Origin of the sequence: Pedobacter heparinus DSM 2366, assembly GCF_000023825.1 — a bacterium.
Classification (GTDB): Bacteria; Bacteroidota; Bacteroidia; order Sphingobacteriales; family Sphingobacteriaceae; genus Pedobacter; species Pedobacter heparinus.
In genome coordinates, this window is sequence record NC_013061.1 from 2,422,206 (window position 1) to 2,883,578 (window position 461,373).

Genomic DNA, 461,373 nt, shown 5'->3' on the forward strand with positions numbered 1-461,373 from the left:
CATGGGCAGGGTAACCCGCATCCTTTACCAGCTTTTCTATAGATAGGGCGCATCCCGGTACATTTGAAGCGTGTTTCAGTACCCCGCAATTGCCCGCCATCAGGGCGGGGGCAAGAAACCTGAATACCTGCCAGTAAGGAAAATTCCAGGGCATTACGGCCAGCACTACACCCAGAGGCTGAAAGCTGACGTAGCTTTTTGAAGCCTCAGTCTCAATCCGCTGGTCCTGCAAAAAATCTGCCCCTTTTTCTGCGTAGTATTTACATACAGCGCCACATTTGTCTATCTCGGCCAGGCCATCGTTCAGGGGTTTGCCCATTTCCAAAGCCATGAGCCTTGCCAGCTCCGCTCTTTGTATGTGCAGCTGATCAGCGAGACCCCTTAGCAGGGCAGCCCTTTCTTTAATACTGCTTTTTCTCCATTCTGTCCAGGCTTTATGTCCCTGTTCAATCTTTTTAACAACTTGTGCTTTGGTGGTTTCAGGATAAGATTTAATTACCTTGCCATTTGTCGGGTCAATAGATTTTATGCTCATGCTTCATTTGTATTCCGGTATAAAACAACGTTCAGGCAATAAATTTGTTTAAAATTACTTTTCCAGCGTGGTTTTCATTTTGTCCAATCCACTCTGCAGATCTTTGCCAATCATCTCTTCCATCTTCATACAAAGCATCATTAAATTCATGGGCCAGGCCATTTTACCTGTAAAGCCCCATTTAACCTTTGTTTTATCAGCGCCAATGGCCTCTGTGGTCATATAAGCATCGTCTTCTGCATCAAAAGGTTCTTTAAAGCGCAATTTCATGTCTATCCTGTCGCCTTCAGTAATTTTGACGATTTCCTGTTCGCCCTTACCTACATTTTTGTTGGTGCTTTCCCATGAATATTTAAAGCCAACTGTGCCATCGGTGCCGCTGTAACTCTTTTTCATGGCCGGGTCCAGGTTGTTCCAAACGCTGTACTGGTCCTGATTTTTAATGTGTTTAATGAAGTCGAATACCTCTGGTTCCGGCCTGTTGATGGTTACTTCACGCTCCACCGCATAATCTTTTTTCACAAACAGCGCTACTACCAATGCCAGAATAACAATCCCGACAATAACAAATAATACTCTTTTTAAAATTTTCATTGTTTTACGGTTTTTTTGAATGGTTATTATTTATCTTAAGTTTTAATATGCTTATTGTTTATATAAAGATGATTAATTTTTAAATCAAATACCAGATACATTTTAACCCTGCCCGAATAATATGGCCGGAAAATTGTTTAATGGTTATTAATTTTAACCCAATCATTCATATCAATAATGAAAAAACTATTGTTTTATATTTTTCTGCTGGCCTTCTCCTTCCAGGTAAATGCCCAGGACACCACTTCAACAGCTATAGCCCCTGCGGATTATGCCAAACCTCAGGCTGTTCAGTTAAACAGATCGGCCGAAGCACTGGGCATATCACCCAAAGTAAGTGCAAAGGTAAAAGCCATGCCAAACCCACCGGTAAATATGGCCCTTTTTGCGGTCGACAGGCGTCAGGCAGGCGAACGGGCAAATTCCGATGTGATCATGGTCATTTCCATCGATCAGCAAAGCGGAAAAATAAAGATGTCTTCCATTATGAGGGATACTTATGTAAATATTGACGGGCATGGCATGGATAAGATCAATGCAGCTTATGCACTTGGAGGGCCTCAGCTTGCTATAAAAACCATCAATCAGAACTTTGACCTCGACATTAAGGATTACATCAATGTTGATTTTTACAGTGCTGCAAGAATAGTAGATGCCCTTGGAGGGGTAACGGTAAATGTAAAGCAGCCAGAGCTTTCGTATCTTAACAATTACCTGGATGAGCTGGCGATTTACGAGAAGATTCCGGCAGTGCATGTAAACAGTGCAGGCCTCCAGAAACTGACCGGCAGACAGGCTGTAGCGTATACCCGCATCAGAGGGGTAGGGAATGGCGATTATGAAAGGACCGAACGTCAGAGAAGTGTACTGGTTGCGCTTTTCAGCACACTTAAAAACTCCGGTTCGCAAATGCTGCCGGCCATCGCTTCACAGGTATTGCCCAACCTGGAAACCAGTATGGGACAGATGACCCTTTTCAGCTTTGCAGGTAGTGTGCTGAATTCTAAAAATAAAGTGATCGATCAGGCAAGGTTTCCACTGGATGGGCAAAGTGCGGGGAAAAGAATCAACAACATCTGGTACCTTACTGCCGATTTAAAAGCCACTACCACCTCCTTACATAATTTTATTTATAAAAGCATACAGCCTGCTGCAAAATAAGCCGTTATAAGAAAATCCGACAAAAAAAATACAATTCAGGCTATGGCTATTCAAATAGGAGCAATATATTTGTAGCCATAGCCAATATAATTTACAATTCGGTTGCTTATGTTTAAAAGAATAGCGGGCATATTTATTTTACTTTCCTTTTTACTGGTAAAAAGTACCCCGTTGTTTGCTGTGGAACAGCAGCTGAAAAATGTAGTTGTGGCAGGTGCTGCACAAAGTACTGAGGACAGTACACCGGATGCTGAAAAAGAAAGCAAGCAACTTGAAATTACGGATGAGGATTTTCCTGATCAGCCGGTATTGCTGCTGGCCGCTTTAACCCTTGCCAAAAGAACAGGGCACATCATTGTACCCGCGGTTACCGCACCTTATATTTCCTTACCCTATCCGCCTCCCAACAGCTGTTCTTAAAATCATGAACAGATTCCGGACTGTATATCTGAACTGATATTCCGGTCTATATTTAAATATTCACACAATAATTATTTTTATGAACTATCCTTTGTTTAAAGGTTCTGTAATGGGACTTTTATTGGGCATTGCTTCGTTAACAGCAAGTGCACAGAAAATTAATGAACAGGAACTGAAAGTTAATGTTGGTAAAATATCCAATTCTACACAACATTTAAAAAACCTGGAACCGGTTACCTTTCAATACGATGTAAACAAGTACAAACACCTGAAACTTCCGGCCGGAGAGCAGTACGGTTTTATGGCCAGCAATGTACAGCCCGAATTTCCGGCAATGGTTTACGAAGCGTCAAAGGTATATGAAGCCGGCAAAAACAACGCTAAAGTGGCCAGGTACAACGAGGTGCAGACAGAAAACCTGATTCCTGTACTGGTGGCCGCCATAAAAGAACAACAAGCCGAAATAGAGCTGTTGAAAAAAGAAGTACAGCTGCTCAAAGCAAAATCAAAGTAGCTTAAAAGAGAATACCCGTAGTTTTTTTAGTGTTTTGGTGAAAGCCGTCCGGAGGGACGGCTTTCTTTTTTAAGCCTTATACATTTTTGTGTAATATTCTGCCGCCATTCTGCCCGATTCAAAAGCAGGGACCACATCAGCTGCCGCCTTTTTTACCATGCCTAACCATTTGTTATGGTCGTTATAATAGGTTGGCAGTACAACCTGTTCCAGTGTATCCATCAGGCTGATGTTCTCCAGCCGGTCCTGATCCTGTTCCGGAGAATGATCCGGTGCGGGCTGGATCAGGAAACAGTTTTCTCTGTCCCGGGCAAATTCAGGTACCCAGCCATCGGGCAGGGAAAGGTTGATGCTGCCGTTCATTGCGGCAGTCATGCCACTGGTGCCGGAGGCTTCCCTGTACATCCTGGGGTTGTTTAACCAAACATCAGATCCCTTTTTAAGAAGGGCCGACAATTCCAGCTCATAGCCTGTAAGTACAGCACAGTTTTTTAAAGGCAATGCCCTCGAAATGATCTGGTTAAACAAGCCAATGGCACCAAAATCTTCAGGATAAGGTTTCCCGGCCCAGATCAGCTGTACCGGAAATGCGCCATTGCTCAGCAGGGTTAAAAAGCGGTTCCAGTCCTGCATCACCAGGTCGGCCCGCTTATAACCGGCAAAACGTCTGGCCCATACTATAGTGATCACCTCCGGATCAAACAGTTTGCCACACTGATCGGCCACTACTTTAAACAGATCGGCCTTCAGCTCTTTTTTTCGTTGAACAATACCATGATCATCATTACCGGCTATTGATTTTCCCATCAGCGGATCCTGCCAGTAGGTTAGGTTCTGGGCATTGGTGATGGAAGTGATTTCGCATATACCGGGGTTATGGCCCCACATATCCCTGGCCACCTTACCATGCAGTTCAGAAACACCATTGGCCTTTCTGGCAAATTTAAGCGCTGCAAGGGTATAGCTAAACTGGTCGCCATCCATCCCCAGCAGGTATTTCACCTCATGCTCCTGTAAATGGTAAAAGAAAGACATTTCCTTGAGCAAACTGTATCTATGTTCTTCATTTCCGGCCATTTCGGGGGTATGGGTAGTAAATACCACCCGTTTTTTTACTTCATCCAGGCTTTTATATTTAGCGTAGAGGTAAAAATTAAGTGATACGGAATGCCCTTCGTTCATGTGGTATACATCGGGTGTGATGTTTAAGATATCCAGTAACATGGCCCCGCCAATACCCAGAATGATAGACTGGGCAATTCTTGTGGTCTCATGCGGATCGTACAAACGATGGGTAATGGTACGCGACAGGTAGTCATTTTCAGGAACATCGGTACTGAGCAAAAAAAGTGGTGCTGTACCAAAGGTTTCCGGTTTTAGCAGATAGGCCCTTACATGCACAGGCGAATCGTGTACCGGAACGGTAAAAATTATGCCTGTATCCTGCAGATATGCATATTGCTTTTCGGTATAGGCAGGTTTCATGAGCTGGTCTTTGTCCCTGGTCTGGTCGTAATAACCATATTTCCATAAAATGCCAATACCTAGCAGGTTCTGTTTTAACTGATAAGCACTCCTTAAGTGCGAGCCGGCAAGAAAACCGAGCCCGCCACTGTAAATTTTTAGCGCCTGATCTACGGCAAATTCCATAGAAAAATAAGCAGCAGCAGTACTGTACTGCGCGTTGGGCTCAAAGCCGAAAATGTCTTTTTTAGATAGCATGGTCTTAAATTAGGAAATTTATACCAATAAAGAATTTACGATTCAATTATATGTTACTTGTGGGTAATGATTATGTTTAATTTTTAATTGCAAAAAAAGCCAATTGACCATAAAAGAAGAAGATATGAAGCCAACGATTACGATAGAATATTGTCCGAAATGCGGCTGGATGCTACGTGCCGCCTATATGGCCCAGGAACTGCTGACCACTTTTATAGATGACATCAATGGTGTACTGTTAAAACCTGCCGGGATTGCCGGCGTTTATACCATCAGTGTAAATGAGGACGTCTTGTACGATAGAAAGGAGCGGGGAGGCTTTCCTGAGATTAAGGAACTGAAACAATTGGTAAGGGACAAGGTGAATCCTGAAAAAAACTTAGGCCATTCTGATAAAAATGCTTGATTATTAGGTATATTGCATTGTTTATTCAGGCAATTTCCAAAGTTTAAATCAGCGATTTAATTATTGGTTAATTTTTAGGGCTCAGGTTAGGATATTGCTTATAATTGGTTAGGAACCTGTTTATTTATAACAGGGAATAAACAGGGATTTTATAGGGACTTAACAGGGAGATAACAGGGACAAATGCCTGTTTAATCCTTATGTAATTCCTATAATTTTATATTAATTAATATTTCACTGGTAAACCAGTTGTAACTTACTTAACTATTAGAACTATGGCAATTATTAAAAACGGCATTCTTGGTGGTTTTAGAGGCAAGGCCGGAACGGTAGTGGGCTACCACTTAAACGGACAGGACATTATGCGTGGCCTGGCAAATGAAAGAAGCAAACCATTTACAGAAAAAGAGCTGGCCAATCAGCAGGCCTTTGGAGATCTGCAGCTTTGGCTGAAACCTTTAACAGTGTTTCTGAGAGTTGGCTTTCAGGATTATGCCCCTACATTTCAGGGTTTTGTAGCTGCAAAATCCTATAATTCTAAAAATGCCCTGGTGAGGGATGATGCGGGTGCATATATTGATCCGGCACTGGCGCTGGTTAGTTTTGGCGATCAGGAACCGGCATTAACAGCATCTGCGGTTTCAGAAACTGAAAATTCAATTACTTTTAACTGGGAAGGTGGTAAATGTGAAAGTGACGACCGGGCGATGTTTCTGGTATATGATATAGCTGGTGGCAAGGCCGATTACGATACCGGGGCCGTGAAGCGGAGAATGAAGACCGGGATTTTTAAACTGAATGAGGATTTTTCGGGAAAGGCCGTTCACGTTTACCTTGCCTTTGTAGCTGAAGACAGAAAAAGGCGCAGTAACAGCCAGTATTTAGGCATTGTTAATGTGCTTTAACAGGTATTTACAAATAATCTAACTAGGAATCAGTGATATAAAAGATTTCTCGATATATAATTTGCACAATATGTACTGTAACCCTATATTTGCACCACTTTAAACGGAAACGCTTAGGGTAAAAGTTCAACAAAGAACGATGATTCCGTAGCTCAGCTGGTAGAGCATTACACTTTTAATGTAGTGGTCCTGGGTTCGAATCCCAGCGGGATCACAAGATTCAATATCAAAACTATACAAAACCCTGCAAATCAAATGATTGCAGGGTTTTTGTTTTTAGGGAAAAAACTAAAATATGCACCAATCCTCATGAATCCCTGCTCAGTTCCTGGTCACTCTGCGCTTTGCAAGGCATAGCGTGCAAGGCAAGCGATATGAGAATAAGGAGAAAAAGATGATTTTATGGCTTGTTTAAACCCAGCACATTTGCAATATAACCGCTTGCTTTTACTCCCTCATTTACAGAAATATTAGTGGAGGCAATATTGGCTTCTCCACTAACCGCACCGATATTTCCCCCGGCCGAAACGCCTGCAGAAATTCCCCAGTCTGTTACCTGCAACCCACCATTTGGCCCGGCACCAATGGTAATGTACTCCATCGCAGATGCGCCTGCTGAAACTGCTGTTATATTTTGATTGCCGATATGCGCTTCTACTCCTATGCCTGCGCCAATGGTTGCTTCTTTAAACGTACCGTTCTCATTAAAATTAAGGCTCAAGTCTCCCACAAAACCTTCGCCACCTGTTATGCTCATGGAGTTACAATTGAACCCGATCTTTGTAGGACCCAGCCCCAGCGTTCCTTTGAAGTTGGCACAATAATCTTCTTCCCATTGTTTTGGCTTGGATGGCATTTTATTCTCTTTCGATGACTGCGACGAATAAACGCAGGGCTCTATTTCAGCGTACATCGTCAGTATTTTCCTTATATCGGTAATATATTTTGCCTGCGCATCCAAAAACCAGCGGTTACTGCTGTCATTCTGTTGCACGGGTTTCCAGTTGGCATAATCCCTGAAACAATTGCGGCTTACCAATTCGCTTTTTTGTGCAAACTGGTTAGTAAGTTTAGCTACATCCGAAAGGTATTTTGCGCTTTCTTTGTTGTATTCTTCACAACGGGCTTTCTTCAGGCGCTCCATTTCTTCCTCTTCTTCTCCCTTGCCTTCACCGCCTTCTAATTTGCTTAGCTGTGCTGAATACTTTTTAGTGATGTCGCTTATCTTCTTATTATACGTTGCCGTTAATGCTTTTTTATCCTGCGTAAAAATTTGCTCCAGGTCGCTTTTCATTTTCGTGTACGCGATCATGCTTTGGTTTACAATATGGTCTGCCTTTGTTATCCGCATTGCCAATCCAGCGTTTCGATTAATAGTTGCAACCCACTGCTTCATATCCGGCTTGGGTAATTTATTATATGCTGCCATTATATTTTCTGCGGTTTGCGATAAGCTGCTTTTTTCTTTTTCCAAAAACTGATTGAACGATTTTGCTTTAGACAGATCTTCGTTCATGGCAGGAAATTCCAGGCGCTTCAACATAGGAAATTCATTGAAATTGGTATTGGTATAATCGCTTTGGCTTTGATGATTGCCTTCTGTTTTTTGCAGCAGGTCTGATGCTTCTTTATCGTATTGCCCTTTGAGCGATTGCTTCAAACAACCGATGGCTTTATCCGCTTCAGTTTTATTATTGGTTTGTGATGCTTTAGTTAAATGTACAAAGGCGGCTACTTTATTGGCGTTTGTATTCAGGCTGTCTTTGGCAATGCTTTTGTCGGAAAAGCTTAAAGCATTATTCATATCACCCAGGTTGTAAAATGCAGCAGCCATATTGGCCAGCACTTCCGGTGAACCATTTACTTTTGAATTGACATACTGCAAAACCGGAATGGCTTTTTCCGAATACCCGTAAGCATTAAGTAACGATGCCAAATTGTTGGCAGTATTCATATCGTTATAATCTGCCTGTAGTGTTTTGCAGAATAGGTACAAAGCCACCGTGGGCTTTCCTTGCAGCCATACGCCAATGGCTTCTGCGGCAATGGCTTTGGAAGTTATTGCTTTCTTTGTTTTCAGGTAAGAGTCGATCTTTTTTGTATTGTCTATATTTAATTTTGCCGCAACCTGGGTTTTTAAATCGTCAATAATTTTTTGAAATGCCGCATTGCCCATCGCTGTATTGGGCAGGGCATCTAACAATGCAGAACGGGCAGGTGCTTTAAAAGCTGGTAATGCAGCCACTGCTTTATTAGTCCCTTCCGCCTGGGCGGGAATGGGTGAAGCACTTTTAAACCCGGCAGGGTAATTTATTGCCGGCATTTTATCTATTTTTTCTAATGGCTTAAATGCGTAATCCGAAGTTTCAAATGTAGCCACATCGGGTATGGTAGTTTTCTTATCTTTTATCACTCCAGCAAATGTTGGCTCCTTTGGTATATTATTTTGAACAGCACTATTGCTTTTAATATAAATATTGCCTAGCAGCATATTTGGTTCGCTGCAATACCAGCCAATACGTTTATACAATTGGTCAGAGGGCCTGGCATTATCATTTCTGATTACTTCCTTGCCGTTTACCGAAATAGCAACCGAAGTACCATTTACCGCTACGCTTACATGTGCGATGTCTTTTTCTTTAAAAGCAGTAATCCTTACATCCTGGTTCATTTCCTTGTATTGGCCTTTCCTGAATTTGCATTCTGTTGTGGTTTCGCCGCTCATGGCGATGGCAAAGTCTGTTCCTTTATCCACCGCACTGTTCATGTTCATCGGCTGCGGATATTTTTCTTTGGGGTCATAGCCATCCAGCCGCACATAATGCATCACTCTTTTATTAGAGATGCCCGGCCCAAAATATACATCATAATTTACGGTATAGGTTGCCCTGAGTGGAATGGCGAGGTCAGGATAGAAAGTAAATTTTGCAGGGATACTTACCCATTTACCATTTTGCCCACTTACACTTGCCAGAGAAGCATTTGCAAAACCATATCCTGCTGTATGCCATGTTTTGGAAGATATTGCGCCGGTGGGATAGCCTTCAAAATCTTCATACAAGATGGTGTAGGGATCTTTGTTTTTTGCTGATGCAGTTGCAGAAACAGCAGTAGGTGCTAAAGCAATATTGCCCGTAGCTCTTACTGGAGTTTTTACAGGAGCATAAACCATAGTTTTTCTTGCACCAGGTTGCACCAGCCATTTGGCCACAAAATCAAAATTAAAATTATTCAATAAAGAATATACCATGTGCGATATACCTGTGCCAAACCTAGTATCGAATTTTGCAGGATTTCCTTGTAGTGTTACATTTGTTGGTGTCAGGTTAACATATAACCAAAGTGGATCATCTTTTTTTGACTGGTCAATGGTTTGCTGAGTGGTAGTAACAAGAATGTTGTACTCTGAAAATGTTTTACTGATGGGTTTCCCGTTGATGATCGCTTCGGGATTCAGCAGGTAATGGCCGTTACCATCGTTGATGGCATTGTTATAGTTATAATTTGCATTTAACTTGACCACTTCATTGTAATAAGGTGCCAGTCTTTCCAATGCTTTTTTTACTGGTTCTACCGAGTACAGATTTTTTTGAAGAATGGAAGGGTAGGCCGCTAACTGCTGTTGAATATAGGCCACTGCATCCCTTACCAGCACCGGCTTAAAAGGCCAATCACCATTTTTAGGAACCACAACACCGATCTTAAAAACCTGTTGGCCATTGTCATGATAATGATCCAGATAAGTACGATACTTATAGACATTAGGCTGGATCTTTTTATCTATTCCTTCTTTGGCTAATTGAGCTTCATCATCTCCACTCGTAAATTGCACCTGCTCTGCAAAAAAATACATACCGCCGGGAGTAAACCCCTTTATAGCTACACCAGGGAAATCATTAAACCCTGCCACCAATCTTTGGCCTTGTTCGCAACAACGCAGATCGATCTTTCCATGGGCAAACGTTGCTGCATAACCTAAAAAATTGACACCATAACTATGCAGGGGACCATTGCCATCTACATACCAACGTTCATCATTTTTTGCAATGGTACGCATCACCATCCCACGGGGCAGGTAAGATTGTTGTATCCAGTTGATCAGTATATCCGATGCCTGTTGCTGCCATGCAGAATATACAGCATCGCCATACTGGCTTTTAACAGGTTTATAAACGGCTTTTGCATTGATAGGATTGCTGATGTATTGCCAGCCAATTTCCGAATCCCTGCTCAGTTCCTGGTCACTCTGCGCTTTGCAAGGCACAAAATATAGCGTAAAGAAAAGGACGAAGATGGATTGTATTTTTCTCATTGTTAAAATCAAATCTTATGAAAATGAAGAACCGCTTCTATTTTGTTTTTATCATAGTTACAGTCATACAAACTCATATAACTTTCCCATGGCCTGTCACCGTATCTGCGGGAATAGAACCGTATAAAATATTTACTTTCACTTCCCGATGACGATTTCCTTACCAATACATTTTCAGTAAAGCTATACTCGCTTTGACTTTTAAATTGTTTGGTTTTTATCAGGTTATTATAATAATCATAACCTGAAGTAGTTGAAGATTGTATCGTAACATAAGATTTTCCGTCTGCTGTGTAGATGGTGGCTGAATTCAAACTATTACCATAGGTGCCGCTGCCTGATGCCCAGGTGCCTATCAGTTGTTGTTTATAATTTATACTTTTTTCGCCCAGTCCTTTTATTCTCAGGTTAAATAATAAAAAGTGTAAAGCCATTTCTACCTCACCACCTAAAATGTTATCCGTAGAATTAATAATGGCTACTTTATCGCCAGCTTGTACAAGCAATACAGTTGCTTTGATCACATCATACCCACCTCTTTTCTTTATGCTATTGGACATCATATAATAGTTCAATCCCTGGCAGGTCGTCCCTTTTTCGCACTCAGCTTCTGTAAATACTGTGATACCTGGAATCCGTGTTTCCCAGCCATCAAACACCTCGAAAAAAATATGCGACATATCATTTTCTAAATTACCCGATGATTTTATCATACTCATAAACTCAATAATTCTTTTTCCTGTAGTGGTGTTTTTCTCTAACATTAAACTATTTCCACCTGCATTTAAACTCCAGGTGGGCGGAACAGTAATGGAATACAGATTTTTATTTCCTGAACCGGTTGTAGCAGTTGTGGGAGAAACTGCGTTTGTGTTGTTGTTCTGTGCAGTTGCCGTTTCGTTCAGGTCGAGGCTTTTTATAAAATCCAGTATCTGGTTTTGATATTTATCGGTATTGGTCATGATTACCACGTTCGCCATTTTGCCGTTGCCTGTAGCGGTTATCAACGTTACTAATCCTTTATTGGCGCCATCGGTATAGCTGGCTTGTCCCGACAAAACGCTCCATCCTTTTTCAGTAGCAGGGTCTTGCAGGGTTGGTTCTCCAGAAACAGACACGGTACCTTTTACCAGTTTTTCCCAGCTGGTAGTAAAGTTTTCGTTTGCCGGTGCCTCCGTCGCTGCCGAACGTAAAATAATAGCAGCTGCATAACTTCCTTTACCATCGTTTTTGGTGGACAGTTGAATGCCATTTGCCATTTCTGTTTTATCCCAACCGTTGGGCATGGTATAGTTTAATACATCAAAAGTCTGCTTTTGGGCAAAACCAGTATAACTTAGCATCAATAGCAGATTAAACAGGAGAATGTTTTTTATAGGTTTCATCTTTAATGAAGTAAATAGTTATACCCGCTTTTATTATTTGAATTGTTGCCATCGGTAAAACCAGCTCCGGTTATTTGAATGTTGAACTTGTAAAGTACATTTTTGGGCAAGGTGGAAAAATTAGCGCCTCCAGCTACTCTCGCATCATAGAAAAGTTCTTTTACGTTCCCTGGCGTAAATGGGATTCCATCTGCGTTCACAGTATCCCCCCCAGTGGCCTGCCCGCAACACGCGGTTTCCAGAAAAGTACTAGGGTTATTATCTGTATCTTCAACTCTGCTTTGTAAGCTTAGTGAGGCCGTTGATGGAATAGCTGTTTCACCAATATTTTTTAAGGTGTAATAAATCCTAACGAATGATGCTGTATCCACCGGGCTCTTTTCTATTTTGGTAATGGTAACTTCTATATCTGCCGGAGCTGGTGGTGGCGGCGGAATGGTAAACGACGATTGTATCACATTATTTGTAAAATTCAATTCAGAAAACTGCTGCCCAACCCATGTTTCGGAAGTAGTGCCAACATTTGATTTCATTCCATTTACACAAAGTTCAAATGTGTATGCATTGCCCACCATGATACCATTAGTGCCAAATGTATTTCTGCTATTCATAGATTCTCCGGGATTTAGCAATTGATTTATTTCTGTTGTTAGGCTGGTAGAATTGCCACCTCCTGCGGGGGCACCATTTATGTAGCTTTGTACGGATAGTAAACCTTTTTTTACAGCGGCAGTGCCAACATTTTTTAAAGTATAATTTACGGCATAAGTATTACCTGTATTGGGAGAAAAGCTAATATTTGTAATAACCATGTCTGGAAGGGCCGTTGGTGTAGTGGTCGAATTCGTTGTTGTAGTGGGCTGATTTGGAGTTTGTGTTGTGGTTGATGGCGGTGTGTATAACATGCCTGTTGCCGTTTGCTGCGGTGGAACCATTGAAACATTTGTAGCTGGTGTAGTATTCGTTTGCTGCGTTGTCGGCACAACGATTTGTCCTTTAACCTTAGCGTTAATAACCGGTTTAACCAATTTACCTGAATCAATTTTTTTTACTTGTGCATTGCTGCTTATTGCACCTGCAATGAATAAGAATAAGATGAGTATTTTTTTCATGGATTTTAGATTTTATGATGTAAAATTAGATTGAACAACAAGACCGAACAATCATTAAAAAAGATGATTTTTATATTCGAATACTTAAAAAATCATTAAAAAAGAGGATGGGAAATATGATTTTACACTATTTAATTTGCAGGCAGGAAAATGTAAATTAGGGTATGAAGAAATTAGTGCTGGTATTTTTAATTGGTTTAATAGGTTTTGCCAATCGGGCACAAACGGTCATAAATAAAGACAGTTTGCTAAGATTATTGCCTAAAGCAAAAGAAGACTCTGCTAAAGTTTTATTGTATATAGAGGTAGGCAATGTCTATGAGCTAAACAATCCACAAATGGCTGCAAAATATTATCGTCTTGCCGGCCAATTGAGCAAAAAACTAAATTACAAAAGGGGTATTGTTAAATATATCTCCAACTATACTGCTTTATTGGATCAAAAAGCCCAGTTTGATAGTTCGTTACTATTAAATAAACAAGCCATTGAATTAGCAAAATCTTTAAATGATAAACTGGCATTGGCTAAATGCTACGCCAATACAGGAAACGTGTATCAATATTTAAATGATGGAGAAAATGCTTTGCAGTATTACGAAACTGCTAAAAAATATTTTGAAGAAATTGGAAACAAACAATTGGTAGCCCGTATTTGCGATGTTATGCAAAATTGCTATCGAAAATTGAACCAAATTGAAAAGGCATTGCAATTAGGAAGAGAAGCTGTAAGTATTTTACGAAAGGAAGATGATGCAATTGCTTTGGGTATGGCATTAACCAACCTGGGCAATAACTATGAAACAGTACAATCTGACAGTGCTTTTGCCTGTTATAACGAAGCCTTGACCATTTTTAAAAAACAAAATCATAGCCGGGGTGTAGAATCTAATCTTTTAAATATAGGCAATATTTATTTGCACCGCTACAATGCTGATGGTATGAAACCATATTATGAAAAAGGATTGGCATTAGCTCAACAACTTGAAGACCCAGAAGGTGAAACCATTGCCAATAGAGGAATGGCGCACTATTTTTTGTATAAAAAGAATTTTGGAGAAGCTATAAAATCAATCAACAAAGCATTATTCATTAGTGATAGCCTTGATTTGAAATACGAACACCAAAAAAATTTAAAATCACTTTCTGCAATATTGTACGCAACCAATGATATTATAGGTGCCGAAAAAGCATTAGATAGTGCGGGATTTATTGAAGATCAATTGAATGGCGATGAAGTAACCTTAAAGACTTTAGCAATTTCTAAAAAATTTGAAACAGAAAAAAAAGAAGCCCAAATAAAATTACAGGCAGCAGAAATTCGACAAAAAAGCATTCTTAATTATTTTTTAATAGCCGGAGCCGTCGCTTTTTTAGCAATTTCTTTACTCACCTATCGCAACTACAAGCACCGCCAAAAATTGCAACAGGCAAAGATTGATGAATTAGAAACCGAAAAACAATTGACTGCCACTGAAGCTGTATTGAAGGGCGAAGAACAGGAACGTACCCGGTTGGCCAAAGACCTGCATGATGGGCTTGGTGGGATGCTGAGCGGAATAAAATTTTCATTAGGTAGCATAAAGGAAAACCTAATCATGACCCCAGATAATGCGCATGCCTTTGAGCGTAGCATTGATATGCTGGATAGTTCCATTAAGGAAATGCGTAGGGTTGCGCACAACATGATGCCTGAAATACTGGTAAATTATGGACTGGACACTGCACTGAAGGAACTTTGCACAGAGATGGACAAAAGTGGTGTGCTGCATGTAAGTTACCAATCGGTCGGGATGCATCAAACAGAAATCCCACAAACAACCTCCGTTACCATTTATCGGATTATACAAGAACTATTGAACAATATCGTTAAACATGCCAATGCAAAAAATGTGTTGGTGCAACTCCATCAATCAGCACAGGAAAAATTATTAGCCGTTACCGTAGAAGATGATGGAAATGGATTTGATACCGAGCAGTTGAAACAACCTGCTGGAATGGGCTGGCATAATATTAAAAACCGCGTTGAGTTTTTAAAGGGTAAAATAGATCTGCAATCTGCTCCTGGTAAGGGAACTTCTATCATGATAGAGATTAATATATAAGTAATGAAAATAGGCATTTTTGTAGTAGATGATCATGCAGCAATAGCCGAAAAACTTTTCATCAGCATTCCAACGGTAAATACACACCGAAAAAGGGCTAGAACGCAGCGATGATACCAATCAAGTTATGTGGATTTTAAAAAAATAAGACGCTTAACCCGCATATTAACTACCTTTAAGTGCTAAAACAACCTATTTAAATGAAACTATCCGCTACAAAATTGCTTTTACTGCTCCTCATCTTCGTTACAACTGAAAATGCAGGATATGGTCAAACAAAAATACATGTATCCACAACCGCTACTACTCCAGTTTATCTGCTCAACAACCAAGCAAAAACAATTCCGCTCAAAGGGCTTGCTACCAAGAAGATAGCCAGCATCAACATGGGTTCTGCCTATGCGTTGGTTTTTGATAGTTTGCTGAGTAAATATGCTTCAATTAAAAGTTTTGAAAGTTCGTTATATAAAACGGATTCGCTACATCTGGATAATCTCATGGGCGATCACCTTAAATTTTATACTACGCTTATTATTCAGCTAACTGCGCAATCACTGAACGATCCTGAGGTTATTCAATTTATTACTGAAAATCAAAAAAGAAAAGAATTGATTATTGCAGGTTTTGGAGAACTTAGCTTGCTCAAAAAGCTTGACTTTTTTACTGGCCCGGTAATATGGAATACAGCCGTTAATGCTATAGGAACTGAACAATCGGCACAGTTGATCTTTGGTGGCATTGCAGCAAAAGGAACATTAAAACAAACGGTTAGTGCTAAATACAAAGTTGGTGCTGGCTATGCAACCGAAAAAACCCGTTTAAGATATTCAACTCCCGAAAGTGTTGGGATCAGGTCGGCAGATTTAGACAGTATTGATATGATTGCGGCAGAAGCAATTCGTGAAAAAGCTACCCCAAGTGCAGTGGTATTGGTGATAAAAGATGGGAATGTAATTTTTAATAAAGCTTATGGATCACATACCTACGATGGAACGACGCCAACTAAATTGACAGATATTTACGATCTGGCATCGGTTACAAAGGTTTCTGCAACAACCATGTCGGCTATGAAATTGTATGACCAGAAAAAGATTGCACTGGATAAAACGATAGGCGATTACATTCCGAATGCAAGGCAATCAAATAAGAGTGACATCAAAATCCGCGAGCTACTTACTCATCAATCGGGTGTTACGGCGGTTTCATTTTATCTCAACCTTAAACCCGAAGACCATAGTGCCGACTCTTCGAAAGCATATCCTGTTAAGGTTGCTGATGGCTATTACTTTAAACCCGGTTATTTTCAGGAGATGTTTTGGCCAGCTTTCCTTCGGGCGCCACTGAAGAACCGTGGTGAATACCTGTATACAGACATGAATATGTACGTGATGAAGGAAATTGTAGAGTGGCAGTCGGGCACACCGATAGACAACTATGTACAGAATCAGTTTTATAAGCCGCTTGGCATGTATACTGCAGGATTTTTACCAAGAAACCGTTTTGAAAAAGAACAGATCATACCTACAGAAGAGGAAGGTAATTTCCGCAAATCTTTACTGCATGGCTATGTACACGACCCTGGTGCATCACTAATGGGAGGTATTTCGGGTCATGCAGGGTTATTTGCCAGTGCCAATGATCTTGGGATCTTATACCAGATGATGCTTAACAAAGGTACTTATGGTGGCGAGCGGTACCTTAAATCAGAAACCGTATCGTTATTTACCTCTAAGCAATCGGCAACGAGTAGGAGAGCCTTAGGATTTGATATGTCTAACCCTGATACCACCAAGGCCTATCCTTCAAAGTTAACTACACCCGGAACATATGGTCATACAGGCTTTACGGGTATCTGCGTTTGGGTTGACCCTAAAAATAATTTGATTTATGTATTCCTCTCTAACCGTGTACATCCAAAAATAACAGAGAAGCTTTACCAGTTAAATATTAGAAGTAGGATACAGGATGTGATTTACAGGGCTTTGCCGAAGTAATACCACCACGCTTTATGTGTTTTTGGTGATAGAACGATTGCACCTGTATTTTGTCACTGTTGTTGAATGGATTAGTTTTTGGCTGGCGTAAACAGGGGAATTGTGAAATGGAAGGCTGAGCCTTTTCCTTGTTCACTTTCAACCCAAATCTTTCCGCCGTGGTCATTGATGATTTTTGAGGTGATGTACAGCCCCATCCCAAGTCCAGGGTGGCTGTCTGTGATTTCTTTGTTCCGGTAGAATTTCTCAAATATACGTTCCATATTCTCTGCGGACATGCCTATTCCCTTATCAATGACAGCAATTATGATCTGTTCTTGGGCAACAGTGCCTGTAATTTTGATGGCTGAGTTTGGTGCGGAATACTTGGATGCATTTCCGATCAGATTGGTGAGTACCTGCTCCATGCGCAGTTTGTCGAGATTGACTTCAGTTTCCTCACAATTGCTCCACTCCAGTTCATTTCCTGGATAAACATGTTTAAGTACAGATAGGACCTCACCTACAAATTGATTAATTTTAGTTGATTCAAAGTTGTATTGTAATTTGCCGTTCTCAACTTTGGAAACGTCCATGAGTTGATTGGCTAAATAGCTAAGTTTATTGGTTTGCCCGTTTAGCCTGTCTATGATTTCATTGGCTTTGTTGCTACATTCGGATCGCATCATTTTGAGCATTTGCGCATAGGCTTTGATGACGGTAATAGGGGTTTTGATTTCGTGACTGGCAATGGAGATGAATTCGTTTTTCTTTTCGTTAATTTCTCTTTCCCGTTTGATTTCTATTTCTTGTTCTCCGGTGATTTTATGGAGTACACTGTTTTTGTGTTTGATCTGTTCATAGGCATTGATGGGTTCTTCTTTTTCAAAAAATGCTTTGAGTAAATTGATTTTCAGTTGATCAAGTTTGAGGAATCGGGGAAGACCGATGCGCATGGTAATTAAATGATCTGTACCGGAGGTGCTCATTTCAAATTCTGGAACAAGTTTTTGTGCGTAGTAAAACCCTTCATCCGATTTGGTTAATCTGGCTTCGCTGCTAAAGATAATTTGGGCCATTAGGTTGAAGCGGGGGATGGTGCCGTCTATATAAATGTTCAACAAACCGTTGTTGGTATAATCTATGACAGTTCGGGCAACTTCTGATACGGCGGTCGCAAAAGTGGTCTGTGTGGCGATGGTAAGTCCGAGTTTTTCGGCGGCTTTCATGGATTTTTTATGAGCCAATACCAGGTCCATTTCGTTTTCAAGCGATATCGTTATAATCTCAGTCATCTCTTAGTTGATTTTAATAATAATGATAGACATGTCATCTGTTCTGCGTGCCTGGTCTTTATAAAGCGCTGCACAGAAAATTGCGGGGTCACATTTTTGGATCAGAGGATATTTATTCATTTCCCAGCGGGTTTTGATTCCGTCTGAACATAAGATCAACTGGTTATATTCTTCACTGCTATACTGCTGATCGTTCATGCTGGCGGGTATGTTGTGCCCGACTATTCCGTTATAGCTCATGTGATTTTTGCTGATACCTGGACCTAGCCACCTTGCGGCTATGTTTCCTATACCGGCAGAGGTCCAGCATTTTGTTTTAAAATCGTAGTTGACGACGTTTGCCACCATGCCTCGCGTTTTTTTTATGGAATTGTGGATGAATCTTAAGGTCTCCGTTGGGCTGCTGTCGGGGAATACCCGGAATGAGGCTGCTGCTTCGTTAATGGCTTTATTGGCTTCGGGCCCATGACCAAGTCCGTCGCATAGCATCAGTTTGATTCCGTCTTTGGTTACTTTATAGGCAATGCCGTCACCGCTGGTGGTTTCTCCTGGTTTTGAAAGGACAAGCGGGTGGATGGTCACTGGTTCCTTTTTTTGTGGTTTGCCTTTGACGTAGATTCGGCTGAGTATGATCGTTCCCCATCCCACCTGGGAATAGATGTCGAAAGTATCAGATAAACGTTTAATGCTACCCAAACCATGCCCCATGGTGTTACTTGTGGATACTCCGTCGACCAGCATTCTGGATGGATTGTGCATTCCGGGACCTGAATCTATACAGATGAGTTCAATATAGGGAGCGTCTCCGTTTTGAAATGTGCCAAACAGGATTTCCCCACTTTCTCCGTATTTGAATAGGTTGCTCGTCAGTTCTGCTACAATAATGTCCAGTTCAGAAATCCGTAGTTTAGTTAGGCCTGCAGTTTCAGCCAGGCGGTGTATGTCTTTTTTGAGTAGAGAAAAATAGCTCCTGTCGTTTGCCGGGAAGCTGGTGTGTGTTGCATCAACCATTGGCCCATTTTAAAATCATCACTGTCGTTCCTTCTCCAACTTTACTTTTTAAATCAAATTCATTGACGAGGCGTTTAGCGCCTGGGAGACCAAGTCCCAGGCTTCTTCCTGTTGAGTAACCGTCTTTCATGGCGAGCGAAAGATCCGGAATGCCGGGGCCTTTATCGGTGAATGTAAGTCTGACGCCGTTGTCTCTGCCTTTTGAAACAATTTCAATAAGGCAGAAGCCACCACCGCCATAACGCAACATGTTACGCAGAAGTTCGCTGGCAGCTGTAATCAATTTGGTTTGATTCACGAGTCCCATTTTGATCTTAATTGCTACTTCTTTTACGCGATTCCGCAATAACACCACATCCTGTTCTTTTACGACCTGGACGTTATCCTTACTCAGTGAGATAATCATCGTCCTCTTCTTCAGGTTCTTCTTCGGTGGTACCGATCATAGATTTAAGAAGATCCATGCCACGTTCCACATTCAATGCAGTGTGGACGCCTTTTAAGGGAAGTCCGAGTTCAATCAGTGTGATGGCCACAGCAGGTTGCATGCCGACCACTACGGTTTCAGCATCCATAATTTTTGACATACTTGCAATATTCCCGATGATGCGGCCCATGAAGGAGTCCACTATTGAAACAGCCGAAATATCAATTAAAACACCTCTTGCATTGGTTTTGCTAACCATTTGTACCAAATCTGCTTCCAGGTTCAGCGCGAGCCGGTCGTACAGGTCTACTTGTATAGTAACCAGCAAGAAGTTTCCCATCCTAAGAATAGGAATTTTATCCATGGCGATGTATTTTAGTTTTTAATAATTGTTGTTCTTTTAACCTCCAGTTTGAGCACTTTGAATGCATAAGCAAGGGCTGTTGCCAAACTTGCCTTGGTGATGATGTTGGATAGATCAATGCCAAGATGTACCACAGTTTGCGCGATTTCTGGTCGGATACCGCTAATGATGCATTCTGCGCCCATAAGTCTGGTTGCACTTACTGTTTTGATTAAATGTTGTGCAACTAACGAATCGACTGCAGGTACACCTGATATATCCAGGATGGCGATGCTTGAACCTGTTTCTACGATTTCCTGCAGGAGGTTCTCCATCACGATTTGTGTTCTGGAGCTGTCCAGCGTTCCGATGATGGGTAGGGCAAGTATGCCATCCCAAACGCGGATTACCGGTGTGGATATTTCAGCAATTTCATCTGTTTGTCTGAGGATTACTTCTTCACGGCCTTTAATGAATGTTTCAAATGTAATGATGCTGAGATTGTCCATCACACGGCTGATCTTGCCGGATTCTTCAAACAGTACTTTAGGATCTGAGATCTCATTTTGTAAGATAGACAAAAGTGCATCTTTCAGGGAGAAAACAAATCGGCCCGTTTCTCTTGGACTGAATCCCTGTCTTGCCCTGGTAATGGCAATTCCACCAAGTATTTCAATTACAGGATTCCAATTGTCGCCGTCCAGATCTTCCATATCACTAGAGGTCAGATTATTAACTAATGAGGAAATGAGTTCTTCAGATTGACTCCTTAGGTCTTCATTGCTGATCAGATCTTCACGAAGGCCTTCATCTGCGAGTTGGTTTTTCATCCAAAGTTCAAGGATGTTTTTTTTTTGTTTTTGTAGCAATTTGTGCAAGTTAAATGACATGTTGAATGACAGGTTAAGGTTTTAATCTAGACTCACCAGACGTGATAATTTATTAGACACGAAAGGTATGAATATGGTTTTGTAAAAGAAAATATTTGAAAAAATAAACAAACCTTTGTATTCTTTCCTTCAGATCCCGTTGCATTTAACGATTCCTTCAAAACTTTTAATCCCTGACAGTGTTCTATCTGAAAACAACAGCAGGTATGGAAGCAAAGCAAAATAAGGGATGATGTCGAAAAGATTTTGTTATCCATGGTGAATACACACGGGATATGATATTATTAGATTATACAGATTGGAGCTAATCATGGGAAAAGAGGTTTTTATTTTGGAAGACGATAAAGATATCGGCTTTATTTTAAATCATGTTTTATTTGAGCATGGGTATCAGGTAAGTGTTTATGAGAATTTATCGGATATCAGGCAGGGACTTGATGACCACTTGCCAGACTTACTGCTGATGGATGTACGGTTGCCTGACGGAAATGGTCTGGATCTTTGTGCTGAACTGAAATCTGCTGAAGGGGATAGCCTACCGATTTTGATGATGTCGGCAGATTTGGATGTGCACCTTAATAGTATCTGTGTAGCTGATGAGTTTATCGCTAAGCCTTTCGATCTGAATGTGATATTAGGTAAGATTGAATTTCACCTTCGTAAAGCAGGATAAATAGTATGCTTACTTTCTTCTTCCTTTGTCAAGGAAACTTTCAAGCATTGGAATTACAAAGCGTGCTTCTTTAGAATTGGACTTTAGTGTTGTTATTTCTTCAATATACTCACCATGTACGCCTGGGATTATAGCAAGTTCTGAGTTGGTAATCTGTCTGTGCATTTCGATAGCATGCTCGGGTTGTATAACATCTTGGTCTGCGATGATGATAAAGGTAGGAGCTTTGATTGATTTGACCTGTTCGTCGGGTATATCCCTAAAATTAACCATTCTTTTTGCATCCTTATCATGCATTACCTGTAGGCCAGCAGGATTTGGAGAAACTTGTAAGTAAGCTTCTTTTAACTCTGCAGGCATATTAGATAGCTTTGCCTGTTTCATGAAATCCCAAAATTGTGCAGGCATTCCACTACGTTTGCAAAGTGCAGAACCTAAAATTATTTTGCTAACGATTTGAGGGTAACGAATGGCAATTTGAACACAGGTTGTCCCGCCGTTACTAAAGCCGAAGAAATCAGCTCTGTCAATATTTAAGTGTTTCAAAAGTGTCGCTACATCATCTGCGTCCTGCTCAAAAGATGCGTCCACTGGCCTGTCACCAGTTCTTCCGTGCGCCTGTAACTCTACGGCTATTAGTTTTCTATGTTTTGCAAGCATTGGGATGACTCTTCCAAATGTTGATTGGATCGTAGAGCCACCACCGTGCAGCAAAACAAGTGGCTCACCTTGTCCATAAATTTCATAGTACATTTTAATTCCGTTGACTTCAGCATATCCCTTACTTTCTTTAGATTGTTTTACATTATTGCAGGATGATACTATCAGCAGTGCTACAACAGCATATACGATTGTCCTTTTCATCTTTATTGTTTTTTAGGTTAACAGGTCACATTTAATCAGGACACCAATTGTATCTGTGCTTAATGCAACCATATGATTGCAAATATATGTGCAACTATTTAATTGCGCAACTTATTTTAATATTTTTTATGATCACGTCTTGTCATTATTGAACAAAAAACCGGATGGAATTCACCAGACAAAAAAATAATCAGATAAATTTGCGTAGTTAAATAGCTACGTTTATATTTGTAGTCAAATAGCTACATAATGAATTTAAGACGAGATGTATTTCAAGCCATAGCAGACCCAACAAGGAGGGCCATATTGCTGCTGGTTGCTTCGCAATCGCTTACGGCTGGTGCAATAGCCGCAAATTTTAACACGGCAAGACCAACCGTTTCCAGGCACCTGCAAATACTTACTGAATGCGAATTGCTTGAACAGGAGCAAAGCGGCAGGGAAATTTACTATTACATTAATGCAAAAAAAATGAAAGAAGTATCTGACTTTATCGAGCCATTTCGACAGATGTGGGACGAACGGTTCAATAAACTGGAAGCTATCATGAAAAATTACCAACCAAAAAAATAGCGCTGTATGGAACAAAAAACTAAAGTTAATGCCGAAGCGGGCAAGCAGGAAATTGTGATTACAAGGGAATTTGATTTGCCATTGGAATTGCTTTTTAAAGCATATGTAGAGGCCGAAATTGTTGAGCAATGGATGGGCACAAAAGTATTGCTGCTTGAGAATAAAAAACATGGAAGTTATGGCTTTGAAACCAGGGACCCTAAGGGAAATGTGGTATTTAAAGCCAATGGGGTAATTCATGAATTTGTTCCCGAACAGAAAATCACCCGGACATTTGAAATGGAGCGTACAGCTTTTGATGTTCAGCTTGAATTTCTGGAATTTGAAGCACTGACTGAAGGCAGGAGTAAACTGAACATGCAGGTGATATACAGGTCGGTAGCACTTAGGGACCAGCAACTAAAATTGCCTTTTGCCATGGGTATCAATATGGCACATAACCGGTTACAGGAAGTCGTAAACAAATTAAAATAAAGGATCATGACAAAGCGGAATAAAATTATCTATTGGATTGCTACCAGCTGGCTTGCACTGGGCATGGTATCTACAGCAATTGTACAGCTGATGAAGACAAAAGAGGAGGTGGAAAGCTTTACCCGTTTGGGTTATCCGGCTTACCTGCTGACCGTGCTGGGAATATGGAAAATTTTGGGGGTTGTAGCTGTGCTTGTCCCAAAATTCCCTTTGGTAAAGGAATGGGCATATGCAGGCTTTTTCTTTGCCATGTCTGGTGCTGTAATTTCTCATCTGCTTGTTAAAGATGAGGCTAAAGAACTTTTCGGCCCCATGTTATTGCTGGTGCTGACTGTAGTGTCCTGGTATTTCAGGCCTGAGGATAGAAAAATATTTTCTTAATTTTAACAGATGAAAAACAATAAAAAAGAATTGTTGCCGCAACAGCGGGAAGAACTGCTCAAAACATTGAAAGCGCGTTTTGAAAAAAATATGAACCGTCATAAAGGTTTGGAATGGGCTAAAGTACAGGCTAAGCTGGAAGCCAGTACAGAAAAATTATGGTCGCTTGATGACATGGAAATAACCGGTGGTGAACCTGATGTAGTGGGTTATGATCAAAAAACGGACGAATATATTTTTTATGATTGTTCGGCAGAAAGCCCTAAAGGCCGCAGAAGCCTTTGTTACGACCAGCAGGCCTGGGCATCGAGGAAGGAGCATAAACCGGCAAATAGTGCGATGGATGTAGCGGCTGAAATGGGTATTGAGTTATTAACGGAAGAACAATACCGGGAGCTGCAGCAGTTTGGAAAGTTTGATACCAAGACCTCCAGCTGGATAACCACACCTGCAGCTATCAGAGCACTGGGCGGGGCTATTTTTGGCGATTATCGCTATGGTACTGTATTCATTTACCATAACGGTGCGGAATCATATTATGCAGCAAGGGGCTTCCGGGCTTCGCTAAGAGTTTGATTTTGCACAGAGTTAAAAAGAAGTCTGTGAATTATGTTTAAAGATTTTATCTTTACGGTCCACCTAACCAAAATACGGGCCAGATTATGATCGACCAGACCGAGAAGACCAGTTATACCATACCATTTGCAACTTTGACCACTCTTTTTTTCATGTGGGGATTTATTACCTGCATGAACGATGTGCTCATTCCTCACCTTAAGGAACTGTTCAGCCTTACTTACCTGCAATCCATGCTGGTACAGTTTTGCTTTTTCGGGGCTTACTTTATTGGTTCAGTCATTTATTTTGTGACTTCCTATCTGTGGGGCGATCCTATCAATAAGATAGGTTATAAAAACGGGATGTTGCTGGGGCTTCTTATTGCAGCCCTTGGTTGTTTTCTGTTTTATCCGGCAGCTGTTTTTTCTGCTTACGGACTTTTTTTAAGTGCATTGTTTATACTCGGATTGGGTTTTACTTTATTGCAGATTGCAGCAAATCCGTATGTTTCTTTATTGGGAAAACCGGAGGGCGCTTCCAGTCGTTTAAACCTTGCACAGGCTTTTAACTCGCTGGGCACTACCATTGCCCCTGTGATAGGCGGTTTCCTTATTTTTGAGTTTTTTGCGGAGGGCGGTAAGATTACAGCAAAGGCCACAGAAATGCCCTACATTATCTTTACGGCTGTATTTGTATTGATTGCTATATGTTTGTATCTCATTAAGCTCCCGGAATTTAAATCGGAAGAACATACCGAGAAGGGCCTGGGTGCCCTGCAGTTTCCACAACTGAAACTTGGTATTTTAGGCATATTCTTTTATGTCGGGGCCGAGGTATGTATCGGTAGCTTCATCATTAACTTTCTGGCACTTCCTGAAATTATGGGGATTTCTGAATCGGTGAGCAAAAACTACCTGGCCTTATACTGGGGCGGTTCAATGATTGGCCGTTTTCTGGGGGCCATATCCCTAAACCAGAACCTGTCGGGCATTAAGAAAGTTGGCTTTATGCTGGTTGCTGCGGCTGCGGTTTTTCTGCTCATTTCAAGTATAGTAGACCTTAATTTTGCTCAGATCTCAACCTTTTTGATTTTTATGGGCATTAACCTGCTTGGTTTCTTTATCGGCAAGGCAGCACCTGCCCGAACACTGTTGGTTTTTGCACTGATCAATGTGGTATTGGTGATACTTACCATCGTTAATGCGGGCTCTTTTGCGATGTGGACAATTATAAGCGTTGGTTTGTTCAACTCCATTATGTGGTCAAACATATTTACACTTTCTATACATGGATTGGGCAAATATACCAGTCAGGGTTCATCATTATTGGTAATGGCGATTCTTGGTGGGGCACTGCTTCCATTGGTACAGGGTGCATTTGCCGATAGCCTGGGCATTCATCATTCGTTCTTTGTACCTGCACTGGGCTATCTATACATCGCTTTTTTTGGATTTTACTGTTCCCGGAAACTGGGTAATGTTAAGGCTGAAATTATAGGCGGGGGGCATTAGATACAGGTATCCACCGGGATCTGGCTTTCGGTACCCTGCACTTTGTTTCGGTGCATATTGCCCCATTCTGACATGGCCTTTAGCATCTGCTTCATGGTTAAACCCAGTTCTGTCAATTCATATTCTACCCTTGGCGGGACAACCGGATGGACTATCCTTCGTACAACCTGTTCGCTTTCCAGTTCGCGCAGCTGCGCAACCAGCATCCGTTCAGAAATATTGGCAATGGATTTTTTTAAATCGCTGTAACGCATTTTTCCATACAACAGCCTGCACAAAATGGCCGGTTTCCATCTGCCACCTATTATAGACAAAGAATAGGCCATGCCACAACTGTCGTTGATCTGTTTTTCATTAAAAGCATTCGTAGAGTTGTCTTTTCTCATTTCTTACTGTTTTGTTAGTACCTAACAATTTTAGCTGTACTTACAAATATAGCATTGAGGCCTTACTTTTGAAGATAAATTATAAAAAAGATGATGATGAAACGTTTAGAAAACAAAATAGCCCTGGTAACCGGCGGCGGCAGGGGTATGGGAGCCAACATTACGAAAAGACTTGCGGCAGAGGGTGCTGCTGTGGTTTTGACCTATTCGAAATCGGCAGAACAATCGGAAAGGATTGCAGCCGAAATTAACCAGGCAGGAGGGCGGGCAATTGCCATCAAGGCAGATAGTGCCGATCCGGCGGAGCTGACCAATGCTGTTGATAAAACCATCTCGGCATTCGGGCACATTGACATTATTGTAAACAATGCCGGTATTTATGTAGGAAAAGCTTTTGAGGAACATACGATGGAAGATTATGAGCAGGTGATGGCAGTGAATGTACGTGCTGTATATGCATCTGCGCTGGCAGCTGTAAAACACATTCCTGATGGTGGCCGGATCATTACGATTGGGAGCAATATGGCCGACAATGCAACAGGTCCGCATGCTACCCTGTATGCAATGAGCAAATCGGCCCTTAGCGGCTTTACGAAGGGACTGGCGCGTGACCTTGGGCCAAGGGACATCACCGTAAACCTGGTTCAGCCTGGCCCCATTAATACCGATATGAACCCATCAGATACTGAACTGGCAGATTTTTTAAGAAGCCGGATGGCTTTGAAAGATTATGGAACAGGAGATGATGTGGCTGGACTGGTTGCTTTTCTGGCCAGTGATGAAGGGAAGTACATTACAGGCACAGCCCTTACCATTGATGGTGGCTTTAACGCATAATTGTTTGAAATTGCTACCTTTGGGCTTTTTAATTAAACCAACAAAATATTGGAAGAGCAGTTGCTGATAAGAAGCGAAAATAAATGTGAACTGTGCGGATCTGCCGGATCTTTAAAGTTGTTTGAAGTTTTACCACATGCCGGCCGGACGGAAGATAACTGTGTCATGATCTGTGATAAATGCCTGGCTCAGGTAGAGAAAACAGAAGAACCTGACCTGAAACACCTGAATTGTTTAAGGACCAGCATCTGGAGTGCAGTGCCGGGTGTACAGGTAATTACCTGGCGTTTGTTAAACCGTTTGAAAGATGAAAACTGGGCTGCAGACAGTCTGGATATGATGTACCTGGATGAGGATACGCTGGCCTGGGCACAGGCAGGCCTTGATGAAGAAAGCAATACTGCCAATGAGGTCCACAAGGATTGTAACGGGCAGTTGCTGGAAACCGGGAATTCGGTTGTTTTAACAAAGACACTGGATGTTAAAGGCTCTTCTTTAAGTGCAAAACTGGGCACTGTAGTGAAAAATATCAGGCTGGTTGAAAACAATACCGATCAGATTGAAGGTAAAATTGAGGGACAAACCATTGTTATCCTTACCAGGTATGTAAGGAAACAAAGTTAAAACAAAGATAAGATGAATAAAGCTGTTTTTTTGGATCGGGACGGTGTACTGAACCATGAGATATACGATTACATTACCCGGCAGGAGGATTTTAAGATCCTGGAGTACCAGATTGGCCCCTTAAAGAAACTTTATGATGAAGGTTACCTGCTGATCATCATTACCAATCAGGGTGGGATTGCGCAACAACGTTATACAGAAGAAACGCTGGCGGAAATGCACAGGTCTTTAAGTGCCAGATTTGAAGAACAGGGTGCATTGATTACGCATGCCTATTATTGTCCGCATCATCCAACAGTTTCGGAAGAATGCAATTGCCGGAAACCTAAATCGGGCATGCTGCTGGAAGCTATTGCTACCTATCATATAGACCCTTCCTTGTCGGTTATGATTGGGGATAAGCCCCGGGACGTGGAAGCGGCAAATGGGGCAGGGGTAAAAGGCATTTTGATAGCGCCCGATGAACAGATTGACTATGATCTGGTTAAACAGGTGCTGGCCGGAGAGGATTTTCAGGTTTCCAGTGCCGGTATGCAAAGGTTGTAACAAACAAAACCTTATAAATTAAAAAGCCCTGATGTGATTAAACATCAGGGCTTTTTAATGGGTTATGTGATTATTTTCCGGAAGCTTTGGCATGATCAGCCAAAAATGTAGCTAAGCCGCTATCGGTTAACGGATGTTTCAGTAAAGCAGTAATGGCTGCCAATGGCGCTGTAATTACATCGGCACCTAGTTTAGCACAGTTAACAATATGTAGAGGGCCACGGATAGAGGCTGCCAGTATTTCTGTGGCATAACCATAATTGTCAAATATCAACCTGATGTCTTCAATTAACTGCAGGCCATCGGTAGAGATATCATCTAAGCGGCCAAGGAAAGGAGAAACATAAGATGCTCCCGCTTTGGCGGCCAACAGGGCCTGGCCCGGAGAAAATATTAAGGTACAATTGGTTCTGATGCCTTTTGATGTTAAATATTTGATCGCTTTTACGCCATCTTTGATCATTGGCACTTTAACAACGATCTTTGGATCTAGTTTTGCCAAAGCTTCACCTTCTTTGATGATCTCTTCGTAGGTAGTCGAGATGACTTCAGCACTAACATTGTCGTCAACAATAGCGCATATCGCCTTATAATGAGCAATTACATTAGCATCACCTGTAATACCTTCTTTAGCCATAAGGCTGGGATTTGTGGTTACACCATCTAAAACCCCAAGGTCCTGTGCTTCCTTTATCTGGTCAAGGTTAGCGGTGTCAATAAAAAATTTCATATCTTTTAATTATCAAATTGGTTAATGAGTTAATTGTCTATTACCGGAAGGCAAAATTACGCAATTCCGTCGAGGTCTTTTATGAAATAATAGCTTATAATAGAATTAGTATAATTTTTACTTTATCAGAAGAAAAGAAAAAATGGGCAAGCAACTTTTATCGCATCGCTACAACCTTCTACCCTTGCTTCGTTCCCGCCCTGGGGGAGTTCAAAGGGAGCTGATCGTAAAAGACTTGCCCGGCGCAAATGTAGCAAAAGAGTTTAATCTACAAAAGGCAAAAAACATAATAATTTGTGTTTCGTAGGCTGTAATCAGATAATTGGTTGATGTTAAATAGATTGTGGATGCTAAAAAAAATAAAATTATTTATTATTTTTAGAAACACTATAAACAGGGGCAGTAAGGGTGGCAGGTAGTTTTGTAGGTTTTTGATGATTTTAGTCAGAAAACGAAAGAAAAAATATTGCGATCTGGCTGCGTAATGCCTGTTATGAAAAATTATTCTAAATAACACGATTGTAAATGTTGTAATTTCAATCGTTGTATTTTATGATAATGTTAATAAGAGGTTGTTATATTTACAATATGTTGTTTTTTTCCTAAAAAATATATCAATATTATAATTCATCAATTTTTATTCGTATCTTAGTGTCCGAAATACACTATACCAAACTATTATTTAAACGGGACTTATGGAACTAACACAAGATAACCAGGGGTTATACGACCAGCGTTTTGAACATGATGCATGCGGCATCGGATTTGTAGCTCATATAAAGGGCAGGAAGTCGCAGCAAATCATTTCTGACGCGATAACCATTCTTGAAAATCTTGATCACCGCGGGGCTGTCGGGGCCGAAATCAATACAGGCGATGGTGCCGGTATTATGATACAGATACCTCACGAATTCTTATATGATGAATGCCTTAAGATAGGCTTTAGCTTAAATGAATCGGGAGATTATGGTGTGGGGATGCTTTTTCTGCCAAAGGATGTAAAAGCGAGAGAAGAATGCAGAGAGATTATTTATCGCGCGGCTGAAAAGCTAAACCTGGAGGTTTTGGGCTTCAGAAAGGTACAGACCAATACAGAGGGTATTGGAAATATGGCCCTCTCTGTAGAACCTGAAATGGAACAGGTATTTATAGCGCGTCCTTATGCTATTAAAGCCGGGGCAGATTTTGAACGCAAACTATATGTGTTTAAAAACTACCTGTCTAAAACCATAAACAATACCGTAAAAGGTATTAACGGTGAGTTTTATATTGCCTCTTTCTCATCAAAAACTATAGTATATAAAGGTCAGCTTACTTCCTTACAGGTAAGGTCTTATTTTACAGAATTGAGCGATAAAAGGGTGGTGTCGGCATTTGGATTGGTGCATTCCCGTTTTGCAACCAATACTTTTCCTTCATGGAAACTGGCACAGCCTTTCAGGTATATCGCCCATAATGGTGAGATCAATACACTGCAGGGTAACCTGAACTGGTTCAGGGCAAGTGTTAAATCCTTCGCATCTTCGTATTTTACGCCTGAAGAATTAAATATGCTGCTTCCTGTAATTGATGAGACCAACTCTGATTCAGGATGTTTAGATAATGTTGTTGAACTGTTGCTGCATTCAGGTCGTTCATTGCCCCATGTTTTAATGATGCTGATCCCGGAAGCCTGGGATGGCAATGAGGATATGGACGAGTTGAAACAGGCTTTTTATAAGTTCCACGCTACCTTGATGGAGCCATGGGATGGCCCTGCGGCTGTTTCCTTTACAGATGGCAACCTGATTGGTGCTACACTGGACAGAAACGGTTTACGTCCGCAAAGATATGCCATTACAGAAGATGACCATGTGATCATGGCGTCTGAAGCCGGTGCTTTAGCATTGGATCAGAGCAAGATCATTGAAAAAGGCCGTTTAACACCTGGTAAAATGTTTGTGGTAGACATGGAGCAGGGGCGTATCATCAGCGATGATGAAATTAAACAACAGGTATGCGGAAGCAGGCCTTATGCCGACTGGATCAATAAATACCAGATCAGGCTGGAAGAATTGCCGGAACCAAGATTGGTGTTCAGCGGTTTATCCCAGGAATCTATTTTCAGGTACCAGCAGGTATTTGGTTACAGCAGGGAAGATGTAGACCTGATCCTTAAGCCTATGGCCAGAGATGGCAAAGAGCCCATCGGCTCAATGGGTACAGATATTCCTTTAGCTGTGCTATCTCAGAAGCCTCAGCACCTTTCTTCTTATTTTAAGCAATTGTTTGCCCAGGTAACCAACCCGCCTATTGACCCGATCAGGGAAAAAGTGGTGATGAGCCTGGCGGGTTTTATGGGTAACAATGGCAATTTACTGGAAGAAAATGCTATGCAATGTCATTGCGTAGGTATCAAACATCCGATATTGACCAACGTTGAACTGGAAAAATTAAGGAGTATTGATACCGGTGTGTTCCAGGCCAAAACCCTGCAAACTTATTTCAGGGCCGACGGACAGCCAGGTGCTTTGGCCAAAGGCCTTGACCGTTTGTGCCGTTATGCAGTAGATGCGGTAGACGATGGATTCCAGGTCATTATCCTTTCAGATCGTGCACTGGATTCGGAGCATGCTGCAATCCCTTCATTACTGGCTGTTTCGGCAGTTCACCATCACCTGATCCGTAAAGGGTACAGGGGTGCTGTAGGTATTGTTGTTGAGGCGGGTGATGTTTGGGAAGTTCACCATTTTGCTACCTTAATTGGTTTTGGTGCAACAGCGGTAAACCCTTACCTGGCACTGGAAACCATTGCAGGTTTTGAAACTGAGTTTGGTGCCAAAAAAGAAAAATTATTCCAGAATTATATCTACGCTGTAAATAACGGTTTGCTGAAGATCTTCTCTAAAATGGGAATTTCTACTTTACAATCGTATCATGGCGCTCAGATCTTCGAAATTCTGGGTATCAATAAAAACGTGGTAGACAATTACTTTACCGGTGCGGTTTCAAGAATTGGTGGATTGGGCTTAGATGAGATTGCCAGAGAGACTTTAATTAAACACAACAGGATCTTTAAACTGGCCAACCGCCCTGATCCGATATTGCCTACGGGCGGTAACTACAAATGGAAACGCAAGGGAGAGCAGCATTTGTTCAATCCGCAAACCATTCACCTGTTGCAAAATGCTACCCGTAAAAAAGACTATGGTGTTTACAAGCAATATTCAAAGCTGGTAAATGAACAAACCAACCAGGCTTTTACCATCAGGGGCTTATTTGAATTTAATTATAACCGTCCGGCTGTTCCATTGGAAGAAGTGGAACCGGTTGAAGGTATATTAAAACGTTTTGCTACAGGAGCTATGTCATTCGGCTCCATCTCTCACGAGGCACACTCTACACTGGCGATTGCCATGAACCGCATTGGCGGAAAAAGCAATACCGGTGAAGGTGGTGAAGACGAACTGAGGTACGAACTGTTGCCAAACGGTGATTCTATGCGTTCTGCCATTAAACAGATCGCTTCGGCACGTTTTGGGGTAACCAGTTATTACCTGAGCAATGCTGATGAGCTGCAGATTAAAATGGCACAGGGCGCGAAACCTGGGGAAGGTGGACAGCTGCCTGGCGAGAAGGTGGACGACTGGATCGGAAAGGTACGTCATGCCACACCTGGTGTAGGGTTGATTTCTCCGCCTCCACACCACGATATTTATTCTATTGAAGATCTGGCACAGCTGATCTTCGACCTTAAAAATGCCAACCGTGCGGCAAGGATCAACGTTAAGTTGGTTTCTAAAGCTGGTGTAGGCACAATTGCAGCCGGTGTGGCCAAAGCACATGCTGATGTGATCCTGGTATCGGGCTTTGACGGGGGGACAGGTGCTTCTCCTTTAACCTCCATACAGCATGCGGGCTTGCCATGGGAACTTGGTTTGGCGGAAGCACACCAGACGTTGGTGAAGAACCGTTTACGCAGCAGGGTAGTATTGCAAACAGACGGACAGCTGAAAACCGGAAGGGATATTGCAATTGCAACATTACTGGGTGCTGAAGAATGGGGGGTAGCTACTGCTGCGCTGGTAACCTCTGGCTGTATCATGATGCGCAAATGTCATTTAAACACCTGCCCGGTTGGTGTAGCTACACAGGATCCTAATTTAAGGAAATTATTTACCGGTGAGCCTGAACATGTGGTTAACCTGTTCTATTTCCTTGCTGAAGAATTAAGGGAAACAATGGCCGAACTTGGTTTCAGATCGGTACAGGAAATGGTTGGACAGGCGGATGCGTTAAGTGTGCGTGCTATAGAACAGGCCGACTGGAAACTGAAAGATCTTGACCTTTCTGCTATCTTATATAAAGCCCCGGATAATGGATTGAGCTTGTACCAGACTGAAGAGCAGGATCACGGACTGGCCGCAGTGCTGGACCATGAACTGATTAAGGCTGCACAGCCTGCATTGGCCAGTAAAGAACCGATATACAAAGAGTTTGAACTAAAAAATACAGACCGTGCAATTGGTACAATGCTTTCTAATGAAGTATCTAAAGTCTACAAAAGCCAGGGCTTACCTGCGGATACGATCAACTTTAAATTTAAAGGTTCGGCCGGACAAAGCTTTGGTGCTTTTGCAACCAAAGGTATTTCACTGCAGCTTGAAGGCGAGGCCAACGATTATGTAGGTAAAGGACTTTCAGGCGCCAGATTGGCAATCTATCCTTTCAGTAATATTAAATATGTACCTGAGCAAAACATCATTATAGGTAACGTAGCCTTGTATGGTGCAACTTCCGGTGAGTTGTTTGTACGTGGACAGGCAGGTGAGCGTTTTGCAGTAAGGAACTCTGGTGCTACTGCTGTGGTAGAAGGGCTGGGCGACCATGGTTGCGAGTACATGACCGGTGGTGAAGTACTGGTAATTGGTGGTACTGGAAGCAATTTTGCAGCCGGTATGAGTGGTGGTATTGCCTGGGTGTACGATGCCAAAGGTGATTTTGCCAGCAAATGCAATAAGGAAATGGTGGACCTTGACCCGCTGGATGAACAGGACGAACTGAGGATCAATGTATTGTTAAAAAGACATATTCAGTTGACCGACAGTAATGTAGCCAAGTTTATTTTGAACGACTGGACTACACAATCTGCACATTTCATTAAAGTATTCCCTAAAGAATACAAGGCAGTATTACAGAGCAGGGCTCAGAAAGTTAAAGTTTAAGCCCCTCACAGATCAACGAAAAAGAAACATGACCAGAATAAATAATTCAAAAACAGCTTAGACAATGGGAAAAGTAACTGGATTTTTAGAGTATGAAAGAACTGCTCCTGTAAAAGAAGATGCTAAAACTCGTTTAAAACATTACAATGAGTTTGTTGAAACTTTTGAAGCTGAGCAAATTAACAAACAGGCAGCAAGATGTATGGATTGCGGGGTGCCGTTTTGCCAGTCGGGCTGTCCGCTGGGTAACGTAATCCCTGAATTTAATGAGGCTGTATATAAAGGGGATTGGCAGCTGGCTACAACTATTTTGCTGAGCACCAATAACTTTCCTGAATTTACAGGTAGGATTTGTCCGGCGCCATGCGAATCGGCCTGTGTACTGGGGATCAATAAATCGCCTGTATCTATTGAAGAGATTGAAAAGCACATTATTGAAACGGCCTTTGCCAAAGGTTATATCAAAGCCGAACAGCCATTGATCCGTACGGGTAAAAAAGTTGCCGTTATTGGTTCAGGACCTGCTGGTCTGGCAGCTGCAGCGCAGCTGAACAAAGCCGGCCATGAGGTGGTGGTTTACGAGCGCGATGATACACCAGGTGGCTTATTAAACTACGGTATCCCTGATTTTAAACTGCAAAAAGATGTAGTAACCAGGCGCATTGCCTTAATGGAAAAAGAGGGCATTGTATTTAAATGTAATGCAAACGTAGGCGTAAATGTAGAGCTGAATACTTTATTAAGGGATTATCAGTCGATCATTCTTGCTGGTGGATCAACCATTCCACGTGATCTTCCTGCCAAAGGCAGGGAAGCCAAAGGGGTGCATTTTGCGATGGACTTTTTAAAACAGCAGAATAAACGTGTAAGGGGCTTTGCGGTGGATGGAGAAGATATTTTAGCAACCGGAAAAGACGTTATCGTGATTGGTGGTGGTGATACTGGATCTGATTGTATCGGTACCTCTAACCGTCAGGGTGCCAAATCGGTAACCCAGTTCGAGATCATGCCGATGCCTGCATCTGCACGTACGTCAAATATGCCATGGCCAACATATCCGATGCTGTTAAAAGTAACTACATCACATGAAGAAGGCTGCGAAAGGGGCTGGGGTGTAAATACCAAGGAGTTTATCAAAGATGAGCAAGGCAACCTTAAAGCCGTAAAAGTAGTAGATGTGGAGTGGGATATTGATGCTACAGGCCGCCCCTTGAATTTCAAGGAAAAACCTGGTACAGAGCGCGATCTGCCTTGTCAGCTGGTATTGCTGGCTATGGGTTTCCTGCATCCGCAGAAAGAAGGTTTAATTGAAAAATTAGGCGTGGAAACCGATAACAGGGGTAATGTTAAAGCAGAAGAAGGTAAATATCAGACCAATATTGCTAAAATATTTGCTGCCGGCGATATGCGCCGTGGACAATCACTGGTTGTTTGGGCCATTTCTGAGGGTAGGGAAGCTGCACGTAAAGTGGACCAGTACCTGATGGGGCATAGCAGTTTGCCGTCTAAAGACGGTATCCCGTATGCATAAATCATAAATATGATAAAAAACAAAGGCGCCGGTAAAACTACCGGCGCCTTTGTTTTTATACTAATATCTTTTTTACAACCTTAATTTTGCAAAGAAATCCCAGAGCACAATGCCTGCGGAGATGACAATATTAAAGGAATGTTTGGTGCCAAACTGTGGAATTTCGATACATTCGTCTATTTGTGCCATTACTTCATCGCTTACCCCATTTACTTCATTTCCAAAAATCAGGGCGTATTTTTTTGAATAGGTTGGTTTATAGGTGTTTAACATCGTGCTGCCAGCAGCCTGTTCGATGCCAATGATGTGGTAACCATCGGCCTTTAAAGAAGCAATGGCATCAACAGTAGTTTCAAAATGTGCCCAGGCTACAGATTGTGTGGCACCTAAAGCTGTTTTTTCTATTTCCCTGTGCGGTGGCCGGGCCGTAATGCCACAGAGATACAGTTTTTCTATGGCAAAGCCGTCTGCTGTCCTGAAAACCGATCCTATATTGTGCATGCTCCGCACATTGTCAAGTACCACTATAAGCGGTAATTTTTCCTGTTCTTTAAATTCTTCAATGCCAACCCGGTTCAGCTCATCTAATTTTAATTTTTGCATGGGGCAAAATTAAAATTAAATTGCGGAAGCACCATTGCCAATTTCACTGATATAGATGGCAGCAGGGTAACCAATACGTGCCACATAGAAATCGTTAAGCTTTTTAGCAAAATCTTCTTCCCTGCCTTTTTTTAATAAGGCGATGGCACAACCACCAAAACCTGCACCGGTCATCCGTGCTCCAATTACGTGTGCATAAGCTGAGCAGAATTCGACTACAGCATCCAGTTCTGCACCCGTTACTTCATACAGCTCTTTTAAGGATTGGTGAGAAGCATACATCAGGCGGCCAAATTCTGTCAGGTTGCCTTCATTTAAAGCTTTTGCAGCCAGATTAACCCTGTCGTTCTCTCTGATTACGTGTGTTGCCCTTTTTAGTACGGTAGGGTCGGTAATAAGGTGACTGTGCAAAGCAAATTTGTCGGCATTCAGCTCGCACAGGTTATGCAGGGTAATTTCCTGGTTCAATTGTTTTAAAGCGGTTTGACATTCGGCTACACGCTCATTGTATTTGGACTCTGCCAGTTTACGGGGTTTATTGGTATTGATAATAGCCAGTGAGTAATCGCCCAGGCTGCAATCAACGATCTTATATTTTAGTGTATCACAGTTTAATACTATGGCTTTATCGGTTTCACCAAAAGCAACAGCAAACTGGTCCATAATGCCACAGTTTACACCAATAAATTCATTCTCTACCTTTTGGGCAAGCAAGGGGATTTCAATTTTTTCGTAACCCAGGTTAAAATAATCATTTAAAGCATAAGCCATAGCCACTTCAATAGAGGCTGAGGAAGATAGGCCTGAGCCAATCGGGATATTCCCATGAAACAAGAGATCCAAACCTGTTGGGATCTGATGTTTTTTTAAGATTTCATGGAACACACCCAAAGGATAATTGTACCATTCGGGGCCTGTTTTGGTGTAAGAAGGCTGAAGATCAAATTCGCGTTCTTCTGGAAAGTTCAGGCTTTTAAATCTGATCACCTTATCGTTGTTGGGTGCTATGCTCAGCCAGGTTCCTAAAGTAACGGCACAGGGCATAACCAGGCCTCCGTTATAATCAATATGTTCTCCAATAAGGTTTACACGACCGGGGGTAAAGTAGTTTTGTTTTGGCTCATGTCCATATTTTTCCAGGAATTCACTGATCATTTCGGTTTTCATTGTTTGGTTTAATATTATATTTTAAATTAAGTTTCGGTTTTAAATAAAGTATTGATAGTATTGTTTTAAATAACAAACGCTCCTAAGATACAATTTATGAGCTCAAAATAGGTTTACACTCGTAAAAAAGTACATAAAAAAGCGGGGATAATCCATCTAAAAAGAAATAGAACGAATGAAAACAAAGCTGATCAAGACCGGTAAAATCATTGATGGAAAAGAAGTATTAGGTGTAGAACTGACCAACGCACAGGGTACCTATGTTAAAATATACAATTACGGGGCCATCATAAACAAATTTATTGTAAGCAATAAACTTGGTAAAAAACAGGATATCGTTTTGGGATTTGACGATATAGATCAGTACACAAGCGAAGATTATCTGAACAATTATCCCTACCTGGGAGCTGTGATCGGAAGGTATGCCAACCGGATTAAAAACGGGAGGTTTACAATAGATGGTGAAAGCTATCAGCTTTCGCAGGCTAAAGGTGGGGATTGCCTGCATGGGGGTGATAAAGGTTTTGACAGAAAGGTATGGGACGTATTGTCTACCATAGACCCAAGCGTTACCCTGCAATATGTGAGCGCCGCAGGCGAAGAAAATTTTCCGGGAAAGCTTACTGTTCAGCTTACTTTTAAATTAACGGATGAGGATGAGCTGATCCTGGATTTTAAAGCAACAACTGATGCAGCTACAGCCGTAAACCTTACGCACCACAGCTATTTTAACTTATCGCCCGACGGGGGCTCTGTAAAAGACCACCTGCACCGGATGCCTGCCAGTTATTATCTGGAACAGGATGATAATTATGTGGTTACTGGAAAACTGCTGCCTGTAGAAGGGACAATACATGATTTTTTAGGAGACAAAACTATCGGTCGCGACTGGGACCCAGAGGAAGGGTATGACCAGACGTATGTACTGGATAAGCAGGACGGCGAATTTACACTGGCTTCCGAAACTTCGGAAGAAAACAGCGGATTAAAACTTTCTGTTTATACTACAGAACCTGTGGCGCATTTTTACACAGCAAAATACCTGGATGTAAAGGCGGGTAAAGGAGGGAAGGACTATCATCCTTTCGAGGCTTTCTGTATAGAAACACAGCACCATCCCAATGCAATTAATATACCTGAATTTCCGGGTACTGTTTTAAGGCCCGGAGAAACTTATAAACAAACAACAATTTACAAAATAGAACACAGCTAATGAAGGTAGATATCTGGTCGGACGTAAGGTGTCCGTTTTGCTATATAGGCAAGAGAAAGTTTGAAATGGCATTGGCAAAGTTTGAACACAGGAATGAGGTAGTGGTAGAATGGCATAGTTTTGAACTTGATCCTAATGCAGAAACCCTACTGAACGTAGATGCATATGATTATCTTGCCGACCGTTATGACAGGAACCGGGAATGGGCGATAGAACGTCACAGGGCGCTGGAAGAATCGGCGGCTGAAGTTGGACTGACCTTCAATTTTGACAAGGCTGTTATGGCCAATTCTTTCGATGCGCACCGGTTAATCCAGATGGCTAAGGTCAATGACACGCCAGGTGATATAGAAGAATTGTTGTTTAAGGCACATTTTACCGATGGGAAGAACATTGCCGACCAGCAGGTATTGATAGGGATAGGCAAGGAAGGCGGACTGGATGGCCTGGCTGTAGAAATGATGCTGAAAAGCGATGATTTTACCGATGACGTAAGACATGATGAAAAGATAGCCCAGCAGATCCGTATTAAAGGGGTACCTTTTTTTGTGATTGACCAGAAATTATCTATATCTGGTGCCCAGGCCCCGGAGGTATTTCTGGATGTGATGACCAAGGTGAAAAATGGGGTGGAGGATTAAAAAAGATCGTCAGGAAATGTAATCACGGCATATAAACAATGGAAACATATACCAGCTATTCTGATCAGGAATTAATAAGCCTATTTATATCTGGCAGTGATGGCGCATTTAAAGAAATTTATCTGCGGTATGATAAGCTGCTTTATTTATATGCCTATCATAAACTGGGCAATAAAGAAGAAGCAAGGGATATGGTTCATGACGTGTTTGCCTGGATGCTCAATAACCGCGAAAAACTTGATTTAAAAACTACGCTTTCAGGTTATCTCTATAAATCAGTGTTAAACAAGATCTTTAATTTGTTTAAACACCGGCAGATCCTGAAGAAGTATGCGGATGCGGGAAATCATTATATAGATATAGAAAGTGCCGAAACAGATTTTCTGATCAGGGAAAAGGATGTTGCGGCTATGATTGAAAAGGAAATCCAGGCCATGCCGCCCAGAATGCGCGAGATTTATGAACTAAAAAGAAATAAACACCTTTCTGCAAAAGAAATTGCCCTGCAATTAGATATTGCAGAGTCTACCGTAACCACACAAATGAAAAGGGCCATGAAACATCTGAAATTAAAACTGGGCCTGTTGGTCTACCTGGTCTTTATCATCCACCCCTGAACTGTAAAATTATTTTTATCGCTTGTCCCCATTTTAACTTGCTGAGTTGCCTTTGCTTTATATACGGGTTTTCTTAAAAAAGCAATGGACAAAAAGGATATTAAAAATATACTTCATAAGGTGGATTCAGGTATAGCCTCGGCAGAAGAAGAGGATATAGCGAAGTATTGGCTCCACTATTTTCAAAAGGAGGATGTTCCAGCCCTTTCAGCAGCCGAACTTGATAAAGAAAGCATGGCGGTTTTTACCGCGCTTATGAAAAACCGTAGCACTAGACCGGCTGGTATAAGACGGTTCTGGTATCCGGCAGTTGCAGCAGCTGTATTTGTCATCATAGCTGCGTTCTGGTTTTATACCGACAGGCAGGCAGGTGCTGGTAAACCAGTTGCTTATGCAAACGATGTGGCACCAGGTAAAAAAACGGCCACTTTAACCCTGGCCAATGGCAAAAAGATCGTATTGTCTGACGCCCTTAACGGGGAAATTGCAAAACAGGCCGGTGTTTCTATTTTTAAGACACCAGACGGACAGGTTGTTTATAAGATTGACCCATCCCGACAGCCAGGGGTAGCAGCAGCCTATAATATGCTGAGTACTTCAAGATCTGAAACTTATCAGATCATCCTTCCTGATGGTTCTAAAGTCTGGCTAAATGCAGCTTCATCAATTAAATATCCCGCAACCTTTGCATCCTTCAAAAAACGTGCAGTTGAACTCAGTGGCGAAGCTTATTTCGAAATCGCAAAAGATGAAAAGCATCCTTTTGTGGTGAAAACAGATCAGCAGCAGGTTGAAGTACTGGGTACACATTTTAATGTCAATGCCTACAATGATGAGGGGGTTACAAAAACGGTTTTACTGGAAGGTGCTGTAAGGATAAATACCGGAAATGTAGCAGGTGGCGTTTTAAAACCCGGACAGCAGGGGGTATTGGCAGCTGGTAAGCTAAAAATAGAACCTGCGGATATAGAGACAGAACTGGCCTGGAAAAATGGTTTCTTCCGCTTTAATGATGAGCAACTGGAAAGTATCATGAAAAAAATATCAAGGTGGTATGACATCCAGGTAGTCTACGAAAATGAAGAACTGAAAAAAGAGCCGTTTGCAGGCGTAACCACACGTTTTGCAAATGTATCGGAACTGTTGAGGATGCTGGAGCTGACCGGTGAGGTCAAATTTAAAATTAATGGCAGGCAGATCAGGGTATTGAACGCAAAATAAATTAACCAATATAAACCAAAACAATCATGATTAAAAAAGAAGACTCTACTTAATCCGACCGGATAACGAGGTTTTACTACATAAAAAATCAGGAACACTCGCAATGCTCCTGATCAGATATCTGATAAAACCGAAATGCATTGCTGAAACAATTTTTATCAATTTAAACAGATACTCAAATGTATAAAAATTTTACGAAATTTTTTTGTACGCCTCAGGGCTACATCAGGAAATTCCTTCTGATTATGAAAATTACAACGATCTTAATGTTTGCTACATTAATGCAGGTAAGCGCAACCGGCCTGGCACAGCGCATTACCCTTAATCAGAAATTTACTACCTTAAAAAGGGTTTTTAATGAAATAAACAAGCAAACCGGTTATAACATATTATGGTCTGCAAAAAAAGTAAAGAATACACAGGTCGTAAATGTGAATTTTGAAAATATCTCTTTGCGGGAGGCGCTGAACAGATGTCTGGATGGTTTTCCCTTAACCTATACTATTGAAAACAATGTTATTGTAATCAGGGAGAAAGAAAAGACACTTGCCGATAAGATCGTTGATTATTTTAAGGTAATAGACCTGACCGGCAGGATTACTGATTTAAATGGGGCACCTTTGCCGGGCGCTTCTGTAATGGTTAAAGGCAGCACCCTCTCGGCAACGGCCGATGCAAATGGGGACTATCAGATCAGGGTGCCGGATAACGACGCCATACTGATTTTTAAGTATGTAGGCTTTTTAAGCCAGGAAGTTAAGGTAGATGGCAGGACAAAAATAAATGTTCAGTTAAAAGAGGACCAACAGCTGCTTACCGAAGTTGCGGTTGTGGGTTATGGTACGGTTAAAAAAGTGAACCTGACAGGCTCTTTATCTATTCTTGACATGTCTACCCGCGAAAACCGGCCACTTACCAATGCCAGTCAGGCATTGCAGGGTGTTTCAGGATTGTGGGTAAACCAGGCCGGGGGTAAACCTGGGCAGGATGGAGGAAGTATCCGTATCCGAGGGATCGGTTCAATCGGCTCGTCGGGTAAATCTGACCCGCTGGTGCTGGTAGACGGGATAGAATACAACATCAATGAGATTAACCCCGATTTCATTGAAACGATAACTGTTCTTAAAGATGCTTCGGCCGCAATATATGGGTCAAGGGCTGCAAACGGTGTAATTCTTGTGACCACTAAAACCGGTAAAAAAGGTAAAACAGAGATCAATTATAATTTCAGTTATGGCATACAGGAAGCTACGGCTTTGCCTGATGTATTGTGGGACCCTATTCAGTACATGGAACTGAAAAACCAGGCGCTCATCAATGAAGGCAAATCGGCTGCATCTGTAGATTATTCTGCAGCGCAGATTGCGGAATATAAAAACGGAATGGCCAGCAACCCTATTGCTTATCCTAACCTGAACTGGTTTGACCTGGTCTTGAAAAATGGCTATATCCAACAGCATAACTTAAGGTTCTCTGGTGGTAATGACAATGTATTGTACAATATTGGATTGGGATATATGGACCAGGACGGCATTTTAATTGATGCCAATCATGCAAACAGGTATACACTCAATGCAAATGTTTCGGCCAATGTGACACAGAAGTTAAGGATCGGGACAAATATAGTGGGCAATTACAGGACTTATACAGAGCCTGCTTTTGGAGGGACTTCCGGTACTGCAACCAGCTATTATTTTACCAGGTTAACGCGTGTGCTGCCCATTTTTACGCCTTATACTACCGACGGAAGATATGGTTCGGTAGTGTTCCCTACACCCGGAAGAAATACCATAGAAAATCCCTTGATGCTGCTTAAAGAAGGACGGAATGTACGTACACCCCAACGGGTACTGGCAAAAGTATTTGCCGATTATGAACTCCCTTTTAATCTGAAATACAGCATTAACTTTGGTGTCGACCGGCTTGATGGCTATGCCAGTGTGTTTACACCATACCTGGTATCTTATCATCCGATAACAGGAGCGCCCAATAATTACAATGTAAACCCCAGTTCTTATGAATACAATGAAAATGAAGTGAACACTTCCTTTTACCATACCCTGGACTGGAAAAAGGTGTTTGCAGAAAAACATGCCTTAAATGCGGTAATTGGAGGTAGCTTTAATAATTTTTACAGGAAATCGTTTTCCGGACAGATTGAGGGGTATTTCGATAATACCTTGACCGATCTTTCTGCCGGTTCTGTGAATCCGGCAACAAGCGGCACAAGGACAAAAGATGTACTTGCTTCTTACTTTGGCCGGTTAAATTATAGTTTTGCCGATAAATACCTGGTTGAAGCCGTAGTGCGCTATGACGGTTCTTCAAGATTTTCAGAAGGAAACAAATGGGGAGCATTCCCTTCTGTATCGGCCGCATGGAGAATTGACCAGGAACAGTTTTTTAAAAACATGCCATCCATTAACCAGTTGAAACTACGCGCTTCATGGGGGAAGCTGGGTAACCAGGCTGTAGAACTTTACAGCTATCTTAATTCGGTAAGACTGGGCGCTGATTATTCCTTTAATAATGTGATTAGTCCGGGTTCATCCGTAAATGCCTATAACGATCCGGCGATTTCCTGGGAAACCACTACGACAACTAACCTGGGTGTCGACCTTGAAGCCTGGAAAGGATTGCTGGGCATTACTTTTGATGTTTTTAAACGGAGAACCACGGGAATTCTGAGGCCTGTGAATATTCCTTATCAGGTAGGCGGATTAACCGGCCCGCAAAAAAATGTAGGTGTGGTAGACAATGCAGGCTTTGACCTTAACTTGTCGCACCGAAATACGATCAATGATTTTAGCTATTCCTTTACTGGTGGTGTAAGTTATGTGAAAAATAAGGTAGTCGACCTGAAAGGAGAAACCATCATCAGTGGCAGGAGGATCATAAAAGAAGGATACCCTATCGATTCCTATTACATTTATCAGGCAGATGGCATTTACCAGAACCAGCAGGAGGTAGACAATAGTCCTAAAGTGAGTACCGGGGTAAGACCAGGTTATCTGAAGTATAAGGATATCAATGGCGACAATAAGATTGATGGTAACGACCGTGTAATTACCGGCAGGTCGAACCCGCAGTTTACCTATAGTTTTAATTTAAACCTGGGTTATAAGAATTTTAGCCTGACTTCCTTTTTTCAGGGCATTCAGGGAATTGACCTGTATCCAACCGTTAACCTTGCACAACCTTTTAACAACGGCGCCGGAGTAACCAGGGAGTGGGCTACTGATGCGTGGACACCTGGCAACCCGGGTGCCAGACTACCCATCCTTACAACGGCTACCGGAGCGCCGGAAATGTATTCCACAGCAAATTCGTCCTCATTCTGGTTACAGGACGGTTCTTATCTGCGGCTTAAAAGTCTGCAGTTGAAATACGATTTTAAACAGAACTGGGTTTCTAAGCTCTCTTTGAACAAGGTTGCCTTATTTGTGAATGCCGAAAACCTCGTAACCTTTACCAGTTTTAAAGGGTTTGATCCGGAAAAAGATATCAAATCTGATAATTTTTATGAATATCCGACATTGAAAACCTTCAGTTTCGGTATAAATGCAACATTTTAATACAGCTATAAAGGGAGCCGGTAAAGCTCGGAACTATTAAAATTAAATTATACTCTGATGAAAAATATATCAATTTTATTTTTGTTAAGCCTATTGCTGGTATCCTGTTATAAAGATGCACTGGAAACACAGCCAAACGACAGGTATACAGAAGATACTTACTGGACTTCTGAAAAAACAGCTATGGCCGGTTTAACCGGATGTTACCAGGTACTGACCTCCAATTCATTATATGGATATGCCACTCCCTTATGGGAAGAAACGGCTACGCCCAATGCCTATAATTATGATAATTCTGCTGGTTTTGGCCTGATTGCCCTGGGTACACATACGGCTACCAATGCCGGGGCCGGAAATATTGTTTCTGGTGTAATCGAATTCAGATGGAAAGACTGCTACCGTGGGATTGGCAGGTGTAATACCCTTTTGGACCGGATCAATGCTGTACCCATGGCCGATGTTTTAAAAGACAGGATGAAAGCGGAAGCTAAGTTTTTAAGGGGACTGTATTATTCCATACTGGCCACTTATTATGGTGGTGTACCGCTTATTTTAACACCCCCGAATTTTGATCAGGACGCAAAATTACCACGAAATAGCCGGGCAGAAGTTGTTCAGCAGGTTGTAAAGGATATGGACGAAGCTGCAATGGTACTGCCACCCAAGTTTACAGGTAACGATATAGGCCGTGCAACAAGCGGTGCAGCTTTGGCCATTAAAGCAAGGATGTTACTATTTGAGGCCAGTCCGCTTAATAACCCTTCCGGCGATCTAACCAAATGGGTTGCCGCCGCCAATGCGGCAAAAGCCATAATAGACCTTCCGGGAACAGGTTATGGCTTGTTTCCAAATTACAGACAATTGTTTTTACCAGCCAATGAGAACAAACAGGAGACCGTTTTTGATGTACAGTACACAATTTCCACAACAGGTTTTGGTAATTCTTTCGACCTCATTAACCGGCTTTACAATACCAACGCACCCTTGCGAGACCTGATCAATGCTTATGACATGAAAGATGGGCTTCCACCAGCCCAATCGCCATTGTACGATGCTTTAAAGCCATATGATAATCGTGACCCGCGCATGTACCAAACCATAATTTATCCGGGAGATACCTATCTGGGGGCACCCGTTACTACCGCCACTTTTAAACAAACCGGATATGGGGTAAAAAAATATGGCATATATGATAAAGAAGCGGTTGCAGCTGCCGATCTGATCAACAGCGCCGGACGATCGCAGATCAATTATATGGTGGTACGTTATGCGGATGTACTGCTGATGTATGCCGAAGCACAAAATGAAGTACTCGGGGCTCCTGACGTTACTGTACGAAATGCTGTTGAACTTGTACGTCAGCGGGCAGGACTGGTGCCTTATCAGGTATCAGCTACGCTTACAAAACCACAGATGCGCGAGCTAATCAGGCATGAAAGGAGAATAGAATTTGCATGTGAAGGTTTTTATTATACAGATATCAGAAGATGGAAAACGGCTGAACAGGTGTTAACCGGCCCTATATTCAATTCGCAGAACCAGCAAATTGTTACCCGAAATTTTAACCCATTGAGAGATTACTGGTGGCCAATTGCGCAAACCCAGAGAGAGCTTAATCCAAACCTTGAACAGAATGATAATTATTAAAAAATAACTATTATATGATGAAAAAGATATTGATCCCGGTAATGCTGGGTATGGCTTTATTGCAGGGCTGCAAACAGGAAGAGGTGGCCAAAAACCAGAATAAAACAGCATTGGCAGGTAACAGTGAGTTGTCTGGTGCAATAATGGCAGAACCCAACCGCTACCTGTTACTCGCAGAACAATCCCAAAACCGGATTTCTGTAGTAAATGCTACTGACGGTACTTTTTTCTGGAACTGGAAAGCCGGTGTAAACAACAATGTAAGTGCGGCCCATGTAAGCTGGTTTACCAATCCAAGTGATGCAAAAAGAGTATACAATGGATTGTATATTCTGGCAACAGCTTCTGGTGGTGGGGTTGCATTGATCAGACAGAGTGATAAAAAAGCCGTATTTTATGCTAATCCGGGTGGAAATCCGCATTCTGCTGAATTACTACCTGACGGAAATATTGTAACAGCTTCAAGTACAGGGGGATATTTAATGATCCATAAAATGGATACCCTGCACCATCCTTCTACCGCATTTACAAGAAAAATAATCCAGGAAGATGCGCATAACGTGGTGTGGGACAAAACAAGGCAAAGACTGTGGTCGGCCAGTAAAAATAAACTCTATGCTTATTCCTACAATTTCAGCTGTACCAGCCCGAATTTAACGCTGGTTAAAACCATTACTTTACCGGCAGGCAATGCACACGATCTTTTTCCAGTTTACGGCCAGGATTCATTATGGATCAGTACCAGCAATAAGGTTTGGGTGGTTAATTTAAATACAGATGCAGTTACCGAAGTTAGCACACTGGCCAGGATCAAAAGTGTATCGTCGGGTGGGGCCGGTTATCCAACAGTGGTTTTACAGGGGCTGAACGCTACCGACTGGTGGAATACTAAGGTCATTAACATGGATACCGGTATTGCTGTTTTTGAAGGCACAGGATTGAAAATATATAAAGCCAGATGGAAGATTATGAATGCTTTTAGTTATCCTGCAAATGATGTTTTTCATTTCTGTAATTAGTGATGTTTTATGAGAAAGATCTTATTTGTTTTTATAGCGATCTCATTTCTTGCCATACAGTGTAAGAAGAAAGGTTACACGGCGGAGAATGGAGGCAAGCCTTCTCCGCCGGTCACTGTTCCGGGGGTCGACCCACCAGCATCAGTGGCAGATTGTAAAAAATGCATTATCCTCGCAGAACAGCTTCAGACAAGGGTTGCCATTGCAGATGTCGCTTCTAAAGCCATAATATGGGAATGGAGCCCCGGAATACCAGATATTAAAGCAGATGCTTTAAAGTGGTTTAGCAATATCAGCGATGCAAAGCTTGTTTACAATGGCAAATATATACTTGCAACAGCTTCCGGAGGGGGAGTGGCTCTGGTAAGAATTGCTGATAAAAAGACAGTTTTTTATGCCTTTGCAGGGGGAAATGTACATTCTGCAGAACTACTCCCGGATGGAAACATAGTAAGTGCTTCTAGTACAGGTAATTATTTAACCTTGTTTAAGGTAGATACGTTAAGTTTTCCGGACCATGTTTATGCCAAAACTATACCGATCGATTTTGGACATAATGTGGTGTGGGATCATAAAAACCAGGTGCTTTGGTCGGCCGCTATGAATCAGTTAAAGTCATTTAAGTATAATTTCAACTGTGATTTTCCAGATCTGGATCTGCTAGAATCCATCAGTATACCAGGTACCGAAGCCCACGATCTGTTTCCTGTACATGGTGAAAATGCTTTGTGGCTAACCAATACCACCAATGTTTATAAATTTGATGTTGGAACTAAAAAATTTACACAGGCAGAAGTGATACAGGCTGATATTAAGAGTGTTTCTTCCGGGCCTGAAGGTTATCCGATAATATTATTGAAACCCAAAGTATCCTGGTGGGCAGATGAAGTGATTGACGCAAAAGGCAACACTATATTTTTACAAAATGGCTTAAAAATTTATAAAGCGAGATGGTTGCTGCAAAATGTTTTCAGTTATCCTGTAAATGATGTAATTAAGCAATGCAAGTAGTTTGAAATATGAAGAAAACCCCTATAAAAAAAGAAAGAGGCGTTCTATACAGACACTCCTCTATTCTAACCAAATATCAGGCTATCTTTGGATAATGGTAGCTCTGATGCTTTGAAGGCGGTTTTTGACGTGATGACAATAGGATAGGGACAACCTAAGGGACAACATGAAACATTAAGTTTCATGAAATCCAAGAGATCAACAACAGCAACTAGCTATTTGCTAGCTAATCATCAAGGTGTCGAAATCTTCCTGTCCGTACCGGGAGTAACGGCTAAAGAACAAAGTACTTTCTTGAGTACAACAACAATGGGCGGAAGAAGTACTATGGCAATGGCAGTGTTAAACGTAATGCAATTGAGTTCTTTAACACATTGTCAGAGGGTGACAAGGATAGGAAGGCATACATTGAATCACAATTAGTGGAATTGTACAAGCAAGATATTGAGATTATCATCCACGAATTACATATTGTTCCTAAGTCAGATACGATTTCCATGAAGAACTATCCTCTGCTAAAATGGTGAGTACTGGTGGGTACGCATCTGAATACAGGTTCACTTACGAGTGTAAGTAACCGGTACAACAGAATATCACTATAGAGCTGCACAACGTGTGGCTCTTTTAATATATTTACCTTATATATTATGAAGGACACATTTAGATTTTACAAGACAGCAGACGGCAAATGGTACATTGATTTACCGGAATGGGGCGGTTCAATTGATGATCTACAGATGGTGGAGGGTGCTGATACGATGTTAGATCGTGTCAGTGGTTATACCAATGAATGTTACCTTGAAATGAGTGATGAACCGTTTGATGATGCTGACAGGATTAGACTTGTTGAAGATTTAACTAATTCCGTTGGTGGTGGCAATTATGTTATGGAAACCTATAAAGGTGAAGAGATTAATCATATGATGTGGTTATGCGAGGTGACAGGATATGTCTTTCATGGCTTACCCAGAGCAATATACGTTAATTATCCAGTCGAATTATGAAGATGGAAATAGAATACAAACGGTTACGATGGCTTATTCTGATTGTTGGGGTCTTAGCTCTTATAAGCTCTACTTCGTTTACATTAACTATGGCTGCATGGGGTATGGGTAATAAAACCTACATATATCTAGCATTGTATCCATTATTAATTGTAGCAGTGACGCTTGTAGCGTTTAATGTAAAGGCGGGCTACTTGACCATGTGCTTTATCGCCTGTTGCTACACCGTACTTTTATCAGGATCAGTTATAGAATATGTACTCTATAACAGGAAAAATCTTGTTCTTATACCAATTGTCGTACTTCCATTCCTATTGTATCTTATATTGGTTCCTTTGACAATTAAGATGCTGATGTGGAGATCAGCTAATCGTAAGCTAGTTTACAGGCTTTCCGTGACAATAGTTATGATGTTTACAGTTTATATCTGTTCAGGAATGATTTATAACAAAGCTGATTGTAATTTGTATGCGGATGCTACTATTAAATCAGACGGAACTATAAAAATTGTATGCAAACCTGGTTTTGGGGATGCTAGAGAGTTTTATATTACATCAAAGTCAAGGGAGTTGGTCAAGATGTTTAAGGATAAAGGGGAGCTTTATCAAGGTACATGGAATGCAGATGTACAAGGAGTGGGTACTGTAGTCATGGGTAAGCTCCAAACCTTTACAATAACCCACATCAATGAGATCGAATTAAAGTCTCCATTGGAATGGAATGCAGGTCAACTTATCGGTGATACAACTTTTATTTTACCATGAGCTGCACATTCCCAATCCATCCCCCTTCACAAAAGGGGTGGCGTAGGTCGTACCTATTGTTCTAATTCCTTACCTTGTACTGCATTATTAATAAGGTCATGGGAGAATCTATTCTTAATAACGAAAAAGTAACGGAACTATATTTATATATAGTTCAACACTCTGACACAGATACCGAGTACTGGTACGGTGGAATTAGTGATGTAAACTCAATCTTAGCCACCTTTGACAGGAACGATATTAAAGATTTGGTTAATACACTTATAGAGTGGAGACCAGAACTATTATCTAACCTTGCTTTTGCATTAACGGCAGATGATGATAGAGGATTACCGGCAGTAAGAAGCTACCTTTACGCGCATATATTTTTAATTTTAGATAATCCTGAATTATTGAATGTAATAGATGACTTTGATTATTTATTGAATAGCGATGACATGGTATCTCCTCTTGTCCCTGATATTAGACGTAAGCTAAATGAATATAACTTCCTTAATTACGATAGAGTTGCAATAGGCAATTGTCAGGTAGTTCTTAATAAGCTTAATTGTCACTAGTTCTTCATTCCTATCCTTAGCCTTCGCTCAAAGGGGCGGTTTAACTGAGGCAAATAGGCTATTACAACTAATCGCTATAATTAAAATACAAGACATATATGTACGCTTCACTTTCCAACACGAAGTATTCGTAATACACGCCTAGGTCATAACTGAATGATGTCGAATCTAATTCTGTTGCGCGAAAGCACGATTTGTAACCAGTAATCTCCTTTAATAGATTATGAAAGAAATTAACCTCTTTCTCAACTTTACTGGCTGAAACAAATTTAGTCTCGAAAAGCCAACCTGTCAGTGATTTTTTTAATTCTTCGTCTGAAATTGAATTGAGGTTAAACGATTGATCTCTCAGAACATCAAACTGCTCCTTTAGAGTTTCAATCATGTTTTTATTTCCTTTTTCAACCTGTACAATATCATAATCGTATGAAAGAGTCGAATCAGGCTGATTTAGCGATTCAAATGTGTGTAATATGCCCTTAATGAATGGAATGCCCAAGTTTTTATAATCTCCGTCATCAAGTGTACCACTGTACTTCATATTAATTAATTATTTGTAATGTTAATGATTAGGAGACGATTATGATAAACTCCCTAGTTTTCAAATTTACCTCATTTTGCTTACATAAACTACAAATTTAATAGCAGACGCATACAATGCCTCTCCCTCTTTTGCTGCTTAGAACAGGTTAAGGCATCGTATGGTCTTTGTTTTAGAAGGTAAAAATCCTGTAGTGCTACTTATAAATGCATCTGCGGACTATTCGTACTTAGGGAAGGTTTGTGCAAACATGAACGCTAGTCGTCGGAAATAGGTATTCGCTGCTACTAAGCTGGCCACAGAATGGTGCCAGATTCCCAACGCACACAGCTAGGTTTATTCAACCTGGCTTAGCCACTACACTGATCTGTCATCATTCTTGGCTTTCAGCAAGCGGCGCAGCTCATGAAATGCTACTCTGTCTTTAGTTAGACACTTCGTGACTAACAAAGCCACCGCATTTCTCAGTTCAGCTCACCTGCGGGTCGCTCAGGCTTCAGATTGTCACAATTGTTGAAGTGACAACGCTCTAGGCCAACAGATCAACAATTCCGCCAATCCTTGTGTTTTCATGCTGAAAACATATCAATGCATCGCTACTGCGTAGCTTTACTGCACTGACCTTCGTTTCATTCGCCGGTCGGTGAGCTTAGTAAATATTATTTATATTTAACACTTCATAGTCCTTAATATGGTTTATAACATTGCAGATATTTATAGGAAAGAGCACCCTACTGATCGGGTGCATGCGTTATATTTATATTTAGAAGCAAATCAAGATATTGATGAGGGAGACACATTGATTAATCTTCATGATCCGGAGATATGCTCATATCTTAAGAGCTTTTCACAATCCGAATGGGAGCTATTTGAACAACGAATGTCTAGTTGGAATGAAGCGGCATTATTTAATATTGCTGATGCCCTTCTATCTGCTACCAATGAACATATTAGCGTTAAATACTTATATGCTAAGATATTCCTGCAAACTGAAAACTTGGAGGGCTTGGAGTACCTAGTTCAGAACATACATCTTGTATCCTGCATACCCATTGGAGAATGTGGAATAGACTTTTATCAAGAGATCAAACAGAAGATAATTAAGTTATCAAAGCATTTCGGTTCTGATTATTCCTATTGGCTTCTGGTTCTTGATTTAAAGATTGAAAGTGAAATAGACCATTTCAATTCATTGAAAAGCTAATCGTTGCTTATTCAGTCTACTTATGTTACGTTTACAGTGAGAGCGTTAATTGGGTACGTGCCTTCTGGCATGTGCCCTTTCTTATTTTAGTGGGAGGTAGAGGTGCCATTGTTCCTGTTCGTTTAAAAGGTACAGCACTCAACTGGCAATGGTAACTATCTACCTTTTATAACATAAGAAGTGGACTGCTCCCTTAGCAATGGCATTATACCAATATCCGAAAAAGTGTAACGTCCTCTTAATAATAGATTATTGATACATTTGTGGATATCGTTTTAAGTATGACTACAGTTAGATTTAGAGATTGGACTTTGACAGTAGACCGTGAGACTACACATTTAACTTATGCTTCTGTCGTCAATGGTAGTGCGGAGGATTGCAAATGTGATGACTGTAAAAATTATGTTGTTAACCAGGCAACGGCGTTTCCTGATGAGATTATCTTACTGTTGCATCAGCTAGGGATAGACTATAGAAAGGAATGCGAGGTATGGCGAATGTCGAAGGATGAAAGTGGGAATCATCTTTACAATGGGATATTTCATTTTAAGGGAAGCTTTGAAGGCAAAGATTGCTTCGTGACGACTGATGGGAGTAATGGAACATTTTCTATGACGGATATAAACGAATCTTTCAGCATTGGTTTTAGAATAGCCAGTGAGCTCACTTACTTTAAAGATAAAGAGAATCTCGTTCAAATAGAGTTTGAAACAAGAATACCGTGGACGATTGATAAAAAGCTGGAGCCCGAGTGGTAGACTTTAAGCAGCAATATCCAAAATCTGTACTTACCCCTTAACAATGGTTTTTACCATAATAAATGGATATGGAAGATTGACAGCAAACTGCTATCTTGTGTGACTTAGACATTCATCACACAGCAATAATGAAAGCAACTATCATAAGTATCTTCTCTAGTAAAACAAAGTGGCTGCATTTAACAATCCTGATAATCTCTACGGCATTAGTTACAACTTTTCTTTATATGTTTCTGATTCCGTTTGTGTTTTGGAATATTTATGGTAGTGGTACTAGTGCAGATAGAATTGGAGAACTGCCAATCATGATCTTTGTAGGTGAATGGCTTGCGTTAATCATTGCATTATTGTTTCTTAGTTTTGGTTTCTACCGAAACAGGGCGAAACACAATCTACCCAATGGAAAATCATACTTACTTGCTTCCATATTGTTGGTGCTACTATATCTGTTAAGGGGTCCAATTCTAAACTTTATGTTTACGGTCTTCCAGTAGGCAGCAATATCCACAATCTGAACCTTCCCTATAAAAGAACAAATAGGTTAAAAACATGGATATAGAAGAATGAAAGCAATAAGCTATCTTTGATTGTGATAACTGAGAAAGCAATAGCAGTATATAAAAGATTTGATGGTGATATAGACAGTTGGGCTAGATACGGAACCTCTAAGGATAAGCTAGCCCTCACAGATCAAGAATGGTTTATTATTGATAGCCTCCTTCAAGATTTAAAATTGATCGAGAGTAATTTTGCTTCCGAGGACTATATCAATAAGATAGAAACTCAATTTAGCTTACATATTGAGGGCGAATCAGCTATCAGTTTACTGAAGTCACTAGTGTAATTATATTAATTACTCCACAAAGGTAAGCTTGTCCTAGCGACACGTACAAAGAAGTTCCGGCATAAACGCTCAGGTGGCCACGCGCAGTCCATTTATTCCGTATGCCATCTTTACTTAGTCGCTTGGAAAGCTTGGTTGGGTACCATAATTAATAAATAACTATATGGTACAAAACAAATTATCTAGAGTGGCAGAGATACAGGTTATCTACAAGCCGCATTACAACACACAGAACAGGCCGAAGATTACTAATGCAAGTCTTGCTTACAAGCTGTTCCTTGCGCAATGGTCAATGGACAAGATCGAGTACTTAGAAGAGTTTAAGATGATGCTATTAAGCAGAAGTAACAGGGTGTTGGGCATTGTTGACATTTCAACAGACGGAATAAGTAAAACAGTGGCAGACCCGAAAGTAATCTTTGGTATTGCTTTAAAAGCTGCTGCAAGTGGCATTATACTTTGTCACAATCACCCGAGTGGTGCATTGGAACCTGGAAGTGACAATATAAAGGTTGCAGAGAAGTTATGTTGGGGAGCGAAGATATTAGAGATTGAAATAGTTGACTATTTGATTATAAGCAAAAACAGCTTCTACAGCTATTCAGATGAAGGTTTGTTATGATAATGGCGGGGACAAATACAGGGACAAAATGGGGGATAAAACTCTCATTACAACGCTTAAATGCTATATTAGCACTAACAATTAAAAGACAAGCAATATAATTATTAACTCATGTTGTATCTTAGGTTTATATCCTAACTGATTGATTATTAGACTACAAAACCCCTATAAAAAAAGAAAGAGGCGTTCTATCCAGACACTCCTCTATTCTAACCAAATATAAACCTGTATGAACGGGTTTTCTCTTTAAGTTCTATCAGGCTTTAACCTTAGCCTGAATTGAAACTGTTGTTCATTTTTTATAAGACAAATATACATAGTTTTTATATATAGTGTATATAGTACACTATTGAATTTTAATTATTATGACTTTCAATCAATAATTGCCATGGTAAACCCTTTTTTTTGCGCATTTAAGCCGGTTTTTTAAGATTAAATAATTGTAAATTATTTTTAAATAACGTGAAAAATGAGAAATATCAAATCAAATACTCCATAAAAAACAAGAAATAAGTAAAAAAATGCGGCAGGACGGTTGGTCTGGTGTATCATATTGTGATATTAAAGAAAGACTATCCCTTAAAGCGATACACGTAAAAGTATCGTCTTAATGTAAAATAACCAATGTGTACAGCTTGTCCGATAGTTTTGCGCTAAATTTGAATTCTTAAAATCAGTAAAAAGTATGAAGCCTGCAGGCACCTATATTCAATTCTTAATTTGGTTTTGTATTACCGGATTTTTAACCCTAGGGGCTTATGGTCAGGCTACTGATAACAGCAATCCATCTCCTTTAAAATTTCCGACCCCGCAGGGCATTAACAACCAACTTTTTTATTTACAGCGTGATCCGAATACCAATACCATTATTTGTGAACTGAATATAGAAAGTGATGGCGATTTAAATAAGAAAGAACCTATAAAGGTTTACTGGATCCGCTATGGTGAAAAAGGGGAGAAGGAAGACCTGAGTTATATCCAAAGGAAATTTGCCTATGGTATCCAGACTAAGGACATTGGTAATGAGCAATATGAGCTGAAATTTGTATCCTATAAGAAGTTTCCGATGTACCTTATAAAATCAACCGAAGACAAAAAATATCATGTTTATGTAACGGTAAATAAAAAGAAAATACAGTTGGAACGTATTTTTCTTAGGATTGAGGGCGGATCGTTCTGGTTGCCTAATGTAAAGTATGTGGAGCTAAAAGGTATAAACACTGCTACCAAAACCCAAACAATTGAAAGAATAAAAGTTTAATTTTCTTTATCTTTAAGTAAATTAATACTTAAGGCTATGGAAAAAGAAGCAATGATATCACTTTTGGAAATTATTGACCAGCAAGTTAGTTCTTCTATACTGGGTGGCATGGAAGAAACTTACGAAGAACTGGAAAGACTGGGCTACATCAGGATCAACAGGAATAGTGTGCAGCATTCGGCCTCAATTACCCCCGAAGGCCTGGATTATTTAAACCAGCATTTAGAATAATTTACCAACAGACATCCAGATAATACGGATACTGGAGATGATTACAATGGTGGCAACGCCAATAAACATTTTTTTGATAGGAAGTTTTCCTACCAGATTGGCCGCTATTGGTGCAGCTACTACGCCACCTACAATTAAACCAACAATGGATTGCCAGTGACTAACGCCTAAAACGAAAAAGAAAGTAACGGCGCTGGCCATGGTTACAAAAAATTCGGTCAGACTTACGGAACCAATCACATATTTTGGGGTGCGTCCTTTTGAAATGAGGGTAGACGTAACCAATGGGCCCCATCCACCACCCCCAAAGGAATCTAAAAAACCCCCGGCACCTGCAAGCCAGCCTGCACGCTTAACTTTTTGAGGCTTGGTCTTGGCTTTAAAGGCATTGCTTAATATTCTGATTCCCAGCAGCAAGGTATAAATAGAAATTACCGGTCTGATCCATTGCGAAAAAGCTTCACCGGCATAACTCAGCAATAGTGCCCCCGCTATTGCGCCCAACACACCCGGAATTAATAGTGTCTTAAATAATTTCTTGTTTACATTGCCAAAACGGTAATGGCTGAAGCCAGATGCACCACTAGAAAACATTTCTGCAGTATGTATACTGCCCGATATTACGGCAGGGTTTAAGCCGCCTGATAACAACAGGGTGGTAGAAACAACGCCATAGCCCATGCCCAGTGCACCATCAACAAGTTGTGCAAAAAAACCTACTGCAAGCATCCAATAGAACTTTTCATCCAGTTGTCCGTATGCATTCTTACCAAAAGCAATAACAGATTCATAAGACAGGTAAGTATACAAGGCAAAACCAATAAACAAAACCGCCAGGATAAATAAGCATAGATAAGCGATCTGCCTCCATTTTTTCTCCTGGGATTTGGGTTGTACTGCTACTTTAATTTCGGTTTCCTGAATGCTCATATAATATCTATCGAATTAGTCGACAATATTAGTTCAACTTTTCCAATAATCAAAATTATTCTACTAAATTTATAGTATTAATTTTTAAATTGTTTATACGTAGCCCATACAATTTGCATAAGAAAGCGTGACCTGCAAACTGATGGTTAAAGCGCTAAAATTTTAGTCTTTTTTTGAAACCTGATGAACAGCAGGGCAGAGGCACTGAGGAGTCCGAAGGTTAGTCCGTACCAGATACCGTTAACGCCAAGCCCAAGTACAATTCCAAGTAAATATCCAAGGGGGATACCGATAACCCAATAAGCAATAAAAGTAATCAGCGTGGGAATGTTTACATCACCAATGCCTCTCAGTACACCAAGGCCAAGCACCTGGGTACCGTCAAACAATTGAAAAAATCCGGCAATGATCAGCAACTGCGCAGCAATTTTTATGACCGCCATATCTTCAGTATAGATGTATGGAAGAAAATTGCTGGCTGCAATAAACAGGATAGCAGTTATACTCATAAACAAAATTATAACATGATAGCTGGCAATGGCCGATTTTCTAAGATCGTCGAAATTTCGTTTACCAAAATTGTTACCCGTTTTAATTGTAGCCGCAGAAGCGATACCGCTGGCCATCATATAAGTTACAGCAGCAAGGTTTATCGCTACCTGATGTGCAGCCTGTTCTATTGCCCCGATTGTTCCAATCAGGATAGCTGCGCCACTAAATGCACTGATCTCAAAGGAATATTGTAAGGCCACAGGTGCACCAATTTTGACAATTTTTAAGCTCCTTACTTTATCTATAAAACTAAGCCTGAAACTCCTGGTATATAATTTAAAATGTTTGGACCTGAGTACATAGAACGACATCACAATGGCCATTAAAGTACGGTCAATTAAGGTGCTGAGCCCTACACCTTTAACACCCATAGCCTCAATACCGAACATACCCTTTACAAAAATTATCCCAAGTATAACATTGAGCAGGTTACCCCAGATAGAAACAAACATCGCCTGTTTGGTAAAGCCCAGCCCTTCAGCAAACTGTTTAAAGGTCTGAAAGATCATAAGGGGGATGATAGAAAAGCCCAGGTAACCCAGGTAAGGTTTGGCATAAGCTACTACTTCGGGCGACTGGCCAATGTGGTCTATCACTACTAAAGTGCCCAGGTGTACAAAAGCATAGAGCAGGATAGAGGTGAAAAAGTTGATGATCAGACTATTGGATAATAGTTTTCCACATTCGTCGTAATTTTTGCGGCCATTCTCCTGTGCAATTAAAGGTGTCAGTCCGTAAGAAATGCCCATGCCCAAAACCAGTATCAGCATGAACAGACTATTTACCAAAGATACTGCTGCAAGCTGAATGGTTCCGGCAAAATGTCCAACAATAACACTGTCTGCCAGATGCACCAGCGTATGTCCCAGCTGGGATACTACTATTGGCATTGCCAAACGTAAATTGTCGGAATAATAAGGTTTGTATTTTGTATAAAGGCTCGTCAACATTTTGGCAAAAATCGGCTTTTTCAGTCTCAAATCTATGACCGTTCCCGCAGTTTTTTTGACAAACCCACTTTAAAACGTTTAAAATAATATTGGGTAAGCTGAAATGAATTTAGGATGACATGAAGCGCCTAGTTTGTGGTAAAATATTCCTCCTTTTCTGAAGAATGAGGTGTAATCAGTCCACTTATGATCAGGTTAACCAAAATCTTTTGGGCCTGCCTGTAAGAACTGCGGGTAAGCTTACTGAATTCCTTCAGGGTAATCCTGCCTTTTTCGCCAAGGTGTTCAAATAGTTTTTTCTCCTGGTCTGTATAAGTGATCAGCTGTCCGTTTTTATCATTCCCTTTTTTAATGACATCAACAATGATTTTACTGGCCAGTAAACTTTTGTCTTTTACCCGGTAATAAACCCACCATTTTTTATTTTCATCCAGCGCATAATGCGGTTTTGTATCACTAGCAGGTATTTTTACCACCAGCACCAGTTTGTCCTCTACATAAACTTCTTCAAATTCAGGTTCTATCGCTGGTTTGCAGAACTGATGGGCAGATTTGGTGATCATATACCGTTCCTCATCTTCAGATTTTACGCCTTTGATGCTGCCATCATCTGCAACACCAATCAATAACTGTCCACCCTTGTTGTTTGCAAATGCAACCAGGCTTTTTGCAATCTTCTCATTGCTGGTGATCGTCTTTTTGAAATCCAGTGTAGTGCCTTCTCCTTGTAAAATAAGTTTCCTGATGTTCATTTTATGTGTTCCTTAAAGCGTCAATAAGCGATACGTGGTTTTTCTCCCTGATGCAGGTTTCTCACATACACCTCGTTCATCACTGTAGCACAAATCTCCCCATCTGCATTTGTAATTTCCATCGGATAAGCTTTTACAAACTTTCCGGTAGTGTTCAACGCTGTTATGGCCTCATTTAGCATGTCATCCGTAATATTTATGGTAAAATATAAACTGGCGCGCCCTGGCTTCAGGTATTGGATGCCGGCACTTTTAAGCCATACACGAACTTTAAAACCCGCTCTCTGTAACAACTGATCAAAAAGCAGCGCATAAAACGGATCTGTTGCCGCATAAATGGTCCCGCCAAAAATAGAGCCATTGTAATTTTTATTTAGCAAACTTTTTGCAATCTTAACATCTACCCCCCGGAATCCTTTATGAAATCTCCTGACCCAGATACGCTGAAACAATAAAGGGGGATACAAACACAAGGCCCATTTGAGGGTTTTTTCTGATACTACCATGATGCTTAAATATCAGAAAGTTTATTGAACAATAAAATTATATATATGATCATAAGGTAATTTTTTAGTAAATTAGGGTTATGTATATATACGATACCCTAACCGCTGCTGTTGCAGATCTTGAGCAACGCGGATACGAACATGATTTTAATTTATCGGCTGAATACATTGAATGTAAAGCAATCGATATCCGGCTGATGCCGGAGGAATTTGAAATTGATGAATTTTACCGTTTTGAAGGGATGACAGATCCTGACGACAGTTCGGTAATTTATGCGATATCCTCTCCTGTAGGTAATTTAAAAGGCGTAATTATAGATGCTTACGGTGCTTATGCTGAGAACATCTCTCCTGAACTGCTGGGGAAGTTAAAGATGCATCATTGATTTAGGCACTGGATCTGCACGGTAAATTGCAGCTCATTTTCAACTGTTTAAAACCTTTAAATGGTTTTACTTGTTAAAGAGTTGAATTTAAAATAGATATACCTATGAAAAAGCTAATTTTAAGTCTTGCAGTTGCCGCTACATTAAGTATAGCCGTTTCAGCATGCAATTCAACAAAGAATATGTCAGGTACTTCAGATAGTACAAAAGTAGACACCAGTATGTCTGTCCCAATGGATACGGCAAAGAAGGTAATGGATACCACTAAAAAAATGCCACCAGATACCACTAAAATGCCACCTCAATAATAGGTATCAAGGTTAAAATATCAGGTATAAGAGGTCGGTCTGAAAAGGCTGGCCTCTTTTTCATTAAAATATTTCTGATCATCAAATTTGTTTGTACTTTCATCCACCAAACAAATATGATATGATTGCCGAAGAGAAAAACAGGAATGTGTTTTTTTTGATCCTTGTAGCCTCACTGGGCTATTTTGTAGATATTTACGATCTGCTGCTGTTTTTAATAATTAAAAACAAAAGTCTGGCCGCACTGGGTGTCCCCGCCGATAAAATAACGGAAACCGGCTTAAGCCTGATGAACTGGCAAATGGCCGGACTACTTATTGGTGGTATATTCTGGGGTATTCTGGGCGATAAAAAAGGACGCCTGTCTGTACTTTTTGGTTCTATACTGATGTATTCGGCTGCCAATATCGCAAACGGTTTTGTAACCAGCATCCCCTTATATGCAGCACTAAGGTTCATTGCAGGGCTGGGTTTGGCTGGTGAACTTGGAGCTGGTATTACCCTGGTAAGTGAAAGCATGAGTAAAGAAAAGAGAGGTTATGGTACCATGCTGGTTGCCGGAATCGGCTTAAGCGGAGCCGTGGCCGCTTACCTGGTAGGAGACCATTTTGAATGGCGTACTGCCTTTTTTGTAGGCGGTGCACTGGGAATTGTGCTTTTGTTATTGCGTATTGGCGTTTTTGAATCCGGTATGTTCCAGACTATGGCCAGAAAAGAGGTGTCTAAAGGAAATTTTCTGATGCTTTTTTCCAGCAGGAAAAGGTTCTTTAGATATTTGAACTGCATATTAATAGCAATTCCACTCTGGTTTGTGGTAGGGATACTCATCGGTATTGCACCTGATTTTGGCAGGGCCTTACATGCAAAAGAGGTACTGGACAATGGCAAAGGGGTGATGTTTGCCTATATTGGCATCTCTTTAGGTGATTTTCTGACGGGTGCACTGAGCCAGGTTTTTAAAACAAGAAAGAAAATTGTCTTTGTTTTTTTAACACTTACTTTCCTCACCATACTTTTTTATTTGTTAAATACCGGCTGGACTGCAACCGGTTTTTATACTTTATGTGTGTTGTTCGGTATCTTTACGGGGTATTGGGTTGTTTTTGTAACCATTGCGGCAGAACAGTTTGGTACAAATTTGAGGGCAACTGTAACCACCAGTGTGCCGAATATGGTAAGAGGTTCTTTAATTCCCGTTACGCTGTTGTTCCAATGGCTACGCGGTAATACGGGCATTATCAATGCCGCCTTATATGTAGCTGTAATCACAGTAGGGCTTGCATATATTGCGCTTTATAACCTGGACGAAACCTATGGTCGTGACCTTAATTTTATTGAAGAATAGTGTCAAAACAATGTACTATCTGCAAATTTAACAAGGATGCCTTTTTATTAAGGTTAACTTTGAGCTTAGTTTTAAAAAATGGTGTTTAGAGATAAAGTAGTAGCGGCCTATCAAAAAATTCAGGATGAGATTTGCAGCAGTTTAGAACTGGCTGATGGAAAGGCAAAATTTGAACAGGAAATCTGGGAACGCGAAGGTGGGGGCGGTGGCAGGACCCGCATTATGCAGCATGGAAATGTAATAGAAAAAGGAGGCGTCAATTTTTCTGCTGTGCATGGAAAATTACCCGATGCTGTAAAAAAGGCTTTTAAAGTCGAAAATGATGATTTTTTCGCAACCGGTGTATCAATTGTAATGCACCCATCCAATCCTCATGTGCCCATTATTCACATGAACATCCGTTATTTTGAAATGGATGAACAGACGAGGTGGTTTGGTGGGGGGATAGACTTAACACCCCATTATCTCATTGATACCGATGTAAGGTTCTTTCACCATTTACTCAAGCAAACCTGCGATCTTTTCGACCCGGCATTTTATACTAAATTTAAGGAGAATGCAGACGATTATTTTTTCATTAAGCACCGGGAGGAAACCAGGGGGGTAGGCGGCATTTTTTACGACAGGCTAAAGCCTGAAAACACGGGCCTGACCTTCGATCAGCTGCTTGATTTTTCCATAGCTGTTGGCAATACCTTTATCCCCGCTTATACAGAATTGATAGAAAGGAACAGGGATAAAGAATTTACAGCCCAGCAACAGGAATGGCAATATTTGCGCAGAAGCAGATATGCAGAGTTCAACCTGGTTTATGATGCAGGAACCAAATTTGGCCTGGAGACCAACGGCCGCATCGAATCTATCCTAATGAGCCTGCCACCAATGGCCAAATGGACCTATAATTATCAGGCCCTTCCGGGAAGTCCCGAGGCTTATACGTTAAGTATGCTCAAAAAGGGAATAATATGGGCTTAAATGCCTGAAAAAAGCTAAAATTTATAGGTTAAAATTTTTCCACAATGCGCCTTTATGGCGCATTTTTTATTAGATTCGCAAGGTTATAAGAATACCACATTTAAAGCGTTCTTAAGGAACATTAATATTTATGGCAGAAGATTTAGAAAATCAGGAAAACGACAAAATAATCAGAATTGATATTGACGAACAGATGCGGTCAGCTTACATCGATTATTCGATGTCGGTTATCGTATCGAGGGCTTTACCCGATGTGCGGGATGGATTAAAACCAGTTCACCGTCGTGTATTGTACGGTATGCTCGATCTGGGATTAGCAAACAATAAACCCTATAAAAAATCTGCACGTATTGTTGGAGAGGTATTGGGTAAGTACCATCCACATGGTGATGCATCGGTATACAATACCATGGTAAGGATGGCCCAGGAATGGAGCCTGCGTTACCTGATGGTAGAAGGACAGGGTAACTACGGTTCTATCGATGGCGACTCTCCGGCCGCTATGCGTTATACAGAGGCCCGTTTCCAGAAAATTGCCGAAGATATGCTGGCAGATATCAACAAAGATACGGTTGATTTTCAGCTAAACTTTGACGATTCTCTGCAAGAACCAACCGTTCTTCCCTCAAAAGTACCCAACCTGCTGATCAATGGCTCATCAGGTATTGCGGTAGGTATGGCCACCAATATGCCCCCGCATAACATTACCGAGACCATCAATGCGACTATAGCTTATATCGATAACAATGAAATCACTATAGCAGAGCTGATGAAATTCATCAAAGCGCCTGATTTTCCTACAGGAGCTATTATTTACGGTTATACAGGTGTTCAGGAAGCATTTGAAACAGGTCGTGGTCGTATCGTAATGCGTGCTAAGGCCGAAATTGAAGCAGCAAAAGATCGTGAAGTTATTATTGTAACGGAGATACCTTACCAGGTAAACAAGGCCCAGATGATTGAGCGCACTGCAGAACTGGTTGGTGAGAAAAAACTGGAAGGCATTTCGAATATCAAAGATGAATCTAACAAAGATGGTATCCGTATCGTTTATGAGATCAAGCGAGATGCAAATGCCTCTATTGTTTTAAACAACCTGTTTAAGCAAACCGCTTTACAAACCTCATTCAGTGTAAATAACATTGCACTTGTGAAGGGAAGGCCACAATTGTTAAACCTGAGAGACCTGATCCATTATTTTGTGGAACACCGGCATGAGGTGGTGGTTCGCAGAACTAAGTTTGAACTGGCTGAAGCCAAAAAACGTGCACACATTTTAGAAGGTTTACTCATTGCATTAGATCATTTAGATGAAGTCATCAAATTGATCCGTAGCTCAGATACGCCCGAAGATGCGCGTACCGGGTTAATGGAGAAATTTGGCCTTTCCGATATTCAGGCAAGAGCTATCCTGGACATGACCCTGCGCAGGCTGACAGGTCTGGAACGTGATAAGATCAAAGACGAATACAATGAGTTGATGAAAACCATTGAATACTTACAGTCTATTTTAGATGATGAAAGTAAACGTATGCAGATCATCAAGGATGAGCTGACGGAGATGAAGGAGAAATACGGAGATGAGCGCAGAACGACCATTGTGCATTCAGCCGAAGATATGAGCATGGAAGATTTCATCGAAGATGAAGAAGTTGTGATCACTATCTCTCATGAAGGCTATATCAAACGTACCCCTGCTACAGAATACCGCACACAAGGCAGAGGCGGAAAAGGTTCAAAGGGTAGTGATTCCAGAAATGAAGACTTCATTGAACATTTATTGATCGCCTCTAACCATAATTATATGTTGTTCTTCACCGAAACGGGCCGCTGTTTCTGGTTAAGGGTATATGAAATTCCTGAAGGCACAAGGTTAAGCAAAGGAAGGGCGATCCAGAACATCATCAATATTCCTAAAGAAGAAAAAATCAAGGCCTTTATCAAGGTGAAAAACCTGAAGGACCAGGAATATCTGGAAAACAATTACATCATTATGTGTACCAAAAAGGGAACGATTAAGAAAACCTCATTGGAGGCTTATTCCAGACCAAGGGTAAATGGTATCAATGCCATTAACATCAATGAGGGTGACCAGTTGCTGGAAGCAAGTTTAACTACAGGCTCAAGTGAAATAGTGATGGCCTTACGTTCAGGAAGGGCAATTCGTTTCAATGAAGAGAAAGTGAGACCAATGGGCAGAACTGCTACGGGCGTAAGGGGCGTAACACTTGCTCATGAAAAAGATGAAGTGGTTGGCATGATTGCTGTGGATGATCCTGGAGCAACGATTCTGGTAGTTTCCGAAAAAGGCTATGGTAAACGTACAGATATAGAGGATTACCGTGTTACCAACCGGGGTGGTAAAGGTGTGAAAACCATTAATGTTACTGACAAAACAGGTAACCTGGTAGCTATAAAGAGTGTTACCGACGCAGATGACCTGATGATCATTAACAAATCCGGTATCGTAATCAGGATTGTGGTAAGTGAATTGAGGGTAATGGGCAGGGCAACACAGGGTGTTAGGCTGATTAACCTGAAAGGTAACGATGAAATTGCCTCAGTTGCCAGAATTGAACATGAAGACGAAGAAGTTGAGGAAGCAGAAAGCCATGTAGTAGTGGATGGTGAACCGGCAGGTGAGGTTGAAGAGGAAATAACAGAGGAGCCAACTGCTGAAGAAGAGAACGAAGAGGAGGGAGATGCTGATGAAGATGCCAGCGAAGAAGAAGATAATTAACCGGGCTTAAATGCTCTTAAATGCCGATAAATAATAATTGTTGAACAAATTATAGAAAAATGAAAAAGGTACTTTTAGGTATATTGTTTGTAGGTGTTACCTCATATGCAAACGCTCAGAAAAGTGAAATTAATGAGGCCAAGAAAGCATGGAATCTTTTGGCTGTAACCTCAGGGAAAACTCTGGCCGACCATTTAAAGGTATTGAATGGTGGATTAGCGCATACGGACAAAGCTATTGCCGATGAAAAATCTAAAAATTTACCAGATGCGTGGTCATATAGGGCCTTGTTTGCATCAAGGATTGCTTTAGTGGATTCAGTTGACCAGAACAATGCCAAAGCCAACCAGAAGATTGCTGAAGAAGCAATTGCCAAAGCAAAATCCTTAGATGAAAAAGGGACAGAAAAAGAGAACATTGAAACAGCAAGTGTAAACGTAGAGAATGCACTCAGGAACAGGGCAATTTATGCTTTTAACAAAAAGAATTTTGCCGGGGCCCTGGAAGCCTTTAATGAGATCACTGCTAAGAGTCCGAACGACACTACTATGTATGTAAATGCCGGTGTAACTGCAAAAGAACTGCAGAATTATCCCGAGGTAGTTAAGAATTTTAAAAAGGCAATAGACCTGAACTATAAAGATTCAAAAATATTGTACTCTGAAATTGTAAGCATCACCTTCGAAAAAATGAAGGACAGTGTTGCCGGACTAAACCTTTTAAAAGAGGCTTCTGCAAAATATCCTGACGATTCTTATTTTATTGGAATGGAGACAGATCTTTACATTAAAAAAGGTGACATTGCAAAATCTCAGGAAATGCTGCAAAAGCTGATTGCCAAAGATCCTAAAAATGCAATCTATCAATATTTAATGGGCGACACCTATTATAAACAGGCATTGGAGATCCAGACTAAAAGAAATGCTTTAGATGTTAAAAAAACTAAAGAATTTAATGAAATGGGTGCTAAGATGACCAAGCTGATCGATCAGTCGGTTCCTTATTATAAAGCCGCTTTAGAGTTAGATCCTAAAAATGTTAATGCATTGGAAAACCTGAAAATCATCTATCTTTTTAAAGATGATAAGGTAAACTATGAAGTAGTCAATAAAAAACTCGCCGAGTTAAAGAAATAATTCATCAGAATAAGGGATTAAAAAGAGGGGTAATTTTTATCCCTCTTTTTTTTTTATAAGTTTGTATCAAGAACACTTTTTGTATGAGTAAGATATCATTAGTTAGTAATATATTCCTGGTTTTATTAAGTTGCAACATTGCTTTCGCCCAAAAAAGTCAGCTTCAGATTGCACGCAACAGTGTAGGTAAACTGCAGGTAGCGATAAATGCCAAACAAGACGCCAAAAAACAACTGGCAATACTGGGAGAGGGGATTAAGGCAACAGATGCTGCTCAAAATGACAACAAAACAAAAAAATGGCCTGAAACCTGGGCAATTAAAGCTTATTTAAGTTCTTATATCTCTATCATAGATACAGATGAAGGCAATGCTGATAAATACTACAATTTTGCCGTACAGGCTATCGATTCGGCAAGAAAACTGGATAAATTCCAGGCAAATTATCGTTTAATTGACGCTGCAGCCTTTAATGTGAACATAAGGAAACAAAAAAAGGGAAATACAGCTTATGCAAATGGTGATTTTGCAGCTGCTTATGATTTACTTAAAGAAGTAAGTGATTTATTGCCCAAAGACACAACTCTGGCCATAAATACGGCTTTGTCTGCCCAAAATAATCAGTCTTACGATAAAGCACTGGTATATTTCAAAAGAGCGAAGGACAACGGGATTAAAAATCCGGTTGTCTTTCAAAACATGGCCAATATTTATACCTCTAAATTTGAACATGAACTCGCCATCCGTACATTGGAAGAAGGTATTAAAGTAAATCCTTATAATGTTTTTCTAACCAATGATTATATCAATTTATTGCTCGACAATGAAAAGTATACCGAAGCCATGCAGGTGATTGAGTCTACACTCAAAGTAGAGAACAATAATAAATTGTTGTATTTTCTGTATGGATATTTGCAACAGCATAAATCCAATAACAGCACTGCAGAGCTGGCTTATAATAAAGCCCTGGGATTAGATGAAAATTATTTTGATGCCTTATATCAGCTGGGTATTGTATATATCAACTCGGCAAATGAAGCACTCAGATCAGGAAAGTCAGAACGCAATCAGAAATTTATTTCTTATATCAACAGAGCTGAGATTGCACTGCTGCAGGCACACGAGATCAATCAGAATGATAAAGCGACCGTGCAGTTACTGATTGAGATCTATACCAGAAAAAATCGCCTCGATAAAGTTCAGGAACTAAAGGGAAAGCTGGAAGAGTTTTAATATTTTCTTCTAATCAGGGTAAAAATACATCCAATAGGGCACTATGCAATTTATTACTTAACATAATATTAATTATGTGACTAATATATTGTCCCATTACTGCTGTAATTTATATTTGTCATATAAATTAAATATATCCAAAAAATGTCGATCTTACTACTTTAAATGGTCAAATAATTGATGTATTTAATACATAAATTTGCAATATGTTTAATCGTCCCGTCAGAAGTATTCATGATTTTTTATTAAGTACTTATTTCGCTGATGGTCTTCGCATTACACTTGGCGTACTCTGTCCTTCATTGATATTTGCACAATTCGGTCTCCTCCAGTACGGCATGACAGTTTCACTGGGTGCATTATGCGCCAGTGTGGTAGATTCGCCGGGCCCAATTGTGCACCGCAGAAACGCAATGCTGATTACCACTGCGCTGATCACCTTGATCTTTATCGTTGTAGGTTTAACCAACAGTAATATATATTTCACCGCAATCCTCATTGTGCTGTTCAGTTTTGTCTTTTCGATGTTCTTTCTATATGGTCTCCGGGCCGCCTCAATTGGTACATCAGCCTTACTGATCATGGTTTTAAGTATAGACGATATCCGTCCATGGCAGGAAGTACTTTTTTCGTCGGGCCTTATTTTTCTGGGCAGTATCTGGTATACCGGACTGAGCTATTTTTTTTACAGGATACGCCCCTATCGGCTGGTTCAGCAAACATTGAGTGATTCCATCCATGAAGTCAGTCTTTTTTTAAGGGCAAAAGCCAGGTTTTATCACAAAAATATTGATTATGACGATAATTATGCCGAGCTCCTGCAGCTGCAGGTTCTTGTACATGAAAAACAGGATGCCGTTAGGGAAGTTTTGTTTAAAACCCGGGAAATTGTAAGGGATTCTACCCCTGAAGGCCGCTTTCTCCTATTGGTTTTTGTCGACATGGTCGACCTTTTTGAACAGGTAATGTCTACCTATTACAACTATAAACAATTGCATGAGCAATTCGATTCTTCCGGCATTTTAAGGCATTATGAAGCGGTGATCAAAAAAATAGCAGATGAACTGGATGATATTGCGTTCGCTTTAAAAACCGGGGGCACGCCCAGTCTGCCAACTTCGCTGATCAGGGACGTAGAAAGGTTAAAAAACCAGATTACCTGGCTCGAACGTAAAAATACAGATGGAAAATACAGTACACTGGGTATTATCGCCTTAAAAAACATAGAAGTTAACATAGAGAACATCCTGTCCCGTGTAAAGACCATCAATAGTTATTTCAATAAAAAAGAAAAGAAAAATCTCAAAGCCAGGGAAATAGAAATAGAGAAATTCGTGACCAGGCAAAGCATCGACCCAAAATTGTTATATGAAAATATAACATTCAACTCTTCTACATTCAGGCATTCCCTCCGTGTGGCCATTGTCATGCTTATCGGCTTCATTGTCGCCAAAACGCTGAACCTTTCCCATAGCTACTGGATCCTGCTTACCATCCTTGTCATCTCAAAACCTGGTTTTAGTTTAACCAAACAACGCAATTATGAACGGATCATCGGTACTGTGGTCGGCGCATTTATCGGAATGGGCATCCTTGTATATGTTCAGGATAAAAATACGCTGTTTGTTATCCTGCTCTTCTGCATGATTGGGGCCTATAGTTTCCAGCGTAAAAATTACGTGGTCAGCGTACTGTTCATGACTCCCTATATCCTGGTCCTGTTTGATTTCCTTGGCATGGGAAGTCTGTCCATTGCCAGAGAAAGAATCTATGATACCCTGATCGGTTCCGGTATTGCCTTGCTGGCCAGTTATTCATTGTTTCCCAACTGGGAACATGAAAAGCTTAAAGAAGCCATGCTGGATACACTGAAAGCAAACATAAAGTATTTTGAAGAAGTTGTACTGTTGTATATTGATGAAGTACATAACCTCACCAATTACAAAGTAGCCCGTAAAGAAGTGTATGTAGCAACGGCCAATCTGGCCTCGCTTTTTCAACGCATGTTTTCAGAGCCTAAAAGTAAACAGTTGATGATCAAAGAGCTGCACCAGTTTACTGCCTTAAACCATCTTTTCTCTTCCTACATTGCAACATTATCACTGTATAAAAAAGAACATGCTTTTATAGTCGCTAATTTTGACGACCTGAAACCTATAGTTCAAAATACCACATACCTTTTAAATCTGGCTACAGAAAATTTGTTGTCCAACAAGGAACAAACCAGTAATGTACCGCTCATCCGGACAAATATAAGTACCCTGAAACAAACCTCTCAGGATGAGGTTATTATTTCTGAACAGATAGACCTGATCCAAAAAGTAGCCTACGATATCTTTAAGCTATCCGAAAAAATTAAAATATAAACCCACCAGTATTTTAATCGTCAAAGGCCTACGCTCAACAATAAAAACAAATAGATGAAACTTTCGGCTATATTTTGCGTTATATCCCTAGTTAAAAAAACCAATAGAAATTATGGAAAAGTTATATACAGCCTCGGTTACGGCCAAAGGCGGCCGGAATGGTCATATTAAATCCAGCGACGGAACAATAGAATTTGATGTAAGAAAACCCAGAGAAATGGGTGGCCAGGGCGGCGCCACAAATCCTGAACAATTATTTGCAGCTGCCTGGGGGCCTTGCTATTTAGGTGCACTGGCAGCTGTGGCCGAGCATGATGGGATTGATGTGTCTGAAGCAACTGTTGAGGTTCATATATCCTTCAATCAGGATGGCAATTCCTTTGTATTGTCTGCCGATCTTGACGTTCATATTCCGGGTATTGCGCCCGATGAAGCACAAAAGCTGGCTGATAAGGCGCATCGGGTATGCCCTTATTCCAAAGCTACCAAAGGTAATATTGAAGCCCGTGTAACAGCTATTTAAATAGCTGTTACCACTTCATCTTTAAGTGTATTTGCAGGTCTGCCATTTTTAAATGCATCCCTTGTTTTTAATCCCAGCAGTTCAAACATAGCCATGTCATCAATAAAAGCCGGGTTCGGTGTGGTCAGTAATTTATCACCTGCAAAAATGGAGCTCGCACCCGCCATAAAGCAAAAAGCCTGTTCCAGTGTACTCATTTCATTTCTTCCTGCCGATAAACGGACAACTGAATTTGGCATTACAATCCTTGCCGTAGCAATCATTCTTACCATATCCCAGATTGGTACACGCGGCTGATCTGCCAAAGGCGTGCCTTTTACAGGTACCAAAGCATTCACAGGAACAGATTCCGGATGTACCTCCATATTGGCCAGGGTTTGTAACATCGCAACGCGATCTTCAGTAGTTTCCCCTAAACCGATAATGCCTCCGCTGCATACCGTTAATTTTGCTTTGCGTACATTCTTAATCGTATTTAAACGGTCGTTATAAGTACGTGTAGTAATGATACGCTTATAATCTTCCTCCGACGTGTCAATGTTGTGGTTGTAAGCATATAAACCTGCATCAGCAAGTCGCTGTGCCTGGTTTTCGGTAAGCATGCCCAAGGTACAGCAAACTTCCATATCCATTTCATTTACCGCTTTGACCATTTCAATGACCCTGTCAAAATCACGGTTATCACGTACTTCGCGCCAGGCTGCACCCATGCACAAACGTGATGCCCCTCCCTCCTTCGCTTTAACCGCTGCGCTTACCACCTGCCCCAGCTGCATTAAAGGTTGAACTTCCAGGTCTGTATGGTAACGTGCGGCTTGCGGACAATAAGAGCAGTCTTCCGCACAGCCACCGGTTTTTATAGAGATCAGAGAGCTTACCTGTACTTCATTATAGGCTGCATTTTCACGGTGTATGGTTGCAGCTTCATAAACTAAATCTAAAAACGGCTTATGGTAAATCGCTGATATTTCTTCTTTGGTCCAGTTGTGTTTAGTAGGTTGCATATAGTATATAATAGCTTTAGTTAAAGTAAAAGTTTACTTGCCAGTCCCAGCAAGAGCAAAAATCCGAAAACGTCTGTAAATGTTGTAATAATTATTGAAGATGCAATGGCCGGGTCTATGCCTACACGTTTTAATACCAGCGGAATTCCCGCTCCTGTAATCCCTGCAATCAGTAAATTGCCGGTCATGGCCAAAAAAATAACCAGGCCAAGCATTGGATTGGTATCAAAAAACAAAGCAAACATAAATACAATGATACCCGTGCAGGCCCCGTTGATCAATCCAACCGTAAGCTCTTTCAGCACCGTTCTGTAAGCCTGGTTATCGGTCAGGTCATACAAAGAGATCCTTCTTATCGTTACCGCAAGGGCTTGTGTAGCCGTATTTCCGCCCATACCGGCAATAATGGTCATGTAAGCAGGCAATACCGGTATCAGTTTTATAGTGGGTTCAAAGTGGCGGATAACAGCCGAAGCCAGAAAAGCAGTACCCAGGTTCAGGATCAGCCAGGGTAAGCGAGATTTAACCGCTTCAACCCAGTTACCGCTCAGTTCCTCATCTTCCGATACCCCGGATATTTTTAAAATGTCTTCCGTATTTTCATCCTCCAGTACGTCAATCACATCATCAAATGTAACGCGTCCCAAAAGTTTCATGTCCTTGTCCAGTACCGGAATACTGGTAATGTTATATTGGGAAATCAACCTGGCCACCTCTTCCTGGTCCGTATCCGGATATACCCAGGCCACTTCCGATTTTACCAGTTCGGTTATTTTTACATTTCCCTTGGCTTTAATGATGTCCTTTAAGGAAACGATGCCCTGAAAAACATTGTCGTCATTTACCACAAAAATGGTATAGAATTCTTCAATCTCCTCACTTTGCCTGATGATTTCCTCAATGGCGTCCTTCTTGGTCAGGTTCAGGTTAATACGGATAAATTCCGTATTCATCAAACCACCAGCTGTTTCTTCGTGGTAGCTCAGTAAATTCCTGATGTTCGAGGCATCATCCTCACTCAGGTCGGCCAGAATTTCTTTCTGCTCATGTTCTTCCAGCTGTGAAATGATGTCTGTCGCATCGTCATAATCCAGCTCTTCAACAATTTCGGTACGCTTATCGGGATGGAGCTGCAGCAGCAGTTCTTCAGGATGCGATTCTTCATGCATCTCCGAGATCACCTCCGAAGCTGTTTCTACATCCAGTAAATTGATGATCCTCTGCTTGTCCTCCTTGTTCAGATTTTCAAATAAGATCGCAATTTCAGAAGCATGATATTCCCCCAGAATAGCTTTCAGCTGTTCATCGTCACCATTTAAGGCTACCTTAATCTTAGATACATCTGTCTTGTCTAGATCAAAAGATTGCATGAGGACATAAAGGTAAGCATAATCAGTTCTATTTAAACCATCCTTTACGCCAGAAATATAGGATTTGTAACAAAGCAATGGCCCCCATTACAATCACGGTATATAAATAGCCATGTTCCTGGTACAGCTCAGGCATGTTCTGCGGCATTACTTTTCCGGTAACAGGATCCTGTATGGCAAAGTTCATCCCATATATGCCCGCAATAAAAGTTAAGGGGATAAATATGGATGAAATGATGGTCAGCACCTTCATGATCTCGTTCATCCTGTTGCTGATGATGGATAGATACATATCTATATTACTGGCCGAGATCTCTTTTAAAGATTCAACAATATCGATGATCTGTATACAATGGTCATAAGCATCCCTGATAAACATTTTGGTCTGATCGGTGATCAGCCTGCTGTCACTTCTCAGCATATCGTTCAGCTTGTCCCTTTCCGGCCATACCACCCGCCTTACATTGATCAGGTTGCGCTTAACCAGCTGGGTGTCAAACATAACTGTTTTGTCCGGTTTGTCAAAAAGCCGGTCTTCTATCAGGTCCAGCTCGTCCCCCCATGAGCCCAGAATCTCAAAATAGGTGTCAATAATAATGTCCATCAGGGCATACATCAGATAGCTGCTGCCCGCAATGCGGATATTGCCTTTTCCAGCGTTTAACCTTGTACGGATGGGTTCCAGACAATCTTCATAGCCTTCCTGGAAAGTAAAAAGGGCATTTTCCATTAAAATAAAAGAAACCTGTTCATTGTCCAGGTTCTTATTCTCATCAAAATGGAGCATCCTGCTTATGGCAAAATCGTACTTGCCATATTCTTCCAGCTTCGGGCGCTGATAAGTCCTGGTAATGTCTTCCAGCACAAGCTTGCTGATCCCGAAATCATTGTTCAAAGTATCAAACATCGCTGCCGAACCAAAGCCCTTAATTTCTATCCAGTAGTTGAATTCCTGGTTGGCCAGTATCCTCGACAGGTTTTCAATATTGTCCAGCTCTTTAACAGCATAATAATGGTCGTTATAACTGTGAAACCTGATCAGCGGCTGTAAAGCATGTTCATCTATATATACAACACCCGGACTGGAGCCAGCTACCGGTAAGGAATAGCGTTTGCGCTTGCGTTTATGTTTAGCTGGTTTACCCATAATCAGATCAGAGATAGTTTTTGGATTGCGGACCCTGGTTAAACAACAGATCAACGATACTTAAGTTTGGCTTAAAGCCTTGCCGGTCGTCAAAAACCTGGAAATATGGTTTAAAATCACCGGCAGCAACCTCCTGTTTAAAATGAAGCTTGGTCCTGTAATCCTGCACCACATCAGTTTCCTTATGGTACTCATTTGTAAAGGCATATGCAGGCGTTATTTTCAATTGTTTAAACAGCCAGTCCAGCAGCTGAAGGTTAAAATCAAACAGAAATCCGAACTTTTGCTGATAAAAAACCGCAAACTCATCTTCATAATATTCAAAATAGGCCGAATTCCTGTAGCAGCTTTCAAAGCTTTTCCAGTGTAAGCGCTGCCAGTTAAAATCATTACTGATTTTAACATCTTTCACTTTGGTATGTACCTTTGAACCTTTCACAACCGGGATAATCAGGTCCAGATTGCCATTTGGCGAATATATCCTTGCGCGGTTCCTGTACGTTTGTTTAGGGAAATGCTCTTCCCTTTCGATTGAAAAACAGTAATCAAACGCTTTTAAACCAGAGAAATAACCTACAGGCGGAAGATAAAAAAGCGGGAATATAGCTGAACTTTGCATCTGATATTTTATGTTTGCATTCTCAATTCGCCAAATTAATGATAAAAAAAAGCTTTTCTTATATAGGAATATTTTTTTTGAACTTTTTATCACTGCTGCCCCTCTCCCTCTTATATATTTTTGCGGACCTGGCTTATTATGTCGTATATTATATCATTCCTTACCGCAAAAATGTGGTGCGTGAAAACCTCCGTAATGCTTTTCCAGAAAAACCGGCAGCAGAACTGCTGGCCATAGAAAAGGAGTTTTACCGTCACCTGATGGAGCTTGTTGTAGAAGTGGTTAAAATGAGGTCTATTTCGAAGGCTGAAATTAAAAGACGGGTCAAGTTCAGCAACCTCGACCAGATCGGATCCGTTTTTCAATCCGGGCAAAGTGTGCTGGCCTGCACCGGCCATTATGGCAATTGGGAACTCGGAATGATGGCATTGGGTATCGCACTGCCGGGTTCCGGATACGTGATCTATAAACCGCTCAACAATAAAGTATACGACAAGTGGTTTTATAACATCCGTACCCGATTTGGCAATTCATTTGTGGTCATGCGGCAAACATTAAGGGCATTGGCCAGTACCAGGAATGAACAGACCATGTTCTGTTTTGCGGGCGACCAAACCCCTGTAAAAGACGAAGCACATTACTGGATCAACTTCCTGAACCAGCCGACAGCAGTTCTTTTGGGGATCGAAAAAATAGCCCTGCAAACCAACAGACCCATATTTTATTTTAAAACAAAGCGGATAAAAAGAGGATATTATGAGATCGATTGTGTCCCGCTTTGCCTCAATCCCCAGGCAACCAAAGGACATGAGCTTACCGATATGCAATTCAGCCTTTTAGAAAAGATCATTAAAGAAGAACCCGCCTACTGGCTTTGGAGCCACAGGCGATGGAAACATAAACCAGATAACGCAGGATAATGTCAGTACCAAGTGTAGCAGTAGTCATTTTAAACTGGAACGGAAAAGCCCTGCTTCAGCAGTTTTTACCAGGTATAGTTCAGTCGCAATACCCAAATCTTCAGTTAATCCTGGGCGATAATGCCTCTACCGATGGTTCCGTAGCCTTTGTAAAGGCCAGTTACCCTCAGGTAAAAGTAATCGTTAACGCCCATAATTATGGCTTTGCAGAAGGCTATGATAAACTGCTGGAACAGATTGAAGCAGATTATTATGTATTGCTCAATTCTGATGTAGAGGTACCTGCCAACTGGATCCAGCCTGTTATTGATGCTATGGAAGCCGACGCCGGCATTGCTGCTGCCCAGCCTAAAATCAAATGGCAAAAGGATAAAACACAATTTGAATATGCCGGCGCGGCTGGCGGCTACCTGGACCTGTATGGTTATCCTTTTTGCAGGGGGCGGTTATTTGATACGGTAGAAAGCGACACCGGCCAGTATAACAATCAGCAGGAGGTTTTCTGGGCCAGTGGTGCAGCCTTATTCATTAAAAGCAAATGCTGGACAGCAGCCGGAGGGTTTGATGCTGATTTTTTTGCACACATGGAAGAAATAGACCTTTGCTGGCGCTTAAAAAACCTGGGTTACAAAGTGATCTACTGCCCCGATGCCGAAGTTTATCACCTGGGCGGTGGTACCTTAAATTCAAATAGCCCTTATAAAACCTATCTGAACTTTAGAAATAACCTGGTTATCATGCAAAAAAACCTGCCCTTAAACGATGCATACTTCAGGATTTTCATCCGGATGTCTCTCGATTTTATAGCCTGGCTGCATTTTCTGCTGCAAGGCAAAACACAGTTTGCCTGGGCAATAAATAAAGCACATTACCATTTTCTGCTCAACCTCTCAAAAAATGGTGCCAAAAGGACAAACAGGCAAATCAGCTTTCAACAACATACCGGCCTATACCCCTATAGTATTATATGGGCTTATTTTATCAAAAAAATAAGGTTTTTTACGCAGTTGTAAACAACAATTTTAGGGTTTCAGCAGGCTTTCAATAGCCAGCCTGTAGCCGTCCATGCCAAAGCCTGTCAATACGCCCTTACAGTTTTTGCCGGTCAGCGATACATGCCTGAATTCTTCCCTGGCATAAATGTTAGAGATATGTACCTCTACCACAGGTGTTTTAATGGCTGCAATGGCATCAGCAATGGCAACAGAAGTATGGGTATAAGCACCCCCGTTAATCACAATACCATCATAGCTAAAACCCACCTCATGCAGTTTATTGATCAGTTCCCCCTCTACATTGCTCTGAAAATAGTCTATTTCAATAATGCTGTATATATTGCGCAGTTCAGCCAGGTATTCTTCAAAACCCTGGTTCCCATAAATACCAGGTTCCCTACGCCCTAAAAGGTTTAAGTTTGGGCCATTAATAATTTGTATCTTCATCATTTCAAACTTAGCCTTAAAAATTAAGAGTATAAAATTTATTTTGTGATCAGTAATCCCTATCTCAGTTCCTTTAAAAACTACCTTAAACTGGAGCGTTCGCTCTCCGGTAATTCTATTGAGGCCTATCTGGGCGACCTGAATAAACTGTCCCAGTATTTTGAATCTGTTGACCAAACACCTCAGGTAAAGGAGATTACTGGTGATGACCTGAAGCACTTTGTCAGTTGGATAAATGAGCTGGGTATGCTGCCCAGTACGCAGGCGCGTGTGGTGTCCGGCTTAAAAGCTTTCTTTAGTTTTTTAATGCTCGAAGAAATCATTACCACCGATCCTTCTGCCCTGCTCGAAAGCCCAAGGCAGGTCAAACACCTGCCTGATACACTGTCCATTCAGGAAATCAACGGAATGATCGGGGCTATCGATGCCTCAAAGCCAGAGGGCATGCGCAACAAGGCCATTTTAGAAACCCTGTACGGATGCGGATTAAGGGTTTCAGAGCTCAGCAACCTCAAAATCTCCGATGTATTTGAGGAAAATGAATTTATCCGCATCTTCGGAAAGGGAAATAAAGAGCGCCTGGTACCCATCGGTCAGACGGCCTTAAAATACATCAACATATACCTCAGGGAAAGCAGGGTGCATGTCCCCATTAAAAAAGGACATGAAGATTATATTTTCCTTAACCGTAGCGGAACCCGTTTGTCCCGCATCTCTGTTTTCAGTATCATTAAAGCCCTCGCCCTTAAATCAGGCATAAAAAAGAGCATCAGTCCCCATACCTTTCGCCACTCCTTTGCCACACATTTAATAGAAGGCGGGGCCGATTTAAGGGCTGTTCAGGAAATGCTTGGCCATTCCAGCATCACCACTACAGAAATCTATACCCATCTCGACAGGGATTATTTAAGGGGTATAATTACTGAATTTCATCCAAGAAGTTAAGGGCTATACCACCGCTGCCCGCCGGCACCTGATCATCCGGTCTTTTCCCTGCATGTCTTTTTTTAATATGATGTCTGTAAATGATTTAGCTTCCAATAGCTCAACTGTTTCCTTACCCAGATGTTCGTTTATTTCAAAAAATAAAAGGCCCCTGCCGCTCAGTGTTGTCCAGGCAAAATCTGCTATAGCCTCATAAAATACAAGTGGTGCTTCATTGGATACGAACAAAGCCAGGTGCGGTTCATGGTTCAGTACGTGGTCCTGCATCTGCTCCTTCTCCTTTAAGGTAATGTATGGCGGATTGCTGACCACCACATCAAACTTTTGTTTTGTCGTAAATTCACGGATATCGGCCTGTATGAATTTTATATCTACCTCATTTAAAAGAGCATTACTGCCTGCAATGTCAATTGCTGCTTCAGATACATCAAGGGCAGAAACTTCAGCTTCCGGAAAGTTCTTTTTTAAAGAAATGGCAATACAGCCACTCCCGGTCCCAATGTCTATCAGGCGTAAAGCAGCGCCCGTAACGGCCTCCAGTGCGGTACTTTCCAGCACCCATGCTACCAGTTCTTCTGTCTCCGGCCTGGGTATCAGTACCGATGGCCCCAGTTTAAAGGGAAGGCCATAAAAAACCGTTTCCCCCAGCACATATTGTAAAGGCTTGCCGCTTTGCAGCTCAGTCAGTATATTTTGCAGTATAAACAGTTCCTTACTGTCCAGTTCTTCTGTTTTTCTGAGTATATAATCGGTTCTTTTATATTGAAGTACATGCCCAATGGCCATTAAAAAAATAGCATCTGCCTCCTCTTCTCCGTAAGCCCCGCTTAAAGCGGCATTAAAATGTGCCGATAGGTCCTGTAATCTCATTGGGTAAAATTAGCGATAATTCCTAACCTGTAACCGTAATTTATTCTATTTTTGCCTTAATGACTAACGAATTATATATGCAGCGTTGCCTTGAGCTGGCCGCTATGGGGATGGGAAATGTAAGCCCTAACCCTATGGTAGGCTGCGTGATCGTAAGCGACGGAAAAATCATTGGAGAGGGTTACCATGCCCGCTTTGGCGAGGCACATGCCGAAGTCAATGCCATAAATTCAGTTGTACACAATTATGGAAATACGGCAGAAACCTTACTGGCAGCTGCTACAGCTTATGTTAGTCTGGAACCCTGCGCACATTTCGGTAAAACCCCACCCTGTGCCGATCTGCTCATCAAACACCGCATTAAAAAAGTAGTGATAGGCAATACCGATCCATTCGACGGGGTAAACGGCAAGGGCATCGAAAAGCTTAAAAATGCAGGTATTGAAGTCGTATCCGGTGTGCTTGAAGCCGAATGCAGCCAGCTTAACCGTCGTTTTTTTACCCGCATCGGGCAGCAGCACCCCTACATCATTTTAAAATGGGCAACATCCGCAAATGGTTATTTCGCACCTGAAAACACCACACAGCAATGGATCAGCGGGCCAGAAGCTAAAAAGCTGGTCCACAAATGGCGGACAGAGGAAGATGCTGTCCTGGTTGGACGGCTTACGGCCATGGCCGATAACCCAAGGCTGACCGTCCGCGAATGGTACGGCAGAAACCCGGTAAGAATAGTGGTCGACAGGCACCTGCAGGTTCCTTCAAGCCACCATATTTACAATAAAGAGGCAAAAACAATCATTTTCAATGAACAAAAAACTGATGTACAGGAAAACATCCATTTCATACAAATGGAAGATATGCAACATTACCTGCCGCAAAAAATAGCCTTTCAGCTGTACCTGATGGACATCGCCTCCGTAATTATAGAAGGTGGCGCCCAGGTACTCAACCAGTTTATCCAGGCCCGCTTATGGGATGAAGCAAGGGTCTTCAGGTCGGCAGTATCATGGCCGGCAGGTATCCCTTCCCCGGAATTAAATTTGCAGTCCTGTGCCATCACAGATCAGTTCCCCATCGGAAAAGATCAGTTAACGATCTATAAAAACAATCCTTCATGATATTCTTATTCTTCAGTATTTGCTGTAGCGTTACAGTCGCCGTCCTGCTCAAACTTGCCAGAAGGTACAAAATTAAAATTGTACAGGCCGTTACCTGGAATTACCTGTTTGCCATTGTGCTTAGTCTTATCTTTTACAAACCCAGCTTCAACGAGCTGATATCGGCGCCTATAAACTCGGTTTACATTGCCCTGGGTATTTTGCTGCCTGTCGTATTCTGGTTCCTGGCGGGCTCCATAAGGGGCATCGGAATCGTAAAGACCGACATTGCCCAGCGATTGTCCCTTTTCATTCCCATCCTGGCCTCCTATTTTATCTTTAAAGAGCAGTTCAATACCATGAAAATAGCGGGACTTGCGGTTGGTTTTGTGGCCATATTTTTTACACTCTATAAAAAAACTGCACAAAAGAACCAGGGTTTAAACTGGTTATATCCTATTCTGGTATTTCTGGGTTTTGGTGTGATCGATATCCTCTTTAAAAAGATCGCCCAAATCACGGTCATCCCTTACACCAGCTCCCTCATTGTCGTATTTATCCTGGCATTTATCCTGTCGCTGGCCTCCATCTTTTACCTTTCGGTGGTTAAAAAGCAAAAACTGGAATTCATTAACTTTGTATGTGGCTGTATCCTGGGCTTTTTCAATTTCTTTAATATCCTTTTTTACCTTAAGGCCCATCGGGCAATGGCCGATAACCCATCCATTGTGTTTGCCGCCATGAATATGGGGGTCATCATTGCAGGTAGTCTGGTGGGTATCTTTATTTTTAAAGAGAAACTGAATAAGCTGAATTACTGGGGACTGTTTCTGGCACTGATGGCCATTGTACTCATTACCAATCTGATCGGCAATGCCTGGCATGCCCTAATGCTGCTGGTCAAATAGCAGCCCATCTGTTCATTTATGTTATTTGACGATACCTATAAAACCATTGCAGCTCCTTCTGAAGGGGTGTTTCGCGACCGTGGCAGCAAATTTATCGGCTATGCCTGGCCCATCCGCTCAGAAGAGGAAATAAAGCCCCTGCTGGCCGGCCTGCGTGCCGAACATGCCAAAGCCAGACATTTCTGCTGGGCGCTGCGCTTAAGTCCGGATCGCAGCATATTTCGCATTCAGGACGATGGCGAACCTTCAGGCACGGCGGGCAGGGCCATCCTGAATACCCTGCTCTCTGCCGATATCACCAATGTGTTCATCGTGGTGGTCAGGTATTTTGGCGGTACCCTGCTCGGGGTACCCGGACTGATCAATGCCTATAAAACGGCCGCTCAGGAAGCCATACAGGCCGCAAACATTGTCGAGAAAACAGTAAATGACATTTACGAGGTCAGTTTCAGTTACCTGCAAATGAACGACATCATGAAACTGGTGAAAGAAGAAAAATTGAATGTCCTTTCCCAGAACTTCGACAATTCCTGCAGCATTCAGCTTGAAATCAGAAAGTCAGGCCTCAATGCCATACTTGCTAAGATAGAGCAGATTGAAGGCGTTAAAATAAAATACCTCTTTACTGCATAAGATTTTATAGCTTTATTCCATATGGCACAAGAAATATCAGCAGCAGATTTGATCATCAACCCCGATGGCAGCATTTATCACCTGAACCTCCTGCCCGGCGATATTGCGGAAACCATCATAACCGTGGGTGATCCCGACCGTGTATCAGAAATTTCCAGGTACTTTGACAGTATAGAACTCAAAAAAGGTAAACGGGAATTCATTACCCATACCGGTTATCTGGGCAAAAAACGCCTTACTGTAGTGTCTACCGGCATAGGGACAGATAACATCGACATCGTATTCAATGAGCTGGATGCCCTGGTGAACATTGATTTCCAGAGCCGGAAGGTTAAAGAAAAGCTGAGTTCACTCAAACTCATCCGCATCGGTACATCCGGGGCCATACAAGCCGATATCCCGATGGGTACCATACTGGCTTCATCCTTTGGTATCGGAATGGATGCCCTGATGAATTATTATATCCATGAGCTGTCAGGCGATGAGCACAGTCTGCTCGACGGTATAAAAACACATTTTTCCCATTACAAAGGCATCAACCCTTATATCACGGCAGCCGATAAGGAGCTGTTGAATACGATTGGCGGTCAGATGCAACAGGGAATAACCCTTACTGCCCCAGGCTTTTATGCCCCTCAGGGGCGACAGGTAAGGGCAAAAAATGCGGTTCCCGACCTCATCAGTCAACTCCAAAGCTTCCGGCATAACCAATACCGCATTACCAATCTTGAAATGGAGACCGCAGGTATCTATGCCCTGGCCAGGGTATTGGGACATAAAGCCCTGTCGGTAAATGCCATACTGGCCAGCAGGGTAAATTTTCAGTTTAGTCCAGATCCCCAAAAAGTGGTTAATAAAGCCATAAAAATGGTGCTCGACCAGCTTTAAGCCATTAAAAAATCCTTAAAGCACCAAACAAAACAGTCCCCTCAGCTGTTTTAATCTATATATAATACAAATTTTATGTTAGAAAAAGCAAAAGAGAGATTTACCCTATCCATCATAAATTCATTAACCAATTACGAAACCGGCGAACTCAATACCGGCAAAAGAATCATTGCCGCTGTAGCCGGCATATACATCCTGCAAAGAGGGATCAGAACGGTCCGCAAACACAGTCTACGTGGAATTGAAGAAATAACGCTCGGCAGCATCCTGCTTTACAGCGCCGCCAGTGGCCTCAACAAAAAGATCATTAAAAAACCTACAATACCTGCCGAAATGCGTAAAAACCAAATCCAGGGAAACGATCCACGCTCCGAGGTCCCTGCCTTCGTTTAACTGTCAATTCTATTTATACTAAGCCCCTCGCTTCCCATAAAATTCAGTGTCTTTAAGAGAACACAGGAAAATTTTGCCCTTCTTCAGGGCAAAGGTTTCCGGTTCGAAGGAAGATCACTTAATTTTGCCCGTCATGACAAACCTCAGCACTCCCCCATTCACAATATCGCTGTGCGTAATGCTATGTCCTTTAAGCAGTTTCCCGTTCAAATATACTTCCTTCACATACACATTCTTATCACTCTGGTTCTGCGTTTCCACCTTAAACGTTTTTCCGTTCTCCAAAGTAAGTACTGCCGATTTTATTGCCGGACTTCCCAATGAATAAACATCCGAACCTGGCGATACCGGGTAAAAGCCCAGGGCCGAGAACATATACCAGGCGCTCATCTGTCCGCAATCGTCGTTTCCACCCAATCCATCGGGTGTAGGTTTATACTGCATTTTCAAAATCATCCTTACCCTTTCCTGCGTTTTCCAGGGTTGTCCTACCCAGTTGTACAGGTATGCCACATGATGTGCCGGTTCATTGCCATGTACATAACCCCCAATAATGCCCTCACGGGTAATGTCCTCCGTTTCAGCAAAAAACTCGTCCGGCAGGTGCATCGTAAAGAGCGAATCCAGGCGTGAGGCTACCCGTTTTGCACCACCCATCAGCTCAATCATTGCTGCAGGGTCATGTGGTACAAAGAAGCTATAGTTCCAGGTATTGCCCTCAATAAAACCCTGATCGTGTGTACTCAGCGCATCAAAATCCTTTTTAAAAGAACCATCTGCCAACCTTGGGCGCATAAAACCGATCCGGGCGTCAAATACATTCTTCCAGTTGCCTGCCCTTTTCATAAAAGTAGCATAAACATCTTCCCTGCCAAGTTTTTTAGCCATCTGGGCGATACACCAATCGTCATAAGCGTATTCCAGGGTATTCGAAACCGAAGTCCGGTTATTTTCTGCGGGGATATAGCCCTTATCAATATAATCCCCGATACCTTCGTAATTGCGATGGTTTGCAGTAGTGATACAAGCCTCCAGGGCTTTGCCAGCGTCGCCGTTATAAACACCCTTAACCACTGCATCAGCAATAACCGACACGCTATGGTAGCCGCTCATGCACCAGTTGTCGTTGGCGTAGTGCGACCATATTGGCAGCATTTTTAAAGTACTCTGGTCGTAATGGGCCAGCATAGACTTTACAATATCATTGTTGCGCGATGGCTGCATGATGTTCAGAAAAGGATGCAGCGCCCTGTAAGTATCCCAAAGGGAAAAGGTCGTATAGTTTACAAACCCATCAGCCCGGTGCACATTCTGGTCCAGGCCCTTATATTCCCCGTTCACATCCGTATAATTGGTAGGATTGATGAAAGCATGGTACATGGCCGTATAAAAATTGACCTTATCATCCTCAGCCGCATCAAGGGCAATTTTGTTCAGTTCTTTGTTCCATTTATTCTGGGCCTGCTGCTTCAGCTTGTCAAAATCCCAACCCCGGGCTTCGGCCTTCATGTTTTCAAGTGCGTTAGCCTGACTCACCGGCGAAAGCGCAAACTTTACCTGCACCTGCTCCCCTTCAGCCGTCTCAAAATCAAAATACATCCTGATCCTTTTGCCTGCTATTTCAGGAAAATTCCTGGTCTGGTCAAATTTTCTCCAGAAACCCTTATACACCTGTGGCGCATCGAAATTCTTTTGTCCGTAGCCCTTAAAAGGCTTGGAAAACGACATGGCAAAATACACCGTACGCGTCCGTGCCCAGCCATTGGTTTGCCGGTACCCGGTAACCAGCGTATCATTTACCACTCTTACAAAAGTCCATACGTTTTTGTCGTCATAATTGTAAATGCCCGACATCAGGTCTAAAATTATATGCGAATCCGGCGTTCCGGCAGCAGATTTCGGGAAAGTATAGCGGTGCATCCCTACCCGTTCCGTAGCTGTCAGTTCAGCTAAAATTCCATGATCATCCAGTTTTACCCTGTAATAACCAGCTTCAGCACGCTCATTGGCATGCGAAAAAGCAGAGCGGAAACCACTGCCTGGCTGATCTGCAGTTCCAGGGTTCAGCTTCAGCCTGCCCTGTGTAGGCATGATCAGAAAATCACCCAAATCTGAATGTCCTGTTCCACTGAAATGCGTATGGCTAAAGCCTACTATCGTTTTATCCTCATATTTATAACCGGCACAATATTTATATACATCCCCATTGTACTTTCCATTCAGTTCATAAGAAAGTGTATCTGTATCCGGGCTCAATTGTACCGCCCCAAAAGGCACCGTTGCCCCCGGATACGTATGCCCCATTTTCTGTGTGCCGATAATCGGCTTCACATATTTAACCAGGTTTTGCTGGGCAAAACCCCTAACCGGTAAAAGCAAATCCAGCAGAAATAATATTCCCCCGGAAAACAACAATGAACGGCTCAATACAGCTTTCTTCATATCAAAATTATAGCTAAAAACAAAAAGCCTAATGTATAAAAATCTTTACTGTTTTCGCACACAATTGTAATTATGTTATAAAAATCGCTATAAAACCAGTCTCTGTTTCTCAGCCTATCCCCCTCGCTTTCCATAAAATTTGGTGTCTTTAAGAGAACATAGGAAAATTTTGCCCTTCTTCACGGCAAAGGTTTCCAGTTCGAAGATAGATCACCAAATATTAATTTGACAGCACCATTAGATTTTTCCCCATAAAATCCCTTATTTTTGCGCCTTACATTTAATTACCGGGCCTTGAACCCGGCCTATATTAAAAACAATGAGTAAAAAAGGCAGAATATTGGTAGCCATGAGTGGCGGGGTCGACAGTTCGGTAGCAGCAGTAATGCTCCATGAACAAGGTTATGAAGTCATTGGTTTAACCATGAAAACCTGGGATTATGCCACCTCAGGAAGCAGTAGCAAAGAAACCGGCTGCTGCAGTCTCGACAGCATCAACGATGCCCGTACCCTTGCGGTAAACTACGGCTTCCCCCATTATATATTAGACATCAGGGACGAGTTTGGCGATTTCGTGATCGATAACTTTGTAGACGAATACCTTGCCGGCCGTACCCCTAACCCATGTGTATTGTGTAATACCCATATCAAATGGGAAGCCCTGTTAAAACGTGCCAACAAGCTCGATTGCGAATTTATCGCGACCGGGCATTATGCCAATATCCGTCAGCAGGACAGCGGAAGGTATGTCATTTCCAAAGGAAAAGACGAAAATAAAGACCAGTCTTACGTACTCTGGGGTGTATCCCAGGAAAACCTGTCAAGAACCCAGTTCCCATTAGGTTCCTTTGCCAAATCAGAGATCAGACAAATGGCCCTGGATATGGGACAGGAAGAACTGGCTAAAAAAAGCGAAAGCTACGAGATCTGCTTTGTACCGGATAACGATTACCGGGCCTTTTTAAAACACAAAGTGGAAGACCTGGAGCAGCGCGTTGCCGGTGGTAATTTCATTACCAGCAACGGAATGGTGGTTGGTCAGCATAAAGGTTATCCTTTTTATACAATCGGACAAAGAAAAGGTCTTGGTATCGCCTTTGGCGAACCCATGTTTGTGACCCAGATCCTGCCCGAAAGCAATACTGTAGTATTGGGCAGGGCCGATGAACTGGAACGTAAAGAAGCCATGGTCAGGAACCTCAATCTGGTGAAATACGAAAGTATACATGAACCAATGGATAACGTGGTTACCAAAATCCGATATAAAGATGCAGGTATGCTGAGTACCATTGTACAGGAAAAAGACAAAATGCGTGTGGTCTTCGATCACAATGTATCGGCTATAGCACCCGGACAATCCGCAGTTTTCTATGAGGGGAACGACCTGTTAGGCGGCGGTTTCCTTTGCTAAGGATAATTAGCTATCTAATTCGTTTGAAATAATATAAGGTGAAGCGGTTTTAATCCGCTTGCCTTTATATCGTTCAAAATAATAATCTATTCTACCCAGATTGATACCCGCAAAGCCAACCTGGTTAATGGTAGTAATCCGACCGCTTAAGTTCTGTACATCTTCAGGCTGATCCATAAAAGTATGCGTATGCCCACCAATAATCAGATCTATGTTCTTATTGTTTTTTGCCAATACCTGATCCGATACTTTGTTAGCAGCATATTTATAACCCAAATGAGATAAGCATATTATCAAATCACATTTCAAATCTTGCTTTAGCAAATCAGCCATTTCATTGGCTTTTGCAATAGGATCAATAAAAACAGTATCACCGTAGTTTTTACCCTCAACCAAACCTTTCAGTTCAATACCAATTCCAAATACCCCAATCTTTAGTCCTTCTTTTTTAAAGAGCTTATAAGGTTGCGTACTACCCTTAAGCAGGGTATTGGAGAAATCGTAATTGCTACACAATATTGGAAAATTAGCATGGGGCAATTGCTTATGAAAGCCCGCCAGTCCGTTGTCAAAATCGTGGTTGCCCATTGTAGCAGCATCATAGCCCATGGCGGTCATCAGTTTCATTTCCAGTTCCCCGCCAAATTTGTTAAAATAAGGTGTGCCCTGAAAAATATCACCGGCATCCAGCAACAGCACATTTTTTTCCTTTGCCCTTATGCTACTGATCAGGCCAGCACGTCTTGCTGTGCCCCCTAAACCCTGGTTCCGCGAACCATCCATCGGAAAAGGCTCTATCCGGCTGTGTACATCGTTGGTATGTAAAATGCACAGCTTAACCAGGTCCCCTGCTGCAAAAGCATCATAGGCCTTAAAATTTAACGCAAAAGTGGTGGCAGCCACTCCAGCAGTCCTGATAAAATTCCTGCGGTTAATCTTTAGTAATTCTTCCATCCAGTTTCGCATTAATTGTTTTGCCTGCGGCACCTTGTTCCTTCACATAATTGATCAGGGCATCCCTCACCTTCAGCCCCAATACTTTTTTCTCCAGCGGGTTTTTAAATCCCAGGGCATTGTCGCCACCACCAGCAATGTAATCAGAGGTCAGCACCCGGTAAGTTTTTTCCGGATCAAAGGCTTTTCCCTGAATAAATACCTCTACAGGCTTTTTGTCTGCTATTTTCAGGCGTATACCTGCAACTGGCTGTCCGTTTGTAGCGGCAATAAAGTTGATCAGTTGCTGCACATCTGTACCTTTTAAAGTAAAGGCTACCAGTTCATTTTCAAAAGGCATCAGTTCAAACATATTTGATAACTTAATGGCACCTTTGGGTAAATCTACCCTTATACCCCCTTTTGTTGAAGGCATAGAAAAATCAATTGAGGGGTCATATTTTAAAGCCTGCTGCATCACTGCGTCCGAGAAAAAATTACCCAGTACCGTTTCCGGCTGGTCATTGTTTTTGGTCATGGCCATTTCCGAATAGCCCAGAACCTGGTTCATCTCATCATCCAGCTGCTGCTTATAGGGCTGGTAGGTTTTAATAACGCTACTATCGGGCAAAACGGCTTTGTCAATCGCATAATCAGCGCGGTTGGCCTTTACCAGTTTATAACCGGAAGAGCAGGAAGCCAGGCTTAAGCCCAGCAGTAAAACGAAATGAGCAGTGAAATGCCAGGTGTAATGTTTACAGGTTTTTGGTAATATTTTCATCCAGTGGTTTCACTTTAGAACGGAAACGGTGTACCAGCTGCCCCTTTTCATTGATCAGGAATTTTTCAAAGTTCCAGTTGATATCGCCTGTAAAATCAGGGTTTTCAGCTGTTGTAAGGTACTTAAACAAAGGTGTAATGTCATTTCCTTTTACACTGCTCTTTTCAGCCAGCAAAAAGTCGACATTGTACTTTCCGGTACAAAACTCCTTGATCTCGCTATTGGTAGCCAGTTCCTGTCCACCAAAATTGCCTGCCGGGAAACCGATCAGCACCACTTTGTTGCCGTATTGCTTGTGCAGCTTTTCCAGGTCCTCATATTGCGGGGTATACCCACATTTTGAAGCTGTGTTTACAATAAGGATCTTTTTACCCTTAAATTTCGAAAGTTTTACTTCCTTGCCATCAATGGTCTTAAAAGAAAAATCGTATACACTTTTGGCCGGAGGCGTAAAAAAGAGGTTCAGTATTATTAGTAATAAGTTCATAATTGTATATTTTAATTATATACGAAGATAAATAGAATTAAACTATAATTTTAATTTATCTACATCTCTCCATACTGAGGCCAGCTTACCATGAGGCACAATGACGCCCGGGCTGCGGATAAATTCACCAGGCGTAATTATGGCTCCGCATAAGCCGGCCGGGTTAAATTCTTTGTTGTTCTTAATCACGCTAATGTTGTCTTTTAAAGTGGAATATCCCAGTTTCATCCCCATCACACATAAGCAGCCATCAGGAACTTCGAAGGTAAAATTGTGCGCAGGTACCTGCGGCTGGTCTGTATTTACTTCCAGCACCTGAAAAACCCTCGACTTATGTACGCCCTGTTCCAGATTATAAAAGGCCAGGGCTACTGTAATTTCGCAGAAGTTGCAGGCTGCGGGGAATTTAAGTTGTTCATTGATTTCCATTGCCGGAAGGCTTAGGCTGAGCTGGTTGCCGGCTAAAGTAAGCTGCGGTTCTACCCAGAGGCTTTTGGCCAGGGGTGATTTGGCATTAAATTCAAAACCTGCAAGCCTCGAAAAACTGTCTTCATTAAAAGTATATTGTTTTGTAGCTTTGTTGTAACACTGTTCCAGTATTTCTCGGTTCTGTTTAGTGAGGCGGTTAACCATAGCACCGTCGTAAAAACCACCAAACAACAAAGACAGATCGGTCCGGATGGCCTTAGATAAGGTACTGGCTTTGGCAAATATGTTTGCTGTGGTTTTTGAAGCCTCGGTTTGCTTACCCGGGTGTGGCCCTTTTTGTACAATTGTGATCCCATTTCGGCCTTTTTTAAAGACCAGGTTGCCGATCAGGCCAATGATTTGTTTTCCATCAAATTTTCCCATTTCAGTTTTTTTAAGTTATAAATAAGTTCAGGAGTGCACATGCCTGGTTTTACATGCATTTGTGCTGCTCCTATTGTTAATTTACAGTTAACCCAGGCTAAGCCCACCTTTTTTCAGAAAAAACGTGGGCTCACTGTGGGCTGACTGTGGCCTCACTGTGGGTGCAGTACGAACGCATCTAAAGCGATATTGAAACGCAGACGAAACACACGCAAAGCTTTGGCTAAGCTTATTAACTTAAGATAAGAAATTTTGTTTGAATAAAAGAATATATTAATTAATAATCCTGTCCTATTGCTAATGTACACCGGCCGTGTAATTCTGCCAGGTAAATTGTTAGAAATGGCGGGCGAAATTGATTCGTCCTGAATTATTTTATCATAAATTTTAGCTTCGATTTTGATATTAGCGGTATTTATAGCTTTATTTGCAGAAAAACGGTCTGAATGGCGAAAAATTTATTAATAGTAGAGTCACCTGCAAAAGCAAAAACCATCGAAGGGTATTTAGGTAAGGATTTTTTAGTTAAATCGAGTTACGGGCACATCCGTGATTTGGTTAAAGGGGATATGGCGATTGATACTGCCAATAATTTTGCCCAGACCTATGAAGTGCCGTCCGATAAGAAGCAGGTGGTTGCAGAACTTAAGAAATTGGCCAAAGACGCAGAAATGGTATGGCTCGCATCCGATGAGGACCGCGAAGGAGAAGCCATATCCTGGCATTTGTATGAAACCCTGGGACTGAAGGAAAATAAGACCAAAAGGATTGTTTTTCATGAGATCACCAAGCCCGCCATATTAAAAGCAATAGAAACCCCGCGCAGCATAGATTACAACCTGGTTAATGCCCAGCAGGCTCGCAGGGTGCTGGACAGGCTGGTAGGTTTTGAACTTTCGCCGGTATTATGGAAAAAAATTAAGCCTTCTTTGTCGGCCGGGCGTGTACAGTCTGTCGCCGTTCGCCTCATTGTCGACAGGGAACGTGAAGTCAATAAATTCAATGCTGCTGCAGCATTTAAAATTACTGCCGAATTTGTTACCGGTAATGGAAAAGAGCTGGTTAAAGCAGAGCTGCCACAGCGTTTTGAAAAAGAAGCTGATGCAGAAAAGTTTTTGAACGATTGTGCAGGGGCCGGTTTTTCGGTCGACAGCCTGGAAACAAAGCCCGCCAAACGTAATCCTGCAGCGCCTTTCACCACCTCTACCCTACAGCAGGAAGCTTCGCGGAAGCTGGGCTATTCGGTAAGCAGGACGATGCAGATTGCTCAAAGGCTATACGAAAGTGGAAGAATAACCTATATGAGGACAGATTCGGTGAATTTGTCGGAAACCGCTTTACAGGCTGCGGCCAGCGAAATCAGGTCGGCCTGGGGCGATAAATACCATCAGCCAAGAACTTATAAAACAAAATCTGCTGGTGCACAGGAGGCACACGAGGCCATCCGCCCTACTTATTTCAACCAGCATACCGTGCCGGGCGACAGTTCGGAGCAACGCCTGTATGAGCTGATCTGGAAAAGAGCCATTGCCTCACAGATGAGTGAAGCGCTGTTTGAAAAAACTACCGCACAGATCGGTATCAGCACCCGTAAGGAACAGCTGATTGCAGAAGGTGAAGTGTTGAAATTTGATGGCTTTTTAAAAGTATACCTGGAATCTTCGGATGAAGAGGATGCGGAAGATTCGGAGGGCAACAATATGCTTCCAGCACTTTCAAGGGGACAGGCGCTGACTTTAAAAGTGATGAATGCAACGGAAAGGTTTTCGAGACCGCCGGCAAGATATACAGAGGCTTCATTGGTTAAGAAGCTGGAAGAGCTGGGTATAGGCAGGCCTTCTACTTATGCGCCAACCATCTCTACCATCCAGAACCGCGGATATGTGGTTAAGGAAGACCGTGATGGCCGCCAGCGTAGCTTTGCAGCCATAGAACTGAGCAATGGTTCGGTAACCAAAAAGACAAAAACAGAAATTACGGGTGCTGAAAAAGGCAAGCTCTTCCCTACGGACATTGGCGAGGTGGTGAACGATTTCCTTGTAGAACATTTTAAAGGTATTGTTGATTTTAACTTTACAGCGAATGTAGAGAAGGAGTTTGACGAGATTGCGCAGGGCCTGCAGGAATGGACAAAAATGCTCCACTCCTTTTATACGCCCTTTCACCTGGAAGTAGAAAATACGCTGGAAACGGCCGACAGGGCCAATGGAGAGCGCTTGCTGGGACTGGACCCGGCAACTGGTAAAAATGTTTACACCAAGGTTGGCCGCTTTGGCCCGCTGGTACAGATCGGTGAAAATGACGATGAAGAAAAACCACGTTATGCCAGTTTGTCCAAATCGCAATCGGTAGGTACAGTTACACTGGAAGAGGCTTTAGAGCAGTTTAAACTTCCTTTTTCTTTAGAAGATTATCAGGGTAAAGAAGTTTCTGTTGGAGTTGGCCGTTTTGGGCCTTATGTGAAATGGGGCGATGCCTTTATTTCTGTACCAAAGAACGAAGACCCATTGTCGATAGACCAGGCGCGTGCCATAGAGATCATTGGCGAGAAAATTACGGCCGATGCACCGGTGGCACATTACCAGGGCATGCCGGTTACCAAGGGTACAGGCAGGTTTGGGCCTTTTATCAAATGGAACGACCTGTTTATCAATGTGCCAAAGGCCTATAATTTCGACAGGCTTTCGCAGCAGGATATTGAGGAGCTGATCGGTAAAAAGATCGAAAAAGAGGCCAACAGGTTTATCCAGCAATGGCCTGCCGAAAAGATCGCGATCGAAAATGGCAGATGGGGACCCTTTATCCGTTTTGGCAAGGAAATGCTGAAATTGCGTAAAAACCCGGCCACGAATGATAAGTATACCCCTGAGGAACTGGCATCAATTGCTTTGGATGAAGTGAAGAAGCTGATTGTAGAGCAGGTGCCAAATGCATTTGAACCTAAAAAGAAAGCCGCTGCAAAAAAAACGGGAGCTGCGAAGAAAGCACCTGCAAAAAAGAAAGCAGTAGCAAAGAAGTAAGCCTGGGCACACAAGACGCATAACCTATGAAGAAAGATCTTCCTGAAAATATAGTTGAAGATGTGGCGATGGCCGTAGTGCTGATCGGTGAAACACCAGAAGTGAAAAACTGGACAGTATATATTGTAAACCTGAAGGATGTGGCACTGGATAATGTGCTGATCAGCTCTAAAGGTTATGGCGAAAAAGATGGTAAAATGGTAAAAACCTCCGTTTTGCGCCATTTTATTGGCGACCTGAAAGCCAAATCTTTTTCTGGCGTAGAAGCCATAGACCCTGAGGTTTTTGGCCTTACCAACGAATACTGGCTCAGCTATTACATAGATGGCGTGATTTACGATAAGAAATTCATCTTCCTTCCGGAAAGTATTGTAGATGAAAACCTGATCCACGTTCCCCTGGTCAACATGCCAGGTGTAATGATCAAATAAAGGTCTGTTGATAACAATTGTGCTTTAAAGCCAAACCTTTTTGTTATTTTTCCTACACATCTTATTGTTAAACATTCGTGCATGAAGAAGAATAAAAAATACTTCCTTATTGGCGCTGTTGCGCTTGTACTGCTTGGTATAGGTTCTGTTTTCTTTTTTAAAAAGGAAAGACCCAAAGATTATAACCAGCAATATTCCAAATACATAGAAGCCTATACTTCGGGTACAGTCTCTAAAAAGAGCTTCATCAGGGTACACCTGGCCAACCAGGTGAAAACCATGGCTGATATTGGTGTGGCAGATAGCCGGGAGCTGTTCAGCTTTTCTCCGGGCATTAAGGGTAAAACTTACTGGATTGATGCGCAGACCCTGGAATTCAGGCCTGAGGAGAGCCTTAAGCCGGGTGAAACTTATGAAGCTACCTTTAAACTGGAAAAGCTGATGGATACCGAAAAAGGCCTTGAAGAATTTGAATTTGATTTCAGGGTAATCAAGCCGGGCATGAACCTGGTACAGAACGGACTGGTGTCGCAGAACAATACTTCGCTGGACTACATGAAGCTGAGCGGTGAGATCAGTACTTCCGATCAGGAAGATACCAAGCTGATTGAAAAGGCTTTGTCGGTCGAATTTACACCATCACTTAAAGTAAAATGGCAGCATAACCCGGCAAAAAACACTTCCGTATTTACGGTAGACAGCATTAAAAAGACCGGTGCTGAAAATAAGCTGGTATTGAAATGGTCGGGCAGCCCTATTGGTGCCGAAAGCAAGGGGGAAGAAACGGTTTTAGTGCCTGCTAATGGAGTGTTTAAGGTATTGGACATCCGGGCGGTGCAGGACCTGGAAGACTTTGCACTGGTACAGTTTTCGGAGCCTGTAGGTGTGGGCCAGGACCTGAACGGACTGATCTCGCTGGCCGGACAGTCGGACCTCCGATTCACGATAGATGGCAGCCAGGTTAAGATCTATTCTCCTACTACGCTGGAGGGCAACTTTTCTGTTGCCGTTAATGAAGGTGTAGAGAACATCAACGGTAAAAAATTACAGGCCGGCAAAACAGCAAACATCGTATTTGAAAACAAGCTGCCTTCGGTAGTGATTGCGGGCAGTGGCACCATTATCCCGAATTCGGGAAAGCTGGTATTGCCTTTTGAAGCGGTAAACCTGAAAGCTGTGGATGTGACAGTGATCAAGATCTATGAGAACAATATCCCGCAGTTTTTTCAGACCAATAATTATAAAGATGGCGGCGAGCTGCGCCGTGTGGGTAAACCGGTGGTGCAGAAAACCATACGGCTGGATGAAGATAAAGCGCTTGACCTGCATAAAAAACATCGTTTTACCTTAGACCTGGATAAGGTCATCCGTACAGAACCAGGTGCCATGTACCGCATTACCATTGGTTTCAGGCAGGCCTACAATGTGTATAAATGTGCAGAGGCCGAAGCTGGGGCTGCTGATGGGGATTATGAGCGCTATGGCGAGAAAATTGATGAGGATGATGAGTTCTGGGAGCGCTATAACAGCTATTATCCGAACAATTACCGCTGGGAAGACCGCGATAACCCTTGCACCCCATCCTATTATACCAATGAACGCTGGGCAAGCCGGAATTTAATGGCCTCGAACATTGGCCTGATAGCGAAACGTGGAAATGACAACAGCATGCTGATCATAGCGACTGACCTGCTGACGGCCAAAACTTTGAGCGGGGTAACCCTGGAACTGCTGGATTACCAGCGCCAGCTGATCCACACCGTAAAAACGGATGGGGACGGTATGGCTTCGTTTGACCTGAAAAGAAAGCCCTTTTTACTGGTGGCCAAAAATGGTGATGAGCGGGGTTACCTGAAGCTGGATGATGGAAATTCGCTGCCACTGAGCAGGTTTGATGTAGGTGGTGATGTGGTGCAGAACGGTCTTAAAGGCTTTATTTATGGTGAACGCGGGGTTTGGCGTCCCGGAGATTCTGTATTCCTGTCCTTTGTACTGGAAGACAAGCTCAAAAAGCTGCCGGGTGGCTATCCGGTTACTTTTGAACTGTATAACCCTCAGGGACAGCTGATCAAAAGGATGATCAATGGCAAGCCTTTAAACGGGTTTTATGCATTCAGGACGGCTACAGAAAGCACGGCACCCACAGGAAACTGGCTGGCCAAAGTGAAGGCCGGTGGTGCGACCTTTTCTAAAACCATTAAGATTGAAACGGTAATGCCAAACCGTCTGAAGATCAGTTTCGACATTGGCAACCGTACCTATCTGGGTTCTGGCGGGCCTTCTACCGCTACCCTTTCGGCCAACTGGCTGTTTGGTGCGCCGGGCAAGCACCTGAAAGCCAAGGTGGATGTGAACCTGAATACCATGCAGACTACCTTTAAGGGCTTTGAAGCCTATACTTTTGACAACCCGACGGTTGTGTTCCAGTCGCAGGTCAAAACCATATTTGAAGGTACCTTAAGCGAAACCGGAACAGCTACGGTAAATACCAATTTAAACGAGAACAATACAGCTCCGGGTATGCTGAAGGCCAATTTTACCACCAAGGTATTTGAGGCAGGCGGTAATTTCAGTATCGACAATTTCAGCATCCCCTATCATGTATACAGCAATTATTATGGCATCAAAACGCCTGAGGGCGATAAAATGAGTGGCATGCTGCTGACCGGCCAGGATCATAAGATTGACATTGTGAATGTAGACCGGAACGGGAAACTGGTACAGGGCGGTAAAACGGTAGACGTAGAATTGTATAAAGTGCAATGGCGCTGGTGGTGGGAACAGGACAACGAGAACTCCTTCGCCAATTTTACCCAGAATTCTTATAACAAACTGGTCAAAAAGGAAAACATTACACTGCAGGACGGTAAAGGCAGCTGGAAAATCAGGATCGATGAACCGGAATGGGGCCGTTACCTGGTGCTGGTACGGGATGTAAATGGCGGACATGTTACAGGTAAATCGGTGTATATCGACTGGCCGGGCTGGGCCCAGCGCGAACAGGGCAACAACCCTACCGAGGCTTCCATGCTTTCTTTTACGGCCAATAAAACGAAGTTTAATGTAGGCGAAGAAGTGGTGCTGACCATCCCTTCGGGTGCCGGTGGCAGGGCCCTGATCTCGATAGAAAACGGTAGCAAGGTATTAAAGACTTTCTGGACGGATACCAAAGCCGGGCAAACGCAGTTTAAGTTTAAAGCCGAAAAGGAAATGGCACCTAATGTATTTGCCAATGTAACGCTGTTACAGCCGCATGCACAAACGGTAAACGATTTGCCGATCAGGATGTACGGGGCCATTCCCCTGCTGGTGGAAGACCCGCAGACCATACTGAAACCGGTAATCAGGATGGCCGATAAAATAAGACCCGAAACCGAAAGCAGCATTACAGTAAGCGAGCAGAATGGCAAGGCCATGACCTATACCATTGCCATTGTAGATGAAGGTTTGCTTGACCTGACCAGGTTTAAAACGCCGGATCCGCATGGCGTATTTTATGCCCGTGAAGGCCTGGGTGTAAAAACATGGGACCTGTTTGACTATGTTTTGGGTGCCTGGGGTGGCAATCTGGAACGCATCCTGAGTATTGGCGGGGATGGCAGCATCAATAAAAACCTGAACCCGGCCAAGGCCAACAGGTTTGTGCCGGTAGTAAAATACATGGGGCCTTTTGCTTTGGGCAAAGGCGCTTCGCAAACGCATAAATTTAAACTGCCACAATACATTGGCGCAGTAAGGGCCATGGTAGTTGCCGGCCAGGATGGTGCCTATGGCAAGGCCGAAAAAAGTGTGCAGGTGAAAAAGCCGCTCATGCTGCTGGCTACAGTACCAAGAGTGATAGGCCCTGGCGAAAGCTTTACGCTTCCGGCCACGGTATTTGCAACTGAAGCCAACCTTAAAAAGGTAACCCTGCAACTGCAGCCCCAGAATTTGCAGGTACAGGGGCTAAGGACCATAGAGATGAGCTTTAAGCAACCGGGCGAACAAATGGCCTATTTTGAGGTGAAGGCCCCGGAAATGACCGGCATCGCTAAAATACGGCTGGTAGCTCAGAGCGTTACGCCAAATGGTACAGAAAAAACCGCTTATGATGTAGAGCTGGATATCCGTAACCCTAACCCTTTTGTTACCAATGTGCTGTCGGCCGTAATAGAACCCGGCCGCAACTGGGGTACCCAATATGTACCTATAGGTATGGCAGGTACCAATTCGGGCAGTGTGGAAGTATCTTCCATCCCTCCCATCAATCTTAAAAAACGATTAAGCTATCTGATGCAATATCCGCATGGCTGTGTAGAGCAAACCACTTCCGGAGTATTTCCGCAGTTGTTTTTGAGTAAACTGAGCCCGTTAACGGAACAGCAGAAAGCCGGTACCGACAGGAACCTGAAGGCTGGTATTGCAAGGTTGCGCAGCTTTCAGACTACTGAAGGGGGACTGGGCTACTGGCCTGGTGCCAGCACTGCCGACGAATGGGGCAGCAATTATGCAGGGCATTTCCTGGTAGAAGCGCAAAATGCAGGTTATACCACACCTGTGGGGATGCTGGATGAGCTGTTGCGCTATTTGAAAACAAAGGCCGCCAACTGGTCGCCCAACAGTACCAATTTTTATGGAGGTGACCTTTCACAGTCCTATCGTTTATATGTACTGGCTTTGGCCAAAAGGCCGGATATGGCTGCCATGAACCGCTTAAGGGCCTTTCAATATTTGTCGGTAAGCGCCAAATGGCGTTTGGCAGCAGCTTATAAGCTTGCAGGTCAGTCGGATGCAGCAAATAACCTGATCAAAGGATTAGCGATAGAAGTTAAGCCTTACAACCAGCTTGGTGGTACCTACGGATCGGACATCAGGGATGAGGCCATGATCCTGGAGACCCTGACCTTACTGGGCCGCAAGGCTGAAGCAGGACGGCTGGTACAGTCGCTAGCCGTAAAAATGGGTAAAGACGACTGGTACAGCACGCAGACCACGGCATACAGTCTGCTGGCCATTGCTAAATTTTGCGGGGCAAATTCGGCAGCTAATAACCTGCAGTTCAGCTATACCATTGATGGTAAAAAGGGCAATGTAAATTCAAACCAGTTCCTGAACAGTACGGCGCTGAGTTTTAAAGGCGGCAATGGCGTAAGCATCAGCAATTCGGGCAGCAGGGTACTGTTTGTGCGCCTGGTACTGGAAGGACAGCCGGCAGCGGGGCAAAATGATTTTCTGCCCAACAATCCGGATATGCTGGACATGAGCGTGAGCTATAAGCTGTTAAATGGTAAAGCGCTGGACCCTTCCGTATTGAAACAGGGAACTGATTTTTATGCAGAAGTGGTGGTTAAGAACCCGGGTAAAATGGGTTATTACGAACAGATGGCACTGACACAGATCTTCCCTTCGGGCTGGGAGATCATCAATACCAGGGTTAACGACAACGAAAGTATCCTTGCAGCCTCTCCTTATACGTACAGGGACATCAGGGACGACCGGGTATTTACCTATTTTAACCTGAGGGAAAATGAGGCTGTAACCTATAAGGTGCTGTTAAATGCGTCTTATATAGGCCGCTATTATTTATCGGCCGTACAATGTGAGGCCATGTACAACAACAGCATCAGCGCAACTGAGGCAGGCAAATGGGTGCAGGTGATTAAATAAGGACTATAATCTTGGCCATACATTGATTAAGAGGTATTTGATAAAGCCAGCTGATAATTTTAAGAAGGTAACAATTTTTTCCATGACGATTGATTTATTAGAGATCAATTGTTGCGGGAAATTGTTACCTGTGTGTTTTGAAAAAATGGAATGTTATTAAAGGAACAAAAAACCATCCTTTTTACAGATGTATGCTGCCTGGCACTGCTGCTGGTATTTCTGTTGTCGCTGCCTTCAAAGCTGTTCCGGTCGCCCAGCTCCTATGTGCTGGAAGCTTCGAACGGGGAATTGCTGAGTGCAGCTATTGCCAGGGACGGACAATGGCGTTTTCCGGTAGCGGATAGTGTTCCGGAGAAGTTTGCACAATGTATTGTCGCTTTTGAGGACAAGCGTTTTTATCAGCATCCGGGGATCGATATTTTAGCGATGGGCAGGGCCATGCGCCAGAATTTTAAGGCCCGTACTGTGGTAAGTGGAGGCAGTACGCTGACTATGCAGGTGATCCGCCTGTCGCGGCGGGAAAGCCGTACCATAGGCCAGAAGCTGATTGAAATGGTGCTGGCCCTGAGACTGGAACTGGGACATTCTAAAAATGACATTTTAAAACTATATGCGGCCAATGCACCCTTTGGGAGCAATGTTGTAGGGCTGGAAGCGGCTTCATGGCGTTACTTTGGGCGTGGGCCGGAGGCTTTGTCATGGGGTGAAATGGCTACGCTGGCCGTATTGCCAAACAGCCCCGCGCTGGTCCATCCCGGTAAAAATTCGGCCAGGCTCATCAAAAAACGGAACGATCTGCTGGATAAGCTGGCTGTATTGGGGACCATAGACCAGGCTACGGCCAATTTATCCAAGCTGGAGCCTATTCCTGGTAAGCCACAGGCCCTGCCGCAATATGCCCCTCACCTGCTGAACCGCTTTAAAAGCGAGCAGGCATCCTTAAAAAATAAAGGAACAAGGATCAGCTCTACGCTGGATTACGATTTGCAGCTGAAGTTAAACGCCCTGCTTAAGCGCTACAACAACCGTTACCGGGCCAACGACATCAATAACATTGCTGCCCTGGTGCTGGATGTGAAAAAAGGTACCGTACTGAGTTATGTGGGGAATATCTATCAGCCTGAAAATAAGGAACTGGAAAGCCATGTGGACATGATCAGGGCGGCAAGGAGTCCGGGTAGCACCTTAAAACCCCTGCTGTATGCCAGTATGCTGAACGATGGGTTCATTTTACCGCGTACCCTGATACCGGATGTTCCCACCCAGATTGGGGGCTATTCGCCCCAGAATTACGATTTGGGTTATGACGGAGCTATTCCGGCCGACAGGGCCCTGAGCCGTTCCTTAAATATCCCTGCGGTGAAAATGCTGCAGACCTATAAATACCAGCGTTTTTACGATAAGCTGAAAAAACTGGGTTTCAGTACCTTGAACCGGCCGGCCGACCATTATGGCCTTTCGCTGATCCTGGGGGGCAGTGAGGTAACGATGTGGGACCTGGCCAGGACATATATGGGCATGGCCCGTACCTTAAATCATTTTAACGATTATAAAGGCCGGTATAACCCCCATGATTACGATGAACCGCTTTATATAAATGCCAGGCGGGATACGCGGTATGATGGTGATGAAACGCAGGTAAACTCGGTGTTCGACCATGGTTCGGTCTGGAATGCCTTTAATGCCATGGAAGAACTGATGCGCCCTGGTGAAGAAGGTTTGTGGGAACAGTTTTCGTCTTCGCAGCGGCTGGCCTGGAAAACCGGGACAAGTTTTGGTTTCAGGGATGCCTGGGCGGTTGGGCTAAACCCGGATTATGTGGTGTGTGTATGGGTGGGCAATGCCGATGGTGAAGGCCGCCCGGGCCTTACAGGGATTGATGCGGCAGCACCGGTACTGTTTGATATTTTTAAGCAGCTGCCGGCAGGAAAATGGTTCCGGACACCTAAAAACAAATTAAAAAAGATGCGTGTATGCCGGCAAAGCGGTTATAAGGCCGGCGAATATTGTGGGGATGTACTGGAAGAACTGGTTTCCCCGGCGGGAGAAAAAACAGTGCTTTGCCCCTACCATAAGCTGGTACACCTGGACAGGACAGGTACCTACAGGGTAACAGATGCCTGTGAAGCACCTGCTGAGATGCAACACAGGGCCTGGTTTATATTGCCACCGGCAATGGAATACTATTATAAGATCAAGAACAGCGATTATAAAGTGCTGCCCCCCTTTAAGCCGGGTTGCGGGGATGTGGGCAGCAATTATGTGATGGAGATGATCTATCCGAAGAACAATGCCAGCATTTATGTGCCACTGGAGCTGGATGGGAGCCGCGGTAAAGTGGTGCTGAATGCGACCCACCGGGATGCGGACATAAAGATTTACTGGCATATAGACGGAGCATATGTGGCCACTACAAAAAACTATCACCAGCTGGCGGTGAGTCCGGCGCCCGGAAAACATACCCTGACCCTGGTAGATGAAAACGGGGAAAGGCTGGTGCAGACTTTTACCATTCTGGATAAGGAGAAAAACTAAGCTTCCGGTATGGGCTGATTGTGCAGCAGTGTGCGTTCCACGGCACCCATGGTGATGAGGTACTGGGCAATCATATAGCTGGCCATGATCCATACTCCGGAATGGCTGATGGGGCTTACAAATTTGTTATACGCTAAAATACCATCAGAAAACACGAAAAACAGCGCGCCGAAAAGGATGAGCTTAAAGCTGCTGCTGTTTACCCGCTGGTTGCGGAAACAGGCCATCATCATCATCATGCTGATGACCAGGATATAGACCATGACCGGGAGTTTCATGATGCCGAGCTGCGGCCTGAGGTAAAAATAAAAGCTGATGGCCAGTATTGCGCAGCAAAAAATAGCTATCCTTGCCCCTTTTTTGTCCAGTTCGGGGGCAGATTTAAAATCGAGATAAAAAGCACGGATATAAAAGAGGTGACAGAGCAGAAATGCGGCCAGTCCCCATATAAAAAATTTTTCATTGCCTGCCGCATACATCAGCAATACATCGCCTGCCAGGGCAAAAACCAAGCCGGTAAATATCCGTTTGTGAAAGCGGCCCTTTAAGCGGGTGCTGACACTGAGCATGATGAGCAGGGAGATGACAATAAGGGGTTTGCTGAAAGCGGCAAGTGCAGTTGCGCTGTTCCATACTGACAGGAGCTGCAGGATAAAGACAACAACAAACAGGAGATGAAACCAGGGTTGTTTTTTTAGCATTGTGACCTCTTCTTTTGTGATTTTGGTCAAAGCTATAAAAACTATAACTAAAAACAGCAGTTACAACCAGGTTATAACTGCTGTTTGATATAGATGGATACTATAGAAATCTGTTGTTAAAAAGCTTAATAGCTTTTTTCTGTACGGTTGTTGCGTCTGAAGCCACCACCTGCAGCACCACCAGTATTTGGTTTTTCCTGTGCTTCAGCAACTTTGATGCGGTTACCGTTGTAATCGCCGCCGTTCATGCGTTTGATTGCTTCTTTTGCCTCTTCTTCAACAGGCATTTCCACAAAACCAAAACCACGACTTTGACCAGTCTCACGATCTTTGATTATCCTAAGTGATTTTACTTGACCGAAATCACCAAATACGGCTGTTAATTCATCTTCCCCTACTTCTAAAGGAAGGCCTGTAATAAATATCTTCATTAATGTTTAAAAATTTGTACAAAAATAAGCATTTTTTCGCTTAAAATTCAATGTAAGTGTCAGTTATAAGTATAATTGTTGCGGTATCAACAATTAATTACAGATTTTGTTTGGCTGGTTTGGTACTGGGATGAGAAATTATTTTAAGTAAATATCAGGGTGTTAAAAAAATGTGGCAGGCATTTTGGGTGTCATTGTGTAAAAGTTTGTATTTTTAGGCTATTAACACGAGGCAGATTTGAATTTAATTATAAGAAAATTGTAAATTTTATTTTAAAAAGTAATATATTGAAACTTGGTTGACTTCAAGTTTTGTTTTCTGTGTTTATGATCTTAGCTTTGGGAAGTTTTACAAATTGACAAAATTGTTAATTTAGTCAGATAAAAAATGATGGGGTATTTATTAAATACAGGACAGATAATTCCTCATGTTACATAACAAAACAATATCAACTAAAAAGTTCTGTGATCTAAACATACAAGTACCAGCATGCGCAAAAAATTATACGATAGGATAGCAGCTTTTAAAGACGCTAACGCAATTAAGGAAAAGGGTCTATATCCTTATTTCCGTGCAATAGAATCAGGCCAGGATACAGAAGTGGTGATAGATGGGAAGAAGGTGCTGATGTTTGGCTCTAATTCCTATCTCGGTTTAACTAATCACCCTAAGATTAAAGAAGCCTCTAAAGCTGCAATAGACAAGTATGGTACCGGATGTGCGGGTTCGAGGTTTTTAAACGGGACACTGGATATCCATATTGAACTGGAAAAAAGGCTTGCTGCTTATGTGGGCAAGGAAGCCGCTGTATTGTTCAGTACAGGTTTTCAGGTAAACCTGGGTGTGATCTCCTGTTTACTGGATAGAAATGATTACCTGATTTTGGATGAATATGACCATGCCTCGATCATTGACGGCAGTCGTTTATCCTTTTCGAGGTCTATCAAATATGCCCACAACGATATGGACGACCTGCGCAAGAAACTGAGCCGTTTACCTGAAGACGCAGCCAAGCTGATTGTTGCGGATGGTATTTTCAGCATGGAGGGCGACCTGGTAAACCTGCCGGAAATTGTAAAAATAGCCAATGAATATGGCGCCAATATTATGATGGATGATGCCCATAGCCTGGGTGTGATTGGCTTTAACGGTGCGGGTACGGCTTCACATTTTGGCTTAACGGATGAGGTTGACCTGATTATGGGTACTTTTAGCAAGTCACTGGCTTCGCTGGGTGGTTTTATTGCCGGTACAGAAGAAACCATAGAATTTGTAAAACACCGGGCACGCTCTTTAATGTTTAGTGCCAGTATGCCTCCGGGTGCTGTAGCCAGTGTAATTGCTGCTTTGGACATCATTGAATCGGAGCCGGAGCGTATAGACAAGCTTTGGGCAAATACCAATTATGCCAAAAAACTATTGGTTGAGGCAGGCTTTGACATTGGTCATACCGACAGCCCGATCATTCCGGTTTACATCAGGGACAATGACAAAACCTTTATGGTAACAAATATCCTGAGTAACAACGGGATTTTTGTAAACCCTGTGGTATCCCCTGCTGTCCCTTCCGATTCTTCGCTGATCAGGTTCTCGCTGATGGCTACACATACTTTTGAACAGATTGAAGAAGCCGTAGAAAAATTGTCGGCCGCTGCAAAAGAAGTGCAGGTAAAATCATTCCAGGAAACTATATAAAAATGACCAGAGGCTTAATTTACAGATTAAGCCTTTGTTTTTTATAAACATATCCCTCTAAACCAAATCTTAAACCAATGAAAGAAATTGTTGCCGTTAGCACCAAGAAACAGTTAGCAACATTTATAGATTTTCCACATGAGCTGTATAAAGCTGATCCGAACTATGTTCCGGAACTGTTTATTGCGCAGCGCGACCTTTTAACTACCCATCCTTTTCATAAACACTCTTCCTTGCAGTGTTTTTTGCTTTTTGATGGCGAAAAAGTGATCGGCAGGATTGCAGCCATCTTAAACAACAGCCACAATACCATGAACAATGCCAGTGACGGTTTTTTTGGTTTTTTTGATTGCATCAATGACCAGGAAGCGGCCGGTATGTTACTGGATACTGCAGCGAAATGGCTGAAGGATAAAGGGGTGAAAAATAAGATCATGGGCCCGGTTAACTTTTCTACCAATGAGTCCTGTGGTTTACTGATTGAAGGGTTTGACTCGCCACCCGTGGTGATGATGCCTTATAATGCCAGCTACTATCCCGACTTATTGGCGGGCTGGGGACTGAAAAAACAGGTTGACCTGATTGCATGGCGGTTTAACGGCGATAATTATGACGACCGCTCTGTAAAGCTGATAGACCGGCTTGAAGAACGTTTAAAGCGCAGTAACATTGTGATCCGTAAAATTAACCTGAAAAATTTTAAACAGGAAGCTGCTGCTTTGCGCGAGGTTTACAATAAGGCATGGGACAAGAACATGGGCTTTGTACCTTTAAATGACGAAGAGTTTGATTACCAGGCGAAAGACCTGAAGCTAGTGCTGGACCCTGATTTTTGCCTGGTGGCCGAGCAGGATGGCAAGCTGGTAGGTTTTGGTGCCGCTATTCCGGATATGAACCAGATCCAGATCAAAATTAAAAAAGGCAGGTTATTGCCTACCGGCATCTTTAAATTGCTTTTTGGCAAGAAAAAGGTGAAGGGCATCAGGATCTTGCTGCTGGGGGTAATTGATGGTTACCGTAAAATGGGCATTGAGGCCTGCATTTATGGCCGCATCATTAAGGCTTACCGTGCAAAAGGCATGGAATATGCCGAGGCTTCCTGGACCCTGGAGCATAACGACCTGGTGAACAATGCTATTATTGCCATTAAAGGCGACCCTTATAAGAAATACAGGATCTACGAAAGGGAGATATGAGTAAAAAAAAGGTATTGATTACCGGTGCGAGCGGATTTGTGGGTTATCATTTGATTAAAGAAGCTTTAAAAGCAGATCTTGAAGTTTATGCGGCTGTACGCAAAAGCAGTGATGTGGCACACCTGAAGGATTTTGACATCAGGTATACAGACCTGGATTATACAGATGTGGAGGCTTTGAAAGCAGAGCTGGAAGAAAAGCAATACCATTACATCATCCATGCGGCGGGTACCACCAAGGCCAAGACCAAAGCGGTATATGAGGAGATCAATGCAGGTTATACCAGGAACCTGGCCATTGCGGCAAGTACGGCCAATATCAGTTTAGAGAAATTTGTTTTTGTAAGCAGTTTGGCTGCACTGGGGCCGCTAAAAGAACTATCGGACGAAATCCAGGACGACAGTGCAGGACAGCCGGTAACCAATTATGGCGCCAGTAAGCTGCTGGCCGAACAGTACCTGGCAGGCTTTGATACCTTGCCTTTAGTGACCATCCGGCCTACAGCCGTTTACGGGCCCAGGGAAAAAGACCTGTTTATTTTGTTTGACAGTATCAATAAAGGGCTTGAGCCACATATTGGCCGTTTTGAGCAGCAGCTGAGTTTTGTGTATGTAAAAGACCTGGCCAGGGTGATTATAAAAGCCCTGCAGCTTCCTTTGGTCCGCAAAGCCTATAACATTTCTGATGGGGAGATTTATGACAGATACGCCCTGGCCAATTACACCAAAAAGGCCTTAAACAAAAAAACCTTTAAGTTCCATTTACCTGTACCCCTGGTAGCCTTTATGGCAGCTGTGATGGACCTTATTTATGCAGGCAGTAAAGATACACCCACTTTAAACAAAGAGAAGATGGCGGAACTGACCGCTGTTAACTGGGCCTGCAGCATAAAGAATGCCGAGGCCGACCTGGCTTATGTACCAGAGTTCAACCTGGAAAAAGGGATAATGCAGACCCTTAAATGGTATAAACTGAACAACTGGCTGTAAGGTGCCGGGTTAAGGTGCCGGGTTTTCCATTTGTTTGATGATCTTGTTTACCTCTGTTTCTGTAGCGCGCAGTTTGCCCTGGCAAAAGCCGATCAGGTCTGAGGCCCGTTTCACTTTTTCGGCCAGCACATCTACCGATACCGATTCTGTTTCTATTTCCAGTGCGATCTCTGTCAGCTCTTTATAAGCGCTTTCATAGGTTAAATTCGTCGTTTCCATCTATTGCTGATTTGGTAATTACTGTAGTTTTAATTTCTGTAGCCGCCAGGCGTACGGTAAGTTCGGTGCCTGCCTCAATATCTTCGGCATTGCCGGCGATTTTGCCCTTTACTTTAAGGATGGCAAAACCCTTGTTTAAGATGTTCTGGGGACTCATGAGTCGCACTACCGACTGAAAATGACCGATATACCCTCTTTTATTGGCAAAATACATCCGGTTGTAGGATTGCATATTGCCGATGAGGTTGCTGAGGTCTTTTTGCCGGTTGGAAAGGATGATCCTGGGGTTGCCAAGTACCATCCGCGAGAGGCTGATGATGTGGAGCTGCTGCTCATGCAGCAGGCCCCTGCTGGTACTGATGGTGGTTTGGTTGAGTTGTGCGAGCCGGTCCTTATGGTAATTGATGAGCTGATAGGTTTTAATGAGCATCATTTTTTGCATGCCCAGCAGGTTTTCTTCAAAGGCCCTGTTGTGTGCAATGATCAGTTCGGCTGCTTTTGTGGGCGTTTTTGTTGCCGTATGTGCCATTAAATCGGCAATGGTCTCATTTTTCTGGTGCCCGATACCTGTAATTACCGGTACAGGGAATTTGGCGATGGCCCGGCTGAGCTCGTAATTGTCGAAGATGAGAAAGTCGGTCTGTGCCCCTCCGCCCCTGATGATGACCAGGGTATCATAAGGTTTGCCCGACTGGAATACCTCTACAATTTTAGCCAGGAACTGTCTGGCATTGGCTTCGCCCTGCACCGGCGTAAAATAATCATCTATTATAAAACGGTAGCCAAAGGTATTGTTTTCCAGTGTATGTTTAAAATCCTGATAACCCGCAGAAGTGGCCGAAGAAATGACAGCTATGCGCTGGAGTACCCGGTTTAGGGCCAGGCTGCCATTGCGGGTGAAATACTGTTCACCTGCTTTTTGTATAAAATCCGGATTTTCCCGGAGCAGGCGGGCCAGGGTTTCTTTGCGCTGCTGTTCAAAAAGGCCCAGGGTAAAGCTGGTATCTATATCAAGCAGGTTTAACTGCAGGCCGAATGCCGGGTTGTACTGCACAGCTACCTGTACCAGCACATTGATGTCGTTCTGGAACTTTTGTCCGGTTGCCTGTTCAAAATTGGAAATGTTAACCGATGCATTTCCCCAGGCCCTGCCGGCTATTTTGCTGAGGATCTTTGCAGAACCTTTGTCTTTCTCTACCAGTTCAAAATAATGGTAATTGGTTTGGGATTTATAGGTATGGCTGCTTATATCGGCAATAACCCAGAAGGTACGGTTGCCGAATACCCCATCTATGGCCTGTCTGATCTGTGTGGCCAGTTCAGAGAGCCTGATGGCTGCAGGGTTAGATGGATACGAGTGAACTTCCATTGGCATCAACATTCAGTAGGTGTTTTGTACCACACTTCAGTGCAAAGTTATTCTTTTGATGGCCTACAGGGAAATCAAAACATACCGGATAATCATATTCTTTTATTTTTTCGCTGACGATCTCGTAGGCCGTTCTGCCAAATTCATCGCCCGGATCTTCAGGCTTAATTTTAAAGCCGCCTACAATAAGGCCCTTTAGCTTGTCGAGTTTGCCACTGCGTTTCAGGTTCCAGAACATCCGGTCTATGCTGTACAGGTACTCGCCTGTATCTTCTACAAAAAGTATTTTACCATCTGTGTTAATGTCGGAAGCACTGCCGGCAAGTGTTTCTATGATGCTGAGGTTGCCGCCGATGAGGCTGCCTTCTGCCCTGCCGTTCCTGTTGCCGCTAACCGGCGGGGCGGTATATTTTACATCCTGTCCGCTGAGTACCTGTCTGATCGAAAGAATGGTCTCAATTTGTACGGGCTCGGCCAGCGACCAGTCGGACGGAAAGCTGTTGCACATTTTTGAATGTATGGAAGCTATATTGAGCTTCCTGTTGAGGTGGCAATGGAACACGGTAATGTCGCTAAAACCGATGACCCATTTGGGCTGTTGCTTAAACCTGCTAAAGTTGATCCGGTCAATGATCCTCACTGCCCCATATCCGCCCCTGGCACACATAATGGCCTTTACATTAGGATCATCCAGCATTTGCTGTAAATCGGCCGTACGTTCGTCATCCGTTCCGCCGAGGCTGAAATCGCGTTTGCCTATGGTATTTCCGATCTGGACTTTAAAACCCCAGCTTTCCATCAGCTGTACGGCTGGCTGTACCTGTTCGGTGGTGATATAACCTGCCGGGGAAGTGATGCCAATGGTATCACCGGGCTGCAGATAAGGTGGTATTTTTATTTCTTTTGCCAGTTCAGCTGGCTTGGCCCATGCTTTAAAGGTGGTCATGGTTACGCCGGCTGTGGCCAGGAAAGAGAGGAAATGTTTACGGTTCATGTAAAAGCGGTTTGGACAGACAATTATAAGGCTTATTGGTGATAATTTTGGGAAATTTACTCAATCGTTTTCGTAATTTTTTTAGTGACAGGGCGAGATTTGTGACCTGATTGTATTTTAAGAAGGGTATATTTAGCTACGAACTTAGCCTTGTGCGGGTTATTTATTTGTGCTTTTGCTAACCAATTTTAACCAGATATAATGAAGAAGAACCTGATTGCTGTTTGTTGTTGTATACTTAGCGCACATTCGATTGCACAAACAAAAAAAGTGAACTTTATAGCTGATGCAGCACATCAAAAAGTGGATGTGTTGGTAGACGGCAAGCCTTTTACCAGTTTTTTATACCCGGATAACCTTGAAAAACCCATTCTTTATCCTTTAATTACAGCCAGCGGACTTACGGTAACGCGTGGTTTTCCTTTGGAAAAGCGTGGCAATGAACGTACTGACCACCCCCATCATGTAGGCTTGTGGCTGAACTACGAGAGTGTGAACGGCCTGGATTTCTGGAACAATTCCTATAACATCCCTGCAGACAAAAAATCGAAGTATGGCTGGATCAGAAATGTGAAGGTAGAAAAGCTGCAGGAAAATAAAAATAATGGATATTTAGTGTATTCGGCCAATTGGGAAAGACAGGATAAGCGGGTTTTGCTGAAAGAAGCCACTGTTTTTGAATTTAGCGGCACAGCCGGTACACGGACAATAGACCGGACCACTACCCTGACCGCCCAGCAGGATACTGTATATTTTAAAGACATTAAAGATGGCATGCTGGGTTTAAGGGTAACCAAGGAGCTGGAGCTGCCATCGGATAAAGAAGAGAGCTATACGGACAACAATGGGATTGTGACCAAAATATCGCCTGCCAAAAATGGGGCAAACGGTACTTACCTGACCAGTGAAGGGAAAAAAGGAAATGATGCCTGGGGAACAAGGGGTAAATGGTGTATGCTATATGGCCGGAAAGACGGTCAGCCGGTATCGATCACGATAATTGACCACCCTAAGAACCCGGGTTATCCTACCTACTGGCATGCCCGTGATTATGGCTTGTTTGCCGCCAATCCGCTTGGACAGGCTATTTTTAGCAATGGTAAGGAAAGTCTGAACCTGACTTTGAAACCGGGTGAATCGGTTACTTTCCGGTACCGGGTGCTGATTAGCTCTGGTCAGCAACAAACTGCGGCGGAACTGGACAAACAGGCGGTTGATTTCAGCAGTCAAAAGTCTTTTAAATATTAACAGCGTAAACAATTAACCAAGAACAATAAACATTAATGAAAACCTCACAATTATTAATTTTAACAGGTTTGCTGTTTGGCAGCACCGCAGGTACTTTACAGGCACAAGGCGGGAAATGGCAAAACCTTTTTAACGGCAAAGACCTGAAGGGCTGGAAACAGTTAAATGGAAAGGCAAAATACGAAGTTGTAAACGGGGAAATCGTAGGTACTACGGTACGCGATACGCCCAATTCTTTCCTGGCTACAGAGAAGAACTATGGTGATTTTATTTTTGAAGTAGAATTGCTGGTAGACAATTCCATGAACTCGGGCATACAGTTCAGGAGTGAAAGTAAGGCCGACTATAAAGAAGGCAGGGTGCATGGTTATCAGATGGAGGTAGATCCTTCTGACAGGGCCTACAGTGGCGGCATTTATGATGAGGCCCGTCGTGGCTGGCTGTATCCGATGGACATTAACCCTGCAGGTAAAACAGCTTTTAAAAAGGGGGAATGGAACAAATACCACATCGAATGCATTGGCAATTCGATCAGGACCTGGGTAAATGGTGTGCCTACGGCTAATGTAGTTGACGATATGACCTCCTCAGGTTTTATTGCCCTGCAGGTACATGCTATTGGTAAAAATGATGAGCCGGGTAAACAGATCAGGTGGAGGAACATCCGTATCCAGACAGAAAACCTGAAGCCTGCAAAAGCAGACCATATATTTGTGGTGAACATGATCCCCAATAACCTGTCGCCTGCCGAAAAAGTAAACGGATACAGCCTGTTATGGGATGGTAAGACCAGTAATGGCTGGAAAGGTGCCTATAAGCCTGGTTTTCCTGAAAAGGGATGGGAGATTAAAGATGGGGTGCTGAGTGTACTGAAGTCCAACGGTGCGGAATCGACCAATGGCGGTGACATTGTAACGGTTAAACAATACGGTGCTTTTGAAATGAAGTTTGATTTTAAACTTACTGAAGGTGCAAATAGCGGGGTTAAGTATTTTGTTACCCTTACTGAAGGCAATAAAGGTTCGGCGATTGGGCTGGAGTATCAGATACTGGATGATGAGAGACATCCGGATGCCAAACTGGGCAAAAACGGTAACCGTAAACTGGGTTCTTTGTATGACCTGATCACCAGCAAAAAAATACCCAATGCACAAAGGAAAATCGGCGAATGGAACAAAGGGGTAATTAAGGTATATCCCAACAATAAGGTTGAATATTATTTAAACGGATTTAAGATCCTTGAATATGTACGGGGATCGGCCGAGTTTGAGGCATTGGTTGCAGAAAGCAAATATAAGAACTGGAAAAATTTTGGTATGGCGCCTAAAGGCCATATCCTGCTCCAGGACCATGGCGACAGTGTATCCTTCAGAAGTATTAAATTAAAAGAACTATAAAATATTAGCGATCATGTTAGATTCAAGAAGAAAATTTATCAAACAATCTGCCATAGCCGCGGCAGGAACTTATTTGGGAACAATGGGTTTGAGCGCGAAGAGTTATGGAAATATTATTGGGGCCAACGACCGGGTAAGGGTTGGTGTGGTCGGTTTTTCTGACCGCTTTAAGAGTTCCCTCCTTCCCTCTTTTTTAAACCACAACAAAGAACTGAATTTTGACATTGTAGCGGTTTCTGACCTTTGGAATTACCGCAGGGGTTTGGGTGTAGAGCATTTGAAATCGAAATTTGGCCATGACATTACGGCCTGCCGCAACAATGATGAACTGTATGGTTTAAAGGATATTGATGCGGTGATTGTGAGTACTGCAGATTTTCAGCATGCTACCCACTGTGCCGAAGGCGTAAACAACAAATGTGATGTGTATTGCGAAAAGCCTTTTGCGGAGACGATGGAAGATGCACGTATGGCATTGAAGGCCGTTAAAGCTTCTAAACAGATTGTCCAGATTGGTTCTCAGCGGAGGAGCGGCAACAATTACAAGGCTGCCGAGCGCTTTATTAAGGATGGCAAGTTTGGCGACATTACCATGGTGGAGCTGAGCTGGAATGTGAACCAGCCGGGACGCTGGCGCAGACCAGAGCTTGTGGCCATGCTGAAACAGGAGGATACCGACTGGAAGCGCTTTTTGATTAACCGCCCTTTTGAAGAATGGGATCCGCGTAAGTATCTGGAGTATCGTCTTTTCTGGCCGTATTCTTCGGGTATGCCCGGACAGTGGATGTCGCACCAGATTGATACTGTGCATTGGTTTACCGACCTGAAGCACCCAAGAAGTGTGGTGGCCAACGGGGGTATTTACCAGTGGAAAGATGGCCGCAGGAACTGGGACACCACCACAGCTGTATTTGATTATGGTAAGCCGAATGATCCTAACAATGGTTTCCAGGTGATATTTACTTCAAGGATGCACAATGGTGATGAGAACCCGGCAGAGATCTATTACTCGAACGGCGGTGAACTGAACCTGAACACGAATATGGTTTCACCTAAAGGTGGTTTAACCGCAAAAGCTGCTGCAGCCATGAACATGAAGCCAAACCTGTTGCCTGAGTTGAAGCTGAGTGACATGACGGAGAAAGTTGCTGCATCGGCCGATACCGGTGGCGATAAGCTGACCTCTGCACATATGCGCAACTGGATGGAATGTGTGAGGAGCAGAAAGCAGACCAATGCGCCTGTTGAGGCTGGATATTATCATTCTATTGCGAACATTATGACGAATGCTGCAGTGAGGACGGGTAAGAAAGCAGTGTTTGATGAGAAAACGCAGGAAGTAATGGTAGATGGGAAGGTGTTTAAGTACTAATTTGAAATTTTTAATGACTCTTCATCAGCTGCATAATTGCGCTGAAGAAGCGCAAAGATGCCAGGCTGCTTCTGAGCATTAGAAAATTTCAGGTAGTGCTTAAACAAAAAGGAGTATATAAATAAAGCGGGCTGTTCATTTGAACAGCCCGCTTTATTTATATTGCTTATCTAATTTTAAAACCTTACCAGAAGGCAGAATAAAGTGCCACCAGCATGGCCACAATAATCAATGCCCCTACTGCAAATGAAGTGGAAACGCGAAACATTTTCGGATCTACTTCCAGTCCGTTAGGGATGATGCCGTTTCTGTTTTCATAGATACTGATGAAATACATACCGATTACACATACGGCAAATACGATCAGCATCCTGTCCATAAATGGCATTTCAAATACACCTGCAGAATTGGCTACTGCCCATCCGTATTCATGTAAGAAGGAAAGATCTACCCATCCCGGCAGGAACTTAAGGAGCACGGAAACAATAAAGCCGCCTACCGTGGCAAATAAGGCTGCGTTTGAAGTGGTCTTTTTCCAGAAAAAGCCCAGGATGAACATGGCAAAAATACCCGGAGACACAAAACCTGTGTATTCCTGAATGTACTGGAAGCCCTGTTTACCCTCGCCCATTAAGGCATCACCAACAATTAATGAAAGCACTACGGCCAGCAGCATGGATACGATTACCGTAATTTTCCCTACGTTGACCAATGTACCTTCCCCAGCATTGGTATTGAAGGCTTTTTTATAGATATCTAATGTAAATATAGTGGCAATGCTGTTGGCTTTTCCGGCAAGGGAAGCAACGATGGCAGCGGTTAAGGCGGCAAATGACAAACCTTTTAAACCGATGGGCAATAAGCCCAGTAAGGCCGGATACGCTTTGTTGGGATCCTGTACACCTGAAGAGGTAAGCAGATCGCTGCCGCTGATACCCGGGATTTTCTCTTTAATGATATAATATACCGCTATACCTGGGATAACAACAATAACCGGCATCAGCATTTTAAGGAAGGCGGCAAACAAAAGGCCTGATCTGGCAACGGGCAGGGATGCACCCAGTGCCCTTTGGGTAATGTACTGGTTACAGCCCCAATAGCTCAGGTTGGCAATCCACATACCACCAATCAATACGCTGAGTCCCGGAAGGTCCATATAATTGGGATCGTCCTTTTTAAAGATGAGGTGGAAATGCTCGGAGGCCCCATCGGTGAGGATGGCAAAGCCTTTTACGATACCCTGCTGACCTGAGATCAGGTTGAGGGCAATATAAGTGGCTACCAAACCGCCCAGTACCAGGAAGAATACCTGGATCACATCGGTATAGCCGATGACCTTCATCCCCCCCAGGGTAATGATGATGGCAAAAACTGCCAGGCCAAGGATACATGCCGTGATGTTTAACCCGGATATACCACTGATGGCCAGTGCACCGAGGTACAGGATAGACATCAGGTTAACCACTATATACAGCATGAGCCAGAATACAGCCATGATCATGGCTACTTTTTCGTTGTAACGCTGACTTAAAAACTGGGGCATGGTAAAGATCTTGTTCTTCAGGTAAACCGGCATAAAGAACACGGCCACAATGATCAATGTTGCTGCAGCCATCCATTCGTAGGCCGAAATGGCCAGTCCGAGTTTAAATCCGGAGCCACTCATCCCGATCATCTGTTCGGCAGAGATATTTGAGGCAATCAGCGAGGCGCCAATGGCCCACCAGGTGAGCGAACCCTCGGCAAGAAAATAATCTTTTGAATCGGCAGCAGCTGATTTCTTTTTATAATAGATCCAGAAACCGTAGCTGGATACTATTAAAAAATAAACTAGAAATACGATGTAATCGTATTTGTGGAGTGTGTTCATGGTCGTTTATATTGATTATATGGTTAAAATGTAAATATTTATTGGATTTTGGTTTTGCATAAGGAGATTAAGCCAATATGGTAAACAACAATGCCAAATTCTTTAATTATTTTAATGAATTGATATAAGCTGCAATTTTTAGCCCGTCTGCTTTGGAAACCTGGGGCATTGGCGGCATTTCTGTGGCATAGCCCGGCCAGTTCTCTGGCTTAGGGTTATGGATGAGCTGCAGGATCTTTTCATTGGAATAGTTTCGTTTTGCCACATCAGCAAAGGCTGGTCCGACCTGCTTTTTTACAGGGTTGTGGCAGGCCAGACAGGTATAGCTGGCGAGCAGGCCTTTTACCTCATTATAGGTAGGTGTCTTGGCACTGGCCACAGCTTTTGTTTCAACTGTTTTTTTGGCGGCTGTTTCGGGTTTTGCTTTGCTGTCTGCAGTTCCTTTTTTTGTCTTTGCAGCAGGTGCGACACTGGCTACAGGATCATTTGCCGAATTTTTGGTACTGAGCTCACTGATTGCCAGTTTTTCTCCGGAAGGAATGTTGTTTAAGGTATAGTATGCTACAGGATGCACCACAGAATAGAAGTTTTGCTTTTCGCGGATACCGTTTACATAAATGGTATGGATATAGTACTGGCGGAGGTTGTTGACCACAATCCGGGCCTTTAAACCGTCGGCCGAGACTTTAACGCCTTTTATTTTTAATGTTTCTTTATTTACAGGTGGTGAACCATATACCGGCTGGTATTTGTAGATAAAGCTTTCTACGTTGTATGAGGCAATGTCCTGTGCTGATTTCAGATCGACCGGGCTGGTGAACTCTATTTCAAAACCATCGGGCATGGCCCTTACGGCCTTCATTTCAAAAGGTATTTTGTTGTTGTATACCAGACGTTCGAGGCCTTCGTTGGCATCGCCAGCGGAGCCCCAGCCACGGTTGGTCTCGCCAACAAACAAAGAGCCATCCTGGTCCCAGGCCATTCTTAGCACACCGGAACGGAAGCCTGCCCTGAACAGAAATGCTGCTCCCTGCTCTTCTCCGTTAACTTTTTCCATAAAGACCCTTGAGATAATGCTCATGCCCTGGTCGCCAATTAACAATTGTCCTTCAAAGGGACCAAAATTTCCTTTAGGGATTTTTACCGGTTCGGATGTGGATATGCCCAGGATGCCGTAAGGCAACCATACTGCGGGTAAACGCAGATCAGGAAAAACTTTCTTCATGTCGAAGAGTGTTTTAAAGTTCTCGTTTACCCTGTTCTCAGGTTTAAGGTATTTACCATTGTCGTCTTTTATCCTTCTTTCATCCATTTTGGAGTAGAAAAATTCGGAAGAGAGCTTTAAAGGAGAATCGTTCCTTTTGGTCCAGATCAGACTGGCTGGATGGCCCATAAAATCTCCTTCATTTACTTTCCAGATACCACCGGAGCCTACCCAGTCGCCCTGGTTCTCTGTATAATACAATTGTCCGTCAATCACATTTAAGCCTGCCGGAGAACGCATACCTGCAGCCCAGGGCCTCATTTTCCCGTCTTCGGTGATGTTCATGGCCCATCCGCGCATGGGTACCCTGCTTTCTGCACGCCACCATTCCTGACTGCCAAAGGCAACATTGCCCGTAACGAAGAAAGAGCCATCGGGTGCTATTTTGGGGCCGAAGCTATATTCATGGTAGTGTCCGCTTAAGGGCCAGGCATAAATGGTTTCATATACATCGGCTTTGCCGTCCATATTTTTATCTATGAGTTTGGTCAGTTCTCCCCTTTGGGCTACATAAAAAGCCCCGTCTTTATAGGCAAGCCCGAGGATTTCATGCAAACCGGTTGCGAATTTGCGGAAATAAGGCTGGCTGCCGGTTGGGTTTTCTACTATGAATACATCGCCCCTGCGGGTGGATATGCCCAGGTCGCCATTGGGCAGGGTAACCAGTCCCCCTACTTCCAATATGGTACCTTCCGGTACCCTTACTTTCATTATTTTAAAAAAATCTTCTTCTTTTGGTGTTTCCTGGGCTCCTGCTGTTGTAAAACTGAAGCTCAAAGCCAGCATGGCCAGCATTTTATAAGTACGTTTCATAATTTGTTAAGCCGCATTAGAATGAGATGGAATATTTTAATTTGCTACCCAGTAAGATGATCATTTCTTTTTTGCCATCCGCATCCCTGATGATGGGTTTGGCCGTTGTTTCGTTAAGATCAAGGTAAAAAGACTGCCCGTCTACCAGATAAAGCCCATTTGAAAGTTCCTGGATATCGGCTGCACTGGCCAGTAAAACATAGAGGTTTGCTAATGGTTTATCTATGCTTAAGGTTCTGATGAGGCCCTGGCCATCCTGGCTTACTTTAATGGCATCTGTAACCTGTGCGCCGTAAATGTTGTATTTGAATTCGGGCCGGTCTTCCGCGTCCATCACATAACCTTTGGTACGGAAACCTGTTCCGGTACTGTCTGCCGGCCAGGTATCTTTCGTACTGTTCAGCTGAGCCACCGCAGGGATCAGCTTAGTGCTGAACAAGGTTACTGCGCCACGGGGCTTGGAGGTGCCGTTGCCCCTGCCATCCCACATTGGAGTGGCGTCTACAAAATTGCCACGCCAGCCGTATACCAGCAGGCCATTGTCGAGATCGTAACTGTAATGTACCTGTTTAGGGCTGCCAACAGATATGGCATGTACCACCCTGAGTCCGGGAAGGACATCTACAAAACTGCGGATCATGGTATTGACAGCTGCATCTATAAAGATGGGGTCGGGCGCGGGCTTACCTTTTTGAACGGCATTGGACTGATTGCCGGGCAGCTTTGATATTTTAATGTTCTTAAAAGCGACCGGACCATGATCACCCTGAAAACGAAGGGGGCCTGTTGCTTTTTCCTGCCCCATGGCACCTCTTGTAGGACCAAACAGTTCCACATTGTCCTGAATAAGCACTCCGTTTAAAGTGATACCGAGTATTCTGGCATTTGCTGTCTTTATACCCGATGGATTGAACTGAGCTGCCTGAAAGGCAATTTTAAGGTGCTGCCATAAGCCGGGGGCCCTGGCTACATTCTGACGGGGGGCATATCCCCCATAACCTTTCTGACCTTCAGGTTTGCTTTCATCCCAGCGTTCGTAAATGCCGCCATTATCGGCAGATGTTGGGTTGGTTACCGCCCAGGAATCCCTAAGCTGGATTTCGTAATTTCCCTGTAAATAGATGCCGGAGTTGGAACCCCTGGCCATGAGGTAATCCAGTTCCAGTACGATGTTGCCATGCTGGGCTTTGGTAAACAGATCAGCTCCCTGAGCTTTCTTTTCGGGGTTGTTGACGAGGATACCGGTTCCTGGTGTGATTTTTAAGGAATTGTCGGCCTTCAGGTTGGCTGTAACTTTACTGGCCGTTGTCCAGCTTTTGGCTGGGGCATTAAACGCAGACAGCTCATTGAGGCTGATTTCGGGCAGATCGGTGAGTTCCTGTCCGAAGGTTAAAGTGGTTCCAAACAGCCACAAAAATGCAGTTGTTCCAAACTTTAAAACGTTTAGGTTCATATTGGTGTGTATGGTTTATTAAATAAATGTAACAAAATCCTCTCTTGCGAGACAAATTTTTGAAAAATGATTTTGTTATACGTTTTTAGTTAAACCGAATAAAAGCTGGTTTAAAGTGTTTTTAAAGCTGTTTTTTGTGCTTTGAAATGTGGAAAATAATATTGTACTTTTTACACTAACTGCCATTTTTAGGAGAAATGTACTGCTTTGTCCGGTAAAAAAACTGAAGGTAAACCAGGGCAATCAGTGTAATGCCTGTACAGCAGTAAAAAGTTACAGGGATCATGCGGATATTGTCTATAAACAACCAGCCGGCAAGGAGTGCACCCAAACCAATACCAGCTTCGAGGGCAATGTACATGGTGGCCATGGCCTTACCCCTTTGTGTGGGTTCGCTCAGGTCTACCGTCCAGGCCGTTGCTGTTGGCGAGAGCATACCTGTAGCCACCCCATATAAAGCAGATGCCATCATCAGGGTAAAAGAAGAACTGGCTATGGCGATCAGCATCAGGGATACAGCCAGCAGGCCGAGGGATATTCTTAAAATGAGTGTACGGCCATACCTGTCGGATGCCTTACCGGCCACAAAGCGGATCAATAAAGAAGTGAGCGTAAAAACCATAAAGAACAGACCTTTGTTACTGGTGCCCAGGTGTGCACTCCAATCGGATATGACCGTGAGTATGGAGCCATAGCTGATGTAACTTAAAAAGATGATCACCACGGCCGGGATCACCCGCCATTCAATGATGTCTTTTTTATTGATCTTTAAATGTGCTGCGCGGAATTTTTGTTTGCCTGGCAGGGTTTCTTTCATGTTGGCCAGGATAACAATGGAAAGCAGGGCAAATAAAGAAGAACAGTAAAACAGCACATTGATGCTGTAATGATCGGTGATGGTACTGCCAATTGCGGGGCCAATGGCCAGGCCGGTGCTAAAACATACACCATGTACCCCCATCGCCTCGCCCCATTTTCCTGGAGGAACCAGATCGGCCACATAGGCGGCCGTAGCGGTAGGCTTAAAGCCTGTAGAGAAACCATGTATTAACCTGAGGAACAGAAATCCGGCAATGGTAGTGAGGAGCGGATAAAGAAAACCGCATAAAAAACAAACCAGTGAGCCCACTGCCATTACCGGTACACGGCCAATGGTATCCGTGAGTTTACCACTGAAAGGTCTGGATATTCCGGCAGTGAGTGTAAACAGTGCAATAATGAGCCCTTTATACGCTGCGCCCCCCATTGCGGTTAAATAAGCAGGAAGTTCGGGGATGAGCATATTAAAGCTGGCAGAAAAAAGGAAAGAGCTTAAACAAACGAGACCGAACTGAAGGGTATAAATTGAATGGGAAGATGGCTGCATGAAAGGGATAAATATCGGGCCAAAGATAAAGCTTTAATTTGTTACTTGTGGCTAAGTGATTATTGATATCTTAGTAGAGACCAATATATACGCAAACATCAATTGATGAAGACATTATTTACATTGACACTTTCAGGGATTACCTTCCTGCTGCTGTTCCTGTTTGGACCTGCTCCTACAGCTGAAAAACGTTTTGAACACCCCGGGATTGTACAGCATCCATTGAATATAGATACACCGGACCAGCGCAGATTTGTGAAGGTTGACCTGGTAAAAGGAAAGTTTACCGAGCCTACGGAAATGGCGGTACTGCCCAATCTGGATATCCTTGTAGCACAGCGCAGGGGCGAAATTATGCTTTATAAGCAGCAGAGCAGGACTTTAAAAGAAGTACTTAAGCTGGATGTTTACTTTAAAACCACGGTATCGAATGTAAATGCTGAAGAAGGTTTGCTGGGCATTGCCCCTGATCCGAACTTTGCCGCAAACCAGTACATATATGTTTTTTACAGTCCCTTTAAAACTTCAGTAAACCGTTTGTCGCGTTTTAAACTGGTTAACGACCGGATCAACCCGGCTTCAGAAAAGAAGGTCCTGGAGTTTTATTCGCAGAGAGAGATCTGCTGCCATACTGGTGGCTCTATTGCTTTTGGGCCGGATGGCCTGTTGTATGTATCTACAGGCGACAACTCCACTCCTTTCGATGTGCCTAAACAAACCTATGTAAATAAGGGCTATGCGCCTTTGGACAACCGTCCCGGATTACATCAATATGATGCGCGCAGATCGGCAGGGAATACCAATGACCTTAGGGGTAAAATATTGAGGATTAGGGTAAAAGCTGATGGTACTTATAGTATTCCTGATCGTAATCTGTTTCCAAAAAATGAACCTAAAACCAAGCCTGAGATTTATGTAATGGGTGACAGGAATCCTTACAGGATATCGGTAGACCAGAAAACAGGCTTTTTATACTGGGGCGAGGTTGGGCCGGATGCCTCTGCAGATAATGAACTGAGGGGCCCAAGGGGTTATGATGAAATTAACCAGGCCCGGAAGGCCGGGAATTTTGGCTGGCCTTTATTTATTGCGAACAATTATCCTTATAGGGCCTTTGATTATACGAATGGACAAAGCGGGGCGGCTTTTGATGCTTTGGCGCCGGTGAACAACTCGCCTAACAATACCGGTTTAACCCAACTGCCAAAAGCAGAACCAGCTTATATCTGGTATGCCTACGGGGCTTCATCCGAATTTCCACAGGTAGGCGCAGGTGGGCGGACAGCTATGGCGGGCCCGGTTTACCATACCAAGACCGGACTGAACCCTTATCCGGCTTATTACAATGGCAAGCTGATCATTTATGATTGGGTAAGGGGTTGGGTAAAAGCCGTAAGTATGTCGCCCGAAGGTGATTACCTGGGTATGGAACCTTTTCTGAGCAATATTTCCCTTTCTGCCCCTATTGACATGGAATTAGGCCCGGATGGTAAATTATATGTTCTGGAGTATGGTAAGGGCTGGTTTACCAAAAACCCGGATGCAGGTATTTCGAGGATTGATTACCTTAAGGGGAACCGTCCTCCGGTGATGGAAAAATTTGAAGTGCTGCAAACGAGCGGTTTGTTGCCTTATAAGCTGCTGGCGAGCGTAAAAGCCAACGATCCGGATGGCGATGCCCTTACTTATGTATGGAGCCTGGGCAAAGGGGTTAAAAAAACAACCAATAAGCCGGAGCTGGAATATACTTTTACAAAGGCCGGAGAATATCCGGTTAGTGTGAAGGTGGTTGATGCCTCAGGTGCTGTTGTTTCCAGTAATGTTGTCCCTGTTTTTGCCGGGAATGAACAACCAAAGATTGACATTCAGCTTTCCGGAAACAAAAGTTTTTATTTTCCCGGCATACCTGTTGACTATAAGGTATTGGTTTCGGATAAGGGGGCAGCAGTTCATAAAAACAGGGTATACATCTCCAGTACGTATACAGAAGGGCTGGACCTGGCCGGTGCCCAGCTTGGGCACCAGGAAGCCGCACAAACCCTGGTGGGTAAATCTTTAATGCTGAAAGCAGATTGCAGTACCTGCCATAAAATTGCGGCAACCTCCATAGGCCCTGCGTTTACCAGGGTCTCGGCTAAATACCAGCAGAACAATAAAGCGGTAACTTACCTTAGCGGTAAAGTGATGAAGGGAAGCAGTGGTGTATGGGGTGAAGTGCCTATGCCTGCACACGCTACCATGAAGGAAACAGAAGTAAGACAGATTGTAGAATGGATCATGTCGCTGGCCGCAAAAGCCAGTGGGGCCCCTTCCCTGCCTATGCAGGGTAAAATTATACCTCCGGCTACGGTAAATACCAATAAACCGGTGCTGAGCCTAAAGGCTACTTATGCAGATATGGGCATGGCCGGCGTAAGGTCGTTGAGCAGTACCAGTGTAGTTAACCTGCGCAGTAATGTCATTGATGTAAAGGATATTACTGATATTTCACAGTTTTCGCGCCGTGACATTTCTGGTGAGATAGAATTGCTTTTGCCAAAAAATACGGGCTGGATTAAGTTGAAACAAATTGATCTTAAGGGGATTACTTCTTTTTTACCACAGGTTAAAACCATGGCGCAGGAAGTAGATTATGAAGTAGAGATGAAACTGGATAACCAGAATGGGGTATCGGTAGGTAAGGGCCTGCTCTCTGGAAAAAATATTGCTGTTGATGCGGTTGCCGATGGAAAGTTGCATGATGTTTTTATCACTTTTAAAGGAACAACGAAGGATATAAAGGAGAGGCCGTTGCTGCAAGAGGTTGTTTTAAAAGGAAAAGGGTCGAAATAAGGGTCAAAATAAGCCATTCTGTTCAGCGTCTGGAACAAGTGGCGCTGAAGGGCGCCAATTATTCCTAGGTCGCTTCACAGAAGGCATATTTTGTTTCAAGCATGGCGGATAGGAATATCTCTATTATTTCTTAAGTGATACACTCGCTATTCAAACAAAATATGCCTTCTGTGAAGCGACCTAGGCGCTCTTTGCTCCCCTTCAGGAGCCTAAGAGATGCCAGACGCTGAACAGAATGGCTTATTTTGACCCTTATTTTGACTTCCCATTCAGATTGATCACCGCCCCCAATGTAAATATAGAATTACCAGCGTTCATGTACTTCCTGCTGTTGAGGCCAAAAGTACCGCTTGTGGTGTATTGTAACTGTACGATATCACTTAAGCGCATCCTGGTAAAAAAGATAGGTTCTATGAACGTATTGCTTTCCCTGGGCTGACCCATGGAGTTGCGCATAAATGTCTTCATGTCCAGGCTGCTGATTCGCAATGCGGTTCCATAATTAAGGGGGTAGTTCTTTCCAAAAAGACGCAGGTTGTTGTTCTTTTTGGAGCTGTAGTTGACCTGAAGAAAGGTCTTGTTATAAGTAACTTCTTCTATATCGGTATGGCTGAGTGCACCGTTATCATCAAAAGTTCTGAAGGTACGGTCTGTACGCCCGCCGCCGTAACCTACATATACTTCTATGATCCTGTTGTCATCCGGACCAAAAGTATCAAACCAGCCCCCTCCGATCTCTACCAGTTTGTGTCTGTAATCTTTACTTTCCCTTTCTCTATTCATATAAGAGCCGCTGAACAGTACACCGATATGATTTGATACTGCATACGCCCCATTGATGCTGGTGTTTAGTCGGGGTGATATATGTAAGCCGCCACTAAATTCACCTTTCTGACTAAGCATTGGTGTATTGGGCACATTGGGCATATACATGGAAGAACAGGAACTCATAAAGATTACAGCTATAAAAAGAGGCAGTCTGAAGTTTTTAATCATAAATGGAATACTTTGCTTACATTAACGTTTGTCGTCTGTTTTTGGTGCTGCAAGGTATTATTTTTTTATGGATCTGCTACCAGCTGTCGGTTCTGAACGGTGCAGCAGGTAAACCTTCTGCATTGTATAAATTACCCTCAGCTCTGTCTTTAAAAGCATATCTTACTGCTACGGGGCTTTTTACTTCATCACTTTGTACCACTACGGTTTTCCCGGAAATGGTTGCTGCGGCCGGATGAAATACTTGATCTGCACCTGCAATTTCAAAGGAAATGAGCGGCTTGTTATAGGCTGTAAGGCCAATAGGGATTTCGCTGAAACTTACAATGGCTTTATTGTCGCTGATCTTTAAAGATTGATATACCGGGCCTGAATACGCCACCCCTTTTTTTCCATAAGTTTTATTCAATGCCCAGTAAAGCAGTCGTTTGCTAATAATTGTTTTATCGGGCGGATGAATGGTGGTCTGGCTGCCTGCATCTACACTCACTGCCATTCCTGAATTGGGGATCAGCTGCATCGCTTTTGCCTGCTTTTCATAGATTACCGGCAGTTTATCCTTGCCATTCGGATAAGCGTTTGGCGCCAGTTGCACGTAATAAAATGAAAAATCGCCACATCCCCATATCGAACGCCACTCCTTTACCATGGCTTCCATTTTTTTGTCATAGGTATCGGGCGTAAACCAGTTGTTTTCACCCTGGTACCAAAGGGCACCTTTGATATTGAAGCCAACAATTGGATTGATCATGGCATTGAACAATACAAAAGGTTCATTCTTGATCATTTTAACTGTATCAGCCGGGATTTTAACATCTGTAAAACCGGCAAAGCTCTTTTTGTCCATCCAGGCTTCGATGATGGTACCCCCATAAGCAGACTGGATAATGCCTACCGGAACCTTTAACTTTTGCTGTAACATGCGTGCAAACTGGTAACCCACTGCGCTGAATTGTCCGGTGGTTTCGGAATTGCTGTGCTCCCATTTGGCATTTAACTCCGTTAGCGGGGTTCTGGACATATTTTTTTCAATTCTGAACAACCTTACTCCCGGTTCATCGGCATCACTTAACAATTCGTTAGAATTGGTGATGGGTTGATTGCCAAAGCCTTTTACAGGCATTTCCATATTGGATTGTCCCGAACAAAGCCATACTTCACCGATCAGGATATCATTCAGGACCAGTTTTTCTCCGTCATTAAATGTAATGGTATACGGGCCGCCTGCTTTTGGTGTTGGAACAGAAAGTTTCCAGGAACCATCTTTTGCGGTTGTGGCGAGGTATGCTTTCTGGTTCCATGAAGTGGTAATGGTGACCTTTGAGCCAGCTTTTGCCTTGCCCCAAAGTGCTACATTGCTTTGTTGCTGAAGTACCATTCCGCTGGATATGATGGCCGGCAGGGTAACTTTTGAAAAAGTGTTTAAAGAAAAAAGTAAAGCTGTACACAGTAACAGCAAAAATTTTGATGGTTTCATGTGTGTGATCAGGTTGTTATCTGGTTAAAATTTTAATGTTGTACAATATATGGAATTTGCCAAATATTACGGGTGCGTAAACAAATAATTAAATCCACTAACCGGAACGGGTCAGGAATTGCTGTTTTTGAGCTTTATTGCAAATAATAGCCAAGTGGCTAATAGCATAACGACAGCTGAGATCTGGTAAACAATGGAAAGGTCTACCTGGGCATCTTTTAATGCGCCGCCAGCGTAAACCATCAGTCCGCCTACAATTGTGCTTAAAAAGTTAAGAAAGCCATAGCCCGTTGCAATATACCGTCCATCGGCTATCTGCCGTAATATGGGCATCATATTGGCATCATTAAATCCCCTGGCCAGGCCGAAGATGAGCATGGCCAGGATTGCGATGCTAAAAATGCTGGTTGAGGCCATTAGAAATAAGAATGGTGCACCCAAGGTAAACCCAATAATGAGGATGTAGAGTCGGCCGCGGTTGTTTTTCCTTGTCCACCTGTCGGCCAGTATGCCCCCCACAATTACACCTATAAAAGAACCGATCTGGATATAACCCGTTGCAGAAATGCCGGCTTCGCCGAGGTTAAGGTTGAAATGATCTTTGAGAAAGGTTGGCAGCCAGCCGTAAACCAGCCAGTTTACGATACCAAGAACGGCAAAATAGATGAGGAGGATGAGGAAAGAGGCTTCGCTGAACAAGACTTTCAAGGCACCGGTAAGACTAATGCCAGTGGTTTGGGTACTTGTTTCTGCTGTTTCTGCTGTTTCTGCGGAAGCTTTCTGGTCTTTTAAAATGTATAAAAGTATCAAAGAATACACAATCCCTACTGCTCCAAAAATATGGAAGCCAGAACGCCAGCCCCATAGTTCTGCGATGTAACCGCCAAGACCGCCCAGGGCAAGGCCTGCATATAAGCCGCTCATGTGTAATCCGGTTGCCAGTGAACGTGTGCGACCTTTATGGTAATCAGTGATCAGGGCAAGGGCTGCCGGTATATAACAGGCTTCACTTACCCCCATTAAGAAACGGGCTGCCAGCATTTCATGAAATGAAGTGGCATAGCCTGTCCAGATGGTTACGGCCGACCAGACCATTACACTGAACACGATAACTTTTTTTCTGCTGTACCTGTCGGCGAAAAAACCCCCAAAAGGGCTCAGTATACCGTAAGACCAGAGGAATACCGATGTAAGTAAGCCAAATTGCGCATCAGATAAATTGAAATCGGCAACAATCGGATCGCGCATAGAAGTGATCAGGATGCGGTCGAGGTAATTTAAAAAGGCCACTATCCATAGCAGGGCGACAATGAGCCATGCGTAAAAGGAAACGGTTTGTCCGGAATTCTTCATGATCAGGTTTTATTTGGTTAGTGTTTAATGGTTTTATACATCAATACTTTAGGTGTACGTACTGCAGGTTTTACTTCACCTCCGGGAATGACCACATTTCCGTTCCAAATGGCTAAGGTAGTGGTTACCGGCGCTGGTGCCGGAATCTGATCTGCTACTGACCAGGTATTGGTAAGCGGACTATAGCTCAGCACCTGTTTTGAAAAGCCGGGGTGTTTTTCTCTTGGTAGAGCGACATCGGCGGCGGCCTTACCATCATCGCCACCAAATATGCGGAGGCTGTTTTCGGTGGCATAAGCCGTACCCGGGGCCGCAGTTACGGCCGAAGGAAGGTCGGCAATCTTTTTCCAGCCGGTTTTAGGGCTGTACTGATAAGCATCTTTAAGGTAATTTCTTACCCCGTGTACCAGTTCGGCACCGCTGAACAGGTAAAATTTACCGTCCAGGGCACCGGAAACTGCAAACATGCGGGCCGGGCCTGGCCAGGGTTCAAGTTTTTTCCATTCCATGTTTTTGGCGGAAAGATCCATTGCCCAGAAGTTATCTCCGGCATTTTGGGCATCGGGGCTTTCGATGCCGCCGGCGATGTAAATGGTATTGCCGAGGAGTACCCCCGAGGTATTGGCGATGGGTTTAGGCAATACGGGCAGGGTTGTTATGCTGAGTTTGCCCTTATTGAATTTTAACATGGATACGTCGGCATAATGACCTTTTTCATTACTACCGCCAATGATGATAAAGCTATCTTTCCAGGTGATGGAAAGGCCATAGCCCAATGAATGAGGTAGCTTTCCGACCAGTTTCCATTTGCCATCAGGTTTTTGAAGGGCAAATATATGATCGTGCCAGGCTTTTTTAGAGCCTGTCCATGGTGCACCACCATCGGGGAAGTTTGCACCACCAGCCACCAGTAACGTACCATTTGAAACCCCGGCAAAAGAGCCGGCAAAGCCAATGGGATCGGGAATGGGGGGAAGTTCAGACCAGCCGGAATCAGATTTGGCAGTTTGCGCTACACCCCTGCTTAGCATTGTAGACATCAGGATCAGCAATAGAAATAGATAGACCGGTTTATTCATGGCATTGCAGGGCCTCTTTTACCACTTTAAAAAAGCCGATACCTTCAAGTGCCGATCTGAAACTGTCAGCATCTTTATCTGACAGTGGTTCAAGGGGCAGGCGGCATTTACCTAAATCAAAGCCTTCCATTTTCATCAATGCCCGCTGTGCAGGGATTGGCGGGAATTTTACCAGTTCGCGTACCATGTTTACTGCATTCATATGGACTGCTGCGGCTTCTTCGTTCAGGCCATCTTCGTACATTTTCATTACTTTTATATACAGGGGTGCTGCAAAGGTATAGGTACTGCCTATGGCTCCTTTTGCACCAACAGCCAGTGCAGGGAGCAGCATTTCATCGTAGCCAAACAGGATATCGAATTTACCGTTCCTATAGTTCAGACAGGCCTGGTATTCATGTAAAGTTGAGGCTGTATATTTAATTCCTGCAAGGTTAGGGATTGCGTTTTCGGCCAGTTCAAGGAAAGAGATCATGTCCATACCCACTCCTGTAAGCGTAGGGATACTGTAATAATAAAAAGGTGTATTGGGTGCTGCAGACGCAATTTGGGCCATGCTGTTGACCAGGTTACTTACGGAAGTTGGCTTAAAATAGAAAGCCGCAACAGAAGAAATGGCATCGGCACCTATTTTTTCGGCATGGGCAGCCAATTTGCGACATTCGGCTATAGAGCTGTGACCTACATGTACCAGCACGAGGATACGCTTATTGGCGGCTTTAACATAAGCCTCGGCAATGGCCATCCGCTCTTCAATGGTGAGGTTGGGGCCTTCCCCATTGGTGCCGCATATAAATACGCCTGATAAGCCATCATTTATCATTTTGTCGACCAGGGAAGGTATAATGTCTAGATTTATAGTTCCATCTTCACGATAAGCAGCAAAAGTTGCTGCTATTAATCCTGTAATTTTATTCATATTATTTGTTTTTATGCTAGTAGCTGAGTTGTTAAAATGGGTTTAAAGTAGTTCGTCCAGTTTTATGGTCTGGAATACCATGTCGGCCTGACTGCCTTCATACAGAATTCCGATGGTATTGTTGTCGATACTGGTCAGGCAGGAGTATCCCCTGCTCTTTTCTTCATCCAGCAGGATCTTTTTATCTGAGGACCAGGTTTTGCCATCATCGTAACTTACTTTGATGGTCATATTTTTACGGGCTGTTTTAGCATCCGGATTAGAAAAGAGCAATACAGACCTTTTCTTTCCATTTTGTACAAAGTCGTGCCGGATGATACTGGCCATACAGGTTGGCTCTGGCAAGGCCTGATGTGATGTAGGGTGTAATGTCCAGTCCTGTCCCATATTATTGGTTATGGCAATGGCCCTTCCATTGGTACTGCTGGTATCTTTACTGTTGGCATTGGACCGCATGTTTAGCATCAATGTGCCATCTGTAAGTTCTACAACCATATTTTCTGTAGTGGACTCCTGGGTTGCTGCCCTGCTTGTTTTCCAGGTATGGCCACCATCGCTGCTGTAGGTGAGGTTAGAAAAAGCTTTACCGCTTGCATTTCTACCCTGGGTTGGAAATACGAGTGTCCCATTCTTCATGGTAATGCCCTGACCAGGTGCCGGTGCCCAAAGCCACCAGTCTTCCTGTTTACACATTTTTGTAAGATTGACCGGTTTACTCCAGGTTTTGCCATGATCGGTGCTTTTTACGATCAGGAACTGGGCGGTCTGTTTCGGCTCAAAACCAGGCTGTGAACCTTTGGTTTTCCACTGGTGGTTCCAGTCCTTACTCTGTTCGGTAAGTCCTTCCAGCCATTTTCCCTGTTCATTGATCACGCCATACATCCATAACCCTGCGATGAAAATATGGCCTGTTTTTTTATCGACCAGGATATTGGCATCTGATACCCCATTAAATTTTTCAGGGAGATTGCCCCAGGTACCCATATCCATTACAATTTGCATGGGCTGCCAGGTCTTACCTTTATCCAGACTGCGGGACAGGCCAATGTCGATATTGCCCTGTAAATCCCTTCCGCTATCGCGGCGTACATCATAAATGCCCAGTAAAGTACCGTCATTGGCCGTAGCAAGCCCGGGGATGCGGTAAGTATGTACCTGATCCTGATTGTGTTGTCGCAGTGCGATGCCCAGGCGGTTTGCATAATTGTCGGGTGTTATTTTTAAACTGTCCTTGTTGAGCCTGACAAGGGTGGCATTGATGTTTAAGAATGAGGCCGCATTTGCTGTGGCTTTTAAGCTGAGGGTTAACCAGAGGTAATTGATCCCTTTTTGTAAGGGCAGGTTACCAGTTAATGAAGTTTTTTCTTTTAGCGGAGCATTTGCTGCTGCAAAAAGCCTTAGCATTCCTGCCTTTTCAGCTTTAAAAAGCGCTGAGTCCGTTCCACTGGCCAGTAATTTGACATCCTGGATATCATTTAGACGGAGCGTTCCTTTTGTAAGGATATCAATTTGCTGCAATTCAGCTGCTTCGTTAAGTTCAATTTTAATGCGCAATACCGGATTGTTAGCTCTTCCCTTCAATACAGGGATCTTATATTTTTTTTGTGTGGCCTGACTGGCCTGCGCCACAGTGATTACCGGCAGCAAACAACATAAAATACTAATGTTTAAAATTCTCTTTATCGCTTTCATAAGATAAACATCAGTGCTTGAAATATCTGGTCATTGGGTAGTTTATAGTACTTATGTAGTACATATCAAAAGTGTTAAGTATTTTCGGCATATCCAAATAATTTATGATATAAAATATTCATTTCAATCTGTCGAAATGTGGTTTTAAGTGTGCTTCCATTCCTTTTTTAAAATCATCTTTAGATCCTGTTCTGAGCAATTCGATCAGGTCTTTGTGGGTAACCTTACCTCTTGTTGGTTTTTTTTCGAGGGTCAGCACATAATCAAAAATGGGCAGTAACATGATCTGAAACCGTTTGAGCGTAGCATTTCCCGACATTTCATAGAGCTTTCCATGAAAGGCAATTTCATTTTTAATGCGGAATGAGTTGTCGTGATTTACTTCCTTTTTGGCGATATTTTCAAGTTCATCAATGTCTTTATCTGTTTTTCTGATATAGAGCAGATCGGCCAGTCCCATTTCCAGTACCAGCCGGAGCTCAAAAATATCCTGGAGTGTTTCTTTATCGATAATGAGCGGGTCGAGTACACGTTCAAACGTGCCCAGGATATCTGGCCTGCTGAGTATCATTCCCCGCTTTTTCTTTGTTTCCACCATGCCCAGCATGCGTAACCGGCTCAAGGCTTCGCGCAGTACATTTCTGCTCACGTCCAGTGCTTCTGCCAGTTCCAGTTCTTTTGGGAGAGCATCACCCGGACGGAATGATTTCTTCTTCAAAAATTCCCTGAGCCTGACCTCTACCACATCTACAATCGTATTTGAAGCTATTGGTGCCAGGTCTTTACTTAAATCATTTGTCGCCATACTTATCAGATTGAACTGCTTTTATTTACAATATAAAGAATGTTTATGCTACTTCTTATAGATCACAATCCCTTCGGCGGGACTTTCTACCCCTCCTTCTCCGGCGATCACAATCCTGCCATCGTCCAATACGATGCCATCCATGTTTCCAATCGGGGCGTTGTAACCAAAATAAGCCTCTCTTGAGAAAAGCGGCCCTACTGTAGTATAAGCCTGCCCATTGCTGGTGCTTTTAAAAACAACAGGTGCCACGGCATAAGTAGGACTGTTTTTAACTTCTGTATCTGTTTCTCTGTTGATCGGGTTTACCAAAAGTATTTCTCCGTCTTTACCTTTCAGGATGATTCCTCCGAACAGATGTCCATAATCTCCTGTTTTTACATCAGCGGAAATATTGGCTGCTGCAGTCCAGTTGTCGCCACCATCACTGCTATAGGAAACCAGTTTGTTTTTAGGGCTGGTATTGGTATGTCCCGCTACCATCATTAACCTGCCATCCGACAATTCGACTACAGTGGCCTTCGTTAAACGGCTGCCACTGATTGCCTTGCCGAGACGCCAGGTAATCCCGCCGTCATCAGAAAGGGCCATTCTGACCACATTGGTACTGTAAGTAAGGGGCATAACCAGGCGTTTATTGTAGGTGGCAGATTTAAGTGCAATACCATGTACGGCACCACCCTGAATATATCCTGCTGCAGTATTTTTAAAAGCTGTGATTTCTACCGGTATTGTCCAGCTTAGGCCGTTATCATTCGATTCAATCTGGTAGATCCGCTGTGAGTTGACATCATAAGTGAAGGCATTGCTATTGGCCGCGAAAGCACCGCCTATGGTACTGTATTGTAAAATGATCTTGCCATTATCTGTTGTAACCACCTGTGGAAAGCAATATGTTAAATTGCTGCCATTACCTGCAAGTACAGTAAGCTGGTTGCTCCAGGTATTGCCCCCATCAGCAGATCTTTTCATGATGATATCGGTATTGCCTACCGGCATGGTATTTTGCGCTACCCTTTCTTTGGCGGATGTGGGTGTAGAGCGTCCTTCTGCAAAGAGCAGCAATTCTCCGTTAGGGGTTTTGGCCAGGGCGGGCGCCTGGATCTTGTTATAGCTTCCTTCGTATTCATGCATGGCATAATCAAGCGTATACATTTCGCGGCTTTCTATGTACATGTCGTGTACAGCAACAAAGTTGCGCCATGGGCGGATTTGCGGAGTATAAAAATAGGCCCGTTCGGCTGCCATTTTAAAGGTGAATACAAGCGTGCCATTTACCTTTACATAAAAAATCCCATTGGTGATGACCACTTCCATATTGGCAGGGACACCGGGTGTCATTACCTGGGTTACGGTTGGCCAGCCCAGGGCAGGGTTAACTGTTATTCCGTTTTTACCATAAAGGTCGAGGAAAAAGCCAGGTTCGCCGGTTGAGGTATTTCCATCAAGGCCAAAAGTAAAAGGACCACCTGTATCCCAGTTTTTTCCTAAAGACAAACCTGCAGCCGTACTGTTAAATGTGCCAAATGTAACTTTAGCGTACATATAGAAACTTTTTCCGGAGCCTACAGGAACAAAGTATTTGGAATATACCCAATTGAACTTATAGCTGTTGGGATCACCCGCAAAATGATCTGCATTGGACAAAGGATAAAAGCTAAAATGCGGAAGCATGTGTAACCCGTCGTTTTCCTTCACCCAGGAAAGGGTATCCCCTTTTGGGTAATAATCTGTATAGCCTTTAAACAGTACTTTTCCGTAATCGGGCACTCCATTTTTTACCAGCCATACCCCTGCCTGCTTGTTTACATCAAATGGAAAAGGAAGTGAATCGGGGTTAACGGTATTTGCTTCTTCATAAGGTCCGGGGAAATCAAAATGTTCTTCCTTGTAGCAGCTGGTGATCAGCAGACTACTGATGCATAGCACAAAGCAGAAATATGCTGTTGGTCTGTATATTTTCATGCGTATATATTTTAATATGATGTCCTTATTTAATTTGATCATTACTCCCATAACTTTGGATTGACAGGGATATACCAGTTTTTCTCATCCATCAGACGGGTCTTAATTGCGGCTTTGTCTTTTGCAGGGTATTTTGCGGTAACCGCATCGGCCAGCATGTTTTTGCCGTTGAGTTTTGACTGCAGCATTAAATCGTACCAGCGCCTTCCCTCAAAAGCGAACTCCCTTGCCCTTTCGTCAAAAATCAGTTTATCCATGACCACCTTGTCGGTATAATTAAATGTAGCCTTATCCAAAATGACCAGGCCCCTTGCCGTTCTTACCATATTGATAAAATTAAAGGCAGATGCGTAATTGTTTAGCATCAGATCTGCTGTAGCTTTGAGCAGCCAGGCATCCGCACTGCGCATAACTGACCAGCTGGCACTGCTCTGATAAGCGAGACGCATGGACAATACATTGTCGAGTCCGATGTATTTCCAGATTACCGTATCGCCATTAAGCACTTTAAAGCTGGCCTGGGCCCTGATGTCGGCATCGGTTAAAGAAACATCATCTTTAAACAGGCGGTTCATGAGGGCTGAAACCGGTTTCAGGTAATACTTTCCGCCATCCTTACGTACCGGGGAAGTAAACTCCTGCAGCCTATTGGTTTCAAAGCTATTGTCGTACTGATAGCCCAGTAAGAACATGGAGTGGCCAGTTGCATAGGCACTTGAAAACTGATTGAACCAGGTACCTGCTGTTCCCAGACTTTGGTTTGAATTTTTGATGGACAGATCGCAAAGAGAAGATGCGGTCTGGTATTCGCCCAGCCATAAGGCTATTTCAGCCGCCAGCGTAGCAGCCAAAGGTTGTGAGACCCTTCCATATCTTTCCTTGGCACTCAGGCTTTGCGCATTCCATTTGTAGTTTACGGGCAACATGCCTAATGCGGTAAGTACATCATTGTAAATCAGTTTCCATACTTCCTGCTGATCTTTAGGCATCCTGTAAATGGCGCTGATCTGTTCGGAAGTCAGGCTGAGCGTTGGCTTGGTTACAGTTTCCCCTTCTGTATTTACGTAGGTTATGGTTTCCGCGTAATCGGAAAGGATAATGGGAAATTTTTCATAAGTACGTACCAGCTCATAATAACAGATGGCACGCAGTAACAATGCTTCGCCATAAAATGCACCCGCATCCCGGGCATCAATTTTGGAATCCAGTTTCTGCACGTTATACACTTTTTCCATCTGACGGTTACAGCGTGCAATGGTGCGGTAGATGCCTGCATAATTGGTATAAGGATTATTTGAGGTAACATTATTTACCACAAACTCATTGATGTAAGGGTCAGGTTCGGGCTGACCGGTAGTAACCATGTCGGCCCTGGCATCACCCCACAGCAGGAATTTGTGCGTTTCCTGTGCCAGTGATTCATACATACCAATTGCAGCGGCATTTAAATCTTCCCTGTTCTTGTAAAAGTTTTCTTCTTTAATGGTGTCCGTTGGGGCTTCATTAAAAAAGTCTTTACAGGAAAGGATACACATGCCTAGTAGTAACATTACTGAAGTTGTGCTTATTGATTTTATTATTTTGATTGTCTTCATTTTCATATTGACTAAAATGATACTTTAAAACCCATAATGTATGTTCTGGGAAGCGGAGATGCCCCAAAATCAATTCCCCTTAACATGGGATCGGGTGTGCTGACTACTTCAGGATCAAATCCGCTGTACTTTGTAAAAGTGGCCAGGTTTTCGCCTGTGACGTATACATTGAGGGCACGGAAAAACCTCATTTTTGCCGGCAGCGGAATTTCATAGCTGACGGTAATATTTTTTAACCTAAGAAAAGTTCCTTTTTCCAGCCAAAGATCAGAGGGGGCGCCATTCATAGAAGGATCATCAAAGGCAGCGCGGCTTAGTCCGTTTCCGGGGTTTGAAGCCGACATCCAGCGGCCCTCTACATCGGGCGACTGGTTGGAATAATCTTTCATTACATGCATTTGCTGATTAAAACTATTGTAAATATCATTGCCAAGAGTATAAGTAAACAAGGCGTTGAAAGACAGTTTTTTATAGCTCAGGGCAGTACCGAAATTTCCGAAAGCCTTTGGAAGTGCAGACCCGATTACCTGACGGTCCTGTTCGTTGATCCTTGAATCTTTGTTGACATCATCAATGATGTAATCGCCAGCCTTAAAACTGGTACCATCGGCTTTTTGCAGGTTTACATCGGCTTGGTTAGCAAAAACACCCAGTACTTTATAGCCATAAAATGCACCCAGGGGCTCATTTACTTTGGCTACCGTATGGATACCACCTATGGATCTGATGATGCTTCCGTTATGGAGTGCCTTTACTTTGTTTTTTAAAGTAGAGATGTTGCCATATATTAACCATGAAAGCTCTTTTTTATCGATCAGTTTAGCATCCAAACTGATTTCGACCCCTTGTGAAGTCATTTTTCCGCTATTTTCAAATTGCTGGTCAAGGCCAAGTTCAATTGGTACAGCACGTCGGGTAATCAGGTCTGATGTGGCTTTATAATAGTATCCCGCATCTACAGTCAGCCTGTTTTTAAATAAGTTGAGTGTTAAACCTCCGTCATAAGTATCAGTGACCTCTGGTTTGACCGACTTATTGGCCACATTACCGAGATAAGTTCCGCCATAGCCAAAATAATTGGCCGCATAATAAAGATTGTACTGATAATAGCCACGCAAGTCGTTATTACCGCTTCTGCCCCAGCCCGCACGGAAGGCCAGTTGTGTATCATTTTTCCTTTCAAAAAGATCTGCCACTGCTTTTACACCTGGATAAATGCCCCACCTGCCCTTACTGCCGAAATTACTGGAACCTTCAATATTCAGGTTGGCGGCCAGGTTGATCCTGTTCAAGAAGTCAACATCGCCCCTCATGTACAGGCTAAGCAGCTTTGATCTATATTTTAAATTCGAAGAGGAATCTACAGTACCTTGTGCAAGTGTTTCATAGTCGTCAGAACCGGCATTGATTTTTCGGACAAATATAGATTTCTCTTCATAAGACTCTATAGATAAACCTGCTTTGGCCGAATAGCGGTTGTTGGCACCAAATTTTCCTGTTTTATCCAGCCAACTGCTCCATAGGAGCATAGATTCACTGGAGTTTCTTTTTAAGTTTTGCCTGATCCTGTTCAGGTCCTGGACAATACCCAGTTTTGGACGGTATTGTTTTTCTGTAAGGCTCATATAATTAAATACAAATGAAGAGTGCAGAAAAGTTTGTGGTGCCAACAGCCAATGGATGCTGATGCTGCCATCTACACGGTTGTCTTCGTTGCTGTTGTACATATTGTCTACCAGTGCCAGGGGATTGCTTTTCCCTAAAGTATCTGCGTCAGCAAGCTGTTTGGTAAGCTGGCCCGACGGGGAAAACAAGTAGGGACTTAAAAAGGGAGCTTTAGTGGCCGCAACAAATACGGGGTGGATGCTGTAATCTGCCCCCTGCTCTGCATAATTTGTGGCTGCGTGGGTATAAGCCAGGTTATTGGAGATCTCTATTTTAGGTGAAAGTTTATAATCGAGGTTAAAACGAAGGTTCACCTGGTTCTGGTCAGATCCTTTCAGGGTACCGTTCTTATCCGCATAGCCTACACTAAACATGTAATAGGCATCACCATCCCCACCTTTTAGTTTTAAGTGATAATCACTTAACATACCATTTTTAGCAATTAAACGCATCCAGTTGGTATTGCCATTATACATTGGATTGGCCGGGTCAAAAACAGGGTGCTGGTTTACTTCGGTAGCTGTGCTGCCATTTTCTAGAAAGTAATTGCGCAGGTAGTTTTTAAACTGGCCGGCACCCATACGGTTTACATTATAATTTGCTGTTAAAAGACCAAACTTAGCTGAAAAATCTATTTTTGTGCCACCCAATTCGCCCCGGTCTGTTTCTATATAGATGGCCCCGTTTGCGCCACGACCGCCGTTGGCGGATACATCTATGCCCTCTTTTGCCAGTTTTACACTTTTGATATCATTTGGATTTATGAAGCTGAAACGTGAAGGCTGGTAAACAGATAGAAATGAAGGTAATGCACGGGAGTACCTTACCGGGATCCCATCTACATATATATACGGTGAACTGTTGAGGTTGATGGAGCCCAATCCGCGGATCATCAGTTGCGAGGCGGCGCCAATGGTACCCGACTGGATAACCTGGATGCCTGGCTTGTCTGCCATCAGTTCAGTAAAAGTAAGGGCCCCGGCTTTGATGTTTACACTTTTCAGCAGAGAGTCGGACACTTTTTTATTTTCCTGCCCAAAGGTAGAGAGGCATGCTATGTTTAAGGCAAACAGTAAAACTTTTCTTATCATAATTTTTAATTCCTTTTTCATCTGCGTTGATTAGGGTACAGGGATCAGTTCAATGATGTCCATCAGCACATCGCAGCAATAGCTTCCGTTCTTTCCTGCCGCAAAAGCGGTGAGTGCAAAAGTTAATTTCACATCAGAACGGTTTTCGACATTAATTATCCCGCAGTTGTTATAGATGTAATAGTTGTATTCGGCCCAGGTGCCGTCGGTTTTAGACAGGTCGATATCATTTTTAACAATTACATCATTATAGATGGTGAGGAATTTACCACGTGTTCCGGCACGGTGTACCACGCGGATATTGTATTTTCCCACCGGAACGTCGGGAACGGTGAAATAAAAGTAATCGCCAACCTGTTGTGCATCGAATGCGACAATTTTCAATTCTTTGTTCTGGTGATAACTTTGTGTTCCGGTATTTAAAACGATCTGTGCCGGTGCCACTGTAAATACATTCTGTTCGCCATAAGGGCTGCCCGGCGGAAACAGGTTTAACCGTATGGTTGCAGGCAGCGCGGTTTCGATGGCTACTACATTGTCCATGGAATGGTATACCCCATTGGAACAGATGCGGTCTATACCGAACTCGATAGACTGGTCGAACTTATATTTCTCATTCATAAAATACTGGCCACGGGCGTTTACACTAAAACTGAGGGCTTCCTTTTTATATACAGGATAGATCCGCTGTTTGGTTAGCTGGTTGAGGAAGTAGCCCGAATCGGGGACAATATGATAAGCTGCCCATTGGGCCAGGTTACTGATGGAAGCTTTATTGAAATTGTTTTTTTGCAATACCTCGTCACGTTCAATAATCAGGGTGATGGTACTGTCTTTAAGGTATCTGGTTAGGCCAGTTTCTTCAAAAATGCCCAGCATAATATTATATTTTCCTGTTTTTTGAAGGGTAGTCAGTATACTTTCTACAGGTGGTGAGAGGACTTCATCAAGAATATTGACATAGCCATTGCTCATTTCGATATTAGACTCCTGGATGGTGGCAAAATTATTCAGTTTGATAGCGCTGTAAGAATCCCGGATATCCGCAATTAAAAACTTCTTGTTTAGTGCCGTTGGGGCCGATAGTGGTCCCTGCTCCAGGGCATTGGTATTTATTTTTTTGTCTAACAGGTGATAGCTGAAATAGTTCAACCAGAATTCCGGTGTTTTGTCCTTTATGGCACTTACCTTTTCTCCGTTTGAAGATAAGCGGGCAAATAAATTGGTGAAAGCTGCATTTGTTGGTGCGAATACGGTATATGCCCCGGCTGTTTTTAACAGATTCCGTTTTTTTACATAGTCTACCAGTTCGCGGTAAGTGCTCAGGTCGGGCCTGTTGTCTATATAATCAATGATCTGAAGTTCATCATTACTGTCATATCTGGCTCCCGAGAAATCTCTTTTACAACCCTGAAGTACAAATAGCAGCAAGGTTGCGGTAAGCAGGTAATTTAAATACTGTTTCATTTGCTTTGGTTTAATTTGGCCATTCATATTATTTGTTCCTGTAAAATTCTTTTTGTACCAGTAATGGGTTGTTTTCAACTTCTGTTCTGTAATAGGGCAAAAACCAGCTTTCCGGGTTCAGTAACCTGGCCCTTACTACCTGGTAAGCCAGTTTCATAGAATGGTTGTTTGCTGCTTTTTCCAGCAAAACATCAGCATATCCTGTTCTTCTGGCTACCCTTACAGCGGCAAACCATTCTTTCCCTTCAAACCCGAGCTCAAATTCCCTTTCCAGCAAAAGCCTGGTAAAAAATTCGGCCCCCTCACCGCCTTCACCAGGCGTAAGTTCCGGTATATCGCAATGCTTACGGATGATATTGATGTTCTTTTCGGCCTCGCCGTACTGGCCGAGCATGGCATAAGCTTCGGCCTTCATCAGCAGGATTTCGCGGTAGCGGTAAAAAATGTAATTGGAGGTACGGTCGTTTTGTCTCCTGTAAGCCACCTGGTAAGGTGCCTGCCCCAGAAATTTATATACCTCAGTTGCTGAGGCATAGCCATTTGCTGCGGATGTCATGCTAAAGGCACTATAGGGTTTTAACCGTATGGTATCAGAAGTGATATGTTCGGGTACTGTACTTGGATACAGAAATTCACCAGAATTTGCAGTGATGTTCTTTGAATTGGCCAGGTAGATCTCCTTGCCCTGATCATGAAAAGAGAACCAGTTGTACAATGGTGAGGATGGCCCCTGAAGGCCATACTGGAATTCGAAGATGGATTCAGTAGAATTGCCGGGATAAAAAATGGTATACCAGTCGAGCGGCCTTACCAAAGAATTTGCGTATGCTACATCAATGGTTTTGCACAGATCGATACAGGCTGCATATTGATTTCTCCAGAGTTTGACATCGGCCAGTATTGCCCTGATGGCATTTTTAGTGATCCTGCCATGGCGTTCCTTTGCATCGGTAAATGTTTCAGGCGCAATTTTCAGGGCATTGCCAAGGTCTTCCTCTATAAAATCAAGCACCTCGTTTTCAGATGAAGCGGCTGTATTGAAGGTTTGTGCATCTGATTCATAAGGTTCTTTGATCACAGGTACTTCTTTAAAAGTACGGACCAGGTAAAAGTAGAATAAACCACGAAGGGCATAAGCTTCGCCCATCATTTGTTGTAGCTCTTCTACTTTAAAAGTGGGGTCATTTTTAGGGCCTTCAGGGGCATTTTTGATAAAAGCATTGGTCCAGCCAATTGCTTTATATACAGAGGCCCATGAGGTAAGACTATTTGTGGTATAAATATCGTGCGAAAGGAATTGCGCATGGTTACTGGTAAATTCGGTACCTATTCCGGGCGCATATAGACTAGACCGGCTATCCCCCCATACCTGGAATGAACTTACACAGCTGTTCATGGCTGTATACAGCCCGATTAAAGAAGAATATACCTGGTCCCTGTTTTGCCAGAAATTATCTTTGATCAGGTTATCCGGTCTTTCCACATCTAAAAATTTAGTACAGCCAGTGCCCAGGAAGATCAGGAGCAGCAATCCGTATTTTATGTTATTTAATGCTTTCATTTCTTTGTTTCTAAATTAAAGTGAGACCCTTAGCCCGAGTGTATACTGCTTTGCAGGTGCAGTTGTATTGTTGTCTATTCCAAACATATTTACGCTGCCAGTAATAGGTACTTCCGGGTCGATACCCAAATACCTGGTCCAGGTATAAAGGTTATAGGCAGTTAAGAAGGCACTCATGCTTCTGATGCCTATTTTTAACCTGCCTACGGTTTTCTTATCAAAATCGTAGGAGAGCGATACGGTTTTCAAACGCAGATAGGAGGCATCTTCTACCCATCGTGTTGACGCTGCATAATTCCATTCTGCCAGTCTGTCTGCCCGCGGGATATTGCTGATATCGCCCTGTTTTCTCCATCGGTCGGTTACTGATTTTGCCTGGTTCTTCGAATCGGCCATTTTTTCTAAAGATTTTCTGGTCAGGTTGATCACATCGTTGCCATACTGATATTGGAAATTTACCTGTAAGGACCAGTTGGCCAGGTTAAAGGAATTGTTCCAGCCACCGTAAAACATCGGGTTTGCATCACCTATCTGTACCCTGTCGAGCTCATTGATGATCCCATCTCCGTTAATGTCGTCGTATTGCATTTCTCCCCCGCTAAACTGATGTCCGGTGTTCGATCCAAAGCGCATACGTTTAGGCGTCAGGCCATCTGCTTCGTAAATGATGGCCCCATCTTTATCCTTCAATATGGCATCCTGATCTGTTGGGTATACGCCCAAAGCCCGGTAACCATAAAACCCTCCGATCACATCACCTGCCTGAAGTTTGGAGGTGAAACCATCTTTGGTCTGGGTAAAGGCAGCAGCATCAAATTTTTCAGGCAGACTCAATAATTTATTCCGGTTTCTGGAGATATTGAAGAACGTTCTCCAGCGTAGTGATTTTTTGTCACCCTTTAAAATAAGTGCCGAAATGCCAAGCTCAAGCCCGCTGTTGCGTACAGAACCGAAATTGATATACTGACTGGCATAACCTAAAGTTGAGGAAAGTGTTTCCTGCAGCAATAAATTGGTGGTGGTACGGGTATAATAATCAATTTGTCCGGATACTGCATTGTCGAATAAGCTCCAGTCTACCCCAGTATTGTATTCAGTAGTGCTTTCCTGTTTAATGTTGTCGTACGCAAATTTTGAAGGGTAGGTATAGGTCTGGCCCAGGTAACCTGTACCGGTAGCATAGGCAACATCATATAAATTGAGCACATTTGGCAGGTTGCCTGTAATTCCAAAAGCAAAGCGCGGTTTGATATTTGTAATCCATTTTACATCAGAAAGAAATTTTTCTTTAGACATTTCCCAACCTGCGCCAATTGCGGGATAAACAGTATAAAGATTGTCTTTTCCATATCTGGAATCGCCTTCCATTTTTGCAGTGGCCGTTAAGAAATATCTGTCTTTAAATACATAATGTCCCTGCAGAAAGGTGCCTATGTTTCTCCGCTCACCAAATGCCCCACCTGCTGAGGCAACTACCGCAGATGCATCGGATGCCCTTAATTGCGGCGATGCGCCGTTGCTGTAGCTTACGGAAGTAGAGTTGTCCTTGTCCATGGTCAGGTTCAATACTCCTGTAACTGTAAGCCGGTGGTTCTTTTTACTAAAGGCCGACCAGGTCAGGCGGTTGCTGTTGTTGATCATCAGCTGATGACCTTCTGTTTGCATACCTGCATTGAAAAGTGCCTCTCCGGCAATGGCTGCAGTAGCATATCCCGGAAGGAAATATTCATCGGCAGACTCGCGGAAATCGACGCCGATCTGTGACCGGAACTCCAGGTTTTTAAGAATTTTATATTCTATTACCGTAGAGGCCATAAAGCGGTTCGACTTGGTCAGATAAGTTGAATAATCAATAATGGCCAGAGGATTATACCTTGAAGTGACCGAAACCGGGTCTGCGCGGTCTACAAAATAATCCAGTCCGTTCCTGGAATAGATTGGATAATAGGCACTGATCTCCCTGGCATAAGCCATGGGGGAAATCTCATCGGCTGTAAAATCTGTAAGTCCTTTTTCATTGATCGGATGCGTTTGCCCTCTTTTATCAGTTATGGAATTGATGAAGGACAGATCGGCCGAAATTTTTAACCTATCAGAAACCTTATAATTTAGGTTAAAGCGGTTGTTAAAACGGTCATATCCGGTACCTTTGGTAGTGCCATACTGGTTGGTATAACCCACTCCCCAGTAATAGGTAACCCGCTCTCCACCACCGCTTAAGGAAGTGTTGTATTGCTGGTAATAACCCTTACGGGTAATGGCAGCTATCCAGTCGGTATTGTTATTGTATTTCCAGGCATCAGCCCTGGTCAGGTCTCCACGCAGCTCTTTGAGGAAACTTCCATCATCTGTTCCGTTGCCATAACTTTCTATGGAGAAAATACGGTGTTCATCACCAGACATCATTGGAATTGTTCTGGGTACCTCTGTAAAGGTAAATTTAGAGGTAAAACTGAATTCGGGCTTGCCCTGTTTACCCCTTTTGGTTTTGATGACGATTACTCCGTTTGCACCCTTGGATCCGTAAAGTGCAGTAGCAGAAGCGTCCTTTAAAATATCAATAGATTCAATGTCGGACGGGTCTATGTCGCCTATGGGGCTAAACCCGAAGTCGGTTATACTCTGTACTTTATAGTCGTTGCCGATAACCTCAGTTCCATCCACTACCCAAAGCGGATCGTTTATGCCGGAGATACTGGAAATACCCCTGATCCTTATGGTAGCTGCGGCACCCGGATCGCCACTGGCGGCAACAACCTGCAGACCTGGCGCAGCACCTTGTATCAGCTGTTCTACAGATGTTACAGGAAGGTTTTTCAGATCTTCCAGGTTTACGGATGCGACGGCACTGCTGAGTTCTTTTTTATCGATAGAAAGAAAGCCCATATCGGCCTTAGGGTTCTTCTGTCCAACAATCTTTAGTTCATCCATGGTATTGTAGCCGTTGATCAGAACCACCTCAAAACTTTTTCGCGTACCGATCACAAATTCCTGTTTTTTATAGCCCACATAAGAGAAGATGATCTTTTCGGCATTGTCTGTCTTTTTTAACCGGAATTTACCATCGTTATCTGTCGTTATACCTGTTAATACCAGGTTATTGCGGTTAACAAGCATTACGGTTACCCCCGGAAAGGTTACATTTTTAGATTCATCGTAAACCACTCCGGTAATGATATCGGTTTGCGCGAAAGCATCGATATTTAAGTATAGTAAACCTATAAGAATGCAAATCTTTTGTAATATTCTATTCATTTTAAAATCGTTACCGCTTAAAAAACCTGATTAATTTTGTGTACAACCCCATTACAGCCCTGAAGATTGGCTGCAACCGGTTTTATAGATTTACCTGTACTGTTGGTTATGGAGAAACTTTCCCATTGACCGTTAACTGTCAAATAATTCCCCGCCTTATTGGGCATACTTCCCTGCGATACCCCATCACTGAATACATAGCGGTTGGGAATGATGTGCGCATTTACAAAATTTTTGAGTGCATCAACCGTCATGGTGTTGACCTGCAGGCCGGCAGCCTGTATGGCTGCGTTGGTTGGGGCCAGTACGGTATAACTAAAAAATCCGGTCAGGTTCAGCTCTGTGACCAGGCCTGATTTTGTGCAGGCTGTTGTAAATAAGGAGAGTTCAGGATCTTTCTGTACCAAAGCGTAAACCGTTCTGGTCAGGTCGGCCTTGTCCATTGGTGTCAGGAAACCATCAATTTCATAGATGGCACCATTGCCGCGTTCCCAGGTGGGATTAGATTTGATCAAAGAAACGGTATTGCCCGTATAATCTATAAATTTGCTGTTGTCGTATAATATGTATCCAAATTCTGTTGGGTAAAAGCGTTTTCTGAAACCACCGTCAGCCCTTACATCAATATTGAGTATGCCGGTGCGGCAGGCATTCTGCCTGATCAGCAGGGTTGCCGCATCCATATCTTCAGCCAGTGGAAAGCCCCATTTTTCATCCGGTTGCAACAATATGGTCCTGGATCCGTGTTGAAAATATAGTCCGTCCGTTAAGCCAGATTCCAGGTTGGTATGCTGGAACATCCAGTCCCACTGACCGTAAATTCTCTTTTTCATATATACCCCACCTTCAACACTATTGAGCTTAGGTGGTTCCAGCATTTTATTTACCTTATAAATGATGCTGTTACTGGATACGATGGAGCCGACAATTGTTGGTGCTATTTTTTGAATGATCTGCGGATAATTGTTTGTTCTCAGTTCAGGGTTATTTCTTATAATGTCACTTTTGAACCAGGTATCGGCCAGGATACTGCTCCTGAGCACTTCGGAAATGATGAGTTTTGGAACCGAGTCTATATTGTTGTAAAGGTCGGCCAGATAAGGCTTAAAATAATTCATTAAAGCTTCATTGGTAGGTACAAATACAGTAGTCAGCACATTTTCATCTGCAAGGTTCCTGCCTATAGAATAAGATTTGATCAGTGTGGTATCCACCCAGCCGAATTCATCTTTTTCACCCAGAGAATAGGTCACTGTAGTTTCAAGCCATTTATTGTACATAGATACCTCCGGATCGGCTGCTATTGCGGCATCCGTTCTGGGCATCACCTCCAAAGGCGATTGTAGCACGTGGATAACGCCATTGCTGGCATCAATATCAAATTTGGTATCGGAGATCTTTGCCGTGCCGATCATAAAACCACTACCCGCGATGTTGTACAGCGTTTTGTAATCGTCCTGCTGGGCGGTAAAAAAAGAAGGTGTGAAAATCCTGATTGATTTGGAAGGCAGTGCAGTTTCGCTTCGCGTTTTATAAAAGGTGGCCTTTGTGGGGTTTAATCCATTTATAGCGTCTTTATACCTTTTTTCAATGTCATATTTATAATACATTCCATTGATGAAATGGTTGTTTACATATTGACGGAGCGCCAGTACCGGGACATCGGCTATGGATGTAAATCCCTTAGATTTAAAGTACGCATTTACCTGTTCGTTTGTAGGTGCAAAACAGGTATAAATGGCTGCTTCCCCCAGGGTTTTTCTAAGGTCCAGCTTGTCTATGATCTTTACAAAATCAGTTAGGTCAGGATCTTCACTTAATACCTGGATAATGTTTTTGTCGATTCTTCTTTCGGGGTTATAATGCTCTTGGAACTCTTTAGAACAGGATAGTCCAAATACAGTTAATATGACATACAGCAGTATGAAATATTTTTTAGTTTGTTTCATTGCAGGCTCATTAATTTTGCTGATTGTTTTAATAATAAACGCTACCTGCAAGGGTAAAGCCCGTTCATAATTAAATCGAAAAGCATTGATTAAAAGGTTATACAGTTTATTTTGGTTTGGTTTGTAATGAACTACATTTATTAGTTGTTATGTAGAACATATTTACAATATCAAATATGAAATATTAAATCGGGTATTCCAAATAATTGAATTTATTTCTTAGATGTGCCGGTTAGCCAGTTTAAACTGAAACGTTTCAAAACCAGGCTGTAATTAAAATTTCTGCCGGGGTTTGAGTTGGTCTCGTATAAACAATATATGGTTCCGTCTGCTCCAACAGCTACATCAGAATAGCCTGAGGTTCCTGTATCGATTACTTTTTTAACCGGCCAGCTTTGCCCTTCATCATTGCTGATCCTGGCAGTGAGGTTTTTGCGCGGATATTTAGGAATGTCCCTGCTGTCGGGATTGATAAACAGCATTCCCCCTCCCAGCTTTTCCGGCAGGCGCGTAATGGTAGCCATGCATACAGGTTCAAACAATTCTTCGTCGAAAACAGGTTTGCTCCACCCGCTGATCCCGTCTTTACTATAGCTAAGGCCCCTGCGGTGCTTTTCTGTTACGTTTCTGATATTGACCATCACACGTCCATCTTTAAGTTGGATGGCCATAGTTTCGCTGGGGTTCTTAAAATCGGGATTGTTGTCTGCTATAATTGCTCCCCTTTTCCAGGTGTGGCCCAGGTCGTCACTATAAATGGTAGCAATACAAGATGGCGCGTGACTTCTTCTGGGCAGCATTTTAGCCGGATTACTTAACCATACAGGAACCAGCAAACGGCCATTTTTTAACTGGATACTATGTCCTGGTCCTGGTGCAAGTACTTTCCAGTCATACTCCGGTTTAAAAGCATCAAAGGCATAGGTAATGTCTGCAGCCTTGCTCCATGTTTTTCCGTCATCTTTTGAAAAGGTATAGTAGGCCCTCGCATAATCCCGCTGGTATAGCAAATGGATGGTTCCATCTTTATCTACTATTGGAGTGGCATTACTTGTAGGTTCTCCGGTTTTTTTTGCGGCAATAATGACATGGGGTTCCCAGGTTTTTCCACCATTTGTACTCCTGCGCATCAGCAGATCCATATCTGCCCAGTCGCTTGCTGTTCCTATCCTGCCTTCACAAAATGCCAGTAAAGTGCCTTTTTGGGTAATCACCAAAGCCGGTATCCGCATAGAAGTATAAGTTTTATCGGGTGTAAAAACCAAGGTACTGTCTAATCCTGACCTTGAAATGTTCTGTTTTGTTGTTTTGCATCCTGTTGTTATAAATGTCAAAAAAAAACAAATAGTGATGAAAAATAGAGCGGTTTCGAGTGCAAACAGTTTGTGGTGTGCTCTGGTAAAAATTAGCATGGGTTTGGTTTAAGTATTGAAAATTTTTAATTGAAAACTTCGGGCAGGATCTCTTTGCATTTTTTTCTGATAGCGGGCACATCTTCCTCCGGTATCCAGCGGTAAGGCCAGCGCAGCCGCGGACTTATAGGTGTCCAGCCGCCCACTGCTGCCATAAATTTATCTACCGCCTGGTTGGCATAACCCTGATCTGTAATGTAGGGGACTATACATTCGTTCATAAACCGTTGAATTCTGGTCTCGAGTTCAAATGCTGTTTTATCCCCAATGTGTATATCGTTATACCATTTTTGCGCAAAGGCGGGGTTTAAACAGGCTACATTGGAATAGGCTCCATGTGCGCCCCTTGAAATGCCTGTTGCCAAATGGTGTCCGGGAATAAAAACCGAAAATGGTACTGGTAGCTCTTGCATGTCCTGGTACCATTGCACATCACCTCCTGCAACTTTGCATCCTGCAAGGGGAACTCCTGCTTGCAGAATATCTAAAAAATCTGCAGGTGAAAGCTTCTTTTTTGCATGTGGGGGATTGTACAGGATTAAGCCTATTGGATCAGCTGCTTTGGCCATCACCTTCAGAAATACGATGATTTCTTCAATGGTAGGTACAAACCAGTCAGGCAGGATCACCTGGATGGCCGAGGGTTTCAATGATCTGGCACGCTGTACCCGTTGCAGGGATATTTCGGGGCTCATGTGGGAAGCCCCGATCTGGAAAGGCATACCTGCCGCATTGCACTTTTTTGCAAGGAGCGCATTGATCAGATCAAACTCCTCTTCAGTCTGGTTATAAAATTCACCGGCTGTTCCGTTGGAGTAAATACCATCTACCTTAAAAGCGATCAGCGTATCTATTTCTTCTTCCAGCTGGCTGTAATTGATGCTGTCATCAATATTAAGGGGCAATAATAATGTCGCCCAGTTGCCGTATATTTCTGTTGCCTTAAGTGGGGTCATTTTATTGAATGTAGCCTTCTGTTTGTTTGATGTTTGGGTTATTTGCGAATACTGTGGTATTTAATGGCCAGAACAGTGGTGTGGTTTTTCCAGCCAGATTGGGCACATAGGTATATACATTGATGGTACCGCCTTTATGGAACCGGACCAAATCATACCAGCGTTTATTTTCAAAAAACAGCTCCCTGCCGCGTTCATCAAGAATTTCCTTTTCTACATCAGTCTTCAAAACAGAAGCGGTATAGTCGCCAGTACCCGCCCTGAACCTTACCTTATTCAGGTATTCCAATGCTTTCGGAATATTGTTCAACGCTGCATAAGCTTCTGCTTTCATCAGAAAAATATCAGATAACCTGTAAATGATGATGTCATTATCTGAAACACGGCTGTCCGGATACACGTTACCAGGATATTTTGTGATCCAGGAGATCTTTGGTCCAGAGGCCTGAATTTCAGTGATCCAGGTATAAGGAATCCGTTTGTCGGCCACATTGGTAAATAAGGCCCTGGATTTGGGGCTGATCTGGTAAGCGCCTTGTCCGTTTACGGTAGTTTGTGCATAAGGTATCTGGCTTAGGTTTAATGCGCCCTGTACACCAGCTAAATAAGGCAATGCGTTAAGTCCGTAATTATTGGAAATCTCATCCCTCTGAAAATAAGCGGCCAGGGCCACTTCTGTGTTGCCTGCTGCTCTGATGCCAGTTACGTTTTTATAGTCCTGGTTCAGGATTAAACCGGAAGCTTCTACTTCAGTTATGGCTGCTATGGCACTGTTAAAATCCGGATCGGTACCACCCAGTACTTTTGCGCTCCAAAGATAGGCATCAGCTTTCAGGGCCATAGCCGATCCGTAAGCAAAGCGGTACTTTGATGGATAAACACCTTTAGAAAAACCTCCGATACTGGTAAAATTCTGGATGGCCAGGTCAAGGTCTGACTGGATCTGCTTCATTACATCGCTGGCTTTTGCCCTGGATAGCAAGGGGACATTTTCGTCTACTACCGCATCCAGCATAATGGGGGCATCGCCAATGATTCTGGTTAAATGGAAGTAGAAATAGGCCCGAAGGCAATAGGTTTCTGCCAGTATCCTTTTTTTAAGGTCAGGATTAGCTGCAAAAGGAAAGGCCTCAATTTTGGCCAGCAATAAATTGCAGTTTCCAATGGCCTTGTACCAGTTGTTGTAATTAATTGCCCCAGAGGTGGGTGTAATGATCTGTGTCCAGGCTACCCCGAACCTGGAATTTAAGGCGGCTACAAGCTCTTCACTCCTTTCTGTACCATATACAATATCGTTGGAAAATGTACGCATCGAGGTATATATACCGGTAACATAAGGCTCAAAATCGTTTTCATTTTTAAAGAAAACGGCATCAGTAATGCTGGATTGAGGGGTTACTTCCAGTATTTTTTTACAAGCCGGACTTAAAGCAGATAAAAAAATAGCTGATATGATGGTTATTGCTGTCTTTTTCATAATTGAAATTTGTTTAAAAACTGATTTGCAAGTTTGATCAGAACTTTAATGTGGCACCCAATAAAAATTGTCTTGGTCTTGGATACCCACCCGGATCAAAACCTGTATATACTTCAGGGTTTAAGCCTTCATAAGCGGTTAAATAACCCAAATTATATATCGTTGCAAAAATATTTAAGCCGGATGCGCGTATTTTATTGAGTATTTTTTTAGGGATATCATAAGCAATTGAAATTTCCCTGAAAGCGAGAAAGTCGCCCTTTGAAAACATGGCCGATACATCGGAATTGTAACCGTTGTTATTTCCAAGTGTTCCGTTGCGCAGATAATTGCGTTGTCCAAAATCGAAGTCTGCAAAAGAAAAACGTGCGTATTTTTTATCTGTGTCGCCCTGGTTCTGCCAGATATCGGGGCCGATTGCAATAGCAGGAGCTCCTTCATTAAAAGCCCTTCCCTGTCCCAGTGAGCGTGCCAGGGCACCATTACTGATCAGATGTCCCAATGCATAATCCATGGTAAACCTGAGGCTCAGGTTTTTGTACTTAAATGTATTTTGCATCCCACCCATTTTATTGGGGTTTCTGTAGCCCATAAATACCTGGTCTTTGGTGTCGATTACACCATCGCCGTTTACATCATCAAAAATGAAATCTCCACCACGTTTTCCTACAGCTATACCTTGCGGTGAAGCCAGGTTGTCTTTCACTTTGGCATTCCAGGCTGCAGCCTCAGCATCAGTGGCAAAAACCCCTGTTACCCGGTAAGCATAAATCGGAAAGGGTCTTTCCCCCTCTGCAAAACCACCCCTCTCTACCAATGCATTTGATGCCGGATCGAACACCAGGTCTCCTCCCTGTCTGTTCTTCAAACGGCCGTTTGCGGGTAGTTTGGTGATCAACTGCTGGTTGTAAGAAAAGGATAAATTGGTATTCCAGTTAAAATCCCTGGTTTTAACAATTGCAGCGCCCAGTTCTATCTCAACACCACGGTTCCGTAGTTCACCATTGTTAAATGTAATAGAGGCAAAAGGAGATTCAGAAGGTAATGGTTTAGAGTCTAGCCTGTCTTTGGTCAGTTTATTATAATAATCTACTGTCAGGTTAATGCGGCTGTTAAAGAAAGAAGCGTCAAAAGCCAGGTCTGTTGTTGCAGTGGATTCCCATTTCAGGTTGGGATTGGCCAGATTGGCTCTTAAGATACCAGAACCTAAGGCATAGCTTGATGTAGTATATCCGCCATAAGTATCCGTGATACTCAGGTCGCTAAGTCCTGCAGTACCCCAGCTGGCCCTTAGTTTTAAGGCATTTACTGCCTTTAAATTCCAGAACTCTTCTTTATGAATGTTCCATCCTACAGAAACAGAAGGAAAAAAGGCATATTTATTTTCCGGGGTGAAGTTAGAAAAACCATCATACCTTAAAGAGCCGGTCAGTAAATATTTAGCTTTATAATCGTAATTGAATTGTCCGAATGCACTGGCAGACCTTGTTTCGCCTATCGAAGTACCAAAATTGGTCACATTGGTAACTACTACGCCATTAACAATGGTTGTAGAGGGTTCGTCTATGGTATAGATATAATCATTGGAACCTCTTTGAGAACCAAGACTGGCAATATGATTGGTATTTCTGGTATAGTTAACACCTGCCAGCACCATAAAATTATGCGCATTTTGCAAACTGAAATCATACTGTAATACCTGATCGATCATCAGTTGTCTGGAGTTTCTTGTATAATCCGTTTTCTGACGTTGGGTAGCAGGCTGTATCTCATCGGCAGGAGTACCTTTTCTCATAAACAGTTCCTTGTAATCATCTATCAGATAAGAAAATGACGGTTTAAAATGCAACCCTTTTATAATGGTCAGGTCGCCCGCAACCCTCGATACCAGCCGTTCGGTTGAGGTTCGCGTATCGTCATATTTTAAAGTGTGAAAGCGGTTACGAACGGTATACAATTCACCGGGCATAGGGTTGCCGTCATCTTTAAAAGTACGGATCAATGGAGTTATCCTTACTGCCCTTACCAGATCATTCTGATAGGCATCAACATAATTGGGCATCACGTTCTGATAATTGAGCATCACATCCAGCCTGAAATTATCTGCTGCTTTAAAACCGAAATTTCCAAGGGCATCATAGCGTTTATATTTGGTGCCTACAAATACCCCTGCCTGATTGGTATAGCTCATCGATAAATTATAGTCAGATTTTTCACTCCCCCCACTAATACCCAGATTTTCATTGTTGCTCAAACCCGTATTCCATAGCATGTCCTGGTAGTTGTTATCGGCATACAATAACCTTGTACCCGGATTGATGGGATCGTCCATTACTTTCCAGCCTTTAGACAATAGGTTGTCTACATACGCCTGTCCTTCAACCGAGACAATGTTGTCATATAAGGCAGTCAGGTTGATGTTCTTTCCATACTGTCCTTTGGCGGTGTAAACCTTTGTTCCGGCCGAAAAACCACCATTGTTGAGCAGATTATTTTTGTCCAGTGCATCGGCTGTATTTTTGACCGTGGTACGTGCCAGCCGAAGGTATTCTTCTGCGTTCAGGTAGTCATAATCACGGGCCTGTGTTTCCCAGGTGGTACGGTGGTTAAGCGAAATGCTCATCTTACCATTGGCATTTCCACTTTTTGTTTTAATAACGATGACACCGTTTGCACCCCTGGCCCCATAAATAGCCGTAGATGCGGCATCTTTCATTACCTGCATGGATTCTATATTATCGGGGTTCACATCATTCATTGATCTGAATACCCCGTCTACTACTACTAACGGACTATTGGCGTCAGAAGCACCTGTAGAGCTGCCGTTATTGTTGCCCAGTCCGGATCCGTAAGCATTGGGCTTGGTACCGCCCCTGATGATGATGTTCGTAGCCCCAACACCCGGCTGCCCGGTGGTAACCGGTACTGAAACACCTGCAATTTTGCCCTGTAAAGCCTGGACAGGATTAGGGTTTGCCGTATTTTTAAGTTCATCCGGCGAGAGTTTGGAAATGGCTGCAGTGGTCTTGCTCCTCGACTGTTGTGTATAACCCACAATTAAAACCTCATCCATTGTACTCACATCCGGTTCCAGTACCACGTCAAGCCTGGCCTGGCCATTTACAGCTATTTCTTTTGTTCTGTGGCCGATATAAGAAAATATCAGTACGCCATCACCGGATGGCAGTTTGATGAAATATTTGCCGTTTACATCAGTAGAAGTACCCATGGTAGTTCCCTTCAGCTTTATACTCACACCCGGTAGTGTTTCTTTGTCCGTTCCGGAGCTTACCTTTCCCGAGATCAGCAGGCCAGCGTTTTGGCCTGTAACCTTTGTCGCAACAAAAAGACAGCACAGCATGGACAGAAAAATAAAGGTCTTTTTCTTCATAACAGGTTTAATTTTAATATTTGGTTTATGGTTATATTGCTGTAATATGTACAAACAGCTTATGGTTCTGTACTGCCGTTTAATATCCAGGCCAGATTGAACTTGTTGAATTCTATGGATTTATTACTTTCACTGTCACTTACATTCTCATTGTATTCAATTAAAGCACCCACGCAATAATCTGCGGTTTTTACCATGCTGGAATATCCACCATGTACCACCGTTGTAGTTTGGTAATTACAATTGGCGGCACTGTAAAGCGCCCTGCTCTTTGGCCAGGTAAGTCCGTCATCATAGCTGATCCTGGCTGTCATGTTGCAGCGTTGACCTGTACCATTGGGATTAAGAAATATGATTCTTCTATTCGGCAAATCGGTATTATAGCGTAAAACAGAACCTTCACACTTGGGGTCGGGCAAGGCTGCAACTGTTGTAAATGCCGGAAATCCAGCACCGATTGAGCCTACAGATTTTCTTCTTGTTTTGGACGCATTCCATTCTGTAGTACCCGGCCTGTCGTTGCGCATCAAAGTCCCGTCCATCAGTTCTACTATTGTACTTTCATCGGTGCCTCCGGGAATGAGCTGATATTGCCAGGTAGCACCATGGTTATCGCTGTAAATATTTCTGCCCAATGCCGGAACTACCAGCCGGCCCGGGGTATTGTAATTGGTTTGTATGCCAATACCAGGACCCACACAGTCCCATTTATAGCCGGGAGGTGTAAGTGTTGCTGTCCGGTCTACCGGTACAGACCAGGTAGCCCCATGATCGTCACTATATGAAGTATGTATCCTGCGGTCTCCCCAGGCCTGGAAATCCGACCATTGCATTTTATATTGGTCATTCCATTCCATAAACAACCATATACGGCCATTTGTACCCTGCCCCGCATCGTAAACAGCTGTAGGATTACCCCAGGTACCAGCCCCACTTCCCACAACTTCACCCAGTGCCGACCAGGTGCTGCCATTATTTGTAGACCTTTTAAAGACAATATTAATGTCACCGTAGTCGCTGGGGCTCCATCTTCTACCCTCTGCAAAGGCTACGAGCGTACCGTTATTGGTCTTGATAATAGATGGAATGCGGAAAGAATGGTAGATACTTTCATTGCCGCCGTTAAATAGTACTATGCTGGAATATACCGGGGCTGCCAGGGCGGCAACAGTTACCTGTTCTTCTTTTCTGATATTTTGATTTTCAAAAGAAGACAAGGCTTCCGGACTTTTAGCACAGCCCGTTATCATACATAAAATAAAACTCAGATAGCAAAGAATTGAAACCTTGTTTCTGCTAACACTTAATTTCTTGAAGTGATACATAGGATTATATTTGGTTACTAAATAGTAGTTATGTAGTACATATCAAATGTGGGAAGTATTTTCTATATATCCAAATATTTTTATCTTGTAAAAAACGTTTAAAAAAAGAAGGCAATAAAAAAGCCCGTAGCTAACAACTACAGGCTTTTTTTTAAAGCTATTAAATATTATAAATTTATTTCAGCCTGTCAAAGTGAGGTTTAAGATGTGCTTCCATTCCTTTTTTGAAATCATCTTTTGTTCCTGTTTTTAAAATCTGTACCAGGTCAAGATGGTTTACTTTTCCCATCGTAGGTTTCTTTTCAAGTGTAACTACATAATCAAAAATCGGAAGCAGCATGATCTGGAACCTTTTAAGCGTGTCATTGCCCGACATTTCATAAAGCTTTCCATGAAAAGCAATCTCATTCTTAATCCGGAAAGAATTATCATGGTTTACCTCTTTCTTTGCAATGCTTTCCAATTCTGCAATATCTTTATCTGTTTTTCTGATATAGATCAGATCTGCCAGCCCGATTTCCAAAACCAGTCTCAGTTCAAAAATATCCTGTAAGGTCTCTGTATCAATAATCAGCGGATCCAGTACACGTTCAAAGGTACCCAGTATATCTGGCCTTGCCAGTATCATCCCCCGCTTTTTCTTGGTCTCTATCATGCCCAGCATCCTCAACCTGCTCAATGCTTCACGAAGCACATTTCTGCTTACATCCAGGGCCTCAGCTAATTCCAGTTCTTTGGGCAAGGCATCACCAGGACGAAAAGATTTCTTTTTCAGGTATTCTCTTAGCCTGACCTCAACAATATCAGCCATCGTATTTGAGGTAATTGGAGCCAGGTCTTTACTTAAGTTATTTATTGCCATAGTTTAATTGTAATTCAAAAATGAGATATTTTTTGTTAACATGTACTACAATATTAAAAAAAACTAAAAACCCTTTGAGGATTGAAAGCCCCTAAGACTCACTGGTTTTAACTCAAAAACCGATAAATTCAAACAAATTACGCATTTGATCGTTGTTTTAAGTAATAATGATAACAAATAGTAAAACAATAATTGTATCCAATCGCTTACCGGTTAAAATTACAGAAGAAAACGGGGAATATATACTTAGCCCGAGTGAAGGCGGCCTGGCCACTGGTTTAGGTTCTGTGTATAAAAGAAATAACAACATCTGGATTGGCTGGCCGGGCATAGAAATCCCTGAGCACCGGCAGGCTGAAGTCACCGAGAAACTAGCCGGTTTAAATCTTATACCTGTTTTCTTAAGTAATGAAGAGATCAGTCTATATTACGAAGGCTTTTCAAATGAAGTACTCTGGCCGGTATTCCATTATCTGGTTACTTACGCAAATTTTGAACAGGCTTATTGGGATTCCTACAAAACTGTAAATGAGAAATTTAAGGCGGTTACTTTAAATCACCTTAACAGCGACGATATCATATGGATTCACGATTACCAGCTGCTCCTGCTGCCTTGTCTCATAAGGTCGGAGCAGCAGGAAGTTACCATAGGCTTTTTTCAGCACATTCCTTTTCCTTCGTTTGAAATTTTCCGGCTCATCCCCTGGAGGGAACAATTGATTGCGGGAATGCTGGGCGCTGATCTGCTGGGCTTTCATACTTTTGATGATGCCAGACACTTTTTAAGTGCGGCATCCAGACTTTCTTCCAGTAACCTGTCGGACAATATACTTATCTATAAGAACCGACAGGTAGTAGTAGAGGCTTTTCCAATGGGTATAGATGCAGAAAAATTTGATAAGCTGACCAGAACGGAAAAAGTAGCCCGGTATACCAGCTCATTTAAAGCCAGTCTGAAAAATGTAAAGACCATACTTACTATTGACAGACTGGATTACAGTAAGGGTATATTGCAACGTTTACAGGCTTTTGAACTGCTGTTACAACTACATCCTGAATATATCGGTAAACTTGCACTTTACATGATTGTTGTGCCTTCAAGGGATACAGTACCCAGGTATAAAGAATTAAAAGATCAGATAGATCAGCTTGTAGGAAATATAAATGCCCGTTTCCGGACCATCAACTGGGTACCCGTACATTATTTTTACAGGTCATTCTCTGTCGAATTTCTTTCGGCCATTTACAGTACGGCTGATATCTGCCTCGTAACACCCATGCGCGACGGGATGAACCTGGTTAGTAAAGAATATGTGGCTTCAAGAAGCAACGGGGATGGCGTACTGATATTAAGTGAAATGGCCGGTGCCTCAAAAGAACTAAATGAGGCCCTAATTGTAAACCCAAATGACATTGGCAACATTATGGAGGCTATTGTGCAGGCCATAAACATGTCGCCTGAAGAGCAGCATAAAAGAATAAAAAGTATGCGTGCCATTGTAAACAAGTTTAACATCCATCTTTGGGTCAAAAACTTTATGGATAAACTTAATGAAGTAAAATCGATGCAGGAATCTTTACATACCAAACATGCAGTAGCAGCAGTAAGGGCACAAATTGCGGCAGACTATAAAAAGGCAAAAGACCGGTATATTTTTCTGGATTATGATGGTACCCTGGTGGGTTTTAAAGGTGATATTGATCAGGCCTCACCTGATGAGGAATTGTATTCAATTTTAAACAAGCTGATCCTTGACCCTGCAAACCGCGTAATACTGATCAGTGGACGCCGTTATCAGACCTTACAGCAATGGTTCGGACATTTAAATCTGGATATGATTGCCGAACACGGCGCATGGCAGAAATACAGGGATGCAGAATGGAAGGCCCTGCCCCTGCTTACCGATAAATGGAAACAGGAGATCAGAACTGTACTGGATATCTATACCGACCGCACCCCTGGTTCTTTTATCGAAGAAAAAAGTTATTCGCTGGTTTGGCATTACCGTAAGGCCGAGGAAGGTTTGGGCGAATTAAGGGCCAATGAGATCATCAATCATTTGCGGATGGTTATTGCCGATAAAGGACTGCAGATGATGCCCGGAAACAAGGTTATAGAATTTAAAAATATTGAAGTAAACAAAGGTAAAGCAGCACAAAACTGGCTTTATGATAACGATCCCGATTTTATACTGGCACTTGGTGATGACCATACGGACGAAGATATCTTTAAAGCTTTAGCGCCCGAAGCATATACCATTAAAGTGGGCAGTAACATTTCAGCGGCCCGGTATTACCTCAAAGATTATAAAGAAGTAAGAGAACTGCTTAAAGACCTGTGTTAAAGAAACACAGGTCTGTCCAGTTTTATCGCAATCCTGTGCGCGGCATTCATCAGGCCAACATGACTGTAAGCCTGCGGAAAATTGCCCCACTGACTGCCGTCATTTTCATCAACATCCTCACTAAACAACAACAGGTGGTTGGCATATTTAATGATAGATTCAAACTCCTTGATGGCATCATCCAGGCGCCCAACACAGGCCAGGGCCTCCACATACCAGAACGCACAGATTAGAAAGGTGGTTTTAGGCCGGCCAAAATCATCCTTATGTAAATACCTGTAGAACAGTCCGTTTTCGGCCTTTAGTTCCTGCTCCAGGGCAATCAGATGATCTTTGGCTTTTTGTGATAAAGGATCTAAATAATTCATTAATATGAGTTGCAGGGTACTGGCATCCAGATACGGACTGCCTACAGCATGGTTGTAAACCTTACGTACCGGATCATAACAGTCCTCTATGTGCCTGGCGGCTTTATCAATTAATATCTGTGCACGTTCTTCATACAATTTATTCCCTATTGTTCTGGCCATTTTTAAGGCTGCATTGGCACCAGCCCATTGAAACAGATTGGTATAACAATGGGTATTGGCAATGTTTCTGAATTCCCATATCCCTGCATCTTTCTCATCAATTGTACGTTCTATCTTTTTCAGCAGATAATCCAGCCATTTTTCAGAATCCTTTCTTTCAGAATAAATAAAACGGTGATCTGTGTATAAAGGCAGCATAGAAACCAGAACCTGTCCATAAATATCATTTTGTATATGTTCATAAGCCTGGTTACCTACGCGGATTGGCTTGTTGCCCATATAGCCCTTCAGATGCCCCAGTTTTCGCTCGGTAAGTACCCTTTCTCCGGCAATGCCAAACAAAGGCTGGTATCGTTCATCATCCCTGAAAGAAATATCTGTAATGTAATTGAAATACCGCTCCATCTCTTCAAAGTGGCCAATGTGATTTAATGAAGTGATCACATAATAAGTGTCGCGCATCCAGCAATAGCGGTAGTCCCAGTTCCTGCCGCTCCCATCCGATTCCGGTAAGCTGGTTGTACTGGCTGCAATAATGGCCCCTGTATCCTCATACTGATGAATTTTTAAGGTCAAAGCTGAACGGATGACATACGACTGGTAAAAACCGGCAATCGTAGAATGTTTGATCCAGGTCCGCCAGTATTTAATGGTTTCCCTTAAAAAGCGCTCTGCAGTGCTGATAATGGGTGCATCCAGTTCATGCCCGTAAGTCAGTATCAGGTATTTGGGCTCATTCAAAGCAAAATATTTCTCATCTTCAATATAGCTTAATGAAATATTGGTGCTCAGTTGCATATCCTCATCATCCCCATTAAATTCAATGTGGTTGCTGCCCCTGCTGCCCTTTTGTTTTTTACGCCCATATTCATATACCGGCTTACATCTCACCCTTATCCTGGGATTACCTTCCAGGGGCTCTATTTTTCTGATCAGCATCAGGGGTTTATAATACCGTTCAAACTGATAAAAACGGGGGGCAAAGTCCATCACCCTGTATTTTCCTTCCGGATTGCTTATTTCGGTACAAATGACATTGGTATTTTCCAGATAATACTGCCGCGATATATACTCACCAGCTGGTAATACGGAAAATTCCCCGCCTTTTTCTTTATCCAGCAAGCCCCCAAATACAAAGCTGCTGTCAAACCTTGGCCAGCAAAGCCAGTCTACATTTGTATTTTTATTGATGTGGGCAAGATAAGCGCAATTTCCAATAATTCCCGTTTGGTAGGTGTGTCTCTCAGTCATACATTATAGCTATTGTTTCTTATATCAACAGCATTTATAATGATTTGTTGAGCAAAATGCAATTTTACCAGGCTGGGTAATTTATTTTGAAAATAAAATTATTTGATAAAACTGTTATACAAGCTGCTCACTGTTGCCCTTAATACATCGTTAAAACCCCTGGTATAGGTAGGATTACAGCCATTGGTGATCACCACAATTCCAAATTTTTCATCAGGCTGAAAAAACATAGCACTATACAGGCCATAAGCAGAACCTGTATGCCCCTTCATAACTTTGCCGGGTATCATATCTGCTGTAGTCAATATGGCCAAACCATAACCTTCCTCATCAGATACTTTGGTCTGCATAATTTTAGCACTCTTTTTTGAGATGATCCTGCCTCCTTTATATTTTCCAAGGTTCATGTGCATGGTCATGTATTTTGCCAGGTCCGTCGCCGAAATTTTCATTCCTCCTGTCGGAGAAAATATGGGGGTGCTGTACCCCATTATATAATTCCTGATGTCCTCACTCCTCGGGGCATAAGCCAAAGGTGCTGCATTGAATTTCCGGGCTGCAGCATCATATTCATACAAGGTGGCAAAACGGCTGGCATCCAGCGAGTCTACACAATACCCGCCATATAAACCCAGGCGGTCTAAAATATGGTGTTTCACATACTGATCGAAACGCTCACCAGAAAGTTTTTCTATTACAGCCCCAACCATGTTGTAGTTCAGGTTACAATATCTGTATCCTTTTCCGGGTTCATAGTTGTTATAACATTTTGCCCAGTTCACATTTTTTTCCGGGTTAATCGCATCCAGGTTAAAATAACCTTCGCTGTCGTTGATGCTCGAGGTATGGGACATGACCATTTTCAGGGTAATTACCGTATTCGGATATTTTGGGTTTCTGACTTTAAAACCAACAAGGTTACTAAAGTCATCATCTAATGATACCTTTCCGGCATCCACAAACTGTAGAATAGAAGTTGCAGAAAATGATTTTGAGATCGAAGCGATCCTAAAGATATCCCTGTTTTCAAGCAGTGTATTTTTCTCTATATCTTTTAGCCCAAAGGAGTTGCTGTATATCAGTTCCCCTTTTTTTACCACTGCTACAGAAAGTCCTACAACTTCCAGCTTTTTCATGATGCTTTTTAATTCAGCTTCTGCTTCAGCAGTTTTTACCTGGGCAAGGCCAGAAAAAGTAGTGCATATAGTCAGAACAACTATCAGGTAATATTTTAAAGAGGTTATTGTAGTCATGGCTTAATGGTGTTAAGCCATGAAGATACATATTTTGAACAAATGCTTATGCATACAAAAGCCCTATGCTTAACATAGGGCTTTTGTTGGGTTGTTGTATGCTGTGCCTGCCCTACGCGGATCACCCACTCACAGGACTTTTTTGTCAGGATGTCTTGCAACTATTACCTATAACAATTTAGCAAATATGTAGTTTGGATTTGTGATAATTTTATTAACAAATTAACAATTCGCTGTCTTTTTTATATATCTGTTTCATAATGAATAATTTAATAAAACAGGCCCTTCTATAAAATTTATCTGATATAAGTTATATTTGTAGCGAGGTAATCATTAAAACCTAATTATATGGCAACTTTAATCAGCTTAGTCACTTTATCGGCAATCATCATTGTAACCGCATTTTATCTTACATTCAGGAAAAAGAAAGAAACCAGCGGACATTAATACCCCCGCTGTTAACTACTTCGTTTGCCTTTCAACAGCATGTCTATGGCATGGGCAAGCGTACCTGCTTTAATCACCTCACCTGAATTCACAAAATAGATTTCATCTGCATTTTCTATAGTGTTTAAGCGGTGTGCAATGATCACCAGGGTGGTTTCTTTTGGTAGTTTCTTCAGAATATCACTTAGCAATTGCTCCGTAACCGTATCTATGTTTGCAGTGGCTTCATCAAGAATAAGTAATTCCGGGTTTCGCAATACTGCTCTCATAAAAGCAATCAGCTGTTTTTGGCCCAGACTAATGCTGTCAGAATTGGAAGCAATTTCTGTTTCCAGCCCTTTGTCAAATAAAGCAAGGATACCCTCCAGATGAGCTTCCTTGATCACCTGTTCAAGCTGCGCATTGCTATAATCCGCATAAGCTTTGTTGCTATATAAGATATTATCTTTTACCGTGCCCGTAAAAAGAAATGGTTCCTGTAAAATGAAGCCGATCTTATTGCTGCGTTCTGCGGCAGTATATGATCGGATGTCCTTTCCGTTTAACAGCACTGTCCCTTTAGTGGTATCGTATAAACGGGCCATCAATGACGCTGTAGTGGTTTTACCACCACCGGTTGGCCCGATAAAAGCATAGGTCTTACCTTTTTGAAGCTCGAAACTGATATTGTGCAGTATTTCCTGACTACCGGCATACGAAAAATGAACATTTCTGAAGCTCAACAGTGCATCTGAGGTTTTTTCAGTGCTGTCCGTAATTACCTGCAGGTCATTTTCAAGCGATAAGATCTGGGAAATCCTGTCCCAGGCCGCCAAAGCCACCTGGAAACTGCTCCATAATGCGGCCAGCTGACGTAGCGGGTTATAGAAATTAACGGCATAAGACAGATAGCTGATCAGCAGACCGATAGTAAATTCACCTATTGCAATCAGATGGATGCCATATATCAATACCACCAATTGCGCAAGGCTGGAAAACAACCCAAATACGGGTATAAAAATGGTATTTGCTATCCCCGCCCCAATGGCTGTCCTGTAATTTTGCTGATTGGTCTCATCAAAACGTTTTCTGAAGTAATCCCGGCGGTTAAATGCAATGATCACTTTAAAATTGTTTAAACTTTCCTGTATGCCTGCACTTAAATTACCTACACTTTTCAGGTTCAGCGCATTTTTACTTTTTACCCAGGCAGATACCAATGCGGTAAATAGCAATATAAACATAGCCGGTGTAAGTGTAGCCGCCCCCAGCTTAAAATTAATCAGCAACAAAAAAATGCCCGAGCCCAGCATGGTAAAGATGCTGCTCAGAAACTGCATCAGTGACTGGGAAAAGAACTGGTTAAGTTTATCTGTATCGTTATTCACCCTCGAGATCAGATCTCCTGCTTTATTCTGACTGAAGAAAGATACCGGTAACTCCTGTAGCTTACTGAAAATTGCATTTCTAAGCGCATAAAGCGTCCGCTGCCCCACTCCCCCCATCAATTTGGTTTGCAGATAGCCCGTTGCCAGGGTAACCAGGAACATAACAAACAGCAAACACGAGTACAGCAGCACCCCCTCATATTGTTTGGTACTGATATATGTATCTATGGTATGGCCAATAATCAGTGGAGACAACAACAACAGTGTCGAATTGATCACGATCGCTACAAAAGCAAACAAAAGATTGCGGCGCTCATCCGAAATCAGCTGTAACAACTTTTTGAGCACTGCAAATGTAGATTTCTTTTCTTCCTTACCGCTAATCTGGTTAAGATTGTAGTTCATAATTGCTGGTGCTTTGTTGTGAGTTATAAATCTGAACGTATTCGGGACTGCTTTTCATAAGTGTGGCATGGCTACCCTGAGCAATAATTTCACCCTGCATCAACAATATAACCTGATCATAATTTTCTACAGCTGCTATTTTTTGTGTAACTGAGAGTAAGGTCAATCCGGGATAATTGCGCTGCACATTTGCTAAAATACGCTGCTCTGTATGGGTATCTACCCTTGCTGTAAAATCGTCCAGCAGCAATACTTTGGGGTTTAAGGCAAGTGCCCTGGCCAGCATGATCCTTTGTTTCTGTCCACCTGAAAGGTTGCTGCCCCTTTCGGCTATTACTGTACTTAGTTTTTCCGGCAGGGCATCTATAAAATCCTTCAGTTCAGCAGTTTCTATAGCTTTTTCCAGCGCTGCGTCAGTAACCATATCGTTAAATGCAATGTTTTCACGAATGCTCATGTTAAAAATAATGCTGTCCTGAAAAACAAACCCGATCTGGTTGTGAAAAGATTCCCTTACATATTGGTCAACCGCATGGCCGTCAAATAAAATTTCACCACTATCCGGTTTAATCAGCCCTGTAAGCAAATAAAGTAATTGTGTTTTTCCGGCAGCGGTAGGTCCAATAATTGCAGTTTTTGATCCTGCCTGCAACTGAAAGGAAATGTCCTTCAATACAGGCTTTTGCCCGTAAAATACATGGATTCCCTTCATTTCCACATTACCCTTTAAAGTATTGGTAAGTTTACCGGTATCCGCTGTATTTGCCTGGTTCAGCACATGGGCAATGCGACCGTATGACGCAGTAGCCTGTGCAATTACATTACTCATAAAGCCAATTACAATAATCGGGAAAATAAGCAGGGCCAGATAACTGTTAAATGCAGCAAAATCGCCCAATGTCATGCTGTTGTTTATAACATAATGGCCACCCAATAACAAAATGGTTAATCCTGCTAAATTGGCAACAAATATGATCAGGGGTATCAAACCAGCAAAAAGGTTTAATATAGAAAGGCCCAAATCCCGGGCCCTGGTATTTGCAGATAGAAATTTAACATACTCCAGCTGCTGTGAGTTGATCACACGGATCAGGGCAGCCCCCAGTATACTTTCATTAATCACCTTATTCAGCCAGTCTATCACTTCCCTGCTCTGTTTAAAAAGTACACTTACTTTTTTGATGACAAGAAAAAAAGTGACCCCAATGATGGGTATGATAGCGATAATGGCCAGGGCAAGCTTCCAGTTAATGGTCAGCAATAAGATCGTTGCCCCTATTATGATAAAAATGGATGAAGTGATGGAAACAATGGCCTGTGATATAAACATTTTGATAGAATCCACATCAGCAGTTAGGTTGGTAAGCAGTTTTGAAGGATTGGCCTGTTCTATATAAATATTGCTTTGTCTGGAAATCTGATCGGCAAGCTTTGTCCGGAGGTCTCTGGCTACTTTTTCCGAAGCATAAGTTTGAATAATGCTCTGCAGGAAGGTAAAAAGAAAAACAAACAGGATCGCTACAGAAAATTTAATCAGAATGGAATTGAGATCAAAAGTTCCATTCGTATAAGCATCTATTCCATTGGCCACAATTTTAGGCAGCAAAAGATTTACCCCATTGCTCAGTAATGCAAAAAGAAGCAATAAAACGATCAGCCCTTTATAGGGTTTTAGCAAACTGAAAATACCTGGTTTTTTTTGTCCGCTAGGAGATTTTTTCATGACTGGTAAAGCTATCAATTAATTGCATCGATAACAATGCCTCATCGGCCGAACAGGGATTATCGGTTCTGCCCAGGAAGTATTTCACTACCTGTTCTATCATGGGTTGCTGTACATGGGCCAAAGGATCAAATATAAAATCCTCTTCCTCACCCTGTTTGCTTAAGGTTACCTTATGGCCAAACATCGGAAAACTTATTTTTCCTTTGCTGCCAATAATTTCGCATACATCCAGTTTTTCAGCGGCTGTGAAACACCATGTACCGTTAAACAATACCCCATTTTTAAACAGGATCTGTCCGCTAACAACATCGTCAGCAGCATATAAGCCGGCCTGGTTTAAAGAAATCCCTGAAGATTTCAATACTTCCCCAAAAAAATAAACCATCAGGTCCAGCTGGTGCGGGGCCAGGTCATGGAACAGGCCACCTCCCGAAACGGCAGGATCAAGCCGCCAGTTGGTAGCAGAACTTGCAATCAGGTCTGATTGATGCGGCTGGAACAACTGGAGCTGAACAATACTCACGTCGCCGATAACTTTTTCATCTATCAGCGATTTGATCTTTAAAAACATGGGTTGCTCGCGCCGGTAATGTGCTACGCTCAGTTTAACCTGATGCTGCTCGGCAGCAGCTTTCATTCTCAGTGCAGCTTCAGCATTCATGGTCATCGGCTTTTCTACATAAACCGGTTTTCCTGCTGCCAATGCCATTAAAGTATATTCTTCATGTTGCAAAGGGGGTGTAGCTATATAAACAGCATTTACTTCAGGATCGTTAATGAGTGCAGCTGCATCGTTGTACCACCTGGGCACTCCATGCCTTTTTGCATAATCCATGGCTTTTGTGCCGTCTCTGCGCATCACTGCTACCAGTGAGGAATGGAGCACCTTGTTAAATGCAGGCCCGCTTTTGACTTCAGTAACGTCACCACAGCCAATGATCCCCCATTTAATCTCGTCAGTTGCATTTATTCCCAACATATTCCATATTTTTTCTATGAAGTAGTTAGGCTTATCGTTCATTTGATCACTTAATGATATCTCCATTCCAACTACTGCTTTTCCAATTTAAAGGCGTACAACCGTCTATTTAAGACTTTGATAAACAATGTAATTTACGATCGTAAATGTCTCGAAATAAATTCTTATAAACAAAAAAGGAAAGAAAATTGTTAATTTATGTATCAGAAACTGATCGTAGTTTCATCATCTATAAAAAATGTTAAATCAACGTCTTATGAAAAAGTTATTTTTTACACTTATTCTTGGAGGTACTGTAGCATTTGGAGCAAATGCACAGATCCAAAAAGGAAATGTAATGATGGGGGCCAATCTCTCCAACATCAGTTTTGGTTTAGATAAACCGAATGCCTTCACCTTTAATGTTAGCCCTAAAGCTGCCTGGTTTGTGCAGGACGGACTTGCATTTGGTGGTGAGGTAAACCTCGGACTGGCCACACAAAAAGGATCGGGAACAGATTTTAGCTATGGAGTAAGTGCCCTGGGTAGATATTATGGTGAAACAGGTGCCAACGAATTGGTTAAAAGCTCAAGGTTTTTTGGCGAAGCTACTGTAGGGATACAAGGATATAATCCTTCCGGCGGTGGCAGTACTAATGGATTGGGCTTTAGTTTTGGCCCGGGTTTTACTTATTTTGTAACTCCTACTATCGGGTTGGAAGCTTTGCTCAAATACAATGGTGTTGTTGGTTTTGGTTCAAGTGTTTATGCCCATAACCTGGGTGTTGGTGTTGGTTTCCAGATTTATTTACCCGGAAAAAGCACTGCAAGAAAAGTGCAGCGTGACATGAACCAATAAACAGGTTTAGTGTAAAATAAAAAAACGGGGTCCGGTTGGTCCCCGTTTTTTTTTGGCATGTTATATCCCTTCTGAATTAGCGGCTATACGCAGCAAAGTGTAGAAGAAGTCTACAATTAAAAATCTATATAAAATTCATAATATGTTATTAATTAGATAGTTAAATGTTTTTTCTCATTTCTGGCATCATTATGAAACCTATACCAGATATAATTAACAAGAATTATTAATTGAAAAAATAAGTTATGAAAAAGATCATTTTATCAGCAGCCTTTTTAGCATTAGCAGGATTAACCACAGTAAAAGCAACTGAAGTAAAAAACAACGTACCGGTTGTGGCTTATCAGGACAGTACTACCAAAACCCCGGTTGAGCTGAAAGACCTTCCGGAAGCAGTTCAAAAAACACTGCAGTCAGAGCCGGTTAAAGCATGGACACCAACGGAAGCATTTTTAGTAACCAATGCCGATAAAACCTCATACTATCTGATCAACGTTAAAAAAGAAGCCGAAACCGGTTCTCTTAAAATAGATAAAGACGGTAAGGTTGTTCAATAACCTGAAGGATGTTAGATCCCTATGAATACAATCAGTACAAAAAGCCGGAGCAATCCGGCTTTTTGCATAAAAATTCATATTTATTTGCATTATTCAAATTAATACGTACATTTGTCCTGAGAGCGTTAATTTAACGGGGGTAAGTCTTAGGACCTATCCCCGTTTCTTTTTATCCCCCCTCTTCTCCCGAAGGCTTTTTCAACAGTTTGCCTGCTGGCTCCGGTTTTCCAAAATCCGGGTTGCCATCTTTGTCCCATTTAAACTTTTGCATCATGATATCACGTTCCCAGCCCGGCTTTGTGCTACGCTTGGTATGGTAAATCATCCACCATTCCTTCCCGTCTGGCGAAGTGGTAAAACTCGCATGCCCCGTGCCATGAACTGTCTGGGTACCCTGAAATACAGGACCGGATTTCAGCCAGTTGGCAGCATCCAGGAGTGATCTGGCCGGATCCTTTAAACGGAGCTGTCCAAGTCTGTATTCAGGTGTCCAGGATTCACGGGTAGAGTAAATGATAAAAACCTGTCCCTTATGCAGTAAAAACTCGGGGCCTTCGTTCAGGTTCAAAGGGCCTCCCTGTTCCCATGGCTGGTCGGGGCCCGATAGTTTAACCCGTTTTGAACTGATCGTCCAGGGATTGCTCATCTCTGCAATATAAAGCTGCTGCGATGTTTTATCTGTATCCATATTTTTTTCCCATCCTGACCATACTGCATAGAGTTTGCCCTTTATACTGGCTACATTTACATCAATTGCCCATATCGTACCACTCGGATCATTCTTATCTACACCTGTCTGTAATAATCCCCGGTCTATATATTGTCCCTGCGGATCATCAGAAACCGATTCCAGTACACCAGAGCGCTGATGGATATACGGCGCTCCCTTTTTTCTGCCCGCGGCATAATAAATATACCACCTGTTGTTCATGTGATGCAGTTCAGGAGCCCAGATCTGGGTCGAATTCCAGCCGGTATCCGGGGCTGTCCATACTGTTATTTTGCTGCCGGGCTCCGTAAGTTTCAGTGATCTGCAAACCGAAATCCCTTTACTGTCCACGTTCCCGTTGCTCAGGCAGGTATAATAATATTTTCCCGATTTAATTACCCAGGGATCTGCCCCCGCTGCTATCGGGTTTTTAAACATCCCTTTTAAGGTATCCGGTAATTCATTTTTACCCTCATCTGCAGCGGTATATCCGCTTAAGGTGGCCAGCATGCAGCAGGATGTAGCCATAAACAACCAGCTTCCTATTCTTCTTTTCATTATTTCTGTAGTTTTTTATAACGCAGTAAGGCCTCCGCATAATAATAATCTGCATAGGTAAGCGGCACATCCACTTCAGATTTCCCAGGCAGGTGACCTACACTTTTGGTTAGCAGAAAACCGCTGTTTTCTCCGTATAAAGACTGATAAGGAGGTTTTGACAGTGAACGGATCATGAGTTCAGCGGCCGAAACGTATTGATCAGCCAGTGCTTTATCAGTATAGCCGGCCAGTTCCAGCAAAGCCGATGCAATCAGCGAACCGGCAGAGGCATCTCTCGAAGCATCCGGAATATTCGGTGCATTGAAATCCCAGTATGGAATTTTATCTGCAGGCAGCTTAGGGTTGTCAAGTATAAAGCCAGCTATCTTTTTGGCCAGTTCCAGGTACCTGGTGTCTTTAGTTTCCCGGTACATCACTGTATAACCATATAGGCCCCAGCCCTGTCCCCTTGCCCAGGCAGAATCATCTGCATAGCCCTGCACCGTTTGTTTTTTACGTACGGCACCGGTATTGCTGTCGTATATCACCAGGTGATAGGAACTGAAGTCGGGCCTGAAATGATTTTTCATCGTAGTATTGGCATGCGTAACTGCTATGTCGTAAAAAGATTTGTCACCTGTTTCTTTAGCTGCCCAGAACAACAGTTCCAGGTTCATCATATTGTCAATGATCACCTTAAATTCGGATGGGTCTTTAGAGTTCCAGGAACGGATACAGCCCACTTTGGGGTTAAAACGACTGGCCAGGGAACGGGCACTGTTAATCAGGATCTGCTTATAGGCCGCTGATGGTTTCAAACGGTTGGCATTTCCAAAACTGCAGTACATCATAAAGCCCAGGTCATGCGTGCTTTTGTTAAACTGTTCTTTTTCCAAAAGCTTTAACCGGTTTAGCGCCTCGGTATACAGTACCGGGTCTTTGCCCAGTTCATACAGGTACAAGAGCGTACCCGGATAAAATCCGCTGCACCACCATTCAGAATTGCTGGTCACCAGTTTCCCGTTTTTATCCAGGCTACGTGGCAGTTTATCTGCAGGGATCTGCTTCATAAAGTATTTATACTGTTCTTCTGCAGCTTTAATGTCTTTATCAACAATTTGCGCAAGGTCATTGCTGTTTTGGTTCGCTTTACGGACACCACATCCCCCTATCGCAAAGGAAACTGTGGTCAGTACAAACAGGCTTTTTAAAATCAGGTTTCTTTTCATTGAAATTTTTATTTGTGTGTTTATTATTTACTAAAATACTACTCCCGGGCATGGTCTGTTGTTACATCCAGACCTTTCCAGATCTTTTTTGCCGTCCAGTCGGCATCAGGCCCTTTCCAGAAAGGGTCATCAGCCGGTAAGCCCAACATCAAAAAGGCTTGCGAGCATAAATATAAGCTTCCTGTCGAAATATATTCTTCACCAACGCCGGGCTGATATCCATATAGCCCTATACGTAGCCATCCGGCCTCGTCAAAGGTGCCTGGTGCTTCTACCTGCCTCCTGATCAGGGTATACAAGGCAGCTCTTACCTGCTGGGGCAACAGCTCTTTTGGCAGGTTTTTCCGCAATACGGCCTGTGCCAGGCTCTGGAAAGCACCAAACCTGTAGGCCAGGGAACGCCCGATGGGCGGATAAGTCCCTTCCGGAGAAATCAACCTTTCCTGCACTTCTGCGTAGCGGTTTGCCCTGTTGTTTACCAGGTCAAATGTTCTTTTATCTATACTTTTTCGCCCGGCCAAAACAGCGCATACATCAACCAGCATAGGCTGGATCACAAAGCTGTTGTAATAATCCCAATGGAAATTAGGCCCGTCACCATAAGCACCATCACCCTTATACCACAGCATATGCGATTTCAGTGCATAATCAATGCGCATCCTGTCACCCGAGTTGTCAAATTTTAACAAGGCTGCTTCAATTGTTGCACTAAACATTAGCCAGTTGCTGTAGGATGGGATAATGGCTCTAGACGATTTTAAGGCAGCAATTACATTGGCCCTGGTTTTTTCGTCCAGCGGTTCCCACAACTGCCCGGGTGCTCTCAGCAATGCCTGGGCAAAAAAAGCAGCATCAACCAGCGGCTGCCCGCCTTTATTGAAATTCATAAAATCCGGCCCTTCGGGATCTGTCGCATTGTGGATTCCTTTTCTGGCCAGTTCTATGTATTTTTTTCGCAGCAGGCCCTCTTCTGTTTTATCGGGTCCCAGTTCCAGCCAGGGGGCCATGCCCGCCAGTAAACGCCCAAAAGCCTCCAGGTAAGTATAATTTTTTCTGCCCTCTGTTTTTGCCTCAACAGGCATTAGCTCTTTTAATTTATTCTGGCTCAATACCTTCAATACCGGATCTGCAATTTTACTTAAGGTCTGTACCAGGTATTTTCTTTGTTGCTGCCCCGCGTCCGGAGCAGGTAGCCGGGCGGCAAAAGCATCGGGCTTTGCTACGCCCATCATCAGGAAAAGTGCTACGGTCAGGCTCCAATTTTTCTTCATCTGTGTATCTTTTAATTTTACCATCCCGGATTTTGGATCAGTGCGGGCATTTTCGAAATTTCTGTCTGGGGGATAGGCAATACATACATGGCAGGCCTGAAATTGTGCTTGCGTACAGGTGTAAGCGCATAGGTATAAGTACTGCCCGATTTGGTGATCTTTATGCCCTGGGTGGTCACATTATCAGTTTGCTCCGCAATCTTCCAGCGGCGCACATCCCAGAAACGGTGTTCTTCAAAAGCCAGCTCTACCCTTCTCTCATTCTGTATCACCGCGCGCATCTCTTCCTGGCTCATGTTCGCTTTTAAGCCGTACAAGCCATCAGTACCCGCTTTTATCCCTGCCCTGTCTCGGATCTCAATAAGTTTAGGATAAGCCTTACTCGTTTGCCCGCTTTCATTAATGGCCTCTGCATAATTCAGCAATATCTCTGCATAACGGATCATGGCATAGCCTCTCTGTGTAGTAGCTGTACCATTTGCGCTTACATTTTCATCACACATTTTACGGCAATAATATCCTGTGGATGAACCGGAATACGGCGTTTTGATAGAGATGCTGTCCATGGTACCGCCCGCACCTATAAAGGTATATACCGGGTCTTTCCGGTTGGTAGTCTTGTTAAACCAAAGGGCCCCATTGTAAATAACGGTATAACCCATGCGGGGATCACGGTTGCTGTATGGGTTTGCTGCATCATAACCCTGTGGGTTGGATGGCGATTTCAGGTCGGTCGCAATCGGTTTCCCATTGATCGTCCCAAAATCGTTCACCAGGTTCTGCGTAGGCGATGAATACCAGTTGCCACCTCTTGATGGTGGATTGTAGAAATTTTCAAGGTCTTTATTGTTCGGCTTTAGCTGGGCAAAGATGAACTCGGGATTGGGGGCACGTGTTAAAAATACCTTGCTGAAACCTAAACCTGGTGTACTGTTGTCTTTCATCAGCGCATATTGGTTCAGGTTGATCACATCTTCTGCAGCTTTTGCAGCATCTGCCCAGCGACTCAGGCTGGCCGCAGGATAACTTACCAGGGCTGCTTTTACCGGGTCTGAAGTGATGGCCCCACCATTAAAAAGCGGACTGGCGGCATATAACAGTATCCTCGATTTTAAGGACAATGCCGCACCTCGTGTTACCCTGCCATAATCCCTTTCCGGGTAATCATCAACCAGTGGCAAGGCAGCTGCAATCTGGTCTAGCTCCTTAATCAGGTAGTCTACCGATTCTGCGTAGGTATTTCTAGGTACATTTACTTCGTCGCTGGCTTCAAATACTTTATCACCTATAATGGGTATACCACCAAAAGTTTTCACCATCATAAAGTAATACCAGGCCCTTAAAAAGCGGGCTTCGGCCTTGGTCCTTGCCTTAAGGGCGGCCGATAAAGGTGATCCATCTGCTTTTTGCAGGTAAATGTTGGCCCGCCTGATGTTGGCATAACCGGTAGTCCATACATCTGCAAAAGGAACATTATTGGCATTAAAGGTGGCATAAACTACAACAATGGTTTTTTCTGTGCCACCAATATTGCGGTATTCCGCCTCATCGCAGGTCTGTTCCAGGTTTCCCTTGCTGTCCCAGCGGCTTTTGGAATAACTGGCATGGATATCTGAATAAATCCTTGCCAGAAAATCCATGGTACGCGCACTATCGGCAAATACACTTTCTTCTGTAAATGCCGAATCATCTTTGTTATCCAGAAAATCACCCGATTTTTTACAGGCCGATATGGCCAGAAGAAGGGTCAGTAAATAGCATATCTTTTTCATGATTCTGATTTTTTAATTTAAAAGGAGAGCATTAATCCAATATTGTATATTCTTTGCGGCGGATAAGGGTATTTGTCTCCACCGGAAGAGGCTTCGGGGTCTAGCTGGTAGCGTTTATCGATCTTCGACCAGGTGATCAGGTTGTAGCCATTGGTGTAGATCCTGGCCGACTGCATCCTTAACCTTTTGACCATACCCTGGGGCAAACTGTAACTGAGTTCTGCCGATCTTAACCTGAGGTAATCACCCGGTACCAGCCAGTAGGTAGAAGGATAATCGGTAGAGCTGTTCAGGCCGCCAATGATGGAGGACAACCTGGGGTAAGCTGCAGTTTCAGCAGTTTCCGGTGTCCACCTTTTCTCGTGCAAAGGCTGCAGGTTGGACTGGAAGGCATCAATGGCTGCTGCCGTTCCGCGGATGTTGAAGTTTGCTGCCCCCTGGAACAATACATTCAGGCTAAAAGCGCCGTAGTTCAGCCCCAGGCTCAGTCCGTAATTGGTATCGGGCAGGTTCGGGTAGCCCACATAGCTTTTGTCGTAGCTGTCTATCAGCCCGTCCCCGTTCAGGTCTTTATATTTCATGTCACCCGGTTTGGGTACAATGCCGTTTGGTGCGGGATTGGCCTGCACATCTGCAGCATCCCTGTAAAAGCCGTTAAAGGTGTATACAGCAATGGAACCGATGCTGTGGCCGGTCTGTCGCAGCCATGGAAAGGCCGGTTCGGCCTCATCCTGGTACAGGATCTTGTTTCTGGCCACCGAGATGTTACCCCTTATCGTATAGTTCAGCTTGTCATTGATCCTGTTGTTATGGGTCAGTTCCACTTCATAGCCCTTGTTGCTCACCTCTCCCACGTTCATTACCGGCAAAGCCTGCCCGAAAATGCTGGATACCCCGTTCCTTGGCGTTAAAATGTCGTAACGGTAATTGTCAAAATAATCGATGGTGGCCCCCAGCTTGCCACCCCACATCAGCAGGTCTATACCGATATTGGCCTTTCGCTCCTTTTCCCAGCTCACATCGGCATTGCCCAGGGTACCTTCCACAATACCACTGTAGGCATTGTGCGAATAGCCAAAAGAGGTGGTTCCGCCCCTGTCGTAACTCTGTTTGTACAGGTACTTGCCACCCGATACCACATCACTGCCCACCATGCCATAACTACCGCGCAGCTTCAGCAGCTGTACAGCTTTCAGTCCCTTCATAAAAGGTTCCGAGGCCACGTTCCATCCTGCTGATACGGCCGGGAACAGGCCATAGCGCTTGTTGCCCACAAACCGGTCGGTACCATTATAGGCCATGTTGAACTCCAAAAGGTACCTGCTTTTGTAATCATAGCCCAGCCTTGCGGTAAAGCCCCTGGAGTTGGAGGGCACATAATCGTACTGGGTATCGGTATTGGGTGCAATGTCTGTCATCTGGTTAAACAGGGCCAGTCCGTATAAATGGTGCTGGTCAAAGCTCCTGTCGTAGTTGAGCATCAGCTGCGTGTTGAGCCTTCTGAGCATATTGCCCGTCCCGTACTGCAGCCGGTACTTCTGTACGCGGAACACACTCTCGTCCCTTGGGGTATAACTGTCATCGGCCGGGTTGTAAATAAAGGAAGGGAACAGGTCACGGGTCAGGTTACGGGATGAGCTCTGGCTGCTGGCATAGGACAGGTTGGCCTTTACCGACAGTCCTTTGGTAAGCACATCCAGCTTTTGCACCGCATTGGCCACAAAGTTCAGGTTGTTCTCAAAGTTGCGCTGGTAGCCATCCAGGGAAAGCCTGCCCACCACATTGTTGATGCGGTCGCGCACCCTGTTGCTGAAGCCATAGCTGCCATCGGGGTTGTAGATGGGATATACATAGGGCGGCAGGAACTGGTAATTGCTGACCTCAAAGAACACATCGTTACGGCTGAAGGGCCCCGGTACATTGGGGGTATTGGTCCTGCCGATATTGCCCGAGAGGTCGAAGCGCAGGCTTAAGGTTTTGGTGAGGTTCACATCCAGGTTGCTCCTGAAGTTATAGCGTTTATAAGAATAATCATTGTTCACATCTGAGGCTTCGCCAAAGTTGCGCAGCATTCCGTTCTGCCATAAGCTGCCCAGGGAAACAAAGTATCTGGTGTTCTCGGTTCCCCCCGAAATGTCGAGATTGTTGCGCCACTGGGTGCTGAAATCCTTAAACAGGGTCTCATACCAGTTGATATCCGGATGTCCGTAAGGATCATCACCGAGGCGGAAATGCTCCAGGTCGGCAGCCGAGAACTCTGCTGCCAGGCCATCATTGGCCAGGGCCTCGTTCCTGAGCAGTGCAGTACGGTAGGAATTGAGGTATTCAGGCACTTTTGTGGGCTGCTGAAAACCGGTCTCGGTACGCAGGCTGATCTTAGCCGGCCCGGCCTGCCCCCTTCTGGTGGTGATCACCATTACCCCGTTAGCCCCTTTGATGCCGTAAACGGCGGTTGTAGAGGCATCCTTCAGGATAGAGATGCTTTCGATCTCGTTGGCATCTATCCTGGCCACCTGGTCGTAGGTAGATTCCACATCGTCCACAATGATCAGTGGCTGGTTGGCACCTGCCCCATTGGAAAAGGTGCTTACCCCCCTGATGTAAAAGGCAGCCCCATCACTGCCGGGGATGCCCGATCGCTGCTGGGAAAAGAAACCGGGCAGGCGGCCACTCAGGGTGTTCTGCAAACTGGCCGAAGGATTCTGTCTGAGTTCCGACCCTTTAACCGAGCTTACCGAGCCCGTAACGGTCAGCTTCTTTTGGGTGCCATAGCCCACTACTACCACTTCCGACAAGCCTTTGGCATCGGCAACAAGCGTTACCACCACGTTACTTTTGCCGTTCAGGTTCAGTTCCTGGGGTAAATAACCAACGGAACTGATCAGTAAGATGTTCCCCGAACCCTTTAAAGTAAGTCGGAACCTGCCGTTTCCATCTGTAGAAGTGCCGTTGGCGGCCACTCCTTTTTCTGTAATGGATGCCCCTGGCAAAGCACCTGTATTGTCTTTAACCAGGCCTTCAACGATCCTGTTCTGTGCATGTGCAAAGCAACAGCTCAATAGCAGCCAGCTAAAGCTTAACCAGTATATATATGTCTTCATTTAAAATCTTTTGTAATTGTCATTAAACAGCATCTCGCTAAACCTTACCAGCCTTCATTCTGCACCAGGTTTGTATTTTTAGTGGTTTCCCCATAAGGCAGTGGAATATGGTACATGCGTGGTGCAAATACTACTGTTGCGGCTTCAAAAGGCTCGTAGGTAACAGTGCTGCCGTTTAAGGTAGCTTTCATGCCATGGAGTTTCCCATTCAGTACCTGCTGTGCAATTTTCCAGCGGCGGATATCCCAGAAACGGTGTTCCTCAAATGCCAGTTCTACCCGGCGCTCATTCTGGATCAGGGCCCGCATTTCCGTTTGCGAAATACCAGCCTTAATGCCATACCGGTTTCCGGTTCCTGCTTTGATCTTAGCTCTTATCCTCAGCAGTTTGATCTGGTTAACGGCATCTTCGGTGCGGTTCAGCTCATTTAATGCTTCTGCATAGTTCAGCAAAACTTCCGCATACCTGAAAATGATGAAATTATGGTCCTGGTTGGTATAGGTGGTATTGGTGGCAAAATTGGCCATGAACTTGCGCATGTAATAACCTGTACGAGTCTGTTCGGAGCCCGGGGTATTGGGTTTGTCCAAACCACCTTCATAGCTCTGCACTTTCCGCTTCAGCCAGTCGCTCCCGTTAAAAAAGAAGGTCAGTGCAAAACGGGAATCCCTGGCCGCATAAGGGTTGGCCAGTAAATGTGAGTTTGGCACAGGCACACCCGAATCGTTGGTATAGGCATCGGCAAGTTCCTGCGTCGGACTGGTCAGCCCCTTGCTAACCGCCCCGGTTTCAATAAAACCTACCGGTGCATTGTTGCTTTCCACATCAAAGGTCTTCACCCGTTGTTTGGCCATGATCACTTCATTGTTTTTGCGTTTGATGAACACATCAATAAAATTGGCTTCCAGTGCATACTTGCCAATCAGCTCTTCAGCTGCATTCAGTGCATCCTGCCACCTGCTCTCTTTGTAATCCAGGTAACCGGTAAGCGCTTTTTTTGCCGGATCAGTTTCAAAACCTCCGCCGTTAAAAAGCGGACTGGCGGCATAAAGCAGCAGCCTGCTCTTCAGTGCCAGTGCACAACCCCTGGTCATTCTGCCCAGGTCTGTATCTACAACAGGTTCTATCTGCAGTTTGCCTTTAATGTCCTCACATTCAGAGACAATATAACTCACACATTCAGCAAAGGTATTGCGGCTCACATCAATCTTATCGTTCAGCCCAAAGATCTTATCTCCTATCAAAGGGATGCCGCCATAACGTTTCAGCATCTCGAAATAAAGCATCGCCCTGATAAACCTGGCTTCTGCACGCCAGTATTGTTTGCGTTGTGCATCAGCAGGTACAATGTCAATATTTTTAAGGAATATATTTACCCTCCGTATGCCGGCATAACAATCACCCCAGGCAGCATCCGGATTATTGGCCGGGGTTAAACGTCCGTTCACAAAATATTCAACTGTAGAGGCATTGCGTGTAGGCAAGGCATCATCTGTACCTGCATCCAGCAGGTTTCCGCCTACACGGTTAAAGCCATCTGGCAGATAGGAATAAATATTGTTCAAAAACAGGTCTGCATATACCGCATTTCTGTCGCCTTCATCAAATATATAATCGACAGTCAGCCTTTCCAGTGGTTCTGTCTCTACTTTTTTACAGCCATTGATGCTCATCAGCACCATAACCATTACAATTAAAACAAGTCTGTTTTTTTTCATGTCTGCTTATAGTTTAATTGAAATACCGCCATTAATTACACGCTGTATCGGATAGGAACCTGGTTTCACTTCCGGATCTACCCGGTCAAAATCAGCGATGGTAAACAGGTTAAGTGCATTGGCAAATACCCTGATGTTGTCCAGTTTAATCTTTCTGGAAATTCTCATTGGAAGCGTGTAGCCCAGTTCTACCGTTTTTAGGCGCAGGTAATCGCCTGAATGCATCCAGTAAGAGGAAGTCTTATGGTTGTTTACATTGCTACCTGCCGTTAAACGCGGATAGCTGGCGCTGCCTGCAGTTTGTGGTGTCCAGCGGTCCAGCTGGAAAGGATAAGCCTGTCCGAAACCATTGCTCTGAAATTCCCATTCACTATTGCCGGTAAGCAGCATATTCCTGTTTTCTACACCTTGCAGCAATGCACTAAAATCAAGGCCCTTCCAGTTGAAACCCAATGTAACACCATAAAAAAACAGTGGTTTGGTAGAACCTATAGGAGCCTCATCGTATTGGTCAATGATACCGTCATTGTTTAGGTCCTTGTATTTAATGTCACCCGGCTGTGGGGTATAGCCGGTTACCGCTACACTGCCGGCATCAACAGTCTGGTACAGGCCCTCGGCAATATATCCAAAAGGCTGTCCCACTGCCTGCCCGGTACGCTGCATCCAGCTGTACTGCTGAAATACCTCGTCGCTGTATATCACCCTGGACTTGACCAGACTCGCATTTCCTCCGATAAAATAGCTGAAATTACCGCTCTGTTGCTGCCATTTCAACTGAAAATCTGCTCCTGTATAACGGTTGATGCCGATGTTTTCGTCCGGATAATCGTTGCCCAGTACCGCACTGTTCCTGCCCCGCTGCATCAGCAGGTCATAATATTTGTTGTTGAAATACTGCACATCAAAAGCTAACCGCTGGTTTAGCACACTACCCTGCAAGCCTATGTTCAGCTTATCTGATTTTTCCCATCGGATGTCGGGATTGGCCAGTGTAGATTCTGTTACCCCATTTACCGTTGCAGGTGTAGCACCAAATACGTAACCCAATCCTGATGCGTCCGTATAATATTGGTTAAATACGTAATAACCGGCCTTGTCCCAGCCTGTTTTGCCGTAAGAAGCGCTAAGTTTCAGGTCTTTCAGCCAGGAATCTTTCATAAAATCTTCCTGGTAAATGTTCCAGGCCAAACCAAGGGCCGGGAACAGGCCAAGTGGTGTGCCTTTAGGATAACGGTTAGAACGGTTCATTCCGAATGCCAGTTCTGCAATGTATTTTTTATTGAAATCGTAGGTCAGCTTACCGGAAATCCCTGAATAGTTCAGGTCCAGGTCGCCATCTATCGAACGGGTATCACTATTGGCAGCCAGATAAACATCAATGCCATTTGCACCAAACCTGTTGCTGTACCCGGCAGAAAATTCTGCATATACCTGACGGTTGTTCTGCGAAACGGTACTGGCATTCGACTGGTCGCCGTTCACCCCAAAAACCCTGTAGCCGGTACCGGTATACTGGTAGGTGGCAAAGGTTTTATTGCGCATGGTACGCTGACTGGCAGAGGCAAAATAAGAAGCCATACCGCGTACCCATAGCCCTTTGGCCCAGGAATCCAGTTTACGGGTCAGCGAAACATCGGCAATCATGTCGCGGTTATAAGTGGCCTGATAACCTGCAGCCGTAGCCTGTCCGTATATATTATTGGTAAACTGCTGTACCCCACCCAAAGAACCGTCCGGATTAAATACCGGATAAGCATTATTGGGTGTATTGATCAGCGAACTGAAAATATTGGTTACTGTGCCACCCGGCTCCGTTCCGTTCATGATGCGCCCGAATAACCTTAAACCCAGTGTGGTCTGCCGATCCAGATCTACCTCTATATTGGAGCGGACAATATATCTGGTGATGCTCGAATTGGTACTGTATTTATTGGCATCGGATTCTTTGATCAGACCGCCCTGGTTAAAATTCTCGAGCGAGATGAAATAACGTGTGGCATCTCCGCCACCACTTACATTCAGGTTGTACCTGCTTATAGGGGCTGCCGGGCGCAATACCTGATCTTTCCAGTTTACATCCGGATGCCCCGTCGGGTCTGTCCCGTTCCGGTAAGCTTCCAGATCGGCATTGCTGTATTTTGCGGCCAGCCCATCATTCCTCAGCGCCTCATTGTACAGGTTTGCATAGTCATAAGCATTTAAAAAATCGGGCATTTTCAAGGCTTGCTGTACACCAGTCTGTGCCGTAAAGGCAATTTTACGTTTTCCGTTAAACCCCTTCCGGGTAGTGATCAGCAAAGCCCCATTCGATCCGCGTACACCCAGCATGGCCGTGGCCAGGGCATCTTTAAGTACGGTAACCGATTCAATTTCCTCCGGGTCCAGCAAGGTTACCGAGCGTGGTATCCCATCAATGATCATTAAAGGCGATTGTCCCCTTAACTGCAAAGCTGCACCATCAAATCCCGGTTCGCCCGAGCTTTGGTTGGTGTACAGGCCCGATAAACGGCCGGTTAATATGTTATATAAACTCCCTGTCGGGGATTTCAGCAGGTCTGCTGTGTAAATTGCATCACTGGACGCAATTTTAAGGGTATCGGAAACACTGCCTGATAAAAGCTGGGCAGGCTTTTTCCGCTTGAGCTTCAGGCTGTCCTGCCAGCTGGCTGATCCTGTTTTGAGCTGTGTCGCTGAAATCCGGAACTCATTCCTGATAACCGGACCGGCCGCTGGCGCTGACGCCATTGCCGATGAGCCGGAATACCATAAAATGGAAAAGTAAAATAGATATCTTCTCATTTGATTTAATTGGTTTTATGATTAGGTGTGCTTGTAATTATTTATTCATTTGTTGATTTTTTAATTTAAAAGGAGAGCATTAATCCAATATTGTATATTCTTTGCGGCGGATAAGGGTATTTGTCTCCACCGGAAGAGGCTTCAGGGTCTAGCTGATAGCGTTTGTCGATCTTCGACCAGGTGATCAGATTGTAGCCATTGGTATAGATCCTGGCCGACTGCATCCTGAGCCTTTTGACCATGCCCTGGGGCAAACTGTAACTGAGTTCGGCCGATCTTAACCTGAGGTAATCACCCGGTACCAGCCAGTAGGTAGAAGGATAATCGGTAGAGCTGTTCAGGCCGCCAATGATGGAGGACAACCTCGGGTAAGCTGCAGTTTCAGCAGTTTCCGGTGTCCACCTCTTTTCATGCAAAGGCTGCAGGTTGGACTGGAAGGCATCAATGGCTGCTGCCGTTCCGCGGATGTTGAAGTTTGCCGCTCCCTGGAACAATACATTCAGGCTGAAAGCCCCGTAATTCAGCCCCAGGCTCAGTCCGTAATTGGTATCGGGCAGGTTCGGATAGCCCACATAGCTTTTGTCGTAGCTGTCTATCAGCCCGTCCCCGTTCAGGTCTTTATATTTCATGTCGCCCGGTTTGGGTACAATGCCGTTTGGTGCGGGATTGGCCTGCACATCTGCAGCATCCCTGTAAAAACCGTTAAAGGTGTATACAGCAATGGAACCGATGCTGTGGCCGGTCTGTCGCAGCCATGGAAAGGCCGGTTCGGCCTCATCCTGGTACAGGATCTTGTTTCTGGCCACCGAGATGTTGCCCCTTATCGTATAGTTCAGCTTGTCATTGATCCTGTTGTTATGGGTCAGTTCCACTTCATAGCCCTTGTTGCTCACCTCTCCCACGTTCATTACCGGCAAAGCCTGCCCGAAAATGCTGGATACCCCGTTCCTTGGCGTTAAAATGTCGTAACGGTAATTGTCAAAATAATCGATGGTGGCCCCCAGCTTGCCACCCCACATCAGCAGGTCTATACCGATATTGGCCTTTCGCTCCTTTTCCCAGCTCACATCGGCATTGCCCAGGGTACCTTCCACAATACCACTGTAGGCATTGTGCGAATAGCCAAAAGAGGTGGTTCCGCCCCTGTCGTAACTCTGTTTGTACAGGTACTTGCCACCCGATACCACATCACTGCCCACCATGCCATAACTACCGCGCAGCTTCAGCAGCTGTACAGCTTTCAGTCCCTTCATAAAAGGTTCCGAGGCCACGTTCCATCCTGCTGATACGGCCGGGAACAGGCCATAGCGCTTGTTGCCCACAAACCGGTCGGTACCATTATAGGCCATGTTGAACTCCAAAAGGTACCTGCTTTTGTAATCATAGCCCAGCCTTGCGGTAAAGCCCCTGGAGTTGGAGGGCACATAATCGTACTGGGTATCGGTATTGGGTGCAATGTCTGTCATCTGGTTAAACAGGGCCAGTCCGTATAAATGGTGCTGATCAAAGCTCCTGTCGTAATTGAGCATCAGCTGCGTGTTGAGCCTTCTGAGCATATTGCCAGTCCCGTACTGCAGCCGGTACTTCTGTACGCGGAACACACTCTCGTCCCTTGGGGTATAACTGTCATCGGCCGGGTTGTAAATAAAGGAAGGGAACAGGTCACGGGTCAGGTTACGGGATGAGCTCTGGCTGCTGGCATAGGACAGGTTGGCCTTTACCGACAGTCCTTTGGTAAGCACATCCAGTTTTTGCACCGCATTGGCCACAAAGTTCAGGTTGTTCTCAAAGTTGCGCTGGTAGCCATCCAGGGAAAGCCTGCCCACCACATTGTTGATGCGGTCGCGCACCCTGTTGCTGAAGCCATAGCTGCCATCGGGGTTGTAGATGGGATATACATAGGGCGGCAGGAACTGGTAATTGCTGACCTCAAAGAACACATCGTTACGGCTGAAGGGCCCCGGTACATTGGGGGTATTGGTCCTGCCGATATTGCCCGAGAGGTCGAAGCGCAGGCTTAAGGTTTTGGTGAGGTTCACATCCAGGTTGCTCCTGAAGTTATAGCGTTTATAAGAATAATCATTGTTCACATCTGAGGCTTCGCCAAAGTTGCGCAGCATTCCGTTCTGCCATAAGCTGCCCAGGGAAACAAAGTATCTGGTGTTCTCGGTTCCCCCCGAAATGTCGAGATTGTTGCGCCACTGGGTGCTGAAATCCTTAAACAGGGTCTCATACCAGTTGATGTCCGGATGTCCGTAAGGATCATCACCGAGGCGGAAATGCTCCAGGTCGGCAGCCGAGAACTCTGCTGCCAGGCCATCATTGGCCAGGGCCTCGTTCCTGAGCAGTGCAGTACGGTAGGAATTGAGGTATTCAGGCACTTTTGTGGGCTGCTGAAAACCGGTCTCGGTACGCAGGCTGATCTTAGCCGGCCCGGCCTGTCCCCTTCTGGTGGTGATCACCATTACCCCGTTAGCCCCTTTGATGCCGTAAACGGCGGTTGTAGAGGCATCCTTCAGGATAGAGATGCTTTCGATCTCGTTGGCATCTATCCTGGCCACCTGGTCGTAGGTAGATTCCACATCGTCCACAATGATCAGTGGCTGGTTGGCACCTGCCCCATTGGAAAAGGTGCTTACCCCCCTGATGTAAAAGGCAGCCCCATCACTGCCGGGGATGCCCGATCGCTGCTGGGAAAAGAAACCGGGCAGGCGGCCGCTCAGGGTGTTCTGCAAACTGGCCGAAGGGTTTTGTCTGAGTTCCGACCCTTTAACCGAGCTTACCGAGCCCGTAACGGTCAGCTTCTTTTGGGTACCATAGCCCACTACTACCAGCTCTGCCAGCCCTTTGGTATCTTCCTGAAGGTCAACAATGGCATAGCCGCCCGAACTTACGGCGATTTCTTTCGACTGAAAACCCATATAACTGAACACCAGTATCCCTGTATCATCCGGAACCTCCAGCATGTAACGGCCATCAGCATCTGTAACAGTCCCCTTTTTTTCATCTTTTAAATAAACACTCACACCAGGTAAAGCTGCTTTTTGTTCGTCCCTTACCAGACCTTTTATAAGCTGCAACTGGTTTGCAGGAGCAGCAGGCTGCTGTCTCCATTTCACCACCACTGTATTGCGGTTGATCAGATAAGTAATGGGCTGTCCGGCAAAACACAGGTCGAGCACTGATTTTAACCCCGCATTCTTTACCACAATACTTACGGGATTGGCTTCCTTCAGCATTTGCGAATTGTAAATGAAATTATAGCCGCTTTGGCGTCGTATCTCTTTAAATACTTTTTCAAGGGGGACGTCTTTTTCCGACAGGGTTATTTTCTGCGCATCAACCGTATTCAGTAACGCAAATAGCGGGAATAGCAAAATAAGCACGAATTTCATCGACCTAAAAATTAAATGAATACAGGTATAATTAGTTTATATTGGTTGTTTCTATTCCTATGGCATTACGGTTACCGTTCTGCCATTTATACTGAAGTGAATGGTGCCCGTCAGTTCCAATGCTTTAAGTACCTCAGAAAGGTTGTCAGAACGGGAAGCCGTTCCGCCAAATTTGGTACCTTTAAGCTCGCCCTTATACACCACTTCTACATCATACCACCGTGATATTTTTCTCATGATGCTATGGATATCTTCATCTTCAAACATAAATATGTCGTTCTTCCAGGCTATGGCCTCTTCCAGGTTAGCCGCTGAAACAGCTATGCTACCCTTTTCAGGGTTCAGCAATGCCTGCTGCCCGGGTTTTAACAGCTGCTGTATATTGCCTTTGATAGCCGAAACACGCACGCTGCCTTCCAGCAGGGTTGTTCTGGTCATAACTTCCTCATCGTATGAACTGATGTTGAAATGGGTACCCAAAACCGCTACACTTTGCGCGGCAGTTTCCACTATAAAAGGAACCCGTTCTGCTATTGCTTTTCCATTCACTATGCTTAACCTGTTACTTTTTGCAACTTCAAAATAGGCCTCGCCCTTTAAGCGGACTACCCTTTTTTTAGTACCGAACACCGCCGGAAAACTTAAAGAAGATGCGGCGTTTAACCATACTTTTGTACCATCCGACAATATTACCTGATATTTTCCGCCACGCGGCATACTGATCGTATTGACCTGCTGATCTGAAACATCAGGCCCAGCAGCAGGTTCGTAAACCAGTTGCCCGCCATCGATGCGCAGATTTGCAGCACCCTGCTGCGCCAATATTCCATTCTTTTTACCTTCCAGCACAATTTCCGACCCATCAGCCAGTGTAAGTACAGCTTTATCTTTTCCAGGAGGAACGTCATTTTTAAAGAATTTGTTTACTGCTTGTCCGGCCAGCTGCACAGCTGCTTTGCGGGAATTTAAGCGGTAAAGGCCTACAGACAGCGCCAGCAGCAGCACTGCGGCGGCAGACCATCTTACTAAGGTATTTAAACGTAATACTTTGCGCGGCCTGATTTCCGGCTGTAGTCTGTTGAAGATCATTTGCCTGGTCTGCTCCTGATCGCCCATCTCTTTCGTATCCCAGGGCAGGTCAAGCAGCTCAAAACCATCCTGATAATTCATCAGTAAAGCCTCCTCTGCCTGGCTACAGGTGCCGGCAAGGTACTTTTCATACAGTTTCAGGTAATCTTCTTTGCTCATAATTTGGTTGCTCTAATTATATAGAGCCCGATTTTGAAAGCCACACACATAAAAGTTAAATCTTTTTTTTAATTTTTTCGGCTTTTGTAAATTAATGCCTTAACATTACAATTTGTAATGCAGTTGATGCTATTATTGTCTAATTTTATGGTAATATGACCGATCAGGAACTTTGGAAAGCAATCAGGGAAGATGACCCCAGGGCATTTGCTGTGCTTTTCGAGAAACATTGGTCTAAAATTTACACCACGGCATTCTCCATGCTGAAAGATGCTGAGGCCTGCTCTGGAATTGTACACGATATTTTCCTTAACCTCTGGATCAAAAGAGAACACCTGAATATAGCATCTTTTCCTGCTTACCTGAAAGCTGCTGCGCGCTACCATGTTTACAAATATATCAAAAGCTTAAAGGCCAGCCCTATCGATTATACCGACGAGCCCCTATCCCTGGAAAAGGCAGTCAGCCAGAATACCGGTGATGAGCGTATCAGGTATATGGAACTGGAAAATAAAGTGGAACTCTACTTAAAGGAATTGCCTAAGCGCTGCCAGGAGATCTTTATACTGAGCAGAAAAGAAAACCTGAGTAATGAGGAAATTGCCAAACGCCTGGGCATTTCAAAAAGAACAGTAGAAAATCAGCTCACCCATGCACTCCATCATTTACGGATCTCTATGAAAGACCTGATTGTGGTCCTTATCCTGCTGGAAATTATGGGCCGCTAGATACGATGGAGCTAACCGGTTTCAATTTACCGGCTTGTTGTATAAACCGGTATTACCTTTTTCCAGTAAAACCATCAATTGTTTAACCAGTTCCGGCTGCTGTGCTGCTATGTTCTTATTTTCATAAGGATCTGTCTGGTGATCGTATAATTCAATTGCAGGCATTGCGGCCCGGAAGTATTTTGTTAAACGGTAACGGTCTGTACGCAGACTGATCCCTTTCTTAAAATAACTGTAGGCTATACCGCCCGCTGAACTGGCAAGCGGATTTTTTAATGCAGGTACCAGACTTGTCCCGTCAATATGCGCTGGCTTCTTTATTCCGCAGAGTTCCATTAAAGTAGGATACACGTCTACAGCGCTCACCACATTATTGTTTATGGCCTGGGGCAAACCAGGTACCTTTATGATCAGGGGACTGTGCAAGGCCCATTCAGATAGCGTATGTTTACCCCAAACGCGGTCGTCGCCCAGGTGCCAGCCATGATCACCCCATAATACCACAATGGTATTTTTATCCTTTCCGCTTCGCTTCAGTTCATCCAGTATTTTACCTATCTGGGCATCTGAATAACTTACTGCAGCATAATAGGCATGACGAAGTTTACGGGCATAAGCATCAGATACAGGCTTGGCCAGTGAGGCTCTTTCTTCCCCCTTTTTATACCCGTTAAACTCCCCGCTTTCCTGCAAACTGACAGGATTAACATCTACTGGTATATCTGGTGATGGTGTTAAGCTGATGTCGGCCTCCTGATATAAATCCCAATACTTCTGCGGCGCAGTAAATGGTAGATGGGGCTTAAACAGACCTACACCCAAAAAAAAAGGTTTCTCTTTTGTACTCAGTTCTTTTAACTTGCTGACTGCCATTTCGGCTGTTAAGCCATCGGGGTAGTTGCTGTCACTTACAGGCGCATGTTCATAAGGTTTTACTTCGCCTTTTAATTCATTTCTGTTGTTGCCATCGGCATAGCCAAAAAAGGCATTCCACCCTGTTTTCCATTTACCTGCATTAAAAAGCATTTCATCCCAGCTTCTTTCCAGTTCCATTTGTGAACTTTTTGGTTCCAGGTATTTATATACATAACCATCGGGTGAGTGACTTATTTTACCTATCCCTACCGTATAATATCCTTGCTGTCTAAGTAACGCAATAAAAGATTCGGGTATATTCTGGCTTTTTGGTTTAAGTTCAAAAGCCTCATTGGAAAGATCATTTACTGAACGGGGCCTTAAACCTGTAAGTATACTGGCCCTTGAAGCCCCACAGGTAGGTACTGTTACAAATTGTTGCTTAAAAAGAACCGATTGTGCAGCCAAGGCATCTATATGGGGAGATTTTATAATGCGGTTACCATAACAGCCCAGATCGGGACGAAGGTCGTCAACAAAAATAAAAAGCACGTTATAAGGTTTTGCGGTAGGTGCCGGAACATATTTATGACTGCTAAATAAAATAAGGACAGAAAGGGTAAAAAATAATACTGTAGCTCTTTTCATGCTGGAAAATTTGGTTAGTGTTTGCTATATTAGAGTATTTTTTTAAGCAGTACACACATTTATTAAATATATTATTTTTTGTGCCAAACTTCCAAGCAACTGCTTATCTGGTAAGTTTATGTTTCTTTTGAATTAATAATCCGTTTTACCTGCCTTTGTTGTCAGTCCACAGTGAACCCACAGTCAGCCCACAGTGAGCCCACGTTTTTCCAGTAAAAACGTGGGCTTACCATAGGTTAACTGTAAATTAATACTGGCCACAGCTACGCTTCAAATAAAGAGGAGGCCAGACACGGTATAAATGGTGTGGCCTCCTTTAAAGGAAGGGATAAAATGTATGTCTGTATTATTTAGTAGGCCAGATTGGGTTTTGGATTATTTTAGGGTTTAAAACAATCTGGTCATAAGGTATGGGCTGTAGATACATATAATCTTCAAATACCCTTTTTAAATTGTTCTGAACAATAATTACACCAAAGGTATCATTTGTCAGGTAATGTTGCGTACCGTTCACTACAAAATAAACTACACCTTTTACCGGATTGGCCGGCGCTGTTTTTACAAAGGATACATCGTTTACCCCATCTTCATTTAAATCGTACAGGGTATTCAGCGCCGGAACATACAGACCATCATAAGGTTTTAGCAACAATGAGCCAAGCTTCCAGCGCATCAGGTCGTCATACCTGAAACCTTCCATCGAAAGCTCGATGCCACGTTCTCTGCGGATTTCCAACAGATTTGCATCTGATATGTTTGTAAAATAATTGGTTTTCAGGTAATTATCGGCCGTGGTCGGCATTGCAGTATTTGTAATTCCTGCCCTTTCCCTTAGTACTTTAATGGTTGAGTTCCAATCGGTAACCGTAAAAGTGCCCAGTTCTGCCTTTGCCTCAGCAAAATTCAGCAACACTTCCGCGTAGCGGATGATGGGTAGTGAATTGCTGTTCTCGGCCTTACCATCGGTAGTTTTAGCATCCAGGGTAAACTTATAGGGCATATAACCCGTATAGGTATAAGTGAAATCGGGTGGTGCAGCGGCCCCTTCCCTTTTGTAATCGCCCATTCTAATGGTTTGCTGCAACCTCAGGTCCCTGCCTTTTACCTCATTCCAGAATGGTATGGCATTGTAACCGGTCTGATCGGTAAAACGGCTGCCATCGGCCTTTAAAAAGGTATTGATAAAGGATTTTGTAAAGCTCAGTCTTCTGCCGTAAGTAGCACTTGTCCAGTACCAGTTGGCATCATTAAGTACCCTTAACGTCAAACTGTTTACTGCTGCCAGCATCACTTCATTCGTTTTAGGCAGTTCATTGATGAACAGGTTGCGGTAGCTCATGTTCAATGTAGCTTCCTTATTGATCTGATACTGGTTTCCCAGCATTACTTTTGAGGCTGCATCAGCACTCTGTTCCAGCCAGAAACTGGCATCTGTAAAGCTGTATTCTGTATGGTATTTGCGGAAAGTACCTTCGTAAAGGCATACCCTCGACTTAAAGGCCAGTGCAACCCATTTGTTGATTTGGGAAGATGAGGCATCTTTAGCAGCCCTGATATTGGCGGCAGCAAAATCCAGATCGGCCAGCACCTTTTTCATTACAAAATCCCTGGGATCTCTTGGTTTGTAAATGTCAGGATCTGATACGTCCATGGTTTTATCATACCAGGGCACATCGCCAAACTGTTTTACCTTATCAAAATAAAACCATGCCCTGAAAAACCGGGCCAGACCTTCGAAGTGGTTTTTGGCTTCATCGGGAATACTGGCCTGTCCGAAGTGTTCCAGGAAGTAATTGATGTTCCTTAATGAAGTAAAGGACCAGGTTGCTGCAGGTGCCTGAACGGCATTGTAACTACCGGCAATATAGGCCGGAACGGTAGAGCCGGCCAGAAAGTCGCTGGTGCCATCAGCCCTTACTATATCATTACCTGTAGGCAGGGCATTGTAAAATGAATTGGCGTATAACTGCAGGTCTTTTTCTGTTTTGAACGCATTTGCGGGGGCAAGCTTATCAGGCGGATAAAGTTCGAACGACTTTTTACAGCCTGCCAGCAGCACTATTGTGGCAATAAAAATAATTCTTTTCATGATCATTTTATGATTGGATAAATTGATTATCGTGTTTATATAATTCATGCGGCAGCCTATAAAGTGACATTAAGACCAATGGTATAGGTTTTTAGCATAGGGTAAGCCATTCCTTGTCCTGCATTTTTGTTCAGTTCAGGATCGGCTTGTTCTATGTTTTCGGGATCCATGTTTTTGGTATGTTTAAACATGGGCGACCAAACCCAGAGATTTTGTCCGGTTAAATAAACACGCAAGGCCGACAAATGTATTTTTTTGATCAGGCCGGAAGGGAGATTATAGCCTACAGACAGATTTTTAAGTCTGATATAAGCTGCATTTTGCAGGTACTGGGTTTGTGCGTAAGTGAGCTCTCCGCCCGCATTTAATGCCGTATAACCGCGTAACCTTGGGTAGTAGGCATTTGGGTTTTCCGGCGACCACATGTTTTCTACCACATCTTTTGGGTGCCAGCTATATGGCCTGTTGTATGGGCCCCAGAACAGGGAATTGTCGGCCGTAGGCATGTAATCGCGTTTTCCTACGCCCTGAAAAAATACACCGAAAGAGAAGTTGTTCCAGTCGAAATTTGCGTTGAAGCCATATTGATAACGGATACTGCTGTTGCCGATCACTTTCTGATCGCCAGGATCGCTTAATGTTTTTGTGCCCTGGTTGATGATGTTGTCTCCGTTCAGATCTTTGAACTTGATGTCGCCCGGCAATGGTTTATTCGCTGCCGAAACCTTAATTAAGCTTTGGTTGGCATGGGTGTTGATGTCGTTCTGATCTATAAAATAACCGTCATTTACAAAACCCCAGATCTCTCCTACTTTCATACCCGGGTAATAAGTGGTAATGAGGTTGAGCGGGTTGTTGAAACGGTCGATGGTCGACTGGCTGTCAGACAGGGTAAACCTGAAATCATAGCCAATTGGCTTGCTGGTATTGATTTTATCACGCCAGCCGATAGAGAGCTCCCATCCGGTGGTTTTTAAGTCGGCATAGTTCCCTTTGGGTACTGCTGCACCAAAAGTAGCGGGTAAAGGAAGGCCTACGGTAAACATATCTGTAGTTCTTCTGATGTACCAGTCGAAATTGGTGGTCAGCCTGTTCCTGAACAGGGAAATATCGGCACCTAAATTGGTGGTAGTGGCTTTTTCCCAGGTCAGGCCATCAGGTATTACATTGGGTAACTGGGTATAGTTTGGCCTGATGCCACCCAGTACCATTGGCGACCTGGTTACCCCCATAGTTTGAAGGAACTGGTAAGGATCTATATTTCCGTTACCCAGACTTCCGTAAGAGGCACGTAGCTTAAACTCATTGACCGTATTTTTGATAGATTTCCAGAAAGGCTCTTCAGAAACCCGCCATCCGCCAGAGAAAGAAGGAAAAAAGCCATATTGCTGGCCTTCAGGAAATTTGGATGAGCCGTCGTACCTGCCGTTCACTTCAAACAGATACTTGCCTGCGTAATTGTAGTTGACACGGAAGAAACCGCCCAGGGTGATCCATTTGTTGCCCCCGCCGGTAAGGATGAAGTTCTGCCCGTCTACAAGAGAGAAATCCGGAAATTCAGGATTAATGAGGTTGTCGCGTTCTACAAACTGGTCTTTTTGTGTAGACTGTTCGTAATTGTAACCCAGTAAAGCGGTAAAGTTATGTTTCCCAAAGCTGTTGCTGTATTCGCCATAAGTATTTAAAGCCAGGTAGGTAAAATCCTGGTCAAGGTTGTTCATTTTGTTGATACCACGCTCCAGAAACACATTTGGTGCCGTACTGTAAGGTACCGGGCTATAGATAAAACGCCTGTTGAAAGAAGTTTTATCGAAGGTAAAGTCGCCGTTGATCTTTAGTTTATTGTCGAGGAAATTAGTAAAGACGCGGGAGGTATTTCTGGTTTGTTTGTTGGCTTCGTTCATGAAGTTGTTACCGGAAATGAAGCTGCCGAATACGATAGAGGCATTATCGGTAAGTGTACCATCGGGGTTCCTTAACATGGCAACAGGAAAAGCTTCATCAGAGATGCGTCGCCAAACCGGTGTATTGCTGGCATGGTTCAGGATCGGGAAGAAATAATCGCGCTGGTTAAAAGTAATGTCATTTTCAATTTTCAGCCAGCTGGTAGCCTGAATACTTCCTTTTGCGCGCAGGTTATACTGGTTAAATTTATCGGGGTTGTAACGGAATATACCACCCTGGTTGTTGTACCTTCCGGAAATGTAGAAAGCTGTTTTATCGCTGCTGCCCGAAACACTGATTTGCTGCTCCATGGAGGGCGTATTGTCGGCATACAATTCTTTTAGCCAGTCGGTACTGCCATAATAAATGTATTTGCCGGTGGCGGGGTCAATTTCAGTTGAGGGCCCTATGCCTGCTTCATAGCGCTTTTTAAGTTCTTTAAGATATTCCTGTGACCATGGAAACACGCTGTTGGCCTTTTGCGGATCGGCACTATAATCGTTCCATGAACTGAAGGCATCGTTAAATACCTGTGCCCATGGGTAGCCCTCGGTAACCAGATCGGGCCTGATGGTCTGATAATTAAGAGAATAACCAGAAGTATAGTTAATGGTAGCCTTTTCTTTTGCAGGGGCTTTGGTGGTGATCAGTACTACACCAAAACTACCTCTGGCGCCATAAATGGCTGCTGATGCTGCATCTTTTAACACAGTAACACTCTCTATATCATTGGGGTTGACGAGGTCGGGATTGCCAGGGACACCATCTATCAATACCAGTGCGGAGCCACCGGCACCAATGGAAGTGGTACCACGAACGTTATAGGACGATGTCCGGGTAGGTTTTCCGTCGGTCATTCTGATGTTTAAATTTGGGATAACACCCTGTAAACCTTTAGTGGTACTGGTAAGGGGGCGGTTTTCGAAAACTTCTTTACCAACCTGATCAACTGCACCGGTAAGGTTTACTTTTTTCTGGGTGCCATAACCCACCACTACAACTTCAGAAAGTTCTTTCTGTTCTTCAAGCAGTTTAATGTTGATGGTGGTTTTGCCTGCTACCGGTATTTCCTGGGTTTTAAAACCAACATACGTAAATATCAGCGTTCCTTTATTGGGTACTTTGATCTGGTATATACCCTCTGCATTGGTGGTGGTTGCCGTATTGGTTTCCTTATGTTTGATGCCGATGCCCGGTAAGGGAATCCCTTTCAGGTCGACCACTTTTCCGGTTACTATTTTTAAAGTATCGGCAAGGATACGGCCAGCAGCCTGCCTTACCTGTATGACAATGGTTTTGTCTTTTATGGCGTAGGTTAAGTTTACGGGTGCCAGAATTTGTGAGAGGGCCTCATCAAGTGACATGTTTTTAACGCTTACGTTTATTTTGGCATCCTCGTTAAACTTTTCCGGAGGCCAAATGATATTCATGCCCGTCTGCTTCCTGATTTCCTTAAATACCTGGTTTAAAGAAGTCCCTTGCTTTGACAAGGTTATCCGCTGTGCATGTCCTATAGCACTAACATGCATAAAGCAAACGGTTATGATCAGAATGGTAAGCTTAGCTCGCATAATTATTCTTCTTTTACTGGCCTCACTGATCTGGCAAAAAGCCAGGCCCGAAAGCAAGGGTTGTCCCAAAGCATAGACTAGCTGCCTAAGGCGGGATAGGTTATAAAAAATCATATATTTGGTGTTGGTTTTTATTAAATAATTGTGTTTCTGCAATTTGTTGGGATAAGACCAAAATATCCGGGGGTGTTAGCCGCACTCCCGGTTTTTTGCTTATCCGGATGGTAAAAATTTACAACATGGCCGTAATCCTCCTTCCTTCTACTTTAAAGTGGACCAGACCGGTAAGTTCCAGAATGGCCAATACCTGGGCAGCATTTTCGAATCGGGAGACATTTCCACTGAAAACCTGATCTTTAACTGTCTTGTTCTGATAGGTAACCTCTACATCGTACCATCTTGAAACCTGCCGCATTATGGTTTCAAGGGTAGTTTTATCAAATGTGAAATAGCCGTTTTTCCATGCTATTGCGGCCTCAGTATCTACCTTGCTTATTTCAAACCTATTGGTATGGAAACTGGATTGCTGTCCGGGTTTAAGAAGGGCCTGGGTATGGTTAGACAGGTTTGATACTTTAACTGAGCCTTCAATCAGCGTAGTTTTGATATCCGGCTCATCTTCATAACCATTGATGTTGAAGTGTGTACCCAATACTTCCAGTACCTGGTTATTGCTGATTACTTTAAAAGGTGCGTTTTTGTTTTTGGTAACTTCAAAATATGCTTCGCCTTTAAGTTCGATCAGCCGCTCTGTTTTACTGAAGGAAATGGGGTATTTCAGTGAGGAATTTGCATTTAGCCAGACTCTGGTGCCATCGGAAAGAATGAGCTGATATTGTCCCCCACGTGGGGTTTCTATGGTATTGAAACTTAATTTTGATGTGGCAGCTTGCTGTTGAATGTGATATATCAGTTGACCGGATGCTGTTTTGGTGAGCTGAACACCAGCCTGTGTTGACACTTTTCCGTTAAGGACATCATCAAGTGGCACCCTGGTTCCGTTGGCCAGTGTAAGTATAGCTTTGTTGGTACCAGGTAACAGTTCATTTTTTGCATGGATCTGTTTATTTATTGTTTTATGCTGTGTATTTTGATACTGAGAATAGAAAAATATTCCGGCAAACAGCAGGAGGATTACTGATGCTGCAGCAGCTAATTTTTGATAAGGCCATTTAGATTTGACCTTTGGTTTTCTTTGCGTTTTATGCATCATAGAATTGTAGAGCTGCTCCCATTGTGCGTTGGTATGGTGTTGCTCGGGGCCGGTATGCTGCCACAGGAGTTTCAGTTCCCTTTGTAAAAAATCGTTATTGCTGTGATGATCTAAAAGTTGAAACAACTCGTCAAGTTCACCTGCTGTACAATTGTTGTGGATGTAACGGTCTAATAAAAAGGATATTCTTTCCTGCTTATTCATACATGGAGGTTATTTGGTTATGCTATGTACTGGTAAGACGAAAAAAAATGAAGAGCGGCCTAATGGCTGGGTATTATTTTTTTAAAAAAAATAATATGAGCAAAATGAGCTCAAAATTCGTGTTTAAGTGATGACGAATAAAATGGAGGGAATCGAGCATGTGGTTTTTTACAGTACTTTTTGAAAGTTGCAGGTGACTGGCGATCTGATCGTAGGTCATGTGCTGCTCGCGGCTAAGGCGGAATACAGATTTACGCTGTGGCGATAGCTGTGCTACCGCTTTATCGATGTTGGATTTTAATTCGTTTAGCAATAATTGATCGTCTGGCTGGTCGGCAGCTGGTGTATTGATCTGGTCCCAGAGCAATTCGACCAATACGCGGTCTTTTGCGGCCATGCGTAGAAAGTCGAGCGACTTATTTCTGGCGATGTGAAAAAGGAATGCCGGGAAGTTCCTTATTTCTGTCAGGACCTCTCCGCTTTCCCATATTTTCATAAATACATCCATTACAATTTCTTCTGCCGTTTCCCTTGATTTTGTGATCTTGAAAATATAGGCAAATAATTTATCACGGTGTTTCCTAAATAAGCATTTAAACGCTTCTTCATCACCCTTACTAATGGACAGTAACAGATCGTCATCAATTAATTTCATGGTTTAATTGATTATTTGGTTAGGTAGCCATAAATTTAGCATTTATCTTTCAAAGTGTTTAATTTATTCAAAAATAAACATTAAAAAATCTTATATTTTCTTTTAATATATTAAATAAGTATTAAATTTTCATTAACAAAAATTTAAAGAAGAGCCAGGGCGACCAGGGCGAAATTAACAGGGCTGAGCATATGCCGGGATATAAAATTAAATAGCAATAATGTTTTAATTTAAATTACTTTATTTGTATAATTTTACCATACAAAACAACTAACCGACTTAATGCAGTTTAAACAGTTTACCTGGCAGATAGCCTGGGATTATCAAGCGTTCCGAATAAAGTTTATTGTTGGGATGCTCATTCTTATTGCAATTCTAATTTTTATTCCTCATTTCTTTTTACGTATTGAGGCGCGTGAGGGAAATGTGTTGAATGACCTGGTACTGGCGAATTTACCGGCAATAGATGTTTCGGCATATATATTTATCATATTGTATGCCATGATTGGCTTGTTCCTTTACAGGATGTCTAAAAATACACTGATGTGCCTTACGGCCTTATGGGCATTTATATTTTTGTGTGCAGCGCGGATCATCACGATAACCCTGGTGCCGCTTAACCCGCCCGTTGGTATCATTAATCTGGCTGACCCTTGTTCTATTTTCTTTTACCGCTCCAACGTAATCACTAAAGACCTGTTTTTTTCGGGCCATACAGCTACCATGTTTCTGGGCGCATTGTGTCTGGAGAAAAGAAATGATAAGGTTATAGCTTTTATTGCTACAATTATAATTGCCGGACTGTTGCTGATCCAGCACGTTCATTATACCATTGACATTATGGCTGCTCCGATCTTTACCTGGTTGTGCTGGTATTTAGGAAAGTCAATGGCTAAGATCTAACTAATCTTGTAATCACGGAGGCTTTTAAGCTGATTATTTAGTACCTAAAGGGAGGATGAGCTCCCTTTAGAACTAAATATATACGAGAACGCACCAATCTTCTTATACAGCTTTAAAAAACCCTGATACAACTAGTGCACCAGGACTTTAATGTTCATCATAGATGGATGATTAACTAAAAGTATAAAAGAAAGAATTCACCTGCAATTATATTACACCAACCTTATGTTTACCGTGGTTAATTATGTATTTTACGTGGTGAATGAAAATGAATGGTTTGAAATATGTGAATCGGGATAAAAAAAAATTGCCACAATACCTCGTTTTTATGATGAATATCCATAAGTTTGATAGATGATGATGAGCGTAAATTAAAAAGGCATTTCCATGGACAGCAAACTAAATTGTGTTATTATTGATGATGAGAAACATGCTGTTGATCTGCTGGCGGATTATATTGAAGCAATGCCAAATCTGCAATTGTTAAAGTATTTTACTGATCCGCTTAAGGCATTGATGGAAATTACTTTGGAAGATAATATTGATGTTCTTTTTATGGATGTTGACATGCCGGGAATGACAGGACTGGATTTATCCCTGGCCATTAGGTATAAAACCAAATATCTTGTTTTTACTACTGCGCATTCCAAATATGCAATTGATGCTTTTGGTGTACAGGCAAATGAATATCTTTTAAAACCGATTTCTATGACCAAATTTGCATTGATGATCAATCGGTTGCTCAAGTCAGAAATTAATCTTAAAAGAGAAATGAAAGATGAGGATTTCTTTTTTATTAAAACGGATCAGGTTCAGAAATACGTAAGGGTTAATCTGAGAGACCTGGTTGCTATTGAAGGTTTAAACAATTATGTAAAGATCCATACCGTTAGCGGTATGCATATTGCTTATTTAACAATGAAGGAGCTGGAGACCAAATTAGAGGGTAACAGTTCGTTTATACGTGTTCAGCGGTCTTTCATTATCTCAATGGATTTCATTAATAAAGTTGAAGGTGCAAGTATTACACTGAACAATAAACTGGAGGTTCCACTTGGAACAACTTATAGGAAACAGTTTTTAACTTTTTTAGAAAGGAACACGCTGAGATCTAACCGGAATATATCAGATTAGGGACTGGTTGCCCAAATACTATGATATCTATACACGACTATATTACATAAAATGAAAGAGGCTTTTACAAGATGTTTTAATTTTTTATACAAGCACCGCATTCATTTTATTGCCTGGTTCTTCTTTATATTTTACGAAGTCATCATAAGTGGAATACTCAGGGGGTATTTTGCAACTGCTGGTAATTATGTTTTATTTTATGTACTTAATATCTGCCTTTTCTACTTTCATGCTTATGTGATTATGCCTGCGGCGAAATCGCATACCAAACATGGGATATGGTTATTACCCCTGCTAATTGTAATTGAGGTGGTCTTTTATGTGCCTTTTTCAATATTATTGGCGGGATTTTTAAATAAATATGCCGGACTAATGCTTGTAGCACCCGCAACACTGACTAAAACTGCAGTAGTCACTTCAGTTTGGAGAACCATTTATTTTATTCTTTTTTCTTCTGGTTACTATTATCTGGTCAATTATTTAAAAGAACGAAAAATTACACAGGAAGCTGAGAAAGAGAAATTAATTATGATCATTGAAAATCAGAACGTGCAGGCTGAACTGATCAAATCCCAGTATGCACGTTTAAAAGCACAGATCAATCCGCACTTTTTGTTCAATACCCTGAGCTTCATTTATGCAAGTGCACGTAAAAAGGCGCCGGAAGCTGCTGAAGCCATAATTACTTTAACGGATATGATGCGCTATTCTATCCAGGATGATGATGAAAAGATCTTTACGGATATTGCACTTGAAATTGAACAAATAGAAAACCTGATTAAACTTTATCAGATAAAATCGGAAACCAAACTGAATGTTATTTTAGAATATGATGCTGATTTGGCCAAAATTCAGATTATTCCTTTGGTACTGATTACACTTGTTGAAAATGTGTTTAAACATGGGGATCTTTTACAGGAAGCCCACCCGGCTTTAATTAGCATTAATCTTGCGCACAATATCCTGATTATTGAAACCAGAAATTTAATTAATTTAAATGGTTCTGTAATCAGTCATAACATCGGTTTGGATAATATCAAAAAAAGAATACAAATGGTTTATGGTGACAAGGCCTTTCTGCAGACGGATAGAGACAAAAGCAATTATTTCAATGTTTTACTGAGTATTGAATTGAATTAACAAGAAACATTAAAAAAGCCTTCATCTTATTGGTGAAGGCTTTTTTAATGTCTGGCTTAAGCGTATTGTTTATTTTCCCTTAAATGCGTTTAAGCCGCTTTGCAGGTAAGCTGCATATTCCTTTGCATCGAATATAGCTCCCTGGGGTTTTACCAGTGGGTTCAGGTCATGACCCGCCAGTACATATAAGGGTTGTGCATTGGAGCCGTATTTTGTAGCCTGGAAATCCAGGTTCCAATAACCCAGGTCATCCGTATTGCGTTTCAGCACACTGGAATAATGGACCTTGTCTTTCTCCATTTTGATGTTGCGGTCGTCGGCATACAGCTGGATCAGTACATATTCCTCTTTGATCAGTCTGCCCACCTCCTGGTCCACCCATACCAGGTCTTCCATTCTGCGGCAGTTTACACAGGTATGCCCTGTAAAATCAAGCAGTACAGGTTTGTTTACTTTTTTTGCATAGGCCAGTCCTTCTTCCAGTTCAAAGAAAGGATGGAAACCTACCGGGGCTTTTAAAGATCCGCTGTATTTGACATGGGCCGGAAAATCTGCAGCTACACTTCCTGAAGCTGAGGACTGGTTGCCGTTCAGGATAAAGTCCTGGGTATTCATTGGTGGGGCCAGTCCGCTCAGTACGCTTACCGGAGCGCCCCACAGCCCGGGCACCATGTACAGCGCAAAGGAAAAAGAAAGAATGGCCAGGAACAACCTGGGAACAGATACATAAGGTACCTCACTGTCGTGGGAGAACCTGATCTTCCCCAGTAAATAGATCCCCATCAGCACAAAGATCACGATCCACAGCACCAGGAAGATCTCCCGGTCAAACCATTCCCAGTGCCAGGCCAGGTCGGCCGATGACAAAAACTTTAAGGCCAGGGCCAGTTCCAGGAAACCCAGGCATACCTTTACGCTGTTCAGCCAGCCTCCGGATTTGGGCATACTGCTCAAAAAGCCGGGAAATATGGCCGATAAGGTAAAGGGAAGGGCCAGGGCCAGGGCAAAACCAAACATACCGACGGCCGGGCCCAGTAACTCTCCTTTGGAACTGGCATCTACCAGTAAGGTACCGATGATCGGACCGGTACAGGAGAAAGAGACCAGGGCCAGTGAAGCAGCCATAAAAAAGATGCCTGCCAGGCCTTTGCTGTTATCGGCCTTGTTGTCTATCTTATTGACGAAAGCACTGGGCAGGGTAATTTCGAAGGCCCCGAAAAAAGAGATGGCAAATACCACCAGCAAAATAAAGAACAGAAAGTTGAACAAACCGCTTGCACTCAATGCATTCAGGCCGGCCGATCCGAACAAAACAGTGATCAGCAGGCCAAAACCTACATAAATGACAATGATCGAAAGCCCATAGATCAGGGCCTGGCCAATGCCTTTGCCTTTACTGCCTGCCCTTTTGGTAAAATAACTGATGGTAAGGGGCACCATGGGAAAGATGCAGGGCATCAGAAAGGCCAGAAAACCACCTACCAGTCCGGCTATAAAGGTTCCCCAAAGGGTTTTGTCCGCTTCAGCTGCAGGGGCTTTATTGCCCGGTGCAGCCGCAATGCCGGCTGCGCCAGCTGCCGGCACAACTGCAGCTTTGGCTGCAACCGTATCAGCGGGGCTAACAGTATCAGGGGCAATTTCGGTAAACTCCAGACCGGAAAGGCTCGTATCGGCTTCCTGGGCATGGACTGTAGCAGCTGATGCAAAGAAGATTAAGCAGCCAATGACAAGCACTTTCGTGCTTGTCAAATAGTTTTTTAAGGTCATTACTGTTTTATTTTACAGGAATAGAGAAGTCAACGGTTTCTGGTGGCAGACATTGTGAATCATCGCATACCATATATTCAAGTGTTCCTTTCACAATTGCATTTGCACCGGTAAGTTTTACTTTTTGCTGGAAAATAACTGACTTTTCAAAATAACTTACATTCATGTCAAATGATTTCTCGAATTTAACAATTGCTTTTGGTTCAGTTGTTTTACCTACAGTTTTGTAAGCTTTTGATGGAGTGAATTTAAAACTTGTTTTTACAGGCCCGCCATCAGCCATATTTTGTGAATATAAATGCCATCCTTCGTCAATAGTGGCTTTAAGGTACAAAGTAGCTTCTGTTTTTGAGGTTTTCTTGGCGGCATAGCTCCACTTTACAGGTTTCAAAATCTGACTACTTACCGTAAGGCTAAATAGTAATCCAACAGTTAACAAGATTAGGTTTTTCATTATTTATCGTTTTTTTATGTGTTAGCAAATTTATGCATTTCCTCTAACATCACGGTTATTCAATAGTGTAAATTAAATGATACCCCTTATTTAACATTATAAATTGCTATATCCCACCCCCTAAAGACCGGTAAAGTTCTACAGTTGCGCTGAGCTGTGCTGTTTTAATGGCTGCAAGTTCGAGTTCGCTTTGCAGGGAATTACTTTGGGCCGTAATGACTTCAAGATAGGTGGCCATCCCACTTTTAAATAGCATGTTGGCATTTCTAACGGCTTGCTGTAAGGTATTTACCCTATTTCTGGAAATATCGTACTGCAATTTTAATTTTTCTATTTTCACAAGTTCATCAGAAACTTCAGTAACTGCATTAAGGACAGCCTGACGAAACTGAATTACGGTTTTTTCTCTGTCTATCTTAGCGATCTCATACTGTGTTTTCAATTGCCGTCTCTGTAATAGCGGTTGGGTAAGTCCGCCTGAAACCATGCCAAATAATGAAGCCGGAACATTAAACCAGTTACTGGCCTTGAATGAATTTACTCCTCCAGTTGCGGTAATGTTCAATGTTGGATACATACCTGCCTTTGCTACCCCTACTTTGGCATTGGCAATATCCAGAGACAGTTCTGCACTTTTAACATCCGGTCTTTTACTTACCATCGCAGAAGGATATCCGGCAGATGGCTTGTCGGGTATAAATGTTTTGTCCAGACTTGTTTTGCGATCAATTGCTCCGGGGATACGTCCAGTAAGCATGCTCAAGGCATTTTCCTGAATAGTTATGTCCTGTTGAAGCTTAGGGATCAGTTGTGCTGACACAAGTTGCTGTGCCTGCGCTTGCTGTATAGCAAGTGAACTAACCTGTCCGGCATCAAATTGCAACTTTACAATAGTTAATGTGCTATCACTTAAAGCAAGATTCTTCTTGGCAATGCCTATTTGTGCATCCATCATCAATAACCTGTAATATCCCTGAGCAATGCTGGCGATCAATTGGGTTTGTACGGTTTTTCTTGCTTCCTCGGTCTGAAGATAAGTAGCCAAAGCTCCTTGTTTCTGGCTTCTTATTTTTCCCCAGATATCAGCTTCCCATGTTAACCCCAGGCTGGCATTAAAATCCTCAATATGGCTTGTCTTTAAAAACTCACTGGTGCTCAGCCCATTAATACTATTGTTTGAAGGGTTATTTGAACTACCTGTGATCTGCAGGTTCAATTGAGGAAGATTGCCAAGTTTAGCCTGTTTAAGTAACTGGCTGGTTGATTCAATATTCTTTATCGCAATTTGCAGATCGTAATTTCTTATCAAAGCTGTATCAATAAGATTTCTCAGCTCCTTTTCAGGAAAAAAGTCGACGATAGCCTGATTACCTATGCTCAATGAATCTGTGCGCTCTGCATTTCTGAAATGCTCAGGAATGGCTGTTTTAGGAACTGGTATGTCTTTCGATACCTTACATCCCCCAAGTATACTTATAGTGATCAGGATCACTAATATTTTTATATATGCATTCATTTTATGTTTTTGTTATTTAGGCGATTAAGAATATATCATTTCTGAATCAACTTTTACAGCAGGATGTGTTTCATTTTCAGCAACAACAGGTTTTCCAGATACCTTTTCCTGCAGGTGCTGGAAAATCACAAATAATACGGGTATGATAAATAAGCCCAATATTACTCCGGACAGCATACCACCAGCCGCGCCAATACTGATGGAGTGATTACCCTGGGCAGAAGGACCGGTTGCGATACTCATCGGGAACAATCCGAAAACAAAGGCCAGTGAGGTCATGATGATCGGACGAATCCTTAATCTTGCTGCTTCAATAGCAGCGTCTACCAGACCCCGCCCTGCTTTACGCCGCTGTACAGCAAACTCAATGATCAGAATGGCATTTTTAGCGAGGAGTCCGATGAGCATGATCAATGCAACCTGGACATAGATGTTATTTTCTATACCTGTTAAGCCCAGGACTACAAATACACCAAAGATACCGGTTGGGATAGACAATATAACGGCTAAAGGCAAGAGATAACTTTCGTACTGTGCTGACAGTAAAAAGTATACAAAAACCAGACACAATATAAATATGACTGTCGATTGTCCACCCGACGAAATTTCCTCTCTGGTTTGTCCGGAGAATTCATAAGCAAAGCCTGATGGCAATTCTTCTTTGGCGGTTTCCTGAATAGCCCTGATGGCATCGCCAGAACTATAACCTGGTTTTGGGATGGCATTTACCTGGATGGAATTAAATAAATTGTAGCGTGATGCAGTTTCTGAACCAAATACCCTGGTTAATTTAACCAATGTATTGATTGGTACCATTTCGCCGGTTTTACTTTTTACGAAAACACGGTCAATAGATGCCGGGTCTGTCCTGTCGGCAATATCAGCCTGAACTACCACCCTGTAATACTTGCCAAAACGGTTAAAATCTGAAGCCTGGGCACTACCAAAATAAGCCTGCATGGTTTGCAGTACATCTTTCACATTTACACCAAGCTGATTGGCTTTATCGTCGTCAACTTCTAATTGTAACTGCGGATAATCTGCTTTAAAGGATGTGAATGCAAAGGCGATTTCTTTCTTGGCCATTAGTTTGCCGATAAAATTATTGGCTATGCCACTAAAATTATCCAGTTTACCCCCTGTTTTATCCTGCAGGACTAAATCCAAAGCTTCTACATTACTAAATCCAGGAACCGTAGGGAAACTAAAGACGAAGAAATTACCACCGGTTAAGGCGCCCAGTTTTCCTCTGATGACATTCTGGATGAGGTTAATGTCTTTAATTTCACCTCTTTCTTTATTTGGTTTCAACAAAACAAAAATTACAGCAGCAGAGGGACTATTTGAATTTGTTAACAAATTGAAACCGGAAATTGCTGTAACAAACCTTGAGGCAGGTAAAGCACTCAGCTCATCCTCTGCCTGTTTAAGCAATTTGGTTGTTCCGTTTAACGATGTTCCGGATGGTGTAGAAACGGCAATGGCTACAAACCCTTGATCTTCTGTTGGTATAAAACCAGATTTGGTATTCCGTACCAGAAATATGGTTGCCAGAACAATGATGAAAAGTCCACCCATACTGACCCATTTATGTTTAATCAGAAACTTTAAGCCGCCTACATACCTGTTGGTCATTGCATTAAAACTACTGTTAAAACCTATATAGAATTTTTGTATAAAAGTCTTTTTAACCTGGGTATGGCCTTCTGCAGTATGGTTACTTTTCAGAAATAAAGCAGCAAGCGCGGGACTTAAGGTTAGGGCATTTACTGCAGATATCACAATGGCAATAGACATAGTGAATGCAAACTGCCTGTAGAAAATACCTGTGGAGCCCGTCATAAAACCTACAGGTAAAAATACTGCGGCCATTACCAGCGTAATCGAGATCAGTGCACCCGTAATTTCACGCATGGCCTCTGTTGTGGCAGCCTTAGCACCAAGGCGTTTCTGTTCCATCTTTGCGTGAACCGCTTCTACCACCACAATGGCATCATCGACCACAATACCGATAGCCAATACCAGGGCGAACAACGTTAGTAAGTTGATGGAGAAACCAAATAGATTCATGAAGAAAAAAGTACCCAAAATAGATACAGGAACCGCGATTGCAGGAATTAATGTTGATCTGAAGTCCTGCAAGAAAATGAACACCACAATAAATACCAATATAAAAGCTTCTATTAAAGTATGTATTACCTGTTCAATGGATTCATCAAGCGCATTTTTTGTTTTATAAAAGCTATTGTAACTGATGCCGACAGGGAAATCCTTTGCCGCCTTTTCCATTACTTTATCTACGGCAATCTGGATTTCATTGGCATTTGAACCTGCTAACTGGATTATACCGATTACAATTCCATCTTTTCCATTTAAATGACTGTTACTGGTATAAGAATAAGCACCCAGTTCGACACGGGCAACATCTCTTAAATGTAAAACAGAACCATCTTCATTGGCACGAATTGCAATATTTTCGTATTCTTCGGGTTTGTTAAGCTTTCCTTTATATTTAATTACATATTCGAATACTTCGTTACTTCTTTCCCCTAATTTACCTGGTGCAGCCTCTATACTTTTATCCTGGATAGCGGCCATTACTTCATTAGGTGTAATTTTATAATTGGCCATTTGAGTTGGATTTAACCAAACCCTCATGGAATAATCCTTAACACCACCAAATATAGCGGCCGAACCTACACCGGGAATCCTCTTAATTTCAGGAATAATATTGATCTGTGCATAATTGGCTACAAAGGTCTGGTCATATTTTTTCGGATCTTCTGTGTAAACACCAATGGCATTAATGAAACTATTTTGTTGTTTGGTTGTGGTGATCCCCTGTTGTACAACTTCTGAAGGTAGCTGACTGGTAGCCTGTGCCACACGGTTCTGAACGTTTACAGCTGCCTGGTCGGGATCGGTACCTTGTTTAAAATAAACAGTGATGGCTAGTGTTCCGTCATTACTGGCAGTGGAGCTCATATAGCTCATGTTTTCTACTCCGTTGATGGATTCTTCCAGTGATGGCGCAACGGAACGCAACACGGTCTCTGCATTGGCCCCAGGATAAACGGCTGCAACCAGTACTGCCGGAGGAGCGATATCAGGGAATTGCTGTAAAGGCAATTTTGTTAAACCAAGTACTCCCAGAATTACCAATAAAATGGAGATCACTGTAGAGAGTACCGGTCTTTCTATAAATTTTTGGAACATGACTTTAATGTTAAAATTTGCTTGTTATTTTTTTGTTATAGCAACAACCTTATCTGTCGCTTTTTGTGGTGCAATTACAACTCCCTCCTGCAAACGGTCTAATCCACTCAAGACGATCTGGTCGCCGGCTTTTATTCCATCTTTAACCAGATAATTGTTTCCTGCTTTACCAATAATGGTTATGGCTTGTTTTTTTACCTTATTACTATCTGCAAGTGCAAATACAAATACTTTGTCCTGCACTTCAATTGTGGCCACCTGCGGTACAACTAACGCATTATTGTGTTGAAGGCTCAATCTTATTTTTCCGGTATTTCCAGATCTGAGCAGTCCATCCGGATTTGGAAATTTAGCCCGCACTGTAATGGCCCCTGTTGTTTTATCAAATTGTCCGTCGATCACATCAATTTTTCCTGATCTGGCATATTCAGTATTGTCGGCCAGAATTAACTTTACCGCAGGAAGCTGTTTGATTTTCTCATTCAAAGTCTGCCCCGGATACTGATCTTTGAAATTCACAAAATCTTTCTCCCCTAACGCGAAGTATACATGTACATCATGAACATCCGACAAATTTGTCAATGCTTCAGCGTCTGTTGCTGTGACTAAGCTTCCCTGTTTTTTAAGGAGACGGCCAATATATCCGCTCACCGGTGCTTTGATTAAAGTATATCCTAAGTTTATTGATGCTGTGGCCACATTAGCCTTCGCCTGCTCGATGTTTGCTTTAGCAACCTGTGCAGTGGCTTTGGCTGATTTTAGCTGAAACTCTGAGATTACCTTATTCTGAACTAAGGGTGTTAATCGCTCAACCTCGAGCTGGGCATTAATTAATGAAGCTTCTGCAGAATGTTGACTGGCAAGCGCATTATTTAAAGCAGCTCTGTAAGGCTGTTCATTGATTTTAAAAATTGGCTGACCTGAATTTACAAAAGCGCCTTCATCAATATATACTTTTTCAAGTGTACCACTAACCTGTGGCCTGATTTCGACATTGACTGTACCCTCTATGGATGCGGGATAATCCTGGAAAGTAGTTTCTGATCCTGTGGTAATACTTGCCACAGGTAAGGCTGGTGGAGCAGGTGCAGCGGCCTGAGGAGTTTTATCTGCACAGCCCATTAGAAATAGTGCTGCAAGTAATATAGTTGTCTTCATAACGTGTATAGATAATTTAACGGTGTTAAGTTGCGAGGGGTAAAAGAGGTTATTATTCATGATTATTTAGTTTATTTTTAACGTGTATAAGTTATTTAACGATGTTAAGTATTGGTGTCAAAAAAAGGCTTTTATAGTTAAAGCCTTTCATTTTTATTAATCGTTTATATATTTTATGATTCCTTTGAGTGCATCTCTTAAAATATGTTGGTTCATGGCTTCGTCTCTGCCTTTATTGACCATATTAATAGAAATTAATCCATGAACAATAGACCAGAAAGTATAATATTTTCTGCAGATTACGCTTTCATCAGGTTCTTCCGCCTTCATCAGGTCTTTAATGGTATCAAAGAACAGGTTATCTAAAAAGTCTATTTCCGGCATTGATTTCTTTTGTTCGCAACAGATCATATCTACCCCGTACATCAACTGATAAAATTCTTTATACTCAAAAGCAAAGTTCCAATATGCTATCCACATGGCTTCCAGTTGGCTGGCAGTTTCTGTGTGCTCGTTTTTAGCGGTTTTAATTTTTTCACCCAGCATGATATAGCCTTGTCGGGTTAACTCCAGCAGTATAGCATCTTTATTAAAAAAGTATTCATAAATAATCGGGGCAGTATATTCTATCTTATCTGCAATCTTTCTCATGCTTAAAGCCTGCCATCCCTCTTCTTTAACGATTTGTAAGGCTGCATCGAGAATATTTGCCCTCGTGTCTTCTTTAAGCCTTTGGATACGTTCTTTACTTCCCATTACATTTAGTTAAGATGTATAAATAATCTAACACCGTTAAGCAAATTTATAAACAGTTATTACAGTCTGTATCATTGCTTTGTCAAGTTATTTATACGGTTCATTTTAATATTAAATAACATTCATTTAATCAGCTTATTAAGATAGTTATTCTCAATTGATAAATCAAATTGGTTTTTTTGTGTTTGTTGGCATATCCTGAAAAAATAACCAAAATAAAATAAAGAAAATTAATCTTATCGCCTTAATAGTTGCAAATTAGCGTTTCTATTTAAAAGAGGAATGAGCATGAACAACAGCGTCACATTAAGAGATATTGCCAAAGCGCTTAATTTATCTATTTCTACAATTTCGAAGGCTTTAAATGATAGTCATGAAATCGGTGCAGAAACTAAGCAAAAGGTTTTAGACTATGCAAAGAAACACCATTACTCGCCCAATAGAATGGCAAAAGGGCTTAAAGAAGGTAAAAGCCGGTCTATAGGTGTTGTGGTCTGCTCTTTAGACAATAACGTTATTTCCCAAATGCTGGATGGGATCCATAAAGCTGCAACGGATAAAGCCTATCAGATCATTATTATGCAAAGTAAGGAATCTGAAAGACTGGAAAGTGCTTGTATAGAATTGCTATATGCGGGAGGTGTAGATGGAATCCTGATTTCTCCGGCATATGAAACTATAAACTTCAGTTACCTTATTGCCCTTCAGGAATCAGGTTTGCCCATCGTGTTATTTGACCGGCTGATTGATCAGGTCAATACCCATAAAGTTGGAGCAGATAACTTTAAAGGTGCTTATGATGCAACGATGCACCTGATCAACAACGGATACAAAAATATTGCTCATTTAAATACGAATACCATATTGAGTATAGCTACCGATCGTTTAAACGGATATAAACAGGCACTTGCAGATAGTGGTATTAAATACAGACCGGAATTATTGCGGTCATGTAATTATACAGATGCAAATAAGTTAAATGAAGATTTAGAGCAGGCTATTAAATATTACATGAGCCTGAAGGATAAACCTGACGCTATATTTACAGCTACGGACCAGATCAGTACCAGGTGTTTGGTCCTGCTCAATAAGCTGGGCTATAAAATTCCCGATGATGTTGCTTTAATTGGCTTTACCAATACTGAGCTTGCTGATGCGATGAACCCCGCTTTAAGTACAGTACATCAGCCAGCTTTCGAGATTGGCCAGCTTGCAGCTGAAAAATTACTGGCCCTGATTGAAAAGAAGGACCTGAATGAAGGCTATGAAACTGTTATGCTGCCAACACAGATCAAGGTGAGGGCATCATCTCAATCTAAAATCAGGTAAAAAGCAGAACCCCATACAATGGGGTTCTGCTGTAGCTTAATAATTACCAGTTATACCCAGCTCCAGTCCGCGCAACTCTGCCAATCCGCGCAAACGGCCAATTGCAGAATAGCCAGGATTGGTAACTTTGTTTAAGTCGTCCAGCATCTGATGTCCGTGATCCGGCCTGAAAGGCATTGGTGTAGCTCTTTTTGCATTTTCTGCAACAATTGCTTTCATAATTTCATACATATTCACATCACCACCCAAATGATCAGCTTCATAAAAATTACCCTCTTCATCTTTGGTAACATTGCGAAGGTGAAGAAAGTATACCCTTTCTTTTACGGCTTCAAAAATATCATTTAAATTATTGGACACACCAGCTCCCAGTGAACCTGTGCAATAGCAAATTCCATTAAATGGTTTATCTACGCTTCTAAGAATACTTACCAGGTCTTCTTTTGTACTGGCAATCCGGGGTAGACCAAGAATGGCATAAGGAGGATCATCAGGATGGATGGTCATATTTATACCGGTTTCCTCACATACATCTGCGATTCCATTTAGAAAATAAGCCAGATTTTTTTTCAGTCCTTCTCTGCCAATTGATTTATATTCTTCTATACTGGTACGTAAAGCTTCGAGTTCAATTTCTTTTTCATTAGGTATCCCCATTAATACGTTGATCTTGAGTTCATTCAGTTCGTCAGTATTCATGGTAGCAAAACGATCCTTTGCCCGGCTTCTTATATCCGCTGAATAATCGGCATCAGCACCTTCCCTTTTCAGGATAAAAAGATCAAAAACGGCCAGGTCAAGCCAGTTAAAGTATAAAGCCTTTGAACCGTCGGTCATGGTTAAATCCAGCTGTGTGCGTGTCCAGTCGAGCACAGGCATAAAGTTATAGCATACTGTTTTTATACCGCAAGCTGCTAGGTTTTTTAATGTTGTTTTATAATTTTCGATGTAGTGGTCTGCATTGCTCCTGCGCGTTTTAATTGCTTCATGGACTGGAACACTTTCTACAACTGCCCATTGCAGACCCGATGCTTCAATAATTGACTTTCTTTCCAGGATGTCTTCCAGCGGCCAGATTTCTCCATGAGGAACATGATGCAGGGCGGTAACAATTCCGGTTGCGCCTGCCTGTTTAACATCCTGTAAGCTTACCGGATCTGATGGCCCATACCAACGCCAGGTTTGTAATAATTTATGTTTTACTGTATTCATTTGTTTATATTATATCTTTAAATTATACCCCACTATAAGCATTAAAGCCACCATCTACCAGGATAGTTTCTCCGTTAACAAAGGCTGACGCATCGCTTAATAAATAGATCAATGTGCCATTTAATTCTTCAGGACTCCCCAAACGACCAAAAGGGGTATGATTTACGAAACGTTGCGCCCTATCTGTAAATGTGCCATCCGGATTGGTTAATAATGAGCGGTTCTGTTCTGTTAAGAACACCCCCGGTGCCAGTGCATTAACCCTTACTTTATCGCCATAACGCTGGGCAAGCTCTACCGCCATCCACTTTGTATATCCTTCTATTGCATTTTTTCCCATTGTATAACCCAAAACACGGGTTAAAGGGCGTTGTGCTGCCAGTGAAGAGATATTCACAATGGATCCTTTGCCTTTTTCTGCGATAACCCTTCCAAATACATGTGTAGGATAAACCGTTCCAAAAAGATTAAGTTCGACAGCTTTTTGAGTGTCGGCCACGTTTATATCAAATATATTCTGATCAGGAGAAATGGTAGCGCCAGGAATATTGCCCCCTGCAGCATTGACAAGTCCGTCAATGGTACCCCATGTATTCAGTATCTGATTTTTTGCCGCAACCAATGCCTCTTCATTTAGCACATCAGTGATTACCGCAATTGCCTCTCCCCCAGCTTCGGTAATGGCCTTTACGCGCGTATTGGCTTTATCTTCATTTCGCCCTAAAATGGCAACTTTTGCACCGGCAGCAGCAACAGCCAGCGCAAATGATTCTCCTAATACACCAGTTGCCCCGGTAATTACGATCACCTTGTTCTCTAATGAAAACAGATCTTTGCTCTTCATATTGTTTATTTAAAACGAGTTAATTAATTCTATCAATGTTAATGAAATTTAATCTCGGAAGGCAATAATAGAAACTAAATATTTACGAAATCGTTTGAAATTTATTAAATAAAATACTTTACTTCTATTTGATAGGGAGAACCTGTATTATTGCAATCTGAAATCATTAAATTTATGCTAAATCAAGAAAACATATTGGTATTCGGGGAATTATTGTTGCGGTTCAGTTCTTCCGAAGATCAATTTATTTCTAAGAACCACACTGTTTCTTTATTCCCCGGAGGATCTGAAGCGAATGTTTCCGCTTCATTGGGGCAATGGAATATTCCTTGTTCTTATGTGAGTTGTGTACCAGATAATGCACTTGCCAATAATGCTTTACAAACTTTGCAGGAATTGGGTGTTGATACGGGCAGAACTGTGCTGCAAGGCAGCAGACTAGGTTTGTATTTTCTACTTTCTGCGAATGGTTTAACCAATGGCGAGGTGGTATACGACAGAAAATATTCTTCATTCAGCAATCTGAAGCCCGGCACCATCGACTGGGATCAGGTTTTGGAAGGCCATACCTGGTTTCACTGGACGGCACTTACCCCTGCTTTAAATGAAAATATGGCTGCTGTTTGTGAAGAAGCGCTGAAAGTTGCAAGAAGAAAAGGATTAAAAATATCCGTAGATCTGAACTACAGGAGCAGGTTGTGGGATTACGGTAAGCAGCCTATTGAGGTAATGCCTGATCTGGTAAAATATTGTGATGTGATTATGGGAAATATATGGGCAGTAAATAAAATGCTTGGCATTCCTGTTGATGAGCACTTAAACCGTCAAACCCCTCCTGAAATATACAAAACACATGCAGATGTTTCTGCTGCCGCTGTATTTAGTAATTTCCCACAGTGCAGACATATTGCTTATACTTTCCGTTTTATGGATAACCCAAAGCACAATTTATTTTATGGTACTTATCATACACCCGATGGTAATTATATTTCTCCGGTACTGGAAACCAATGAGGTATTAGACCGGATTGGCAGTGGTGATGCTTTTATGGCAGGCTTAATTTATGGTTTATCAACCACTAATGATGGGCAGGAAATTATAAATAAAGCAACAGCATCCGGCTATAAGAAGCTTTTTGTAAAAGGGGATTTTGGTGATGGTGCTATTTAAATTGCAAATTGTAACGATAAAATAATCATATATACTGATGAACATTGAAAAAAATCCGTTAAAAGTTATACAGGACTATCCGGTTATCCCGGTTTATTATAACGAAAATGCACAAACCTGCATAGAAGTATTAAAAGCAAGTTATGCTGGTGGTGTGCGCGTGTTTGAATTTACAAACAGAGGGCAAAATGCGCTACAAAATTTTAAAGCTTTATTGGCATATAGAAATGAACATCTGTCAGATATGCAGCTTGGAATAGGAACTATAAAGACTGTAGCACAGGCCGAAGCTTATATAGAACTTGGCGCCGATTTTATTGTAAGTCCTATTGTACGTGCCGACCTTGCCAAAATAAGCGCTGCACACCATATATTGTGGATACCGGGTTGTATGACACCAACAGAGATTAATCTGGCTGAGGAACTTGGGGCGCCGCTTGTTAAGCTTTTTCCGGGAGATACTTTGGGTACTGGCTTTTTAAAAGCTATAAAACCACTTTTTCCTAATCTTAAATTTATGCCAACTGGTGGTGTTGATGTAACTAAAGAAAGCATAGACAGCTGGTTAAGCGCTGGCGTAACTGCTTTGGGATTTGGTTCTAAACTATTTCAACAACCGGAAAATGCAAATGACTATAACTGGCTAACAGAACGCTGTCAGTTGTTAATGAGTCTTGTTCATAAAAAATAAGAGTTAAAAAAGAACGCTCACCGGTTTAACTGATGAGCGTTCATTAAATCTTATTTTTATGTTAGTTAATGTTCTGGTCGCTTTAAAAGAAAAGCCAATCTTATTTTTTCTGGTCATCCCGATCGTAAAGGTCGATCAGTTTACTCTGTAACCTGATTACCGAATTTTCCAGCTGACTGATTTTTTCCTTTAACTGTGAGACTACTTGTTCCTGCTCGCTTACCCCTTCTTCTCCAATATCTAAAAACTCTCTAAGGGTTAAATTGTGAACTTCTGCTATCTGATTTATTCTGCTGAAGTTAGGGTCTGTAATTCCTGTTTCAAGCTTAGAATACGCCGGGATAGATATTTCCAACAGATCAGCCATTGCTTTTTGGTTAACTCCCTTTTTCTGGCGTAAGATTCTAAATTTTTCACCTAAAGTTTTCATAGTCTATAATCTATATCTTTGTGAAGTTTTTTGTATAATAAATTTAAGAATTATTTAATAAAATATTGTAATATTCTTATAATATTATGAAACAAATTATTCAAATCATTTATTGGTAATTAAAATATTATCTTTTGACCCAATAATTTCAGATTTTTAGAAAATATTGGGAGAGAGAAAAAAACTATTTTTTATTCTGTCTGAAGATAAATGCTGCCATCATCAATGCGACAGATAAGCCTGAGAGGCCAGGAAAAGAAATAAACAAAAACAATACTCCACAAACTACACCAATTGCAACAATAAAGAGAAAGCCCTGCAGGAAAGTATCCATCTTAAAGGCCGCTATGAATGCAAACAAAATAAAGGCTAATGCTAAAATATTTATAAACATATACAAAGATGCATATTCAATGTTAAGTTAATGTTAACAAGGGTGTATTTTGCAATAATGTGAACAAAAAAACATTGCTTATTTTATTCCTATATTTTCTATAATCCCCATTTTGACTACAAAAAGCACACAAACGTTTGTTTAATTTTAAATCATTGTACCAAAACAAAGAGAGAAGCCAGATTTTTATTGAATTGTTAAAGTTTATTCTAATATTTGAATATGATGACTGATAAACCAACAACTATTAAGGAAATAGCTAAAATGCTCAAGGTTTCGGTTTCTACAGTTTCAAGGGCATTAAATGATCATTCAAGTATAGGTTTAACTACAAAAATGAGGGTCAAAAAGCTTGCTGAAGAACTTAATTATGAGCCCAATCAGAAAGCAATACAATTTCTACATGGAAAGTCTTACGTAATTGGTGTGATTTTGCCGGAGTTATCTGAATCATTCTTTTCTGCGGCCATCAGTGGCATTGAAGATATTGCATACAAAAGAAATTATACGGTTTTACTGGCGCAGTCACATGATGATGCGGATCGGGAAAAACTACTTGTGGAAAAAATGAAAACCCAGAGAGTTGACGGTTTACTTGTTTCGGTATCCAAAACAACGAGCACTTATGAACATTTTGATAATTTTAAGAAGTTAAATATCCCTGTTGTTTTTTTTGATCGTGTCCCTCCTGTTAAAGATATACATTATGTGGCTTCTAATCTGGAGACCGGTACTTTTGAAGCAGTGAACTTTCTTTTAAAAAAAGGGCATCGTTCTATTGGAATGATCAATGGACCTCAGACACTTGTGGCAAGTCATGAAAGGAAAGAAGGTTACATAAGGGCAATGCTATCTAACCGTTTAAAATTTGATCCCTCTTTGATGATCAGTTGTGATCTGTCTGAAAAAGGAACTGTTGAGGTAATGGACAGGATGCTGAACCATAAGCGTAAACCCACTGCAATTGTTACTTTTAATGATTACGTTGCCCTGTTCGCTATGCGCTATGTTAAGTCTCTTAACCTTCAGCAAATTGATTTTGTGAGCTATGCAAATCTTCCGATCATTAACTATATGGATTATATACCTATTGCTTCTGTAGAACAGTTTCCTTATAAACAGGGTAAAAAGGCGGCAGATATATTAATTGATCTGATCAATAAACCAAAAAATGAATCGGCAACTGAACAGGCCTACTTCCATATAGTTGTTGAATCCGAATTGGTTTTAAGTAGTAAGCGGTAATTTTGCGCAAACGTTTGCACATCTTATTAGCAACATAAATAATTAAATTTGGGTCAATAATCAATATACTAAACCCATGTTCGAAAATATTCTAAGCCATTATGGCCTTGATTTGAATACGACAAATATTCAGCCATTTGGTGATGGTTTGATCAATCATACCTGGATGGTCGTTACAAATAACAAAAGGTACATTTTGCAAAAAGTAAATAGCGAGGTCTTCAAAAAGCCATCAGATATTGATGAGAATCTTTTACTATTAAAAAAATATTTGCATAAGACACATCCTGAATATTTATTTGTATCACCTTGCAGTACAAAAGATGGAGCTTCTTTGATTAGTAATGAAGCTGGCTATTTTAGGTTATTCCCTTTTATTGAGGGTTCTACTTCACTTAATACATTGAGCAGGAAGGATGAAGCCTTTCAGGCTGCTAAACAATTTGGGATGTTCTCAAAGCTACTGGCCAACTTTGATGCAAAACAACTCAATATTACCATTCCTAATTTTCATAACCTGATATTAAGGTACGATCAATTTACGGAAGCATGTAGACTGGCGCCTAACCCAGAAAGGCTACAGAAAGCAGCCGATGAGATACATTTTATCAATGCCAATGAGGAAATTGTGCATACCTACCGGAAGATTTTACAGAATAAAGCCATTCCTTTAAGAGTAATTCATCATGATACAAAAATTAGTAATGTATTGTTTGATGCACACAATAAAGGCATATGTGTAATTGACCTGGATACAGTTATGCCAGGTTATTTTATAAGTGATGTTGGAGATATGATGAGGACTTATCTGAGCGAAGCTGGTGAGGAAGAGACGGATTTCAGTAAAATAAGCATCAGGAAAGATTTCTTTAGCGCAATTTACGAGGGATATATGAGTGAAATGAAAGAAGTGCTGACTGATGAGGAGAAGGAATATTTTACCTATTCTGGAAAGTTTATTATTTATATGCAGGCCATTCGATTTTTGGCTGATTACTTACAAAATGATATTTATTATGGGGCAAAATATGAAGATCATAATTTCAACAGGGCAAAGAATCAGATTGTATTGTTAAAAGAATATATTAAAGTTGAAAAAGAACTGATCATTGATACGCTTAAGGTGGATTTTTAATTAAATTTGAGTGTAAATGTTTAATCATCAGGCATTATGTATAAATCTAAATTTAAGCTCGCTCTCCACTGGCTGCTGATTACTTTAGGATTCTACATATTTTGGGTTCTCAGTTACCTTATCTTAACTAAGTTTGCAACATCTGAAGTCAGCAGGTTCCATCACAGTAAGGAAAGTATATGGGACCAGTTGACAGCGGCCGATATTTTCTGGTATATCATGTTTGTTTTTGGAGTTGCATTGGTTACCTATGTAATCAAGCAATGCATAAAATATGCACCAAACAGAAGAATAGCGGCTCTGCTTTATGCATTACTTATTATAGTATCTGTAGGAATGTTAGTAGATAAGCTGATAGAAACAACTACATTTCTATATATTATTCCTCATTTTATTATAAATATTGTTTTTCTTTTTCCAATAGCATATGCCCTTTTTAAGGCTACTGGAAAAGTCGAAAACGATGTTTGATCAAATTAAAACAAATATTTTGTACTCAGGAAATTGGAACTATTGCTGTCTACAATTTCATTGATCAGGTGTTTGTTACTCTCATTTAATTTAGTAGCCACTAAAGAGCGGATAGAAAACGACCTTAAGGCATCAATTACAGATAAGGTTCCTTCTGCGCTATCTTTCCTGCCTGTAAACGGAAATACATCCGGTCCGCGTTGGCATTGGCAATTGATATTAACCCTGCTTACCTGATTAACCAGCGGATCAATAAGCGCAGCGATTTCTTCATCATCATTGCTAAAAATACTCACCTGTTGTCCATGTGTAGAATCAATAAGATATTGAATGGTTTCTTCCAGATCATCAAATGGTACAACTGGTATTACAGGTCCAAATTGCTCCTCTGTATACAACTTCATGTGCTTATTTACAGGATAAACAATTGCAGGATATACAAATGATTCACAGCTATCTCCCCCATTGTCGTTCACAATCTTAGCACCCTTAGCTACTGCATCAGCTATACAGTCTTTAAGGTAAGCCGGTTTTTGTGGCTCCGGTAAAGGAGTTAAAGAAACACCTGTTTCCCATGGCATACCAAATTTAAGTTCAGCGACTGCAGCGGAAAGCTCTTTCAGAAATACGTCGGCCAGGCTTCGGTGTATAAAAACGATCTTAAGGGCAGTACACCTTTGTCCGTTAAAAGACAATGACCCCAATACAGTTTCCTGTACTGCCAGGTTAATATCAGCTTTTGCGGTAATTATTGCGGCATTTTTGGCATCTAAACCAAGGATTGCCCTTAACCTGTTAACTTTAGGGTGTAACTTTTTAAGTTCATTGGCTACCTTGCTTGATCCAATTAATGTTAAAACATTAATCTGACCAGATTTCATGAGATCAGGAATAATTTTATTTCCCCGACCGTATATGGTGTTTACTACTCCTTTTGGAAAACAATCCCTAAATGCTTCCAACAGTGGGTAATGTAACAGCGTACCATGCTTAGGTGGTTTAAACAGCAAGGTATTTCCCATGATCAACGCAGGGATCAGTGTGGTAAAAGTTTCATTTAAGGGATAATTAAATGGCCCCATGCACAATACCACACCTAAGGGTGAACGTCTGATCTGTGCCACAATTCCCTGCTCTATGCTGAATTTAGAAGATTGTCTGTCTAAGTCTTTCAGCGCATCAATTGTAGCATAAATATACTCCACTGTACGGTCAAATTCTTTGACAGAATCGGCATATGATTTACCTATTTCCCACATTAACAATTTGACAACGATGGCCTTCTTTTCAATGATTTTATGCGTAAACTGTTCTACGCAATGGATCCTGTCTGCTACACTCATAGTTGGCCACTCTCCTCTTCCGTTGTTGTATGCGGCTACTGCAGCCTGAAGTGCTTCATCAGCCTCTTTTTCACTACATAAAGGATATGTTCCTATTAACTTTCTTTCCAGTCCCTTTTCTGTTCTAATACAAACAGGAGATAGAACTTCATGTACCTCACCATTCCAGGCGCGCATTTCACCATTAGTCAGGTATTCACGCTGGTGTATTTCTTCGGATAATTTAAACGCTTCAGGGATCTGATTTTCTGCTACGAAAATAGAATCGAGCTGATTTTTTGAAAACATTTAGATCGTATTAGATATTATTTAACAATTAGAGGTTGGTAATTGGTCTGTATTTAGGCACCAATGATTTCATGACTGTCCACCCAATTAAATAACAAACGGAGCATATAGAAAATACAATAAAATATCCTGCTTCCTCTCCCTTAAAACCCATGAATACCATTTGAGTCTGACCGGCATGATCGAACAATAAACCTGAGCCCTTGTTAATAAAAAAGGCACCTATACCACCGGCCATACCTCCTATACCTGTAACTGTTGCTATTGCTTTTTTAGGAAACATATCTCCTACAGTTGTGAAGATATTTGCAGACCATGCCTGGTGTGCTGCACCGGCAATACCGATAATAAGTACCGGTATCCAGTAAGTAATCTGCCCCAGGGGTTGTGCCAATAAAGCAAGCAGAGGGAAGAACGCAAAAATTAACATTGCTCTCATTCTGCCCTCGTAAGGGTTCATCCCCTTTTTTTCCACAAAATAAGTAGGCAACCACCCGCCGATGATAGAAAGCAATGTGATCATATAGAGTACAAAAAGTGGTAGTGCACTTTGTGTAGAATCCATTCCATATACTGAGCTCAGATAAGCTGGCGTCCAGAAAAGGAAAAACCACCATACCCCGTCGGTCATGAATTTACCAAAGGCGAATGCCCATGTTTGGTTATGTTTCAAACAATCAATAAAAGAAGCTTTGGTAGTTGTTTCTTCTACATAGTCGACCAGTTTCCTATCGGAGATCAAGTCTTGCTGTATATATTCCAGTTCAGCTGCATTCACTTTAGGGTGTAATTCAGGTTTATGATAGATAAATACCCAGAAACCCATCCATACAAAGCCTAGTGCTCCTATAATTATAAATGACATTTCCCAGCCCCATTTTGCGGCAATAAAAGGAATGGTAATTGGCGCAGCAAGCGCGCCCACTGTTGCACCTGCATTAAAAATACTGGTAGAAAATGCCCGGTCTTTTTTAGGGAAATATTCGGCTGTAGCTTTAATTGCTGCTGGAAAGTTACCAGCTTCACCAACAGCCAGGATAAAACGTGCAAAAATGAACAAAGTAACGCTTACCGTAATGATCATTGCTGTATTATCAACCAAGGCCAGTGATTGTTTTGCACCTTCAAAACCGACCATCCAGTTGCCGGTAATCATACCTGATGTAGCTATTCCACAAAATGCGTGTAAACAGGCACCAATAGACCATATTCCGATAGCCCATAGAAATCCTTTTTTGGTATCAAGCCAGTCTACAAAACGGCCGGCAAATAACATAGAAACTGCATAGAAAATAGAAAAAAGAGCTGTAATGTTACCATAATCATTGTTTGTCCAGTGAAATTCCGGAGCAATAAAATCTTTCCATGTTAAGGAAAGAACCTGCCGGTCCATATAATTAATTGTAGTAGCAAAAAATAACATGGCACAGATTGTCCATCTGTAATTCCCCCTTTTAGTCTCTTTCATTATATTTGGTTTTGTTTAATTTGTATGTGATTGAAATTTAAATTTTTGCTCGTTGTACTTTACAATGTTTTCAGGGCCTCAATATATGTAATTCCCGTTAATTACCCGTGTCAAAAATTCTTTACGTAACTTATTTCTATTAAAATCTACGCCATTACTTTTAATTGTTTTTACCTGTAACCTGAGCAATTCTACAGAATAATTATAAGTAAAAACAGTCTTCTTTGGAAAATATTTACGCAATCGTTATCGTGATTATGTGCTTTTGGATACTCTTTTGGCTATTTAATAAACATTATTAACATTTGCTTATATAAGTGGAACGATATAGACTTTATTTCATAAATTTATACATGCATTTAAAAGACACATTATTAAAATATGCTTTCCTGCTTGTTATTTATTGTGCAGGAGGGATTTCTCTAGGCTATGCCCAGGAAAAAACGGTTTTACTTGATTATTTCTTTAACCATGAAGTAAAAAAGGACAAATCGGGAAAAGAAGTAAGGTTCCATTATACCTGGGAGGATCAGACCCTGAACGGTTTTTCTATGCTAGGGGATCTGTTCATAAAGGAAGGATTAAAGATAAAAAGCCTGGATGCCGCCCCTACTGCATCTAATCTTAAAGGAAATGATATCTATATTATAGTCGATCCGGACAATCAAAAAGAAAGTCCCAATCCAAACCTTATTGGCCCCGGTCATATCAAGGCAATAACAGATTGGGTAAAGGCCGGTGGCGTGCTTGTAATCTTTGCCAACGATAGCGCAAATACCAATCTAATACAGTTAAATGACCTTTCTAAAAAGTTTGGAATAACTTTTACCAATCAAAGCAGGAATATGGTGAAAAATGGAAAACTTGAAATGGGCGAAGTAAATGTTCCAAATGACAATACGGTTTTTCCTTCTTCGAAGAAGTTTTATTTAAAGGAGATCTCTGTTCTTGGCGTTAGGCCACCTGCAAAAGCCTTAATTACGGAGCAAAATGATGTTATAATGGCAACCGCCAGATATGGAAAAGGAACAGTATTTGCCGTTGGAGATCCATGGTTATACAATGAATATGTAGATGGAACCAGGATCCCTGCAGAGTATGAAAATTATAAAGGCGCTGCTGAACTGGTAAAATGGCTGAAAAAGCAGATTCCTTAACAGCCATTTTATTATTTTTTTGCAGATAAATAAAATCCGCGACTATAACCGGATGGGTATTCATCGATATAAAGAATCTGCTCACCATCAATATATGGTGGGAAATCAGCAATTACATCGTAACCTTCAGCAAAATGGCTCAATAGTTTTTCCTGATTGAAAAACCAGGAAGGATAAGAGGCCGGATAAACTTCAGGAGGAACGATCTGTAAGGTCAGTCGGTCTTCTTTTTCCTCATGAAAAGCGGTTCTGTCAAAAAGAATAAAGTCAAAATGATATGCGGCAAGTTCTTTAAGAAAAATATGAGGTCTTTCAAGATACTGTACAGAGCTGGAAATCAATACAAAATCAATGTTTTTATCCTGGATACATTGCGCTATACTGTTATAGAATTTAAGTTGACCATCTTCAAAGTTAGCCTTACCGGATGCTACATAATGCTCTTGCTCAACTACATTCCAGGTTGAACATACGCCGGGATTCAAAAATTCTTTGATCTGGTAATAAGTACTGCCCAATGAACCTCCAAAATCAATCACATGAAGCGGAGCACCCTTTAAAGAAGCACTATGCTGTAAAAAAGTAAGAAGAGGAAATGGATACTCTTTTTTATCAAAAATTACAGAATCACGCTCGTAAACAGCTTCACCGGATTTTACTTTTAACAGCGCATTTTTGGTTCTTTCTAAAATAATCCCCGAATCGTACCCGTCTGCTTCTTTTAATACATCTGCCCAGGACAAATAATTACCAAACCAGCCATACTTAGGCTGGTTATCTGACTTAAATTTCCCGAAAATACCTTTGAACATATAAAATTGATTATCTATTTATGGTTCAAGACAAATACTTATTAAAAAAGTCCTATACCAGCCCTGGTATTTCTACCATTTCATCAACTTCTTTTTGATAGTCGACACCAGCCATATCGAAGCCGAATAAATTCAGGAAATCTTTTTTATAACCCGGCAGATCACCTATCAATGGCAGGGTTTCATCGGTTGCTTCTGCCCATAAGGTAAATACCTTATCCTGAACATCGCTACGCATTTCCCAATCATCTATTCTGATCCTACCCTGCTCATCAGTTTTGGGCTCATGTCCGGTATAGAGCCTTTCGGTAAATAGCCTTTCCATCTGTTCTATGCAGCCTTCATGAATGCCTTTTTCTTTCATTACTTTATAAAGAAGGGAGATATAAAGTGGAATTACAGGTATCGCAGAACTTGCCTGTGTAACCAAAGCCTTATTTACAGAGACAAAAGCCCTTCCGTCGATGTCTTTTAATTTATCGTTGATGGTAAACGCAGTCGCTTCCAGGTGATCTTTCGCACGGCCAATGGTACCTTTACGATATACCGCCTCAGTTACAGATGGACCAATATATGAATAGGCAACTGTTTTAGCTCCTGTTGCGAGCAAACCTCTGGATTTCAATGCATCCATCCACATTTCCCAGTCTTCACCACCCATTACGGCAATTGTATTTTCTATTTCTTCTTCATTAGCCGGAACAATGGAAATTTCAGAAACTACCCCCGTATGAAAATCTACAGTTTTATTGGTAAATATATCCTCACCAATCGGCTTTAGCACAGAACTATGTAACACGCCGGTTTTAGGGTGCATCCTTTTTGGAGAAGCAAGGCTATAAATAACCAGGTCTATTTGCCCTAAATCTTTTTCAATCAGATCCAGCGTTTTTTGTTTTACTTCATCAGAAAAAGCATCTCCGTTAATGCTTTTGGCATATAAACCTGCTTTTAGTGCCTGATTTTCAAAGGCGGCGCTGTTGTACCAGCCTGGTGACGCTGTTTTACCAGGGGCCGGCGGTTTTTCAAAAAAAACACCTACTGTAGCCGCGTCTGAACCAAATGCACTGGTGATCCGGGAAGCCAGTCCGAATCCTGTAGAAGCTCCTATGACCAATACTTTCTTAGGGCCATCAATTGGCCCTTTAGATTTTACATAATTAATTTGGTTGATTACATTTTGTTCACATCCTTTCGGGTGTGCTGTAAGGCATATAAACCCACGCATTCTAGGCTCAATAATCATAAAGCATTTTTATTTTGGTTAGTAATAATATAAGGAAGGATTAACATCATGGCAAAATAACCATTGTTTTTACATATTATCAAGAATTTCCCGATAAGTTTCCATCACACGACCAAAACAGATCTTCAACCATTCTGTATATTCTTCGGGATGGGCCTGCAGATCATTTAACAATACCTTCATTTCCAAATATTTATACGCTGCTACTTCAGCAGGATTGGGAACTGGTATACTGTCGCTTAGGCCAAAAAAAACATGATCATATTCATGTTCATAAATTTCATCTGATAAGGCCGCTTTATAGATAAAGTGAAAACCGTAAATAAGGTTACAATGCATCCCCATTTCTTCCTGCAGTCGCCTGTTGGCTGCATCAATAGTAGTTTCTCCATGTCGGGGGTGACTGCAACAGGTATTTGTCCATTTACCACCTGAATGGTATTTATCATTGGCCCGCTGTTGCAACAACAATTCTCCTTTGGTATTAAAAATAAAAACAGAAAAAGCACGATGCAGGCAGCCTTGCAGGTGTGCCTCCATTTTTTCCATCAATCCTATTTCGAGGTCATTTTCATTAACCAATATTACTTTTTCAGTCATTACAAGGTTCTATTTATATTAAAAGCTAGCGTACCAGTTTATTATATAATTTATGGAGTGTTTCGTGAGCATCAGCACTAAGACCCGCGTGGGCCCTGGAAGTTTGTAAAACTGTACTACGGGTTGCTGTCAACCAGCGGAACCTGGAAGCTATATCTAATTTACCAATGGTTCCAGCATCACTACCTCCCATACAAATGCGTTTAAATGCATTTAGGTTTTCTTCAAGTACGGAAACATCCAGATCTGTGCAAAAAATATTTAATTTTTTCAGGTTCAGCTCAAACATAACCTGTAAGAATTTTTGCTTTGGACAGTAGACCACGACGCCCACATTCATGAATTCTTCGCGTTCTACCCTTGGCACGACACGGATGACAGCATATTCAAATAAGTGTTTCTCTTGCATTTTGTGCCTCTTTAACAAAAATTTCTGAATTGGCCACTCTTGTTTCCAAAAAGTGGATATACGCTTGCCTGTGTTCAGTTAGCGTTTCAAAGGAATACTCCTCAACCAGCCATTCATCGGGGATCAGGTGTACAATATCAGCAATAAGGCCAGGTGTAAGCAACTGACGGAATTCCCTGTCAACGCTTTCCAGTTCTGTCGCCATTGGCAACATTACATGATCTTTTATCAATACAAATGGACGTAAGGCCTGTTCTTTCCAGTTTTGCCAGGAATGATGAAAATACAAGGATGCGCCATGATCTATTAACCAGAGTTCTTTATGCCAGATCAGCATATTGGTGTTTCTGGCTGTGCGGTCCATATTTGTAAGTAAACAATCCAGCCAAACAATTTGCGAAGCTGTTTTTGCATCAATTACAGTTACAAGCGGATCAAAAGTAATTGCACCAGAAAGATAATGTAAAGCCAGGTTAAGTCCTTCGCTTGCCCGCAACAGGTCTTGTATTTCTTCATCAGGTTCTATCCGTCCAAATGCTTCGTCTAACGAAGCAAATACAATTTCTGGAACCCGGAAACCCAATGCCCTGGCAATTTCACCACCAATAATTTCAGCAATCAGTGCTTTTACCCCTTGCCCCGCACCTTTAAATTTAAGTACATATAAAAAACCATCATCTGCTTCTGCAATTGCTGGCATAGACCCACCTTCCCTTAAAGGAGTTACATACCTGGTCACGTTAACACTGCGCAATGTTAGCTGGCTATCGCTCATATCTTTATTTAATATTGCTATTTAATGGCTAAAGATAACAATCTTTTTATTGAGCAACCGAATAGCTTAGTCGATATAGGAGACCGATATTTTTTTTGGAAGTGGTTCAGGATTACTTTTTTTACCGTTGTAATAATAAATGCCAGCGGCTTTAAAATATTCCAGGTGTGTATTTAACCTCAGCTGAAAATCATTAAAATTCTTTTTATTGTCTGTAGTCCAGGCAGCTTCTGCCAGCGCAGTTATCCTGGGAAACAATAAATAATCCAGACGCTGGCTACTGTTTACCGTCTCCGTCCACAAACAAGCCTGAATGCCCATAATATTTTTTTCATGATGAGCAGTTTCAGGAACCTGTTCATGAGAAAAGTAATATACTTTTTCAATCGGACTGTATTCGCCTGCTTTCCACCTTCTGCCGGAAACAGCTGTGCTGTCTTGCACAAAATCAAAATATAAAGGTATTCTTGGTGTCAATACAACCGAAAAGCCTTTATCCAGTGCGGTTTTTAGCACCTCAGGCTGATCATGCCTCCACCAAAAAACCAGGGTATTTTTTGGTGCCAGATTGGTTTCTGTTACCTCATCCCAGGCCAATACTTTATTGTTCAGTTTAGTCAGAGAATCAGCCATTCTTTTAATAAAGTAATGTTCAACCGCTTTGAGGTCTTTCAGGCCCATGGTTTTCATTAAATGTTGTACATCAGCATTGGTATTCCATTTTTTATTTCCAAAGGCAACTTCATCACCACCAATATGGATCATCTGCGATGGGAAAAGTACATCCGTTTCCTTTAAAATATTGGTCAGGTACTGATAAGTCCCTTCTTTACCAGGATTAAAAGTAAACTCGGGATATTTATCGGTTCCACCCCCACTGTATTCAGGATAAGCCATATTTGCAGCGGTTGCATGACCAGGCATATCTATTTCTGGGATAATCTGGATGTGTCTTTCCGCTGCATAAAGTACCAGCTCAGCGATGTCTTCCTGACTGTAGTATTTTGCCGGGGCATAAGGATTAAAATAGTTTCCTATGCCGCCTATTAAAGCTAATTTAGGATATTTTTTAATATCTAAACGCCAACCCGGCTGGTCTGTTAAATGCCAGTGAAAACGGTTCAGCTTATAAAAAGCCATCCAGTCTAACAACTGCTTAACTTTTTCTTTTCCGAAAAAGTACCTTGATTCATCGAGCATAAGCCCACGCCAGCCATATTTAGGTGCATCGGTTATTTTCCAGCATTCAATGGATTGTCCGGCCGACTGTCTGATCAATTGCAATAAAGTACTGATCCCATTAAACAGGCCATCAGTAGTTGAAGCGCTGATGCTGATATTTCGGGCATTCATTTCTAACTGGTATTCCTCTGCCTTAATCGTTTTTTTAGGACCAAGGTTTAATACTATAACAGATGAACGCTGTCCTTCTTCTATACTAAGGCTCAATCCCTTATACTTGAGCAATTCCTTTTGCAGGTAATGGGCCAGTGGTTCAAGTACCGATTGGTTAACCTGTATTGAGGTTTGATCTGTAAGCTGAAAACTTCCGGTAGTTTTGGTAAAACTGGCTGGTAAAGGTATAACCGGACACGATTGTTGGGCAGATGCACCCAGCCATGTATATAGAAATAAACACAATAATATTTTTTTCATATCAGTATTGATCTTATTTGATATTAAAACTTCCTGTTAATCTTATGTCTTCACTTGAGGCACCAATCATCACCTTAAAAGTTCCGGGTTCAATTACGTGCTGCATCTCGCGGTTCCATAATTTCAGATCATCAGGAAACAAAGTAAACTTAAGGGTTTTGGTCTCATTTGGTTTTAAGCTGATCCTTTCAAATCCTCTTAATATCTTTTCATAGGTGGTTACCGTACTCAATACATCCCTGATGTATAACTGCACTATTTCATCACCTTCAAGCTTTGCAGTATTGGTAATGTCTACACTGATACTGATGTTGCCGTCTTTTTCCTGTTCAATTGGACTGATCTTTAGATTGCTATAAGCAAACGTTGTATAACTTAGGCCAAAACCGAATGGATACAGTAAACCTTTAATTTTAGCCAGTTCACCCTCATCAGTTTGTGCATTAGGTTTAGAGGGAAAATTTAAAGGCAGCTGCCCTACAGATTTGGGAAAAGTAAGTGTTAACTTGCCCCCAGGGTTATAATCACCAAATAAAACATCAGCAACTGCAATTCCTCCTTTTACGCCAGGATATCCTGCATATACTATACCGTCGATATATTTATCTATCCAATTTATGCCCATAGGTTGTGTACCTATCATTACGGCAACAACCGGTTTTCCAGTTTTTTGAATGGCTTTGATGAGGTTTAACTGGAAACCAGGAAGTTCAAGTGTTGTGCGGCTTTTGTTTTCGCCTGCTGTTTTGGTATTGCCCCCTAAAACTACTATTGCTACGTCTGCTTTCATAGCTGTGTTAACAGCATCTTCAATCAGGGCTATAGCTGTTGCATCAGGATCTTCCGGAAAAATCTCGCTTTCCGGCCAGTTCTTGTCTACCAGCTCGCAGCCCTTGGCATACCATACCTTATCTGCTCCAATTTTATTACGGATACCTTCCAGTATGTTTGTACTTTTAGATTGAAGCGGGCCGTAATGCGTATGTGCGTAATCATTGTCGGCAGCATTTGGCCCTATTACAGCAATCTTTTTTAAGGATCTTGAAAGTGGCAGGATTTGATTATTGTTCTTTAACAGCACAATACTTTCTTTAGATGCCTGTAAGGCAACTGCCTGATGGGCGATACTGTTTACCAGTTTTTCTGATGCTGCTGCATCTTTTACGTAAGGCTGGTCAAACAGGCCTAGCTTAAACTTTACCCGCAAAACATCTTTAACCCTGCTGTTAATTGTTTCTATGGGGATGCGTCCCTCATTAACCAGTTGCCGCGCATAAATAATGATGCTATCTGGTGGCCGAAAGGTAGTTCGCACATTTAATCCAGCCATAAAAGCCTGAAAAACGGCTTCTTTTAAATTGGCTGCAACATGATGCTTATTGTATAAATATTCAAGTGCATCGCTGTCACTTACCACATATCCACCAAAACCAAAATCCTTTCTTAAGCGTTGTGTTAGCCAGTATTCACTTCCGGTAATGGGAATGCCATTGTAATCATTATAGGAACTCATCACCCCCATTATTCCGGCTTCCTGTATCACTTTTTTAAAAGGATAAAGCATGATGTCTTCTACTTCACGGGGTGAAACCTGAGGATCTGTTCTGGCAAGTCCCTCTCTTGCTCCTTTGTTGGCACTATATACTGCAAAATGCTTAGCTGTTGAGGCAATCTGGTTATTCTCCTGCATACCCAGGGTCATTTCTACACCTAGACGGGCCACCAGGTAAGGATCTTCACCATATACTTCTTCCAGTCTTCCCCATCTCTGGTCCCTTGCCACATCAAGTATGGGGGCATACACATTGGTATAACCCAATGCCCTTGCTTCCTGGCCGGTGATTCTACCCATTTTCCTGATCAGGTTCCTGTTCCAGGTCATACCCATGTTTAACTGGGTAGGGAAACCTGTGGCCTCGTAAGCTTCCACCCCTCTTATCCCCTCATTGGTAAAATCTACTGGTATTCCTAAACGGGTTTGCTCTATAAAAAAACGCTGCGTTTCATTCATAGCCCATACATGTTTTTTAATATCAGTTACCAGTTCTGAGGTACTGGTTACACCCCAGGTTAGAAAGCCGTTCAAATGTTCGTCAATATTTGCAATCCCATCTTTCCATATTGCCGTTTTCCATTCTTTTGTAGGTAAAGAGTCTTTCAATACACGTTTCCAGCCATATAGAGTGGCCATCTGACAGGTTTTCTCTTCCAGTGTCATTTGCGACAGCAGGTTGTCTATTCTTGCATTTAAAGGTTGGAGCGGATCTTCATAAATATCCTTTTTTCCATTTTTATTCAGATCGATCCAGCCTTTGCGATAAATTGGTGGATCGGCCTTAAAAGATGAGATGAGCGTTGTGAGGCTAACAACAACAATAAGTATGGGTAAGTTGCTGATTGAACGGTTCTGCATGCTAAAAAATTAATAAGGCTAAGATAGCGCTTTTCAGCGCTATCTATAGCTTCTAGGGGGTTATTGAGAGCACTATTTCTTTAACATCGCTGACTGATCCATATACACTGGTATTACTTACTACAAAGGTTACTTTATAAGTTCCCTCTTCTGTATAGCTGTAAGGATAGGTTAACAATTGAGTGGTCATGTTTTGGATGGGCACGCCTATATCTGTTCTAGCCCCTGCGGTTATGCGGTCCCTGAATTCATACATGCGCCCCGTCTCGCCAGAATAAAAAGTTATGTAGTTTGAATTTCCTGAAAATGTGAAATCAATTTGTTCGCCAACTTTAAAAGTTGTTTTACCCTGTGCAATGGCAACATTAAAATTGGGGGCAACTACCTCCTTTTTGTTGCATGCTGATAACAGCAGGAAAAGTACAGGCAATAATAGTATTCTTTTCATTTTTATTAATTTAATTGTCTGCTGCATATTAATATCCTTCATTTTGTACCATAGCTTTGTTTAACGACATTTCCAGAATTGGAATTGGGTACAACAAATGTGTTGCAGTAACCCTTTGTGCAGCATCCCTTGCATTTTTATAAATGGTAGTGGTCATGGCAGCATAAGTAGTAAACTCGGTAGCGGTGGCTTGCATGGTATTTACAAATATTCCCCACCTGATCAGATCAGACTTGCGTAAACCTTCAAAACACAGTTCACGTGCCCTTTCATCCTGTATCACTTTTAAAAATGCAGCTTTACTTAGTGAAATTGCCCCCGGATAATCGGCATTAGCCGGATTGGTTGCCCCTGCTAATAATTTGCCGTAACCACGTCTTCTTACTTCGTTAAGGGCATTAACCGCAGTGGCATTTGGCCCGTTATTTACTTCATTTTCTGCTTCGGCCAGCATCAGTAATACATCAGCATATCTGAGTATCTGGAAATTGGTTGACGTATAGTTTTTATTTTTAGGTGTTACCACTTCGTATTCACGGCGCCATTTAGCACAATTTCTTGCATAAATATTGGTAGCGGCAATATTCGCCTTTACACCGGATGCATTTAATGTATAGGTAGCTATTGCCCAATCTCTTCTAAGGTCACGTTTAGATGCATCAGTGGCATTATATTCATAAGACGTGTATAGCTTTCTGGTTGTGCTTACAAAGCCGTAAGCAAAACCAACTGTAGGGATCAAATCTGTAGATGCAGAGCATTTCACACCGTTCTCGTTGCCGATCCGTCCACCTTCTCTAAAAGCGTCACTATTTGATCCGTATAATTCAGCTTCAAAAATGCTTTCCTTTATATCGTACTGATCTTTACAAAGGTTTATAAAAACCTGGCTGTAATCTGGATTTAAAGCATGTTCTCCATATTCATTCACTTTTGCAGCCCATGTAGCAGCATCTTTAAATTTAGCAACGTCATTTAAGGGATAACCAGCCATGTTAAGGCACACTCTGGCCAAAATACCACGTACAGCGGATTTAGAGACCCTTCCTCCGAAACCGATATCAGAAATCTTTTTGACCAATCCTTCCGCTTCAACCATATCTTTTAGAATCTGATCATAAACCTCCTTAACAGAATTACGTGGAATATTAACATTGTTTATAGAGGTGGTTGGTGTCAGCTTTAAAGGTACACCACCCCAATTCTGTACCAGGATAAAATAATAAAAGGCCCGCAGAAAGAGAGTTTCACCTTTAACAACAGATTTTTTGCCCTCGTCCATATTTGCTTTATCCAGATTGGCCAGTAAAACGTTTGCCCGTTCTATGCCATCATACAGGTATCTCCATAGATCCCGTATCGTAGCATCATCGGCACCAAAATTATAATAGAAAGGTCCGGTTGGAAAGGAAGCATAAGAGAAGAATGACTCATCTGTACTGACTGCATGGCGAATGGGCAATTGTCCGCCAAATGTCTGCTCCCGGCTTAAAATATCATACACTCCGTTCAATGCAGTATTTACTTCTTTTTCATTATTAAAATAATTTTCGGGGGCAACAAATGATGAGGGTACTTTATCTAAAAATTTCTTGCAACCAGTTGTTGAGCATATAATTGCCAAAAAACTTAAAAGAATTATTTTTTTCATGTCCTATTTAGTTTAGGTAATTGTAATTGTATAATTAAAAGGATAAACCGGCGCCAAAAGTAATGGTACGCGCACGTGGATAGGCTGAATAATCAAATCCAGGCGTTAATGCGGTTCGTTTAACATTTACTTCAGGATCTGAACCAGAATAATTAGTCCAGGTAAATAGGTTTTGTGCAGACGCGTAAACCCTTAAGCCTTTTATTTTAACAGTGTTTATTAGGGTTTTAGGAAGAGTATAACCTAAGGATACCGTCTTTAGCCTTAAGAATGATCCATCTTCTACAATTCTGGTTGAGTAATTGTATCCATATTGTCCACCGGAACGGTGCATGGTGGTATTTGTATTTTCGGGTGTCCAGCGGTCCTGATAAGTTGCATATTGATTCAGGAAGGCTTTGTTTCCAGCTTCAAATATAAGTTTGTTGGCATTTACAATATCATTGCCATAAGACCACTGTAAAAATACACCGAGGTCAAAATTCTTGTATTTGAAATTATTGGACATACCACCCTGATGTATTGGATAAGCACGACCTATTACAGTCCGGTCAAAATCATTCACTACACCATCACCGTTAATATCCCTGTATTTGATATCTCCTGGCCTGATCGAGGTTCTGGCATTACCATTTGTAGCAATTTCAGGTTTCAAAAGATAGGTGGTTGGTGTTGGCTGAGTAAAATCATCAAGCTGATAAACACCATCCCAGATGTATCCGTAAATCTGCCCTATGGGTTGGCCAAGTTTCGCAATATATAGTGGAACAGCACTATAAAAACTATCCCAGCTAATGTTACTTGTCAAGCTTTCCTGGTTTTCAGTAAGTTCAATAATCTTGTTTCTGTTAAAGGCAATATTGAAGCTGGTGGTCCAGGAAAAATTTTTATTTTTAATATTGGTGGTATTAATTGAAAACTCGAAACCTTCATTTCTGGTGGCACCAATATTTTTAAATGCACTTACATACCCGCTTGTATAGGGCAATAAGGCATTTAACAGTAAATCTGTGGTGTTTTTACGATAGTATTCTGCAGTAAAACCTATTCTGTCTTTCAAGAACCCTACATCCAGCCCAATGTCTGTTTGTTTTGTACTTTCCCATTTTAAGTTCGGACTTCCCACATTTGTAATGTTTATGCCCTGGGCCAATCCGTTATTGAAAGAATAATAAGAATTAATCGGATAAGTCATTTGGGCAAAGCGGTCGCCATCTCCAACCCTGTTATTGCCTGTAATACCCCAGCTTAATCTCAATTTGGCATCTGAAAGAAAGGAAATATTTTTCATGAAGTCTTCATTGATCAATTTCCAGGCAATAGCTCCCGAAGGAAAATAACCCCATTGATTGCCCGGGCCAAACTTAGATGAACCGTCTGCACGCATCGAGGCAGTAAAGAGATACTTATTTTTATAACTGTAATTTACCCTTGCCAAACCAGAAACCAACGCCCATTCAGAGTTATAGGAAGTCACAGGTTGTGGAGTTCCCGAGGCCAGGCCACTTAAGCCAAGTGCTTCGTTAGGCAAGGCATTTGCAGACAGACCGTAGTATCCATATTTATTACCATTTAAGGTAAATCCACCAATTACATTGAGTTTATGGTTTTTGTCAAACTTCTTGTCGTAAGTTAAAATGTTCTCATTTGACCAGGTAGTGGTCTCAAAATTTGTGATGCTACCATTTGGTCCGTTCGTGAAAGGGTTTGAGGGACTTCCACTATAAGTATTTGAGTTGTTAAAAGACTCTGCACGTCTTTGTACCCTATTTATTCCACCGCTTATCCTCAGTTTAAGTCCGGGTATAAAAGTATACTCTGCATATCCGTTTCCTACAAAATTTCTTGCAAAAGTTTGTCTCAATTGATTTTCCGCAGTCATGATCGGGTTAAACCGATAATCTGTAGAAGTATTTACAAAATCATCCGAAGGTTCTTCTATTACATCTTCAGGCAATACACCAATAGGCGTTACAGGTCTGTATCCCCAAACACTATATAAAAAATTGTTCATTGAAGAATTGGCGGCAGTTGAAGTTGCCGAACCAAAAGTTTTAGAACTTGTATAAGTAAAGTCTGCCCCTACTTTAAATTTATTATTTACAGTCTGGTCCAGGGTCATCTTGGCTTGCTGGCGTCGGTAACCGGAATTTATAATTGTCCCATCCTGCATAAATATTTGTCCTGACAGGGAATAACGCGTTTTCTCTGTTCCGCCCGACATCGATAGAGAATGGCTCTGCATTGGCGCCGTTCTGAAAAGCTGACTTTGCCAGTCTATTCCCTTTACATTACGGTAATCTTCCAGTGTATATTTATACCCTATAGGTGGGTTTGTAGGGTTAACAGGATCTGCGATTGGTCCCAGATACGCATTTTTAAAATCAGTAGCCGTAATTTCACTCTGCAATTTTAAATATTCATAAGGGCTCATCAATGGTACTTCATAAATGTTATTCTGAATGCCATAAGAACCATTGTACTTAATAACAGGCAAACCCACTTTACCCCTTTTGGTTGTTATGATAATTACACCATTTGCTCCTCTTGCACCATAAATAGCACTTGCCGAAGCGTCCTTTAGTACATCAATGGATTCGATTTCTTCAGGGTTAATGGCATTGTTGTCAAAATTTTCGGTAGGAAAACCATCTATTACATATAAAGGCGAATTGTCCTGCGTCAAAGAATTTGCTCCCCTGATGATGATGTCGATACCAGATCCTGGCTGCCCTTCAGATGAGGTTACCTGTACACCTGCCACGCGACCAGCCAGCGCCTCATCAAAAGACCTTACTGGTGCCTGTTGAAAATCACTGATGTTAACCTGTCCAACAGAACCGGTTAGGTCACTTCTTTTGGCTGTACCGTAACCAATTACCACGACTTCATTTAATTTAGACTGATCTATATCCAGGCCGATGGTTAATTGTTTCTGGTTGTTAACAGCAACCTCTTTAGTCAGAAAGCCTATATAGGAGATCACAAGTATTGATTTTGAATCTATACCTTTTAGCTCAAACTCTCCGTTGCCATTAGCCGTTGTACCTTTTGTTTCACCTTTAACCCTTACATTGGCACCAGGCAAAGGTTTCCCATCACCGTCCAATACCTTTCCCCTGATGTCTATTGTTGCAACGTACTGGTTTATGGGTGTTTTGCTTGATTTAATCACAACAGTTTTATCCTTAATTGAATAAGATAGCTGTTGGTTTATAAATAGCTTTTCTAAAGCATCATCGATAGACACGTTCGAAAAGTTGACATTTACAGCTTTGGAATTTGCCAGATCCGTATCTTCGTAAAGAAAACTAAACCCACTTTGGGCCCTGATCTTTTTTAATACTTTTTCCAGTTGCGCATTCTTTTCAGAAAGCGTTATTTTCTGACCATAGGTTGCAGCACTTACCTGCAGTATTGCAATCGTCAGCATTGTTATTGTTAATCTCATAACCAGCAGGAATTTCGTTATATAGCAATGAGGTTTAAATAAAATCTTTGTAGAAATTTTATACATTTGATTTAGTTTTGGTTATTATAAATACTTGTTTTGCGACATTTTTTATACCACCTGAACATTTTGTCAGGAGTGTTGGTAGCACTCCTGATTTTATATACTGGTGTTCCTGATTGTGCGCTAAGGGGCTCGTTTGGATTTTTTCATTTCTGTTTTATTTTATATTTGGTTTATTCTTATTTACTCGTTTATATAGCGCGTTACTTTTATTTTACGTTCCTCAACACTGAACTTTACTTTATTGGTCATTTCCAGCATTTGTAAAACATCGGAAACATTTGAATATCTCGATACAGTACCCGTAAACCTCATTGAATTTACATTCCCTTCATATTCCACATCAACATTATACCACCTGGAAATTTTGCGCATAATTGCCGTAATGGGTTCACTCGAGAACATAAATTCGCCGTTTTTCCAGGCGATGGCCTGCTCTGTTTCCACTTCTTTTACCTGTATACCCGATGCGCTTAGAACAGATTCCTGCCCCGGTTTTAGTATCTTTTCAAATAATACCGAACTGACATGTACTGCTCCTTCTATCAATGTCGTTTTTACCACAGGTTCGTCACCATAGGCATTAATGTTGAAATGTGTACCCAGCACTTTTACATCCTGGTTTACACTATGCACAATAAATGGTTTGGCCTTATCCCTGTACACCTCAAAATAAGCTTCCCCCTTCAGTTCAACGGCCCTTTCTTTTAATGTAGCAAATGAAGTAGGATATTTTAGCGATGAAGCTGCATTTAGCCAGACTTTAGAACCATCGGGGAGTAATATCTGGTATTGCCCGCCTCTTGGGGTTTCAATGGTATTATAGACATTATTAGCTGCAGGGTCATTAACCGATGATAGTTTATAAACCAGCTGCCCGTTTGCAGCTTTGGTGATTTCTACGCCTGCCTCTTTAACTATTGTACCATTGTTCAGCTCGGTAAGCGCAATCCGTTTTCCATTGCCCAGCGTTAAGTATGCTACATTGCCACCTGGCGCAATACTTTTATTTGTGCTGCTCAGGCTTTCTTTTCTAGATGAATTTGAAAGGAAATAACTGGTAACGGCCGATAAAGTGACCAGTATTAACGATGCTGCAACATATTTATACCATGCAGCAAATCTTTTTGGTCTGTCCGAATTTATATCAGTGCCCATAGCCGCAATATCCCGGTCCATCTCTTCTTCCAGCAAAGCATCCATTTCATGGTTACTTATCATTCCAAATAAGGACTGCAATTCTTTTTCAGACGCTGCATTTTTTGCATAACGCTGAATCAATTTTCTTTTATGGCTTGAGTTTTTGTCTTGCATATCCTGAATCGGTTTTAGCCCTTTTACTGATATGACGATTAAGGCATACCCACAGGGTACCCCTCTCAATAAAATAAAATTCAGGTACGCATTAAAAACTTGATAATAAGATAAATAGAATGCTCATTGAAATCCCCAGTTCCGTTTCAGCAGCAGTACGTAAAACCTTCATCGACCTTACCATGTGTTTTTTTATGGCATGCCGGGATATGCCCAGAATTGCGGCCGCCTCATCATAGCTTTTATATTGTTGTCTACAGAGTTTAAAAACTTCCTGGGTTTGCGGGGGCAATCTCAATAAAGTGTTATCAATAAAATTGAGATATTCATTGTATTGCTGATTTTCCTCTGTGATATTGTTATCTAATGGATAAGCCTGAAGAATTAAATTCATGGCCGTTTGTTCAACTGCAGCCCGTTTTAAAAAATCGAGACACTGGCGTTTGGCAATTGTAAACGCATAGGCATTAAATGAGTTGATGGTGCTCAGTTCTTCTTTATTTTCCCAGATTTTTAGAAAAACATTCTGACAAATATCATCAGAGAGTTGGGAAGACTTTAAATATTTTTTAATAAAAAGATAAACACGCAAACGATAACGTTCATAAATAATTGTAAAAGCCTCTTCATTGCCAGAAGATACGAGTTGCAATAAGGAATGTTCAGCTGTGTATCTCATTTTAAAGCATTCGGAGCGGCTTTTATGGTAAAAAATTCACTTGCAAAATATTGATAATATTTTAAAAATCTTATATTGAACTTAAAATTCAATGTTAAATTTTATTTAATTATATTAATTTTTATTTAACCTAGCGTATTTATCCTTGTTTTATTATTTTAAATTCACCTATTCCTCTTTTGTTTGAGCGTATTACATACAAATTATTTTATAAATTGCTTTACAATTAATTATATTAGCTGCTTATACTTATCAACGCTTAAAATCTAAATGAAAACACTTCGTCTTATCTGCGCCTTCTTGCTTCCTTTTTTCCTTATTTCTGCCTGTAAAAAAATACCTGTAATTCCTGAAAATAAAACCAAAGCCCTTATGGGTAAACGATGGAAAATGACCGCATATACAGAAGATGGAGTAAATAAAATGACAGAAACCTATGATGCATGTGAACTGGATAATATTGAGATCTATGCTGCTGGCGGTAAATACATGATGGATGAGGGGGCAACGAAATGCGACGATAATGATGAGCAGATTCAGGAAGGTGGCAAATGGGAAATTAAAGGTGACAAACTCATCCTTTCTCATGAAGCTCTTGATATACAACTCCAATTTACTATACTGGAGCTGACTACCACAACTTTAAAGTTTTCATTAAGAAATCCGTTTGGTTCTGAACTTTATATCTACACCTATACTGCCCAGTAAAACAATAGTTACTTATTTATAGATTAATAGTTCTATAATGACTCTTTATAGATTAATTATTCTATAATTTGTTTTTATAGAGTAAAATATCTATATTTATAATATATTAAGATGAACTATGAATGCACAGGCAGTAATCACAGGAGATATTATCAACTTCACCCGGCTGAATGCGGCAAACAGGAAAAAATTGATTGAAGATACAGAGCTGCTGCTTAAAAGATGGATAAAAGAAAAGCAAAATGCAGAGATTTTTCGCGGCGATAGTTATCAGGTACTTTTTGATGATATTTTTGAAGCCCTCACAAAAAGCATACAACTGATATGCTGGTTTAAAAAGCATTCCGATGAAAAGAATAAAATATATTTAAGTACAAGAATTTCTATAGGTATTGGAGCAGTATCCTATCGAGGTAAAAATGTACTTAACTCGGATGGAGAAGCGTTTCATTTATCGGGCAGGAATTTTGATACCATGAAGGAAGGAGAATTTTTAACCATTCATACCAATAACGAGCGAAAGAATGCAGGAATTAAAATCATACTTAGCTTCATTAATAAATACATTGCCAACTGGACGATGGCACAGTCGGAAGTGATTTTTCTGCTTTTAGAAGGTAAAACCCAACAGGAAATAGCAGAATATCTATCCCTCTCTCAGCCTTCCGTTAACAGCAGGTTAAAATCTGCAGGTTGGAAAGAGTTTGAACCTACAATGAGATATATTGCAGAATTAGTAAAACAGGAATAATGGAATTAAATTTATTATTGAGACTCCTGGTAGCACATTTGCTTACAGATTTTATTTTTCAGCCAAAAAGCTGGGTAAAAGACCGTGAAGAAAAGCAAGGTAAATCCATTAAACTATATCTTCATGTACTTGTTACAACTGTATTTGCCTATATTTTTTCAGGTCAGTACAACAATTGGGTCATTCCTCTGGTCATATTTGTGAGCCACCTGATCATAGACTATATCAAATCCAAAGTAAATAAGGATAACTTTAATTATTTTATTGCAGATCAGCTGGCACACCTGCTGGTCATAGTGCTACTTTCTGTGTCTTTCAGCTGGAACTGTAAGGCTGTACTGTCTTTTGCAAATGATACCTTCGGAAATTATAAGTTCTGGATACTGGTGGCAGGTTACCTGTTTGTAAGCTGGCCACTTGGTATAATTATAGGAAAGGCCACGCAAAAGTGGCGCGATCAGATTACCAGGGAAAGCATCTTAAATTCGGCTCCCACATTGCCAGGGATTGATATTTCAGAGCCTGCAGAAAATCAATCTGAAGAGCAACCCCAGCCTCTAGCCGAAGTAATTAAAAGCGGTGAAGAGCAGGAACTTGGACTGGCCAGTGCCGGTAAATGGATCGGCATTTGTGAACGGGTCATGATCTTAACCTTTGTTTTGATGGGTCAGTACACCGCAATAGGATTTCTTATGACAGCAAAATCGATTTTACGGTTTAGCGAAAAGGAAGCCAATACACAATTAAAAACAGAATACGTATTGGTAGGAACCCTGGTCAGTTTTGCAACATCAGCTATGATTGGTGTACTGATGAACCTCACTTTAAAGTAAAATTCCGTTTAAACATAGGCGATAAAATCTCATAAACCGAAGAAGTCTATTTTCTGTAAATTTGACAGTACAAAACCAGCAATACAAAAAGACAAACAATGATATCATTAAAAGACTTTAAATCTACTTTCTTGTACGGACTGATTTTATCAATATTGATTTTTGTTTTGAAATGGCTGCAATGGAAATTTCTAATTGTTGACAATTCCATAGATATATACGTTGGATTGATAGCTGTTTTTTTTACTGCTCTAGGTATATGGGTAGCCACGCAAATCCTAAGACCCAAAATTAAGACCATCATTATTGAAAAGGAAGTGCCTGAGCAGTTTTCCTTAAATGAGAAAGAGTTAGAAAAGCTGAATTTAAACTCCAGAGAATATGAAATCCTACAGCTTTTAGCTAAAGGTCATAGCAATGCCGAAATTGCCGGGGACTTATTTATTTCTTTAAGTACAGTCAAAACTCATGTATCAAATCTTTTTGTGAAAATGAATGTAAAAAGTAGAATAAAAGCCCTGGAAAAAGCCAAAAGACTAAAAATCATCCGTTAAACGAATTCATAATTTAGCATAAAATGCAGTAAAAAATGCATTTTGGTACTAAAGTATGATGGTCGAATCAGTTGTGAGACTAGTTTTGTAGAACATTTAAAAACAGAACTCATGAAAAAAACTGTATGGATTTTTGGGTTGATTATCGGGGGCATCTTAGCTGCAAATATGGTAGCTATGGTACAAATGGTTTATAGCGGTAAATTTAAGGGAAATGATTTTGTTGGCTATGCAGCGCTTGTGGTTATTTTCTCGATAATTTTCTTTGGCATAAGAAACTACAAGAATAAGCAAAATGCCGGTTTGATATCATTTGGAAAAGCTTTTAAAATCGGGACTCTAATTGCATTTATTGGCTCCACTGTGTATGTAGTGGTCTGGCTATTTTATTACTACCTTTTTGTTCCTGACTTCATGGACGTGTATACATCTTGCGTGCTCAGAGAAAGCACTCCAGCTGATCTGCCAGCTAAGACACAACAAATGGCAGACTTTAAAGAAATGTATAAAAACCCTTTGTTTGTCGTTTTGATTACTTATTCAGAAGTATTTCCCATTGGATTAATCGTCGCCCTAATTAGTGGATTGATCTTAAAGAAGAAAGTAAAAACCATTAAGTAACTAATTAAAAACAGATTGACATGAAACAACAGGTAACCTCATTTTTGACTTTTCAGGAAAATAATGCCGAACAAGCCATGAACTTTTACATCAGTTTATTTGAGAACTCCGGCATTATCGAGGTTCAGCGTTACGGAAACGATGGTCCAGGAAAAGAGGGCACAATCATGAAGGCGATTTTTGAGCTAAACGGAAAGGAATTCATTTGCAGCGACAGCTTCATTAAGCATCATTGGAATTTCACACCGGCCATTTCAAATTGGGTGGAATGTCGAAATGAAACGGAATTGGTAGATCTTTTTTCAAAACTAGCTGAAAATGGAAAAGTAATGATGCCACTCGATGATTATGGCTTTAGTGAGAAGTTTGGGTGGATTGCCGATCAATTTGGTATATCCTGGCAGTTGAATTTATCATAAAGCAAAACTATTTGCCGATGCAGAAAATACATGTAATTAACTATCAATAAGTTACATATATAAATGAACAAGTGGGGAACAAGAGAAGGGTTGTGCCAATTATTTTTCACCACCCAATAGTTTATGAAGGTAATACAGCTACTGGCTTTCCTTTTAGCCGTTCATTGCAAAAAAGTCTGGAATATTCAATGCTAAGACACCGTATATGCCAATAAAGTGGGTGTCGGAGACAGATTTGTTGATGGGATACACTACAGTAAAGAAGTGAAGCAATAGCAAACGCTCTGCTCCTAATTCAAGGAGGAAACAATCATGCCTTCATTGAATGTCAATCTTTCACGGACACTTGAGCAGGCAGTAAATTATATGGTAGAAATTAAAAGCAATCTGGACAAAAAAAACAGCTTCACTTGTTTGCTAAAAAGAAGAACTTTTCAGTTCTTCTCTCAATTTGAAAAATATTTGTGCAGATCGCATGCTACTAACTTATTGCTAAAAGCGAAAATCAGCATTGCCAATATCTGCTTTGAATGTGGTTTCAAGAGCATTTCTTATTTCGACAGCAGGTTAAAGAATTTACCGTACAAACCCCGATCGACTCCAGAAAAGCATTTTGTCCCTACTGAAGAGTAAATGAACCAAATCCATCCAGTTAAGCAAATCGCCTTAGGGAACTAAAGTACCTGTAACTGTCATATTGGTTTTACCTAGCCAAATATCTGAGTTAAATATGTCTGGGGCGACAGCAGATGTGGATGCCGCTCCACCGTATTGGAAACTAAACTGAGTGCCACCGGTTGTAAGCGGAGCGTTTGCGCCGGTACCGTAATCGGTAGTGAATCCAAGAAAATAAGTATTCAAACTTGGGTGACCAATAAGTTCCACAATTGCGGATCCGTCATCAAAGTTCAAGCCGTCGGAGGAAAACCGGAATGTAGGCACACGCTTGCCTGCTGAATTTGCGGTATGTGAAATACGCATATACAGCCGACCACCTGGAACATCGACATACCCTGTTTTGTTTCCAAGTTGTGAAAATCCACTGCATAGTTGAGCTGTGCTCCAATCGAATGTGTGGGGTGTGGTAGATTTGATGCGGAAATAACCCTTTGGAACATTATTTAAATGTGAATAAACGTACATTACCCACGGCTTTGCCGCACCTGCTTCATACATCATTTCATGATGACCGAACTTCCGGGTGCTTCGCTCGGCAGCGGGTATATTCGTAATAACCCCCCGATTTACTCCTCCTGGAAGATACTTGGTCCAGCCACCCTCACCACTTGTACTGGTATAAAGCTGGATACGGTCAGCCCAAACCCCCGAGCCTGGAGATACTGTTGGAGAGCCATCTACATTCCGGCTTCCTGTAATTTCACACTGCGTAAATTGGTAATATACTCCACCAACTTTGATGACTTCAGGATCCATGTAATTACCAGCATCCCAAGCATTCGGATTACCGCCAGGAACATCTTCAGGCTGCCTCCACAAACCTCTGGGCAACTCGGTGCCTGAAGGATATAGCGGCGGCGATATCCAGGAAGACGAAGACTGCCAGTTGGCAATATTGGCTGATCCTGCGTAACTTACTTTCCTGGCCAGAGTATGATCGCCGTCAGACATAGCATCTTTGAAACGTCCACCATGAAAAAGTCGGATAGTTTGAGCCGCGACGTCCCTTACGAGATCGACTGAATAATCGTAGGCTGGTGAGGGCACAGAAGTAAAACCAGTAGTTGGCCTTGATATTGTCCCGATAGAAGAGTTGTTGCTAAAGGTGATGGTCAAGCCCTTGTAGGTCGTTACAAGTCCTCCTGAAAGAGCCGATAGCGTAGTGTTTTGAGCGGCGACGTCGTCAATAGCAGTGGCCGTAGTTTTGAGCGAAGCAATTTCATCTTCATTTTTACAAGCAGACAGCAATATCAAGAAAATTGCTATCGGAGTTAAGATCAAATAATTTGGTTTCATAATTTATATTTGGTTAGAAAAAATGAATGCCTCTTTTGAAGGATGAAGCCTTTCCTATATGGTGTTCATCAAGTACTTCTATTTCTTTAAACGCCATGCATGCCAACACGGCAGCACGTTCGGATAATTACTAAAGCTATAGTAATATCACAGTAAATTATAGCATTGTATGTGCAAGCCATGATACAATATTTACCCCTTATGAAGTCACTAGCAGGATTAGGTCGGAAAAAGCCGGACAAATTTCACAACAAGAAATTTCTGTACGACACACTCGCTATATTGAGGTAGTTAGCGGTAATTACAGCAACCGTCGCTTCCTGGCAATTCGCTCGAAGAAAGCGAAAGGTTATAACTTTTTGATTGCCAATAGATTTTATATAAATTATGAATAGAAATACTAATTTTTGAGGTAAATCGTGGTGCCAGTATTTACAGTCGTCTCTTTGTTAACTATCAACCCGGTAAGCAAATTGCGATAGCTATCATTTTTATTTTCTGGAGCATTTAATAATGCACCAACTGTAGTCGTACCTGCTTTTGGATTAGTTAATACCAGATCTGCTTTGAAGTTTTTCTGCTGCATGCTCAATTTCATGATTTCCGTACCTGCCAACAAAAAGGCACAAACACCGTATACTTCGGTATCTTCATAGCCTACACTCGCTGGGCTATCGCCAATTTTTTGAACAAAGCCTAATTTACCATCGGGATGCACACAGTCGGTCAATGCTTTCCAAGCTTTTAAAACGCCCGGCGCATAGGTTTGCGCATCGAGCAAACCGTTGTTAATTCCCCATGCCAAGGCGTAACAGTAAAACCCGGTGCCGCTGGTTTCTTTGACAGGGAAACTTGCAGGATCCAATAAACTTGCATGCCATGTACCGTCTGGCTGTTGCAGCGAGGCTACTTTCTTAGCCATCTCTTTAAACTGCTGGTTAAAACGTGGTCTGCTAGGATAATCTGCAGGCATGCTTTGCAGTACGCCTACCAAACCGCCCATTACCCATCCGTTTCCCCTCGACCAAAAAACCCTCCTACCATTTTTTTCTTTTTGCTTGAAATAGCGGCTATCACGATAGAACAAACTTTCTTCCTTGTCATATAGATAGTCTGAAGTTTTCCACCAAAGCTGAGTACATATATCCAGGTATTTAATCTCTTCAGTTGCTTTTGATAATGCAGCTAAGGCTGGTGGCGCCATAAACAGGGCATCACACCAACTCCATTCCCTTTTATCAACCCTGTTTTTGTTTTCCAAAGATTCGGTATGTGGCCTTGCAATTAAGGTATCACCCAGCAATTTGAAATCTGCAACCATCTTTGGATCCTTGTATAAGGCGTACATTCGGCTGTACATTAAGCCAACACAATAAAAATCTGCATGGTAGCGCATATCGGTATTATACAATTTCCAATCGAATTTTTTACCAACTTTTTCCTGCATAAAACCATAGTAAATGGGATCATTTGCCACTTCAGCGAATTTTAAGAGGCCTGCATACAAAGCTCCATTGGTCCAGTCCCTTTCCGGATGCCTCCATCCCTTCCTGCTGATACTGTTCAATTGCCAATCGGCTACTTTTTTCATAATGGTATAAACAGATTCAGGGCTTGGGCTTTCTTCAGAGAAATTAGCATGCCTAACCTTACATGCATTGAATATGATCATTATAGACATTAAAAAAGCTAGTCTTATCATTAGACCGTGAAGTAGGTTGTTACTTTTAAAATTGATTGTTGTCATTATCATTTATTTTTAAGGAGTAAAATAGGTAGCCAATTGTGCATTCGAAACGGTATCAAAGGCAATCGGAACCGATTGATGTTCCTAATAAGCCTGATTGGTTTTACTGAACATACCTTGCTTAATTATCCATTTGGTAAGGTATCCTTGTGCTGCATGTGACGCAACCCATTCTTCCCTTCCTCCAAAATTATCTTCTTTCAAAGTGATATAACTACGTCTGTCGGCCGATCTATTTTGCATATCCAACACAGCCTGCGCATGCAGAGTTTCCCAATAGTCACCTTTTTTGCTCACGCCCTTGTCCATTCTAAAGGCGCTCATCTGGCAATCCATCAGCGCAAAATTCATTCTTCTTCCTTTTCCCCAATCGGTATTTTGTGGATAGTAAATTACATCTGACCCAGGAACATACATCGTACCTCCGGGAGGCACTGAAGGCGGCGAGGGAAACTCAAGGTCGATCAAAGCTTTGTAAATAAGATCTGTATTGAAAAAAGCCGCTTCTGGAGTAGGTCGCTGTGCCAGTGTAAATGTTAAGGCATTATAGAAATTATGTGCTGTGCAGGCCATATAGTCGGGATGTACAAAGCCATGATTTGTAATGGTTCCATCATTATTGCAATTTGATCCCTTTAGTACTTCGCTTAGCTTTCTACCGTTTATTACCGTTGAGCTGCTTAAGTCGTCTGGCCTCGCATTAGCGGAAAGCATCAATTCAATATTTTTGTTCATCCAGAGCTTCCAGTTAGCGTGATGTGGCATCATAGCCATAGCAACGTGCAGAACCATGGCATTCCATGAGTTCTCTTCGGATTTACTATCACCTTTAAAATTTACCTTTCCTCCACTGCTCTTATAATAGGGAACATTATACTTATTAAAGCGGTCGGCCTCATACTCTACCATCCGCCGAACTAGCTCCTGATCTGCGGGAGGAAGTTCATCCCACATCAGCCAGCCGGCAAAGCCTCCGAAGCCTGCCCAAAGTGCACTTTGCCAGACATTTCCCCAACCGCCTGCCTGGTTTATTTTATGTCTGTATGCTACAGAGCCAATAAGTTTTAACGTTATTTTTTTAGCATCAGAAAGAGATACCCCGGTTTTAGATGGATCATACACACCTGTTTTGATCGATACTGCCAAAGCAAATGCCTCACTACCGGGTTCTCTGATACTCTTGATCTTTAAATAAGTGCTATCCTGTAAATTGTATTTGTTGATCTCGTTGTACCATGTGGACAAAGCAAATCGGTTACTATTCAAGAGTATTTCTCTTTGTTTAATAGAAAGAGGATCCGTTGGATTGCCTTTTCGGAATTTTTTCCAATTAATCGGCAACACGTAGTTCGAAGCAACATTATCTTTTAATGGTAATAGCTTTTTTGAGCATGCCGATGTATTAAGTAGTATAATGACGAGAACCAGCTTCAAATTTAGGGTATTATGGAACATTTAATTGTTTTTTTAGTTAGGCTGCGATTATTTTTCCAAAAATTATATCAGTTAAAGAGGTTGGGAAGGGTTCATTCTTATTTTGTTCAAAATTTAACAAAAGCTAATACACTTCTATTATCCGCTTCATTAATTAACATATCACGCAGATGCTATGGAGCTGTAACATCCACCAACTTAAATCCTGCACTACGGATCACCTGTTGAGTGGACGTTACCCAATTCACCAATACACCTACAGAAACCTGTCTGGTCGATGGTACTGTAAATGTAATTGCTGCCGAAGTTTTGCTAACAAAAGTCACAGATGCGAGGGCAGTGTTTATATTGGCAAGGTCGGGTAGTGTAGCACCATTTGCTGCAACTAAAAGCCGGGTTTCGGTTCCCGAATTGTTAAAGCCATTCGCAGTACCTTGCTGCCAACTGAATTCATAAGTTCCCGGAGGCAGAGTGAATGTTTGATATACTTTTCCATTTGCTATATTGGGATCAGCAGGAACCTTTTGCAAACCGAAGAAGCTTACTCCGTTAAAATTATCATACCCACCATAAATTTTAGTTGGAGCCCCTTGATTTTTAGCAGCTGCATTTACCGTCCAATCTTTTAGCGTTCCCCACCTCGTGCCATCATATAGATCGGGAGTAAAAGGCTGAGAAGCGTTTTTCAGATAAGCTGAAGTAACATCCTCGAAGACGACATTTTTTGTGACGTTAACTCCGGTAGAAAAATTATCGATAGCCAGTAGTTCAGGTAAATATTCCGTTGAATAGGTGAAGCCGGTGCGCGGCTTAAAATTAGGGATTAACGTTTGATTTTCATTTGGAGGTATCGTAATTGTGCGGGTAACATTAAACTTGTCGGTATAGGTTAGTTTGGTATACGCGAGCTGGGTCTCAGAAATCCAGTTGATGGTTGCGACATTATCGGTGATAAGCGCATCTTTAAACGTTCTATTTCTAATTGAGGCCTGATAGGTATCACCATAAACATTACCAGAACCGGTTACTTTCACCGATTTGTGACCTTTCGCGTCAAAAGTGTATAAATCGAAAGTATAAGCTCCTTCGGGCAAATTGTTTACCATGACTTCGACGGTGTTCATTCCCGGCGCTCGCTCAATGATCGTCTCCAAAGAATCAGCTCCATTGTTCCAGAAAATTTTGGCATTTTTAACCTTTGGATCTGTCCCAAGTGCCCAGGTTAACAAAATCCGCTTCCTACCTGGATGAATAACTAATGAATCAACCTTACTGACATAAATGGTTTCTCCGTCTTTAACGTATTCTTCATAAGTACTATCCATCTTGTCGCAAGCAAAAAAACTTACAAGAGTGAACACGAGCAATAAAAATTTATATATATGTTTCATATTATCTTAAACTAGAATAGATTATTGACCAAAAAAAGCTAATTCCGCTATGTGAATATAATTTACGGTTCCGAAATTCTTAGTTGTTTTCCAACGGATATATCTAAAAGCAGGAGTATTTGATGGAAAAGTTAAATCTAGGCCTGCAGCAGCCGTAGCTATATCAGCATTCGAACTTGTTCCTAGTGGCAAACCTGATGGTTTCTCAATTTTATACTCGGCAATCCTTGTCCAGTTTGCAAAATTATCGTCTAAAACATTACTTCCGTAGAGCTCAAATATTTCCGGATTTCCTGAATTGTACAAGTAAGTTTGATTTTCGCCGGCAGTTAGTCCGCGCATCCAGTACTTGAAACGGCTGAATTTCGATGCAACTCCAAAATCTAAAGTGAACGATACCGGAAAAACAGTTCCAACATTTGTATGAGCCATATTGGTAGAACTTTTATCAACAACCTTGTCAAACATTCTTTCCCAAACATATCCCATATAAAAATCTGCCGTTCTCCATTTATCACTGGCTAAAATTTTTACGATGGCGGGCGAAGCCAATTGCTTTTCAAAAATTGGAGTCAGCGTGGCTTTCAGCGTATCAGAATAATTACTGTACCTATCCCGTATAAATACACCGAATTCTGCGGGAGCCGATGCCTGCCCTCGGGCCGAATACTGGCCCGTCTTTTGGTCTGTATAAAATGTCTCAAGTGTTACCCAATCTCCAGTTGCATCCTTAACAATTACGTTGATTGCGATATTTGCCCCAAGCTCATTCAGGAATGAAACAGTAACTCCTCCAAAATCTGCTGTCATACTTAGCGATTCTCTGACAAGTTTTACGGGAGCGGTAAGCGGTGTAACCATGACTATTTCGGGTTCTGATTGAATTTCGGAACGACTAACGGCATAAAGTTTAACTTCATGAGGTTTTGTATCTCCAAAACCGACGATGATAAGACTATCGACATACACAGATGCCTTTACCTCCCGAACGTGACCTGGAGATGTTTCATATACCGCTTTAACATATAACAAATCGTCATCATCAGGAACGTTGTAGCTAAATTTTGCTCCTCCCGGACGAGCTTTCACCGTTACATTGCTCACCTTCTGAGGCATTGACCCCTTCTTAGACAAAGGTCCTAGGTCATCTTCTTTACATCCAGCAAATGCGAGTAAAATAAGCGCGATTGCAAAAAAATATTTGGTTATTTTCATTTTAGTTTGTTTTAATGGTTACCAACCTGGATTTTGAATCAGTTTTTTGTTGATGGTAAGCTCCAATTCGCTTATAGGAAAGAAATAGTCTCTCGATCTAAAAGTTTGTGAAAATAAAGTTAACACCCGATAATAGGTAACGGCTTCCGCCTGGGTGATGTCCCATCCCTGAATAGGGGCATTTAAAACCTGGGGGGCCTCTTTCCATCTCCTAAGATCCCAAAACCGATGTCCCTCAAATGCCATTTCAATTGCTCTTTCTCGGTGAATAATTGCTCTCATTCCAACTTTAGTTGTAAACTTAACTGGATTGTTGGAATATGTACTCCAGGATTCTACAACCCCTGGAAGACCCGCTCTTTTTCTGACTAGATCTATATAAGTCAATACATCTGGCGCGTCTGGTCCCACTGCTTCATTTAGTGCCTCGGCATATAATAAGTACAAGTCTGCGAGCCTTATCTGCGGCCATGGGTAGTCTACTACTTGATAGTTTGCGGTTGCAGAGTACACGCTATTAGGATTTACTAATTTTTGTGGCCAATAGCCAGTAGTAGAATACTTGCCAGCAGAATTTTTGCCGGCCGGCTGACCAAGTTTGGCTTGCACATACCAATTATTCACATCGGTAATAATTCCCTGTCCATACCAGATGCCGCCGTCAAAGCCTAAATCAGCATAAAACCTGGCTTCCCTGTCAAAATGTAGTCCAACAGTTTGGTATCCCTCCTTAATGTAAAACCGTTCAGCATTAACTGCATTTCTCAGATTAAAGCGGCCATTGTAATCGTAAGTTACATCTTCGGAAATGGGAACGCCATTCTTGGAGTAAAATAATTCGGCCATCTTCAAGGTCGGCGCAAGCTCGCCGGCCAAAGAAGATTGACCTGGAGCATTACCATCCAAACGTGGCTGGGAATAAATTTGCAAATCGGCAGTACGACTATTAGGATTTGCCCAGACTGTTTCGGAATTCCACTTAGAAGCAATTGCATTTCTGATGTTCATCTTCAAATTGGTCTCTGGAGAAACCAGTAACGCATTCGGATCATTATCTTTATAGTAATATAATTTATTGCCGTTGGTATGACATAAATCAATTGCTTTTTTACAAGCGTCGGCTGCTATTTTCCATTTTTGAGGATCGTAGGTTTGGTTGAAAAATGGTATTCCTTGAGCATTTTTAAAGTTTGAATATTCAATATTGCCATTAAAAAGAGGACTCGCAGCCATTACCAAAACTTTTGCTTTTACAGCAAGGTTGATTGCTTGGGTTATTCGTCCTAACTCGGTATTTTCTGCCTGAATTTTACTGGGCAGGAACTCTAAAGATTCATCTAATAACTGCACTATGTAAGCCACGCAGACATCTATTGGTTCTCTTGGAGGCGTCAGTTCGTCCAAGCTAGCATTTACAGGTATGTTTTCTCTTATAACAGGAATTGGCCCATACATTCTTAAAAGATAGAAATGATAGTAAGCTTTCAGAAATTTGGCTTCAGCTATCCATCTATCACGCTCATAGTTGTCAAGGCCCTCTACTTTGCCCACATTGTCTAGAAAGATGTTACAGGTTCTAATTCCTTCAAATAGAGGCTTAGCAGAATTTGTGCCCTCCCAATAGTTATTCTGAGGGCTGGAAACGCTTTGATTTCCTTTGGCAATAACTTGACCTGTGCCGTAGTGCCAAACTTCATCGGCCCCATACATTGCAGCATTGGTAGACCTGTTACCGTCTGTTGGGAGGTAGGAGTAGCAGGTGAATAAGTATTGTTCGGCTTTTGACCGCAGTGTAAATGAATTATCGATTGTCGCAATATTGTCTGGCACTACGTCCAAATATTTTTTGCAGGAACAATTGATCGAAACGAGTACCACAATTATCAAATTAATATTAAATTTTTTCATACTCTTTGCGCTTAAAATGAAACTTGTAAACCGAAATTATAAACTCGCTGTAAAGGATAGCCTAGGCCATCGCTGCCCATTTCTACGTCCCATGTCTTGAATTTGCTTAGGGCACCAAGGTTAGTTCCTTCGGCATAAAATCGAACGCTCTCCATCAATAATTTCTTCGTTAGCTTTTTGGGAAGCGTATATCCTAATAGAACTGATTTTACTCTTAAAAATGCGCCATTACGCATAAACCAAGTACTGGTTTGATTATTATTTTCAAGAACCTGAGTACTTAACCGCGGGTAAAGTGCATATATATCCCTATTCTCTTCAGACCAATGGCTGTCTGCATATACCTTTAACAATTGGTTTCTCGGCACACCGGTCACATTGCTTTCACCTGCGTAAAAATATGGGGCAAACGGCGACGTCGAGCCATTTGTATTCATCCAGAAAGACGATCTGGCTGAGCCCTGAAAGAAACAAGCCAGGTCAAAACTTTTAAAGGTTGAAGAGAATCCAAACCCATAGGTGATTTCCGGAACGGTTGGATAACCTATGGGCACTCGATCACGTGTGGTGACTTGTCCATCACCATTCACGTCTTTGTATTTAATGTCTCCCGCACTGTAAGTGCCAAAAGTCTGAATTGGAGAGTTAGCAACATCAGCCTCATCCACAAATAGTCGTTCGGCGATGTATCCCCACGTTTGTCTAATTGGATAACCTACCCTGGAAAGGTTTTTTTCGGCATAAATAGGTTCCTCATAGACTTCATATTTACTTGTGGCATAAGTAAAATTACCTAAAGCCTGTATAGAAAAGTTGGTTCCAAAAAACTGTGAGTAACTGCTGCTTATATCTATCCCACTGGCTGAAGCTGCACCCACGTTAGCTCTTACTGCCGCTGTTAAGCCTAAGGACTTAGGCAAAGAAGCACGGGTTTGCAAAATTCCAGTTCTTTGTTCGGTAAAATAATCAGCTTGTAGGTCGAACTTATTGAACAAGCCTAAATCGAGTCCAATATTTAATTTCTTAGACCGTTCGAACGTAATGTCTCTGTTCTCATAACGAGTTACGTTTACTCCAGTTCTCCCGTAGGAGTAGTCCGTTCCGAATGAGGTTGTAGGACCGTTATAGGATATATTGGACAAATAGAAAAAGCGGTCGTCTGAACTTCCTATATCTCCATTACCTACTAACCCGTACGTTCCTCTCAACTTCAGTTTTGACAGAACTTTTTTGACCGGCGCCATAAACTTTTCTTCTGAAACAGCCCAAGCTATACCCGCAGAAGGGAAAAACCCAAAACGTTGGGTTTCGTAAAAACGTTCCGACCCATTGTATCCAAAGTTAAATTCAGCAAAATAGCGGTTATTAAACGAATAAGTGGCCCGTCCTGCTAAGTCGGCTGACCTGCTCGGCAACGATTTTTGCAGCGTGTTCGCATTTGCTTCTATCGATCCCAGTACCTTAAAATTTAACAACGCACTCACGCTATGCTTTGCCTGAAAAATACGGTTATACGTCAATGCAGTCTGTAAAGTGGTATTAGACTTAACAACTTTTGTTCCTTCAGAATAGTCTAAAGTCTCTGTACCAGAGTTCGAATTAAGTTCTCGCAACACAAAAGAGTCGTCAAATTTATTATAAGCGCTAACGGAATAGAAAAATGGATTATATTCCCTTTTGACGTCAAACGATGCTTCCTTGTTCGTATTTCCAAGTGCATTTATTGATAATCCTTCGGTAATAAACGATAAATTCTGCGTGAGTTCGAATTGCGCAAGCATCAGCGATTTTGATTTATCTTTATACCCGCTTACCATGTCGGCATATGGATTGATGTAAAAATTGTCCCCATTTAAGCTATTTCCAAATAAGGTATGTTTTGTCGCTGAATTTGCTGCATCTGGAGTATATCTTGCCGGAAACAAGGTAGGAACGGTGCGCATCACCTTCCTGAACAGCGCAGCACCTTCATCAATGGGACCATTATAATCGTCGAATGTACCATACAACCTTACTCCCACCCTCGTAGACTTCGTTACATTTATGTTTACGTTTGACCGTAAACCGTAACTCTTCAACTTAATATTATTATTAAAATCGTTATTTCTATCTACTTTCAGCAGTCCGTTATCTTGATTAAATGTACCTGCCAGATAATATTGGGCTGCTTCACCTCCACCTGTTAAGTTTAAGTTCATCCGCTGATTGGATGTATAATCCTTGATTAGCTCTTCTCTCCAATTAACAGCAGGATAGACTTGGGGATTTTTGCCAGCGATAGTAGCATCAATCCGATTTTCGGTGTAAGGTAATTCACCTAGGGGTGTTCTGGTTAATACAGCTTCGTTATTCAATCTCATATAAGTTATCGGATCCGCCAATTCAACATTCCTAGTGTTTGAAGAGATAGGGTTTTCCAACCTAAAACTAAACTTAGGCTTTCCGGCTTTACCCTCTTTGGTGGAAACCAGAATTACACCATTGGCACCTTTCGCTCCATATAATGATGTAGCAGTGGCGTCTTTTAAAATTGAAAAACTTGCAATATCATCAGGTTGCAAACGTGCAAGCTCTGTTGTTGACAACTCTATATTATCTATCAGGATAAGCGGCTCTGCTTTGTATCCAAACGTGGTAACTCCGCGTATGAAAAACGACGCATTATCTGCACCCGGTTCACCGCTTCTTTGAAATGCAATTACGCCGCCAACCCGGCCAGCAAGCGCGGTAGTGAGATTACTGGATGATGTTTTTAAAATTTTTGGGTCCACCGTTGTAACAGCTCCGATTAAGTCTGTTTTCTTTTGCTTACCATAGGCGACAACTACAACCTCGCCTAGTGACTCACCGGAAGGTTTAAGTATTACATCAAGTTTCGTTCTTCCGTTCAGTGGTATTTCTCGTGGCTCAAAGCCAACCATCGAAAATATTAGGGTTACGTTTCCGTCGGGTACGTCCAAAATGTATTTACCGGTTTCGTTTGTGGTGGTGCCTAAGTTGGTACCTCTCACTTTAATACTCACACCAGGTAAAAAGCCAACAGAATCCCGAACAGTGCCCGTCACTTGTATTTTCAAGTTTTTTCCGTGACGCTCAAGATCGTTCAGAACTGAACTCGCTCTAGCTGCACCTAGCTTCCCTGCTGAACCGGCGTAAACTGCCGTGCTGTATACTAAAAACATTAATACACAATTGAAGCTAAACAGCTTAAAAAGTAACTTTCTTCTCATATATTATATTTGGTTTGTTGCTAAATTATTTCTTCACAATGCAGCACTTGTTTTTAAAAATTACATTTTGGTTTGGCTAAGACTTATTAGCCTCGGCAATTCGCCGAATAGTACTGAAATATTGTGCATTTGTTCAACGACTGAACGATTATTTCAGGAGTAGACACCATGTCTTGGATAAAGCTGTATTTATCAAAAGAATGATTGTTCCTAATCCGGATGCGATGTGGTGGCGATCACTTTTTAGTTTTGCACCAACATCCGGATATGCCCGCCGACTGGCTTTCAAATCTATTATTCATAATTTTATATTTGGTGGTTTAAATTTATCTGTTTAGCAATTACTAATATATGCCCCGTTTCTAGCTTATCAAAATACGCTATTTGCCGTTTTTAATACACTATTTACAAGTTCAAAGGATGATAAATAATACGTTTTCAGTAGATATGCAGACTAGGAGCAATTTCGATGTTACCTTGCAAATTTTAAAACTTGATTTCCCGCCATTAAAAAACCACCAGCTGCATACCAATTACTCATATTCGCGGTTGAAAGATAGGGTCTATCGCCGCCTGGTTGCACAAAGCCGAGCTTGCCGTCGGCTAAAACTACACTATTCAGCGCATTCCATGCTTTTAGTACCACTGGCAAGTATTCTTTGCGATCAAGCAGCTTATGATTTATCGCCCAGGCAATCCCATAACAAAAGAACGCTGTGCCACTGGTTTCTCCCATTGGATAAATCTCTGGGTCTAGCAGATCCGACTTCCAGAATCCATCGGGCTGCTGAAGAGATTTTAGTGAAGATGCTAGCTCAATAAGTAAATCTTCATACTTTTTCCGACCTGGATAGCGTGCCGGCATCGCTTCTAGTGTACGCGCAAGACCAGCAACCACCCACCCATTCCCACGACTCCAGAATACCGGTTTACCTGTTGATCCAACGATAGATTTAAATCTATTGTCACGATAAAATAGTTTATAGGTTTTGTTTTGTAGGTTGTCAGCAGCATCCCAATAGATTTCCGCCAAGTAATCGAGATACTTTTGATCTTTGCTAATGGCCGAATAGCGACTCCAGATGGGTGGTGCCATAAATAAAAGGTCACACCAAGAAAACTCTAAGCGTCCTGGCTTTGGCGACAGCATGATCGAGTCTAAAGTTCTTTTTGTGGCCGTCAATAGTTTCGGATCTCCAGTAAATTCATACATTTCAAGATAAGTTTGCAAAATCGCCTGATCGTCTGCATTCCTAAGTTTAGGTCCACGGTCATATCGATTGCTCTCGGCCATCAGTTTTACGGCCTCCATATACTTCTCATTTTTGGTAGCCCTGTAGGCGTCCATTACACCTGGATAAAAAGCACCAGCCTCCCAAGAGCGGCTACCAGTTGGTGGGTTGCCTGGCTTACTAGTTGACCAACTCTGGGCCACTTGCCAGTCAGCAACTTTGGTCATCTTGTCAATGATTCGTTTTTTAGTGAACTGCTGTGCATGTACTGCAACCGACCATGTGAAACTACTGACCAGTAGCATTCCAAATGTTTTAAAGTTAATCTTCATATCTGTTTGTTTTGTGCCTAATAGGCTCTATTCGTTGTCTTAAATTTTTTCTGGGCCATCAGCCATTTGGTGAGATAGGCTTGTGCCACATGAACCGCTACCCAAGCTTCTCTTCCCTTGTAGGTATCTTCTTTTGGTTCAATATAGGTCCGTTTGTCTTTACTCCGTTCCTGCATATCAAACACGCCTTGCGCATGGTATTTTTCCCAATATTCTCCATTGTAGGTTAGCCCTGTATCCAAGTTGAAGGCATTCATCTGACAGTCCATCAATGCAAAATGCATTTTGCGGTTTGTTCCCCAATCATTAACCTGTGGGTAATATATATCTTGCGAGTTAATCCTGTAAATACTCCCACCGGGCTTTTGGAAAGGTGGAGCTGCAAACTGATGTTCGACCATGGTTTTGTAGATTTGATCACAATTGAAAAGCGCCGCTTTAGGCGTTGGCTGTGATGCCAGGGCGAACATTAAAGCATTAAAAAACGAGTGAGCAGTGCAAGCCATGTAATCCGGGTGAATTCGACCGTGGTTGGTAACGGTCCCATCACTGTTATAATTTGATCCATTTAATAGATCATTTAACTTTTTGCCGTGAAAGATCTCCTCACTATTTGCATCCTGTGGGCGCGCGTTGGCAGATGCCAACAGTTCAATATTTTTATTCATCCAGAGACTAAAATTCGGATGTGTCGGCATCATTGCACATGCTACCTGAAGAATCATGGCATTCCAAGAGTTTTCTTCAGACTTACTATCATCTTTGGAGCCTAAAAGCTTTCCGTTTACGTCCCGCAAGTATGGAACTTTGTAGGTAATAAACCTGTTAGCCTCATACTCTACCATTTTGCTTAAGTAGGTCTGATTTTTAACAGAAAGGTCATCCCACATCATCCAGCCAGCGGCACCTGTATAGGCGGACCACAAGGCGCTTTGCCATTGGTCGCCCCAACCACCGGCCGAATTGGCCTTATGGCGAAAAGCTTGTGATGTGATCAATTTGACGGTAATCGCCACCGCTTTTTCTTTTTTAACCCCAGATTTCACCTCGTCGTAAACATTGGTTTTGAGCGCAACTGCCAATGCAAATGCCTCACTGCATCCCGCTCGGATATGGTGCTCACCATTACCGCCTAGATCAAGATACTCCGAGGTTTGGCTGGCATATTTAGTGCTATCAACATACCATGTTGTTAGTGCGTAAACATTAGTGTTGCGCAAAATATTTCGTTCCAGTAAAGACAGGTTATCTGCAGGATTATCTTTGTTAAATTTACTCCATCGTATGGGTTTTACCTGCGCGTTACAAATACTGGTAAAGAGTAACATGCAAAGAGCTAAGGTAACCTGTGTAGTTTGTTGGCGCATTAATGCAACTAAATTCATATTCATTACTTATTTATCCGTTTTTTGGTTTCATTGATTTTGCGGTTAAGATAGACCACATCATCATTATTTTTTGATAAATCTGTAGGCGAATCGGCCATTCGGTGCCGAATCTCCTTTGTCTAACCAGTTCATTACATTTTCTTGTGCTGGGCTATTGTCTGACCATTTGAAGTCGAGCGTAAATTGCTGCCCCTTAATGCCAAGCATTTTCTTCGGCACCAACAATTCCAGCTCATTACCTTCACTATTCATTTTTATGTTTCCTTGTAAAAACCACTTACTTCCGTCGAAAAGCTGAAGGTCGGTAGCCAACTTACTTGTTGGTTTCGCGTTTACTAAAAAATTAAAGCCATTCCAATGGGGGTTCTCATTACCTTCGATAGCAACAAACAATTGCATCCAGTTTTTGTCGGTCCAGCTCGTCAAAGCGTCCTTAGTTTTTACATAAAAATAAACGTTTTCAGAATCGCAGGTAATACGTGATTCAATGATGTCATTTCTACCAGTTACATTGGTATATTCTTTAATTCGACCCCATCCTGGATGCTTGCGGTGAAATGTATCTCCCCGATCGTCCCTGAACACTGTTTCCACATTTCTCCAGTCGGAAAAATTTCCGTCAACCTTAATCTTATCTGTTTTATGGTTGGAAGTAACCGGTCGGCTGCCTTTGAATTTTCGAATGTTGGCAACCATTTGGTAGTAATAATTATCGTTAAAAGCGCCCATTACAGGTTCTGCATCCCGGCTGTATTCGTCATTGTAAAGGTCAACAAAAAAATTCTCTCCTTTTTGTATCGGCTTACCCAAAAACTCTTCTGATGCTCCATTATTAAAGCGCATGGCGACCCATTCGTTCCATCCAGTGATGAAAACAAATTCTGGATCCACCTGTAGTGCACGTTTCCATTGCTCTTCAAAATACAAACCTCTTTCCGGATGCTTCTGCTCTGGCTCCTTCCCGTTATGGAAGCTCCTTCCAATATTAGTCGTTGGATGTTCTGCCACTGCTACACTAATCTGTTCCGGCTTGTCTTTACTTTCGTGCCAACCGTACGATTGTGGCGTATGGTCTAGCCAGGTCCATTTGTCCTTACCATCTTCAAACCAATCCTGGTCTTTACTCCATGCCCAGGATTGGCGTGAAGAGAAGAATGCACGCATTTCTGGGATTAGTGCTTCCGGTGGACAAAGCAACAAAGGCTTGCCTTTCCAGTAAAACCAAAAATCTTTGAAGAGTTCTTTTTTGTAAATTCGTTCATATAGATTGCTTACCGTGCGTTCAGGATTACTATTTACAATAAATGCAATTTTCGGGACAATTGATCCTTCGTCCTGCATTTTCCGGAAGGTTTCCACAATTTTAGTCACCTGTGGCAAATAAATAGCCGCGTTGGTTACATCGAGAATAAGCACGTCTACCCCAGCATCTGCAAGCATCTGGCCATGCTTTCGGATTACCCACTCGTCATCAGAAAGGTAATAACCAAAATAGGGTTCGCCCCAGTAATGAAAAGCACCAACAGGCCCGTATTTAGGATTTGAAGGGTTTCTAATCAGCATCTCGCTGATGTTATAAGGGCTTGCGGTATCGGAAAGTTCCTTTGCTCTAACACTTTGTATAGCGTTGCTGCCAATGTTCCTGTCATAACCATGCGCGCCGTGCCAAATGAAATAAAAAACCCCCACATACTTGTCTTTTTTTAGGCCGTTACTTTCAGGTATTATCTTCCTGCCAAGAGCGTCAGTAGCGACCCACGTATCGGCCTGAGCATAGACAATAAGCCCTTGTATACAGGCAAACAAGATCAGCGAAAGCGTTTTCATCAGCGAATTATTTTGACTTGTTTAGGTCCGGTGATTTCTGAATGAATTTTTCCATTGGCAAGTTTGGTATGCTTTACTTTTACCACACCGTAGGGTGTAGGAAAAGTGCCCTCTGCAAATTTAAGGTCTCCCAGATGGGGTGTTATTTTAATGATTTTACTGCCCGGAGCCATCACCTTTATACCTAAAACATGTTCCGTAAGCCACGAGGTGGGTCCAGAAGCCCATCCATGACAAAGGCTATGCCGGAAACCCACGTAACAGTAGGCGCCGTAATCGCCATGAATGTCTATTTTACCGGCAGGCACGGGTTCGTCAATACGGGAAGCATTGGGGAGCCAATCCATGTTAAAGTCCTCCCAGAATGTAGTAGCACCAAGGTCTAACATTGCGCCCCAATATTCCCGGATAACGTCTATAGCACCCTGATAGTCTCCTGCTTTTGCTTTTGTCTCCAGCATGTAATAACCATAAAATGTAGAGAAATTTTTGGCCCCGCCTACCGAGAGCACTTCTTTGTTTGCTTTTTCGGCTGTTGTGATGCCTGCAATAGCCATTAATGCGGCTGCTTGTTTTGAGTTATTTACATCAGGAATGTATTTCTTCATTCGTGTAACGGTAAGATTGCAGAGGGCCTCGGTTTCCTTATCTCCCACTAAGACGCTTATTTTAGCAGCTGTAGCGAGTGACCATACGGTCATTGCCTGTAGACCTGCATGTATGCCTTTGGGGTTTTCGCTAGAGGGCCAGTCAAGGAAGCGCGTACCGTCCATATGCTCTTTGTTGTCGTTCCCCACCCTAGCCACAATTTGTTTCACTAATCCATTCAGATATGTCTTCTGCTCTTTTAGATATGCCAAATTGCCATTTTTCATATACCAATCATAGTGGATGATGATCCACCACATGGAGTAGGTACTAATCCCATTCATCCATCCTGGTAAGGGCGTAGTGTCTCTTGATAAATCTAAACTTTTAGGCACCACTTCATTATAGCCAAAGACAGCACTTAAGGTAGATACTTCAGGATGTAAATCTCCAACCCAAACCAGTCGGTCTCTTTTTATGCCGTCCCATAGATACTCTTGCATATTCAAATGCACTGTGTATGCCCCTGTTTGCCATATTTTATTCAAACGTTCATCACTGCTTTTAAAAGAACCGAGATAAGGTATGTCTCTGAAGGTATAAATTGCGCGAATTTCTTTCAATTGCAGTTCCGCATGCTCATCTTCAAGATCGATGCGAACGAAGCGAAAACCGCTTTCCCCAAATTGAATCTTTCCTAGCCATGGCACAAGTGCCCTAAAGTCACGGATCGCATGATCGTTCGTAGCGCCTTTTTCGCCTATGCTTGACATTGCTTCACTGACAGATTCGCCATAGCGAATGTGGATATTGCGCGGTTTATTTCCACCGCCCCACATCCCTGTTACGATCTCTAAGCCACCATGTAGCTCTCTGCCGAAGTCAAGTAGTATACTCGCTTTTTCACCAGCCTTTTTGTTATTAAGAATAACGATATTCCTATTGGCGAGATCACCTTGGCCAATACCTGGCTTTAAGAGCTGTTCACTATTTCTAACATCACCGTTTTTCCACACAATTCTTACAGGTGTGATGTATTGACGGGTAAGAGGGCTTTTCTGCTGTGCATTTGCAAGCTGTACGGTTAGAAACAATACCAATAGACGGGGAATTAATTTATGGACAATCATTAAGTTTTAATATTTTATGGTTTTTACCACTACCTTGCCTGTTAAGCCTGAAGGCACGAGTTTACTATCTGGAGTGTAAGGATTATTATTGGTCCAGGTTTTACGTTTTGCTTCCGGTAACTTGCTGTCACCTACGAGGCGGTTAACCCAGTTGTTCACCACCGAAATATCTAATGTATTTACGCCGCTAATTATAGCGTCGGTAATGTCTACCCGCCATGGTGCGGTCCACATGCCGCCTACATCGGTGCCGTTTACCTTCACCTTGGCCATTACGCTAACTTCAGAAAAATACAGGTAAATTCTTTCTCCTTTAACTGGCTTTGTTGCCCTGAAGGAATTGCTGTAAACTGCCGTTCCTGCATAATACTTGATACTTTCCTCAGGTCTCTTGGTCCAGTCTATCAAGGTGTCAAACATTACCGGCTTTTCAGGGCCTCTCATCTGGGAATTAAAAGTAACCTTCCATGGACCGTTAATTTCTTCAATTGTTTTAGCTTCAGGAAAATTAATTGCGCGGATGGGACTGGCCACAAGTGGATTCCTGAATACGACGAATATGCTTTGGAGTGGCTCAAGTGTTAGCGGAATAGTAGTACTACTGCCATTTGCAGATAACTCAGAGAGCACGCGGGTTTTACCCGTAACAGGATCCCACAACTCGGGCTGCATGTCCACCGAGCGGAATGTTGGCGAAAATGTGATTTGCTTCTCACTTTGATTGCTGATAAAATATAGCTCTGCCTGTGGACCTGATCTGTGGATAAACAACACAGGATCTGTGGTATTGGTCTTAAAATCGGGAAGGATGTTTAATGCATTTAACGCAAGCTTCATATCCATGCCAGACATAATAGTTCCCTTCCCAAGTTTGCGGGTTTTAATAGTTGTGCCGTTCACATTTCCCCAAAGTTCGGTTACCATGCGCTTCACCTTGGCATCTGCCTCAGGAAAATTTGCAAGACTGGGCGACCGCTCCGGTGCTGGACCCAGGATGTTTGCTCCCTGTGCTACCAGCTCTTTTATTTTGGCCAGTAACTCCGGTCTCATTGTTTTGAGTTTGGGTAATACCAATAATTTATAGCTCATTCCATCTGGCAATACCATTCGGCCGTCTTTTACTTTCATTCTGGTCTGGATTACTTCGGCGTTGATGTAATCAAATGAGTAGCCTGCTGGAAGTGCTGGATCGGTAATACCAGTCATCTTTGGCGCGTCCTCGCCGATAAAATAAGCCACATCGGCAACATACTTGCCTTGCTGCAACATAAAGTTGGTTCTCTTGAGGTAGCCTGTAAACAAGTCTATATAACTGAACCAGGTATTGTGTCGATTAAATTCGTTTCCAAAATTGGCGTTGATACCTGGTACTTTATCTTCTGATGGCTGCTGGATGAAAAGATGCAGCAGGGTGTTATTAATTCCCTCTGTAAAGAAGCGATCCCCCCTCTGCTTCATGATATATGGATAGCGCTGGTAGGGCTTGTCGCCTGCAGTAAATGATTCTGCTGATACTTTCGTTTTACCATAGATGTGCGCGGCAGAGGAAGCTGCACGATTTTCTATATTACCCAACTCGCCCTCGCTCCAAAATTCACCACCTATTTCGTCCGACTGACCACCATACTGCAAAAACTCGCCAGGAAAACCCCAGTGGCCATAGTTTTCCAACCACGTTGTAAGGCCATGTTTATGGCTAATATCTCGTAATCCGCCTACATAATCATAAGCTACCCTATCGGCAATAAACCGTCGTAAATCCCACAAGAAACGGTCTGATTGGTTCTGGTCGCCCACTACCTCTCCTTGTATTACAGGTAAGTATGGAAGCGGATCGTAATGGAAACTGGCTTTAAATTTCTCAATCATATCGTCAGTCCAATTCTGTCCACCGGTTTCGTAACTATCTTGCACGACGACTTTCCAGGTCTTGCGGTCAGCCGCAGGAATCCTTCTAAGCAGCTCACCCATAAACGCATCGAAATGATTGGCTACATGTTCCTTGCTCATCTTATCTATCTCTAGGCCGGTGCCTTCAGGGGATGCTGGTCCATTCTTAACCCCCGTAGGCAGCATTCCGGTACGCATAATGGTCCAATTACCTGCGGGTAAATCCCATTTTAGCTGTCCTTCAGCGTTCATAAATGTCGTGATATCTATCACTGTTTTTGGGTCTATCACAAGGCTGAGATCATCTATTAATGGCTGATCTGGCCACTGGTATTCATTCCAGTACGGTAATGGACTTTGGAACATTTTAGCCAATGTTTTCTCAGTGTAGCTTTCTACTACAGGTGTTTGCGATAGGACTACCTCTGCAAGCCCGAAACCTCCTGACTTACCAAATACCAATCTGAAACTATGCCCAATTGTAGGCGGAATCGAAACAGCAACGGGACCATAAGGTTTAAATCCCACATGTAGATTGCTGTTCGTCCTATTTACGGAAAAAGTTTTAACGGATACATATTCCTTATTTTTCTTAACCTGCAACTCTACATTTACGTTTAGGCCTTTATGCGCTGGGTATACCACTAAACTCCTGGCCGTAAAACTTGAACTGGTTTCGAGATCAATCGTAATTGACTCAGTTGCAGGGATGTCTACCGTAGTGTTTTCTGAGCCATCAATAAGATTGTTGATGTTTTGAACTGAAATTGAACTGCTCAATTTGGGCTTGTGCACCGCAATCGAATTGCCATATGCTTTCGGTGTCTTATAAGCAATGACCCTTACATCCTGAAAATAGCCCTTTGGCTTTTCTAGTTGTACATTAAGCTGTTTAGGACCAACGAAGTTGGCCTTAGTAGACGCCAAGTAGCGCATGGCCTGCGCTGGTTTTACCCAGGGACCACCGGATTGACTCCAGCCCGGACTGTTAAAAACACCAATCTCAATATTGAGGTTTGTAGCTGTCTTTAGTGCCGTATGCATAATGTCCCACCACTCGGCTGAAAATAGCTTCACCTTACCGTAAGGTGTAGTCTCGTAACCAATATTACCTATAAATGCACGATTGATACCCGCCGATTTCATCGCGTAGAGGTCTTTTACAACCCCATCCTTCGAAATATTGTCGGACATCCAATACCAGTACACGCTGGTTTGGATGGTATCTGGAGTTACCTTAAAGGATTGTTCCAGATTTTTCTGTGCAATGCAGGGAAAGCATACGATAGTGCTTAATACTAAGACTATACCAGTGGTTTTTAGATTCATTAATTGCAGTACTATATGTTTTCGAATAATTTTTTCAATAGCTTGTTGCAAAGCTTTGGTATGCCTGGCTATCTCAGGTCTTCGCAGACGAATGGACTGGAAGACTGGGATAGGCTTAAGAACTTTATTAAAACAGCAAAGATTTTAAGGCAGCTAACTAACGTCCCTCATTAATCTCAAAAGCTTGTTTTAAAAAATCTTATACAGCTCTGAACCTGCCAGCAAAAACGCACCCACCGCATACACCTCGGTACTGTTTGCTGCAATGTTAGTAGGCGCGCCAGCAATTTGCTGCACACTTCCCAACATGCCATTCGGCTCAACCGAACTGGTTAAGGCTATCCAAGCTTTTTTAACTATAGGCAAATATTCAGTTTTGTTGAGCATGCCGTTATTTATTCCCCAGGCCATTACGTAACAATAAAAGCCCGTTCCACTGGTTTCTTTAGTTGGATAGCTGTCCGGATCTAACAAGGATGTCCTCCAGCTGCCATCAGCCTGTTGTATGGAGGCGATCTTTGTGGTCATTTCTTTGTAAAGACTTATAAATTTAGGCCTATCTGGATGTTTTTTTGGCAGGTTGTCTAGCATACGGACCAATCCGCCCAATACCCATCCATTGCCTCTGGACCAAAACACCTTTTTCCCATTTTTTTCAACTTTATTGATAAATCGACTGTCCCTCGAAAAGAGGTGTTCATTTTTGTCGTACAGGAATTCGGTGGTTTTCCACCATAATTTACATGCCTTATTGAGGTAGCTGGGATCTTTTGTAGCGGTCGACAGGTAGGCCAGTGAGGTTGGCGCCATAAAAAGCGCATCACACCAGGCCCATTCTCGAGACTTGATTCTAGGTGCCCATTCAAGTGATTCATAAGAAGGCGCAGCGACAATGCTATCCGCTAGTGCCCTGAATGGTTTAACCATTTTTTCATCCTTATAGTTTTGATAAAGCTGCACATACGTTTGGGCAATGCAGTAGTCATCGGCCATGAAACGGTCGGGGCCAGTATTCCAGTTCAATTCGTTGCCTATCTCGATCAGCATGTTAGAATAAGCTTGCTTTTTGCTGATCCGGCTAAGCGCGAAGAGCCCAGTATAGCCCGTGGCGTTAGTCCAATCGTATTTTTTAAATTTAAAGCCTTTGGTATTCCAGGTGTTCAGCTGCCAATCTGCCACGCGCTCCATTATTTTCAAGGTGGCTTTTTTATTGAATAAAGTGTCTTTTGAGATAGTTCGGCCAGTAACGTTTGGAGAGGCTGATAATGGAACGTTTGGCGTTGTGGTAAGGACAAGGGCAGCAAATAGCGCACAAAGGTTAAAATAGTTTAAAAGAATTCTCTTTTTCATCGCTCTGTATTGTAAAAATATGAATATGTGGTTCTATAGTAAGTCTTATCGGTTAGCCTGCATTTTGCTGTTGCATAATGCATTTGGTAGATAAATTCCACCTGCAAATCTGGCAACCCATTCTTCATGAACAGCATAGGTATCTTCAATTTTCGCTTCATACATGTGAACGTCTTCGTAGGCTTAATGATGCTCATTCCATCCTTATAAATATTCTTCATTATTTTTTGTTGACGGTAATTCCCGGCCAATCATCTGTACGGAAAGGCGATGCAGGCAAACCTGCATCATTGATCAAATTGCAAACGGGATTGTTTGCCCAGGCATAGCGAACTGCAACAGGATTTTTAACTTCTTTTGAAGAGACAATTACGCTATTCCCAATAATTTTGGCATCTGCCCAATAGAATTTTTTGTCGGCCCCAGCTATTGCGAAACCCATGGGCGCATTCCCATTACTTGTTTTTAAAGCTACACTAGATGGTTTGAAATTGACCGTTATGATGTTGCCGGCAACCTTATAAGATTTGTACATTGGGCCTTCAGCTACCACATCTTCCTTATAAACCTTTTTTAGGGCCACCAAGGCTAGGCGCTTGCCTACATCTTGTTTGTTTTTAGGATGAATATCTGCTGTTTCGCCAATGTCTATGGTCACTGCCATTCCTGTATTCTTTAAATTCAATGCCATCGCTTGCGCTTCTCTTAACTCTGCCCAGGCTGCATCCGCTGGCTGTGGATTAATGGCTTGAAAACTAGCGAGCTGTACAAAAAGGAATGGCAATTGAGGCCTATTGAATTTTGCCCTCCAATTGTTAATCATCAAAGGAAACAGTTCCCGATATTGATAGGCTCTCGAAGCATTACTTTCCCCTTGATACCAAATTACGCCTTTAATACCTACAGGCAAAAAGGGATTGATCATGCCATTAAACAATAAAGTAGGCTTATGGGGATTCGTTAATCTTGTTGTTTCGGGCATAGCCTGAAATTTTTTGACCGTATCAGCAAAGATATCTACTTTGCCAATGGCTTCAGCGCTCGTCCACGCTTCGACAAGCGTTCCTCCCCAAGTGGCATCAATTAGGCCAATGGCTATGTCTTTGTCTTGAATAAGTTTTCTGGCAAAAAAATAGGCCGTTGCAGAGAAGTTTGCTATGGTTGATGGAGAACACTCCTGCCAGCCTTTGGTATTGGATTTAAAATCTTTTTGAGGCTGACTACTGATTGCCTTTTTAACTTGTATAATCCTAATATTCGGATATTTGGCATTTGCAATTTCGTTTTCGTAATCTTTAATTTTACCCCATCCTGCTAAAGGCATTTCCATATTCGATTGTCCGGAGCATAACCAGACCTCTCCGATCATGACGTTCTTTAATTTAAGCAATTCGCCATCATTGAAAGTAATGTTATATGGTCCACCAGCAGCTGGAGTTTTGATCTTTATCCTCCAATTTCCATCGGCATCAATGTCAGTGGTATAGGTTTTATTGTTCCATGAGGGCGTAATCATGATTTTCTTACCACGCGCTGCCTTGCCCCAAAAAGTGGTTTCGTCTTTTTGTTGCAACACCATATTGTCGGTAATTACGTCTGGTAATACAATAAATGCGTGCGCATTAAGTGCACAGGAGAGCGTGATGAGCAGGAGGTACAATGATTTTAATTTGTTCATAATTAAAAATGATTTTATGGCGTCAGTGTTCCTGTTAGCTGCATTTGGGTTTTACCCATCCATATATCGGAATTCCAAATATCTGCATTGCCAGATCCAACTGCTGCCGAAGATACATACAACATGTTGTAATTATTAGCCGCGCCTTCTGGCGGTAGTTGTCCCGTTCCATCTACAGTAGAGAAGCCAAGAAAGTAGTTGTTTAATGTTGGATGACCAACCAGTTTTAATGTAGCTGAACCGAAGCCCCATATTAGCCCGTCGCTTGAGAACTGAAAGGACGGCACCAAATGGCCATTATCGCTCGCCATCGTGATGCGAAAGTATAGACGGGCAGTTCCACCACCGCTTTTTGGGACATCTGTATATCCTATCTGATTTCCTAACTGAGCCATTCCGGAGCAGGCTTCCCTCGTAGGCCAGTCAAAAGTCCCGGGATCAGCAGATCGTATGCGTACATGTCCTTGGTTAACTCCATTGTTTTGCCAGAATACATACATTACCCATGGTTTATCAGTTCCAGGTTCGTAGATCATTTCCTGATGAGTGAGTTTGATTTGGCGACGGGTAGCAGCTGGTAAATTATATACCACACCACGGTTTACGCCACCAGGGAAAACTTTCTGCCATTGGGAACCACCATTAACACTGGTATGTAGGCGAATCCTGTCTGCAGGGCTGGGACCTGCGACTTCTGTTGCAGGAAAATCTATATAGTCTCCAGGACGGATCTCTACCTGAGAAAATAAGTAGTAGAGGCCTCCCACACGGATACACTCAGGTTCCAAGAAATTGCCACTGTCCCAGATATGGGGATCATATCCCACATCTTCGGGCTGTCGCCAAAATGCCGAGGGATGAACCGTTGCTGTTGGATTCAAAGCCGGCTCAACATACGATGCTGTTGAATTCCAGTTGGCAAGGCTTCCGCCTCCGGTCTTGATCACTCTGCGTGAAAATATATTGTCGCCATCGGAGTATGCATCTAGATAACGTCCTCCATGATAGAGTCTGTACTGCGTAGTTGATTGATCTAACATCATAAATCCAGAATAATCATAGTAATTGGCAGCACCCCTGCCTGAGTTCACTGTGCCTACTGCATAGTTTTGATGAAAGGTAATAGTTATGCCTTTATAAACGGTAGACAAGACTGTAGCGGCAGTAGTAACATCGTCTACCTGTGCGCTGTTTTCTACGGGTTTACTGCCTTCAAGATCAGCTTTAGCATGATCTCCAGACAACTTGGCTTCTTTTGTACAACTGGAACTAGCCATCGATACCATAACGGCCAAAAGACACCAATGTAATGGATTAACTTCTCTAATTTTCATAATATATTTGGTTAGTGGAAAATTCTTTTGGATAGTCAAAAATTACCAATCCGAAAATACACTAGATAATCAAATGAAAAAAATACATGGTTTGCGTGAACTGATACTATATTTACGCTTTTAATAAAGAGGTAATTAGGCTTGTTAAGTTAAGCCAAAATTATTGTGCTGCTTCCACTGCTGTGTTTTCCTGTTCCGAGTAAGCAAAAGCTTTTCTGTACTCCAAGGGCGTTTGGCCCATAATTTCCTTAAACTGCCTGTTAAAATAGGAAATATTGTTAAATCCGCATTCGAAACAGATGTTGGCTATGCTTATATTCTCCTTAAAAAGTAAGCTGGTCGCATGCGATACCCGTACATAATTTACAAACTGCGAGAATGTTTTTTCCGTTCTCCGTTTGAAATATCTACAAAAGGCGGCCTCATTTAAGCAGGCTAGAGAAGCGGCTGTTTTACTATCTAGGTTATTTTTAAAATTTTCGACTACATAGTTTACCACTGATTCGAGTTTCCTTGAGTCATTGTAATTCAAAGATGGTTTTATGGTGGATGAATTGATGAAATAAAAGCTTTCTTTTTTCAGGTTTGACAAATTGTTTAACATGTTTAATAAGATCAAGAGGCTATCCATTCCCTTACTGCTAACCAATTTGTGAAAGGCAGACTTTACATTGTCCGGACTGTTTGAAATTTTAATTCCGTAAACCGATTTGTCCAGCATGTCCTTAATCTTAGTGAGTTCTCCTTTGCTGAAGAAATCCTTGCCCAAAAAATCCTCTTTAAAAAAAGCAACGATCGCGTGAGCAGTTTGGCCCGATCGGATGAATTCTTTGTCGTTATAAAAACAATGCGCAAAGCCAGATCCAAGCAGGTAAATTTCACCTTCATTAAAGTGAACAATGTTATTGGCAGAATAAAGCTTACCAAAGCTTTTAGCGATATAGATAAGTTCATAAGAGTCATGAAAATGAAAAGGAGACGTAAAGTGAGGTTGTAAATACTCCTTTATCGTGAAGCTCATGTCTATAAGCGAAGCTTGGTGCTGAAAGGTCATTTTCATATTCTCGTATTGTTAGCCATCGATATTTAGGCTTTTAATATAGTAAATATTGTATTAGAAATCGAAAACAACTTGTTTAAAACCTATAGAATAATGTCTGTTTTATAACCCTTCATCCCATAGAAAAGCACGTAAACATAACAAAGGATTGGTAGCGTAAATGAAAGCTGAAGATTATTACTGATATCCGCAAAATATCCCTGCAAGGGAGGTACAATTGCGCCACCTACGCAAGCCATAATTAGCAATGAAGCGCCCTGACTAGTATAACTACCCAATCCTTTAACAGCTAAGGCAAATATAGTAGGAAACATGATCGAATTAAAAAAACCAATCGCTATGATAGACCAAAGGGCAATTTGTCCATTTGTAAAAGCTACCATTAATAAAAGAAGAATTATTGCTGCTGCAAAATAACTTAAGGTTGTTTGAGATTTGAAATTAGCTAGGCGGAAAATAGCAGCATTAAAAAGAACAAGACAACACATGACCGCTGCAAGTTGAAAATTATATAAAGTATAGACGGTTATAAATACAGCAATACTAATTAAAAACATAAGGCCATATTTGTAGCTGTTACGTTCGAAATTGCCCAATGCAATGGCACCCAAAAAGCGGCCTATCATTGCGCCACCCCAGAAAAAGGCCAGGTAAGTTTTGGCCGTTTCTGCCTCAAAACCGCCAATTGCCGGTAATTTTAAAAAGCTCATAAAATTACTGCCTATCGTTACCTCCCCACCTACATAGGCAAAAATACAAATTACACCAAGTATGAGGTGACGATGTTTTAAAGAACCAGCATGGTTAATATGTACATGATCCTTAACAATACGAGGAAGCTTAGTTGTTTTGATCATAATTGCAATGAGGATCAGTGCAGCGGCTAAAGCAATATATGGAAGCTTCACAGAATCTGCGTTTGTACCTTCTATCGCTTCGGTAATAGTCCCAAAAATTAAATAACCACCAAGAATTGGTGCTATTGTTGTTCCTAAAGAGTTGAAAGCTTGTGTAAGATTTAAGCGTGCAGAAGCAGTTTCTGGCGATCCCAAAATGGTGACATAAGGATTGGAAGCAATTTGCAAAATGGCGGTTCCTGATGCTAAAACAAACAAGGCCCCTAAAAAAAAACCGTAGCTCTTATATGCTGCCGCAGGATAAAATAGTGAGGCACCTAAAGCACAAACAAAAAGTCCTGCAATAATCCCATTTTTGTAACCAATTTTCATGATCGGATCTTCTCGGGTAACCGAAAGTACAAAATAGGCCAGTGAGATGATAAAGTATGCTCCGAAAAACGAAGTTTGTACCAACATAGCCTGCCAGTGAAGCAGCGTAAAAACTGTCATCAGTTTAGGGATGAGCACATCATTCATGCTCACAATAAAACCCCAGATAAAGAACAGCGTGGTAAGAATAACTAAGGAGAAAGTATGATTCTTTGCCGAACTTTTGTTACGTTCCAACTGCGTTGTGGATGAAGTAAATGGTGCTGACATATTTTTGTTTTAAACTTGTGATTAAAAAGTGATGGTTAAACCTCCGTCTACCGTTAAAACAGAACCTGTTATGTAAGAAGCATCGGGCCCTGCAAGAAAATAGACTACTCCGGCAACTTCCTCAGGCTCACCCGCACGCTTTAAAGGCAAGTGATGAGAATCAATATAATTGTCTTTAAACCACTTAGTTTCCAATTCACTCTTTCCATCAGCTTTTACAGACATAGGTGTATTAATAAAGCCGGGAGCAATGGTATTGGCTAATATATTTCTAGAAGCTAATTCGAGGGAAAGGGATCTGGTAAATTGGGTAATTGCGGCCTTAGCCATGCCATAGGCAGAACTACCATGTTCTACCCGTTCATGATGGATAGAAGTAATGTGAATAATGCGGCCTCCATTTTTTATTAGTGAAACTAATGCTCTGCAACTTTTTACAGTACCATATAACATGGTCTGAATTGAATCGTCCCAGTTGTCAAACTCCGAAATAAGGGAATCACTGGCTGCAGAAATTCCCACACTGTTTATGAGCACGTCAAAATCTCCAAAAACTTCGGTCACAGTTTTACGAAGTTGCGCTATATGCTTCTCGTTTCTCACATCAACCTCACAAGCCATATGGCCTTGTCCTTCCAGCGCGTCAATTACACCGCGAGCTTTTTTAAGGTTAGATGATCCAATTATAACGGTCCATCCCTCTCTGGCAAACCTTTCTGCGGTAGCCTTTCCGATTCCGGAAGAACCGCCCAAAATAATTGCCTTTTTCATTATAGATGATTGATTTTCTCTTTTCATATAGAATTAATACGTTGCCCTACCCCCAGAGATATCAAACACAAAACCTGTAGTAAAACTTGCTTCTTCAGAAACTATCCACGTCGAAATGGAAGACACCTCCTCTACGGTACCGAGCCTGTTCATAGGGATTTTACTGATCATGTATGCCAGCTGTTCAGGCGATGTTTCGTTGTTCATTGCAGTGCCAATGACTGCTGGTGCTAGGCCATTGATTGTGATTTTGGTACCGGCATACTCTTTACCAATTCCTTTAACCAAACCGATTACCCCTGCCTTCATGGATGAATATCCCGCCATAAATGGGTTGCCTTCTTTGCCCGCAATTGATGCGATTAATAATATCCGCCCATAATCATTCTTCTCCATTACCTTAATCGCATATTTGACCATTAAAAAACTACCACGTAAGTTAATGGCATAAACTCTATCATAGGCATGCACAGGGTAATCCGTTATTTTAGTACTTGTAGGGCCTACAATACCGGCTGAATTAATCATTACGTCAATTTTACTATATAATTCTTCAACCTTTTCAAATGCAGCTTTCACCGCGTTTTCATCAGAAATATCTACGGCATAACTATCTGCCGTAAAATTCAGCGCTCTGAATTCGGCCACAACATCTTGCAATAAAGCTTTATTAATATCAAAAAGAATTACCGTGCCTCCTTCTGCTGCAATCCTGTGGGCAATACCCTTACCGATTCCAGCGGCTCCGCCAGATACAACGGCCACCTGGTTCTCAAACCTGTTATTCATCATTTTATATTTGGTAAATTAAATCTATTTGTTTAGCATTCCTAAAGTATGCTCAGTTTTCAGGTAATCAAAATACCCTATTTGCCGTTTTCAATACACTATTTACAAGTGCAAGGATTGTTACAACTAAATCAAGAATACATGGCTTTTCGCTATCAGGCTATCCAAACCGGATAAGTTTCCTATGTATATATAATTAATAGTTAAATTCAATAGCAGGTAAGCCTTTGAAAGAACTATTCCTGATTACAAAAATGGCCCCAGCCTCGGGTTGTTTTTTTAAATCAGATGTGCTGAGCCCGGTTCTTGCTGAAGTAACATATAAATCATTTAGATTTTTACCACCAAAGGTGCATGAAGTTACTCTGGCAACCGGCATAGGAATGCTCAACAATTTTTCACCATTTATAGGATCCCAACGTGTTATTTGCCATCCATCCCAATGCGCTACCCAAAGCATACCTTCATTGTCAATGGTCATTCCATCAGGGTATCCATCTTTTTCCGAAACTTTGATCACCACTTTCCTATTCGTTATAGTGCCTGTACTGCTATCATAATCATAAGAAACGATTTCGAAAGTAGGCGTATCAATGTAGTACAATGTCTTTTTATCACCGCTCCAAGCCAGACCGTTGGATATAGAAACCTCTGTGATTTTTTTATCTATCTTTAATTTTTCGTCCAGTGCATACACGCTGCCTTTTTTCTCCTCATCTGTAAGCGACATGGTTCCAACCCAAAACCTTCCTTCTGGGTCACATTTCCCCTCATTAAACCGATTAAAAGGTAAGTGAGTTTCCGGATTTGAAATGAATTTTATCTCAGCGGTTTTCCTGTCGATAAAACTTATTCCACTTCTTAGCGCCGCTATAAAATTTCCATCTTTACAAAGCGCCATTGATCCGGTCAATGGAGGTACAGCCAGTTTGACATGTGTGCTATCTACTGGGCTATATTGATGGATTTCTCCCCTAAGGATATCTATCCAACAAATTACTTGTTTCTTCACATCCCAAACAGGACATTCTCCCAGCTGGCACCTATGCTTTGAAACTATATCTATTTGAAAAGGTGGTCGCATATCACCTTAATGAGAATCCCTTAATATTGCACTGCCAGATTTACCCCGCAAAATATCCAGGTCTGCTCCTAAGTGTGCTTGCTGTACATGATCTACATATAAACGTACATATCCCCTGTCGGTATGCTCAATCGCAGTCGCTTTATTTTCTTTCCGCTGGTTTATTTCTTCCTCACTTAACTGCACATTTAAGCTCCTGTTTGCCACATCAAGTACAATGACATCGCCATTTTGAATGATCCCTAATGTACCTCCTGCAGCCGATTCTGGTGAGACATGGAGCACAACAGTACCAAAAGCTGTTCCGCTCATTCTCCCATCAGAAATACGTACCATATCCGTTACGCCTTCAGCCAGTAGCTTTTTAGGGATGCCCATATTTCCTACTTCTGGCATACCAGGATAGCCTTTTGGCCCTACATTTTTTAATACTAGAACACTGTCTTTGTCTACTTCCAAATCTGGGTCATCAATACGGGCCTTATAATCTTCAATATTTTCGAATACCACAGCCTTACCCACATGTTGCATCAAACTGGCACTTGCACAGGCAGGTTTCATCACAGCACCATCTTCACAAACATTACCTTTTAATACAATAACGCCCGAGATGGGATTAAACGGATCAGACAAGGTAGAGATCACCTCTCTGTTGTAGCAAACCCCTTTCGCTGCATTTTCTCCAATAGTTCGGCCGTTTACGGTTATACAATCTGTGTGAAGTTCCTTTCTTAATTCTTGTAATACCGCAGGCAATCCGCCTGCATAGTATAAGTCTTCCATAAAATAGCGTCCCGATGGTTGCAAATTAACCATCAAAGGAATTTTAGCAAGCAAATCAAAATCTTCCAAGCTAAGATCAACACCAATACGCCCGGCAATTGCCAGCAAATGAATTACAAAATTGGTAGATCCGCTTATAGCAGCATTAACCATAATTGCATTTTCAAATGCTTTTTTCGTTAGGATATTTGATAATTTCAAATCTTCCTTCACCATTTCAACGATTCTCATACCAGATAAATGCGCTAAAACTTTACGACGCGAATCGGCTGCAGGGATCGCTGCATTATGTGGTAAAGACAAACCCAAAGATTCTACCATGCAGGCCATTGTTGAGGCTGTGCCCATTACGGCGCAGCTTCCGTTGCTCCGGCACATGCCAGCTTCAGCCATTTCTAAGTCTTCCATGTTCATCGTTCCAGATCGGCTGGCCTCACTAAACCTCCAAACATCAGAGGTTCCAATATCAGCCCCTTTGTATTTCCCGGTAAGCATGGGGCCTCCCGAAACCACAATAGAAGGAAGATCTACACTGCAAGCGCCCATTACTAAGGAAGGAGTCGTTTTATCGCAACCACAAAGTAGTACCACACCATCTAAGGGATTGGCACGGATAGATTCCTCTACATCCATACTTGCCAAATTCCGGTATAACATGGCTGTAGGTTTCATCAATGTTTCGCCCAATGACAATACCGGAAACTCTACAGGGAAACCTCCTGCTTCGTAAATTCCATGTTTTACAGATGCTGCCAGTTCACGCAGATGTCCGTTACATGGTGTTAGTTCAGACCAAGTATTACAGATTCCAATGACAGGTTTACCTTCAAATTGATGTGCCGGTACACCCTGATTTTTCATCCATGCACGATAAATTAACCCGTCTTTGCCCTTACGGCCAAACCAGTCTCGACTTCTAAGTTTTAATTCTGTCATTATATTAAATTATAATAGCTTTGGATTCATTAATGCATCAACTCATAAAAATTTCAATTACAAATCCGGTCAAAAATCCGCTCAATGCAATAATTTTTTCCTTGGTCATACAAATGTGATGTTACATTGCTCACAAATGATTATAAATTTGACTTCAAAAGTCTCGTTGATTTTCAAATGTACAAGTGTCCCAAGTATATCAAAGACACAAATTTTGCTACTTCCTACACATTATTTACATGGGATTTTATGGCAATAGTAAACCGACTTTGTAATAAAGATGATAATTCTCTTTCGGATAATTACACTATCCGTTAGTGTACCTAACTGAACTTAAGGGTAAATAAGTGAAGTAATTTCCCCCTGTGATTTTGCACTTGTGAAAAATTCAAAAAAAGGGACAAAATCGGTCAAAAAGGGACGAAATACGATTCAACAAAAAATCGTTTAATAATTGATTATAAGCAGTTTAATATTGTTTTTATTTGTGGTGTTTTGTGGGTTTACTTGCCAATGCAGAACTTACTGAAGATATTTTCCAACAGGTCATCCGTAGATACAACTCCTGTAATGAGCCCTAGATAATGGAGCGCCTGTTTAATATCCATAGCCAAAAAATCAGATGTTACAGGGTTACGCAAACCTTCAGCTACATTATTTAAAGCAGCACGGGTCTTTTCCAAAGCCTCAACATGCCTGATATTGGTAACCATCGTATGGTTATCTGAAAGCTTATCTCCTACTGCAATTTCATACAACAATTGTTTAAAGTCTTCAATATTTTGATGCTCCTTAGCAGAAATAGAAATAAAGCTGATATCAGAAGGCAATTTCAGTTCCTTTAGTCGGTCGCTGTAAGAAAGATCCATTTTGTTTGCAACGGCAATAAACGCAATTCCGGGTTTATGTAAACTTAAAATATCATCCCTTACTTCTGTAGCAGAAATATTTACTACGTCAAACAAATAAACCAATACAGCCGACTGACTAATTTTTTGCATGGTTTTTTCTACTCCAATAACCTCAATCGCATCAGTTGCCTCACGGATACCTGCTGTATCTATCAGTCTGAAATTGATGCCATTAATGTTAAGCACCTCCTCTATCGTATCCCGTGTAGTACCGGCAATTTCACTTACAATAGCCCTGTCTTCATTTAACAGAGCATTTAATAATGTTGATTTACCTGCATTTGGACGGCCGGCAATCACTGTATTGATGCCCATTTTTATAACATTGCCCAGTTCAAAAGAGCGTATCAGCTTATTTAGTACCAGGGTTATTTTATTGATCAGTTCCTGTAGCTGCCCCCTGTTGGCAAACTCAACATCCTCTTCAGCAAAATCAAGCTCAAGTTCAATCATCGAAGCAAAATGGATCAGCTGTTCCCTCAGCACATTTAATTCTGTGCTAAAACCACCCCTTAACTGGTTCATAGCTACACTATGAGCAGCGGCTGAATCTGAAGATATCAGATCAGCAACAGCCTCTGCCTGAGAAAGATCAAGTCCTCCATTTAAAAAGGCCCTTAACGTAAATTCCCCTGGCTTAGCTGCTGAAGCCCCTTTTCTGATGAGCAAATTAATGATCTGCTGAATGATATAATTTGAACCATGACAGGAAATCTCTACTACATTTTCTTTAGTATAAGATTTAGGAGCCACAAACAAACTTACAAGCACCTCATCTATAACGATATCACCATCTTTAATTAAACCAAAATGTATTGTATGTGATGCCTGGGCAAGCAAGTTTTTGCCACTAAAAACCGAATTGGTAATGGCAATAGCATCTTTTCCCGAAAGGCGGATTACTCCTATAGCACCCAGTCCGGGTGGGGTAGACAAAGCAACTATAGTCTCATTTGTAATCATGGTCAATGTTCGTTAAGTTTGATTTCTGGCACAAAATTAGCCAAACATTCGGTACCTTTTACTGTTTACCACTTGAAAAACAAACAAATTACGAATGAAAGACATGCCGCTAACCGTCAGAAGATCTATTGAACTACTTGGAATTGCCCTTATTGGTGCCATTCTTGTCATTGGAAATGATATCATTATGCCAGTTATCATGGCTTTTTTTATCAGCATCGTGCTGCTTCCAATATTTCGCTTCTTAAAAAAACACAAGTTTCCAGAAATAGTCGCCATTATACTCCCTATCCTGCTGGTTGCAATTTTTGTAGGAGTAATTGTATGGTTCTTTTCCGCTCAGATTGGTGTTTTAGTTGCCGATTTCCCACAGATAAAAAATAATGTAAACTCACACTTAAAATCACTCAGCGAATGGTTTAGCACTATAAGCCATGTTTCAACAAGGGAACAGATGAAGTTCATTACTGAAAAAAGTGATGATTTATTAGGAATGGCTGGAAAAGCAGCAAGCGGGGCTGCTGTAACGCTAAGTTCCATTTTTGTATTTGTCGGACTACTTCCGATTTACATCTACCTGATGCTTTTTTATAAGGATATATTACTTCGCTTCATCTTCATGTGGTTTAAATCCGATCACCACCCAAAAGTAAAAGAAGCGATCTATGAGACTGAAGCCATCATCAAAAATTACCTGGTAGGATTATTGATCCAGGTGACCTACATGACCATCCTTCTGGGTGGAATCCTGTTGCTGGTAGGGATTAAACATGCCTTATTAATTGGTGTTATTTTCGCTATTTTAAACCTTATTCCATATGTGGGTGCATTAATTGGAAACATTATAGGTGTATTACTTACCCTCACCTCATCAACTGAACTATGGCCTGTAATTACCGTACTTGGCGTAATAGCCGTTGTTCAGTTTTTAGACAATAACATATTAATGCCCAGAATAGTTGGTTCCAAAGTAAAGATCAATGCCTTGTTTGCCATCCTGGGTGTAATTGTTGGTGGCAGTATCGCAGGTGTCTCCGGTATGTTTCTCTCCATGCCCATTATAGCCGTTTTAAAAGTGATTTTCGACCGGACCGAAACCTTTAAACAATGGGGGGTGCTATTTGGTGATGAAAGACCTTCAAAAAGCCCCATGACCTTTCCTGCTTTCCGGAAAAAGAAAATTATACCTGTTAAGGCAGGCGTAGAAAAAACAAAAGAGAAGGATTAACCCTTCTCTTTTGTTTTTAAACAGCATACTATACAAACAGGAGACTACATGCGTTCAGGAACTGTTATCCCTAAAATACGCATCCCGCGTTTCAAAACATCAGCCGTTACAAAACTTAAATTTAAACGATACAGTTTAACAGTTTCATTTTCTTCTTTAATAATAGGCGGTGTTTCGTGATAAAATTTGTTAAATAGTTTGGCCACTTCATATAAATAATTAGCCAAAGTAGCCGGGCTATAGGCTTTTGCAGCCGAAGCAATCTCGGCCGGATATTTTGCCAGCAACATGATCATTTCCAGTTCAGTTCCTGTAATGGAGGCATCAGAAACACCTTTTGCAGAAAAATCATAGTCTGCTTTACTAAGCAAAGATTTAATCCTGGCGTGTGTATATTGTATAAAAGGCCCAGTATTTCCCTGGAAGTCGATAGATTCCGAAGGATCGAACAACAGACGTTTTTTGGGCTCAACCTTTAACAGGAAATACTTGAGCGCCCCTAAGCCAATGTTGTAAAATAACTCTTTCTTTTCCTTTTCCTCAAAATCATTCACTTTACCCAGTATTTCAGTTTTTGCCCTCGCAGTCTCAATCATTTCAGCTACCAGATCGTCAGCGTCTACAACGGTCCCCTCTCTGGATTTCATCTTTCCGCTAGGTAAATCAACCATACCGTATGACAAGTGGTGTAGTCCCTTGGCCCAGCTCTTACCTAACTTTTCCAGAATCAAAAACAAAACCTTAAAATGATAGTCCTGCTCATTGCCAACTACATAAATAGATTCATCCATCTTAAAGTCATCATACTTCATCTGAGCAGTGCCTAAATCCTGGGTGATATATACCGAGGTACCATCAGCACGCAATACCAATTTCTGGTCCAGTCCATCTTCTGTAAGATCTATCCATACCGAACCATCTGGTTTTTTAAAGAAAATTCCTTTTTCCAGCCCCTCATCAACCGTATCCTTACCTAGTAAATAAGTATTGCTCTCGTAATAATATTTGTCAAAATCGACCCCCAGGTTTTTATAAGATACATCAAAGCCAGCATATACCCAGCCGTTCATTTTCTTCCACAGGTCGATTACTTCTGGTACACCAGCTTCCCAATCCAGAAGCATTTTCTGTGCTTCTTTAATCAAAGGAGCATTTTTCTTAGCTTCTTCTTCCGTTTGGCCTTCCAGTTTTAAAGTATCTATTTCCTTTTTATATTCCTTATCAAAAATCACATAATACTTACCTACCAGATGGTCTCCTTTAAGCAAAGCACTTTCAGGGGTCTCGCCATTACCCCATTTTTGCCAGGCCAGCATAGATTTGCAGATGTGAATTCCTCTGTCGTTCACCAAGTTTACCTTAATTACTTCATAGCCATCCGCTTTAAGTAGTTCAGCTACAGAATAACCCAATAAATTGTTCCTTACATGTCCCAGGTGTAAGGGTTTATTGGTATTGGGCGAAGAATATTCTACCATTACCTTTTTCCCATTAGGTTTAATGGCAGCAAAAGAAGGGTCTAATAAGGAGGTATTAAACAGGTTTAGCCAGTAAGCATCAGCAATGCTAAGATTTAAAAAGCCTTTGATCACATTAAACGTCCTGATTTCTGGAATATGCTGTACTAAATATTCACCCAGATCAGCAGCTGTTACCTCCGGTGATTTCTTGGAAAAGCGTACTATAGGAAATACTACGATGGTAATTTGTCCTTCAAATTCTGTCCTGGTATCCTGTAAACTTACCTGGTTTTCCGGTAAGTCCTGATGATATAGTTCTTTTACTGCCGCGATGGTTGAGGCAATGATATGTTGTTCGATGTTCATATACTAAATAATTCTCAAATCTACTATTCGTTTCTGAAAGCATTGGTAGCTTTAATTAAAATTTCAAAGGCATGCTCTGCCATTTGGTTCTCCCGGTCTAATGTTGGGTTTACTTCTACAATTTCAAAGCAGCAAACCTTTTGGTTAGTAATCAGGCGAGACATTAAATTACCCGCTTCCCTTTCCGTTAATCCCTGCGCAACCGGTGTTCCGGTTCCTCTTGAGGCCGTTGGGTCAAGTGAATCTACATCAAAAGAAACATAGATCAGGTCGCAATGGTCCAGGTACTTAAGCGTTTCTATTACCGTCCGTTCCACTCCTCTTTTCCGCAGTTCTGCAGTAGTAAATATTTTTACCTTGTTCTTTTTAAGCAATTGTTCTTCCGGGCGCTCCATCTCTCTTGCAGAGATCAATACCAGGTCGCGGTAACTGATTTTAGGCGCTATCTTACCCACATTTTTAAGCTGGTACCAGTAATTGATGGTTTCCTGGTCAAGCTTGTTCACTTTGGCATCTAAATTATCTTCATCGAGTGCCATAGCCAAAGGCATTCCATGCATATTTCCTGAAGGTGTAGTGTAAGGAGAATGTAAATCTGCATGCGCATCTATCCATACCACACCTAATTTTGCCTTCGGATGTACTGCTTTAATTCCGGCAATAGTACCGGCAGCTGTGCTGTGGTCGCCTGCCAGAACAATCGGAAATTCATCTTTATTTAAGGTAGCACTTACTTCATCACTCACCCGCTCTACCATCGTCAAAATACCCGAAATCCGTTTTGCAAATGGGCTGCCCGTACTTTCCAGCAATAAATGGTTTTCATTAGGGATTTCTACAGACTTATGTTTTTTAAAAAATCTGCTGCCAAAATCGAGTGCTGCAATCTTAATTGCATCCACTCCTAAACTGGCCCCGCGAGTGCCAGCACCAATCTCAGATTTTACTTCTATAATTTTTAAAGTCTTAGTCATAAAAAAAATACGGGTGTATTTTATAAAGTGTTTATCTTTGAGCCCAAAATTAAATATTTTAATTTGCCACACCTCATAAATAAATAATAGTTCAAAAATAAAAAAATGCAGAGTTACTCCGAATTTCTTGATCTAAGTGTTGGTTTTCCTCAGGAAGGTTACAGCGTAATAGACGACGAATTATATTTTCAAGACCTCAATCTGATGGAGATGATTGAAACCTATGGTACCCCATTGCGTTTCACTTACCTTCCCATGATCAGTAAGAAAATTCAGCAGGCCAAATTGTTGTTCCAAACGGCGATCATCAAAAACAACTACCGCGGCGATTATAAATACTGCTATTGTACTAAAAGTTCGCATTTCCGGCACATTGTAGAAGAAGCCCTTAAAAATGGTATCCACCTGGAAACCTCTTCTGCATTTGACATGCCCATGATTGAGGCCCTGGAGAAAAAAGGTGCGCTAACAAAGGACATTACCGTGATCTGCAATGGTTTTAAAACCTATCAGTACAAGCAGTACATTATTGATATGCTGCACGATGGCTATAAAAACATCATCCCTGTACTTGATAATAAAGAGGAATTCAACCTTTTTGATGATGAGGTAGAAATGGATACCCCTTGTAACCTGGGTATCCGTATTGCGGCAGAGGAACAGCCCGATTCTCAGTTCTATACCTCCCGTTTGGGCGTACGTATGGAAGATGTGATTGATTTTTATAATAACAAAATCTCTGCAAACCCTAATTTCAGGGTTAAACTGCTACATTTCTTTATCAACTCTGGTATTACCGATTCTCCGTATTACTGGAATGAACTGGAAAAATATGTTACCCTTTACTGTAAGTTCAAAAAGATTAATCCTGAACTGGATACTTTAGATATTGGTGGCGGTATGCCTTTTAAAGATTCTCTGGTATTTGATTTCGACTATGAATACATGGTAAATGAGATCGTAAAGCGGATTAAGGAAATCTGCGCGGAGCACGATGTGGTAGAACCCGATATCATTACTGAATTTGGAAAGTATACTGTTGCCGAGGCATCGGGTATTTTATATAAGGTGCTTGGCCGTAAACAGCAGAATGACAGGGAGAAATGGCTGATGCTGGACGGCTCGTTCATTACCAATTTACCTGATGTATGGGCATTGAACCAAAAATATATTTTGCTGCCCATCAACAACTGGGATGCAGAATACGAAAGGGTAAACCTTGGCGGTATTACCTGCGACGGACAGGATTATTACAACCAGGAAGCGCACATGAACAGTGTGTTTATGCCCAAAACCCGTAAAGTTCAATATTTAGGTTTTTTTAATACTGGGGCTTACCAGGAAGTATTGAGTGGCTATGGCGGTATACACCACTGCTTGCTGCCTAGTCCGAAACATGTCATCATCCGGCGCAATCGCGATGAGACGTTCAATTTTGAGGTATTTGGTGAAGAACAAAATAGCAAACAGGTATTAAAGATACTAGGTTATACCTAGTATTTAAATTGTTGTAACTGTAATTGCCCTGGAAATATGAAGATTTTTCAGGGCATTTTTTTTTCTGGATCCTTGATATGCTATTGTTTTGTACGTCTGCTATCCGTCTCTTGTACGTCTACTTACGTCAAAAGACAGATAACAGACATTTAAAAGTGGTTTTATAAAAGTATTAGATGATAGCACTTATACTGCTCTGATTTGGTTGTAATGTAAATTCAGATGTGTAATTTAGGAATCAGATGAACGATTTTGTTATTTTTGAGTATGTTCATAAGGAATTACTAGCTTTACCGTTATAGAATTTTGTACAAGACGATTAAAAGTTCATAGATGACAGACAAACCCTCTTTTTGGCAGCGAATAGGTATACAGGATTGGTTTCTGAGCAACAATACTACCAAACCGGTTGCCAAAGTACAAGCGCTTACCCCAGATACTGTTTACAAATATATCATCGATAAATTCAAAGCGTCCATAGCTGAACTCTCTTTTGCTGAGCGTATTGTTTTTTATCATGAATATATCATATGTCTAAATACAGATGATTACAGGGCCTTCATGGACAATAAAAATGGTTTATTAGGCCTGATAGCCCAGGAATCTGTAAAAATGTTTTATGAAATATTGAACGAATATGCTGCTGTAGGTAAAAGAGTTGAACCATCAAGCAACAAATGGGTTTTTCGCTTTGTTTCACATCCCGATTATAAACAGGGCGACAAGGGCTTTATTGGTAAACTTATGCCCGATGGCGGTCAGAAACAGGAAAATTTACGGGTTACCTTTATCCCCCGGCAAACTGGCCTGGCCCAGACATTTGACATCAGCAATGAAATTCTGAAAGATTTTATTTTTTACAGTGAAGGATATTACGAAATTCCCTATCTGGCCAATTTAAAGTTTGATACTAAATATGAAGCAACAGAAGGAAATACCATTTTAGCAAGATTTGAAACTACTCTTCCCGATAAGGCATATTCGGGACAAAAGCTAGAGTACCTGATGAAGTTTAATGAAATTACCGTGTCGGGTAATGAAGAGGCAAAGGACGATAAGGATATTTTTAAAATCCCATCAGAATGGGTAAATGCACCGCATTTAAAGATTCGATTCAGCAAAACAGAAGAAAAATTTTACCTGTCATCATTTGGGGAGAAAACTATACTGAATGAAAATCTGGTGGAGCGGAGCCGGCAGGATGATCCCCAGTGGACAGAACTGCCATTGAATTCGAGAATTATACTGAACGGAATAATTGGTGTTAATATATTTAAAGCCTGATTTTATGTCGCAAATCTGCTCTGTAGCGTTATTGCTATTGTGTGTGATCTTATTGATTACACATTTTATATCGATTAAAAACTCAACCGGCAATAATGGGTAGCAATTATTTTGGAATAACAGATACCGGGAAATTACGTAGCAACAATGAAGACACCTTTATTGCTGAAAAAATAACCGATACTGATTTTGTGATCGCCTGCGTAATTGATGGTGTTGGTGGCTATAAAGGTGGCGAAGTTGCAGCGGCCATTGCCAGAAAAGCCATATTAAAATTACTGGACAGCCCCGGAGGAGACCTTTCTCTTTTAATGCAGGCCACCATTGCTGAGGCAAATGACCAGATCATTGCAGCAAAACTGCAAAACAAAGAATACGAGGATATGGCCTGTGTACTTACCTTGGCTCTGGTAGATTTAAATAAGAACCAGCTTTATTACGCACATGTAGGCGACACCAGGTTATATCTTTTAAGAGACCACTCCTTAATTAAAATATCTAAAGACCAGTCCTTTGTTGGGTTCATGGAAGATTCTGGCCGCCTGACAGAGGAACAGGCCATGAGCCATCCTAAAAGAAATGAGATCAATAAGGCCCTGGGCTTTACCGGCAACATAGGTGTGCAGGAAGATTACATTGAGACAGGACACTCCCCCTTTTTGCCTGGCGATACGATCCTGCTATGCAGTGATGGTTTGTCGGACATGGTGAATAAGCAGGGTATCACCAATATCCTGGTTAAGGAAGGTACGCTGGAACAAAAAGGAAATGAACTCGTAAACACAGCAAACCTCAATGGTGGAAAAGATAACATTACAGTTGTTCTGGTAAAAAACAATAAGGAATCTTATGCCCACGAAGCCACCAGACCCATTACCCGGCTTAAGAAAAAGAAAAACCTGCATGCAGTGCAAGAAGCCACATTAGATAGGGTAGAAAATGAACAACATCTGGCCACCACAGATCAGCTCCCGGCAAAATTGAACCCAACTAAGAGAATGAATGTATGGCTAATGGTTTTTGGTTTAATTGTGTTGGTTGCAATAGCTTATTTTATTTTGAGAAAAAATACTGACAATACTGATCAGTTTATACCTGTTGATAATGCGCAACAGGTTGAGCAGACTGCTGAGTTTAAATTGCAGGATACTTTAAATAAGCTGAAGGGAAATATACTGATACTGAACGATTCTGTTTTTAAATCGCCAATAGTGATCTCTAAACCCATTTCCATTACCAGGGATAGTCTTTATTTAAAAGCAGAAGGCACTATTGTACTTAAAAGCGATAGTGGATACAATGGCCAGCCATTTTTTATTGCAGCAGCCAACAAAAGCACACTTCTTGAGAATTTTACGTTTGAAAATTTCAAAAACATTACTGCATTGCAGAAAAAAGGTGTACTGCTTAAAGATGTGAAGTTTATAAAAACAGATTCTTTAACCAACAGGTCAACCCCTTAATATGAGCATGCAAACAAAAACAAATCCTGGCAGAAAGGCTGAGCGTATTTTTTTACTGCTCGTTACACTGGTATTGGGTACTTTGTTTTTGACATTATTTTATACGCAACAGCACAGTTTTGCTGATGTACATAAGCGGCTTAGTGATGGGACCATGGTAAACCTGAACGATAAAGCACCAGGCGCAAAGATTAGAGCCCTGCTTATAAAAGGTTATTATTTTGAAGATAAAAAAGATATTAACCTGGTTGAAGATATTGTAAGCAAAAGCTTTTTACTGCATAAAGAACCGGTTGATAACATCGGAGAACTAAATAAACGCAAGTTTTTCGTTGCAGCAGATGAGGCTTTTAATAAAGGCGGTAAGAATTTTAAACAAAGGATTATTACTTCACGTTTATTGCTTGGCTTTACTGGTGCTGATTCTTTAGTTTACAAGCAGGAACAGCGAAAGCCTCAACAATTGCCTGCTCAAAAGGATTTTGGCAAAGGCAATTATGACATAAGTGGAAAAATTACAGATACAGCAGGTAAAGCAGTAGCCGGGGTATTGGTTAGGCTGCAAATGATTTTACCACAAGATACTGCTTATACAGAAGATGAGGTGGTCAATGATTTTATTGCTTATCTGCGGACAGATGCCAATGGAAATTATAGTTTTCTTCATCTCCCGGATCATAAAGCTTATGGGGTATTGCCTTTAAAACCAGGTTTCCAGTTTGGCCGCTCGCAAGGACTACAGGAGCTGGATAAATCGGCAAGTTTTAATTTCAGGCAATCGCCACACAGTATTAAACTGTTTTCTACGCGCGACTTTAAGATCCTTAAAAAAGAAAAATCGCTAATTGTACGTACCCCTGAAGTGTATAACCAATGGTATTGGATCATTGTGCTTAGTTTTTTTGCAGGATTTTTCCTGGTTCATTTTTTAATGAGCCTTAAATATCCGCAGGCAGATCAGCTGATATTGCCTATAGTTATGCTAATGACTGGTATCTCTTTTCTGACCTTACTGAGTTTACAGGATCCTTTGCGCGATAGGTTTTTGGCTAAAGACAGTCTTATTTTCTTTGGTATGGGTATTATAGGTATCTGTATCCTGCTTTCTTTAAAGCTGCGCAAATTCAATGTGGATTCGCGCTGGTACCGTATGTTTGTCGTAAACAATGCTTTTAGCAAGGCCAACGGCTGGCAATGGGCTTTTGTTGCTTTATGTCTGCTGGCCTTCACTATTGTATTTGGCACAGGGCCTGAAGGCAGTGGTGTAAAGGTAAACCTATTTGGGATACAGCCCAGCGAAATTGTAAAATATGCCATTGTTTTGTTTTTAGCAGGCTTTTTTGCCTCTAATGAACGGTTTATTACCGAATACAGTAGCTGGCACAAAAGATGGTTCTTCTTCTCTTTTGCGCTGGTGGCTATGGTAATGGCTATACTGATGTACCTTGTACTGGGCGACCTTGGCCCGGCAATGGTAGTATGCTTTACCTTTATCATCCTGTTCTCCTTTTCGCGGGGCGATTTTATGATGATGCTAACGGCTATAATCATTTACGTATTCAGCGCCTGGTTCCTGAACATCTGGATAGCGACACTGGTTACAGCTGTGCTGGTATCGGTAGTTATGGTGGTCAATAAAAAAACCAGTGAATCTGCTATAATGATCATCATGGTCATGGCGGCTTTCCTGCTGATCGATCAGGTGCCTTTCCTCGCCAAACTGATTCCAGGACCGGTAAACAGACTAACAGAACGTAAATCTATCTGGCAGGATCCCTGGAACAATGAGGTTTATGGTGGTGATCAGGTTGCCAATGGCATCTGGGCCATGGCCAGCGGTGGCATCAGCGGTCAGGGTGTTGGCCAAGGTTTTGCCAAAACCATTCCTGAAGCGCATACTGATATGATATTGCCAGCTATAGGCGAAGAATTTGGTTGGGCAGGTATTGTAGCCATTTTTGTATTGTTCCTGATCTTTTTACACCGCGCTATTATAATAGGCCGGCAAACGGGTATGCCTTTCCTGTTTTATATGTCGGCCGGTGTAGGAATAAGTCTTTTTATACAGTTTTTATTGATTGCTGGCGGCTCTACCGGAGCTTTACCTTTATCAGGTGTTGCTTTGCCTTTTGTAAGTTACGGCGGCTCCTCTCTGGTAGCAAATATGCTTGCAGCGGGCTTTTTGCTCTCCGTTTCAATGGTCAGGGGTTCGGATGTTCAAATGGCCTATATGACCAAACAGCAGGATAAAAACCTTGTTCCTGCCTTACTTGCTGCAAGTGTAGCCATATTATTGCTCACCATGACCGTATCCAACTATATTATCCACAATAAAAAATGGGTGGTGCAACCGGCGTTGGTGGCCGACCGTAGCGGTTCACGTATGTTCAGCTATAATCCAAGAATTCCTATTCTGATGAATAAACTTGCAGCAGGTGATTTATACGATAGAAACGGACGTATTCTGGCCACGAGCAAACCGGAAAACATTAGAAGACAACTGCTGTTGTTAAAAGAATCAGGTATCAGTTATAACCTTGATTCTGCTGAACATAAACGGGTAGACCGTTATTATCCTTTTGAAGCACAAATGTTTTTTTGGGTTGGCGACAACAATACCGGGATTTTTAATGGCAGCACCAATGGTTATTTTGCAGAATATGAGCATGCAGCAGAGTTAAGGGGCTTCCACACTCCTGTGCTGTCATTTAACACACATGCAAATAAATACCAGGAAAACAGGTTTCTGCCAAGAGGTGTTAAGGAAATGACAGTAAGTAAAAGAGATTATTCTGCTTTAGCACCACTTTTGCTCACAGGCATTAACAGTGCTGAAGTAGAAGAGTTTAAAAAGAGAAACAGAAACGTAAAATTAACCCTGGATGCATCTTTGCAGACAACCATCCAAAATACCATTGCACAAGATACTGCAGTTAACAACAGCCGTGTATCGGTAGTAATTATGGAGGATATTACCGGTGATGTATTGGCTTCTGCGGTGTATCCCCTTCCTCAGATTAATAACTGGGAACTGCTGAACATGTCGACCACGGAACAGAATAAACTGGCTGGCTGGTATACCACTGCCGACCTGGGTTTTACAACGGCTACCCCACCAGGGTCAACCGCTAAGGTGCTTACTGCTATGGCTGCATTTAACAAGTTAGGGCCAAATGCGGCCAAAAGGGTTTTTACAGTAACTGCAGCCGAGCGCATCCGTACCAAAGGCATTGAACCTGATGAAACCGGTAGAATTAACCTGGAACGGGCTTTGGTTAAATCGAATAACGTTTATTTTATTAAATTGGCCAATGAGGAACACCTGCAGAATGAAATGGCAGATCTGTATTTGAAGACCGGTATGTTTTTAAGAGGTGTTGGTGGTTATTATTATGGCAGGGATACCAGCAATATGAAACAGGAGGATAAATGGAGAGCATTATGGGAACGTACAGAATTTAATACCAAACCAAAATATGATCCTTCCAGAATCCGTCGTACACGGGCCAAAGGTATATCAGGAATGGCCTGGGGACAGGGAGAGTTAATTGCTACCCCTGCTGCAGTGGCACGCATGGTTGCTGGTGTGGCCAATAAAGGGCAGTTGGTTCCCAATCGTTACGTACTAAAAATCAGTGATTCAGCAACATCAGTTAAACCATTTATTCGCATTGCCGGCAACCCAGAATACGCAGATTCAATTAGCCGTTATATGCTAAAGCAGAGTGAAAATAAGACCTATACGCTGGGCTTAAAAGTAGCTGGAAAAACGGGAACTCCGGAAAGGATATGGAAAGATGAGAAGATAAACGATGGCTGGTATACTTTTTTTGTACCCAAAGCAAATGGGAAAGGTCATATTGTAGTCTGTATCAGAATAGAATCTACCCGTGGGTCAAGTAAAGCTGTGAAGCTTGCCGGACAGCATGTAGTGCCTGCACTGCTGAAACTGGGTTATGTCGGGAAAGAAAAAGAGAAAATAAAAAAATAACAGCTGTATGTTTAATTTATTTAACAAAAGTAATCAGGAACCACCGCAAGATGTTAAGGCTATCAGGGAAATACTGCTGACTGCTATAAAACGTGAGCTTCAAAAACTGGAGGGTGGTGAAGGGAAGCATATTAAAGGCCTGACCTTATTTATTGCCTGTAAGCCGGAGGAAAAACACCGGTATGAATCAGCTGTTTTTACAGAAGATGAAGATCGCTTTAGAAATGAGATCCAGCGGATAGCTGATGATTTTGCTATAGATTTTCCAGAAACCTGGAGTATGCAGATCACGTTTATAGAAGAGTTGCCTGCTGATACCATAAAACTGGCAAATCTAAGTGCGGCACTTCATATCAAAACCCCGGAACATCAGGTAACGCTCAGGTCACAAATTGCTTATATCCGTACTTTAAATGGAGAATCTGAAAAAAAGGAATATAAGATTACTGCAGATAGTGGCAAAATAAATATTGGAAGAGAACATAAGGTGCAGGTAAGTGATGGATTTTTCAGGATCAATCAGATTGCCTTTCCTGATGACAGTAAAAATGAGGCCAATAAATTTATCAGCAGGCAGCACGCCCATATTGTATGGGATGCTGATACAGCTTCGTTCCTGCTATTTGCTGATGAAGGTGGAATTCCTCCAAGAAACAAAGTAAAAATCAGATCTGTGGGTGAGCATAACCCCGTAAAATTAAATGTTACCGAACTTGGGCATGTGTTACAGGAGGGTGATCAGATCATATTGGGTGAACTTGCAGTCTTGGAATTTAGTTATCTTAACATAGATTATAATCAATAATAGCATAATGAGTAAAGTTTTTACAATAACAGAAGGATTAGAAAATCTTGGTGCCTTAAGCACGGGTGGACAGGGTTCTGTATATAAAGGCAAAAGGGTTGGAACAATCATCACGGCAGTGAAAATTATGCCCACCCCCATTCATACGGAAAGTGAAGATGACAAGAATTTCCTTAAGTTTAAAAATGAAGTAGAAAAACTGAAAAAGGTAAATGAAATACCCAACCCTAATGTAGTAAAAATACTGGGGTCGGGCCTTACTGAAAGTGGTTCTTTCCCTTTTATAGAAATGGAATACATTGAGGGGCCAGACCTGGAAAAGCTTTTAATGCCGCCTAATGCCCCTATATTTACTGTTGCCGAGGTCATTAAACTTGCAGAGCAATTGGCCAATGCCCTTGCCCACTGTCACCGTGTTGGCATTAAGCACGGCGATATTAAAAGCAATAATGTAAAATTTAATACAGATACGGGCAATTATGTCCTGCTTGATTTTGGTCTGGCCATTATGTCTGATGAGCAGCGCCGTACAAGCTTGCGCCATGCGGGCGCGGTTGAATTTATGGCACCAGAACAACACGATGGTGAAGTGTTTTTTCAGACAGATGTATATAGTTATGGCATTATACTATATGAGTTGCTTGCCGGAACAGTACCTTTTCCGCTGATCAATAAAAATGAAAGCTCGCGTAACCAGGTGATGCTGGCACATATTGAAATTCCGGTCCCAGATATTCTTGCACTGCGCAGAAATCATCTTCCTGAGAGCTGGGACATGGAAAAGAAGAAAAAAGAAATGTATGTTCCGCAATGGTTGCTGGAGGTCATCAAAAGATGTCTGGAAAAGAATCCCGAAAAACGGTACGCCAATGGCACTGCTTTACTGGATGTAATTATGCACCGTGGTGAAGAATTGGTAGAGGGTGTGGAAGTTATATCCAGTCAGCTTCCGGTAAAACAAAAGGAAGTTACGTTTGTAGAGGCTGTACCAGGTGAAGTGAGCCTGTCAAGGCCCGTATTTGCAATCATGATCTTATCCATGGTCATATTGGGGATGCTTTCGGTTTATGGTCTATTTCTTAAAGACAATAACAGCATTAAACAGGTGACAACAGATTCTTTAAGTAATGTTCCTGCAGACACCACTAGTGTTGAACCGGTGATCCGGCATGATACCGCCCAGGTTCATCCGGTAGTGATTGATACTGTAGCCCAGAAAGCTGAAATAGACAGTTTAAAAAAAGAATATGAAGCCCAGATGGCAGCTGCCGCCAAACGTGCACAGGCAGATGCCCAAGCCAAAGAAAATAAAGACCCTGTGATTGTAAGCAGCGGAAAAAAATACCAGTTGCCAAAAGGAACAGTATATTTTTATGAGGCAGCGAGTGGAGATTCGCCAAGAAATGGTGTATTGGGCCTATGGAACAATGCCAAATTTAATGTGATAGATGAGCAAAATGGTTTTATTTATGTTACCCATACCAATAAAGATGGTCAGATTACGAAGGGATGGTTGAATAAAAACGACCTTAAAGAACTGAAGGAATAATTAAAAAAATAAGGGCAGTCTTACGACGTGCCCTTATCACCTTAAACAAACTAACCAATTATGAAACCTTTATTTCTTTAGTAGCTGATGCAGAGTCATCTTTTTTACCTATAGTAATGTTTAAGATGCCATTTACATATTCAGCCGCAATTTTTTCACCATCTACACTTTCAGGCAGTACAAAGGATCTGGCGAAAGAGTAATAGTCAAATTCTTTTCTGGTGTAATCTTTTTTCTCTTCAGTTTCGGTTGTTTTTTTCTCGGCCCAAACCGAAAGGGTATCTTTTTTCAAGTTGATCTGAAAATCCTCTTTAGTGAGACCAGGTGCAGCCAATTCAATTTTATAATCGGTTTCTGATTCTAAGATATTTACACCAGGTACTTTATTTATAGTTAAGTTTTTATTTAACGCTTCACTAAACAATGAGTCGAAAACATTGTTAAAGTATGGTGCAGTGTTTCTGGTTCTGTTGTTAAATTTTACTAGTGTCATTGTTATTTTCTCCTATTTTAAGTTTTTTATTTTTTACTAATTTGTATACTAACCCTTTGTTCAACTCTTATACCAACCCTTTTTTTTATGATTTTTAAGACATTTTGGCGCAACAGAAGTAAAAAACAAGACAAAAAGACAGACATCATCAATACTTTAGACAGTTTTAAGTATAAAACTGTGATAGAGACCCGTTTTGCGGATTTTGATATGATGGGCCATGTAAACAATGCTGTGTATTTTACTTACATGGAAATTGCCCGGGCTAAATACTGGAACCATGCAATACAATGGGATTGGAAAAAAACTGGAGTGGTGATTGCCCAGGCCTCACTTGATTATATTTTACCCGTGTTTATGGATGACAAGATCAGTATGTATGTACGTACGTCCAGAATTGGAAAAAGCAGTTTCGACCTGGAATATTTACTGGTAAAACTGGTTCATGGTAAAGAAGAGGTTTGCAATAAAGGTAAAACAACCTGTGTGGCTTTTGACTATACCAGCAGAAGTTCCTTTCCTATTCCGCAGGATGAAAGAGACAGAATGATCTCTTTTGAGCAGTTAGAGGTATAATCCCTATTTATACAGGTGCTGTGTATTTCAGCTGCACAAAAGAATGCCCTATATCTCCGGGCATAGGCGGATGCAATTTTCGAATACCTACGGTTGCTGTTAAAATGAAAGGATAAACTGCAATGGTACGGTCTATAATGTTTCTGATCACTGTTTCAAGCATTTTCTGGGTTTGTTCCATTTGTTCCAGAATGATGTTGTTCAGGGTTTCATAGTTTACCGTGTGCTGCAAATTTTCAGTATCGCCATAAGGAACGAATTCGACCACAATATCTGTTAAAAAATAGATCCCTGTTAACTGTTCTTCGGGGTAGTAGCCATGAAAAGCAAAACATTTTACATCTTTTAAAGCAACTGTCTGAATGAAATTGGAATGGTCTGGCATTAGAAAAGATAATTTTTTGTTCGGTTTTAACCGGCCGTACCCTTAAATTATTACCTTTGGGTATACAGCCGATTGCTAATCCAAATATAGTGTAAACAATGAATAAATCAGCCAGGAAAGATCTTTACGAAGCACCAGATTATTACCTACTGGACGAATTATTATCTGAAGAGCATAAACTGATCCGTTCTGTTACCAGAGAATGGGTGAAAAAAGAAGTCAGTCCAATTATCGAGGATTATGCACAAAAGGCCGAATTTCCAAAACATCTTATAAAAGGGCTCGGTGAAATAGGTGCCTTCGGCCCTACCATTCCTGTTGAATATGGTGGCGCGGGGCTTGATTATACAGCCTATGGAATTTTAATGCAGGAAATTGAACGTGGTGATTCCGGAATCCGGTCTACAGCTTCTGTACAGGGATCCTTGGTAATGTACCCCATTTATACTTATGGAACGGAAGAACAGCGGAAAAAATATTTGCCTAAGCTGGCCACAGGTGAACTAATGGGCTGTTTTGGCTTAACAGAGCCAGATCACGGATCGAACCCAAGTGGTATGGTCAGCAATATTAAGGACAAAGGAGATCATTATTTGTTAAATGGCGCAAAAATGTGGATTTCTAATGCACCATTTGCGGATATAGCAGTAGTTTGGGCAAAGGACGAGTCGGGTAAAATTAGAGGGATGGTAGTAGAACGTGGAATGGAAGGTTTTACTACTCCTGAAACGCATAACAAATGGAGTTTAAGGGCTTCAGCTACCGGCGAACTGGTATTTGACAATGTGAAGGTTCCTAAAGCAAATATTTTTCCTGATGTTACAGGCCTGAAAGGTCCCTTGGGTTGTTTGAACCAGGCACGTTATGGAATAGCATGGGGAGCTTTGGGTGCGGCGATGGACTGTTATGATACGGCATTGCGCTATGCCAAACAACGTGAGCAATTTGGCAAACCCATAGGCGGCTTTCAGTTACAGCAAAAAAAACTGGCTGAAATGATTACAGAGATTACAAAAGCCCAGTTACTGGTATGGCGTTTAGGGGTTCTTAAGAGTGAGAACAGGGCAACACCGGAACAAATATCAATGGCAAAAAGAAATAGCGTAGAGGTTGCGCTGGATATAGCGAGAAATGCAAGACAAATGCTTGGTGGCATGGGCATAACCGGAGAATATGCTATTATGCGCCATATGATGAACCTTGAGTCTGTAGTTACCTACGAAGGTACACATGATATCCATCTGTTAATCACAGGCATGGATGTAACCGGGATTAATGCATTTAAATAATAACTAAATTATTGCCGCTCAACACTTATCTAATTATGCCAGCTCAAACGTTCTTAGCACTTACATTACAGGTGTTATTCAGAAAAATGCTTTTCACAGCAGTTCTTATATCAATTATAAGCGCTGCATACGGACAGGACAAGAATTTTTATATAAATAAAAAAGATCCGTCCTGGATTGTTAAACGAAACAACCAGGGCTTCAAACCGGCTGCAAAAGATATTTCTGATGGTTATTTTCTAGCTGTTTACGAAAACCAGAACCATGCTGAACTTCAGGAAGAATATGTGCATGTCATCAGGGAGATCGTTTCAGATGCCGGAGTACAGAATGGTTCTCAGATCTCTGTTACTTATGATCCTAGTTTTCAAAAACTGATTTTTCATAACATCACACTGTGGCGTGGCGATAAGTCTTCAGACCGTTTACAGGGTAATAAATTTAAGGTGCTGCAAAATGAAAAAGACCTTTCAAAATTTATTTACAGTGGAACCTATGATGCTTTTTTACTGCTGGATGATGTAAGAAAAGGGGATCGGATTGAATTTTCATATAGCATTAAAGGTACCAATCCGATATTTGGTGATAAGTTTGCTTCACTGTTCTATTTTGAAGGATCGAGCAGTATAGGGCACACCTATACCAATATTATCATCAATAAAAACAGATCCTTAAGCCTCAAAAACTTTAATTTCAACGATCAGCCGAGGATAACCGAACGTGATGGATTAAAAGTATATGAATGGGAGCATAAACTAACTAAAACACATCGCGTTACCGATTTTGAACCCAGTTGGTACAATCCTTTAAAAAGAACCCAGCTTACAGAATACAAAAGCTGGAATGAAGTGGTAAACTGGGGGCTTGCCGTAAACGATTATAAGGATATTGAAACTCCGTTGCTCAATAAAAAAGTTAAGGAACTGCATGAAAAAGCTGGCGGCAACCAGGTTAAGTACATCGAAAATGCAATCAGGTTTGTACAGGACGAGATCAGGTATATGGGAATTGAAATGGGGATATATTCACATCGGCCCAATTCTCCGGAAAAGGTACTTAAGCAACGTTATGGCGATTGTAAAGACAAATCCTTGTTGCTGGTATATTTGCTTAAAGCAAAAAATATTGCTGCCTATATGGCTTATGTAGACACCTACTCTACTATAAAAACTAAGGACTACCTGCCCAGTCCATTCGTATTTAATCACGTAGTAGCAGTTATTGAACATAACAACAATAAAACATGGGTTGATCCCACAATAGCCTACCAGAGAGGTACATTTGACAATTTTTATTTTCCCAATTACGGAGATGCACTGGTCATTAAAAAAGGGGTTAGCACATTGGAGCCAGTCATCAGCATCCCAACAGGCAAGCTGGTCTCTGAACTCCGGTTTGATGTTGCAGACACCATTCCCGACAGTAAATCTTTCCTCACTATTAAAAGTACTTATACCGATAATTATGCAGATAACATCCGCAGCGAAATTGCAGGCTCAGGCACTGATGGAATAGAAAAGACTTACCTGGAGTATTATGGTAAATATTACCCGGACATTGAACTAAAAGAGCCGATTAAGGTCACCGATAATGAAGAAAGCAATACACTGGAAGTTTTAGAGCATTATGAAATCAGCAACATTTGGGCAGAAGATAAAAAAACTGCAGAAAAGTATTTGTCCTTCTTTGGCGATTTGATCAGCTCAGAAATGAGGGACATTACTGCTAAAAACAGATTGGCTCCCCTATCGCTTAAAAATCCGGTTAATGTTGAACAGGTGATTACGGTAAATATGCCTTATCTGTTTAATTTTGGTACTGAATCTGTTAAGGTAGAGAATGATGATTATTATTTCGAACTGTACAGGTTTCAGCGGGGAAAAACCATTACATTTAACTACACTTTTCGCAACATGAGCGCCTTTATTGATGGTTCAAAAGTGAAGGATTATGTGAAGGATAAAGGGAAGATACAAGACTATTTAACTTACTATATCAATCGCGGGACGGCCGGAGAAAATACCATCAATCCCTATACGCTTTGGATGTTTATAGCGGCAATGGCTGCTACTGCTTTTTTCTGTTACCGTTTATACTTTAAAAGCGGAGATTTTGATCTTGAACGCCTGGAATATGCCCGGCCAATCGGTGGATGGCTTGTATTACTGGCCATCAGAATTGTATTACAACCCCTGGTGCTGATTAGCGATGCCATACGATCGGGTTTGTTTAGCATGAGTGGATGGGCCGGACTGGCCACGCTGAAGAGTCCGGGCCAATATATTATAAAACTGGTTTATTTAGTGGAAATAGCAGCATTTGCCTTGTTAATTGGTTTTGGTGTATTACTGATATTCCTGTTTTTTAAGAAAAGGGAAAGTTTCCCGGCGCTGTTCATCATTTTTTCGCTTTGCCTGATTGCTTTTCTGATTGGTGATAATGTTGCTGCTATCTATGTCCGTTCCTTAACCGGGCAGCCTTTGATCAATGTAATTGAAATCCCAACAACAGTGATATCTTTGCTTTACAGTGGCGCATGGCTCTGGTATGTTGCAAAATCGGAAAGGGTTAAAGAAACTTTCGTGTATACTTACCCGGCTGTTGAGTGGCAGGCCGCTCTGGCAAAACATTACGATAAAAAAATGGCTGTACAAAAGAAGGAAATTGATTACCCCGCGTCTGCAGAACTATTAGACAGCCCTGAAAATATTAAAAATTATGAAGACATTTAAAAAATATTATGACCTGCCCGCCTCTCCGGAAGAAGTTTACTGGGCTTTGACCAAGGCCCAAAGCATACAGTTATGGACGGGTGCCGAAGTTGAATTTAAGGAAGAAGCCGGTACCGAATTCTCATTTTGGGAGGGTGATATTGTAGGTAGGAACCTGGAATTTGATTATGGGAAAAAAATTGTACAGCAATGGTATTTTGGCGAGAATACTGAACCATCTATTGTTACGATTAAACTGCATGAGGACAAAAAGGGCACTTCCCTTGAATTTATACAGACGAATATTCCTGATGCAGATTATGATGATTTTACAGCTGGTATAACTGAATATTATCTGGGTGGTTTACTTGATTTTTTTGAAGAATAAATTAATATCCTAAATTGTATAAATACAATTTAGGAATATTGACCCTATGGATTATTTACTTAATTCGAATTATGCTTCTTCACTGTAAACAGACCTGATCTCATCTCTCAGGTTGTACTTTGATGCCATTACTTCTCCGTATGCTCCTGCACTTCTGATGGCATAAAGATCTCCCCTGAAACTTTCGGGCTGTTCTACTTCTTTACCAAAACAGTCTGTACTTTCACATATTGGTCCCACTATATCATATTTTAATGTTGTTTGATTCCCACGACTAAGGTTCTCGATTTTGTGGTAAGCTTGATATAAGGCTGGGCGCATCAACTCTGTCATACCTGCATCCAGCACTACAAAATTTTTCTTTTTACCATTTTTTATATATAAAACCCTGCTGATCAGTGAGGCACATTGCCCTACTAAAGCCCTGCCCAGCTCAAAATGAACTTCCTGGCCAGCCTTAACCTCAAGAAATTCTGAGAAGATCTTAAAATAAGCATCGAAATCAGGAATCTGCTGCTCCGGATTATGATAGTCAATACCTAAGCCCCCACCCACGTTTAATATTTTTACATTAAAACCGCGCTCTTCAAACCATATCGCAAATTCATTAACCCTTACGCATAAGTTTTTATATACATCAAGATTAGTAATCTGCGACCCGATGTGGAAATGTATGCCTAAGAACTCAAGGTGTTCAGATACCTTTAAGGTCTCTACACATTTCGGAAGATCCCAGGAATTTACACCAAACTTATTTTCGTCCAGACCAGTAGTAATGTTGTGATGGGTATGGGCATCAACATTCGGATTGATACGTATAGCAATTTTCGCTATTTTGCCTTTTTTGCCAGCCAGTTCATTGATCACTTCAAGTTCCTGAACAGATTCTACATTAAAACAAAATATATCCTGGTCCAATGCCAAATTAATTTCTTTATCAGATTTACCCACACCTGCAAAAACCACTTGTTTAGGATTAAAGCCTGTTTCAATAGCCCTGTTCACTTCCCCTCCACTCACGCAATCAGCACCAAAGCCAATTGCCTTTACTTTTTTCAGTACCGCTGGATTGAAGTTCGCTTTTAAGGCATAGTGCACATGAAAATTGTATAACTTAGCAGCATTTGCGCATGCATTTAACGTATTTTGCAACAGGTTAAGGTCGTAATAATAGAACGGTGTTTCTAAATTTGCGAAACGTGATATATCTTTATTAGAAAACATAATGTTTAAATTTCTTGTTATATTTTTTATTGTTGTACTGGGCCTGATTTATATTGGTAATTATATTGATCTCAAAAATCATAAAATCAATAAAAAAGAGTACAACAGAAGGATCAGGTTCTTCATTGTACTCATTTTTATTGCGATTGGTATCCTCGTCTGGATAAAAAGAAGATAATTTTAAACTTCTGTCTTATTCAAACAATCTGTTGTGCAAACTTTTTAAAGCTTCCGTTTTGTCTGCAGTACTGATTAGCAATGAAATGTTATAATTACTTCCACCATATGAGATCATCCTTAATGGAATATGCTTTATGGCATCCAGTACACGGGCTGCATAACCATGTTTTTCTGCACTAAAATCGCCAACCACACAAACAATAGATTGATCGCTGTCAATTTCTACTGTTCCAAAAGCATGCAGTTCTTCTACGATTTTTTCCAGGTTGTCTGTATAATCAACTGTTAATGAAACCGCTACTTCAGAAGTAGTGATCATGTCAATTGGTGTTTTGTACCTTTCAAAAATTTCAAATACCCGCCTTAAAAATCCATAGGCCAGGAGCATGCGGCTCGACTGTATCTTAATTGCTGTAATCCCGTCCTTTGCAGCAATGGATTTGATTTTTCCTTTCTCACTTTCGGTAGAAATCAATGTTCCCGCAGCTTTTGGTTCCATTGTATTTAACAGTCTTACCGGAATTTTATATTTCTGTGCAGGAAAAACAGATTGTGGATGCAGTATCTTTGCACCAAAATAGGCCAGTTCGGCAGCTTCATCGAAAGACAAGTGTGCTATAGGTTTAGTACCTTTTACAATCCTTGGATCATTATTGTGCATCCCATCAATGTCTGTCCAGATCTGTACCTCCTCAGCTTTAATTGCTGCACCAATTAGCGAAGCCGTATAATCGCTTCCACCGCGGCGCAGGTTATCAACTTCGCCAAAGCTGTTCCGGCAGATAAAACCTTGAGTAATGAAGAGCTTATTGCCGGTATGTTGTGCTAACAGGGGTTGCAATTGCTTAGTAGAAAAAGGGACATCAGGCTCGTTGTCCTCATCAATTTTCATAAAATCCAATGCGGGCAGCAATACAGAAGGTACGCCAATGGATTTTAAATAAATGTGATATAAGGTGGTCGACAACAGTTCACCCTGTGCAAGTACGACTTTCTCTTCAACAGTAGTAAAAATATCATTGGTCAGTGAACTTAAGAAGCTGAAATGATAATCTACTACTTCCTGTCCCTGTTCACGATATTCACCATCTGCTAAAAGTTCAATTACAAACTCATTATATTTTTGATGTAATGCGTTAATTAAGTTTAACGCCTCCTGTTTATCCTCCTTTAAAAGTTTGGCTGAAATTTCCACTAAACTATTGGTGGTACCAGACACAGCCGATAACACGACAATTTGTTCTTCTGCAGGATCAATGATATCCAGCAATTTTTTCATGCGCTCAGGGCTTCCTACAGAAGTGCCTCCAAACTTTAATACTTTCATAATTTGTTTTGTTGTTGTTAATTGTTGTGGTGCAATTACTGACAAAGTCAGATTGCCTCGTTTTGGGTTTATTTAATTTTTTAAGGTTAAAAAGCTATGTAAATAGCTATATTTATTTGCTCCAGGTATTTTATTTTAACCAAAATGGTTATATACTTGTAATCGGGCGTGAATTTAAATAAATCATGCCTAATAAAGGCAAAATAGACAAAATAAAATTTGGAAAATCAACAACTGTTATGGTTTTCAATACCTGGCAGTTCATAAGTTGATTTGTATAACGGATAACAATACAACCCCATAAGTAAATATGCAATTAGAACAAACTACCCAGGCAACCATAAAAGAATGGCTTAATGGCAATTACGATCAAAAAACTAAAGATGAAATACAAGGTCTTTTAGACCAGGAAGCTTATACTGAACTTACAGATTCATTTTACCGCAATCTTGAATTCGGTACTGGAGGATTAAGGGGGATTATGGGTGCTGGTTCTAACAGGATCAATAAATATACCATAGGGACTGCAACCCAGGGTCTGGCCAATTACCTGAATACAAAATATCCCGGAGAGAAAATTAAAGTGGCCATTGCACACGACAGCAGAAATAATTCTGACTATTTTGCAAAGATTACTGCAGATGTATTTTCGGCAAATGGCATACATGTTTACTTCTTTTCTGCTTTAAGGCCTACACCCGAATTGTCTTTTGCGATCAGACAGCTGGGATGTAAAAGTGGGGTAATGCTTACGGCCTCTCATAATCCTAAGGAATATAATGGTTATAAAGCCTATGGGGCCGACGGCGGACAATTTACCGCACCGGATGACAAAATGGTAATGGATGAAGTAGCAAAGATCAGCAGTATTGACGCTGTTAAATTTGAACGTGTAGACAGTAATATCGAATTGATCGGATTAGAGATAGATCAGCTGTATCTGGATAAGATAACTGCATTATCCGTTTCTCCGGAAGCAATATCACGCCAGAAAGATCTGAAAATAGTATATTCTCCTATTCATGGAACAGGGATTACCTTAGTTCCCAAAGCTTTGGAACAGTTTGGTTTTACGAATGTAACTATCGTGGAAGAACAAAGTAAACCAGACGGAAATTTTCCAACCGTAGTGTATCCTAATCCGGAAGAAAAAGAAGCTTTAAGCCTTGCTTTAAAAAAGGCTGCTGAAATTGATGCAGATCTTGTATTGGCTACTGATCCGGATGCCGATAGGGTTGGAATTGCCGTAAAGGATAATGACGGAGAATTTGTATTGTTGAATGGAAATCAAACCGGCAGCCTACTGATCAATTACCTTTTAACCGCCTGGCAGGAAAAAGGAAAACTAAGCGGTAATGAATACATTGTTAAAACTATTGTAACTACTAATTTAATAGAGGCTATTGCTAAAGCTAAAAATGTTACCTATTACAACACGCTGACTGGGTTTAAATGGATTGGACAGATCATGACCAATCTGGAAGGGAAACAAACTTTTATAGTTGGTGGCGAAGAGAGTTATGGTTATTTGATCGGCGATTTGGTAAGAGATAAAGATGCGGTTGTCTCCTGCGCATTTATAGCTGAAATGACTGCTTTTTATAAAGATAAAGGCAGCAGCCTGTATGACGCCTTATTAAATATGTATGTAACATATGGCTTATATAAGGAAGAATTGGTATCCATCACAAAAAAGGGCAAAACCGGGGCTGAAGACATTAAAGCCATGATGGAAAAATTCAGGAATAACCCTCCGGCTACACTTGGTGGGTCTAAAATAAAAACCTTAAAGGATTATGAACTCGGCGTAGAGACAGACCTGGAATCTGGAATAAGAACTGAGCTGGAATTACCTAAATCAGACGTACTCCAGTTCATTACCGAAGATGGCAGCATTGTTTCGGCAAGGCCTTCGGGAACCGAACCCAAGATCAAATTTTACTGCAGTGTAAATGCGCCACTGGCCAGTAAACAAGATTTTAAGGAAACAGAGGCCAGGCTTGGCCATAAGATTAAAGCAGTAATGATTGATTTAGAGGTTTAATAAACCTCTAAATCAATTTTCTTTAATCTCTTCAAAATATGTATTCGCAATTGTCGAAAAGGCTTCTAAATTTAGGGGCTTGTGTAAATAAGTAGCAATTTCTTCTACCCTGGCTGCATGAAGTTCATCATCGGGATTAAGAGATGTGGTAAGCATAACTACTACAATTCTAGCTTTATGTCTTTCATCCAGTTTTTTGTATTCGGCAATAAAATCCCAGCCATTCATGCCAGGCATGTTGATATCCAAAAAGATGATGCCTGCCTTAGGGCTGCTTTCCAAATCCTGGTACTTACCAGAGTAAGTTAAATAATCGAGCGCTTCTTTAGCAGATGTTATTTCTTTAACAGCCACATTGATCTTAGCATTCTCTACGATCCTGCGATGGATGAAATTTGTAGATATATCATCATCAATTAGCAGTACACATTCAAGGTCTTTATATTTTTTCATCAATATACAAGTTGTGCTTTCATTTATTAATTCATTTAATCTTTATTATACCCTGATAGAAAAACAAAAGGTGCTCCCCTCTCCTAAAACCGATTTAACCGAGATTTGACCTCCATGTAGTTCTACAATCTTTTTGCAATGTGAAAGTCCAATGCCATAACCCTCATAATCTGCTACATTGTGAAGGCGCTGAAACATTACAAATACTTTTTCCTTATACTTTTCTTCTATTCCTATCCCATTGTCCCTAAATTCAAAATGCCAGAACTTATCATGCCCAACAACAGCAATGTAAATTTCCGGATCAACATCTTGTTTTTTAAATTTTAAAGCATTACTCAACAGATTTTGAAAAAGCTGACGGAGTCCTGTTTCGTAACCATAAACAATTGGCAGATCCTGATAATAAATTTTTGCACCTGTAGCAAATATGCTGCTAAAAAGGTCGCTTTGTAATCCGTCCATTAAGGTATTACAATCTACCAATGTTTTACTCTGTTGTCCACCTAGTCTCGAATAATCCAGCAAGCCCTTGATCAGGTTCCGCATCCGCTCGGTAGACCTGTCTATAAACTGGAGATAAAGCTTTGCATTATCATCAAATACATCTTTATACTCGTCCTTAAATAACTCAACAAAATTTTTAACTGTTAAGAGCGGCTCCTGTAAATCATGGGAAGCGATATATACAAACTGTTCAAGCTCCTTATTCTTGATTTCAAGTTCACGGGCATATTCCTCTGTGGTTTTTTCCAGATGTCGCTTAGCCGACAGGTCCCTTACAAACAAAGAGTAACCAACTATAACATCATTGTCGTCCAATATGGTAGAAATGGTTACAAAGCCCCAGAAAAGCTCCTCTCCTTTTCTTACATGCCAGCCTTCATGCTGTGCCCTGCCTTTCAGTTTAGCTTCTTCAATAAGTAATTCCGGCAATTTGTTTCTACGACTTTCCTCACTATAGAACATACTGAAACTATGACCAATAACCTCAGCTGCATGATATCCTTTTATTCGCTCAGCTTCTTTATTCCAATTCCCTATACTCCCATACCTGTCCAAAAACAGAATCGCATAGTCATCTATTACCTCTAACATTCTAAGTAGGCTATCTGATCTCAAGTACTTGTATTTTATATTTGTGGTGGATCCAATACAAGTATTTTCAAAATTCAGGCCATTATGCAAAAGTCTGATTTAACAGCAACAACACGTTTTCATGTTGTAACATCAAATTTACCGGTGCTTTTTTTTCCCAATAAGGGGAATTAACCCACAGTATATTCAGCTGATAACAAGAAGATTACCGGATTTGTCCACTGCCCCTGATTACCCATTTTTCGGTAACGAGTTTTTCAAGCGCAAAAGGACCGCGTGCATGCAGTTTTTGAGTGGAAATCCCTATCTCCGCACCAAGTCCAAAAACCTGTCCGTCAGTAAATCTTGTCGAAGCATTAAGATAAACAGCTGCCGCATCAACTTCATTCAGGAACCTTTCCGCCTTGGAAAGATCTTCTGTTAAAATAGCCTCCGAATGTTTGGAAGAAAATTCAGCAATATGCTGCAAAGCTTCATCTGTACCTTCAACAACCTTTACAGAGCATTTAAAATCCAAAAATTCCCTGCCAAAATCTTCAGGAGCAGCCAGGTTTAATTTAGGGTAATTCAATTCCTTTAACACGGGAAAAGAATGCTCATCAGCAAAAATCTCTACATCATAGCTGGATAATAAAGGTGCAGCGAGTATTAAAAAATCCTTAGCCACCAGTTTGTCAACCACAATAGTATCCAATGCATTACATACAGAAGGTCTTGAAACTTTAGCATTAACAACTATGTCCGCTGCTTCTTTAAGTTTAGCCGTTTGCTCTACATAGGTATGGCAAACACCCGCACCGGTCTCTATAACCGGTACAAGCGAATTTTTACGGACATATTCAATCAGTTGATTTGAGCCACGCGGAATAATTACATCAATATATTTTTCGGCTTGAAGGATATCAAGAATGTATTTTCTATCAGCAGGTAATTGTTGCACAATATTTTTATCAAGCCCCTGCTCTTCCAAAATCTGCTGTATTAAAGAAACTATGATCAGATTGGTATGATAGGCATCCTGGCCACCACGCAATAAACAAACATTCCCTGATCTGATACATAAAGCTGCGACATCAACAGTAACATTGGGTCTTGATTCATAGATCACCCCAACGATTCCAATGGCTACTGTCTTTTTCTGAACATGCAGTCCATTGTCGAGTCTGCGCTCAGAAAGGATCTTATTGGTAGGATCTTCCAGGTTTGCCACATCTTTTAAACTACTGGCAAGCTCATCTATCCTGGTTTCATTCAACAACAAACGGTCCCTTTTGGGATCCGATACCGACATCTTTTCCAGATCTTTTAAATTCTCTGCTATAATCTGGGCCGAGTGTGCCAAAATAGATGCAGCAAAACTAGTCAGCAGGTCCTGCTTTCTTTGATCGCTTAAAGAAGCTATAGAAGCCTGAGCTTTTTTTGCATTGATTAATTGTTGTTGAATAGATTCCATTATTTCTTTTATAATATTACAATATCACTGGCATTTGCAATTTCCAGATTACGTTGTTTCGAATTTTCAATGAGGGTGTCGGACGAGGTTTTAGCACGTGCCACAGCAACTATATTCTGTTGAGCATCAGTGATTTCAAAAATCTCGCCATCACTGAATTTTTCAATAACGGATAACACCCCTACTGCAAGCAAACTTTTACGTTTCCTTATTGCTTCACAGGCACCATCATCAACCATTAATCTTCCGGTAACCAGGCTGCCACTGGCCAGCCATTTGTTTCTGGCCGATATGTTACCCTGTTTAGGGATACAAACTGTACCTGTTTTTTCCTGAACAGCATTGATGATCCCATCAGTTGTACGAACACCAAATATAACTACTTTGATTCCCATCACTGTTGCCAGATGGGCAAAGGTTAGTTTAGAGATCATCCCACCCAGACCAAGATCAGATTTATTCTTGTCAGCCAGCGAGAATATATCATTGTTAATGCTATTAATTTTATCAATTACCTTGCCTCCCCTATCCAGAACGCCAGGAACAGAGGTGCCAAGTAAAATTAAAGAAGCCCCAAAACCAACGCCAAGTAAAGTGGCCAGCTCATCATTATCTGAAAATTTCAATTCCAGGCTACTCACCACATCATTTTCATTGGCAATAGGAATTACGCCATTTTTCCATAATTCCTCATAAGTTTCTTTTAACTGTAAAAACTGTCTACGGTTAGAAAAATGCTGCCTTTCACATAAACTTTGTGCAATAGAGATATGATAAGGTAAAAAGTGTTTGGAGTAAGTGCTGAGTAATAAGGGGTTTCCAATAGAAGCAGCTGCTTTACGTTCTGCAATTTTACCCTTATAATCTTTAATATATTTTTTACCGGCAGCTACGGCCCCCGAAGAAACAAGTATCAACCGGTAATCTTTTGCAATCTCTGCAACTTGCCTGGTTACATCTGCAACTACCTGTTCATCAAGCTCTCCCTTTGCCGTGGTGATGGAGGCAGTACCTAATTTCAAAACGAGTATAGGCTTGTTCATTTGTGGTTCGGGTTATGAATTTGTTATGAAAACCCGAAAATAGGCAAAAATCCTCCTATCAATGAAATAATAGGAGGATAATTGATGGAATTTGTAGAAAATATGACTAAACTAAGCTTGCATCAAGTGTAATATCAACACTATAAGCTCTGCTTACCGGACAGGTAGCTTTTGCTCCTGCAGCAATTTCCTGAAACTGTGCATCACTTATTCCAGGGATACTGGCTTTCAATACCAGGTTTGAACTTGTAATTGTTCCGTTATCAAGGGTTACTGTACCTGTTGTTTCCAGTGATCCAGGGGTAAAACCAGCCTCAGTTAAATCAAGACTCAGCTTCATGGTAAAACATCCGGCATGTGCTGCTGCCATAAGTTCTTCAGGATTGGTACCAATGCCATCGGCAAACCTGCTGTTAAAAGAATACTGGGTTTGATCAAGTACTTTGCTTCCGGTAGTAAGGTGGCCTGAACCTTCTTTTATTGTGCCATTCCAAACGGCAGTTGCATTACGTTTCATATTGTTTTAATTATATTGATTAAGCAATTAACATGCTCAAATATACCTTTTACTTTGTTTGTTCCCTATTTCTGTTCAGTTTAATTTTAATTTTGCCGTTCTCTCCATCGGTAGCCAGCAAATGTAGAACGATCCCTTTCATACGTCTGGCTTTTTTCTCTTCTTTATCTGTAATATCTTCATCCTTTTTGGGGTTTCTTAGTGGTACATCTACCGCTATATTGGTACCATTGCCAAAGGAATATATACCGGCAACATCCATATTTAACAAGCTGGAATTAATCTGCATAGGATTAATGGTAATCTGTTGTCCGCGAATGTCAAATCTGCCATTCAGATTGGTGAACGTTATGTTATTAAGGTCCCTGAAAGGAAAAGCAAATTTGCCTACACTAATAACCGGATCAAAATTCAGCAGGGCACCTTTCTTTAAGTCGAAAATAACACTGCCACTCATAGAGTTGGCTACCAGTTTACCCTGGTCAGTAATACCACCCGAAATATTGGTCCTGGAGTTCAGAAAACCTCTTAAATTTTGGGATGTAAGGCTTTTTAATCCAAAATTATCAAAGGAATAGAAAAAATTTCTGATGTCTACATTGCTTAGTGTAGTATTTATTGTAAACCTGTTAATTGAGCCTTTCTGACTAATGTTTCCATTTAATTTAAGTAAGCCACCAGCGTGCCTTACACTTACATTTTTAATGGCAATGCCCAATTCAGAAAGCAGCAGATCTGCATTGGCATTGGTAGCTAAAAATTTATTGTAATATACCTTGTCAACGCTTACATTCATATTAACATTACTTTTCTCGAAAACCTCATTCAGGTCTTCCGAAAAAGTGCTCTTACCGGCGTTTCTTTTTTTTACTACGCGAGCAGGTTTTCTGCTGCCTAAAAAACCAATAAATTCACCCAAATGTATTTCAGGACTACGTACCTTCCAGTTCAAAAGTATCTTTTCCGGTGCGGTATAATACAGGTTCAAAAAGTTGCGGATGCTCCCATCCATAAAGACAATACTTTTTCCACTTTGCAGGCGGATATTTTTAATAAAAAGATCGTTGTTGGTGAAATTAAGCAGAATAGCTGTATTATTGAACCTGAGCTTTCTGGGTACATAACTTACATCGGCATTTTTAATATCAATTGATCCGGAAACCAATGGTTTAGTTAATTTGAAATTTACAATATCAGCGCTATAAGCCAGGTTAACATTCGCAGTCCCCTTGCCAAACTTTAAAGTTTCGTCTCCAACAACATTGTTTAGTTTTGAAATGTCAAATTGTGATTTAAAAATCCCGCTTGCAATGGGCTTATCCAGATTGACCACAAAAGCAGTGTCAATTGAAAATGGAATTTCTTTATAGTTTCCTTTAAAATTATACAGTTTGATGGCAGAATTTGCATCTGTAAAATCATTCCCTTTTACGTAATTATTAGTAAATACTCCATTAAAATTACACTTATCTACTACCCCTCCCGGTGTGGTCAGCACATTGTCCTTAACAATTGCCTCTACATAAATTAACGGATCGCCACCCGGGCCCATATTTCCTTTAAGCAAACATTTGGCATAAATGGGCCTGTCCAGGTTAAACATATTCAGTTTCGAGGTTATATTTGGTGCCAGCAAAGCTGATGCATTACGCCATAAGATAGCCGGTGCCTCAATGTTAATGGTAAACTCAGTATTCTCCTTTGAAGTATCAAATTTAGCACCAATAATAAAGGGGTCTGTGCCAATGTTTAGCTTATTGGGAGCAACGGTTACTATTCCACTATTATCATCATAATTAATCTTAAAAGGGCCTTCAAGCAACTTATCCTTTATAAAGCTACCGCGTCGTGTATTAAAGGCCAAACTTTTGGCCAGCAGTTTCAATTTAAGATCTGCTTCCCAGCCACCTAACAGTTTATAATCAACTTTTGCCTTAAGCTCATCAACCACAAACTGAAAAAGCTTGTGCCCTTTTTGATTGTTTACTACAAAATCTACATTGTTCAGGGTAATTTTTCTGATTTCCGCTGGCGAGGATCCTCTTTCATTAGTTTGTTTCTGTTGCTTATTCTTTTTAAATACGGCTGTATTGGTATAACCATTACTGTCTGTAAATAAATAAATTGTAGCATTGTTGATTCCTACTTTTTCTATATCAATGGCCCCTCTTAAAAGTCCCATTATATTTACTGCTATATCAAAATCCTTGGCTTCAAGTAAATTGTGCCGATGCAAATTCCACAGGCTGTCCCTCAAAACTACATTTCTCAAACTGAGTGAAACCCCCGGAAACCCTTTTAAGAAGGTAGGATCCATACTTTCAATGGTCATTTTTCCGTTCAGGTTTTTGTTAAGCCGCTCTGTAACGGTAATCAGCAGACTTTTTTTATTCGCATTTACATAAACAGCCAATGCCACATAGATAAGCAGGACTAATCCAATAATTGCAGCAAATACGATCAGTGTTATTTTAGACCAGCGGGGCATTTTCTTGTATTAAAAGGTTAGCTAAATAATAATTGCTTGCAATTTGAATCTTATAGTTTTGTTCAATTATTATACCAAATAATCTATACAAACTTATCAACCTCTTTAAATATACAAATAAATACAGCCGAAATAAAATAGGCAGCACCACAATGGTACTGCCTATTTTATAGCTTGGATCAGCTCGTTACAAGCCTAACGCATGACTGGTCTGTGTTCTGATATTTTCTGTTAACTGCGGATTACCGTTCAGTGCCTCTCCATAAGAAGGTATCATTTGTTTCAGCTTTTGCTGCCATTCCGGTGTATTGATTTGGTCGGTAAAACAACGTTCCATTAAGGTGATCATAATAGAAACAGCAGTAGAAGCACCTGGTGATGCGCCCAAAAGCGCTGCTATTGAGCCGTCAGCTGCAGTAACTACTTCCGTACCAAACTCCAGAATCCCTCCATGTTCTTCGTCCTTTTTAATCACCTGTACACGCTGACCGGCAGTTTCCAATTCCCAATCTTCCATTTTTGCAGTAGGTAAATATTCACGAAGGGCAAGCATCCTGTCTTCAGGAGATTGACGAACCTGGTCTATCAGGTATTTGGTAAGGGGCAAATTATCGAGACCGGCCGATATCATTGGCCGGATGTTATTGATTTTTATAGATAGCGGTAAATCTAGTAAAGAACCATGTTTTAGAAAGCGGGTTGAAAAACCAGCGTAAGGGCCAAACAATAAGGCTTTCTTACCATCAATCATCCTGGTATCCAAATGTGGTACAGACATTGGGGGTGCACCTACAGATGCTTTTCCATAAACCTTAGCATTGTGCTTTTCTATAATTTCAGGATTTATACATTTTAACCATTGTCCGCTTACCGGAAAACCACCAAATCCTTTTCCTTCAGGTATATCCGCTTTTTCGAGCAGTGGCAATGAGCCTCCACCGGCACCTATAAACACAAATTTGGCTTTAACCACTCTTTTTTGCCCGGTATTCTCATCCTTAACCTTTACTTCCCATAAACCATTCTTTTGCTTAAGTTTCTTTACATCATGGTGAAAATAAAGCTTTACATCGGGTTTGGTCTGCAATTTATTAAACATCATACGGGTTAAGGCGCCAAAATTTACATCGGTACCAATTTCCATCCTGGTAGCGGCAACCTTATCTGTTGGCTTACGGTCCTTCATCACTAAGGGCATCCAGTCAGCAAGCTGTGCAGCATCTTCCGAATAAACCATTCCTTTAAACAAATCACTTTCCTGTAATTTTGCATATCTTTTTTTCAGGAAATCCACATTTTCATCCCCCCAAACAAAGCTCATGTGCGGAATTGCCTTAATAAAGGTTTCGGGTGCATCAACCAGTTTACTTTTTACAAGAAAAGACCAAAACTGTTTCGATACTTCAAAAGACTCAGCAATTGAGATGGCTTTTTTAGTGTCAACAGAACCATCGGTTAATTGAGGCGTATAATTTAATTCACAAAAAGCAGAGTGGCCAGTTCCTGCATTGTTCCATGCATCAGAACTTTCAGCCGCTGCAACATCTAATCTTTCAAAAATATCGATGGTAATATCTGGCTGCAGTTCTTTGAGCAACATACCCAAAGTAGCACTCATAATACCTGCTCCAATTAATACAACATCAACATTTTTATCAGAATTACTGTTTTTTCGGGTCATTTATTTGAAATTTTCCGCAAAAGTACAACACAAAATTAAATTTTGCACGTAATCTCAAAATATAATCCATGTTTTTTATTGATATAATCGTTTCTTTTTGAAATAAGCAACTGATTAAATTGTTTTTATTACATAAAAATGATTTTTAATATGTTTTTTTGTTTTTCTTTAAATTTACTTAGCTTGTCATTACCTAACATTTCCTCAATTAATTGAAATTATGAAATTGATACTTTTCAGTCTTTTGTTTTTATACTTTAAGCCAATTGCTCCTGTTACAATTGAACAGGACAAAGAAAGGTGGAAACCATATTATACAGATGCAGCCCCTAATGCAATAGCGGATAGCTGGCTATTGCCGTTTGACGTAGCTAACCGTAAAGACATCAAGCAAATGAAGGTAATCAGTATTTTTGGAGACCATAGGGACAGTTATTTAAAAGGACATATTCATACAGCAATAGATATCAATCCTTCAAAACCAAAAAGTAAATATATCGGTGTATTTCCAATGGCCAAAGGAATTATATGTTCTGTGCATCTTGGTGAAAACCAGCGGACTGTAGTTGTTAAGCATAAATTAAGCAATGGACAAATCATATTTACTTCTTACAAACATTTAAAAGAGGTTTATGTACAAAACGGGCAACAGGTAGATCAGCTTACACAAATAGCGCGTTTATTTACACCTGCCGAATCGAAAAAATATGGTGGAGATTATCATCACCTGCACCTGGAAATCCGTAAAAGTTTTGACGATTACGGGTGTGCAAGCTGGCTTACAATGAATAAAATACAATTGAACCTCAGGTTCTATAATCCGCTGATGTTTATGAAAGAAAAACTGTAAGAATTCATTTTATTTTACTTACTGGTTTCATAATTATAAATGTACTCAGAAATGGAAGACAGTGTTTTTTTTGCCGCCTCTTCTTCCATTCCTCTAGACAGCAATACCAATACATATTCTCTGCCATCAGGAAGATATACAATACCCGAATCGTTTAGCACCTTCGTAATAGAGCCGGTTTTATTGGCTACCTTAACTTCTTTGGGTAACCTGGCCGGAATTATCCCTCTAAAAGTTTGTTGCATCAAAATATCAACCATAGCTTCACTGGCTTTTTTATTAACCATATCCCCCTTGGCAATCTTTTCAAACAATAACATCAGGTCGTAAGCAGTTACCGTGTTGTTCATTCCCTTTTCAAAGGCCTTCCCATCTTCCACGCCCCTTAGTACCTGTATATCATGAGCACCAATACTGCGCATGGTTTTATTTACATTTTTCGCACCTACTTTATCAATCAGGATATTGGTAGCCAGGTTACTGCTCCTGGTAATCATCAATAACAACAGATTTTCTATACTCATCTTTTTACCGATCTTATGATAAAGCTCCAGTTCGCTGTCATTTGCCGGGTCAAGCTTATACAAGCCTCCGCCTGCAATACTTTTGAACTGGTTGTAAACCACAACTGAATCACTTATAGCAAATTTGCCTTTAGCTGCCTGTTTAAACACCTCTGCCATCACCGGTGTCTTCATTGTACTGGCCGCATGAAAATTAGTTTTTGCATTCATCAAAAAAGTCTCACCGGTACCTAAATCCTTATACGCTACCGCAAAATCAGCATTTTTATACTTGTTTGTTTCGGCTTTAATACGTCTGCTCAGTTCTGTAGTGTCCATAATTGCTTTCTTATCAGGAGTCAATACAATATCTTCCAAATCGCTGTCGGCATTGGAAAAAGAACTGATAAACCTGGCCTCACGGATGCTAAGATCCGGATTTAATGAAAAGGAAAGAAAAGGGCCTTCACCCATATTTTTATTTTTATAATTCACCTTAAACATATCGCCATGGAAATGGCTAAGCTCTCCTTCGTACAATGGAGATTTAACAAATCGCATGCTCAATCCTTTTTCTCCCTTACTGATCACAATGCTTCCCATTAAACCATCTTTATACATACCTGCATATTTCTCCAGCGGCAAGCTAAGATGAAGATCTGCATTGGGCACGATCCTTTTCCTGCTTTGCTGCACTGAATCTCTTCTAACCAGAGATTTGTCCCATTCCTTTTTATAACCCGCAAGCCAGTCGAACCGTGCAGCTTTCATATTATAATCAAGAATATAATTGATAATGGCCATATACGCTCCTGTAGAAAGCTGATTGGTAAGTACCACTACACCCAGCCTAAGATCCGGAACCATCGCAATCTGCGATACAAAACCCGTTAATAAGCCACCATGTCCTATTACCTGGTATTGCCGGTAATCATAGGTACGGAAGCCCAATGCATAACCAGAAAAATGCCTTTGTGCGGGTTTAAGCCATTCCGGCTCCTGTCCTACCGGCATTGGCCGGATAATTTTCCAGAGTTCCTGCGTAGCGGCGGGTTTAAAAAGCAGGCCCTGGTCAGGTGTGCGACCAGAATCCAATTGCGTGATCAACCATTTAGACATATCTTTTGCAGAAGAAACCACGCCACCGGCAGGATTACTGGCATCACCTATATTCATATCAAAAAATGAATCCAGCATTTGTAATTTCCCATCTCTAACGGCATGTGCATAAGCTACATTCGTCTGGTTTTTCAAACTGGAATACTTGCTTACGCTTCTGTTCATTCCAACTTTATTGAATATCCTGTTTTTTACAAAATCTTCCCAGCTCATTCCTGTTTTAGCAGCTATTATTTCTCCGGCAGCCAGGTATAAAATGTTATCATAAGCATAAACCGTACGGAAATCGTATTTAAGTTTTACATCCTTTAGTTTTTCCAGCAGTTCCCGTCTGGTAAATGTAGAAGGTGGAAACAGCAATATATCATTTGCATATGCATTTAAGCCGCTGTGGTGTACAAACAGATCCCGTACGGTTAAATGTGTGCTTACATAATCGTCCGACATCCTGAACCATGGTAAATGTTCAATCACCTTATCTTCCCATTTTAGTTTTCCCTCTTCAACCAACATGGCTATAGCGGTTGCTGTAAAGGCTTTACTATTTGAAGCAATGCTGAATAAGGTATTTTCATCAACCGGGGCAGGATCACCCAGTTTTTTAATCCCATAGCCCTTAGCGAGTACAATTTTACCATCTTTTACAATACCCAACCCTATGCCGGGCACCTGAAAAGCCTGTAGTACTTTGGTTACATAATCGTCAAGATCGGGTGGTAAGGCCGGTTGTTGGGCAACAGCACAGGTCAAAATACCCAGATGAATTACGCACACGTATATACCAAATTTTAAAATTCTTAACATAAATCAGGTTGTAAATTTATTGCAGTTGAAAATAAATGCTAAACACCGGTTTTTGTTGCATTAAGCATACAAAAACCGGTGTTTAAACTCCCAATAGGAAAGCTATGGTTTGTCCCACCAAAGCGGCGTACTCAAAGGTACTTCTGCTGGTACATTAGAACCGTTCTTTGAGCGCTCTGAAGCAGGATATGCCACTCTTCTGATAAAAGTAGGTAAAACTGCTCCCAGTGGAAGCCTGAAATTCTTATACTGGTAATCAAACCTCCTCATGTCATTCCAGGATTCAGGACTTAAATAAGATGCAGCGTATTTCTCTTTGAAAATTAATGCTAATGTTAAGTTTGCTTCGCCTACACTAACAGTTGTACTGTTCACATAAGCCTCCCTGTCTGCCAGAAGCACCTGTAGTCTGTCCATATTGGAGCGGATACCGGCAAGGTAAGCCTGATAGGCTCTGGTTCTGCCGCTTGCCCCTAAGCGGAAAGCCGCTTCAGCTTCTATAAATTTAAGTTCCGCATAAGTGAAAATATACAACGGTGAAGTTCTGTTAGTCAGCGGGCTGCTCAAACTCACGTAATTTTCATTACGCAAGGTATTAGCTCCTGTATTTGGTCTGTTACCTTCACCATTACGCGTACCAATGTATATTCCATCTACAGTTTTATCTGTGATTTTTGCCAGACGAGGATCAAATAAACCGTAAGTTGTCCCGTTCATATGGTTAACAAAGTTCTCAGACAACCAGCCATCCAATAAATTACCCGCATTATTTATCGCTACCTGTGCCCATGGGTTAACTCCACTGAATACTGCCATAGACGCTTCCTTCGTAGCCGGAAGATAGGAATTGTCAACTGCCGTCAATACCGCTGCAGCATTATAAGTTGATTTTTTCGATATTTTGTTCAAAAATCTGGCTTGTATTCCGTAGGCAGTTCTTAACCAGTCTGCCCTTACACCCGCATGGATCAGATCTGAAGTAGCATCTAGTTTTATCGTAGCAGTAGTCAATTTCAGGTTGTTTATACTTTCATTGATCAGGTTAAGAGAGGTTTGGTACAAAGCTTCTTCCGAATCGTATTTAGGGGTAAGCGAACCGCTTGTAGCAAAAGCATCAGTATACGGAGCGCTGCCCCAGGTATCGGCAACCAGGCCCAGCGTGTAAGCCATCAGTAACTGCGCCACACCTAAGTGCTCTGTAGCACCGGCAGCCTGGGCCTTACCAATCATATCAGCCAGATCGGCCATCGCATAATAAGCATTGTTCCATTGTGTGGTATTATCTGTGATCTGATAGGTATCAGTTGCACCATTTGCTGAGGGGCTGGCCAGGTACTGCGCATAATAATTGTTAAAGCTGGCAAAGCGCTGTGTATTTAAAGCGGCCTTTTGCGTTGCTGTAGAAAGCATGGCATTGATCGGAGGGTTTTGCACCAGATTAGGGTTTTCGTTCTGATCAAAATACTTTTTACATCCTGTATTGATAGCTGCAATGCTCACAAGCAGGATAAAGATCGAAAATATATTATTTCTTTTCATAGTCGTTATACTTAAAAACCAACATTTAATGAGAACAGGAAGCTGCGCACCGCAGGATAAGTCATACCGGCAAAACCTTCGACATTTGATCCACTATTGGTGGTGGTACTTTCCGGATCAAAGCCATCATATCCAGTCCACAGAAATAAGTTGTTACCTGTAACCGATACATTTACATTTTTAACAAAGCTGTTCTTTATCCATGTTTTAGGAAGTGTATACGCCAATGACATAGAGCGCAGCCTTACCCATGAAGCATCTTCGATAAAGGTTTCAGAAACACCTCTATGTACATTTCTATAGTAACCATTTCCATAGTTAATGCCTGTAGCTGGATCAATTCCTTGACCAAGCCATACCTCTTTGGTATTTGGGGTACCATTGGCCAGCAAACCTTCAAAAAGCTTATGTTCAGTTCTGTTCTCTGTATACTTCGCTATTCCAAAAGCAGAAAAATAATTCCCAAGTTGATTATAGCGGTCTTGGCCTACCCTGGCATCAAACAACACATTTAAAGAAAGGTTTTTATAATGGAAAGTATTGTTCCAACCGCCTATCCAACGGGGCTGCACATTTCCCAGTTTTTTCTGGTCCGAGGAAACGCCAATGATGGGGAATCCATCTGCGCCAATTAACAACGGCCTGGAAGGATCACTGGCTTCAGATGATTTATCTAAACCTGCTGCAATTTCTTCCGGAGAGAAATAACGTTTATATTCGGTACCATATAAAGTTCCGTAAGCCTCACCAGGTATCAATTTCATCGTTACACGTGCGTTCAAGTAACCATGCTCATCAGCAGCAACAATCTCTTTAAGATCAGATCTTAAAGAAACTACTTTGTTACGGTTCGCCGAGAAATTCAACGTAGTTTCCCATGAAAAGTCAGTCGTTTTAACCGGAGTGCCGGAAACACTTACCTCTATACCTTTGTTACGCATACTTCCCGCATTAATGGCAGCAGTTGCATAACCAGTAGTTGTAGATACCGGCACACTGATAATCTGGTCTGTACTTAAAGAATGGTAATAATTTACGTCAAATCCAATTCTGTTACTGAAAAGCCGCATGCTCAAACCGCCTTCGTAAGTATCAGTAAACTCCGGTTTCAGCGTTGGATCACCGAGTTGTGCAGGTCTGGTAAACCCGGTATAGCCTGTAGGAAGGCCCGTATAATTGGCATATCCAAGGCTGGTTGCATATGGTGCGGCATCTTTACCAATTCTGGCATAAGAAAATTTAAATTTGGCGTTACTGATTGCCGCCGGAAGTTTGATATGGTCAGAAAAAATATAACTTAAACTAGCCGATGGATAAAAGAAAGTGTTATTTGGACTGGCCAGTGATGATGATTTGTCATTTCTGCCTGTTAAAGTTAAATACAAATAATCTTTATAATTTAACGATAGCTCACCAAATACACCCATTAACCGGTATTTTTCATCATAAGTACCGGCAGTCAGAACCTTTGCATTACTTAAGCTAAAGAAGTTATACACCGTTAGATCAGATCCCTCTATCGCGGTCCTGTAAATGTGCCTGTCATATAAGTCGTGGCCTAGTCGCAAAGTACCGGTTAAATCGCTGGATAATTTTCCCTCGGCGCTTGCAATAAAGGTACTGTTGATGCTGCGAAACTGATTGGTATAATTGCTGATTAGACCATAACCGGGAGCAGCGTCAGAACCATTGTCGTCAACCAGACGTTCACCAACTAAGCCCTGAAATCCTGGTGCGGTTGTTTTCCTGTTATCACGATAAGTATCAACCCCTGCACGATAACTTAAGTTCAGCCATTTTAAGGGCTGATATGATAAATTTGCGCTACCGATCAAGCGCAGTACATCATCACCAAAACGTTTACTTTCTGCAGCATACCTTGGATTGGTTGTCTCCCCATACGACCGCATCGTACCATTGTCTTCCAAATAATCATTCACATCATGACGCGGCGACCAGTAAACCAATTGCTCTACATATCTTCCTGCATTATATTTATTGCCACCTGTATTGCTTACAGCAATAGAAGCACCTGCACTAAGCTTTTCACTCGGCTTAAAAGTAGTATTCAAGCGCCCTTGCAGGGTTTTAAAATCTGTTGAAGGCAAAACCCCCTTTTGCTGGCTCTGAGAAAGAGAGGTTAAAAAAGTAATTTTTTCAGAACCACCAGAAATGCTTATCCCATTTCTGTACTGGCTACCGGTGGTAAAAGCATCTTTAAAATGGTTGTACAGCTTATCGGGATGTGTAGGATCAAGTTTCTTAGCTTCTTCCACAGTCGGCCCAAAAGAAGGCCAGAAATCATCCTTATTGTATACTCCTAAAAAGCCTTGGCTAAACTTGTCCTGTATCTCAGGCATGGTATTTACATTTTCAAATCCGTAAGTGCCCTGGTAGTCAATTTTAATTGTACCCGCTTTTCCGGATTTGGTAGTAATTACAACAACTCCATTCGCTCCCCTCAATCCGTATAATGCAGTTGCAGCACCGCCACGAAGGATGTTCATAGATTCAATATCATCGGGGTTCAGGTCCACCGCCCGGTTACTCGCACCATAGGCATCCCCCTGAGTTGACGTGCTGTTATCCATTAAAATACCATCAATTACAAATAAAGGCTGGTTATCTCTGGCCGGGTCAATTGAGTTTACCCCCCTTATCTGGATTCTGGAACCCTGACCTGGTGCACCGCCGGTACTACCGATTGTTACACCGGCAACTTTGCCTTGCAGCGCATTTACCACATTTGTTTGTTTATTTGCAGTCAGTTCCGATCCGCTTACCGATTGTGCAGTGTACCCCAGCGACCTCTGGTCACGTTTAATACCCAGCGCAGTAACCACTACTTCTGTCAGTTCTTTGCTATCCACGGCAAGTACAACATTAATAATAGACTGATTGCCAACGGGTATTTCTTTGGTAAGATATCCAACATAACTAACCACCAATATCTGGTTATTACCAGATACCTGGATTTTGAAATTTCCCAGTGCATTCGTTGTTGCGCCAGTTGAGGTTCCTTTAACTTTAATGCTTACTCCAGGTAAAGGGCTGCCGTCGTCAGAGGCGGTAACCCGTCCGCTTACATCTTTTGTTTGTGCCGTAACAGATGCGACCCATAAAAAAAGAAGTAATAAAATACTCAATGTAAACTTTCTTTTCATAATGATTTAGTTTAGTAGTTTATTGATCGTTTATATAAAAATCTTTGCTCGATTATTGGTTATTGAATCAAATGGGGTAAGAAGTTATTGTGGTCTCTGGTTCTTATTGTCGGGTTTAGCGTTAAAAAATAGCAGAACAAACCTGAGAGCTGCTTAATGCCGGTTTTTGCAGGTTTATATGCAGTTAATTCTCGAATACAATATAATTATATATTAAAAGATTTACCAATAAATAATAAAAAATTGTATTATTTTTTTTCTTCTGTAATTAATTTTAATAGATTGAACTGATTTTTGAAGAAAAAAACACGTTTTTAATGCATTTTTCACCCTTGTAAGTTAATTATGAAAAAATTATCTTTATTTACCTTGCTTTCCATAATAGGGCTTTGCAATGCCTGCCTCATTCACGCACAAACCCTTAGTCTTCGTGATGTAAAAAGCTATCCTTTTCCTACAAGTCTTACTGCTGCCGCCACTGGCAACAAAATAGCATGGGCATTTGACGAGCAAGGGAAACGAAATGTATATGTCGCAGAAGCACCCGATTTTAAAGCAAGAAAACTTACAGATTACAATGAAGATGATGGTCAGGAAATCAGTAGCCTCTCTATTTCTGCCGATGGAAACTGGGTTGTGTTTTTAAGGGGGGGCGATCATGGCTCCAACTGGAACGATGAGGCACCAGTAAATGTAAATGCCAGCCCCGAACCTCCAAAAGTACAGATACACGCACTGAGCTTTGATGGCAAACAACATATCGTAATCGGAGAAGGAGAAAACCCGATCCTATCACCTAAAAGCGACCAGGTGCTTTTTACCAGGAAAGGACAGGCATGGATAGCCAGCCTGGCTGCTGAGCCCTTAGCAAAACAACTGTTCCAGGCAAATGGCATTACAGGAGAAATGCAATGGTCACCAAAAGGCAATGCCATTGCATTTGTGTCCAACAGGAGCGACCACTCCTTTATCGGTATTTATACCGACAAGAACACGGCGATAAAATGGCTTTCTCCCTCCTTTAACCGCGACAGGTCGCCCCGATGGTCACCAGACGGAGACCAACTGGCATTTGTCCGTACACCAGGACGTGGCGGAGCAACAGATTCTATTTTAAGCAGAAAACATCAACCATGGGCCATCTGGAATACTGACCTGAAAACCATGGAAGCCAGACAGGTATGGAAAGCCCCACAGACCCTTGCAGGATCGCCGCCTACCACCCAGGGCGGGACCAATTTAAACTGGGGTACCGGCAACCGGATCCTGTTCGTCTCTGCCCAGGACGGCTGGTCTCATCTCTACAGTATTCCAGCCGCTGGCGGGCCCGCTTTATTACTTACCCCAGGGGAATTCATGGCCGAACATATCGTTTTGAGCCCAGATAAGAAATGGCTTTACTTTAGTGCCAATACGGGCAAAGATTCCAAAGATATAGACCGGCGTCATATCGCTCGTGTGCCTGTAAACAAAGCAGCAATGGAAGTGATAAGTGAAGGTACGAACCTGGAATGGACGCCTGCAATTACCGGAGACTCAAAATATATCACCTTCATTACCTCTATCGGGCAACAACCACCATTGCCGGCAGTTATTCAATTGGATAAATTAAAACAGTTCAATAAAGAAATTAAACTGATAGCTAAAGAAAATATACCCGCTAGCTTTCCAACATCACTATTGACCGCACCAAAACAAGTATTTTTTCATGCTCCGGATGGTTTGCTGATCCATGCGCAGCTCTTTGAAGGAAAAGGAAAAGCACAAAAAAAACCGGCCATCATTTACATCCACGGCGGACCTTCCAGGCAGATGTTACTGGGCTGGAACTATTCCGAGTACTATACCAATGCCTATGCCATGAACCAGTACCTGGCCAGTTTAGGCTTTACCGTACTTTCCGTGAATTACCGCATGGGTATCGGTTATGGATATGAATTCCAGAATGCCCCCAATTGTGGTACCAAAGGCGCCGCAGAATATCAGGACATTAAATCAGCAGGCCTCTGGCTCAGCAAGCAGCAAAACATTGATGCCAGCAGGATCGGAGTTTACGGTGGCTCCTATGGTGGCTATCTGACCAATATGGCGCTGGCTAAAGATTCAAAACTTTTTGCAGCCGGTGTAAGTATACACAGTATGGGCGATCTTACCCTCGACAATGACCGCCGCATGCCCGAACGTTTCGAAAAAGCACCAGATGCCGAACTGGCCTTAAAAACCATATGGGAATCATCCCCCGTTGCCCATATCGGCGGCTGGACATCTCCGGTGATGCTCATCCATGGCGATGACGACCGCAACGTGCATTTCAGCCAGAGTACCGACCTGAACAAAAGGCTTCTGGAAAAAGGCATTGAGGTCAGCTCGCTTGTTATTGTTGACGACACCCATCACTGGATGAAATATGAAAATGTAATGAAAGTTAACCAGGCAGTTGCCGATTTCTTTAGTAGAAAGCTAATGCCATGATTTGGTATATCCTCAGTAGTCAAAAACTTTAGTCAGTTAAAAGAATTCTTAAATTCCAAAGGTGATAAATTGGTTTTATTCTTAAATAGCTTGCTAAAACTTTGCGGGTGTTCAAAGCCCAGTTCATAAGCTATTTGTGATACTGAAAGATCGGTTGTCGAGAGTTTTGTCTTTGCTTTCTCTATCAGCTTTTCGTGGATATGCTGCTGGGTGTTCAACCCCGTAAGCGATTTGAGTAAGGAAGCCAGGTAACCTTTGGAAACATGCAGCCGGTCAGAAACGTATTGTACAGAAGGTAATCCTTTTGGCGCATCAACATCATTGAAATAGCTATCCAATACTGCTTCCATTTTTTCGAGTAGCTGATGACCTGATTTTTTTCGGGTGATAAATTGCCGCTGATAAAACCGTTCAGCATAATTGAGCAAAGTTTCAATCTGCGAAACAATAATATTATGACTGAACTTGTCAATATTGTTTCCGTATTCCTGTCTGATATTGGTAACGATGCCATTGAGAATCTCTTCTTCCTTATCTGACAGAAACAAAGCCTCGTGTACCGAATAATCAAAAAACTCGTATTGACTGATAATTTTTGCCAGGGGCGTATTCCATAAAAGGTCGGGATGTACTTTCAATATCCAGCCAGAGCGTTGCTCTTTTGAGTTTTGTCCGGGTTCTACAGTCAGCACCTGTCCGGGGGCCATAAAATACATCACACCTCCATCAAAGTCGTATTCTTGCTGTCCGTATCGCATTTTTCCCACCCCCCGTTTCAAAGAAATAGAATAGAAGTCAAACACAAAACTTTCCGTTTGTTCAGATACATGAGCAACCGAACCGTAATCAATCACACTAATCAGGGGATGCTCCGGTTGTGGAAGCCCTCTCAATTTATGAAACTCACTGATGGTCTTTATTCTTCTTGGCATGGTATTTACATTGATCAGATAAGTGTTATAAGGCTTGTCCGCCGGAAACTTCTATACGTTGACCATTGATCCAACCGGCCTCATCACTACACAAAAAGGCAACAACACCCCCAATATCATCCGGCACACCAACACGCCCCAAAGCTGTAAAACCGGCAATTTGCTCGTTTATATCTTTATTGTCCCGAACACGACCGCCGCCGAAATCAGTTTCAATAGCACCGGGAGCCAACACATTGACACGTATTTTCTTTGGTCCCAGTTCTTTAGCCAAATATCTTGTAAGCGTTTCCACTGCAGCTTTCAAAGAACCATACACAGAAGATCCCGGCATAGTAATTCGTGTAAGTCCGGAAGATATGTTTACAATTCCACCCCCCTCATTGATAAAAGGCAATATTTTCTGAATTAAAAAAAACACTCCTTTGTAATGGATATTAAAAATGGCATCCAATTGTTCTTCTGTAGTATCTGTTGCCGGGGCATACAAGGCTGTTCCTGCATTGTTGACCAAGAAGTCGAGGTTTGGATTTTCGTAAGTTTGATTCAGGTAAGCGGTCAACTCATTTATAAAACCGTCAAAAAGTCTTGTGTTGCTGGTATCCAGCTGAAAAGCTTTCGCTTTTTGTCCGGTTTTTTCAATGGCCGCTACCACTTCATCTGCAGCTTCCTTATTGCTGTTGTAGGTAATCATAACATCCAGTCCCTTTTTAGCAATAGCCAAAGCTATATTTCTTCCCAAACCACGGCTTCCACCAGTAACCAGGGCAATCTTGCTGCTTGTTTTCATTTGTTTAATTTTTTTATTAAAGTTCGACTTTTTTAATTGAAATAATTTTGTTCCATGTCTTCTAACAAGCCAATATGGGTTGGCTTCCAGCCCAATTGCCTCTGTGTTACAAGGTTTGTAGCCGGACTATCGAAACTGATAAAACCACTCATCCATTCAAAATGTTTGGTCAGATCATCTCCTGACAAGGAAACCAAAGGAAGTTTAAGTTTATGAGCAATTAGCTCGGCAATTGCTTTTACCGGAATACCATTATCGGCTACAGCATTATACAAGGCTCCCTTAGCAGCCCGTTCCAATGCCAAACGGAAAATTGTTGCGGCATCCATACGATGTACTGCCGGCCAATGATTGCTGCCATCTAAAGGATAAGCAGAGACACCATTTTTTTGAGCCTGCTGTATGATAAACGGAATGAAACCTTTATCATCAGCATCATGAACTGAAGGTGATAAACGTATCACTGAAGCATTCAGCCCTTTTTCTGCCAATGCCAAAGCGGTGATTTCTGAACTTCTCGGCGAGTTTCGTGCCTTATCATTTTCAGTAATAAAACCATTTGATTTAGGCAAGCCTAAAATGCCTGCGGTTATAATGATGGGCTTTTCAGTCCCGATTAATACATTACCCATCGCATTAATGGCCGCTTTATCTGTATCATTTGCTTTGGCATATTGATTGAAATCGTGGATAAAAGCAGTATGAATGATACCGTCTGCCTGCAAGGCTCCCTGTTGCAATACGTCCAGATCCTCCAGGCTGCCCATCAATACTTCGGCGCCAGTTTCATGAATAGATTTAGCTGATTTCTCCGAACGGGCAAGCCCTATTACCTGATGCCCTGAATGGATAAGTTCCTTTACTACCGCCGACCCTACAAAACCCGAAGCGCCTGTTACAAATACTTTCATAATTTAATCATTTTAATGATACAAAGATGTGAAGTATCTAAAAGGCAGATGTAGCCAAAACGAAGTTTGTTGTAGCCAAAAAGCATATATACCTGATTATTTTATGGAAGAAAATATAGGCCACATCCTCAGGACAAGAAAAATCATATTAAAAAACAAAAGAGCTAATCATAAAATTAGCTCTTTTTGGATTATTTCGTAGCGGACGTTGCCTTGTTCCTATAGAGATATAATATGGAATTCCATTTATATTAGTTATTTAGCAATATCATCATCCCTAAACGAGATTTTGCAAAAAACCTGTTTGTTCTCCCTTCTAAGTAACATTTGAAGTTTGTCCACGGTATCATGATCTTGATAAGCAAAATACATAATCTTCATTTGTTACCTAAAATAACATGTGCGGACATCCGTCCTTACACATGTTATCAATTAACTATTATTAACTACTACTTATTTAATCACGAGCTGTTATTGCTAATCCACTGTTTAGTTCTGTGGAATACCTGTGAGTTCAATAATATCGGAAGGCAATGGAATTGCATAAAACTTATCATTCGGTTCTAGAAAATAGCTGACGCCATTGATCAACCGCTCAAGCTTGATTCCCTCTCCCTCCTTATTATATCTCTTGAGATCCGCCCAACGCAAATTTCGCATCAGAAGCTCTTTCCTGCGCTCCGTACGGATTTTTTTAAGCGCATCAGGCTTATCATTAGCATTAATAGGGATATAGGAGACGGTATTTTTCCACCTTTTCTTGAGAAGTAAATTCAGATCAGCCATAGCCCCATCTAGATCTCCCGTCCATGCCCTACATTCTGCTCTATTGAGGTAAATCTCGTCGGTAGCTAATCCAGTAAACAAAAGCGAAGCACTAGAACTGTAACTCCCTTTAAATTGACGATATATTCCATTAACTCTAAAATAAGCAATCTTCCTCAGATCATTTGCTCCATATGAAGCATATAAAAGTGTATCAATTCGAGCTGTACTAGGCGCTTGTAACGAAAATCCATTACTCATTTCACTATAAAAAATAATTTCCTTATTAAACTTTCTAAAAGGAACGTTTAGACTCAATCCTAGGATGTCGGCATCGGCATTAAAGTCTATCAAGGCAGACTTAATCTTTAGGCACTTATCAGCATAGAAAAGTGCCTTTTCATAATCACGCATATATAGATAAATTCTAGATAGCTGTGCATATGCCGCGGACTTACTGGGACGGGTTAGCACCAGTGGTTCATCAGGCAGCAATTCTGAAGCCGCAACCGCATCACTTATAGCTTGCTGTAGACTTTCACTTACCGTAGCCCTTACCGAGGACACGTTAAAGTCTGAGCCTAGACGAAGAACAATTCCCAAATCAGTTTTTGAAGATGAAGGATCATATCCAAGTCCAAACTGAGTCGTTAGAAGGTAAAAATAATAACTTCTAAAAAAAAGTGCTGATCCTCTTACATTATCCCATTCTGTTGAGTTCTTTAACTCCCGAGGCACCTTATTTAACAATTCTAGACTTAGGTTTGCATTAAATACAGGTAGATAACCTGCAGACCAATCATTGGGAAAACGGTAATCAACCTTTTTCCAGACATAGACATCTCTAACCAACTGATTAAGCGAACCGATTTCAGGTATAAAAAAATCTCCTGCTGAGGTTTCGCCATACGCTGGAGTCCTTTGATTATTCATCTGACCGACATCGTCCAATATCCCTTGGATTTCGTTGAGCTTGCTGGGAACTAAAAGCTTGGAATCAGACTTTACTTCTAAGTATTTTTTGCATCCAGCAGATAAACCTATATAAACCACACAGGCCATCAAGGTTAAAATATTTTTGATTTTCATAATTTATATTTTTTGCAACCAGTTAAAAACTCCCCCTTATTCCTATAGTATATCCCTTAGTCTGGGGAATTTGATCCATGTAGTCAGGATCAAGTCCAAAATTGTTAGCTTTCCATAACAACCCAACATTAGCTGCATTAAAAAATAAATCTAATGTCCTGAACGGTATTCGCCATTTTTCCGCACTGATATGATAACCAATATTCACATAATCAATCCGGATATTGTCTGCAGGGATCACATTTACGCTGGCATTGGAATAAAAATTATCTCGCAAAGAATTCAAAGGGTATAAAAAAGAAGGAACAGTCGTGTTAGCCTCATCGCCAGGGCGCTGCCACCTCAAATAATAATCTGGATGTAACACTCCAGAACCGGTGATGTCCGAAGAACTGAACGAGCGCTTTTTAACAAAATATCCAAGTCTATAACTAATATTAAAAGCAAGCGTGAAATTGTGGTAGCTAAAGGAATTGATTAGCGACCCAAAACATGTAGGACTTGCAGGCCCTATATATTCTATATTTGCAGCACTTAGACGACCCTCGGCAGCAATTGCCGAATAATCTGTACTGAGATTGCCCTTAAGATAACCTCTAGGATTGCCTGCGCCATCAAGTCCGCCCCATTTATACCCCGAAATTGAATAAAGAGGAAGGCCAACTACTGGAGTAATAGTATTACCACCTCCTAACAACGCTGAAAGGCTATTATTCGTCGAATAGTATTTTACTGTCTTACTCTTGTTCATACTAAAATACAGATCGGTTGACCATTTAAAGCTACTACCCAAAATATTCCTGCTGTGTAGTTCAGCATCCACTCCCTTTCCTTCCATATCTGCGACATTTCTGGTCAATTCTGCAGAAGCTCCCCATGTTGTATAATCATATAGATAGGATCCATATAGATCCGAGCCATGTTTGCGGTATAGAGCGATACTTCCCATCAACCGATCATTTTTAAGGCTGAAATCCACCTTTAGATTTACCTGTGAAAGTTGTTCCCATCTTAAGTCTGGATTATTGATTCTCGAAATCCGCACAAAAGGAAGTGTTGATGCAGAATTTGAACCCATTGTTCCAGTGGCGTATGCTGTTTTGGAAAGATCAACATTCCCGCTTTTGCCATAGGTCAACGACAACCTTAATTGAGGAAGCCAGGTTATGTTGTAAAAAGACTCTTGAGATAAAGACCAGCCAAGACCGACTGACCAAAGGGGTTTCCATTTGTCGTTCGTATTTGCCCCGAAAACATTTGAGCCGTCCCTTCTTATACTACTAGAAATACGATACTTGCCGCGGTACGTATACGATCCATTGCCATAGAAGCTAATGAAGCGATTCTGTGTACTCGATAGACCAGAGCCTCCCGGTATAGCCAAAGCATTTCCTGTAATAAAATTTGGATAGCTACCTGCAAAATCCACCATTTGGTATACAAGCGGATCATTCAAATAACCATATAAAATATCTCCGCTACCAATTGACTGAGCTTCACGAACCTCCGCACCTGCAAGAAAACCGATCGAAGACACACCTATATTTTTATCAAGGTTTACCTGTAATCTAGCCGTAGAAGATGTGACCTCCTGGCGATCCGTCCTTAGGCTTCCACCTTTCGGAACAATATACTTCATCACACCTGTCGTTCTATTGAACTGGCTGAAAGAATTGACTAAGTTTCTGGATGCAAAACTCTCCCCGTCCGAGTTATTGAGTATAGATAAGTTTTGCTTCTGACGCTGATAACTGGCCTCTACATTTAGAAAGTCCAGCACTTTATAACGCATGCTAGCTGATCCAAGAATTTCCTGCCGGTCAAAAGATGTTATAGCATGTTTGTATTCTTCTGTCGGATAATAATTCCAGTCCTGTAGCTTTCCAGCTCCCGCGGTATCTGTATAAGCAGACCTAAATTCACGAGCCCATGAAAGCGGATTTCCAGCTGCATCTCTCAAGGGAGCATATCCTTGTCTTCCGGCAATCAGTAGTGAACCATAGGTTGGGCGACCCGAACTACCAGTTGCAAACGTCAAACTTATCGAGGTGGAGAAGGAAAGTCTAGGCGTAAGTAAAGTTTCTTGTGCATATCGCAAATTATACTTTTTTGATCCAGCATAACTCTCATCGTAGCCACGGTCGAAACCAGCGGTAACAGACTGAGTATTTTTTGACGTACCTAATCTAAGGTTCACCGCGTATTGTTGGGTAAGAGCATTAGTGTAAAACTCTTTTTGCCAATCCTGCTGTATATCTGTAGATCTGAGTACATCAAGTCCGGTCTCCAGTTGAGCAGCACTTATCTTCCCGTTCCGCTGAGCTAAAAACAACTCAACAGCAGGGGAAAGAGAAGCATATCCGTTAGATATCCTAGCGTCAAAATATCCCTTATCAAAAAGGAATCGTTCGACATCCAATACATCAGTAGTAGCCCCCTGCTTTAAACTTTTTAAATCAACCATACTTCGCACGGTGGCATTGGCAGAAAAAGATATGTTCAGCGACTGATTTAGCCGCGCTTTTTTTGAACTTAGTACAATAACACCGTTTCCAGCCCTAGCGCCCCAAATTGAAGTTGCTGAAGCATCTTTAAGAATCGATACACTTTCAATATCGAATGGATTGATATTGTTTATATCTCCTTCATAGATAAAACCATCTAAAACGATTAGCGGATCGAGCGGGCCGTTTATTGTTCCGAGCCCCCTGATTGAAATTCCTGTTTTGTTCTGCGGATTTGCATTAGATTTTCCTGTGTTCAGAAGAAGACCAGAACTTTGCCCCAGAAGCCTATCAAGTATGTTGGTCCCCGTTCTAGCATTGAGCATCCTAGAATCAATAACCGAAACTGTTCCATTAGTTTCATTAGGCTTTACTTTCTGGTATCCTGTACTAATCTCCACTTGATCCAGCTGCTTAACTTGTTGTATCATTCGTACAACAAGGGGCTCAGAAACATCACTTTCACTGCGTAGAATCCTGATTACTGGAAATAGGTCAGATCTCGAAAAACGTAAAGTGTCGGGGAATGCCCTAACTTCATATTTGAAATTACCGACAGAGTCGGTCCTCAATGCGCCAGAGTTCTTTGATCTGACATAAACCTGGTTGGCCTGTGCATCCGGCACAACCACTTTTCCAGGAAGTTGTATAGGAACCTTAAGTTTTTGTGCAAGTGTAGAAGAGCAACAAACAGTACTAAAAAACAAAATAAAAAATAACAGCACATTTAAGAATGATCTCCCATAGAAATCAAGAAATTCACTATAGTTTTTCATATTACCGTTCTTTAAGTTTTAAATTTAACTCAAGCCCAGCAAAAAAACGCTCAAAGTTTGCCTCAGTGAAATGTGTACCATCAGTAATGGCTTTAACCCTCCTATCAGCCCCAATCCAAACATAGTGTGGAAAGCTCATGTGCGGAAAGAGAATTGGGGTAAATCCCTTATCCCAAATTATTGGAATTGTAAATATTTCTCCATCCTGCTCATGCTGCTGCACAAAAGCAGTTGTATTTTCAAGCGTATCAACCATAGAGTCATCGACAAGCAAGATTTGCAGATATTTGCTATATTTTTTTTGCAGTTCATCCATTTTGGGAAAACTGCTGATACAACTCCCGCACCAGGTTCCCCAGAAATCAAGGATCACAGCCTTCCCTTTAAAAGAAGAAAGCGAAAGCGGTTTTTTCTCCCCATTGAGTACATGCAAAAAGGTCAGGTCGGGAACTTTCTCGCCGATCAATATCGGAACATTACCATAGTTTGGAGAGGTTGCCTCGAACTCTTTTTGCCCAAAGCACTTAAATATAAAGCACCCCAGAAATATTATTATTATTAATTTTTTCATCGTTAATTGGTTAAAAAGTTTCCACAAAACATGGCATACCCTTTAGACATAAAACCTATTCATTTAATTTGGAGGATGCAGCCAAGAAGGAGTACTACATATTACTTATAGGGTATATATATAGTAAACCTACCTTCCTTATCGGTCTTGACTTTGATGTTATTTCGATTTAAACTAACTATAACATCCTCCAACGGCAGATCTGTTTCTGCATCAAGCACAATCCCAGTAATGATGTACCTTCGATTCAAAGGATCATCAATGGTTTTGTAGTTGAATTTTTGTTCTTTTGGCTGGCTGTTTTCCCTTAGCTTATCAATCAAGATAGTATTACCAATCACACTAAAATTAATCTTCAATTGAGCGCTAATACCTTTGAGGATCGAATCAAGCGTTTGCTCATGCGCAACCAATATCAATCTTTCATCTAGTGGCATATTAGCGCTGTTGTACGCAAAATCTACTTTAGCTAACCTGCTTAATACTTTTAAAGTAGCCCTAAAGCTCATTTTTTTAGCAGGTATTGTTAATTTCTGGCTTAAATCAACCTGTCCATATGCGTTGCCCAGTGTTGATAGCAATAGGGTAAATAGCATTAAAGTTACCTTAAGCTTCCATTTCATGGCACGACTTGGATATGAAAATAGTTTCAAAATTTGTCATATATTTGATCGTTGTGAATACAATGGATAACCTAATCGGCCTTAAGAACTAATCTGGTTATTCTATCCAAAGGCCTCGCCTATGGATAAAATTGAGCTGGATATAGGTGAGAACTATATTCAGCTCTTCTTTTTATATAGGTGGTCTTTTTTTGTTCATTGGTTTAGTTTTTAGTTGATATTTTTAATTATTTTCATCAGGGCAGCCGGTTCCGTAAAAGATAATTTTACCACCTTCTTTTTTATATCCGGCATTAGCAAGGGCTGCCAAGATCTTAAGGATTTCGTCAGGATGTTCCTGATTAAATACCATAGTGACCCTACAATTAGCGATTGCAGAATTTTCCAGCACAACTTCCAGTCCGTATTTCCTTGTAAACTCCTGGACAACCTCATCGAACCGTGTATCATCGAAGGACAGTCGGCCATTCTTCCATTTAGTCGCATTTTCTGCACTTGGAATGCGCTGTAAATCAAATCCAGCAGTTTTAGCATTGAAAACGACCCGTTCATCTGGCACAAGGTTTACATTGCGCCCAGTTGCAGTCTCCACCACATTTACCTTTCCGCTGATTACTGTAACCTGAATTCTTTCGTCTCCTTTATAAGCTTTGATATTAAAACTGGTACCCAACACCGTTGTACGTAAATTTCCTGAATGTACTATAAAGGGTTTTTTGATATCTCTTGCGACTTCGAACATCGCCTCTCCTTCCAAAAACACCTCTCTAGTTCTCCCTTTGAACTGTTTTGGGTAACTCAATTTACTCCCTGCGTTTAAGGTGATTTTACTCCCATCGGCAAGGATAACCGAGATTACTTTGCTATTAGGCACTTCAGTATGCGCCAGTTGTCCTTTAATGGGCAAAATTTGACTGAAATTTAAAATTCCAAAGGTGATTATTAGAACTGCCGCAGCGATGGTACTCAACCATTTCCAATTGGATAAATCTATTTTTGCAATTTTTGGAAGTTTTTGGTCACGGTTTTTAATCCCTCTTATTTCCTTATCAGTTTCATGAATAATACGATCTACTTTCATCTGTATAAGCTGGTCTGTTATTTCATTGGACAGAAGCTCTTTACTCACCAAATCCTTCAATCCCTCATTAATATCATGCACATTGAAATGATCCAGCAAAACTTGAAGCTCTATCGCATTGCATTTTCCTTCCAAAAATTTTTGGAACAATAATGTTGGCTTTTCTTTTTGATCTTCCATTTCACAAAATTATAGGGTTTACCTAATGGCAATTATCTACTTATACGCACTAGAAAAAAAAAGTATCTATACCAAAAGCATTTTTGTTGAAATAAATTAAATAAGGGATCACTTTAACAGGTGACGTGGCGTAGAATTGACGAAGTGCTAGATAAAGTGAACAGAAAACTGCTTCTGTACTGTATTAATTAGTGCTAGCTAGTAATGCAGATAAGATAATTACAAATTGAATATCTATCCGACTTTGCAGCTCCGCTTTAATGACCTTATTGGCCTGATGAACATGCTTATTAATAGTTGAAGGACTAATACCTAAAAGAATGCTGATTTCCTTGTAGCTTTTTTCTTCTAGTTTAAACATTGTAAAAACTTTTTGCTGCTGCGGTGGAAGCTGGGCGATGAGCTCATGTACAAGTGAAATATTATCTTTACTTGCTAGATTTTCCTCAATATGGCTATAGAAATCCTCATTTTCCAAAAGCATCTGCAACTGCATCTTTTTATCTCTTGCCGCTTTCCTGTAAAAATCAAAGACGATGTTTTGCGCAATTTTAAAGAGATATGCTTGAAAGGATTTATCAGGATCTATGCTTTTTCTTAGGGTCCAAATTTTTATAAACAGATCCTGCAGCGCATCCTGAGCAAGTTCTTCAGATCGAAGTAATTTGAGAAAGTTCACAGCTAGGCGTTGCTTATATCGCTTATAAATCTCCTCAAAAGCGGCCACCTCTCCTTTTTTTAATGCTAAAAGAAGTTCCTGCTCATCCAAAGAAGTTTTATTTGCCATACAAGTAAAAAGTGGAGAAAGTTAATTAAATATTCGGCAACTAAAAAATCAATTAGAAGGCGCAAAAAAAGGGAAAGAAGATGATTTACAACCTCTTTCCCTTATCGTAGCCCGCAGGGGAATCGAACCCCTATTTCCAGAATGAAAATCTGGCGTCCTAACCGGTAGACGAGCGGGCCATTATTACGGCTTTTTTGCGCTGCAAAGGTAATATTCTACTTTAATCGTCCAAACTTTTTTTGAAAGTTTTTAATCAAAACCTAGCCTCTCTTTCCGATCATTCTGATCCTGTTGCATTTACGCTAAAACAAACATTAGTTCATTTTTAATTTCTTCTCAATGTCATTTACATAAGCCCTGAATTTCTTATCCGTCTGTATCAGGTCTTCTACAGTTTGGCAGGCATAAATCACTGTAGAGTGGTCTCGCCCTCCAAAAAATGCACCAATGGTTTTTAAAGAGCTTTTGGTCATGCCTTTGGCCAGGTACATCGAAATCTGGCGGGCCTGCACTACCTCACGTTTACGGGTTGGCGCTTTAAGCAAATGAACCGGAACTTCAAAATAGTCACAAACCAGTTTCTGTATGTAATCAATGGAAACCTCTTTAGTCGTATTTTTAATGAAATTTTTGAGCATAGATTTAGCCAGTTGCAAATCTATTTCCTTCCTGTTCATGGTCGATTGTGCCAGTAAAGAAACCATTGCCCCTTCCAGTTCCCGAACATTATTATCAATATTATGTGCTACGTACTCTACCACTTCATCAGGTAAATCTATGCCATCAGCATACATTTTTTTTCTTAAGATAGCAATTCTTGTTTCCAGTTCAGGTACCTGCAAATCTGCAGAAAGCCCCCATTTAAAACGGCTCAACAACCTTTCTTCCAATCCAGACAAATCTTTAGGCGCCTTATCAGAAGTAATGATGATCTGCTTGCCCGACTGATGCAAATGGTTAAAAATATGGAAAAAGATATCCTGTGTTTTTTCTTTGCCTGCAAAGTTATGTACATCGTCCATGATGATCACATCCATAGCCTGGTAAAAGTTCACAAAATCATTAATGGTGTTGTTCTTTAACGATTCAACAAATTGCTGGCAAAACTTCTCACATGACACATAGATCACCAGTTTATCCGGCAGGTTTCTCCTGATCTCGTTACCGATGGCCTGTGCCAGGTGGGTTTTTCCTAAACCTGAAGAACCATAAATCATCAGGGGATTGAATGAGGTAGCACCAGGCTTAGCTGCTACAGCATGTCCGGCCGATCTTGCCAAACGATTACAGTCGCCCTCAACATAAGCTTCAAATGTATAACCAGGGTTCAATTGTGGATCTACGTTCATTTTCTTCAGCCCTGGAATCACAAACGGATTTTTGATGTCCCTGTTGATGTTTACCGGAACTGGCATAGACTGTTTCTTGTTGCCTGCACCATTTCCGTTAGATGGCATATTAGTCGTATACGGCAAAGCTCCGTTACTCGATTTGTCTACCACTATATTGTATTCCAGCCTGCCTTCATCACCCAGCTGCTGCTTTACTGTTTTACGCAACAGACCAACATAATGTTCTTCCAGCCATTCGTAGAAAAATAAGCTGGGTACCTGCACAGTTAAAACCTTATCTTCCAGCTTAAGGGCAGATATCGGTTCGAACCAGGTTTTGAAGCTCTGGGCCGGGATATTATCCTTTATAATCTGGAGACAGTTATTCCATACTTGTGTACAAGTGATTTGCATATTTTTCTTTAATATTTTATGGTTTTGTTAATAATAAAACAACAGGTAAACCTTGTTGTTCGGGGATGCGAAGATGGTAAAATTTACCAACATTCGGAGGGAAAATCTGACCTTTTTTATAACTCCTTAAGCAGCAAAAGAATAGAATTCTTGTTTATCCCAACTCCTGTGGATAACTCTTTTTGTGTCTAAAAGCTTTTACCATTTCATCAAGTCCATCACCCTCAAAAATTCGGTCTGTACCGAAGCTTTCAGCTGCACTTGTTTACCGGTAACCGGGTGCAAAAACGTCAATTCCGATGCGTGGAGCAACATTGTAGTCATGTCCCAGGTCTCTTTAAAAAATTTATTCTGCTTGTTACAGCCATGTTTACGGTCCCCTATTATCGGATAGAATATATGTGCAAAGTGCTTGCGCAGCTGGTGCATACGTCCTGTTGTTGGACTGGCCTCAACCAGTGAATACCTGGAAGTAGGATGCTTTCCAAAAGCAATATCCAGCTCTGCACGCTTTAAAGTAACAAAAGCAGTAAATGCCTCCTGTATCGTCCCGTTCTCTTTGGCAAGCGGATAATCGATAGCCATCTGATCGGGTGCATAACCACGCAGTACAGCCAGGTATTTTTTTTGTACTTCCCCATTCATAAATTTCTGCTGCATTGCGGTTTCCACATCCTTCTCAAAAGCGAAAAGCAATAATCCCCCGGTTTTCCTGTCCAGTCGGTGTACTGGGCTAACATGCCTGTTTACCTGGTCTCTGAGCAACTGTAATGCAAACTCTTTCGCATCATTGGCTATCGATGACCGGTGTACCAGTAATCCATGTGGTTTATTGATGGCAATTAAATGGTCGTCCTGATATACAATTTCAAGCATTTACTTTTTTACACAAAGGTAAGGCTTTTCTCTATTATGCCCTACCCATTCTAATGCCCTCTTACAGGGTAGCATATAAAGATATAGTAATAACAATATTAAAACATAATGAATACAGAATTAAAATACCTTTAAGTTACCTTTCACTTACCCTTGAGATACCGTTGGAATACCATATATGGTATTCCAACGGTATCTCAAGGGTATTTTAATAGTATTACAATTATGTATTCATATTATAATTATTTAATTGTCACTATGTCGTCATATAAAACCCTTTAGTAAGGCTTCTCTTGATTTAATGCTATCTTTATAATCGCCTGTTATTGAAGGTGATTATAATCTAACCAAATATTAGCGATGGCTATTGCAGAAAACGGCCCTGGTGGTAACCACAAGGGCAAATTAGGGAATGTGGTGTATTACATGCTGAATGGCAAAAATGTATCGCGTTTAATTGGTAAAACCACCAAACCTCCTACTTTATTACAACTCGAATCCAGGCTGGCAACCAAAATGTGCAGCGCAGTGCTCAGCCGTTTGAAGGGCTTCATCAATACGGGCTTTAGCGTAGCTGCCATTAAAACTAAGGACAATGCTTTTAATGAAGCCACCAAAGCCAACAAAAAGAACATCATCAAAGGAATATATCCCGATCTGGAAATTGCTTACGACCGGCTCCAGGTGAGCACAGGCCCTTTAATGCCTGCACAAAACTGGCTGGTAACGCCAACCGAAATTGGCTTGCAGTACAGCTGGGATACCGACCCGGAAATGCCCTGGCCGGAAGCTACCGACCAGGTGATGATGCTGGCCTATTTCCCTACAGAGGAAAAGGTATACTTTAACCTTTTTGGCAACAGCAGGTTATCGGGCAGTGATGTGCTGGAAATTCCGCCTAGTATGCAGGGTAAATACATGGAAACCTATATCTCTTTTATTGCTGCCAACAGGAAACAGCTGGCTGACAGTACTTATACCGGGTATTTTAACCCCGAAACAGCTGAAACCTTAAATTCATAAGCATGGGTATACAAAGATCGGGGATCCTTGGTCCCTTCCGCAATAAAGTAGGGCCGGCAGTTGGCCGCCACCATATGGGCCAGGATCTGCTGCTCCCTCTTCCGCATACGAGCAATAAGCCGCCTACGCCGGCGCAAACGGAGGCGCGCCTTAAGTTTGGCCTGCTAAATAGCTTTTTAAAAAGAATTAAGCTGTTGGTAAATGTAGGTTTTAAGGCTTATGTAAAGCACAACAGCCCGGTAAATGAAGCTTATTCTTACAATGCCGACCGGGCTTTTGTTAAAGATGGCGACAGTTTTTTGATCAACTATCCAAAAATGGTGTACAGCAGGGGGCATGTGGTTGGCCCTGAAGGGGCGCAGGTAAGCTCAGCGGATGGAAAGATCACTTTTAGCTGGCAGGCCCAGAAGCAGTCGGCCTATTGCCAGTATACCGATCTGGGCAGTTTTCTGGTGTATCATCCTGTGAAGGACATGGCGGTTATTTTACAGGGTAAAGTGAACCGGTATGCTCAAAGTTTTGTAATCCAATTGCCTGTAGATTTTCCGGGTGACAAGGTGCATTGCTACATGAGCTTTGCTTCGGCCAATGGAAAATTGCAGGGGGATAGCTTGTATGTTGGGGAACTGGTGGTGGTAGCTTAATTGTTAAAATTATTTAGCAATCCAGGCTTCAGGATTCAGTTTGGTCTGCCCCCTCATGATCTCAAAATGCAAAACAGGGCCATCTTCTTTTGAAGCAACCACACCTAACGTTTGTTTGGTTTCAACCTTATTGCCTTTGGCTACACTAACCGTTTTTAAATTCTGATAAATGGTAAAATAATCCCCGTGCCTTAATGCTACGATATAGGTGCCATATAATTCCCGTACAAATAAAACTTCCCCTTCAAATACGGCTTTCACTGCAGCTCCCTGTTCTGTTAAAATATTGATGCCATCATTGGTATAGTTGGCCTGCCCTTCTGTGTGGTTACCAAACCGCTCTACAATAGAATACTGTCCAACAGGCCATGGCAACCGGCCCCTGTTATTTTCAAAACCAGCAGATAGTTTTGCCGATTCAGGTGAAGCCGTTAAATAACTACTGTTCGTTTTTTCTTTTGCTACAGGCACAGGCCGGCCTTCTGCTATAGCCTTTTGAGCGGCAAGCCGTTCTTCTTCTTCAGCTTTTTTTCGGGCCAGTTCAATTTCACGCTGTATGGCCGATCTGATGGCCCGGTCAATTTCAGCCTGTTTACGCTTACGCGCTGCAATGTCCTGTCTGAATTGTTTTTCCTGACGGCTGATCTGGTTCAGCATCTGGGCCTGTTCTGTTTTATTTTTGCCCAGTTTTACTTTCTCCTGCTGCTGTTCTGTCAATAAATTGCTTTTCTCTTTCAGGTTTTTATCCAATACCACAATTTTGTATTCTATCTTTTTCTGGGTACCCTGTATATAATCAGCTTGTTTTTTACGGTATTGCCCAAATTGCTGGAAATATTTAATTCTTTTATAGGCCTGGTTAAAATTATCGGATGCAAAAATAAACATCATCTTTTCATAAGCATTCCTGTTGCGCTGGGCAAACCGTACCATTCCTGCATATTCGTTCTTCAGCTGGCCAAGCTGACTTTTTAAAGAATGAACTTCGTTCGTATTTTCATGGATCTGGTTATCCAGGTTTTTAACTTCAGAATTAATGATCGAAATTTTATTCTGCATCAGCCTGATCTTCGAGTTAATAGCCCTGATCTGGCCCATGGTAAGCCTTTTAGTGCTCGAAGTTTCATTAAGGTTCCTTTGCAACAAATCGATTTCCCGTTGTATGGCTTCTTTATTTCTTCTAAGCTCTGCACTGGTTTGTGCTAATGCAACAGTAGTAACACAAATAAAAAGGAATAGTAAAAATAATCTCTGTAGTAGCTTCATCGTATAACCAAAAATAGCAGATTAAACCTATCCAAACAAGTCGCTGCTCAAATATCTGTCACCACGGTCACAAGCAATAAATACAATCATGCCCGATTTCAGTTCATTTGCCAAGTTCAATGAACAGGCCAGTGCTCCTCCGCTGCTCATTCCGGCAAAAATCCCTTCAACTCTGGCCAGTTCACGTGCCTTCTCTGTAGCTTCCTGCTGTGAAACATCCATTATGCGGTCTACCCTGCTTGCATCAAATATTTTTGGCAGATAAGCAGCCGGCCAGCGCCTGATGCCCGGTATAGAAGATTCTTCAGTTGGCTGACAACCAATAATCTGTATATTGGGATTCTGTTCCTTTAAAAACATAGAATTGCCCATAATACTGCCGGTAGTACCCATAGAACTTACAAAGTGGGTAATCTGCTGATTGGTATCGCGCCAGATTTCCGGTCCGGTAGTTTTATAATGGGCCAGATAATTATCGGGATTGGCAAACTGGTCCAGTAAAAAGTAGCCGTTCTTATCGCGCTGTTCTTCCGCATAGTCGCGGCATACCTCTATAGATTCTAATAAAGTTACTTTAGCCCCAAAAGCTTCCATAGTCAATGTCCGTTCACGGGTAGAGCTTGCCGGCATAACCAGCTCAATCTCCAGGTCATAAATACTGGCAATCATGGCCAGTGCTATACCTGTATTCCCACTTGTTGCTTCAATTAACTTTGTTCCTTTTTTAATTTCGCCACGTTCCATTGCACTGCGGATCATGTTTAATGCGGCCCTGTCTTTTACACTTCCACCCGGATTATTTCCTTCAAGCTTTGCAAATATCCTTACATCAGGGTTTGGATTCAATTTACTGATCTCTACAAGGGGTGTATTCCCCACAAATTCTACAATATTTCCCATGTTTATTTTGGATCTTTTGTTTCTATAACTTTTACTGACGATTGGTGGTATACCGTTGACCTTGGTGGAACACTTTTGGTAAGCCATACATTTCCCCCAATTATGGAATGGGCACCAATATGAGTTTCACCTCCTAGTATTGTTGCACCCGAATAAATGATTACATGGTCGTCTATAGTTGGATGGCGCTTGATATCTCTCATGTATTTTTCTACACTTAAAGCGCCTAATGTTACCCCCTGGTATAATTTAACATGATTTCCAATTACAGTTGTTTCGCCTATAACCAAACCTGTACCATGATCTATATACAGATATTCACCTATTACAGCACCGGGATGAATGTCTATGCCTGTCAAAGAGTGCGCATACTCAGTCATGATCCTTGGAATCAATGGAACGTCAGCTTTTAACAATGCATGCGCAATACGGTATAAGGCTATAGCCAGAAATCCAGGATAACTTCTGATCACTTCAAATTCACTTTTAGCAGCAGGATCTCCGTTTAACATAGCTGTTATGTCAGTATTCATTTTCCTGTAAAGCTCCGGAAGTTCATTAAAGAAATTGGCCACAATCAGTTCATTGTTACAATGTTCGCATGCTTTGGTTGAATTTAGTATGGTAATCAACTCCTTTTCCTGTCTTAAAAACATCCGTTTAATTTCGTTTACCGAATAATCTGGTGTGGTTAAACGTTCAGGATACAATAAGTTCATCAGGTTAATGAGCCATTCTGCAATCTCCTGATTTGAAGGTACGGGCTCAATGCTGTTTTGTTTATTAAAAATATGAAGATAAAATTCCTCGTTCATTTTAGTTGCGATTAAAAGCTCAGTTAGATACTACAAAGAAATGAAATTAATTACTATTTAACGAGCAGGTATTTCTTCCAGTACTTTCAAAAGATAGTTCCAGAACTTGTTCACCGAAGAAATCTGAACGCGTTCGTCTGGCGAATGTGCGCCATGGATATTGGGACCAAAAGAAATCATGTCCATTTCTGATAAATGGGCGCCTAAAATACCACATTCCAAACCGGCATGACAGGCATTTACATTGGGTTCAGTCTTAAAATTAACCTTATACAAACTCCGCATCAGCGACAGTATTTCTGAAGCAGCATTGGGCTTCCACCCAGGATAATCGCCACTGCTGTTAACTTTACAACCCATATTCTCAAAAGCTGCCCCCACTGCAATAGCAACATCTTCCTTTGTGCTTTCTACACTGCTCCGCTGTAACGATAAGGTAATAAATTCCCCGTCTTTAATGATCACTTTTGCCAGATTTGATGACGCTTCAACAAGTCCCGGAATTTCAGGGCTCATCCTGAACACGCCATTTGGCACTGCATATAGTGTATTGATGATCTCCATGTATTCTTCCTTTTCCAAAACCTCTGCAGGCAGTACTGTTTCTTCTGCAGTAATTTTCATAAAAGGTTCTATTGCATGGTATTCGGCTTTAATGACCTCCGTAAAATCTGCTATAAAGGAAAGAAATGCCTTTTTCTGATTTCCCGAAACTGCAACTACCGCAACAGACTCACGTGGGATCGCATTTCTCAGGCTTCCACCTTCAACGCTGGCCAGCTGCAGGTCTAAAACTTTATTTCCATTATATAGCAGACGGTTCATCAGCTTATTGGCATTGGCACGTCCCTTATGAATGTCCATTCCGGAATGCCCGCCAATCAGGCCTTTAATTGATATCTGGAACGCAGTGCTGTTTTTGGCAACAGGATGGGTATGATAATGATATGTAGTTGTTGTATCTATGCCGCCAGCACAACCAATGGTTAATTCTGTGTCTTCTTCAGTATCGAGGTTTAACAATATTTTTCCAGATAAATTAGACGGGTCAAGTTCCTTTGCACCGGTCATACCTGTTTCTTCATCTATGGTAAACAAGGCTTCAATGGTAGGGTGCACCAGGTCGGAAGCCGCCAGTATAGCCATAATTGTAGCTACACCAATTCCATTATCAGCCCCAAGGGTGGTGCCTCTGGCTTTTACCCAATCTCCATCAACATACATCTTAATGCCTTCCCTATCGAAATCAAAATCTGTATCGCTATTTTTTTGATGGACCATATCCAGGTGCGACTGCAGGATGACAGTTTGTTTATCCTTCATGCCCTCAGTTGCCGGCTTTTTGATCACAACATTTCCAACATGGTCTTTAATGGTTTCCAGTCCGAGCTGTTTGCCAAAAGCAAGCATAAATTTTATCACCTGGGTTTCTTTTTTTGAAGCACGGGGTATGGCATTTAAAGCAACAAAATTGTTCCATAGTGCCTTTGGTTCTAAATTTTCAACTTTCATTACTCATTTACTATTTGTAACAAAGCTAGAAAGTTAAATCAATTTAAGTTTTAATCCTTCCCAATTCTTCTTAGCTCATCGAAGGAAATGATATTCCCTTGATTTTTCTAAACAATTCAACTGCATAAATGTCTGTCATTCCAGATACAAAATCCAGTATGCTCTGTATTTTTGAATAAGTGTCCGTTTTTTCGGTTAAAAATTGTCTCGGAATTAATGCTACAAGTTTTTTGTGATATTTGGATTCATCCTGCAGGTAAGCCGGAATAAACTCTTCCAGCAAACCACCCATAACCTGATAGCCCGCTACCTCAATTTGTACTACAGATGAATAATTGTAAATCTTTTTAACAGAAATATTTTCGATTTCTTTCATCACCGATAAAAATGGTTCTTCAATAGCGTCCATCAAACTTTGGTTAAAGTTACCTTCCAGGATGCGCTGCTGTTCTTTAAAAAACACTGCCGAACACAGACCGATCAGGGTACTGATAGACTTGGCCCGCATTAAAGTGATTTTTGCATCATCATCATCTATTTCAGCAAGGCGCCCCTCCATCCTTTCATCCCTGCAAAGTGGCAGCAACAAGGCCTCTACTTCTTTATAGGAAAGGATTTTGAGCCGATGTGCGTCTTCCAGGTCAATGATATTATAACAGATGTCATCCGCTGCCTCTACCAGGTATACCAGCGGATGTCTTTTATAGACCAAAGGAGATTCCTGCGCTTTGATGAGGCCCATTTCCAGGGCAATTTTCTCAAAGCCGCTTTCTTCAGACTGGAAAAAGCCATATTTTTTGGTATAGATGTTTTTTTTATTGTGCCCCGCCAATGAGGCACAGGGATATTTTGCTATGGCGGCCAGGGTAGCATAAGTAAGTGCAAAGCCCCCGGTACCCTTACCGGTAAACGGGTGGGTTAAAATACGCAAAGCATTGGCATTTCCTTCAAAATGGATCAGATCTTCCCATTGTGCTGCTGTAACCTGCGACTGATAAATCTGTCCTGCTCCACTGGTAAAATAACTTGAAATTGCCGCTTCTCCCGAGTGGCCAAAAGCAGGATTGCCAAGGTCGTGGGCCAGGCAGGCAGAAGCAATGATGTTTCCTATTTCGCAGAGTAGCGGACAGGAATCGTCTATTCCAGGATCCAGATCCTTTATCTTATTGTAAAATATTGTACCCATCGACCTGCCAACACTGGCTACTTCCAGGCTGTGGGTTAATCTGTTGTGCACAAATACACTGCCTGGTAAAGGAAATACCTGGGTTTTATTCTGCAACCTCCTGAACGGAGAAGAAAAGATGATCCTGTCGTAATCGCGCTGGAATTCAGACCTGGATTCCTTTTGGTTACCCATAAATCTATCTTCATTTCCCCAGCGTTTAGCCGATAATAATTTTTCCCAAACCATAAATACTTCCTTAATTCCAATTGAATTTATTGTATAAAACAGCTGCGAATGTAAGTATTTATCGTTAAACGGAGATTGTTCGAAGATTTAACCTACCTTACAAGCTTAGCCCATTGGCTGGCTAAAAACAGGTTAAAAATTAATCAGCCCGTAATGTGCGCAGGGAAAAGGCAGCTCCCGTACCCAGCAAAGCACCGGCGGCCACATCTGTAGGATAATGAACGCCTAAATATAAACGGGAATAACCAACGGAACCAGCCCATAGATAAGAAGGAACAATCACATACCATTTAGGGTAAGCCTGAGAAAGTGCTGTGGCGGTAGTGAATGCAGTTGAAGTATGACCAGATGGAAATGAGTAATGAGAGGGCTGGTAAACAGCTTTAATCTTAACATTGGCTAAAAATGGTCTTGGACGCTTTACTATTTTCTTGACCAGCATAGTAACCAGCACATTTACGGCCGAACTGCTTGCTACGTATAATGCATTTTGCCGCATTCTTTTATCGTCCGCTATGATGCCACCTGCAAGTAAGCCAACCGGAACGCCAACATTTACCCAATCGTTATGGTTTGATAAAAACAGAAAGAAGTCTGTCTTTTCGGGCGTCCTGTTATTCGATAAATTAATCAGGATCTGGTCGTCAAGCTGTTGCAGCTTGTGCTGGGCTTTTAACTGCAGCGGCCATATTACTGCCATAGCAAATTGCAGTATAACCAAATAAAAATAACAATGCCCTTTCATAAAGTCAAAAAATTAGCTGGCTATTGTTTGGCATCATTTACTTCCAGCCAATGTCCGTCGGGATCTTTAAAATAAATTTGTTTTACACCATCTACCCTATTTGTAATGGTACCAGCTTTCCCGGCCCAGTTTTCAAATGGTATATTTTTAGCGGTAAGATGTGATGTAAAAGCATCAACAGAGGCTACACTAAAGCACAGGTGGTCATTTTTCTCATGTTCTACATAACTTTTCGCACCCTGAATCAGATGTAAATGTCCTGCAGCTCCCAATGTAAACCAGGTATGCTTGCCGTCCTTAAAAGGTTCGGGGATCTGTTCAAGATGGAAAACACTTTGATAAAAATCAGTAGCTTTCTGCAAATCTGCCACATAAACGGCAATGTGATTTAACACCGCTATCTGCTGTTTCTTTTCTGTTTGTGCCATGGTTTGTTGAAATGATGTAAGTAGCGTTAACAACGATAAAATTGAAAATATCTTCATGGAACTAATTTACCAGAAAAAATAATATTCCTTATGATTAATCTTTAAACACCTGGGCAAGCAGCTCATAAGAACGTAATCTGGCGCTATGCTCAAAAATATGAGACGTAGCCATAATCTCATTAACGCCCGTCTGGTCCAAAAACTGTTGCAAATCCTGCTTAACCGTCTCCTTACTCCCTACAAAGGTACAGGCCAGCATCTGGTTTGCCTGTTCTTCCTCGTATACATCCCATACATCGTCCATATTATCTACAGGGGGCTGGAGCAATCTTCTTTTGCCGGTAACTATACCCATAAACAATTGATAAAGAGAAGTAACAAGCCTGTTAGCTTCAGCATCGCTATCTGCTGCAACTACATTTACACAGGCCAGTACGTAGGGTTCTTTAAGCTGTGCTGATGGCTTAAAATTTTGTCTGTATATATTAATTGCAGTTATAAACTGGGCTGGAGCAAAATGGCTGGCAAATGCATAAGGCAATCCCAGGGCAGCGGCCAGATGTGCACTATCGGTACTGGATCCCAATATCCAGATAGGAATATCAAGTCCTTCACCCGGAATGGCCCTTACGCTATTTTTATTATTTTCGGCCGAAAAATAGGCTTGTAATTTCAACACATCCTGCGGAAAACTGTTCGCAGCATTAAAACGCTCACCTCTTATAGCCATCGCAGTGAGCTGATCCGTTCCGGGGGCACGGCCCAGGCCTAAATCAATTCTGCCCGGAAATAAAGATTCCAGGGTCCCAAACTGCTCCGCAATAACCAAAGGAGAATGATTTGGTAACATAATGCCACCAGAGCCTACCCTTATTGTACTGGTTCCGGCTGCAATATGCCCGATAACCACTGAAGTAGCCGAACTTGCAACACTGATCATGTTGTGGTGTTCGGCAAGCCAGTAACGGTTGTAACCCCACGCTTCAACGTGCCGCGCAAGGTCAAGGCTATTTTTAAATGTGTCGGCAGGTGTTTTACCTTCTACAACAGTCGCAAGATCGAGTACAGAAAAAGGGATGGTATTGAGTAGTTTCTTCATAAGATTGATCAAAAAAACAAAACTACAGTCTGCAATGCTTAAATTCCACAGCGGTTCAGTGATATGACTTTAAATCTACATGCTTATGAAATTCACATTACGCAAGAAATAATTTACAGCACTATTTTACAGAAAAACACTAAATTGACCATAAATTGCCAATTGATGGAACAGAGTGATGTAAGAATATCCCGCAAAAAGCCTATTTTCCCGGTATCGCCCGCTTTACAAAAATACCTTAAAACCTATCAGCGGGAATCGAAACTTCCAATTACTTATAACGATCTGTTGATGTTTACTGAGTCTTATCCTATCATGGACAAGTACGGCAAAGATTCACTGTGGGAAGGCCCGATTTATGCCGCCGATAAGATCGAAGAACTCCATAATGGCTTAAAAATCATTTATGCCAACTTAAAGGCCTCTGGTAACCTGCGCATTGTACAACATAAATATATAGACAAAATTGAATATTGTACCTTCGGAAATACGCATCCTTTCAGAATAAGGATTGTAAATAGGTTAAATGACGTTTACGATTACTTCTATATCAAAAAAGCCGATGCCTCAAGAATTTATGGCCTGGAGATGGAAGAGATTTTATCTCCGAATCAGGTCAATTACCTGGTAGACAGAGAAACACTGGTTGAAGAGCACATTGCCGGAATTCCAGGTGATGTTTTTGCTAAAAATTATTTACATAACCCAGAATACAACCCAACCCGGATAGCTAAAGAATTTGTCAAATTTAACGAGCGCTGCCTGGTCATGCTGCTTGGCGACATGAGGGCTTATAATTTTGTGATGCAGATTACACCCGATTTTGATGATATCCAGTTCAGGATCAGGGCTATCGATTTTGATCAGCAATTTTATGAGGGAAATATAAAAGTATACCTTCCGCAGTTTTTTAAGGAAAACTTTCCTTACGTAAAAATGGGGATGGAACAATTAACCGATAAAACTTACCTTCAATATCAGCAGGAAGAAAAATCATCCATATTACACCGGGTGCGAAGTGAACGTCACCGCTTAACAGATTTGCGCGATGTTTCGAATACAGAAATCCTCACCACTGCAGAAAATATAGAAATGTTAAAATCAGGAATAGCTGAATATTTTTCAGACCGGCAATATCTTGAATGTAAAACCATGACAGATATCATTGAGCTGAACATAAAAAACATCATCAGACAGGTCAAATTATAATTATTCCTGCTAAATCATTGATGCAGATAAGCCCATAAAAAAGCGGAGACAGGTCTGAATAGACTTTGCCCCCGCAAATTAACGCTCTCGCTGTAAAATTAAAAAAAAATACTGATAATCAAAGATTTCTCATAGCAATACTTTTTAACAGTGTATCATAACAGAATATATTCTGCTAAAAAATAAAATTACCTGATCTTTATATCATTTTTTTTATGTGCATATATCAAAAAAAATAGAAACCTATGTATAATTTTTACCACAATATCCTTACTTTGCACTAAAAAAAAGTTATGTCTTTAAAAGCAACTGTTGATAAAATTTTAAAAGAAAAGAACAGATCACTAAGCTGGCTTGCGCATGGCATTGGTAAAACATTTGATGGTTTGAGACTGGGACTAATCAATGAATCCATAAAATATAAGGACATTATCATGATGGCAAATTTGTTAGAGGTCTCTCCCGCTTTCTTCTTTCACACCGATGCCGGCAATGAACATCTGGTAGCAGAACCCAAACCGGAGTATGGAGATTTGAAAGCAAACCTGAAAACATGTAAAGATCTGATCACCACATTAAAAGACCAGGTGAAAGATAAAGAAAGAATCATCAGTATGCTTGAGGAAGGTAGATAATCATTTAGTCATATTTGCGTAATACCTTAAATATGAGTACTTTTAGAAAATACATTTAGATACATTTGTGAGCTTTTTGTATAATTGAACTAAAAAAAAGAAATAATTCAATTGAATTAACAGCTGAAAACAACAGCATAACTATGAAGAGAAGGATTTTACGAGGAAAGGGATTGGTTATTATATTGTTTGCACTTGCCCTGATGAGTTGGAAACCTGAGGACGAAGTTGCTTCGCCAGGTATAAACGAGCTGTATGACACAGCCGGGCTTGCAGAAAGCGGACTTTCCCTTTCTGTATTTGAAAAAGCAGTTACAGGGTTCTACAATTTAAAAAACACCGGCAGATTATCTGCAACAAAATCAATTTTAAGTATTGCTGATTTTGACCTGAACAGCACAAAGAAGCGTTTATGGATCATAGATCTGGAGAAAAAAGAACTGATTCTAAATACATGGGTAGCCCATGGAGAACGTAGCGGCACAGACAAAGCCCTCTACTTTTCAAATAACAATGAGTCTCTGAAAAGCAGCATAGGTTTTTTCATTACAGGAGAAAGTTATTATGGAAAACACGGGCTTTCCCTAAAACTGGATGGCGTGGATCAGGGGTTTAATACAAATGCCCGTAAAAGAGCCATTGTTGTTCATGGAGCAGATTATGTAAGCCAGGAAACCATCAATGCTTTAGGAAGGCTGGGGCGCAGTCAGGGATGCCCTGCAGTACCACAAGAACTCTCGGCCACTATTGTTCATGCAATTGAAGACAAAACTGTTCTGTTCATTCACACAAGTGATCAAAACTATACATCAATATATCTGGATGAAGATCCAGGTACAGTACTGGCCAGTAAATAAACTTTATTTTTCAACCCTGATCACACTGGTTTTGGCCCCTAGCCCCCCCTTCATATCAGCCCCTTCCATGATCAGCGAATAACTGCCAGGGTTATCGGCAGTGTAAAATGTTACTGTTGCCGTTCCATTTTTATCCGTTACAATATATGGCTCCCAATAAATGGTTGAACGAATATCTGTCATATCAACAAGTCCAGCAGTTTTGTATTTAGGCATATAGAATTTTTTTGGAAGTGAAAAAGCCATTGGCTTGTATAAATAAGTGCCTGTGCTTTTCTTTAAAAACGGCCCCGCCCCCCCGCGCGTGGTTACTTCAATAAAGGCATGCTCAAATGGATTGGCCATGGGGTTATCAATGAACCTGCTGCTATAGCGCGTCTGGTATTTGCCGCTCATCATAACCTCTATCCCTTTAATTTCTTCGGCATCGTAATAATCAAAATATTGCTTAAAATATTCATAGGGATCAATACCTTCCGGTTTGGCAAAGTCTACATCCACACCATCTATAATAAGATGGGCCAGCATGCCTTTAATGACATAAAAACGCATCCCTGTTTTATTGGTTCTGTTGCCAAATCCAACTACTCTTTTTTCCAGTAAATCTCCCAGTGTCATTTTGCCTGATTTTTCCAGCTCCTGCTGACTGACGATCACATCAGCCCCGCCTGGCCCGTTCAGATTTTTAGAATCTTTAATTGTTTTTTTTGCAGTGATGGCTACCTCTTTCAATATATTCCGGCCGGTAATCCGATCTACTTCTTTATTTAACAGGAATTGCTTTTTTACGGCCAAAAACCTTCCGGTATCCATATTTACATACCAGGGTATCATCCGCTGGCCAATACTGCTAAAAACAGGAGGTATAAATTCCTCTACCTCTATTCCAACATTAAAACTTTTGCCTCTTTTGTTTCTGGCCTGAATAAAAAATACCGCGGTATCAGAAGGAAAAATACCCTTGAATCTGAAAAGCCCCGATTCATTGGTTACAGTATCCATCACTAACATTGGTCTTTTTGAGAAGAGATTAATGCCCGAATTGGCTACCGGTTTGTTAAATAGATTTGTCACCTTACCTTTTATTTCAAATTCTGGTTCAGCAGCATAAACATAAGTCTTTACCGGATCAAACATTTCATTCCAGCTATAGCCAACCCAGCCTTGTGTCAACAGTAGCAGATCCAGATCCTGCCACTTTTTAAGATCTGCAGCAGCATGTAAATAATATCCCGGATCTTCTACAAGCCCCTTCAAATCAGCAGTCAGCAACATCCTGGTAACGATAGAACCCCTTGCAATACTATCAGTTTTAACCTGGTTATCATCAGTAACTGTCATAGAAAAATTTCCCTGAACAGGCATTCCATTGGCATCTGTTACCTTGACGCGTATGGAAACACTATCTCTTTGCTTATAAAATGATTTATCTGGGCTCAACTCAATTTTCAGCGCATCAGTATGATCAATATACATTACCCGCTCGTTAAGCACCTTTTTATCGGTTCCAGCCAATGTTATACGTACTATCCCGGTTGGAAATGCCTTTTTACTAATCCTTATCCGGGAGCCGTTCTTATTTAAATTGATCAGGGCGGCAAAACATACCGTTCCCCTCGCCTGGCCAATTAAGATATAGCTGTTCCCGGCCAAGGCTATATCAGGTGTAGCATTAATCAGCACTTCACAGGAATCCCGCTCCAATCTATTGTTAATACTTAAAATTGTACCACTGGCTTTTACTGCAGGTAATGGATAAGATCTTGATGTTCCCTCTATTTTTGCGGTATATTGCTCGCCTGCCAGGGCACTCAGATAAAATACCCCCATGCCTTTATGTGCAGCATTAAAAGCAGCTACTTCCAATCCATGGCTATCGTAAACCTTACCCGATACATTCACTCCTAAACCATCCTCATTTATAGCCTTAAAAGCTACACGTGAAGCTAAATCAGCTATCAGGTCGCCACCCTCAGGCATAAACTGCAGGTCGATATGTTCTGGCCGGTTAATGGTAACAGGTATAATGAACTGATTATTTTCTCCGTTTTTACTTAGGTCCTGAACACGTAAGGACATCCCTTTTGCATTTAATTTTCCCGGTATATCAAGGTTTACTTTCAGCATCCCGTCAATATCCGTTTGCATTTTTGCTTTGGCCCGTGATCTTTTTCCATCAGTTGCCATAATCTGGACATCTTTTAATGCTACACGCACATTATCCAGTCTGCTAAACTTTAAATCAAGTACTTCATTGTCTTTACCTGCAACTTTATTTAGCTGGGCATTATAGTTTACCAGCCATTCTGTACCGGCGCTACTGCCAATATAAAATTGCTGCTTAAAAATATAATCTTCGCCAAAATTGCGCATCCAATTGGTATATGCTCTAATTACATAATTTCCCTGGGGGAGCTCTTCGGGATCAAGTGCTATCTGGCCAAATGAAATTCCAGCAAATACGGGCAGCATTATCCGTTTCATCAGCCTGTTGCTGTCGTTAGCAATTTCAACATACATCAGCCCACTTTTAGGAGCTGCGTAATAGGTATCATCAAATAAATATACTTTAAACCATAATGTATCTCCGGAAGCATATGCCGATTTATCTGTCTGCAGATATAGTTTTTCAACTGAGCGCCTTTCATTGAATTTTTGAATAGTAGAGATTACACTCTTGATACCGGGTTTCGACGAGACCTGGGCTAAGACACTCCACGTAAGAAATAAAAAAAATACATTAATTATTAAATACTTCATAAACGTCTTTAAGCTTATGTACTATTCGATAAAACTGTTAAGAAGTTGAACCATTAACCTGGTTCAACTTCCTTACTTAGATATAAGCTGGTATTTTTTTCAAATTTGAATACCTGCTTTTGGTTCATTCTCAGTATGATAATGGCATAAAATTCGGCACTTTCTTCAATTTCGAGTACTTTTCCAAGATTTATGATTTTATCACCTTGTTCAAGATCTGAAATTGACTTTATTTCTATCGGTTCGGTATGGGATTTTAAATTTGACATTGAGATCGCTATTAAAATATAGTTGTGGATATAAAAATACACTTCAAAGATATCAAAAATCCTATAAGGATAGCTAATTATTATCAAATCCCCTGACGATCAGTTTGTACAGCCATACAATAATTAACCATATTTTCAGTTATAGTATATAATGCAATACTTCAGTTAAAATATCATTTTATATTACTTAAAAGTATTTTTTAAACAAATAATTAATATCTTTATATATTAATTAACAGAAAAAATACACTAAAACGTTATATTTTTACATCAATTGATGATATATCAATTGTAAAAATCAAATATATTTGCCTATTAAGATGCCAGATATAAATTATTCGGAGCAAATGCCTCAACTACAAAAAAATAACGCTCAAAAAGAAAAAGGCAGTCACCAAATCAGCCGTTATTCTTTATCGGGGCAATTACTGGAAACCTACGCCAATGCAAAAGTTGCAGCAGCAGCAATGGGTACACACCAGGTATTTCTTTCCAGTGCAGCCAGAAAAAGCAGCAAACTGTTAACAGCCTGTGGCTATTTATGGAGACGGGGAAATGCGCCCGAAATAGATATGAAATCCCTTTTACAGGAAAGATGGTACCGTTCCTCTCCCCTTGCTAAAAACCAGCAGACAGTTGGACAGTATGATTTACAGGGTAACCTGATCCGTACCTTTGCCAATACCATAGAAGCTGCAAAAGCTGTAGGTGTTCATAAAAATGGCATCCGTGACGTAATTAAAGGCCGCGGACTAACCTATGGAGGCTTTATATGGAGTAATACACTTAAAAAGAAAGTACCCGTAGATCCAAAAATCACATCCAGAAGAGAGCGGGTTTCACAATACGATCTGGATGGCAGATGGCTGGGCTCTCACAAAAATTGCTATACAGCATCCAAAGCCACAAATATAGACAATGCACAGATTCACAATGTATTGAATAATCTTTACCTCACAGCAGGAGGCTTTTTATGGCGTAAGGGCGAACAGCTTCGGATAAACATCAATGAACTCCGTAAAGACCCACATTATCCAGGTTCCTTACTGGAAGAACACATGAAGAAAAAAAGAAAAAACAAACAGTAAATACCCCACATCAGACAGTGGTTTTCGTTCATTCAGGCAAGACATCTATCACCAGATTAAAAATGAACAAAATAAATAAGAAGCAGTATAGCAGCATATTTATATCGGCACAATTACCTTAAAATGCAAACATTTACTGATTTTGAGCAGGTCAAGGTCAGGTCTGTTCCTGTAATGACAATTACAATTGACTGCTAATGTTATGGTTATAAGTTATAAATTATATACTTTTGAAAATGAAACTGAAAAAATGATTTAAATTATTCATATTAAAACAGGAACATTTTGAAATTATACGCTCATCAATTAGTTGCAGAGGCACTCAGCCTATTACATGACAACAATACAGATTGCTTTCCTGTATATGATCAGGAAGTACCCATAGGTAAAATTACCTATGCTGAACTGATGTTCTTTGTTGGCCATCATGAGATCAAACTTCAATTTGATCTAAGAACTACTTTGTCTGCTATCAAAGGGATGCAAATAGCGCAACATCAAATGGCACAAAAAAAAGCCAGAATCTCGAAATGGGTTGCCAGGCTAGGCACAGCTGTAGTTTTGATGTTTGTACTGTTTGGTTTTACCTGGTTGTTTTCTGACCCGGTTGATTTCAGGTCTGGCAACCATAATGATAAATCGGGTACGGATGCTAAAAACATTATCTTAGCTTTATCAAACGGCATGCATCTGCCGCTTGATCCCTATAAAGAAGGAATTGTTGTTGATCACTCAAAGTTGAGCTATAATGACGGGACTGTTGTTTTCTCGCGCAATGACAACAGAACTACTAACCTGAGTATCAGCACTGCCAGAAAAGGCATTTACCAGATAACTCTTCCCGACGGAACCCGGGTTTGGCTCAATGCTTCCAGCAAACTTAGCTTTCCTTCAACTTTTACCGGAAGTGCCAAACGCATTGTCCGTTTAAGTGGTGAAGCATATTTTGAAGTTGCAAAGGTTTGGACAAAACCAAATCACAGAATACCATTCATTGTGTTAAGTGATAATCAGGAAATAGAGGTTCTGGGCACGCATTTTAATGTACGTGCTTATCCAAAAACAAGTATAAAAACAACTTTGGTGGAAGGCACTGTCCGCATTACACCTTTAACTGATAACCAGCCAGTTAGTGCCGATCCTGCTATGACAGACCCCATGATGGCATCTGTTAACAACCAGTCCAAAAGATTGCTGCAGTCCCAGGCAGTGGTCCTGAAACCTGACCAGCAAGCCACTTTAACGGCTCAGCAATTAACTGTCAGCGCTATTGATGCAGAAGGTACCATTGCCTGGACAAAAAAGGATTTTACTTTCAGAAATATGCCATTGGAAGCCATTATGAATGTAGTTGCCAGTTGGTATGATGTAGACATCATCTATCAGCAAAAACCCAACATTGTGCTTTTGGGTGGTTCACTACAACGTTCTGATCAATTGGATGAGCTGCTTGCTGCACTTACATTGGCTTCAAATATGCACTTTAAGGTACATGGCAGACAGGTTACAGTAATAAAACAATAAGCCCTTAGTCTAAATCGACCTGCTATAATGTCTATTTCACAACCTGAATTTCAAATTTACAGGTATTACCTTTACATAAAAAAAGGAGAAATTTATTATGGCAGATATATTGCACAGAATCGGAATTAAATCGTCGTCAATAGACGAAGTTTACCAGGCATTAACCACCCGGAAAGGTCTTGCCGGCTGGTGGACAAACAATACACACGGAGAAGGGAACCAAACAGGTAACGTAATTGAATTCCGCTTTGGAGCAGGAGGTTTCGATATAAAAGTTATCGGTCTTACCCCATCAACTAACGTATTGTGGGAAGTAGTAGAAGGGCCTGAAGAATGGATAGGTACCACGATCAGCTGGGACCTTAAGCAGGATGGCGATTATATTATCCTACTTTTCAAACACATCGGATGGAAAGAACCCGTAGAGTTTATGCATCACTGCAGCACTAAATGGGCTATCTTTCTAATGAGCCTGAAATCGCTTATTGAAACGGGAAAAGGAACCCCTGATCCTAATGATGTCAAAATAGACAACTGGAACTAAAAGCAGAACGGAGATTTTATTTTACCCTGATAAATGAGTTTTGAGCATCTCCCACCCATTTATACTTATAGATGGTGCTTTCCTGCATTCCGTCTTTGTACTTTTTATTGTGTGAAACATAAAACAGTCCATCACCTATAGGGCACAAGCCGGTAGCACCCCACTTAAAATGCCAGCCTCTGATACCAGTATTTTCATCTTTCGGCCCTGCCTGAAGTAAAGAAAGGGTTTTGACTTTGATATGCTGACCACCTGATGAAATCTGCGCTTTAACAGGCATTTTGTGTGCATCAATCACAAACAGATCGTAATTAGGAAACTGGGCTTTAGTGCCACGGTATACCGCAGCAAAAAAGTTTCCTGTAAAAGTATCGTAAGCTAAATTTTGAATGCCGTAATTGGTGCTACCGGTTTTTATAAAGTATTTTTCCGAAGGCCTTGCCGGTCCGGAATGATGCAATTTGTCCTGTAATAATGGCTGCGCTAATTTATTCCAGTTGGCAATATCATACTTTAATAAAACCTGATGATCATTATCATCTCTGTCAGTATCACCATAAACACCGTAAGCAACATATAAATATTTTTTATCAGAGTTGGGGCTGCCTATGGCCGGTGCAAAAGCAACACCATCAATTCCCGAACAAGCGAACCGATGTGGCTTTGTACCATTGCCGGTCTTTACTTCAGCTTCATAATCCTTTACCGCCTCCTTTATATAAATGGTACGCAGCAAATCTTCTTTTTCTGCATCCATATTGGGACGTACAATACGGGAACCATCAAATATGGCAATGTAAAAACCATTTTCATTGTTGTTTTGTACCCCTAATGATTTTCTGATTCCTTTACCAATTGCATCATTTTTATATTCCAGCGAACCATATATCTTCCCGTCTTCAGTATTAAAATCCAAATCACCAAGATGTCCTACAAAACCAGTTACACTTCCTATCAATTTACCTGAAAGATCCATCTTAATCAACCGGTCTGTAAAAGAAAAATAAATACATCTATTCGCCTGATCTAAAGCAACACCCTGGACATGTAATTTACCCTGTTTTCCAGAGTAAACCGAATCTGGCAGACTTTCCAGCATATTTACATTTTGAGATTGGACACTCAGCGTTAGTAATATAAAAAAGACAGGCAGTAAAAATATTTTTTTTATCTTCATGTAATTAAAATTTAAGCATTGAGGTTTCAGTTTTACAGGAAGTAAATGTAATAATATTTGGTAAACCGACCACCTATTTACTTTAATTATTAATCAATATATTTCATTTTGTTACAAAAAGAACTAAAATCCTTTCTTTTTCTTATTTTATAAGACGCATCTAAATTTAACACTGTATAAACCCGTACTTAAACATGTTAGAAAACTTTCCTTTTTATCTGAGTTTAGTTGTTGCCATTGTATTGCTGATTATGCTGGCAAACAAAATTAAAGTTGCGTATCCGGTACTCCTTGTAATAGCAGGGCTACTCATTAGCTTTATTCCTGAAGTACCTAAAATGCACATAGACCCGGAGCTTATTTTCTTTATCTTCTTGCCCCCTTTGTTATATGAAGCATCCTGGGCGGTATCCTGGAAAGAATTATGGCGCTGGCGTCGCATCATTACCAGTTTTGCCTTTGTAGTTGTGTTTCTTACTGCCATGTCAGTAGCGTTTGTTGCCAATCATTTTATTCCTGGCTTTTCATTGGTACTGGGCTTTTTATTGGGCGGTATCGTTTCGCCACCCGATGCGGTAAGTGCCGGTGCCATATTAAAGTTTGTAAAAGTCCCCAAAAGAATGTCATCTATATTAGAAGGTGAAAGTTTACTGAATGATGCCTCCTCACTTATTATTTTCCGTTTCGCATTGATAGCAGTGGCAACTGGTCAGTTTATCTGGTATGAAGCAGCCCTAAACTTTACCTGGATGCTGATTGGCGGGATTGGCATTGGTTTAATAATTGGTTTGGTTTTCATGAAAGTTCATAAATATTTGCCGACAGATGCCAATATGGATATTGTATTAACTATTGTAACTCCCTATATTATGTATCTTGCTGCCGAGGAAATACACAGTTCGGGTGTACTTGCCGTGGTAAGTGGCGGATTATTCTTATCGAACAAGAGGCATCATTTTCTGAGCAGCACCTCAAGATTGCGTGGTGTAAATGTCTGGGAAAGCCTTTGTTTTGTATTGAATGGACTGGTGTTTATGCTTATCGGCTTAGACCTGCCCGAAATTACGGCAGGACTGGAAGGTGTAAGCATTTCATCGGCCATTGGTTACGGGGTGCTGATTACAGTTGTACTGATTATAGGGAGAATATTGTCTGCTTATGGAGCGGTAATCGTTACCCTTATTGCACGTAACTTTATTACTGTTGCCGACACCAGAAGCCCAGGCTTTAAAGTTCCTTTTGTACTTGGCTGGACTGGTATGCGCGGTGTGGTATCCCTAGCGGCTGCATTATCTATTCCGGTGCAGCTGTCAGATGGCACTGCCTTTCCTCAAAGGAACCTTATCCTTTTTATAACATTTGTTGTGATACTTCTGACCTTATTGATTCAAGGCTTAACGTTACCCTATCTGATCAGAAAGATACAAATTCCCGATCCTGACAGGAGCATATCTGAAGAGGAAGCGCACTATGCCATCAGAAAGCAACTGGCCGAACATGCCCTATCACATTTAAAAAACAACTATAGTGAACAATTAAGTCGTCAGCCCGTATTGCAGCAACTGGCCCTTAAATGGGAAAACAATAAAACGATAACGGATAATGATCTGATGGCGGAAGAGTGTAAACAGATTTATCTTGACATTCTGGCCCAACAAAGGCAATGGCTGATTCAGAAAAATAAGGATGAAAAGACATTGGACGAAGAAATTATCCGTAAGCATTTGAAATATCTGGATATGGAAGAGGAAAAACTAAATACATTCTAGCTTGATGCTATAAAGTGCTAATGCTATCCAGGCTCTTGATAAAATCGATTATTTCGGTTTTCTCTTCTTCGTTCAGGTGCAGCGGTGTCTCATCCAGTGTCTGGTTGGCAATTTCAATGCCCGCACCCCTACCACCACCCTTATCATAAAAATCGATCACTTCTTCAAGTGTCCGAAATACACCATTGTGCATATATGGTGCAGTACGGGTGGTATTGCGAACCGTGGTAATTTTAAAGGCATGGCGATTAAAATCTCCGGATTGAATGCGGTAGAGGCCCAAATCCGGATCGATATATTTACGATCTATTTTTTGGGGCACCCCAATCACTTCCGCTTCCATTTGCATATAACGTGGTGGCAGCGTACCGTTAAACAGCGGCAGAAAATGGCAGGTTCCACAGCGGGCTTTGCCCATAAACAGGTTAAAACCAGCCAACGCTGTCTCTTTCATGGCACGCTCATCGCCCTGCATATAAGCGTCAAAACGACTGTTCAGTGCAGTCAGGCTACGCACGTATCCCGCCAGGGCATTCATTACCTCAAAGGTATCAATCGCCATACGCCCCTGTCGGGGATAAGCACTACTGAACAGCTTTCGGTAGTTCGTATCGGCCCAGAGCTTACCAATTGCTACCTGCATGTCACCATGCATTTCGTCTGGGTTATTTAACACATCCCTGGCCTGGTCTTCCAGCGAAGGAACCCGCAGGTCATAAAATTGTGCAGGTTGTAAAGCCGCATTGATCAGTGTCGGGGTATTGCGCATAATCATCCTTTTGCCGGTAATATCAAGGTTTTTGATCAGGCCATCCGTAAAATCAAGGTTAGGCTGATGGCAGGAAGCACAGCTGCGCTTGCCACTGCCAGAAAGTACCGGATCGAAGAATAGCTTTTTGCCTAAAACAGTCTTTTCTGCGGTAACAGAATCCCCCGGTTCGGCAGTATAAGCATTACGGTTAAAGGCATCTGCTTCAAATAGTGTTGCGGCATCCTGATTAAGCAAGCGGTTGTAGCGAACATCCGGCAATTTTAATTGATCCTTTAATAACTTGAGCGACCTGGTGAGCGGGTTGGCGTAACGGATGATAAAGGCGGCTCGATCAAAGCGGTCAAATGTTTCGGGATGCTGAAGATAACCGATAGCCGGATCAAATTCAGGCACAGCCTTATAGTGAGCAATAACACCCTTCAGACTTTGCAGTGCTGCCGCCGATTCGGCAAAACACCTTTTGGATAGCGGGTCATCAAAGTCATTAAGTCCAAGTATCTCTATTCGAAAAACCTCCTGCTTTACCGCATCATGGATCTGCCAGTCCTGCAGGTCTGCTCTCCTAAAAAACTCACGGAACTCCGTTGCATTGATTGCCAAACGCCCCAGTAAGCCACTAAATTCTTGTTGTTTATCAGATACAAATCCCGGAAAAAGATACTGTTCAATAAGTTGTAATCCATCGGGCTGTATTACCAGTCCATTCAGTTCGGTTTCTGGTACCGGCGGGCCGTTCACTTGCCGGGCCGTTAGCGGATCAAAGTATTCCGTGGCCCATTCTAGCTGTTTATAGGCAAGCCTTACCTCGCGGAAACGCTGCTGTAACAATTGGCTTTGTGCAACATCCATTTTTACTGACCGCAACAAGTTGACAGCAAGCAATAAACTGTCTGCCTGACGAATTAATTGTTGTTTAACCTGTACTGCTGGCCCGTCCGGTTGCCGAAGGGATAGTAGCGTTACAACTACAGTTGCTGAAAAACCAAGGATAACAATTTTAGAAATTGAACGCATGGCTCAACGGATCTGCATTTTTATCACGTTCATTCAGTGGTTTCAGTCCCCACCTTTTTTCAATAAAAGCCAGAATACTTACAGTTTCATAAACCGTATGGTCCACATAACCCTTTTTTGCAAAAGGCGATAAGATCAGGGCGGGTATGCGTGTACCAGGTCCCCATTTGTCGATTAGCGGTGGAGCAACATGATCCCAAAAACCACCGTTCTCGTCATAAGTCAGAATAACTACCGCATCCTTACCGTTAGGGCCGTTCAGTACCGCATTAATCAGTTCTACAGCATGGCTTTCCCCGCCCGTTACAGTAGATTCGCCCGGATGCTCGTTTTCCAGGCCAATAGGCTTAACGAAGGAAACCGCCGGCAAAGTACCTTTTTTGGCGGCTTCTAAAAACTCAGTCTCATCCTTCAGGTGTTTCTTTCTACCCACCGTCCCTTCAGCATAACGTGTAAAATAAGCAAAGGGCTGATGATGATATGTAAAAGAAGGAGCAGGTTTTCCTGCCATAATATTGTTCCAGCCACCTGAGTACCAGGCCCAGGAAATACCCTTGTCTGATAACCGGTCACCTATATTGGGTCCGGTCTGTGCAGGTACCAGAAAAGCCGGGTTTCCGTTTTTCGGATATAGATTAATCGAATTGACCGTGTTCACCGCATAACCATCAGGCGTTACTGTACCATCTTTAATCAGTTTACCCTCTGCATCTACCTGTGCTACAATACTGGCAGGCGCATTAGGAAATGTAGGTGATGCAGCAGCAACCAGCCACTGATGATTTAGAAAAGATCCTCCAAAAACACTATGGAAGAAATGATCGCAAACTGTATATTTTCTGGCAAGATCGTACAATGGTAAATCCCTGGTACGATAATACCCCATAGCAAAACCTTTGGTAAAGTTATAAAGTGCATACTTATTCATTTTGCCGCCATTAATCTGTAATTGCTCCTGATAAAAACGATGTGTCACATCGGGAGTAACCTGGTCAGCAGCCACATATTGGTCAATATTGAAATAGGTATTGGGCAGGTTCGTCGGAAAAGCACTACTGCGCGGGATCGGTGGCAAGGTATGATAAGGTTGCCCTTCAGCATTAAGCTGTGTAATATTTTCTTGACTGGCCTGTTCCAGACCTTCTGCACCGGGAAACTGTCCATACAAGTTATCAAAGCTGTGGTTCTCCATATAGATCACCACAACATGCTGCACTTTATTTAATTGCGCAAATGCCGGCGCAGCAGTCATACCCAAAGCGGCTAATAAAATGTATGTTCTTTTTAGAGCTATTCTCATAAACTATATACTTTCATACTCAAACATACTAATATTTTACAAAAACTGTTATCCTGTTCACCACATCGCAACTGGCCCTTATCTGTTAAGGACAAGTATTACCGGCCACAAAGCCTTCTCAATGTAATACCGTAGTAGAAATTAAAGTATGGACCTGGTTAACAATAGCAGCAGCATTGATACCGGCCAGTTCCAGCAGCTCCTCCATTTTCCCCGACGCTGAAATTTCATTCACCGCCAGTTTTTTCACCTGGATGGGTTTGCCGGTCATTGCCAGCGCAGCAGTTGCAAAGTCCCCCATACCACCATGGACAAAATGGTCCTCAACAGTAATTAAAATTGCATTTTTGGTCTCACGGACACATTTAATCAAAGTATCCTGATCAATAGGATTAATGCAATAGCAATCCAGTACCCGCACAAGAATTCCTTCTTCCTTTAACTGATCTGCGGCTTTAAGCGCTTCAAAAACAGTAATACCGGTAGCGGCAATAGTAAGCTGATCATCTTCAGAATGCCTTAACAGTTTTGATCCGCCAATTTTAAAGGTTTCAGCATTATCATACAATACCGGCGTTTTGGAACGCAGTGTCCGCATGTAAAAAAAACCTGTATGACCGGTCATCTGGACAGTCAATTTTACTGTCGAAACTGCATCTGCCGGTTGAAAAATAACCGTGTCGGGTAAAGCTCCAAATAAAGCTATATCCTCAAGTGCCATTTGCGAAGGGCCATCCGCACCAATAGACACCCCCACATGAGAACCTACAAATTTTATATTGGCCTCCGATACCCTGGCCATGCGAATCTGGTCAGCAGCCCTGGTCAAAAAGGCACCGAAAGTAGCCACAACGGGTATTTTGCCAAGCCGAGACAAGCCTGCTGCAACCGAAACCATGTTTTGCTCGGCTATGAAGCATTCTACAAAACGTTCTGGAAAAGCCCGTAAAAAATCTTCAGAAAAGGTAGAATTTTTTACATCTGCATCCAGAACATAAATGTCTTTATTCTGGTGTCCCGATTCGGTTATCGCCTCACCAAAAACTTCTCTTGTAGCATATTCATTCCCTTTTTCAAAGGAAAGTCCGTGTTTCGGAGCTACTACTTCCTGTTTTGGTAAGCTTATTGAATCCGGATGCCTCAAATCTAGTTTTAGCTGATCATCTGGTTCACCCAGTTCCTTCAAGGCGCTTTGCAGTTCTTCCTCCGTCAGTGCTTTCCCATGCCATCCTTCTTTATCTTCCAGAAAAGAAACACCTTTCCCTTTTATGGTATGGGCAACAATCGCCAGGGGCTTACCACCCTGATGGTAAAATGCTTGTTCAAAGGCAATTTGGACTTCTTTAAGGTCATGCCCATTGATCACCATCGTTTCAAAACCAAATGCCCGAAAACGCTGCTCATATTTATCAGTGTCCCATCCAAACATGGTCTCCCCACTCTGCGCCAATCTATTGATATCAGCAATAGCAACAAGGTTATCCAGCTGGTGATAAGCAGCAAAGTTAGCAGCCTCCCAAACCTGTCCTTCTGCCAGTTCACCATCTCCTAAAAGGACATAATTCTTGCAGGGAAGCGATTCCCTTTTAGCCAGCAGAGCAAGTCCTGCAGCAACGGAAAGCCCCTGACCTAACGATCCGGTAGCAGCTTCAGCATAAACGAACTTTGGTGTAGGATGCCCTTCAAAGCGGCTATTAAACTTCCTCAGTGTAAGCAGTTCTTCCAAGGGGTACGCACCTGCCATCCCAAATAGGGTATATAGCAATGGTGCGGCATGCCCCTTAGAGAATACCAACCGGTCATTATACAAATTAAGGGGGTTGTTGAGGTCGTATCTGAAATACCGGTCAAAAAGTACCGCCATCATGTCAGCGGCAGACAAACAGGATGTGGGATGTCCCGATCCGGCTGCTGTGGTAGATTTCAAGCACCATTTACGGATAAGATTGGCTTTCTTTTGCAAATTTTCATAATTCTCCATCATACATTACTTTAAATTTTACAGAAATGTTTCTAATTTCTGCTTTCATTTTTTTAACATGTTAATTCAGGAGCTTAACCAGATAGGTTAGAAACAATCCGGATACAGAATGGTTCAAGAAAATTAAATTTATCCGGCGCTTACAATTCTCACTTAAAACATCGCAATTTTGTGAAAACCTGAACTAATCAACCTTATCCGAAAATATACGGGTAAACTGAAAAAAAAGTATACAAATAATAGTTCCGATTGTGTATGCTACAATATCGCTCCAAAGAAACCCGCGTCCAAGTATTAATGCGCCTAAAGTAGTATTTCTAATATCATTTATCCATACTGCATTATAAAGCTGGCTTAATTCAATAAGAAAACATATTAATAAACTAATCAACGCAATAATCCAGAAATTCACTCTGATGAAGAGCAATTTCACGCAGAGGAACATCATTGCGGCATACAATACATCCCCAATAATCAACGGTATAAATGATGCTTTCCTGGAAAGGATTCCCAATACAATTACAAAAACGATTAACAATACATACCTAAACCTTAATCTGATATTTCTGTTTAGTGATGTCATAACTCAATACGTATTTATTCGTTTATTTATTTAAGTAAACTTATAAAAATCAGCCTCATGAACCTAATGTTTCTAAACTCAAGAAAATTCTTTCTAACTTGAGGCTCTTATGGATGTAAAGAAACATTCATCATTATAGCCTGGATAAGTAGGGAAAAACTGTATAATGGAGCCGCTGCAGGGAGGCTAAAATGTCGCAAACAGACCTACAAAAGTCGCTTTATCCCCCCTATATAATCACTTTTTACCATGATATTTGTTATGGTTATATAAATACATAATACTATGGCAAAAAATAAATTATTACGAATGGATAATATCGGGATCGTAGTAGAATCTCTTGATGACGCGATCTCCTTTTTCACAGAAATAGGCCTGAAGCTCGAAGGACGGGCCACGATTGAAGGTGAATGGGCTGGTCGCGTTACTGGATTAGGTAATCAGCACGTCGAAGTTGCGATGATGGTTACTCCCGACGGCCACAGTCGGCTTGAGCTTTCACGGTTTCTAAGCCCCCCTACTATCGAAGATCACAGGGCAGCACCGGTAAATGCCCTCGGTTATCTACGCGCAATGTTCACTATCGAGGATATTGACGAGCTGGTATCCAGGCTCCTCAAGCATGGTGCCCAGCTCGTTGGCGAAGTAGTTCAGTACGAAAACTCGTATCGGCTATGCTACATTCGGGCAAAGGATGGTCTGCTAATCGGTTTGGCAGAAGAGCTCGGTAAAAAATAAATATTGAATAAACCACACAATGACAGGGTTGACTTTCAGTCAACCCTGTCATTGTTATTTTATATATTTTCCGGATTATAAGTACCGTGATCACGGTCACTTTTATAATTCATAGCATCATCTTCAGGTCCGTTTTCCTGCTCGCCAACCTGATCTTCAAGCTTATCCCCCTTTTTTGTCTCCGCGTCTTCGCGCATCTCCGAAATACTTTTAGTTGCATCTATATTATGCTCACGTTTATCATCCCTTGTTTTTAAAGGCGGAGTGTTTTCATTGTTTTGCTGAGTTTCCATGGTGATATCATTAGTTCATAGATAAAACAACATTAAAATCATAAGGTTTGCTTTTTTGTTCAGCAGATAACCAAAAAAATAAGTCGATGTGAGATAAGATAATATCCTCAGTATACAAATTGATAGGAATACTAATTAGGCTTTTCAGATATTGATAGCGCTATTGTATCGTTTCATTGTAAAACTTCAGCCTTTTCATAGAAGCAAGTTACTAATTTCAGAAAATCCAAACCTTTTTTTATCAGGTATGTTAAAATGTTCAAAAGAAGTTATGGAAACCCATTCTTATTGGCTCTTTATTCTCTCAATCGTGGTCGCCTGCATCAGCTGGACAGTCACTAAAGAAGAAATATTTAAAGAACCCCGTGAATATTGCGTCGCAAAATCAAAATCATGCAATACCCTGTGGAAGAGAAAATTCTTTTACGTATTCACTTGTGAATACTGCTTCAGTCATTACGTGACGCTATTGCTGCTCATTATAACTGATTATAAGCTACTTTACCAAAACTGGATTGGCTATATCATTGCAGGCTTTACCATAGTATGGATAGCAAATGTATACATGAGCTTATACAATATCATCCGCGTAGATTTAAAAAAGGTAAAAATCATAGCCGAAGAAGAAGCTGAAAACCTTAAAATGAAAAAAGATAAGTTTTACTAAAAGCCATTCTTTATCAAAAAATCATATACACACTGATCATACTCACCGCAACTTCAGGATGCGCTCAAATAACACCAGCTACTTAGAGGAATTGTCTAAGATATAGTTCAGTTCAGTTACACCGCATGTAAATTGCTTGGTAGTCAGCAATTTTAATTTGATTTTGTCTTTGATTTCCGCAAACAATGGAATGCCTTGTCCAAGAATAACTGGATTAACGAATAGCCAGTAGCCATCGATTAAGTTTAGCCGAATAAGTGAATGCGTTGCCCCGGGGCTACCAAAAAGCAAAATGTCTTCACCCTCTCTTTGTTTTATTTCATTTATTTTGTCAGAGATGTTACCGGTTATAATTTCTACGTTCTTTAAACCGGTACCTTTCATTGTTGTTGATAAAACAACTTTGTGTACTTTTTTATACCACTTTGAATGCTCAATGTCGTGTTTGCTCGCCGTAGGGCTATCTGCTGCAGTAGGCCAGTAATTTTCCATCATCTGATAGGTTACCTTTCCGTATAATGCGGTATCTCCCTCACTTATCCGTTTGCCAACATGATCAAAAATTTCTTCATCAACTGTAATCCAGTCCATTTCTCCGTTTGGTCCTGCCACAAAGCCGTCAAGCGATATGTGCATAAATGAAATTATCTTTTTCATGATTCTGTTTTTTGGTGAATAGTTATTTTAAGATAGTTTTCGAGTCTGTTTAAAGTCTGTTTGCCTCCTTCTATAGCATTTACCTTTCTGTTTAACTCATCAATAATTGCTTTTGATTTAAATACCGACTTCATGGTCAATAAGGTTTTTCCTTCAACTTCTTCAAACGAAACTGAAACCATAAAGTTATAATCTTCGCTTTTTTCACCAGAATGTTTATAGGACAGTAAGTAAGGCTTATTTACTTCTACATATTCTATTTTATTATCCCAATCCCTTCCCATGCCGTGCATAATAAAATCCCAGATCTGGCCTGGTTCTACCGTCATTGATCTGGTAGTTAGCGAAAAACCGTTTGGCCCCCACCATTCCCTGATATGTGCAGGGTTAGTCCATACTTCCCATACTAAATCTCTTGGTGCATCCAGGATTCTTGTATGTATCAGAACATTATCTTCTTGTTTGAATGTATTGTACTTTTCCATCTTTCTGTTTCTATTTTTTTTGAATTTTTGCCAGATAGCTTTCCAATGAATCAAATTGATTGTCCCAATATTTCCGGTACTGGTCTACCCAATCTGTCACTTCCTTTAGTTTTTCTAGTTTTGCCTCACAATATCGTTCCCTACCTTGTTGCCTGATGGTAATGAGACCACAATCGTTTAGAAGTTGTACATGCAATGAAACTGCTTGCCTCGTTATGGCAAACTCCTTGGCAATAGCATTCACATTGAGTGATTTCTGCGCAAGCATGCCTATAATTTGTCTTCGGGTTGGATCTGCTATTGCCTGAAAGATATCTCTTGTATGTGTCATAATGCGCAAGTATTACCTTGCAAATATATACGCAAGGTTTTACTTGCGCAAATAATATTGAATATTTTTTTTGCTTAGCAGCAATATCTGTATTTCCACATCCTGCCACTACTCAGTTCCATTGCAATTAAAGCACCCAGCGGGCTTACTATAAAGGAAATACGAACATAATAGCCTAATGAACCAATATTTGTCCTTTTACTACAACTTCAAAATCTTCAGACATTCCGGCATTATAAACCCGAAAACAAATCTCCCAGGGATCTCTCACCAGATTCATAATGTAAGCCCTGAACAGTTTTTCAAACCGCTCAAAATCAATTCCTGCCTTACAAACCACCACTGGGTATCACCCTGGGCAATCGTTTCCTGTACATAAGTTTCCCAATGCATTTTAAGCTCCATTGGCAAACGGTTAAAGTGCTGCCGGTCAATCAAAACACCAATACCTTCAATAAGTTCCTGAGGAATCCGTGCTTTCCCTTTCACATACCACAAGCCTTCTAGTTTTTCCATACTGCAAATCAGTTCACCGGCATAAACAATGCGCCATGGTTCAGCAGCACGAAACTGCACTACCTGGTAAACCAGGCCATCCACCCCATCCGGAAAATAATCCAGCTCAATCATCTGTCCTCCTTTTTAAACAAGCTTCTCATGGTATAAAACCTTAGTTACTATAAACTTAAGTCAATTAAAAACAAAAATACTAATATTTTTAGTTTTGTTATCTTAAAATTATTTTTTTGCTAAAAAAAAGTAACGATATCCAGAATTTAATACGATAGTGAAATAATTTCAAGGCTATCAATCGATTCCTGATTCCGGAAAAAACGTATTTTAGTCAAATGGATATGGTGCAAAAAACTATTCTCATTAATGTTCCTGTCTCGGCAGTCTGGGATACATTAACCCTAAGCCCCTTTGTTCAACAATGGACTTACGATACACCCATTCAAATAAAAACAGATTGGAAAGTCGGCAGTACAATCGTCACCAGCGGAGATCTCCATGGAATTCCATTCCGGAATTCAGGTATCATCCTGGCCTTCGATCCTAATGTTAAGTTCAGCTATACTTTTCTAAGTTCACTGTCCAACTTAGCCGATACCGATGAAAATCATTGTCTCCTGGAATTTGACCTTTCATATGAAAACAAACAGACCAGACTTGATCTTTTCATCAGCAATTTCCCCGACGATGTGATCCGCAAGCACCTGGAACTGTACTGGGGTCCAACCCTTGAACTCATCAAAGAACAAACTGAAAGCCGTCATAGGCAAACCTAAACATACTGCGATTTAAATTCTACCTCATTTTGACTGCCATCAGAATATAATTATATTTACCAGCCCAGGAATTCTGTTATGAGCATCGAAGAAATTACGGCATACATCTCATCCAGTTTTGAAGACGTGAATGTTACTGAAGCAAACAATGATTTATTCTTTTTCTACAGAGAAGAGAAAATGATGCCATTCGCAACCATAGTTACAAGCGATAACGATTTTGACAATGCATCGCAGTTAAACAGGAAAGGTTTCTTCCGACTTAACATCGGTATTGACAAAACTAACTTTATAACCGAATTCAATGATATTGAGTTAAAGAAGGGTATTGGCGCTTACTTGAATTCCGGCTTAGATTTTTCGGTGGAGAATGTACTTATGCCACATCCAGTTTACTGTGCGATGTACTGGGTATGCATCGTTAATCCACACAAGGAAAATATGCTGAAACTAAAGCCACATCTGGATGTAGCTTATAGTATCGCTGTTAAAAGGCAAAATAAAGCCTAGATCTTTAAATTATTACGCAGCAAATAGATTTAATTCTAAGCTTTATTCTTAGGAACTTTAGCCCCCGCTTTTCTTGCCTCCGAAAGACCAATTGCAATGGCTTGCTTTTTAGAAGTCACCTTCTTTCCACTTCCTGACTTCAGTTTACCTTCTTTCATTTCATGCATCGTTTTTTCTACCTTCTCAGATGCTTTTTCTGAATACTTTGCCATAATATTAAAATTTATGTTTTCAATTTAATCTCTATCTTTCATTCGTTTACGCTGACGCTCTTCTGCTTGCTTTACTTCATCTTTTTCTGACAATGGTTCATCAGTTTGAAGCTTTTTTTTAGGCAGGTTTAAACTACCCGCTTTGGCCAGTGGCTTATCCATTTCATGACCTTTTTTTTCTTGCTCTTTCATAATAACTTTCATTAAGATATATTAAGCCATCATTTCCAATGATATCCATAATACTTATATTTATATTTAGTATCTAGTATTTAAAAACAAGGTTAATCACAAATTGATTCGATTTTTTAATAAAATATTTCTAGCCAGCTAAAATCATGAGCTTAATGTTTAATCAACCCGCAAACAATATCGCTTCAGCAAATGTTTTAACACCATGGCGACAACAAAAGAACTTATTGAACAGATCAACCTCTTGTTTACTGAAAACAGAATGGAGGCATTTATGGATTACCTGGCCGACGATGTAGTTTGGGACATGTATAGTTCTACATCAGGCCATACTACTTTTAATGGAATAGCAGAAATCAATCAGATGGATGGAAGTGACATGCCGCAACACACAGATTTCAGGTTTTCAACCATTGTGATTGAAGGGGATATGGCCTCCGTACAGGGATCAAGTAAAAGTAAAAAAGTAGACGGCACGGAATATGAAAGCAATTTCTGCGATGTTTATCACTTCAAAAATGATAAGATTATAAAAATGAGCTCTTATATAATCGATAATAAATAAGCTAAAAAAATGGGTTAGGCAAACTACTAATGCTCATCCAAATCAAGATAAAGAAGTTTAACTTCTAATATTAATTAATCAATTTCAAAGTTTTAAGATCATATATCAATAGCTGATTTTTGTCGGTCTTATCGTATTTTCCGTTATTATTGGAATCATAATGACCAGTAATCACGATTCTTCCAGTTTGCTTGTTTACAATCCATGTGCTTACAAAGAATCGATCTTCCATACAAATAGCACAAAGATACGCTTCTGTCGAATGCAGATTCCACTTCTTTAATACCCATTTCATCTTTGTAAAAAGAGGAACACGGATAGAAAATGCAACTGATCCATACATCTTTGATATAGAAAATACGACAGATGTAATACATTTATTTAATATATTCAGGCTCACTAACTCCTAAATCAATTAATGCTCTTGATAATATTTTTGGTTCCTCCTATGAAAAGACAACTATTATAAAACTTATGATCGAGAACAAAAATCAAAACAAGAACAACTATATTGCTAAATTCTTGTTTACTGGAAAATTCAAACTTTTGCTTCTAGGATTGGTAATTCTGCAAATTACCTGTAAACCAAACATACAACCTTCGAAACTTATCCTCAAAAGAGATGAGAAAACTTCAATGTATGCGTACTTTGATCAGAATGGAAATAAAATTTTGGGCGACTATTATGCAGCTTATACGGATACAATAACAGACTTTGGGATTGTAGCAGATTCTGGCTTTGTTTTAATTGATCGGAATGGAAAGCATATTTATAACATACTGCCATTTGATAACGGGCCTGATTATACGAGTGAAGGATTATACAGAATAACGAAAAATGGCAAAATCGGATATGTTGATTCACTTACTTCAAAAATTGTAATTACACCCCAGTTTGATTGTGCATTGCCTTTTGAAAACGGTAAAGCCAAAGTAAGCTTTAAATGTAAAACTGTATCGGCTTCTCCTGATGATGAACATCCCACTTGGGAAAGTGAAGAATGGTTTTACATTAATAAAGATGGGAAAATTCTGCAATAAACGCCCCCCACATGCAACAAAAAATGAATATACAACCACTCAGTACACTTGAAAAGAAAAAGTTGAAAAGCCTGTTGATACAGCGCTTGGTATTCCTTTTTATATTTATTTTGCCATTATTATACGCCTATGTGATCTTTATTAAAAATGTAATTGGCGACTTGGCGATTAATCATATTAACGGATTGACCTGGTTTGGGATTTTCCTGATAGTAGTATTTACCATCTTGCTCATTGGGCTGGTTATACCTTTTTATATACGCACTTTCAAACACTGTCTTCAATCTTCTAAAAGGGTGGTCGATACCGTTATACTGGGAGTAACCGTAGAAAATTCAATAAGTGGTATTTTACCACCTCGCTATATTATAAAAACGGAATATAAGGAACTGGATAGCTGGGCAGCTGTAATATTGAACCTCGGCCTTAGTCTGCAACAGTTAAGACCTGGTATGGAGGTACGTATCCATTATACGGTTAATCGCAGCCATGATATATTGTTTATTGAAAGGCGTTAGCAGATAGACCACATCCTCTCTGTTTACCTTCATGGTTATCTGCTACTTAAAATTCCTTCCCTTATAGAAAACATCGGTTTGCGCTTCGGTTGCAGTGACGGTTAAATTGCCCAGTAACTTGTTAAAATTGAAGCAGCGTTTGAGTACCACATGAATAACCTCACCCTCTTTTTGAAGCTGGCCTTCCACCATAATCAGTTTAGACTGCAATATCTCTTTCCGGTAATGATCAAAAAGCTTTTGAAATACAACCAGGTTTACCGTTCCGCTCTCATCTTCTATAGTGATAAAACAAATACCGCTTGCGGTGCCCGGTCTTTGCCGAACCAGGATCAATCCAGCTACTTTTACAAAGTCACCATCCTTAGCTTCGGTAATTTCCTGGGCAGATAATACCCGCAATAGCTTCAGCTTTTCCCTTACAAAACTAACTGGATGTGCTTTAAGGGACAAGGAAGTCGCTGCGTAATCCTGCACAACATGTTCGCCGGCAGTCATAAACGGAAGGGCTACCTGCGTTTCGGTAACACTTTCAGAGGGCTGCCCCTCAAATAAGGCCACCGGCCTGTCACCCAAGGCAGACACTTCCCACAAGGCCTGCCTGCGGTCAAGACCTATCGAGCGGAAGGCATCCGCATCAGCCAGCTTTTCCAGGGCAGCCTGCGGTACACCTGCATCGCGCAGTGCATTGACCGAGAAATACCCCCCCGATCTTCCGGCAATCAATGCCTGTAAATCCTCTTCCCTTAATCCAGAAACCTGCCGGAACCCCAAACGCACAACCCAGTATTTACCTGCTTTTTCTTCCAGTAAATTATCCCAGCCAGAAAGATTAATATCTACAGGTTTTACCTCAACTCCATGCTTTTGTGCATCAATAACGAGCTGTGCAGGCTGGTAAAACCCCATTGGCAAACTATTCAGCAGTGCCGTTGCAAATACATCAGGATAATAACATTTGAGCCAGGAAGAAACATAGACCAGCAAGGCGAAAGAAGCAGCATGGCTTTCAGGGAAACCATAGCCCTCAAACCCTTGCAACTGCTTAAAAATCCGCCTCGAAAATCCCTCTTCGTAGCCTCTGGCTACCATACCGTCTACCAGTTTTTTTTCATACAGATGCAATTTGCCGTTTGCTTTAAAGCTAGCCATGCTCCGGCGCAGCTCATCTGCTTCTGCCGGAGTAAAGCCCCCGGCCATGATGGCAATCTCCATCGCCTGCTCCTGAAACAAAGGCACACCGAGTGTCCTGTCCAATATTTCTTCCAATTCCTTTGATGGATATTCCACCGGCTCCTCGCCGTTGCGACGGCGCAGGTAAGGATGAACCATATCACCCTGTATGGGCCCTGGCCTGACAATGGCAACCTCGATAACCAGATCATAAAAACATTTGGGTTTCAGGCGCGGCAGCATGGACATTTGTGCCCTGCTTTCGATCTGGAAAACACCGATGGTATCTGCATGGCTGATCATTTCATAAACGGCGGGGTCATCCTGTGGCACATTGGCTAAAGTCAGGTCAAGCCCATAATGCGCCTTAACCAGATCAAACGCTTTACGGATGCAGGTCAGCATACCCAATGCCAGTACATCCACTTTCAAAAAACCGAGCGCATCTATATCATCCTTGTTCCATTCAATGCATGTACGGTCCTCCATACGGGCATTCATCACCGGGCAAAGGTCCGACAGTTTACCCTGCGTAATTACAAAGCCGCCGGTATGCTGTCCAAGCTGGCGTGGAAAACCTATCATTTGACAGGTTAATTCAAGGGTTTTACGTAAATGCCGGTCTGAGGGATCAAAACCCTGTTCTATGAGCTGCTGATCATCCAGTACTTCTGTATGACGCCAGACGGAAGCCGACAAACGGTTTACCATATCTACGGATAGGCCCATTGCTTTTGCCACGTCCCTGACAGCACCTTTGAAATGCAGCTGGGTTACAGTGGCAACAATGGCAGCACGCTCACGGCCATATTTCTGATAAATATATTGTATCACTTCTTCACGGCGCTCATGCTCAAAGTCAACGTCAATATCAGGCGGTTCGTCCCTGGCTTCCGACATAAAACGCGCAAACAGCAGCCTGAATTTAGAAGGATCGACCGAGGTGATACCCAGGCAATAGCACACTACCGAATTGGCCGCCGAGCCTCGTCCCTGGCACAGGATGCGCTGGCTTCGGGCGAAACGCACAAAGTCATGAACGGTCAGAAAATAAGCCGCAAGGTTGCGCTTCTCCATAAAGGCCAGTTCTGCCTTAATCGTAGCTTCAACTTTTTCAGGAATTGCATGGTTAAATTTTTCATTTGCCCCCTGCCAGGCTAAAAAAGTCAGTTCTTCCATTTGGGTGCGGCCATCACTGGTAATTTCTTCGGGATACACATATTTCAGGCTATCAAGGGAAAACTGGCAGGCTTCGGCAATTTCCTGTGTGCGTGTGATGGCATCTGGATACTGCCTGAACAAACGCTGCATTTCCTCCATTGGTTTCAGGTACCGCTCTGCATGCTGATGCAGCAAAAAACCTGCATGCTGAATAGTGCATTTTTCACGGACACAGGTTAATATGTCCTGTAATTCCCGTCGCTTAGGTTCATGATAATGCACATCATTGGTGGCCACCATCGGCATATCCAGCAGCTTAGCCAACTGCGACAGCCGGTAAAGCTGTTTCATATCATCGCCATTATACAAACGCATCGCGCCGAGATAAACATCCGATCCCAAAGCCTCACGGTATTCAGCCAATGCTTTTTTGAAACTCTCCTCAAAGTCAAACCTGGTATTTAGTGAAGCTGGTGGAACTACGATAAATTTTATGCCTTTGGCATGTTCATACACATCTTTTTTATATAAATGGCAAGATCCTTTTTCAGCCCTCAGGTTACCTGTTGTAAGCAAACCAGATAAACGGCTGTAAGCATCTCTGTCTGTCGGATAAGCCAGCAAACTTGGCCCATCAATCAGGTCAAATCGGCAAGCAGGAATAATGGACATTCCGATCTTTTTAGCAGCAACATGGGCACGCACAATACCTGCCAGTGTATTCCTGTCTGTTATGGCTATTTTAGAATAGCCATAAGCCGCCGCCTGTTCCACCATTTCATCAGGATGGGAAGCGCCCCGCAGGAAGCTAAAATTGCTGGTAACTTGTAATTCAGTATAACCCATTATTTATGCTCTTATGCGAAAAATCCATGTATAAACCATTGATGGGACTTATCATCAGAATAATGCCCCGACCGGAACAACCAATAGCGTTTGCCAGCTGCATCTTCTACACTATAATAATCGCGGTGCTCACCATTTTCCAGCCACCACTCCCGTTCAATACGTTCGGGACCATCTGCTTTTCTGATCTGATGTACCTTGCTTTTATAAATAAAAAGCATAGGCGGACTATCAGGAATCAACGCTGTTACTTCAATCCGTTCCGGCTTGTCCAATAACCATATGGGCCGTGGCTTATCGCTCTTCCAGCTCATTTGAGGTTTTTCCTGGAGTGTGCCGACAGCTTTAACAGAACGTTCCGGCCAGTAGTGCGCTACCGGCAGGTAACGGTGGATTGCATTTGCACCCACCTTGCCCGCCAAGCGGTCGATCAGTTCTGTTACTGCCCTGGCTTCAAGGCCCAGACTTCCTGCCCATAATCCTTCCTGAACGAGTGGTACATCTTCTGTTTTGGACGCTTCCATTACAAATAACTCGATACCCAAAGCCGGTGTAATGGTAGCAATCTTTAGTTCAAAAAGCTTGAACAAATGCGAAATATGATAAGTAGCACTGCTGGTGCCAATGCTGACCTGTTCCAGTTCGCCATCTATACGATAACATTTTAAAATGGCAGTCCGTAAGCCTTTGCCGTCTTGTTTCAGGCGCAGACAAAGCATTTCCAATAATTGTTTGATTGCGATCTCTATCCCGATAGCTGTTCTGATCGGCTCCAGGCAGGGCAAGCGTTCGCTATAGGCCTCGATTGGTTGCAAGGGCTGCAACAATTCCTGCTCATTACCCAGTGCCTGGTCAAGTCGTAATAGCAGCTGTTGGCCGAAACGCCGACGTAGAGCGGAGCGCTGCATATGGATAAAACTGCGGATATTCCTGAGCCCTAGTTTTTGCAGCCGTTCTGTAATCCTATTGTCTAATCGTAGCGCCTCGGGCGGTAATGAAAGTAAAGCCTCAGCCTGCTCGCCGGGCTCAATGATCGGTTTTACCTTTCCGAAGCGGGCAATTGCCCAGGCTGTGCCAACAGTATCGGCCATAGCGCCACGCACATCAAAGCCTTTGCTTCTCAAACGGGTAACCACTTCTTTTAAATAACTTCTTTCATCACCCCACAAATGGGTACAACCGGAAATATCCAGTATCAAGCCATCAGGTAAATCGACCGTTACAAAAGGTGTATAACGAATGCACCATTCGCCCAGCAAGCTCAGCAGTTTCAGGTCTTTACCAGGAATATCATCCACTACCTGCAAAGATGGAACAATAGCTTTGGCATCCGCTGCCACCATCCCAACATTTATTCCCTGTAATTCCGCTTCAATGGTAGTGGCGGTAATCACCATACGGCCATGATCTGGTGTAGCAAAAACAAAAGGCACACCCTTTAGCTCCGGCTTGCGGAGGGCAAGCCAGTCCGTCAGTAAGTGACGAAACCATAAGGTTACAAATCGTTTTTGCATGATTATCCTGCTTGTAATGTTTGAAGCTCCATTTCCTTTGCTGATGCAGGTTCACTGAGCTGTATAAAGTGACCTTCGGCCCATTCCATTTGCCAGCTACCGGGATTGCCGTTGCGGACTTTCAGAAGTTCAACATTCCAGCGGGGAAAACCTACACCAGGCATTTCACTTTCCTCACTTGGCAAGGAGGTAATCTGCCACCGTACGGTACATGCCGTTGTACTTAGTTTTCTGGCATCGGTTCGCAAAATAAACCCGGTTACCCTGCTGCTTTCGACAGCCAGTTGCAGTCGCCGGGATTGCGCAAAGCTGATCTCCCGCACTTCTCCGACAACAGCAGCCAGTCCCTCACATTTCAGCGCTTCTTCCATTGCCCAAAGAACATCCCTTTCCCTTTGCAGGTCCACAAAAACTACCCGGTCTGGTTCAATGCCGAACGCCTTCAGTGCAGGCGGAAATAGCTTCCTTGAAGTGCCAATCCATACGCCGATACCCTCATGCTGCATCAGCCTGCCCAGCAAAGCCGCCATAAAACCGCTGCAGGCCGCAGCTTGTTCTGTTTCGGCACCCAAAAACTCGTGCACCACACCGATAGGAAAAATTCCATTTGGAAAAGTAGCTTCTAATAGCCCAAGCCCCATAACAGAAACAGCTGCAGCAGTCGGGGGCTTAAAACCTTCCAACTGCAAAATATCCTTTCGGAGCTGATTGATAATATCGATGTTGCTTTCGGGCATCACTTCTGATTTGGAACCGTAAAGTTATGCTAAAAATATTAGTATTTTATAAAAATAATTACAAATACTTCAATATTATTGACTGTATAACACTACCAAGCTTTCCCATTCCTCTTCAAGTGAAATTTTCGGTCTATGCTTTCATTCCCTCTTATAAATTACAGCAGATCTTATGCTTTTGGTCAGGTCCGTAACTGCAGGAAATATTTTTGTCATGAGCTAAGCATATAATGCAGATTGGGACTAAATATATTTACAATATAGCAATAAACTCCTGACGCACAAATTACTGCTGCTTACGGCTATCCTCGATGCCACTGTATTGTTTTCTGTGTCCCCAAACCAGTTAATCTGAAACATAATTCCACCTGGTTTGTTCTTTAATCAGATAATAGGTATTCACTAAAACTTATAATTATGGCAAACCAACAGGATAAGCTGAAAAAAGATGAAGCGCCAAAAAAAAATGTTTATAAAGAAACGAAGGAGCCCATCAATGAAAAGAAACCAGATAGTGGAGAAACCTCTTCGGTCGCTGATCTGGGAAGAACAGATCTGATCTCAAGACCGGAAAGAAAGCATAAACCACTGGGGTCAAGTCATGAACCGGGAACAACACCGGGCAGCGACATATAGAAATAAGGTGCTGATGTCTGATCAGCACCCTATTTTTTAACATTTTAAAATCATACTTATGAAAAATCATGGAACACCCAAACCCGGCTCTAAGCAATATGATGTTGAAAAAACAGAAAATCTGACCAAACCTAAATACCATAGCAGCACCGATCGCCGAAGTAGCCAGGAATTGCCAGCAACGGAAAACCTGAATGATCAGCCCGAAAACAATTCTGACGAAAAAATAAAGGACACAGATGTCCCAAAAACCAATTTAGGTAATAAACGCGATGGTGATGAAAAAAAAATGTAAATTTCCTCCTGAACTATAGCATGCCTGTCATACTCCCCAGGCAGTTACAATGAGCTTCCTTTCACCTCCATGATCACGATGTTCACAAAGATAAATCCCCTGCCACATGCCCAAGGCCAATTTTCCATTACGGATGGGCATAGTTACTGAACTACCCAGTATAGAAGATTTTATATGTGCGGGCATATCATCTACACCCTCATAATCATGCTTGTAATCAGGATCGTTTTCCTGAACTGCTTTATTAAAAAAGGTTTCAAAATCCCCGCGCACTGTTGGATCCGCATTTTCATTAATGGTAAGTGACGCGGAAGTATGCTGAATAAAAACCTGACAGATTCCGGTTCTCAATGATTTAATTTCTGGAAATTCCATCAGTATCTCATCAGTAATCAGATGAAATCCTCTTTTTCTTGCACGTAATGTTAACGTTGTCTGATAAATATCCATTTAAATAATCCCGCTTTATTGAACTTAACCAAAAAGAGGATGACCATTTTTGATACATCCTCTTTTTTAAAAAATTTCTAAACACCATAAGTAGTGGAAGACGTTTCTCCTCCGCGCCCCGTCCAGTTGGTATGAAAGAACTGACCACGTGGTCCATCTAAACGTTCATAGGTATGTGCGCCAAAATAATCCCGCTGTGCCTGTAAAAGGTTTGCCGGTAAACGTGCACTTCTGTAACCGTCAAAATAGTTGATCCCCGCGCTGATACAAGGCACCGGAATTCCATTAAGGACAGCAGCAGCCACTACCCTTCTCCATCCGGCCTGGGCCTGAAGGATTTTGTCTTTGAAGAAATCATCAAGGATCAGGTTTTGCAAAGCAGGGTTTTTATCAAAAGCTTCTTTTATTTTGCCTAAGAAAGAAGACCTGATGATACATCCTTCACGCCACATCAGGGCGATACTGCCATAATCCAATTGCCAGCCGTACTCTAGTGCAGCAGCCTGGATCATTTGATAACCTTGTGCATAAGAGATCACTTTAGCAGCATACAACGCGTCACGCAGGTCATTGATAAACGCAGCCTTATCGCCTTCAAATGTAGGTGTAGGGCCGGTTAATACCTTAGAAGCCGCTACACGTTCATCCTTTAAGGCAGACAAACATCTTGAAAATACAGACTCCGCAATTAAGGTAAGGGGAACACCCAGTTCAAGCGCTACAGTACCTGTCCATTTACCGGTACCTTTTTGTCCGGCAGTATCCAGGATCTTATCCACTAAAGGCGCTCCGTCTTCATCTTTAAAGGCCAGGATATCACTCGTTATCTCAATCAGATAACTGTTCAGTTCACCTTTATTCCATTCCGCAAATACCTTCTGCATATCGTCGGCCGACATACCCAGCATATCTTTCATCACCTGATAGGTTTCATTGATCAGTTGCATATCGCCATACTCTATACCATTGTGAACCATTTTCACAAAATGACCTGATCCCCCATCTCCGATCCACTCACAGCATGGCGAACCGTCTTCTACCTTTGCTGCTATAGCTTGAAAGATCGGTTTTACAGATTCCCATGCAGCCTTGCTGCCGCCCGGCATAATAGAGGGGCCCAATAAAGCGCCTTCTTCTCCTCCGGAAACACCAGTACCTATATACAACAATCCTTTACTTTCTACATATTTAACACGTCTTTCCGTATCAGGAAAATGAGAGTTGCCGCCATCTATAATGATATCACCAGGTTCCAGTAATGGAATAAGTGTTTCAATAAAATCATCAACAGGACGTCCGGCTTTCACCATCAGCATCACCTTACGCGGACGCTTTAATGAACCAATAAACTCTTCTATAGACATCGCTCCAAAAATATTTTTTCCCTTGGCGCGTCCATTCACAAACTTTTCTACCTTATCAACACTACGGTTATAGGCTGTAACACTAAAGCCTTTACTCTCCATATTCAGAATGAGGTTTTCACCCATTACCGCAATACCTATAACGCCTATGTCAGAAATCGCTTCCATAAATTTTATTCAATTTTTAATTAATTTATATTTATTTACAATAATAGGCTTCCAAATTAAAATAACCAACTTATTCTGGCTCATTATGGGGTATAATCTCTTCAGTATTTTCTTATATTCGCGTTTAATTTTTTATAATGAGAACCAGAACAATCGTATTTCTAGCTTTATTGCTGCCAGCTGCTTATTCTTGTAAGACTAAAAAAATCCTGGCCAAATCACCCGAAACTGCCGAAACCAAAAGTACCGATAACGAAATATTTAACATCCAGAGAGAGCTGCCTGGCGATCAGGTAGAACGTACAGCCGCAGGGATCAGATTTACATTCAGTTCGGAAATATTGTTCCCTACCAATTCTTCTTACCTAAATGAAAAATCAAAAAGCAGGATTGATGATGTGGCAAAAGTGATCAGAAATAAATATGCCGATAGAAAAGTATTGGTTGAAGGCCACTCCGATAAGACCGGAACCCCGGAATACAATTTGTGGTTATCAGAAAAAAGAGCTGCCTCTGTAAAAACTTATCTGGTAAGTTTAGGAATTCCTGAAGCAAACATTAAAACTTCAGGATTGGGAGATACTCGCCCTGTTGCCGACAATAAAACCAAAGAAGGCAGATTGATCAACCGGCGTGTTGAAGTAACGGTATTGAAAGCTGATTAATGCTAAGACAATTCTCTAAATATAACAATTGGGCCAATTCGCTTTTGTTAACTGCCTTAAAAGAAAACGAAAGCGCAGTCCCCGGGTCCTGCATCAGGCTATTTAGCCACATTGCAAATGCGCAAACGATATGGGTCGCCAGGATCAATGGATTTGAACCTGCCGTGACCGTATGGCAGGTACATGATCTTAAAACCTGCGCCCTGTTACTTGAAAAAAGTGCAGATGCACTGGCTCAAATAGCCTATCCCGATATACCAGACTCCAGAATCATAACATACAAAACTTTTACAGGTGACAGTTATGAAACCGCTGTTGCCGATATCTTGTTGCACGTTTGCAATCATGGCACTTATCACCGTGCCCAGATCGCAAAAGATATGAAGCTAAATAATCTAGAACCTGTTAATACAGATTATATCCAGTTTGTACGCTTGCACTAATATTTAAAGTGCTTAGTTTTTATACACGATCACAGGCTTGCCATTTACGCAGTCTGTTCTGTCGAATTTCAATTTGCTCCGAAGGATACCACCAGTACCTTGTGCTTCAAAGATCCTGTATTTCAATTTATTATAAAGGGAAACTTTTTTCTTTAATACCGAGTAGTCCTTTGAGTGTAGATAAAGGATAAAATCCAGCTCCATTACCTCATCTTTAACTATGGGTGTAGGCCACCATTCTGCTCCACCGGTACAGGTTTGGGCATTTACCATCGTCATGATTTCTTCATAGCTCTTTGCTGCAAGGGGGATGGCTTCTTCAATATTGATGTTATTTGATGTGATGAGCTGAACTTTACCATCTTTGCATTCGGTTCGGATAGGTTGTTCGGCCATCCAGATGGATTCAAAACAAGGTTCCACAATATAACCAGCACGATATAAAGATTTATTATAAGCACTCAATAGATCAAGATACGCTGTTTTTAGCTTTTCAAATTGTGCCAGCTTTGAGGCAACTACCAGATAGTACGTTACGGAACAGTCCGTTGAAATATCTTTAATCTGCACATGCTCAAGCTCACTGCAGGGAATATTGGCCGTAAGGTTTACCAGCTCGTTCTTTTTAGCCGACAACAGCTCTTCCCAGTCGGTAGGGCTACGTTCCTTCTTTTTACAGCCATTCATTAAAAATGCTACAGCCAGTAGAATGGTAAAGACTTTAATGGTTAGGTTCGGATATTTCTTCATGCAGGTAAATAGTTTATGGTTTATATAGCATAAACGTAATCAGGTAAACAAACGCTACAGGAGCTGATAAAAAGAAAAAGGCCATTTTTCATAACGAAAAACGGCCTGTGTTTTTGAAAAGAATGAGATAAGGTTTATCTCAAAAAACGGTAGGTTCCTTCAGTTCCTTCAAAATAAAGGGCTCCATCATCACCTTTGGCAGAAAGCGCAGGATAAAGTATTTTTCCGTCTTTCAGCACCTGCCAGGTACCGGGTAAAAGATCGGTCATCACAAATTTGAATGTTCCTTTACCAACAACGGAAAAGCCAAAGGGACGATCAACAGTTTCTGAAGTTTTGCTAAAAGTAACTATCCTGTCAGCAAGCTGCACACCAACAACCTTGTCACCGTCAATACGCTTCACCTCGTGTAATTTTTGCTGTGTATTGTCGGCAATCTGTATCACATTCAGGTAGTAATCTTCGGCTGCTGCCTTTTTTGGAGTGATTTCCACACGCCATTCTCCACGTTCCAATGCTTCATCCGTGCCCGGTTTAGGATCATTGGTATAATTGGTACCAAACACCCAGAAGTCTTTGCCCTTGCCGCCAATGGAGGTAATGTTTGAATTGGCCGCATCCGGCAGCAAAGCCGTATTCACCAACATCCCACTATCACCGTTTTTTGTACGTTTTATGGTAATCTGATTCCCCTTTATTTCAGGCTGCTCAATACTGTGCAACAACCAGAACTTCTTAAAATCAGGATTGGAAGCAACTACCTTGTCAAAAACGATCATCGCTGCCGGAACTTTGGCATCCTTAAGGTTCAGGAATAGAAATGAACGTTTTACTTCCTTCACTTTTGCCGAATAAGCTGCTGTAATGTCTCCTTTCAGATAAGTATAATCAGGGGTTTGGTTATCCGGACCAAAGCCCTGGGCAAGAATTTTGCCGGTCCTGAAATCGCCTGCCAGCATTTCTTTAAGGTCGCGGGGTGCAATCCAACCTTTTCCGGGCAGCCGCTGACCACCATCGTTGGCAGCAAAATCGGTATGGTCACTTCCACCATATCCCGACGAACTGAAAGTTTCTTTAGGATCGTAAATCAGCAAGCTATTGTGTGCAATAGTCCGCTTAAAAAAGTTCTTGTTGTGCGGACTGTTATAACCTCCTGAAGAACCAGTATACGAGCCTGCATCTATGGCCAGCGGGCCTTTGTAATAGATCTGGAAGGCTCCTGCATCCTGATGCTGATGGTTAAGAAAGGAATATTCGTTGACTTTCATCTCTGCAATCACACTTTCCGGACCCCATCCGGTACGGGCAATCATCCATCCAAAAGGCGATCCTGAGTACCTGGAAAGTGGCAAATCATCAGGCTTACGACTTCCCAACTGGGTATCGCGCCATAAAAATTCGAACAATTTGCAATGTGGCTCAACATTGGGATCTTTCAGGAATTCGTAATTAAGGTATTCATCTTTATAATAGCTACCTGCAAGCAATGCAGGCATCGTATAATATTTTGGTTTTTTCCTGGAATAATCTACATCTCCACCTGCTAAAATCTGTCCATCGGGGCGGCGTTTATAGATCGCGTCATAAAGGATAAACTGCTGCCCTGGATTAAACACATTACCAGCGCCCATCCGGTCTAATATCCAGAGGGCAAAAAGGTCGTTGGTAAATCTTACGTTCAGGTATGACATACCCTGATGGTAGTTATGCGAGGGATAAAACCAGTTGCGGGCAACCAGGTGTTCTTTGAAAAAACGACCCGCAGCCAGGTTATACATCTCAGGGAATTCATCGTAAATGGCAATCCCTACAGAAAGCAGGTCCCGCATGATCATCCATTCGGAAGCATGCCCAACAATAGACTTGTCTTTTACCGGAGGATAACCACATTCGAGCATTTTGGCCAGCCTCACAAATGCCTTCACAAAACGTGTTTTCTCTTCTGGTTTCAGCTGATCGTAGCACCAGTCATACACAATGGCCCCTGTAACCATAAACAGGCCTATCCCTCTCGAAATATCACCTGCTGGTTTAAAAGTTGCAGTTTCAAGGGTATCAATAATTGAAGTGATGGCTTCCCGTCCTACCTTTGGATCCTTGGTCATCAGATAGTTCAGGGCCATTAGTTCAACCCTTACAGTAAGCCCTTTCTGGTTAAAATAAAAACGAAAGTCTTTAACTTCAGGAATATCAGCTGGCTTCCAGTCTTCCTGCATCTTGATCATATCGGCCCAAACTTTTTTCAGTTTAGGGTCGTTCATCCTGTTTTTCAGGTCAGGAACTTGCTGCTCACGTAGATACAAACGCGGGTGGGTCTTAGGGGGTATGGGCATAGATACGCCATCCACGTCTTTCCAAACCACATCGGCCTTGGTTTGGGAATAGCCCTTTGTTGTAAAAACCATAAGTTCAACTACAACAAAAATCACATACAGGTATAATTGTCTTTTCATAATTTGGGTTTAATTGTCCAGGTCATCCGGTTTATCCGACCTTGGTCATCTCAAGTTACAAACATTCTAACCTACTGATAAGTGCTATGGCCAATTTTCAACATAATTGAAATGAATTTATTGATTTTTAAAACTACCAGCTTCAAAGCTGCTCTCTTCTTTCAAAAATTGTATACCTGATTGTACCCTGGTATTTATCTTGTGGAAAAGTATGGAACTTTAAATGATTACCCTGCATACTGAAACCCGGATCGTCCTGTAGCTGCAGCCATTTGCCATCTGCAGCCACAACCTTGTAATAACGCGTTCCGCCACCGGGAAGGTCTAATCTGACAAAATCTACTTTAGGAGCATCTCTGTCCAGCTGCAACCGCCATTTTCCATTGCTGCTGTCAAAAGCCTCAACCAGGCCTGACTGTGCTTTGCCCGAATCGTATTGCCAGCCTCCCGTAGAGCGTACGCTTACGCCACGATCATTCAGCCTCACCCTGTCAGTCCGGGTCTTGCCATCCAGCTGATAACGCACTATGACCTCCGCTCCTTCCATGTATACCTTATCTATCCAGGGTTCTTTAGAAAAGGGCTCATGAACTGTGATAAAAGAGGATTTACCACCACTGTGCCGCTGCATAATGCTGCTGCGCATATAATTGTCGAGTTTATTGTCGTCTTCAGCTGCTGGACGAATAGCTGCTGAACGCAGTTTGAAAACCTGTACATTTTGGGGCGATAGGCTATGGATACGCAAGCCAGAATGATCGTAACGCCAGGTAGCTGTCCACCTTCCATTCGCTTTGCCTGATTGTATGTCACGCAGGTGGGCATACGGATGGTAGCGCCTGCCGGAGAGGTCTGCATCTTCCTGCGCCTCTGGCATCTGTTTGCCACCCCATTCCGGAACCAGCGTGCTTAAAGGACTGCCCAGGGGGATACTGGTTTCCAGCTTACCCTCCTGTTCGGCCATGCCATGCAAAAACCAATCGTGCGTTCCGCCACCTTCTACATCAAAACGGTCCAGTACATAGTCCTTACCCGGAGCTACATGCACCATAACCAAGCGCCGGCGATAGGTCTTTGCAACTTTGTAAGCTGGTGAGGCATCCACATCAATTACTTGTACACGTGCATCGGTATCATCATAATACTTGAGCCTGCCCGTCGCCGGATGTTCTGATGTGCCCACATCCTGTCCCCGCTGGTCAATTACCACTGTATTGTGCGAGGCAGTCTGAATGCTCCAGCCACGATATTTTGTATGGGTATACCCAATATCCGACAGGAGTTCTTCACCAAGTGCATATAGGATAATACCGCCATTGTCGTAATGCGAATGACCGTAGTTACCACTCCAGTTCACATTGAGCAATACCTGATTTTGCCCCTCGCCGGTACCCAGTGCAGCATTGCCCAATGCAGACCACAGGTGTGAAACCGTTTTATCTGTGCCTTTGCCTTTTACTTTTTCATAAGGCCAGGTGTCATTGATGGGTATCTTGCGCCCATTTGGCAAAATGGCATCGCGACTAACACCATAGGCTTTTTGGTAAAACGGCATAGCTGCAGGATCCAGGCCCGCCGTTTTGATGACATTATTTAAACTGTTAATGGTTTGGTCATGGTACGAAACTGTACCCTCTTTCCACCACCCATCGGCAAAGAAACCAACTTTTATAAATTCCTGAAAACGTTTGAGCCCATCGGCCACCATTTTCGGATCATTGATGATCTTGCCCAGTCTGATCATGTTTTCATACATACCTGGCGACATGTTGCTGTAGGCTTCAGGATTGGCCGCAACATGCGCATAGCCCAATACCAAAAGATCTTTTACTATTTTTCTGTCGGTCTCAGGGCCAATGGTCTTATCCATGCGACTCCAGTCGTATGTGCTTTGCAATTGCTGGTACACTTCAGCCATTTTAATCGGGATAGATGAATAACCCCACCAACTCCATTTCGCTCCCCGATAAGGCTGCATACCTTCATAAGGCCACTTTTGGTTGGCCGCAAAGAAACTGACCGGACGGTTGGGGTAGTCGAAACGTACTGCATAGTCTGGAAAAACCTGGGCAAAGCGGCCCAATATGGCAGCCGCCCGGTCGGCATAGGCCGGATCCCTGGTCAGCGTCCACAATTCGGCCAACTGAGCAGCCAGCTGCTGTATCCACTCCCAACGCTCATACCAGGCGTGTGCTTCATAATAGTACGCCTTACCCTTTTCATTTTCGTAGTACCGGTAAACCTGCTTCCCGCCACCTGGTGTGGTAATCACGTTCTCTTTGTTATCTGGAAACTGTGCATTGGGAAAAGTCATCTGGCAAAAACGGCATTTTACCCGATCGCCCATTCCATAAGTCCATTTCAATACGCCCATGTCCTGGGCACCCCCCTTACAGTTTGGACAGCCCACAAAGTTAAGGCCCGAGTAGCTGGGAACCAGGGCTGCGATTGCTTCTGGTGACAGTTTAACAAATGGCTCCACTGCCTTTTTAAGGGCAGCGATATGTGCATTGTCTGGTACAGATTGTCTGGCAGATGCAGTTCCAACAGCGAACAGAGCAATGAAAGCCAGCCCTAAGGATATTTTAAAAGGATTCATTCAGGTTATTTTGAAGATCCAATATACTAAACTACTCCCTTCCTTCCTACTCCATAAACCGTTTTATTTACCTTTCGTTAACCTACCCGAACAAAAACCCTCAGATAAAAACCATAGGTTTTTATCTGATTATTTCAACCGCAATAAAACGCCTTTTCTTTTAACAATGTGCTTATAATCCCATTGTATTTCCCTTGATTTTTCAAGCCAGCGTTTCAGGTCTCCGGTATTAATTTCTTCGGCAGCAGTATAGGTCACCGATGCATCTTTAAATTTTCCAGTGTTTATTTTAAGTTGTTCTTCAGCAAAATCAGCCCCGCTCCAGAACATCAACCTGATGCCGGCTTTAAGTTTGCTATAGCCAACAATGGGATTTCCATTTATAAACCAAACCGGATGTGCATGCCAGATCTTACTTTCAGCTTCGCCCAGGTTATGGCCAATTTCGGTTGCCAGTCTGTTGCAGATTTCTTTATATGCGCCAGGCTGGGCATCATTATAGGTTTGTATCTCTGTATTCATAAGTTCCTGCAATTGTATTCTTTCATCAGGCCATTACAGACACCATCTGTAATGTATGTTGTCCTAATTTTTTATTACCTGTAATTTCCACTTGTGGTAATATTTGTTCAGGTGCCAAACTTTTGGAAAAGAGTTTCCAGGCAGTATCAGGATCAATCTTAACTGTGGCATCTGCCTTCAGGTCGTTTTTCTTATTCAAAGTCCACTTGTTTTCATCTTTAACAATATTCCATTGTCCACCAATTTCACTGGTTATAATTAATGAAACAACAGTTCCGGTTTCTGCAGCTATATTTTTAAAAGTATACGGAAGCGCATACATAAAAACATCAAGAAAAGGATAATACAACTCCCTGGTCATAATACCTGGTTTGCCAACTGCATCCCTGATTTGCTGTTGATGCAAAAATTTCTCCGTGTATTCCCTGGCAATATTGAACCAATTGGCTGAAGTTTGTTGTCCTGCCCAGGAAACGGCAAATACCGCATTTTCAAATGGATCAAGCGAATTAAGGTGTGCCGAAAATTGTGGTCCGGTGATTTCCAAAAGGAATGTCAAAACATCAGGACTAAGTCTTTTGGTAGCATTTGTCCAGGTCATATTCAAATTATTAAGAAAGGATACCAGCTCCTGATAAGAACTTATGTTTTCAGCTTTCTCACCAATATAGCCATCTCTTGAGATAGATAATGTCCTTAAATTCGTATCCAGAAGATGGGAAGCAACATCTTTAACATTCCAAAGTCTGGCTACCGTTTGGGCATTCCATTCTTCATCAGTTAAAGATTTTAAAAGTTCTATGAGCTTTTTGTTTAGCAAAGGGAACAAATGCAAAGTTTCAACTCCTACTTTTTTATCCATATAAAGTTATCATTTAAGAAGCCTCTTATGGCTTCCTCTTAAAAACCATAAGCTACTTCACTGCGCCAAAAGCTGCGAAATTCGAATTCTTATGCAATATCTCCGTAGTTCTAAAACCCACTTTAGTCAGCAATGCCAGCTGAAAATTTAAAGACCGGGGCGTATCCTCATAGGCAATATAATCAAATACGTTTTGCGCATACTCCGGTCCTCCCAAACTTTCGAGATAGGCCCGGTACTTATCTTCAAAAAGCCGGTTGATCAGGCTTGAATTATGGGTAATCAGATCAGAAATCCATAAACTGCCACCTGGTTTTAGGGCTTTATAAATTTTAGTAAAAACAAGTTCCCAGTCGGCATCATCACGCAGGTGATGAAAAGTAGCCGCGGCCAGTACGATATCAAAATGATTTTCTGGTAAATCTAAATTACGCATATCATTATGCAGGATGGTAATTTCACCACTGGTTTGAGCAGCCACACGTGCTCTTGCCCGCTCCAGCATCGGTAAACTCAGGTCATTTAAGGTACAATTCAGGTTGGGGATCTTACCAAGCATATTCAAAGTGTAATTACCTGCCCCACAACCAATATCGAGTAATTCCTTTGCCTTCGGATTAATGTATTGGGCTGCTGCTGTACACAGTTCCATTGTGATCGGAGCATCTATAGTAGATTGCTGTCCGGTTTCCAGATTTGAAAAACGTTCCACATCTTTATCAAATCTCGCTTTGATCTCTTCGTTTGTTGCCTTTTGGGAATAATCTGTATTCATCTCTTTCTTTTTTTTCAAAAACCTTTGTATTTACGATAATTAAAACCTCATCACATCAGTATCAGGAGGCGTATGGCCAAGCAGCCTGCCCATCGTCATTATTTGCCCCTTATGATGAAATTCATGGGTCAATACATGCGTAAAAATACTGTACGCATCCGTTTCAATGTATTGATCTGCCCATTTGTATCCCTTAACGGCTCGCATCGTATCTGTTGCAAAACCTGTAATAAACTGCTCCATGATCAGGTCGACATCTTTAAAAATTGTCCTCAGTTGCGCTACCATTGTAAACTCGCTTTCTGTATAATAAGGTCTTTGCATCGCCAAAGCAAAATTACCCACCCATGCAATATAGGTATTGGCCACATGTACCATCATAAAAGCAATACTTTTACCATTAAAGGTATCAACTCCTTTCAAGAGGTCATCCTGTACTTGTAACTCCAGGTACCGCAATACCACCGCCCTGCTTTCCTTTACAAGTTGATATTGAAATTTAAGTAAGTTGTTCATAAATACGCTAAATATAACCATTAAATACTAAAAAATATGCTCCGGAAATAGGGAGACAATAATAATTAAACCCATTACTTATCTGAAAATGTGTTAACTTCGGCTATTTTCAACGATAAATTATACCATGATTTTATGATCTCAGTAGCCGCAGCAATAATTTTCAGGGAAAATAAGGTGCTCATCGCAAGACGGGCGGCCCATAAACACCTTGCGGGCTACTGGGAATTTCCAGGCGGAAAAATAGAACCCCGTGAGGAGCCTGAAGCATGCCTTGTAAGGGAACTTGCCGAGGAATTAATGATCATTATTCAGGTAAAACATCACATAATGGATCATATCCATAATTATGGCAATTTTACGATAACTTTAAAGGCTTACTCCTGCACTTTTGTAAGTGGAGAAATCATCTTAACGGATCATGATGAAGTATTATGGGTAAATGTGGATGATCTCCCTTCTTATCACCTCGCACCTGCCGATGTTCCCATAGCAAATAGGCTGATGCAAAAATAGGATTGTCTTACTTTTCCTTCGTCATCACAAATGTCGCCCCACCTTGTCTGAATGTCATTTGATTGTTCGCCACATCAAAAGTTAAGTTGATTCCTGCCGATTCAAAAGTAAAAACATCCGGTTTGGCCGCAACAAGGGGGAAAGCAGATTGCCCCGTGGCTTGTGCATACAAAACTGCATCCTTGCTGGTAATTGTTATTTTAAGTGGCATTTTATCACTTGCGTAGGTACCCAGATATTTATTCAGGTCTTCGTTTTTAAGCTTCAGATTGCTGAAAGTAGGAATAACATAAGGCTTGTTAAACAAAATGCTAAGCACTCCGATAGCCACATCATTCAATGAAGTGTTAACACCATTAGCCGTAATGGCTATTGCCATCTTATTTTCAGGAAAGTAGGCTGCCTGCGACTGAAAACCATCTATTCCGCCAGTATGTCCATAACTGCTGTGTTCACCAAATGACATCTTGAACATTGCCATTCCATAGCCATTTGTTATTTTTTCCATCTGCAAAAGACTGGCTTCGCTGATCAGTTTTCCGGTAAACAATGCATTAAAAAACTGTACCAGGTCCCCCGGGTTCGCTACCATTGCACCGGCAGCACCGGGTATACTCATATCGGTTTCTTGTTCGGCCACCCAGCCCTCTTTCCATTTGTAAGATCTGGCCTCATTATTTGCCGGATTGATCGGACCGCCATAATAGGTGTTTTTTAACCCTATTTTATCAATGATACGTGATTTTACAGATGCAGCGTAGCTTTTCTTATCCAGTTTTTCTATAATAAACCCTAACAGGATGAAATTGGTGTTGCTATACTCGTTTTTTGCACCCGGCTCAAAAACCGGGGCATGCTGAAACCTTGCCAGTAAGTCGGCCTGGCTTAATTTTGCTCCAAGAATACTTGCATAACCGGGATCACTTGTAAGGTTAAACAATCCGCTACTGTGATTCAGCAGATGTGCCATTGTTATTTTATCGGCATTCGGCAAAGCAGGAAAAAAGGTTGCCAGAGTAGTGGTAAGACTAAGTTTACCCTCCTGTATCAATTGAAAAATAACCGTTCCGGTAAATACTTTTGTAATGGAACCTATCCGGTATTTGGTTTCCGGTGTAGCGGGTATTTTTGTATCTGCAATAGCATAGCCTACGGCCTTGCTGTAAACCATTTTCCCATTTTGCATTACAGCAATGCTCATCATGGCTTTATCCTTTGCACCAACGGTTTCGATCAGGCTATCGAGTTTTAATTTGTTAAAGGTAGCAGGGCTCTGTGCAGATGCTGCAGAAGCTACCGTGAAAATCAATAAGAAAAAACTGGTGATTTTAAGCATGACTGGTGTTTTTTAGCTATTAGAGTATGCGGCTTTGTCTATGTTACATAAAAATAACCATCAATTCATTTTTATAGGGATGTTATAAGCTACCCTTACAGGTTTTCCACTTTGTATCCCGGGCTCCCATTTTTCCATCCCCTCAATAACCCGGATGGCTTCAGCATCCAGTAAGGGGTGTACCGACTCTTTAACATATACTTCTGATACACTGCCGTCTTTTTCAATAAGAAAGCTGACCTTAATGGTCCCTTTGGGCCTTAACTTCAACATGCTTTTGGGGTACACAAAATTGGCCCCAATGTATTTATACAATTTATTGATCCCTCCCGGATATACAGGCTGTTTTTCTAAAGAAACGAACTCAGTGGCCCCGTTTGGTGGTGGAACTGCTCTGTAGTCTTTTTTAAACCTAAGCTTTCCCAGTACATATACCGCTTCTTTTTCTTTCTTTCCTTGCTCATCGTACCAGATGAACTCCCCGTCCTTTACTTCTGGTGAAAGTGAGGTATAAGCACCAGTCATCTGGATTTTCCCGGATTTAAAGTAGTCGGTAACCTCATACCTTTTGCCTTCTTCTATTGTTTTGGTAATGCGGAAATAAGAACCCAATGCCTTTGTAGAAGGCTCCCAGTCTTTATCATAATAAGTGGTATCCGTTTTTTGGGCGTAGGTTACAATGCCCGAAAGCAACAGGCAAAGTACAAAAATAGTGGTACGTAAAATCATGCCCTGAAGATAAGAGTTATTTTAAAAGCAGACAATTATATAATATTTCTACGGGGTGCAATGCTCTTTTTCCGGTACCATCCTTAATCTGGTGCCTGCAGCTGGTTCCGGTTGCCGCTATGATCACCTGATCTGTCTGTTTTCTGATTTCCGGAAAAAGTACCAGCTCAGCAATCTGCATCGACAGGCTGTAATGCTCTTTTTCGTACCCAAAAGAACCCGCCATCCCGCAACAGCCTGAAGGAATGGTTTCCACTTTATAGTTCACCGGAAAGGAAAGGACCTGTTCGGTAGCGCTTAAGGCATTAAAAGCTTTTTGCTGGCAATGCCCGTGCAGTACAACCGTTCTGGCTTCAGTACTAAAATCAGACTGTTTAATATTTCCCCTTTGTATTTCTCTGGCCAAAAATTCATCAATAAGTAAAACGTTGGCAGCCAGTTTCCTTGCTACGTCCAGCTGATCGTCATTTACCAGATCGGGATATTCGTCCCTGAAAGTCAGGATTGCCGAAGGTTCAATACCTATTAAGGGCGATGCCTCATTGATCAATGGGTCCAGGCACCAGACATTGTGCTGGGCAATTTTCCTGGCCCTCCGCAACAGACCTTTTGAAATAGAAGCCCTGCCACTTTCCAGGTGCTTCGGCAGGATTACCTCATAACCAAGGGCTTCCAGCAGCAGGATGGCCTTTATGCCAATCTCCGTATCCTGGTAATTGGTAAATTCATCACAAAAAAAGTAAACCTTTTTTGTACTTTGCAGAACTTCCCCTTTCCAGGTGTCGCGCTGATGTTTCAGGAACCAGCTTCTCAAAGTGGTATGCTGAATTTCAGGCATACTCCTGCCGGCAGCAAAACCGGATATTTTTTTTACAGCATGGCTAACACCTCTTCCTGTCATCATCCAGTTGTACAGCCGGGGCGCCATTGCACCCAGCGCCGCAATTCTGCTAAAGTTGGCTATCAGCCTCGACCTGAACGGAATACCGTTGGCATCCTGGTAATGCTGTAAAAACTCAGCTTTTAATTTTGCCATATCCACATTGGAAGGACACTCCGATTTACACCCCTTACAGCTCAGGCATAAGTCCAGTATTTCCTTAATTTCCCGGTGATCAAATTTATTGACCTGCTCAGAATGCGTTAAAAAATTTCTCAATATATTTGCCCGGGCCCGGGTGGTATCCTTTTCGTCATGCGTAGCCATATAAGAAGGACACATGGTACCCCCTGCCAGATGGGATTTGCGGCAATCTCCTGAACCATTACACTGTTCAATATGCTGCAACATATTCTGTCCTTCATAACGGAACACAGTTTTAAAATCAAATCCTTTTTGTCCGGCAGTGTACCTCAGCATGGTATCCATAGGCGGACTGTCTATGATCTTACCGGGGTTAAAAATATTCCGGGGGTCCCAGGTCGATTTTATTGCTTTCAGCAAGGCATAATTCTTTTCGCCAACCATTTGCGCAATAAATTCTCCCCTTAACCGCCCATCCCCATGTTCACCGCTTAACGAACCTTTATATTTTTTGACCAGCAGGGCTATTTCTTCGGCTATTAACCGGAACATTCGGGTTCCCTGTTCTGTTTTTAAGTTCAGAATAGGCCTTAAATGCAGCTCCCCGGAACCGGCATGGGCGTAATGGACAGCATACAAACCATGTTTGCTTAAAATAGCATTAAAATCCCGGATATAGGCCGGTAAATCCTGTACCGCAACTGCGGTATCTTCAATTACAGGAACAGCCTTTTCATCGCCGGGCAAATTACCCAATAAGCCCAATCCTGCTTTTCTTAACGACCATACTTTCTTAATGTCCTGACCGAACAACAAAGGAAAATAATAGCCCAGTCCCAGGTTACGCAGTTCCGCTTCAACCCTGGCCGCTACCTCCATCACTTCAGCCCTGCTAGCTCTGGCATATTCAATAACCAGCAGGGCTGCCGGCTCCCCCTGCACAAAAAAGCTGTTCGCACGCTGCTCCATATTATCCCTGGTACATTCCAAGATATAATGGTCAATCAGCTCAACCGCATTTGGCTGGTATTTTAAGGCAACCAGATTGGCTTGCAGGGCAGCTTCCAGTGTATTAAAATGGACACAGAGTAAACCTGAATGTGCCGGAGGCAGGGGTTCCAGGTTCAGCTTCACCTCCGTAATGAAAGCCAGTGTACCTTCTGATCCTGCTATTAGTTTGCAAAAGTTAAAATCCTCAGCTCCCGCAGTAAAAGGTGCCGTGTCAAGCAAAATATCTATTGCATATCCGGTATTTCGCCGTTCTATGTCACTGCGCGGAAATTCTTTTCTGATTTCCTGCTGGTTTTCATAATTCCCCAACTGGCTTCTGATAGAACGGTATAACCTGGCCTCAAGACTTGTCCCTTCGCATTTCGCAATAAACTCCTCAAAATTCAGCGCCTTAAATGTCACCTCAGAGGCATCACTTAACAAAGCTTTAATTTCAAGGGTATGCTCTCTTGTACTTTTGTATAGGATAGAATTTGAACCACAGGAATTATTGCCCACCATACCTCCTATCATGGCACGGTTGGCTGTTGAAGTTTCAGGGCCAAAAAACAAACCATAGTTCCGAAGGTATTTGTTCAGCTCATCGCGCACTACGCCCGGTTGCACCTTAACCCAGCGCTCAGTGGTATTGAGTGCTATAAACTGGTTAAAATATTTAGATACATCCACCACTATGCCACTCCCTACTACCTGTCCGGCCAATGAGGTCCCTGCCGTACGTGGGATCAGTGATGTCCCTTCTTCACCTGCAAATTCAATCAGCAGCTTCAGATCAGCTACTGAACGGGGAACCGCAACAGCAAGGGGCATTTCAGAATAGGCCGATGCGTCTGTAGCATACAACAACCTGGTGGTGTCATCCGTATACAATTCACCTTGCAGCGAACCCGCCAGTGCCTTAAGCTTCTCTTCCATCCCTTAATTTCAAGACAAGTTAAGCATAACTTACAAATCAAACTTTATGCCCTGGGCCAATGGCAGTGTATTGGAATAATTGATGGTGTTCGTTTGCCGCCGCATATACCCTTTCCAGGCGTCAGATCCGCTTTCCCTGCCACCACCGGTCTCCTTCTCGCCACCAAAGGCGCCGCCTATTTCAGCCCCGGAGGTACCAATATTTACATTTGCAATACCGCAGTCAGAGCCTGCGGCAGATAAAAACTGTTCTGCTTCACGCAGGTTCAAAGTCATAATTGCAGATGAAAGGCCCTGGGGTACATCATTCTGCATGGCTATGGCTTCCGCTATGTCTTTGTATTTCATCACATACAGAACAGGTGCAAAGGTCTCTTCCTGTACAATTGCATAGTGGTTTTTAACCTCGGCAATACAAGGTTTAACATAACAGCCCGATTCAAAACCCGGTCCATTAACCACTCCGCCTTCAACTAAAAACCTGCCCCCCTGTTGTTTCACCTGCTCAATCGCATTCAGGTAATCTTCCACAGCCCCCTGGTCTATCAGCGGGCCCATATGGTTATTTTCATCCAAAGGATCACCAATTTTGATCTGCCCGTAAGCTTTGGCCAGTTTAGCCGTAAAATCATCATAAACGCTTTCGTGGATGATCAGCCTGCGGGTAGAGGTACAACGTTGCCCGGCAGTCCCAACCGCACCAAATACAGCTCCGATGACCGACATTTCTAAATCTGCACTTGCAGAAATAACAATAGCATTGTTTCCGCCCAGCTCCAGTATGCTCCGGCCAAACCTGCCGGCCACCGTAGCTGAAACCACTTTTCCAACTCTGGTAGAACCGGTGAAAGAGATCAATGGAATACGCTTGTCCTCATTGATCAATGTACCACAGGCATTACCCGTAACCAAATTGCTTATTCCTTCAGGTAAATCATTTGCCTTTAACACTTTAGCAACAATATGCTGACAGGCTATGGCGCAGAGCGGTGTTTTTGAAGAAGGTTTCCAGACACATACATTGCCACATACCCAGGCCAGCGCAGTGTTCCAGGCCCAAACCGCCACAGGAAAATTAAAGGCCGAAATAATGCCGACTACCCCCAGTGGATGCCATTGCTCATACATACGGTGACCGGGCCTCTCTGAATGCATCGTTAAGCCATAAAGCTGCCTCGATAATCCTACAGCAAAATCGCAGATGTCGATCATCTCCTGCACCTCGCCCATGCCTTCCTGTAAACTCTTTCCCATCTCAAAGGATACCAATGCCCCCAGGGCATCCTTATGTTCACGCAGGGCATCTCCAAACTGACGTACCATTTCACCACGCTTAGGCGCGGGTACCTTTCTCCAATGCAAAAAGGCCTGGCTTGCCTGTTCCATTACTTTTTCATAGCCCGCCGCATCTGTGCTTTGCAAGCTGGCAATTACCTGTCCGTTTACCGGAGAGCTGGAACTGATAACAGCCCCTTTGGATGCCAGCCATTTACTACCTGTTGAAGTCCCTGAATTGTCTGGTTCAATCCCCAGTTTGTTTAATATTTCGTTGATGTTCATTGCTTTATAAATTGATTAATCCTTTGCAGGTTTAATATACGTACTTTCAAATATTTTATCAGCATTATTGGTCTCAAAACCTTCACGCCGGTGTTCCCTTTTTATTTCAGTTAAAGGTAGCTCCCTGAATTCCGGTAAAACCAAACGCTCCGAAAATTCTACATAGCTGCCTGCAATCGGCATACGCTCGCCTTCCGCAAATACAGCCTCCTGCATTTCGGCCATAGTACTGCTCTGCCGCAATAAACCGTCTGCACTCACTTTGATCTTACCACCTGAACTGTTCAGCTTTAAGCCAAGCGATTCCACAAACCGGTTAAAATCTTCCAGCTTATTGTAGCCAGGCTTCAGGTCCTGCACACTGATGGTATAATGGTTCAGGTAGTATCGGTTGTAAATTACCCAGGCGGCATACTCACTTTCTTCCAGTAAGCGCTGGTAATCTGCCAGATCAGGCAGTTGCCATAAAGGCTGATGAAAAAATGTACCGATCTCAGCTCCATTGTCAAGGTCAAGTGCATCCACAGGGTCTTTATGGATACTGGAAGTGTACTTGTATATAAGTTGCTGCGCCAGTTCCGACAGCTCTTTAACGATCAGCTCACTCATAAATATCCTGGGATATTCAGGAGCAGGTGGTGCATACCAATAGGCATTCAGTTTTTTACCCTCAAAATAATAGTATTCCATTTTTTTATACCCCTGGTGCAAAAAGATCTTTTCGAAAGAAGCAATGCCCAGATGTGGTACCCCTAAAGTACGGAAAGCAATGTGGTCATTCACAATTTCTTCCTGTGCTTTTATCACACCGGCCTCAATGAGCGAACCAGTAATCTTTTTAACCGCTGGTACAGCCTTCCGGTACCGGTCAAAAAGTACATTCAGAAAAATATCAAGGGTCTTTTCCTTATCGAAATTCATATGTTATGATTTAAATAAGCTACCGGTTCTGGTGTCCAGTAACGATTCAAGTGAAATCTCTTCCTGTTTAATAAATCCTTTGGCCGGAATCGAACCATTGGCTACCATTTCTATTACTGCAACCAGACTTGCAGCGGTAGTCCAGGAAATTGCCCTCCAGCGCTGCCCCGCAATTACAATCGGCGCACAGGCTTTGTAAAACTCATTTCTTTTCATCTGCCCATCTTTCCAGCCTTCTGCAACTGCATAAATCAACACTACATCTTCTTCTACTTCGGGCTTGGCATTTTTTAAGAGCTCTTCCAGCTGTTGCTTATCATTTTTCAGGTGCAGTTCATGGATCAAAAAATTCATCAGGTCGCAATGCCCCGGATAACGGATCGTTTTGTAATCCAGCTTATCCACTCTGCCTTCATAGGTCTCACACATCGTGCCCAAGCCACCTGAAGTATAAAAAGCCTCATAGGCCGCCCCCTCAATGTTAATCGCTTCTTTACCCTGTAAAGAAATTACGCGTTTCCGCTCAGCATTGTGTATAGCTTCTGCATCGTTAATGTACTCATTTACCACACCGGCGGCCGACCAGGTAAAGGAATAGGCCATTTGTCCATTGGGGTATTTTGGCAAAGCACCCACACGCATTTCTATAGAACGGATCTTTTCAAAGTCCTTACTCAGATGTGCACCTATAACACCAATAATTCCCGGGGCCAGGCCACATTGGGGCGCCATCACCGCAGTTGCATCCTTACTCAGCTCCCTGATGTAAGCGGTAGTTTCTACATCCTCCGTCAAATCAAAATAATGGCTACCTGTCTGTTGCGCTATCAGTGCAATGGTTTTATTCAAAAAATAGGGCAGTGCCGATACTACTGCATCATGGTCCGCAATCAGCTTGCGCATCAGTTCCGCATCTGTCACATCACCGGTAATTACTTTAAAGGGCAGCGTATATGGATAATGGGGCTGTTGCTTATCCATGCCGGTTACCTCAAATTGCTCACTCAGCAATACGCCTACCAGTGTCCCAACTTTACCAAGTCCCAGTGTAAGTACTTTTTTTATCATATATTTTATTTCAGCTTAATGGTTCCCCAACAAATATCCATAACTTAGTCATAAGTATTGATTAATGTTAATTATATAATGATCAGTTTCGCTAATCAAATAGAACTCAGACATCTTGTGTATTTCAAAATGCTTGCCGAGGAGTTGCATTACCGTAAAGCTGCCGAAAAGCTGTTTATTTCCCAGTCTGCCTTAAGCCAGCAGATCAAACAACTGGAACAGCTGATCCAGATCTCCCTTTTTGACAGGTCCAATAAAAAAGTAGCCTTAAGTGAATCCGGAAAATCCTTATATAAGGATGCAGTCCAGGTGCTGAACAAGGTAGAATCTGCCCTTACCAATTTAGAGCTGATTAAAATAGGCAATACCGGACAGCTCAGAATTGGTTTCGTAGCCTCAGCAATGCAATCTGTTTTACCCGGATTGTTAAAAAATTTTCATAAAGAGTGTCCAAACATTAAATTTCAGCTCGATGAACTAAACAACAGGGAACAGTTAATGGCCTTAAAAAACGAAGAACTTGATCTGGGTTTCATGCGCTCCAACCATGTTGATGCGGGATATGACATCAGGAGTGTGTATAAAGAAACCTTTTCCCTGGTGCTGCCCCAAAATCACCCCATCAATGCAGAAACTTTTATAAATATAGGGCAGTTCAGAGAAGAACCTTTTATCCTGTTCCCAAATGACCAGAGTCAGTTATATTATCAGCAAATCATTAACCTGTGTGCTGATCAGGGCTTTGCACCTAAAATTGCCCACCGGTCCATCCATGCCCCAACTATTTTTAAATTGGTAGAATATGGAATGGGGGTCTCCGTTATCCCTACCTCTTTGGCGCATACTGAAAACAAGGAGATCAAATTCATCGAACTGAAAAAAATAACACAAAGAACTGAACTATACGCTGTATGGAAAAAGAAAAGCCAAAATCCGGCATTGCCGCACCTTTTAGAAATGCTTATAAATTTTACCGTATAACAGGATTTACCCAGCTGTGTTTAAGCCTCTTTTTTGTTCTGCTGGCCGGTTGTAACAGCAATGATGAGACAAGGGAAAGTCAGGTTAAAACGGCATACCGGGCCATAAACAAAGATGATACAGCTTCGCTTAGAATAAAACTAACTGATAAGGAGTTTTATGGCAGGTTTGAAATCAATTATCATGGCGCTTACAAAGATTCCGGTGAAGTGACCGGAATAGTAAAAGGTGATACCCTAAAAGGAACTTACCGCTTTCAGCGTTATGGGATCGAAACCTGGCACAGGATTCCCATAGCGCTGTTAAAAAAGGACAATAAGCTCATTATGGGTACAGGTTCCATGGAAATTTATATGAACATGACCTATTTCAAAAAGAACATCCCGATTGAGTACCAGAATCCAAAATTTGTATTCGAAAAGGTCCCTTAACTGCCTAAAAAATAAAGATCGTCCCCTGCCTGCAATTGATCTGGATATTTGTCGTTATTTTTGAGGAATTTACAGAAACCTTTGGAACACTGATCGCATGCCAGATAGCAATATATCTTTTAAAAACAAATGGATCCCCATACTTGCCCTGCTCGTTGGTATGCCCTGGGGTTACGCACAGGCGCAAACCATTGATTCATTAAGGACTGACCCTATAAAAAGGGACAGCAGCTATACCCAATACGATATTGGTGATCTTTTTAACAGTATTTTTCATCCTAAGCGGAAAAGTACTAACCCGGCAAAAAAATCAGCTGTAACCATCATTCCTAATTTTGCATATAACCCAAGTATAGGGGCACAGATCGGCATAAAGGCAGTTGCGGGTAAAATATTGGGAAAAGACCCGCATACACTCATGTCCATTGCCGCAACTTCAGCATCTATAACCACTAAAGGCATCATTTACTTTTACCTTAACCACAATGTATATACACCTGGTAATAAATGGAACCTCCAGGGAAGCCTGGTTGCCGCAAAAACCGTATTGCCAGATTTTGGATTGGGCATAGGTAAAGCTGCCACAGGTAGCGAAGCCGACATGATCCTCAGTAATCCCGGCCGAAAACCCTATGTACTTCACGCAGAATATTACAATTTCAGGGAAAAGATATACAAGCAGGTGCAGCCAAACTTATTTCTGGGTGCCGGGGTATCCTTCGAGATCAGAAGGAAAATTGAAGATCGCGCAAATACCAGCAATGCACTTACGCCATATAACATCTATAGCGACAAATACGGCTTTAACCGTGACCATTATCAATCTAATGGCTTATTGTTTAACCTGCAGTATACTACGCGCGACAACCAGAACCGTGCTTATAAAGGCATTTATGTTGATGCCGGCATCCGCCTTAACCAAACCTGGATGGGCAGTTCTAAAAGTGCTATGCAGATTACCACCGATTTCAGAAAATACTGGAGTCTCTCCAGCAGCAATCCTGAACATGTTATCGCCTTTTGGAACTGGGGCTCCTACCTGATCAATGGGGCCCTTCCCTATCTGGAACTGCCAGGTACCGGAAGGGATACCTACTTCCGCAGTGGAAGGGGCTATACAGTTACCTATTTTAAAGGCCCGCAATATTTTTATTCAGAGCTGGAATACCGTTTTCCGATCACAAGGAATAAATTTATAAGTGGTGTTGCTTTTGGCAATATACAAACGGCCAATGACGACCTCGGTACAGCACTGTTTCAGGAATGGCAGCCAGGTGGCGGTGCAGGCTTACGTGTATTGTTTAACAAAGCCACACGAACTAACCTCTGCCTGGATTATGCCTTTGGAAAATATGGTTCAAAGGGGTTCTTCCTGGGCCTCACTGAAGCCTTTTAACTGGTCCTGAAATAGATAAGTCAATTAATTCATTTGAGGCAGGGGAAGCAGATATTCATCCTGCTTACGCTTATAAAGCCTGTTAAAAGCAACCATAAATGATTTATAATCCTGCTGGGAAATGGCAAGCGAGGTCTGGTAAAGGTTAACAGGATGCAGGCTTTCATCTACAGATTCAAAAACCAGCTTCATTGCTTTATTGCCTGTCTGAAAATTTTCATGAAAGGGAAACACCTTTAGCGATTTCGTAATGTTCAGGGTTTTTGCAGGCATTTTAATCGGGCCATAGCGTTGCTGGTAACTTAAAGAATGTTTTTTTAGAACCACAGTTTCTGAACCATACAGGTTCCATAAAGAATACCGGAACAGCAATACCTCCATCACGGTAATAAATAAGGTGATTACCCCTATATTACCTATAAAAAATAATATAATGATCCCAATGAGCAGCACATTTAAGGTATAAAGAAAGATTTTTCCGCCTAAAGACGAACGCACAACCAGGGTAGCGGTTATCGAACTTCCATCTTCATCAACTTTAAAATTACTCGCTTTCATATCTTCAAATTATGCATCAAAACTATTAAATCTTATTCATTTGCCCAACCGGCCCTTTCCCCTCTCCAGTCCTGCTATTGCTTTGGCTTAAATACTTTGGTCAGTTCCTGGGCCGCCTCAAGGTGTTTTCTCAACACAGGCAATTGTTTTAAGGCAAACGCTCTTATGGCCGGGTCTTTAGACTTACCGGCGGCAGTATAAAGCGCTATCATGTTCTGATTGCTTTCGATCATCTGTTCAACAAATTCCAGATCGGTTCTGCTGGAAACATTAAGGGATTTTAATGTAACCAGGGCCATGTTTTTGCTCCCTGAAAGCTTTTTTAAATCATGTTGAATCTCTGCATGGTCAGTCAAAACCATAGCAGCATAATCCTTAATCCGGGTATTTGCAGTTGTTCTTACAGCGTTTTCACTCCGCTTAACTTCAATTTGCTGATCGGTTAACATCTTATTGACAAGTTCTTCATCACTCATAGCCGCTAACTTCTGCTGATTCACCCTCACCATCGCATTGGCTTTTGCAATTGCATTATTGGCAATACTGGTCGCATTTTCTTCTGAACCTGCACCATTTGACTGACCGATTCCGGGTGTAAGGCCGTCTCCACTTGCATTGATTACCCCCCTGCTCGGGTTTTTAATCCCCGGGGTTACACCTGTTATTTTTCTTCGCTTTTTACCCTCCTCAGCAGATGAACTCCTGGAAGATGAACAGGAATAAACTAAACAGGCCAATATCAGAAGAATTGCAAATATTCGGAGACTTTTCATGCGTGCAGGATTTAGCGGTAATACTTGTTAAAACTACAAAAACCTCGCAATAATGTTTGCTTTCCCTGCTTAAAATTACAGCTGCATTGCAGTACGCATGTCCTTTTTAAACTTTTTTAGGAGGAAGTTCAAATGCAACAGCCTCATGCTCAAAATGTCCGTTATGGGAACCATCACAAAAAGGTTTGTTTTTTGACAGCCCGCAACGGCAAATGGACAATACTGTTCTCCCCTGTAAGCCATAAGCATTGCCATTTCTGTCAACAATTTCAAAATCACCTTCTATTTTCACTGATCCGTTATTGTTAATTGTAAGTTTCGTTTTCGACATTAGATTGTTGTTCTTATTTCGGCCAAAACTAAAACAATGCCGGCAGAGTTCTGAATATCATTTTAGTTTAGAAACGTTATAACTAAAAGTCTCCGGAAGGTGTTATGATCCCGTCAATACTTTTATGGAGCGGGGCGTTCACATAAACAGGAAAATCTGCTGTCAGCACCTTCAAGCGCTTCAGGTTAGCATCTGCTTCAGTGGTTAAACTGAGTTTTTTTAAATTATAATTGTATGCTTCCGCAAAAAAGACAAGGCAAAGCCGGTTGTAAAGGTCAAGTTTCCGGTCTGCTATCAATGTCTCAATCGTTCTGTAAACTGCCGCTTTTGAGTCCAGTTCTGCCATTGCCCGTCCTGTACGGTTAAGTTCACCATAATAATGGTTAACCGCAAAATGATCGGCACGCAGCAAAATTCCCGGAACCAGGTACCTGAAATCAACGCCCAGCGCTTCCAGTTCTTTACCATAAGTTTTTCTTCCGGGTTGTGCATAACTCGCATCTATCATCCGCTCAAAGTTGTCATTGAGAATATCGAGATGCGATCTTAGAAAAATCTCCATACAACAGGTCTCCCCTGCCAGTCTTGCTATATTTGTAGCATGTATTATCGGACCGTTGTCCATGCTGCAAGATCCCATCACCCTCCTTCTGCGTTTAAGCTCCAAGGCCTTTTCCTTAGATAGATATAGCTCAACATGATTTTCAAACTGATCCATTTCAAAACCCCAGGGTCCTTCTTTTAATATGACTTCAGTGGTCTTTGTCAGAAATTCTTCCAAATCTCTTTTCTGTGCAATACTTCGCTCTTTTTCTTTTACCGGATAGATTCCATCTGCTTTTGCTTTACGGATCAGTGTATCTATCCTGGATGGCTTTAAATTGTAAAACCTTGCCCGGGTAATCTTATCACTTTTGTAGATATAAGTATTGGTGTCAATCATGTAATCTGTATATTCAATGGCTAACCTCGCTTTCTCGGGCAATTCAAACCTTTTAAATTCTTCCCTGATCAACAATGCAAGAAGTACATCTGCTTCTGGCCTTGGGCCTTTATAATAGTCGACAACCCATTTACCACTAAGATCCTGATCATAATCTGTTGCATTAGGGCTTAAAATTTCTGTATGGCCATCATCAGCAATTCTTATTGTTTGAAATACAACCTTTTTCGTACCTTCCTCCCGCCGGCCCTTAATAAAAAATACATCTGGCGTAACTTTCAGATCCGGATATAGCCTTTTAAGCTCCGGCAATGAACTGTTTTTAGCAATCAGTTCATTTACCTTAGCCGCATTTACGCCTTCTATTTTTACATAAACGGCATTACCCTGAGGCCTGGCCCTATACAGTCCGCCACGTTTCTCAGGATTAAATTTTTTATTCTTCAGGCCAATCTCTTTTTTAAGTTTCAGCATAATTTCTTCGGGATAGAGTGTATGCTGTAGAGGATTGGTTTGTCCACATGCTCCAAAGAACAACAGGGACAGGATGAGGCTAAGGTAAATTTTCATGGTTTTGGTTTTAATCCATAACATGATGCATTTACTTTTCAGTTTCCACAAAAGAAAATATACATTCAGCAAAACGCCAAAAAAACTATACTGGCTTTGGTAAACTCAGGGCCTCAACCAGGCCATAACTATCTTCCTGTAGCCGGTAACGAACAATCTGCCCATCAGCAACTGTAAAATGTGCAGAAAACATGGAGGCATAAACTTCCCCGGTCCTTAACATTACAGAACTGAACGAGCCTGTAACCACAGCAAAATCTCCTTCAGCCAGAATATGGTCAATATCCGCACTCACCGGCTCAATGTTTTCCCACAGCAATACAAAAAAATCACGTATTTCTTTACGGTTACTTCTCTTCCCCAGCCATGGGGCCAGTTCCTGATTACCTGGTACATCCCAGTCTGGCTCTGTTGAAAAAAGAAGTAACAATTTTTCGAGTTCACGATTGGCCAAAGCCTCATAAAACTGACGGACAATGCTTTTTGTTTGGGTAGTTAAGAATGCTGACATGACATTTATTTTATTTCATAACAAAGAAAACCACCGGTACTGACAACCCTATGGCAGTCTGTTTTTTATTTTATTACAATCAAATGTTACAGAATAGCCAAGCCTGGAATCCTGATAACCTAACTTTGTGCTTTAGAAATTATATCCGATTAAATTGAGCAGTACAAAAGTTTTAACACAACAACACCAGGGCATAGCAACCCTGCTTGCATTTGCCCTGTTACCACTATCCGGCTTTGCAACTGATATCTATATCCCTTCTTTACCCACAATGGCCTCCACATTACAGGTAAGCAGTCTGCAGGTCCAGCTTACGCTAAGTCTTTTTCTCATCAGCTATGGCATCTCCCAGCTATTTATCGGCAGTGTGCTCGACAGCTTTGGCCGGTACCGTTTAAGCCTCATCTGCCTGCTCATCTTCGCCGCGGCCAGCATCGTCATTGCCAATACGCATAACATCTACCTCATTTATCTGATGCGCATCATACATGGTTTTACGGTAGGAACCATTATTGTAGCGAAAAGGGCATATTTTGTCGACTTGTTTACCGGCGATCAGCTGAAACACTATTTAAGTCTCTTTTCCATTATCTGGTCTACAGGTCCCATTGTCGCCCCGTTTATAGGCGGCTACCTGCAAACCGCTTTTGGCTGGGAATCCAATTTTTACTTCCTGGCTTTACTGGCCATTGTGCTGGCCGTTCTGGAGTATATTTACAGCGGCGAAACGCTGAGCCATTTTTCGGCTTTTTCCTTAAAAAAGATTACCGGCATCTATATCACCATGATCAAAACCGCAAGCTTTAGCCTGGGCATCGTGATGCTGGGCCTTGCTTATACCATGGTGATGATCTACAACATGACAGGCCCCTTTATCGTAGAACACCACTTACATTTTACACCTGTTGTTGCGGGTTACAGCTCACTCATCCTGGGCTTTGCCTGGATGGTAGGCGGATTCATAGGTAAGGCAACCATTAACAGGCCCTTCTTCAAAAAGATGGCCACCAACCTGATATTTCAGGTGATATTTGTATCAACCATGCTGCTCAGCATACAGTTCATTTCCAGTCTGTATACCTTAATCCTGTTCGCATTCCTCATCCATGTAACCGCCGGTTACATCTTTAACAATTATTTCACTTTCTGCCTCGGGTTGTTCCCTAAAAACGCTGGAATTGCCAGTGGTTTAACCGGTGGCATCACTTATGTAATTGTATCTTTTTTAAGCTATAGCATCATTGCCATTTTACCGGCAAAAGACGAGCATCACCTCGGAGCCAGTTACCTGGTACTGACCATACTCTCTGCCCTGGTCATGTTTACCATTTACAGTAGGCATAAAAAAGCCGGTACTCAGGTAACAGAATGATTGGTTAACACACCTTAACCACATCCATGTTTAATAACTGGCCCAGCTTTTCAATTTTTGAGCTGATGTGTCCTAAACCAATTGCACAGTGATGTGCAGGGCCGTAACTGTTCCAGCTGTTTACAAAATTTCTGGCACCAACAGGGAATTTATACCTGCTGTTGGTATTGCCAATCTGCAATATCGGACCCGGTACTGCTTCAGCCTCGGCTACCAGCAGCATCAGGCTGCCCCCTTTCTGTTCTACTACTGACAATAAAGTTACAGGCCCGTTTTTTACCGACATCTCCACAGATACCCCCTTGCCAACTTTGCCATGGTATACACCTAAAGGACGAACTTTTGTTTTACCTTCTGCAATGGCAATATGTCCGGGTCCATCATGTCCCATCAGCACTACGTCGTCGTTAAAGTCCATTGCATAGTATTCTGTAAATGAGCCTCCCGCACCAAAACAATCCATAATTTTCATGGCCTGCGCATTTTTTATTTCATATTCGCCTGCCACAGGAATTCCCCGCGCAGTCAAAAGTGAATTGCCCAGAATGATTGAACTGATGGCTTCTTCATTCTCAATATTCCCCGTGCCTTTATAATAATAAGCCATCGAACCCAGCTGATGTTTGTCCGCCAATCTATCCAGGGCCACCGAGGTAACCGCCGCTTTTTCCAGTTCTTCTTTAGCGCAATCCTTTTGCACGTCAAAGGTTTCGTAAAACAACTGCAGCCTTTCGTTCATTTCCGCTGGCGTTACGGCTTTCCGCAAACTGGCCAGTTCCTCTACTTCAAGCAATTCTATATGGCCCCCAAAATGTGCATACTGCTGGGTCAGGTCAGAATAAATGTCCAGCATACCACTATAATAATGCCCCATACAGCCCATCCGGTTATAAAACATCATGTTGGCCACCTTTGCCGCTTCTACCCATTCTGTAATCTCGTTCCAGCATTCCGGATCGTGCTGCAGCATCCCGGTAATCTGATGAAATTTTATGCCTGTACGGTTAAATACATTGGCAATTTCAGGAACCGGACAGGCAGAGCAGTAAGACAGCCATTCACCCGTCATCTTGGTCCTGTCTGTCATGGCATTAAAGGCGGTATAATCTATAGCGGCTTCCGGACTCAGGTTAAGTATAATAACGGGTACCTTGGCGCGCTGAACCACCGGTAATACCGTCGACGATAAGGCATAAGTGGTCACATGTAAAAAGATCACATCTACATCTTCTGTTTTAAACAACCTGCCGGCAGCAAAAGCCTTATCGGGGCTGTCTACCAAACCTGCATTTAAAACGGCAGGATGGATAGCCCCGAGTTTCTGCTCAACTATAGCCAGATAGCCTTCCAGCCGTTTTTTTAAGCCTTCAAACTGTGGCCAGTAAGTGTCTAATCCAATACCAAACAAACCTATTTTTAGTGTCGATTTTGAATTGTTCGGTAAAAATGATTGCTTTGCTGAAACGGATGCGATAGGGTCAGTCATAAGATTTATATTTAGGTTAAGCAAAAATTGGCGTTTCACTTTGTTTAATCAATGTACGATCTGATAATCCGCATATACTTATTGAGATGAGCAATTATTTTAAATACCTTCCTGTAAGTGATCACGATATCAACTGGGGCCTGCATGTCTTAAATGCAGGGTATAACCGGATCAGCAAGGCGGCAAATTATCCCCCTGCCGGTCATCCTTCCGGTCATTATTTTAACTGGGATAAGGGACGGATACTGGATGAATATCAGCTGATATACATTTCAAAAGGTACAGGTATTTTCGAATCTGCACATTGCAAACAGCTGCACATCAATGAAGGTGCTGTCATCCTGCTCTTCCCTGGCGAATGGCACCGCTTTAAACCAGATCCGGAAACAGGATGGGATGAATACTGGGTAGGTTTTAAAGGGGATATCATTAGCAATATTGCTAAAAAAAACTTTATTTCTCCCCATCTGCCCCTGCTGCAGGTGGGTCTCAGCGATCAGCTGATCGACCTTTTTTCGGCCATCCTGGAAAAAACCAAAACAGAACAACCAGGTTACCAGCCACTCATATCAGGAATGATCCTGCACCTCCTGGGTGAAGTGTATGCCAAAACCAAATTGCAGGCGCTGGAAAAGGAAGACATATCAGAAATCCTGATCAATAAGGCCAGGATCCTGCTACGGGAATCTGTCCATACAAATATCGCCATAGAAAAGCTCGCCGAAGAACTGCATGTGAGCTATTCCTGGTTTCGTAAGGCCTTCAAAACCTTTACCGGAATTGCACCACACCAGTATTTATTACAGTTAAAAATAGAAAAGGCCAAAACCCTCCTTTCAGACAGTACAAAACCCATCAAGGAAATTGCCTTTGAACTGGGCTTTGAATCCTCATTTTACTTTTCCAGGATCTTTAAAAACAAAACCAGTTATGCACCGGATACTTACCGAAAGCTGGTCCGGAAACTTTAAACAAGCGTTTTATACTGCATGTGCAGATAATTGCCACCCATAAATTCCTTTTCATTTACAGTTTGAAAGCCAAGGCTTGCGTACAACTTTTCAGCTTTAGGGTTTTCTTTGCTCACCAGTAAACCCACAAGGGGCTTATTTATTGAAAGGGCATGTGCTATTAAAGCCCTGATCAACTCTTTACCAATCCCTTTCCCCTGTTTTCCCGGGGCCACACTTACACAATCAATATAATATTCCCCCGCCTGCGTTTCATGTTCAATATGCTCCCTAAAACCATATTTATGGCTGATGTAAGCTAAAAAAGGAGCGCGAAGCAATTCCAGATCGGCGCCATCATAAGCACTGATTATTCCGGAAACCCCTGCTCCGTCTTCATACACCAATGTATTTTCGTAACTGTACTGATTGGCTGGCAGTGCAGCAAACCTTTCAAATAAAGGAACTGCTTCCTCAGGATCTTTACCGGCAACAAATTTTGCGGCCAGACTGTCCATGGCTAAGATAATTAGGCTGGCTATTGCAGCTGCATCATCAGGTTTTGCTTGTCTTATCATAAAACCGCTATTTGTCCTTTCCTTTTTTACGTACAAAATTAAAATAAACCGATAAAATTGCAGCAATAGCAAAGCCTATTGAAGTCGCTGCATCAATAAAATCTGCTGAAATATCCTGACCGCTTAACTTGTCAGCATAATATTTAATAAATGAATTCGGCAAATTGTTTTCACCTAAATGCGTTTTAACCTGCCATTGCCAGTCAGTAACAGGACAATAGCCCAGCCCATACCATATGCCCAGCACCAGCCAGGATCCTGCAGTAAGCAGCACCAGCACAAAATGCATTTTCCTGGTCGGAGGCCATATCCAGCCCAACAGGTTAAATCCTATAATCACCAAATGGAAAATGGTAAAAAGAAAATCATATAACTGGTACATCGGTTAAAGATAATCCGAAAATCATTCCCTCAAAATATTATCTTTATCCTTATGAAGAAATTTCTGCCTGTCGCCCTGCTTTTCAGCTTTTCCAGTATAATGGCCCAGCAACGCCTGCTGGTTGACACCCATAACGATGTTTTCTCTTTTCAGCTGGTCACAAAAGCAGATCTGGGCAAACTGCAGCCTGTCGGAAATTTCGACCTCATAAGGGCAGCAAAAGGCGGATTAAATGCCCAGGTATTTTCCATCTGGTGTGGTGAAGACTATGGCAAAGGAAAGGGTTTTGCACATGCAAACAGGGAAATCGATTCACTTTATGCCTTAATTGCCCGTTATCCGGATAAGATGGCACTGGTAAAAAGCCCGCAAGAATTGAAAAAAGTGCATCAGCAAGGGCGATTTGCGGCAATGATTGGTGTTGAAGGCGGACACATGATCGAAGACAGGATGGATTATCTGGACAGCCTGATCAAAAGGGGGCTGGTCTATTTAACACTCACCTGGAACAACAGCACCTCCTGGGCCAGCTCGGCCAGAGATGAAACTACAGGAAAAGGTATGCGGCAGGCGGGTTTAAATGAGCTGGGTAAACAGATCGTAAAAACGCTGAACAAGAATGGCGTGCTGGTAGATGTTTCACACGCAGGTGAAAAAACATTTTATGATGTGCTGGCTACCAGCACCAAACCCGTTATTGCTTCGCACAGCAATGCGTATGCATTGACACCCCACCGGCGTAACCTCAAAGATGAACAGTTAAAGGCACTGGCAAAAAACGGCGGGGTGGTATTTGTTAACTTCTATAGTGGTTTCCTTGATAGCAGTTATGACCATCGTGTGCAGGATTTTCTTCAGCTGCATGAAAAAGAGCTGGATTCCCTGAACAACATTTACACAAAGGATTTTGCGCCAACCATGTTAAACGTAATGTATAAAAAAGAAGCTGATCAGATCCGTCCGCCATTAAGCGCACTGGTCAAACACATCGATTATATGGTAAAACTAATTGGTGTCGACCATGTTGGTATCGGCTCAGATTTCGATGGCTCTGAATCATTTCCGGCAGGAATGGATTCTGTTGCCGATTATCCAAAACTGGAAACCGCGCTTAAAAACATAGGTTACAAAAAGGAATGGATAGATAAGATCTTCGGAGGGAACTTTGTCAGGGTCTGGGAAGCCAGTAAAAAATAATATTTTTCACTGGCCGGCATCCAGGTAAAGGTCATTACAGTTAATTTGCGTCGTAAATGGTTACCTTCTCAAAAAGCACCCGGAACTGGTCTAAGAATGCTTTATGGATTTCATGTACCTGGTAAACATCATGCGCAGCCAGGTCTTCAAAAAACAGGATCAGCGAAAATGTATAACTGGTATCTACAACAGCACGTTCAATTGGTGCAGGTGTCCCAATGTGGAAGGTTTTAACAACTTCGATATTTTCCAGTGATTCCAGGCCTTTGCGGAAAGCATTTTTTTGATCTTCTGTGGTGTCGGCCTTTAGCCAGAACAAAACGTGATGAGCTATCATTTTTCTTATTTTTGGCGAATATAGGAAATCCACAGCAATTCAATAAAATACCCGCTTAGATTAGGAACAATATTTGTAAAAGATTTTATAACTTATTCAGAGCTAAAAACACAACATATAGTGGCCAACAAAAACCTATACCTGCTAATTGTTACCAGCCTGCTCAGCCTATCGGGATGTAGCCTGTTAAAAAGAGAACGGGTGACCAGGCACAATGGCATTGCACGATCCGACTTTGATCTGCCTGTATTTGCTTATCCGGCGGCCGACAGCAATAAAACCGGAACTTTAATTGTTATGTTATCCGGAGATGGCGGCTGGCTCGATTTCGAAGATAGCCTCTCCGTTCAATTTTCCAAGGCAGGCTTTAATACTGTAGGATTCAACTGCCGCGATTATTTCTGGGAAAGAAAAACACCCCGGCAAACCGCTGAGGACCTATCCATGCTCCTTCATGTCTACATACAACAATATAATTCCACAAAAATTGTACTTTGTGGTTATTCATTCGGTGCAGATGTAGTCCCTTTCATATACAACCGGCTTCGCCCGCACCTTAAATCCAGAATAACGGCACTGGGCATGTTGTCGCCCTTTGCAACCACAGATTTTAAGGTCCATACCTCCGATCTGCTCAATATTGCCAAAGACAATAGAAAATATAAAGTAAAAGCTGAAATAGACCGCATCAGAATTCCTGTTTTTTGTTTTTATGGAAAAGATGAAGAACCAAAAGCACAGGAAAACATCCTGAAACCCGGTTTTTACCTTAAACTGCTGGCGGGCGACCATCGCTATGAAGAATCGACATACCAGGAGATCGTAAACACCCTCACCAATACAATAAATCAAAAATGAAATTCAAAATCCTGCTCTTTTTATTGATATTGACTTACCAGGACTATACGCAAGCCCAAACTGCTTATCCTACACACCCGCTGTTTAAAAGTTCCCATAAACCGCTTGTCCTGTTCTTAACAGGTGATGGTGGATGGAATACATTTTCTATGCAGGTAGCCGATGAACTGGGTAAAAACGGATATCCTGTAATCTCCCTCGATACCCGGAAATATTTCTGGGAACAAAAAACCCCGGCCGGCTTTGCGGCCGACGTCAATACAATTGTCAGCAAATACCTTAACCAATGGAATAAGGACGAGTTCTGTGTGGTAGGCTATTCTTTTGGTGCAGAGGTTGGCGCCTTTTTACCCACACACCTGCCCGCTGCAACACTCGAAAAATTTAAATCCCTTGTCCTGCTTTCCCCAGGCTATTCCAACAGCTTTGAAGTCCGCTTCATCAATATGATCGCCACTAAAAACACCAATAAGGACAAATATAAGGTATACCCCGAACTGCTGAAATCTAAAATCCCGGTATGGTGCATCTTTGGGGAGGAAGAAAAGACCGACATCAGCCAGGAATTAAAAGAGACAAACAAAATCCGGAAAATCACGATCCCCGGTTCGCATCATTACAATGACGATGTACAGCTTGTGGTAAGCGGGGCAATAAAAGGACTGGTCAATTAACTGCCTTCAGAAACACGTCTCAGGGCCGATGGCACCTGCAACAAATGGTAATTATGACTGTAAATCAAATATTTCTTTTCCCAGTTGGGATAAAACTTCTCCTTGTATTTTCTTAAACCCTTAAACTGCCCGAATACTTTAAAATTCTCGTAGGCATACTTAATTGTTTTCTGGGTAATGTTTACCTCTTCCATTCCCGATAAAGGTGCCAGTCCCATATTGACACTGGTATAACCCTGCTCTTTTAAATAAATAAAAGTTTTGGCCAGCAGCATATCCAGCACGCCGTTGGGTGCATCGCTGACCTTCCTGATCAGATCGTAGGTAGCCTCACCCGGCGCATAATCCGGTACCAGGTTCAAAAATGCATAAACCTTCTCTTCTTCATCCTCTACGGTAATGATCGTCTGCGTTTTTAAAATACTGGTATCAAAAACACCCTGGGTAAAAGCAACTTCCTTTTGGTGCAGCTCCGCCAGCCAGTTGTCCGATACCTTTTCAAGCTTTTGCAACAGGCCCTCCTTAATCGGTTCCTGGTAAACTTTTAAACAATAGCCTTCGGCAGTAAGCCTGCTGATGGCACTCCTGGTGGTTTTCATCTTGCCACCATCAAGTGTAAAACCAGTCAAGTCCAGAACAGCTTCTTCTCCTATAGGGATAAATTTATATCCTGCAGCAGTATACAGCTGTAAAGATTTTTCAGGCACGCGGTAATAGGCACTTATAAAACCATTCTGGGCACAGAAATCTTCAAACAGCCCGATCATTTCCTGTTGCGCCGTCTCAGTACCTGCAACGGGATCTTCCAGCACAATGGCAAAATGCCGTGTCACCTTAAAGCTGATAAAAGCCGTTTTGTCGGGCTTAAAGAATAAAAATTTATCGGGGTATACTTTAAAATAATCCAGTGCAGAAGAACCGTATTGCTGCAGCAACTGCCTCGCCAGGTCAAAATCCTGCTCAGAATTATAGGGCTTGGAAAAATAAGGCCTCAGTAAACTGAAAACTACAAAAAGGATCACTGCAGCCCCCGAGATATAGATGGAATCCTGAAAGCGCTCACCAAACCTGGTCAAAGGTGTCATTCCATGATAATCGATCAGAAAAAACAACTTTAAAACTGCTTTCAGCGCCTGCATAAAATGAAAGTCAATCCCAAAATGTCTTTTGTCTATGAAATAAAAGCCCAGTACCCCATAAGCAAGCAGGGCAAGTACTGCGTACAGCAACACCAGGTAATTGATGGAAACCAGTTTGGCATTGGGCTTAAGCTTATAGGAGCTTCTGGTATACCATAAAGCCGAAGCAGCAATAAAGGCCAGTAAGGCTTCCTCGTAATCCGCTGCCTTAAACAGGTGCCCGATAACTGAAAAAACAGTCAGAAACAAAGCCGTATACCAGGCTCGTCTGGAACCCTGTAACAAAAATATGCTGATGATAACCAGTATCAAGCCAAAAACCAGCACCAGTGAATTACTGGTAATGATCAGATCTTCTGGCAGCAGGTCTTTTACCATCCTTAAACGGGTAGGTATAGCTGGTGTAATTGCCGAAATGATGTTTACAATGCCCAGCACCAGGATAATGCATGCCGGTAGTATCCGCAGGATGAGGTTATCCTTTTTGGTGATAAAACTTATAATGCCCGCCAGCAGCGGAATCCAGAATTCAAAAAACCTGAACAGCAGGGTAATGGTTGCAGCAGCAAGCACCGGAAAGCCAAACTGCTGTAAAACAAAGGTCAGCGACAATTCTATTGCTCCCAGTCCCCTTAAAAAAGGCGATGCGATCAGCAGGATTACCATCACGATATAACCTATAATGGCTGCCGGCCAGCTGGCATCAAAGCCAAGGGCCAGCATAGAAATGTACAGGTGTACAATACCAATCACCTCTATGCCAACAGAGATCAGTAAAGTTATCCAGAATTGTTTTCTGTTGATCTTTTCATTGATCATGTCATCCAGAACGGTAGACAGCGAGGGCCGCATCCTGGAAAGCCAGCGATAGGCACGGCCTTTTACAGAAATAGAATAAACAAGTAAAATAAAACCTGCCGTAAGCAACAACAGAAAAACAAAGCCCAGCAATTCGGCATTCCCTAACCTGGTAAACAACAGGGCGATGGCCAAAACCGGGACCGCTACTATAACTACCGAAAGGATACTGCAAAAACCAAATAAAGTAGAGGCCAGATGAATCTGTGATTTGCCTACCCCCTTCTCCTCTATCTCTTTCGTAAAAAACACCAGTGATGAAAAACCACCCGCCGGTAAAAAAACACTCACCAGGTTTCTTTTAAGAAACAATTTAATGGCCAGCGCCAGCGAAATCGATTTGTTTAAAGCTTTAAAACTGTACACATACATCAGTCCCTGAGCAAGGATATAAACTACAGTCAGCACCAATCCCAAAACAATGTAGACAGGTTGGCTGCGTTCCAGCTCCGCCTTGATCTTTACCACCTCAATGTGTTCCTGCCGGATAAAAAAGATCGCCATAGCAATCATAAAAATTGCCAGAAACAACTGCCAAAAAAACTTGTTGTAAACCAATCTCGAGAGGTATAACCTGGCTTTGTTCATATTGCAATTCTAAAAAAAGATTATGAATAGCATGTCTTTTTTTTAGCTTTTTATTTTGCCTGCTTTAAAGCTTCAATACTAAAACGGTTAAAAGCCAAAATAGTTTTAATTAACCACAGCCCGGCCCTCCAGCCAGGCCTTAAAACTACTTACCCTTTCCCTGCTGATGATCGCTTCCATATCGGTGGCCGGAAACAACTGTATCACAAACCTGCTGTTGTAATAAGTGGTGATCTTTCTTATGGCATCTATATGAACAATAAGCTTTCGGTTAATCCTGAAAAACAACCGCTGGTCTAGCAGCTTCTCCATCTGTTCCAGCGAATAATCCAAAGGTATCTCCTGCCCAGTCATGTTTATTGCCCGGGTAAGGCCATCCAAAAAATATATATAGGCAATATCCCTTGCTTTCACATATACCAGCTGGTTGTTTATCTTGCCAATAAACCGGGTGTGTTCTCTTTTAAAGAACTCCTCGGCAATCTGTGAAATGTTCAGGGCCGGATTCGCCGGTACCTTAAAATACTCATATTTTTCAATGGCCCGCTGTAAATCCTTTACATCAATCGGCTTCATTAAATAATCTACGCTGTAAACTTTAAAAGCCTGCAGGGCAAAACTATCATAAGCAGTGGTAAAAATAATCGGGGTATGGATCTCCTTTTGCTTAAACAGTTCAAAACAGTTTCCGTCTGAAAGCTGGATATCCATAAAAATCAGTTCAGCAAGGTCTTCATGCACATTAAGCCATTTTAATCCTTCTTCTACCGACTCAATAACCGCCAGCACTTCAACAGTTTCAAGGCATTTTTGCAGCAGCTGGATCAGCCTTTCTGCATTGTGTTTTTCATCCTCAAATATGATGATCTTCATAATTATTAATTATAGGGACTTTTACAATAAATTCATCTTCGGTTTCGGTAATTTCTATCCTTTTATCACTCGTCAGTTCATACCTTTTGCTGATGTTGTCCAGCCCAACACCTATCGAATGCTGAAGCCCTGTACGCTTTCTCAGGTCGTTCGAAACAATTAATGAATCTCCAACATCTTTTATATTGATATGCAAGGGGTCATTTGCCGAAAAACGGTTATGCTTTACCGCATTCTCCACCAGCATCTGCAGCGTAGCCGGTGGCACCATGCCCCTGTTCCTCACCTCCTCGTCTATGTCAATATTAAAAACAATGCTGCTCTGGTGCCTTATCCTGATCAGAAAGGAATAGGATGCTAAAAACTCAAGCTCCGTACGGATAGATACCAGGTTCTCAAATTTTTTGTCCAGAATGTACCTGTAGCTCTTCGCCAGTTGTGTAATGTATTCGGCCGACAGGTCGGCACTCTTATACACCAGGTTGGTCAGTACACTTAAGGAATTAAAAAAGAAATGTGGATCAATCTGGCTCTTCAGCACATCATACTTCGCCTGTATGTTCTCCCGCATCAGCCGCTCCGCATTCAGCTGGCTTTCTTTCCAGTTTTTGTAATAGAAAACGATGCCGCTATAAGCCAGGATCAGCAGGTAAAACATAAATGAACCAAAATAAAGGTCATAGCTCAAACTCGAAAAACTATTCCAGGCCTCGTATTTATGGTAAAGAAAAATATCAAATACCGAATAACAAAAGCCAAACAAAAAGCTGGATAACAAACCATAAACGATAAGGCTAAAACACAAAAACAGTAGCTTATAGGAAAGGTTATGGTTAAAAACATGTTGTTCCACATACTTAGAGACCCTCACTGCCCCTTCCCATGCCACCAGGCCCACCAGCACAAACATTAAACTGAAAGCCTGTGCCCTGAAAAGAAATGGGTTAAAATTTTTAGGAAACGTAAGGTCAAAAGATTTAAAGATGATACTGAATATAAACAGGACAACCGCCCTGATCCCATATTTAAATATTTTACTTTGAAAAACCGCTTCCACTTGCGTTGCATTCATTTTTAATAACATTATGATAAGCGAACCAATTAGCATCCCACAAAATCTAACAATAATTATTGTCCCTGAACCAGTTCAGCGCATTGCCTATCGCCTTTTCTATAGGTGTATAGCGCAGTCCCAGTTCCCGTTCAGACTTTTTGCCGGAATAGTAATTGTACAGGCAAAGCATATAGGCCGATGAATAATTCAGTTTAACTGATGTCTTGCTCAATACACCAAGCAATGTACCCATTATTCCCGTCATTTTTAAAACAAAGCCGGGAATGCAGATTAAGGTGGGCTGCTGACCAGAAACTTTGTTCAGCAATTTAAAAAATGTCCTGTAGCTTAAATTTTCGCCTGCCAGCAAATAACAATCGCCATTTTTCCCCAGCTTAAGCGCATTTACAATACCCGTGCAAACGTCATTGATGTGCACAAAATTCTTTCCGCCCGGCGGATAAAAAACAAAACGCTTGTTCATACCGTGCAGGATGAGTTGTCCCGAACTTGGTTTTGCATCGCATTGTCCGATCATAAAGGTGGGATTCAGAATTACAGCTGGCAAAGCTTTGCCCGCAACCTGTTCCAGAACATACTGCTGCGCAATGTATTTGCTGCTGATATAACCCGAGCTCAAATGCGAGAGCCGGAAAGAACTCAGCTCATTTGCAGGCCTGTCTTTATCGCCATGGCCAATGGTATTGGCTGTGCTGATGTAGATCAGCTTTTTGACCCTGTACTCTAAACAGGCATTTACCACATGAACAGTCCCCTTTACATTCACCTGTTCATAAGTTTTAAAATTTACCCCCCATTGCGCGGTTACCGAGGCAGTATGGACCACATAGTCGCATCCCTTAACTGCATGAAAAACCTCATCTTCATTACTGATATCTCCGTAATATACCTCACAGGGAATATCTGCCACAATGGCCATATCGGCCGAGGGCCGCATCATCAGTTTCACTTCGTAGCCCTGCCGGAACAGCTCCCTTGCCGCATTAGAACCCAAAAACCCATTCCCCCCGGTAATCAGTACCTTATTTGTCCTTTGTAAACTCATTTAATGGCCATCTCCTTTTTAACTGCTTTAGATACAATTTTCAGCTTGGTCTCTACGGGTAGCAAACCCATAATGCGGTGGTTGATCCTGTTCCAGAAACCAGGGATAATAAGGGCCTTGCCCACCAGGGTTTTCTTCAGTGCTATTTCCGCAATCGCTGAGGTGCTGAGCAGGCCCATCCGGCCTTTTATTCCCTGTTCCATGATCCTCGCTGATACGCCCGAATTGGTCATGATGGGTCCAGGATAAACCACACTTACAGATACACAGGTATCACTCAACTCCTCCCTTAAGCCCAGCGCAAAAGATGAGATAAAAGCCTTCGATGCCGGATATACCGTTTTATAAGCTATCGGGGTAAATGCAGCCATGCTCGAAATGTTCATGATATAGCCCCTGTCCTGTTTCAGCAAGCCGGGCAAAAGGATTTGCGTAATCAGCACCATACTCCTGATGTTGACCTGTAAAATCCTGTCAATGGCTGTAAGCGGGCTTTCAGTAATGGCAACGGTTCCACCAATCCCCGCATTGTTGATCAGAAAATTGATCTCAAAGTTTTCAGCAATATAATTCAGCTTTTCAACCAGCAAAATGCTGTCGGTCATGTCAAACTCAAATACTTCGATCTTAATCCCAAACTCCAGCATCAGGTTTTCGGCCAGTGATACTGTATTGCTGGCCGGAAGCGCAATCATAATGATGTTCATGCCCAGCCCGGCGCACTGTATAGAGAATTCCCTGCCCAGCCCGGCACTCGCGCCTGTAATCAATGTATACCTGCTCATCTCAGTGGTCTGCTTTCTTCAAAATAAACACTCAGATATTGTTGTACCTTCTTTAAGGAATCGCGGTCAGCACCCACCTTAAAATCTGAATCCTTATAGCTAAAATTTGCTATAAAATGCCTGATGTTCAAACATACAAATCGTTTTCCTATATAATGATGGATGCCTGTTACATCCGCCTTATCTATTCCCGAAAGGGTTTTTCTGCACAGGTATTCCAGCAATTGTATATTGATATCGTCCAGCTCATCCAGTACCGCATACTCGGCAAGCGACCTCATCAGGCTGTTGATCATCAGCAGTTCCATCCAGCTGCAGCCAAAACCGTAATGTGTACAGGCTTTACGCTGTACCACATACTGCTCTACCAGTTCCTTACCCAGATAGGCCTGTTCTATTTTTTCCAGAAAATCAACCAGCAGGTTTGAAGCATCTGTAGCTTGCAGCTCATAATCAACTACCACACTGATAATTTTTCTCACTGTGCCATGCAATGCGATAAGATCAGACAGCTCACCAGAGAGCCTGATCCCTGATCCGTTTTCAAAAAGACAACTCTTTAACATAATGTGCTTATTTGTACCCTGCAAAACTGTACATATATTTACCGGGGAAAAACAAATAAAAGACGAGCCGTCAATATTTCAGCCTGAGTTGTAAAAAAAGAGTACTCAAAAGAAATTGGCCTTAAAAGAGAAACGGGAATAAAGTCGGAGAGACTATTCCCGTTTATAAGGTCGATCCACCACAGATCAACCTAAACCAAACTAAACCGATACGATAAGAACAAATAACATGCCAAAAAAACAAAACCCCAAAATTCCCCTGTTTTCATCTTCAGCCTGACATACAGATGTCAGATAACTGATCATAAAACCATAATTTTGTCTACAATTGTTAACGCTGCTACAATTCTCCTATGAAAACAATAAAAATTCCTCCATTGCCCGCTGTACTCCTGGCCATCATCAGTGTACAGGGTGGTGCGGCAATCGCCAAAGGCTTATTCCCACTGCTTGGCGCTGCGGGCACTGCTTCTGTAAGGATAGGGTTCTCGGCCATCATCCTGCTTGCAGTCTACCGGCCAAATTTAAAACAGCTTAGCCTGCAACAATGGAAAACAGTGAGCGCTTATGGCCTTTCACTGGGTGCTATGAACCTTATTTTTTACCTCGCCATAAAAAGGATCCCGCTGGGTCTGGGTGTAACGCTCGAATTTATCGGACCTTTGCTCCTGGCTGTACTAGGCTCCAAGCGGGCAATTGATTTTCTATGGGTGCTCCTTGCAGCCATCGGTATTGCCTGTATTGCACCATGGAACGAAAAAGGTGCCGACCTGCTGGGCATGTTCCTGGCCCTGCTGGCCGGTGCGTTCTGGGCAGGCTATATTGTACTGGGCGGCCGCATCTCCAAACTGATGGACGGCGGCCAGGCTGTAGCCATTGGTATGGTCTTCGCCTCAGTTGTTGTATTGCCTTTTGGTATTGCCGGTGGTATATTGAACCACTTTAGTCCAACTATGCTGTTCTCGGGCATTGCGCTTGCACTGCTCTCAAGCGCCATCCCTTTTACCTTAGAGATCAACGCCCTACGAAAAATACCTGCCCGTACTTTCAGTATTTTAATGAGCCTGGAACCTGCTGTAGCAGCAATATGCGGACTCCTCTTCCTGAATGAAATACTTTCTTTTCATGAATGGCTGGCCGTGGCCCTGGTGATCATCGCCAGCGCCGGGGCTACCCTTACAAAAGGAAAGCGGAACCTTTAAATCATAAAGGTCCCGCTTTCCATGTGTGCTGATCTATTTTATTTCAGCAGCTTGTCAATAGCCTGATAAGTCATAGGATGATAATTTCCTCTGGCAATTTTATAAATCTCTTTAGCAGTTTTTGTGCCCTCAGGAGTTTTCAACAACGCTTTATAAAGTGGAATGATGTGCCACATCCGTCCGTTTTCTATTAAGTACGACCTGATCCGCTGATCGGCTGCAGTATAATGGTGACGAATGGCCAAAGTATACCAGCCCAGTTGTACATCCGTATTGTTGGAAGCCGTAAAATGAAACTCTTTATCCAGTTCCGACATTTCCGTAGCGGTCAAATCTGCGGGAAGCTGACTGATAAAATAACGTTTCTCATTGCTCGACACAATTTCCTTACGCAAACCGGTCAGCTGTCCGGTTTTTCGCCATCTGCCCAGTAAACCATCAATTACCTTAAATCTTTCTGAGCCAACCGCAACAATATTAGCAGGAATTCCAGGACCATACACCCAGGCTTTAACATTGATCTTCTGCTCCAATTCCCCGTCGCCCTTAATCAAGTTCTTATTCAAATAGTCTAAAAACTGCTCGGTAGTCAGCGATTGAAAGGCATGGGCATCAAAATAACTCCTTAAAAAAGCATCAAATTTTTCCCGGCCCACAGCGGCCTCAATGCCCCGTAAAAAGAAATACCCTTTTTCATAAGCAATGTCATTGGTGCCCTCATCCGGGTTCCGGCCGCTATAATCTGTTTTTAAATGGGTGTCCTTACTGCCTGCCCCCATATCCGAAATCGCATCATCTAAAGCATGTCTGGCAAAAACGGCCTGCATGTCCGCTTCATGCTTACCATACAGTTCTTCATCAATCCTGCGCTCAAAATAATTGGTAAAGCCTTCATTTAACCAGAAATCATTCCAGGTTGCATTGGTAACCAGGTTTCCACTCCAGCTATGTGCAAGCTCATGACAGATGATACTCACCAGTGAGCGGTCGCCGGCAATAATAGTTGGTGTAATAAAAGTCAGGTTCGGATTCTCCATTCCCCCAAAAGGGAAACTGGGTGGCAGCACCAGCAAATCATATCTTCCCCATCGGTACGGACCGTATAATTTTTCTGCAGCCGTAACCATTTTACCCATATCAGCAAATTCCCAAACGGCTTTCTGTAAAACTGAAGGCTCAGCATACACACCCGTACGGGAATCTACAGCTTTAAAAGTAATGTCACCCACCGCCAATGCCAGCAAATAAGATGGAATAGCATGCACCTGTTTAAAATGGTACACACCACTGTCGTTTTTTACGGTAGGGTTTTCAGCACTCATCAATGCCAAAAGTTCTTTTGGCACCCTAACCCTTGCATTATAGGTAAAACGGATACCGGGACTGTCCTGACAAGGAATCCAGCTGCGTGCAGCAATGCTTTCCGACTGGGTAAATAAATAGGGATGCTTTTTACCTGCAGTTTGCCGGGGTGTTAACCATTGCAGGGCACTTGCCTGCTTATCCGTAGTATAGTAAATATTCACTTGCCTGGTATCAGCTGAAATGGCCACTTTCAGTGCCTTGCCTATAAACTCCTTCTCTTGTCCGAAACTAAAAGTAGTGCTGCTTTCATCAGCACCCAGGCTAACCTTTTCAATATTGAGTTTACTGTCGTCAAAAACAAGCTCAGTCGCCCCCGCACTGTTATCAATTGTCCAGCTGGCCTTTCCTTTAATTTGCTGCTGCTCAAAATCAACCGCTATATCCAGGTCAAGGTGCTTCACAAAAGCAGCCGCGGCATTGGCATAAGAATGCGGGTCAGCTCCCCCTTCTGATAAAGCTGTTTTATGGTTTTCAGGCTGACAGGCAAGTATCATCAGAACAGGGATAGCTAAAATAAACCACTTCATATTTTATTTTAAAGCACTGGTATTCAGGTTTTTCATAAAACCTTCCAGCTCTTCTAAAGTATAGCCTTCGCCATCAAGGCTGATAGAATACCTGTCTTTATACAAATATTTAATTGACGAACGTACCGATTGGTCTGTCTTTGTGTCCTCGGTCACCGAACGGATCCCGTTCACTTCTTTGGTCTTGGTTTTTGTACCATTGGATTCGGATTCAGTATCCATACTCAAAGTCATAGCCATCAAAGAAACAAGCGCACTTCCGGTTTCACCTGCACCGTCCATCACCCCAACTTTTATATATTTGGTATCGTCACCGTAAGTTGCATCTATTGAACTCAGCCCGGTAGTGCCCAGGGCCCCTGCACTAAAGCTTTTTCTTTTTAAACCACCCAGTGTTTCAGGAACAACCGCTTTTAACTCATCGTTGGTCAAAGGGGTCATTTTCTTTAAAGCATTGCTCTGCTCTTCCATCTTTTCTGCAGCGCCCGACATCTTTTTCAGGTTACTCACGCCTTCCACCGCACTTCCAATACCTGTGCTTTTTTCTTCTTTGTTTGAATTACCGCAGGACACCATAAAAAATGCCATACCTGCTATCAGTGTTTTTCTAAGCATAGATTTATATTTTATTTGATATCGAAAGTAACAATTTCTTTTTTAATTGCACAGCATTATAAAAGGTCGTTGGCCAGATTGGCCAGCTCACTCCGCTCCCCCTTGTCCAGCGTAATGTGGGCATACAACGGATGGTCTTTTGCATGTTCAATCAGGTAAGACAAACCATTGCTCTCCGCATCCAGGTAAGGGGTATCTATCTGGTAAATGTCTCCGGTAAAAATGATCTTTGTATCCTCTCCTGCCCTGGATATGATGGTCTTAATCTCGTGGGGCGTTAAGTTCTGCGCTTCATCCACTATAAAAAAGATCTTGCTCAGGGTCCTTCCCCTGATATAGGCCAGCGGGGTGATCACAATCTTTTCGGTACTCACAAATTCATCAATCCTGGCCTGCATTTTAGGATCATCGTTAAACTGCTCTTTTATGAACCTCAGGTTGTCCCATATCGGGGCCATATAAGGGTCAATTTTTGATTTTACATCACCGGGTAAAAAACCGATATCTTTATTGCTCAGGGCAACAATAGGCCGGGTTACATAGATCTGCCGGTAGTCTTTACGTTGCTCCAGTGCGCCTGCAATGGCCAGCAGGGTTTTTCCCGTGCCCGCCTTTCCCTGTATGGTAACCAGTTTAATATCCGGGTTTAGCAATGCATTTATGGCAAAGGACTGCTCATCGTTGCGTGGGGAAATGTTAAATATAGTACGCGGGGCGACAGGGAAAAGACGTCCCAGAGCCGCATTGTACCAGCTGGCTGTTGTTTTTCGCTTCCCTTTTAAAATACAGAAATGATTGGCTTCCCTGTCCTGCATGTCCAGGCCCCCTGCATCCACACTTTCTCCGGCTTTCAACAGCTTAAACAATTCATCCGGAACATTCGTCAGCACTGCTTTTCCGGTGTACAGTTCATCTACATTTTTAATTTTACCGGTTTCGTAATCCTCCGCGTAGAGTTCCAGGGATTTAGCCTTTAAACGCAGGCATATGTCTTTAGACACCAGTACCACCTTCTTTTCAGGAAATTCCTGCTTCAGTCCCAATGCCGCATTCAGTATCCGGTGGTCAAATTTTCCCTTCCCAAAAACAGCTTCTGCATCAATTTGCCCGGGTACATTATCCATTACCACTTTAAACCGGCCATGTTTACTTCCATTTAAAGGGATCCACTGGTTCATGATCCGCTCGCCCGAAGCATGGTCCATCAGCCTGATGAAACTCCTGGCTTCCGCATTGCGGGTTTCATTGCCGTTTTTCATGTTGTCCAGTTCTTCCAGTACCTGTATCGGAATGGCCACATCATGCTCCTTGAAATTGTTAAAAGCATTGTGATCGTAGAGGATCACCGAGGTATCTAAAACGAAGATCTTTTTTTCTGTACTCATGATGTATAAAAATAAAGAAAAGATTTGTATCCCGGGGGCTAAAAACAATTAAAGCACCCCTACAGGTGCCTTAACATTGTTATTAATTGGGGGGAATTAACGCTAATGTAAACACATACATTATCATAATGAAATAATTTTTTATCATTATCTGTAACATAATTAAAACACTACATTAATTTAACCCTCAGAAAGGTTTCCAATATCGGGAAATGAAAATAACAGTAATGGGAACAGAAAAACGCATAAAAAGAAAACGGAGCCCTTCTTCTTTCGATTCTGGTTCTCCGTTTTCACCTTTCCTATGGCCGTGGCCACAAAAAAAGCATCAATTCGTCTTTTACTTAACAATACGTAATGTTCTTCAGTCCTTGCGAACTTTGAAATCCGTTATCCTTACTCCGGTCTGTCATTCCCTTAGAAATGCGCAGTGGTGTAGTGTCTGTCCTGGTGTCAGTGCTATTCATTCGCCTCTCGGCTCCTGATGTGTAGGTCTGCTTCGCTGTCTCCTTTGAATTCGATCCTTACTGATCCTTCGAAAATCCCAGAAACTTTTGCCCGGAGGCTCCTGATTCTTTTTGGAATGTTTCTCAGACTGTCAAAGTACTCCGTTATTGATACATCTAATGTACGGCGAATAATTACTTTAAGCAAATATATTTAAGTATATTTATTAACAAGTTTTTAACAGCTTTTCAACAGGTTATTCACAATCAGGCTATTTACCTTCAAGCTCGGCTATGGTAAAAGCTTTTTCCCTATCCTTATACTGTTTTCTTACTTTGGCTACTTCATCAATGGATACCTTTCCTGCATTATTTTCCCATGAACCACGGATAAAACTCAATACCTGCGCCACATCGTTGTCAGATATTTCATCGCTATGTGCAATCCCTGGCATATCGGCCGAAATCTCGGGCGCTTCATATACATAGCCGTTGATCTTAACCGGTCCGGTTAAACCATATAAAACAATAGAAATGAGTTTCTCTTTGTTTCCGGTAACCCATTCCGACTTATTTAACGGAGGGGCCAGCGACTTGATCCCATTGCCGTCCGGTGCATGACAGGTCTGACAGCTGGAAGCAAACAAAGCTGCCCCTTTAGGGAAATCCCTGATCAATAAAGAAGGGTCCCTGTTCTTCTGCGAATTGTTGACACCCGTAATCACTTTTTTCAACTGCTTGTTAATGGCCAGGTTGGCATCGGGTACCAGCCCTGCAATCTCTCCGGCAAACTGCTCCTCTCTATAGCTCAGGTTACTGATCACCGCAGCAGAAACGTAAGGGTTATCGGGATATTTCTTCACCAGCGCCAGCAACAGTGCATCTGCTGCAGGGGCATCATAAGGCCGGATGTAACTGGCTGCAAAACCCAGGTAAGGTGCGGCCATCTGATCATCAGCAGCAACCATCTTCAGCAGTTCATCTCTGAAATAGCGGTAGGAACTGCCATTGATTACAGCAGGCAGAACGCTTAAAGCCTGCATTTTTACCGGCCATTGCGGCGACCTCAATAACTCCAGCACTTCATTCGTCTGCAAGGCCGACAAACCTTCCAGTACCCACATCGCATGGATGAGCTGCAAGGGCCGATCCTTATGACCAAGCGCAGCTCTTAAATAAGGAATAGCCGATCTGTATCTGCCGTCAATCAGGATCTGCTGCGCCATGTCCCGCACCAGTCCGTTTTGATGCCCCAGCATCGCAACCAGTGCCCCGGGCTCCTCAGTAAACTTTACAGCAGCTGTTTTACTGTTTTTAGGAACTATTTTATAGATCCTGCCACATCCAAGGGGTTGCGCCAGCTTCCTTTCTTCTATAATGTTTCTTAAATAAGGTGTTACATAGGTTTTATGCTGTATAATCCCCCTGTACATGTCAACCACATATAAGGCCCCATCCAGTCCGTTGTATAAACTTACAGGTCTGAAACGTTCGTCTATACTCGCCAGAAATTCTTTGCCCTGATAGGCCTGTGTTCCGCTCACCACAAAACCCTTCTCAGTCAGCACGTTCCGCTTAATTAAATTGGCCGATGGTTCTGCCACAAAGGCATTAAAATCGTAGGCATCACCAAACAGGTGCCCACGGTAAATAAGCGGTCCGCAGGCCGCCGTAAAATTCCTTAAACGCAGACTGTCATCGAGCGTTCCGGGCATATATCCCCTGTTTACACCTGGCGTAGGCCTTGCCGGATAAACCCGGTTGTCCCGTACCGTTCTTTCCGAATAGCCCTCCACACCATGCTGGTCGGGGTTCCTGGCACCATAACCCGGGCTAAAATAATCACTCATCAGGTTGGTAGAATTGTCGTTGTAATAGAGCCGGCCATAGTTATCCTGACTGATCCCCCATTGTCCCCTGAAATGGGTTTCTTCTGTCACCCAGCGATCTCCATATTTGCGGTAGCGTTTGGTCGACTTGGCATTATAGATCCAGTTGTCCATCGCCCTCAGCAAGCCATTGGGCTGGTGTTCTACGTTCCCCTCCGCTGCATATTTATCATCAACCAGTATCCGCTTTCCGGGTTGATCATTTTTAATTTCATAGTACCAGAGGTTCGGCGATTCTGCCACCAGTATGCCCCCATCAATCAAACAGATGGCCCTTGGCAATACCAGCGAATCTAAAAAAACCTTCCGCTCATCTGCCACACCATCGCCATTCTTGTCCTCAAGGATCACGATCTTACCATTTGGCCTGTCCTCCCCTTTGCCATATACATCTGGCATATAGCCTACCATTTCTACTACCCAGATCCGGCCCCTGGCATCAAAGCTAAGGGCCACAGGTGCAGTAACCAGCGGCTCGGCAGCCACCAGCTTCACTTCAAAACCATTTTCCAGCTTCATCAGCTTAATGGCCGCATCGGCCGGTATCACCGGCGATCCGGTGGTATCGGGCATCAGGCCGGGCCTGGCTGTTCCAGTCGTTTTTTTATAACTCTGGCATTGGTACAACGTAAAAACAAAGAGTGCTAAAAGGGTATAAATATATAATTTCATAAAGGTTTACAATTCCTCGTTCTCAATAGCAGTTATTTTGGCCAGTCTTTTTATATGGCGCTCCTCATGGGTAAAACTTGCCTTTAAAAAAGCAAAGCTGATGTCCTTTGCCAGCTCTATCCCGATCACCCGTTCGCCCATACACAGGATATTGACATCATCGTGTTCTACCGACTGGTGTGCAGAATACGTATCATGGCATACACCGGCCCTTATCCCTTTAAACTTATTGGCCGCAATACTCACCCCTACCGCACTTCCGCAAACCAGGATGCCCCTTTCCCCTTTTTTTTCAAGAATGGCCCTGGCTACAGCTGCCGCATGGTCCGGATAATCCGTAGCAGCCGATGTATATGTCCCCAGATCCAGCACCTCATACCCTGCGGCTGTTAAAGTAGTCAGCAGTATATTTTTATAGGTAAAACCTGCATGATCTGAACCTATTATTATCTTCATGATGATTTATGTTTATTAAAGTGCCAATTTAGCCAATTTTATCTATTTTTACTGTAGCGTTTGTATGACACTCTGCGTTTTAACAACAATATTTCACAAATCTTAAAATATGATAATGAACCTTTTTACTAAACCGCTTTCCTTAAAATTTGCAAAACTTACTGCATTTTCGATTGCAGCCGCCAGCACCCTATTGTTAAATTCCTGCTCAAAAGATCCTGACCCGGTACAGGACGTTTCGTTTTTAGCCATTACCAATGCCTCGCCTACCCTGGCCTCTTATAATGTATATATTGGCGCTAACCAGGCCAACCGGAGTGGGGCCCTCGGCTTTGGCAGCAATGTTGCCTATGCGCAGTGCGCTGTTGGCAGCAACAGCGTTAAGTTTACCACTACCAGCAATACGGAAAGTGTCATCACCAAAGCTGTAAATGTAGAAGCAAATACGGCAAACTCCCTTTTCCTGATCGGTAAAGCCGGTCAGCTGGACTACCTGGTGCTCAAAGACCAGCTGGGCAGTGTCAGCTCCGACAAAACCTTTATCCGCTTCATCAACCTTTCGCCCGATGCCCCGGCATTGGACCTGGCTGTTAAAGATGGCAATACGCTTATTGCCGATAAAGCATATAAAGCCAGCAGCAGCTTTACAGAGTTCGAAGCAAAAACATACGTTTTAGTGGTTAAGGATAAAGCAACAGGAACAACACTAAAACGCGAACTGGCCAGTACCGAATTTAAGGCCGGCAGGTCTTATACCATTATTGCTGCTGGTTTAGTTGCCCCTGCCAATACGGAACAGGCCTTTACCACACAGATCATCACCAATCAGTAATCATAAGATCTCCACTATAAAAAAGGGCGCATATACATCATGTATAGCGCCCTTTCGGTTTAAATTGTGTGTGTGTGTGTGGTGGTTAGTGTCTTCCCCTGCCATGCCCTTTGTCATTTCCACGATCATGACCCCGGTCATTTCCTCTGTCATTGTCCCGGCCGCCCCAGTTGCCATGCCCACGGTCCCTGTCATAACCTCTGTCTCTATCTCTATCATAACCTCTATCATAACCTCTGTCACGCTCTCTGGAGTAGAATTTCTTTGCCTGTCCCGGAGGCATACCATGCGGATGGCCTTTTACGACATAATATCTTGAATCGTTGCTGTACCTGATGACCGGCTGGCTCCTTACATTCCTGTATCTCGAATAATATACCCTGTCATGGTCAAAGTTCCGGTAAGAATTTACCACTACCTTATAACCGTTATAAAGGTCGTAACTCCTGTACCTCGAAGGCAATGAAGCCGAAAACCTCCACCTGTTGCCCTCCATATAAATGAACTGGCGTTTTGGTACATGATAATAACACTCTACATCCGGCAGGTAATAATAATCCACATAATCATAGCCTACTGGTCCCCATAAAGGTTGTGAGCCAATATTTACATTGATACTTAACTGTGCCTTTGCCTGGTAGGGCATCCATCCCATTATTCCAAACATTCCTAATAATACTAACCTTTTCATAAACCAAATATTTAAAGTTCCATTTGTGTGTTGTTGAATCAAATCTCTATACTGAACATGAAATCAACATGAAATTTCAGAATTATTATTTTTTTTATTTTTCATCTTAATTTCATGTTCGGTCTGCATCTTCGTACCATTAATTATCTGGGCGCGGATAATTATAACACACACAATGTTTAAGTTGAGAAATGTTAGTTTGCCTCTGCAGAGAGGCAAACTTTCTATATATTTACAGGATGAGTACAGCTATTTTCTTCCGTATATGCCTTACAGCCATGGTCATCTCCTGGCTTCCCCTCGCCTCTTCAGCCAGCAATACGCGCCATACGTCTTATAAAACAAGCTGGCAGGACAAAAAAGATAAAAGGCAGGAACGCGGTAAAGAAAATAAGAAACCAGAGGTGAAAGAAGTTCCGCAATCCAGGAAACAGGAAAAGCCGGAAGAAGTAAAACCAGATAAAAAAGAAAAGCCGAAAGATAAAAGAGGAAATAACTAAGCCCATATTATGAAGGTCCTGATTGTAGAAGATGAAAAAACACTGGCTTATGAAATGGAAGACTTTTTGAAAAAGGCCTTTTATATCTGCGATCTGGCACATAACATCAGCGATGGGCTCGAAAAAATCAGTGCCAACAGCTACGACTTTATTTTACTCGACCTCGGACTGCCAGATGGGGATGGGCTAACCCTGCTCCCAAAAGCAAAAAAACACAATCCTGATGCAGCTTATATCATTTTAACGGCCCGGGGAAACCTGGAAGACAGGATTGCAGGGCTCGATCTGGGGGCCGACGATTACCTGCCCAAACCTTTCTCCCTGCTCGAACTGCAATCCAGGATGCAGGCCATTGCCCGCCGTAAATTCAATCTTAAAGAAGAGTTATTGCCCCTGGGCGATTTTAAGCTCGACCTGCAAAAAAGGCTCATCTTTTTTAACGGACAGCAAATCGAGCTTTCCAGAAAGGAATTTGATATCCTCAGCTACCTTTTCCTGCACAGCAACCGCGTGCTTACCCGCATGCAGCTGAGTGAACACATCTGGGGTACCTTTGCTGATGACGATTACGATTCCAATTATATAGATGCGCACATCAAGAACATCAGAAAAAAGCTGAATGCCTGGGCAGCTACAAATTTCCTGGAAACAGTACGTGGTGTAGGTTACAGAATAAAGAAATAATTGAAACTATCTGCCAAATTAATCCTGTTCATTACCAGCTCAAAGCTAGCTGTAGTGCTGCTGTTTGTCATTTCCCTCCCTTTCCTCGTTAACGGCATCGTATCCGAATACATCAGTTATTCTTTGCGCCTGCAGCAGGATAAAGTCATCCGTATCATCCATAAAAACGGCATCAACTATTACCTGCAGGGCGACAATAACTATGGCAGCTATACCATGCTCAAAGAAGAATACATCGCCCTCGAGCCTTCAACAGCAAATACCCGTATCGATACCATAAAAACGGCCAAACGTCTGGTAGAAAGGGATACGCTCAATTACAGGATCCTGATGCATACCTTTAATTATGAAGGAAAAAATTACCTGCTCGAAATCGGAAAAACGACTTCCAGCATCAACCAGTACAACAAGCCCCTGCAAAGACTGGCCCTGTATGTACTCATGGGCCTCATCGCCCTGAGCCTGCTGTTCGACCTGCTTTTTACCCGTGCACTCATCAGGCCACTCGGAAAAATCATCAAATCAAAGCTCATCGACAGGAAATTTCCTTTCAAAAACCATCCTGCACCCATACGCACCTCTACGTACGATTTTAAATACCTCGATGAATCCCTGATCCTGCTCATGGAACAGATCAATGAAGCTTTCGAGAAAGAACGGGAATTTACCGCCAATGCCTCCCATGAGCTCATGACCCCCATCAGCATCCTGCAAAATAAAATGGAAAACCTGATTGGTGATGAACAGCTGAACGAGGAAGCAGTCGTAAAAATTGCCGATATGATGAAAACGCTCGACCGGTTAAAAAAGATCTCCAGGTCGCTCCTCCTCATCTCCAGGATCGAAAACGAACAGTTCGCCAAATCCGATAGCCTAAAGCCTGCAGCACTGATCAGAGAAGTACTCGATGAGATCAGCCACCGTCTGGAAGAGAAAAACCTGGATATTTCTGTTCAGCTTAACGACCAGGTCCTGTTAAAGGGTGTCAACCACGATCTTCTCTTCCAGTTGTTCTATAACCTCATCAACAATGCCATCAAGTACAACGTACCTGCCGGCAACATCACCATCACAGACCAGGAAATCAGCCAGAACAGCTATTTAATTACCATACAGGATACTGGAATTGGTATTGCCGCCGAAGAACTGCCCTTTATTTTCGACCGTTTCCGAAAAGCAAACCTGAAAGAAAACGTAGGTTATGGCCTCGGACTTTCCATCGTAAAAAGCATCGCTGCTTATCACAACATAACTATCAAAGTAAGTTCAACCTTGCAAAAGGGCAGCACGTTTAAGCTGTACTTCAAATTAAAATAACCAGATTTTTGAATTTAAATGACCATAATTTTCAAATAGAATCAGATATTAGCTTTCACATTTAAACTTAGCTATGAAAAAACTATTTCTTGCCTTATTGTTAAGCGTACTTTCCACAATTACTTTTGCGCAAAACCCTATTGTGGGTACCGATATGCCCAAAGCAGTTTTTTACAAAGCGGATGGCAAAACATTCAATACAGACCAGATTACAAAAGGCAGCAAATCCCTGCTGATGCTGTTCGATGCCACCTGCGAACATTGCCAGAAAGTAGTATCCAACATTTCAAAAAGAAGCACAGAACTTAAAAATGTTAACCTCTACCTCATTTCGCAGGATGAATACCGCTCCATCAATTATTTCATGGACAATTTTGGCAAACCTTTAAAAACAATGAAAAATGTAAGTGTATTGCAGGATAAAGACCACGTTTTCATCCCACTGTTCCACCCCAAACAGTACCCAGCCCTTTACCTTTATGGAAAAGATAAAAAGCTGGAATTTTATTCAAGTGATGAAAGGGATGTACCCAGGTTCTTCAGCCGGATCAAATAAAAATCAATAGCTGATCTTAAAGGAACGTCTGGCCAGCAGCTTCCAGGCTTCCCCTTGTTTCTCCCAAACCAGTACCACGCCAAGGTTAACTTTTGCAGGAATACCGCCATCGTTGGTATTGCCCCTCAGCAGGTGGCGTACGATAGCTGTATTTCCGGCAACGGTAATGGATTGTTCCGACAGCTCTATGGTCTTAAAATCAGATTTTTTGGTAGAAAGCGCAGTTACAAAAGCAGCTTTATCTTCAATATGTCCGTTAGAATGTCCATAGGTCAGGTTATCGGTAACCAGACTTTCCAGATCGGCCTTATTTCCGCTGATCATCGCTACGCGTAGTTTTTCAGTTAATTCTGCAATTTTAGTTTCGTCCTTTGATTGTGCCGAAGCAAGTAAACTCATAATGGTAAATGTGATTAAAATGATGGTCTGTTTCATATATCATATAGCTATGTTCAACAGATAAATATATGGATAATTAAGGTTTATAAACCAGGCCCATGTTATAAAACATAAATGCCCACCTGTCGGCCATTTCCTCAATCGCCTTGTCGGTAGGCTTTCCTGCACCATGTCCGGCATTGGTCTGTATGCTGATCAGCACCGGGGCATCACCACCCTGGTCTTTTTGCAGGGTGGCCGCAAACTTAAAGGAATGCGCCGGTACTACCCTGTCGTCATGGTCTGCCGTAGTAACCAGCGTAGCCGGATATTTTACACCAGGTTTTAACGCATGTACGGGCGAATACTGATGTAAATAGCTGAACATTTCTTTAGAATCTGCCGAAGTTCCGTAATCAAAGCTCCAGCCGGCACCCGCCGTAAACTTATGGTAGCGCAGCATATCCATTACCCCCACTGCCGGAAAAGCCACTTTAAAAAGGTCCGGGCGCTGTGCCATAGTAGCACCCACCAGCAGGCCGCCGTTAGACCCGCCCATGCTGGCCAGATAAGCTGCTGAAGTATATTTATGCCCAATCAGGTATTCGGCAGCCGCAATAAAATCATCAAATACATTTTGTTTCTGCAATTTGGTACCTGCCAGGTGCCATTTTTCGCCATATTCGCCACCGCCCCTTAAATTGGCTACGGCATATATCCCGCCCTGGTCCAGTAAAATGATGTTCGAGGTACTGAAAAATGGGGTTAAACTGATGTTAAACCCTCCGTAGCCATACAATACCGTAGGGTTTTTACCATTCAAAACCAGCCCTTTTTTATAGGTAATGATCATCGGCACCTTAGTGCCGTCTTTTGAAGTATAGAATACCTGTCTGGATTCGTAGTTTTCAGGATTAAAATCCACACCTGATTTTTTATAAAGTTCCGACTTGCCGGTCGACACCGTATATTTAAAGATCGTAGCCGGATATACATAAGAGGTAAAGGTATAATAAAGTGCCGGTTCTTCTTTTTTACCAGAAAAACCACTGGCAGAACCAATACCCGGCAACTCAATCCGGTGTTCCAGCTTCCCGTCCATATTGTACTGCAAAACCAGTGATACAGCGTCTTTGATGTAATTGGCAAAGAGCTTGCCGCCACCGGCAGATGGCCGCAATACGTTTTCGGTCTCCTTAATCAGTTCCTTCCAGTTCTCTGGCTTTGGGTTGGCCGCGTCTACAGTAACAATGCGGCCATTGGCTGCATTTAATTTGGTAAAAATATACAGTTTACTGCCTACATTATCGATGATGTTGTGGTCTTTGTCAAAATTATCCACCACGTTTACAATAGGCGCATCAGGAATGCTTAGGTCCTGAATGTACAGTTCATTGCCCGAAGTAGAGTTGGCGGCCGAGATCACCAGGTACCGTTCATCCTCTGTTAAACCGGCACCAACATACCGCCTTGGTGTTTTGCTGCCACCAAAGATCAGCTTATCTGCCGTTTGGGGCGTGCCCAGCTGATGGTAATACAGTTTATGCTGGTCGGTCATCCCCGAAAGCTGACTGCCATCCTTTGGTTTATCATAACTGCTGTAATAAAAGCCTTCATTCCCTTTCCAGGCTATTTCGGAAAACTTGACGTCAATCAAAGTATCCCCTACAACCGTTTTATCGGCCGCCTTCAACACCACCACCTTACGCCAGTCAGATCCGCCTTCCGACAGCTGGTAGGCCAGCATACTGCCATCTTTGGAAAAATTAATATCCGCCATTGAAGTCGTTGCATCTTTAGAAAAAATGTTCGGGTCCAGAAAAACCTCTGGCTCCCCATCCCCTTTCTGCCTGTACAGTACACTTTGGTTCTGCAGGCCTGTATTTTTATAAAAATAAGTATAGGCCCCTTCTTTAAAAGGCTGCGAATACTTTTCATAGTTCATCAGTTTGGTTAAACGGGTTTTGATCTGGTTGCGGTAAGAAATCTGGTCAATAAATTTACGGGTAACTGCATTCTGGGCATCTACCCATTGTTTGGTCTCTGCCGAGCGGTCATCTTCCAGCCACCTGTAAGGATCGGCTACTTCAGTACCAAAATAATTGTCTTTTATAGTTGTTTCTTTTGTCTCAGGATAAGTCATTCTGGTTTTTTGTGTAGTCTTGTTAAATTGAGCTTGCGTAACCAATGGCGATAAAAGGGCTAGCATAAGCAGGCTGTTTTTTATAATTTTTTTCATGGTGTCGCATTAAATCATTAGATAGGAATCGAAAGCAGCGGGATATGCAGCCCGGATGCCATCACCCTTGTTTTGCTTTTGTGTACCATAGAAGCCCAGAAACCATATTTTTTAGGTACCATAATCAGCATATCGGCACCAAATATCTCTATTTCTTTTTCAATTTCTTCTATTACCGCATTCGATTTCACATTTTTATAGTAATAGGCAATCCCTTCCAGCCCGTCATCTATGGCATTGGTGGCCAGTAAAGCGGGGCCTTCATTCCGCAGTTCTTCCAGGGTTTTATCTACATTAAAAACCTCTACTTCAGCAGCTAAGCTCAAAGCCAGTTCTTTGACATGTCCCAATACCCTTTCAGACACCCCATTCAGTACATCGCAGGCAAAAAGCACTTTTTTTGTCCCTTCAAATTTAGCACCAAGGGGCACAGCCAATACCGGAAACTTTAATTTCTTGATTGCCGAAGTAGTGGTATTTCCCCAAAGGTCCTGTTCAAGGGTCTTGGCCGTCATGCCCAACACCACCAGGCTGGCCTCGTATTTAACCAGCAGCTGCTTCAGTTCATCTTCTACAAAAGAAAATGCAGTTTCATGCCCTACTTCTATGTCATAATCCAATGAAAGTGTCAGGGCGCGTTCTATCAGTCTGATCTCGTTATCTGTCAGCAATCTCTGGATACTGGAAGCCGGTAAAAGGGTATTTGCCGCATGTATCGGGATCACGAAAGAATTAAAAAGGATCAGTCTTGCATTGCTGTGTCTGGCTATCGCCGCTGCATATTCTACAGCATTTTCTGCCACTTCCGAGAAATCTGTCGCTACAATTATGGTCATTCGTACAAAATTTTATGCTTGTAAAGCTATATCTGGGCCAGAATGGCCTTGTAGGCACCATCCCAAAGTGCTATGCGTTTTTCAAGTGCCGCTATACTGGCCTGTTCCGCATCCTGCCAAAGGGCCACATCATCAGCACAAAGCTCGGCAGTCATGGCCAGGGCCAGGTAACTGTGGTGGTCGCCATCCACTTCTATATGCCTGTCCAGGTAATATTTAAATAAAGACAGTTGTTCAGGAAATTTTTTATTCAGGTCGTTTACCATGGTCAGGAACATATTCGGGATCAGGTCTTCCCTTCCAAAAGTAAAGGTACTGGTCTGTAAATGGGCCGCATTGCTGTGGATGATCTTAAAAGTAAAATCAACAAACTCACGCGCAGGTTCCGGTGTTCCGGCAGCCTGATAAGCATTGGGCAGGTCTCCTGTTTTTTGAAGTGCATGGATAAATGTGTCAATGCCGCTGGTATCTGCACCGCATTGTGCCATGGCATCCAGGTACATTTCAAAATGACTTTTGCGCTGGCCTGTACTGTCCACATCCGATTCTTCCCCCGCCACAATCTCGTTGATCAGGTAGCGGGTATTTGCCGAACCTACCGGAAACCAGGGCACACTGGTACAGGTCAGGTTAATCTGCAAAGCTTTTAAAAGCGACATAAAGTCCCATACCGCGTATACGTGATATTCCATAAAGATCCTCAGGTCTTCCAGGCTGTTGATCACACTGTAAACCTTATGGTTTATAATCTGCTGTCTAAGGGGTTCGATGCGCTCCTGTATGCTTTTTAATGCTGCACTCATCTTGCTGTCGTATTAATTTGGCACAAATGTAACCATACAGCATTATAATAGTTTAAGATTTTTGTCACATCTGAAACCAGCCGGTTTAAACGGCCAAAGCCATTCTTTTATTTCGGGCAATCAGCATCCAGGCAAATACGGCCCCGGTTAAGGCCATTAAGGTACCCACCCATACCGGAGAAGTATAATCATAGCCAGCTGCCAGGGGCAAACCACCTAAAAAGGCACCCAAAGCGTTGCCTATATTAAAACTGGCCTGGCTAACAGATGCAGCAAGCATCTCCGAGCCTTTGGCCGTTTTGATCATCAGCATCTGGATCGGTGCCGCCAGGGCAAAAGCCACCGCACCGGTAATGAAGGTCATGACCAGCGAAAGTACCTGATTGGTAGAAATATAATGTACAATAAATAAGGTAACCGCCATGGCAATCAGCAAAGAAACAGAAGCTTTTGCCGGCGAAAACCTGTCGGCCAGCTTGCCCCCTATAAAGTTACCAACCAGCATACCCAGGCCGGCCAGTACCAGGATGTAAGTAATCGAATCGGCAGAAAAACCCGAAACATCGGTTAAAAGCGGGGCAATATAGCTGTACCAGGAAAACAGTCCTCCTGTACCTATGGCAATCATCAGGATAATGAGCCATGCTTCGGGCAGCTTAAAGAAACCCAGTTCTTTTTTCAGATCCCTGTCCTTGGTAGCAGGCAGTGCCGGCATCCATAATTTCAGACTCAAAAGGGTAATTAAGCCTACAACAACAATGATCACGAAAGTATAGCGCCAGGAATAATTGTGACCAATAAAAGTACCCAGCGGCACACCGATCACATTGGCAATGGTTAAACCGGCAAACATCAGCGATACGGCCGAAGCTTCTTTTCCTTTATCTGCAATGCGGCTGGCCACTACCGACCCTACTCCAAAAAAGGCACCATGCGGCAAACCCGCAAGTAAGCGGGCAATAAACATGGTGGTATAATCAGGAGAAAAAGCCGACAAAGCGTTAAAGGCCACAAACATCATCATCAGGGCCATCAATATCTTTTTTGGGGGATAGCTTCCTGCAATGGCCACCAGTAAAGGTGCACCGATAACCACACCCAGGGCATAAGCAGAAATGAGGTGCCCCGCCTGAGGGATGGTAATGGAGAGGTCTTTTGCAATATCGGGCAACAGGCCCATCATCACAAACTCTGTGATGCCAATCCCCAGTCCGCCAAGGGTTAAAGTGAGTAAGCTTTTCTTCATTTCTGTATCGTAGTTAGTGTAACAAATACACGATACAAAAGTAACCAATAAAGCCGGCCCTTTTCGTCTTTAAAAGGTAATTTTTATCCGCTGATATTTATTTTATACCTGTCCTATATAAGTGCTTTTGGAAGTTTCCGAGCGGTCGGGAGATACAAATGAAATGTAAACCTCTGCTGGTTCTTCTATTAAATTTCCAGGCAGTAACATCAGTTCTTTTCCCTCCATTCGCTTCGCCACATATAACATGCTGATCGCCGCTTTTGACTCCGGAAAATAAGCCATCAGCAGGGCCTGATCAGATCCGTTCCCCCAGGAAAATCCATCCGTATCCCAGGTAAACGCTATTCCGGCAGCTATCCTGCTGGCCTCCGGATTTTCTGCAGGCAATAGTTCTCCTTCACTCAGTATTACATTTGGACAATCGATCTCTATGTCCGGATAATAACCTTTAAGTACATCTTTTTTATTATAAGCAATGGCCAGGTTGTAATAATTTTTAGTGCTGCCCTTTGCCGCTGAACTAAACCCAGCTTTTAAATAGCCTTTCATCGTATGAAAAAAATTGTTGAGTACTTTCATACGCAATTCATTATCGAGTTGTTTTTCACTGGAACGTGTTCTTTTATGTCTCACCATCCTGGTCACGTTCTGTCCGTTCAGCACATAACTGGTGATATTGCCGGTAGTACCGGTTAGCGGCCCGTAAAGGCCATTTAATAATTTACCCATAATCAGTTTTTTAGCAATTTTTGTTAGTTAAGTAAAGATAATCAATGCTTTACACATCATCACTATCTGCAGATCATTATTTTAAAACATTTTTTAAACATTTTTAGATCATTTTTAAATCTTAGTTAGGTCAAATCGACCTAGCAAGGACCTAGTAACGTCCTATTAAGGTCCTAGTAATGTTCTAAAAATATATAGAGCAGGAAAAACACTTTCTTCTTCTTTTAAAGCACTAATAAAAAGAAAATTAAAACAAAGTCCCCCTTATAACCGTTTATACTCTGATAATCAATTACAGGAGTGCATTATGAATTATAAGAAACTAATAACAGACCGCTTTTCAGGCATACCGCACAGACCGACAGATACTACAGGAGCAGTGATCGCTTTGCTGACGGGACTGGCAGTTGGGGCGGTGCTGGGTGTATTGTTTGCACCGGAGAGTGGAAAAAAGACCAGGGAAAGAATTTCCGACAAGGCTTTGGATTTAACAGATAACCTTAAAGATGGTTATCAATCGGTAAAAGACAGGATATCGGCCGGTAAAGATGATATTGTAGGTTTAAAAGACCGGGTTGTAGACAATGTAAAAAACAAGGCAAACGCCGTTTCGCAGGAATTTAAAGAGTTCAAAGATGCGGAAACAGAAAAAGTAAAATCAGGTGTAAAACAGGCAGCTGATAATGCCAATGATACCATTCAGGACATTTAGTAGCCTATAAACCGTATAAGTACAAATGGAACAGCCGGCTTTTTCCGGTTCAGCGAAGGCTTTCAGCTCAATGGCTTAACGCTTTGATCTGAAAGCCTTTGGTGTTTAAAAAATAGCTGTGTAATGGGGATCAGCAATATCCCGCACAGGGCAAAAATGACAAAAGACACCCTTAAATTGAAGGCATGGGCCAGATAGCCAATTAAAGGCGGGCCAAGCAACATCCCCGTAATGGAATAGGTGGCAATGATGGATATGGCCATACCTGCCGAATATTTTTTTGAAGCACCGGCCAGGGCGTAAGACATCGGGATTACAGCCGCGGTACCAAAACCTACCAGCGAAAAGCCGACCATAGCCGTCCAGAAATACGGAAAAATAATGGCCAGACAAATGCCCGAAACAATACAGCTTGCGCTCATGATATAGGTTTTTGGCATGCCAAAGCGTGCCACAATGAAATCGGATAAAAATCTGGAAGTGGCCATAAAGGTCATGAAGATCAGGTAACCATAGGTAAAGATCTCTACTTTTATAATTTCCTGGAAATAGATACCGCTCCAGTCGAACATCCCCCCTTCACAGATGGCACAAAGGAAAACCACCAGGCCCAGGTAAAAAATATAGGGATCTGGCTTGCTCAAAATGAGCTTGTTACCGGTTTCGGAGCGGTCTCCCTTCAGCAAATACTGGTAAGCATATAGGCTAAGCGACAGCATCACAATGGCTACAGCCGTAAAATGAATCTGGATGGGTACATTGAAACTGAGCAAAAGTGTAGACAGCAGGATTCCTGCTATGCCACCCATGCTCCAGTAACCATGAAAAGAACCCATGATCTTTTTATCGAAACGCTTTTGCAGGGTTAAGGCCTGGGTGTTTACAGAAATATTAAAGATACGGGTGGTAAAGGCAAATACCACTACGGCCAAAACCAGGCTTAAGGTATTGTGTGCAAAACCAATAAGCGTAAGCGCCAGCATGTTGAGTCCGTAGCCCAGCGTTAAAGGTCCGCGGCTGTTGTATTTGGACACCAGCCAGCCCGAAATGGGCAGGCCCAGCAGGGAACCTATGGGCAGGGCCAGCAATATACTGCCCAGCTCGGCCTCATTGAAACCAAAAGTAGTTTTAATGGTCGGGATCCGCGAAGCCCAGGTAGAAAAACTTAAGCCCGACATAAAGAAAAACAGACTTAAAAAGAAACGATGTTTTGTGTTAGAGATCATTGCATAGGTTTGCGCTGCAAATTTAGCAATTCCTTTGGTTGTTATGACCCGCTTTTATTAAAATAGTGTAAGAATTGCACTTTGCAAATAAATATAAAATTGGCATTGATTTGCGTTTTATAAAAAATAAACTAGCTTTACAAAAAACTTTAGGGGTGCCTTGCGCTGAGATATACCCTTTGAACCTGATGCAGTTAGTACTGCCGAAGGGAAAAGTAAGAGCAACCCTCTTGTTGTTCTTTTTCCATTCCTGTAATGGGCTATTCCTGGAGTTTTTAATTGAACAAAAAATTAAAAACTTATGGAGATCTCTGTAAATCAACAACATTATCAGCTGAAAGAACCTTGTTCTGTTGAACAAATGCTAAGCCTTGTCAACGCACCGGCCAAAGGTATTGCTGTAGCGGTTAACCATACCATTATCGCAAAATCTGACTGGCCCGTCCATGTATTGCGGCAGGGCGACCAGGTGATGCTCATCAAAGCCACCCAGGGGGGCTGAACTCTTTTAACAAACCCATTTATCCCATTCCAGCAGCTGAAATTTTGAAACATCGGTTTCATCATCCTAAAAACGAATAACAATGAAAGTAGAAAAAACACCTGGCGAACAGGTAATCAGTCGCACTCCTTTTCCGGCATCCCGTAAGGTATACGTGAAAGGCCAGCTGCATGACATTGAAGTGGCCATGCGCGAGATTACTTTGAGCGACACCAAAATCCACAATGGTTTTGGCTTAACCGAGCCCAACCCGGCAGTTACAGTTTATGATACGAGCGGGCCTTATACCGATCCTGATGCCCATATTGATGTAAAAAAAGGCCTGCCCCGATTAAGGGAAAAATGGATTACCGGCAGAAAAGATGTGGTGCAGCTGCCGGAGATCAGTTCTGATTACGGACAGGAGCGCCTGGCCGACAATAAACTGGATGTTTTGCGGTTTTCGCACCTGAACAAGCCCTATAAAGCAGTAAAAGGCGCCAATGTATCGCAAATGCATTATGCCAAAAAAGGTATCATTACCGCCGAAATGGAATACATTGCCATCCGCGAGAACCAGCGCATAGACTTGCTGAACGAACAGCTGGGTGTGCAGTTTGAAGTGATGGGCCATCAGCATAAAGGTCATAGTTTTGGCGCCAATACGCCTAAGGGCTATATTACACCCGAATTTGTGCGTGCAGAAGTGGCTGCAGGCCGGGCGGTCATTCCCTGTAACATCAACCACCCCGAGCTGGAGCCGATGATCATTGGCCGCAATTTCCTGGTGAAGATCAATGCCAATATCGGCAACTCAGCCGTTACATCCTCAATTGAGGAAGAAGTGGAAAAAGCCGTGTGGGCCTGCAGGTGGGGTGCCGATACGATTATGGACCTTTCGACGGGTAAAAACATCCATGAAACCCGGGAATGGATCATCCGCAACTCCCCTGTTCCGATTGGTACGGTGCCGATTTACCAGGCCCTGGAAAAGGTGAACGGTAAGGCTGAAGATTTAACCTGGGAGCTGTTCAGGGATACCCTGATTGAGCAAGCCGAACAGGGGGTAGATTATTTTACCATCCATGCGGGTGTGCTGTTGCGGTATGTGCCTTTAACGGCCAAAAGGATAACGGGTATTGTTTCCCGTGGCGGTTCCATTATGGCCAAATGGTGCCTGGCGCATCATAAAGAGAATTTCCTGTATACCCATTTTGAAGAAATCTGTGAGATCATGAAGGCTTATGATGTGGCTTTCTCGCTGGGCGATGGCTTAAGGCCGGGCTGTATTGCCGATGCCAATGATGCCGCCCAGTTTGGCGAGCTGGAAACTTTGGGCGAGCTGACTAAAATTGCCTGGAAACATGATGTGCAGACCATTATTGAGGGGCCGGGCCATGTGCCCATGCACCTGATCAAGGAAAATATGGAGAAACAGCTGGAACACTGCTCGGAAGCACCCTTTTACACCCTGGGGCCGCTGACTACCGATATTGCGCCTGGATATGACCACATCACTTCGGCCATTGGTGCCGCCATGATCGGTTGGTTTGGTACAGCAATGCTCTGTTATGTAACACCTAAGGAGCATTTGGGCCTGCCCAATAAAAAGGATGTAAAAGATGGTGTGATTACCTATAAGATTGCGGCCCATGCTGCCGATCTGGCCAAAGGGCATCCCGGGGCGCAGTACCGCGACAATGCCCTGAGCAAAGCGCGCTTTGAATTCAGGTGGGATGACCAGTTTAACCTGTCGCTCGACCCGGATACGGCCAGGGAGTTCCATGATGAAACACTACCTGCAGATGGGGCCAAGATCGCCCATTTCTGTTCGATGTGCGGACCCAATTTCTGCTCGATGAAAATTACGCAGGATGTGCGGAAGTACGCATCGGAACAGGGTGTGGATGAGCAGGAAGCTTTGGAAAAAGGTATGGCAGCTAAATCTAAAGAGTTTACTGAGAAAGGAAGTGAAATCTATCTGTAAATGAAAATGTTATAATTAATATTATGGAAGTCATTGTCATTTCAGACCCGCTTTATTTTAAAGCTGAGGCCCGGCTGATCAACCAGCTTTTTGAAGCGGGGATGCCCATTTTTCATTTGAGAAAGGTGGGCAGGAACAGGGCCGATTATGCGGCGCTGCTTGGGGGCATAGACGAGGATTACCACGACCGGCTTGCCCTGCACCAGTTCCATGAACTGCAGGCAGATTTCCCATTGGTTAAGCGGCTGCATTACCCGGAGCAACTGAGAAAGGAGCTGGATGCTAAAGGCCTGCCTTCTCCCTCCGGAAATGATGTTTTGAGTACTTCCATCCATCATCCCGATGCATTGCTGGAGCTTACCCGATTTGAGTATACCTTTTACGGACCGGTGTTTAACAGTTTGTCCAAACCCGGATATACCGGAATAGCAGAGGCGGATGCCGGTTTTACCTTGCCGGTTAAGCGTACCGGCCCAAAAATCATCGCCCTTGGCGGTATAGATGCCGGAAAAGTAAATGCGGTAAGGGCCATGGGATTTGATGGACTGGCCCTGCTTGGAGCGGTATGGATGGATAAAGAACAGGCTTTAAACAGGTTTAAACTGATCAAAGATAAATGCGATAGCGATGATTGAAGAACTGGAACAACATGGGATACCTGGGCAGGGCAGCAAGCTACGCCCCTATGCAATGAGCATAGCAGGTTTTGACCCCAGTGCGGGGGCAGGACTTTTAGCCGATGTGAAGTGTTTTGAGCAGCACCGGGTATATGGTTTTGGGGTGTGTACGGCTTTAACGGTGCAGACAGATACGCATTTTCTGAAAAACCAGTGGCTGGATGCAGAACAGATCATTGAGCAAATGATGGTACTGCTGCTGAAATTTGAAGTGAAGGCCTGTAAGATCGGCCTGATCAAGAACAGCAGGATCTTACTGGAAGTGGTTAGCCATTTAAGGCAGCATGCCCCCGAGATTAAGATTGTACTGGATCCGGTGTTAAAGGCAAGTGCGGGTTATGCCTTTCATGACTGGGAAAATGGTTTGAAGAAGCTGGAGCCGGTACTGAGGCAAATTGACCTGATTACACCCAATTACCCGGAAATGCTGAGCCTGGGCGGAAAATCAGGGGCCGGACAGTTAACAGCCATTGCACAGCACTGGGCAGCCTATTGCCCTGTATTGCTTAAAGGGGGACACCTGGAAAAAAACAAGGGTACAGATTATTTATTTGAAGGTAGTCAACATTTTGAATTGAAGACAGATATATTATCAAATTTTCAGAAACACGGGTCTGGCTGCGTCTTATCGGCCGCCATTACTGCCCGGCTGGCCAAAGGTGATCACCTGCTGCAGGCCTGCATTTCGGCAAAAAAATATACAGCACATTTTTTAAACAGTAACAACAGCCTGTTAGGCTATCATTATGAGGATTGACCAATTGCATTATATTTCTCAGGCAAGCCGGGAGGGGCACCTGGAAGCCATTGAGCGGGTTTTACTGGCCGGCGGAAAGTGGATACAGTTAAGGGTAAAAAATGAGCCGGAAGCAGTGGTACTGTCACTGGCCATAGCTGCCGCCGCCTTATGCAAAAAGCATGCGGCCAGGCTGATCGTAAACGATTACCCCGAAATTGCCTTAAAGGCAGGTGCAGATGGTGTGCACCTGGGCCTGGACGATATGCCTGTTGCAGCAGCAAGGGCTATACTTGGCCCCGACCTGATCATTGGCGGCACGGCCAATACTTTTGGACAGCTGCAGCAAAGGGTAGCTGAGGGGGCAGATTATATCGGTTTAGGCCCCTACCGCTTTACTACCACCAAACAGAACCTGAGTCCGGTTATTGGCCTGCAGGGCTATGTAAAACTGATGGAGCAGGCGAAAGCAGCCGGGATAGGTACCCCTGTTATTGCCATAGGAGGCATTACAGCGGACGATATCCCTTTACTGATGCAGGCAGGCCTGTATGGGGTAGCTGTTTCGGGAGCATTGAGCCATCCGCAGGATACTTCTGTTGTATTGAACCACATCAACCATTTATTATGTTAAAAATAGCAGATAAAATATTTAGCTCCCGGCTCTTTACCGGCACGGGAAAGTTCAGTTCGGCTCTAGAAATGGAAGCAGCTTTGCTGGCTTCGGGCTCTGAGCTGGTTACGGTAGCCCTGAAAAGGGTTGACCTGAATGCAGGTGATGATGACATCCTGAAGCACCTGAAACATGCGCACATCAACCTGCTGCCCAATACCTCTGGGGTAAGAAATGCCAAAGAAGCAGTTTTTGCAGCACAAATGGCCAGGGAAGCCCTGGAAACCAACTGGGTAAAACTGGAGATCCACCCGGACCCCAAATACCTGATGCCCGACCCTATCGAGACTTTAAAAGCCACAGAAGAACTGGCTAAACTGGGCTTTATTGTTTTGCCTTATGTGCATGCCGACCCGGTATTGTGCAAGCGGCTGGAGGATGCAGGAACTTCGGCAGTTATGCCCCTTGGATCGCCCATAGGCAGTAATAAAGGTTTAAAAACGATAGATTTTCTGGAGATCATCATTGCCCAGAGCAAGGTGCCGGTTATTGTGGACGCAGGAATAGGCGCCCCATCTGATGCGGCAAAAGCGATGGAAATTGGTGCCGATGCGGTACTGGTAAATACGGCAATTGCTGTTGCAGGAAATCCGGGACTGATGGCCGGGGCCTTTAAAATGGCTGTAATGGCAGGCCGGATGGCCTTTGAAGCCAGGCTGGGCAAGGTATCGGCGGGTATGCAGGCCCTTGGCAGCAGTCCGCTTACCTCTTTTCTCGACTAATTTAAAGACCAATAACATGGGTAGTTTCAATGATATTTTTAAAGCCTGCAGCTGGGAAGAAACCAGTAACAGCATTTACGCAAAGACCAGTGCGGATGTGGAACGGGCCCTGGCTTGGGGTACAGCTAAAAGAACGCTGGAAGATTTTAAAGCACTGCTCTCTCCTGCTGCTGCACCTTACCTGGAACAGATGGCCGAAATAAGCCGGCAGCTTACCTTAAAACGCTTTGGGCGGGTGCTGCAAATGTATGTGCCCCTGTACCTTTCCAATGAATGCAACAACATCTGCACGTATTGCGGCTTTAGCTACGACAATAAAGTGAGGCGCAAGACCCTCTCTCCTATAGAGATCATGCAGGAAGTGGCGGCTATTAAAGAAATGGGTTTCGATCATGTATTGCTGGTTACGGGCGAGGCCAGCCAGTCGGTACATACCGCTTATTTTAAACAGGTGCTGGAACTGATCCGTCCGCATTTTGCGCAGATCTCTATGGAAGTTCAGCCTTTAGACCTGGCCGATTACGAAGAGCTACGACCCTATGGTTTAAATACCGTGCTGGTATATCAGGAAACCTATCACCAGGAAGATTATAAAAAGCATCACCCCAGGGGTAAGAAATCCAATTTCCTGTACCGGCTGGAAACGCCCGACCGGCTGGGCCAGGCAGGCATACATAAAATAGGCCTGGGGGTGTTGATTGGCCTGGAGGACTGGCGTACGGATTCATTTTTTACGGCTTTGCACCTGGATTACCTGGAAAAAACCTACTGGCAAAGCAAATACAGCATTTCATTTCCGAGGTTGCGGCCTTTTAGCGGGGGGCTGGAGCCTAAGGTGGCGATGAGCGACAGGGAGCTGGTGCAGCTGATCTGCGCTTACCGCTTGTTTAATGAGGAGGTTGAGCTGTCCATCTCGACCAGGGAATCGCAGGTATTCAGGGACAATATCATTAAGCTGGGCATTACTGCCATGAGTGCAGGTTCTAAGACCAATCCCGGTGGCTATGTGGTAGAACCGGCCTCGCTGGAGCAGTTTGAGATATCGGACGAGCGCAGTGCAAAAGAAATTGCGGCCATGCTTGCACAGCAGGGCTATGAAGCCGTTTGGAAAGATTGGGACAACAGTTTGGTTTAAGGAAATGGAAAATCAGAAACGTTACGACAGGCAGGTCATCCTTCCGGAAATTGGCCTGGATGGGCAGCAAAAACTTAAAAATGCGAGGGTGCTTGTTATTGGGGCGGGTGGCCTGGGCTGTCCCCTGCTCCTGTACCTTGCCGCTGCAGGTATAGGCCATATGGGCATAGCCGACCATGATGTGGTGGACGAGAGCAACCTGCAGCGGCAGATTTTATACCAGATGGCGGATATAGGAGGCTTAAAAGCCGAAATTGCGGTAAACAAGCTTGGCTTGCTGAACCCGGATGTGGATTTCAGGGCTTATCCCTTTAAACTGGGTATGGAAAATGCGGCTGAACTGATTGCTGTCTACGACCTGATCATCGATGGTTCTGACAATTTCCCTACCCGCTACCTGGTAAATGATACCTGTGTGGCCTTAAATAAAACACTGGTATTTGGTTCTATATTTCGATTTGAAGGGCAGGTAACGGTATTTAATCATAAAGGGGGACCAGATTACCGTTCCCTTTACCCCGAGCCACCGGCAGCAACTGAAATGCCCAATTGTGCTGAAGCCGGGGTAATTGGTACGTTGCCCGGAATTACAGGCACCTTAATGGCCAATGAGGCCATCAAGATCATTTGTGGCTTTGGTGAGGTATTGTCGGGGAAACTGCTGCTGTTTAATGCACTGAACAATGAAATGCAGGTATTTGGCTTTGGCAGTCACAATGTGCAAAACCGGCGCGCTGTAGGGCAGAAAGGAAAGATGGATGTACCGGCCCTGCCCGGACCACATGAAATCAGCCCCGGTCAGCTCGCAGAATGGAAAAATGAAAACATAGCGTATCAGCTGATAGACGTAAGGGAAGCTTATGAATACGAAGAATACCATATTGGTGGCATCAATATCCCCCTTTATGAATTAAGCCAGCACATCCCCGCCCTGCTTCAGTATGAAAAGATCGTTTTTTGCTGTGCTTCAGGAACAAGGAGCAAAATTGCACTAAACCTGATGAAGAATAATCATAAAGCTGAGTGCTATACTTTAATCGTTTCTGCAAATCAGCAAACATAATGTTACCTTTGCAGTATGATAGCAATAGGACAATACAACGATCTGAGAATTATAAAAAAAACAGAAGAAGGTCTGATTTTAACTGAAGGGGAAAAAGAGGTATTACTGCCTTATGTTGATGTACCTAAAGCGGCTGAAATTGGCGATAACCTGAATGTTTTTGTGTTTATGCAAAAAGATGGCAGGTTGCAGGCTACCACAAAAAGACCTTTGGCCTGCGTAGGTGATTTTGCTTATCTGACTGTTGTTGATGAAACTGAAGATGGCGGTGCTTTTATGGATATCGGTTTGGGTAAGGATATTTATGTACCTAAACGCGAACAAAAACGCCCGATGTTTAAAGGTGACAAGCATGTGGTATATGTTTTTCTGGATGAGAGCAACGACCGTATGCTGGCCTCGTCCAAGCTGCTGAACTTTGTGGAAGAAGAAGATATAGACCTTGAAGAAGGTGATGAAGTGAGTTTACTGATTGTTGACCGCTCGGATATGGGTTATAATGCAATTGTTGACAACAAATACATTGGCCTCTTGTATACCAATGAGTTATTTGATGAACTGAACCCAGGGGAAACCAGGAAGGGCTGGATCAAAAAGATCCGTGTAGAAGGTAAGATCGACCTGAGCTTACAGCCTATGGGCTATGGGCATATCCTGGAAACCAAGGATGTATTGCTGGAAGAGCTGAAAGACAGTGGCGGTGTAATTGCTTTGGGCGATAAAAGTTCACCTGAAGACATTTACCAGCGTTTTAAGATCAGCAAAAGTGCTTTTAAGAAAGCAATTGGTGGTTTGTATAAAGAAAGGCTGATCACGATCTCTGATCATGAGATCAGAGTTAATGTTGATCATGAAGCTGAATAATAGCAGGATTGGAGTAGCATGAAGATTAGTTTAACAGAAAAATAAACCATGCTATTCATTGTCTGGCATCTGCTCCCCGGCTTTTTAACAAAGCCGGGAAACAGCGCCTAGGCCAATTCATAGCAGGTATATTTTTCTGTTTTAGCATGATGCATAACCTGGGTGTCTCTCCTAAGCATCATGCTATGAAAGTAAAAATACTTGCTTTTTTACTTTCTTAAATATTCCCTTTCTTCAATTCTTTAACCGCATAATCGGATGCACGCGCAGTTAATGCCATAAAGGTTAAAGATGGGTTCTGACAGGCAATAGATGGCATACAGGAACCATCAGTAACGAATACATTGCTGACTTCATGCATTTGGTTCCATTTGTTGAGCACCGATGTTTTCGGGTCATTCCCCATTCTGGCGGTTCCCATTTCATGGATGGCCATACCCGGATAACAACCATTGTCATAGGTTTTGATGTTTTTCATGCCTGCTGCTTCCAGCATTTCGGCGGCATCGTTCATCATATCGATACGCATCTTTTTCTCGTTCTCCTTGTACTCACAATCAATAGCCAGTACCGGCTGTCCCCATTTGTCTTTTTTGGTTTTATCGATGTAAACCCGGTTTTCATAGTAAGGCAACATTTCTCCAAAGCCGCCCAGGCCCATAGTCCAGGCCCCTGGTTTGTTCATTTTATCTTTAAAATCAGCACCTATGGCCAGTTCCGCCACATCACTTTGCCAGTTTTTCCGGCTGGCACCACCCTGGTAGCCAAAGCCACGTAAATAATCACGTTTATCGCTGCCGACATTGCGGTACCGGGGCACATAAATCCCGTTTGCACGGCGACCGAAGGTATATTTATCTTCAAAACCAAGCGCTTCAGCCGATGCACCGCAACGGAAATGGTGGTCCATCAGGTTATGGCCCAGTTGTCCGCTTCCATTGCCCAGACCGTTAGGGTGTGCTTCGGAAGTAGAGTTCAAAAGGATAAATGTGGAACCTAAGGTAGAACCATTTACAAAAACAATTTTTGCATAGAATTCCATTGTTTTCTGCGTTTCCGCATCTATCACCATTACACCTTTGGCCTTTTTGGTGTTTTTATCGTAAATGATATGGTTAACGATGGAATAAGGCCTTAGGGTGAGCCTGCCTGTAGCCTGGGCTGCCGGTAAGGTAGAAGATTGTGTACTGAAATAAGCACCAAAAGGACAGCCACGACTGCAGAGGTTACGGTACTGGCAATTGCCACGCCCTTTATGCGGAACAGTTAAATTTGCTACACGGCCAATGGTCATGATCCGTGTTCTTTTGTAATGCTCTTCAATGCGTTTTTTAACAGATTTCTCTACACAGTTCAGGTCCATAGGTGGCAGGAACTGTCCGTCGGGTAATAATGGCCAGTTTTCGGCCTGACCGCTGATACCGGCAAAACGTTCGGCATAATCGTACCATGGGGCAATATCTTTATAGCGGATGGGCCAGTCGTTTCCATGCCCATCCCTGGCATTGTCCTCAAAATTATGGTCGCTGAACCGGTAGCTCTGACGGCCCCACATTAAGGATTTGCCACCCACATGGAACCCGCGGTACCAGTCGAAACGCTTGTCTTCAGTATAAGGGCATTCCAGGTCGTTTACCCACCATTTTTCATTTGCTTCCTGATAAGGATAGTCCCTTTTCTGAACAGGGTGAGTTCTTTTTTGCTCTTCGGTGAGTTTGCCTGCATGCTGGAACTCCCATGGGTTTTTCATGGCAGAATCATAGTCCTTCACATGCTCTATGTTCATTCCCCGTTCCAGCATCAGCACCCTGAGGCCTTTTTCTGTAAGTTCTTTTGCAGCCCAGCCGCCACTGATCCCCGATCCTATGACGATAGCATCGTATGTATTTTCTTTCTTTAAATCTGTATTGATGTTCATGATGTGTAATTCCTTATTTTAAAACATTAGGTGGCCCATGACTTTTGTCCGGGTTTCAGTGTAGTGGCACCATCGTAACGACCCGGGATGGCGATGTATTCACGCGCCTGGGTACAACCGATCTCTGAGGCATAATATCCCAGAATGGTCAGGTCCCTTACAATGACAAAAAAATAAGGCACATTTTTTTTGGCTGCTCTATCAGCCTTTTGCTGTGTAATGGTATCAGTACGGAGCTTAGCTACCAGCTCCTCACGTTCTTTTACGCCTAGCAATAAGAAACTTTTGTTAAAATCTTTCATGGACCGGGCTTCCAGATCCTTTAAGCCTTCTGCAAAGGCTTCCTGCATTTTGGCAGGATAACAATCTTTGATCATCATAGGGATGAAACTGCCCAGGCCTGCAGCCTTGGCACCAGGTGCATCTTTGGTTGATGGAATGATGATGTCTGCAAGTTCGGCCAGGATTTTCTCCTGGTCGGCGGAGAAGGAGACGGTATTTTTCTCATTTTCCGGAAGGGTAAAGCTTTCAAATAAAACACCGAAGGTAGTGGCCGAAATTGCAGTTCCTAGCCAGATAGCGGTGTTTTTAAGCGCTTCTCGTCTATTCATGGTTGTTTAAGGTGGTTATTGTGTGTGGTTTAAATGCGTTTAAAAATAAGGTAGTCAAAATAGAACTTATTTGCAGGATTTCAAAAGAGATATTGTAATTTTTACAATATCTCTTTTCCGTATATTTACAGGGTTATTTTATTCATAAATTACGGTATCCGATATGAAGCATATACAGTTAAGGTGGGCAGACCTGGACCCCAATTTTCACCTGAGGCATAGCAGTTATTACGATCTGGCAGCGCAGGAAAGGATAGATATACTGGATGCCTATGGCATTACCCTCCAATTGATGAAAACGGAGAACGTGGGGCCGGTATTGTTTAAAGAACAATGTGAGTTCAGAAGGGAGATCCACCTGGGTACAAAGATCCATATTGTAACCAGTTTACTGAAAATGAAAAGGGATGGTTCAAGATGGATCATTCAGCATGAGTTTCTTTCAGAAGAAGGTAAATTGCATGCACTGATCCAGGTGGAGGGCAGCTGGATGGACACTGTTAAAAGGAAACTGGCCAGGCCGGTGCCTGTCGCAATATTTGAGGGGCTGGAAAAATTCCCCAAAACACCGGATTTTGAATACCTGTAAGGGGCATCAGAAGTTAAAACCTACCGACAGGTAGAGCATACTGGCTTCTTTGGAAAGCCCGACAGTGCCCTGCAAGAGGATCACTTCGCCCGGCATTACATACAGGCCAGCACCATAGCCCTGATGCCAGCGGTTAGAATGTTCCCCTTTTTCCCATACCCTGCCCACATCGGTAAAACCGACCATACCTACGGTACCCGGAACCAGGTAAGAAGTAAAATTGAAGAGCTTAAGCCTCAGGTCCAGATTGTTGTAAAACATGGAATTACCTGTAAAACGTTTGCTGTTGAAGCCCCTCAGGCTGTTTACCCCACCCAGCTGCATGCGCTGAAAAAAGGTTGGGCTGCCTATGGTTGTGCCCCCGCCGATCCTGTTGGCAATAACCAGTCCGGATTTGCCCGGGTTAAGGTAAAAACGGAACTCAGCGGTAACAGCCCCATAACTGCCGCTCCCTTCATCCAGCCGGTGCTGCGCAAGAAAACTGGTTTTCCAGAAAATCCCCTTTTTGGGCACCGAAATGTTGTCGCGGCTGTCGTACACCAGTCCCCCTGAAAAACCACCATATAATTTATTGGCAAATACTTCCGCTTCGGGATTGGCTATATTAAAATCGTTAAAAAACCTTTCCTCATTATCGGCAGCACTACTCATGTAATAGGAAAACAATACCCCCACATCGGCCCTCAGGTGTTTGCCCAATTGCCTGCCCAGCTTCAGATCGGCATTGAGGTAATTGTACCTGTTGCGGTAATAGGAAATCCCGTCTTCACGGTCGGGCCCGCCATTATCGGTATCAAAATCATGGTCTATGTTCTCTGTATTGTTGCCCAGTCCGAAAAAGTTGCTCAGGTTATTGGGTCCAAGCAGGTTGGCATGTACCGTAAGGTCGTTGTTGCCTATGGCCTTTTTAAAATCTGAGACATAATCGAGTATAAAAGAGCGCCGGCCACTGTTATAGTTCACCCAGAATTCGTGTTTACGGGCATAGGGTTCCTTTCTGAAACCTTGCTTTTCGATCACATAGCCCAGCGCGACCTGTATGCCCTGGTCGATGTTGTATCCACCGTTAAAAAGCACCCCGGTACGGTCGTACAAGAAGCTGTTCTTGTCAAAACGGTTTACCAGCGTGTCATTTGCCAACCTGAATTTAGCCAGTGACCTTGCAGGAAAATGATTGGCTGTATCTGGCTGATCGTAGATAAAGGGCTTATTTTTCACATCTGCAGCTACCTGATAGGAATTGCCGGCTGGCCCGCCTACCAGGCGGACACGGATGCGGGAACTGCCTGCACCTTCTACGACAAAAGTATCTTCACCGCCGATACCAAAAAGCCTGACTTCTTTGGTGATGTGCTGATCAAAAATCCTTTTGTATACCAGACGGCCTTTTTTTCCTTCTTTATTGATGTTGTTGATGCTCAGCTCTACATCTCCGTTGTCCAGGTTTTTAACTTTAATGATCTCCTTTTTTTCAGAGGCGGGTACATCTACATGGATAGACAGGAAGCGGTAATAATGCTGGGTAAGCGAATCCAGTTTATCCCTTCGGGAAATAAAATGGCGCATCAGTTCGGCACCGTTCAGTTTAAAAATGGTATCGGGCATTTGTTTAAAGGCTTCCAGCACCACTTCATTGCTCAGCTTCTGCTGCACGTAGGCTGCTTCTTTTTTCCAGTCCTGCGCCGTAAGTTCGTTTAAAAAATAGCGGTCAAAATACCGTTCATTAAAGCTCCAGTGGTCTACATCCCTGATGTTATCGCTGTAAGGCTGCAAATGGGTCTTGAGCCACTGATGGGTAAGCACCCAGGGAAATACCCCGGTAGTTTTATAAAAGACCTTGTCTCTGTCGCGGGGCACAGGGATATAGGTTGTTTCCCCTTTATCTTTGTCCTTTTCTGCCAGCCAGCGCCAGTTGTCTTCATGCCTGTCCCAGTCGCCCAGCAAAAAATCGAGCATCCTTGCCCTTAACGTAAGCTGTTGTTCGGCCCGGGTATCATTGTTCTGCTGGATCTTGCGCTGAACTTTTTCGGTATTGTCTGTTTCCTTTTCAAAAGGACTTCTTTCTTCTATTAAATAAACGGCATTGGCGAAACGCTCCCGGTATTCGCCCAGGCCGGGATCATCACCTACATATACGATTTCCGGTTTAGAATGTGGGATGCCAAGTGCAGAGGCCAGTGTGGGCACCACCAGTGCAGCAAAAGGGTGATTGGTAGAGACCTGGTCCTGGGCAATGTCTTTGGCGATGGTGGCACGAAGGTTCTCGGCCATGCCCTGCTCAGGATATTTCTGAACGGTACGCAGGGCCCATTCCTTACCAGTGGGGTCGACAAGCCTTAAAGAGCGGGTCTGCATTCCCCCGCCAAGCTTTACAATTTTGAGCCCCCCTTTTTCTTTCTGCAGGTCGATGATCCTCAATTTTACAGGTGTAGCCCAGATCTTACGATAGCTTTCGCCCAGCCAGAACCGGTGAAAGGTACTGACACTATTGTACTCGGGTGCAACGGCAACGGTGATGGAGTCTTTTGCTGGCAGTTGCTGTGCTTTTGCAACAGAATATGCAGCAGTTAAAACCGGACCAGACAACAATACTGCAAACAGACTCTTTTTAAAATGCATGTTAATTTAGCTATTAATATTTCACCCCTATCCTGAGGGCTTTTAATCCTTCCACCCCTTGTAATTCTTCCAGTTCAAGGTGTTCCAGATCATCGTTCAGCATACGTTTGGCCTGTAATTTTTTAATGTAACCGATGTATTCTTTGGCTTCGGCACCGTTAAAATATACAATGGCTATTTTTCCGGGCTGGGTAAGCCTTTCTGAAGTACCTTTGATCAGGGCCTTATCAATGCGCTTTTTTACCATCTGGTAGCGGATATTGTAGCTACCCTCTACATCGAAACGCTGCTCATCTATCCGGAAACTGATATCGATCAGCTTTTCGTAGACAAAGATCAGCTGTGTGGTTTCCAGCGGGGTAGAAAAGTAAGGGCCCAGGTTGTTGGTTGTACGGGCAATTTCGGCCAGCACACGCAGTTGCCGCAGCCTGAAATCATGTAAAATACCCTGTGGGAAACTGAGGCCTGGTGCGATAGACTGCCCCAGGTAAAGATCGAACTCTACCCCATCCGTACGGAATTTCTCGAAATAACAGGGATATATGCTCTGCAGTTCGGCATTAAACTCGTCCAGGTGCCGGGTTACCGCCACATTGATCATTTGCATGCTCTTTTCATAGCGTTCCCTGTTCTCAAAGATCTTACCTTTATCGCCCGTAAGTGTAAAATAGCTGTTCACCACATCTTCCACTTCAGGATAAGTTTCCTTTAAATGTTGTAAAGCATTAGGGATCTGGCGTTGCAGATAGTCTTCCGTTTTAAATATTTCGCGGTCAGACAGTTCATCAAGGTGCTTGTAGCTCCATACTGAAGCCCCTTTAGGGATTTCGTTTTCGGTACAGGCACTTGCTTTTTCCCTGATGGCGCTGAGTGTGCTCTCAAGGATCTCGAAATGTGCATAGAGGTCCCTGCGGATGGCCGCATTACGCTGTATACTGGAATTCCTGATGTCTATAGCCGCATAAAAAGGATATACATTTTTAAAAAAGACCGGTTCGATGGGGAAATTCCGGTCCCTTGCGCCCGACTGGATGTAGTTATAGGCTGCTTCGTGGAAACGCCACTGTACAGAAGGCTGCAAGGCTGTAAACTTATCCATGATCACATCCTGTAAGTCGTTGTTGAAGTCGACAATCACCCCCTGGAACAATTGCGCCAGCAAGGGAAAGGAACCTTCAATTTTACTGAGTGTATGGCCGTTGAACAGACTGGGGTCTTTAGTGTAAAGTTCCAGACAGCCCACCAGCTTGGCATTATAATACAGCGGGAACAGGGCATAAGATTTAATCCCCACTGTTCCCAGGAGCTTTAACATGGGATAACTCAGGTATTCCTCCTCCGTTATTTCCGGAAAGATCAGCGTTCGGGGCTGACTGATGTAGTCGTCGATCAGCTGGTTGTATTCACTATCGCCCTGCCCTTGTTCCCTGGCCAGCTGCATCAGTATGCTGTTGAAGCCTGAAAGCTCATTGATCTGCAGCTTATTGTTCAGTTTGATGTAAGGGATCATGCCAAAATCAACCTGATCGGTACCTACCAGGGTTTTTAAGGCTGTTGCAATTTCCCTGGTGTGCAGGCCCTGCTGGGATTCATTGTGCTGGATGACCAGGTTCTTCACCGTTTCGAGTGCATACTCTCCGGTTACGTCTGTTAAGGTAACAATGGAGATGCCCTCGATGGTAAACAATTCCGGCGGGATCAGCCTGGTCAGGATTTTTAAGGTATTCCTTTCATCCTTTATATCGTCTTTAACGTCCTTTAAATTGTATTCAGGTAGTTTGGTTTTGGTTTTAACATCCAAAAAACGGGTATCAACATTTAAACGGTAATACCTGAGCAAATGGGTTTCCGGATCGATAACAGAATGAATGGTGAACTGGTTGCCTGTTAATGAAAAATTATAAAAGCGCTCCATGATGATATTATAAAACGCAGAAAGCAGGTTTTTCTCCATTTCCTTCTTAGAAGGAAGCTTAAGATCGGCTTTGAGGTTACAGTTCCCTTCATCCATAAAAACACTGTAAAAGGCATTTGTACCATAATGAAAGCGGGGCGAAATGGGGGTTCCCAGCGCCCAGTACTGTTCTTTTTCGTCTGTTATAATTGGGGATAAAGCGGTATAGATGAGTTCAAAAAGTTCGGAATAGCGCTGTGCATTTTCGGCAGGTATAGGATCTTTAAGTTCAGGATAAGCATTAAACTGCCCGAGTATGTATTTGTAGAAGTTTACTTTTACAGTTTTTTCTTCTTCCGCCCTTTTTTCAACATATTCAATAAAGGGGCGTAAAGAGAGCTTAATATCCGCACCAACAATATGTTGTCCCGATTCACTGATGCTCTTGTTCAGATCTAGCGTTATTGCTTGCATTTATATGTTTTGTTTAGCGCAGCCAGGCGGCCGTGCCCCAAATTTACTACCTGTATCCAGATAATCTGTAAAACAAAGGTAATTATTTCTTCACAGTCGGTAAATACCTGAATTTTATAATGTTGCCATCGTTAAGTTCATCTCCTTCATTAGATATGTAAAGGTTCAGGTCCTTATCAAAGGCAATGCCTTCGGGCTGGTTAAAAATAGAGGAATTTAAGCGGTGTGCGGCTGTAATTTTCCAGTTTGAATCAGCTACCAGGAGCAGTTTATTGACCGAGGACAGGATAAACCATTCTTTTGTTGCAGGATTTCTGGTTAGTGCAGAAGGACGTAAACTTGCTTTTAGCTTATTATCCAGCGCTTTGATGTGGTTAAGGTTGATCTTAAAAGGTACCGGTCCGGTTAAACTATCGGCCTCCTTTTTATAATCGAATACATAGCCGCTAAGCGCGTTGGTCTTTTTGTCTACCGGGCAGTTTTTACACAAAATATAGATTTTATTGCTTTCCGGATCAGCATAGAGGCTTTCATATTCAGCTTTTGGCACCAGATGCTTTCTTTCTTTTACCTGGTCGGATTCCTCTTTTACCGTTTCTGAAAAAGGAAAGGAATACAGGGAACCGTTGCTTTTGAGTACAAATACCATTTCCTGAAAAATGGCCAGGTCTTCATAATCGCCCTTAGGCCCAAACTTCATATTCTGTTGCTTTTTCACATCCCATTTTTGTCTGAACAACTTACCATCCTCATCCTGGATGCTGTAAACGGTATCGCTGTTGCCATTGTGAAAGGCGATGCCGGAAATTTCGAGCAGACTGGAGGGCATGTTAAATTTATCGGGTTTGCTGAAATCGTAGCCTTTGGGGCTGCTGTACTTGTTGGCCGGGTTTTTACATGCACAAGCCCCAAAAATGGAGAGCAGAAGGGTAACATATAAAAAGTTCCTGTAAATATTTTTCATAAGTGGGTTGGGTTAGTCTTATTCGATTGTAAAAATAAATAAACTGACTCCTGAACATTATCATTTAGCTGTAAGTTAATGATTTTGACCAGTGTTTGTTTCAGCCCGGGCTGGTAAACGGGAAAACAAACCTCTATCCTGCTGTAAATATTCCTGTTCATCCAGTCGGCCGAGCCCATGTAGACCTCCTGGTTGCCATTGTTTTCGAACAGAAAGATGCGGCCATGCTCCAGGTAGCGGTCTACAATCCGCGTTACGCTGATGTTATCACTCAGGCCCGCTATACCCGGGATGAGGCAGCAGATACCTCTTACGATCAATTTTACAGGTACACCGGCCGCTGAAGCCTCATATAATTTTGTGATCAGCGTACGCTCTTCCAGGTTGTTTAATTTTATGATGATGCCCGACTTCAGGCCATTTTTAGCATTCAGGATCTCCCTTTCGATCAGGTCCAGAAACCTTTGCTGTAGGTTAAACTGGGCCACCAGCAGGTGTTCAAAACTGATCATATCCTCTGGAGAGGGGGCTTTTTTACTTTTGCTTAAAAAGCCGAAAAGGGCTTCCAGTTCTTTCAGCATAGGCTGATGCGCGGTAAGCAGGATCTGGTCCGTATAAAACCTGGCGGTATTTTCATTCAGGTTTCCGGTAGCTAAAAGGCCCAGGTATTGTGTTTCTGCTGTAACCTGCCTTTTTACAAGGGCTACCTTAGCATGTACCTTAAGGTCTATACTGCTGTAAATGATTTTAACCCCTGCGGCTTTCATCTGTTTGGCCCATTTGATGTTATTTGCTTCATCAAACCGGGCCTTCAGTTCAACCAGGGCCACTACTTTTTTCCCGTTCCGGGCAGCGGTCATCAGGGCACTTACAATTCTGGAATTGCTGGCCACGCGGTAAAGGGTGGTATAAATTTCTTTGGTATAAATATCGTTTGCGGCCTCATTAAAAAAGCGGAGTACGGGGTCGTAGCTTTGGTAAGGAACATTGATCAGGATGTCTTTTTTTAAGATGAGGTTGAAAAGGGTCTCATTTTCGGCCAGTATAAGGGAATCTGAAGCGGGCCATTTGGGATAGCTGAACTCCGCTCCCATAAGGGGAAAACTGCTGAGGTCTTTCAGGTTATGGTAAGTTCCGCCTTCTACCACTTCGGCCTTATGCAGTTTTAGGGCATAAATGACCCTGTACAGGTTTCGGAGCGGAATTCCCGGTTCACATAAAAAACGGGTGGCAAAGCCAAAATCGCGGGTTTCCAGCTGACGTTCCAGGGCTTCAGTAAGGTCTTCCTTATTTCCGCTCTCAATTTTCAGTTCCGCGTCGCGGGTGATCTTCAGGTTAAAAACACCTTTAATCACATCATCCGGAAACAGATAGGCAATATTGTGTTTAAGGATATCCTCCAGAAAAACAATGTACCTGGCTTCAGCTGTTTTAATGGCATATAAGCGGGGCAGTGTTTCTGAGGGGATGCTGATCAGTTCCAGGCGTTCTTTGCCAGTTTTGTCTTCCAGAACAACCAGCTGGTAGAGTTTATTGTTCTCTGCAAAAAAATCTGTAAGGTCGTTATCAATACAAACAGGGTAAATATATGCCAGTACTTCCGTAAAAAAGACATGGGCAACTTTGGCCGAGATGCTTTCGGGGATGGGCTGGTTGTAAATCCAGTAAATGCTGTTTCTTTCCAGTTCGGGAAGGATCTGCTCCCTGATGATGGCCCCAAACTGCTGTTGCTGTTCATTGATCTCGGCTTTGGCCAATGTAAAATGATCTGTTTCACCGGCTATTGATCCATGTTCACTTAAGGCCATTAAAACAGGGATCCTTACCCTGTAAAACTCATCCAGGTTGGAAGAATAAATAGAAAGGAATTTAATACGTTCCAGTAAGGGCACACTGGCTTTTGCAGCCTCCATCAGCACCCGTCTGTTAAAGCTGAGCCAGCTCAGATCCCGGTTATAAAAAACGGCCTTTTCCATCAGGTAATTACATAGTTACCCAGCCAGAAGCCACAATAAATGCCAGTACAGCGGCTACAATACCAAACATGAAAACACTATAGGCAATTCTTAGCAAGCGGTATTTACGCCCCAATACTACGCCCTGTGCATATACATCCTTGATTAAACTGCCATAAAGAAAATCGCGGTCTTCCATCATTTTAAGCATCCCTTCCTGATAATCGGGCAGGCTCATGCGGTAGAAATTACCAAAGAAAAGCAGGTTTACCCTTTTCTCCCTGATGTCCTCAGGTGTAAATATCCCTTCCGGAATAGATGGCCTGGTAGCCAGGATGGAGAACACCATGGTAACCACGCATACGATAAGCAGCAGCAGTGTAGGAATAATGAGGTGTGGATTGTCTTCCAGTTTGCGCAGCAACAGGCTGAGGATGACAGAAAGAATAATGGAATTGGTCGAGATCATGATGTGCGCCTTGTTGTCGGCCATATCACTTAAACGCTGGTGATTGGTGGAGGAGATCCTGAACATGGTTTCGACACCCCGCTCCGGCCTGTCGCTCTTTTTCTTTTTTTCTTTTTTTACAATTGCTGTAGTTTCCAATGGGGCTGGATGAGTGAGCTTATGTTCCATTTCGGCAAGGTTTTGTGCTTTTTTGGCGTCGAGCAGCTGACGGCAAAAATCTGTATGGTAATGATGTGCTTTGAACAGGGCTATGGTTTTAACCCTCCACTCCGTTTTATCAATTTCTTTATTGCAAAATGCACTGGCTTCCCTGCGCATCAGCTTATTCCGTTCTTTAAAGCTGTCGCTGCCCAGATGAAAGAGGTCGGCATCACAAACGATCTGTTGCAGCAGTCCGACCGGATTTTGGGGCATCCTTGTGGCCAGGATACAGCCGCTGACCTGAGCAATGATCTCAGGATTTACCCCTTTACCGGTTAAAAATTCGGCTGCCATGATTTCTCCGCGGGCCTCATGCTGACGGCAATCGAACAAATAGCCCAGATCGTGAAACCAGCTGGCGGCCGTTACTATAAAGAAATCCTGATCTGACAACTGGTAATGGCTGGCAATTTTAACCGTATTTTCTACTACCTGCTCGGTATGGTGCAGGTTATGATAAATAAAACGCGCATCATTGTGCGCATGGAACAGGCTTGCAACATGGGTACGAAGCTGATCTAATATTTCCCGGTACTGCATCTCTTTTATGTTTTTATCAGAACCTGAACCAGGCATTGAAAGCCGGCATCGGTTCATGCTATAAATATGCGGGTTTTAATTGGTCATCCAAAATAATCAAACAGAATGCTCATTATGATTTATATCACATCAGTTCCTGACCAGGATCATATTCTGTACCACCCTGCAAACCGAACTTTGGACAATATTGATATGGATCATGTTTGAACAGAAGACCATTGCCACCGATACCCAATGCTACCACTGCGGTGAAGATTTACCTTCGAACCCTTATACACTTGATGACAGAAACTTTTGCTGTGTGGGCTGCAAGGGTGTATACCAGCTCCTGTCGGCCCATAACCTGTGCAATTATTATGCCTATAACGATGTACCGGGCCAAACGCAAAAGGTACAGACCGGTCATTTTGAATATCTGGACGAGCCGGGGATTGTGGCTGACCTGATTGATTATACAGATGAAAAAATTACAGTGATCACGCTATATGTTCCTGCGGTACATTGCAGTTCCTGTATCTGGTTACTGGAAAACCTGCACAGGATAAACCCGGCAATTGTACAGTCGAGAATCGACTTTCTGAAAAAACAGGTGGCAGTAACCTTCAAAAATCAGGAAACCACATTGAGGGCCCTGGTTGAAACCCTTGCTGCCATTGGCTATGAGCCGCTGATCAGTTTACAGGATGTGGTAAAAAAGCAGCAGACTGATTTTTCGGAAAGAAAGCTGTTGGGCAAAATTGCCCTTGCAGGTTTTTGTTTCGGCAATGTAATGCTGCTCAGTTTTCCGGAGTATTTTGGACTGTCTGATCTGGAGCAGCAGTTTAAGTCTTTTTTTGGCTGGCTAAACCTGGTCTTTGCCCTGCCAGTAGTATTTTACTGTGGCAGAGATTATTTCAGTTCAGCATATTATAACCTTAAAAACGGGGTTTTGAATCTGGATTTTCCCCTTGCCCTGGGCATTGCTGTCATGTTCATCCGCTCTGCGGCGGAGATCATAAACCGTACAGGCGCAGGATTTGTGGATACTTTATGCGGACTGGTGTTCTTTCTCCTGATTGGAAAATGGATGCAACAGCGCACTTACCATCACCTTTCTTTTGAACGTGACTACCGCTCCTACTTTCCGGTTGCCGTAACCCTGATCACAGCGGGAAAAGAAAAACCTATACCCCTGAATGAGCTGGCCCCGGGCCACAGGATCCTGATCAGGAGCAACGAAATTATCCCGGCAGATGCCATTTTATTGAAGGGTGCGGCCGAGATCGACTTCAGTTTTGTTACCGGAGAGTCTGCACCCGTAAAAAAAGTTTATGGAGAAATATTCTATGCAGGTGGCCGGCAGCTATCGGGTGCCATAGAACTTGAAGTGGTTAAACCCGTTTCGCAGAGCTACCTGACCCGGCTTTGGAACAATACTGCTTTTTATACCCCAAAAGACCCTATTAAAACTTTTAGCCAGACGGCCAGCAAGTATTTCAGCCTGGTATTGTTGCTGATCGCTTTCAGTTCGGCAGCCTTCTGGGGGCTTGCGGGCGATACCAGCCGAGCGGTGGCTTCATTTACAGCAGTACTGATCATTGCCTGTCCCTGTGCACTGGCACTGAGCTCGCCCTTTACCCTTGCAGCCGTATTGAGCATATTTGACAAAAACAGGTTTTACCTGAAAAGTACCGCTGTGGTGGAAGAGCTGGCACGTATAGACACTTTTGTATTTGACAAGACAGGCACCATTACCAATCCGGCAGCCTCGGGATTTAGTTTTCATGGCCGCATTACGGATGAACAGAAACAGTTGCTGAACGACCTGGCCAGCAATTCGGGCCATCCCCTGAGTCGCGAGCTGGTAAAAGTACTGCATAAACACAAAGTTTACGCTGTAGATGACTATGTAGAAAAAATTGGAAGAGGGATTAGCGGACGGATCAATGGACATGAAGTGAAATTGGGAAGTTCCGCTTTTATTGGTTTGCCGCTGATCGACTCTCCGATGCGCAGCAATATACACCTGATGATTGATGCCGAATACCTGGGCTATGTTGTTTTTGAACAGCAATGGCGTGCAGGGTTCAAAGACCTGACTTTTAAGCTTGGAAAATATGCCGACCTGCATCTGTTGTCGGGCGACCAGGACCATGACAAACAGACGCTTATCCCCTTTTTCCCGAATGCAAGTCAGCTGCAGTTCAGACAAAGTCCGCAAAACAAGCTGGATTACATTACAAAGCTCCAAAACCAGGACAAAAAGGTGTTGATGCTGGGAGATGGTTTAAACGATGCCGGCGCATTGAGACAAAGCAATGTGGGTGTGGCAGTTACCGACAACATCAATAATTTCTCCCCGGATTGTGATGCTATACTTGACGGTGCTGCCTTCCACAAGCTTCCTCAGTTTATGAAGCAGGCTAAAGATGCGGTAAAAATTATCCACATCAGCTTTGGGATCTCCCTGGTATACAATATAGTGGGCCTGTACTTTGCGGTGCAGGGACTGCTCTCGCCGCTTTTTGCAGCCATATTGATGCCCATAAGTACCGTAACCATTATTTTATTCACCAGTATAGCGGCAAGGCTGTACGCCCGTAAAAACAAATTGTTATGAACATGATCTACTTTCTGATTGGCTGCAGCATTTTACTGGCACTTGTATTTCTGGCAGCTTTTTTTTGGGCCAGCAAGACCGGGCAGCATGACGACACCTATACACCTGGTGTGCGCATCCTTTTTGATGACGAACCGGTAGAGATCAAAAAAGCGGAAAAACCTGATGAAGATCACTTTTAAGCTGAACAGTTATCATTCCATACCCCCGGGATGCCCGGTAATTTTACATCCATAAACATTCATTATTTTAACATGACTGAAAAATTTTACTACGACAACAAGATCGTCAGAAACTTTGCCATCGCCACCATAGCATGGGGCATTATCGGCATGACGGTAGGATTGCTCATTGCCATGCAGTTGTTTAAGCCTGCGTTAAATATGGGATCACAGTACACTACGTTTGGGCGTATCCGTCCGCTGCACACCAACGCGGTCATTTTCGCCTTTGTAGGAAATGCCATATTTATGGGCGTTTATTATTC

At 42.2% G+C, this 461,373-nt stretch carries 373 protein-coding genes, 2 tRNA genes, 1 other RNA gene and 1 riboswitch (2 of these 377 running past the window's edge); of the genes, 147 read left to right on the plus strand and 229 right to left on the minus strand.

The genetic code is table 11. The features are described 5' to 3' along the window. On the minus strand, window positions 1–535 hold the 5' end (the start) of the coding sequence (locus tag PHEP_RS10420) for an NAD-dependent succinate-semialdehyde dehydrogenase (protein WP_015807918.1). Its footprint begins 839 nt before the window's first position; the window shows 535 of its 1,374 coding nt (coding positions 1–535); its start codon is at window positions 533–535; its stop codon lies beyond the left edge, outside the window. Between the two features lie 54 nt (window positions 536–589). Continuing rightward, entirely contained in the window at window positions 590–1,129 is a 540-nt protein-coding gene (locus tag PHEP_RS10425) for an SRPBCC family protein (RefSeq protein ID WP_015807919.1), read from the minus strand. Between the two features lie 177 nt (window positions 1,130–1,306). Between PHEP_RS10425 and PHEP_RS10430 the strand changes: the two genes are divergently transcribed. The 3 genes from PHEP_RS10430 to PHEP_RS10440 all read left to right on the plus strand — a co-directional run bounded on the left by PHEP_RS10430 (window position 1,307) and on the right by PHEP_RS10440 (window position 3,224). Continuing rightward, complete coding sequence (locus tag PHEP_RS10430; RefSeq protein WP_015807920.1) at window positions 1,307–2,290, plus strand: LCP family protein; 984 nt, start codon at window positions 1,307–1,309, stop codon at window positions 2,288–2,290. A gap of 108 nt (window positions 2,291–2,398) precedes the next feature. Then, window positions 2,399–2,710, plus strand: a complete 312-nt coding sequence (locus PHEP_RS10435) for a hypothetical protein (RefSeq protein WP_015807921.1) — start codon at window positions 2,399–2,401, stop codon at window positions 2,708–2,710. A 79-nt stretch (window positions 2,711–2,789) separates the two neighbouring features. Further along, window positions 2,790–3,224 carry a tail fiber domain-containing protein gene (locus PHEP_RS10440; RefSeq protein WP_015807922.1) on the plus strand — a complete coding sequence of 145 codons (435 nt, stop codon included), beginning with the start codon at window positions 2,790–2,792 and terminating at the stop codon, window positions 3,222–3,224. Window positions 3,225–3,293: 69 nt separating this feature from the next. Here PHEP_RS10440 and glgP read toward each other — a convergent pair whose 3' ends face one another. Further along, a complete protein-coding gene (glgP, locus tag PHEP_RS10445) occupies window positions 3,294–4,946 on the minus strand; it encodes an alpha-glucan family phosphorylase (RefSeq protein ID WP_015807923.1) in 1,653 nt (550 codons plus the stop codon). A 124-nt stretch (window positions 4,947–5,070) separates the two neighbouring features. Between glgP and PHEP_RS10450 the strand changes: the two genes are divergently transcribed. From PHEP_RS10450 to PHEP_RS10460, 3 genes are all read left to right on the plus strand, one after another. After that, window positions 5,071–5,352 (plus strand): Rdx family protein, encoded by a 282-nt coding sequence (locus PHEP_RS10450; protein ID WP_036674468.1) that lies wholly within the window; start codon window positions 5,071–5,073, stop codon window positions 5,350–5,352. A gap of 275 nt (window positions 5,353–5,627) precedes the next feature. After that, window positions 5,628–6,257, plus strand: a complete 630-nt coding sequence (locus PHEP_RS10455; RefSeq protein WP_015807925.1) for a DUF6266 family protein — start codon at window positions 5,628–5,630, stop codon at window positions 6,255–6,257. A 141-nt stretch (window positions 6,258–6,398) separates the two neighbouring features. Continuing rightward, window positions 6,399–6,471: transfer RNA gene (locus PHEP_RS10460), tRNA-Lys, on the plus strand. Between the two features lie 186 nt (window positions 6,472–6,657). Here PHEP_RS10460 and PHEP_RS10465 read toward each other — a convergent pair. Genes PHEP_RS10465 through PHEP_RS10475 form a run of 3 tightly spaced genes read right to left on the minus strand, consistent with a single transcriptional unit; the run spans window position 6,658 to window position 13,066 of the window. Continuing rightward, window positions 6,658–10,569, minus strand: coding sequence for a tetratricopeptide repeat protein (locus PHEP_RS10465; RefSeq protein ID WP_015807926.1), 3,912 nt, complete (start codon window positions 10,567–10,569; stop codon window positions 6,658–6,660). Window positions 10,570–10,577: 8 nt separating this feature from the next. Continuing rightward, the gene (locus PHEP_RS10470; protein WP_015807927.1) at window positions 10,578–11,954 is read right to left on the minus strand and encodes a hypothetical protein; all 1,377 of its coding nucleotides are present in this window, start codon (window positions 11,952–11,954) and stop codon (window positions 10,578–10,580) included. Between the two features lie 2 nt (window positions 11,955–11,956). Further along, a complete protein-coding gene (locus tag PHEP_RS10475; protein ID WP_015807928.1) occupies window positions 11,957–13,066 on the minus strand; it encodes a hypothetical protein in 1,110 nt (369 codons plus the stop codon). A 164-nt stretch (window positions 13,067–13,230) separates the two neighbouring features. Between PHEP_RS10475 and PHEP_RS10480 the strand changes: the two genes are divergently transcribed. Both PHEP_RS10480 and PHEP_RS10485 read left to right on the plus strand, forming a co-directional pair. After that, window positions 13,231–15,168: a tetratricopeptide repeat-containing sensor histidine kinase gene (locus PHEP_RS10480; protein WP_015807929.1), complete on the plus strand. Its 1,938-nt coding sequence runs from the start codon at window positions 13,231–13,233 to the stop codon at window positions 15,166–15,168. 200 nt (window positions 15,169–15,368) lie between these two features. Then, entirely contained in the window at window positions 15,369–17,162 is a 1,794-nt protein-coding gene (locus tag PHEP_RS10485; protein ID WP_015807930.1) for a serine hydrolase domain-containing protein, read from the plus strand. Between the two features lie 71 nt (window positions 17,163–17,233). Here the strand turns inward: PHEP_RS10485 and PHEP_RS10490 are convergent, their stop codons facing one another. The 5 genes from PHEP_RS10490 to PHEP_RS10510 are packed head-to-tail and all read right to left on the minus strand — an operon-like array spanning window position 17,234 to window position 21,107. Next, window positions 17,234–18,436 carry a sensor histidine kinase gene (locus PHEP_RS10490; protein WP_015807931.1) on the minus strand — a complete coding sequence of 401 codons (1,203 nt, stop codon included), beginning with the start codon at window positions 18,434–18,436 and terminating at the stop codon, window positions 17,234–17,236. Between the two features lie 3 nt (window positions 18,437–18,439). Beyond that, window positions 18,440–19,447 carry an ATP-binding protein gene (locus tag PHEP_RS10495; RefSeq protein WP_015807932.1) on the minus strand — a complete coding sequence of 336 codons (1,008 nt, stop codon included), beginning with the start codon at window positions 19,445–19,447 and terminating at the stop codon, window positions 18,440–18,442. After that, window positions 19,440–19,853, minus strand: a complete 414-nt coding sequence (locus PHEP_RS10500; RefSeq protein ID WP_015807933.1) for an anti-sigma regulatory factor — start codon at window positions 19,851–19,853, stop codon at window positions 19,440–19,442. The genes PHEP_RS10495 and PHEP_RS10500 overlap by 8 nt, the downstream gene beginning before the upstream one ends. Beyond that, complete coding sequence (locus PHEP_RS10505; protein WP_238326465.1) at window positions 19,834–20,214, minus strand: STAS domain-containing protein; 381 nt, start codon at window positions 20,212–20,214, stop codon at window positions 19,834–19,836. The genes PHEP_RS10500 and PHEP_RS10505 overlap by 20 nt, the downstream gene beginning before the upstream one ends. Window positions 20,215–20,249: 35 nt before the next feature. Continuing rightward, complete coding sequence (locus tag PHEP_RS10510; RefSeq protein WP_015807935.1) at window positions 20,250–21,107, minus strand: STAS domain-containing protein; 858 nt, start codon at window positions 21,105–21,107, stop codon at window positions 20,250–20,252. A 310-nt stretch (window positions 21,108–21,417) separates the two neighbouring features. Here PHEP_RS10510 and PHEP_RS10515 point away from each other — a divergent pair, with 310 nt between their 5' ends. Next, window positions 21,418–21,780 carry a response regulator gene (locus PHEP_RS10515; protein ID WP_015807936.1) on the plus strand — a complete coding sequence of 121 codons (363 nt, stop codon included), beginning with the start codon at window positions 21,418–21,420 and terminating at the stop codon, window positions 21,778–21,780. A gap of 9 nt (window positions 21,781–21,789) precedes the next feature. On the opposite strand, the gene PHEP_RS10520 is transcribed toward PHEP_RS10515, so the two are convergent. After that, window positions 21,790–22,644, minus strand: coding sequence for an alpha/beta fold hydrolase (locus tag PHEP_RS10520; protein WP_015807937.1), 855 nt, complete (start codon window positions 22,642–22,644; stop codon window positions 21,790–21,792). Window positions 22,645–22,893: 249 nt separating this feature from the next. On the opposite strand from PHEP_RS10520, the gene PHEP_RS10525 reads away from it, so the two are divergent. The 5 genes from PHEP_RS10525 to PHEP_RS10545 all read left to right on the plus strand — a co-directional run bounded on the left by PHEP_RS10525 (window position 22,894) and on the right by PHEP_RS10545 (window position 26,141). After that, a complete protein-coding gene (locus tag PHEP_RS10525) occupies window positions 22,894–23,217 on the plus strand; it encodes an ArsR/SmtB family transcription factor (protein ID WP_015807938.1) in 324 nt (107 codons plus the stop codon). Window positions 23,218–23,223: 6 nt separating this feature from the next. Beyond that, window positions 23,224–23,691, plus strand: coding sequence for an SRPBCC family protein (locus PHEP_RS10530; protein ID WP_015807939.1), 468 nt, complete (start codon window positions 23,224–23,226; stop codon window positions 23,689–23,691). Window positions 23,692–23,697: 6 nt separating this feature from the next. Then, window positions 23,698–24,072, plus strand: a complete 375-nt coding sequence (locus PHEP_RS10535) for a DoxX family protein (RefSeq protein WP_015807940.1) — start codon at window positions 23,698–23,700, stop codon at window positions 24,070–24,072. A 9-nt stretch (window positions 24,073–24,081) separates the two neighbouring features. Further along, entirely contained in the window at window positions 24,082–24,648 is a 567-nt protein-coding gene (locus PHEP_RS10540) for a DUF4256 domain-containing protein (protein WP_015807941.1), read from the plus strand. A gap of 86 nt (window positions 24,649–24,734) precedes the next feature. Beyond that, window positions 24,735–26,141: a sugar MFS transporter gene (locus tag PHEP_RS10545; RefSeq protein WP_015807942.1), complete on the plus strand. Its 1,407-nt coding sequence runs from the start codon at window positions 24,735–24,737 to the stop codon at window positions 26,139–26,141. Here the strand turns inward: PHEP_RS10545 and PHEP_RS10550 are convergent. Next, entirely contained in the window at window positions 26,138–26,527 is a 390-nt protein-coding gene (locus PHEP_RS10550) for a winged helix-turn-helix transcriptional regulator (RefSeq protein WP_015807943.1), read from the minus strand. The genes PHEP_RS10545 and PHEP_RS10550 overlap by 4 nt on opposite strands. A 90-nt stretch (window positions 26,528–26,617) precedes the next feature. Between PHEP_RS10550 and PHEP_RS10555 the strand changes: the two genes are divergently transcribed. Genes PHEP_RS10555 through PHEP_RS10565 form a run of 3 tightly spaced genes read left to right on the plus strand, consistent with a single transcriptional unit; the run spans window position 26,618 to window position 28,534 of the window. Then, window positions 26,618–27,364 carry an SDR family NAD(P)-dependent oxidoreductase gene (locus tag PHEP_RS10555; RefSeq protein ID WP_015807944.1) on the plus strand — a complete coding sequence of 249 codons (747 nt, stop codon included), beginning with the start codon at window positions 26,618–26,620 and terminating at the stop codon, window positions 27,362–27,364. Window positions 27,365–27,412: 48 nt separating this feature from the next. After that, on the plus strand, window positions 27,413–27,988 hold the full coding sequence (locus tag PHEP_RS10560; RefSeq protein ID WP_015807945.1) for a PhnA domain-containing protein: 576 nt from the start codon (window positions 27,413–27,415) through the stop codon (window positions 27,986–27,988). A gap of 12 nt (window positions 27,989–28,000) precedes the next feature. Then, window positions 28,001–28,534, plus strand: coding sequence for a D-glycero-alpha-D-manno-heptose-1,7-bisphosphate 7-phosphatase (locus PHEP_RS10565; RefSeq protein WP_015807946.1), 534 nt, complete (start codon window positions 28,001–28,003; stop codon window positions 28,532–28,534). A gap of 70 nt (window positions 28,535–28,604) precedes the next feature. On the opposite strand, the gene fsa is transcribed toward PHEP_RS10565, so the two are convergent. Together fsa and ffs are read right to left on the minus strand one after the other, a co-directional pair. Beyond that, window positions 28,605–29,264, minus strand: a complete 660-nt coding sequence (gene fsa, locus PHEP_RS10570) for a fructose-6-phosphate aldolase (RefSeq protein WP_015807947.1) — start codon at window positions 29,262–29,264, stop codon at window positions 28,605–28,607. A gap of 141 nt (window positions 29,265–29,405) precedes the next feature. Continuing rightward, window positions 29,406–29,505, minus strand: an RNA gene (gene ffs, locus PHEP_RS21915) — signal recognition particle sRNA small type. Window positions 29,506–29,959: 454 nt separating this feature from the next. Between ffs and gltB the strand changes: the two genes are divergently transcribed. Then, the gene (gene gltB, locus PHEP_RS10575; RefSeq protein WP_015807948.1) at window positions 29,960–34,468 is read left to right on the plus strand and encodes a glutamate synthase large subunit; all 4,509 of its coding nucleotides are present in this window, start codon (window positions 29,960–29,962) and stop codon (window positions 34,466–34,468) included. Window positions 34,469–34,532: 64 nt separating this feature from the next. Next, window positions 34,533–35,999 carry a glutamate synthase subunit beta gene (locus tag PHEP_RS10580; protein ID WP_015807949.1) on the plus strand — a complete coding sequence of 489 codons (1,467 nt, stop codon included), beginning with the start codon at window positions 34,533–34,535 and terminating at the stop codon, window positions 35,997–35,999. 72 nt (window positions 36,000–36,071) lie between these two features. Here PHEP_RS10580 and PHEP_RS10585 read toward each other — a convergent pair whose 3' ends face one another. After that, on the minus strand, window positions 36,072–36,602 hold the full coding sequence (locus tag PHEP_RS10585) for an RNA methyltransferase (RefSeq protein ID WP_015807950.1): 531 nt from the start codon (window positions 36,600–36,602) through the stop codon (window positions 36,072–36,074). Between the two features lie 15 nt (window positions 36,603–36,617). Continuing rightward, a complete protein-coding gene (locus tag PHEP_RS10590; RefSeq protein WP_015807951.1) occupies window positions 36,618–37,769 on the minus strand; it encodes a galactokinase in 1,152 nt (383 codons plus the stop codon). 175 nt (window positions 37,770–37,944) lie between these two features. Between PHEP_RS10590 and PHEP_RS10595 the strand changes: the two genes are divergently transcribed. From PHEP_RS10595 to PHEP_RS10645, 11 genes are all read left to right on the plus strand, one after another. Continuing rightward, a complete protein-coding gene (locus tag PHEP_RS10595; RefSeq protein ID WP_015807952.1) occupies window positions 37,945–38,982 on the plus strand; it encodes an aldose epimerase family protein in 1,038 nt (345 codons plus the stop codon). Beyond that, on the plus strand, window positions 38,982–39,623 hold the full coding sequence (locus PHEP_RS10600; protein ID WP_015807953.1) for a DsbA family oxidoreductase: 642 nt from the start codon (window positions 38,982–38,984) through the stop codon (window positions 39,621–39,623). The genes PHEP_RS10595 and PHEP_RS10600 overlap by 1 nt, the downstream gene beginning before the upstream one ends. Window positions 39,624–39,661: 38 nt before the next feature. Next, complete coding sequence (locus tag PHEP_RS10605; protein WP_015807954.1) at window positions 39,662–40,240, plus strand: RNA polymerase sigma factor; 579 nt, start codon at window positions 39,662–39,664, stop codon at window positions 40,238–40,240. An 84-nt stretch (window positions 40,241–40,324) separates the two neighbouring features. Further along, the gene (locus PHEP_RS10610) at window positions 40,325–41,461 is read left to right on the plus strand and encodes a FecR family protein (protein WP_015807955.1); all 1,137 of its coding nucleotides are present in this window, start codon (window positions 40,325–40,327) and stop codon (window positions 41,459–41,461) included. Between the two features lie 266 nt (window positions 41,462–41,727). Then, a complete protein-coding gene (locus tag PHEP_RS10615) occupies window positions 41,728–45,036 on the plus strand; it encodes a TonB-dependent receptor (RefSeq protein ID WP_162141649.1) in 3,309 nt (1,102 codons plus the stop codon). 57 nt (window positions 45,037–45,093) lie between these two features. Further along, window positions 45,094–46,683 (plus strand): RagB/SusD family nutrient uptake outer membrane protein, encoded by a 1,590-nt coding sequence (locus PHEP_RS10620; RefSeq protein ID WP_015807957.1) that lies wholly within the window; start codon window positions 45,094–45,096, stop codon window positions 46,681–46,683. Between the two features lie 14 nt (window positions 46,684–46,697). Next, the gene (locus PHEP_RS10625) at window positions 46,698–47,702 is read left to right on the plus strand and encodes a DUF6528 family protein (protein ID WP_015807958.1); all 1,005 of its coding nucleotides are present in this window, start codon (window positions 46,698–46,700) and stop codon (window positions 47,700–47,702) included. Window positions 47,703–47,711: 9 nt separating this feature from the next. Then, window positions 47,712–48,713, plus strand: coding sequence for a DUF6528 family protein (locus PHEP_RS10630; RefSeq protein ID WP_015807959.1), 1,002 nt, complete (start codon window positions 47,712–47,714; stop codon window positions 48,711–48,713). A 647-nt stretch (window positions 48,714–49,360) separates the two neighbouring features. Then, window positions 49,361–49,717, plus strand: coding sequence for a DUF6717 family protein (locus tag PHEP_RS10635; protein WP_015807960.1), 357 nt, complete (start codon window positions 49,361–49,363; stop codon window positions 49,715–49,717). Continuing rightward, window positions 49,714–50,481 carry a hypothetical protein gene (locus tag PHEP_RS10640; protein ID WP_015807961.1) on the plus strand — a complete coding sequence of 256 codons (768 nt, stop codon included), beginning with the start codon at window positions 49,714–49,716 and terminating at the stop codon, window positions 50,479–50,481. The genes PHEP_RS10635 and PHEP_RS10640 overlap by 4 nt, the downstream gene beginning before the upstream one ends. Window positions 50,482–50,579: 98 nt before the next feature. Beyond that, window positions 50,580–51,038 carry a hypothetical protein gene (locus PHEP_RS10645; RefSeq protein WP_015807962.1) on the plus strand — a complete coding sequence of 153 codons (459 nt, stop codon included), beginning with the start codon at window positions 50,580–50,582 and terminating at the stop codon, window positions 51,036–51,038. Between the two features lie 67 nt (window positions 51,039–51,105). Here PHEP_RS10645 and PHEP_RS10650 read toward each other — a convergent pair whose 3' ends face one another. After that, on the minus strand, window positions 51,106–51,579 hold the full coding sequence (locus PHEP_RS10650) for a hypothetical protein (RefSeq protein ID WP_015807963.1): 474 nt from the start codon (window positions 51,577–51,579) through the stop codon (window positions 51,106–51,108). A 691-nt stretch (window positions 51,580–52,270) separates the two neighbouring features. Between PHEP_RS10650 and PHEP_RS10655 the strand changes: the two genes are divergently transcribed. The 5 genes from PHEP_RS10655 to PHEP_RS10685 all read left to right on the plus strand — a co-directional run bounded on the left by PHEP_RS10655 (window position 52,271) and on the right by PHEP_RS10685 (window position 56,499). Beyond that, window positions 52,271–52,783 (plus strand): hypothetical protein, encoded by a 513-nt coding sequence (locus PHEP_RS10655; RefSeq protein WP_015807964.1) that lies wholly within the window; start codon window positions 52,271–52,273, stop codon window positions 52,781–52,783. Between the two features lie 281 nt (window positions 52,784–53,064). Further along, window positions 53,065–53,541, plus strand: a complete 477-nt coding sequence (locus PHEP_RS10660) for a hypothetical protein (RefSeq protein ID WP_015807965.1) — start codon at window positions 53,065–53,067, stop codon at window positions 53,539–53,541. A 1,007-nt stretch (window positions 53,542–54,548) separates the two neighbouring features. Then, window positions 54,549–55,007, plus strand: coding sequence for a JAB domain-containing protein (locus tag PHEP_RS10675; RefSeq protein WP_015807968.1), 459 nt, complete (start codon window positions 54,549–54,551; stop codon window positions 55,005–55,007). 685 nt (window positions 55,008–55,692) lie between these two features. Next, the gene (locus PHEP_RS10680; protein ID WP_015807970.1) at window positions 55,693–56,268 is read left to right on the plus strand and encodes a DUF4833 domain-containing protein; all 576 of its coding nucleotides are present in this window, start codon (window positions 55,693–55,695) and stop codon (window positions 56,266–56,268) included. A 36-nt stretch (window positions 56,269–56,304) separates the two neighbouring features. Further along, window positions 56,305–56,499, plus strand: coding sequence for a hypothetical protein (locus PHEP_RS10685; protein WP_015807971.1), 195 nt, complete (start codon window positions 56,305–56,307; stop codon window positions 56,497–56,499). Here PHEP_RS10685 and PHEP_RS10690 read toward each other — a convergent pair. The 4 genes from PHEP_RS10690 to PHEP_RS10705 form a co-directional block, all read right to left on the minus strand. Next, window positions 56,491–57,429, minus strand: a complete 939-nt coding sequence (locus PHEP_RS10690) for a sulfite exporter TauE/SafE family protein (RefSeq protein WP_015807972.1) — start codon at window positions 57,427–57,429, stop codon at window positions 56,491–56,493. The genes PHEP_RS10685 and PHEP_RS10690 overlap by 9 nt on opposite strands. Before the next feature lie 146 nt (window positions 57,430–57,575). After that, a complete protein-coding gene (locus PHEP_RS10695; RefSeq protein ID WP_015807973.1) occupies window positions 57,576–58,931 on the minus strand; it encodes an MATE family efflux transporter in 1,356 nt (451 codons plus the stop codon). Between the two features lie 128 nt (window positions 58,932–59,059). Further along, window positions 59,060–59,683, minus strand: coding sequence for an AlbA family DNA-binding domain-containing protein (locus tag PHEP_RS10700; protein WP_015807974.1), 624 nt, complete (start codon window positions 59,681–59,683; stop codon window positions 59,060–59,062). A gap of 20 nt (window positions 59,684–59,703) precedes the next feature. Next, window positions 59,704–60,189, minus strand: coding sequence for a DUF4442 domain-containing protein (locus PHEP_RS10705; protein ID WP_015807975.1), 486 nt, complete (start codon window positions 60,187–60,189; stop codon window positions 59,704–59,706). 80 nt (window positions 60,190–60,269) lie between these two features. On the opposite strand from PHEP_RS10705, the gene PHEP_RS10710 reads away from it, so the two are divergent. The 9 genes from PHEP_RS10710 to PHEP_RS10750 all read left to right on the plus strand — a co-directional run bounded on the left by PHEP_RS10710 (window position 60,270) and on the right by PHEP_RS10750 (window position 71,200). Further along, window positions 60,270–60,575, plus strand: coding sequence for a hypothetical protein (locus PHEP_RS10710; protein ID WP_015807976.1), 306 nt, complete (start codon window positions 60,270–60,272; stop codon window positions 60,573–60,575). Window positions 60,576–60,679: 104 nt separating this feature from the next. Further along, window positions 60,680–60,883 (plus strand): hypothetical protein, encoded by a 204-nt coding sequence (locus PHEP_RS10715; protein ID WP_015807977.1) that lies wholly within the window; start codon window positions 60,680–60,682, stop codon window positions 60,881–60,883. 121 nt (window positions 60,884–61,004) lie between these two features. After that, window positions 61,005–62,228, plus strand: a complete 1,224-nt coding sequence (locus PHEP_RS10720) for an MFS transporter (protein WP_015807978.1) — start codon at window positions 61,005–61,007, stop codon at window positions 62,226–62,228. Window positions 62,229–62,306: 78 nt separating this feature from the next. Continuing rightward, window positions 62,307–63,203 (plus strand): oxygen-dependent coproporphyrinogen oxidase, encoded by an 897-nt coding sequence (hemF, locus tag PHEP_RS10725; RefSeq protein WP_015807979.1) that lies wholly within the window; start codon window positions 62,307–62,309, stop codon window positions 63,201–63,203. Window positions 63,204–63,333: 130 nt separating this feature from the next. Continuing rightward, the gene (gyrA, locus tag PHEP_RS10730) at window positions 63,334–65,943 is read left to right on the plus strand and encodes a DNA gyrase subunit A (protein WP_015807980.1); all 2,610 of its coding nucleotides are present in this window, start codon (window positions 63,334–63,336) and stop codon (window positions 65,941–65,943) included. Between the two features lie 59 nt (window positions 65,944–66,002). Continuing rightward, complete coding sequence (locus PHEP_RS10735; RefSeq protein WP_015807981.1) at window positions 66,003–67,079, plus strand: tetratricopeptide repeat protein; 1,077 nt, start codon at window positions 66,003–66,005, stop codon at window positions 67,077–67,079. An 83-nt stretch (window positions 67,080–67,162) separates the two neighbouring features. Then, on the plus strand, window positions 67,163–68,311 hold the full coding sequence (locus PHEP_RS10740; RefSeq protein WP_015807982.1) for a tetratricopeptide repeat protein: 1,149 nt from the start codon (window positions 67,163–67,165) through the stop codon (window positions 68,309–68,311). Window positions 68,312–68,517: 206 nt separating this feature from the next. Next, window positions 68,518–70,677, plus strand: a complete 2,160-nt coding sequence (locus PHEP_RS10745) for an FUSC family protein (protein ID WP_015807983.1) — start codon at window positions 68,518–68,520, stop codon at window positions 70,675–70,677. Between the two features lie 112 nt (window positions 70,678–70,789). Further along, complete coding sequence (locus PHEP_RS10750; protein WP_015807984.1) at window positions 70,790–71,200, plus strand: organic hydroperoxide resistance protein; 411 nt, start codon at window positions 70,790–70,792, stop codon at window positions 71,198–71,200. Here the strand turns inward: PHEP_RS10750 and bioB are convergent. The 4 genes from bioB to PHEP_RS10770 are packed head-to-tail and all read right to left on the minus strand — an operon-like array spanning window position 71,197 to window position 75,340. Then, on the minus strand, window positions 71,197–72,204 hold the full coding sequence (gene bioB / locus PHEP_RS10755) for a biotin synthase BioB (protein ID WP_015807985.1): 1,008 nt from the start codon (window positions 72,202–72,204) through the stop codon (window positions 71,197–71,199). The two genes, PHEP_RS10750 and bioB, sit on opposite strands and share 4 nt — an antisense overlap. 20 nt (window positions 72,205–72,224) lie before the next feature. Next, window positions 72,225–73,574, minus strand: a complete 1,350-nt coding sequence (mgtE, locus tag PHEP_RS10760; RefSeq protein WP_015807986.1) for a magnesium transporter — start codon at window positions 73,572–73,574, stop codon at window positions 72,225–72,227. Between the two features lie 28 nt (window positions 73,575–73,602). Beyond that, a complete protein-coding gene (gene corA, locus PHEP_RS10765; protein WP_015807987.1) occupies window positions 73,603–74,721 on the minus strand; it encodes a magnesium/cobalt transporter CorA in 1,119 nt (372 codons plus the stop codon). Between the two features lie 7 nt (window positions 74,722–74,728). Beyond that, window positions 74,729–75,340, minus strand: coding sequence for a WbqC family protein (locus PHEP_RS10770; RefSeq protein ID WP_015807988.1), 612 nt, complete (start codon window positions 75,338–75,340; stop codon window positions 74,729–74,731). Between the two features lie 77 nt (window positions 75,341–75,417). Here PHEP_RS10770 and PHEP_RS10775 point away from each other — a divergent pair, with 77 nt between their 5' ends. Beyond that, window positions 75,418–76,260: a lysophospholipid acyltransferase family protein gene (locus PHEP_RS10775; protein WP_238326467.1), complete on the plus strand. Its 843-nt coding sequence runs from the start codon at window positions 75,418–75,420 to the stop codon at window positions 76,258–76,260. Next, complete coding sequence (locus PHEP_RS10780; protein ID WP_015807990.1) at window positions 76,260–77,273, plus strand: glycosyltransferase family 2 protein; 1,014 nt, start codon at window positions 76,260–76,262, stop codon at window positions 77,271–77,273. Before PHEP_RS10775 ends, PHEP_RS10780 begins: the two co-directional genes overlap by 1 nt. A 9-nt stretch (window positions 77,274–77,282) precedes the next feature. Here PHEP_RS10780 and aroQ read toward each other — a convergent pair whose 3' ends face one another. Continuing rightward, entirely contained in the window at window positions 77,283–77,702 is a 420-nt protein-coding gene (gene aroQ / locus PHEP_RS10785; RefSeq protein ID WP_202901263.1) for a type II 3-dehydroquinate dehydratase, read from the minus strand. 45 nt (window positions 77,703–77,747) lie between these two features. Here aroQ and xerD point away from each other — a divergent pair, with 45 nt between their 5' ends. After that, window positions 77,748–78,647 (plus strand): site-specific tyrosine recombinase XerD, encoded by a 900-nt coding sequence (gene xerD, locus PHEP_RS10790; protein ID WP_015807992.1) that lies wholly within the window; start codon window positions 77,748–77,750, stop codon window positions 78,645–78,647. Window positions 78,648–78,650: 3 nt separating this feature from the next. Here xerD and prmC read toward each other — a convergent pair whose 3' ends face one another. Then, the gene (gene prmC, locus PHEP_RS10795) at window positions 78,651–79,517 is read right to left on the minus strand and encodes a peptide chain release factor N(5)-glutamine methyltransferase (protein WP_015807993.1); all 867 of its coding nucleotides are present in this window, start codon (window positions 79,515–79,517) and stop codon (window positions 78,651–78,653) included. Between the two features lie 59 nt (window positions 79,518–79,576). Here prmC and ribD point away from each other — a divergent pair, with 59 nt between their 5' ends. The 5 genes from ribD to PHEP_RS10820 all read left to right on the plus strand — a co-directional run bounded on the left by ribD (window position 79,577) and on the right by PHEP_RS10820 (window position 83,439). Beyond that, entirely contained in the window at window positions 79,577–80,638 is a 1,062-nt protein-coding gene (gene ribD / locus PHEP_RS10800; protein ID WP_015807994.1) for a bifunctional diaminohydroxyphosphoribosylaminopyrimidine deaminase/5-amino-6-(5-phosphoribosylamino)uracil reductase RibD, read from the plus strand. Then, window positions 80,635–81,525, plus strand: coding sequence for an EamA family transporter (locus PHEP_RS10805; protein ID WP_015807995.1), 891 nt, complete (start codon window positions 80,635–80,637; stop codon window positions 81,523–81,525). The genes ribD and PHEP_RS10805 overlap by 4 nt, the downstream gene beginning before the upstream one ends. Window positions 81,526–81,543: 18 nt before the next feature. Next, window positions 81,544–82,158 (plus strand): IMPACT family protein, encoded by a 615-nt coding sequence (locus PHEP_RS10810; RefSeq protein ID WP_015807996.1) that lies wholly within the window; start codon window positions 81,544–81,546, stop codon window positions 82,156–82,158. Window positions 82,159–82,179: 21 nt separating this feature from the next. After that, complete coding sequence (locus PHEP_RS10815) at window positions 82,180–83,046, plus strand: nucleoside phosphorylase (protein ID WP_015807997.1); 867 nt, start codon at window positions 82,180–82,182, stop codon at window positions 83,044–83,046. Between the two features lie 75 nt (window positions 83,047–83,121). Then, entirely contained in the window at window positions 83,122–83,439 is a 318-nt protein-coding gene (locus PHEP_RS10820; protein ID WP_015807998.1) for a hypothetical protein, read from the plus strand. Between the two features lie 114 nt (window positions 83,440–83,553). Here the strand turns inward: PHEP_RS10820 and PHEP_RS10825 are convergent, their stop codons facing one another. Next, a complete protein-coding gene (locus PHEP_RS10825) occupies window positions 83,554–85,881 on the minus strand; it encodes a GH92 family glycosyl hydrolase (protein WP_015807999.1) in 2,328 nt (775 codons plus the stop codon). A gap of 319 nt (window positions 85,882–86,200) precedes the next feature. Between PHEP_RS10825 and mnmA the strand changes: the two genes are divergently transcribed. Then, window positions 86,201–87,292, plus strand: coding sequence for a tRNA 2-thiouridine(34) synthase MnmA (mnmA, locus tag PHEP_RS10830; protein WP_015808001.1), 1,092 nt, complete (start codon window positions 86,201–86,203; stop codon window positions 87,290–87,292). A gap of 6 nt (window positions 87,293–87,298) precedes the next feature. Here the strand turns inward: mnmA and PHEP_RS10835 are convergent, their stop codons facing one another. The 4 genes from PHEP_RS10835 to PHEP_RS10850 are packed head-to-tail and all read right to left on the minus strand — an operon-like array spanning window position 87,299 to window position 90,345. Next, window positions 87,299–88,246, minus strand: coding sequence for a bifunctional metallophosphatase/5'-nucleotidase (locus PHEP_RS10835; RefSeq protein ID WP_015808002.1), 948 nt, complete (start codon window positions 88,244–88,246; stop codon window positions 87,299–87,301). Next, window positions 88,224–89,006, minus strand: coding sequence for a 5'-nucleotidase C-terminal domain-containing protein (locus tag PHEP_RS10840; RefSeq protein WP_015808003.1), 783 nt, complete (start codon window positions 89,004–89,006; stop codon window positions 88,224–88,226). The genes PHEP_RS10835 and PHEP_RS10840 overlap by 23 nt, the downstream gene beginning before the upstream one ends. After that, complete coding sequence (locus tag PHEP_RS10845; RefSeq protein WP_015808004.1) at window positions 88,981–89,493, minus strand: glutathione peroxidase; 513 nt, start codon at window positions 89,491–89,493, stop codon at window positions 88,981–88,983. Before PHEP_RS10845 ends, PHEP_RS10840 begins: the two co-directional genes overlap by 26 nt. 42 nt (window positions 89,494–89,535) lie before the next feature. Further along, window positions 89,536–90,345 (minus strand): hypothetical protein, encoded by an 810-nt coding sequence (locus PHEP_RS10850; RefSeq protein WP_015808005.1) that lies wholly within the window; start codon window positions 90,343–90,345, stop codon window positions 89,536–89,538. A gap of 446 nt (window positions 90,346–90,791) precedes the next feature. On the opposite strand from PHEP_RS10850, the gene topA reads away from it, so the two are divergent. The 4 genes from topA to pbpC all read left to right on the plus strand — a co-directional run bounded on the left by topA (window position 90,792) and on the right by pbpC (window position 101,977). Continuing rightward, window positions 90,792–93,365 (plus strand): type I DNA topoisomerase, encoded by a 2,574-nt coding sequence (topA, locus tag PHEP_RS10855; protein ID WP_015808006.1) that lies wholly within the window; start codon window positions 90,792–90,794, stop codon window positions 93,363–93,365. 26 nt (window positions 93,366–93,391) lie between these two features. After that, window positions 93,392–93,796 (plus strand): hypothetical protein, encoded by a 405-nt coding sequence (locus tag PHEP_RS10860; RefSeq protein WP_015808007.1) that lies wholly within the window; start codon window positions 93,392–93,394, stop codon window positions 93,794–93,796. An 81-nt stretch (window positions 93,797–93,877) separates the two neighbouring features. Continuing rightward, window positions 93,878–99,442 carry an alpha-2-macroglobulin family protein gene (locus PHEP_RS10865; RefSeq protein WP_015808008.1) on the plus strand — a complete coding sequence of 1,855 codons (5,565 nt, stop codon included), beginning with the start codon at window positions 93,878–93,880 and terminating at the stop codon, window positions 99,440–99,442. Between the two features lie 150 nt (window positions 99,443–99,592). Then, the gene (pbpC, locus tag PHEP_RS10870) at window positions 99,593–101,977 is read left to right on the plus strand and encodes a penicillin-binding protein 1C (protein WP_015808009.1); all 2,385 of its coding nucleotides are present in this window, start codon (window positions 99,593–99,595) and stop codon (window positions 101,975–101,977) included. Here the strand turns inward: pbpC and PHEP_RS10875 are convergent. Continuing rightward, a complete protein-coding gene (locus tag PHEP_RS10875) occupies window positions 101,974–102,678 on the minus strand; it encodes a lysoplasmalogenase (RefSeq protein WP_015808010.1) in 705 nt (234 codons plus the stop codon). The two genes, pbpC and PHEP_RS10875, sit on opposite strands and share 4 nt — an antisense overlap. Before the next feature lie 125 nt (window positions 102,679–102,803). Further along, window positions 102,804–103,109: an RNA recognition motif domain-containing protein gene (locus PHEP_RS10880; protein ID WP_015808011.1), complete on the minus strand. Its 306-nt coding sequence runs from the start codon at window positions 103,107–103,109 to the stop codon at window positions 102,804–102,806. Between the two features lie 490 nt (window positions 103,110–103,599). On the opposite strand from PHEP_RS10880, the gene spt reads away from it, so the two are divergent. The 3 genes from spt (at window position 103,600) to PHEP_RS10895 (ending at window position 106,990) form a co-directional block, all read left to right on the plus strand. Further along, on the plus strand, window positions 103,600–104,805 hold the full coding sequence (gene spt, locus PHEP_RS10885) for a serine palmitoyltransferase (protein WP_015808012.1): 1,206 nt from the start codon (window positions 103,600–103,602) through the stop codon (window positions 104,803–104,805). 77 nt (window positions 104,806–104,882) lie between these two features. Next, the gene (locus tag PHEP_RS10890) at window positions 104,883–106,001 is read left to right on the plus strand and encodes a hypothetical protein (RefSeq protein ID WP_015808013.1); all 1,119 of its coding nucleotides are present in this window, start codon (window positions 104,883–104,885) and stop codon (window positions 105,999–106,001) included. Further along, window positions 105,998–106,990 carry an NAD-dependent epimerase/dehydratase family protein gene (locus tag PHEP_RS10895; protein ID WP_015808014.1) on the plus strand — a complete coding sequence of 331 codons (993 nt, stop codon included), beginning with the start codon at window positions 105,998–106,000 and terminating at the stop codon, window positions 106,988–106,990. Before PHEP_RS10890 ends, PHEP_RS10895 begins: the two co-directional genes overlap by 4 nt. A 9-nt stretch (window positions 106,991–106,999) precedes the next feature. On the opposite strand, the gene xseB is transcribed toward PHEP_RS10895, so the two are convergent. From xseB to PHEP_RS10910, 3 genes are read right to left on the minus strand one after another with little or no spacing between them, the layout of a single operon-like run. Further along, window positions 107,000–107,209 (minus strand): exodeoxyribonuclease VII small subunit, encoded by a 210-nt coding sequence (xseB, locus tag PHEP_RS10900; RefSeq protein WP_015808015.1) that lies wholly within the window; start codon window positions 107,207–107,209, stop codon window positions 107,000–107,002. After that, the gene (gene xseA / locus PHEP_RS10905; protein WP_244862651.1) at window positions 107,184–108,584 is read right to left on the minus strand and encodes an exodeoxyribonuclease VII large subunit; all 1,401 of its coding nucleotides are present in this window, start codon (window positions 108,582–108,584) and stop codon (window positions 107,184–107,186) included. Before xseA ends, xseB begins: the two co-directional genes overlap by 26 nt. Then, window positions 108,553–109,572, minus strand: coding sequence for a S66 peptidase family protein (locus tag PHEP_RS10910; protein ID WP_015808017.1), 1,020 nt, complete (start codon window positions 109,570–109,572; stop codon window positions 108,553–108,555). The genes xseA and PHEP_RS10910 overlap by 32 nt, the downstream gene beginning before the upstream one ends. A 201-nt stretch (window positions 109,573–109,773) precedes the next feature. Between PHEP_RS10910 and PHEP_RS10915 the strand changes: the two genes are divergently transcribed. From PHEP_RS10915 to PHEP_RS10925, 3 genes are read left to right on the plus strand one after another with little or no spacing between them, the layout of a single operon-like run. Then, entirely contained in the window at window positions 109,774–110,820 is a 1,047-nt protein-coding gene (locus tag PHEP_RS10915) for a DUF6807 domain-containing protein (protein ID WP_015808018.1), read from the plus strand. A gap of 35 nt (window positions 110,821–110,855) precedes the next feature. Beyond that, window positions 110,856–112,217: a 3-keto-disaccharide hydrolase gene (locus PHEP_RS10920; RefSeq protein ID WP_015808019.1), complete on the plus strand. Its 1,362-nt coding sequence runs from the start codon at window positions 110,856–110,858 to the stop codon at window positions 112,215–112,217. 13 nt (window positions 112,218–112,230) lie between these two features. Next, window positions 112,231–113,589, plus strand: a complete 1,359-nt coding sequence (locus PHEP_RS10925) for a Gfo/Idh/MocA family protein (RefSeq protein WP_015808020.1) — start codon at window positions 112,231–112,233, stop codon at window positions 113,587–113,589. Between the two features lie 184 nt (window positions 113,590–113,773). Here PHEP_RS10925 and PHEP_RS10930 read toward each other — a convergent pair whose 3' ends face one another. The 4 genes from PHEP_RS10930 to PHEP_RS10945 form a co-directional block, all read right to left on the minus strand. Continuing rightward, window positions 113,774–115,459, minus strand: a complete 1,686-nt coding sequence (locus PHEP_RS10930; protein ID WP_015808021.1) for a sodium/sugar symporter — start codon at window positions 115,457–115,459, stop codon at window positions 113,774–113,776. Between the two features lie 106 nt (window positions 115,460–115,565). After that, complete coding sequence (locus PHEP_RS10935; RefSeq protein ID WP_015808022.1) at window positions 115,566–117,536, minus strand: membrane protein; 1,971 nt, start codon at window positions 117,534–117,536, stop codon at window positions 115,566–115,568. Between the two features lie 16 nt (window positions 117,537–117,552). Continuing rightward, complete coding sequence (locus PHEP_RS10940) at window positions 117,553–118,989, minus strand: 3-keto-disaccharide hydrolase (RefSeq protein WP_015808023.1); 1,437 nt, start codon at window positions 118,987–118,989, stop codon at window positions 117,553–117,555. A gap of 175 nt (window positions 118,990–119,164) precedes the next feature. Beyond that, window positions 119,165–120,355, minus strand: a complete 1,191-nt coding sequence (locus tag PHEP_RS10945) for an MFS transporter (RefSeq protein ID WP_015808024.1) — start codon at window positions 120,353–120,355, stop codon at window positions 119,165–119,167. Between the two features lie 105 nt (window positions 120,356–120,460). Here PHEP_RS10945 and PHEP_RS10950 point away from each other — a divergent pair, with 105 nt between their 5' ends. Beyond that, window positions 120,461–123,187, plus strand: coding sequence for a PQQ-dependent sugar dehydrogenase (locus tag PHEP_RS10950; protein WP_015808025.1), 2,727 nt, complete (start codon window positions 120,461–120,463; stop codon window positions 123,185–123,187). A 252-nt stretch (window positions 123,188–123,439) separates the two neighbouring features. On the opposite strand, the gene PHEP_RS10955 is transcribed toward PHEP_RS10950, so the two are convergent. The 20 genes from PHEP_RS10955 to PHEP_RS11050 form a co-directional block, all read right to left on the minus strand. Beyond that, complete coding sequence (locus tag PHEP_RS10955) at window positions 123,440–124,183, minus strand: hypothetical protein (RefSeq protein WP_015808026.1); 744 nt, start codon at window positions 124,181–124,183, stop codon at window positions 123,440–123,442. 76 nt (window positions 124,184–124,259) lie between these two features. Continuing rightward, entirely contained in the window at window positions 124,260–125,660 is a 1,401-nt protein-coding gene (locus PHEP_RS10960) for a sialate O-acetylesterase (protein WP_015808027.1), read from the minus strand. A gap of 111 nt (window positions 125,661–125,771) precedes the next feature. Continuing rightward, window positions 125,772–127,013: an MFS transporter gene (locus tag PHEP_RS10965; protein WP_015808028.1), complete on the minus strand. Its 1,242-nt coding sequence runs from the start codon at window positions 127,011–127,013 to the stop codon at window positions 125,772–125,774. 17 nt (window positions 127,014–127,030) lie between these two features. Next, window positions 127,031–128,092: a Kelch repeat-containing protein gene (locus tag PHEP_RS10970; RefSeq protein ID WP_015808029.1), complete on the minus strand. Its 1,062-nt coding sequence runs from the start codon at window positions 128,090–128,092 to the stop codon at window positions 127,031–127,033. Further along, window positions 128,085–129,011 (minus strand): dihydrodipicolinate synthase family protein, encoded by a 927-nt coding sequence (locus PHEP_RS10975; RefSeq protein ID WP_015808030.1) that lies wholly within the window; start codon window positions 129,009–129,011, stop codon window positions 128,085–128,087. Before PHEP_RS10975 ends, PHEP_RS10970 begins: the two co-directional genes overlap by 8 nt. Before the next feature lie 42 nt (window positions 129,012–129,053). Further along, complete coding sequence (locus tag PHEP_RS10980; protein WP_015808031.1) at window positions 129,054–130,703, minus strand: sialidase family protein; 1,650 nt, start codon at window positions 130,701–130,703, stop codon at window positions 129,054–129,056. A gap of 118 nt (window positions 130,704–130,821) precedes the next feature. Continuing rightward, window positions 130,822–131,508: a FadR/GntR family transcriptional regulator gene (locus PHEP_RS10985; protein ID WP_015808032.1), complete on the minus strand. Its 687-nt coding sequence runs from the start codon at window positions 131,506–131,508 to the stop codon at window positions 130,822–130,824. A 48-nt stretch (window positions 131,509–131,556) separates the two neighbouring features. Continuing rightward, window positions 131,557–133,473: a sialidase family protein gene (locus PHEP_RS10990; RefSeq protein WP_162141650.1), complete on the minus strand. Its 1,917-nt coding sequence runs from the start codon at window positions 133,471–133,473 to the stop codon at window positions 131,557–131,559. A 41-nt stretch (window positions 133,474–133,514) separates the two neighbouring features. After that, window positions 133,515–135,023, minus strand: a complete 1,509-nt coding sequence (locus tag PHEP_RS10995) for a RagB/SusD family nutrient uptake outer membrane protein (RefSeq protein ID WP_202901241.1) — start codon at window positions 135,021–135,023, stop codon at window positions 133,515–133,517. Between the two features lie 56 nt (window positions 135,024–135,079). After that, on the minus strand, window positions 135,080–137,824 hold the full coding sequence (locus PHEP_RS11000; protein WP_187290738.1) for a SusC/RagA family TonB-linked outer membrane protein: 2,745 nt from the start codon (window positions 137,822–137,824) through the stop codon (window positions 135,080–135,082). Between the two features lie 30 nt (window positions 137,825–137,854). Further along, window positions 137,855–139,291 carry a fasciclin domain-containing protein gene (locus PHEP_RS11005; protein WP_202901242.1) on the minus strand — a complete coding sequence of 479 codons (1,437 nt, stop codon included), beginning with the start codon at window positions 139,289–139,291 and terminating at the stop codon, window positions 137,855–137,857. Window positions 139,292–139,319: 28 nt separating this feature from the next. Next, complete coding sequence (locus PHEP_RS11010; protein ID WP_015808037.1) at window positions 139,320–140,852, minus strand: RagB/SusD family nutrient uptake outer membrane protein; 1,533 nt, start codon at window positions 140,850–140,852, stop codon at window positions 139,320–139,322. Between the two features lie 15 nt (window positions 140,853–140,867). After that, window positions 140,868–144,107: a SusC/RagA family TonB-linked outer membrane protein gene (locus tag PHEP_RS11015; RefSeq protein WP_015808038.1), complete on the minus strand. Its 3,240-nt coding sequence runs from the start codon at window positions 144,105–144,107 to the stop codon at window positions 140,868–140,870. Between the two features lie 17 nt (window positions 144,108–144,124). Then, the gene (locus tag PHEP_RS11020) at window positions 144,125–146,056 is read right to left on the minus strand and encodes a fasciclin domain-containing protein (RefSeq protein ID WP_015808039.1); all 1,932 of its coding nucleotides are present in this window, start codon (window positions 146,054–146,056) and stop codon (window positions 144,125–144,127) included. A 212-nt stretch (window positions 146,057–146,268) separates the two neighbouring features. Then, window positions 146,269–147,390 (minus strand): sialidase family protein, encoded by a 1,122-nt coding sequence (locus PHEP_RS11025; protein ID WP_238326468.1) that lies wholly within the window; start codon window positions 147,388–147,390, stop codon window positions 146,269–146,271. Window positions 147,391–147,494: 104 nt separating this feature from the next. Further along, window positions 147,495–148,424 (minus strand): dihydrodipicolinate synthase family protein, encoded by a 930-nt coding sequence (locus PHEP_RS11030; protein WP_015808041.1) that lies wholly within the window; start codon window positions 148,422–148,424, stop codon window positions 147,495–147,497. A gap of 1 nt (window position 148,425) precedes the next feature. Beyond that, the gene (locus PHEP_RS11035) at window positions 148,426–149,901 is read right to left on the minus strand and encodes a RagB/SusD family nutrient uptake outer membrane protein (protein ID WP_015808042.1); all 1,476 of its coding nucleotides are present in this window, start codon (window positions 149,899–149,901) and stop codon (window positions 148,426–148,428) included. A 37-nt stretch (window positions 149,902–149,938) separates the two neighbouring features. Next, window positions 149,939–153,292 (minus strand): SusC/RagA family TonB-linked outer membrane protein, encoded by a 3,354-nt coding sequence (locus tag PHEP_RS11040; protein WP_015808043.1) that lies wholly within the window; start codon window positions 153,290–153,292, stop codon window positions 149,939–149,941. A 59-nt stretch (window positions 153,293–153,351) separates the two neighbouring features. Next, window positions 153,352–154,542, minus strand: a complete 1,191-nt coding sequence (locus PHEP_RS11045) for a sialidase family protein (RefSeq protein ID WP_143715729.1) — start codon at window positions 154,540–154,542, stop codon at window positions 153,352–153,354. 250 nt (window positions 154,543–154,792) lie between these two features. Next, a complete protein-coding gene (locus tag PHEP_RS11050; RefSeq protein ID WP_015808045.1) occupies window positions 154,793–155,479 on the minus strand; it encodes a FadR/GntR family transcriptional regulator in 687 nt (228 codons plus the stop codon). Between the two features lie 167 nt (window positions 155,480–155,646). On the opposite strand from PHEP_RS11050, the gene PHEP_RS11055 reads away from it, so the two are divergent. After that, window positions 155,647–157,824: a bifunctional alpha,alpha-trehalose-phosphate synthase (UDP-forming)/trehalose-phosphatase gene (locus tag PHEP_RS11055; protein ID WP_015808046.1), complete on the plus strand. Its 2,178-nt coding sequence runs from the start codon at window positions 155,647–155,649 to the stop codon at window positions 157,822–157,824. Here the strand turns inward: PHEP_RS11055 and PHEP_RS11060 are convergent. The 5 genes from PHEP_RS11060 to PHEP_RS11080 all read right to left on the minus strand — a co-directional run bounded on the left by PHEP_RS11060 (window position 157,821) and on the right by PHEP_RS11080 (window position 165,848). Continuing rightward, window positions 157,821–159,605 (minus strand): glycoside hydrolase family 15 protein, encoded by a 1,785-nt coding sequence (locus PHEP_RS11060; protein WP_015808047.1) that lies wholly within the window; start codon window positions 159,603–159,605, stop codon window positions 157,821–157,823. The two genes, PHEP_RS11055 and PHEP_RS11060, sit on opposite strands and share 4 nt — an antisense overlap. Before the next feature lie 98 nt (window positions 159,606–159,703). Then, window positions 159,704–160,858 (minus strand): serine hydrolase domain-containing protein, encoded by a 1,155-nt coding sequence (locus PHEP_RS11065; RefSeq protein ID WP_015808048.1) that lies wholly within the window; start codon window positions 160,856–160,858, stop codon window positions 159,704–159,706. A gap of 458 nt (window positions 160,859–161,316) precedes the next feature. Further along, complete coding sequence (locus PHEP_RS11070; protein ID WP_015808049.1) at window positions 161,317–163,077, minus strand: ABC transporter ATP-binding protein; 1,761 nt, start codon at window positions 163,075–163,077, stop codon at window positions 161,317–161,319. Then, complete coding sequence (locus PHEP_RS11075) at window positions 163,061–164,800, minus strand: ABC transporter ATP-binding protein (protein WP_015808050.1); 1,740 nt, start codon at window positions 164,798–164,800, stop codon at window positions 163,061–163,063. Before PHEP_RS11075 ends, PHEP_RS11070 begins: the two co-directional genes overlap by 17 nt. Further along, the gene (locus PHEP_RS11080) at window positions 164,784–165,848 is read right to left on the minus strand and encodes a Gfo/Idh/MocA family protein (protein WP_015808051.1); all 1,065 of its coding nucleotides are present in this window, start codon (window positions 165,846–165,848) and stop codon (window positions 164,784–164,786) included. The genes PHEP_RS11075 and PHEP_RS11080 overlap by 17 nt, the downstream gene beginning before the upstream one ends. 190 nt (window positions 165,849–166,038) lie before the next feature. Here PHEP_RS11080 and PHEP_RS11085 point away from each other — a divergent pair, with 190 nt between their 5' ends. Both PHEP_RS11085 and PHEP_RS11090 read left to right on the plus strand, forming a co-directional pair. After that, window positions 166,039–166,620, plus strand: coding sequence for a porin family protein (locus PHEP_RS11085; protein ID WP_036674026.1), 582 nt, complete (start codon window positions 166,039–166,041; stop codon window positions 166,618–166,620). A 245-nt stretch (window positions 166,621–166,865) separates the two neighbouring features. Continuing rightward, complete coding sequence (locus PHEP_RS11090; RefSeq protein ID WP_015808053.1) at window positions 166,866–167,177, plus strand: hypothetical protein; 312 nt, start codon at window positions 166,866–166,868, stop codon at window positions 167,175–167,177. A gap of 169 nt (window positions 167,178–167,346) precedes the next feature. Here PHEP_RS11090 and PHEP_RS11095 read toward each other — a convergent pair whose 3' ends face one another. The 9 genes from PHEP_RS11095 to PHEP_RS11135 all read right to left on the minus strand — a co-directional run bounded on the left by PHEP_RS11095 (window position 167,347) and on the right by PHEP_RS11135 (window position 184,962). After that, on the minus strand, window positions 167,347–168,444 hold the full coding sequence (locus PHEP_RS11095) for a glycoside hydrolase family 43 protein (protein ID WP_036674028.1): 1,098 nt from the start codon (window positions 168,442–168,444) through the stop codon (window positions 167,347–167,349). Further along, window positions 168,444–169,655, minus strand: coding sequence for a glycoside hydrolase family 88 protein (locus PHEP_RS11100; protein ID WP_015808055.1), 1,212 nt, complete (start codon window positions 169,653–169,655; stop codon window positions 168,444–168,446). The genes PHEP_RS11095 and PHEP_RS11100 overlap by 1 nt, the downstream gene beginning before the upstream one ends. A 38-nt stretch (window positions 169,656–169,693) precedes the next feature. Continuing rightward, window positions 169,694–170,926 (minus strand): DUF2264 domain-containing protein, encoded by a 1,233-nt coding sequence (locus PHEP_RS11105; RefSeq protein ID WP_036674490.1) that lies wholly within the window; start codon window positions 170,924–170,926, stop codon window positions 169,694–169,696. 17 nt (window positions 170,927–170,943) lie between these two features. Beyond that, complete coding sequence (locus PHEP_RS11110) at window positions 170,944–172,698, minus strand: RagB/SusD family nutrient uptake outer membrane protein (RefSeq protein ID WP_015808057.1); 1,755 nt, start codon at window positions 172,696–172,698, stop codon at window positions 170,944–170,946. A gap of 17 nt (window positions 172,699–172,715) precedes the next feature. Beyond that, window positions 172,716–175,799 carry a SusC/RagA family TonB-linked outer membrane protein gene (locus PHEP_RS11115; protein ID WP_015808058.1) on the minus strand — a complete coding sequence of 1,028 codons (3,084 nt, stop codon included), beginning with the start codon at window positions 175,797–175,799 and terminating at the stop codon, window positions 172,716–172,718. 44 nt (window positions 175,800–175,843) lie between these two features. Beyond that, on the minus strand, window positions 175,844–177,517 hold the full coding sequence (locus tag PHEP_RS11120; RefSeq protein ID WP_015808059.1) for a RagB/SusD family nutrient uptake outer membrane protein: 1,674 nt from the start codon (window positions 177,515–177,517) through the stop codon (window positions 175,844–175,846). Between the two features lie 6 nt (window positions 177,518–177,523). Continuing rightward, window positions 177,524–180,319 carry a SusC/RagA family TonB-linked outer membrane protein gene (locus PHEP_RS11125; protein WP_081436846.1) on the minus strand — a complete coding sequence of 932 codons (2,796 nt, stop codon included), beginning with the start codon at window positions 180,317–180,319 and terminating at the stop codon, window positions 177,524–177,526. A gap of 65 nt (window positions 180,320–180,384) precedes the next feature. Further along, a complete protein-coding gene (locus tag PHEP_RS11130) occupies window positions 180,385–183,714 on the minus strand; it encodes a TonB-dependent receptor (protein WP_015808061.1) in 3,330 nt (1,109 codons plus the stop codon). A gap of 57 nt (window positions 183,715–183,771) precedes the next feature. Next, window positions 183,772–184,962: a FecR family protein gene (locus PHEP_RS11135; RefSeq protein ID WP_015808062.1), complete on the minus strand. Its 1,191-nt coding sequence runs from the start codon at window positions 184,960–184,962 to the stop codon at window positions 183,772–183,774. A 155-nt stretch (window positions 184,963–185,117) separates the two neighbouring features. Here PHEP_RS11135 and PHEP_RS11140 point away from each other — a divergent pair, with 155 nt between their 5' ends. Then, window positions 185,118–185,690 carry an RNA polymerase sigma factor gene (locus tag PHEP_RS11140; RefSeq protein ID WP_015808063.1) on the plus strand — a complete coding sequence of 191 codons (573 nt, stop codon included), beginning with the start codon at window positions 185,118–185,120 and terminating at the stop codon, window positions 185,688–185,690. A 21-nt stretch (window positions 185,691–185,711) separates the two neighbouring features. On the opposite strand, the gene PHEP_RS11145 is transcribed toward PHEP_RS11140, so the two are convergent. The 5 genes from PHEP_RS11145 to PHEP_RS11165 all read right to left on the minus strand — a co-directional run bounded on the left by PHEP_RS11145 (window position 185,712) and on the right by PHEP_RS11165 (window position 194,869). Beyond that, window positions 185,712–187,193 (minus strand): sulfatase, encoded by a 1,482-nt coding sequence (locus tag PHEP_RS11145; RefSeq protein WP_015808064.1) that lies wholly within the window; start codon window positions 187,191–187,193, stop codon window positions 185,712–185,714. A 346-nt stretch (window positions 187,194–187,539) separates the two neighbouring features. Further along, entirely contained in the window at window positions 187,540–189,282 is a 1,743-nt protein-coding gene (locus tag PHEP_RS11150; protein WP_036674505.1) for a RagB/SusD family nutrient uptake outer membrane protein, read from the minus strand. Between the two features lie 56 nt (window positions 189,283–189,338). Beyond that, window positions 189,339–192,911, minus strand: a complete 3,573-nt coding sequence (locus tag PHEP_RS11155) for a SusC/RagA family TonB-linked outer membrane protein (RefSeq protein WP_015808066.1) — start codon at window positions 192,909–192,911, stop codon at window positions 189,339–189,341. Between the two features lie 118 nt (window positions 192,912–193,029). Beyond that, window positions 193,030–194,214 carry a FecR family protein gene (locus tag PHEP_RS11160; protein ID WP_015808067.1) on the minus strand — a complete coding sequence of 395 codons (1,185 nt, stop codon included), beginning with the start codon at window positions 194,212–194,214 and terminating at the stop codon, window positions 193,030–193,032. A 73-nt stretch (window positions 194,215–194,287) separates the two neighbouring features. Beyond that, a complete protein-coding gene (locus PHEP_RS11165) occupies window positions 194,288–194,869 on the minus strand; it encodes an RNA polymerase sigma factor (protein WP_015808068.1) in 582 nt (193 codons plus the stop codon). A gap of 282 nt (window positions 194,870–195,151) precedes the next feature. Here PHEP_RS11165 and PHEP_RS11170 point away from each other — a divergent pair, with 282 nt between their 5' ends. The 3 genes from PHEP_RS11170 to PHEP_RS11180 all read left to right on the plus strand — a co-directional run bounded on the left by PHEP_RS11170 (window position 195,152) and on the right by PHEP_RS11180 (window position 198,046). After that, window positions 195,152–195,772 carry a phosphatase PAP2-related protein gene (locus PHEP_RS11170; protein WP_015808069.1) on the plus strand — a complete coding sequence of 207 codons (621 nt, stop codon included), beginning with the start codon at window positions 195,152–195,154 and terminating at the stop codon, window positions 195,770–195,772. Window positions 195,773–196,159: 387 nt separating this feature from the next. Continuing rightward, window positions 196,160–196,906: a LytR/AlgR family response regulator transcription factor gene (locus PHEP_RS11175; RefSeq protein WP_015808070.1), complete on the plus strand. Its 747-nt coding sequence runs from the start codon at window positions 196,160–196,162 to the stop codon at window positions 196,904–196,906. 51 nt (window positions 196,907–196,957) lie between these two features. After that, the gene (locus tag PHEP_RS11180) at window positions 196,958–198,046 is read left to right on the plus strand and encodes a sensor histidine kinase (RefSeq protein ID WP_015808071.1); all 1,089 of its coding nucleotides are present in this window, start codon (window positions 196,958–196,960) and stop codon (window positions 198,044–198,046) included. A 69-nt stretch (window positions 198,047–198,115) separates the two neighbouring features. Here the strand turns inward: PHEP_RS11180 and PHEP_RS11185 are convergent, their stop codons facing one another. The 6 genes from PHEP_RS11185 to PHEP_RS11210 form a co-directional block, all read right to left on the minus strand. Further along, window positions 198,116–199,813, minus strand: coding sequence for a protein-disulfide reductase DsbD family protein (locus PHEP_RS11185; protein ID WP_015808072.1), 1,698 nt, complete (start codon window positions 199,811–199,813; stop codon window positions 198,116–198,118). Window positions 199,814–199,820: 7 nt separating this feature from the next. Beyond that, window positions 199,821–200,267, minus strand: coding sequence for a protein-disulfide reductase DsbD N-terminal domain-containing protein (locus tag PHEP_RS11190; RefSeq protein ID WP_015808073.1), 447 nt, complete (start codon window positions 200,265–200,267; stop codon window positions 199,821–199,823). Between the two features lie 106 nt (window positions 200,268–200,373). Beyond that, window positions 200,374–201,783 carry a TolC family protein gene (locus PHEP_RS11195; protein ID WP_015808074.1) on the minus strand — a complete coding sequence of 470 codons (1,410 nt, stop codon included), beginning with the start codon at window positions 201,781–201,783 and terminating at the stop codon, window positions 200,374–200,376. A 24-nt stretch (window positions 201,784–201,807) separates the two neighbouring features. Then, complete coding sequence (locus tag PHEP_RS11200; RefSeq protein ID WP_015808075.1) at window positions 201,808–204,999, minus strand: efflux RND transporter permease subunit; 3,192 nt, start codon at window positions 204,997–204,999, stop codon at window positions 201,808–201,810. 24 nt (window positions 205,000–205,023) lie between these two features. Continuing rightward, window positions 205,024–206,157: an efflux RND transporter periplasmic adaptor subunit gene (locus PHEP_RS11205; RefSeq protein ID WP_143715730.1), complete on the minus strand. Its 1,134-nt coding sequence runs from the start codon at window positions 206,155–206,157 to the stop codon at window positions 205,024–205,026. Between the two features lie 156 nt (window positions 206,158–206,313). Next, window positions 206,314–206,913, minus strand: a complete 600-nt coding sequence (locus PHEP_RS11210; RefSeq protein ID WP_015808077.1) for a TetR/AcrR family transcriptional regulator — start codon at window positions 206,911–206,913, stop codon at window positions 206,314–206,316. A 288-nt stretch (window positions 206,914–207,201) separates the two neighbouring features. Here PHEP_RS11210 and PHEP_RS11215 point away from each other — a divergent pair, with 288 nt between their 5' ends. Further along, complete coding sequence (locus PHEP_RS11215) at window positions 207,202–208,242, plus strand: LacI family DNA-binding transcriptional regulator (protein WP_036674029.1); 1,041 nt, start codon at window positions 207,202–207,204, stop codon at window positions 208,240–208,242. Window positions 208,243–208,278: 36 nt separating this feature from the next. On the opposite strand, the gene uxuA is transcribed toward PHEP_RS11215, so the two are convergent. Both uxuA and PHEP_RS11225 read right to left on the minus strand, forming a co-directional pair. Then, window positions 208,279–209,454, minus strand: coding sequence for a mannonate dehydratase (uxuA, locus tag PHEP_RS11220; protein WP_015808079.1), 1,176 nt, complete (start codon window positions 209,452–209,454; stop codon window positions 208,279–208,281). A gap of 22 nt (window positions 209,455–209,476) precedes the next feature. Continuing rightward, window positions 209,477–210,298 carry an SDR family oxidoreductase gene (locus PHEP_RS11225; protein ID WP_015808080.1) on the minus strand — a complete coding sequence of 274 codons (822 nt, stop codon included), beginning with the start codon at window positions 210,296–210,298 and terminating at the stop codon, window positions 209,477–209,479. 174 nt (window positions 210,299–210,472) lie between these two features. Here PHEP_RS11225 and PHEP_RS11230 point away from each other — a divergent pair, with 174 nt between their 5' ends. Both PHEP_RS11230 and PHEP_RS11235 read left to right on the plus strand, forming a co-directional pair. Next, window positions 210,473–211,468 (plus strand): sugar kinase, encoded by a 996-nt coding sequence (locus tag PHEP_RS11230; protein WP_015808081.1) that lies wholly within the window; start codon window positions 210,473–210,475, stop codon window positions 211,466–211,468. A gap of 37 nt (window positions 211,469–211,505) precedes the next feature. After that, the gene (locus tag PHEP_RS11235; protein ID WP_015808082.1) at window positions 211,506–212,159 is read left to right on the plus strand and encodes a beta/alpha barrel domain-containing protein; all 654 of its coding nucleotides are present in this window, start codon (window positions 211,506–211,508) and stop codon (window positions 212,157–212,159) included. 100 nt (window positions 212,160–212,259) lie between these two features. On the opposite strand, the gene PHEP_RS11240 is transcribed toward PHEP_RS11235, so the two are convergent. After that, window positions 212,260–212,589 (minus strand): helix-turn-helix domain-containing protein, encoded by a 330-nt coding sequence (locus PHEP_RS11240; RefSeq protein WP_015808083.1) that lies wholly within the window; start codon window positions 212,587–212,589, stop codon window positions 212,260–212,262. A 616-nt stretch (window positions 212,590–213,205) separates the two neighbouring features. Here PHEP_RS11240 and PHEP_RS11250 point away from each other — a divergent pair. From PHEP_RS11250 to PHEP_RS11260, 3 genes are all read left to right on the plus strand, one after another. Continuing rightward, complete coding sequence (locus tag PHEP_RS11250; protein WP_015808085.1) at window positions 213,206–214,228, plus strand: LacI family DNA-binding transcriptional regulator; 1,023 nt, start codon at window positions 213,206–213,208, stop codon at window positions 214,226–214,228. Between the two features lie 76 nt (window positions 214,229–214,304). Further along, window positions 214,305–215,363, plus strand: coding sequence for a phosphotransferase enzyme family protein (locus PHEP_RS11255; RefSeq protein WP_015808086.1), 1,059 nt, complete (start codon window positions 214,305–214,307; stop codon window positions 215,361–215,363). A gap of 36 nt (window positions 215,364–215,399) precedes the next feature. Continuing rightward, complete coding sequence (locus tag PHEP_RS11260; RefSeq protein WP_015808087.1) at window positions 215,400–215,834, plus strand: hypothetical protein; 435 nt, start codon at window positions 215,400–215,402, stop codon at window positions 215,832–215,834. 5 nt (window positions 215,835–215,839) lie between these two features. Here the strand turns inward: PHEP_RS11260 and PHEP_RS11265 are convergent, their stop codons facing one another. Together PHEP_RS11265 and PHEP_RS11270 are read right to left on the minus strand one after the other, a co-directional pair. Continuing rightward, window positions 215,840–217,465, minus strand: a complete 1,626-nt coding sequence (locus PHEP_RS11265; protein ID WP_015808088.1) for an NADP-dependent glyceraldehyde-3-phosphate dehydrogenase — start codon at window positions 217,463–217,465, stop codon at window positions 215,840–215,842. A 28-nt stretch (window positions 217,466–217,493) separates the two neighbouring features. Then, window positions 217,494–218,933, minus strand: a complete 1,440-nt coding sequence (locus tag PHEP_RS11270) for an MFS transporter (RefSeq protein WP_015808089.1) — start codon at window positions 218,931–218,933, stop codon at window positions 217,494–217,496. A gap of 353 nt (window positions 218,934–219,286) precedes the next feature. Here PHEP_RS11270 and PHEP_RS11275 point away from each other — a divergent pair, with 353 nt between their 5' ends. Continuing rightward, window positions 219,287–220,090: a DUF4350 domain-containing protein gene (locus PHEP_RS11275; protein WP_015808090.1), complete on the plus strand. Its 804-nt coding sequence runs from the start codon at window positions 219,287–219,289 to the stop codon at window positions 220,088–220,090. Window positions 220,091–220,101: 11 nt separating this feature from the next. Here PHEP_RS11275 and PHEP_RS11280 read toward each other — a convergent pair whose 3' ends face one another. The 12 genes from PHEP_RS11280 to PHEP_RS11335 all read right to left on the minus strand — a co-directional run bounded on the left by PHEP_RS11280 (window position 220,102) and on the right by PHEP_RS11335 (window position 235,607). Further along, window positions 220,102–220,902 (minus strand): TIGR04325 family methyltransferase, encoded by an 801-nt coding sequence (locus PHEP_RS11280; protein ID WP_015808091.1) that lies wholly within the window; start codon window positions 220,900–220,902, stop codon window positions 220,102–220,104. 52 nt (window positions 220,903–220,954) lie between these two features. Beyond that, on the minus strand, window positions 220,955–222,148 hold the full coding sequence (gene fabV, locus PHEP_RS11285; RefSeq protein WP_015808092.1) for an enoyl-ACP reductase FabV: 1,194 nt from the start codon (window positions 222,146–222,148) through the stop codon (window positions 220,955–220,957). Window positions 222,149–222,217: 69 nt separating this feature from the next. Further along, complete coding sequence (idi, locus tag PHEP_RS11290; RefSeq protein ID WP_015808093.1) at window positions 222,218–222,748, minus strand: isopentenyl-diphosphate Delta-isomerase; 531 nt, start codon at window positions 222,746–222,748, stop codon at window positions 222,218–222,220. Between the two features lie 25 nt (window positions 222,749–222,773). Then, entirely contained in the window at window positions 222,774–223,157 is a 384-nt protein-coding gene (locus tag PHEP_RS11295) for a DUF3037 domain-containing protein (protein ID WP_015808094.1), read from the minus strand. Then, on the minus strand, window positions 223,135–223,932 hold the full coding sequence (locus PHEP_RS11300) for a HipA family kinase (RefSeq protein WP_015808095.1): 798 nt from the start codon (window positions 223,930–223,932) through the stop codon (window positions 223,135–223,137). Before PHEP_RS11300 ends, PHEP_RS11295 begins: the two co-directional genes overlap by 23 nt. A gap of 66 nt (window positions 223,933–223,998) precedes the next feature. Further along, entirely contained in the window at window positions 223,999–225,588 is a 1,590-nt protein-coding gene (locus PHEP_RS11305; protein ID WP_015808096.1) for a beta-N-acetylhexosaminidase, read from the minus strand. Between the two features lie 13 nt (window positions 225,589–225,601). Beyond that, window positions 225,602–228,001: a glycoside hydrolase family 3 N-terminal domain-containing protein gene (locus PHEP_RS11310; protein WP_015808097.1), complete on the minus strand. Its 2,400-nt coding sequence runs from the start codon at window positions 227,999–228,001 to the stop codon at window positions 225,602–225,604. 52 nt (window positions 228,002–228,053) lie between these two features. After that, entirely contained in the window at window positions 228,054–228,449 is a 396-nt protein-coding gene (locus PHEP_RS11315; RefSeq protein WP_162141651.1) for a DUF5017 domain-containing protein, read from the minus strand. A 28-nt stretch (window positions 228,450–228,477) separates the two neighbouring features. Beyond that, window positions 228,478–230,100 (minus strand): RagB/SusD family nutrient uptake outer membrane protein, encoded by a 1,623-nt coding sequence (locus PHEP_RS11320; protein WP_015808099.1) that lies wholly within the window; start codon window positions 230,098–230,100, stop codon window positions 228,478–228,480. 34 nt (window positions 230,101–230,134) lie between these two features. Then, complete coding sequence (locus PHEP_RS11325; protein WP_143715731.1) at window positions 230,135–233,551, minus strand: TonB-dependent receptor; 3,417 nt, start codon at window positions 233,549–233,551, stop codon at window positions 230,135–230,137. A gap of 246 nt (window positions 233,552–233,797) precedes the next feature. Next, entirely contained in the window at window positions 233,798–234,928 is a 1,131-nt protein-coding gene (locus PHEP_RS11330; RefSeq protein WP_015808101.1) for a FecR family protein, read from the minus strand. 91 nt (window positions 234,929–235,019) lie between these two features. Next, complete coding sequence (locus PHEP_RS11335) at window positions 235,020–235,607, minus strand: RNA polymerase sigma factor (protein WP_015808102.1); 588 nt, start codon at window positions 235,605–235,607, stop codon at window positions 235,020–235,022. Window positions 235,608–235,979: 372 nt separating this feature from the next. Here PHEP_RS11335 and PHEP_RS11340 point away from each other — a divergent pair, with 372 nt between their 5' ends. The 6 genes from PHEP_RS11340 (at window position 235,980) to PHEP_RS11365 (ending at window position 239,493) form a co-directional block, all read left to right on the plus strand. Then, window positions 235,980–236,315 (plus strand): lipocalin-like domain-containing protein, encoded by a 336-nt coding sequence (locus PHEP_RS11340; RefSeq protein ID WP_476703999.1) that lies wholly within the window; start codon window positions 235,980–235,982, stop codon window positions 236,313–236,315. A gap of 118 nt (window positions 236,316–236,433) precedes the next feature. Beyond that, the gene (locus tag PHEP_RS11345; RefSeq protein WP_015808104.1) at window positions 236,434–237,066 is read left to right on the plus strand and encodes a hypothetical protein; all 633 of its coding nucleotides are present in this window, start codon (window positions 236,434–236,436) and stop codon (window positions 237,064–237,066) included. Further along, window positions 237,066–237,899: a DUF3307 domain-containing protein gene (locus PHEP_RS21635; protein WP_015808105.1), complete on the plus strand. Its 834-nt coding sequence runs from the start codon at window positions 237,066–237,068 to the stop codon at window positions 237,897–237,899. Before PHEP_RS11345 ends, PHEP_RS21635 begins: the two co-directional genes overlap by 1 nt. A gap of 98 nt (window positions 237,900–237,997) precedes the next feature. Next, complete coding sequence (locus tag PHEP_RS11355) at window positions 237,998–238,453, plus strand: response regulator transcription factor (RefSeq protein ID WP_015808106.1); 456 nt, start codon at window positions 237,998–238,000, stop codon at window positions 238,451–238,453. A gap of 111 nt (window positions 238,454–238,564) precedes the next feature. Next, window positions 238,565–239,074 (plus strand): DUF4199 domain-containing protein, encoded by a 510-nt coding sequence (locus tag PHEP_RS11360; protein WP_015808107.1) that lies wholly within the window; start codon window positions 238,565–238,567, stop codon window positions 239,072–239,074. 20 nt (window positions 239,075–239,094) lie between these two features. Further along, window positions 239,095–239,493 (plus strand): VOC family protein, encoded by a 399-nt coding sequence (locus PHEP_RS11365; RefSeq protein ID WP_015808108.1) that lies wholly within the window; start codon window positions 239,095–239,097, stop codon window positions 239,491–239,493. A 666-nt stretch (window positions 239,494–240,159) separates the two neighbouring features. Here the strand turns inward: PHEP_RS11365 and PHEP_RS11370 are convergent. The 22 genes from PHEP_RS11370 to mnmE all read right to left on the minus strand — a co-directional run bounded on the left by PHEP_RS11370 (window position 240,160) and on the right by mnmE (window position 275,266). Continuing rightward, window positions 240,160–241,467 carry a glycoside hydrolase family protein gene (locus PHEP_RS11370; RefSeq protein WP_015808110.1) on the minus strand — a complete coding sequence of 436 codons (1,308 nt, stop codon included), beginning with the start codon at window positions 241,465–241,467 and terminating at the stop codon, window positions 240,160–240,162. A gap of 400 nt (window positions 241,468–241,867) precedes the next feature. After that, entirely contained in the window at window positions 241,868–243,139 is a 1,272-nt protein-coding gene (locus PHEP_RS11375; protein ID WP_143715732.1) for a glycoside hydrolase family 88/105 protein, read from the minus strand. A gap of 159 nt (window positions 243,140–243,298) precedes the next feature. After that, window positions 243,299–244,480, minus strand: a complete 1,182-nt coding sequence (locus PHEP_RS11380; RefSeq protein ID WP_143715733.1) for a hypothetical protein — start codon at window positions 244,478–244,480, stop codon at window positions 243,299–243,301. 341 nt (window positions 244,481–244,821) lie between these two features. Further along, a complete protein-coding gene (locus PHEP_RS11385; protein WP_238326504.1) occupies window positions 244,822–246,009 on the minus strand; it encodes a DUF4998 domain-containing protein in 1,188 nt (395 codons plus the stop codon). Between the two features lie 51 nt (window positions 246,010–246,060). Then, window positions 246,061–247,254 (minus strand): DUF5000 domain-containing lipoprotein, encoded by a 1,194-nt coding sequence (locus tag PHEP_RS11390; RefSeq protein ID WP_015808114.1) that lies wholly within the window; start codon window positions 247,252–247,254, stop codon window positions 246,061–246,063. Window positions 247,255–247,272: 18 nt separating this feature from the next. Next, complete coding sequence (locus tag PHEP_RS11395) at window positions 247,273–249,162, minus strand: RagB/SusD family nutrient uptake outer membrane protein (RefSeq protein ID WP_015808115.1); 1,890 nt, start codon at window positions 249,160–249,162, stop codon at window positions 247,273–247,275. 11 nt (window positions 249,163–249,173) lie between these two features. Next, window positions 249,174–252,392 (minus strand): SusC/RagA family TonB-linked outer membrane protein, encoded by a 3,219-nt coding sequence (locus PHEP_RS11400; RefSeq protein WP_143715734.1) that lies wholly within the window; start codon window positions 252,390–252,392, stop codon window positions 249,174–249,176. 472 nt (window positions 252,393–252,864) lie between these two features. Continuing rightward, on the minus strand, window positions 252,865–253,956 hold the full coding sequence (locus tag PHEP_RS11405) for a glycoside hydrolase family 88/105 protein (protein ID WP_015808117.1): 1,092 nt from the start codon (window positions 253,954–253,956) through the stop codon (window positions 252,865–252,867). Window positions 253,957–253,973: 17 nt separating this feature from the next. Beyond that, complete coding sequence (locus PHEP_RS11410) at window positions 253,974–255,341, minus strand: phage tail protein (RefSeq protein WP_238326469.1); 1,368 nt, start codon at window positions 255,339–255,341, stop codon at window positions 253,974–253,976. Between the two features lie 66 nt (window positions 255,342–255,407). After that, window positions 255,408–257,171, minus strand: a complete 1,764-nt coding sequence (locus tag PHEP_RS11415) for a glycoside hydrolase family 71/99 protein (RefSeq protein WP_015808119.1) — start codon at window positions 257,169–257,171, stop codon at window positions 255,408–255,410. Beyond that, window positions 257,171–258,889 carry an alpha-L-rhamnosidase-related protein gene (locus PHEP_RS11420; protein ID WP_015808120.1) on the minus strand — a complete coding sequence of 573 codons (1,719 nt, stop codon included), beginning with the start codon at window positions 258,887–258,889 and terminating at the stop codon, window positions 257,171–257,173. The genes PHEP_RS11415 and PHEP_RS11420 overlap by 1 nt, the downstream gene beginning before the upstream one ends. 6 nt (window positions 258,890–258,895) lie before the next feature. Next, entirely contained in the window at window positions 258,896–262,108 is a 3,213-nt protein-coding gene (locus PHEP_RS11425; protein ID WP_015808121.1) for a glycosyl hydrolase, read from the minus strand. Window positions 262,109–262,297: 189 nt separating this feature from the next. Further along, window positions 262,298–263,458, minus strand: a complete 1,161-nt coding sequence (locus PHEP_RS11430) for a glycoside hydrolase family 88/105 protein (RefSeq protein WP_015808123.1) — start codon at window positions 263,456–263,458, stop codon at window positions 262,298–262,300. A 220-nt stretch (window positions 263,459–263,678) separates the two neighbouring features. Next, the gene (locus tag PHEP_RS11440; protein WP_015808125.1) at window positions 263,679–265,136 is read right to left on the minus strand and encodes a sialate O-acetylesterase; all 1,458 of its coding nucleotides are present in this window, start codon (window positions 265,134–265,136) and stop codon (window positions 263,679–263,681) included. Between the two features lie 14 nt (window positions 265,137–265,150). Then, window positions 265,151–266,380 (minus strand): hypothetical protein, encoded by a 1,230-nt coding sequence (locus tag PHEP_RS11445; protein ID WP_143715735.1) that lies wholly within the window; start codon window positions 266,378–266,380, stop codon window positions 265,151–265,153. A 250-nt stretch (window positions 266,381–266,630) separates the two neighbouring features. After that, the gene (locus tag PHEP_RS11450; RefSeq protein ID WP_015808127.1) at window positions 266,631–267,530 is read right to left on the minus strand and encodes an AraC family transcriptional regulator; all 900 of its coding nucleotides are present in this window, start codon (window positions 267,528–267,530) and stop codon (window positions 266,631–266,633) included. 83 nt (window positions 267,531–267,613) lie between these two features. Further along, window positions 267,614–269,029 (minus strand): sugar MFS transporter, encoded by a 1,416-nt coding sequence (locus PHEP_RS11455; RefSeq protein WP_015808128.1) that lies wholly within the window; start codon window positions 269,027–269,029, stop codon window positions 267,614–267,616. Window positions 269,030–269,050: 21 nt separating this feature from the next. Next, window positions 269,051–269,800, minus strand: coding sequence for an SDR family NAD(P)-dependent oxidoreductase (locus tag PHEP_RS11460; RefSeq protein ID WP_036674529.1), 750 nt, complete (start codon window positions 269,798–269,800; stop codon window positions 269,051–269,053). 33 nt (window positions 269,801–269,833) lie between these two features. Continuing rightward, a complete protein-coding gene (locus PHEP_RS11465; RefSeq protein ID WP_015808130.1) occupies window positions 269,834–270,592 on the minus strand; it encodes an SDR family NAD(P)-dependent oxidoreductase in 759 nt (252 codons plus the stop codon). Between the two features lie 193 nt (window positions 270,593–270,785). Continuing rightward, window positions 270,786–271,673 (minus strand): SMP-30/gluconolactonase/LRE family protein, encoded by an 888-nt coding sequence (locus PHEP_RS11470; protein WP_015808131.1) that lies wholly within the window; start codon window positions 271,671–271,673, stop codon window positions 270,786–270,788. Window positions 271,674–271,679: 6 nt separating this feature from the next. Beyond that, entirely contained in the window at window positions 271,680–273,392 is a 1,713-nt protein-coding gene (locus PHEP_RS11475; protein ID WP_015808132.1) for an IlvD/Edd family dehydratase, read from the minus strand. Between the two features lie 503 nt (window positions 273,393–273,895). Next, window positions 273,896–275,266: a tRNA uridine-5-carboxymethylaminomethyl(34) synthesis GTPase MnmE gene (gene mnmE, locus PHEP_RS11480; RefSeq protein ID WP_015808133.1), complete on the minus strand. Its 1,371-nt coding sequence runs from the start codon at window positions 275,264–275,266 to the stop codon at window positions 273,896–273,898. A 94-nt stretch (window positions 275,267–275,360) separates the two neighbouring features. On the opposite strand from mnmE, the gene PHEP_RS11485 reads away from it, so the two are divergent. Continuing rightward, the gene (locus PHEP_RS11485; RefSeq protein ID WP_015808134.1) at window positions 275,361–276,494 is read left to right on the plus strand and encodes an AI-2E family transporter; all 1,134 of its coding nucleotides are present in this window, start codon (window positions 275,361–275,363) and stop codon (window positions 276,492–276,494) included. Window positions 276,495–276,538: 44 nt separating this feature from the next. On the opposite strand, the gene argS is transcribed toward PHEP_RS11485, so the two are convergent. Continuing rightward, window positions 276,539–278,320 (minus strand): arginine--tRNA ligase, encoded by a 1,782-nt coding sequence (argS, locus tag PHEP_RS11490; RefSeq protein WP_015808135.1) that lies wholly within the window; start codon window positions 278,318–278,320, stop codon window positions 276,539–276,541. 23 nt (window positions 278,321–278,343) lie between these two features. Beyond that, window positions 278,344–279,294 carry an arginase gene (locus PHEP_RS11495; protein ID WP_015808136.1) on the minus strand — a complete coding sequence of 317 codons (951 nt, stop codon included), beginning with the start codon at window positions 279,292–279,294 and terminating at the stop codon, window positions 278,344–278,346. A 105-nt stretch (window positions 279,295–279,399) separates the two neighbouring features. Here PHEP_RS11495 and PHEP_RS11500 point away from each other — a divergent pair, with 105 nt between their 5' ends. The 6 genes from PHEP_RS11500 (at window position 279,400) to PHEP_RS11525 (ending at window position 289,883) form a co-directional block, all read left to right on the plus strand. Further along, entirely contained in the window at window positions 279,400–280,791 is a 1,392-nt protein-coding gene (locus PHEP_RS11500) for an arginine decarboxylase (protein ID WP_008246064.1), read from the plus strand. A 333-nt stretch (window positions 280,792–281,124) separates the two neighbouring features. Further along, entirely contained in the window at window positions 281,125–282,075 is a 951-nt protein-coding gene (locus tag PHEP_RS11505; RefSeq protein WP_015808137.1) for a hypothetical protein, read from the plus strand. Window positions 282,076–282,170: 95 nt separating this feature from the next. Continuing rightward, a complete protein-coding gene (locus tag PHEP_RS21640; protein WP_015808138.1) occupies window positions 282,171–283,538 on the plus strand; it encodes a PP2C family protein-serine/threonine phosphatase in 1,368 nt (455 codons plus the stop codon). A 7-nt stretch (window positions 283,539–283,545) separates the two neighbouring features. Beyond that, window positions 283,546–287,529 (plus strand): FtsW/RodA/SpoVE family cell cycle protein, encoded by a 3,984-nt coding sequence (locus PHEP_RS11515; RefSeq protein WP_143715864.1) that lies wholly within the window; start codon window positions 283,546–283,548, stop codon window positions 287,527–287,529. Between the two features lie 7 nt (window positions 287,530–287,536). Further along, entirely contained in the window at window positions 287,537–288,334 is a 798-nt protein-coding gene (locus PHEP_RS11520; protein WP_015808140.1) for an FHA domain-containing protein, read from the plus strand. A 7-nt stretch (window positions 288,335–288,341) separates the two neighbouring features. Next, on the plus strand, window positions 288,342–289,883 hold the full coding sequence (locus PHEP_RS11525) for a serine/threonine protein kinase (protein WP_015808141.1): 1,542 nt from the start codon (window positions 288,342–288,344) through the stop codon (window positions 289,881–289,883). A 58-nt stretch (window positions 289,884–289,941) separates the two neighbouring features. Here the strand turns inward: PHEP_RS11525 and PHEP_RS11530 are convergent, their stop codons facing one another. Then, window positions 289,942–290,376: an Hsp20/alpha crystallin family protein gene (locus PHEP_RS11530; RefSeq protein WP_015808142.1), complete on the minus strand. Its 435-nt coding sequence runs from the start codon at window positions 290,374–290,376 to the stop codon at window positions 289,942–289,944. 87 nt (window positions 290,377–290,463) lie between these two features. Between PHEP_RS11530 and PHEP_RS11535 the strand changes: the two genes are divergently transcribed. After that, window positions 290,464–290,952 (plus strand): acyl-CoA thioesterase, encoded by a 489-nt coding sequence (locus tag PHEP_RS11535; protein ID WP_015808143.1) that lies wholly within the window; start codon window positions 290,464–290,466, stop codon window positions 290,950–290,952. 7 nt (window positions 290,953–290,959) lie between these two features. Here PHEP_RS11535 and PHEP_RS11540 read toward each other — a convergent pair whose 3' ends face one another. Continuing rightward, a complete protein-coding gene (locus PHEP_RS11540; protein ID WP_015808144.1) occupies window positions 290,960–291,337 on the minus strand; it encodes a dihydroneopterin aldolase in 378 nt (125 codons plus the stop codon). A 98-nt stretch (window positions 291,338–291,435) separates the two neighbouring features. Between PHEP_RS11540 and PHEP_RS11545 the strand changes: the two genes are divergently transcribed. The 3 genes from PHEP_RS11545 (at window position 291,436) to PHEP_RS11555 (ending at window position 295,725) form a co-directional block, all read left to right on the plus strand. Then, a complete protein-coding gene (locus tag PHEP_RS11545) occupies window positions 291,436–292,626 on the plus strand; it encodes an acyl-CoA dehydrogenase family protein (RefSeq protein WP_015808145.1) in 1,191 nt (396 codons plus the stop codon). 86 nt (window positions 292,627–292,712) lie between these two features. Beyond that, window positions 292,713–295,358: a DUF3857 domain-containing protein gene (locus tag PHEP_RS11550; protein WP_036674044.1), complete on the plus strand. Its 2,646-nt coding sequence runs from the start codon at window positions 292,713–292,715 to the stop codon at window positions 295,356–295,358. Continuing rightward, window positions 295,345–295,725: an SRPBCC domain-containing protein gene (locus PHEP_RS11555; RefSeq protein WP_015808147.1), complete on the plus strand. Its 381-nt coding sequence runs from the start codon at window positions 295,345–295,347 to the stop codon at window positions 295,723–295,725. The genes PHEP_RS11550 and PHEP_RS11555 overlap by 14 nt, the downstream gene beginning before the upstream one ends. Before the next feature lie 69 nt (window positions 295,726–295,794). Here PHEP_RS11555 and lysA read toward each other — a convergent pair whose 3' ends face one another. Both lysA and PHEP_RS11565 read right to left on the minus strand, forming a co-directional pair. Further along, window positions 295,795–296,949 (minus strand): diaminopimelate decarboxylase, encoded by a 1,155-nt coding sequence (lysA, locus tag PHEP_RS11560; protein WP_015808148.1) that lies wholly within the window; start codon window positions 296,947–296,949, stop codon window positions 295,795–295,797. Between the two features lie 193 nt (window positions 296,950–297,142). After that, window positions 297,143–298,456 (minus strand): aspartate kinase, encoded by a 1,314-nt coding sequence (locus tag PHEP_RS11565; protein ID WP_015808149.1) that lies wholly within the window; start codon window positions 298,454–298,456, stop codon window positions 297,143–297,145. Window positions 298,457–298,766: 310 nt separating this feature from the next. Between PHEP_RS11565 and PHEP_RS11570 the strand changes: the two genes are divergently transcribed. Further along, window positions 298,767–300,500, plus strand: coding sequence for a phospho-sugar mutase (locus tag PHEP_RS11570; protein ID WP_015808150.1), 1,734 nt, complete (start codon window positions 298,767–298,769; stop codon window positions 300,498–300,500). Window positions 300,501–300,512: 12 nt separating this feature from the next. On the opposite strand, the gene PHEP_RS11575 is transcribed toward PHEP_RS11570, so the two are convergent. The 7 genes from PHEP_RS11575 to PHEP_RS11605 form a co-directional block, all read right to left on the minus strand. Continuing rightward, window positions 300,513–300,953, minus strand: a complete 441-nt coding sequence (locus PHEP_RS11575; RefSeq protein ID WP_015808151.1) for a response regulator — start codon at window positions 300,951–300,953, stop codon at window positions 300,513–300,515. Between the two features lie 45 nt (window positions 300,954–300,998). Further along, window positions 300,999–302,051 (minus strand): ATP-binding protein, encoded by a 1,053-nt coding sequence (locus PHEP_RS11580; RefSeq protein WP_015808152.1) that lies wholly within the window; start codon window positions 302,049–302,051, stop codon window positions 300,999–301,001. A gap of 205 nt (window positions 302,052–302,256) precedes the next feature. Then, window positions 302,257–303,504 carry a glutamate-5-semialdehyde dehydrogenase gene (locus tag PHEP_RS11585; RefSeq protein WP_015808153.1) on the minus strand — a complete coding sequence of 416 codons (1,248 nt, stop codon included), beginning with the start codon at window positions 303,502–303,504 and terminating at the stop codon, window positions 302,257–302,259. A gap of 8 nt (window positions 303,505–303,512) precedes the next feature. Further along, a complete protein-coding gene (gene proB / locus PHEP_RS11590) occupies window positions 303,513–304,547 on the minus strand; it encodes a glutamate 5-kinase (protein ID WP_015808154.1) in 1,035 nt (344 codons plus the stop codon). 106 nt (window positions 304,548–304,653) lie between these two features. Beyond that, the gene (locus PHEP_RS11595) at window positions 304,654–305,064 is read right to left on the minus strand and encodes an OsmC family protein (protein ID WP_015808155.1); all 411 of its coding nucleotides are present in this window, start codon (window positions 305,062–305,064) and stop codon (window positions 304,654–304,656) included. 49 nt (window positions 305,065–305,113) lie between these two features. Further along, window positions 305,114–307,552, minus strand: a complete 2,439-nt coding sequence (locus PHEP_RS11600) for an AsmA family protein (RefSeq protein ID WP_015808156.1) — start codon at window positions 307,550–307,552, stop codon at window positions 305,114–305,116. Window positions 307,553–307,739: 187 nt separating this feature from the next. Then, on the minus strand, window positions 307,740–309,233 hold the full coding sequence (locus PHEP_RS11605) for a malate:quinone oxidoreductase (RefSeq protein ID WP_015808157.1): 1,494 nt from the start codon (window positions 309,231–309,233) through the stop codon (window positions 307,740–307,742). A gap of 220 nt (window positions 309,234–309,453) precedes the next feature. Between PHEP_RS11605 and PHEP_RS11610 the strand changes: the two genes are divergently transcribed. Continuing rightward, window positions 309,454–310,083, plus strand: a complete 630-nt coding sequence (locus PHEP_RS11610) for a M23 family metallopeptidase (RefSeq protein ID WP_015808158.1) — start codon at window positions 309,454–309,456, stop codon at window positions 310,081–310,083. Between the two features lie 14 nt (window positions 310,084–310,097). Here PHEP_RS11610 and PHEP_RS11615 read toward each other — a convergent pair whose 3' ends face one another. From PHEP_RS11615 to PHEP_RS11625, 3 genes are all read right to left on the minus strand, one after another. Then, on the minus strand, window positions 310,098–312,509 hold the full coding sequence (locus PHEP_RS11615) for a serine hydrolase (protein ID WP_015808159.1): 2,412 nt from the start codon (window positions 312,507–312,509) through the stop codon (window positions 310,098–310,100). A 102-nt stretch (window positions 312,510–312,611) separates the two neighbouring features. Then, a complete protein-coding gene (locus PHEP_RS11620; protein WP_015808160.1) occupies window positions 312,612–314,048 on the minus strand; it encodes a SusD/RagB family nutrient-binding outer membrane lipoprotein in 1,437 nt (478 codons plus the stop codon). 11 nt (window positions 314,049–314,059) lie between these two features. Continuing rightward, a complete protein-coding gene (locus tag PHEP_RS11625; RefSeq protein WP_015808161.1) occupies window positions 314,060–317,212 on the minus strand; it encodes a SusC/RagA family TonB-linked outer membrane protein in 3,153 nt (1,050 codons plus the stop codon). A gap of 345 nt (window positions 317,213–317,557) precedes the next feature. Here PHEP_RS11625 and PHEP_RS11630 point away from each other — a divergent pair, with 345 nt between their 5' ends. Further along, the gene (locus tag PHEP_RS11630) at window positions 317,558–319,684 is read left to right on the plus strand and encodes a S9 family peptidase (RefSeq protein WP_015808162.1); all 2,127 of its coding nucleotides are present in this window, start codon (window positions 317,558–317,560) and stop codon (window positions 319,682–319,684) included. A 32-nt stretch (window positions 319,685–319,716) separates the two neighbouring features. Here the strand turns inward: PHEP_RS11630 and PHEP_RS11635 are convergent, their stop codons facing one another. The 12 genes from PHEP_RS11635 to PHEP_RS11690 form a co-directional block, all read right to left on the minus strand. Next, on the minus strand, window positions 319,717–320,616 hold the full coding sequence (locus PHEP_RS11635) for an AraC family transcriptional regulator (RefSeq protein WP_015808163.1): 900 nt from the start codon (window positions 320,614–320,616) through the stop codon (window positions 319,717–319,719). A 25-nt stretch (window positions 320,617–320,641) separates the two neighbouring features. Continuing rightward, window positions 320,642–321,406: an SDR family NAD(P)-dependent oxidoreductase gene (locus tag PHEP_RS11640; protein ID WP_015808164.1), complete on the minus strand. Its 765-nt coding sequence runs from the start codon at window positions 321,404–321,406 to the stop codon at window positions 320,642–320,644. A gap of 32 nt (window positions 321,407–321,438) precedes the next feature. Beyond that, a complete protein-coding gene (locus PHEP_RS11645; RefSeq protein ID WP_015808165.1) occupies window positions 321,439–322,317 on the minus strand; it encodes an SDR family oxidoreductase in 879 nt (292 codons plus the stop codon). Window positions 322,318–322,806: 489 nt separating this feature from the next. Beyond that, the gene (locus tag PHEP_RS11650; protein WP_015808167.1) at window positions 322,807–324,171 is read right to left on the minus strand and encodes a RagB/SusD family nutrient uptake outer membrane protein; all 1,365 of its coding nucleotides are present in this window, start codon (window positions 324,169–324,171) and stop codon (window positions 322,807–322,809) included. Window positions 324,172–324,193: 22 nt separating this feature from the next. After that, complete coding sequence (locus PHEP_RS11655) at window positions 324,194–327,451, minus strand: SusC/RagA family TonB-linked outer membrane protein (RefSeq protein WP_015808168.1); 3,258 nt, start codon at window positions 327,449–327,451, stop codon at window positions 324,194–324,196. 1 nt (window position 327,452) lies between these two features. Then, window positions 327,453–328,022, minus strand: coding sequence for a TlpA family protein disulfide reductase (locus PHEP_RS11660; protein WP_015808169.1), 570 nt, complete (start codon window positions 328,020–328,022; stop codon window positions 327,453–327,455). A gap of 101 nt (window positions 328,023–328,123) precedes the next feature. Beyond that, entirely contained in the window at window positions 328,124–328,675 is a 552-nt protein-coding gene (locus PHEP_RS11665) for a carboxypeptidase-like regulatory domain-containing protein (RefSeq protein ID WP_143715736.1), read from the minus strand. A gap of 193 nt (window positions 328,676–328,868) precedes the next feature. Next, window positions 328,869–329,906: a FecR family protein gene (locus PHEP_RS11670; protein WP_015808171.1), complete on the minus strand. Its 1,038-nt coding sequence runs from the start codon at window positions 329,904–329,906 to the stop codon at window positions 328,869–328,871. 184 nt (window positions 329,907–330,090) lie between these two features. Further along, window positions 330,091–330,693, minus strand: a complete 603-nt coding sequence (locus PHEP_RS11675; protein ID WP_015808172.1) for an RNA polymerase sigma factor — start codon at window positions 330,691–330,693, stop codon at window positions 330,091–330,093. 107 nt (window positions 330,694–330,800) lie between these two features. After that, window positions 330,801–330,872: transfer RNA gene (locus PHEP_RS11680), tRNA-Glu, on the minus strand. 135 nt (window positions 330,873–331,007) lie between these two features. Further along, window positions 331,008–332,438 carry a chromosomal replication initiator protein DnaA gene (gene dnaA / locus PHEP_RS11685; RefSeq protein WP_015808173.1) on the minus strand — a complete coding sequence of 477 codons (1,431 nt, stop codon included), beginning with the start codon at window positions 332,436–332,438 and terminating at the stop codon, window positions 331,008–331,010. A gap of 198 nt (window positions 332,439–332,636) precedes the next feature. Continuing rightward, window positions 332,637–333,314, minus strand: coding sequence for a pseudouridine synthase (locus tag PHEP_RS11690; RefSeq protein WP_015808174.1), 678 nt, complete (start codon window positions 333,312–333,314; stop codon window positions 332,637–332,639). Window positions 333,315–333,674: 360 nt separating this feature from the next. On the opposite strand from PHEP_RS11690, the gene PHEP_RS11695 reads away from it, so the two are divergent. Both PHEP_RS11695 and PHEP_RS11700 read left to right on the plus strand, forming a co-directional pair. Continuing rightward, on the plus strand, window positions 333,675–334,337 hold the full coding sequence (locus tag PHEP_RS11695) for a DUF6266 family protein (protein ID WP_015808175.1): 663 nt from the start codon (window positions 333,675–333,677) through the stop codon (window positions 334,335–334,337). 2 nt (window positions 334,338–334,339) lie between these two features. Next, window positions 334,340–334,981, plus strand: a complete 642-nt coding sequence (locus PHEP_RS11700; protein ID WP_015808176.1) for a DUF6266 family protein — start codon at window positions 334,340–334,342, stop codon at window positions 334,979–334,981. 9 nt (window positions 334,982–334,990) lie between these two features. On the opposite strand, the gene PHEP_RS11705 is transcribed toward PHEP_RS11700, so the two are convergent. The 8 genes from PHEP_RS11705 to PHEP_RS11740 all read right to left on the minus strand — a co-directional run bounded on the left by PHEP_RS11705 (window position 334,991) and on the right by PHEP_RS11740 (window position 343,160). Beyond that, complete coding sequence (locus PHEP_RS11705) at window positions 334,991–336,247, minus strand: murein hydrolase activator EnvC family protein (RefSeq protein ID WP_015808177.1); 1,257 nt, start codon at window positions 336,245–336,247, stop codon at window positions 334,991–334,993. Between the two features lie 27 nt (window positions 336,248–336,274). Continuing rightward, a complete protein-coding gene (cysM, locus tag PHEP_RS11710) occupies window positions 336,275–337,147 on the minus strand; it encodes a cysteine synthase CysM (RefSeq protein ID WP_015808178.1) in 873 nt (290 codons plus the stop codon). 2 nt (window positions 337,148–337,149) lie between these two features. Continuing rightward, window positions 337,150–337,962: a serine O-acetyltransferase EpsC gene (gene epsC / locus PHEP_RS11715; protein WP_015808179.1), complete on the minus strand. Its 813-nt coding sequence runs from the start codon at window positions 337,960–337,962 to the stop codon at window positions 337,150–337,152. A gap of 57 nt (window positions 337,963–338,019) precedes the next feature. Continuing rightward, window positions 338,020–339,474 (minus strand): aminoacyl-histidine dipeptidase, encoded by a 1,455-nt coding sequence (locus PHEP_RS11720; RefSeq protein ID WP_015808180.1) that lies wholly within the window; start codon window positions 339,472–339,474, stop codon window positions 338,020–338,022. Between the two features lie 70 nt (window positions 339,475–339,544). Beyond that, the gene (locus PHEP_RS11725; RefSeq protein ID WP_015808181.1) at window positions 339,545–340,888 is read right to left on the minus strand and encodes a deoxyguanosinetriphosphate triphosphohydrolase; all 1,344 of its coding nucleotides are present in this window, start codon (window positions 340,886–340,888) and stop codon (window positions 339,545–339,547) included. A gap of 139 nt (window positions 340,889–341,027) precedes the next feature. Continuing rightward, entirely contained in the window at window positions 341,028–341,588 is a 561-nt protein-coding gene (locus PHEP_RS22440; RefSeq protein ID WP_143715737.1) for a phosphatase PAP2 family protein, read from the minus strand. 65 nt (window positions 341,589–341,653) lie between these two features. Next, entirely contained in the window at window positions 341,654–342,061 is a 408-nt protein-coding gene (locus tag PHEP_RS11735) for a VOC family protein (RefSeq protein ID WP_015808183.1), read from the minus strand. 94 nt (window positions 342,062–342,155) lie between these two features. After that, window positions 342,156–343,160, minus strand: a complete 1,005-nt coding sequence (locus PHEP_RS11740) for an LLM class flavin-dependent oxidoreductase (RefSeq protein ID WP_015808184.1) — start codon at window positions 343,158–343,160, stop codon at window positions 342,156–342,158. A 165-nt stretch (window positions 343,161–343,325) separates the two neighbouring features. On the opposite strand from PHEP_RS11740, the gene PHEP_RS11745 reads away from it, so the two are divergent. The 3 genes from PHEP_RS11745 (at window position 343,326) to PHEP_RS11755 (ending at window position 345,861) form a co-directional block, all read left to right on the plus strand. Next, complete coding sequence (locus tag PHEP_RS11745) at window positions 343,326–344,369, plus strand: hypothetical protein (RefSeq protein WP_015808185.1); 1,044 nt, start codon at window positions 343,326–343,328, stop codon at window positions 344,367–344,369. A gap of 293 nt (window positions 344,370–344,662) precedes the next feature. Continuing rightward, window positions 344,663–345,004 carry a hypothetical protein gene (locus tag PHEP_RS11750; RefSeq protein ID WP_015808186.1) on the plus strand — a complete coding sequence of 114 codons (342 nt, stop codon included), beginning with the start codon at window positions 344,663–344,665 and terminating at the stop codon, window positions 345,002–345,004. 143 nt (window positions 345,005–345,147) lie between these two features. After that, the gene (locus PHEP_RS11755; protein ID WP_015808187.1) at window positions 345,148–345,861 is read left to right on the plus strand and encodes a murein L,D-transpeptidase catalytic domain family protein; all 714 of its coding nucleotides are present in this window, start codon (window positions 345,148–345,150) and stop codon (window positions 345,859–345,861) included. Between the two features lie 3 nt (window positions 345,862–345,864). On the opposite strand, the gene PHEP_RS11760 is transcribed toward PHEP_RS11755, so the two are convergent. Next, window positions 345,865–348,621: a TonB-dependent receptor plug domain-containing protein gene (locus PHEP_RS11760; protein WP_015808188.1), complete on the minus strand. Its 2,757-nt coding sequence runs from the start codon at window positions 348,619–348,621 to the stop codon at window positions 345,865–345,867. 53 nt (window positions 348,622–348,674) lie between these two features. Beyond that, window positions 348,675–348,890, minus strand: a complete 216-nt coding sequence (locus PHEP_RS11765) for a hypothetical protein (RefSeq protein ID WP_015808189.1) — start codon at window positions 348,888–348,890, stop codon at window positions 348,675–348,677. 347 nt (window positions 348,891–349,237) lie between these two features. Between PHEP_RS11765 and PHEP_RS11770 the strand changes: the two genes are divergently transcribed. The 3 genes from PHEP_RS11770 (at window position 349,238) to PHEP_RS11780 (ending at window position 352,046) form a co-directional block, all read left to right on the plus strand. After that, the gene (locus tag PHEP_RS11770) at window positions 349,238–349,978 is read left to right on the plus strand and encodes an NUMOD1 domain-containing DNA-binding protein (RefSeq protein ID WP_162141654.1); all 741 of its coding nucleotides are present in this window, start codon (window positions 349,238–349,240) and stop codon (window positions 349,976–349,978) included. A 285-nt stretch (window positions 349,979–350,263) separates the two neighbouring features. Continuing rightward, window positions 350,264–351,502, plus strand: coding sequence for a FecR family protein (locus PHEP_RS11775; protein ID WP_015808191.1), 1,239 nt, complete (start codon window positions 350,264–350,266; stop codon window positions 351,500–351,502). A gap of 97 nt (window positions 351,503–351,599) precedes the next feature. After that, window positions 351,600–352,046 carry an SRPBCC family protein gene (locus tag PHEP_RS11780; RefSeq protein WP_015808192.1) on the plus strand — a complete coding sequence of 149 codons (447 nt, stop codon included), beginning with the start codon at window positions 351,600–351,602 and terminating at the stop codon, window positions 352,044–352,046. A 16-nt stretch (window positions 352,047–352,062) separates the two neighbouring features. On the opposite strand, the gene PHEP_RS11785 is transcribed toward PHEP_RS11780, so the two are convergent. Next, complete coding sequence (locus PHEP_RS11785) at window positions 352,063–353,223, minus strand: hypothetical protein (protein ID WP_015808193.1); 1,161 nt, start codon at window positions 353,221–353,223, stop codon at window positions 352,063–352,065. A 194-nt stretch (window positions 353,224–353,417) separates the two neighbouring features. On the opposite strand from PHEP_RS11785, the gene PHEP_RS11790 reads away from it, so the two are divergent. Further along, a complete protein-coding gene (locus tag PHEP_RS11790; RefSeq protein ID WP_015808194.1) occupies window positions 353,418–354,992 on the plus strand; it encodes a Na+/H+ antiporter in 1,575 nt (524 codons plus the stop codon). Between the two features lie 7 nt (window positions 354,993–354,999). On the opposite strand, the gene PHEP_RS11795 is transcribed toward PHEP_RS11790, so the two are convergent. The 4 genes from PHEP_RS11795 to PHEP_RS11810 form a co-directional block, all read right to left on the minus strand. Next, window positions 355,000–356,778, minus strand: coding sequence for a cytochrome-c peroxidase (locus PHEP_RS11795; RefSeq protein ID WP_015808195.1), 1,779 nt, complete (start codon window positions 356,776–356,778; stop codon window positions 355,000–355,002). Further along, the gene (locus PHEP_RS11800) at window positions 356,762–358,078 is read right to left on the minus strand and encodes an alkaline phosphatase family protein (protein WP_015808196.1); all 1,317 of its coding nucleotides are present in this window, start codon (window positions 358,076–358,078) and stop codon (window positions 356,762–356,764) included. The genes PHEP_RS11795 and PHEP_RS11800 overlap by 17 nt, the downstream gene beginning before the upstream one ends. A gap of 118 nt (window positions 358,079–358,196) precedes the next feature. Then, window positions 358,197–360,062: a transketolase gene (locus PHEP_RS11805; protein ID WP_015808197.1), complete on the minus strand. Its 1,866-nt coding sequence runs from the start codon at window positions 360,060–360,062 to the stop codon at window positions 358,197–358,199. A 181-nt stretch (window positions 360,063–360,243) separates the two neighbouring features. Next, on the minus strand, window positions 360,244–360,642 hold the full coding sequence (locus PHEP_RS11810; protein ID WP_015808198.1) for a ribosomal maturation YjgA family protein: 399 nt from the start codon (window positions 360,640–360,642) through the stop codon (window positions 360,244–360,246). A gap of 285 nt (window positions 360,643–360,927) precedes the next feature. Here PHEP_RS11810 and PHEP_RS11815 point away from each other — a divergent pair, with 285 nt between their 5' ends. Next, a complete protein-coding gene (locus PHEP_RS11815) occupies window positions 360,928–361,380 on the plus strand; it encodes a VOC family protein (protein WP_015808199.1) in 453 nt (150 codons plus the stop codon). A 59-nt stretch (window positions 361,381–361,439) separates the two neighbouring features. Here the strand turns inward: PHEP_RS11815 and PHEP_RS11820 are convergent, their stop codons facing one another. After that, a complete protein-coding gene (locus PHEP_RS11820; RefSeq protein ID WP_015808200.1) occupies window positions 361,440–361,673 on the minus strand; it encodes a hypothetical protein in 234 nt (77 codons plus the stop codon). Window positions 361,674–361,944: 271 nt separating this feature from the next. On the opposite strand from PHEP_RS11820, the gene PHEP_RS11825 reads away from it, so the two are divergent. Then, window positions 361,945–362,340 carry a hypothetical protein gene (locus PHEP_RS11825; RefSeq protein WP_036674535.1) on the plus strand — a complete coding sequence of 132 codons (396 nt, stop codon included), beginning with the start codon at window positions 361,945–361,947 and terminating at the stop codon, window positions 362,338–362,340. A 78-nt stretch (window positions 362,341–362,418) separates the two neighbouring features. Here PHEP_RS11825 and PHEP_RS11830 read toward each other — a convergent pair whose 3' ends face one another. The 4 genes from PHEP_RS11830 to PHEP_RS11845 form a co-directional block, all read right to left on the minus strand. Next, complete coding sequence (locus tag PHEP_RS11830) at window positions 362,419–362,997, minus strand: dihydrofolate reductase family protein (protein ID WP_015808202.1); 579 nt, start codon at window positions 362,995–362,997, stop codon at window positions 362,419–362,421. Next, a complete protein-coding gene (locus PHEP_RS11835; RefSeq protein ID WP_015808203.1) occupies window positions 362,994–363,482 on the minus strand; it encodes an SRPBCC domain-containing protein in 489 nt (162 codons plus the stop codon). Before PHEP_RS11835 ends, PHEP_RS11830 begins: the two co-directional genes overlap by 4 nt. A gap of 10 nt (window positions 363,483–363,492) precedes the next feature. Beyond that, window positions 363,493–363,813 (minus strand): ArsR/SmtB family transcription factor, encoded by a 321-nt coding sequence (locus tag PHEP_RS11840; RefSeq protein ID WP_015808204.1) that lies wholly within the window; start codon window positions 363,811–363,813, stop codon window positions 363,493–363,495. 276 nt (window positions 363,814–364,089) lie between these two features. Beyond that, window positions 364,090–364,443 carry a hypothetical protein gene (locus PHEP_RS11845; RefSeq protein WP_015808205.1) on the minus strand — a complete coding sequence of 118 codons (354 nt, stop codon included), beginning with the start codon at window positions 364,441–364,443 and terminating at the stop codon, window positions 364,090–364,092. Between the two features lie 218 nt (window positions 364,444–364,661). Between PHEP_RS11845 and PHEP_RS11850 the strand changes: the two genes are divergently transcribed. Then, window positions 364,662–365,102 (plus strand): SRPBCC family protein, encoded by a 441-nt coding sequence (locus tag PHEP_RS11850; protein WP_015808206.1) that lies wholly within the window; start codon window positions 364,662–364,664, stop codon window positions 365,100–365,102. Window positions 365,103–365,180: 78 nt separating this feature from the next. Continuing rightward, the gene (locus PHEP_RS11855) at window positions 365,181–365,612 is read left to right on the plus strand and encodes a DUF6194 family protein (protein ID WP_015808207.1); all 432 of its coding nucleotides are present in this window, start codon (window positions 365,181–365,183) and stop codon (window positions 365,610–365,612) included. Window positions 365,613–365,647: 35 nt separating this feature from the next. Here PHEP_RS11855 and PHEP_RS22220 read toward each other — a convergent pair whose 3' ends face one another. Together PHEP_RS22220 and PHEP_RS22225 are read right to left on the minus strand one after the other, a co-directional pair. Then, window positions 365,648–365,824 carry a DUF6496 domain-containing protein gene (locus PHEP_RS22220; protein WP_015808208.1) on the minus strand — a complete coding sequence of 59 codons (177 nt, stop codon included), beginning with the start codon at window positions 365,822–365,824 and terminating at the stop codon, window positions 365,648–365,650. 24 nt (window positions 365,825–365,848) lie between these two features. Continuing rightward, complete coding sequence (locus tag PHEP_RS22225; protein WP_155975983.1) at window positions 365,849–366,016, minus strand: hypothetical protein; 168 nt, start codon at window positions 366,014–366,016, stop codon at window positions 365,849–365,851. 205 nt (window positions 366,017–366,221) lie between these two features. Between PHEP_RS22225 and PHEP_RS11865 the strand changes: the two genes are divergently transcribed. The 3 genes from PHEP_RS11865 (at window position 366,222) to PHEP_RS11880 (ending at window position 368,140) form a co-directional block, all read left to right on the plus strand. Then, entirely contained in the window at window positions 366,222–366,581 is a 360-nt protein-coding gene (locus PHEP_RS11865; RefSeq protein WP_015808210.1) for a nuclear transport factor 2 family protein, read from the plus strand. 474 nt (window positions 366,582–367,055) lie between these two features. After that, window positions 367,056–367,622 (plus strand): WG repeat-containing protein, encoded by a 567-nt coding sequence (locus PHEP_RS11875; protein WP_015808212.1) that lies wholly within the window; start codon window positions 367,056–367,058, stop codon window positions 367,620–367,622. A gap of 23 nt (window positions 367,623–367,645) precedes the next feature. Then, window positions 367,646–368,140 (plus strand): hypothetical protein, encoded by a 495-nt coding sequence (locus PHEP_RS11880; RefSeq protein ID WP_143715738.1) that lies wholly within the window; start codon window positions 367,646–367,648, stop codon window positions 368,138–368,140. 42 nt (window positions 368,141–368,182) lie between these two features. Here PHEP_RS11880 and PHEP_RS11885 read toward each other — a convergent pair whose 3' ends face one another. The 3 genes from PHEP_RS11885 to PHEP_RS11895 are packed head-to-tail and all read right to left on the minus strand — an operon-like array spanning window position 368,183 to window position 373,571. Continuing rightward, window positions 368,183–371,320, minus strand: a complete 3,138-nt coding sequence (locus PHEP_RS11885; protein ID WP_015808214.1) for an error-prone DNA polymerase — start codon at window positions 371,318–371,320, stop codon at window positions 368,183–368,185. 11 nt (window positions 371,321–371,331) lie between these two features. Then, on the minus strand, window positions 371,332–372,834 hold the full coding sequence (locus PHEP_RS11890) for a Y-family DNA polymerase (protein ID WP_015808215.1): 1,503 nt from the start codon (window positions 372,832–372,834) through the stop codon (window positions 371,332–371,334). 2 nt (window positions 372,835–372,836) lie between these two features. Beyond that, on the minus strand, window positions 372,837–373,571 hold the full coding sequence (locus PHEP_RS11895) for an ImuA family protein (RefSeq protein ID WP_015808216.1): 735 nt from the start codon (window positions 373,569–373,571) through the stop codon (window positions 372,837–372,839). Window positions 373,572–373,988: 417 nt separating this feature from the next. Here PHEP_RS11895 and PHEP_RS11900 point away from each other — a divergent pair, with 417 nt between their 5' ends. Both PHEP_RS11900 and PHEP_RS11905 read left to right on the plus strand, forming a co-directional pair. After that, window positions 373,989–374,207 (plus strand): hypothetical protein, encoded by a 219-nt coding sequence (locus tag PHEP_RS11900; protein ID WP_015808217.1) that lies wholly within the window; start codon window positions 373,989–373,991, stop codon window positions 374,205–374,207. Between the two features lie 58 nt (window positions 374,208–374,265). After that, window positions 374,266–374,502, plus strand: coding sequence for a hypothetical protein (locus PHEP_RS11905; protein ID WP_015808218.1), 237 nt, complete (start codon window positions 374,266–374,268; stop codon window positions 374,500–374,502). A gap of 27 nt (window positions 374,503–374,529) precedes the next feature. Here PHEP_RS11905 and PHEP_RS11910 read toward each other — a convergent pair whose 3' ends face one another. Next, window positions 374,530–374,952 (minus strand): secondary thiamine-phosphate synthase enzyme YjbQ, encoded by a 423-nt coding sequence (locus PHEP_RS11910; RefSeq protein WP_015808219.1) that lies wholly within the window; start codon window positions 374,950–374,952, stop codon window positions 374,530–374,532. Between the two features lie 77 nt (window positions 374,953–375,029). Then, window positions 375,030–376,484 carry a decarboxylating NADP(+)-dependent phosphogluconate dehydrogenase gene (gene gnd, locus PHEP_RS11915; protein ID WP_015808220.1) on the minus strand — a complete coding sequence of 485 codons (1,455 nt, stop codon included), beginning with the start codon at window positions 376,482–376,484 and terminating at the stop codon, window positions 375,030–375,032. Window positions 376,485–376,621: 137 nt separating this feature from the next. Between gnd and PHEP_RS11920 the strand changes: the two genes are divergently transcribed. Further along, entirely contained in the window at window positions 376,622–377,149 is a 528-nt protein-coding gene (locus PHEP_RS11920) for an OmpA family protein (protein WP_015808221.1), read from the plus strand. After that, the gene (locus PHEP_RS11925) at window positions 377,149–377,592 is read left to right on the plus strand and encodes a DinB family protein (protein WP_015808222.1); all 444 of its coding nucleotides are present in this window, start codon (window positions 377,149–377,151) and stop codon (window positions 377,590–377,592) included. Before PHEP_RS11920 ends, PHEP_RS11925 begins: the two co-directional genes overlap by 1 nt. 12 nt (window positions 377,593–377,604) lie before the next feature. Here PHEP_RS11925 and PHEP_RS11930 read toward each other — a convergent pair whose 3' ends face one another. The 7 genes from PHEP_RS11930 to PHEP_RS11960 form a co-directional block, all read right to left on the minus strand. Then, window positions 377,605–378,342, minus strand: coding sequence for a hypothetical protein (locus PHEP_RS11930; RefSeq protein WP_015808223.1), 738 nt, complete (start codon window positions 378,340–378,342; stop codon window positions 377,605–377,607). A gap of 134 nt (window positions 378,343–378,476) precedes the next feature. Beyond that, window positions 378,477–380,795, minus strand: a complete 2,319-nt coding sequence (gene hepB, locus PHEP_RS11935) for a heparin/heparin-sulfate lyase HepB (protein WP_015808224.1) — start codon at window positions 380,793–380,795, stop codon at window positions 378,477–378,479. 142 nt (window positions 380,796–380,937) lie between these two features. Further along, window positions 380,938–383,394, minus strand: coding sequence for a heparinase II/III domain-containing protein (locus PHEP_RS11940; protein WP_015808225.1), 2,457 nt, complete (start codon window positions 383,392–383,394; stop codon window positions 380,938–380,940). A gap of 129 nt (window positions 383,395–383,523) precedes the next feature. Beyond that, window positions 383,524–383,916, minus strand: a complete 393-nt coding sequence (locus PHEP_RS11945) for a DUF1801 domain-containing protein (RefSeq protein WP_015808226.1) — start codon at window positions 383,914–383,916, stop codon at window positions 383,524–383,526. 25 nt (window positions 383,917–383,941) lie between these two features. Continuing rightward, window positions 383,942–384,778, minus strand: coding sequence for a maleylpyruvate isomerase N-terminal domain-containing protein (locus PHEP_RS11950; protein ID WP_015808227.1), 837 nt, complete (start codon window positions 384,776–384,778; stop codon window positions 383,942–383,944). Window positions 384,779–384,830: 52 nt separating this feature from the next. Then, window positions 384,831–385,571, minus strand: a complete 741-nt coding sequence (locus PHEP_RS11955; RefSeq protein WP_238326470.1) for a class I SAM-dependent methyltransferase — start codon at window positions 385,569–385,571, stop codon at window positions 384,831–384,833. Between the two features lie 21 nt (window positions 385,572–385,592). Further along, window positions 385,593–386,069 carry a DinB family protein gene (locus PHEP_RS11960; protein WP_015808229.1) on the minus strand — a complete coding sequence of 159 codons (477 nt, stop codon included), beginning with the start codon at window positions 386,067–386,069 and terminating at the stop codon, window positions 385,593–385,595. Between the two features lie 135 nt (window positions 386,070–386,204). Here PHEP_RS11960 and PHEP_RS11965 point away from each other — a divergent pair, with 135 nt between their 5' ends. Continuing rightward, a complete protein-coding gene (locus PHEP_RS11965) occupies window positions 386,205–386,585 on the plus strand; it encodes a (deoxy)nucleoside triphosphate pyrophosphohydrolase (RefSeq protein WP_015808230.1) in 381 nt (126 codons plus the stop codon). Window positions 386,586–386,592: 7 nt separating this feature from the next. Here the strand turns inward: PHEP_RS11965 and PHEP_RS11970 are convergent, their stop codons facing one another. From PHEP_RS11970 to PHEP_RS11995, 6 genes are read right to left on the minus strand one after another with little or no spacing between them, the layout of a single operon-like run. Then, window positions 386,593–387,921, minus strand: coding sequence for a serine hydrolase domain-containing protein (locus PHEP_RS11970; protein WP_015808231.1), 1,329 nt, complete (start codon window positions 387,919–387,921; stop codon window positions 386,593–386,595). A 60-nt stretch (window positions 387,922–387,981) separates the two neighbouring features. Then, window positions 387,982–388,650 carry an energy transducer TonB gene (locus tag PHEP_RS21645; RefSeq protein ID WP_015808232.1) on the minus strand — a complete coding sequence of 223 codons (669 nt, stop codon included), beginning with the start codon at window positions 388,648–388,650 and terminating at the stop codon, window positions 387,982–387,984. Between the two features lie 16 nt (window positions 388,651–388,666). After that, a complete protein-coding gene (locus PHEP_RS11980) occupies window positions 388,667–391,600 on the minus strand; it encodes an FAD-binding and (Fe-S)-binding domain-containing protein (protein ID WP_015808233.1) in 2,934 nt (977 codons plus the stop codon). Window positions 391,601–391,630: 30 nt separating this feature from the next. Beyond that, complete coding sequence (gene amaB / locus PHEP_RS11985) at window positions 391,631–393,160, minus strand: L-piperidine-6-carboxylate dehydrogenase (protein ID WP_015808234.1); 1,530 nt, start codon at window positions 393,158–393,160, stop codon at window positions 391,631–391,633. 15 nt (window positions 393,161–393,175) lie between these two features. After that, a complete protein-coding gene (locus PHEP_RS11990) occupies window positions 393,176–394,081 on the minus strand; it encodes a DUF1338 domain-containing protein (RefSeq protein WP_015808235.1) in 906 nt (301 codons plus the stop codon). Window positions 394,082–394,084: 3 nt separating this feature from the next. Continuing rightward, window positions 394,085–395,149, minus strand: coding sequence for a saccharopine dehydrogenase C-terminal domain-containing protein (locus PHEP_RS11995; protein ID WP_015808236.1), 1,065 nt, complete (start codon window positions 395,147–395,149; stop codon window positions 394,085–394,087). Window positions 395,150–395,227: 78 nt separating this feature from the next. On the opposite strand from PHEP_RS11995, the gene PHEP_RS12000 reads away from it, so the two are divergent. The 3 genes from PHEP_RS12000 (at window position 395,228) to PHEP_RS12010 (ending at window position 397,957) form a co-directional block, all read left to right on the plus strand. Then, window positions 395,228–396,130, plus strand: a complete 903-nt coding sequence (locus PHEP_RS12000; RefSeq protein WP_015808237.1) for a LysR family transcriptional regulator — start codon at window positions 395,228–395,230, stop codon at window positions 396,128–396,130. Further along, window positions 396,061–396,561: a hypothetical protein gene (locus PHEP_RS12005; RefSeq protein WP_015808238.1), complete on the plus strand. Its 501-nt coding sequence runs from the start codon at window positions 396,061–396,063 to the stop codon at window positions 396,559–396,561. Before PHEP_RS12000 ends, PHEP_RS12005 begins: the two co-directional genes overlap by 70 nt. A 97-nt stretch (window positions 396,562–396,658) precedes the next feature. Beyond that, window positions 396,659–397,957 (plus strand): BamA/TamA family outer membrane protein, encoded by a 1,299-nt coding sequence (locus PHEP_RS12010; RefSeq protein ID WP_015808239.1) that lies wholly within the window; start codon window positions 396,659–396,661, stop codon window positions 397,955–397,957. A 24-nt stretch (window positions 397,958–397,981) separates the two neighbouring features. Here the strand turns inward: PHEP_RS12010 and PHEP_RS12015 are convergent, their stop codons facing one another. The 5 genes from PHEP_RS12015 to PHEP_RS12035 form a co-directional block, all read right to left on the minus strand. Beyond that, window positions 397,982–398,515, minus strand: a complete 534-nt coding sequence (locus tag PHEP_RS12015) for a hypothetical protein (protein WP_015808240.1) — start codon at window positions 398,513–398,515, stop codon at window positions 397,982–397,984. A gap of 74 nt (window positions 398,516–398,589) precedes the next feature. Beyond that, a complete protein-coding gene (locus tag PHEP_RS12020) occupies window positions 398,590–399,288 on the minus strand; it encodes a DUF4142 domain-containing protein (protein ID WP_015808241.1) in 699 nt (232 codons plus the stop codon). Between the two features lie 106 nt (window positions 399,289–399,394). Beyond that, entirely contained in the window at window positions 399,395–399,619 is a 225-nt protein-coding gene (locus PHEP_RS12025) for a CDGSH iron-sulfur domain-containing protein (RefSeq protein ID WP_015808242.1), read from the minus strand. A gap of 82 nt (window positions 399,620–399,701) precedes the next feature. Further along, on the minus strand, window positions 399,702–401,132 hold the full coding sequence (locus PHEP_RS21650; RefSeq protein WP_143715739.1) for a hypothetical protein: 1,431 nt from the start codon (window positions 401,130–401,132) through the stop codon (window positions 399,702–399,704). Between the two features lie 85 nt (window positions 401,133–401,217). Beyond that, complete coding sequence (locus PHEP_RS12035) at window positions 401,218–401,643, minus strand: nuclear transport factor 2 family protein (RefSeq protein WP_015808244.1); 426 nt, start codon at window positions 401,641–401,643, stop codon at window positions 401,218–401,220. 154 nt (window positions 401,644–401,797) lie between these two features. On the opposite strand from PHEP_RS12035, the gene PHEP_RS12040 reads away from it, so the two are divergent. Further along, the gene (locus tag PHEP_RS12040) at window positions 401,798–403,015 is read left to right on the plus strand and encodes an MFS transporter (protein ID WP_015808245.1); all 1,218 of its coding nucleotides are present in this window, start codon (window positions 401,798–401,800) and stop codon (window positions 403,013–403,015) included. 4 nt (window positions 403,016–403,019) lie between these two features. Here the strand turns inward: PHEP_RS12040 and PHEP_RS12045 are convergent, their stop codons facing one another. Beyond that, window positions 403,020–404,501 carry an arabinose isomerase gene (locus PHEP_RS12045; RefSeq protein ID WP_015808246.1) on the minus strand — a complete coding sequence of 494 codons (1,482 nt, stop codon included), beginning with the start codon at window positions 404,499–404,501 and terminating at the stop codon, window positions 403,020–403,022. An 86-nt stretch (window positions 404,502–404,587) separates the two neighbouring features. Between PHEP_RS12045 and PHEP_RS12050 the strand changes: the two genes are divergently transcribed. Continuing rightward, on the plus strand, window positions 404,588–405,472 hold the full coding sequence (locus PHEP_RS12050; RefSeq protein ID WP_015808247.1) for an AraC family transcriptional regulator: 885 nt from the start codon (window positions 404,588–404,590) through the stop codon (window positions 405,470–405,472). On the opposite strand, the gene PHEP_RS12055 is transcribed toward PHEP_RS12050, so the two are convergent. Both PHEP_RS12055 and PHEP_RS12060 read right to left on the minus strand, forming a co-directional pair. After that, a complete protein-coding gene (locus tag PHEP_RS12055) occupies window positions 405,469–406,029 on the minus strand; it encodes a GNAT family N-acetyltransferase (RefSeq protein WP_015808248.1) in 561 nt (186 codons plus the stop codon). The two genes, PHEP_RS12050 and PHEP_RS12055, sit on opposite strands and share 4 nt — an antisense overlap. 7 nt (window positions 406,030–406,036) lie before the next feature. Beyond that, window positions 406,037–406,411: a DUF2784 domain-containing protein gene (locus PHEP_RS12060; protein WP_015808249.1), complete on the minus strand. Its 375-nt coding sequence runs from the start codon at window positions 406,409–406,411 to the stop codon at window positions 406,037–406,039. Window positions 406,412–406,462: 51 nt separating this feature from the next. On the opposite strand from PHEP_RS12060, the gene PHEP_RS12065 reads away from it, so the two are divergent. Beyond that, window positions 406,463–407,608 carry a dipeptidase gene (locus tag PHEP_RS12065; protein ID WP_015808250.1) on the plus strand — a complete coding sequence of 382 codons (1,146 nt, stop codon included), beginning with the start codon at window positions 406,463–406,465 and terminating at the stop codon, window positions 407,606–407,608. Window positions 407,609–407,648: 40 nt separating this feature from the next. Here the strand turns inward: PHEP_RS12065 and PHEP_RS12070 are convergent, their stop codons facing one another. Further along, window positions 407,649–407,945, minus strand: a complete 297-nt coding sequence (locus PHEP_RS12070; protein WP_015808251.1) for a Dabb family protein — start codon at window positions 407,943–407,945, stop codon at window positions 407,649–407,651. A gap of 120 nt (window positions 407,946–408,065) precedes the next feature. Here PHEP_RS12070 and PHEP_RS21655 point away from each other — a divergent pair, with 120 nt between their 5' ends. Further along, window positions 408,066–408,803: an AcvB/VirJ family lysyl-phosphatidylglycerol hydrolase gene (locus PHEP_RS21655; protein ID WP_015808252.1), complete on the plus strand. Its 738-nt coding sequence runs from the start codon at window positions 408,066–408,068 to the stop codon at window positions 408,801–408,803. Continuing rightward, window positions 408,800–409,477 (plus strand): alpha/beta fold hydrolase, encoded by a 678-nt coding sequence (locus PHEP_RS12080; RefSeq protein WP_015808253.1) that lies wholly within the window; start codon window positions 408,800–408,802, stop codon window positions 409,475–409,477. The genes PHEP_RS21655 and PHEP_RS12080 overlap by 4 nt, the downstream gene beginning before the upstream one ends. Here the strand turns inward: PHEP_RS12080 and PHEP_RS12085 are convergent. The 6 genes from PHEP_RS12085 to PHEP_RS12110 all read right to left on the minus strand — a co-directional run bounded on the left by PHEP_RS12085 (window position 409,474) and on the right by PHEP_RS12110 (window position 416,406). Continuing rightward, window positions 409,474–412,062 carry a phosphatidylglycerol lysyltransferase domain-containing protein gene (locus PHEP_RS12085; RefSeq protein WP_015808254.1) on the minus strand — a complete coding sequence of 863 codons (2,589 nt, stop codon included), beginning with the start codon at window positions 412,060–412,062 and terminating at the stop codon, window positions 409,474–409,476. The two genes, PHEP_RS12080 and PHEP_RS12085, sit on opposite strands and share 4 nt — an antisense overlap. A gap of 105 nt (window positions 412,063–412,167) precedes the next feature. Next, on the minus strand, window positions 412,168–412,935 hold the full coding sequence (locus PHEP_RS12090; RefSeq protein WP_015808255.1) for a LytR/AlgR family response regulator transcription factor: 768 nt from the start codon (window positions 412,933–412,935) through the stop codon (window positions 412,168–412,170). Continuing rightward, the gene (locus tag PHEP_RS12095) at window positions 412,916–414,007 is read right to left on the minus strand and encodes a sensor histidine kinase (RefSeq protein WP_202901244.1); all 1,092 of its coding nucleotides are present in this window, start codon (window positions 414,005–414,007) and stop codon (window positions 412,916–412,918) included. The genes PHEP_RS12090 and PHEP_RS12095 overlap by 20 nt, the downstream gene beginning before the upstream one ends. A gap of 46 nt (window positions 414,008–414,053) precedes the next feature. Further along, the gene (locus PHEP_RS12100; protein ID WP_015808257.1) at window positions 414,054–415,055 is read right to left on the minus strand and encodes an NAD-dependent epimerase/dehydratase family protein; all 1,002 of its coding nucleotides are present in this window, start codon (window positions 415,053–415,055) and stop codon (window positions 414,054–414,056) included. Then, window positions 415,052–415,840 (minus strand): SDR family NAD(P)-dependent oxidoreductase, encoded by a 789-nt coding sequence (locus tag PHEP_RS12105; protein ID WP_015808258.1) that lies wholly within the window; start codon window positions 415,838–415,840, stop codon window positions 415,052–415,054. Before PHEP_RS12105 ends, PHEP_RS12100 begins: the two co-directional genes overlap by 4 nt. Further along, window positions 415,837–416,406, minus strand: coding sequence for a DUF6904 family protein (locus PHEP_RS12110; protein ID WP_015808259.1), 570 nt, complete (start codon window positions 416,404–416,406; stop codon window positions 415,837–415,839). Before PHEP_RS12110 ends, PHEP_RS12105 begins: the two co-directional genes overlap by 4 nt. A 353-nt stretch (window positions 416,407–416,759) precedes the next feature. On the opposite strand from PHEP_RS12110, the gene PHEP_RS12115 reads away from it, so the two are divergent. Next, window positions 416,760–417,608: an EamA family transporter gene (locus PHEP_RS12115; protein ID WP_015808260.1), complete on the plus strand. Its 849-nt coding sequence runs from the start codon at window positions 416,760–416,762 to the stop codon at window positions 417,606–417,608. 38 nt (window positions 417,609–417,646) lie between these two features. On the opposite strand, the gene PHEP_RS12120 is transcribed toward PHEP_RS12115, so the two are convergent. The 5 genes from PHEP_RS12120 to rpiB form a co-directional block, all read right to left on the minus strand. Then, complete coding sequence (locus PHEP_RS12120; RefSeq protein ID WP_015808261.1) at window positions 417,647–419,500, minus strand: M1 family metallopeptidase; 1,854 nt, start codon at window positions 419,498–419,500, stop codon at window positions 417,647–417,649. Between the two features lie 3 nt (window positions 419,501–419,503). Then, a complete protein-coding gene (locus PHEP_RS12125; RefSeq protein ID WP_015808262.1) occupies window positions 419,504–420,115 on the minus strand; it encodes a hypothetical protein in 612 nt (203 codons plus the stop codon). Window positions 420,116–420,171: 56 nt separating this feature from the next. Next, window positions 420,172–421,500 (minus strand): PhoH family protein, encoded by a 1,329-nt coding sequence (locus PHEP_RS12130; RefSeq protein ID WP_015808263.1) that lies wholly within the window; start codon window positions 421,498–421,500, stop codon window positions 420,172–420,174. A 718-nt stretch (window positions 421,501–422,218) separates the two neighbouring features. Beyond that, complete coding sequence (locus PHEP_RS12135) at window positions 422,219–424,507, minus strand: DUF7133 domain-containing protein (RefSeq protein WP_015808265.1); 2,289 nt, start codon at window positions 424,505–424,507, stop codon at window positions 422,219–422,221. A 6-nt stretch (window positions 424,508–424,513) separates the two neighbouring features. After that, window positions 424,514–424,963: a ribose 5-phosphate isomerase B gene (gene rpiB, locus PHEP_RS12140; RefSeq protein ID WP_015808266.1), complete on the minus strand. Its 450-nt coding sequence runs from the start codon at window positions 424,961–424,963 to the stop codon at window positions 424,514–424,516. 115 nt (window positions 424,964–425,078) lie between these two features. Between rpiB and PHEP_RS12145 the strand changes: the two genes are divergently transcribed. Further along, window positions 425,079–425,795 (plus strand): DUF4397 domain-containing protein, encoded by a 717-nt coding sequence (locus PHEP_RS12145; protein ID WP_015808267.1) that lies wholly within the window; start codon window positions 425,079–425,081, stop codon window positions 425,793–425,795. Between the two features lie 85 nt (window positions 425,796–425,880). Here the strand turns inward: PHEP_RS12145 and PHEP_RS12150 are convergent, their stop codons facing one another. Beyond that, window positions 425,881–426,486, minus strand: coding sequence for a hypothetical protein (locus tag PHEP_RS12150; RefSeq protein ID WP_015808268.1), 606 nt, complete (start codon window positions 426,484–426,486; stop codon window positions 425,881–425,883). A 239-nt stretch (window positions 426,487–426,725) separates the two neighbouring features. Here PHEP_RS12150 and PHEP_RS12155 point away from each other — a divergent pair, with 239 nt between their 5' ends. The 4 genes from PHEP_RS12155 to PHEP_RS12170 all read left to right on the plus strand — a co-directional run bounded on the left by PHEP_RS12155 (window position 426,726) and on the right by PHEP_RS12170 (window position 429,543). Further along, window positions 426,726–426,986: a hypothetical protein gene (locus PHEP_RS12155; RefSeq protein WP_036674051.1), complete on the plus strand. Its 261-nt coding sequence runs from the start codon at window positions 426,726–426,728 to the stop codon at window positions 426,984–426,986. 9 nt (window positions 426,987–426,995) lie between these two features. Next, window positions 426,996–427,670, plus strand: a complete 675-nt coding sequence (locus PHEP_RS12160) for a response regulator transcription factor (protein WP_015808270.1) — start codon at window positions 426,996–426,998, stop codon at window positions 427,668–427,670. Beyond that, window positions 427,671–428,987 (plus strand): sensor histidine kinase, encoded by a 1,317-nt coding sequence (locus PHEP_RS12165; RefSeq protein WP_015808271.1) that lies wholly within the window; start codon window positions 427,671–427,673, stop codon window positions 428,985–428,987. 73 nt (window positions 428,988–429,060) lie between these two features. Continuing rightward, window positions 429,061–429,543: a peroxiredoxin family protein gene (locus PHEP_RS12170; RefSeq protein WP_015808272.1), complete on the plus strand. Its 483-nt coding sequence runs from the start codon at window positions 429,061–429,063 to the stop codon at window positions 429,541–429,543. A gap of 3 nt (window positions 429,544–429,546) precedes the next feature. Here PHEP_RS12170 and PHEP_RS12175 read toward each other — a convergent pair whose 3' ends face one another. The 6 genes from PHEP_RS12175 to PHEP_RS12200 all read right to left on the minus strand — a co-directional run bounded on the left by PHEP_RS12175 (window position 429,547) and on the right by PHEP_RS12200 (window position 435,777). Further along, a complete protein-coding gene (locus tag PHEP_RS12175; RefSeq protein WP_015808273.1) occupies window positions 429,547–429,978 on the minus strand; it encodes a nuclear transport factor 2 family protein in 432 nt (143 codons plus the stop codon). A gap of 40 nt (window positions 429,979–430,018) precedes the next feature. After that, window positions 430,019–432,160 carry a prolyl oligopeptidase family serine peptidase gene (locus PHEP_RS12180; protein ID WP_015808274.1) on the minus strand — a complete coding sequence of 714 codons (2,142 nt, stop codon included), beginning with the start codon at window positions 432,158–432,160 and terminating at the stop codon, window positions 430,019–430,021. A gap of 17 nt (window positions 432,161–432,177) precedes the next feature. After that, window positions 432,178–432,996 (minus strand): universal stress protein, encoded by an 819-nt coding sequence (locus tag PHEP_RS12185; RefSeq protein ID WP_015808275.1) that lies wholly within the window; start codon window positions 432,994–432,996, stop codon window positions 432,178–432,180. A gap of 26 nt (window positions 432,997–433,022) precedes the next feature. Further along, entirely contained in the window at window positions 433,023–433,799 is a 777-nt protein-coding gene (locus tag PHEP_RS12190) for a DUF3050 domain-containing protein (protein WP_015808276.1), read from the minus strand. Window positions 433,800–433,884: 85 nt separating this feature from the next. After that, a complete protein-coding gene (locus PHEP_RS12195) occupies window positions 433,885–435,045 on the minus strand; it encodes an MFS transporter (RefSeq protein ID WP_015808277.1) in 1,161 nt (386 codons plus the stop codon). A 102-nt stretch (window positions 435,046–435,147) separates the two neighbouring features. Next, complete coding sequence (locus tag PHEP_RS12200) at window positions 435,148–435,777, minus strand: DUF6266 family protein (RefSeq protein ID WP_015808278.1); 630 nt, start codon at window positions 435,775–435,777, stop codon at window positions 435,148–435,150. A 307-nt stretch (window positions 435,778–436,084) separates the two neighbouring features. Here PHEP_RS12200 and PHEP_RS12205 point away from each other — a divergent pair, with 307 nt between their 5' ends. Next, window positions 436,085–436,489, plus strand: a complete 405-nt coding sequence (locus PHEP_RS12205; RefSeq protein ID WP_015808279.1) for a YtxH domain-containing protein — start codon at window positions 436,085–436,087, stop codon at window positions 436,487–436,489. Window positions 436,490–436,551: 62 nt separating this feature from the next. Here PHEP_RS12205 and PHEP_RS12210 read toward each other — a convergent pair whose 3' ends face one another. Continuing rightward, the gene (locus tag PHEP_RS12210) at window positions 436,552–437,715 is read right to left on the minus strand and encodes an MFS transporter (RefSeq protein WP_015808280.1); all 1,164 of its coding nucleotides are present in this window, start codon (window positions 437,713–437,715) and stop codon (window positions 436,552–436,554) included. 141 nt (window positions 437,716–437,856) lie between these two features. Next, window positions 437,857–437,944: riboswitch (TPP riboswitch) on the plus strand. A 72-nt stretch (window positions 437,945–438,016) separates the two neighbouring features. Between PHEP_RS12210 and thiS the strand changes: the two genes are divergently transcribed. The 9 genes from thiS (at window position 438,017) to PHEP_RS12260 (ending at window position 446,053) form a co-directional block, all read left to right on the plus strand. Then, on the plus strand, window positions 438,017–438,217 hold the full coding sequence (gene thiS, locus PHEP_RS12220; protein WP_015808281.1) for a sulfur carrier protein ThiS: 201 nt from the start codon (window positions 438,017–438,019) through the stop codon (window positions 438,215–438,217). A gap of 82 nt (window positions 438,218–438,299) precedes the next feature. Then, a complete protein-coding gene (thiC, locus tag PHEP_RS12225) occupies window positions 438,300–440,183 on the plus strand; it encodes a phosphomethylpyrimidine synthase ThiC (protein ID WP_015808282.1) in 1,884 nt (627 codons plus the stop codon). Window positions 440,184–440,206: 23 nt separating this feature from the next. Beyond that, the gene (locus PHEP_RS12230) at window positions 440,207–440,818 is read left to right on the plus strand and encodes a thiamine phosphate synthase (protein ID WP_015808283.1); all 612 of its coding nucleotides are present in this window, start codon (window positions 440,207–440,209) and stop codon (window positions 440,816–440,818) included. Continuing rightward, the gene (locus tag PHEP_RS12235) at window positions 440,811–441,617 is read left to right on the plus strand and encodes a hydroxymethylpyrimidine/phosphomethylpyrimidine kinase (RefSeq protein WP_015808284.1); all 807 of its coding nucleotides are present in this window, start codon (window positions 440,811–440,813) and stop codon (window positions 441,615–441,617) included. Before PHEP_RS12230 ends, PHEP_RS12235 begins: the two co-directional genes overlap by 8 nt. Beyond that, window positions 441,607–442,230, plus strand: coding sequence for a thiamine phosphate synthase (locus PHEP_RS12240; protein WP_015808285.1), 624 nt, complete (start codon window positions 441,607–441,609; stop codon window positions 442,228–442,230). The genes PHEP_RS12235 and PHEP_RS12240 overlap by 11 nt, the downstream gene beginning before the upstream one ends. Next, complete coding sequence (locus PHEP_RS12245) at window positions 442,224–442,991, plus strand: thiazole synthase (RefSeq protein ID WP_015808286.1); 768 nt, start codon at window positions 442,224–442,226, stop codon at window positions 442,989–442,991. Before PHEP_RS12240 ends, PHEP_RS12245 begins: the two co-directional genes overlap by 7 nt. A gap of 16 nt (window positions 442,992–443,007) precedes the next feature. Continuing rightward, window positions 443,008–444,126 (plus strand): 2-iminoacetate synthase ThiH, encoded by a 1,119-nt coding sequence (gene thiH, locus PHEP_RS12250; RefSeq protein WP_015808287.1) that lies wholly within the window; start codon window positions 443,008–443,010, stop codon window positions 444,124–444,126. Between the two features lie 4 nt (window positions 444,127–444,130). Continuing rightward, complete coding sequence (moeB, locus tag PHEP_RS12255) at window positions 444,131–445,189, plus strand: HesA/MoeB/ThiF family protein (protein WP_036674560.1); 1,059 nt, start codon at window positions 444,131–444,133, stop codon at window positions 445,187–445,189. A 15-nt stretch (window positions 445,190–445,204) separates the two neighbouring features. Beyond that, window positions 445,205–446,053 carry a CvfB family protein gene (locus PHEP_RS12260; protein WP_015808289.1) on the plus strand — a complete coding sequence of 283 codons (849 nt, stop codon included), beginning with the start codon at window positions 445,205–445,207 and terminating at the stop codon, window positions 446,051–446,053. Between the two features lie 217 nt (window positions 446,054–446,270). Here the strand turns inward: PHEP_RS12260 and PHEP_RS12265 are convergent, their stop codons facing one another. Together PHEP_RS12265 and PHEP_RS12270 are read right to left on the minus strand one after the other, a co-directional pair. Beyond that, entirely contained in the window at window positions 446,271–447,971 is a 1,701-nt protein-coding gene (locus PHEP_RS12265) for a GMC oxidoreductase (RefSeq protein ID WP_015808290.1), read from the minus strand. A 26-nt stretch (window positions 447,972–447,997) separates the two neighbouring features. Then, window positions 447,998–448,582, minus strand: a complete 585-nt coding sequence (locus tag PHEP_RS12270) for a gluconate 2-dehydrogenase subunit 3 family protein (protein WP_015808291.1) — start codon at window positions 448,580–448,582, stop codon at window positions 447,998–448,000. 163 nt (window positions 448,583–448,745) lie between these two features. Here PHEP_RS12270 and PHEP_RS12275 point away from each other — a divergent pair, with 163 nt between their 5' ends. Next, window positions 448,746–449,171 carry an acyl-CoA thioesterase gene (locus PHEP_RS12275; RefSeq protein WP_015808292.1) on the plus strand — a complete coding sequence of 142 codons (426 nt, stop codon included), beginning with the start codon at window positions 448,746–448,748 and terminating at the stop codon, window positions 449,169–449,171. Window positions 449,172–449,177: 6 nt separating this feature from the next. On the opposite strand, the gene PHEP_RS12280 is transcribed toward PHEP_RS12275, so the two are convergent. The 5 genes from PHEP_RS12280 to PHEP_RS12300 all read right to left on the minus strand — a co-directional run bounded on the left by PHEP_RS12280 (window position 449,178) and on the right by PHEP_RS12300 (window position 458,344). Further along, the gene (locus PHEP_RS12280; RefSeq protein ID WP_015808293.1) at window positions 449,178–451,790 is read right to left on the minus strand and encodes a BamA/TamA family outer membrane protein; all 2,613 of its coding nucleotides are present in this window, start codon (window positions 451,788–451,790) and stop codon (window positions 449,178–449,180) included. Between the two features lie 13 nt (window positions 451,791–451,803). Further along, entirely contained in the window at window positions 451,804–454,158 is a 2,355-nt protein-coding gene (locus tag PHEP_RS12285; protein WP_015808294.1) for a GAF domain-containing protein, read from the minus strand. An 82-nt stretch (window positions 454,159–454,240) separates the two neighbouring features. Continuing rightward, the gene (locus tag PHEP_RS12290) at window positions 454,241–455,122 is read right to left on the minus strand and encodes an SdiA-regulated domain-containing protein (protein ID WP_015808295.1); all 882 of its coding nucleotides are present in this window, start codon (window positions 455,120–455,122) and stop codon (window positions 454,241–454,243) included. After that, window positions 455,119–457,098 (minus strand): polyphosphate kinase 1, encoded by a 1,980-nt coding sequence (gene ppk1 / locus PHEP_RS12295; RefSeq protein WP_015808296.1) that lies wholly within the window; start codon window positions 457,096–457,098, stop codon window positions 455,119–455,121. The genes PHEP_RS12290 and ppk1 overlap by 4 nt, the downstream gene beginning before the upstream one ends. A gap of 7 nt (window positions 457,099–457,105) precedes the next feature. Then, window positions 457,106–458,344 carry a Pycsar system effector family protein gene (locus PHEP_RS12300; RefSeq protein WP_238326471.1) on the minus strand — a complete coding sequence of 413 codons (1,239 nt, stop codon included), beginning with the start codon at window positions 458,342–458,344 and terminating at the stop codon, window positions 457,106–457,108. Between the two features lie 142 nt (window positions 458,345–458,486). Between PHEP_RS12300 and PHEP_RS12305 the strand changes: the two genes are divergently transcribed. From PHEP_RS12305 to ccoN, 3 genes are all read left to right on the plus strand, one after another. Next, the gene (locus PHEP_RS12305) at window positions 458,487–460,886 is read left to right on the plus strand and encodes a heavy metal translocating P-type ATPase (protein ID WP_015808298.1); all 2,400 of its coding nucleotides are present in this window, start codon (window positions 458,487–458,489) and stop codon (window positions 460,884–460,886) included. Continuing rightward, window positions 460,883–461,068: a cbb3-type cytochrome oxidase assembly protein CcoS gene (gene ccoS / locus PHEP_RS12310; protein WP_015808299.1), complete on the plus strand. Its 186-nt coding sequence runs from the start codon at window positions 460,883–460,885 to the stop codon at window positions 461,066–461,068. Before PHEP_RS12305 ends, ccoS begins: the two co-directional genes overlap by 4 nt. 72 nt (window positions 461,069–461,140) lie before the next feature. Further along, window positions 461,141–461,373, plus strand: the 5' end (the start) of a protein-coding gene (ccoN, locus tag PHEP_RS12315; protein WP_036674568.1) for a cytochrome-c oxidase, cbb3-type subunit I. It continues 1,879 nt past the right edge of the window; the window shows 233 of its 2,112 coding nt (coding positions 1–233); the start codon lies at window positions 461,141–461,143; its stop codon lies off the right edge, out of view.

Excerpts from the sequence above, each read along its gene's own strand:
- PHEP_RS10425 (WP_015807919.1), bottom strand. The coding sequence starts at position 1,129 with ATGAAAATTTTAAAAAGAGTATTATTTGTTATTGTCGGGATTGTTATT.
- PHEP_RS10430 (WP_015807920.1), top strand. The coding sequence starts at position 1,307 with ATGAAAAAACTATTGTTTTATATTTTTCTGCTGGCCTTCTCCTTCCAG.
- PHEP_RS10435 (WP_015807921.1), top strand. The coding sequence starts at position 2,399 with ATGTTTAAAAGAATAGCGGGCATATTTATTTTACTTTCCTTTTTACTG.
- PHEP_RS10440 (WP_015807922.1), top strand. The coding sequence starts at position 2,790 with ATGAACTATCCTTTGTTTAAAGGTTCTGTAATGGGACTTTTATTGGGC.
- glgP (WP_015807923.1), bottom strand. The coding sequence starts at position 4,946 with ATGCTATCTAAAAAAGACATTTTCGGCTTTGAGCCCAACGCGCAGTAC.
- PHEP_RS10450 (WP_036674468.1), top strand. The coding sequence starts at position 5,071 with ATGAAGCCAACGATTACGATAGAATATTGTCCGAAATGCGGCTGGATG.
- PHEP_RS10455 (WP_015807925.1), top strand. The coding sequence starts at position 5,628 with ATGGCAATTATTAAAAACGGCATTCTTGGTGGTTTTAGAGGCAAGGCC.
- PHEP_RS10465 (WP_015807926.1), bottom strand. The coding sequence starts at position 10,569 with ATGAGAAAAATACAATCCATCTTCGTCCTTTTCTTTACGCTATATTTT.
- PHEP_RS10470 (WP_015807927.1), bottom strand. The coding sequence starts at position 11,954 with ATGAAACCTATAAAAAACATTCTCCTGTTTAATCTGCTATTGATGCTA.
- PHEP_RS10475 (WP_015807928.1), bottom strand. The coding sequence starts at position 13,066 with ATGAAAAAAATACTCATCTTATTCTTATTCATTGCAGGTGCAATAAGC.
- PHEP_RS10480 (WP_015807929.1), top strand. The coding sequence starts at position 13,231 with ATGAAGAAATTAGTGCTGGTATTTTTAATTGGTTTAATAGGTTTTGCC.
- PHEP_RS10485 (WP_015807930.1), top strand. The coding sequence starts at position 15,369 with ATGAAACTATCCGCTACAAAATTGCTTTTACTGCTCCTCATCTTCGTT.
- PHEP_RS10490 (WP_015807931.1), bottom strand. The coding sequence starts at position 18,436 with ATGACTGAGATTATAACGATATCGCTTGAAAACGAAATGGACCTGGTA.
- PHEP_RS10495 (WP_015807932.1), bottom strand. The coding sequence starts at position 19,447 with ATGGTTGATGCAACACACACCAGCTTCCCGGCAAACGACAGGAGCTAT.
- PHEP_RS10500 (WP_015807933.1), bottom strand. The coding sequence starts at position 19,853 with ATGATTATCTCACTGAGTAAGGATAACGTCCAGGTCGTAAAAGAACAG.
- PHEP_RS10505 (WP_238326465.1), bottom strand. The coding sequence starts at position 20,214 with ATGGGAAACTTCTTGCTGGTTACTATACAAGTAGACCTGTACGACCGG.
- PHEP_RS10510 (WP_015807935.1), bottom strand. The coding sequence starts at position 21,107 with ATGTCATTTAACTTGCACAAATTGCTACAAAAACAAAAAAAAAACATC.
- PHEP_RS10515 (WP_015807936.1), top strand. The coding sequence starts at position 21,418 with ATGGGAAAAGAGGTTTTTATTTTGGAAGACGATAAAGATATCGGCTTT.
- PHEP_RS10520 (WP_015807937.1), bottom strand. The coding sequence starts at position 22,644 with ATGAAAAGGACAATCGTATATGCTGTTGTAGCACTGCTGATAGTATCA.
- PHEP_RS10525 (WP_015807938.1), top strand. The coding sequence starts at position 22,894 with ATGAATTTAAGACGAGATGTATTTCAAGCCATAGCAGACCCAACAAGG.
- PHEP_RS10530 (WP_015807939.1), top strand. The coding sequence starts at position 23,224 with ATGGAACAAAAAACTAAAGTTAATGCCGAAGCGGGCAAGCAGGAAATT.
- PHEP_RS10535 (WP_015807940.1), top strand. The coding sequence starts at position 23,698 with ATGACAAAGCGGAATAAAATTATCTATTGGATTGCTACCAGCTGGCTT.
- PHEP_RS10540 (WP_015807941.1), top strand. The coding sequence starts at position 24,082 with ATGAAAAACAATAAAAAAGAATTGTTGCCGCAACAGCGGGAAGAACTG.
- PHEP_RS10545 (WP_015807942.1), top strand. The coding sequence starts at position 24,735 with ATGATCGACCAGACCGAGAAGACCAGTTATACCATACCATTTGCAACT.
- PHEP_RS10550 (WP_015807943.1), bottom strand. The coding sequence starts at position 26,527 with ATGAGAAAAGACAACTCTACGAATGCTTTTAATGAAAAACAGATCAAC.
- PHEP_RS10555 (WP_015807944.1), top strand. The coding sequence starts at position 26,618 with ATGATGATGAAACGTTTAGAAAACAAAATAGCCCTGGTAACCGGCGGC.
- PHEP_RS10565 (WP_015807946.1), top strand. The coding sequence starts at position 28,001 with ATGAATAAAGCTGTTTTTTTGGATCGGGACGGTGTACTGAACCATGAG.
- fsa (WP_015807947.1), bottom strand. The coding sequence starts at position 29,264 with ATGAAATTTTTTATTGACACCGCTAACCTTGACCAGATAAAGGAAGCA.
- gltB (WP_015807948.1), top strand. The coding sequence starts at position 29,960 with ATGGAACTAACACAAGATAACCAGGGGTTATACGACCAGCGTTTTGAA.
- PHEP_RS10580 (WP_015807949.1), top strand. The coding sequence starts at position 34,533 with ATGGGAAAAGTAACTGGATTTTTAGAGTATGAAAGAACTGCTCCTGTA.
- PHEP_RS10585 (WP_015807950.1), bottom strand. The coding sequence starts at position 36,602 with ATGCAAAAATTAAAATTAGATGAGCTGAACCGGGTTGGCATTGAAGAA.
- PHEP_RS10590 (WP_015807951.1), bottom strand. The coding sequence starts at position 37,769 with ATGAAAACCGAAATGATCAGTGAATTCCTGGAAAAATATGGACATGAG.
- PHEP_RS10595 (WP_015807952.1), top strand. The coding sequence starts at position 37,945 with ATGAAAACAAAGCTGATCAAGACCGGTAAAATCATTGATGGAAAAGAA.
- PHEP_RS10600 (WP_015807953.1), top strand. The coding sequence starts at position 38,982 with ATGAAGGTAGATATCTGGTCGGACGTAAGGTGTCCGTTTTGCTATATA.
- PHEP_RS10605 (WP_015807954.1), top strand. The coding sequence starts at position 39,662 with ATGGAAACATATACCAGCTATTCTGATCAGGAATTAATAAGCCTATTT.
- PHEP_RS10610 (WP_015807955.1), top strand. The coding sequence starts at position 40,325 with ATGGACAAAAAGGATATTAAAAATATACTTCATAAGGTGGATTCAGGT.
- PHEP_RS10615 (WP_162141649.1), top strand. The coding sequence starts at position 41,728 with ATGTTTGCTACATTAATGCAGGTAAGCGCAACCGGCCTGGCACAGCGC.
- PHEP_RS10620 (WP_015807957.1), top strand. The coding sequence starts at position 45,094 with ATGAAAAATATATCAATTTTATTTTTGTTAAGCCTATTGCTGGTATCC.
- PHEP_RS10625 (WP_015807958.1), top strand. The coding sequence starts at position 46,698 with ATGATGAAAAAGATATTGATCCCGGTAATGCTGGGTATGGCTTTATTG.
- PHEP_RS10630 (WP_015807959.1), top strand. The coding sequence starts at position 47,712 with ATGAGAAAGATCTTATTTGTTTTTATAGCGATCTCATTTCTTGCCATA.
- PHEP_RS10635 (WP_015807960.1), top strand. The coding sequence starts at position 49,361 with ATGAAGGACACATTTAGATTTTACAAGACAGCAGACGGCAAATGGTAC.
- PHEP_RS10640 (WP_015807961.1), top strand. The coding sequence starts at position 49,714 with ATGAAGATGGAAATAGAATACAAACGGTTACGATGGCTTATTCTGATT.
- PHEP_RS10645 (WP_015807962.1), top strand. The coding sequence starts at position 50,580 with ATGGGAGAATCTATTCTTAATAACGAAAAAGTAACGGAACTATATTTA.
- PHEP_RS10650 (WP_015807963.1), bottom strand. The coding sequence starts at position 51,579 with ATGAAGTACAGTGGTACACTTGATGACGGAGATTATAAAAACTTGGGC.
- PHEP_RS10655 (WP_015807964.1), top strand. The coding sequence starts at position 52,271 with ATGGTTTATAACATTGCAGATATTTATAGGAAAGAGCACCCTACTGAT.
- PHEP_RS10660 (WP_015807965.1), top strand. The coding sequence starts at position 53,065 with ATGACTACAGTTAGATTTAGAGATTGGACTTTGACAGTAGACCGTGAG.
- PHEP_RS10675 (WP_015807968.1), top strand. The coding sequence starts at position 54,549 with ATGGTACAAAACAAATTATCTAGAGTGGCAGAGATACAGGTTATCTAC.
- PHEP_RS10680 (WP_015807970.1), top strand. The coding sequence starts at position 55,693 with ATGAAGCCTGCAGGCACCTATATTCAATTCTTAATTTGGTTTTGTATT.
- PHEP_RS10685 (WP_015807971.1), top strand. The coding sequence starts at position 56,305 with ATGGAAAAAGAAGCAATGATATCACTTTTGGAAATTATTGACCAGCAA.
- PHEP_RS10690 (WP_015807972.1), bottom strand. The coding sequence starts at position 57,429 with ATGAGCATTCAGGAAACCGAAATTAAAGTAGCAGTACAACCCAAATCC.
- PHEP_RS10695 (WP_015807973.1), bottom strand. The coding sequence starts at position 58,931 with ATGTTGACGAGCCTTTATACAAAATACAAACCTTATTATTCCGACAAT.
- PHEP_RS10700 (WP_015807974.1), bottom strand. The coding sequence starts at position 59,683 with ATGAACATCAGGAAACTTATTTTACAAGGAGAAGGCACTACACTGGAT.
- PHEP_RS10705 (WP_015807975.1), bottom strand. The coding sequence starts at position 60,189 with ATGGTAGTATCAGAAAAAACCCTCAAATGGGCCTTGTGTTTGTATCCC.
- PHEP_RS10710 (WP_015807976.1), top strand. The coding sequence starts at position 60,270 with ATGTATATATACGATACCCTAACCGCTGCTGTTGCAGATCTTGAGCAA.
- PHEP_RS10715 (WP_015807977.1), top strand. The coding sequence starts at position 60,680 with ATGAAAAAGCTAATTTTAAGTCTTGCAGTTGCCGCTACATTAAGTATA.
- PHEP_RS10720 (WP_015807978.1), top strand. The coding sequence starts at position 61,005 with ATGATTGCCGAAGAGAAAAACAGGAATGTGTTTTTTTTGATCCTTGTA.
- hemF (WP_015807979.1), top strand. The coding sequence starts at position 62,307 with ATGGTGTTTAGAGATAAAGTAGTAGCGGCCTATCAAAAAATTCAGGAT.
- gyrA (WP_015807980.1), top strand. The coding sequence starts at position 63,334 with ATGGCAGAAGATTTAGAAAATCAGGAAAACGACAAAATAATCAGAATT.
- PHEP_RS10735 (WP_015807981.1), top strand. The coding sequence starts at position 66,003 with ATGAAAAAGGTACTTTTAGGTATATTGTTTGTAGGTGTTACCTCATAT.
- PHEP_RS10740 (WP_015807982.1), top strand. The coding sequence starts at position 67,163 with ATGAGTAAGATATCATTAGTTAGTAATATATTCCTGGTTTTATTAAGT.
- PHEP_RS10745 (WP_015807983.1), top strand. The coding sequence starts at position 68,518 with ATGTTTAATCGTCCCGTCAGAAGTATTCATGATTTTTTATTAAGTACT.
- PHEP_RS10750 (WP_015807984.1), top strand. The coding sequence starts at position 70,790 with ATGGAAAAGTTATATACAGCCTCGGTTACGGCCAAAGGCGGCCGGAAT.
- bioB (WP_015807985.1), bottom strand. The coding sequence starts at position 72,204 with ATGCAACCTACTAAACACAACTGGACCAAAGAAGAAATATCAGCGATT.
- mgtE (WP_015807986.1), bottom strand. The coding sequence starts at position 73,574 with ATGCAATCTTTTGATCTAGACAAGACAGATGTATCTAAGATTAAGGTA.
- corA (WP_015807987.1), bottom strand. The coding sequence starts at position 74,721 with ATGGGTAAACCAGCTAAACATAAACGCAAGCGCAAACGCTATTCCTTA.
- PHEP_RS10770 (WP_015807988.1), bottom strand. The coding sequence starts at position 75,340 with ATGCAAAGTTCAGCTATATTCCCGCTTTTTTATCTTCCGCCTGTAGGT.
- PHEP_RS10780 (WP_015807990.1), top strand. The coding sequence starts at position 76,260 with ATGTCAGTACCAAGTGTAGCAGTAGTCATTTTAAACTGGAACGGAAAA.
- aroQ (WP_202901263.1), bottom strand. The coding sequence starts at position 77,702 with ATGAAGATACAAATTATTAATGGCCCAAACTTAAACCTTTTAGGGCGT.
- prmC (WP_015807993.1), bottom strand. The coding sequence starts at position 79,517 with ATGAGATTACAGGACCTATCGGCACATTTTAATGCCGCTTTAAGCGGG.
- ribD (WP_015807994.1), top strand. The coding sequence starts at position 79,577 with ATGACTAACGAATTATATATGCAGCGTTGCCTTGAGCTGGCCGCTATG.
- PHEP_RS10805 (WP_015807995.1), top strand. The coding sequence starts at position 80,635 with ATGATATTCTTATTCTTCAGTATTTGCTGTAGCGTTACAGTCGCCGTC.
- PHEP_RS10810 (WP_015807996.1), top strand. The coding sequence starts at position 81,544 with ATGTTATTTGACGATACCTATAAAACCATTGCAGCTCCTTCTGAAGGG.
- PHEP_RS10815 (WP_015807997.1), top strand. The coding sequence starts at position 82,180 with ATGGCACAAGAAATATCAGCAGCAGATTTGATCATCAACCCCGATGGC.
- PHEP_RS10820 (WP_015807998.1), top strand. The coding sequence starts at position 83,122 with ATGTTAGAAAAAGCAAAAGAGAGATTTACCCTATCCATCATAAATTCA.
- PHEP_RS10825 (WP_015807999.1), bottom strand. The coding sequence starts at position 85,881 with ATGAAGAAAGCTGTATTGAGCCGTTCATTGTTGTTTTCCGGGGGAATA.
- mnmA (WP_015808001.1), top strand. The coding sequence starts at position 86,201 with ATGAGTAAAAAAGGCAGAATATTGGTAGCCATGAGTGGCGGGGTCGAC.
- PHEP_RS10835 (WP_015808002.1), bottom strand. The coding sequence starts at position 88,246 with ATGGAAGAATTACTAAAGATTAACCGCAGGAATTTTATCAGGACTGCT.
- PHEP_RS10840 (WP_015808003.1), bottom strand. The coding sequence starts at position 89,006 with ATGAAAATATTACCAAAAACCTGTAAACATTACACCTGGCATTTCACT.
- PHEP_RS10845 (WP_015808004.1), bottom strand. The coding sequence starts at position 89,493 with ATGAACTTATTACTAATAATACTGAACCTCTTTTTTACGCCTCCGGCC.
- PHEP_RS10850 (WP_015808005.1), bottom strand. The coding sequence starts at position 90,345 with ATGGGAAAATTTGATGGAAAACAAATCATTGGCCTGATCGGCAACCTG.
- topA (WP_015808006.1), top strand. The coding sequence starts at position 90,792 with ATGGCGAAAAATTTATTAATAGTAGAGTCACCTGCAAAAGCAAAAACC.
- PHEP_RS10860 (WP_015808007.1), top strand. The coding sequence starts at position 93,392 with ATGAAGAAAGATCTTCCTGAAAATATAGTTGAAGATGTGGCGATGGCC.
- PHEP_RS10865 (WP_015808008.1), top strand. The coding sequence starts at position 93,878 with ATGAAGAAGAATAAAAAATACTTCCTTATTGGCGCTGTTGCGCTTGTA.
- pbpC (WP_015808009.1), top strand. The coding sequence starts at position 99,593 with ATGTTATTAAAGGAACAAAAAACCATCCTTTTTACAGATGTATGCTGC.
- PHEP_RS10875 (WP_015808010.1), bottom strand. The coding sequence starts at position 102,678 with ATGCTAAAAAAACAACCCTGGTTTCATCTCCTGTTTGTTGTTGTCTTT.
- PHEP_RS10880 (WP_015808011.1), bottom strand. The coding sequence starts at position 103,109 with ATGAAGATATTTATTACAGGCCTTCCTTTAGAAGTAGGGGAAGATGAA.
- spt (WP_015808012.1), top strand. The coding sequence starts at position 103,600 with ATGCGCAAAAAATTATACGATAGGATAGCAGCTTTTAAAGACGCTAAC.
- PHEP_RS10890 (WP_015808013.1), top strand. The coding sequence starts at position 104,883 with ATGAAAGAAATTGTTGCCGTTAGCACCAAGAAACAGTTAGCAACATTT.
- PHEP_RS10895 (WP_015808014.1), top strand. The coding sequence starts at position 105,998 with ATGAGTAAAAAAAAGGTATTGATTACCGGTGCGAGCGGATTTGTGGGT.
- xseB (WP_015808015.1), bottom strand. The coding sequence starts at position 107,209 with ATGGAAACGACGAATTTAACCTATGAAAGCGCTTATAAAGAGCTGACA.
- xseA (WP_244862651.1), bottom strand. The coding sequence starts at position 108,584 with ATGCCAATGGAAGTTCACTCGTATCCATCTAACCCTGCAGCCATCAGG.
- PHEP_RS10910 (WP_015808017.1), bottom strand. The coding sequence starts at position 109,572 with ATGAACCGTAAACATTTCCTCTCTTTCCTGGCCACAGCCGGCGTAACC.
- PHEP_RS10915 (WP_015808018.1), top strand. The coding sequence starts at position 109,774 with ATGAAGAAGAACCTGATTGCTGTTTGTTGTTGTATACTTAGCGCACAT.
- PHEP_RS10920 (WP_015808019.1), top strand. The coding sequence starts at position 110,856 with ATGAAAACCTCACAATTATTAATTTTAACAGGTTTGCTGTTTGGCAGC.
- PHEP_RS10925 (WP_015808020.1), top strand. The coding sequence starts at position 112,231 with ATGTTAGATTCAAGAAGAAAATTTATCAAACAATCTGCCATAGCCGCG.
- PHEP_RS10930 (WP_015808021.1), bottom strand. The coding sequence starts at position 115,459 with ATGAACACACTCCACAAATACGATTACATCGTATTTCTAGTTTATTTT.
- PHEP_RS10935 (WP_015808022.1), bottom strand. The coding sequence starts at position 117,536 with ATGAAACGTACTTATAAAATGCTGGCCATGCTGGCTTTGAGCTTCAGT.
- PHEP_RS10940 (WP_015808023.1), bottom strand. The coding sequence starts at position 118,989 with ATGAACCTAAACGTTTTAAAGTTTGGAACAACTGCATTTTTGTGGCTG.
- PHEP_RS10945 (WP_015808024.1), bottom strand. The coding sequence starts at position 120,355 with ATGCAGCCATCTTCCCATTCAATTTATACCCTTCAGTTCGGTCTCGTT.
- PHEP_RS10950 (WP_015808025.1), top strand. The coding sequence starts at position 120,461 with ATGAAGACATTATTTACATTGACACTTTCAGGGATTACCTTCCTGCTG.
- PHEP_RS10955 (WP_015808026.1), bottom strand. The coding sequence starts at position 124,183 with ATGATTAAAAACTTCAGACTGCCTCTTTTTATAGCTGTAATCTTTATG.
- PHEP_RS10960 (WP_015808027.1), bottom strand. The coding sequence starts at position 125,660 with ATGAAACCATCAAAATTTTTGCTGTTACTGTGTACAGCTTTACTTTTT.
- PHEP_RS10965 (WP_015808028.1), bottom strand. The coding sequence starts at position 127,013 with ATGAAGAATTCCGGACAAACCGTTTCCTTTTACGCATGGCTCATTGTC.
- PHEP_RS10970 (WP_015808029.1), bottom strand. The coding sequence starts at position 128,092 with ATGAATAAACCGGTCTATCTATTTCTATTGCTGATCCTGATGTCTACA.
- PHEP_RS10975 (WP_015808030.1), bottom strand. The coding sequence starts at position 129,011 with ATGAATAAAATTACAGGATTAATAGCAGCAACTTTTGCTGCTTATCGT.
- PHEP_RS10980 (WP_015808031.1), bottom strand. The coding sequence starts at position 130,703 with ATGAAAGCGATAAAGAGAATTTTAAACATTAGTATTTTATGTTGTTTG.
- PHEP_RS10985 (WP_015808032.1), bottom strand. The coding sequence starts at position 131,508 with ATGGCGACAAATGATTTAAGTAAAGACCTGGCACCAATAGCTTCAAAT.
- PHEP_RS10990 (WP_162141650.1), bottom strand. The coding sequence starts at position 133,473 with ATGAAAATATACAGACCAACAGCATATTTCTGCTTTGTGCTATGCATC.
- PHEP_RS10995 (WP_202901241.1), bottom strand. The coding sequence starts at position 135,023 with ATGTTACTACTAGGCATGTGTATCCTTTCCTGTAAAGACTTTTTTAAT.
- PHEP_RS11000 (WP_187290738.1), bottom strand. The coding sequence starts at position 137,824 with ATGATAAGAAAAGTTTTACTGTTTGCCTTAAACATAGCATGCCTCTCT.
- PHEP_RS11005 (WP_202901242.1), bottom strand. The coding sequence starts at position 139,291 with ATGAAACAGTATTTAAATTACCTGCTTACCGCAACCTTGCTGCTATTT.
- PHEP_RS11010 (WP_015808037.1), bottom strand. The coding sequence starts at position 140,852 with ATGAAAGCATTAAATAACATAAAATACGGATTGCTGCTCCTGATCTTC.
- PHEP_RS11015 (WP_015808038.1), bottom strand. The coding sequence starts at position 144,107 with ATGAATAGAATATTACAAAAGATTTGCATTCTTATAGGTTTACTATAC.
- PHEP_RS11020 (WP_015808039.1), bottom strand. The coding sequence starts at position 146,056 with ATGAAACAAACTAAAAAATATTTCATACTGCTGTATGTCATATTAACT.
- PHEP_RS11030 (WP_015808041.1), bottom strand. The coding sequence starts at position 148,424 with ATGACCCCACTTAAGGCAACAGAAATATACGGCAACTGGGCGACATTA.
- PHEP_RS11035 (WP_015808042.1), bottom strand. The coding sequence starts at position 149,901 with ATGAAAAAGACAGCAATAACCATCATATCAGCTATTTTTTTATCTGCT.
- PHEP_RS11040 (WP_015808043.1), bottom strand. The coding sequence starts at position 153,292 with ATGAAGAAAAAGACCTTTATTTTTCTGTCCATGCTGTGCTGTCTTTTT.
- PHEP_RS11045 (WP_143715729.1), bottom strand. The coding sequence starts at position 154,542 with ATGATAACGGGCTGTGCTAAAAGTCCGGAAGCCTTGTCTTCTTTTGAA.
- PHEP_RS11050 (WP_015808045.1), bottom strand. The coding sequence starts at position 155,479 with ATGGCAATAAATAACTTAAGTAAAGACCTGGCTCCAATTACCTCAAAT.
- PHEP_RS11055 (WP_015808046.1), top strand. The coding sequence starts at position 155,647 with ATGATAACAAATAGTAAAACAATAATTGTATCCAATCGCTTACCGGTT.
- PHEP_RS11060 (WP_015808047.1), bottom strand. The coding sequence starts at position 159,605 with ATGACTGAGAGACACACCTACCAAACGGGAATTATTGGAAATTGCGCT.
- PHEP_RS11065 (WP_015808048.1), bottom strand. The coding sequence starts at position 160,858 with ATGACTACAATAACCTCTTTAAAATATTACCTGATAGTTGTTCTGACT.
- PHEP_RS11070 (WP_015808049.1), bottom strand. The coding sequence starts at position 163,077 with ATGAACTACAATCTTAACCAGATTAGCGGTAAGGAAGAAAAGAAATCT.
- PHEP_RS11075 (WP_015808050.1), bottom strand. The coding sequence starts at position 164,800 with ATGAAAAAATCTCCTAGCGGACAAAAAAAACCAGGTATTTTCAGTTTG.
- PHEP_RS11080 (WP_015808051.1), bottom strand. The coding sequence starts at position 165,848 with ATGGAGATATCATTAAGTGATCAAATGAACGATAAGCCTAACTACTTC.
- PHEP_RS11085 (WP_036674026.1), top strand. The coding sequence starts at position 166,039 with ATGAAAAAGTTATTTTTTACACTTATTCTTGGAGGTACTGTAGCATTT.
- PHEP_RS11090 (WP_015808053.1), top strand. The coding sequence starts at position 166,866 with ATGAAAAAGATCATTTTATCAGCAGCCTTTTTAGCATTAGCAGGATTA.
- PHEP_RS11095 (WP_036674028.1), bottom strand. The coding sequence starts at position 168,444 with ATGAAAAGAAGAATAGGAAGCTGGTTGTTTATGGCTACATCCTGCTGC.
- PHEP_RS11100 (WP_015808055.1), bottom strand. The coding sequence starts at position 169,655 with ATGAAAAGAAACCTGATTTTAAAAAGCCTGTTTGTACTGACCACAGTT.
- PHEP_RS11105 (WP_036674490.1), bottom strand. The coding sequence starts at position 170,926 with ATGAAGAAAAATTGGAGCCTGACCGTAGCACTTTTCCTGATGATGGGC.
- PHEP_RS11110 (WP_015808057.1), bottom strand. The coding sequence starts at position 172,698 with ATGAAAAAGATATGCTATTTACTGACCCTTCTTCTGGCCATATCGGCC.
- PHEP_RS11115 (WP_015808058.1), bottom strand. The coding sequence starts at position 175,799 with ATGAAGACATATATATACTGGTTAAGCTTTAGCTGGCTGCTATTGAGC.
- PHEP_RS11120 (WP_015808059.1), bottom strand. The coding sequence starts at position 177,517 with ATGAAAAAAAACAGACTTGTTTTAATTGTAATGGTTATGGTGCTGATG.
- PHEP_RS11125 (WP_081436846.1), bottom strand. The coding sequence starts at position 180,319 with ATGAGAAGATATCTATTTTACTTTTCCATTTTATGGTATTCCGGCTCA.
- PHEP_RS11130 (WP_015808061.1), bottom strand. The coding sequence starts at position 183,714 with ATGAAATTCGTGCTTATTTTGCTATTCCCGCTATTTGCGTTACTGAAT.
- PHEP_RS11135 (WP_015808062.1), bottom strand. The coding sequence starts at position 184,962 with ATGAGCAAAGAAGATTACCTGAAACTGTATGAAAAGTACCTTGCCGGC.
- PHEP_RS11140 (WP_015808063.1), top strand. The coding sequence starts at position 185,118 with ATGACCGATCAGGAACTTTGGAAAGCAATCAGGGAAGATGACCCCAGG.
- PHEP_RS11145 (WP_015808064.1), bottom strand. The coding sequence starts at position 187,193 with ATGAAAAGAGCTACAGTATTATTTTTTACCCTTTCTGTCCTTATTTTA.
- PHEP_RS11150 (WP_036674505.1), bottom strand. The coding sequence starts at position 189,282 with ATGAAAAGAATTATTTTTATTGCCACAATAGTGCTGCTGGCAGGCTGT.
- PHEP_RS11155 (WP_015808066.1), bottom strand. The coding sequence starts at position 192,911 with ATGATTTTTTATAACCTATCCCGCCTTAGGCAGCTAGTCTATGCTTTG.
- PHEP_RS11160 (WP_015808067.1), bottom strand. The coding sequence starts at position 194,214 with ATGAATAAGCAGGAAAGAATATCCTTTTTATTAGACCGTTACATCCAC.
- PHEP_RS11165 (WP_015808068.1), bottom strand. The coding sequence starts at position 194,869 with ATGAAATTAATTGATGACGATCTGTTACTGTCCATTAGTAAGGGTGAT.
- PHEP_RS11170 (WP_015808069.1), top strand. The coding sequence starts at position 195,152 with ATGCAGTTTAAACAGTTTACCTGGCAGATAGCCTGGGATTATCAAGCG.
- PHEP_RS11175 (WP_015808070.1), top strand. The coding sequence starts at position 196,160 with ATGGACAGCAAACTAAATTGTGTTATTATTGATGATGAGAAACATGCT.
- PHEP_RS11180 (WP_015808071.1), top strand. The coding sequence starts at position 196,958 with ATGAAAGAGGCTTTTACAAGATGTTTTAATTTTTTATACAAGCACCGC.
- PHEP_RS11185 (WP_015808072.1), bottom strand. The coding sequence starts at position 199,813 with ATGACCTTAAAAAACTATTTGACAAGCACGAAAGTGCTTGTCATTGGC.
- PHEP_RS11190 (WP_015808073.1), bottom strand. The coding sequence starts at position 200,267 with ATGAAAAACCTAATCTTGTTAACTGTTGGATTACTATTTAGCCTTACG.
- PHEP_RS11195 (WP_015808074.1), bottom strand. The coding sequence starts at position 201,783 with ATGAATGCATATATAAAAATATTAGTGATCCTGATCACTATAAGTATA.
- PHEP_RS11200 (WP_015808075.1), bottom strand. The coding sequence starts at position 204,999 with ATGTTCCAAAAATTTATAGAAAGACCGGTACTCTCTACAGTGATCTCC.
- PHEP_RS11205 (WP_143715730.1), bottom strand. The coding sequence starts at position 206,157 with ATGAAGACAACTATATTACTTGCAGCACTATTTCTAATGGGCTGTGCA.
- PHEP_RS11210 (WP_015808077.1), bottom strand. The coding sequence starts at position 206,913 with ATGGGAAGTAAAGAACGTATCCAAAGGCTTAAAGAAGACACGAGGGCA.
- PHEP_RS11215 (WP_036674029.1), top strand. The coding sequence starts at position 207,202 with ATGAACAACAGCGTCACATTAAGAGATATTGCCAAAGCGCTTAATTTA.
- uxuA (WP_015808079.1), bottom strand. The coding sequence starts at position 209,454 with ATGAATACAGTAAAACATAAATTATTACAAACCTGGCGTTGGTATGGG.
- PHEP_RS11225 (WP_015808080.1), bottom strand. The coding sequence starts at position 210,298 with ATGAAGAGCAAAGATCTGTTTTCATTAGAGAACAAGGTGATCGTAATT.
- PHEP_RS11230 (WP_015808081.1), top strand. The coding sequence starts at position 210,473 with ATGCTAAATCAAGAAAACATATTGGTATTCGGGGAATTATTGTTGCGG.
- PHEP_RS11235 (WP_015808082.1), top strand. The coding sequence starts at position 211,506 with ATGAACATTGAAAAAAATCCGTTAAAAGTTATACAGGACTATCCGGTT.
- PHEP_RS11240 (WP_015808083.1), bottom strand. The coding sequence starts at position 212,589 with ATGAAAACTTTAGGTGAAAAATTTAGAATCTTACGCCAGAAAAAGGGA.
- PHEP_RS11250 (WP_015808085.1), top strand. The coding sequence starts at position 213,206 with ATGATGACTGATAAACCAACAACTATTAAGGAAATAGCTAAAATGCTC.
- PHEP_RS11255 (WP_015808086.1), top strand. The coding sequence starts at position 214,305 with ATGTTCGAAAATATTCTAAGCCATTATGGCCTTGATTTGAATACGACA.
- PHEP_RS11260 (WP_015808087.1), top strand. The coding sequence starts at position 215,400 with ATGTATAAATCTAAATTTAAGCTCGCTCTCCACTGGCTGCTGATTACT.
- PHEP_RS11265 (WP_015808088.1), bottom strand. The coding sequence starts at position 217,465 with ATGTTTTCAAAAAATCAGCTCGATTCTATTTTCGTAGCAGAAAATCAG.
- PHEP_RS11270 (WP_015808089.1), bottom strand. The coding sequence starts at position 218,933 with ATGAAAGAGACTAAAAGGGGGAATTACAGATGGACAATCTGTGCCATG.
- PHEP_RS11275 (WP_015808090.1), top strand. The coding sequence starts at position 219,287 with ATGCATTTAAAAGACACATTATTAAAATATGCTTTCCTGCTTGTTATT.
- PHEP_RS11280 (WP_015808091.1), bottom strand. The coding sequence starts at position 220,902 with ATGTTCAAAGGTATTTTCGGGAAATTTAAGTCAGATAACCAGCCTAAG.
- fabV (WP_015808092.1), bottom strand. The coding sequence starts at position 222,148 with ATGATTATTGAGCCTAGAATGCGTGGGTTTATATGCCTTACAGCACAC.
- idi (WP_015808093.1), bottom strand. The coding sequence starts at position 222,748 with ATGACTGAAAAAGTAATATTGGTTAATGAAAATGACCTCGAAATAGGA.
- PHEP_RS11295 (WP_015808094.1), bottom strand. The coding sequence starts at position 223,157 with ATGCAAGAGAAACACTTATTTGAATATGCTGTCATCCGTGTCGTGCCA.
- PHEP_RS11300 (WP_015808095.1), bottom strand. The coding sequence starts at position 223,932 with ATGAGCGATAGCCAGCTAACATTGCGCAGTGTTAACGTGACCAGGTAT.
- PHEP_RS11305 (WP_015808096.1), bottom strand. The coding sequence starts at position 225,588 with ATGAAAAAAATATTATTGTGTTTATTTCTATATACATGGCTGGGTGCA.
- PHEP_RS11310 (WP_015808097.1), bottom strand. The coding sequence starts at position 228,001 with ATGCAGAACCGTTCAATCAGCAACTTACCCATACTTATTGTTGTTGTT.
- PHEP_RS11315 (WP_162141651.1), bottom strand. The coding sequence starts at position 228,449 with ATGAAAAGAATACTATTATTGCCTGTACTTTTCCTGCTGTTATCAGCA.
- PHEP_RS11320 (WP_015808099.1), bottom strand. The coding sequence starts at position 230,100 with ATGAAAAAAATAATTCTTTTAAGTTTTTTGGCAATTATATGCTCAACA.
- PHEP_RS11325 (WP_143715731.1), bottom strand. The coding sequence starts at position 233,551 with ATGAGATTAACAATAACAATGCTGACGATTGCAATACTGCAGGTAAGT.
- PHEP_RS11330 (WP_015808101.1), bottom strand. The coding sequence starts at position 234,928 with ATGCAAGACAAAAACTCAAGCCATAAAAGAAAATTGATTCAGCGTTAT.
- PHEP_RS11335 (WP_015808102.1), bottom strand. The coding sequence starts at position 235,607 with ATGAGATACACAGCTGAACATTCCTTATTGCAACTCGTATCTTCTGGC.
- PHEP_RS11340 (WP_476703999.1), top strand. The coding sequence starts at position 235,980 with ATGGGTAAACGATGGAAAATGACCGCATATACAGAAGATGGAGTAAAT.
- PHEP_RS11345 (WP_015808104.1), top strand. The coding sequence starts at position 236,434 with ATGAATGCACAGGCAGTAATCACAGGAGATATTATCAACTTCACCCGG.
- PHEP_RS21635 (WP_015808105.1), top strand. The coding sequence starts at position 237,066 with ATGGAATTAAATTTATTATTGAGACTCCTGGTAGCACATTTGCTTACA.
- PHEP_RS11355 (WP_015808106.1), top strand. The coding sequence starts at position 237,998 with ATGATATCATTAAAAGACTTTAAATCTACTTTCTTGTACGGACTGATT.
- PHEP_RS11360 (WP_015808107.1), top strand. The coding sequence starts at position 238,565 with ATGAAAAAAACTGTATGGATTTTTGGGTTGATTATCGGGGGCATCTTA.
- PHEP_RS11365 (WP_015808108.1), top strand. The coding sequence starts at position 239,095 with ATGAAACAACAGGTAACCTCATTTTTGACTTTTCAGGAAAATAATGCC.
- PHEP_RS11370 (WP_015808110.1), bottom strand. The coding sequence starts at position 241,467 with ATGAAACCAAATTATTTGATCTTAACTCCGATAGCAATTTTCTTGATA.
- PHEP_RS11375 (WP_143715732.1), bottom strand. The coding sequence starts at position 243,139 with ATGATCATATTCAATGCATGTAAGGTTAGGCATGCTAATTTCTCTGAA.
- PHEP_RS11390 (WP_015808114.1), bottom strand. The coding sequence starts at position 247,254 with ATGAAAATAACCAAATATTTTTTTGCAATCGCGCTTATTTTACTCGCA.
- PHEP_RS11395 (WP_015808115.1), bottom strand. The coding sequence starts at position 249,162 with ATGAAAAAATTTAATATTAATTTGATAATTGTGGTACTCGTTTCGATC.
- PHEP_RS11400 (WP_143715734.1), bottom strand. The coding sequence starts at position 252,392 with ATGAGAAGAAAGTTACTTTTTAAGCTGTTTAGCTTCAATTGTGTATTA.
- PHEP_RS11405 (WP_015808117.1), bottom strand. The coding sequence starts at position 253,956 with ATGAAGATTAACTTTAAAACATTTGGAATGCTACTGGTCAGTAGTTTC.
- PHEP_RS11410 (WP_238326469.1), bottom strand. The coding sequence starts at position 255,341 with ATGAATTTAGTTGCATTAATGCGCCAACAAACTACACAGGTTACCTTA.
- PHEP_RS11415 (WP_015808119.1), bottom strand. The coding sequence starts at position 257,171 with ATGAAAACGCTTTCGCTGATCTTGTTTGCCTGTATACAAGGGCTTATT.
- PHEP_RS11420 (WP_015808120.1), bottom strand. The coding sequence starts at position 258,889 with ATGATTGTCCATAAATTAATTCCCCGTCTATTGGTATTGTTTCTAACC.
- PHEP_RS11425 (WP_015808121.1), bottom strand. The coding sequence starts at position 262,108 with ATGAATCTAAAAACCACTGGTATAGTCTTAGTATTAAGCACTATCGTA.
- PHEP_RS11430 (WP_015808123.1), bottom strand. The coding sequence starts at position 263,458 with ATGAAAAAGAGAATTCTTTTAAACTATTTTAACCTTTGTGCGCTATTT.
- PHEP_RS11440 (WP_015808125.1), bottom strand. The coding sequence starts at position 265,136 with ATGAACAAATTAAAATCATTGTACCTCCTGCTCATCACGCTCTCCTGT.
- PHEP_RS11450 (WP_015808127.1), bottom strand. The coding sequence starts at position 267,530 with ATGAAAATGACCTTTCAGCACCAAGCTTCGCTTATAGACATGAGCTTC.
- PHEP_RS11455 (WP_015808128.1), bottom strand. The coding sequence starts at position 269,029 with ATGTCAGCACCATTTACTTCATCCACAACGCAGTTGGAACGTAACAAA.
- PHEP_RS11460 (WP_036674529.1), bottom strand. The coding sequence starts at position 269,800 with ATGAAAAAGGCAATTATTTTGGGCGGTTCTTCCGGAATCGGAAAGGCT.
- PHEP_RS11465 (WP_015808130.1), bottom strand. The coding sequence starts at position 270,592 with ATGATGAATAACAGGTTTGAGAACCAGGTGGCCGTTGTATCTGGCGGA.
- PHEP_RS11470 (WP_015808131.1), bottom strand. The coding sequence starts at position 271,673 with ATGCGACCACCTTTTCAAATAGATATAGTTTCAAAGCATAGGTGCCAG.
- PHEP_RS11475 (WP_015808132.1), bottom strand. The coding sequence starts at position 273,392 with ATGACAGAATTAAAACTTAGAAGTCGAGACTGGTTTGGCCGTAAGGGC.
- mnmE (WP_015808133.1), bottom strand. The coding sequence starts at position 275,266 with ATGATTACAAATGAGACTATAGTTGCTTTGTCTACCCCACCCGGACTG.
- PHEP_RS11485 (WP_015808134.1), top strand. The coding sequence starts at position 275,361 with ATGAAAGACATGCCGCTAACCGTCAGAAGATCTATTGAACTACTTGGA.
- argS (WP_015808135.1), bottom strand. The coding sequence starts at position 278,320 with ATGAACATCGAACAACATATCATTGCCTCAACCATCGCGGCAGTAAAA.
- PHEP_RS11495 (WP_015808136.1), bottom strand. The coding sequence starts at position 279,294 with ATGACTAAGACTTTAAAAATTATAGAAGTAAAATCTGAGATTGGTGCT.
- PHEP_RS11500 (WP_008246064.1), top strand. The coding sequence starts at position 279,400 with ATGCAGAGTTACTCCGAATTTCTTGATCTAAGTGTTGGTTTTCCTCAG.
- PHEP_RS11505 (WP_015808137.1), top strand. The coding sequence starts at position 281,125 with ATGACAGACAAACCCTCTTTTTGGCAGCGAATAGGTATACAGGATTGG.
- PHEP_RS21640 (WP_015808138.1), top strand. The coding sequence starts at position 282,171 with ATGGGTAGCAATTATTTTGGAATAACAGATACCGGGAAATTACGTAGC.
- PHEP_RS11515 (WP_143715864.1), top strand. The coding sequence starts at position 283,546 with ATGCAAACAAAAACAAATCCTGGCAGAAAGGCTGAGCGTATTTTTTTA.
- PHEP_RS11520 (WP_015808140.1), top strand. The coding sequence starts at position 287,537 with ATGTTTAATTTATTTAACAAAAGTAATCAGGAACCACCGCAAGATGTT.
- PHEP_RS11525 (WP_015808141.1), top strand. The coding sequence starts at position 288,342 with ATGAGTAAAGTTTTTACAATAACAGAAGGATTAGAAAATCTTGGTGCC.
- PHEP_RS11530 (WP_015808142.1), bottom strand. The coding sequence starts at position 290,376 with ATGACACTAGTAAAATTTAACAACAGAACCAGAAACACTGCACCATAC.
- PHEP_RS11535 (WP_015808143.1), top strand. The coding sequence starts at position 290,464 with ATGATTTTTAAGACATTTTGGCGCAACAGAAGTAAAAAACAAGACAAA.
- PHEP_RS11540 (WP_015808144.1), bottom strand. The coding sequence starts at position 291,337 with ATGCCAGACCATTCCAATTTCATTCAGACAGTTGCTTTAAAAGATGTA.
- PHEP_RS11545 (WP_015808145.1), top strand. The coding sequence starts at position 291,436 with ATGAATAAATCAGCCAGGAAAGATCTTTACGAAGCACCAGATTATTAC.
- PHEP_RS11550 (WP_036674044.1), top strand. The coding sequence starts at position 292,713 with ATGCTTTTCACAGCAGTTCTTATATCAATTATAAGCGCTGCATACGGA.
- PHEP_RS11555 (WP_015808147.1), top strand. The coding sequence starts at position 295,345 with ATGAAGACATTTAAAAAATATTATGACCTGCCCGCCTCTCCGGAAGAA.
- lysA (WP_015808148.1), bottom strand. The coding sequence starts at position 296,949 with ATGTTTTCTAATAAAGATATATCACGTTTCGCAAATTTAGAAACACCG.
- PHEP_RS11565 (WP_015808149.1), bottom strand. The coding sequence starts at position 298,456 with ATGAAAGTATTAAAGTTTGGAGGCACTTCTGTAGGAAGCCCTGAGCGC.
- PHEP_RS11570 (WP_015808150.1), top strand. The coding sequence starts at position 298,767 with ATGCAATTAGAACAAACTACCCAGGCAACCATAAAAGAATGGCTTAAT.
- PHEP_RS11575 (WP_015808151.1), bottom strand. The coding sequence starts at position 300,953 with ATGAAAAAATATAAAGACCTTGAATGTGTACTGCTAATTGATGATGAT.
- PHEP_RS11580 (WP_015808152.1), bottom strand. The coding sequence starts at position 302,051 with ATGTTAGAGGTAATAGATGACTATGCGATTCTGTTTTTGGACAGGTAT.
- PHEP_RS11585 (WP_015808153.1), bottom strand. The coding sequence starts at position 303,504 with ATGGAATCTATTCAACAACAATTAATCAATGCAAAAAAAGCTCAGGCT.
- proB (WP_015808154.1), bottom strand. The coding sequence starts at position 304,547 with ATGAACAAGCCTATACTCGTTTTGAAATTAGGTACTGCCTCCATCACC.
- PHEP_RS11595 (WP_015808155.1), bottom strand. The coding sequence starts at position 305,064 with ATGAAACGTAATGCAACTGCCGTTTGGAATGGCACAATAAAAGAAGGT.
- PHEP_RS11600 (WP_015808156.1), bottom strand. The coding sequence starts at position 307,552 with ATGCCCCGCTGGTCTAAAATAACACTGATCGTATTTGCTGCAATTATT.
- PHEP_RS11605 (WP_015808157.1), bottom strand. The coding sequence starts at position 309,233 with ATGACCCGAAAAAACAGTAATTCTGATAAAAATGTTGATGTTGTATTA.
- PHEP_RS11610 (WP_015808158.1), top strand. The coding sequence starts at position 309,454 with ATGAAATTGATACTTTTCAGTCTTTTGTTTTTATACTTTAAGCCAATT.
- PHEP_RS11615 (WP_015808159.1), bottom strand. The coding sequence starts at position 312,509 with ATGTTAAGAATTTTAAAATTTGGTATATACGTGTGCGTAATTCATCTG.
- PHEP_RS11620 (WP_015808160.1), bottom strand. The coding sequence starts at position 314,048 with ATGAAAAGAAATAATATATTTTCGATCTTTATCCTGCTTGTGAGCATT.
- PHEP_RS11625 (WP_015808161.1), bottom strand. The coding sequence starts at position 317,212 with ATGAAAAGAAAGTTTACATTGAGTATTTTATTACTTCTTTTTTTATGG.
- PHEP_RS11630 (WP_015808162.1), top strand. The coding sequence starts at position 317,558 with ATGAAAAAATTATCTTTATTTACCTTGCTTTCCATAATAGGGCTTTGC.
- PHEP_RS11635 (WP_015808163.1), bottom strand. The coding sequence starts at position 320,616 with ATGCCAAGAAGAATAAAGACCATCAGTGAGTTTCATAAATTGAGAGGG.
- PHEP_RS11640 (WP_015808164.1), bottom strand. The coding sequence starts at position 321,406 with ATGAAAACAAGCAGCAAGATTGCCCTGGTTACTGGTGGAAGCCGTGGT.
- PHEP_RS11645 (WP_015808165.1), bottom strand. The coding sequence starts at position 322,317 with ATGAAAGTATTTGTAACAGGCGCTTCGGGTTTTGTAGGGTCGGCGGTA.
- PHEP_RS11650 (WP_015808167.1), bottom strand. The coding sequence starts at position 324,171 with ATGAAAATCAAAAATATTTTAACCTTGATGGCCTGTGTGGTTTATATA.
- PHEP_RS11655 (WP_015808168.1), bottom strand. The coding sequence starts at position 327,451 with ATGAAAAACTATAGTGAATTTCTTGATTTCTATGGGAGATCATTCTTA.
- PHEP_RS11660 (WP_015808169.1), bottom strand. The coding sequence starts at position 328,022 with ATGAAAAAATTAATAATAATAATATTTCTGGGGTGCTTTATATTTAAG.
- PHEP_RS11670 (WP_015808171.1), bottom strand. The coding sequence starts at position 329,906 with ATGGAAGATCAAAAAGAAAAGCCAACATTATTGTTCCAAAAATTTTTG.
- PHEP_RS11675 (WP_015808172.1), bottom strand. The coding sequence starts at position 330,693 with ATGGCAAATAAAACTTCTTTGGATGAGCAGGAACTTCTTTTAGCATTA.
- dnaA (WP_015808173.1), bottom strand. The coding sequence starts at position 332,438 with ATGCAAATCACTTGTACACAAGTATGGAATAACTGTCTCCAGATTATA.
- PHEP_RS11690 (WP_015808174.1), bottom strand. The coding sequence starts at position 333,314 with ATGCTTGAAATTGTATATCAGGACGACCATTTAATTGCCATCAATAAA.
- PHEP_RS11695 (WP_015808175.1), top strand. The coding sequence starts at position 333,675 with ATGGCTATTGCAGAAAACGGCCCTGGTGGTAACCACAAGGGCAAATTA.
- PHEP_RS11700 (WP_015808176.1), top strand. The coding sequence starts at position 334,340 with ATGGGTATACAAAGATCGGGGATCCTTGGTCCCTTCCGCAATAAAGTA.
- PHEP_RS11705 (WP_015808177.1), bottom strand. The coding sequence starts at position 336,247 with ATGAAGCTACTACAGAGATTATTTTTACTATTCCTTTTTATTTGTGTT.
- cysM (WP_015808178.1), bottom strand. The coding sequence starts at position 337,147 with ATGGGAAATATTGTAGAATTTGTGGGGAATACACCCCTTGTAGAGATC.
- epsC (WP_015808179.1), bottom strand. The coding sequence starts at position 337,962 with ATGAACGAGGAATTTTATCTTCATATTTTTAATAAACAAAACAGCATT.
- PHEP_RS11720 (WP_015808180.1), bottom strand. The coding sequence starts at position 339,474 with ATGAAAGTTGAAAATTTAGAACCAAAGGCACTATGGAACAATTTTGTT.
- PHEP_RS11725 (WP_015808181.1), bottom strand. The coding sequence starts at position 340,888 with ATGGTTTGGGAAAAATTATTATCGGCTAAACGCTGGGGAAATGAAGAT.
- PHEP_RS22440 (WP_143715737.1), bottom strand. The coding sequence starts at position 341,588 with ATGGCAGTAATATGGCCGCTGCAGTTAAAAGCCCAGCACAAGCTGCAA.
- PHEP_RS11735 (WP_015808183.1), bottom strand. The coding sequence starts at position 342,061 with ATGGCACAAACAGAAAAGAAACAGCAGATAGCGGTGTTAAATCACATT.
- PHEP_RS11740 (WP_015808184.1), bottom strand. The coding sequence starts at position 343,160 with ATGAAGAAACTACTCAATACCATCCCTTTTTCTGTACTCGATCTTGCG.
- PHEP_RS11745 (WP_015808185.1), top strand. The coding sequence starts at position 343,326 with ATGGAACAGAGTGATGTAAGAATATCCCGCAAAAAGCCTATTTTCCCG.
- PHEP_RS11750 (WP_015808186.1), top strand. The coding sequence starts at position 344,663 with ATGTCTTTAAAAGCAACTGTTGATAAAATTTTAAAAGAAAAGAACAGA.
- PHEP_RS11755 (WP_015808187.1), top strand. The coding sequence starts at position 345,148 with ATGAAGAGAAGGATTTTACGAGGAAAGGGATTGGTTATTATATTGTTT.
- PHEP_RS11760 (WP_015808188.1), bottom strand. The coding sequence starts at position 348,621 with ATGAAGTATTTAATAATTAATGTATTTTTTTTATTTCTTACGTGGAGT.
- PHEP_RS11765 (WP_015808189.1), bottom strand. The coding sequence starts at position 348,890 with ATGTCAAATTTAAAATCCCATACCGAACCGATAGAAATAAAGTCAATT.
- PHEP_RS11770 (WP_162141654.1), top strand. The coding sequence starts at position 349,238 with ATGCCTCAACTACAAAAAAATAACGCTCAAAAAGAAAAAGGCAGTCAC.
- PHEP_RS11780 (WP_015808192.1), top strand. The coding sequence starts at position 351,600 with ATGGCAGATATATTGCACAGAATCGGAATTAAATCGTCGTCAATAGAC.
- PHEP_RS11785 (WP_015808193.1), bottom strand. The coding sequence starts at position 353,223 with ATGAAGATAAAAAAAATATTTTTACTGCCTGTCTTTTTTATATTACTA.
- PHEP_RS11790 (WP_015808194.1), top strand. The coding sequence starts at position 353,418 with ATGTTAGAAAACTTTCCTTTTTATCTGAGTTTAGTTGTTGCCATTGTA.
- PHEP_RS11795 (WP_015808195.1), bottom strand. The coding sequence starts at position 356,778 with ATGCGTTCAATTTCTAAAATTGTTATCCTTGGTTTTTCAGCAACTGTA.
- PHEP_RS11800 (WP_015808196.1), bottom strand. The coding sequence starts at position 358,078 with ATGAGAATAGCTCTAAAAAGAACATACATTTTATTAGCCGCTTTGGGT.
- PHEP_RS11805 (WP_015808197.1), bottom strand. The coding sequence starts at position 360,062 with ATGATGGAGAATTATGAAAATTTGCAAAAGAAAGCCAATCTTATCCGT.
- PHEP_RS11810 (WP_015808198.1), bottom strand. The coding sequence starts at position 360,642 with ATGACATCACTAAACAGAAATATCAGATTAAGGTTTAGGTATGTATTG.
- PHEP_RS11815 (WP_015808199.1), top strand. The coding sequence starts at position 360,928 with ATGGCAAAAAATAAATTATTACGAATGGATAATATCGGGATCGTAGTA.
- PHEP_RS11820 (WP_015808200.1), bottom strand. The coding sequence starts at position 361,673 with ATGGAAACTCAGCAAAACAATGAAAACACTCCGCCTTTAAAAACAAGG.
- PHEP_RS11825 (WP_036674535.1), top strand. The coding sequence starts at position 361,945 with ATGGAAACCCATTCTTATTGGCTCTTTATTCTCTCAATCGTGGTCGCC.
- PHEP_RS11830 (WP_015808202.1), bottom strand. The coding sequence starts at position 362,997 with ATGAAAAAGATAATTTCATTTATGCACATATCGCTTGACGGCTTTGTG.
- PHEP_RS11835 (WP_015808203.1), bottom strand. The coding sequence starts at position 363,482 with ATGGAAAAGTACAATACATTCAAACAAGAAGATAATGTTCTGATACAT.
- PHEP_RS11840 (WP_015808204.1), bottom strand. The coding sequence starts at position 363,813 with ATGACACATACAAGAGATATCTTTCAGGCAATAGCAGATCCAACCCGA.
- PHEP_RS11845 (WP_015808205.1), bottom strand. The coding sequence starts at position 364,443 with ATGATTGAGCTGGATTATTTTCCGGATGGGGTGGATGGCCTGGTTTAC.
- PHEP_RS11850 (WP_015808206.1), top strand. The coding sequence starts at position 364,662 with ATGGATATGGTGCAAAAAACTATTCTCATTAATGTTCCTGTCTCGGCA.
- PHEP_RS11855 (WP_015808207.1), top strand. The coding sequence starts at position 365,181 with ATGAGCATCGAAGAAATTACGGCATACATCTCATCCAGTTTTGAAGAC.
- PHEP_RS22220 (WP_015808208.1), bottom strand. The coding sequence starts at position 365,824 with ATGGCAAAGTATTCAGAAAAAGCATCTGAGAAGGTAGAAAAAACGATG.
- PHEP_RS22225 (WP_155975983.1), bottom strand. The coding sequence starts at position 366,016 with ATGAAAGAGCAAGAAAAAAAAGGTCATGAAATGGATAAGCCACTGGCC.
- PHEP_RS11865 (WP_015808210.1), top strand. The coding sequence starts at position 366,222 with ATGGCGACAACAAAAGAACTTATTGAACAGATCAACCTCTTGTTTACT.
- PHEP_RS11875 (WP_015808212.1), top strand. The coding sequence starts at position 367,056 with ATGATCGAGAACAAAAATCAAAACAAGAACAACTATATTGCTAAATTC.
- PHEP_RS11880 (WP_143715738.1), top strand. The coding sequence starts at position 367,646 with ATGAATATACAACCACTCAGTACACTTGAAAAGAAAAAGTTGAAAAGC.
- PHEP_RS11885 (WP_015808214.1), bottom strand. The coding sequence starts at position 371,320 with ATGGGTTATACTGAATTACAAGTTACCAGCAATTTTAGCTTCCTGCGG.
- PHEP_RS11890 (WP_015808215.1), bottom strand. The coding sequence starts at position 372,834 with ATGCAAAAACGATTTGTAACCTTATGGTTTCGTCACTTACTGACGGAC.
- PHEP_RS11895 (WP_015808216.1), bottom strand. The coding sequence starts at position 373,571 with ATGCCCGAAAGCAACATCGATATTATCAATCAGCTCCGAAAGGATATT.
- PHEP_RS11900 (WP_015808217.1), top strand. The coding sequence starts at position 373,989 with ATGGCAAACCAACAGGATAAGCTGAAAAAAGATGAAGCGCCAAAAAAA.
- PHEP_RS11905 (WP_015808218.1), top strand. The coding sequence starts at position 374,266 with ATGAAAAATCATGGAACACCCAAACCCGGCTCTAAGCAATATGATGTT.
- PHEP_RS11910 (WP_015808219.1), bottom strand. The coding sequence starts at position 374,952 with ATGGATATTTATCAGACAACGTTAACATTACGTGCAAGAAAAAGAGGA.
- gnd (WP_015808220.1), bottom strand. The coding sequence starts at position 376,484 with ATGGAAGCGATTTCTGACATAGGCGTTATAGGTATTGCGGTAATGGGT.
- PHEP_RS11920 (WP_015808221.1), top strand. The coding sequence starts at position 376,622 with ATGAGAACCAGAACAATCGTATTTCTAGCTTTATTGCTGCCAGCTGCT.
- PHEP_RS11925 (WP_015808222.1), top strand. The coding sequence starts at position 377,149 with ATGCTAAGACAATTCTCTAAATATAACAATTGGGCCAATTCGCTTTTG.
- PHEP_RS11930 (WP_015808223.1), bottom strand. The coding sequence starts at position 378,342 with ATGAAGAAATATCCGAACCTAACCATTAAAGTCTTTACCATTCTACTG.
- hepB (WP_015808224.1), bottom strand. The coding sequence starts at position 380,795 with ATGAAAAGACAATTATACCTGTATGTGATTTTTGTTGTAGTTGAACTT.
- PHEP_RS11940 (WP_015808225.1), bottom strand. The coding sequence starts at position 383,394 with ATGAATCCTTTTAAAATATCCTTAGGGCTGGCTTTCATTGCTCTGTTC.
- PHEP_RS11945 (WP_015808226.1), bottom strand. The coding sequence starts at position 383,916 with ATGAATACAGAGATACAAACCTATAATGATGCCCAGCCTGGCGCATAT.
- PHEP_RS11950 (WP_015808227.1), bottom strand. The coding sequence starts at position 384,778 with ATGGATAAAAAAGTAGGAGTTGAAACTTTGCATTTGTTCCCTTTGCTA.
- PHEP_RS11960 (WP_015808229.1), bottom strand. The coding sequence starts at position 386,069 with ATGAACAACTTACTTAAATTTCAATATCAACTTGTAAAGGAAAGCAGG.
- PHEP_RS11965 (WP_015808230.1), top strand. The coding sequence starts at position 386,205 with ATGATCTCAGTAGCCGCAGCAATAATTTTCAGGGAAAATAAGGTGCTC.
- PHEP_RS11970 (WP_015808231.1), bottom strand. The coding sequence starts at position 387,921 with ATGCTTAAAATCACCAGTTTTTTCTTATTGATTTTCACGGTAGCTTCT.
- PHEP_RS21645 (WP_015808232.1), bottom strand. The coding sequence starts at position 388,650 with ATGATTTTACGTACCACTATTTTTGTACTTTGCCTGTTGCTTTCGGGC.
- PHEP_RS11980 (WP_015808233.1), bottom strand. The coding sequence starts at position 391,600 with ATGGAAGAGAAGCTTAAGGCACTGGCGGGTTCGCTGCAAGGTGAATTG.
- amaB (WP_015808234.1), bottom strand. The coding sequence starts at position 393,160 with ATGAACATCAACGAAATATTAAACAAACTGGGGATTGAACCAGACAAT.
- PHEP_RS11990 (WP_015808235.1), bottom strand. The coding sequence starts at position 394,081 with ATGAATTTCGATAAGGAAAAGACCCTTGATATTTTTCTGAATGTACTT.
- PHEP_RS11995 (WP_015808236.1), bottom strand. The coding sequence starts at position 395,149 with ATGATAAAAAAAGTACTTACACTGGGACTTGGTAAAGTTGGGACACTG.
- PHEP_RS12000 (WP_015808237.1), top strand. The coding sequence starts at position 395,228 with ATGATCAGTTTCGCTAATCAAATAGAACTCAGACATCTTGTGTATTTC.
- PHEP_RS12005 (WP_015808238.1), top strand. The coding sequence starts at position 396,061 with ATGGAAAAAGAAAAGCCAAAATCCGGCATTGCCGCACCTTTTAGAAAT.
- PHEP_RS12010 (WP_015808239.1), top strand. The coding sequence starts at position 396,659 with ATGCCAGATAGCAATATATCTTTTAAAAACAAATGGATCCCCATACTT.
- PHEP_RS12015 (WP_015808240.1), bottom strand. The coding sequence starts at position 398,515 with ATGAAAGCGAGTAATTTTAAAGTTGATGAAGATGGAAGTTCGATAACC.
- PHEP_RS12020 (WP_015808241.1), bottom strand. The coding sequence starts at position 399,288 with ATGAAAAGTCTCCGAATATTTGCAATTCTTCTGATATTGGCCTGTTTA.
- PHEP_RS12025 (WP_015808242.1), bottom strand. The coding sequence starts at position 399,619 with ATGTCGAAAACGAAACTTACAATTAACAATAACGGATCAGTGAAAATA.
- PHEP_RS21650 (WP_143715739.1), bottom strand. The coding sequence starts at position 401,132 with ATGAAAATTTACCTTAGCCTCATCCTGTCCCTGTTGTTCTTTGGAGCA.
- PHEP_RS12035 (WP_015808244.1), bottom strand. The coding sequence starts at position 401,643 with ATGTCAGCATTCTTAACTACCCAAACAAAAAGCATTGTCCGTCAGTTT.
- PHEP_RS12045 (WP_015808246.1), bottom strand. The coding sequence starts at position 404,501 with ATGACTGACCCTATCGCATCCGTTTCAGCAAAGCAATCATTTTTACCG.
- PHEP_RS12050 (WP_015808247.1), top strand. The coding sequence starts at position 404,588 with ATGAGCAATTATTTTAAATACCTTCCTGTAAGTGATCACGATATCAAC.
- PHEP_RS12055 (WP_015808248.1), bottom strand. The coding sequence starts at position 406,029 with ATGATAAGACAAGCAAAACCTGATGATGCAGCTGCAATAGCCAGCCTA.
- PHEP_RS12060 (WP_015808249.1), bottom strand. The coding sequence starts at position 406,411 with ATGTACCAGTTATATGATTTTCTTTTTACCATTTTCCATTTGGTGATT.
- PHEP_RS12065 (WP_015808250.1), top strand. The coding sequence starts at position 406,463 with ATGAAGAAATTTCTGCCTGTCGCCCTGCTTTTCAGCTTTTCCAGTATA.
- PHEP_RS12070 (WP_015808251.1), bottom strand. The coding sequence starts at position 407,945 with ATGATAGCTCATCACGTTTTGTTCTGGCTAAAGGCCGACACCACAGAA.
- PHEP_RS12080 (WP_015808253.1), top strand. The coding sequence starts at position 408,800 with ATGAAATTCAAAATCCTGCTCTTTTTATTGATATTGACTTACCAGGAC.
- PHEP_RS12085 (WP_015808254.1), bottom strand. The coding sequence starts at position 412,062 with ATGAACAAAGCCAGGTTATACCTCTCGAGATTGGTTTACAACAAGTTT.
- PHEP_RS12090 (WP_015808255.1), bottom strand. The coding sequence starts at position 412,935 with ATGAAGATCATCATATTTGAGGATGAAAAACACAATGCAGAAAGGCTG.
- PHEP_RS12095 (WP_202901244.1), bottom strand. The coding sequence starts at position 414,007 with ATGAATGCAACGCAAGTGGAAGCGGTTTTTCAAAGTAAAATATTTAAA.
- PHEP_RS12100 (WP_015808257.1), bottom strand. The coding sequence starts at position 415,055 with ATGAGTTTACAAAGGACAAATAAGGTACTGATTACCGGGGGGAATGGG.
- PHEP_RS12105 (WP_015808258.1), bottom strand. The coding sequence starts at position 415,840 with ATGAGCAGGTATACATTGATTACAGGCGCGAGTGCCGGGCTGGGCAGG.
- PHEP_RS12110 (WP_015808259.1), bottom strand. The coding sequence starts at position 416,406 with ATGTTAAAGAGTTGTCTTTTTGAAAACGGATCAGGGATCAGGCTCTCT.
- PHEP_RS12115 (WP_015808260.1), top strand. The coding sequence starts at position 416,760 with ATGAAAACAATAAAAATTCCTCCATTGCCCGCTGTACTCCTGGCCATC.
- PHEP_RS12120 (WP_015808261.1), bottom strand. The coding sequence starts at position 419,500 with ATGAAGTGGTTTATTTTAGCTATCCCTGTTCTGATGATACTTGCCTGT.
- PHEP_RS12125 (WP_015808262.1), bottom strand. The coding sequence starts at position 420,115 with ATGCTTAGAAAAACACTGATAGCAGGTATGGCATTTTTTATGGTGTCC.
- PHEP_RS12130 (WP_015808263.1), bottom strand. The coding sequence starts at position 421,500 with ATGAGTACAGAAAAAAAGATCTTCGTTTTAGATACCTCGGTGATCCTC.
- PHEP_RS12135 (WP_015808265.1), bottom strand. The coding sequence starts at position 424,507 with ATGAAATTATATATTTATACCCTTTTAGCACTCTTTGTTTTTACGTTG.
- rpiB (WP_015808266.1), bottom strand. The coding sequence starts at position 424,963 with ATGAAGATAATAATAGGTTCAGATCATGCAGGTTTTACCTATAAAAAT.
- PHEP_RS12145 (WP_015808267.1), top strand. The coding sequence starts at position 425,079 with ATGAACCTTTTTACTAAACCGCTTTCCTTAAAATTTGCAAAACTTACT.
- PHEP_RS12150 (WP_015808268.1), bottom strand. The coding sequence starts at position 426,486 with ATGAAAAGGTTAGTATTATTAGGAATGTTTGGAATAATGGGATGGATG.
- PHEP_RS12155 (WP_036674051.1), top strand. The coding sequence starts at position 426,726 with ATGAGTACAGCTATTTTCTTCCGTATATGCCTTACAGCCATGGTCATC.
- PHEP_RS12160 (WP_015808270.1), top strand. The coding sequence starts at position 426,996 with ATGAAGGTCCTGATTGTAGAAGATGAAAAAACACTGGCTTATGAAATG.
- PHEP_RS12170 (WP_015808272.1), top strand. The coding sequence starts at position 429,061 with ATGAAAAAACTATTTCTTGCCTTATTGTTAAGCGTACTTTCCACAATT.
- PHEP_RS12175 (WP_015808273.1), bottom strand. The coding sequence starts at position 429,978 with ATGAAACAGACCATCATTTTAATCACATTTACCATTATGAGTTTACTT.
- PHEP_RS12180 (WP_015808274.1), bottom strand. The coding sequence starts at position 432,160 with ATGAAAAAAATTATAAAAAACAGCCTGCTTATGCTAGCCCTTTTATCG.
- PHEP_RS12185 (WP_015808275.1), bottom strand. The coding sequence starts at position 432,996 with ATGACCATAATTGTAGCGACAGATTTCTCGGAAGTGGCAGAAAATGCT.
- PHEP_RS12190 (WP_015808276.1), bottom strand. The coding sequence starts at position 433,799 with ATGAGTGCAGCATTAAAAAGCATACAGGAGCGCATCGAACCCCTTAGA.
- PHEP_RS12195 (WP_015808277.1), bottom strand. The coding sequence starts at position 435,045 with ATGAAGAAAAGCTTACTCACTTTAACCCTTGGCGGACTGGGGATTGGC.
- PHEP_RS12200 (WP_015808278.1), bottom strand. The coding sequence starts at position 435,777 with ATGGGTAAATTATTAAATGGCCTTTACGGGCCGCTAACCGGTACTACC.
- PHEP_RS12205 (WP_015808279.1), top strand. The coding sequence starts at position 436,085 with ATGAATTATAAGAAACTAATAACAGACCGCTTTTCAGGCATACCGCAC.
- PHEP_RS12210 (WP_015808280.1), bottom strand. The coding sequence starts at position 437,715 with ATGATCTCTAACACAAAACATCGTTTCTTTTTAAGTCTGTTTTTCTTT.
- thiS (WP_015808281.1), top strand. The coding sequence starts at position 438,017 with ATGGAGATCTCTGTAAATCAACAACATTATCAGCTGAAAGAACCTTGT.
- thiC (WP_015808282.1), top strand. The coding sequence starts at position 438,300 with ATGAAAGTAGAAAAAACACCTGGCGAACAGGTAATCAGTCGCACTCCT.
- PHEP_RS12230 (WP_015808283.1), top strand. The coding sequence starts at position 440,207 with ATGGAAGTCATTGTCATTTCAGACCCGCTTTATTTTAAAGCTGAGGCC.
- PHEP_RS12235 (WP_015808284.1), top strand. The coding sequence starts at position 440,811 with ATGATTGAAGAACTGGAACAACATGGGATACCTGGGCAGGGCAGCAAG.
- PHEP_RS12240 (WP_015808285.1), top strand. The coding sequence starts at position 441,607 with ATGAGGATTGACCAATTGCATTATATTTCTCAGGCAAGCCGGGAGGGG.
- PHEP_RS12245 (WP_015808286.1), top strand. The coding sequence starts at position 442,224 with ATGTTAAAAATAGCAGATAAAATATTTAGCTCCCGGCTCTTTACCGGC.
- thiH (WP_015808287.1), top strand. The coding sequence starts at position 443,008 with ATGGGTAGTTTCAATGATATTTTTAAAGCCTGCAGCTGGGAAGAAACC.
- moeB (WP_036674560.1), top strand. The coding sequence starts at position 444,131 with ATGGAAAATCAGAAACGTTACGACAGGCAGGTCATCCTTCCGGAAATT.
- PHEP_RS12260 (WP_015808289.1), top strand. The coding sequence starts at position 445,205 with ATGATAGCAATAGGACAATACAACGATCTGAGAATTATAAAAAAAACA.
- PHEP_RS12265 (WP_015808290.1), bottom strand. The coding sequence starts at position 447,971 with ATGAACATCAATACAGATTTAAAGAAAGAAAATACATACGATGCTATC.
- PHEP_RS12270 (WP_015808291.1), bottom strand. The coding sequence starts at position 448,582 with ATGAATAGACGAGAAGCGCTTAAAAACACCGCTATCTGGCTAGGAACT.
- PHEP_RS12275 (WP_015808292.1), top strand. The coding sequence starts at position 448,746 with ATGAAGCATATACAGTTAAGGTGGGCAGACCTGGACCCCAATTTTCAC.
- PHEP_RS12280 (WP_015808293.1), bottom strand. The coding sequence starts at position 451,790 with ATGCATTTTAAAAAGAGTCTGTTTGCAGTATTGTTGTCTGGTCCGGTT.
- PHEP_RS12285 (WP_015808294.1), bottom strand. The coding sequence starts at position 454,158 with ATGCAAGCAATAACGCTAGATCTGAACAAGAGCATCAGTGAATCGGGA.
- PHEP_RS12290 (WP_015808295.1), bottom strand. The coding sequence starts at position 455,122 with ATGAAAAATATTTACAGGAACTTTTTATATGTTACCCTTCTGCTCTCC.
- ppk1 (WP_015808296.1), bottom strand. The coding sequence starts at position 457,098 with ATGGAAAAGGCCGTTTTTTATAACCGGGATCTGAGCTGGCTCAGCTTT.
- PHEP_RS12300 (WP_238326471.1), bottom strand. The coding sequence starts at position 458,344 with ATGAACCGATGCCGGCTTTCAATGCCTGGTTCAGGTTCTGATAAAAAC.
- PHEP_RS12305 (WP_015808298.1), top strand. The coding sequence starts at position 458,487 with ATGTTTGAACAGAAGACCATTGCCACCGATACCCAATGCTACCACTGC.
- ccoS (WP_015808299.1), top strand. The coding sequence starts at position 460,883 with ATGAACATGATCTACTTTCTGATTGGCTGCAGCATTTTACTGGCACTT.